The 461373-nt window shown below is 41.4% G+C and carries 352 protein-coding genes and 1 pseudogene (2 of these 353 only partly in view); 244 read left to right on the top strand and 109 right to left on the bottom strand.

Annotated features, from left to right (window positions below; all coding sequences use genetic code 11):
- From AB1Z56_RS14040 to AB1Z56_RS14020, 5 genes and pseudogenes are all read right to left on the bottom strand, one after another.
- A protein-coding gene (locus AB1Z56_RS14040) for a protein-tyrosine-phosphatase (protein ID WP_426789406.1) crosses the window boundary here: on the bottom strand, nt 1–587 show its 5' portion. Its footprint begins 28 nt before the window's first position; only the first 587 of its 615 coding nucleotides appear in the window; it begins with the start codon at nt 585–587; the stop codon falls past the left edge of the window.
- A gap of 11 nt (nt 588–598) precedes the next feature.
- Nucleotides 599–1062 (bottom strand): annotated as a pseudogene (locus tag AB1Z56_RS14035) (DUF6428 family protein).
- Nucleotides 1063–1136: 74 nt separating this feature from the next.
- Entirely contained in the window at nt 1137–1466 is a 330-nt protein-coding gene (locus tag AB1Z56_RS14030; protein ID WP_293897620.1) for an ArsR/SmtB family transcription factor, read from the bottom strand.
- A gap of 286 nt (nt 1467–1752) precedes the next feature.
- Nucleotides 1753–2823: a DKNYY domain-containing protein gene (locus AB1Z56_RS14025; RefSeq protein ID WP_426789405.1), complete on the bottom strand. Its 1071-nt coding sequence runs from the start codon at nt 2821–2823 to the stop codon at nt 1753–1755.
- A 35-nt stretch (nt 2824–2858) separates the two neighbouring features.
- Nucleotides 2859–3236 (bottom strand): nuclear transport factor 2 family protein, encoded by a 378-nt coding sequence (locus AB1Z56_RS14020; protein WP_309362656.1) that lies wholly within the window; start codon nt 3234–3236, stop codon nt 2859–2861.
- A gap of 864 nt (nt 3237–4100) precedes the next feature.
- On the opposite strand from AB1Z56_RS14020, the gene AB1Z56_RS14015 reads away from it, so the two are divergent.
- The 4 genes from AB1Z56_RS14015 (at nt 4101) to AB1Z56_RS14000 (ending at nt 7613) form a co-directional block, all read left to right on the top strand.
- On the top strand, nt 4101–4943 hold the full coding sequence (locus AB1Z56_RS14015; protein ID WP_309362657.1) for a helix-turn-helix transcriptional regulator: 843 nt from the start codon (nt 4101–4103) through the stop codon (nt 4941–4943).
- Nucleotides 4944–5342: 399 nt separating this feature from the next.
- Nucleotides 5343–5504, top strand: a complete 162-nt coding sequence (locus AB1Z56_RS14010; protein ID WP_309362658.1) for a hypothetical protein — start codon at nt 5343–5345, stop codon at nt 5502–5504.
- A 32-nt stretch (nt 5505–5536) separates the two neighbouring features.
- Complete coding sequence (locus AB1Z56_RS14005) at nt 5537–7201, top strand: hypothetical protein (RefSeq protein WP_309362659.1); 1665 nt, start codon at nt 5537–5539, stop codon at nt 7199–7201.
- Nucleotides 7202–7442: 241 nt separating this feature from the next.
- Nucleotides 7443–7613: a hypothetical protein gene (locus AB1Z56_RS14000; RefSeq protein ID WP_426789404.1), complete on the top strand. Its 171-nt coding sequence runs from the start codon at nt 7443–7445 to the stop codon at nt 7611–7613.
- Between the two features lie 59 nt (nt 7614–7672).
- Here the strand turns inward: AB1Z56_RS14000 and AB1Z56_RS13995 are convergent, their stop codons facing one another.
- From AB1Z56_RS13995 to AB1Z56_RS13985, 3 genes are read right to left on the bottom strand one after another with little or no spacing between them, the layout of a single operon-like run.
- Nucleotides 7673–8575, bottom strand: a complete 903-nt coding sequence (locus AB1Z56_RS13995; protein ID WP_309362661.1) for a 3-keto-disaccharide hydrolase — start codon at nt 8573–8575, stop codon at nt 7673–7675.
- A gap of 40 nt (nt 8576–8615) precedes the next feature.
- Nucleotides 8616–8981: a VOC family protein gene (locus AB1Z56_RS13990; protein WP_309362662.1), complete on the bottom strand. Its 366-nt coding sequence runs from the start codon at nt 8979–8981 to the stop codon at nt 8616–8618.
- A 5-nt stretch (nt 8982–8986) separates the two neighbouring features.
- On the bottom strand, nt 8987–9190 hold the full coding sequence (locus AB1Z56_RS13985) for a hypothetical protein (RefSeq protein WP_309362663.1): 204 nt from the start codon (nt 9188–9190) through the stop codon (nt 8987–8989).
- Nucleotides 9191–9384: 194 nt separating this feature from the next.
- Here AB1Z56_RS13985 and AB1Z56_RS13980 point away from each other — a divergent pair, with 194 nt between their 5' ends.
- The gene (locus AB1Z56_RS13980) at nt 9385–11403 is read left to right on the top strand and encodes a hypothetical protein (RefSeq protein WP_426789403.1); all 2019 of its coding nucleotides are present in this window, start codon (nt 9385–9387) and stop codon (nt 11401–11403) included.
- A 104-nt stretch (nt 11404–11507) separates the two neighbouring features.
- Here the strand turns inward: AB1Z56_RS13980 and AB1Z56_RS13975 are convergent, their stop codons facing one another.
- Both AB1Z56_RS13975 and AB1Z56_RS13970 read right to left on the bottom strand, forming a co-directional pair.
- Entirely contained in the window at nt 11508–11774 is a 267-nt protein-coding gene (locus AB1Z56_RS13975; RefSeq protein WP_313264085.1) for a hypothetical protein, read from the bottom strand.
- A gap of 64 nt (nt 11775–11838) precedes the next feature.
- Entirely contained in the window at nt 11839–12744 is a 906-nt protein-coding gene (locus tag AB1Z56_RS13970; RefSeq protein ID WP_426789402.1) for a diacylglycerol/lipid kinase family protein, read from the bottom strand.
- A gap of 52 nt (nt 12745–12796) precedes the next feature.
- On the opposite strand from AB1Z56_RS13970, the gene surE reads away from it, so the two are divergent.
- Both surE and AB1Z56_RS13960 read left to right on the top strand, forming a co-directional pair.
- Complete coding sequence (surE, locus tag AB1Z56_RS13965) at nt 12797–13531, top strand: 5'/3'-nucleotidase SurE (RefSeq protein WP_309362667.1); 735 nt, start codon at nt 12797–12799, stop codon at nt 13529–13531.
- 117 nt (nt 13532–13648) lie between these two features.
- Complete coding sequence (locus AB1Z56_RS13960) at nt 13649–14668, top strand: aldo/keto reductase (protein WP_426789401.1); 1020 nt, start codon at nt 13649–13651, stop codon at nt 14666–14668.
- A gap of 100 nt (nt 14669–14768) precedes the next feature.
- Here the strand turns inward: AB1Z56_RS13960 and AB1Z56_RS13955 are convergent, their stop codons facing one another.
- The 5 genes from AB1Z56_RS13955 to AB1Z56_RS13935 all read right to left on the bottom strand — a co-directional run bounded on the left by AB1Z56_RS13955 (nt 14769) and on the right by AB1Z56_RS13935 (nt 18645).
- On the bottom strand, nt 14769–15959 hold the full coding sequence (locus AB1Z56_RS13955) for a histidine kinase dimerization/phospho-acceptor domain-containing protein (RefSeq protein WP_426789400.1): 1191 nt from the start codon (nt 15957–15959) through the stop codon (nt 14769–14771).
- 40 nt (nt 15960–15999) lie between these two features.
- Nucleotides 16000–16179, bottom strand: a complete 180-nt coding sequence (locus AB1Z56_RS13950; RefSeq protein ID WP_309362670.1) for a lmo0937 family membrane protein — start codon at nt 16177–16179, stop codon at nt 16000–16002.
- A 173-nt stretch (nt 16180–16352) separates the two neighbouring features.
- On the bottom strand, nt 16353–16676 hold the full coding sequence (locus AB1Z56_RS13945) for a cupin domain-containing protein (RefSeq protein ID WP_309362671.1): 324 nt from the start codon (nt 16674–16676) through the stop codon (nt 16353–16355).
- A gap of 303 nt (nt 16677–16979) precedes the next feature.
- Nucleotides 16980–17615: a tetratricopeptide repeat protein gene (locus tag AB1Z56_RS13940; RefSeq protein WP_426789399.1), complete on the bottom strand. Its 636-nt coding sequence runs from the start codon at nt 17613–17615 to the stop codon at nt 16980–16982.
- 112 nt (nt 17616–17727) lie between these two features.
- The gene (locus tag AB1Z56_RS13935) at nt 17728–18645 is read right to left on the bottom strand and encodes a DMT family transporter (RefSeq protein WP_426789398.1); all 918 of its coding nucleotides are present in this window, start codon (nt 18643–18645) and stop codon (nt 17728–17730) included.
- Between the two features lie 100 nt (nt 18646–18745).
- Between AB1Z56_RS13935 and AB1Z56_RS13930 the strand changes: the two genes are divergently transcribed.
- The 16 genes from AB1Z56_RS13930 (at nt 18746) to AB1Z56_RS13855 (ending at nt 40192) form a co-directional block, all read left to right on the top strand.
- Nucleotides 18746–19222, top strand: a complete 477-nt coding sequence (locus AB1Z56_RS13930; protein WP_426789397.1) for an Lrp/AsnC family transcriptional regulator — start codon at nt 18746–18748, stop codon at nt 19220–19222.
- A 412-nt stretch (nt 19223–19634) separates the two neighbouring features.
- On the top strand, nt 19635–21383 hold the full coding sequence (locus AB1Z56_RS13925; RefSeq protein ID WP_426789396.1) for a TonB-dependent receptor: 1749 nt from the start codon (nt 19635–19637) through the stop codon (nt 21381–21383).
- Between the two features lie 24 nt (nt 21384–21407).
- Nucleotides 21408–21980, top strand: coding sequence for a hypothetical protein (locus tag AB1Z56_RS13920; protein WP_426789395.1), 573 nt, complete (start codon nt 21408–21410; stop codon nt 21978–21980).
- Between the two features lie 243 nt (nt 21981–22223).
- Nucleotides 22224–22679, top strand: coding sequence for a hypothetical protein (locus tag AB1Z56_RS13915; RefSeq protein ID WP_309362676.1), 456 nt, complete (start codon nt 22224–22226; stop codon nt 22677–22679).
- A 16-nt stretch (nt 22680–22695) separates the two neighbouring features.
- Nucleotides 22696–23208 carry a YegJ family protein gene (locus AB1Z56_RS13910; RefSeq protein ID WP_309362677.1) on the top strand — a complete coding sequence of 171 codons (513 nt, stop codon included), beginning with the start codon at nt 22696–22698 and terminating at the stop codon, nt 23206–23208.
- A 235-nt stretch (nt 23209–23443) separates the two neighbouring features.
- Nucleotides 23444–23800 (top strand): hypothetical protein, encoded by a 357-nt coding sequence (locus tag AB1Z56_RS13905; protein ID WP_426789394.1) that lies wholly within the window; start codon nt 23444–23446, stop codon nt 23798–23800.
- A gap of 119 nt (nt 23801–23919) precedes the next feature.
- Nucleotides 23920–24546 (top strand): hypothetical protein, encoded by a 627-nt coding sequence (locus AB1Z56_RS13900; RefSeq protein ID WP_426789393.1) that lies wholly within the window; start codon nt 23920–23922, stop codon nt 24544–24546.
- Between the two features lie 259 nt (nt 24547–24805).
- Nucleotides 24806–25396 carry a sigma-70 family RNA polymerase sigma factor gene (locus tag AB1Z56_RS13895; protein ID WP_309362680.1) on the top strand — a complete coding sequence of 197 codons (591 nt, stop codon included), beginning with the start codon at nt 24806–24808 and terminating at the stop codon, nt 25394–25396.
- 89 nt (nt 25397–25485) lie between these two features.
- Nucleotides 25486–26724, top strand: coding sequence for a FecR family protein (locus AB1Z56_RS13890; protein WP_426789392.1), 1239 nt, complete (start codon nt 25486–25488; stop codon nt 26722–26724).
- Between the two features lie 132 nt (nt 26725–26856).
- Nucleotides 26857–30369: a TonB-dependent receptor domain-containing protein gene (locus AB1Z56_RS13885; RefSeq protein WP_426789391.1), complete on the top strand. Its 3513-nt coding sequence runs from the start codon at nt 26857–26859 to the stop codon at nt 30367–30369.
- Nucleotides 30370–30371: 2 nt separating this feature from the next.
- Nucleotides 30372–32162, top strand: coding sequence for a hypothetical protein (locus tag AB1Z56_RS13880; RefSeq protein ID WP_426789390.1), 1791 nt, complete (start codon nt 30372–30374; stop codon nt 32160–32162).
- A gap of 8 nt (nt 32163–32170) precedes the next feature.
- Nucleotides 32171–33412, top strand: a complete 1242-nt coding sequence (locus AB1Z56_RS13875) for a hypothetical protein (protein ID WP_309362684.1) — start codon at nt 32171–32173, stop codon at nt 33410–33412.
- Between the two features lie 2 nt (nt 33413–33414).
- Nucleotides 33415–34557 carry a fasciclin domain-containing protein gene (locus AB1Z56_RS13870; RefSeq protein WP_426789389.1) on the top strand — a complete coding sequence of 381 codons (1143 nt, stop codon included), beginning with the start codon at nt 33415–33417 and terminating at the stop codon, nt 34555–34557.
- Between the two features lie 12 nt (nt 34558–34569).
- Complete coding sequence (locus tag AB1Z56_RS13865) at nt 34570–35850, top strand: fasciclin domain-containing protein (RefSeq protein WP_426789388.1); 1281 nt, start codon at nt 34570–34572, stop codon at nt 35848–35850.
- 41 nt (nt 35851–35891) lie between these two features.
- Nucleotides 35892–36869, top strand: a complete 978-nt coding sequence (locus AB1Z56_RS13860) for a fasciclin domain-containing protein (RefSeq protein WP_426789387.1) — start codon at nt 35892–35894, stop codon at nt 36867–36869.
- Nucleotides 36870–36916: 47 nt separating this feature from the next.
- Nucleotides 36917–40192 carry a TonB-dependent receptor gene (locus AB1Z56_RS13855; RefSeq protein WP_426789386.1) on the top strand — a complete coding sequence of 1092 codons (3276 nt, stop codon included), beginning with the start codon at nt 36917–36919 and terminating at the stop codon, nt 40190–40192.
- Between the two features lie 48 nt (nt 40193–40240).
- Here AB1Z56_RS13855 and AB1Z56_RS13850 read toward each other — a convergent pair whose 3' ends face one another.
- Together AB1Z56_RS13850 and AB1Z56_RS13845 are read right to left on the bottom strand one after the other, a co-directional pair.
- Nucleotides 40241–41272, bottom strand: coding sequence for a fatty acid desaturase (locus tag AB1Z56_RS13850; protein WP_313264049.1), 1032 nt, complete (start codon nt 41270–41272; stop codon nt 40241–40243).
- A gap of 166 nt (nt 41273–41438) precedes the next feature.
- Entirely contained in the window at nt 41439–43898 is a 2460-nt protein-coding gene (locus AB1Z56_RS13845; RefSeq protein ID WP_426789385.1) for an outer membrane beta-barrel protein, read from the bottom strand.
- Nucleotides 43899–44218: 320 nt separating this feature from the next.
- Here AB1Z56_RS13845 and AB1Z56_RS13840 point away from each other — a divergent pair, with 320 nt between their 5' ends.
- The 5 genes from AB1Z56_RS13840 to AB1Z56_RS13820 all read left to right on the top strand — a co-directional run bounded on the left by AB1Z56_RS13840 (nt 44219) and on the right by AB1Z56_RS13820 (nt 49336).
- The gene (locus AB1Z56_RS13840; RefSeq protein WP_426789384.1) at nt 44219–45700 is read left to right on the top strand and encodes a TlpA family protein disulfide reductase; all 1482 of its coding nucleotides are present in this window, start codon (nt 44219–44221) and stop codon (nt 45698–45700) included.
- 86 nt (nt 45701–45786) lie between these two features.
- Complete coding sequence (locus AB1Z56_RS13835) at nt 45787–46350, top strand: hypothetical protein (RefSeq protein WP_426789383.1); 564 nt, start codon at nt 45787–45789, stop codon at nt 46348–46350.
- A gap of 102 nt (nt 46351–46452) precedes the next feature.
- On the top strand, nt 46453–47007 hold the full coding sequence (locus tag AB1Z56_RS13830) for a hypothetical protein (RefSeq protein WP_309362693.1): 555 nt from the start codon (nt 46453–46455) through the stop codon (nt 47005–47007).
- Nucleotides 47008–47317: 310 nt separating this feature from the next.
- Nucleotides 47318–47557: a hypothetical protein gene (locus tag AB1Z56_RS13825; protein WP_313264043.1), complete on the top strand. Its 240-nt coding sequence runs from the start codon at nt 47318–47320 to the stop codon at nt 47555–47557.
- 255 nt (nt 47558–47812) lie between these two features.
- A complete protein-coding gene (locus AB1Z56_RS13820) occupies nt 47813–49336 on the top strand; it encodes a hypothetical protein (RefSeq protein WP_426789382.1) in 1524 nt (507 codons plus the stop codon).
- 15 nt (nt 49337–49351) lie between these two features.
- Here the strand turns inward: AB1Z56_RS13820 and AB1Z56_RS13815 are convergent, their stop codons facing one another.
- Nucleotides 49352–50248, bottom strand: coding sequence for a helix-turn-helix domain-containing protein (locus AB1Z56_RS13815; protein ID WP_426789381.1), 897 nt, complete (start codon nt 50246–50248; stop codon nt 49352–49354).
- A 349-nt stretch (nt 50249–50597) separates the two neighbouring features.
- Between AB1Z56_RS13815 and AB1Z56_RS13810 the strand changes: the two genes are divergently transcribed.
- Entirely contained in the window at nt 50598–51596 is a 999-nt protein-coding gene (locus AB1Z56_RS13810; protein WP_426789380.1) for a carboxymuconolactone decarboxylase family protein, read from the top strand.
- Nucleotides 51597–51669: 73 nt separating this feature from the next.
- Here AB1Z56_RS13810 and AB1Z56_RS13805 read toward each other — a convergent pair whose 3' ends face one another.
- From AB1Z56_RS13805 to murQ, 5 genes are all read right to left on the bottom strand, one after another.
- Nucleotides 51670–52344, bottom strand: coding sequence for a hypothetical protein (locus AB1Z56_RS13805; RefSeq protein ID WP_426789379.1), 675 nt, complete (start codon nt 52342–52344; stop codon nt 51670–51672).
- A gap of 145 nt (nt 52345–52489) precedes the next feature.
- Entirely contained in the window at nt 52490–55126 is a 2637-nt protein-coding gene (locus AB1Z56_RS13800) for an outer membrane beta-barrel protein (protein WP_426789378.1), read from the bottom strand.
- Nucleotides 55127–55136: 10 nt separating this feature from the next.
- Nucleotides 55137–56138 carry a FecR family protein gene (locus tag AB1Z56_RS13795; RefSeq protein ID WP_426789377.1) on the bottom strand — a complete coding sequence of 334 codons (1002 nt, stop codon included), beginning with the start codon at nt 56136–56138 and terminating at the stop codon, nt 55137–55139.
- 30 nt (nt 56139–56168) lie between these two features.
- Complete coding sequence (locus tag AB1Z56_RS13790; protein ID WP_426789376.1) at nt 56169–56792, bottom strand: RNA polymerase sigma-70 factor; 624 nt, start codon at nt 56790–56792, stop codon at nt 56169–56171.
- 3 nt (nt 56793–56795) lie between these two features.
- Entirely contained in the window at nt 56796–57602 is an 807-nt protein-coding gene (murQ, locus tag AB1Z56_RS13785) for an N-acetylmuramic acid 6-phosphate etherase (RefSeq protein ID WP_426789375.1), read from the bottom strand.
- Between the two features lie 398 nt (nt 57603–58000).
- On the opposite strand from murQ, the gene AB1Z56_RS13780 reads away from it, so the two are divergent.
- The gene (locus AB1Z56_RS13780; RefSeq protein ID WP_426789374.1) at nt 58001–59404 is read left to right on the top strand and encodes a family 43 glycosylhydrolase; all 1404 of its coding nucleotides are present in this window, start codon (nt 58001–58003) and stop codon (nt 59402–59404) included.
- A gap of 161 nt (nt 59405–59565) precedes the next feature.
- Here the strand turns inward: AB1Z56_RS13780 and AB1Z56_RS13775 are convergent, their stop codons facing one another.
- The 5 genes from AB1Z56_RS13775 to AB1Z56_RS13755 all read right to left on the bottom strand — a co-directional run bounded on the left by AB1Z56_RS13775 (nt 59566) and on the right by AB1Z56_RS13755 (nt 67514).
- Nucleotides 59566–60753 (bottom strand): thioredoxin-like domain-containing protein, encoded by a 1188-nt coding sequence (locus tag AB1Z56_RS13775; RefSeq protein WP_426789373.1) that lies wholly within the window; start codon nt 60751–60753, stop codon nt 59566–59568.
- Nucleotides 60754–60848: 95 nt separating this feature from the next.
- Entirely contained in the window at nt 60849–62267 is a 1419-nt protein-coding gene (locus tag AB1Z56_RS13770; protein WP_426792377.1) for a RagB/SusD family nutrient uptake outer membrane protein, read from the bottom strand.
- Between the two features lie 12 nt (nt 62268–62279).
- On the bottom strand, nt 62280–65756 hold the full coding sequence (locus tag AB1Z56_RS13765) for a SusC/RagA family TonB-linked outer membrane protein (protein ID WP_426792376.1): 3477 nt from the start codon (nt 65754–65756) through the stop codon (nt 62280–62282).
- A 16-nt stretch (nt 65757–65772) separates the two neighbouring features.
- Nucleotides 65773–66873, bottom strand: coding sequence for a FecR family protein (locus AB1Z56_RS13760; protein WP_309362703.1), 1101 nt, complete (start codon nt 66871–66873; stop codon nt 65773–65775).
- A 62-nt stretch (nt 66874–66935) separates the two neighbouring features.
- The gene (locus AB1Z56_RS13755; RefSeq protein WP_309362704.1) at nt 66936–67514 is read right to left on the bottom strand and encodes an RNA polymerase sigma factor; all 579 of its coding nucleotides are present in this window, start codon (nt 67512–67514) and stop codon (nt 66936–66938) included.
- A gap of 530 nt (nt 67515–68044) precedes the next feature.
- On the opposite strand from AB1Z56_RS13755, the gene AB1Z56_RS13750 reads away from it, so the two are divergent.
- The gene (locus tag AB1Z56_RS13750) at nt 68045–68287 is read left to right on the top strand and encodes a hypothetical protein (protein WP_426792375.1); all 243 of its coding nucleotides are present in this window, start codon (nt 68045–68047) and stop codon (nt 68285–68287) included.
- A 132-nt stretch (nt 68288–68419) separates the two neighbouring features.
- On the opposite strand, the gene AB1Z56_RS13745 is transcribed toward AB1Z56_RS13750, so the two are convergent.
- The gene (locus AB1Z56_RS13745) at nt 68420–70165 is read right to left on the bottom strand and encodes a hypothetical protein (protein ID WP_426792374.1); all 1746 of its coding nucleotides are present in this window, start codon (nt 70163–70165) and stop codon (nt 68420–68422) included.
- 15 nt (nt 70166–70180) lie between these two features.
- Complete coding sequence (locus AB1Z56_RS13740) at nt 70181–71872, bottom strand: IPT/TIG domain-containing protein (protein ID WP_309362707.1); 1692 nt, start codon at nt 71870–71872, stop codon at nt 70181–70183.
- Between the two features lie 288 nt (nt 71873–72160).
- Between AB1Z56_RS13740 and AB1Z56_RS13735 the strand changes: the two genes are divergently transcribed.
- The 21 genes from AB1Z56_RS13735 (at nt 72161) to AB1Z56_RS13635 (ending at nt 105727) form a co-directional block, all read left to right on the top strand.
- Nucleotides 72161–73642 carry a rhomboid family intramembrane serine protease gene (locus tag AB1Z56_RS13735; protein WP_426792373.1) on the top strand — a complete coding sequence of 494 codons (1482 nt, stop codon included), beginning with the start codon at nt 72161–72163 and terminating at the stop codon, nt 73640–73642.
- A gap of 143 nt (nt 73643–73785) precedes the next feature.
- Nucleotides 73786–74370, top strand: a complete 585-nt coding sequence (locus AB1Z56_RS13730; protein WP_313264026.1) for an RNA polymerase sigma factor — start codon at nt 73786–73788, stop codon at nt 74368–74370.
- Between the two features lie 54 nt (nt 74371–74424).
- The gene (locus AB1Z56_RS13725) at nt 74425–75633 is read left to right on the top strand and encodes a FecR family protein (RefSeq protein WP_426792372.1); all 1209 of its coding nucleotides are present in this window, start codon (nt 74425–74427) and stop codon (nt 75631–75633) included.
- Nucleotides 75634–75809: 176 nt separating this feature from the next.
- Nucleotides 75810–79349, top strand: a complete 3540-nt coding sequence (locus tag AB1Z56_RS13720) for a TonB-dependent receptor (protein ID WP_426792371.1) — start codon at nt 75810–75812, stop codon at nt 79347–79349.
- A gap of 34 nt (nt 79350–79383) precedes the next feature.
- On the top strand, nt 79384–81135 hold the full coding sequence (locus tag AB1Z56_RS13715; protein ID WP_426792370.1) for a RagB/SusD family nutrient uptake outer membrane protein: 1752 nt from the start codon (nt 79384–79386) through the stop codon (nt 81133–81135).
- Between the two features lie 12 nt (nt 81136–81147).
- Nucleotides 81148–82029: an endonuclease/exonuclease/phosphatase family protein gene (locus tag AB1Z56_RS13710; protein ID WP_426792369.1), complete on the top strand. Its 882-nt coding sequence runs from the start codon at nt 81148–81150 to the stop codon at nt 82027–82029.
- A gap of 151 nt (nt 82030–82180) precedes the next feature.
- Nucleotides 82181–83254 carry an SGNH/GDSL hydrolase family protein gene (locus tag AB1Z56_RS13705; protein WP_426792368.1) on the top strand — a complete coding sequence of 358 codons (1074 nt, stop codon included), beginning with the start codon at nt 82181–82183 and terminating at the stop codon, nt 83252–83254.
- Nucleotides 83255–83414: 160 nt separating this feature from the next.
- Nucleotides 83415–85088 (top strand): DUF6377 domain-containing protein, encoded by a 1674-nt coding sequence (locus tag AB1Z56_RS13700; protein WP_426792367.1) that lies wholly within the window; start codon nt 83415–83417, stop codon nt 85086–85088.
- A 212-nt stretch (nt 85089–85300) separates the two neighbouring features.
- Entirely contained in the window at nt 85301–88294 is a 2994-nt protein-coding gene (locus AB1Z56_RS13695) for a SusC/RagA family TonB-linked outer membrane protein (protein WP_426792366.1), read from the top strand.
- A 12-nt stretch (nt 88295–88306) separates the two neighbouring features.
- Nucleotides 88307–89800, top strand: a complete 1494-nt coding sequence (locus tag AB1Z56_RS13690) for a RagB/SusD family nutrient uptake outer membrane protein (RefSeq protein WP_309362711.1) — start codon at nt 88307–88309, stop codon at nt 89798–89800.
- A 38-nt stretch (nt 89801–89838) separates the two neighbouring features.
- Nucleotides 89839–91302 (top strand): SusF/SusE family outer membrane protein, encoded by a 1464-nt coding sequence (locus AB1Z56_RS13685; RefSeq protein WP_426792365.1) that lies wholly within the window; start codon nt 89839–89841, stop codon nt 91300–91302.
- A gap of 80 nt (nt 91303–91382) precedes the next feature.
- Entirely contained in the window at nt 91383–93134 is a 1752-nt protein-coding gene (locus AB1Z56_RS13680; protein WP_426792364.1) for a glycoside hydrolase family 66 protein, read from the top strand.
- Nucleotides 93135–93143: 9 nt separating this feature from the next.
- Nucleotides 93144–95648 carry a glycoside hydrolase family 31 protein gene (locus AB1Z56_RS13675; protein ID WP_426792363.1) on the top strand — a complete coding sequence of 835 codons (2505 nt, stop codon included), beginning with the start codon at nt 93144–93146 and terminating at the stop codon, nt 95646–95648.
- A gap of 12 nt (nt 95649–95660) precedes the next feature.
- Nucleotides 95661–97820, top strand: a complete 2160-nt coding sequence (locus tag AB1Z56_RS13670; protein WP_426792362.1) for a glycoside hydrolase family 97 protein — start codon at nt 95661–95663, stop codon at nt 97818–97820.
- Between the two features lie 401 nt (nt 97821–98221).
- The gene (locus AB1Z56_RS13665) at nt 98222–99832 is read left to right on the top strand and encodes a Na+/H+ antiporter (protein WP_426792361.1); all 1611 of its coding nucleotides are present in this window, start codon (nt 98222–98224) and stop codon (nt 99830–99832) included.
- Nucleotides 99833–99935: 103 nt separating this feature from the next.
- Nucleotides 99936–101111 (top strand): MFS transporter, encoded by a 1176-nt coding sequence (locus AB1Z56_RS13660; protein WP_309362717.1) that lies wholly within the window; start codon nt 99936–99938, stop codon nt 101109–101111.
- 13 nt (nt 101112–101124) lie between these two features.
- Nucleotides 101125–101799, top strand: coding sequence for a 3,4-dihydroxy-2-butanone-4-phosphate synthase (ribB, locus tag AB1Z56_RS13655; protein WP_309362718.1), 675 nt, complete (start codon nt 101125–101127; stop codon nt 101797–101799).
- A gap of 13 nt (nt 101800–101812) precedes the next feature.
- On the top strand, nt 101813–102604 hold the full coding sequence (locus AB1Z56_RS13650) for a siderophore-interacting protein (protein WP_426792360.1): 792 nt from the start codon (nt 101813–101815) through the stop codon (nt 102602–102604).
- Complete coding sequence (locus tag AB1Z56_RS13645; RefSeq protein ID WP_426792359.1) at nt 102601–103245, top strand: Crp/Fnr family transcriptional regulator; 645 nt, start codon at nt 102601–102603, stop codon at nt 103243–103245. The genes AB1Z56_RS13650 and AB1Z56_RS13645 overlap by 4 nt, the downstream gene beginning before the upstream one ends.
- A gap of 73 nt (nt 103246–103318) precedes the next feature.
- The gene (locus AB1Z56_RS13640) at nt 103319–104026 is read left to right on the top strand and encodes an FAD-binding oxidoreductase (protein ID WP_309362721.1); all 708 of its coding nucleotides are present in this window, start codon (nt 103319–103321) and stop codon (nt 104024–104026) included.
- 279 nt (nt 104027–104305) lie between these two features.
- On the top strand, nt 104306–105727 hold the full coding sequence (locus tag AB1Z56_RS13635) for a serine hydrolase domain-containing protein (protein ID WP_426792358.1): 1422 nt from the start codon (nt 104306–104308) through the stop codon (nt 105725–105727).
- Between the two features lie 57 nt (nt 105728–105784).
- On the opposite strand, the gene AB1Z56_RS13630 is transcribed toward AB1Z56_RS13635, so the two are convergent.
- The gene (locus tag AB1Z56_RS13630) at nt 105785–106246 is read right to left on the bottom strand and encodes a VOC family protein (protein ID WP_309362723.1); all 462 of its coding nucleotides are present in this window, start codon (nt 106244–106246) and stop codon (nt 105785–105787) included.
- 480 nt (nt 106247–106726) lie between these two features.
- Between AB1Z56_RS13630 and AB1Z56_RS13625 the strand changes: the two genes are divergently transcribed.
- The 10 genes from AB1Z56_RS13625 to AB1Z56_RS13580 all read left to right on the top strand — a co-directional run bounded on the left by AB1Z56_RS13625 (nt 106727) and on the right by AB1Z56_RS13580 (nt 117223).
- Entirely contained in the window at nt 106727–107179 is a 453-nt protein-coding gene (locus tag AB1Z56_RS13625; protein WP_426792357.1) for a carboxymuconolactone decarboxylase family protein, read from the top strand.
- Between the two features lie 129 nt (nt 107180–107308).
- Nucleotides 107309–108061 carry an SDR family oxidoreductase gene (locus AB1Z56_RS13620; protein ID WP_426792356.1) on the top strand — a complete coding sequence of 251 codons (753 nt, stop codon included), beginning with the start codon at nt 107309–107311 and terminating at the stop codon, nt 108059–108061.
- A 65-nt stretch (nt 108062–108126) separates the two neighbouring features.
- A complete protein-coding gene (locus tag AB1Z56_RS13615) occupies nt 108127–108798 on the top strand; it encodes a succinate dehydrogenase cytochrome b subunit (RefSeq protein ID WP_426792355.1) in 672 nt (223 codons plus the stop codon).
- Nucleotides 108799–108890: 92 nt separating this feature from the next.
- The gene (locus AB1Z56_RS13610; protein WP_426792354.1) at nt 108891–111524 is read left to right on the top strand and encodes a sigma-54-dependent Fis family transcriptional regulator; all 2634 of its coding nucleotides are present in this window, start codon (nt 108891–108893) and stop codon (nt 111522–111524) included.
- A gap of 30 nt (nt 111525–111554) precedes the next feature.
- On the top strand, nt 111555–112559 hold the full coding sequence (locus AB1Z56_RS13605) for a bestrophin family protein (RefSeq protein ID WP_426792353.1): 1005 nt from the start codon (nt 111555–111557) through the stop codon (nt 112557–112559).
- Between the two features lie 128 nt (nt 112560–112687).
- Nucleotides 112688–113254, top strand: coding sequence for a hypothetical protein (locus AB1Z56_RS13600; protein WP_426792352.1), 567 nt, complete (start codon nt 112688–112690; stop codon nt 113252–113254).
- A 311-nt stretch (nt 113255–113565) separates the two neighbouring features.
- Nucleotides 113566–114573 (top strand): hypothetical protein, encoded by a 1008-nt coding sequence (locus AB1Z56_RS13595; protein WP_426792351.1) that lies wholly within the window; start codon nt 113566–113568, stop codon nt 114571–114573.
- 256 nt (nt 114574–114829) lie between these two features.
- Nucleotides 114830–115840, top strand: a complete 1011-nt coding sequence (locus AB1Z56_RS13590) for a right-handed parallel beta-helix repeat-containing protein (protein ID WP_426792350.1) — start codon at nt 114830–114832, stop codon at nt 115838–115840.
- A gap of 300 nt (nt 115841–116140) precedes the next feature.
- A complete protein-coding gene (locus tag AB1Z56_RS13585) occupies nt 116141–116527 on the top strand; it encodes a hypothetical protein (RefSeq protein ID WP_426792349.1) in 387 nt (128 codons plus the stop codon).
- Nucleotides 116528–116701: 174 nt separating this feature from the next.
- Complete coding sequence (locus AB1Z56_RS13580; RefSeq protein ID WP_426792348.1) at nt 116702–117223, top strand: hypothetical protein; 522 nt, start codon at nt 116702–116704, stop codon at nt 117221–117223.
- Nucleotides 117224–117342: 119 nt separating this feature from the next.
- Here the strand turns inward: AB1Z56_RS13580 and AB1Z56_RS13575 are convergent, their stop codons facing one another.
- From AB1Z56_RS13575 to AB1Z56_RS13565, 3 genes are all read right to left on the bottom strand, one after another.
- On the bottom strand, nt 117343–117792 hold the full coding sequence (locus AB1Z56_RS13575) for a DUF1569 domain-containing protein (RefSeq protein WP_426792347.1): 450 nt from the start codon (nt 117790–117792) through the stop codon (nt 117343–117345).
- A gap of 187 nt (nt 117793–117979) precedes the next feature.
- Nucleotides 117980–118804, bottom strand: coding sequence for a KilA-N domain-containing protein (locus AB1Z56_RS13570; RefSeq protein WP_426792346.1), 825 nt, complete (start codon nt 118802–118804; stop codon nt 117980–117982).
- 380 nt (nt 118805–119184) lie between these two features.
- The gene (locus AB1Z56_RS13565) at nt 119185–119787 is read right to left on the bottom strand and encodes a hypothetical protein (RefSeq protein WP_426792345.1); all 603 of its coding nucleotides are present in this window, start codon (nt 119785–119787) and stop codon (nt 119185–119187) included.
- Nucleotides 119788–119875: 88 nt separating this feature from the next.
- On the opposite strand from AB1Z56_RS13565, the gene AB1Z56_RS13560 reads away from it, so the two are divergent.
- From AB1Z56_RS13560 to AB1Z56_RS13520, 9 genes are all read left to right on the top strand, one after another.
- Nucleotides 119876–120241, top strand: a complete 366-nt coding sequence (locus AB1Z56_RS13560; RefSeq protein ID WP_426792344.1) for a hypothetical protein — start codon at nt 119876–119878, stop codon at nt 120239–120241.
- A 70-nt stretch (nt 120242–120311) separates the two neighbouring features.
- Entirely contained in the window at nt 120312–120692 is a 381-nt protein-coding gene (locus AB1Z56_RS13555; protein WP_426792343.1) for a DUF7674 family protein, read from the top strand.
- A 47-nt stretch (nt 120693–120739) separates the two neighbouring features.
- Nucleotides 120740–121216 carry a DinB family protein gene (locus tag AB1Z56_RS13550; protein WP_426792342.1) on the top strand — a complete coding sequence of 159 codons (477 nt, stop codon included), beginning with the start codon at nt 120740–120742 and terminating at the stop codon, nt 121214–121216.
- A gap of 271 nt (nt 121217–121487) precedes the next feature.
- Nucleotides 121488–121889 (top strand): hypothetical protein, encoded by a 402-nt coding sequence (locus AB1Z56_RS13545; protein ID WP_426792341.1) that lies wholly within the window; start codon nt 121488–121490, stop codon nt 121887–121889.
- Between the two features lie 322 nt (nt 121890–122211).
- Nucleotides 122212–122772 carry an RNA polymerase sigma factor gene (locus tag AB1Z56_RS13540; protein ID WP_426792340.1) on the top strand — a complete coding sequence of 187 codons (561 nt, stop codon included), beginning with the start codon at nt 122212–122214 and terminating at the stop codon, nt 122770–122772.
- A 137-nt stretch (nt 122773–122909) separates the two neighbouring features.
- Nucleotides 122910–123872 carry a FecR domain-containing protein gene (locus AB1Z56_RS13535; protein ID WP_426792339.1) on the top strand — a complete coding sequence of 321 codons (963 nt, stop codon included), beginning with the start codon at nt 122910–122912 and terminating at the stop codon, nt 123870–123872.
- 107 nt (nt 123873–123979) lie between these two features.
- Nucleotides 123980–126640, top strand: coding sequence for a TonB-dependent receptor plug domain-containing protein (locus AB1Z56_RS13530; RefSeq protein WP_426792338.1), 2661 nt, complete (start codon nt 123980–123982; stop codon nt 126638–126640).
- Nucleotides 126641–126671: 31 nt separating this feature from the next.
- A complete protein-coding gene (locus AB1Z56_RS13525; RefSeq protein ID WP_309362745.1) occupies nt 126672–127919 on the top strand; it encodes a DUF4374 domain-containing protein in 1248 nt (415 codons plus the stop codon).
- Nucleotides 127920–127980: 61 nt separating this feature from the next.
- The gene (locus tag AB1Z56_RS13520; RefSeq protein WP_426792337.1) at nt 127981–129132 is read left to right on the top strand and encodes a PepSY-associated TM helix domain-containing protein; all 1152 of its coding nucleotides are present in this window, start codon (nt 127981–127983) and stop codon (nt 129130–129132) included.
- Nucleotides 129133–129262: 130 nt separating this feature from the next.
- Here the strand turns inward: AB1Z56_RS13520 and AB1Z56_RS13515 are convergent, their stop codons facing one another.
- The 3 genes from AB1Z56_RS13515 to AB1Z56_RS13505 all read right to left on the bottom strand — a co-directional run bounded on the left by AB1Z56_RS13515 (nt 129263) and on the right by AB1Z56_RS13505 (nt 134056).
- The gene (locus AB1Z56_RS13515; protein WP_309362747.1) at nt 129263–130312 is read right to left on the bottom strand and encodes a YncE family protein; all 1050 of its coding nucleotides are present in this window, start codon (nt 130310–130312) and stop codon (nt 129263–129265) included.
- A 79-nt stretch (nt 130313–130391) separates the two neighbouring features.
- Nucleotides 130392–131657: a hypothetical protein gene (locus AB1Z56_RS13510; protein WP_426792336.1), complete on the bottom strand. Its 1266-nt coding sequence runs from the start codon at nt 131655–131657 to the stop codon at nt 130392–130394.
- A gap of 5 nt (nt 131658–131662) precedes the next feature.
- Nucleotides 131663–134056: a TonB-dependent receptor gene (locus AB1Z56_RS13505; RefSeq protein ID WP_426792335.1), complete on the bottom strand. Its 2394-nt coding sequence runs from the start codon at nt 134054–134056 to the stop codon at nt 131663–131665.
- A gap of 154 nt (nt 134057–134210) precedes the next feature.
- Here AB1Z56_RS13505 and AB1Z56_RS13500 point away from each other — a divergent pair, with 154 nt between their 5' ends.
- The 6 genes from AB1Z56_RS13500 to AB1Z56_RS13475 all read left to right on the top strand — a co-directional run bounded on the left by AB1Z56_RS13500 (nt 134211) and on the right by AB1Z56_RS13475 (nt 140171).
- Nucleotides 134211–135362 carry an alpha/beta hydrolase gene (locus tag AB1Z56_RS13500; protein ID WP_426792334.1) on the top strand — a complete coding sequence of 384 codons (1152 nt, stop codon included), beginning with the start codon at nt 134211–134213 and terminating at the stop codon, nt 135360–135362.
- A gap of 28 nt (nt 135363–135390) precedes the next feature.
- Nucleotides 135391–136440, top strand: coding sequence for a YncE family protein (locus AB1Z56_RS13495; protein ID WP_426792333.1), 1050 nt, complete (start codon nt 135391–135393; stop codon nt 136438–136440).
- Nucleotides 136441–136534: 94 nt separating this feature from the next.
- The gene (locus AB1Z56_RS13490) at nt 136535–137515 is read left to right on the top strand and encodes an ABC transporter permease (protein ID WP_309362752.1); all 981 of its coding nucleotides are present in this window, start codon (nt 136535–136537) and stop codon (nt 137513–137515) included.
- Nucleotides 137512–138465: an iron chelate uptake ABC transporter family permease subunit gene (locus tag AB1Z56_RS13485; protein ID WP_309362753.1), complete on the top strand. Its 954-nt coding sequence runs from the start codon at nt 137512–137514 to the stop codon at nt 138463–138465. Before AB1Z56_RS13490 ends, AB1Z56_RS13485 begins: the two co-directional genes overlap by 4 nt.
- A complete protein-coding gene (locus AB1Z56_RS13480) occupies nt 138438–139220 on the top strand; it encodes an ABC transporter ATP-binding protein (protein ID WP_426792332.1) in 783 nt (260 codons plus the stop codon). Before AB1Z56_RS13485 ends, AB1Z56_RS13480 begins: the two co-directional genes overlap by 28 nt.
- A 6-nt stretch (nt 139221–139226) precedes the next feature.
- Nucleotides 139227–140171 (top strand): siderophore ABC transporter substrate-binding protein, encoded by a 945-nt coding sequence (locus AB1Z56_RS13475; protein WP_426792331.1) that lies wholly within the window; start codon nt 139227–139229, stop codon nt 140169–140171.
- Between the two features lie 83 nt (nt 140172–140254).
- Here the strand turns inward: AB1Z56_RS13475 and AB1Z56_RS13470 are convergent, their stop codons facing one another.
- Together AB1Z56_RS13470 and AB1Z56_RS13465 are read right to left on the bottom strand one after the other, a co-directional pair.
- Nucleotides 140255–142567 carry a TonB-dependent receptor domain-containing protein gene (locus tag AB1Z56_RS13470; RefSeq protein ID WP_426792330.1) on the bottom strand — a complete coding sequence of 771 codons (2313 nt, stop codon included), beginning with the start codon at nt 142565–142567 and terminating at the stop codon, nt 140255–140257.
- A gap of 57 nt (nt 142568–142624) precedes the next feature.
- Entirely contained in the window at nt 142625–143635 is a 1011-nt protein-coding gene (locus AB1Z56_RS13465) for a helix-turn-helix domain-containing protein (RefSeq protein WP_426792329.1), read from the bottom strand.
- A gap of 141 nt (nt 143636–143776) precedes the next feature.
- Between AB1Z56_RS13465 and AB1Z56_RS13460 the strand changes: the two genes are divergently transcribed.
- The 4 genes from AB1Z56_RS13460 (at nt 143777) to AB1Z56_RS13445 (ending at nt 148320) form a co-directional block, all read left to right on the top strand.
- Nucleotides 143777–146206, top strand: coding sequence for a TonB-dependent receptor (locus AB1Z56_RS13460; protein WP_426792328.1), 2430 nt, complete (start codon nt 143777–143779; stop codon nt 146204–146206).
- A gap of 53 nt (nt 146207–146259) precedes the next feature.
- Complete coding sequence (locus tag AB1Z56_RS13455) at nt 146260–147492, top strand: DUF4374 domain-containing protein (protein WP_309362759.1); 1233 nt, start codon at nt 146260–146262, stop codon at nt 147490–147492.
- A gap of 292 nt (nt 147493–147784) precedes the next feature.
- Nucleotides 147785–148141, top strand: a complete 357-nt coding sequence (locus tag AB1Z56_RS13450) for a DUF7674 family protein (protein WP_426792327.1) — start codon at nt 147785–147787, stop codon at nt 148139–148141.
- Nucleotides 148142–148161: 20 nt separating this feature from the next.
- Nucleotides 148162–148320, top strand: coding sequence for a hypothetical protein (locus tag AB1Z56_RS13445; RefSeq protein WP_426792326.1), 159 nt, complete (start codon nt 148162–148164; stop codon nt 148318–148320).
- Nucleotides 148321–148327: 7 nt separating this feature from the next.
- Here the strand turns inward: AB1Z56_RS13445 and AB1Z56_RS13440 are convergent, their stop codons facing one another.
- The 3 genes from AB1Z56_RS13440 to AB1Z56_RS13430 all read right to left on the bottom strand — a co-directional run bounded on the left by AB1Z56_RS13440 (nt 148328) and on the right by AB1Z56_RS13430 (nt 150905).
- Nucleotides 148328–148714, bottom strand: a complete 387-nt coding sequence (locus AB1Z56_RS13440) for a hypothetical protein (RefSeq protein WP_426792325.1) — start codon at nt 148712–148714, stop codon at nt 148328–148330.
- Nucleotides 148715–149140: 426 nt separating this feature from the next.
- Nucleotides 149141–150385 carry a hypothetical protein gene (locus tag AB1Z56_RS13435; RefSeq protein WP_426792324.1) on the bottom strand — a complete coding sequence of 415 codons (1245 nt, stop codon included), beginning with the start codon at nt 150383–150385 and terminating at the stop codon, nt 149141–149143.
- 43 nt (nt 150386–150428) lie between these two features.
- Nucleotides 150429–150905 carry a hypothetical protein gene (locus tag AB1Z56_RS13430; protein WP_426792323.1) on the bottom strand — a complete coding sequence of 159 codons (477 nt, stop codon included), beginning with the start codon at nt 150903–150905 and terminating at the stop codon, nt 150429–150431.
- A gap of 607 nt (nt 150906–151512) precedes the next feature.
- Here AB1Z56_RS13430 and AB1Z56_RS13425 point away from each other — a divergent pair.
- Genes AB1Z56_RS13425 through AB1Z56_RS13415 form a run of 3 tightly spaced genes read left to right on the top strand, consistent with a single transcriptional unit; the run spans nt 151513 to nt 157559 of the window.
- Entirely contained in the window at nt 151513–152994 is a 1482-nt protein-coding gene (locus tag AB1Z56_RS13425; RefSeq protein ID WP_426792322.1) for a thioredoxin domain-containing protein, read from the top strand.
- Nucleotides 152987–156208, top strand: coding sequence for a SusC/RagA family TonB-linked outer membrane protein (locus tag AB1Z56_RS13420; protein ID WP_426792321.1), 3222 nt, complete (start codon nt 152987–152989; stop codon nt 156206–156208). Before AB1Z56_RS13425 ends, AB1Z56_RS13420 begins: the two co-directional genes overlap by 8 nt.
- A gap of 16 nt (nt 156209–156224) precedes the next feature.
- Nucleotides 156225–157559 (top strand): RagB/SusD family nutrient uptake outer membrane protein, encoded by a 1335-nt coding sequence (locus tag AB1Z56_RS13415; protein WP_426792320.1) that lies wholly within the window; start codon nt 156225–156227, stop codon nt 157557–157559.
- A 60-nt stretch (nt 157560–157619) separates the two neighbouring features.
- Here the strand turns inward: AB1Z56_RS13415 and AB1Z56_RS13410 are convergent, their stop codons facing one another.
- The 4 genes from AB1Z56_RS13410 to AB1Z56_RS13395 form a co-directional block, all read right to left on the bottom strand.
- Complete coding sequence (locus AB1Z56_RS13410; protein ID WP_426792319.1) at nt 157620–157946, bottom strand: hypothetical protein; 327 nt, start codon at nt 157944–157946, stop codon at nt 157620–157622.
- A 167-nt stretch (nt 157947–158113) separates the two neighbouring features.
- Nucleotides 158114–158785 (bottom strand): DoxX family protein, encoded by a 672-nt coding sequence (locus AB1Z56_RS13405; RefSeq protein WP_426792318.1) that lies wholly within the window; start codon nt 158783–158785, stop codon nt 158114–158116.
- A 105-nt stretch (nt 158786–158890) separates the two neighbouring features.
- The gene (locus tag AB1Z56_RS13400) at nt 158891–159715 is read right to left on the bottom strand and encodes a hypothetical protein (RefSeq protein ID WP_426792317.1); all 825 of its coding nucleotides are present in this window, start codon (nt 159713–159715) and stop codon (nt 158891–158893) included.
- Between the two features lie 28 nt (nt 159716–159743).
- The gene (locus tag AB1Z56_RS13395; RefSeq protein ID WP_426792316.1) at nt 159744–160610 is read right to left on the bottom strand and encodes a hypothetical protein; all 867 of its coding nucleotides are present in this window, start codon (nt 160608–160610) and stop codon (nt 159744–159746) included.
- Between the two features lie 377 nt (nt 160611–160987).
- Here AB1Z56_RS13395 and AB1Z56_RS13390 point away from each other — a divergent pair, with 377 nt between their 5' ends.
- A complete protein-coding gene (locus AB1Z56_RS13390) occupies nt 160988–161191 on the top strand; it encodes a hypothetical protein (protein WP_309362772.1) in 204 nt (67 codons plus the stop codon).
- Nucleotides 161192–161263: 72 nt separating this feature from the next.
- Entirely contained in the window at nt 161264–162148 is an 885-nt protein-coding gene (locus AB1Z56_RS13385; protein ID WP_426792315.1) for a hypothetical protein, read from the top strand.
- A 58-nt stretch (nt 162149–162206) separates the two neighbouring features.
- Here AB1Z56_RS13385 and AB1Z56_RS13380 read toward each other — a convergent pair whose 3' ends face one another.
- A complete protein-coding gene (locus AB1Z56_RS13380; RefSeq protein ID WP_426792314.1) occupies nt 162207–162536 on the bottom strand; it encodes a hypothetical protein in 330 nt (109 codons plus the stop codon).
- Here AB1Z56_RS13380 and AB1Z56_RS13375 point away from each other — a divergent pair, their 5' ends adjacent.
- The 16 genes from AB1Z56_RS13375 (at nt 162537) to AB1Z56_RS13300 (ending at nt 179559) form a co-directional block, all read left to right on the top strand.
- Nucleotides 162537–163214, top strand: coding sequence for a hypothetical protein (locus tag AB1Z56_RS13375; RefSeq protein WP_426792313.1), 678 nt, complete (start codon nt 162537–162539; stop codon nt 163212–163214). It begins immediately after the preceding gene.
- Between the two features lie 2 nt (nt 163215–163216).
- Nucleotides 163217–163960: a LytR/AlgR family response regulator transcription factor gene (locus tag AB1Z56_RS13370; RefSeq protein WP_426792312.1), complete on the top strand. Its 744-nt coding sequence runs from the start codon at nt 163217–163219 to the stop codon at nt 163958–163960.
- Between the two features lie 67 nt (nt 163961–164027).
- Nucleotides 164028–164315: a helix-turn-helix domain-containing protein gene (locus AB1Z56_RS13365; RefSeq protein WP_426792311.1), complete on the top strand. Its 288-nt coding sequence runs from the start codon at nt 164028–164030 to the stop codon at nt 164313–164315.
- A 540-nt stretch (nt 164316–164855) separates the two neighbouring features.
- On the top strand, nt 164856–165497 hold the full coding sequence (locus AB1Z56_RS13360) for a DUF6266 family protein (protein ID WP_426792310.1): 642 nt from the start codon (nt 164856–164858) through the stop codon (nt 165495–165497).
- A gap of 88 nt (nt 165498–165585) precedes the next feature.
- Complete coding sequence (locus AB1Z56_RS13355) at nt 165586–165972, top strand: hypothetical protein (protein WP_426792309.1); 387 nt, start codon at nt 165586–165588, stop codon at nt 165970–165972.
- Nucleotides 165891–166505, top strand: a complete 615-nt coding sequence (locus AB1Z56_RS13350) for a CHAP domain-containing protein (RefSeq protein ID WP_426792308.1) — start codon at nt 165891–165893, stop codon at nt 166503–166505. Before AB1Z56_RS13355 ends, AB1Z56_RS13350 begins: the two co-directional genes overlap by 82 nt.
- A gap of 132 nt (nt 166506–166637) precedes the next feature.
- On the top strand, nt 166638–166970 hold the full coding sequence (locus AB1Z56_RS13345) for a hypothetical protein (RefSeq protein ID WP_426792307.1): 333 nt from the start codon (nt 166638–166640) through the stop codon (nt 166968–166970).
- Between the two features lie 134 nt (nt 166971–167104).
- Complete coding sequence (locus AB1Z56_RS13340) at nt 167105–168271, top strand: hypothetical protein (RefSeq protein ID WP_426792306.1); 1167 nt, start codon at nt 167105–167107, stop codon at nt 168269–168271.
- 70 nt (nt 168272–168341) lie between these two features.
- The gene (locus tag AB1Z56_RS13335; protein WP_426792305.1) at nt 168342–168866 is read left to right on the top strand and encodes an RNA polymerase sigma-70 factor; all 525 of its coding nucleotides are present in this window, start codon (nt 168342–168344) and stop codon (nt 168864–168866) included.
- A 66-nt stretch (nt 168867–168932) separates the two neighbouring features.
- Complete coding sequence (locus tag AB1Z56_RS13330) at nt 168933–169583, top strand: hypothetical protein (RefSeq protein ID WP_426792304.1); 651 nt, start codon at nt 168933–168935, stop codon at nt 169581–169583.
- Between the two features lie 100 nt (nt 169584–169683).
- Nucleotides 169684–172065: a TonB-dependent receptor domain-containing protein gene (locus AB1Z56_RS13325; protein ID WP_426792303.1), complete on the top strand. Its 2382-nt coding sequence runs from the start codon at nt 169684–169686 to the stop codon at nt 172063–172065.
- 16 nt (nt 172066–172081) lie between these two features.
- Complete coding sequence (locus AB1Z56_RS13320) at nt 172082–173269, top strand: hypothetical protein (RefSeq protein WP_426792302.1); 1188 nt, start codon at nt 172082–172084, stop codon at nt 173267–173269.
- Between the two features lie 19 nt (nt 173270–173288).
- Complete coding sequence (locus AB1Z56_RS13315) at nt 173289–174500, top strand: PepSY-associated TM helix domain-containing protein (protein ID WP_426792301.1); 1212 nt, start codon at nt 173289–173291, stop codon at nt 174498–174500.
- A 402-nt stretch (nt 174501–174902) separates the two neighbouring features.
- Entirely contained in the window at nt 174903–177314 is a 2412-nt protein-coding gene (locus AB1Z56_RS13310; RefSeq protein WP_426792300.1) for a TonB-dependent siderophore receptor, read from the top strand.
- Between the two features lie 466 nt (nt 177315–177780).
- The gene (locus AB1Z56_RS13305; protein ID WP_309362783.1) at nt 177781–177969 is read left to right on the top strand and encodes a hypothetical protein; all 189 of its coding nucleotides are present in this window, start codon (nt 177781–177783) and stop codon (nt 177967–177969) included.
- Nucleotides 177970–177987: 18 nt separating this feature from the next.
- A complete protein-coding gene (locus tag AB1Z56_RS13300) occupies nt 177988–179559 on the top strand; it encodes a fimbrillin family protein (protein ID WP_426792299.1) in 1572 nt (523 codons plus the stop codon).
- 118 nt (nt 179560–179677) lie between these two features.
- Here the strand turns inward: AB1Z56_RS13300 and AB1Z56_RS13295 are convergent, their stop codons facing one another.
- Entirely contained in the window at nt 179678–180133 is a 456-nt protein-coding gene (locus AB1Z56_RS13295; protein ID WP_426792298.1) for a PA2169 family four-helix-bundle protein, read from the bottom strand.
- Nucleotides 180134–180378: 245 nt separating this feature from the next.
- Here AB1Z56_RS13295 and AB1Z56_RS13290 point away from each other — a divergent pair, with 245 nt between their 5' ends.
- A complete protein-coding gene (locus tag AB1Z56_RS13290; protein WP_426792297.1) occupies nt 180379–181362 on the top strand; it encodes a YihY/virulence factor BrkB family protein in 984 nt (327 codons plus the stop codon).
- A gap of 98 nt (nt 181363–181460) precedes the next feature.
- Nucleotides 181461–181646, top strand: coding sequence for a CsbD family protein (locus AB1Z56_RS13285; RefSeq protein ID WP_046675215.1), 186 nt, complete (start codon nt 181461–181463; stop codon nt 181644–181646).
- A 51-nt stretch (nt 181647–181697) separates the two neighbouring features.
- On the opposite strand, the gene AB1Z56_RS13280 is transcribed toward AB1Z56_RS13285, so the two are convergent.
- From AB1Z56_RS13280 to AB1Z56_RS13250, 7 genes are all read right to left on the bottom strand, one after another.
- Nucleotides 181698–181961 (bottom strand): SemiSWEET transporter, encoded by a 264-nt coding sequence (locus AB1Z56_RS13280; protein ID WP_426792296.1) that lies wholly within the window; start codon nt 181959–181961, stop codon nt 181698–181700.
- A 44-nt stretch (nt 181962–182005) separates the two neighbouring features.
- Nucleotides 182006–184336, bottom strand: a complete 2331-nt coding sequence (locus AB1Z56_RS13275) for a BamA/TamA family outer membrane protein (RefSeq protein WP_426792295.1) — start codon at nt 184334–184336, stop codon at nt 182006–182008.
- Nucleotides 184302–189638, bottom strand: a complete 5337-nt coding sequence (locus tag AB1Z56_RS13270) for a translocation/assembly module TamB domain-containing protein (protein WP_426792294.1) — start codon at nt 189636–189638, stop codon at nt 184302–184304. Before AB1Z56_RS13270 ends, AB1Z56_RS13275 begins: the two co-directional genes overlap by 35 nt.
- Nucleotides 189639–189731: 93 nt before the next feature.
- Nucleotides 189732–189890, bottom strand: coding sequence for a hypothetical protein (locus AB1Z56_RS13265; RefSeq protein ID WP_309362790.1), 159 nt, complete (start codon nt 189888–189890; stop codon nt 189732–189734).
- A 280-nt stretch (nt 189891–190170) separates the two neighbouring features.
- Entirely contained in the window at nt 190171–190905 is a 735-nt protein-coding gene (locus tag AB1Z56_RS13260) for a PRC-barrel domain-containing protein (RefSeq protein WP_426792293.1), read from the bottom strand.
- Nucleotides 190906–190931: 26 nt separating this feature from the next.
- Nucleotides 190932–191570 (bottom strand): OmpA family protein, encoded by a 639-nt coding sequence (locus AB1Z56_RS13255; RefSeq protein ID WP_426792292.1) that lies wholly within the window; start codon nt 191568–191570, stop codon nt 190932–190934.
- Between the two features lie 491 nt (nt 191571–192061).
- Entirely contained in the window at nt 192062–193033 is a 972-nt protein-coding gene (locus tag AB1Z56_RS13250) for a helix-turn-helix domain-containing protein (protein WP_426792291.1), read from the bottom strand.
- Between the two features lie 189 nt (nt 193034–193222).
- Between AB1Z56_RS13250 and AB1Z56_RS13245 the strand changes: the two genes are divergently transcribed.
- From AB1Z56_RS13245 to AB1Z56_RS13235, 3 genes are all read left to right on the top strand, one after another.
- Nucleotides 193223–195637 carry a TonB-dependent receptor domain-containing protein gene (locus AB1Z56_RS13245; protein WP_426792290.1) on the top strand — a complete coding sequence of 805 codons (2415 nt, stop codon included), beginning with the start codon at nt 193223–193225 and terminating at the stop codon, nt 195635–195637.
- A gap of 24 nt (nt 195638–195661) precedes the next feature.
- Nucleotides 195662–196828 (top strand): PepSY-associated TM helix domain-containing protein, encoded by a 1167-nt coding sequence (locus tag AB1Z56_RS13240; RefSeq protein ID WP_309362795.1) that lies wholly within the window; start codon nt 195662–195664, stop codon nt 196826–196828.
- Nucleotides 196829–196924: 96 nt separating this feature from the next.
- A complete protein-coding gene (locus tag AB1Z56_RS13235; RefSeq protein ID WP_426792289.1) occupies nt 196925–197965 on the top strand; it encodes an alpha/beta hydrolase in 1041 nt (346 codons plus the stop codon).
- A 173-nt stretch (nt 197966–198138) separates the two neighbouring features.
- Here AB1Z56_RS13235 and AB1Z56_RS13230 read toward each other — a convergent pair whose 3' ends face one another.
- Nucleotides 198139–198762, bottom strand: coding sequence for a helix-turn-helix domain-containing protein (locus tag AB1Z56_RS13230; RefSeq protein WP_309362797.1), 624 nt, complete (start codon nt 198760–198762; stop codon nt 198139–198141).
- 331 nt (nt 198763–199093) lie between these two features.
- On the opposite strand from AB1Z56_RS13230, the gene AB1Z56_RS13225 reads away from it, so the two are divergent.
- Nucleotides 199094–199780: a hypothetical protein gene (locus AB1Z56_RS13225; RefSeq protein ID WP_426792288.1), complete on the top strand. Its 687-nt coding sequence runs from the start codon at nt 199094–199096 to the stop codon at nt 199778–199780.
- A gap of 26 nt (nt 199781–199806) precedes the next feature.
- Here the strand turns inward: AB1Z56_RS13225 and AB1Z56_RS13220 are convergent, their stop codons facing one another.
- From AB1Z56_RS13220 to AB1Z56_RS13210, 3 genes are all read right to left on the bottom strand, one after another.
- Complete coding sequence (locus AB1Z56_RS13220; RefSeq protein WP_309362799.1) at nt 199807–200178, bottom strand: helix-turn-helix domain-containing protein; 372 nt, start codon at nt 200176–200178, stop codon at nt 199807–199809.
- A 199-nt stretch (nt 200179–200377) separates the two neighbouring features.
- Nucleotides 200378–202147, bottom strand: coding sequence for a hypothetical protein (locus AB1Z56_RS13215; protein ID WP_426792287.1), 1770 nt, complete (start codon nt 202145–202147; stop codon nt 200378–200380).
- A 28-nt stretch (nt 202148–202175) separates the two neighbouring features.
- Nucleotides 202176–202370: a hypothetical protein gene (locus AB1Z56_RS13210; RefSeq protein ID WP_309362801.1), complete on the bottom strand. Its 195-nt coding sequence runs from the start codon at nt 202368–202370 to the stop codon at nt 202176–202178.
- A 1058-nt stretch (nt 202371–203428) separates the two neighbouring features.
- Here AB1Z56_RS13210 and AB1Z56_RS13205 point away from each other — a divergent pair.
- Both AB1Z56_RS13205 and AB1Z56_RS13200 read left to right on the top strand, forming a co-directional pair.
- On the top strand, nt 203429–203800 hold the full coding sequence (locus tag AB1Z56_RS13205) for a helix-turn-helix transcriptional regulator (RefSeq protein ID WP_309362802.1): 372 nt from the start codon (nt 203429–203431) through the stop codon (nt 203798–203800).
- 417 nt (nt 203801–204217) lie between these two features.
- Nucleotides 204218–205708: a transcriptional regulator gene (locus AB1Z56_RS13200; protein ID WP_426792286.1), complete on the top strand. Its 1491-nt coding sequence runs from the start codon at nt 204218–204220 to the stop codon at nt 205706–205708.
- Between the two features lie 53 nt (nt 205709–205761).
- On the opposite strand, the gene AB1Z56_RS13195 is transcribed toward AB1Z56_RS13200, so the two are convergent.
- Complete coding sequence (locus AB1Z56_RS13195; RefSeq protein WP_426792285.1) at nt 205762–206475, bottom strand: SDR family NAD(P)-dependent oxidoreductase; 714 nt, start codon at nt 206473–206475, stop codon at nt 205762–205764.
- A 201-nt stretch (nt 206476–206676) separates the two neighbouring features.
- Nucleotides 206677–207549, bottom strand: coding sequence for a helix-turn-helix domain-containing protein (locus AB1Z56_RS13190; RefSeq protein ID WP_426792284.1), 873 nt, complete (start codon nt 207547–207549; stop codon nt 206677–206679).
- 402 nt (nt 207550–207951) lie between these two features.
- Between AB1Z56_RS13190 and AB1Z56_RS13185 the strand changes: the two genes are divergently transcribed.
- From AB1Z56_RS13185 to AB1Z56_RS13145, 9 genes are all read left to right on the top strand, one after another.
- Nucleotides 207952–210387 (top strand): glycoside hydrolase family 95 protein, encoded by a 2436-nt coding sequence (locus AB1Z56_RS13185; protein WP_426792283.1) that lies wholly within the window; start codon nt 207952–207954, stop codon nt 210385–210387.
- 62 nt (nt 210388–210449) lie between these two features.
- Nucleotides 210450–214352 (top strand): hybrid sensor histidine kinase/response regulator transcription factor, encoded by a 3903-nt coding sequence (locus AB1Z56_RS13180; RefSeq protein WP_426792282.1) that lies wholly within the window; start codon nt 210450–210452, stop codon nt 214350–214352.
- Between the two features lie 148 nt (nt 214353–214500).
- The gene (locus AB1Z56_RS13175) at nt 214501–217077 is read left to right on the top strand and encodes a hypothetical protein (RefSeq protein ID WP_426792281.1); all 2577 of its coding nucleotides are present in this window, start codon (nt 214501–214503) and stop codon (nt 217075–217077) included.
- A gap of 197 nt (nt 217078–217274) precedes the next feature.
- Nucleotides 217275–220256, top strand: a complete 2982-nt coding sequence (locus tag AB1Z56_RS13170) for a SusC/RagA family TonB-linked outer membrane protein (protein ID WP_426792280.1) — start codon at nt 217275–217277, stop codon at nt 220254–220256.
- Nucleotides 220257–220288: 32 nt separating this feature from the next.
- Nucleotides 220289–221854 (top strand): RagB/SusD family nutrient uptake outer membrane protein, encoded by a 1566-nt coding sequence (locus AB1Z56_RS13165; protein WP_426792279.1) that lies wholly within the window; start codon nt 220289–220291, stop codon nt 221852–221854.
- Nucleotides 221855–221892: 38 nt separating this feature from the next.
- On the top strand, nt 221893–222945 hold the full coding sequence (locus AB1Z56_RS13160) for a DUF5111 domain-containing protein (RefSeq protein ID WP_426792278.1): 1053 nt from the start codon (nt 221893–221895) through the stop codon (nt 222943–222945).
- A gap of 36 nt (nt 222946–222981) precedes the next feature.
- Entirely contained in the window at nt 222982–224010 is a 1029-nt protein-coding gene (locus AB1Z56_RS13155) for a glycoside hydrolase family 53 protein (RefSeq protein ID WP_426792277.1), read from the top strand.
- 62 nt (nt 224011–224072) lie between these two features.
- Entirely contained in the window at nt 224073–225983 is a 1911-nt protein-coding gene (locus tag AB1Z56_RS13150; protein WP_426792276.1) for a glycoside hydrolase family 2 TIM barrel-domain containing protein, read from the top strand.
- Nucleotides 225869–226546: a DUF4982 domain-containing protein gene (locus AB1Z56_RS13145; protein ID WP_426792392.1), complete on the top strand. Its 678-nt coding sequence runs from the start codon at nt 225869–225871 to the stop codon at nt 226544–226546. The genes AB1Z56_RS13150 and AB1Z56_RS13145 overlap by 115 nt, the downstream gene beginning before the upstream one ends.
- A gap of 259 nt (nt 226547–226805) precedes the next feature.
- Here the strand turns inward: AB1Z56_RS13145 and AB1Z56_RS13140 are convergent, their stop codons facing one another.
- From AB1Z56_RS13140 to AB1Z56_RS13130, 3 genes are all read right to left on the bottom strand, one after another.
- Nucleotides 226806–227489, bottom strand: a complete 684-nt coding sequence (locus tag AB1Z56_RS13140) for a hypothetical protein (protein ID WP_309362822.1) — start codon at nt 227487–227489, stop codon at nt 226806–226808.
- A gap of 19 nt (nt 227490–227508) precedes the next feature.
- Nucleotides 227509–228318, bottom strand: coding sequence for a metallophosphoesterase family protein (locus tag AB1Z56_RS13135; RefSeq protein WP_309362824.1), 810 nt, complete (start codon nt 228316–228318; stop codon nt 227509–227511).
- 207 nt (nt 228319–228525) lie between these two features.
- Entirely contained in the window at nt 228526–229116 is a 591-nt protein-coding gene (locus tag AB1Z56_RS13130; protein WP_309362826.1) for an RNA polymerase sigma factor, read from the bottom strand.
- 274 nt (nt 229117–229390) lie between these two features.
- Between AB1Z56_RS13130 and AB1Z56_RS13125 the strand changes: the two genes are divergently transcribed.
- The 8 genes from AB1Z56_RS13125 (at nt 229391) to AB1Z56_RS13090 (ending at nt 243070) form a co-directional block, all read left to right on the top strand.
- Nucleotides 229391–230410 (top strand): FecR family protein, encoded by a 1020-nt coding sequence (locus AB1Z56_RS13125; protein ID WP_309362828.1) that lies wholly within the window; start codon nt 229391–229393, stop codon nt 230408–230410.
- Between the two features lie 47 nt (nt 230411–230457).
- Nucleotides 230458–234090, top strand: coding sequence for a SusC/RagA family TonB-linked outer membrane protein (locus AB1Z56_RS13120; protein WP_426792275.1), 3633 nt, complete (start codon nt 230458–230460; stop codon nt 234088–234090).
- An 11-nt stretch (nt 234091–234101) separates the two neighbouring features.
- Nucleotides 234102–235568: a RagB/SusD family nutrient uptake outer membrane protein gene (locus tag AB1Z56_RS13115; RefSeq protein ID WP_309362832.1), complete on the top strand. Its 1467-nt coding sequence runs from the start codon at nt 234102–234104 to the stop codon at nt 235566–235568.
- A gap of 20 nt (nt 235569–235588) precedes the next feature.
- Nucleotides 235589–237532, top strand: coding sequence for a peroxiredoxin family protein (locus tag AB1Z56_RS13110; protein ID WP_309362834.1), 1944 nt, complete (start codon nt 235589–235591; stop codon nt 237530–237532).
- Between the two features lie 54 nt (nt 237533–237586).
- Nucleotides 237587–238615: an alpha/beta hydrolase family protein gene (locus AB1Z56_RS13105; RefSeq protein ID WP_426792274.1), complete on the top strand. Its 1029-nt coding sequence runs from the start codon at nt 237587–237589 to the stop codon at nt 238613–238615.
- A gap of 2 nt (nt 238616–238617) precedes the next feature.
- Nucleotides 238618–239892: an aspartyl protease family protein gene (locus tag AB1Z56_RS13100; RefSeq protein WP_426792273.1), complete on the top strand. Its 1275-nt coding sequence runs from the start codon at nt 238618–238620 to the stop codon at nt 239890–239892.
- A 191-nt stretch (nt 239893–240083) separates the two neighbouring features.
- Nucleotides 240084–241418: a hypothetical protein gene (locus AB1Z56_RS13095; RefSeq protein WP_426792272.1), complete on the top strand. Its 1335-nt coding sequence runs from the start codon at nt 240084–240086 to the stop codon at nt 241416–241418.
- Nucleotides 241415–243070, top strand: coding sequence for an MBOAT family O-acyltransferase (locus AB1Z56_RS13090; protein WP_426792271.1), 1656 nt, complete (start codon nt 241415–241417; stop codon nt 243068–243070). Before AB1Z56_RS13095 ends, AB1Z56_RS13090 begins: the two co-directional genes overlap by 4 nt.
- 26 nt (nt 243071–243096) lie before the next feature.
- Here the strand turns inward: AB1Z56_RS13090 and AB1Z56_RS13085 are convergent, their stop codons facing one another.
- Together AB1Z56_RS13085 and AB1Z56_RS13080 are read right to left on the bottom strand one after the other, a co-directional pair.
- Entirely contained in the window at nt 243097–243441 is a 345-nt protein-coding gene (locus AB1Z56_RS13085) for a hypothetical protein (RefSeq protein ID WP_426792270.1), read from the bottom strand.
- Nucleotides 243442–243615: 174 nt separating this feature from the next.
- Complete coding sequence (locus AB1Z56_RS13080) at nt 243616–244083, bottom strand: PA2169 family four-helix-bundle protein (protein WP_313263853.1); 468 nt, start codon at nt 244081–244083, stop codon at nt 243616–243618.
- Between the two features lie 241 nt (nt 244084–244324).
- Here AB1Z56_RS13080 and AB1Z56_RS13075 point away from each other — a divergent pair, with 241 nt between their 5' ends.
- The 6 genes from AB1Z56_RS13075 (at nt 244325) to AB1Z56_RS13050 (ending at nt 250631) form a co-directional block, all read left to right on the top strand.
- Nucleotides 244325–244624, top strand: a complete 300-nt coding sequence (locus AB1Z56_RS13075) for an FAD/NAD(P)-binding protein (protein WP_426792269.1) — start codon at nt 244325–244327, stop codon at nt 244622–244624.
- On the top strand, nt 244584–244913 hold the full coding sequence (locus AB1Z56_RS13070; RefSeq protein WP_426792268.1) for a hypothetical protein: 330 nt from the start codon (nt 244584–244586) through the stop codon (nt 244911–244913). The genes AB1Z56_RS13075 and AB1Z56_RS13070 overlap by 41 nt, the downstream gene beginning before the upstream one ends.
- 136 nt (nt 244914–245049) lie before the next feature.
- Complete coding sequence (locus tag AB1Z56_RS13065; protein ID WP_426792267.1) at nt 245050–248655, top strand: response regulator; 3606 nt, start codon at nt 245050–245052, stop codon at nt 248653–248655.
- 37 nt (nt 248656–248692) lie between these two features.
- The gene (locus AB1Z56_RS13060; protein WP_426792266.1) at nt 248693–249067 is read left to right on the top strand and encodes a response regulator; all 375 of its coding nucleotides are present in this window, start codon (nt 248693–248695) and stop codon (nt 249065–249067) included.
- Nucleotides 249064–249891, top strand: a complete 828-nt coding sequence (locus AB1Z56_RS13055) for a CheR family methyltransferase (RefSeq protein ID WP_426792265.1) — start codon at nt 249064–249066, stop codon at nt 249889–249891. The genes AB1Z56_RS13060 and AB1Z56_RS13055 overlap by 4 nt, the downstream gene beginning before the upstream one ends.
- A gap of 83 nt (nt 249892–249974) precedes the next feature.
- Entirely contained in the window at nt 249975–250631 is a 657-nt protein-coding gene (locus tag AB1Z56_RS13050) for a response regulator transcription factor (protein WP_309362854.1), read from the top strand.
- Nucleotides 250632–250724: 93 nt separating this feature from the next.
- On the opposite strand, the gene AB1Z56_RS13045 is transcribed toward AB1Z56_RS13050, so the two are convergent.
- From AB1Z56_RS13045 to AB1Z56_RS13035, 3 genes are all read right to left on the bottom strand, one after another.
- Nucleotides 250725–252266 carry a hypothetical protein gene (locus tag AB1Z56_RS13045; protein WP_426792264.1) on the bottom strand — a complete coding sequence of 514 codons (1542 nt, stop codon included), beginning with the start codon at nt 252264–252266 and terminating at the stop codon, nt 250725–250727.
- 22 nt (nt 252267–252288) lie between these two features.
- On the bottom strand, nt 252289–255333 hold the full coding sequence (locus AB1Z56_RS13040; protein ID WP_309362858.1) for a SusC/RagA family TonB-linked outer membrane protein: 3045 nt from the start codon (nt 255331–255333) through the stop codon (nt 252289–252291).
- Between the two features lie 406 nt (nt 255334–255739).
- Nucleotides 255740–258469, bottom strand: coding sequence for a DUF5695 domain-containing protein (locus AB1Z56_RS13035; RefSeq protein WP_426792263.1), 2730 nt, complete (start codon nt 258467–258469; stop codon nt 255740–255742).
- 246 nt (nt 258470–258715) lie between these two features.
- Between AB1Z56_RS13035 and AB1Z56_RS13030 the strand changes: the two genes are divergently transcribed.
- Nucleotides 258716–262120: a family 43 glycosylhydrolase gene (locus AB1Z56_RS13030; RefSeq protein WP_426792262.1), complete on the top strand. Its 3405-nt coding sequence runs from the start codon at nt 258716–258718 to the stop codon at nt 262118–262120.
- A 94-nt stretch (nt 262121–262214) separates the two neighbouring features.
- Here AB1Z56_RS13030 and AB1Z56_RS13025 read toward each other — a convergent pair whose 3' ends face one another.
- Nucleotides 262215–262694: a hypothetical protein gene (locus AB1Z56_RS13025; RefSeq protein ID WP_309362864.1), complete on the bottom strand. Its 480-nt coding sequence runs from the start codon at nt 262692–262694 to the stop codon at nt 262215–262217.
- Between the two features lie 233 nt (nt 262695–262927).
- Here AB1Z56_RS13025 and AB1Z56_RS13020 point away from each other — a divergent pair, with 233 nt between their 5' ends.
- A complete protein-coding gene (locus AB1Z56_RS13020; RefSeq protein ID WP_309362866.1) occupies nt 262928–263851 on the top strand; it encodes a hypothetical protein in 924 nt (307 codons plus the stop codon).
- 27 nt (nt 263852–263878) lie between these two features.
- Here AB1Z56_RS13020 and AB1Z56_RS13015 read toward each other — a convergent pair whose 3' ends face one another.
- Nucleotides 263879–264853: a helix-turn-helix domain-containing protein gene (locus AB1Z56_RS13015; protein ID WP_426792261.1), complete on the bottom strand. Its 975-nt coding sequence runs from the start codon at nt 264851–264853 to the stop codon at nt 263879–263881.
- A 95-nt stretch (nt 264854–264948) separates the two neighbouring features.
- On the opposite strand from AB1Z56_RS13015, the gene AB1Z56_RS13010 reads away from it, so the two are divergent.
- Together AB1Z56_RS13010 and AB1Z56_RS13005 are read left to right on the top strand one after the other, a co-directional pair.
- Complete coding sequence (locus AB1Z56_RS13010) at nt 264949–265446, top strand: transposase (protein ID WP_426792260.1); 498 nt, start codon at nt 264949–264951, stop codon at nt 265444–265446.
- Nucleotides 265439–266638, top strand: a complete 1200-nt coding sequence (locus tag AB1Z56_RS13005; RefSeq protein ID WP_309362872.1) for an FAD-dependent oxidoreductase — start codon at nt 265439–265441, stop codon at nt 266636–266638. Before AB1Z56_RS13010 ends, AB1Z56_RS13005 begins: the two co-directional genes overlap by 8 nt.
- 1 nt (nt 266639) lies before the next feature.
- Here the strand turns inward: AB1Z56_RS13005 and AB1Z56_RS13000 are convergent, their stop codons facing one another.
- Nucleotides 266640–266855: a hypothetical protein gene (locus AB1Z56_RS13000; protein ID WP_426792259.1), complete on the bottom strand. Its 216-nt coding sequence runs from the start codon at nt 266853–266855 to the stop codon at nt 266640–266642.
- Nucleotides 266856–267175: 320 nt separating this feature from the next.
- Here AB1Z56_RS13000 and AB1Z56_RS12995 point away from each other — a divergent pair, with 320 nt between their 5' ends.
- A complete protein-coding gene (locus AB1Z56_RS12995; protein WP_426792258.1) occupies nt 267176–268810 on the top strand; it encodes an alpha-L-fucosidase in 1635 nt (544 codons plus the stop codon).
- Nucleotides 268811–268830: 20 nt separating this feature from the next.
- Here AB1Z56_RS12995 and AB1Z56_RS12990 read toward each other — a convergent pair whose 3' ends face one another.
- The gene (locus tag AB1Z56_RS12990; protein ID WP_426792257.1) at nt 268831–270366 is read right to left on the bottom strand and encodes a trypsin-like peptidase domain-containing protein; all 1536 of its coding nucleotides are present in this window, start codon (nt 270364–270366) and stop codon (nt 268831–268833) included.
- 440 nt (nt 270367–270806) lie between these two features.
- On the opposite strand from AB1Z56_RS12990, the gene AB1Z56_RS12985 reads away from it, so the two are divergent.
- From AB1Z56_RS12985 to AB1Z56_RS12955, 7 genes are all read left to right on the top strand, one after another.
- Nucleotides 270807–271394 (top strand): RNA polymerase sigma factor, encoded by a 588-nt coding sequence (locus tag AB1Z56_RS12985; protein WP_426792256.1) that lies wholly within the window; start codon nt 270807–270809, stop codon nt 271392–271394.
- 65 nt (nt 271395–271459) lie between these two features.
- Nucleotides 271460–272656: a FecR family protein gene (locus AB1Z56_RS12980; protein ID WP_426792255.1), complete on the top strand. Its 1197-nt coding sequence runs from the start codon at nt 271460–271462 to the stop codon at nt 272654–272656.
- Between the two features lie 91 nt (nt 272657–272747).
- On the top strand, nt 272748–276122 hold the full coding sequence (locus AB1Z56_RS12975; protein WP_426792254.1) for a SusC/RagA family TonB-linked outer membrane protein: 3375 nt from the start codon (nt 272748–272750) through the stop codon (nt 276120–276122).
- A gap of 74 nt (nt 276123–276196) precedes the next feature.
- On the top strand, nt 276197–277684 hold the full coding sequence (locus AB1Z56_RS12970) for a RagB/SusD family nutrient uptake outer membrane protein (RefSeq protein WP_309362886.1): 1488 nt from the start codon (nt 276197–276199) through the stop codon (nt 277682–277684).
- A 12-nt stretch (nt 277685–277696) separates the two neighbouring features.
- Complete coding sequence (locus AB1Z56_RS12965) at nt 277697–278509, top strand: DUF4843 domain-containing protein (protein WP_309362888.1); 813 nt, start codon at nt 277697–277699, stop codon at nt 278507–278509.
- 1 nt (nt 278510) lies between these two features.
- Nucleotides 278511–279932 carry a PKD-like family lipoprotein gene (locus AB1Z56_RS12960; protein WP_426792253.1) on the top strand — a complete coding sequence of 474 codons (1422 nt, stop codon included), beginning with the start codon at nt 278511–278513 and terminating at the stop codon, nt 279930–279932.
- A 32-nt stretch (nt 279933–279964) separates the two neighbouring features.
- Nucleotides 279965–281107, top strand: a complete 1143-nt coding sequence (locus AB1Z56_RS12955) for a redoxin domain-containing protein (protein ID WP_426792252.1) — start codon at nt 279965–279967, stop codon at nt 281105–281107.
- A gap of 127 nt (nt 281108–281234) precedes the next feature.
- Here AB1Z56_RS12955 and AB1Z56_RS12950 read toward each other — a convergent pair whose 3' ends face one another.
- A complete protein-coding gene (locus AB1Z56_RS12950; RefSeq protein ID WP_426792251.1) occupies nt 281235–282101 on the bottom strand; it encodes an AraC family transcriptional regulator in 867 nt (288 codons plus the stop codon).
- A gap of 490 nt (nt 282102–282591) precedes the next feature.
- Here AB1Z56_RS12950 and AB1Z56_RS12945 point away from each other — a divergent pair, with 490 nt between their 5' ends.
- The 5 genes from AB1Z56_RS12945 to AB1Z56_RS12925 all read left to right on the top strand — a co-directional run bounded on the left by AB1Z56_RS12945 (nt 282592) and on the right by AB1Z56_RS12925 (nt 293551).
- Complete coding sequence (locus AB1Z56_RS12945) at nt 282592–283608, top strand: zinc-binding alcohol dehydrogenase family protein (RefSeq protein WP_426792250.1); 1017 nt, start codon at nt 282592–282594, stop codon at nt 283606–283608.
- 1033 nt (nt 283609–284641) lie between these two features.
- On the top strand, nt 284642–287080 hold the full coding sequence (locus tag AB1Z56_RS12940) for a mechanosensitive ion channel family protein (RefSeq protein ID WP_426792249.1): 2439 nt from the start codon (nt 284642–284644) through the stop codon (nt 287078–287080).
- A gap of 17 nt (nt 287081–287097) precedes the next feature.
- A complete protein-coding gene (locus AB1Z56_RS12935; protein ID WP_426792248.1) occupies nt 287098–287922 on the top strand; it encodes a hypothetical protein in 825 nt (274 codons plus the stop codon).
- 292 nt (nt 287923–288214) lie between these two features.
- Nucleotides 288215–291448, top strand: coding sequence for a sugar-binding domain-containing protein (locus AB1Z56_RS12930; protein ID WP_426792247.1), 3234 nt, complete (start codon nt 288215–288217; stop codon nt 291446–291448).
- Between the two features lie 129 nt (nt 291449–291577).
- Entirely contained in the window at nt 291578–293551 is a 1974-nt protein-coding gene (locus AB1Z56_RS12925) for a beta-N-acetylhexosaminidase family protein (protein ID WP_426792246.1), read from the top strand.
- 450 nt (nt 293552–294001) lie between these two features.
- Here the strand turns inward: AB1Z56_RS12925 and AB1Z56_RS12920 are convergent, their stop codons facing one another.
- From AB1Z56_RS12920 to AB1Z56_RS12910, 3 genes are read right to left on the bottom strand one after another with little or no spacing between them, the layout of a single operon-like run.
- On the bottom strand, nt 294002–295051 hold the full coding sequence (locus tag AB1Z56_RS12920; protein ID WP_426792245.1) for a metallophosphoesterase family protein: 1050 nt from the start codon (nt 295049–295051) through the stop codon (nt 294002–294004).
- Nucleotides 295052–295067: 16 nt separating this feature from the next.
- Complete coding sequence (locus AB1Z56_RS12915; protein ID WP_426792244.1) at nt 295068–296336, bottom strand: MFS transporter; 1269 nt, start codon at nt 296334–296336, stop codon at nt 295068–295070.
- A complete protein-coding gene (locus AB1Z56_RS12910) occupies nt 296336–297430 on the bottom strand; it encodes a zinc-binding dehydrogenase (protein ID WP_426792243.1) in 1095 nt (364 codons plus the stop codon). The genes AB1Z56_RS12915 and AB1Z56_RS12910 overlap by 1 nt, the downstream gene beginning before the upstream one ends.
- Nucleotides 297431–297713: 283 nt before the next feature.
- Between AB1Z56_RS12910 and AB1Z56_RS12905 the strand changes: the two genes are divergently transcribed.
- The 5 genes from AB1Z56_RS12905 to AB1Z56_RS12885 all read left to right on the top strand — a co-directional run bounded on the left by AB1Z56_RS12905 (nt 297714) and on the right by AB1Z56_RS12885 (nt 307348).
- Nucleotides 297714–298259 carry an RNA polymerase sigma factor gene (locus tag AB1Z56_RS12905; protein WP_426792242.1) on the top strand — a complete coding sequence of 182 codons (546 nt, stop codon included), beginning with the start codon at nt 297714–297716 and terminating at the stop codon, nt 298257–298259.
- Nucleotides 298260–298309: 50 nt separating this feature from the next.
- Nucleotides 298310–299410 carry a FecR family protein gene (locus AB1Z56_RS12900; RefSeq protein ID WP_426792241.1) on the top strand — a complete coding sequence of 367 codons (1101 nt, stop codon included), beginning with the start codon at nt 298310–298312 and terminating at the stop codon, nt 299408–299410.
- A gap of 251 nt (nt 299411–299661) precedes the next feature.
- Nucleotides 299662–303024 (top strand): SusC/RagA family TonB-linked outer membrane protein, encoded by a 3363-nt coding sequence (locus AB1Z56_RS12895; protein WP_426792240.1) that lies wholly within the window; start codon nt 299662–299664, stop codon nt 303022–303024.
- Nucleotides 303025–303038: 14 nt separating this feature from the next.
- On the top strand, nt 303039–304853 hold the full coding sequence (locus AB1Z56_RS12890) for a RagB/SusD family nutrient uptake outer membrane protein (RefSeq protein WP_426792239.1): 1815 nt from the start codon (nt 303039–303041) through the stop codon (nt 304851–304853).
- Nucleotides 304854–304948: 95 nt separating this feature from the next.
- Nucleotides 304949–307348 carry a PQQ-binding-like beta-propeller repeat protein gene (locus tag AB1Z56_RS12885; protein WP_426792238.1) on the top strand — a complete coding sequence of 800 codons (2400 nt, stop codon included), beginning with the start codon at nt 304949–304951 and terminating at the stop codon, nt 307346–307348.
- Nucleotides 307349–307508: 160 nt separating this feature from the next.
- Here AB1Z56_RS12885 and AB1Z56_RS12880 read toward each other — a convergent pair whose 3' ends face one another.
- Nucleotides 307509–307856, bottom strand: coding sequence for a lipocalin-like domain-containing protein (locus AB1Z56_RS12880; protein ID WP_426792237.1), 348 nt, complete (start codon nt 307854–307856; stop codon nt 307509–307511).
- A 432-nt stretch (nt 307857–308288) separates the two neighbouring features.
- Here AB1Z56_RS12880 and AB1Z56_RS12875 point away from each other — a divergent pair, with 432 nt between their 5' ends.
- The 4 genes from AB1Z56_RS12875 to AB1Z56_RS12860 all read left to right on the top strand — a co-directional run bounded on the left by AB1Z56_RS12875 (nt 308289) and on the right by AB1Z56_RS12860 (nt 312934).
- On the top strand, nt 308289–309182 hold the full coding sequence (locus tag AB1Z56_RS12875) for a sensor histidine kinase (RefSeq protein ID WP_426792236.1): 894 nt from the start codon (nt 308289–308291) through the stop codon (nt 309180–309182).
- Nucleotides 309183–309425: 243 nt separating this feature from the next.
- Nucleotides 309426–310544, top strand: coding sequence for a PepSY-associated TM helix domain-containing protein (locus AB1Z56_RS12870; RefSeq protein ID WP_426792235.1), 1119 nt, complete (start codon nt 309426–309428; stop codon nt 310542–310544).
- Nucleotides 310545–310546: 2 nt separating this feature from the next.
- Nucleotides 310547–310711: a hypothetical protein gene (locus AB1Z56_RS12865; RefSeq protein WP_309362922.1), complete on the top strand. Its 165-nt coding sequence runs from the start codon at nt 310547–310549 to the stop codon at nt 310709–310711.
- A 21-nt stretch (nt 310712–310732) separates the two neighbouring features.
- A complete protein-coding gene (locus AB1Z56_RS12860) occupies nt 310733–312934 on the top strand; it encodes a TonB-dependent siderophore receptor (RefSeq protein ID WP_426792234.1) in 2202 nt (733 codons plus the stop codon).
- Between the two features lie 140 nt (nt 312935–313074).
- On the opposite strand, the gene AB1Z56_RS12855 is transcribed toward AB1Z56_RS12860, so the two are convergent.
- The 5 genes from AB1Z56_RS12855 to AB1Z56_RS12835 all read right to left on the bottom strand — a co-directional run bounded on the left by AB1Z56_RS12855 (nt 313075) and on the right by AB1Z56_RS12835 (nt 318321).
- Nucleotides 313075–313761 carry a class I SAM-dependent methyltransferase gene (locus AB1Z56_RS12855; RefSeq protein ID WP_426792233.1) on the bottom strand — a complete coding sequence of 229 codons (687 nt, stop codon included), beginning with the start codon at nt 313759–313761 and terminating at the stop codon, nt 313075–313077.
- Nucleotides 313762–313823: 62 nt separating this feature from the next.
- A complete protein-coding gene (locus AB1Z56_RS12850; protein ID WP_426792232.1) occupies nt 313824–314954 on the bottom strand; it encodes a PepSY-associated TM helix domain-containing protein in 1131 nt (376 codons plus the stop codon).
- On the bottom strand, nt 314954–317095 hold the full coding sequence (locus AB1Z56_RS12845) for a TonB-dependent siderophore receptor (RefSeq protein ID WP_426792231.1): 2142 nt from the start codon (nt 317093–317095) through the stop codon (nt 314954–314956). Before AB1Z56_RS12845 ends, AB1Z56_RS12850 begins: the two co-directional genes overlap by 1 nt.
- A 76-nt stretch (nt 317096–317171) precedes the next feature.
- Entirely contained in the window at nt 317172–317543 is a 372-nt protein-coding gene (locus AB1Z56_RS12840) for a hypothetical protein (RefSeq protein ID WP_309362927.1), read from the bottom strand.
- A gap of 73 nt (nt 317544–317616) precedes the next feature.
- Entirely contained in the window at nt 317617–318321 is a 705-nt protein-coding gene (locus AB1Z56_RS12835) for a hypothetical protein (protein ID WP_309362928.1), read from the bottom strand.
- Nucleotides 318322–318485: 164 nt separating this feature from the next.
- On the opposite strand from AB1Z56_RS12835, the gene AB1Z56_RS12830 reads away from it, so the two are divergent.
- The 5 genes from AB1Z56_RS12830 (at nt 318486) to AB1Z56_RS12810 (ending at nt 322347) form a co-directional block, all read left to right on the top strand.
- On the top strand, nt 318486–318863 hold the full coding sequence (locus AB1Z56_RS12830; RefSeq protein WP_309362930.1) for a hypothetical protein: 378 nt from the start codon (nt 318486–318488) through the stop codon (nt 318861–318863).
- Nucleotides 318864–318947: 84 nt separating this feature from the next.
- Nucleotides 318948–319799 (top strand): FixH family protein, encoded by an 852-nt coding sequence (locus AB1Z56_RS12825; protein ID WP_309362931.1) that lies wholly within the window; start codon nt 318948–318950, stop codon nt 319797–319799.
- Between the two features lie 42 nt (nt 319800–319841).
- The gene (locus AB1Z56_RS12820; RefSeq protein WP_309362932.1) at nt 319842–320333 is read left to right on the top strand and encodes a c-type cytochrome; all 492 of its coding nucleotides are present in this window, start codon (nt 319842–319844) and stop codon (nt 320331–320333) included.
- A 437-nt stretch (nt 320334–320770) separates the two neighbouring features.
- Nucleotides 320771–321637 carry a helix-turn-helix domain-containing protein gene (locus tag AB1Z56_RS12815; RefSeq protein WP_426792230.1) on the top strand — a complete coding sequence of 289 codons (867 nt, stop codon included), beginning with the start codon at nt 320771–320773 and terminating at the stop codon, nt 321635–321637.
- Between the two features lie 536 nt (nt 321638–322173).
- Nucleotides 322174–322347, top strand: a complete 174-nt coding sequence (locus tag AB1Z56_RS12810; protein ID WP_167512259.1) for a hypothetical protein — start codon at nt 322174–322176, stop codon at nt 322345–322347.
- Between the two features lie 33 nt (nt 322348–322380).
- Here AB1Z56_RS12810 and AB1Z56_RS12805 read toward each other — a convergent pair whose 3' ends face one another.
- Complete coding sequence (locus tag AB1Z56_RS12805; RefSeq protein ID WP_426792229.1) at nt 322381–323139, bottom strand: TIGR03915 family putative DNA repair protein; 759 nt, start codon at nt 323137–323139, stop codon at nt 322381–322383.
- Entirely contained in the window at nt 323139–324392 is a 1254-nt protein-coding gene (locus AB1Z56_RS12800) for a putative DNA modification/repair radical SAM protein (RefSeq protein WP_309362940.1), read from the bottom strand. Before AB1Z56_RS12800 ends, AB1Z56_RS12805 begins: the two co-directional genes overlap by 1 nt.
- 180 nt (nt 324393–324572) lie before the next feature.
- Between AB1Z56_RS12800 and AB1Z56_RS12795 the strand changes: the two genes are divergently transcribed.
- On the top strand, nt 324573–325079 hold the full coding sequence (locus tag AB1Z56_RS12795; protein ID WP_309362942.1) for a pyridoxamine 5'-phosphate oxidase family protein: 507 nt from the start codon (nt 324573–324575) through the stop codon (nt 325077–325079).
- A gap of 87 nt (nt 325080–325166) precedes the next feature.
- On the opposite strand, the gene AB1Z56_RS12790 is transcribed toward AB1Z56_RS12795, so the two are convergent.
- Nucleotides 325167–325319 (bottom strand): lmo0937 family membrane protein, encoded by a 153-nt coding sequence (locus AB1Z56_RS12790; protein ID WP_426792228.1) that lies wholly within the window; start codon nt 325317–325319, stop codon nt 325167–325169.
- 405 nt (nt 325320–325724) lie between these two features.
- Between AB1Z56_RS12790 and AB1Z56_RS12785 the strand changes: the two genes are divergently transcribed.
- From AB1Z56_RS12785 to AB1Z56_RS12740, 10 genes are all read left to right on the top strand, one after another.
- Nucleotides 325725–326174, top strand: a complete 450-nt coding sequence (locus AB1Z56_RS12785; RefSeq protein WP_426792227.1) for a protein-disulfide reductase DsbD N-terminal domain-containing protein — start codon at nt 325725–325727, stop codon at nt 326172–326174.
- Nucleotides 326175–326453: 279 nt separating this feature from the next.
- Nucleotides 326454–327071 carry a hypothetical protein gene (locus tag AB1Z56_RS12780; protein ID WP_309362946.1) on the top strand — a complete coding sequence of 206 codons (618 nt, stop codon included), beginning with the start codon at nt 326454–326456 and terminating at the stop codon, nt 327069–327071.
- A gap of 34 nt (nt 327072–327105) precedes the next feature.
- The gene (locus tag AB1Z56_RS12775; RefSeq protein WP_309362948.1) at nt 327106–327696 is read left to right on the top strand and encodes an outer membrane beta-barrel protein; all 591 of its coding nucleotides are present in this window, start codon (nt 327106–327108) and stop codon (nt 327694–327696) included.
- 388 nt (nt 327697–328084) lie between these two features.
- Nucleotides 328085–329296: a GTP-binding protein gene (locus tag AB1Z56_RS12770; protein WP_426792226.1), complete on the top strand. Its 1212-nt coding sequence runs from the start codon at nt 328085–328087 to the stop codon at nt 329294–329296.
- A gap of 306 nt (nt 329297–329602) precedes the next feature.
- Nucleotides 329603–332398, top strand: a complete 2796-nt coding sequence (gene ligD / locus AB1Z56_RS12765) for a DNA ligase D (RefSeq protein WP_426792225.1) — start codon at nt 329603–329605, stop codon at nt 332396–332398.
- A gap of 422 nt (nt 332399–332820) precedes the next feature.
- On the top strand, nt 332821–334575 hold the full coding sequence (locus tag AB1Z56_RS12760) for a family 43 glycosylhydrolase (RefSeq protein ID WP_426792224.1): 1755 nt from the start codon (nt 332821–332823) through the stop codon (nt 334573–334575).
- Nucleotides 334576–335134: 559 nt separating this feature from the next.
- Nucleotides 335135–338341, top strand: a complete 3207-nt coding sequence (locus AB1Z56_RS12755) for a SusC/RagA family TonB-linked outer membrane protein (RefSeq protein WP_426792223.1) — start codon at nt 335135–335137, stop codon at nt 338339–338341.
- A gap of 2 nt (nt 338342–338343) precedes the next feature.
- Nucleotides 338344–340272, top strand: a complete 1929-nt coding sequence (locus tag AB1Z56_RS12750; protein ID WP_309362958.1) for a RagB/SusD family nutrient uptake outer membrane protein — start codon at nt 338344–338346, stop codon at nt 340270–340272.
- Nucleotides 340273–340300: 28 nt separating this feature from the next.
- Nucleotides 340301–341497 (top strand): DUF5000 domain-containing lipoprotein, encoded by a 1197-nt coding sequence (locus AB1Z56_RS12745; protein ID WP_426792222.1) that lies wholly within the window; start codon nt 340301–340303, stop codon nt 341495–341497.
- A gap of 22 nt (nt 341498–341519) precedes the next feature.
- On the top strand, nt 341520–342752 hold the full coding sequence (locus AB1Z56_RS12740) for a DUF4998 domain-containing protein (RefSeq protein ID WP_309362962.1): 1233 nt from the start codon (nt 341520–341522) through the stop codon (nt 342750–342752).
- An 88-nt stretch (nt 342753–342840) separates the two neighbouring features.
- Here AB1Z56_RS12740 and AB1Z56_RS12735 read toward each other — a convergent pair whose 3' ends face one another.
- Nucleotides 342841–346878 carry a hybrid sensor histidine kinase/response regulator gene (locus AB1Z56_RS12735; RefSeq protein WP_426792221.1) on the bottom strand — a complete coding sequence of 1346 codons (4038 nt, stop codon included), beginning with the start codon at nt 346876–346878 and terminating at the stop codon, nt 342841–342843.
- Between the two features lie 314 nt (nt 346879–347192).
- Here AB1Z56_RS12735 and AB1Z56_RS12730 point away from each other — a divergent pair, with 314 nt between their 5' ends.
- Complete coding sequence (locus AB1Z56_RS12730; protein WP_426792220.1) at nt 347193–347468, top strand: hypothetical protein; 276 nt, start codon at nt 347193–347195, stop codon at nt 347466–347468.
- 71 nt (nt 347469–347539) lie between these two features.
- Here the strand turns inward: AB1Z56_RS12730 and AB1Z56_RS12725 are convergent, their stop codons facing one another.
- The gene (locus AB1Z56_RS12725; protein WP_426792219.1) at nt 347540–348517 is read right to left on the bottom strand and encodes a hypothetical protein; all 978 of its coding nucleotides are present in this window, start codon (nt 348515–348517) and stop codon (nt 347540–347542) included.
- A 235-nt stretch (nt 348518–348752) separates the two neighbouring features.
- On the opposite strand from AB1Z56_RS12725, the gene AB1Z56_RS12720 reads away from it, so the two are divergent.
- Both AB1Z56_RS12720 and AB1Z56_RS12715 read left to right on the top strand, forming a co-directional pair.
- Nucleotides 348753–349817 carry a sensor histidine kinase gene (locus AB1Z56_RS12720; RefSeq protein WP_426792218.1) on the top strand — a complete coding sequence of 355 codons (1065 nt, stop codon included), beginning with the start codon at nt 348753–348755 and terminating at the stop codon, nt 349815–349817.
- Complete coding sequence (locus AB1Z56_RS12715) at nt 349814–350527, top strand: LytR/AlgR family response regulator transcription factor (RefSeq protein ID WP_309362971.1); 714 nt, start codon at nt 349814–349816, stop codon at nt 350525–350527. Before AB1Z56_RS12720 ends, AB1Z56_RS12715 begins: the two co-directional genes overlap by 4 nt.
- 13 nt (nt 350528–350540) lie before the next feature.
- On the opposite strand, the gene AB1Z56_RS12710 is transcribed toward AB1Z56_RS12715, so the two are convergent.
- Nucleotides 350541–350798, bottom strand: a complete 258-nt coding sequence (locus tag AB1Z56_RS12710) for a hypothetical protein (protein ID WP_309362973.1) — start codon at nt 350796–350798, stop codon at nt 350541–350543.
- Between the two features lie 246 nt (nt 350799–351044).
- Between AB1Z56_RS12710 and AB1Z56_RS12705 the strand changes: the two genes are divergently transcribed.
- Nucleotides 351045–352076: a sulfite exporter TauE/SafE family protein gene (locus tag AB1Z56_RS12705; protein ID WP_426792217.1), complete on the top strand. Its 1032-nt coding sequence runs from the start codon at nt 351045–351047 to the stop codon at nt 352074–352076.
- 136 nt (nt 352077–352212) lie between these two features.
- Nucleotides 352213–354657, top strand: coding sequence for a PIG-L family deacetylase (locus tag AB1Z56_RS12700; RefSeq protein ID WP_426792216.1), 2445 nt, complete (start codon nt 352213–352215; stop codon nt 354655–354657).
- 170 nt (nt 354658–354827) lie between these two features.
- On the opposite strand, the gene AB1Z56_RS12695 is transcribed toward AB1Z56_RS12700, so the two are convergent.
- Nucleotides 354828–357119 (bottom strand): family 20 glycosylhydrolase, encoded by a 2292-nt coding sequence (locus AB1Z56_RS12695; RefSeq protein WP_426792215.1) that lies wholly within the window; start codon nt 357117–357119, stop codon nt 354828–354830.
- A 291-nt stretch (nt 357120–357410) separates the two neighbouring features.
- On the opposite strand from AB1Z56_RS12695, the gene AB1Z56_RS12690 reads away from it, so the two are divergent.
- The 15 genes from AB1Z56_RS12690 to AB1Z56_RS12620 all read left to right on the top strand — a co-directional run bounded on the left by AB1Z56_RS12690 (nt 357411) and on the right by AB1Z56_RS12620 (nt 383346).
- Nucleotides 357411–361487 carry a hybrid sensor histidine kinase/response regulator transcription factor gene (locus AB1Z56_RS12690; RefSeq protein ID WP_426792214.1) on the top strand — a complete coding sequence of 1359 codons (4077 nt, stop codon included), beginning with the start codon at nt 357411–357413 and terminating at the stop codon, nt 361485–361487.
- A gap of 362 nt (nt 361488–361849) precedes the next feature.
- A complete protein-coding gene (locus AB1Z56_RS12685) occupies nt 361850–364972 on the top strand; it encodes a SusC/RagA family TonB-linked outer membrane protein (RefSeq protein WP_426792213.1) in 3123 nt (1040 codons plus the stop codon).
- 58 nt (nt 364973–365030) lie between these two features.
- A complete protein-coding gene (locus AB1Z56_RS12680) occupies nt 365031–366821 on the top strand; it encodes a RagB/SusD family nutrient uptake outer membrane protein (protein WP_426792212.1) in 1791 nt (596 codons plus the stop codon).
- Nucleotides 366822–366833: 12 nt separating this feature from the next.
- Entirely contained in the window at nt 366834–367511 is a 678-nt protein-coding gene (locus AB1Z56_RS12675; RefSeq protein WP_426792211.1) for a DUF3823 domain-containing protein, read from the top strand.
- Nucleotides 367512–367619: 108 nt separating this feature from the next.
- Nucleotides 367620–369533: a family 43 glycosylhydrolase gene (locus AB1Z56_RS12670; protein ID WP_426792210.1), complete on the top strand. Its 1914-nt coding sequence runs from the start codon at nt 367620–367622 to the stop codon at nt 369531–369533.
- Between the two features lie 26 nt (nt 369534–369559).
- Nucleotides 369560–372058 carry a sugar-binding domain-containing protein gene (locus AB1Z56_RS12665; protein WP_426792209.1) on the top strand — a complete coding sequence of 833 codons (2499 nt, stop codon included), beginning with the start codon at nt 369560–369562 and terminating at the stop codon, nt 372056–372058.
- Between the two features lie 248 nt (nt 372059–372306).
- The gene (locus tag AB1Z56_RS12660; protein ID WP_426792208.1) at nt 372307–373098 is read left to right on the top strand and encodes an alpha/beta hydrolase; all 792 of its coding nucleotides are present in this window, start codon (nt 372307–372309) and stop codon (nt 373096–373098) included.
- Between the two features lie 127 nt (nt 373099–373225).
- Nucleotides 373226–375076 carry an FAD-dependent oxidoreductase gene (locus AB1Z56_RS12655; RefSeq protein WP_426792207.1) on the top strand — a complete coding sequence of 617 codons (1851 nt, stop codon included), beginning with the start codon at nt 373226–373228 and terminating at the stop codon, nt 375074–375076.
- A 24-nt stretch (nt 375077–375100) separates the two neighbouring features.
- Nucleotides 375101–376528 (top strand): DUF5009 domain-containing protein, encoded by a 1428-nt coding sequence (locus AB1Z56_RS12650; protein WP_426792206.1) that lies wholly within the window; start codon nt 375101–375103, stop codon nt 376526–376528.
- Nucleotide 376529: 1 nt separating this feature from the next.
- Complete coding sequence (locus tag AB1Z56_RS12645) at nt 376530–377846, top strand: MFS transporter (protein WP_426792205.1); 1317 nt, start codon at nt 376530–376532, stop codon at nt 377844–377846.
- A gap of 5 nt (nt 377847–377851) precedes the next feature.
- Nucleotides 377852–378541 carry a GDSL-type esterase/lipase family protein gene (locus AB1Z56_RS12640; protein ID WP_426792204.1) on the top strand — a complete coding sequence of 230 codons (690 nt, stop codon included), beginning with the start codon at nt 377852–377854 and terminating at the stop codon, nt 378539–378541.
- On the top strand, nt 378538–379257 hold the full coding sequence (locus AB1Z56_RS12635) for a GDSL-type esterase/lipase family protein (RefSeq protein WP_426792203.1): 720 nt from the start codon (nt 378538–378540) through the stop codon (nt 379255–379257). Before AB1Z56_RS12640 ends, AB1Z56_RS12635 begins: the two co-directional genes overlap by 4 nt.
- A complete protein-coding gene (locus AB1Z56_RS12630) occupies nt 379254–380192 on the top strand; it encodes a DUF4434 domain-containing protein (protein WP_426792202.1) in 939 nt (312 codons plus the stop codon). Before AB1Z56_RS12635 ends, AB1Z56_RS12630 begins: the two co-directional genes overlap by 4 nt.
- Nucleotides 380193–380327: 135 nt before the next feature.
- Nucleotides 380328–381494, top strand: a complete 1167-nt coding sequence (locus AB1Z56_RS12625; protein WP_426792201.1) for an AGE family epimerase/isomerase — start codon at nt 380328–380330, stop codon at nt 381492–381494.
- 10 nt (nt 381495–381504) lie between these two features.
- The gene (locus AB1Z56_RS12620) at nt 381505–383346 is read left to right on the top strand and encodes a carbon starvation CstA family protein (protein ID WP_426792200.1); all 1842 of its coding nucleotides are present in this window, start codon (nt 381505–381507) and stop codon (nt 383344–383346) included.
- A 37-nt stretch (nt 383347–383383) separates the two neighbouring features.
- Here AB1Z56_RS12620 and AB1Z56_RS12615 read toward each other — a convergent pair whose 3' ends face one another.
- Both AB1Z56_RS12615 and AB1Z56_RS12610 read right to left on the bottom strand, forming a co-directional pair.
- Nucleotides 383384–384613, bottom strand: coding sequence for an ROK family protein (locus tag AB1Z56_RS12615; protein ID WP_182331128.1), 1230 nt, complete (start codon nt 384611–384613; stop codon nt 383384–383386).
- Nucleotides 384614–384777: 164 nt separating this feature from the next.
- Nucleotides 384778–384900: a hypothetical protein gene (locus tag AB1Z56_RS12610; RefSeq protein WP_262896106.1), complete on the bottom strand. Its 123-nt coding sequence runs from the start codon at nt 384898–384900 to the stop codon at nt 384778–384780.
- 25 nt (nt 384901–384925) lie between these two features.
- Between AB1Z56_RS12610 and AB1Z56_RS12605 the strand changes: the two genes are divergently transcribed.
- The 7 genes from AB1Z56_RS12605 to AB1Z56_RS12575 all read left to right on the top strand — a co-directional run bounded on the left by AB1Z56_RS12605 (nt 384926) and on the right by AB1Z56_RS12575 (nt 394558).
- A complete protein-coding gene (locus AB1Z56_RS12605; RefSeq protein WP_426792199.1) occupies nt 384926–388135 on the top strand; it encodes a SusC/RagA family TonB-linked outer membrane protein in 3210 nt (1069 codons plus the stop codon).
- A gap of 23 nt (nt 388136–388158) precedes the next feature.
- Entirely contained in the window at nt 388159–389862 is a 1704-nt protein-coding gene (locus AB1Z56_RS12600; protein ID WP_426792198.1) for a RagB/SusD family nutrient uptake outer membrane protein, read from the top strand.
- A gap of 18 nt (nt 389863–389880) precedes the next feature.
- Nucleotides 389881–391548 carry a DUF5018 domain-containing protein gene (locus AB1Z56_RS12595; RefSeq protein ID WP_426792197.1) on the top strand — a complete coding sequence of 556 codons (1668 nt, stop codon included), beginning with the start codon at nt 389881–389883 and terminating at the stop codon, nt 391546–391548.
- 71 nt (nt 391549–391619) lie between these two features.
- Nucleotides 391620–392810 (top strand): copper amine oxidase, encoded by a 1191-nt coding sequence (locus tag AB1Z56_RS12590; protein ID WP_426792196.1) that lies wholly within the window; start codon nt 391620–391622, stop codon nt 392808–392810.
- Nucleotides 392811–392818: 8 nt separating this feature from the next.
- Nucleotides 392819–393685 carry a hypothetical protein gene (locus AB1Z56_RS12585; protein ID WP_309363014.1) on the top strand — a complete coding sequence of 289 codons (867 nt, stop codon included), beginning with the start codon at nt 392819–392821 and terminating at the stop codon, nt 393683–393685.
- 251 nt (nt 393686–393936) lie between these two features.
- Nucleotides 393937–394368, top strand: a complete 432-nt coding sequence (locus AB1Z56_RS12580; RefSeq protein WP_426792195.1) for a hypothetical protein — start codon at nt 393937–393939, stop codon at nt 394366–394368.
- Nucleotides 394358–394558: a helix-turn-helix transcriptional regulator gene (locus tag AB1Z56_RS12575; protein WP_046675319.1), complete on the top strand. Its 201-nt coding sequence runs from the start codon at nt 394358–394360 to the stop codon at nt 394556–394558. The genes AB1Z56_RS12580 and AB1Z56_RS12575 overlap by 11 nt, the downstream gene beginning before the upstream one ends.
- 144 nt (nt 394559–394702) lie before the next feature.
- Here the strand turns inward: AB1Z56_RS12575 and AB1Z56_RS12570 are convergent, their stop codons facing one another.
- From AB1Z56_RS12570 to AB1Z56_RS12555, 4 genes are all read right to left on the bottom strand, one after another.
- Nucleotides 394703–395401 carry a type 1 glutamine amidotransferase domain-containing protein gene (locus tag AB1Z56_RS12570; RefSeq protein ID WP_426792194.1) on the bottom strand — a complete coding sequence of 233 codons (699 nt, stop codon included), beginning with the start codon at nt 395399–395401 and terminating at the stop codon, nt 394703–394705.
- Between the two features lie 193 nt (nt 395402–395594).
- Nucleotides 395595–396077, bottom strand: coding sequence for a Crp/Fnr family transcriptional regulator (locus tag AB1Z56_RS12565; RefSeq protein WP_426792391.1), 483 nt, complete (start codon nt 396075–396077; stop codon nt 395595–395597).
- A gap of 737 nt (nt 396078–396814) precedes the next feature.
- Nucleotides 396815–397306, bottom strand: coding sequence for a cation transporting ATPase C-terminal domain-containing protein (locus AB1Z56_RS12560; RefSeq protein ID WP_426792193.1), 492 nt, complete (start codon nt 397304–397306; stop codon nt 396815–396817).
- Entirely contained in the window at nt 397303–399087 is a 1785-nt protein-coding gene (locus AB1Z56_RS12555; RefSeq protein WP_426792192.1) for a cation-translocating P-type ATPase, read from the bottom strand. Before AB1Z56_RS12555 ends, AB1Z56_RS12560 begins: the two co-directional genes overlap by 4 nt.
- A 223-nt stretch (nt 399088–399310) precedes the next feature.
- Between AB1Z56_RS12555 and AB1Z56_RS12550 the strand changes: the two genes are divergently transcribed.
- Entirely contained in the window at nt 399311–399583 is a 273-nt protein-coding gene (locus AB1Z56_RS12550) for a MutS-related protein (RefSeq protein WP_309363023.1), read from the top strand.
- 15 nt (nt 399584–399598) lie between these two features.
- Entirely contained in the window at nt 399599–399952 is a 354-nt protein-coding gene (locus AB1Z56_RS12545) for a hypothetical protein (protein ID WP_426792191.1), read from the top strand.
- A gap of 231 nt (nt 399953–400183) precedes the next feature.
- On the opposite strand, the gene AB1Z56_RS12540 is transcribed toward AB1Z56_RS12545, so the two are convergent.
- The gene (locus AB1Z56_RS12540) at nt 400184–401230 is read right to left on the bottom strand and encodes a hypothetical protein (RefSeq protein ID WP_426792190.1); all 1047 of its coding nucleotides are present in this window, start codon (nt 401228–401230) and stop codon (nt 400184–400186) included.
- Between the two features lie 565 nt (nt 401231–401795).
- On the opposite strand from AB1Z56_RS12540, the gene AB1Z56_RS12535 reads away from it, so the two are divergent.
- The 5 genes from AB1Z56_RS12535 (at nt 401796) to AB1Z56_RS12515 (ending at nt 405604) form a co-directional block, all read left to right on the top strand.
- Nucleotides 401796–402563 carry a pentapeptide repeat-containing protein gene (locus tag AB1Z56_RS12535; RefSeq protein WP_309363029.1) on the top strand — a complete coding sequence of 256 codons (768 nt, stop codon included), beginning with the start codon at nt 401796–401798 and terminating at the stop codon, nt 402561–402563.
- Between the two features lie 182 nt (nt 402564–402745).
- The gene (locus AB1Z56_RS12530) at nt 402746–403084 is read left to right on the top strand and encodes a PadR family transcriptional regulator (protein ID WP_309363031.1); all 339 of its coding nucleotides are present in this window, start codon (nt 402746–402748) and stop codon (nt 403082–403084) included.
- Nucleotides 403081–403755, top strand: a complete 675-nt coding sequence (locus AB1Z56_RS12525; protein WP_426792189.1) for a hypothetical protein — start codon at nt 403081–403083, stop codon at nt 403753–403755. The genes AB1Z56_RS12530 and AB1Z56_RS12525 overlap by 4 nt, the downstream gene beginning before the upstream one ends.
- Before the next feature lie 18 nt (nt 403756–403773).
- Entirely contained in the window at nt 403774–404769 is a 996-nt protein-coding gene (locus tag AB1Z56_RS12520) for a hypothetical protein (protein ID WP_309363035.1), read from the top strand.
- A 169-nt stretch (nt 404770–404938) separates the two neighbouring features.
- Nucleotides 404939–405604: a hypothetical protein gene (locus tag AB1Z56_RS12515; protein ID WP_426792188.1), complete on the top strand. Its 666-nt coding sequence runs from the start codon at nt 404939–404941 to the stop codon at nt 405602–405604.
- Nucleotides 405605–405684: 80 nt separating this feature from the next.
- Here the strand turns inward: AB1Z56_RS12515 and AB1Z56_RS12510 are convergent, their stop codons facing one another.
- Nucleotides 405685–406821 (bottom strand): alpha/beta hydrolase family protein, encoded by a 1137-nt coding sequence (locus AB1Z56_RS12510; RefSeq protein WP_426792187.1) that lies wholly within the window; start codon nt 406819–406821, stop codon nt 405685–405687.
- A gap of 253 nt (nt 406822–407074) precedes the next feature.
- On the opposite strand from AB1Z56_RS12510, the gene AB1Z56_RS12505 reads away from it, so the two are divergent.
- The 8 genes from AB1Z56_RS12505 (at nt 407075) to AB1Z56_RS12470 (ending at nt 419980) form a co-directional block, all read left to right on the top strand.
- Nucleotides 407075–408475 carry an inorganic phosphate transporter gene (locus AB1Z56_RS12505; protein ID WP_309363041.1) on the top strand — a complete coding sequence of 467 codons (1401 nt, stop codon included), beginning with the start codon at nt 407075–407077 and terminating at the stop codon, nt 408473–408475.
- Nucleotides 408476–408556: 81 nt separating this feature from the next.
- On the top strand, nt 408557–409390 hold the full coding sequence (locus AB1Z56_RS12500) for a universal stress protein (RefSeq protein ID WP_426792186.1): 834 nt from the start codon (nt 408557–408559) through the stop codon (nt 409388–409390).
- Nucleotides 409391–409637: 247 nt separating this feature from the next.
- Nucleotides 409638–410186, top strand: coding sequence for a sigma-70 family RNA polymerase sigma factor (locus tag AB1Z56_RS12495; protein WP_426792185.1), 549 nt, complete (start codon nt 409638–409640; stop codon nt 410184–410186).
- A gap of 60 nt (nt 410187–410246) precedes the next feature.
- The gene (locus AB1Z56_RS12490; RefSeq protein ID WP_426792184.1) at nt 410247–411302 is read left to right on the top strand and encodes a FecR family protein; all 1056 of its coding nucleotides are present in this window, start codon (nt 410247–410249) and stop codon (nt 411300–411302) included.
- A gap of 109 nt (nt 411303–411411) precedes the next feature.
- Nucleotides 411412–414747, top strand: a complete 3336-nt coding sequence (locus tag AB1Z56_RS12485) for a SusC/RagA family TonB-linked outer membrane protein (RefSeq protein WP_426792183.1) — start codon at nt 411412–411414, stop codon at nt 414745–414747.
- 17 nt (nt 414748–414764) lie between these two features.
- On the top strand, nt 414765–416393 hold the full coding sequence (locus AB1Z56_RS12480) for a RagB/SusD family nutrient uptake outer membrane protein (protein ID WP_426792182.1): 1629 nt from the start codon (nt 414765–414767) through the stop codon (nt 416391–416393).
- Between the two features lie 61 nt (nt 416394–416454).
- Nucleotides 416455–417978, top strand: coding sequence for a hypothetical protein (locus AB1Z56_RS12475; protein ID WP_426792181.1), 1524 nt, complete (start codon nt 416455–416457; stop codon nt 417976–417978).
- Between the two features lie 7 nt (nt 417979–417985).
- Nucleotides 417986–419980, top strand: coding sequence for a hypothetical protein (locus tag AB1Z56_RS12470; RefSeq protein WP_426792180.1), 1995 nt, complete (start codon nt 417986–417988; stop codon nt 419978–419980).
- Between the two features lie 42 nt (nt 419981–420022).
- On the opposite strand, the gene AB1Z56_RS12465 is transcribed toward AB1Z56_RS12470, so the two are convergent.
- Nucleotides 420023–420394, bottom strand: a complete 372-nt coding sequence (locus AB1Z56_RS12465) for a nuclear transport factor 2 family protein (RefSeq protein ID WP_426792179.1) — start codon at nt 420392–420394, stop codon at nt 420023–420025.
- Between the two features lie 263 nt (nt 420395–420657).
- Between AB1Z56_RS12465 and AB1Z56_RS12460 the strand changes: the two genes are divergently transcribed.
- Complete coding sequence (locus tag AB1Z56_RS12460) at nt 420658–422244, top strand: family 16 glycosylhydrolase (RefSeq protein ID WP_426792178.1); 1587 nt, start codon at nt 420658–420660, stop codon at nt 422242–422244.
- A gap of 59 nt (nt 422245–422303) precedes the next feature.
- Here AB1Z56_RS12460 and AB1Z56_RS12455 read toward each other — a convergent pair whose 3' ends face one another.
- Both AB1Z56_RS12455 and AB1Z56_RS12450 read right to left on the bottom strand, forming a co-directional pair.
- Entirely contained in the window at nt 422304–423188 is an 885-nt protein-coding gene (locus AB1Z56_RS12455) for a helix-turn-helix domain-containing protein (RefSeq protein WP_426792177.1), read from the bottom strand.
- 32 nt (nt 423189–423220) lie between these two features.
- Entirely contained in the window at nt 423221–424321 is a 1101-nt protein-coding gene (locus tag AB1Z56_RS12450) for a hypothetical protein (RefSeq protein WP_426792176.1), read from the bottom strand.
- A 300-nt stretch (nt 424322–424621) separates the two neighbouring features.
- On the opposite strand from AB1Z56_RS12450, the gene AB1Z56_RS12445 reads away from it, so the two are divergent.
- From AB1Z56_RS12445 to AB1Z56_RS12435, 3 genes are all read left to right on the top strand, one after another.
- Nucleotides 424622–425188 (top strand): Crp/Fnr family transcriptional regulator, encoded by a 567-nt coding sequence (locus AB1Z56_RS12445; RefSeq protein WP_309363064.1) that lies wholly within the window; start codon nt 424622–424624, stop codon nt 425186–425188.
- 51 nt (nt 425189–425239) lie between these two features.
- The gene (locus tag AB1Z56_RS12440; protein WP_426792175.1) at nt 425240–425689 is read left to right on the top strand and encodes a DoxX family protein; all 450 of its coding nucleotides are present in this window, start codon (nt 425240–425242) and stop codon (nt 425687–425689) included.
- Between the two features lie 99 nt (nt 425690–425788).
- Nucleotides 425789–426499: an HAD family hydrolase gene (locus AB1Z56_RS12435; protein ID WP_309363068.1), complete on the top strand. Its 711-nt coding sequence runs from the start codon at nt 425789–425791 to the stop codon at nt 426497–426499.
- A gap of 76 nt (nt 426500–426575) precedes the next feature.
- On the opposite strand, the gene AB1Z56_RS12430 is transcribed toward AB1Z56_RS12435, so the two are convergent.
- The 3 genes from AB1Z56_RS12430 to AB1Z56_RS12420 all read right to left on the bottom strand — a co-directional run bounded on the left by AB1Z56_RS12430 (nt 426576) and on the right by AB1Z56_RS12420 (nt 430981).
- A complete protein-coding gene (locus AB1Z56_RS12430; protein WP_426792174.1) occupies nt 426576–429107 on the bottom strand; it encodes a TonB-dependent receptor domain-containing protein in 2532 nt (843 codons plus the stop codon).
- 154 nt (nt 429108–429261) lie between these two features.
- Nucleotides 429262–429951 carry a LytR/AlgR family response regulator transcription factor gene (locus AB1Z56_RS12425; RefSeq protein ID WP_309363074.1) on the bottom strand — a complete coding sequence of 230 codons (690 nt, stop codon included), beginning with the start codon at nt 429949–429951 and terminating at the stop codon, nt 429262–429264.
- Nucleotides 429941–430981 (bottom strand): sensor histidine kinase, encoded by a 1041-nt coding sequence (locus tag AB1Z56_RS12420; RefSeq protein ID WP_426792173.1) that lies wholly within the window; start codon nt 430979–430981, stop codon nt 429941–429943. Before AB1Z56_RS12420 ends, AB1Z56_RS12425 begins: the two co-directional genes overlap by 11 nt.
- A 309-nt stretch (nt 430982–431290) precedes the next feature.
- On the opposite strand from AB1Z56_RS12420, the gene AB1Z56_RS12415 reads away from it, so the two are divergent.
- The 3 genes from AB1Z56_RS12415 to AB1Z56_RS12405 all read left to right on the top strand — a co-directional run bounded on the left by AB1Z56_RS12415 (nt 431291) and on the right by AB1Z56_RS12405 (nt 433828).
- Nucleotides 431291–432247 (top strand): aldo/keto reductase, encoded by a 957-nt coding sequence (locus tag AB1Z56_RS12415; protein ID WP_426792390.1) that lies wholly within the window; start codon nt 431291–431293, stop codon nt 432245–432247.
- Between the two features lie 19 nt (nt 432248–432266).
- A complete protein-coding gene (locus AB1Z56_RS12410; RefSeq protein WP_426792172.1) occupies nt 432267–432749 on the top strand; it encodes a YdeI/OmpD-associated family protein in 483 nt (160 codons plus the stop codon).
- Nucleotides 432750–432841: 92 nt separating this feature from the next.
- Nucleotides 432842–433828: a Gfo/Idh/MocA family protein gene (locus tag AB1Z56_RS12405; protein ID WP_426792171.1), complete on the top strand. Its 987-nt coding sequence runs from the start codon at nt 432842–432844 to the stop codon at nt 433826–433828.
- Between the two features lie 129 nt (nt 433829–433957).
- Here AB1Z56_RS12405 and AB1Z56_RS12400 read toward each other — a convergent pair whose 3' ends face one another.
- Together AB1Z56_RS12400 and AB1Z56_RS12395 are read right to left on the bottom strand one after the other, a co-directional pair.
- Nucleotides 433958–434935, bottom strand: a complete 978-nt coding sequence (locus AB1Z56_RS12400) for a cyclase family protein (RefSeq protein WP_426792170.1) — start codon at nt 434933–434935, stop codon at nt 433958–433960.
- A gap of 9 nt (nt 434936–434944) precedes the next feature.
- Nucleotides 434945–435928 (bottom strand): aldo/keto reductase, encoded by a 984-nt coding sequence (locus AB1Z56_RS12395; protein ID WP_426792169.1) that lies wholly within the window; start codon nt 435926–435928, stop codon nt 434945–434947.
- 330 nt (nt 435929–436258) lie between these two features.
- Between AB1Z56_RS12395 and AB1Z56_RS12390 the strand changes: the two genes are divergently transcribed.
- Nucleotides 436259–437941 (top strand): FAD-binding dehydrogenase, encoded by a 1683-nt coding sequence (locus tag AB1Z56_RS12390; protein WP_426792168.1) that lies wholly within the window; start codon nt 436259–436261, stop codon nt 437939–437941.
- 84 nt (nt 437942–438025) lie between these two features.
- Here AB1Z56_RS12390 and AB1Z56_RS12385 read toward each other — a convergent pair whose 3' ends face one another.
- A complete protein-coding gene (locus AB1Z56_RS12385) occupies nt 438026–438895 on the bottom strand; it encodes a DMT family transporter (RefSeq protein ID WP_426792167.1) in 870 nt (289 codons plus the stop codon).
- 349 nt (nt 438896–439244) lie between these two features.
- Here AB1Z56_RS12385 and AB1Z56_RS12380 point away from each other — a divergent pair, with 349 nt between their 5' ends.
- Both AB1Z56_RS12380 and AB1Z56_RS12375 read left to right on the top strand, forming a co-directional pair.
- Nucleotides 439245–440528, top strand: a complete 1284-nt coding sequence (locus AB1Z56_RS12380) for a Gfo/Idh/MocA family protein (protein WP_309363090.1) — start codon at nt 439245–439247, stop codon at nt 440526–440528.
- 10 nt (nt 440529–440538) lie between these two features.
- Nucleotides 440539–442305, top strand: coding sequence for an alpha-L-fucosidase (locus tag AB1Z56_RS12375; protein WP_426792166.1), 1767 nt, complete (start codon nt 440539–440541; stop codon nt 442303–442305).
- A gap of 127 nt (nt 442306–442432) precedes the next feature.
- Here AB1Z56_RS12375 and AB1Z56_RS12370 read toward each other — a convergent pair whose 3' ends face one another.
- A complete protein-coding gene (locus tag AB1Z56_RS12370; RefSeq protein WP_309363094.1) occupies nt 442433–443278 on the bottom strand; it encodes a cold-shock protein in 846 nt (281 codons plus the stop codon).
- 327 nt (nt 443279–443605) lie between these two features.
- On the opposite strand from AB1Z56_RS12370, the gene AB1Z56_RS12365 reads away from it, so the two are divergent.
- From AB1Z56_RS12365 to AB1Z56_RS12350, 4 genes are all read left to right on the top strand, one after another.
- On the top strand, nt 443606–444490 hold the full coding sequence (locus AB1Z56_RS12365) for an SPL family radical SAM protein (RefSeq protein ID WP_309363096.1): 885 nt from the start codon (nt 443606–443608) through the stop codon (nt 444488–444490).
- 450 nt (nt 444491–444940) lie between these two features.
- On the top strand, nt 444941–446182 hold the full coding sequence (locus AB1Z56_RS12360; RefSeq protein WP_309363098.1) for a quaternary amine ABC transporter ATP-binding protein: 1242 nt from the start codon (nt 444941–444943) through the stop codon (nt 446180–446182).
- A 2-nt stretch (nt 446183–446184) separates the two neighbouring features.
- Nucleotides 446185–447012 (top strand): ABC transporter permease, encoded by an 828-nt coding sequence (locus AB1Z56_RS12355; RefSeq protein ID WP_309363099.1) that lies wholly within the window; start codon nt 446185–446187, stop codon nt 447010–447012.
- 1 nt (nt 447013) lies between these two features.
- Nucleotides 447014–447856 carry a glycine betaine ABC transporter substrate-binding protein gene (locus tag AB1Z56_RS12350; protein ID WP_309363101.1) on the top strand — a complete coding sequence of 281 codons (843 nt, stop codon included), beginning with the start codon at nt 447014–447016 and terminating at the stop codon, nt 447854–447856.
- A 67-nt stretch (nt 447857–447923) separates the two neighbouring features.
- Here AB1Z56_RS12350 and AB1Z56_RS12345 read toward each other — a convergent pair whose 3' ends face one another.
- Nucleotides 447924–448217 carry a hypothetical protein gene (locus AB1Z56_RS12345; RefSeq protein ID WP_309363102.1) on the bottom strand — a complete coding sequence of 98 codons (294 nt, stop codon included), beginning with the start codon at nt 448215–448217 and terminating at the stop codon, nt 447924–447926.
- Between the two features lie 190 nt (nt 448218–448407).
- On the opposite strand from AB1Z56_RS12345, the gene AB1Z56_RS12340 reads away from it, so the two are divergent.
- From AB1Z56_RS12340 to AB1Z56_RS12280, 13 genes are all read left to right on the top strand, one after another.
- Nucleotides 448408–449394, top strand: coding sequence for a helix-turn-helix transcriptional regulator (locus AB1Z56_RS12340; RefSeq protein ID WP_309363103.1), 987 nt, complete (start codon nt 448408–448410; stop codon nt 449392–449394).
- 161 nt (nt 449395–449555) lie between these two features.
- Nucleotides 449556–450380, top strand: a complete 825-nt coding sequence (locus AB1Z56_RS12335) for a siderophore-interacting protein (RefSeq protein WP_426792165.1) — start codon at nt 449556–449558, stop codon at nt 450378–450380.
- Nucleotides 450381–450395: 15 nt separating this feature from the next.
- On the top strand, nt 450396–451757 hold the full coding sequence (locus tag AB1Z56_RS12330; protein ID WP_313267288.1) for an MATE family efflux transporter: 1362 nt from the start codon (nt 450396–450398) through the stop codon (nt 451755–451757).
- A 110-nt stretch (nt 451758–451867) separates the two neighbouring features.
- Nucleotides 451868–452632, top strand: coding sequence for a response regulator transcription factor (locus AB1Z56_RS12325; RefSeq protein ID WP_309363108.1), 765 nt, complete (start codon nt 451868–451870; stop codon nt 452630–452632).
- A gap of 10 nt (nt 452633–452642) precedes the next feature.
- Nucleotides 452643–454001 (top strand): HAMP domain-containing sensor histidine kinase, encoded by a 1359-nt coding sequence (locus AB1Z56_RS12320; RefSeq protein WP_426792164.1) that lies wholly within the window; start codon nt 452643–452645, stop codon nt 453999–454001.
- A gap of 124 nt (nt 454002–454125) precedes the next feature.
- Entirely contained in the window at nt 454126–454608 is a 483-nt protein-coding gene (locus AB1Z56_RS12315; protein ID WP_309363112.1) for a hypothetical protein, read from the top strand.
- A 68-nt stretch (nt 454609–454676) separates the two neighbouring features.
- Nucleotides 454677–455678 (top strand): ABC transporter transmembrane domain-containing protein, encoded by a 1002-nt coding sequence (locus AB1Z56_RS12310; RefSeq protein ID WP_426792163.1) that lies wholly within the window; start codon nt 454677–454679, stop codon nt 455676–455678.
- Nucleotides 455668–457029, top strand: a complete 1362-nt coding sequence (locus AB1Z56_RS12305; RefSeq protein ID WP_309363116.1) for an HlyD family secretion protein — start codon at nt 455668–455670, stop codon at nt 457027–457029. Before AB1Z56_RS12310 ends, AB1Z56_RS12305 begins: the two co-directional genes overlap by 11 nt.
- Before the next feature lie 7 nt (nt 457030–457036).
- Nucleotides 457037–458467 (top strand): TolC family protein, encoded by a 1431-nt coding sequence (locus AB1Z56_RS12300; RefSeq protein ID WP_426792162.1) that lies wholly within the window; start codon nt 457037–457039, stop codon nt 458465–458467.
- A 129-nt stretch (nt 458468–458596) separates the two neighbouring features.
- Complete coding sequence (locus tag AB1Z56_RS12295) at nt 458597–459115, top strand: hypothetical protein (RefSeq protein WP_426792161.1); 519 nt, start codon at nt 458597–458599, stop codon at nt 459113–459115.
- Nucleotides 459102–459602 carry a hypothetical protein gene (locus AB1Z56_RS12290; RefSeq protein ID WP_070567934.1) on the top strand — a complete coding sequence of 167 codons (501 nt, stop codon included), beginning with the start codon at nt 459102–459104 and terminating at the stop codon, nt 459600–459602. Before AB1Z56_RS12295 ends, AB1Z56_RS12290 begins: the two co-directional genes overlap by 14 nt.
- Nucleotides 459586–460335 carry a YoaK family protein gene (locus tag AB1Z56_RS12285; protein WP_426792160.1) on the top strand — a complete coding sequence of 250 codons (750 nt, stop codon included), beginning with the start codon at nt 459586–459588 and terminating at the stop codon, nt 460333–460335. The genes AB1Z56_RS12290 and AB1Z56_RS12285 overlap by 17 nt, the downstream gene beginning before the upstream one ends.
- Nucleotides 460336–460497: 162 nt before the next feature.
- Nucleotides 460498–461373, top strand: partial view of a glycoside hydrolase family 76 protein gene (locus AB1Z56_RS12280; RefSeq protein ID WP_426792159.1) — the 5' portion only. The gene runs 588 nt beyond the window's last position; the window shows 876 of its 1464 coding nt (coding positions 1–876); its start codon is at nt 460498–460500; its stop codon lies off the right edge, out of view.

Below are 461373 nucleotides of genomic sequence, written 5' to 3'. Positions count from 1 at the left end.
AGCATCTCTAGGGCAATCTCTTCACTGCGCTGCTTATATGTTTCATCTTGCCGTGCTGTACCATCTGATAACTTTGGGTCCTCGTAAGTGATTGGTATTCTGATTGCAGCACCGGACACGAACGGGCAGCCCTGAGCAGCATTGCTGCATGTCATTATTGCTGCGAAATTTGAAGCTGGATTAAAAGTTGAATCATAATGCTTTGAAAATCCTATGATAGGTGGTGAATTCTGATCATATTTGATTGCGTATATCGGATTTTGCGAATCAGCTATCTTAATAATAGAAAACCCTTGTGCCGTTAATGTCTCCACAACTTTTGGAAATAACGCTGTTTCTTCGGTTCCCCCCGAATAGCAGCAGACCTTTGGAACATCATAATATGCAGCGGCTACCTGTGCCCAAATTTGGGATAAATGACTCCGGCGCGAATTGTGTGTACATATAAAATTGAGTGCTATAGGGGTACTCCTTTCCACTTGTACTTGAATATAGTCTACAAGTGGTTTTAATACCTCGGCTCTGCTTTCGGAGATTTTAGCAGTTGATAAAATCTCCGAAATTGTATTTTCCAGTTTTGTGTACATAATCTGATAATTTAGCAGCATCCTGAATTCGGAGGCAACAAGAGGATTGGATTGTGCCTAATTTAATCGTTGGTTTCTCAGCGGGAATACCGCAAGCATCAGTAGCCAAACAAGCCGTTTTTTTATTCTTCAGTACAAAAGTTTTTCCGTTAAAATCGAGATCATATTTACCGATCGTTTCAGATTGATATTCAACTTCGATTTCCGAATCCGCTATTCCCAACTTACTCTCTGATAGCTTGATGATATTTAATAATTTTTGAGGTTTCAGCCTATGTTCGTAATCATCGGCATTCCAGAGTTGGAAATTCACTACTGTTTCTTTTCTGATTGTACCACCACAGTCGATAAAATTCTTGAATACCTGTCCAATTTCAGTTACATGAAAGTGTTCGGGAACGAAGGTTCCGTCTTCCAATTGAAATTCAACGTTTTCTAAGGATGTTAGAAGTTCTTTGATTGCTGATAATTTCATAAGATGTTTTTTTAGATTCTGTTTTTAATATTGTTATATCGCTATATTACGATTATATGATACAAAAAAATGTGCTAGCAACATTTTTTGACTTTCGTTTCTTGATTAAAAAACTTCTCCAGTTCAGTCTTTATACTATCCCATATCCTATCGTCGATACAATAGCAGACAGATTTTCCTTCGATAGTTCCCTGTATGATGCCGATATTTTTCAGTTCCTTCAAATGCTGGGAGATGGTTGCCTGAGCGAGGCCTAGCTCTTCAACCAGATCATTGCAAATACAGGCTTTTTGATTGATGATATACTGGAGAATCGCTACGCGGGCGGGGTGTCCCAAAACTTTAAACAAAATGGCAAGCCGATTTTGCTCTTCTGTAAATATTTCTGTTTTAGTAAGTCCCATGTTTATGATTTTAATATCGCAATATTACGATATATATTTTTTGTTTCAAAATTTAATATATAAAAAGCCAGCGCTCGCCTTTATTGTCTTCTTCCTCATCTGTATCAATTTTAGGGTTTAGACCTAGTTACCGCTGGAATGGTTAACTAATTAGATTCAAATTTGTCTTTTATCGGTTATTACAATATTGACAACATATAGTATTGCTGTGCAGCACTGCGCTAGTGTGTTGATAGCAAATTTGTGAGTAATGAGGCAACAGAAAAAGTATATTGCAAATGGAGGGTTATAGTTTATTTCCAGTGATCGCACTGAATTTGTTACCCAGTTTGTCTTTATAAAAATCACCTTCCTTCTTAAAGCTTTTTGCATCTACTCCCTCAAGCCGCTGTTTTTGATAAAACACATTTTTTATGTCTTTTCCAAAATCATGGCCTATAGTTATAAAAGTTTTTAGATCTGCACCTGGGATTATTTCCTGATTATAGTACACATGACTCCTGTCTTTTGAATAGGAGTTACTCCCATAGCTATCGTTTTTCTCATCTATCGGAAATAACGCAAAGGAGGGGGCGTCAACATGCTCATATTTGAATTTTTTCCCTCTGAATAATATGGTTTTATTGTCAACATTAATATGGTCCTGATCGAGTACACGAATTGTCTGGATGGTATTAAATGGCATCGTTACCACATCTGATCCCTGCTGAAATGGCGGGTAGTAAATTGTATTGTCAATTCTCATGTAATAATTGTTTATTGCTTCAACTTTTCCGAGGTTAGCAATAACTGCCTTAAAAGCACCGATATTTGGCGAAACATAGACCGAATCTTTATCCTTTAGAAAATAGTCATTGACGAACGAAAAGGTTTTACGGTCAGCCCTTATCATGTCATTACTGTAGAAGTAATGGTCTTTATCACGTGCCCAGTTTATATGATCCTTTACAAGTTCATATGTTTTTGGATCTGCTCCCTCAATAATCTGAAAACCTAGGGCCTGATCGATGTAATAGACGTGAAGACGATCTTTGGGGATCTGACTGTCGACATAGAAGGAATTCTTATCTACTAGTTTTTGAGTCATGCCACGAAAGTAAACAGCGTTTTTGTCCTTGGCTATATCTTCTGACAAAACTTCAAATGATCGTGCATCAGCCTGTATTTGCGAAATGCCCAAGCTAAACCAATTTCCATTCTGACAATAAGCGATCTGTCCTTTCGAATCGATAAAATAGGAGCCTGATTTTTGTTTATCAATCGGTTTGCCAATATTTCGGCAAGAGATACAGAAACAAAGTAGAACATAAACTAAAAAAAAAGTGTATTTTTTCATTTTTCTTGTAATCTCTGACATATTTTTTACTGCATTATCGTTACTTTTCCACCCACTTATTGAGGGAGTTGCATAAAACTTGCGCCAACGACTTTTAGTGTGTTTTCAATGCGTTTCCATACTCTAAAATACCTGAATTTCCCTTCCAGTGGCGTCCCCATTACCTTGCCTTTTGCCGTCATTGTAATCACTGAAATCGCGGTATCTCCAATTATTTTGATCTCGTCAATTTCTGTTGACGCATTTTCAATAATCATTGCTTTTGATCTGTGTGCATTCAGATCCATTTCTTTCGTTAGCATTTGACCATCCGGCGCTACAGCAACGAGATGGTCATACAGGAGGACGTCAAGAGCATCCACATTACTGGCTAGCTGAGCTAGGAAAAGCTGATTCTCTGCTTCTGTAATTTCATCTTTAGTAATTTTGTCCATATCCTGATCTGAGTATTAATGTTCTGTTTTTATGATTATTACTTTAAAAATAATAAATCATTATTGTTCAGTTGCTATTTTAAAAATTCTTTTTGGATATCTCTTAGTTATTCGAACGGCAGCTGTTTGATTATTCCCTGAAAAATTAGAATAATTTACCATCACTTTTCTTAGTTCCTATCTCTTTGATCTGAATCGCACTGTAGTCCAACTATTTTTAGCGTCTATACGCTGTTAATACTATATAAAGAACATAGCTAAAGTTTGAATAGCAGACGATGTACTAGAACTGCATGTACAGGTTCCAATAGAATGTTCTCTGGGGATATAAATTGTAGTTGTTCAGCTACAAAGGTGTAGCGTTATGGCACTATTTCTGTCTTCGAAATTTTAAAATAATACCGGAATTTTATTTAATGGATAACCGAAAATATTTTAATCAATGCTTTTCTAATGGGGAGGGGATAAGGGTGTAATTGAATGTTTTATATTTTGAGTTATGAATTTATTACATATTGTAGTCGATTTGTTGTCGTTTTGGTATGTTTTTGTGGTCAAATTGAAGCCTTTTAACCCTTGATTAAGTTTTGGATTTTTGGCTTATTTGTTAGAGAAAGATTTCAGCCATAAATCGACTGCCAATGAAAGGTGCCTGCCGAAAAATAATACTATATACATCTCCACTTGTCGTTGTACGTCATTTATCGGTCTTTTACATTGATCAGAAGCTTTTTATGCGAATCTAATTAGAAATCAAGAAACATTATAATGAAAGGTCTTAACATGGTAAAGGGTTTATTTTTTAATCAAAAAAATTCTAGAAATATTACAGGGTCAGAATACATTCCGGTATACGCCATAAAGATGAAAAAAAAACTCTTTTATTCGTTGGACAGAACATATTTAGGGAAAGGGTATGTTACCCCTTTATTGAGTGCGACCTATCAATGGAGAACTAAAGGCATCTTGGGGAACTCAACAGAAAATATTCAAGTAAGTCAAAATGGACAGGGAACTGAAATTGTTGAAGTATTAAACACCATTGAAAGGGATCTCAAACATCGGCAATATCACAGTATTTTTTGGGGAAGTATGAGTGTCATTCTGTTTCTTATGATTCTTACGCTGAGTTTCTTCTTCAGAATAAAATATAAAGCACAGGCAGATGAATGTCTAAAACTAAGGGAGCAGAATGAAGATTTAGAAAGTCGTCTAAATGGTGAACTCAACTATCAGAAGGATGACCAGATGAAACTGCTTTCTCAGATACAAATACTGCAATCTCAGAATGAACAGATGCAAAAAGCCGCTTTATTTGACGCATTACAGATTGAACGCAAAAATAAACTACTTGATCACCTGAAGATTGTACTTGTGGAAGCAGATGGGCATGAAAATGCCGGTCTATTTGAACGGATGATAAAAGATGAATTGCGATTTGATGAGGTGACCGGCCAACCGATCCGCGAATTTCAAACCATCAATCCGGATTTTTTCCTGAAACTAAGACTGCTGTCTGAAAATAAGATCACAGCCCTCGAATTAAAGCATTGTGCATATATGTATTTGCAACATAGTACATTGGATATTGCCACTGCATTTCATATTGAACCTAAAAGTGTACGTGTGACAAAATATCGAATAAAACAAAAATTGAAATTAGACAAAGAGATCGATCTCGAGGCTTATTTACAAAGTCTGGTTTAGGTTTAAGGGACGCTGATAGACTGCATTTTAAAAGTCACATTTTTATCTGATTTCTGCGGAAACAATAGCTTGTTTTGGTAAGTGAATTTGTTTAATCTTATTGTTTTATATTTTTCTTTTCAGATTTATCTATTTGTTTTTTAGTGTTTTAATTGTATTTGTGGCGGTAGTTGTGTTTGTGTGTGTCGTTTTTATTGGTTTTAATTAATTGATTACTAGTTTCTTATGTTTTGTGTAGTCAAATTGTAGTCGTTTTTATGGTCAAAATGTAATCGTTGTTTTTAAATAAATATCTTTTATGGTTCATAAGTTTGCGTAAATATTATTGATACTATCGTTTAGATCATATTTTGATTTATTTCAATTAAGTGTCGGTGTGATTAAACCAAATTTTAAAAAATGAAAAAAGAAAAGAAAACCTACGAAGCACCTGCTGTGCATGTGCAAACAATTGAACTGGAACAAGGGATTGCAGCCGGTTCGGGTGGTACTGGAACTCCAAATCCAGGTGTTGGCGATTGGGGAAATGGTTCTGGAGGCGAAGGTAACGGAGATTTGTAAACTAACATCTATTTATTTAAACTAACAATTTTATGAAAATATCACGTTTAAAGCGTTTAAGTTGGACTGTTACTTCTATTGCCCTGTTGTTGGGAAGTACAGTCACATTCTCTGGATGTTCTAAGGAGGATGGTCATGTTGATCAGACTGAAGAAGGAACAAAACTGGATGGGACAAAACTGGTACTCAAAGTATCAGGTATAGATGAGACCCAACAAATAGCCTCTGTCAAAGGCAAAGCCAGTACCAATTCGACCAATTTAAACAGTCCAAAATTGATGGAGTTTCCAGAATTTGATGCATTGATTGAAGTTGATAACAATGTTCCATTTAAGGCCGCCCAATTTACGGCTAAAGCTGGCACAATTTCAGCAACTGGAACACGTGCCGCTGCAATGGATAACGGTATTACTTATCGTTTATTCTTGTTTTCACAGGATGGTAGCCAATTGATATCTTCTACACAATTTACAGCAGGCAGCCAAGGAGCAATTGATGTGACGCAAGGCCAGACTTACAAGTGGGTTGCATTATCTTACAATAATGGCGAAGATATTCCTACGATTAATACAGGCAATACGTTGATAGCACTTCCAGCTGGAAAAGATGTGCTGTATGCTAGCGGTGAAGTTGCTGTCCCAACGGGTGGAGCCAATGTAAACGTACCGATCAACATTCTATTTAAGCATAAATTTGCACGCTTGGCAGTAGAACTCAATTCGATGGGAATGTTTGCTAACATGACGGGAGCCAAGGTAGAAATCGCAGGAATAAAAACCGCAACAATTGATGTCGGTAATGGCACGCTTTCTAACCTTGTTTCAGCAGATCAAGAAATTGCTTTTTCAAGTTTTACAGATATCGACCCTGCTTATCAGGATGCAAAAATTGCTTATGCATATACCGCAGATCCAGCAGCTGTATCTGGTGGAATAAAAGTAAATGTTTCAAATTTAGCATTGAAAATAGATGACAACTCAACACGTCAATTTTCGGCAGCCCCTGCAAACTTTACTTTCAATATTACACCAGTATTGGGAAATAGCCATCGTCTATTGGTCAATCTGTTAGAATCACCTCTGACTGTGGAAGGAGTCAAATGGGCACGGCAAAATATCTACTATCAAGCTGGGCATAATCCATATCGTTTTCACCATACCTATGCACATTCAAACGCTAGAAATACCTACTTTTCATTTAAAGGGCTGGTTCCTGATCGATTTGGAGTCAATAGCGATCCTTGTAATGAAGTTTACCCGAAAGGCGTATGGCGTCAGGCTAGTGAAAATGATTTTCGGAAGCTGACCGGATTTTTAGGAATCGGTGGTAAGAATCCTACCTATGGTACAAGTAATGGAAGAGGTTATTTTGAATACGATGCTAGTGGAACAGCTGCACCGTACCCAAATAACAAGCTTCACTTCAATTTCAATGGAGGCAGTACCTCCTTCGCTGTAGTGAACGGTCTTGTTCAGCTCAACCTGGGCAATTTCGGAACACGTGCTGAAATCTGGACAGGTTCTTCGGGAATTAAAATTGGTGGTCTGCTTGGCTTGGGAGCATGGTATTACCATGGTGAAAAAGGATTGTTTGGGAGTAATAGCGCCGATCTGACAGCAAATCTTCTCAATATATCTGTCATTGGTATTGATTTGATCGAGACACAGATGAAAAATGTCCGTTGTGTAAGAAATTAACATCGCGTTCTTATGATGATTAATTGGCTATTTAATTTGAATTTTGGACTTCTTTTAAATAGCGGTAAAAAGCGACCTGTTTTTACAGGTTGCTTTTTATGCACACAGCTACGTTAATTAAAAACTGGATTACCACAATTCTTTGCCCTTGAGATTGAGGAACATCTTGAAAGTTTCAACCTTGAACTTACTTAACGAAATTTGAAGTTTCTTAATTAACCAATGATAAAAAAACATTGTAATGAATGAAAATAATAAAACTAGATCCCGTTTTACTAAAGAAGTGAAAACTGATGTAGTCAATGCGATCGTTCATGGTGAGTTGTGGCTTGAAGAAGCCATGACAAAATATAATATACAGGATAGGAGAACAGTCATTACCTGGTTAAGAAAATACTTGCGTAACAAATAACCAATAGCTATAATGATAATAGCAAGCTGATACCCATGTAGGCGAAAGTAAAGTTCCGCTTATCTCTTTGGTTTAGGGAGCTCTTTAATCCATATATTCTTAAAGTCTACGGGCTGGCCTTCACTCTGCAACGCGATAAATCCACTGCTCAGTAATTTACCATCGATTTTAATTTGTGGATCATACCCATTCGCTGTGCCGCCCCCAATCTGAGGCTTCGAATATTCCAGTACTGTATCTCCATTAATGATATGTTTGATTAATGAATCGCCTAGTACGATCAGCTCTCCTTTAACCCATTGATCGCCATCATAGGTTTTCGAAGTAGAATTTAAACAATGGGAAGATGCTATTTTTCCTTGGTAAACTACATTGGTCCCAGGAGAACACATATTACCGGTAGGGCGTGGCTGACCATCGCTCAATCCACCTAAAAGCTGCATTTCGACAGAAATAGGCCAATCCTGCTCTTTTAGCATGGTCCTTGGATCTTGCGAATGAAACATAACGCCGCTATTACGGAGCGTATAAGAAGGTGCTCCTTTGTGGAGTTCACCGACAAATCGATATTCAAACTTTAAATGATAATAAGAGAAGGGTGTTTTATAATATAAATGACCAAATTGATCATTAAAATCATCATACTGATCATACCTGACTTTAATAATTCCATCTTCCACTCTAAACGTATTTCCATAGTTTACACCAAAGTCATGATGGTGAATTTTAACAAACCAGTCGTTGATATCCCTTCCGTCAAACAATGATTTCCAGCCGTTATTGTCTCCTTGACCTTTTATTCCCGCACATCCTGTAAAAATAAAACTAGTCGCTAAAATTGAATAGATGATTTTTCGCATTGAGTTGATACCCTGAAAGTTAATATTAAATGACTTTTCAACTTTAACGAGTACGTCGCCAATGTCCTCTGGATCTATATTTTGAAGTTCACAGTCTGTCATTACGTTTATGGAATTAATTAGTTATCTTCTTACTAAGATACTAAAAATGTTCATTCACTTTGGAATAATCCGTTATGCCAAGCTTATTTCCGAAAGGATCATTAAATTCAACCGCTAAACCCGTCATGATTTCAAATGGTTCGCTTAAAAATACGATACCCTTGTTCTTTAAATGTTCATATGCTGTCTTAATATCCGCGACCTTAAACCATATAGCTGGTTTCGCATGTTGTCCTGTACTAAGAATGATAGCCGGTTCATTGTCACCTATCTTGAATGCGGTCATTCCCTTATCCGAAAAGTCGAATTTGGTTTCGAGGCCAAGTTGGTTCCCGTAAAATTCTTTGGCCCTCTCTAGGTCTTCTGCAGGCAAAAAGAAATTGTCGTAATCTAATAGTAAGTTCATAGCTGTTAGGATTTAATTTGTGATAAGTCAATACCAAATGCTGTCAATTGGGATTCCCCAAGTTCAGTGATGTAGAGGTTTTTATCGCTGGGGTCTGCTTTCGCCAGCCAGCCTTTTTTTACCAAAGCCTCCAATAGGAGTTGGCCGAGTTTTCCGCCGATATGTTCGTAACATAATTTTGCAGGCTTCATTTTATCGTTATTTTTCATGTTCATCTTTTATGCTTAGCTTAATTTTTGATTTATAGCTTCTTAGCTGTAAAATTATAGAAATGAAAGTGAATGCCAAATGATCAAAATCATCCATTCTAAGGACTATTTGACGCAACCTGGCGAGTAGCTGTTTTAGATAAAAAAACAAAATCTATCAAAAAATGGTATCTAAAACAGAGGATTTATAATTTATGAAAAAAGAACAGGGTAAAGAGCCCAGGGTAAGAAGCTTGTTTGGACGGTTTAAAAGTCAATTAGCGGACCCTGACTATACAAGCGTTGATTTTTTAGTTTTATTAGTCGATGTCATCCGTCCAAAACGTATCAATTTACTTTATCAGGTCGATATTCAATTTTTACTGGACTATCTCCACGCCGCACCCGCGGACCTGGAAGACTTTCAGCTTTATCTCAAAAGAATCCTGGTTGGTAAAGATTTTGATCAGTTGATTTCTGATACCGGTATTATTAGTTATGCAGACTTTTTTTATGAGCTTAAAAAAAGAATCACCGAGCGGTACTTGCCTTTTCAGCCACCCAAGTCTACTTTGCAGTATCTGTTAAATCAGGTTTTTTACAAACCTAGTGATGCTGACTGGGTTGCTGCGGTCCCGCAGGATCAATTCGATGAACTGTTTCACATATGTAAATTTGAAACGATTTATGATGATGAAACTGGTTTTGGAATGATCGAAATATTGTATGGGTTGGAACTGTTGGTTCAACGCATTACAGGTCGTGCAATGGAAACAGATGTAAACAAGATGGTGCCCGAGTTTCAAAATTTTGATAGTCCATTTATTGCTATTATGCGAGAGTTTACCGAATTGAATGATCGTATTTTACAGTCGGATAATAAGTTTATTTCTTCGGATGACCTGTCTTATAAACAAATTTGGGTACTTCATAAACAATGCGAATCGTATATTGAAACGGCCTTTGACAATTCACATCGTTTTGGAATTTCCATAAAAGTCAATCAATCCCTTTTGCGCATGCGGCAGCAGCTCGAAAGGATCAGGGAAATCTTGCCCTTTTTAGTGATCGACGATCCAGATGAAAAGGAACAAAAGACGATCGCACTGGCAAAGACGCTTATTGGTTACAATTCAAGGAAAAGCAATATTCGCAAATTGGCAGGACAGAGTACACAGCTTTTGGCCTATGAGATTACACATCATACTGCACAGACTGGGGAGCATTATATTACCTCAAGCAGACAGGAGTATTGGAAAATGTTCCGTTCAGCCTGTGGCGGAGGTCTCATTGTAGGAGTAATGTGTATCATTAAATTATTGTTGGGTAAGATACATACCAGTGAATTTGGTCATGCATTTTTATATAGTCTGAATTATGCCATTGGCTTTACATTAATTTATCTATTTGGTGCAACTTTGGCAACCAAACAGCCTGCCATGACAGCATCTGCATTGGTCAACGCGATTGAGCAGGGGGCTTCAGAGCAGGGGAGTAATAAACATCGTTATTGGATATTTGCTGAATTGTTTGCACGGTTATTTCGTTCACAGTTCATTGCTTTTGTTGGTAACGTTGCGATGGCCTTTCCGATGAGCCTTTTTCTTGTTTGGGCTATTCAACAGTTGTTTCAGGTCAATATTGCGAGTGCCAAGTGGCTGCATTTGGTGAATGACCTCAATCCAATAAAGACACCTGTGGTCTTGCATGCTTCCATTGCCGGTGTTTTTTTATTTCTTTCCGGAATTATTGCTGGCAGTATTTCAAATCGGGACAAGCATAACTCCGTATATTATCGCATTCAGGAGCATCCCATGTTGAAAAAGATATTTGGACAGGCAAAAACAAACAAAATAGCTTCATTTTATGAAAAAAAATGGGCGGGTATTGTATCCAATGTGTGGTTTGGAATCTTTATGGGCACAACAGCTTCCATCGGACTTTTTTTAGGTTTAAATCTGGATATAAGGCATATTACCTTTGCAAGCGGAAATTTGGCATTGGGTCTGTTTGGACATGGGATGGAGCTGTCTACTGACATATGGGTATGGGGTATTTTAGGGATAGGAATTATAGGATTCTTTAATTTTATGGTCAGCTTCTCCTTATCCTTGATGTTAGCCTTTCGCTCGCGAAACCTATCGTCGAAAGAATTGATTAAAATGGGAAAGGCAGTTTGGATCTATTTCAAGATAAATCCAAAATTGTTTTTCTTCCCGCCTCGAAAAAATTAAGGGATTCAATGCCATGCCTAACTACTACTGCTCCTAGCTATCTCTGTTTGACGACTTGCAGGTGTGCGCCTGGAGTATCCGGATAGCAGATAATTTAATGGTCCCTAAACATTGATATCACCAGAAAGATTGGGTTTATCTTCATCGTCCTTTTCTTTCTGTTCGGTTTGCGCTTGCTCTCTGTTATGAGTTCGATCGTCTTTGATACCGGATAAATTAGTGTTTGGATCATCATCTTTTTTGGAAGTATCCTCTTGCTTAGCACCGGATAAGTCTGGACTCGGTTCTCGCGGATCCGGATTTGGGATAGCTGCCATGAGAAATATAAGTATGCCTAGATGCCTGTTATTTTTGTTTTTCGATCTATCCATTTGATTGATTTTTTATTAGAGAACATCTTTTGTGTGTGTATCGTTTAGAGAAATTAGATCTTATTTATTTTCCAGCGACAATTTCAACCAGGCTTTCAAGCATGGTAAGCTTAAGCTGTTGGCCGAGATAGCTCATGCGCTCATCATCAATATGTATTTCCTTGCCTTCCCATTCTATTGCTAATGCACTGGCTCGGATGGGACTTATTTTAAATTCTATATCCGTTCCATTCAATAGTCCATCGATATAGTCTATGAGTTCCTGGCGCTGATCGGCAGTCACGATGATGATATCAAATTGTCCATCTCCGGGATCAGCATTGGCAGCGAGCACTAGCCGCGGCCCCATGCTCGGGATATTCATGACCTCAACGAGAATGCATTCTTTTTCAAAACTGCCTCCAGCTACAGTAAGTTTTAGTTTCTTAGCTGGAAATGCTGCTGCCAATTTGCGGAGCTGCCTTAATGCAGTTTTGATTTCATCTTCCACGCTAAGGTGCTCCGTATTTTTTTTATCCATTTTCTTCATCAGCAATGGAAATACACCAAAACCGATTGATTCAATAAAATACAAGGGTTTCCTTTCTATTCCTGTAACCATTCCTACATCGAATTTTTTAAGTAGGCAATTTCTCCAAAGGCCAATTGCTTTTTCACAGTCTAGGGGAATACCGAGAGAAATAGCAATATTGTTTGCCGTGCCTTGGGGCAAAATGGCGATTGGCCTTTTAAATCTTAACTTTTTTTCCAATAAGGCCATCACAGTCATTCTTATGGTACCGTCACCACCTGCTAGGGCAATAATATCGGTCTGTGGATCGATCTTTTTGACTGCATCCTTTTTTGTTACTACCTTGCATTGGTGGCCGAGATCTTCAATCAATTGACATACTTCGTCCTTATCTCCATTAGTGTCATCCCCAGCGGCCGGGTTATGTACTAACCGTATGTTTTTGCCATGTTCTTTCATAACATCTGAACAAAGGATGCTCGAGATTGGTTTTCATAGAAAAGGTACAGTTATGAATATACTTATTACCAATGACGATGGCATCTATTCACCGGGGATTGCGGCACTAGCGAAGACAGCGAAAGAGTTTGGAACAGTTAAGATTGTTGCCCCCGATGTTGAGCAGTCGTCTATGGGGCATGCCATTACTCATTCCCGGCCCCTAAGCTACCGGCGTGCACCGATTACTTTTGATGATATTGAAGCTTTTAGGGTAAATGGCACACCCGCAGATTGTGTAGCCTTGGGCTTATATATGTTTCCAAATACGCAGGTTGTGCTTTCGGGTATTAACATGGGACCAAATTTGGGTAATTCCATGTGGCACTCTGGAACATTAGCTGCTGCAAAACAGGCGACATTGCTCGGCATTACGGGTATCGCATTGAGCACACCCGTCGGGAAGACGGAACCGGATTTTGAAGGGCTTTCTCGCTGGACAGGGGATGTGCTCAAGCTATTGTTGAACGATAAAGGTCCTGCCCTTTACAATGTGAATTTTCCGCCCAAACCTCGAGCTCTTTCATGGACAAGACAATCTGTACGTTTATATGACGGTAGTGTGGTGCCCGGAGAGGATCCCATGGGAAGAAAAAACTATTGGATTACCGTCGTGCCATTAGAACCTGCTGAAAAAGGCACAGACCGTTGGGCAGTAGAAAACGGGCTAGTGTCTATTACGCCTTTACGTTTGGATCTCACTGCGCATGATGAACTTGCTGCTAGACTTGCGAGCGAACATAAATAATGAAAATAGGAGCAGACAAAAAGAAAAGATTTTTTTATAGAGAGACAAGCACAGGTCAGCATTGCATGGATTGCTGCAATACCTGCTAACTAGTCGAAAACAATATAAAGACATAAAATGACAACAACTGAAAATTTAACACAAAAGAAACGATTTCGTCCAGCCGATAAAGCTGGGTTTGGTGGCGTGGCGTTAGGAAATGGGTTTCAGCACAACGCAGATCTTGAATGCTTACAGGCCGTTGAAGCGGCATGGAATGCAGGGATACGACTGTTTGATACTTCACCTTGGTATGGCTTGGGTATCAGTGAACGTAGAATGGGCTTATTTTTAAAAGATCAATCTAGAGATAGTTTTACGCTATCAACAAAAGTAGGACGATTAATGCTGCCCCATGAAGATTTTAAGATGGAACAATCTTTATGGAAAGGTAAGCTAAATTTCGCCTATAAGTATGATTATAGTGCAGCAGGGGTAAGACGAAGTATAGAAGAGAGCCTGCAGCGCTTGGGATTATCGTCCATTGATGTGGTGTATATTCACGATCTTTCACCCGACAATGGAGATATGAAAGATAGCTATGCATATTATTTTGAGCAAGCTGTAAATGGAGCGATGCCCGAATTGACCAGGATGAGGGAAGAAGGGATTATTAAGGGCTGGGGGCTAGGTGTCAATACCGTAGAGCCTATCTTACAGACATTGGAAGTTGCAGACCCGGATATTTTTCTCTCCGCCTGCCAGTATTCATTGATCAAACATGACGAGGATCTGAACCGAGTTTTTCCAAAAGTTGCTGAAAGAGGGATTTCTATCGTCGTTGGAGCGCCGTTATGTGCGGGTTTTTTATCGGGTAAAGACCGCTATCTTTATGACGGGACATTTCCGGCCGGTGTTAAAGAAAAGCTGAATGCTTTGCAGCGGGTAGCAAAAAATCACGCAGTGGAACTCCGTACAGCAGCTTTGCAGTTTGCTGCTACCCCCGACGAAGTGTCTGGTGTTATACCAGGAGCACATACCGCTGACCAGGCCGTACAAAATGCACATGCCTTCAATGCCAAGGTACCCTCCGACTTCTGGAAAGAGTTAAAGCACGAAAAACTTATTGAAGAACATGCACCAGTACCCAATAAATAACATCGTTGATAGTGGCTAGGGTGCGGTTAACGCACCCATTTTTGTTTAAAACAACATTTAAGCGAGAAATAATTCTATAAAAATGCTAATATGTGCCGTTTTATAGCAGGGGTGCGGTAGAATCTATAGGGATCATTAGATTAAATGTAATTTTATTGTCCTTCAAATTTACCGTTATTTTTCCTTTATGAATTTTTGCTATTTCGTTCGCAATAAATAATCCTAATCCAAGCCCATTGCTGTTGGCTCCTTTTATAAAGGGCTTAAATAGATCTGTAAGATCTGAAGATTGTGGATAGGAGACCTCATTCGTAATACTAAAAATGAAATTTTCTTTTCGAATAAATGCGTTGATTTCTATATTTTGATGTGGATTGCCGTGTTTTATTGCATTACCAATTAAATTGGCAAATGCTCGTCCCATTTTATGATGATCACAAGGTACATCAATGGGAAGATTAATGTTAGCGATTAATGTTCTATTATGCAGTAGTTCAAATTCTGACAGGATTTGTCTAATCAATGAATCCATGCGTTGGTTATCACGAACTCTTATAAATCCATCGTCAAGACGGATACTACTGAAATCTAATACATCATCTATTATTCCCTTCATTCGAAAAGATGCTTCCTCTATTTTCTTTAATAAGCTTTTTTGGTTTTCATCTTTTATATTTCCCTGAAGATATTGTGATATCACTTTTACGATGCTGACTGGATTGTTCAAGTCGTGAGCTAAGGATGATAAAACGAGTTCTCTATTTTTCGAATAATTAAGTTCTTGTTCTAATTTTCTTCTTGTATTTCTGTACTCAATGACTGTTTTAAAATCTATTGCAATTAAATCGCTACAAACTGGGAGCAGTATTTCCAGTTTACTTTGGTCAAAGTTCACTGGTTCCGCATTCATCAAACTCAGGTGTCCTATAATAGCATCTTTTTTATTGATTATCGGATAAGAAATATAACTTTTTAAACCGAATTTCTGAAGAATATCAGTCCATTGACTGACTGAACAAAGATCGCTATCGCCAATATAAATAGGCGAAAGGCCCTTCCGGATTGCCTGATATATTGTAACGTATGTTTCACTGTTTTTAGCGACTATCTTTTGATACTGATAATCATAAACGCACCAGTTTCCCCAGGTCTGCCCATCCTTCTTACGTATTAGGCCGTATCTCATTTTTGTGTGACCACACAAAGCTTCTAAAATTCTTTTACAGGAATTGAAGTCACTTTCCTTAATATGTCTGTCGTACTGTTGATTTGGCCGATGTGGAAATGTCATTTTTTAGCACTGTAAAATTTGTTTACGCATAATATTTGATTTACCGTTTAAATTGCTGCAGTCTGCTACTATACACTGTCTTTATTGCACGAAATATGAGAGCTATAGTTGCAAAAGCTAAAAGAATATGAATAAAATCTTCTGTAATGAACCCGCCCAAAAAAGTAACCGCCCAAATAATCACTATGCTAACAGCTACCGAATATAATAGATCTTCCATGTTAAATATTATTCTTTATTGAAGAACAATGTATAACCGGAATCGTTTAATAATTTTAGAACTTGGTAGGGGAAAACCCCGTCCCCCTTTATCGTGGATATAGATGTTCTCGCCCAAGATATTTAATTTAAGAAACCTATACTATCATAAATGACCTTGTCAGCTGCCTTGATCTATTTTAATTTCTTGTAGTCTTCTCGCACTGGACTAAATATATCAAACAGCTTACAGTCGGTAAGTGCTACTCCGCCGTGTTCCACATCTGATGGGATAACAGCTACCATACCTTTTAAATAAGTTTCAGTTTTACCATCTATAGTTAATTGAAATTCTCCCTCTTCGACCTGAGTGATCTGTTCATGTAAGTGCCGGTGCATGGGCAGCACAGCCCCTTTTTCTACTTCCCAATAGCCTAGTGTTGTATTCTCTGTGTGAATAAATCTAGCTTTGAAACCTTTGATAACTTCGATTGCTAATATTTCGGATACTTTAATCATAGAAAAGTCTAAAGTCAATTATGGATGAATATTTTTGTGTATAAGGCTAAATATAGAAAAAAATAGTTACGCTTTATAAAGCTACATATTAGCTGCCGAAAGGTATTATGAGGGAAGAGATGGCGGACGATCTATTCATGTAATTTGTATATTTTCCTTAATAGGTTTTTATTCGTATCGTTGATAATTTCTGGAAAGACTATATCGAATTCCCAATATCAGACGATAGAATATACACGTACACGAGTCTCAAAATTCAACGAAGGAGGTCCTAGTTGCTCGGGGAAAAATCAATTAATTTTATCAATAGGCTCCTTCAAGCTCTTTGTAATCTTTTTCTCTGCCCTGTTGACGATATAGATCCAAGAGTTTGTTGTAGGAGTTGATACCCCCTGATTGATGGTTATATACGGCCGATTTCCAGTATTTCTCGGCATTGTTCAGATCCCCAAGCTCATAATAAGCCTCACCCAATATGGCTTTTACATATACGTTATCCTTATTTTTTAATAAAACCTGAACTGCTTCATTGTACCGTTTCAATTTTACAAAAGCGCTTCCCAGTGCATAAATCTGCGTTGTATCGCCGGCGTCTACAATTGGTTTTAAATAGGTAATCACATCATGATAGGCTCCGTCTCTTAAGCTAAGGTTGGCAAGAGTTTCTGCAGCCTTTTTATCTCCTTTCTCCACCGCCATGATGTAATATTGTTTCGCTTTTTCGGGCTGGTGGATATTGCTATATAATAGAGCGAGTTTATTGATTGCTTCTATGCTGCCCTCTTTGATAGCGAGCTGATAGTAGCTGATCGCTTCCTCCGTTTTCCCATCCTTGTTGAGACGGTCCGCTTTGTCTTCGTTTGAGCGGTTACAAGAAGCAAATGTGATTATTGCAACAGAAATTAAACTCCATATACCTAAAAATGTGTGCTTATTCATAACTTTATATGATATGTTGAACAATTAAAAATAAGGATAATGTGTTGAATAGCTATAGGTTATTTTATATCTATGTACGCTGATCACATAATAAATTTGTAGGCTCGTGCTATCAAAAGCAAGCCCTATCCATCTCCACTTCGTCTTTCGAACGGCTAAGCAAGAATACAGTTGAAATAATACATAGACTCCCGATCCAATCAACCAGTGAAAATGGCGTTGCCAACCAGTAAACTGCCAGAATGGTGGCTGCTAGAGGTTCTGCTGAAGCTAATAGACTGGCTTTCTGACCGCCGATTATTCTGACCGCGTATAGATAAAACGTGAAAGCAATCAATGTCCCCAATACAATAATGGCTATTAGATTGATTAGGGTATAATTATCCCAACTTCCAGATATATCCCAGGGTGATCTGATAAAACAGAAAGCCAAGCCAGCACAGAACATTCCCCAGCCGATGATAATGGATGGTTCATATTTCGCCAGCAGGCGGCTGGGCTGAAGTGTATATATCGCTAAGGCAACAGCCGATGATAAACCCAGGAACAGGGCAAGGGGAGAGATTGCCAAAGTATTTATATTTCCATGGGTTACCAATAAGAGCGTTCCTGTTACCGCGAGTACAATGGCCAGTGTTTCTTTTCCTGTTGGTAATTTTCTTTTTTTGATGGCTAGATAGATCGCAATGATAATTGGTCCCGAATATTGCAATACCGTTGCCGTAGCTGCATTGGAATGTTTAATGGCCGCAAAATAGGTGTACTGCACCGCTAGCATTCCAATAATGCTAAAAACAAGAAGCTCGCCTGCATCTTTACCATTTTTCCAGATGCCAAAGATGGCTTTCTTTTGAATAAAAAAAGTAAAGGCAAGTACAAGCAGACCAGAGACCAGTAATCTGACGGTGATTAACCATTCGACAGAAATATCTTTCTGTTCAAATAGATATTGACCGCAGGTTCCAGATACCCCCCAAAAGATCGCAGCCAGGATTGCTAAAATTGTTCCTTTATATTTTGTTGTTCTCATTTCATACCTCCTACATCAGGCTATGCAAAGTTGCATCAAGTTTTCCGAGTATTTTCGTTAGATTTGGTCCATAAAATGCAATTTTTCCTCACTTTTAGATATGGATCAGTTTGATATTGCGATTCTGGATATCCTACAGATAGATAACCAGACGTCGCAGCGCACGATAGCGGACCGAATCGGTCTTTCCGCGGCTGCGGTGCAGCGCCGTATAAAGCGCATGCGCGAAAATGGCACAATAAGAAGAGAAGTGGCCATTTTGAATCCGAAGCACTTTGGTGATCCTATTACGATATTGGTGGAAGTAACCCTGGAAAATGAGAAGATAGAATTGATAGATCAGGCAAAAAAGAGCTTCGTTGAAAGTCCAGAAGTTCAGCAATGTTATTATGTAACTGGGGAGACTGATTTTTTTCTGGTCATTGTTGTACAGTCTATGTCCGAATATGAAAGGCTTACGCGGCGTTTATTTTTTGGAAACGAAAATATCAAGAGCTTTCGTAGCCTGATAGCGATGGGGATAGAGAAGCAGGGTTTTCAGCTTCCTCTTATGCCAAATAGAAAAAACAGACTATAAGTATATCGAAGGTTATCATGTGTATAAATGAATGGAGAGAAAAGGAATAGCTGAGTTGCAGAGCGGTGATTTCGTCGTTTCTAAATATATATGCTAAAATTGTTTTTATAGAATATAAAACCAAACAACAGTGAAGGTTTATATTAGTTCATATTGATAGACTCCAGTGTACAATGTTGCACATCTTCTTGAACTCTCACTTATGATAAATTTTTTAAGAGGCTCTATTTTTTGGAAACAACCCTAATTTTTTTCCAACTTTGCTATATTTGCCATAAATAATAATTAGTCTAAATAGTAATTGTGTTTCTGGTAGAATAGGCTTTTCTGATAGAAGGAGTTCAAACTATATAGATATCAATATGCTGGCTGGGCGAATGACTCTTTTGAAATTTTTAAATACCTGAAATAAGTGAAAACAACAACATCTTGGTTTATTACCAAAAAAACGATATTGGCGAGTAGTCTGTTCATTTTAAGTTTTTCCGTAGTTCCACAAGTAAGTTTTTCCAGAGAGAGCTGGATAGCCGTTAAAAAAAATGGTGATGATCAAGAATCGGGGACAATTAAGGGTAAGGTAAAAAACTCAGAAGGGAAAGGTTTGTCCAATGTGCATATCAATATCGACGGGATAAATAGCACCAAGACCGATAATAAAGGGAATTTTATTTTTTCAAAGATTCCAAAAGGAATTCACTCCATGACCGTAACGCATATTGGTTTTCAAGAAATCAAATCGCAGATCACATTGGAAGAGGAAATCTTGGAGCTTTCAGACTTTGTCATGGAGCAAACAAGTAATCATTTGAATGAAGTTGTCGTGACAGCGAGTCGATTGGCGGAAAGTATCGACGAGGTACCATCGTCAATTACCTATATCGGTGGTAAGACCCTAGAAGATCAGCGGCTGATAAATGATAATTTGCCCAATATACTGATGCAGAAGGTGCCAAGTATCTCTCCCAGTGAAGAAAGCCAGAACAATTTTATTGCTAAAATACGCGGGCGGAACTTTTTGGTTCTTATTGATGGTATCCCTCAGTCTACTCCCTTAAGAAACGGCGGAAGAGATATGAAGACGATTGACGCTAGCGCAATTGACCATATTGAAGTCATCAATGGCGCCTCAGCAATGTATGGAAATGGTGCTGCTGGTGGTATAATTAATTACATTACAAAGAAGCCAAAGACAGACAAGAGTTTTCATTCTTCGACCTCTTTAAATAATTCCCTAAGCTTGGTCAAACCAGGTGAAACATATGGGTATAATTTGGCACAGGTATTTTCTGGATCGAAAGATAAGTTTGATTATGTCGTTCAAGGAAAGATAGCACGAACGGGCGTGGTGCGGAGCTCCGATGGTACCATTGTAAGTCCATTTTATGGTTTAGGTGAGACAAAAAGTTATAATGCTTTAGCAAAGATTGGCTATCAGATCAATGATAATCATCGTGTCGAATTTATGGGTAACTATTATAGAAGTGTGCAGGATAGTAAGTACGTCGGCACTAAAGGTGAGTTTGGCGGTAAACCCGCTATAGGGATACCTTCAGATACAGTGATTAACGGCGGAACGCCCTATAATAAAGCTTTTCATGTCAAATATGACGGTAATTTTGGCCGAACCTCAGCAAATATGAGTCTGTATTATGAAGATATGAACACCGTATTTGAAACCTACAACCAAACGTATTCTGATCATAAGGGAGCTAGACTAAATTTTAGTACGCCTTTTGATTTATCCAATAACAATAAGGTAACGTTAATTTATGGGGTAGATCTTTTGAAAGATCACACCGTTCAAAAAACCTTGGACGATGGATTAGTGACACCAGATATGAATATGAAAAGTGCGGCCTTATACTTACAAAGTAAATTTAACCTCGCCGAATATTGGATAGTAAAAGGTGGTGTGAGGTATGAAAACTTGGATTTCAAAGTTGGAGATTTAACAAAAGCGGGGAAAGTCACTCCTGGAGACAATAGTAATTCAAATGCATTTGTATTTAATTTGGCCGGAAGATATAATAAATTAAAATACCTACAGCCTTTTGTTTCATTTTCACAAGGGTATTCTATTGGAGATGTGGGGCTTGTATTGCGTAATGGAGTGCCTTTAAGTCAAATTGATCCTAAGCCAGTAGTTGTCAATAATTTTTAGCTCGGACTAAATGGCGCTTTCACGATGTTGAGTTACCAATTGACGGGGTATTATAGCTCTTCTAAAAAAGGTAATTCCTTCGCCGAAACTTCAACACCGGGCAATTACGAACTGATCCAAGTACCTCAACGTATTTACGGTCTGGAATTGGTTGTAGATGTAAACCCTGTTGACTGGTTCAAGTTTGGGACGATACTCGGGTATATGGATGGTCGACAAGATCTGAAAAATGAAGGAGCATACAAAGATAAATTGGATAACTCTATTATTTCGCCTTTTAAAATCAATATTAATGCAGATTTTAAATTGACAGAGCGGTGGAATGTCTATCTCCAATATTTACATTTGGGTAAACGCGATGTTTTTCAACCTTCTGAATATAATTATGGCAAATATCCCATTTCTGGATATGGTCTGATGGATTTCCAGACACGTTATAAATTAAAGAATTTAGCTTTTATTTTTTCAGTTAATAATCTGTTGAACAATGATTATTTCCCGTTACACGCGGAGGTGAGGGGAGCGACTAATGAAGGCCGTTATTACGTCAAAGGAAGTGGAACAATCGCTAATTTAGGTATTCAATTGGATCTATAATACAAGCCTTTGATAAGATATAAAGATGCCCCTATAAGAAATCTTATAGGGGCATCTTTATATCTTATTTCCTGAAACTACTTTGGGATTTAGCCATCTTCTCGGCTGAAACTTCTTTCTTTGAATTTCATAAAAGAAGTAATATCTTAGAAAATATACTTTCGGGTTTTGTGAGCACAAGCCAGTTTCATCTATAATACGAGTTCTAGCAGGTGACTTTTGGTATAAACACAATTATAATCTATGCTGAAGAAAATTAGTAATTCGCTTAATTTTTTGTCGTCGATTGAAAAAGGAGCAATCCTTTTGAGCATAATACTGTTGATTATCTCCTTGAGCATGCCTGCATTCTTTGTAGATCGAGGCGGAACGCAACCTGAGGAGGTGGGTAGTTTGGTTATCTTTTTGATGGGATGGATGGGGCCTTTGGGCGGAGCGGTTATACCGTTCTTATTTTGGTGTGCGAATCCGATCTATTTGTTTTCCATTTGTCTTTTCTTAAATCGTAATCGAAAACAAGCTTTTTTTATAAGTCTCGTTTCCTGTATGATTGCTCTTCTATTCATGCAAATGGATAAAATTATGGTCAGCGAATCGGGATCCGAATCAACCATAACATCACTTGGCCCAGGTTATTATTTATGGCTAAGTAGTTTCCTTGTTTTAAGCATTGGAACTGGAATAAAATTGAAAAACTAACTAGAAATATTTAAAGATGAGGTCAAAGATTTTTAAACGTATTTTAATGGTTGCCATCAGCACTGCTGTATTGGCCGCATGCCAGTCTCCGTCCATAAAAGATAAAATTGAAAATGATGATATTGTTAGTTTCCGCTCTGATGACGAGGCTATGAATACAGCCATAGCCGAGGCGAAAAATTCACTCGATCAATTTGTACAGGCTTTAAAAAAACCAGAAGAAGGATATGAAAATTTTGCTCTAAAATTAGCCTATGCTACACCCGACAATAGCTTAGAGCACATTTGGATCGGCGATATTAACTATCTAAATGACCAATATACAGGTGTTGTCTTTAACGCCCCAGTCTCGACAAAAGAAGTCGCTCTTGGCGATACCGTAGTGATTGATAAGCAAAAAATATCAGATTGGATGTATTTAGATAAAGGAGTATTATGCGGAGGCTATACAATCCGTGCCATGCGTGATCAACTGTCTGGCTCAGAAAAGGAAGAATTTGATAAAACGATCGATTTTATTATTGAGTAATTCGCTGATGGCCGATTACGGTTTGATTGATAAGAAGGTGCTGGCCCATGGAATCGCCCATTTATGGTGGCAAAATGCAAAATCGGGTGTTTGGGAGGATTGGCTTAATGAGTCAATTAAAATATTTGAAAATGAAATATATTGATTGTAACCGGGAGGGCTTAATCGCGTAGATATTGGCTAATAATTTTATTAACTTTATCCTCGTAATTCAGCGTTGAAAAATATGGGCCCTTTGATCATTTTAATCTTTATTTTATTGTACCTCTTGGCAGTCTATAGCATTTTTTTGCGCAGGAAATTGATTCGAGTTGCTGTTGACGAATATATCGATTTTGATTTAGAGCAGGAGAAATTCGAACTGATATCTTATGAAGTGCTGCCATCATGGTCCCTAGGTAACTTCGCAAAACTACATCAATCTATTTTTGGATATACGTTCGCTATTACTATGCCTTGTTATCCTTTACGTGTCTATTTGAACCTCAGAGTAAAGAACAGATTTAATGAAATACGTATCATTACGGCAAAGGTATCCTATGGCCTTTTCGATGGTATAGATAATATCCAATATGAACCTACCTTAGCATAATACGTTCAGATTTCACAGGTTATTGATGCATTTATTTTGTATCTTGATACTGTGGGAATTATATTAGCTATATTTCATCCCGTTTTCTCTGGATGTTTTTGCATTGAAATAATAGTCTTATGAAAGAGATAAAAAAACATAAAAATACAGTACGTATTCTGACAATGGTGCTATTTTCGATGTTGTTTATGTTTTTTTATAGTTCTTGCACTTCCATATCCCCCAAATATTTAACGCAAATTGCTGATCGGGATAGTGTCTCTAGTGTCAGATTAAAGGAGTTGTATATCTTTGATAATTTTCCTCAGAAAATACCAGGCTGGAACGATGGCAACTGGGAGAAAAATATGGCATATAATAAATATTGTCTGTGGAATTATATAGAGCCAAATTATTATAAAATTGACAGTCTGCAATATCTTTACAAAATCTCCTTGCAGCTTACCAAAAGAAATAAAATCCACTTCAAACTCATTGATACCGTGGGAAATGTTGTGCGTGAAAAGACGAGGAAAGTTAAGCCTGAGCTAAAAAATTTTGTTTCCTTCCGAAATACAGACGTTGACATCTACGTTTTAGTCAATAGATTTTTAACCGAAACTGTTTGTTTTGCACTGGATAAAAATGGTGATCTGGTGGTTCCGAATGAATATACAGGCGGGGGCTTTCTTGTTCTTTTCCCATTCGCTGGGGCCCAAGAAAATGAAGTTTCTACGTATCGTTGTATGGATCATGGCTCCTATTGACATGGTATTGATAAAGCAAGACCAAGTCAAATTTAACAACTTCGCTTTTTCTCCAAGTTACGTTTTTGTAAGGGCGTATTTAACAGAAACATAATACTAACCACACACTTCCCACATATCTCTTTAAGAATTTAGTGCCAGAAGCATCATGTTCCGCAATTGGCTCAGCAATGCTTCCCTGCCCCATTGCAACCGAAAGGAATATTCTTTTGCTGGGCATAAAGCAAGAAATAGCTAGGATCGAAAATTTTGACCAGGGGTGAATTATACACATTTATCAGACCATGAATTATTGGAAAGCTGCTGTCGGCGTGACGACCTGAAAGCTTATAATGAGCTTGTGGCCCGTTATGCCCCCAAATTGTATGCGACATGTCAGGTATATTTGAATGATGCTTTTCTTGCTGAAGAAATTGCGCTGGATATCTTGTTCTGGATCTGGAAAAAACGCCAGGAGTTTAGTATACCCGATAGCCTAAGTAATTACCTCCATCGGGCAGCCCGTAATGCCATCATCAGCCAGTTACGCAAACAACGCCGCAATATTGTTGAAACTGTTTCAGATTATGCCGAAACTGATGCGGTGGAATACCGGATGGCCGACTATGCGGTAAGCTGTCAGGAGGAAGAAGAAGAGTATCAGCAGCTCCTGTCTGGACTCAGCGCCCGACGCAAAGAGGTTTTTGTGCTCAGTCGCGAGCAGGGGTTCAGCTACAAGGAAATCGCAGAGAAAACCAACCTATCTATCAATACCATCGAAAATTATATGGTCGCTGCATTGAAACATTTTCGTAAAGGCATCTTATCTCTTCTAGTTCTGTTTTTAAATCTGTTTTTTTATTTTTTTTAACTCAATATCAGTTAGTTGTGTGTTTTTTTTACTTTGTCCTAGGTGGTGCGTTTTCGTATTTGCGCCTTTATAAGTGAAGAAGCAAAAAAATGGACGAACAAATAATCACCAATGAACTGTTAAAGCGATACCTGCAAGGAAAATGCACAGTTGCCGAACAGCAGATTATCGCGGATTTTCTGGACGATCCGAACAATTTGATCCGCCTGCATCAGATCTTGGCCGAACAGACAAATAGTCTTTGGGATTCCTCAGCAGAGGATCTCGAGCTTGATCATGGACAAATTATTGATTGGCAGCGGCGCCTGTACGAAAGGATGGAAGAAGAGCAATTGATTCCATCCGATAAAACCATACCTAATTCACTTCGAAGGAGGATTTTTCCGATCCAACAACGCATACGATGGTATGCCGCAGCGATATTGTTATTTGTTGGACTGGGAGCATTGCTCTGGTTATGGATTCCGCAGGGAGCCGAACAGCCACAGCAACTTACTCATCAAAATAACCCAATCGCTCCAGGAAGCGAAAAGGCAATTTTGAAATTGTCAGATGGTTCGATGATCTCTCTTTCGGACGCCGACAACGGAAAGCTGGTGGATCAGGCCGGTGTCAACGTACAGAAAACAGCTGCTGGTGAAATTGTTTATACCGCAGCTGGAACAGCAACCGCTTCCAACGTATTTAACAGCATCAGCACACCTAATGGAGGGCAATATCGTGTAACCCTTCCCGATGGAAGCAAAGCCCGGCTCAATGCAGCTTCTTCATTGACCTATCCCATTGAATTTGACAAAAATGAACGCCGCGTAAAGATGACTGGAGAAGTGTACTTTGAAATTGCCAAAGTCAGCAACGAAAAAAAGGAACGTATTCCTTTTTTTGTGGAGACCGATAAACAGTTGATTCAGGTGTTGGGAACCACCTTCAACGTCAATGCCTATGCGAATGAACCCTATGACTGTACGACGCTCGTAGAAGGCAGTATACGCCTGGTCGCTGCAGGCAGTGGACAATCAGAATTGCTCCAACCTGGGCAACAGGCGTTGGTTGGAAAAAATATGCAGCTCTCAGCAGCGGATATGCAGCAAAACTTGGCTTGGGTAAACGGATATTTTATATTTCGTCGGGAGGAATTGGGGAGTATTCTGCGCAAGATCGCCCGATGGTATGATGTGACGGTCGAATGTCCACCGGAATTAAGCACAATGAAATTTACGGGAAAGGTATCTCGGAGCCAATCGATATCGGCAGTAGCGGACATGATCGCTTCCGTCAATAAAGTGCAGCTGGAGATCAAAGAAAGGAGGATTATCGTGAAGAAATAATTACCCCTTGCGAATGGCATTGGATAAAAAATAAGCGGCGATGCTACCAACATCACCGCCCAAAATAGCTAAAGTCATTAAAAAAGATCTGTCGTCAATTTTTAACATTTACTATAACTACAAGACAAAAGTATGAATTTTCATCAAGTCATGCGTGTTATGAAAATCACCATGGTATTATTAACCTGTGTATTAGCACATTTAAGTGCAGCTACATATGGTCAGCGCCTAACTATTAATAAGCAAAAGACCCTTTTGGCCGATCTGATGGAACAGATCAGCCAGCAGACAGGGTACGATTTTTTTTATGACGCGGAGATTTTTGATCATGCTCCGCGCATCACAATCAATGTGGTGAATGCACCCCTGGAACAGGTGCTGGAACGTTGTTTCGAAAAGCTCCCTTTTGCGTATACGGTCAAAAACAGGATTGTAACAATTCGGCGTATCGGACCGGAAGATCCGGTAGACGAGAAAAAAACAGTCCGTCTGTCCCAGACTGCAACGGTCCGTGGACGGGTACTGGACGGCAATACCGGACAGCCACTGGCAGGGATTTCTATTAGCGTAAAGAATACCAAAAATTCGACCTCAACAGATGGAAATGGAAATTTTTCCATCGCGATCTCCGGTCAAAATGCGGTACTTGCCTTTACTTCACTGGGGTATCAGCGTAAAGATTTGACTGTCAATGTACAGCAGTCTGATCTGACCGTGCGGTTACAGCCCCTAACTACGGCATTGGAGGAAGTTGAAGTCACGGTGCAGGCACGAAAGCGTGCAAATACGGAGGCTTCTGTCCTCGAAGAACGTCGTAAAGCCTCCATTGTGCAGGATGCAATTTCCGCCCAGCTGATTGAACGTACTGGAAGTATCACCACTACACAAGCCTTGCAACGTGTGACTGGGGTGACCATAACCGACGATAAGTATGTGGCGGTACGTGGGCTGGGCGACCGTTCGGTGATCGGGCAGTTGAATGGCGTGCGGCTGGCTTCATCGGATCCCGACCGCAGTGCGATTCCACTGGACCTGGTCCCAGCTTCATTATTGGATAATATTACAGTTTATAAGACCGTGACACCAGATAAACCTGCAGATGCGGCTTCGGGAATCGTCGAACTGAAAACTAAATCCGTCCCGGATAAGATGACCTTTGAAGTGATCGCGCAGACAGGATTCAATTCTAATATCGGAGTTGGCGGGAAGTACAATAGCTTCTGGAATAGCGATATGGGCGTATTGGGTACGGCCATCAATAAAAAAGATCTTTCCAAAGAATTCCTGAATCTATCCAAGCAATACCCAAATGGGCTGAGTTCGATTCAGCAGCTGATTGCTTCGAGCAACTATAGTCCCGAAGTGCGCCAGGAAGTCAATCGTATCAATGGCATTATGCAGGGATTTGATCCCATATTGACCTCGCAGACCAAAAGAGCACCACTCAATCAATTGTATTCCGCAACTTTTGGTAACAGTTACACCCTTTTCGATAAACATAAATTGGGCTTGATTCTCGGTGGAAACTATTATCGGCGCACAAGCAATATCTACGATGGAGACCTGACGCAATATAGTATCTATCAGGGTGTGGTCACAGGAAGCCCTTATATCTATAGCCAACGTAAGATCCCCAATTTTACCACCACAAATAATATTGTGATGGGCAAATATCAGACCTATAAGGAAAATACAGGGGTAGAAACGCTCAATTACGGCCTCTTGGGTGGTTTGACCTATCGTTTTAATCCCAGACATGAAGTGAGTTTTCAGTACCTGGGTAGCTGGGGCGGTGAGAATACGGCGACCAATCTGCGTGGTGGATATTACTATGCAGGGCTGCCCGGCGAAGTAAATAGTACCACCTACTCGCTAAAACAAACCTTCCGTACGCTACATACCTTTAATCTGCAAGGGGAACACAAATTTTTAAAAAGTGCGTATTCACCACGGTTGAGTTACAATATGGCATCTTCTAAATCCAACCAGAATGATCCCGATTACCGTTTTGTCAATATGGTGGACTACAAACCGCGCTATGGCGGCGCGATTGAAAGGCCAAGCATTGGCCATCTCCCGAATACCGGAAATCTAGACTATGTATATACCGAACGCTATTATGCATTAAGTTCAGGCTATGTCAACGGATTTGGTCCTTATGGCATTATTCAAGCCGACCCAAATGGACGGCGCTGGCGCAATCTGGACGAAACGAATTATAATTACAAAGCTGATTTGGCCATTCCATTTAAATTATTCGACCATAAACAGGAATTTAAAACAGGATTCAATTATCTAAATCGCGAACGGAAATTTGGTGAAAACGTACTGTTTTTACCTGGATCTAATTTTACAAGTTATGGCACTTATGGTCCCGGCAAATTCTCTTCGATTCCCTTGTATGATGTGGAAGGTAATCTGGACCGGCTGGTCAGCAATGAGGTGGTTGGCGTACGCGTGCCCACAGGTGGAGTAGGCGAAGGCGACTTTCCCGTGGGGGGCTTCTTGTACAACATCCAAAAATCACCAAACAATTACACCGGATTTTATGAAACCAATGCGTTCTATGGCATGCTGGACCTGAAGCTGACGGATAAACTTCGGATCGCCGGTGGTTTGCGCTTTGAAAATACCAATATCCAGTCCGCGGTGGATACGGCGAATGTATATTTGGATCCATCCCTAGCAGCTGCCAATGCAAACGGGACCGTAAACCTGAATCCCCAGAATCCCAACTCGGCCTATAAGCAGGGCTACAAACCGTATTATTCAGTCAATGCGACATATACCCTCAACGAGAATATGAACTTTAGGGTAGCCTTCAATACCACACTGGCGCGACCTGAATTACGGGAAATTACCAATGTTTACGAATTTGACGCTTTCCAGATGGGCTTGGTCGTTGGAAACAGAAACTTAAAAAACCAGTCGACCAAAAACCTGGATTTCCGCTGGGAGTGGTTCCCAAATAGCGCGGAGGTCATTGCCGTTTCAGCCTTCGGGAAAGAAATAAATAACCAGCTCGTGAAGGTATTCAGTCTGCAAACTCAAGGACTGGCGGCTACTTTTCCGGAATTTCCGATCATTCAATTTCAGAACGATCCCAACCGGGGCCGGGTTTATGGAATTGAACTGGAACTGGTGAAAAACTTAGGCTCATTCTGGGAACCTGCACAGGATTTCTTCTTGGGATCCAATCTACTGCTTGCGCAGAGCAATATTAAGAAAACACCGGAAAGGCTTGCTGCCAACTGGTCTATCGACCGGAATGCACCGACCAATAGCCCACTCTTTGAGCAAGCCCCTTACAGTATCAATGCCTGGCTGAATTTTAACAATAAAAAGTGGGGGACAGATATCACAGCGACTTACAATACCGTAGGCGAAAGACTGGTACAGATCAACCTTACCGGTGAACCGGACCTTTATACGCGACCATTTTCCATGTTGGACCTAGTATTCAGCCAAAAGCTGAATAAGAGGCTGCTATTTAAAGGTTATGCAAAGAATATCCTTAATCCGGCCATCAAAACGGTTTATGCTAATCCCAACACAGGTGGCAAATGGTATGGACGCGAATACCTTAACCGTAGTTACAAGCGCGGTACAGAAATTATGGTTGGTTTTACCTATAACATTTTATAAGTATGAAACAGCAAAAAAAAGGACAAAATGGGCAGCATCTGAACATGATGGGACGATTATCCCTACAACAGATTATATTGGTGCTGGTCAGTATTTTTTCTCTCTCCTGTAAACGGGAAAATTTAGATTATACCTTTGACTATAGACCTAACCCCGATGCTGAAAAAGCCTCGAATGCACGTTTGGTCAATTTATCTGAGAATGCGCAGCTGATCGCCAACGGCGACAGTCTGACGAATTTCTTTATACCTCCCAATCGCATAGGGTATATTCCCCCTGAAGAACTGACGCCACCGGGAACGCGCTATTTTCCGAAAGATGGACGCTTGGGACAGAGCTGGACGGTACCGCAAGATCTCTTTCAGACCGATGGCACGGTACGTTTTAGAACAACCTTTGTGCCGATACCAAATAAGACCATTGCTTCTCATGATGTCGAGTTTACAGTTCGCGATTCTTACAGCGCTCCGAAAGACTATTACCTGCTGATCAATCACGAAAGCAGGGTACAGCGTCCGGATAAGCTGGTGGAGGTTCCTCGTAGTGTGACGGCACCGGCACGTCCGGATCATTTTAAAATCCGGATTATTAATTTCGCCAAGAAGCTGATGCCAACAAGTTCCATGGAGGATATTACTGGTCCAATTACCTTGGCCTATGCAGATGGAACTCCGGTTAGCAAGGTCACGACCAAGATTGAAAGCGATGCTTGGTCGGATTATGTGGAACTGCCTTATGGTACCTATCAGTTTAAGCTGCTGACGGCTGATGGCCGGCAGATTCCAGCGGTGGGGCATACCTATTACAATAATATCGACCGTTTCAACTCAACCATGGAGATGGGCGGCGGCGCCATTCCCCGAATGTCCTCAGGTCAGACCTATGCTCCGGTTCAGACTTTCCAGCCCGGCGGTATCTATACCATCGTCGTGCACCCCAAAGAATTTACCTGGACCACGGGTACGGACGATATCCGCGAACTGCAAAATGGTTTTCAGATTATTGCGGATATCAGTGAACCCCTCAATCGGACCTATGCACAGCTACAACTGGCCAATACAATCGTTGGACAAAATGCATTACTGACTGCAAAAGGACAAAAAACTGCTGCAACGGCTTATGGTGCAGCATCGGATTATATCCGTATAGTTGCAGGTCAACAGCATATTGTGCTGGAAACAGGTTCAGGACAGGCTTTGGCCAGCCTCGATGCCGAACTGCAGGCCGGACAAAATTATACAGCCTGGCTCTATACGGATCAGGACAAAAAAGTCAAGGTTCTATTAGCAGCCAATAATTTGGCCGGAACGGGCTATACAGGGAAAGAAGGAGGGGGTAATAATGCGACAATAGACCGGTTCCGGTCCAACTATATGTTTAATTTCCGTTTCCTCAATTTCTGTGCAGCTTTGCCTTATGCCACGTTTACCAATGGCGAAGGGCGTCCTTTTGGTACAGGGGCAATGAATAGTGGTGTAAATATGGCTTCCGGAGTTTTAAATATCCTGCAACCTTATACATCGCTGCTCTATAGTGCCTCCAATGATGTCGGTGGTCCCTATCAGTTTATGGCTTACAGCTCGCTACCAACGCGTATTCCAGGCGATTGGCTGGAGCAGGTCAAACCATTGTCCAGTACGCAGCTTGTGGCAAATCCCACACTGTACACCGCTGTCGGGCGTAGAGTTCCGTTGCATGAACCGGGGGTATATTCTATAGCGGTGATAGGTGATCTGAAAAGCACCTCCGAAACCGACAAAGCGAAATTTATGGTAGTAAAACATACGAAATAACCATTTTTATGAAACACAAGATTTTAAATTGTCCCATTTTTGCAGTTATCGCGTTATCGTTTGTTTTTTGCGTAGCGAGCTGCACAAAAACCGAATATCGTACCGTCGAAGACCCTGCTTATATCCGGGTATTTAATAATTTGACCTATACGCTCACTTTAGATAATAAAGAAGAAGCGCAACCTTTTTTCTGCATGTTTATTGATCCGGAGTTTGATGCGTCAGGCAAACCCATTGGTGGAAAGGCAATAGGTGATTTTTTGGATAAACGGAATATTTATGCAGCACCCAATGCAGCACATGCGGGATTGAGTACTTCCAAATATAACCCCGAATACCCGGGCAAAGAACTGGTACCCACAGCACCTATATTGAATGGTTTTGATTTAACAAATTGGGCACAGGTGCCTGCAGGCAAACGTCGTTTCCTCTTTATGGCAAGGCCCATCAGTAACGTTCCATTTGCTCAATTGCCCGATGAGCAACAGCGCAAAGTATTTCTGGATACCATTATTGATCTCTCCTCGCGCGAAGTGTATACCCTACATATACTACAGAAGGATTTTAAGACAAAGGAAAACGGACTCTATGTCCGTCAGGAGACGTTCCATAAACAGGCTTTTTCGGATACCCTGACTTATGTTAATTTTTATAACCTGAGTGCCAAAGGTTTTCTACAGGCAGATCTTTCACAGAAATTGCCCGTACCGGGAACAACAAGGTCGTTGCGCTACGGTTTACTTGATACGATGAATATTTTTATCACGCATATTCAGCCAAGTGTGAATGCTGCCGGAGCTACTGTTCAGCAGCGTATTCCAAATTTCAGTTATCAATACGCGGGTCAGATGCAGCGTAACATTGATGCGCCGAAAGTTACGCCTTATTATGGTTTCCCGATCTTCTTGCAGGATAAAAACAAGATTTATTCGGATACCTGGCAATATATTCAGTTTTTTGCACCTGCTATTGATCCGCGTACCGCAGTATCCTATCTCGAACCACCATCGGTTCCGGGAGGGCTTACGGAGCCTGCTGTTAAAGATGGTACCTTTGGTTATATATTGATGGATCATACACAGTATGCACCCAGTTATTATCTAAATACTTTTTTCCCCGGTCTAACCGTCAATGTTCATTCAGGAACAGCTAATCCACGAACTTTTGGTGTAGTCAATAGTATTGAAGTTGTCAATGGCAATGCCTTTCTGACAACCGTACAACGGAAGTACCCGCAACCTATTTATTAATTATGAGACCAGATATTTTAGCTATAAATCAGCAAACAGCGAACAGACAAGCCAAAGACTCTGTGCGATCGGGCAGTATGAAAACGCTGATTTGGTTTGCTTTACTTTTAAACACACTCTTTTTCCATGCATGCAAGAATAAAGACCTTGATCTGTATGTTGAAAGTGACAAATACAGCAATGCATCGGATTTCATTGGCAACAATTATAACCTTAGCCTTTTTTACGCCGCATTGAAGCAGGCCGACTTATTGGATATGCTCAAGCAGGAGGGGCCTTATACGCTGTTCGCACCAACAAATAAAGCTTTCAATGATCTCGGCATTGTTCGTGCCAGCGACTTCGCCGGTATGAAGCAAGATAGCCTGCGGCAGCTATTACTTTATCATATGTTGCCGCGCAGGTTGTATACCAGTGATGTACCACCAAATACCATCGACAACAAATATGTTAATATGATGGAAAAAGAACTGTTTATCGGTTATAAAAACCAAAAAGCCTGTGCGGAATGTACGCTAATTTCGGACTTCTATGTTAATGGTTCAAAATCTGTCTTAGCGACGCAGAATATTGTATTGGCGAATGGTGTATTGCATGTCGTGGATAAAGTGCTGAAGTATAATCCAACCATACAAGATGTATTAAATTCCAAACCAGAGTATAGCTTATTTATTGCACTGCTCAAACGTATGGGAGACTGGAATCGTTTAGGCGAGCCCGCCAATACAACCGTTTTTGCGCCCAATAACGAAGCCTTTGAAAAGGCTGGAATAACAGCCAATGACATCGCTCAGTTAGATCCTGGAAAATATGGCAAACGATTGTCGCGTGTTTATCTGCTGTACAACCACTTCTTTCTTTCGGATATGGCAATCTATGGACAGTTACCGGGCTCAGGCTATTACGGAAGTCCGTATTATCGTGCGCGCATTGTTGGTGATGAATTATACTATTTTGGTATTTCCGCGAATACACCAATGGAGCCTTTTATTATCCATAGCCAAGCTCCTGAAGCCAATACGCCCCTCCGGATCAGCAACTTTCAGCCGGGTTATCAAACGGATTATAAAGCGGACAATGGTGTTGTACATGGAATAAATGGTTTGTTGGTACTGCCGGAAGAAGCACTGATAAAAGAAAACTAAGACAAGTCAACAATGAAAAGTAATTTAAACCAACATATAACAGGTATTGTATGTGGACTACTCCTCCTACTTTCTGCCTGTCAAAAAACAGAATTTATGCCGGATCCGGTGGGTGAAGAAATTCCCGCTCCCGATTATCCATCGCTCACAGCAGCTTTGCCCGCAGAGACAAGCCTGTTCAAGGCGATGTGGCAAAAGGCGGAGATGGATAAGGTATTGGCGACGGAGCAGGCGCAGGTCAAACTGACCTTTTTGGTTCCTGCCAATATTGCCATGGAAACTGCGGGATATACTGCCGCAAAAATACAGCAGCTAACAAAAGACTCCTTGCAGAACCTGTTGCGCTATCATGTACTCAATGGCGCTATCAGTTCCGGTCAGTTAGCCTTGATAGGGCGGGATTTGACATTTTTTACACTATTGAAGCACCCTAAATTTTTGGACGGTGAACCGCGGGATGGTTCATTGGTCCGGACGGTACCTTATTTTTATCGGCAACAGCTGAATGTGGAGCAGGGCAGCCTGATTATTGACGGAAAGAAATTAAAGATTGGGCAGGAACTTGCCGTTGCGCAGGGACATGTTTTTATTATCGAACAGGTACTTAAGGTACCTCAGCAACAGATGTACGATTTTCTGGTCAAGGATGGCCGTTTTTCCTTGTATTTAAAGGCCATGGAGCTTAGCAATATTGAATATACCAACGATTTTATGATGAATATGTATCCGGGTTTTGGTTTACCGGTTCGTTTTATGCTCGATTGGAACTATTATTTTGAAGGTACTTTTCACCACAGTACTGAACGGCCTCGGCATGTCATCCATTGCACGCTGTTTGCTCCAACGGATTTGGCTTTCAACCGGATGGGTATTTACACGGAGGCTGATCTGCGGGCCCTGAATGGAAGGATTGAAACCCCGTGGTATTATGAAACAAATCAATTAACTCCGGTGGATAGTTTGCTCAAGTACCAATACATCGGCAGCGCGCGAATGGAGACAGGTTATAATGAAGACTATACTATGTTCAATATAGACCTACAAATTGACCGTGTAATTGATAATTCGACTATTTTTTCGCAAATGTTGGACAACAACAAGCTGGCTCAATTTAAAAATATCCACCATCGTTTTTACCATACAGGTAGTGGCATACAGGTGGGGCATTTGAACAGCAAAGCACAACCTGTAGCCATTATTGAGGAAAATATCAACACCATTCAGGGGCCCATCCACGTTGTCGATCGGATAATCGTGCCAGATGATTTCAGTATGTGGCACAAGAAAAAGTAGTATACAAAGTGTAAACGATTAGACAAAAAGACATGAAATCAATGAACTATATATACGCCATCTTAGTGATGTTATCCTTGGTGAATTGTTCCAAGGATACAGGGAACCCTACGGAGGCTATCGAAAAAAATACCTTAAATGATGTGGTTCGGGACAATTTTGGATTGACTTATCTAGCTACTGCACTGTATAAAAGTGGGCTGAATAAAGTATTGATGCAAGCAGGTTCCTATACTTTGCTGGCTCCATCCGATGATGCTTACAAGGCCGCTGGTTATCAAAATCCGGCAGCGGTATATGCTGAGCCGGTGAGTAAACTCACTGAGCAGGGAAATTATCATATCCTGAAAGCGCCATTACTGTTTACCGGAAAGGCCTTAAAAATGAATCAGGAGGAGGAAACTTTATTGGGTACCAAAGTGTATTGGAGCCGCGTGAAGCGCGGACAAGACACATTGACGACGATCAATGGCGGGCGATTACTGCAGGCGGATACCAAAGCTGCTAATGGTGTGATGCAAGTACTGGACCGTTTATTGGTGGCCAATGTGCACAGCAACCTTAAGCAGGCGCTGGCAGCAAATGTTGATCTCAGCTTGTTTTATCAGGCTTTAAAGGCTGCGGGCTTACTGGAATCATTGGCGGGTACAGCAAATTATACGGTATTTGCACTCAATAATACAGCGATCAAACAAATGGGCTATCCTGATTTGGAAGCAATTGAAAAGGCCGATCCTGCTGCATTGAAAAAGCTCTTAAGCTATCATGTCGCCAAGGAACGCAAGTTTGCGCAAGATTACTTTCTGCTGACGCCGCAGGGAACAACGAGTTATACTGAAACGATGCTAAATGAAAAGACTTTGACCATTAATTTGCTTGGTCAATACAATGTACCCAATAGCTTTACGGGAATAACCGTAAAAGGCACTGGCAATTCCTGGGCACTAACTCCGGTACGTACCGATGTACTTGCTGGAAATGGAGTCATCCATGTCATGGGACAAGTGCTCCAACAATAAGGTGAAAGACTGTGTGTTATTCACTCAGATTTATAAAAAATGTTTACATGAGAACAATCAACAAGACAATATATCATTGGATCGGGATGTTTATTGCCCTATTCTTGCTCCAGCTCCAGCCAACAAGGATGCTGGCGCAGGAAACTTCCGGGACCCTCACGGGCCGGGTACTGGACGGGACAAAAGCACCGATAGCAGGCGCTTCTATCGAAGCGCTGCATACACCTTCGGGTACAAAATATACCCTTTCAGCAGATAAAGATGGCCGGTTTACGATCAATAATATGCGTATCGGCGGACCCTACCGTGTTAGTGCTACCGCTGTCGGGCTGCAACCCGATATCCGTGTGGATATTTTTATCCGGCTGGGGGGAGCACAGGAGCTCGAGTTCCTGTTGACCGAAGCCAACCAACGCATGGAGGAGGTGGTGGTCAGCGCCCGGGCAAGGGGGCAGCGAGCTGATACCTTCGGTGCCGGTAAAAATATTTCGGGTGAGCAGATTCGCAATATGCCGACCGTATCGCGTTCAATTACTGACGTTACACGTCTGACACCGCAGGGAAGCCGAGACAATAGCTTTGGTGGTACCAACTTCCGTTACAATAACGTCACTGTGGACGGCGCGATCAACAACGATGCCATCGGTTTTTCGCCATCTTTGGGTGGGCAGACCGGTACTTCGGGAATGGCGGGAAGTTCAACCCGCACCAATCCGATTTCGATCGATGCAATCCAAGATGTACAGGTGTATCTTGCTCCTTATGATGTCAAGATCGGTAACTTTACAGGTGGTTCAGTGAATGCAGTTACGCGTTCGGGGACGAACAAAATCGAGGGTTCGGTATATGGTTTCGGCCGCAATGCGGCACTGACGGGAAAAGACCGTGTAGGGACACTGGGCAAGATGAACAGTGACTTCTACGATTACCAGGCTGGTTTCCGGATCGGTTTCCCGATTATCAAAAATAAACTGTTCTTCTTCAGCAATGAAGAGATCGCGCGCCGGCAGGATCCGACACAGCTTATTGTTGGCACAACCGAAACAGCTCAGATATTGAGTGTGGCAGATGCCGAAAAAATAGCGAATACTGTCAAGGAGCGCTATGGCAATTTGTTTGATGCGGGCACAGCCGACAGCTATACCAACTGGAGCAAGTCTGTCAAGTTCTTCAACCGCGTCGATTGGAATATCAATGCCCGGCATCAGCTGGCAATCCGCAACAATACCATCCGTAGTTCGGCTACACACATGGACCGCGACCAGCAGGATTTTCGTTTTTCGAGCATGGCCTTCAAACAGACCAACAACCAGAGCAGTACGGTAGCCGAATTGAAGAGCCGTTTTTCAAATAGTCTTTCCGCCAATGCCGTGATCGGTTATACGGTTGTCAACGATAGACGTGATCCACTGTCAGACCCGACGCTGCCACAGGTACAGATCCAGGGACGTACACCGGGGACGACGGTGTACATCGGGACAGACCGTGAAGCAAGCATCTTTGATATGCAGCAACGCACCTGGGAGTTTACGGGCAACCTAACCTGGAATACAGGGCGCCATAAGCTGCTTTTCGGTACACACAATGAACTGTACAAAATCCGTTACGGTTTTGTGAACAGCTGGAACGGGCGTGTTGATTACAACAGCATCGAAGATTTTGTGCACAACAATCCATATCGGGTACGGGGAAGTTACAATTATAACAACAATACCCGCGACTATATCCTCGCAAATCCAGCGGCAGATTTTGGTGTCAATATGTATAGCTTGTATCTACAGGACGAAATCCGTATCCACGACCGATTACGCATTACACCCGGCCTACGGGCAGATTTAGCAAGTCTGCCGGATATGCCTCAACTGAGCGATAAAGTGAAAAATATCCTCTCAGATCCGAATTTCGGCACGACTTATCAATATACACCCCTTAGTCGTCTGCGCAATGATTTTATGAATAGGGTACAACTATCGCCACGAGTAGGCTTCCGCTGGGAAGTAACAGAAGACCGCAAACTGGTATTGCGCGGCGGGGCAGGGTTGTTTACGGGACGGATTCCGTTTGCCTGGCTGGCTTACGCTTATTACAATACCGGAAACAGTTATGGTGCATTTGACCAGCGGGCAGATCAGAAGCCTTTTGCACCGGGAAGTGATGCGATACGTCCGAGTGAAAATGGCTTGGCCGATTTTATTGCGCAGAACGGGGCAGTTGTCAACGATCCCAATAGCGGAAAAACACAAGTGGACCTCGTAGACAATGGTTTTACCCTGCCGCAGGTCTTTCGGGGAAGTTTGGGTATTGACTATGAGGCGGCTGGCGACTGGAAGTTTACACTAGAGGGGATCTATACCAAAAATATCAGCGATGTATTATTTCAGCAGCTCAATACATCTGACAACCCGCGCTGGTACGGTTATGACCGTGGGCACCAGCAACCGATATATAGTGGTACAGTGGATAGCCGTTTCTCGAATATTTACTTGCTGAGCAATACCAATCAGGGATATAAGTACAGCCTGACAGGAACGGTTGCCAAAAAATACAAGACCTTAAATGCGACGGCAAGCTACACCTACGGTATGTCAAAAGACTTGTCCAATGGGGTACGGAATTCGATGGAATCAAACTGGCAGCTCAATCAGTCCTTGATCCCGAATAACCCCAGTCTGGCCTTCAGTAATTTTGACATCCGGCATCGGATCGTCGCAAGTATCAGCTATGATAAACTGTGGCACCGTGCAGGACGGACCAATATTACCTTGTTCTTTTCAGCACAGTCAGGGTCGCCATTTACCTATGGTATCGTGAACAATAGCATTCAGGGATTACCACAGCAAGTATCGCTGGTCTATATACCGACAGCGTCGGAGGCAATCCGGTATTTTAAAGATATTGCCGGTGGACAGACAGCAGTGCAACAGGCTGCGGCTTTCAATACTTTCATTGATGCCAATGCCTATTTAAGTGGACGGCGCGGCGATTTTACCGAACGTAATAAAGCACGTACACCTTGGAATGTGCAGGCAGACCTGCGGCTGGCACACGAACTTGCCGTCAATAGGCAGGGGCATATCCTTACCCTGTCGGCTGATGTGATGAACCTGACGAACCTGCTGTACCGGAAATGGGGCGTACAGTATTTCTCGCCGAATACGTTCAACTCGACAAGTTCGGTCGGACTGACGCCAACGCTATTTCCACCACAGCAGAACGAAGGAAACTGGCCGGTCTTTGAGTTCCGCAACCCCGGCACGCCATACAGTATAGATTATTTTAATTCCCGAGCACAGGTACAGCTGGGCCTAAGGTATTCATTTTAGATAAAAAACAAAAGGTACATCCGTTTTCCAGGATGTACCTTTTGCTTTTTAAACCTTTGATTTTAGATAGGGGATATGGTATTGTTCGTCGAATCTTTTTTTGTCATCGCGATAACTGCTGACTGCACCCAGTTTATGCATCATTTTAATATAGCACCAAGCGAGATCAATTTGATAAGGTTTAAAACCACTTCGCGCACTTTTTGGATACAAATGATGATTGTTGTGCCATTCGCCCGCAACAATTCCAGGCCATAGTTGATTTATTGATTTGTCTTTTTCATTAAAGTCAACGCCTTCCCGCTGTTTGTCTTCTCCTTTCGCATGACCTTCATAGTTGAATGTCCTTACACCTACAGCCCAAAATCCAGCAGCACCAAAGAGTGTACAGGCTAGTGCATGGCCACCGATCAGATAAAAGATTGCATACCAGAAAGCCCAATTCAGTATCCAGGACCCTATTGCATGGCTAGGATTTACATAGGAGCCCCACTTTTGATATTGCAGATAACTATTGGCTGCTACACCTGTATGGCGCATAAGAAGTTTTACTCGGTTATAAGAATTTTCGGTAAGGTCCTTTGCAATAGGCTGGTGATTTACATCCGCTAGAAAACAGTATAAAAATCCGGCTTGTGCATTATAGGGGTCTCCTGGTTTATCAGATTTTGCATGATGGACATGATGTGAAATCACATATATTTCTTCAGGAATTACATTGATAGTCAGATTTTGTGTGAAAAAACGCCAGAATCCGTTCCGAAATTTGAAGGCTCCATGCGTGGCAAATCGATGATGCCATATCGTTCCATGGGTACCCATAACGATCATACTGTAAACAAAGGCTGCCAGTACTGTCCACCAGTTGAGATGGTATACTAAGAATAAGATAAAAAAAGGAATGAGGCACGCCACTTTTAGCCAGCTAAAAAATGGCAACCAGTTGCGTTTGTCTTTAAATATATTGAGACGTTTGAAGAATTCGTTAAGAATTTGTTTTTTACTAGGTTTTACGAGGTTTCCATCGTTGTCTTTCCATCCGTAGGTAGGAACTTGTAGAACATGATCTAAAAAGGGCATTGTGGTTGATCTAAATTATTATGTTCGCTAAGCTACCATATAATCAGGTTAAAAAGTGTTAACAGCAAAAATTTAACATATTCACAGATGATAACGGATCAGCTCATTGTTATTACTCACATTTTCAGAGTCGCTGCTGCCTACTAACGGAATCAATTTATCTTTTTTAATCTATTCTCGAATCCTTCTCCAGTTTTTTTGCCTGTTTGATCGAGAAGGTCTTTCCAAAATTATAACTTAAACTCACTTTTGCATATCTTGACCTTAATTTATTGATTGACTCAATTGCAATCACATTACCTAAGCTGGAAATAGGAGCTTTTTGTAAATTAAAAATATCTTCAATAGTCAAGGATATGTTCAGCTTGTCTTGGAGGACCTTTTGTTGTACCCCAGTCGTTACATACCCTGTAGCTCCATATTTCATCTGAAAACTATTTCTTTTCGAGGCATAGAAACCAAGTATTTGGATAGTAGTCTTTGGAAAGATATGGATGAAGGTATTGATTGATCCGTTGAAGTTTAGCATTCCGGGTAACAAAATATCTTCCGCATTGTTCGATTTGAATGTCGGACGTTGGAGCGATAGGTATGTGCTGATATTCACCTTGCTTCCAAATTTGTTTTGCGACATGAAGTAACCTCCAATCTGTTGCTGATTATAATCATTATAATAGTTAAACTCTGGACTTGCTGCCTCCTGATTATACCTGGATACATACGCAAACATTTTGTTTGAGGAGTTTCCATATAAAGAGAGTAAGATGGAGTGGTTGTCATTCAGTTTATGTGAATATTGGAGATCCAGTCTATTGGCAAAATAAGGCTTTAAATAAATGTTACCATTGGTAAAATAGATCGGATTATTTGTTACTACAAATGGATTGAGCATGTTGTAACCGGGCCGTTCAATTCTTCTATTCCCCGATAAAGAAATACTTTTTTTCTCGTCGAAATCATGTCGTATATAAAAATTGGGAAATAAATTAATATAATTATTTTTTATCTTTTCGCTCATCGAAATGGATCGCAGTGTATAGTCGAATGATTCAAGTCGCAAACCCACATCGAAAGAGATGCCTTTATATTTACCGCCCAAAGCAGCATAAGCGGCAAGTATATTCTCGTTGTATTGGACTTCATCTTCCTTACTTTCTTCTCCACTTACTATATTTTCATTTGTAGCTAAATTCTTAAAGAAGCTTTTGGTATTTGCTCTGTTATATTTTGCTCCAAATTTTAGATCAATGTCTTTTCCAATGCTGTTTTTATAATCAGCATTGAATGTCCAGATTTCATAGGGTCTGGTTGTGATAAAATTTCTGCTGTTGTTTTCTGAAGAATTTATTCCGATGCCGGAAAAATTATATGCCTTTCTCCAAAACGATGTATTATTCTCATTGGAGTATTTAGAATAATTCAGGCCAATCGAAAGCTTGTTTTTCTTTTCAAAATTTTTATCATAAATCAGATCGACGATATGGAAATTATTGTCTAAAAAAATTAAATCACGCTGTTCAATTCTTCTTTGAAATTCATCTTTCCGATTATAGATAGCAGCGTCCCTTTCATTTGGAAATTTGCCATAAAAATAAGCATACCAATAATTCAAAGAAAGTGTGCTCGTCGAATCAACATGATAAAGTGTATTGGTTTTGATTGAATGTGTCCGTTGGGACCTATGGCTAACCTGTTCTTGCTTATAGAGAAAACTTGAATCAGGCAAGTAATAGTTTTTTATGAGATCATTTCGTTTATGTTGGTTTTCACTGTAGGAGAAATTATAGCCCAATGAAATTTCGAACTTATTTTTTTTAAGATTAAGATTCAGTGATTCATCTGTTCCCCAAAGTGTAGAAACACTGGCGCTTGCAGAACCAAAGAATCCCAGGTTGGTATTTTTCTTAAGTCTGATATCTAAAATCCCTCCATCACCGGAGGAGTCGTAGGCTGTGCCTGGACTGGTAAGCACATTAATGGAGAGTACATCGTTGCTTGGCAGGGATTTTAGGTAGTTCAATAGATCCTGCCCCCCCATATTGACTTTGCGGCCGTTGATTAATACTGCGGCTCCCTTGCCAAGCAATTGTAATTTACCTTCCAGCTCGTTCACAGTAAGTCCGGGTACCTGCTTGAGTAGTTCTGCCATATTTGTGCTGTTTCCTATGACATTGTTGTCTGCGTTGAATTTATATCCGCCAGTAATAAGTTCTAGCGTTGGCCTTTTCGAAGAAACTGTCACCTCCTCAAGCTTATTGTCAATTTTAAGCAGTTTTATTGTGCCGATATCTATATTGCTCCCGTTCATGGTTTCAATTCTTTTGGTCTGCGGCTGAAATCCCATGTAGCTGATTTTAAGATAAAAGGGCGTACGGTTATACGCTAGCTGGTAGTCTCCGGTTTTGTTTGTCATCGTTGTTTTTAGTGGGGCGTTATCAGTTTGGTGTTCCCATAAATATATTGAGGCTAAATGAATAGGTTGATTGGTAATAGAATCGACTACTTTACCCGTAACAAGAAGAGTTGAATCGTTAGCATGAATGGTAATTGTATGATATGAACCATGAGATAGAGAGAAAAACAGCAGATAGGGGACAATCAGGAAAAGTTTTTTTAATACATTCATAAATTTAAATTTCTTACGCTAAAGCTTGATGATAATTGTTTTAGTTAGTAGCTATTGGTTAGTCGGTTTTAGCGAAAGAATGTTGCATATTATGTAATAAAAATTTGAAAAATATACCGTCGGAAAAATTGGAAGGGAAGCCTTAAGAAGAGGTGGCTCCATCCAGATGAACAGCCTGTCTATATTTACTACACAAAAGTGTATTTTTAAAAATATGCGTACAATCAGAGTGAATAAAACATTAGTTTAGAGTTAAATAAGAGATGCTTGTTTTTTCTCTGCTGTACATTTGTTAAAATTATAAACTATTCATAATTATTATGCTAAAAATAGGACTAGTCTTTATGGGAAGTCTGCTATCCCTTATATTCAACTGTTACGGGCAGAGCAATTATATGTCTAGCGGCTATATTTCACTTATCATAAAAGGAGCGTCACCGCATGATTTGAAAAACCTGGAAGTAGATGGCCCTTTTATGAGTGATCCTTTACAAGGAGACCGGCCGGTTACATTTAGAAGCGTCAATGATTCGACTCTTTTACTATCCGAATTTACATTTGGCCCTGCTTCGGTTTTTTTTAGGATAAATGGTCGCTACCTCTCGACTATTCTGCTTCCGAATGAAACTAATGTTATTAACCTTCATGTAACCGATTCCGCCAATTTTGATCTGGATTACCATGGTTCTTACAAGGAGATTTTTGACAATTCTGGTCTGCAGGAAAAGCTCATCATGAAAATGTTTTCCTACAAGCCGAGAGTAAAGAAAGAGAAAGCTAAATTTGCTTCTGAAAAGGAATTCACAGAAGTTAAAATGCTTCATTTGAATCAGATGAAAGATTCTTTGCTGAAAAATACTCCTTCTCAATTCCTACGAAATTATTATTCAAAACTGATAGAAACATTTCAGATTACACCACTCTTAAAAGACTATAGAACAAGTCTTTTGAACTACTATAAAATGCTAGGTATAGATGACAAAAAAGAAATCAACTTACCGGTTAGAACACGTTCATATTATGATAATCTCATTACATCTGGCTATTTAGACTCACTTAGTTTACTTCCGTCTGGCTATTTTGACCTTTTGCTTACTATTCAAAAGGATACGCTTTTGGAATTGCCTGATATTTTGAAGACTGGCCCTGCTGTTTTTACAAAAAGCCTCAAAAAGACGTTTAAATATTTGTCTCAGGACGATCATAATCTTTTTTATGATATGATGGCTGCCAGTGCATATATTAACGCCATAAATCAAGGACAGCAATTAAGCGATCAGAATCTGTACGATATCATTGCATACTTTAAAAATAAACAATTAAGCAGTTATATTTTGCATCGATCAGCTATCAGCCTGCTTAATCAGAAGAAGAAGAATGGAGAAGTGTTCTTTCTTCCATTCGAAAAAGAAAATGATGATGTTTTAAACAATATACTGGAGAAATATAAAGGAAAAGTTCTGTTGGTTGACTTTTGGGCAACCTGGTGCGGCCCCTGTCTTGCTGCTTCCCCAGCGATAGAAAAGGTTAAAAAACGATTTGAAAATAGGGATGATATTAAATTCATTTATCTAACAGACGAAACTTCAGACCGCAATAGATTTTATGAACTGACTGAAGTCCTCAAGGGTGAGCATTATTATCTTTATAAAAACCAATTTGAAGCAATTAAGAAGAAATACAACTTTGAAGCAATTCCTAGTTACGTCGTTTTCGATAAAAATGGAAATATGAGTCAAGCAAGTACCGCTCCGGATAATTTGGAAGAAGTTGCCAAAACCTGGATAGAGAGCGTGCTTTAATTTTACCAAAACTTGTGTTTTGCATCCGATTAGTCAGAAGCAAGAATTATAGGTTTCGCTGTCTTTGTAAGCAAATAAAATAGATTATGAAAAAGATTCTCTCTACTTTGATCATGGTAGTATCTATATCGGCTCTTTTTGAGGCTAGTGCTCAAACACGAAAAAACAATAATTATGACTTTTTTGATACTGTCGTAAATAGCCATAATCAGATTTTTCCGTATTCAGGTATTCCATCTGCTATAGAAATGATTTTAAAGTATTGTAAAGTAGTGAATTTTAACTTTTACGACCTGCAGAACGAATGGCAAAACAAAGCCGATGGTTCTTTTCGGGACTTTGATAATAGAAAAGTATTCGGAATTACTTTTTCTCAAAAATTTAAGCTGCCTCGGGATGAAAACTTTCCGTTAGACAGTCTCTTTCAAACAATAAAAAATGAATTGAAGTCTGGTAAAAAAGTAATTATTTCACTGCGGGTTGACACGGGTTGGTCTATTTTTGTTGTTTATAAGCAAACCCCGGATGGAGAGTTTGTCTCGTACAACAAATTTGGGAGCCACACAATAATACTTCGAAATACAAAAGAAATTATAAGAAAAACTAATGGTACTGAAATTATGACATACAATTTTCCTCCCTTATTGTAGCCGATATTGAATACAATATGCTTCTATACCAAGAATATGATCGTTTTAATTCAGTTTTGTTGGATTTGGAAAAATCAATACTATCTATAAATAATTTAAATTATGAAAAGAATTCTCTTTAGTTTAATTCTGTTAATAGCCACATCTCCTATTTTTCTTTTGAAAGCTCAAACAATAAAAGTCGATAGCTGTGATTTTTTTGATACTGTCGTAAATAACCATAATCAGATCTTTCAGATGTCGTGTATCCCCTCAGCTATTGAAATGATACTAAAGTATTATAATGTTGTTGATTTTGATTTTTACGATCTGCAGAATGAATGGAAAGACAAAGCCGATGGTTCTTTCCATAATTTTGACAAAAAAGAATTATATGGCATTACTTTTTTTCAAAAATTTGTTTTGCCCCGGGATGAAAACTTTCCGATTGACAGTCTCTTTCAAACCATAGAAAATGAATTGAAGTCTGATAAAAAAGTGATTATCTCACTTCCTGCTGACACGGGCTGGCATATGTTTATTATCTGCAAACAAACTCCAGATGGAGAATTTGTTTCATATAGCAAACTTGGAAGCCACACCTTAGTACTTCGAAATACAAAAGAAATTGTAAGAAAATCTAATGGTACAGAAATTATGACTTACAGCATTCCCTAATATATTTTTTTAGATTTCTCAAGTTGGCTAAACCATGTTTCAATATAACATATTGTTCATAAACTTCTTGAAAGTTTTCAAAAAAATCAAACTTCTGCTCTGATTCGGAGATTTTGTAAATTTAAAGTTGCGCATATTTATCGATCAGCATTTTAGAAGAATTAATAGCTGAAGTTGATCGATCGTCAACTAAAGAAATGAATAGTTTTGATTTATTAAGTAAATTAGTTCTATGAAATATAACTTGATAACCTTTTTATGTCTTTTGACTGTGATGCTTTCCGCTTGCTCTGGTACCCGCATTGCCACAATGAGAAAATCGAAGATGGAGCAGCTTGAGCTGGGCATGTCCAAAACCAAGGTCGTTAATATCCTTGGATCATCTTACTCAATTTCGCAAAAGGAAGTAAACGCTAATGACACCATTGAAGTTATATCCTACAGGAATGTACCCTTTGATGATGAATTCTATTTATTTAGGTTTAAGAATAGCAAATTAGAGAAGTGGCACCGCGAATTCCAGCCAATCTACAAAGCAGCGCAGCCGTAGGAGGCTATACCAACTTAGTATAACAGCACAATCTCTATTTAGTTATATTTCTACAGGATGACCTATATTCTTAAAGAATTGTCTGAGTATTTCATAGGTTGTCAAGTCTGCACAAACCTAAATCAAAACCTTGCAATTATGATCCATATTAAGCTAAATATGCCGGCTGGTTTTTTAATATTTATTCTGGTTCTTTCTAGCTGTACGACGGTTAATCGGCCAATATCGAACTTAAATAAATTTTCTCAAGGGGCTATGAATCAATTGACAAATGATTCCTTGGGGGTAAAGATCGCATTCTACGGGAACGCAAATTTTGGATCTAAGTATATAGATTTAAAAGATGTGAAGTCTGTCTTTAGAAAGAGGCAGGTAAAGTTCCCGTCAAAGAATATTATTTTTTGGGGAACCTATGAATCGAGTACAAACCCTATGTATGTGGTTGGCAGCTTGGAAGCTTTTTTAGATATTTCAAGGTTCACTTTAGATAGCTCAATGCACGGTTCTATTTATTATCGAAATATTCAGTTAAATAAAAATAACATCATAACTAGAATTGCGATCCCATATACAAAGGATTTATTTCTTTTGATTAACGAAATCTGGACGGAGACCGGTCATAGGAATGAAAATATCAAGGAGGCCTTAAATCATGTAAAAACCACTTACAGTTCTTTGACTTATGGCGCAAACTTTAGTAAAGAAGATCCCGACGAAGAAATCAATTATTTTGATATAGCTGAGTCTGCTTTTAAAGATAAAGGATATGCTAACTACTTATCTCCGAGAGATACGCTGCAAAAACTTTTGGTACAAAATAAAACCAGCCAATATGCCAGTGAACTGTTTAAATCCTACAGCTCGTTTCTCGGGGAAAGTGTCCAGTATGATAGCTTACCTGAACAAGAGCAATTTACAGGAAAAAAAACGGCGGTTTCGATAGATGATATTGCTGAAAAAATAAAACGACATCGAGTGGTAATGTTTAACGAGAATCATTTGCTTCCGCGATGTCGGCTGGTGGTCAATCTGCTATTGCCAAAGCTTTACAAAGAAGGCTTTAATGTACTTGCTTTAGAAGGCTTATCTGAAGATGAAGAGCGGATTAATAAATTTGGGTTTCCAAATATCGAAAGTGGATTTTATACCAGAGATCCCAATATGGCCAATCTCATTCGGACGGCCACCAAGTTAGGCTTAAAAGTGATCAGTTATGAGGATTTTGAAGATACAGAGGAAAGGGACCTTTCTCAAGCAAGAAATCTTATTAGAAAAACTGAAATCAACACAAAAAGTGATACTAAAGTTATTGTGTTAGCAGGTGGCGGACATATAGACGAAGGAGATATCGGCGCAAATAAAAGTATGGCCCATTATTTTAAGAAACTCAGTAAAATTGACCCTTATACTGTTAATCAGGTCAAATTTTCTTCTGCTCAGGAAACGAACGATTCTATATATATCATGGAGAACACCAGACTGTACGATAACGACCTATATCTGTCAAACTGTCTGAATAGCGATCAGATAGTAATTGGAGGAAATGAATTCAATCGTAAGTACAATATCGCAAAAACCAACTTGGCAAAAGGAACAGCCTACGCGATATATATCTATCATGATAAGGAATTTCAACTCGATAGTACGGCGATTCCGATCTATCTGTCACTCTCAAAAAAAGATACGATACAGCTAAACCTTTCAAAAGGGACGTATCGATACCTCGAAAGAGATCAGGATGGAGGCATAATTCACCAGGAAATTATTGAAATAGAGTGAAGAATAATGAACAGGCTAATTTAGATTCCTAAATTCAATTGGAGTGACACCAACCTTTTGTTTAAAAAGGCGGGTAAAATGTTGTTGATATTTAAAGCCAAGTTCTTCTGCAATTTGACTGATAGACTTATTGGGGACAAATATCTTCTCCTTTGCCTCTTCTATAAGTTTAGTTTGTATATAATCAAGGGCAGTTGTTCCGGTCTCTTTTTTAATAAGATCACCAAAATAATTCGGAGACAGATACAATTGTTCAGCACAATAACTGACTGTTGGCAAGCCAAGAGTCAGAGATTTCCCGGATCTGAAATAATCATGTAGAAGATTTTCAAAGCGTATCAGTATATCTGTATTTATATGTGTTCTGGTAATGAACTGCCTATCGTAAAAACGCAGACAGTAATTTAAAAAAAGTTCAATATTGGACACGATAAGAATTTTACTGTGCTTGTCTAAATTCAAATCGATCTCATTTTCAATCTTATCGAAACAATCACTGATGATGGAACGCTCTTTTTTTGACAGGTGGAGCGCTTCATTGACAGCATATGAGAAAAACGTATAGTCTTTGATATTTTTTCCTAATTGAGTGCCAGCAATCATGTCCGGATGGAAAACCAAAGCCCTTCCTGAAGGTTTGATAATCTGGCCGCTGCTATCAATACCATATACCTGGCCAGGAGCAATGAAAACTAGTGTGCCATCCTCATAATCATAGGGCTGGCAGCCATATCTCATATCCCCGCATTTTATATTTTTCAGGAAAATACAATACAGTCCCATATATCTGCGGAATTGAATGTAAGTGGGGATTTCGTCGAAATTGACAATACTTACCAAGGGGTGTTTTGTTTCAACCCCCATCTCGTTATTATACTGTTTTACGGTATCGATTTTTCGGATTTCTTCCATAACATTCTTTTTTCTTACAAATTTAGAAAACCTTTCTTTTAGCTGTATATCGCTGGATCCAAATCCGTAAAAGTGGTAAATACATCTGTATTCTGTATAAACAAATTGAACCCGTTAATCCCGAAATTTGCCTATACAAGTCCTGGTTAGACTATTCACACAACAAACTTTCAAGTGTGAAGCACTGGGATTAAATTACAGATAAGGAATGGAAATTTCTGATAATTGCAGCTTCATTGTTGTTAGCTGCGTTAGTTGATATATAAATTAAAAACTTGAGAAAATGAGCAGATTCAGCATGAAGCAATTGATTTTATTTTTTTTGTTCGCGATAAACATAAATAATACAATGAAAGCACAGGAAAGCAAAAAAGGAGGAGTCCTCAATGCTCATCAACAAACTTTAGCAGCCATCGCTGCCCTTACAGCCACTGGAGACCAAAAAGCACTAAGACCCGCATTAAGCAAAGGACTGGATGCCGGGCTCGCAATCAACGAAATAAAGGAAGCATTGGTACAGCTCTATGCGTACTGTGGCTTTCCACGTAGCCTTAATGCTATTGGAACATTCAAAAACGTTTTGGACGAAAGAGCGAGTAGAGGGATTAGGGATCGGGAAGGTAAATCCATTGTTGTAGATAACAAGGTTGCAGACAAATATGAACAAGGCCGAAAGGTTCTTGAAGAATTGACTAAGACCGTTCAGCAAAAGCCCAGTCCTGGCATAGGTGAGTTTGCTCCGCGCGCGGATTCATTTCTAAAGGAACATCTTTTTGCCGATGTTTTTGTTAGCGATGTTTTGAATTATCGTCAACGGGAATTTGTGACCATATCAGCACTAGCAGCAATGCCTGGTGTGGAACCGCAATTGAAAGCTCATATTTTAATGGGTAAAAATACAGGCATAACCGACGTCCAGCTAGCTGAACTTACAGATGTGATTGAGAAAGCTGCGGGAAGAACACAGGCGAATATGCTGAGAAAAGCAATCGACGAACCCGAATTACCGGTCATACAATCTGATATGATGGTACGGATTGCAGCGATAGAAATCGTACCTGAATATCTGGAACAATATAAAGCTATTCTTAAGGATCAGTCCTCTGTATCACTGAAGATAGAGCCTGGTGTAATTTCAATTTTTCCGATGTACCAGCAGGATAAACCGACGGTATTGAAGTTGGTAGAAATTTATGCCAATAAGGAAGCTTACGATTTGCATATCAAGTCTGTACATTTTCAGCAATATAAAACAACTACATTAAAAATGGTCAAGTCACTAGAACTGGTAGAAATGGGTGCGATAAGTCCTGAAGCTATGCCTTTAATATTTGAAAAATTAAAATAAAATACCGGTGAATCAGCGGAAAAAAATGATTTCTATATTTCTGTTGATGCGCTGGTGCTAAATACATTGCAGATCAGGGTACAACCTTCTTAACATCATCGTTGCCGTTGTATTTAAGCTTCTCTGAGCCACATATCCCACAAACCCTAACTGTATATCTAAATGGTGTTTTAAATTGAAATTTATTTTTCGTTATTGGATTATTTAGATTTCTACAGGTCTCACAATAGCATTTGGCATGTTCTTCGGAGCATATAGTTAAGTCTTCCATTTCGACGAAGATTTTCATTTTCTCCAAGATGAATTCTTTTGAATTTTCAAGCGTAAGGCCTGTATTATAAAGAGTTGAATTGCTGTACCTCAAATAGTCCAGATCCTCGTCAATTTCATAGAATGCTATGTACTTGTTATTATACGCGCTTGCAGATACAATTTTTAACATTTGGCTAAAAGCATAATCTATACTGACCTCTTTTCTGATTGCTTTTTTTGCGATTGTTAAGGCATAGTTTCTCATTAAATCTTCTTCACTTTTCTCTATATTTAACTTTAGATCGGCAATTGATTTCCAAAAATAGATTTCGCGTTCTTCTGTAGATGCATAATCCAAACCAGCTAATATGTACAGGTTGTCACTTTCATAGCCCAACTTTAAAACATTGACGGCCCAAGCAACAAGGAGTTTACTTTCAAAATATGTCAATGCTCTTTCTGCATAAATTTCAAGTGCGAGTTCTTCGAGTGTCATATACTATAATTTTTAATAACTAAACAAATATATTCCAGCGAAACGTAATGTATTTGCGCAGTAGATTTATCACGATGTTTATTTTGAGTTTCTACCCATGTACTTTGGTTGGAATATTTTGTTTATTAAACGCGCTTAGACTATTTTAGTTGACACGTTTTCGCTGTTCATCATTGGATTGGATGATTTTCTTATCTTCAAATTTCTTTCCATTTGTAATTGTGTAGGTAAAGGATAGTCCAAAAGTACGTGTGGGACGTTTTTGATAGAAATTGATGATAGTACCTTCGTAGCTTGAAAACTCTCGCTCCCTCGCTGTATTGAATAAATCATTGGCTTGTAGCGTTATTTTACCTTTCCCATTTAAAATCGCTCTAGAAAACATGACACTGCTATAGAATTGATCCGCATATTTCGTATTTCCAATGTAAGATGGAGTTCGATAACTCAGGTATAGATTGACATCAAATAGCTTGCTAACTTTCAGAGAGTTAAATAAGCTTCCTTCAAATACCTTTTGAGAAAGGTTTACATTGCCGTATTCAAATTCGGATTTGAAGAACGAAAGGTTGCTTTGAAGCTGCCAAAAATTGTTTATCGTAAATGGGAAAAATGCACCTAAGCCGTAGTCTACACCATTTTTGAAATTTATTGATTGATATTTGATCTGCCTGTTGTTGACTTGCGTGCTAAATAGCACTATTTTATCCTGTGTATTGGAATAGAATAGATCGACCGAGATACCTTTTTTTAGCGTAATTCCTGTTTCAATGCGATGGATGTATTCAGGCTGGAGATCTACATTTCCCTGGATTAGCACAAAGTCGTCGATCTGTAGCGTATAGGGATTTAAATCTTTAAAAGAAGGCCGTCGTACTCTTTTTCCGTAGTTAAGATGAATAGAGGTACCCTTCTTTCCTATGTTCTGCAAGAGAAAAATAGAGGGAAATAGATTGAGATAATTTTGTTTTACCTTCTCGGAGCTTGTTACCGATAGCCCATCGATAAAAGTTTGTTCTGCCCGTAATCCTGCTTTTATTGAGAAGTTGTTGATTTTTTTATCCAGGGTGAAATACCCCATAATAAGATCTTCGTTGTATATAAACTGATTGCTATACAATGAATCAAGCTGCCAGTTATCCGCAATAAAATTATTTCTTTCGACGGTGTTATTCCGTTTTGTCCGTACATATTTGAGGCCTGTTGCAAAACTAAAGTCCTTTTGATATTTTTTGTTGAGATCGGTCTGTATACTGTAGATATTTGTTGTACTGGGTGAAAGATTTTGATAGATGTAGGGGAGAGGGTTATCAGGCGAGGTCATACGATAGTTATTCGATTCCCCATTGTCGTTGTACAAATAATCGGCGATAACTTTAAAGGTAGACTCTAATGTATCTATTTTCAACGAATAATTGAAGGTAGAGTTGACCATTGTCGGTCTATTCTTCCAGACATTGTCCGTTGTTTTGTATAAAGTATCACCCTTCATCTGATGCGCATTATTGGTATGGAAGTCTTGGTCAGACCTGGAGTTTGTCCAGATGGTCTGCAATCCAATATTTTGGTTTTTGGCAATTTCGTAGTTGGCTGTTAGCCGGGCATTATAGCTATCGAGATTCTTAAAACGCTGCGTATTACTCAGGTATTTCGAATCGTCAGGGTACTGGATGTTATAATCTGTCTTATAGCGTTGGTTATCTTTGGTATAGCCGAGTGCTCCGGACAGGTAGAACCGTTTATTTTTGTAGTCAAATAAGGTACCGCCGTTAAAATAGGGATCTTTGACATTTTGTATATAGCGAGCCAGTAGGATGATCTTGGATCCATCGTTTGTTCCCTTTTTCATGACTATTTTTACGATTCCACCAAGGCCTTGCGCTTCATACTCAGCCCCTGGATTGGAGATAATTTCTATTCGCTTAATATTTTCGGAAGGAATTGAACGGAGGTATTCTGCCAATTGCTCAGTAGACATGCGTTGTATAATATCATCGATCATAACGATCACAGACTGGTTACCCCTGATCCTGATATTGCCGTTGTGGTCGACCCAAAGATTTGGTGATCGCTGTAAAAGGTCGAGTGTAGATAGTCCGTTTGCAAGTATCGTCCCCTCTACATTGACAATCATACGGTCTGCCTGCCTAACATAGGGAGATCGGTTTTCGGTCACTGTTACCGTCTCCAATACAGTATTGTCGGTATCCAGGGTCAGTTTTACTTTGCCCGTTCGGCCAAGGTCGTCAAACGATTTTTTGACTGATTTATAACCTAGAGAAGAAACCTCGAGCATCAGTTGCCTTTGGTCCGAGGGGAGGGCAATGTTAAAGCTTCCCAGCTCATTTGCAACTGTAACACCTATTATGGAATCACCTTTTAAAACACGGACGGTTGCATAAGGCAAAGGTCGATTTTTTATATCACTGACTTGTCCTTCGATTTTATTCGCTACTCGCAGCTGTTCTAATGTGCTAGAAGGCAGGTCAGATATCACTAGAATTTTTTTGTCGAGAAATTGATACCCAAGATGGTAATCCTTTAATTTTTTGTTTAATAGATCATCTAGAGTGATCTGCTTGGTGTCTACCGTCAGGATCATGTCATCCATAACAATCTCATCGCTGTAAAACACTGCATAACCACATTGGCTTTGAATCATATCAAAGATATTTTTTAATGGATACGTACCTGGTTCCAAGCGGATATGGCGTGCCTGTGCTAGACAAAACTGCAGCCCAAATACAGTGATTATTAATGATAAAATCGATCTTGTAAACATCTTCATTTTTTTAGCGTAAAAGGATCACGCTATCTCTTATCTCATATTCAAAAGGATAGCTAACATTTAATATGTGTAATAGTTCATTTATGTTAAGATCCTTACTTGCAATTGCACCACTGAATTTAGCATTCATCAATTTCTTGTTTTCAAAGATTACTTTCATGTGGTAGGTTTTACCAACTTTTTCCATCAGATCTTTTAGTGATTGATTTTTGAATATAATAGAATCCTGAGCCCATAGTCTGCTAGACTCCAATTCACGAAGGCTCAGTTTATTGATGGCCAGATTTGGAACTCCTCCCGGTGCTTTTTGCTTCCATATGGCCTTTTCTCCCGGCGTGATGGTAAAAATATGATCTGGCGAATCATTATGGAACAACTGAACCTTTCCATGGTATAATACCAGTTCTGATTCATCCTTGGACAAGTTTGGCTTTATGGTAAAACTCGTTCCCACTACATTTACTTTCCAATCTCCCACAGTGATATGCATAGGGTGCAGGGTATCCTTTGCTACATCAAAAAATGCCGCGCCATCTAGGAGGAGCTCTCTGTTATCCTTGCCATAATTACTATTGTAGCTTAATGTTGCATGTTTATCCAAGGTTACCTTTGTTCCATCTTTCAATACAAGAGAGATGATCTGCGTTCCGGATTCTTGGATTACAGGTCTGCCAAGATGGGTGGAATTGAAGTATTTGATGCCGAGCAGAACGAAAATTAGCAGAGCTGCAGCTATGCTCCCAAATAGAAAGACCATTTTACGGTAGTTTTTAGTTTTTGCCGTCGGGTCTTCCGCTGCATCTATTTTCTTCCATATGGAATCTAGTTTATCCTTATTAGTCGATTTGTTGCGTTTCGGTTTGTGGTAAAATCTTTCTAACAGGAGACTTATCTCTTTTTCTTGCTTATGCTCTACCAGATATAGATCGTAATCCAATTGTTCACTTGCGGTCAGCCCATCGGCTAACTTTTTTGCGAATAATCTTAAAAAATCGTCTTTGTCCATTGTGTTTATTTTTGAGAACTGTTTAACTGCCTACCAGAAAAGTGACAATAAAAAACGGTTGAAATTTGATTTGTTCATGATTGACTGCTCCTTCTTCCAGTAAACTTCGATATAGTTGGAGAGGTATTTGATGGCCCTGTAGAGTTGATTTTCTACTGTTCGAAGCGAAATATCCAATAGCTCCGCGACTTCTTTCTGTTTTAAGCCATCTTCTCGGATCAATGTAAAAATGACTTTTCGTTGCATAGGCAAGGAATTGACGGCTTCGGTCAATATGGCATGCAGTTCCTTGTCAATCAATACATGGAGAGGGTCGGGTGCCTGAGTGGCAGTACGTTCCTCCAGTTCATTATCAATGCTTTGACTGGCATAAACGTTCTTTCGGATTTCATTTAAACAGCCGTTTTTCAGGGACTTATAGAGGTATAGCTGTGGTTTTTGGATTTCTCGGATTATCGCTCTTTTTGTCCATATCTGTACAAAGAGATCCGACACGACCTCCTCCGCCGTATCGGTATCCGCAAGCATTTGCGTTGCAAAATTCAGGAATCTTGATGCGTAGCAGGAATAGAATTCATTAAAGGCTTGCTTATCGCCCTGATTGATCTTTTCAAACAGCGTGGACAAGTGTGAACTATGTGGCTGGCTATTCATGGGCTAATCTTTATAGTGCTCCAATACAGCACGTACGCTACCGTATTTCTGCAAATTGGTTAATGCTTGATATTCCGTACAGCCGAGTTCGTCCATGATAAAAAGTACGCCTCTTTTTATCAATTTATCGTTTGAGATCTTCATGTCTATCATTTTGTTGCCTTTGACCTTGCCCAACTGAATCATGGCCGATGTACTGATCATGTTGAGAATTAGTTTCTGTGCTGTCCCTGCTTTCATGCGAGTCGAACCTGTAATAAACTCGGGGCCAGTGACTGCTTCAATCGGAAAATCCACTGTCCGCGCGATTTCACTTCCCGCGTTGCAGACGATGCATCCTGTTGTGATACCCATGGATGCCATTGCCTGCAGTCCGGCCAATACATAAGGAGTCGACCCCGATGCCGAAATACCGATGACGAAATCTGTCTCTGAAACGTTTATTTTTTTGAGGCTTTCCCACGCGGCACTCTTATTATCTTCCGCATTTTCGACCGCATATTTTATAGCTGTGTCTCCACCGGCAATTAATCCAACAATGACGTCGCTGGAGACACCGAATGTTGGGGGGCATTCTGAGGCATCTAAAATACCTAGTCGGCCGCTCGTTCCAGCGCCAATATAAATCAACCGACCCTGGTTTTTAAGCTTTGTGACGATCTCATTTACAAGAATTTCAATCTGTGGAATCACTTTCTTTATGATCTGGGGCACTGTATTGTCCTCATCATTCATATAGTTTAACAGTTCAGCGGTATTTAACTCTTCCAGATTGTTGTATTTTGATTCACTTTCAGTCAACTTTATCATATTTCATGTTGTCATTTACCTTTAAGACACCCAAAATAAAAAAACTACTCACTCCCTTTTGATAATTCCAGTCAACTAGCCGCATTTGTTTATTTCTTGTATTCATTTTGATCACAGTGGACGGGTTACTGTGTTGTAATGTAGTTCATTTTTTAGTATTTTTTTTAGTAATCGAATGAGAACATCATTGTAAGACAGATTAGAACTGTCAAATCTCATGAAATATTAATTTTTCCAGGGAAGGGACAAAAATCAGAAGGCGGTGGATTGATGATAGCTCCGAAATGGCTGAGAGGTTCATAACGATTGATGCATTGAAGATGTAAATGAAATTGTGTTTTAGGCAGGATAGGACATGATAGTTTTTTTTGGGGATTTATAGATATTGTCTCGTAACGATGTTTGCAACAAAATCAATATTAAGTTGGTTTCTGCTGCTGGCACCTTTTTTTGTAGAAGGCCAAGTGCAGGGACATTACGATGCCATTTATTCAGGGGTGCCATGGATTGATGCGCAAGGAAAAACTGTGAGCGCACGTGGTGGTTGCATCATCAAAGAAAAGGATACTTATTTTCTATTTGGCGAATATAAAACGGACTCAGCCAATGTATTCAATGGCTTTTCCTGCTACTCCTCCAAAGATCTGTCGAATTGGCGATTTGAAAGTATGGCACTTCCGGTACAGCCCGCTGGGAAGCTAGGACCGAATCGAGTTGGCGAACGACCAAAGGTAATGCGGTCACCGACAACTGGAGAATACATTATGTATATGCATGTGGATTCGCTCAACTACAAAGATCAATTTGTTGGATATGCTACAGCAAGCAGAATTACAGGACCTTATCAGTTCCAAGGACCTTTGCTTTATAATGGACAGCCTATTCGAAAATGGGATATGGGGAGCTTTCAGGATGATGATGGACGAGGATATATTTTGATCCATGGAGGGGAAATTTACCTATTGGGCGCGGATTATAAACATGTCGAAAAGAAACTGAATGAGGCGATGGGGGCTGGTTTTGAATCACCGACTATGCTCAAAAAGAATGACCTATATTATTTTCTGGGATCTAATTTGACAAGTTGGGAACGTAATGACAATTATTATTATACTTCGCGGTCTTTGACTGGACCTTGGGAAAAACAGGGATTGTTCGCTCCAGAAGGTTCTTTGACCTGGAATTCACAATGTACCTTTGTCTTGCCAATTCAAGGTACAAAAACGACAACGTGGATGTATATGGGCGATCGTTGGTCTTTTCCTAAGCAAAAATCGGCAGGGACCTATGTATGGCAACCACTGTCTTTTGAAGGGAATAAGCTACGATTACCTATTTTCTATGACGCATGGCAGCTTAATTTGCAGACGGGAGAGTATCGCATGTCAACACCTGGAGAAGCATCCATCGACTTGACGACATCAAAACAGGTTACCCGTAAAGGTAATTGGAAGCAGGACAGTTTGCACACGATCAGCTCAAACCGGCGCGGTGATCAGTTGACCATGAGTTTTCATGGTCGGGCAGTAGCTTTATATGGACTTTCTAGACCGACGGGGGGCTATGCAAGAGTGACGATTGAAAATAAAAATGGCCAGCATATACTAACATCTATTGTGGATATGTATGCACTGGTACCTAATCTAGCAATTAAGTTTGCCAGTCCGCAATTGAAAGACGATACCTATACAATAACCATAACACTGATGGGTGAACGGGGGAATTGGTCGGATAAACGGAAAAATAATTACGGGAGCAGAGGGTTTGACGTTGTACTACAAAAGTTCTTGGTAACAAAATAATGTGTCATTAAACTAGTTATGTTAATGCTTTAGTAAAATAGGGAATTATTGAAGGCACTATATATCCAAACATTATATCCTGGTGGCAGAAAATATGGGCAAATCATGCGGGCCACAAACTCGCCCGCATGATAATTTAATAATTTTGAAGGGCGAATTAATTACCGCATTAATTCTTCCAACGCTTGGTCTAAACTGGCTCCGCGCATACCATGTTTTATAATTGTGCCATTTGAGTCGATAAGCAAAGCGTATGGAATGCCTTGGATATCGTAACTTTCGGCAATCTTACTGTTGAAACCTTCTCGGGCATTGTATTGGTGCCAAACCATATTTTCTTCGGTCATTGCTTTTTTCCAGTCCGTTTCTTTCTCATCCAGAGAGATACTTACGATGTCAAAACCTTTGTCTTTCCATGTTGCATAGGTATGTCGTAAATGTGGAATTTCACCTCTGCATGGACCACACCATGAAGCCCAAAATTCAAGTAGAATGTATTTCTTGTCTTTCGGAAATACAGAGGTTAACTGTACCTTGTTTCCTTCTTTATCTAAGATTGGGCCATCCAATATGTTGGATCCAATCGCAGTTGCTTTGGCTTTTGTGATTGCAGTCTGCAAATCAATAAATGTTTTTTTTCCATGCCAAGATGGTTCAAAGATCTGAAGGAGTTCATCCATTTGTATTTTGGAGAGACTTTCTTCCCCATAGCCCATCACCATATAGGAGGCTTCATCTAAAGCAACCCGGGCTGTTGGGTTATTTGTGATAAATGCCCATTTTTTTTCGAAAACCGTTTTCTTATACGGTGCCATTTTTTCAAGAATGGCAATTCCCCGATCTGTATTAAATTTTCCATCGATTGCCGGAAGGTGATACTCCTGCATATAGGCCTTGTCTAGTTTACTTAGCACCTGTTTTTGGTCAGTAATGCTTCGATTTAATTGATCCGCCAAGCTTTGCGCTTGAGAACCTTCAATGATAGGTTTTTGGTTTGGCAAATTCGGGTTATAATAATAGGAAGGAAGGCTATCGATATGGCCGGCCAGCTGAACATTTCCCTTATCTAAGTAGAAGTGGCTTGCTTTCCACAATTTTTTGTCGGAGTTTTCAGTAGGCGCAATAGTGATTCTTACCAATTCGGGATCATGTATGGCCCCTTTGATTTGAAAGCTATTATTTTTGATGACCGCACTGCCAATTTTCTTTTGTTCATTGTCGGCCCATAGACTAACAGTTTGCCCATTCGCTTTTTCTCCCCTAATTTTTCCAGCCAAAGAATATGTCTGTTGGGCGTAGGTGATCAGTACAAGTGCACTGCAGGAAAGAGTTAAAAATAGTTTTTTCATTAGATTATATCTTTTTTTGATTTTCTTTTGTTCTTATGTAATTAAATGTTGTATGTTCCCACTGATTTATTCAAGTCAGCAAAGAAACAGGGTTTTTAAAGTGGATTCTGTTGCAATTGATTATTCCCTGCCAATGCAGTTTGTGGAAGGGGCAATACTAATTGGGTGTCCGATTTGATCGTTGCTTTGATCGCATTTAAATCCATGTTTTTTTCGTGATAGTAGCGGACAAAATCAAACCAGTCTTCGCCATTTTCTGCAAATAATTCTAATACCTTGTGTCGAAAGATAGCGGTCAGGAGAGCGTTGTTACTGATCTTACTGACATAATCTGCAGGATATCCAACACGTGAGGCCATGGTTTGAAAACTTTGACGCGCAATATCATAGTGACCGTTTCGGACAGCAGCTTCGGCATGGATAAAATAGATTTCACCGAGACGTAGTATCATTTGCGTGTTGTGCTTTCCCGTTCCATTGGTCGAATAAGGATGTTTTCCATTGCCCTGAGCCCCTGCGAGTGTTGGATTGAACATCAAATAAAAACGTTGGTCATAACCTTCTCCGGTATTAAGATTTCCATCGTTATCACCAGCCACCAGTATATCTGCCATACGTTTGGTGTATTCACTATAAGTGGTACGGGCAATCAGATCGGATGCACTTTCCATAGCGCCTTCGGTATAGGTAGCGAAAAGTGCCTCAGGAGAATTATAACCATTGACGAAGATGCTTCTAAAAGACTCTTCCAGTCGGTAGCCATTGCCCTCAGCTAAATCAATAGCCTCCTTAGCAAGGCTTTCAGCTTCATTGTAGTTGCGCATATGTAAGAGAACTTTTGCTTTCAGGGCTTTGGCGGTGGCTTTTGTAACATAATAATGGAGCTCATTATTTTGCGGTGCATTGGCAATAGCTTCGTTCAGATCCGTCAGTATGAAATCGTAGCTTTCCTGTACGGTTGCACGTGCTGAAGTTTCCGTCCCTGTAAAAGGTGTATTTCTCAATACAATTCCATAAGGTGAAGACAGATCAAAAAAATAACCGAAATGACGGAGGAGCTGAAAATGGGCAAGTGCACGCTGAATCTTACATTCGGCGATGATTTCTCTGACACGTTGTTCGGGAGCACCTTTTGCATCCCCTCTTTGCATCAGCTGAATCAAATTGTTTGCTGTGTTAATTGTCAGGTAAGATCCCTGATAAATATTGACGAGAGCTATATTATTGGCCTGTACACTATTGGTTACAAACTCCTGGCCTCCGGTCAATCCACCACCTTTGCTTGCGGAGGTACCCGAAAGAATGGACATGTATAGGCGGAAAGAAGATACGTTAAACGCTCGCCAGCTTTTGTATACACCGCGCAAAACAGACTCTGCTGATTCCAGATTATAGACGACATTGTCTTCTTCCATTTTATAGTAAGGTTTGATATCGTCGATACCACCCACCATAGAGCAGGAATTCATTCCCAATGATCCTGCCAGTAACATTCCCAAATATTTTATTTTCATGTTGATTGTATGTTAAAATGCTGCTTTAATGCCCATAGAAAATGTTTTTGGCATCGGATAGGCATCATTACTGGATGTACTTGTGGTAATATATGTTCCGACAAATTCAGGATCTAACCCTGGCCATTTAGTCAGAGTCCATAGATTGGACGCCGAAGCAAACACCGATACCTGATTGACGCGCCATTTTTTCGTTAGTGTGGTTGGTAGGGTATAACTTAAGTTGATGTTTTTAAGACGCAGGAAAGATGTCTCGTATACCAGACGGTCAGAAGTTCTTGAGTTGGACGCCGGATCATAATAGGTTATTTTGGCGAAATGGGCGTCCGGGTTGGTCGCTGACCACATATCGCCGTAAATTTCCTGCTGTAGACTCTGACCTAACATTCCAAAGAGGCTAGTTTGAAAGTCTTCCATTATGGCTGATGCTCCTTGGGAATATTGAAAAACAAAAGAAAAATTGAAGTTTTTATAATGTAAACGATTATAAAAACCTCCGAAATATTTGGGTTGTGCAGTCGCGATGACTTCGCGGTCATCGGTAGTGACTACACCGTCGCCATTAAGGTCCTTATATTTATAATCGCCGGTACCTGTAGCCATATTTTGGTAATACCCTGTCGGTGAATTACTGTTCAGGACATCGATTTCCTCCTGCGAGTCGAAGATTTTTTCGACTAAATATCCCCTTCTAGTACCAGCAGGATAGCCCTCTATGTAGCTATCTAAGGAGTAAGCGTTAATATTTGCACCGTTTAAATGTTCGATTTTATTTCGGTTGCGCGCAATATTAAATGATAGATTCCAGGTGAAATCCTGCTTTTTGATAAGATCATAACCCAATTCGATTTCAAAGCCTTTATTGCTCATATCGATGATATTAGCTGAATAGGTGCTAGAACCGGCTTCCAATGCTATCGGTGCCGGTGCTAATGCACCAGTCGTGTAGCGGTCATATAGATCAAAACTACCTGTAAAGCGATTGTCAAAAAGCGCAAAATCCAATCCTGTATTGTATTCGCGTGTTTTTTCCCATTTGACATCACGGTTAGGCACATTCGGATCTAATACAATCGCCGGTTTGCCACCCCAAAGGTCATTGGAACCACGTACAAAAAATTGACGATATAAGAAGTTATTAATATTGGTCGAGCCGGTATTACCCCAGCTCAGGCGTAGTTTCAGGTCGTTGATCCAGTCTGCCGTTGCCATAAATTGTTCATTATTGATCCGCCAGCCAATGGATAAAGACGGAAAATATGCTCGTTTATTCCCAGGACCAAATTTAGAAGATTCGTCCGTACGGAAATTTGCTTCAGCCAGATAACGATCTTTGTATTTATAGCTTAATCTGCTGTAAATGGAATTTAACCCTTGATCGGCCCTGTAATATGTGAAAAATGTATTTCTGGCAGCCGATCCCGGATCTGTCAGAATTTCATTGTCCGGAAATTCTTCGTAGCTATTTGAATCGCCAGAATTCTTGGAGCGGTCAAATCCGATGCCAGCCATCGTATATAATTGATGACCATTCTTTTTCCAATTATAATCCGCCCTGAAATTTAGACTCGTATTACTGTTATTGGATGTATTTGTATTCAATGTCGCGTATAGGTTACTGCCAAAAGCCGTAAAGTCGTCCTGTGTGTAGGTCGGCGCAAAAATACTGGCGCCACCATTGTAAGAGGCAATACTGATGTCACCACGCAATTTAAAATTCCTGAGCACTTCATATTCGGCATAAGCTGCCCCCAAAAATTGGTGTATATTATTTAATCCGCGATTGCTGAGCTGAGCCAAAGGACTTGATAACAATACAGGGGCGCCATACATTAGCGAACCATCAATGCGGTTGAAGTTACCGTTCGCATCGTATGGCTCGACATCAGGTCTTACCAGCCAAGGTTTTGTATTACCTTCGGCGTACAACTGCTGCCCATATTTTAGTGTGCTGTAAGCATAAGATAATGAGGCTCCGGCAGTCAGACGCTCTGTAATGTTGCTATCGAACGATAGACGACCGCTGTAGCGTTTGAGGCCATTGTTGATATATAATCCTTCCTGATCGAATGTATTAAAGTTGAACGCCAGATTGCTGTTGTCTGATCCTCCATTTAAAGAGAGGTTAAATTGCGAAGTACGGGCATTTTTATTACGAATTACTTTTGTCCAGTCAGTATTGCCCGGTCCGAAGGCATCATTGTTTAATCCATCATAGCGATATTGTAATGGAGTGCCAAATCCGTCATCTGCTAAAGGGCTGACAAAAGCCATTTGTTCTATAGCCGGTATTTGATTGTAGTAGGCTTCATAGGGGTCAATTTTACCCTCATTGATGCCATTTATTGTATTTAGGATAATGGTGTTTTGCGCATCTTTAAATTGTTCGAAAGACAACGGCTTGTACATGCGCGTCGGGTTGTTGATAGAATGCGTGTAATCTGCGGAAATTGAAAATGGTCTATTTTTCTTTCCGCGATTGGTCTTGACAATGATTACGCCATTCGCCCCACGAGATCCGTAAATCGCAGTTGCAGCAGCATCTTTTAGGATGTCAATACTTTCGATTTCCGAAACTGGTATATTTGAAAGTGGGTTGATCGTTGGAAAATCAGAATATCCATCGATAAAAAAAGGCACTCCATCGATCACGTATAAAGGTTCATTGGTACTGCCCGACAAGGGCGAAGTAATGCCGCGGATATTGAGCTTGGCTGTTGAACCAGGTGCGCCAGAGTTTTGTGTCACCATGACACCTTTTGCGGCGCCCCCCAAAATAGACTCGAATGTTGCCGCATTATTACTAAAATCTGCTAATTTTTCCTGATTAATAGAAGAAACTGAACTCGTCAGATCCTTTTGTTGTTTGGCTCCATATCCGATAACAACAACCTGATCCAATCTGGCGTCAGCGATACGCATGGTCATATCCTGATTTAATTTTAAGGCATTTAAATGGATCATGGATGCGGTGGTCAGATAGCCGATATAGCTATAGGAAAGCTGATAGGTACCGTAAGGAATATCAGCAAAGGTATAATTTCCTTTTGGGTCAGAGACCGTGAGCAGATCAAGTCCTTTTCCGACTATTTTGATTGTTACTCCCGACATGGGAGCATTGTCTTCTATGCGTCTGATCGTTCCGGATACAGAGCCCAACTGCTGCATCTTGTTCTTGATGATAATGGTTTTATCTTCGATCTGGAAGGATAGGGGCTGTGCCTGGAAAATATCTGTCAGTACATCGCGGAGATTCTTATCTTTAACGGATAAGGTCACAGGAGATGTGTTTTTTAACATATCATCGGCGTACAAAAAGCGGAAGGAGATTTGATCCTCAAGCTTTTTGATCACCGTTTTTAGATTGCTTTCATGTGTCTTTAGGGTGATTTTCTGCGCATGGGCAGCGACAGAAAAGTCCGTAAAGAAAGCAGTAAGGAGTAACAATGTAAGATAAAATCTTACATGATTAAAATACTTAATGTTCATAAAATTTAGTGTTAAGTTAGTTCGCTTTTACATGGATTGTTTGGTTGTCAATCCTAAATTTGACTTTTCCAGTCATTTCAAGTAGATGTAGGGCCTGATCGATCGTTTGATATTTCGATATTCTTCCGGTAAAGCTTATTTTGGCAGTTTCTTTCGTTTCGAATCTAACATCGACATTGTACCATCTGGACAATTGTTGCATGATTTTGCCCAGCGGCTCACTATCGAATACAAAGATGTCTTCTTTCCATGAGGTGACGGATGTGGTTTTGGCCTTGGAGACGAGCATGTGTTGACCGTTATAGAGCGCTTGATCGCCGGGGAGAAGAATCACCTGTCCTGTAGGTGTCGAGATCCGGACTTTTCCTTCCAGAAGGGAAGTGGTTATATTTTTTTCATGACGATAGGCTTGTATGTTAAACTTAGTCCCCAGTACAGTGACCTCTTGCTCTTTGGATGATACGATAAAAGGCTTATATTTATTTTTGGTAATTTCAAAATATCCTTCGCCAACCATTTTTATCCTACGTTCACTTCCTGCAAATTGAGACGGAAATTCAAGTTCGGATTCAGAATTGACAACGACCAGCGAGCTATCAGCGAGCTTTATTTTAAATTGACTTCCCCGGGGGACAATCAATTTGTTTAATTCACCCGTGTTTTTAATATCGGATTGAACTTCATATGAAATCATTCCATTATCAAGTTTTTTTACGTTGATGCCGTTCGTATTTATTGTTTCTCCAATGTGTAGCGCACTCAGATTAATCGAATCTTTCGAACCCAAAAATAATGTCGCTCCATATCCCACGGTCTGAATTGTGGTTGGTGTATGGGAAATGTCTTTTTTATACTGTAGGATAATCATGTAAGAAGCAGTAGACAGAAGCAAGAGGCCGATTAACACCGCTGCATATTGATAAAAGCTCCTCTTTTTTAGAGGTTCAGTATTGAGTGAATGCCAGGTCTGAAGCTTGATTTCCTCGAATTCATTTACTTGGAGCGGATGTTTATACTCCAGTGAATTATACCAAGATTCGACAAGAATTATTTCATCTTGCGTGCATTTTTGATCCGTATATCGTTTTAAAAGGTCTGTAATTTCTTTTTCTGTCATTGCAGTCTAAATGGGCTTTTATAAACAGGACAAGGCTGATGACCGAAGGGAGTAGACGAAATTTAAAAAAAAGTAAAAAGTACGTAATTAATTTTTTTCTTAAGTATTTTGAGAGCATTGGCCACCTGCTTTTTGACCGTTAATTCGGATATGGACATCAGGTCGGCAATTTCCTTATGGGAGAGTTCCTGATGTCTGCTGAGCAAATAGATCTGTTTCATCTTTAGCGGAAGAGCATCTATTTCATTCTGAATGATTTTTTCAAGTTCGTTTTTATGAATTGTTCGGTCAGTTGTTGCTTCAAAATGAGCTTTAAAATAATGATAGAGCTCCTGACGTTCATTTTGTTTTTTAGTTTTTATATAATAGTTGATAATACTATTTCTAAGGGATACGAAAAGAAAATTGATGACTTTTCCTTCGATAATGATTTGCGTACGTTTATTCCATAGGTTCATAAAAAGATCCTGCGTGAGATCTTGCGCATCTTCTTTGGATGACAGTTTATGCAAAGCGTGCACAAATAGTACATAAAACAAACGATTATATAGTACTTTATACGCATGTGTGTCGTTAAACTTTATAAGCCCGAAGAGCTGCTCGTCACTACATTCATTATATTTTTCCAGTTCCAATTTCATAATATAATAAAACAAGGAATTTTGTCTTTAAACCATTCTATAGTTGAATTCAGGGTTTATGCAAAATGCTTTATCTCTCTTGATAAGTAAAGCTATTTATTCCAAAAATTTAATTACCAGGATTGCGGTAGATTTCAAAAGGACACTAATATATTGCTAAGGTATTGAAACTTATGTAATACATAAAATATTTTGCTATTGAATTTGCCTTTAACTTGTTTTTAGTGACAATAGTCTATAATAACATCTTCCAATGCCCTGATCCCCTCTTCCAAATCCTTTTCAGGAAGTGATTTGATTACTTAAGATATTAACATGAGTATGAGCTGTAATTAATGTCGGATTATATTTTCACTAATAGTACAGTTTATGATGCTACTCCTGCTTCACTAAAATTTTATACAGATAGTTTAGGAAATCTTCATAGTTTTGACAATCGAGTTTGTGATTGAAAATTTTAGTTCTGGGAACCAATTTAATACCTTTAGAGGGAAGAATTGTCAATCACGTATCTTCAATATTCAAGTAAGATGAAAGAAGTATTTGTAAAAAAATATTGGGATGAGGAAGATATATTGTTTTATCTACATTTTCAAAATGGAGAAGCCATAGCGCAGGTTGAAATTACGCCCGAAGGCAGGGCCTTTTTGTCCTTAGAAAATCCCGGAGAAAACACTTCCAATTTATACGACCAATCGTTGGATGAACTTGATTTGGAAGATAAAGACTTTATAACCAAGGAAGAATTTTATAGAATTTGGAATGAGCAATAAAGCAAAAGCTCTCTATCTATTGATAATGACGATATCGAGCATATTCCACTAGGCAATGATGTTTGGGCTTAAATTTTTTGCCCCGATCAGTCTATTCTTCACGATTATGATATTTTCTCAATTCTATAAAACTTACAAGAGCTCAAAATAAGAGTCTGATTGATAGATTTTGTTTGCAGCATCGGCTGATATTCTAAATTTTCCTTTACTGGACATCATTGGAGCGGTAAACATGATTTCATCAGCACTGACCGGTATGGGTACAATTTCATAATCACCGAAACGGATTTTTTGTGCATATTTTATGCTCTTACCTTTGACATGGATCAACGATCCCGGTAGGCCACTGGAGGGAGCAAAACTCTCCAGAGTGATTCCCATTGGATTGATTGCTAGTTTTTTGTCGCTGAAAGAATACACCCCCGCAGAATTCTGATAGCCTATACTGATCTTATTGGATCCAAAGTTCGACAGAAACCATGTAAAGTATGCTTCTCCATCCTTATCACATACAGCATCCCAATAGATATTATTGCTACCCTGTAGGCTGTATATATTCCCTTTTGAGAAATTTCCATAAAGCGTAATCCGATCTCCTTCATAGGCGTTAGTTTTATCACTTGACACCCAATCGAAGTTCTTGACCACAATCTTTTGGGGGAGACTGATGTCATAAAATCTGTCTTTGATCTGGAACGAATAGCTGCCTTCTTTTAAATCGCCGACTTCGAAAATAAGGGATTCATTTCCGGTTTGTCGAGGTTCCACTGGTAGGTTTCCAAAAGTATAATCAAAGTACATCCCCGATTGGAAATCCCAAAATTCAGGCCATTGGATTATACATTTCGCTCCGGGATGAACAAAAGATTGTTCAATACTAATCTTCGCTAAATCCGGAACATAAAATAAGATTTCCTCTTTAAAGATCACCGTTTCCACACCATTGGTATAGCCGAACTTGAAACGGTTGCCTTTTAGATTTTCTATTTGATTAAATTGTAGCTGACTTGTGAATGGAATCTGTAGATCACCCAATATAATTTTAAAATCACTGCTCGGATGACGGAAATCGGGGAGGTTGAGCCCCAAGATGTCCATTACTTCGATTGGTTTAAAATTTGTTTTAACCAGAGGAAGTAGCTGTCCCAGAATTTTTACCTGAGCAATATTGTAGTAAAAATCGCCATAAGGATACTCCCTGCGTTTAAATGAAAAGCTGATGTCCTGCCCATGATATAATCCGTTCGTTTTCGGTACCTGAAAACGGATAGACTTTTTATCTGGTGCTATGGTGTAGGGTATTTCTAGGCTCTGGCTAGCGTTTGATACCGCATCAGCGAAGTAAGAGAAGAATTTGTAATTTTGATCTATCAACTTAAAATCGCCTTGAACTACAATTTCTTCACCGGGTTTTGCTTTTATCATTTTGACAGGGTCGATCAAAAAGCCACCGATCTGAAAGGAGTTAAATTCACCCCTATAGTATCCTTTTTCAGTCCTTACATACAAGCTGTAGGTATATTTGAGATCTAGATCAAAGGGCTCATTTGGTTGATACGTATATTTGATCGTTGGACCTACTGTATTTTTACCCACTTCGATCTCCTGTTCTTTCCGTTCTATAGCGTATTGATCGATAGTTTTTATAATAAAGCCATAACTTATTATCTTTTGGTCCGCTATCGAATCTATTTGACCGAATAAGGTGACGCTTTTTTTGCTCAGTTCCTCCGTATGTCCTGTCCGGACAACTATTTTTTCTTCGGCAGAATACACATATTCTATCTCCTGAACTTTCTTGCACGCCACAGTGAGCAGTGTGAGACTGGACACCATGACAAAAAATAATATATTGAGCTGTTTTATATAGCGTAGCATATCACTGTTAAAATCTTAAATTAATTCAAAAGTTTCCTTACCTTTTACCCATTTATCGCCAAAAAGAAGATTGATTTCTATTTTTCCCTTGTAAGAAATATCTCGGGGGATGGTAAATTTGATTTCCTCTTCACCCGATTCACGCCATACTACTCTGCCTCCAAAATAGATCATACCATAATAAATCCCCTTTCCCACAATGGTGATCTGGTCTCCGGCTTTTCCTTTTTTCGGGTAGAAATCCGAAAAGACCGGAGCTAAAACCTCGAGGTTCAGCTTCGTTTTGTCCATATATTCTGTACCACCACTTCCATGATAGCCTACTGAAATTGGATAAATTCCGGCGGCAATCGGAGGTATAGCAATAGTCAGCTGGCCATTTTGTACCGAAACAGTGGACGCATCTTGATTCCCCAATCTAACCTGATAGGAGGCGTTTGCCTTGAAATTGCCATTGATCCTGAATAGGTTACCATAGTAGCCTTTATTTTGATCGATACCCGTTACTTGCAGTTTTTTGACCCTTAATTTTGCCTCGCTCGTAAATTTAAAAAACGGACTGCTTGCGGAAAGCGTATACTCACCTTCCGGTAGATCTCCAATAGTAAGTTTATGTATTCCGGTCCAATTCAAACTGACGTATGCACTTTTGTTGCCTACCTTATAAGTCGAGAGATCTTGTTGTCCGAATGCTGAGAAATCTACACCTGAGAAAGTTCCTGTACCGCCGGGGTGGAATTCAGTATCATTAAAATATAATGCATTGGGGAGAGGCTGTTTAATTTGGATTTTTTGCTTAAAAAAAACAGTATCTTTTCCATTAAAATATCCTATTGTATACTTGTCTGCCGGCTGTCCGTAGGTTAAATTTATCAAATTCATTTCGGATTCATAGGGGAAGGACCGGTCGCCGAAAAGAATATAGAAAGGTTCTTTCAGAGCCCCGCCCAATCCCGGACCTGTTAACATAATTTTATCGTTGTACATAAAATTGTAGTTGGTCGGTTCATTTAGTTTGCCTACGACCTTTACGGTTGCTAACAACGAGCTACTATATAGTCCAGTTGGATATGCTTTATTCTGGAGGATAAAACTCAGGCGGCTGCCATGCGTCAGATTAGCAGGTAACTGAAAGACCAGGGTTTTGAGGTCTTTGCCCAGTGTAAATGGAATTTCCTGTCTATTGTTATCGTCATTAATATTCAAAGTGTAATTATCCTTTACTTTTTCAAAATTTCCGGTGATGGTAATTTTATCATTGGCATAGGCAATAATATCATCTCTATATTCAATGTCAGGCCAATAAAATAGGAGACTTGTCGTTTCCCCTTTATAAATACCCTTATCCGTCTTGATATAATAGTAATATTTAACCGAGTTCGAATTCAGGATTTCTTTTGGAGTTTGGATGGTATGTGTAATCATTCCAGTTTTGGCCATTGATCCTAGGGAATAAACCAATTCTTTTATGCTTGTATCGTAATATTTTTGGCATTCAACAACAAATCCATGATCAATGATGCTTTCATCATTTAGATATAATATGCGACCGGAAAATGTGATTTTTGACTCATCTGCATTGCCATTAATCAATGTTTCAATACGAATGGGATTGGTGTCAGGGATTGTTTCAACAACTTTTTCGACTTTTTTACAGGAAACAAGAAAACACAATGATACAAGCCAAAGGATATATGATTCTTTCATAAAAGGGTTAACATGTCTACAAAGATACTTTATTGGATTATTATATCATAAATTATTAATACAGGAGCATACATAACAAATAAAGTCCCATACTGTGCGGAAGCATAACTATAGATGTAGCGGATATATGAAGTGAAAGTAACTGTTTTTTTTGCTAAGTTAGCTGCAGTGGAAACATATGCGTCGGGTTCTCGCTCAATTTAACCTTTATTTAATTTATCTAACGCTGTCGTTGATGTATTGTTTCTCTGTAACTGATTATAATACAATATGTAAAGAATAATAGATATGGCATTCGGATTTACACCTAAGCACGTTGAAGACTTTCCACTTAATGACTTGACACAACAGCAATTCCTTGTTCTTGCAAACGAATCAGCAAGAAAAGTAGGTTGGCAGATTAGTTACTTAAGTGACAACGGACTTATTGGATACACAGATAACGGCATGTTTTCTACAGATGCGGAAATCAAAATTAAAATAGAAGACGGGATTGCAACCATTCGGAGTGCGTCCATTGGGAGTGAGCTGATGGATTGGGGGCGGAATAAGAAAAACATTGCCAATTTTATTTCTACTTTCGAAGCATTAAAACCCACGTTAACAAAAGAAGAGCTCAATGTTAAATATCTAGCACTAAACGATCCGCTTGTCTCGCCGGAAGATGATTTATTAAAGTTACATCGGGGAACTACAAAAGAGGAAATTAGCGGTTTTTTCTCTATTTTCAAGCCAACTCAAGGATTTTTTGTTACGCCAATCCTTTTAGATATCAATGTTTTAATTTTCATTTTAATGGCAATGAGCGGTGTAAATATCCTGCAGCCAACGAGTGAAAGCCTATTAAATTGGGGGGCAAATTTTAAGCCTATGACATTAGATGGTGAATGGTGGCGGCTTATAGCAAACTGCTTTTTGCATATCGGGATTTTCCATCTTTTAATGAATATGTATGCTCTTCTTTATATCGGTGTATTATTGGAACCACATCTGGGGAGGACACGGTTTATTCTCGCTTATCTACTCACAGGAATTACCGCAAGTATAGCAAGTTTGTGGTGGAACGACCTCACTATTAGTGCTGGTGCTTCGGGTGCTATATTTGGAATGTACGGCGTTTTTCTTGCCATGCTAACAACTAATCTCATCGAGAAAACAGCACGAAAGGCGTTATTGATGAGTATTGTGATTTTCGTCGGTTATAATTTAGTCAATGGAGTCAAAGAGGGCATAGACAATGCCGCTCATATTGGGGGATTAATAGGTGGCCTTGTTATCGGTTATGCGTTCATTCCAAGCTTAAGAAAGCCTGAAGAAAAGAGATTGAAATTTGGAACAATTGGTTTGTTATCAATTGTGATTCTTGTTTTTTCTTTTGTTGTTTACAAAAAACTACCGAATGATATTGGAATATATGATTCGAAAATCAAAGACTTTGTTTCCATGGAAGAAATGGCATTGGACGTGTTTAATTTGCCATCGAATACACCTAACGATAAGATACTTTACGGCATTAAAGACAAAGGGATTCATTATTGGAACGAAAACATAAAGCTTCTTGAGAGTTTTAATGACTTGGAGTTACCTGTTGAAATCAGAACTAGAAACAAGCTTTTAAAAGAATATTGTGAATTGAGAATTAAGAGCTATGAATTACTTTACAAAACAATATCCGAGGATACAAATCAATACCAGTCACAACTGGAAAATTATAATAAGCTCATTGAAGCAAAAGTTAAAGAGCTTAGTGCTGTACAACAGGGCGAATAAATGCAATTCGTTTTGCGGATTTATGCCATCTACCGACTGAAATTTCGGATCCTCACATTTCATTTTGAAATAACCTTGCATTTATATAGATTTAATATGAGTTTTGTTGCTTAGACCAAGTGTAACCTAGGGAAAATATAACCATGGATTTAAATGCAGTTCCATTGAGTCTTGATGAGTTTAATCGCTTTAAATTGGGAGACGAAAAGGTTTTTAAAAAGATTTTTGATTTTTATAGGCCTTTGATGTATCACAAGGTACGTCGTGTATGTTCGTCCGACTTAGACGTGGAGGAGATTATGCAAGAGATTTTTGTACAACTTTTTCTAAAACGTAATTCAATCCCCTCTGCGGAAGCTATCTTTCCATTTTTATTTTTAGTAGCAAAACGAACGGCCATCACTTTGTTTCGAAAAGAGCTGTCTAGACAAAAATATCAAGTATCACAATTGGCAGAATGGGATGAATTGAGTGATGAATTAGAGCGGACGATCGCTCATAAAGATTTAGATAAAGTACTCAAGACGATTGTATCCTGCTTACCACCACAGCAAAAACTTGTTTTTTATAAGAGCAAAATAGAGGAAATGAGCTATGCAGAAATTTCCGAAGAAATTGGTATTTCCAAAAATACCGTCCGTAACCATCTTGTAGCAGCGTGCCAGTTTGTACGTTTGAAACTTGATAGCTTACTTTTAATCCTTTTTTTAATAAAAAATATCTTTTGACTAGTTCATTGATCCTAGTTGTACGAATAATATTATAGAGTACACTAGATAAGGATGTCCAAAGTAGAAGCATATAAAATTATTATCAGCCAATTTTTGGCAAAAACATTAGACGAGCGTGCAAAGCAAAATTTTGCGAATTATCTCAATGATCCAGATTTTTTAAAAGCGTGGCAACAGCTTATGGATGAAGGAGAGATAGAGCCGTCTCCAGACAATCAAGTTGCGCATGATAATCTTTTTAAGATAATCATTCAAGATAAGAGAATAAAAGATCAAGTTGTTTCTAGCCCAACAACAAAGAAATCATCAATTCACATTCTACAAAATGTCAGTATCGCAGCTATATTGTTGCTAGTAGGTATATCCGCCTCGATCTTCTTCTTTATGCAAGAAAATAGACCGGATGACCGGTCAATAACCAACAATCTACAGACGGTAGTTCCCGGATCCCAAAAAGCCGAGATAATTTTAGAAAGTGGCGAGCATATAGATCTCGAAAAATTGAAATTGGATACGATCATAGATAATGGTGCATTTGAAATTATCAAATCGGACAAAGGTATCATATCCTATCGCCTGAAAAACACAGAAACTGGCAATCAGAAGACAGCATACAATACAATCGTTACGCCACGAGGTGGAGAATATAAATTACTGTTGGCGGATGGTACAAAGATTTGGCTGAATGCGGCTACTACACTACGTTATCCAATTAGTTTTAATGGCGATGAAAGAAAAGTACAATTGCAGGGTGAAGCTTATTTTGAGGTTTCTAAACAGGTCTACCAAGGAAGACGAGTGCCCTTTATTGTTCATGCGGGAAATCAGAAATTGGAAGTTTTAGGTACAGCATTTAACCTTCAAAACTATGGCAAATCGATTGTGACAACTTTGGTGGAAGGCAGCGTGAAATTAAATGTTCAAGATAGCCCACAGGACAACCTATACTTAAGTCCTGCTGAGCAAGCCGTGTTTCAATTTACGAGCAAAAAGTTTCTAAAGACGACTGTAGACCCGCGCTATTTCATTGCCTGGAAAGAAGGAAAATTTGCTTTTTATAATACACCTATTGACGAAGTTATGGACATTATTTGTCGATGGTATGATGTGGAAGCCTACTTTGATTATCGTCCCGAAAATTTTGCTTTCTCGGGCACGGTGTCAAGATATGATAATATTGACAAACTACTCCGGACGATCGAACTAGTCGGAGATATTCATTTTGAATTAAAAGGGAGGAAAATTTATGTGAAAAGATAACCAATTAAGAAGAGTTCAGGAGCGTTACGACCGCCCCTGAATTTGTCTTCGAAAAGACCAGGCTGAAAAAGATTTAATAGACTTAAAACCATTACAACCGTATGCAAAAGTACAAAAAAAAACGGTATGGAGATCCTTTGCCTAAAAGTAGGATCTCCGCCAAAAAAGAATTTGCTATGAAAATGTCATTAGCGATTCCCTTGTTGCTGGCCTCTAACCTCCAGTTGAGTGCAATTACATTTGGGCAAGGAGTCAACTTCCAAAAGAAAAATGCTAAACTCGAAACCATATTAAAGGTTTTAGAAGAGCAGAGCGGTTACAATATTCTGTATAAAGCCACTCTGTTAAGCAATGCTAAACGTATCGATGTCGATTACAAAAATGTACCTTTCGAATACGCATTGAAGGATGTGCTCGCAAACTATCAGATTGTCTATAAGATCATGGACAACAATGTTGTATTAAGCAAACCAGCTTCTACAGCGACAGCAACCTCCTGGAATCGATATATTCCGAGTCTCAATAATACACTTGTGCTTCAACAGCGCCGTATAGGGGGAATGGTGGTAGATTCAAAGGGCAATCCAATTAGCAATGTTATTATAACGGAGAAAGGAACGGATAATAGAACAACTACCGACGACAATGGTAGATTTGAGATCCGCCTTAAAACAAATAATGATCAGCTTGTATGTTCAATGCTAGGCTATCAGTCCAAGGAGGTAAATGTAAGTGGACAAAATGAGATTCAAGTTAGCCTCGATATGGCTATTACTGCCATGGATGAGGTCGTTGTAGTCGGTTATGGTGAACAAAAAAAAGTTAACCTAACCGGGGCGGTTAGCCAAATATCGGGTAAGGAGTTTGAAGATCGTCCTGTCACACAGCTTACCCAAGCATTGCAGGGCAATATTCCTAATCTCAACATTGTCTTTGGATCAGGAAAACCCGGTACAAGTGGTTCGGTCAATGTGCGTGGAAATACGTCCATTAACGGCGGTGGTCCATTGATTCTGATTGATGGTATTCTAGGCACCTTAGATCGTATCAATCCCAATGATGTAGAGTCTGTAACGGTGCTCAAAGATGCTTCCGCAGCGGCTGTTTATGGAGCGCGTGGTGCCTTCGGTGTTGTTTTGGTCACAACAAAAAAGGGAGGTAAAAATGGAAAGACCTCCATTGAATATAATAATAATATTGGTTTCACTACCCATGCCACAAATACTGATTTTATAACCAGTGGTTATTGGAATGCGAAGATCAACGATGACGCCATGTACAATGCATTAGGGTATCGGACCACGCGTTATACCGACGAAGATTATGAAGAATTACTTGCACGTGTCAACGATAAGACTGAAAATCCGGATAGACCCTGGGTTGTGGTTAAGAAAGACGCAAGTGGCAATGACATATATCGTTACTATGCCAACTTCGATTGGTTTAATTATTTGTACAAAAAGACAAGACCAAAAAACGAACATAATCTTTCTTTTTCCGGATCTTCTGGCAATACACGGTATGCGATATCGGGTTCCAAAGCGAGTGAACAGGGGATATTCAATATTGATCCTGATAAATTTGGTCGTTACAATTTACGTGCAAATATCGCGTCAGATATCCGGAGCTGGCTGACCATCAGCAATAGTACCCATTTTTTTAAATCCAGCTATGATTGGGCCGGACTGGAAAATAATTTTAGCACAGTTGCCAACAATGTGAGCAATAGTCCGACCTACCATTATCATGCGATGTACGTGCCGCGAAATCCGGATGGCACACTTACGGGGTATTCCGGTATCAATAGCTATCCTATTGGGTACGGCCTCCACAATGCGCTCGAAAGTGGCACAATGCGTGGTTATACGCGAGGTACAGAATTTACCAATATGACAGAAGCGGTTTTGAAATTGGGAAAAGGTCTATCGCTAACTGGAAACTATTCTTATCGTGAATATCGTTCTGACTATTCCTACCGACAGACGAAACAGTATTATTCGAAATATCCGGGACAGCTCGAATTGTCTTCACTTGGAGCTTTGAATCAAGATAAACTTCGCGAAAATATGAGTAAATATGCTTGGCATTTTATCAATGTTTTTGCTACTTACCAAAAGGACTTTGGCGATCACCACCTTACTGTGATGGGCGGCTTTAATCAAGAAGATCGTTTTTATAAGCGTATTGGAGGAATTGGTCAGGATCTATTGTCTGAGAATTTAAATGATCTTGATTTGGTGATCGGGGAGAAGCAGTTTGAGGCAGGTGGCGATGAGTGGGCAGTACGTGGAGGGTTCTATCGTGCCAATTACGATTATAAAGGCAAATATTTGCTGGAGGTTAGTGGTCGATACGATGGTACCTCACGTTTTCCAAAGCATAGCCGTTTTGGATTCTTTCCATCCTTTTCTACGGGCTGGCGTATCAGCGAGGAGAAGTTCTTCGCTCCACTGAAAAATAAGATCAATAACCTGAAGATCAGGTATTCGTATGGATCTCTTGGTAATCAAGAGGTGGATACCTATGCTTATATTTCATCAATGAGTACAGGTCAAATCTCCTATCTAGTCAATGGTCAGAAGTTAAATGTTGCCAATAGCCCCGCTCCGGTGGCACCCACATTGACTTGGGAAAAAATTACCACCAGCAACATTGGCTTTGATTTTAGTTTACTTAATAATAAGCTCGATTTTCAATCTGATTTTTATGTCCGGCAGACCAAGGGTATGCTGAGTAAAGGCAAAACCCAGCCGGCGGTATTTGGTGCATCTGAACCAAAGGAGAATGCAGCTGACCTCAAGACCAAAGGCTTTGAACTCTCTCTTCTATGGAAGGACCATTTCGATGTAGGCGGAAAACCTTTTAATTATTCCGTAAGAGCAATGCTGTCTGATTATCAAGCTGAAATTACCAAGTTTGCCAACGATGCAGGGCTGTTGAGCAATTATTATACAGGACAAAAATTGGGCGAAATATGGGGGTATCATTATCAAGGATTTTTCAAGACAACCGAAGAAGCACAGGAGTATGCAAAACATGTCAATCAAGATCAGATCAATAGGCGTCGTGTGCAGGCTCCCACAGCAGACTTGCGTATGCTTCAGGCAGGAGATATCAAAATCTTGGATCTTAATGGTGATGGTATTATTGATGCTGGCGATAATACGCTATCCAATCCCGGCGATCGTACCGTTATCGGAAACGATCAACCTCGTTATTCCTATGGGTTAAACCTAGGAGCAAATTGGAATGGCATTGACCTTTCTGCCTTTTTTCAGGGGATAGGGAAGCAAAATTGGTATCCTAATCTTGAGGCACAAGCTTTTTGGTCCGTGTATGCCAGACCATACGATTCATTCATTCCGTCTAATTTTCAGGATAAGATATGGTCGCCAGAAAATCCAGATGCTTATTTTCCTTTTTTACGCGGCTACACAGCACAAAATTCAGAACTTTCTGTCGCCAATGATATGTATATGCAAGATATAGCCTACCTAAAGCTCCGTAATCTGACTGTGGGCTATACATTTCCTGTGACACTTACCCAAAAGGCAAAGATCAATAAACTTCGTTTATTCTTCAGTGGAGAAAACCTACATACCTGGACGAAGTTGAAGACCAATTATATTGATCCCGAACAAGTGATGAGCGATAATACCGGTAGGAGTTATCCTGTAGGTCGCGTTTATTCTTTTGGAGCTCAGCTATCGTTTTAATTTATACATGACGATTATTTAAATTGAAAACATCATGAAAAGAAACCTTAATATTTTTACACTGATTATTGGACTTGCAGTTAGTTCTTGCAATAACGATTATCTGGAGCGATATCCCATAGCCGAGCTGGCCCCTGAAAACTATTTTCGGACCGCGTCCGAGTTGCAGACCTTTACCAATGCCTTTTATGCAGATCTTCCTGACGCGCTCGCCATACATTACAATACACCGGGGCAGGGCGATGACGAAGCACGTAATACGCTAGCTTCTGAGTTTCAGGGAACGCGCACCACTCCAGCAAGTGGAGGAGGATGGACGTGGACATCCCTTCGCCGTATAAATTTCTATCTTGAAAATTCGTACAAATGTGCAGATGAAGCAGCACGCCTGCAGTATGATGGTATTGCTCGATTTTTTCGTGCATATTTCTATTATGACAAGATCGTGCGCTTTGGTGATGTACCATGGTATGATCAAGTAAATCAGCTGGATGATCCTGCGATGTTCAAACCTAGAGATTCACGTAAAGTTGTTTTCGCTAAAATACTTGAAGATTTGGATTTCGCTGTCGCCAATTGTAGTACAACCAAAAGTGCTCAATTGATCAGCAAATGGACCGCTTTGGCTTTTAAATCCCGTATGTGTTTATTCGAGGGGACATTTCGTAAATACCATGGTTTGGGTGATTGGGAAGAGATTCTTCAGCAAAGTGTGGCTGCCGCCGACGAATTGATGAAGTCCAATACCTACAGTATTTTTAAAAGCGACCCAAGTAAGGCCTATCAGGAACTGTTTATTGCCGAAGATGCCAATCCTGCGGAAATGATTTTGGCGCGGCAGTATAGCGCATCTGTTCCTTTTGTACATTCCGCGAATTTCTATATTTTGTCCGCTTCCTACGGCCGTCCAGGGATGGTTAAAGAACTTGTGAATAATTATTTGATGAAAGATGGAAGCCGATTTACCGACAAGCCTAACTTTGATAAACTATCGTTTTACGAAGAAACGCAGGACCGCGACCCGCGGCTATCGCAAACGATTCGCACACCGGGCTACAAACGTATCGGTGCTAATACGACATCAGTTCCTGATTTTGCTACATCAGTGACAGGTTATCAATATATTAAGTATATTCTTTCTCCGGCCTTTGATGCTGGGCAGAGCACCAATGATATGCCCATTATCCGTTATGCAGAAGTATTGCTTAACTATGCCGAAGCGAAGGCCGAGTTGGGTACGATCAATCAGAATGATATTGACAGGTCCATTAAGTTGCTTCGGGATCGCGTCAATATGCCTAATTTGGTGTTGGCTGATGCCAATTCCAAAGCTGATCCCTATCTGTTGGCTGCTTATCCCAATGTAAGCAAGAGTGGCCTAACAGGGGCAATCTTGGAAATCCGCCGAGAACGCCGTATCGAGCTTGTAAAAGAAGGACTACGCTACAATGACCTGTTACGCTGGAAAGAAGGAGCGAAAGTTGCCAAACCATTTTATGGTATGTATTTTCCTGGAGCAGGTGAATACGATTTGGATCAAGATGGAAAATTGGATCTTGTTATTTACGAGGGCGCTGCGCCGACCAAAAAAACTGGTGTTCAATATCAAAAACTAGGTGAACTTGTCTTGGAAAACGGAAAAAATGGTGGCCGTATTGTCAATTTGCCGGACATCCTTAAAAAATGGACAGAGGAAAAAGATTACTACTATCCAATCCCGACACAAGAACTACAGTTAAATCCTAAGCTCGAACAGAATAAAGGTTGGGACAAATCCGGTACTTAAAAGAAAAATAAAATGAAAAACTATAAAAATGCAATTGTTGTTGCTATCATTATGGCTGTGAGTGTGTGCGTAGCATATGCGCAGGAAACATTAAAGATTGTCTCGTATAATGTCCTTTATGGATTAAAGAAAGATTCGGTCAATATAGATCGGTTTGTAAACTTTGCACAGGACTGGAAGCCGGATGTGATTGCACTAGAAGAAATGAATGGATATACGCAAAAGACGCTGGAACAATTGGGACAGCGTATCGGTCACGACTATGTTCTGCAATCTAAGGAAGATGGATTTCCTGTGGCCATTACCTCCAAGTATCCTTTGGTCAATTTTAGGAAAGTCACTGAAAATATGTGGCATAGCTACATCTATGCAAAAATAAAAGGCATACATTTTTTTGTCATTCATTTTTCGCCATTTAGTTATCAGAAGCGTTTGAAGGAAGTGACCGATATTTTGGCACAAGTCAATGAAATTCCTGGTAACGAACCTGTACTGATTATGGGTGACTTTAATTCCCTGGATATCTCGGACAAGGATAAATATGGTAAGGAAGTCTTGGACGCCATGAAGCAAAATGAGCAAAAAAATGATCACATCCGTAATTTGCGAAATGGGGCGATCGATTATTCTGTACTGAGCAAATTGCATGACGCAGGATTTCAAGATACCTATCGATTGTTACATAAGGAGTTTGAAAGTTCTGTTCCGACCTTTAAAGATGGTAATGGGAATATTAAGCAAAATAATACCGGTCATCCCAAACGTATTGATTTTATTTGGGCTAATTCAGCAGCAGCAGCACGCATTACCAAAAGCGGCATTATCAAAAATGAATATACACATTATATTTCCGATCATTACCCAACATTTATAGAGTTCACGCTCAGTAAATAATAGAATCCGCCCTTATAAGGGCGGATTCTATTATCTTGTAATAGCAAAATGTTTATCGGAGTATTCTCCGCGTTGTTGAAGGAAGCCGTTTCAAGAGTAGAAACAATAATGACTAATCAACTATGATTCTTTTAAATTAATTTAAAGTGCAATGAAAAAAAAGATCGGTACGCTTTTCTTAATCATCCTTACTTATAGTTCATTTTCTAGTTATGCGCAGCAAGTTATTCCTGCATCTAAATTTGAGATTCAAAGCAGGCCTTTTGAAAATACCCCAAGATATCATCGGGTAGACACACTAAAGTATAAAGATCTTCCTGCTGCCGTAAAGAAATTGTATACACATGCTACAGGAATGTTTGTCACTTTTAAAAGTAATACTAGTAAACTATCCTTGAGATGGAAGACTGTCGATGCAGAATTGGGCAATAATTCGACCCCGATTATGTCACGGGGATTTGATGTATATGTGAGAGAACCCAATGGTTGGCGATTTGCCGGGGTGGGGCGTCCCGATCTCAAGAATGCAGAAAGTAAAGGTATAATGGTCGAAGATATGGCTAACACTGAGAAAGAATTTCTTCTTTATTTTCCTTTGTACAAAGAATTATTGGATTTTGACGTGATTATTGATGAGAAAGCTTCCTTTTTAGCCACTAGGCAATCTTTTAATAAAACAGTGGTGGTTTATGGGTCTAGTATTGTCCATGGCGCCTCAGCAAGCCGTCCAGGCTTAGCTTATCCGGCTCAATTAGGGCGTAAATTAAATGCTAACGTGATTAATATGGGAGTGAGCGGAAATGCCCGTATGGAGCCGGCTGTTGCCGATATGCTCAGTGATATCGGTACTGTTGATTTGTTCATTTTGGATTGTGTACCAAATAGCAGTCCCGAGGAGGTGAAGGAAAGAACCTTTAATTTCGTGGCACGGCTTCGTAAATCTCATCCGCAAGTCCCTATATTGTTAATAGAAAGTATTACACGGCAGATAAGCAATTATAATTTAAAGTGGAAAGCACGATTGACCGAACAGAATAGGAATTTTAGGTTACAATATGAAAAACTGCTGCAAGCCGGCTATAAAGACCTGTACTACTTGCCAACCGATCATTTAATAGGTGATGATTCGGAAGGAACCGTGGACGGTACTCATCCGACAGATGTCGGATTTGAAAGGATGCTAAAAATAATTGGCGCTAAAGTAGAGACAATTCTTTATGATTAGATAATGGGATGTTGATGTGTTAGAATTTGCTACATTCACCTATAAAGCATCTTTTCATAAATATATTCCCGCGAGAATGATTCAAGAAGAGTATTACTCGTTTTGTTTTAAGCCTAGAAAATGTTACTATTGTGTTTTGTCACTTTTGGTTTAAAGTATCATGTATAGACCTGTCGTATGTGTCCTATTGATTGTCATATCGGTTATCCTATGTAAAGCAGGAACCGGACAGGATACTTCATTGATACAACTGCTTCAGATGATCGACAAAAAGGAAGAGTTTATGGCTATCAAAGAAGCGAGAATAGACGATTTGGTACGACAGCTTCAGAAATCAACAAATAACGCTTCCGGACAATACGAATTAAACAAGCTCCTTTATCAAGAATATGCTTCATATAAACTAGATTCTGCGATTATATATGCCAGGGGAAATGTAAAGTTAGCACAAAAGAGCGGCGATTCCTTCCAAGTCAATGAGAGTAATCTGGACCTTGCTTCATTTTACTTCACAGCAGGTATGTATATTGATGCCTATAAGTTATTGGCCGCTGCAGAGAAGAACAAGCTTCCTAGAGAACTGTTGATCAAGTATTACGATGCGTGGAAAAGGCTCTATAAATTTTATTCATTTTCAAATACAGACGATCGGCAGTATGCCATTCGGAGTGACCGCTATCGCGATTCGCTCTTAAGTGAACTGGACACGACAAGTAGTCAATACCGTATAGTTTATGCCGAAAAGCTCCATGATGAAGGGAAATTTGAGGAAGCGAAAAAGAGTTTGATGTATATGCTTGATCTTTCCCGAAAAGAGGATCATGAACATGCCATCTTATGTTATGCCCTGGCTAATATCTATGAAAAGGAAGGAAATGCTGACCTTCAACGCAAATATTTGACGCTATCCGCAATTAGTGATATTAAAAATGCCATCAAGGAGAATGCCTCGATGCAGGCATTAGCGACCTTATTGTATAAGTCAAACCATATTGAAGAAGCCTATAGCTGTATCAAATCGTCAATGGAGGATGCTATATTTTGTAATGCCCGTTTCCGGACCTATGAAGCTTCGCAGATCTTTCCAATCATAAACTCAGCTTATCAAGAAAATGAATTACAACAAAAGGCAAAATTGACAATCTTTCTAGCGATTGTCAGTATCCTATCGCTGTGCCTCATTATAGCAGTTATTTTGATATACAGGCAGATGAAGCGGGTAAATCGCGTCCGTAGAGAGCTCTTCGAACTCAATCAAAAATTGCAGGTGCTCAATCAGCAATTGAATACAGCCAATGACGAACTTCATACCACCAATAGCGAAGTGCTGTCTATGAATAGCGAGTTGGCAGAAACCAATCACATCAAAGAAGCCTATATCGGTGAGTTCCTAAACTTATGTTCCTTATATATTGATAAGCTCGAAAAATATCAGATTTCGCTCAACAAGATGGTCATGGCCAAGAAGATCGAAGAGCTCAAGCAGATGCTTAAATCACGCGATATGATCGACCATGAAGTAAGAGAATTATACGCCACTTTTGATCATGTATTTTTGCACTTGTATCCGAACTTTGTGGAAGATTTCAATGCACTGTTAGTCCCTGATATGCAAGTCGTCTTGAAGCCAAATGAAGTACTGAGCCCTGAACTCCGTATTTTTGCATTGATACGTTTGGGTATTACAGACAGCGCAAAGATAGCCCGTTTCCTGCACTATTCAACCAATACCATTTATACCTACCGGACCAAATTCAGAAATAAAGCTGCCGTCCCGCGCGAAGATTTTGATGAATTGGTCACAAAAATAGGTCGAAAAGCCCTAAATTATTGACCTAATCTTCTATATATTTCTTTGTTTTATTTGATATAATATTCTGTTTTTTAGGTTTTTACGTTTTTGTTGTTTCTATATTCGGCGATACACCTCTTTTATCTGCTCCTTGATCCTCTTATTTTTGGATAAACCAATTAGGGGGCGATTTGACACTAGTTTCAAATCGAAATTAAATAACAATTATAAGTAATACGTAAAAATCAAATTTTATGAAAAACCAGGGGCGATTACGTTTTACGTATCCCATTCTCATGCTTTTAATGATTTTGATCTGTTTAAATTCATTTGCACAGCAAAGGGAGATTCAGGGTACTGTAAAAGACGAAAACAAGCTAGCTATTGAAGCTGTTTCTGTCAGCAACAAGGGGACAACCCAACAAGTACAGACAGATCGAAATGGCCATTTTAAAATGACCGTTGCACATGGTTCAGTTTTGAGCATCTCCTATATCGGCTACAAGACTCAGGAAGTAAAAGTCGACAATGCATCAATTTATGATATTATACTAGTCAAGGATAACACAGCACTTGACGAAGTGGTTGTTATCGGATATGGGACCGTTAAAAAGAAAGATCTGACGGGTTCTTTAGCCTCTGTGGGTGCCGAGGCAATGAAAGATAAGCCTGTGGCAAATGTTGGCGAGGCCCTTCAAGGACGTGCCTCTGGTGTACAGGTTATCAACTCAGGTGCGCCCGGAAGCAATGTATCCATACAGATCCGAGGTCTGGGGTCAATCAACAATAGTGCACCATTGTTAGTGATTGATGGCGTTCCAACAGATCTGTCTCTCAATGCGCTTAATCCAAATGATGTGGAGACAATCGATATCCTCAAGGATGCTTCTGCTACTGCCATTTATGGTTCCCGAGGAGCCAATGGTGTTGTATTGATTTCAACAAAAAAGGGTAATAAAAATAAAGGCAGTATTACGGCAAGTGCCAATTATGCGATTCAGCAGGCAACGAGTTTGCCCAAAATGCTGAATGCACAACAGTTTGCATCGCTGCACAATGAGATGATGGCCAACAACAATAACCGTCAACGACCCGATTTTGCCGATCCTACATTGCTTGGCCGAGGAACAGATTGGCTAGATGCACTCTTACAGACAGGTAAATTAGCTAATTATGCCCTTAGTTATGCTGGTGGTGGCGAAAAGAATACGTACTACGTCTCTGCTGGCATACTCAATCAGGATGGCATCGTGAAAAACACCGATTACAAACGGTATAATTTTCAGTTTAACAATGAAGCTAAACAGACAGCATGGCTCAAATTGGGCAATACGCTCACGCTAAGCCATGATGTAAAACACAATGGTTCCTATAGCGTATTGAATACGTTGGCCTCATTGCCCACACAACCAATTTTCAATGAAGACGGCACCTATTCAGGTCCTGGAAATGAAGCTATATTCTATGGCGACCTGCGCAATCCAATCGGTACTGCCATGCTTGAACAAAATACAACGAAAGGCTATAATCTTCTTGGAAATATCTATGCGGAAGCAAGTTTCTTGAATCATTTCACCTTCAAAACTTTGTTTGGCCTCGATTATAAGGCTTGGGACAATATGACCTTTTCGCCTAAATACAATTGGAAACCGATCCCCGTTCCTAACTCCTATCGGAGTGAAAGCTTCAACAAGAGCCTCACCTATTTGTGGGACAATACTCTTACTTATGCAAATACTTTCGACGGGGGACACGAAGTCAATGTGATGTTAGGATCTAGTGCGCAAAACAATGATTATAATTACATGAATGGAAGCATCAAGGAGTTTCTTTCCGACAATAATAACCAGTTAAACAATGGTTTGTTAGATCCAACCGTAGGTGGGAGCCGCAACGAATGGGCGCTATTGTCATTCTTCGGACGCGCCAATTATACGTTTAAAAATCGCTATCTCCTTACGGCCACCGTACGTCGTGATGGTACATCAAGAATTGCTACAGCCAACCGTTGGGGGACTTTTCCTTCTTTTTCTGCCGCCTGGCGTATCTCTGAAGAGTCTTTTTTTAACAAAAATGATTTTTGGAGTGATGTTAAACTCCGTATCGGTTATGGAGTTACCGGTAATCAGGCCGTGTTGGACAACTATGCTGCGTCCGCTCGCTTAAAAACTGGTCAATATGTTTTCAATGGTATTCCCGTTTCGACATTGTACCCACTCGTTATGCCTAACCCAGGCATACGCTGGGAAACGATCAAACAACAGAATGTTGGAATTGATGCAAGTTTTTTCAAAAACAGGATCCAGTTGACGATGGATGCTTACATCAAAAAAACCTCAGATATGCTTGTCAAGATGAGCGTGCCCATTACGACAGGATATTCAGACAGCTATACGCCAATGATTAATGCCGGAGAGGTAGAAAACAAGGGGTGGGAATTGAGTTTACGTAGCCAAAACCTAAAAGGAGAATTGGTGTGGAATACCGATTTCAATATCTCCTATAATAGAAATAAGGTTGTTAGACTTGATGGCGATGTACCTATTTACTACGGTTATCAGTCCCATACCATTGGACAGCCTGTTGGATCATTTTATGGCTATTTGACCAATGGTATTTTTCAGAACTGGGCTGAAGTGAATAGTTATGCTTATCAATACCAAGGGGCAGATCCAGCCAATAGTACGGCACCCGGCGATCTCAAATTTAGGGACATCAATAAAGATGGAGTCGTCAATGACTATGATCGTACCTATTTAGGTAATCCAACACCAAGTTGGAGTTTTGCCATGAATAATAAGTTGTCCTATAAAAATATAGATCTTGAAGTATTCTTTCAAGGGGTATCCGGAAACCAGATCTATAACGCCAATAGGGTTACCCTGGAGGGTATGTATACAATTCGAAATCAGACGACTAAGGTCCTTGATCGCTGGACTGCGGAGGGAACAAGTAACGAGGTGCCCAGAGCGATTTACAGCGACCCCAATAAAAATACACGTAATTCAGATCGTTTTATAGAGCAGGGAAAATACCTGCGTCTGAAAAATCTGACCGTAGGTTATACCTTGCCTGAGGCTGTAGCCAAACGTCTGCATGCAGGACGGTTGCGGTTTTATTTTTCAGGACAGAATTTGTTCACCTGGACCAAGTATTCTGGCTTCGATCCTGAAGTGATAGGAGGTGTTGATAATAGTAATTACCCGATCACAAAAAACTTTAGCTTGGGATTGGACCTTAGATTTTAACCAATTAGACTCATGATGATGAAAAAAATATTTTATATGGCTCTTGCGGCGATGCCCCTTTGGTTGGGCTCATGTTCAAAATTTTTGGATAAAGAACCTCTTGAGGATCCCAGTGCCGAATCCGTCAAGGATGCTTCCGCTGCCGTTGCAATGATCAATGCGGCATATCAGCCACTCCAACGACCCAAGTTATACAATATGCGGATATGGTCATTAGACATTATGGCCGGGAATAGTGCCGTGGGCGCAGGTGGTGGCGATGACGGAATAGAAACGATCCAACTGTCCAATTTTTCCACTGGCCCCGACAATTTCTCGGCGGTTGATCTTTGGCGAGGACCCAATCCAGGTATTTTATATTGTAATACCGTCTTGGAAAATGTCCCTTCGATGGATATAGATCTCCAATTGAAAAACAGATTGATCGGTGAAGCCAAATTCCTCCGTGCGAACTATTATTTTATTTTGGTTCAGCTGTTTGGCGATGTGCCACTTTCATTGGTACCTGCAAAACCTGGAGATGATCTTAAACCGGCTCGCGTGAGCAAAGAACGCATCTATAATGAAGTTATAGTACCAGACCTTAAGGAAGCCATTACACTGTTACCACGTCGTGAGGAATATGCCGATCAGGATAAGGGACGCGTCAGTAAAGGAGCTGCGGTAGGCCTTTTGGCAAAAGTTTACCTCACGCTAAAACAATATCAGTTGTGCATTGATCAATGTAATCAAGTCGAGTCGCTGGGGTATGTGCTTAATGCAGACTATAGTGATTGCTTTGGGGGTGAGCCTCGTCATAAAAATACAGCCGAATCGCTCTTTGAAGTACAATATTATGGACTTACCAAGGCCGGATTTTGGGACGATGAAAATCAGGCAAACTGGCTGAGTACCTATATGGGACCACGCAATTCCGGCTGGGTGGGCGGCGGCTACGGTTGGAATCAGCCAACCGCTGAGTTTGTCTCCCAATACGAAACTGGAGACTTGCGCAAAGATAAAACTGTTTTGTATGAAGGAGGACCACTTTTCGACGGTAAGGCCTACAAATCCAATATGTCGTCCACAGGATATAACGTGCGCAAATTTTTGGTTCCATTGTCCATTTCACCCGATTACAATACCAATGCAGCCAATATCGTTGTGTTACGTTATGCAGACGTGCTATTGATGAAGGCTGAGGCACTCAATGAACTCGGCAATACGGCTCAATCGGTGGATCCCCTGTATTTGGTGCGACAACGAGCAGGTTTGACCGACAAAAAGTCAATTACAGGACTTTCCCAAGCTGATATGCGTGAAAAAATCCGTCACGAAAGAAGAATAGAACTTGCTTTTGAAGGACAACGCTGGTTTGATATGATTCGCTGGGACAATGGACAGTATGCGCTTAACTTTCTGCACAGCATCGGCAAGCTCAATGCGACCGCAAAACATTTGTTGTTGCCCATTCCTCAAGTTGAGATTGACGCCAATCCAAATTTGAAGCAGAATCCCGGTTATTAAATCCATTTGGTAATTAACCAACTAACAAATTTAAAAAGATGAAAAGACTATATTATATTATCAATTTGATCTTGATTTCGTCCTTGTTCTGTCAGTCCTGTAAAGATGATTTTGGCAATGTCATCTATCCCGATGGTCCCTTAGAACTCAGTGTCTCAACATCAGATATTGTATTGAATGTTGCCGCCCCGGAGCAGGAAGCTGTCGTATTCGACTGGACTTCGGGTTCTAATTTTGGAACGAATGCAGCCATCAAGTATACCCTCGAAATCGGTGAAAAAGGTAAGGATTTTAAGCCTTCCATTAGCAGTACTTTTGAGAAAGGATTGCGGTCACAAAGATATGTTACCAAAGATTTTAATCAATTGTTAATTGAAAAGCTTGGCATCACAGCAGGAAGCGGAGCACAGCTGGAAGCTCGTGTCACGGCAGAGATCCAAGACGGACAAAGCGCAACACAGCTGTCTCAAGTCCTTAGTTTAAAAGTCAAAACCTATAAGCCGATCACCGAAACCCTCTATATGTTGGGTAGTGCTACTAGCAATGGCTGGGATGCACATAAAGCCAGCAAGATGAATCAGATACAGGGTACACCAGGAGCCTTTATATGGCAAGGCGTATTGAGCCCGGGCGAGTTTAAGTTTATCAGCACTTTGGGCAATTTTACACCTTCGTACAATAAAGGAACAAGCAATGAAAAGCTCTATTATCGTGAATCAGAGTCAGATCCATATGATGTTCCATTTACTGTTGCCAAATCTGGCTTATACCAAGTCAAAGTCAATCTGATCGATCTATCTATTGCCATTACTGAAATTGAAGGAGCTATGTATGATGCATTGTGGTTTGTGGGCGGCTTTACCGGTTGGTCCTTTCAGCCTATGGCGAAAGATCCGAATGACCCTTTTATTTTTACGTATCATGCCGTCTTAAATTCTAGTAATAACGCAGACGAGTTTAAGATTGCAACGAAGCCAGATTTTGATCCAAGTGTTGTCTTTTTGCGCCCAGAGACAGATCAACAGGGCGTTGGAACAGACCTACCTGTCGCAAAGTGGTCCGAAAGTGAAAATAAGAGTGATTATAAATGGCGGATCAATAAAGGAACCTATAAGATCAGGCTGGATCTACGGACCAATAAAATTACCATTGCTCCTTTTACACCATTTCCGGCTATTTATCTTGTGGGCGATGCGACGCCTAATGGTTGGGATATTGCTGCAGCAACCCCAATGGTCAAGGGTGATACACCCCATAGGTTTACCTGGTCTGGAACACTCAAAACTGGCGAATTAAAGTTCAGTTGCGATAAACAGTCTGATTGGAATGGCGCATGGTTTTTGGCCTCACAAAATGGCAAGACACCGTCAGGGCAGACCGAGCAGATGATCTTTAGCAAGTCTGGCTCTAATCCAGATAATAAGTGGAAAGTGACCACTGCGGGTACCTACAGTATCACACTGGATCAGCTACAGGAAACAGTCACAATTGTCAAACAATAAATCAATCTTAAGCTTTTTCCTCCATCAGCAAAATGGAGGAAAATAATAAGCTTCTGAGTGTATGATAAAATTATTTACAGATGAAACGAATATTTAGACTTTTTGCTGCCGGCGGAATGCTTCTAAGCGCGAGCTGCAACAACTATTACGATATTGACAAAGACCCGATCACCTATGGGCAGACCTATTTTAAACCTGTCATCAATACAGATAAGGCTGTTTATAAACCTGGGGAAAAGATCACATTTACAGCTGCTATCTCCGACAATAATTTGAGTGTCGCCTATACCTATCTGGGCGAATTGATCAAAGAGGAACCGCTTTCACAGTCGAGCTGGACCTGGACACCACCTACGACAAACTTTCGGGGCTACATGGTCTATCTTTTTAAAACTGATGATACAACTAAAAAGCCGCTCTACAGCATAGCTGTGGATGTATCTTCCGACTGGCGTAAGTTTCCACGGTATGGATTTGTATCCAATTACGATCGTCTTGATCAGCAGGCAATACAACGCAATGTCGAAACGCTCAACCGTTTCCATATCAATGGAATCCAGTTTTATGACTGGCAGATGGATCAACATAAACCTTTGGCCGGTTCAGTATCCAATCCGGCTGATTCCTGGCTGGATCTTATCGGTCGGACCAATTACAAATCTACCGTTGATGGCTATATTCAGGCTGCTCATGATAAAGGAATGAAAGCGATGTTCTACAACTTGTTGTACGGCGCTTTGTCCAATGCAGCAAGTGATGGGGTATCCGAACAATGGTACCTTTTTAAGGATAATCAACATCAAGAGAAAGATATGCATCCGTTGAATGCACCCTTTCGAAGCAATATCTATTTGGTTGATCCCGGCAATTCGGCCTGGCAAACCTATATTAACAAAAGACATCAAGATGTATTTGCGGTCTATAATTTTGACGGCTATCACATCGATCAGTTGGGAGACCGCGGAAAACTATATGACTATACTGGCAAAGAAGTAAAACTAGACCAGAGCTACGCCCCGTTCATCGCAGCGTCAAAGAAGGCTTTTCCGGGCAAATATCATGTGATGAATGCAGTTAATCAATACGGTCAGGAGTATGGGATAGCACCATCTGCTGTTGATTTTTTATATACCGAAGTTTGGGATCCCAACAAATCATACGATGAATTGGTGAAAATTATCCAAGATAATGACCGTTTTGGCAACTACAGTAAGAACACCGTACTAGCAGCTTATATGAACTATGCTAAGTCCAATCAGGCAGGCTTTGTCAATGAGCCAGGCGTGTTGCTGACCAATGCGGTCATCTTCGCCAATGGAGGGGCTCACCTTGAAATGGGAGAACATTATTTGACCAATGAATATTTTGCAAATAACAACCTGCAGCTTAAAGGAACAACAAAGGAAAAACTGATCCAATATTATGACTTTATGGTCGCCTACCAAAACGTATTGCGAGATGGAGGTACCGCCGCGGTCTTTAGTGTCACCGGAACAAACGCTTTGACTATCAGCAATGGTAAGGCAACCTCAGGTAGTATTACCAGCTATGGACGACATTTTGCTAACCGCGATGTGATCCATTTGATCAATTTTAAGGATGCCAATACAATGGAATGGCGCGATACTAACGGGACCCAACAGGAACCCTCCAACATCGATGGCCTACAGATCAACCTCGACGTAACACGTACTGTCAAGCGAGTATGGCTGGCGTCGCCCGATATGCAAGGGGGCGTTGCTATTCCGCTTACTAAAGCGCAGACAGGAAATAAATTGACCATCGATCTGCCGGGGCTCAAGTATTGGGACATGGTTGTGATCGAATATTAAAAACCTATTATGCATAAACTAAACTCTTTTTATTTGATGCTGTTTTGCCTTATCTCCATCGTTCATGGAGCAGCAGGACAGGTGATGAAAGCGGCACAATGCCAAGATTATCAGATCGAGGGGCGAAAGGTGATTTTCAATTGCAGCGATGGTGCTAAGTTGGAGCTTTATTTTTGTAGCAGTTCTGTTGTTCGGATCTGGTATGATGCCAGCGGCACACTGCAAAGGAAGAATCCTTCCTTTGCAGTAGTTCATGAACAGCTTGAAGACATTGGTGAAATCAAGGTGAATGACGAACCGGCAACCTTCGAAATCTTCACCGGAAAGCTGCGTGTCCGTCTCAACAAGAATCCCATGCAATTGCTGATTTACGATAAGTGGCAAAAGTTGGTTTTCGGTGATTATAAAAGTCTTGGACACAGCACGAGCGGCACCAAGACCGTGGCACACAAAGTGCTGCGTCCCGATGAACAATTCTTTGGCCTAGGCGAAAAGACTGGGCCGCTCAATCGAAGAGGCCGGTCTTACAAGATGTGGAATAGCGATAAACCCTGTTATAGCAGTCAGGAAGATCCATTGTATAAAAGTATCCCTTTTTTCATGAGCAGCTATCATTATGGTATTTTTTTAGACAATACCTATAAAACGGCTTTTGATTTTGGAACCACCAGTACAGAATCCTACTCCTTTGAAGCACCAGATGGTCCCTTTATCTACTATTTTATCTATGGCAAAGACTATAAGGAAATTCAGCAGCACTATATTGCATTGACCGGAAGACCGATCATGCCACCAAGGTGGGCATTTGGTTTTGCGCAGAGCCGCGGACTCTATACACAGGAAGATCAAGCTCTCGAGGTCGCCTCCGAGTTTCGAAAGCGCCAAATCCCTTGTGATATCATCTATCAGGATATTGGCTGGACACAGGAGCTGCAAGATTTTAACTGGCGTAAAGGAAATTATAAAGATCCCAAAGGAATGCTCAAAAAGCTAAATGAACAAGGCTTTAAGATGATTCTCTCACAAGATCCCGTGGTGTCGCAAGCAAATAAAAATCAGTGGCAGGAGGCCCATCAAAAAGGCTATTTTGTCAAGGACCGTCGTACGGGCACATCTTATGATATGCCTTGGCCATGGGGTGGTAATTGTGGTGTCGTTGATTTTACAAATCCATCCGTGGCCGACTGGTGGGGGCAGCTCCAGCAGAAGCCCCTCGCCGATGGTGTGAGTGGTTTTTGGACAGATATGGGGGAGCCCGCCTGGAGCAATGAAGAGGATGTTGATAGACTTCATATGCAACACCAGTTAGGCATGCATGCCGAGATCCACAATGTATACGGTCTTACCTGGGATAAGGTAGTGAAAGAACAGTTTGACAAGCGTAATCCCAACAAGCGGATCTTTCAGATGACACGCGCAGCTTATGCCGGACTTCAGCGCTATACCTTTGGTTGGTCGGGCGATAGTGGCAGTGGGACCGAAGTGACTGAAGGCTGGAGCCAATTGGCCAATCAGGTTGCGGTCGGATTATCGGCGGGGCTTGGCGGTATTCCGTTCTGGACGACAGATATTTCAGGTTACTGTGGAGACATTACAGATTACCCTGCTATGGCAGAGCTGTATACACGTTGGATGCAATTTGGTATTTTTAATCCATTGAGCCGCGCCCATCACGAGGGCAACAATGCGGTCGAACCCTGGTTATTTGGTGAGGTCGCTGAAAAAAATGCCAAGACAGCCATTGAACTCAAATATCAACTCTTTCCATATCTCTATTCCTATGCGTACAAAGCGCATCAGACAGGTCTACCTATATTAAGAGGCTTGTTTATGGAATTTCCACAAGACGACCAAGTTATCGGGATCAATGATCAGTTTATGTTTGGACAGGAAATCCTCGTGGCCCCTGTGCTGAAAAAAGGCGAACGGATCAAAAAACTCTATCTGCCCGATGGCGAATGGATTGATTTTAACGACAAAAAGACGGTATACCTGGGTGGGCAGCAGATTGCCTACCGAGCACCTCTAAATCGAATTCCAATGTTTGTCAAAAAAGGTGCTATCGTACCCATGATGCCGATCATGCAATATATCGGTCAGGATCCAATACATCCCCTTTATATCCATATCTTCCCCAATTATGAAGGAGAGTCCGCTATATTTGAACTTTATGAAGACGATGGTGAGACACAGGATTATCTCAAAGGTATTGGTTCTACGACACGCTTTACCTGCACAACCCTGGCAGAAGGAGATTTTGAAACAGCGATTCAGCCCCAGGATAAAGGCTACATACCTGCCAAAGGAAGACAGCTCTACTTAAGCTATCATATTGAAAGCAAGCCCAATGGCGTCACCATTGATGGTAAGACCATACCCTATGCTGTGGCGGACAATAATCAAACGTCAACGATAAAGAAAAATGAGCCCAGTTGGACATGGGATGCCCAACAGGGGAGCTGTATCGTTAAGTTGACGGATAATCGAAATGCGAAAAATATAAAAATCCACTAATTATCATAAAAAATGAAGAAAACGACGCTCTTGATGAGTTTATTTTTAATCACTTTGGGACTGCAAGCCCAAGAGCTGCTTTCGCCTTCGGGAAAATTGAAACTTCAGTTTTCACTGGATGCATCAGGTGCACCAACGTATACCTTGAGTTATAAAGGCAAAGCTGTAATCAAACCCAGTAAGTTAGGATTGGAATTGACCGGCAATACCAAGAAAGTTGAATTTTCAGGGGCAGGAGAAGGCAATGGAGAACCGTTATCCAGTTCACTGTATGACGAGTTTGAAGAGACGGCACAAGAAAGCAAACATGTTGATGAGCGCTGGAATCCTGTTTGGGGCGAAGAAAGTGAGATTCGAAACCATTACAACGAACTAACCATTAGCTTGCAACAGAAAACGTCCAAAAGAAAACTTGTGGTCCGTTTCAGATTATTTGACCAAGGTTTGGGATTTCGCTACGAATTTCCCGAACAAAAGGAGATGACTTATCTCGTTGTAAAAGAGGAAAAAACGCAATTTGCAATGAATGGCGATCATACAGCCTTTTGGATTCCAGGAGATTACGATACTCAGGAGTATGATTACACCAAGTCTCGTCTGTCTGAGATCAGAGGATTGATGGCCAAAGCGATTACGCCCAATGCCTCGCAGACCCCATTTTCGCCTACAGGTGTACAGACGGCTTTGATGATGAAAAGTGACGACGGGCTATATATCAATATCCACGAAGCGGCTTTAATTAATTATGCCTGTATGCATCTTAATCTGGATGACAAAAATTTTGTGTTTCAATCTTGGCTGACACCCGATGCCAATGGGACCAAAGGCAATTTGCAGACGCCTGCTCGGAGCCCCTGGCGCACAATTATGGTAAGTGATGATGCCAGAGATATTTTGGCTTCCCGGATGACGCTCAACCTCAATGAGCCCACTAAAATTAAAGATCCTTCGTGGATAAAGCCTACTAAATATGTAGGTGTATGGTGGGAGATGATTACCGGAAAGAGCGAGTGGTCCTATACCTATGACCTTCCTAGTGTACATCTAGGTGAAACGGACTATAGCAAAGTGAAGCCTCATGGCAAACATGGTGCTACGACGGCGAATGTAAAACGTTACATTGATTTCGCAGCACAACACGGGTTTGATGGCGTATTAGTTGAGGGCTGGAATATTGGCTGGGAAGATTGGTTTGGCAATGCCAAAGATCATGTGTTTGATTTTGTTACACCCTATCCCGATTTTGATCTGGCAGGCATCCGGGATTATGCCAAGCAAAAGGGCGTTAAGATGATTATGCATCACGAGACCTCGGGAGCAGTCCGCAATTATGAGCGTTATTTGGATAGCGCTTATAGATTTATGAAAGACAATGGTTATGAGGCTGTCAAAAGTGGCTATGTAGGCAATATTATTCCTCGAGGCGAATATCATTATAGTCAGTGGATCAATAACCATTATCAATATGCCTTGGAGAAAGCTGCTAAATATAAGATTATGGTTAATGCGCATGAAGCCGTACGTCCGACAGGTTTATCACGTACCTGGCCCAATCTGATCGGTAATGAGTCTGCACGTGGCACAGAGTATCAGGCATTCGGGGGTAACCATGCAAACCATGTTACCATTTTACCTTTTACGCGGCTTATCGGTGGACCGATGGACTATACACCGGGCATCTTTGAGATGGACATCCAAAAGATCAATCCTAAGAATACATCCCATGTCAATTCGACCTTAGCCAACCAGCTGGCCTTGTATGTGACCATGTACAGCCCATTGCAGATGGCAGCCGACCTCCCTGAGAATTATGAGCGTTTTAGGGATGCTTTTCAGTTTATCAAAGATGTTGCCGTCGATTGGGACAGTAGCCTATATCTCGAAGCAGAACCGGGAGAATACCTAACGATAGCCCGTAAATCAAAAGGTAAAAATGAATGGTTTGTCGGGAATGTCAGCGGGGAGAACGGACATGAATCGATAGTGGATTTTGGTTTTTTAGCCGCAGGCAAAAAATATGAAGCTACGATCTACGCCGATGCTCCAGATGCCCATTATAAAACCAATCCTCAGGCTTATGTGATTAAAAAGCTTAAAATAAATAATAAAAGTAAGTTAAAGCAGAAGTCTGCACCTGGTGGTGGCTTTGCCATTCGGATTGTGGAACTATAAAAGCAATGATATAAAAGCTGAAAAGTCTTAGGTGGCGACTTGTTTAGCTTTATATGTGAGGCCCTCAATCAGTATTGATTCGGGGCCTTTTTATTGCGTGTTTGTCACAAATTTGATCTAACAGGAAGCAACGGCCAATTCTATGCTGCTGAATTTGTTCTCTTTCAGTTTGAATGTCTTCAGAAGAGAATCTTCTTACTAAACTCTTCCTCATCACTATGCTTGATTACGTTTTTTAGACAGTCCAAAGCGTTAAGATTTAAGAACGAAGCTCGTTTTCTTTAACTTAGGCGGGAAGATAGCCATTGGATGGAATCTGTTTCTGATCATTTTCCGATTTTGATGTAGGTCATAGTTCTATATAATTCTAACTAATAATTTCGCAGACAATTTTTGAACATATGGAGGAGCTGCAAAGAATTATCTGGATATCAATTATACTTATTATTATCATTTCAGTAAAAGACAAGATAAAAATGGCGCTGCCAATTTTATTGGTGATTGCTGGTTTAGTTTTAAGTCTTACGCATTTATTGCCGTCAATGGATCTGAATCCTGAAATGATTTTTTACGTCGTATTGCCTCCGATATTATTTGATGCTGCGTGGAATACATCAATACCTGATTTTAAGAAAGAATTGCCGAGAATTTCCCTACTCGCTTTTGGCTTGGTGTTTCTGACAACAACTATTGTTGCAGTATTTGTGCATAGTTTGATCCCCAGTTTTGGTTGGGCACTTTCATTTGTTTTGGGAGCTGTTATTTCTCCTCCAGATGCTGTTGCTGCAACCAGTATTACAAAAAATATTCCTATACCAAAACGATTAACGACAATACTGGAAGGCGAAAGTCTGTTGAATGATGCTTCTGCATTGATCGCTTATAAATTTGCTGTAATAGCAGTTGTTAGTGGTGCTTTTTCTTTGTGGGAGGCGAGCTATCAGTTTATCTTAGTTAGCTTGGGAGGGATTGTGATGGGCATATTTATTGGCTTTCTTTTCTTAAAAGCTCATCGATTTATAAATGACAACAGCAACGTAGAAACTTTTGCTGTAGTATTGTTACCATTTGCGATATACAGCTTGGCAGAACATTTAGGATGTTCAGGAGTTTTGGCCGTTGTCGTTTTGGGAATGTATCTTTCGTGGAATTCATTTTCTGTTTTTACGGCAAATAGCCGTATTCAGATGGGACATTTTTGGGAGGTAATGATATTTATACTTAACGGTTTGGTATTTCTGCTTTTGGGAATGCAATTGCCTAAAATTATTTCCGACATTCCTTCACTGCAAATATTGACTTTGATTTTCTACGGTTTTTTAATCTTTTTGATTTTAGTACTGGTTCGCTTTGTTGTTTTATTTGCATTTCCTCTTTTTGATAAAAGAGACAGGAACTCAAAAGGAAATCACAGTCAGGCAAACAAAGAATATTTGATACTTTCCTGGTCAGGAATGCGCGGTGTTGTTTCTTTGGCGGCGGCGTTTGCATTGCCGGTCAACATTCATTCAGGGCAAACTATTGAACAAAGAAGTACGGTTTTATTCATTTCATTTATTGTGATTCTATTTACATTGATTATTCAGGGAATAACATTACCAAGATTAATAAAACTGATAAAACCGGAACCGAATGATTCTAATGATGAATATCGATTGAACAAATTACTGTTGGAGAAATCTATTTCGTATTTGCATCAGTTTTCTGCGAATGATCATATTTTTCAAGAAGCACGGGATGTAATAATCTCTAAACTTGGAAATGAGGAAATACAGCTTTTAAATAAAAAGGAAAATACTTCCGGAACTGACCGGCAATCCGAATGTAAAAAAGCATATTTTCAACTTGAATTAAGATTGGCAGCGTATCAAAGAGAAGAGCTTGAAAAGAATTACCAGCAAGGGGTTTTCCCGCTTGAGACCGTGCGAAGAAAAGAGTGGGAACTTGATTTTTGGATTACGACCATTCAGCATGAAATAGAACAAATAAATTACACGTCCCCTAATCCATAAAATGCAATTTCTTTAAATTATTTTCCTTTTTTGACTCAAGTCAATGTTTAGCCATTCCAGTTATTGCACTTTTGCCCTCGAATTATTTTAAAAACAAAATTTTATGAGTGTAACATTAGAAAAAGGGAAAACAATTAGTTTCTATCAGGCTATCACACCTATTATCATATCTGTATTTGGAGTGTACCTTACGATAGGGATTGCATTAGGGATACTGCCAAAGTTTGTACAGAATACTTTAGGTTATAATAATCTGATTGTCGGATTGGTAATTGGTCTTCAATTCTTGTCCACACTTATGACCCGGGCCTATTCAGGGAAAACAACCGATACCAAAGGTGCGAAGAAAAGCAAAATGTCAGGTGTTGTTTTGGCGGTTATTGCCGGAATAGCTTACGTTCTGGCAGTTTATTTTCAGTTCAACAGAGGCCTAGCACTGGCATTACTTCTTTTAGCGAGAATTATTCACGGAGTTGGTGAAAGTTTTTTGGTCACCGGCGCTTTAACCTGGGGTATCGGTTTGGTTGGACATTCCAATTCCGGAAAAGTAATGACTTGGAATGGTATTGCAATGTATGCGGGGATTGCAATCGGGGCACCGTTAAGTATTTGGTTAGGGAAATCTTTTGGGGATTTACCGGCATTTTTACTGATTATAGTACTACCATTTGTGAGCTGGCTGGCTACTGCAAAGCTCCCATCTATCCCTGTCGATAAAGGCCATACCAGAACACCTTTTTACAAAGTAATCGGAGCCATATCAGGTCAGGGATTAAGTCTTGCATTTTCTTCTTTGGCATTTGGGTGTATCGCTTCTTTTATCGCGTTGTTCTTTACTGAAAAAAACTGGGGAGATGCCTCACTTGCATTTATGGTTTTCGGAGCATGCTATGTATTGACACGGATATTTTTTGCTTCTTTTCCGGACCGATTCGGAGGATACAAAATTGCTTTAATATCGTTGATTATTGAAGTAGTCGGACAGGTATTCATCTGGACTTCGGTTTCCAAAACCGTTGCTATTATCGGATGTGGATTGACCGGTATTGGTTTTTCTTTGGTATTTCCCGCCTTGGGCGTATTAGCCATTAAAAAGGTGAAACCTCAAATGAGGGGAACTGCTCTTGGGGCTTATGTCGCATTCGTGGATCTGTCGTTGGGTATTGCCGGTCCGATGGCGGGTCTGATAGCAGGATGGTTCAATTATCAGACAGTATATTTATTCGGGGGCATAAGCTGTGTCTTGTCAATTATAATTTTAATGTTTAACAAAAAGTAAAAAGAATCTAACAATGAAGAACACCTTAGAATTATTCGGGGCTAACGCAAAAGAACGAGTTGAAAATGCAATAAAAGAGTTGCGTTTGGGCAAGGGTATGTTGTTAATCGATGATGAAGACCGGGAAAATGAAGGCGACCTTATTTTTTCTGCCGAAAAAATGGATGTACAGAATATGGTACAAATGATTCGTCATTGTAGCGGTGTCGTTTGTCTTTGCCTTACTCATGAAAAAGCAGATGAATTGGAATTGCCTTATATGGTGAATGATAATTCCAGTCCGTTTCATACGCCTTTTACGATTTCAATTGATGCTAAAAAAGGTTCAACAACCGGACTTTCTGCTTCCGACAGAATAGCCGCTATAAAGGCCGCTTGTGCTGACGATGCCCAGCCCGGTGATTTAGTGCGTCCCGGGCATATATTTCCGTTAAGAGCCAATGATAACGGTGTTTTGGGAAGAAACGGGCATACCGAAGGCAGTATTGACTTGATGAAACTGGCAGGACTAAAGCCAATGTCTGTTTTATGTGAATTAATGAATGATGATGGTACGATGTCACGCCTGCCAGAGATTATAGAATTTGCCGGTAAAAACGACTTGATGGTATTATCAATTGAAGATATTATTGAGTATAGAAAATACCATACAGAGGAAACTCTACTGCTAAATGAAATACTTTTATAAAAACAAATATGCTATGACAAATCAAACCAATACACGCAAAATACGCTCTATATTTACCGTCAAAAGAAAAGAATTCCTTACGCCACACTTTATCCGTGTGGTTTTTGGAATTTCAGATGAACAAATGCATTTATTGTCCAACGTGCAGGAAGGCTCTAATAATAAAATTTTTATACCAACGAAAGATGGCGATGTCGGCTATGTTACCGTATCTGGTTCAGAGGTAAAGGACGAATATGCTACTTTTACAAGAACTTATACCAACCGCAAAATTGACCTGCAAAATAAAGAGTTGACGATTGATTTTGTTTCCCACGGCGAAAATGGTCCGGCTTCTGCCTGGGCGATAAATGCAAAACCAGGCTATCCTTTAGGCATCGGGATGAAAGAAAGCAGTAGGGCATTAGTTCCTAAAGCAGATGCTTATTTTTTTGTGGGTGATGCCACGGCAGTGCCGGTCATTACCGCTATTTTGGAACAGTTGCCGGCTACCGTCTCAGCTAAGGTTATTGTGGAAGTGCCCAGCAAGGAGGATGAGCTACAAATATGTTCAGCTGCTCCTGTTGAAGTGGAATGGTTGCATAATACACAACCCGAAAAAGGAAGTCGTTTAGCAGAAAAGGCATTACTGCATCGTTTTTCTGATAATGAAAAAGGTACTTATATTTATGTGGCAGCGGAATATAAAACGGTAAAAGAACTGCGTGAATATTTCCGAAAGGAACTTGAATGGAATAAACATCTTATTTACACCTGCAGTTATTGGAAAGCCGGAGCTTCAGAAGATGAAATAACATCTGAATGATGATTTTTAAACCAAGTAATACCAAGTTTTATCATTTATTGGTAGATTTACCCGAGACTGATTTCAATGGAATGGAAGAACTTTTAATTTCTTATATCAAAAGCAAGATATCCGTAACCGATGAGGAATTGGCAACTATTCTTTCTTGTTTCAGACCGATGAAGGTAAAGAAGAATGAGTTGCTTCTTACGGACGGGCAATCCAGTCAAAGGACGTTTTTCGTGATTAAGGGCTGCGTGCGTATTTTCTTTATCAATGATGAAGGGCAGGATTCTACACGGTATTTTGCTTTTGAAAATCAGTTTGCCACGGCTTTGGTCAGTTTTATAACTTCGGAGCCTTCTGAGGAATTCATTCAGGCAGTAGAAGATTCAGAAGTGTATTATATCACGCACAAAAATTTTTACCATCTTTTGGAGATTGTCCCGCAATGGGAAAAGTTTTACCGCATTTATCTTGAAATTGCTTACGTTACCAATACCAAACGCCTGATGTCGTTTCTCATTCAGGATGCACTGGAAAAATACCGCCAGTTACTGGACGAAAACCCGATTATAGTACGTCGGCTGTCCAACAAAATGGTCGCCTCTTATCTCAATATATCGCAGGAAACACTCAGTCGTTTGAAATCTAAACTCTGATTTTTCTTTTTTGACTCAAGTCAATGTTTTAGGCTGAAAGTCTTACCAAATTTGCATCATTAATTTTCAGACAATGAGCAATCAGGGTACAACTTCAGAAATTTTTACAGGCATTATTCTTCAAAAAAATAAGATTGCCGAACATACTTTTCATGTCAAAATCCAAAGTGCAGAATTTTCCAAAATTAAATATGTTGCGGGTTTTACGGCGGATGTATTTCTTTCTGATCCTTACTACAATCCACAGAGTGAAGTCCGCAAATATTCTTTCTGGAATTATGAGCCGGTTTATAACATTGCTGATTTTGCCATTAATACATTCTCAAACGGCAAAGGTTCGGACTGGGTAAAAACAATACAAGAAGGTGATACAATATTTTTCAAAGAACCTTATGGCGATTTAGTTATAGATGAATCGGGAGAAAACTATTTTCTAATTGGTGACATTACGGCATTATCACATCTATATGAGATTAACCGGGCACTTGCGGTCAGTAAAGAGGTTTATAGCCTGATTTATACAGAAAACAAAGAAGATGTATTCCCGGATATTGACCATAGTTTTCCTTTAAAATGCTATACATTAAGTCCCATAGATTCCAAAAGTATTTTAGATCTTATCAATACTCATTTCCCGAAAAATTGCAAAAATACTGTCGCTTATGTATTGGGGGATTCGGAAACAGCCACGACTATATATAACTTTCTGAAGGATAATCCAGATTTTGATATACCGCATATTTATTTCAAAAGTTTTTGGGATAAAAAAACGGAAGCATAGTCTTCAACTTTAGATCGGATTGAAAATGAACATTATATAGCTATTCAAAAATCTTCGTTCTTTTGAGATGCTTGGCCTGTCGATACGAGCAAAATTAAATAGCTTAAACAGTTTGGAGATTTGACCTCCGTCTACAAAACAGTACATTTTAAAAGTGGAGAATTTGGGTGTAAATTGCTAATTTTAAATAGGAGGAAAAACACTGGATTTCTCCAGGTCCGAAACTCCACTTTTGACTGTCTAAACAACGGGGAGGAGGTCAACCCGAAATACATAAAAATGAAAATTAAACCAAATTATAGATTTTACAGTCTCCTTGTTTTATTGCTGTTCTCAGTACAGTATTTACCTGCCCAGACTACTCGTGCCGATTACAATTATTTTATGAAGGAGTTTAAAAGACTTTTTAATGAAAAAAAATCAGACGAGATTTACGTGCAATCGTCCGCCACTTATCAATCTAAAATTTCAAAAGAAAAGTTTTCGCTGGGAATGCGGAAGTTTGTCGCAAATGTGGGAATAATGCAACATTTTTCGTTTGTTGATTCGACTACCAACGGATATAATTATACCATTCAATTTGAAAACTCCGAACAATTATTTTCTGTTCTGCTTGATAACCAGAAACAGGTCCTAAGGATGAATTTTAAGGAACTACCATTTTTAATAGAAGATAAGAATTTCAAAGTGGGGAGCAATAATCCATTAAAAGACTCCATAGATTTGCTTGTGGAAAAATTCGTCAGACCCTATATTCAAAAGGGTGCTACCACAGGTATTATGTTAGCGGTAATTGATGGAAAGCGACAAAGAAGATATAGTTATGGGACTATAGCTAGGACAAGCAAGCAACTTCCAGACGCTTCCAAAAGTATTTTTGAGATTGGGTCAGTTACAAAAATTTTCACCTCACTTTTATTGGCAAAAGAAGTCGTTGATGGCAATATGCAATTAGAGGATCCGATCAGTAAATATCTACCCGATTCTATTCCTCTTTTAGCATGGCGTGGTCATCCGATTACCTTAGCGCAATTATCAAATCATACCGCTGGATTTCCTCGGCTCCCGGATAATATTTTTACGACTAATGCCGTTCTGGCAGATCCATATAGCCATTATAAGGTTGATTCACTCTTCCATTTTCTGAAAAAGTATAAAGTTTCTTCTCAGACCGGAATCAAGTTTTCTTATTCAAATTTAGGGGCGGGGGTATTAGGTGTAGCATTAGAACGCCATAATAACAAAAGTTTTGGACAATTGGTCATTGACAATATTTGTTTGCCCTTGGGAATGAAAAATACATCACTAGAAGATGCCGGGGTTGTACAAGGATACAATGAAAAAGGAAAGCCAACATCGTATTGGCACTTGGAATCTTTGGCAGGATCTGGTGCCATAAGATCTACATTGGACGATATGATTATTTTTATGAGGGCACAGCTAGGTTCAAAAAATAAACTGCAAAAAGCCATTCATTTGACTCATCAGATCACTTTAGCAAATGACGATCAAATTATGGCTTTGGGCTGGCGTGTTAAAAAAGCAGGAAGTAAGACGCTATTTCATCATTCTGGAGGTACAGGTGGATTTAGGTCTTTTGTTGCCTTTGATGATAAATCCAAAAAAGCAATTATTATTCTGTCCAATGCTGCCCTGGATGTTACTACTGTCGGATTTTCGATATTTGAAAATTGTTTATAGCGTAACTATGCCCAATATACACCAATGCTGGAATACCGACTTTGTCGTTACCTAATTTCAGAAATCAGCAATAATAATCTTTTTCATTCCCATCATTTTTTTGAAGGCGCCGGGTCTTTTGTTGAGTTCCTCCCAATTTTCAGGACAAACCTGCCAACTTAATCCGTATTTGTCTTTTAGCCATCCACAAACACTCTCCTGTCCTCCGTCCGATGTCAGTGTTTCCCAATAGTAGTCTATTTCAGTCTGGTCTTTGCAGGGGATCATCAACGAAATCGCCTCGTTAAATTTGAATATCGGTCCGGCATTGATCCCAATAAGGCGCATTCCCAAAATCTCAAATTCCACTGTAAGAACTTTTCCAGCGAAATCCTTCTGGAAATCAGCTAGTCCTTCGGCTTCTGAATTCGGGTAATAAGTAATATGGATTATTTTTCCATCTTTGAAAACCGATAGGTAATATTCTGCGGCTTCCTTCGCGTTGCTGTCAAACCAAAGGTTTGGAATAATTTTTTGCATAGCTTTATATTTTTTGGTTATTTTTTTCATTTTCAGTATAGTCTACAATTGATAATCCGCTATTCAATGCTATCTGGATTTTGTTCATTTGCAGTCTTACAAATCTAACAGATTTGTTCTTCGATCAACTTGGCATAGGATAAGAAATAAAACTGCATATGTAACGCATTGCATCTCTTTCGTGGTCTAATATGCTGTTGATGACAGAAAAGTATTCGATGAAACTTGCAGAAGACTGCCCCTTTCTTCAAAAATCCAAAAATGATCGGGGAATAGCTTAGACATTTATTTCTATTTCTTAAATCGACAATGCTGCATCACTAAATACAGTGATTATTAAGATGATATCACTTTATATGATGAATATTTAAACTCTTTTTAATTTATAATCACCTGATTTTTAGAGGTATGATTATTCTGGCCCTTCTGTTGATACTGTCCATACAAACAAGAACTATTCATTTAACAAAAAACAAAACAATGCAAAAAAGAATTAATATTAACTCAGCAGAACCGGAAGCTTTAAAAGCAATGATGGGACTTGAAACCTACCTTTCTAAAGTAGATATTTCTAAATCTTTAAAAGAACTTATTAAAATAAGGGCATCACAAATTAACGGCTGTGCTTACTGTATAGACATGCATACCAGGGATGCTTTAAAAAATGGCGAAACTGACCAGCGTATTTTTCTACTAAATGCTTGGCGTGAAGCTGGATCAATATTCTCCGATGAAGAAAGGGTTGTGTTGTCTATTGCGGAGGAAGTTACCCTAATTCATCAACAAGGCCTTACCGACAACACCTACAGCAATGCACTTAAGTATTTTACAGAGAACCAGATCGCGCAGATTGTTATAGCGGTAGTGACAATAAATGCTTGGAACAGAATTGCGCTTAGTAGTCATCTTCAAGTTGGCGGTGGTTTCGCTTAAAAAAAATTAAGGTTATAACCACTTTTTAACGATCCAATACTTAGTTAGCCGCTTATTAAAGGGTAACTTTTGGCTCACGTAAAAAAAGAAACATAATACAAATAATTGATAAATTTTAAATTTAAAAACATGAAGATTTTAGTCATTGGAGGCACAGGATTGATCGGAACAAAAACTGTCGCTAAGTTAAGGGCGTTGGGACATGAAGTTATTGCAGCATCACCTAACACCGGTATAAATACCATCACAGGTGAAGGTTTGGCAGAAGCTGTAAATGGAACGGAGGTTGTGATTGATCTGGCCAATTCACCGTCATTTGCTGATAAGGATGTAATGGAATTTTTTGAGACTTCCGGAAAAAATCTACTAGCGGCAGAAATTAATGCCGGAGTAAAGCATCATATTGCACTGTCTGTTGTCGGAACGAGCCGTCTCCAGGCAAGTGGCTATTTTAGAGCAAAGCAGGTACAAGAAGATCTTATTGTCAAATCAGGTATTCCATATACGATTATTCATTCTACGCAATTTTTAGAGTTTCTAGGCGGTATAGTTGCATCTGCACAGGACGGGGATGTTATCAATTTGTCTAACGCTAAAATACAACCAATTGCAGCTGAGGATGTTTCTTCGTTTGTCGCTGAGTTTGCACTTTGTCAACCGATCAATGGAATCGTGGAAATTGGCGGACCCGAGCAATTTGAGCTGGCAGACTTAGTGAGACAATATTTAGCCAAAATAGAAAACCCCAAAGAAGTTGTCGGTAGTAGCGAAGCCTTATATTTTGGTTCACCTTTGGAGGAATTTAGGTTAATACCTGCTGCGGATGCAAAATTGGGTAAACTCACCTTTAAAGAATGGTTTGGCCTAAGCGTTCAAAAATAAACAAGATCTGATCCAAGGGTATCGTTTGCCCTTGGATTTTGAATGATATTTTTAAATATTATACGATGAAGAGTTTCTATACAACTTTTACGAGCTCTTTGGGCCGAAAATTTACGATGGCATTGAGCGGATTGTTCCTCATCAGTTTTTTGCTGGTGCATATGTCGGTCAATGCCCTCATATTTTATAATGATGGCGGAGCAACGTTTACAATTGGAGCACATTTTATGGCTACAAATCCCGTGATCAGGACCTTGGAAATAGTTCTTATTGTTGGATTTGTCCTCCATATTGTGCAAGGGCTTCTTTTATGGAAAAAAAACAGGGATGCGCGTCCTATTAAATATATTTATCCATTGGCCACTCCTAAAATAAAATGGTATAGCAAGAGTATGACCTTGTTGGGAACTCTATTGCTGCTGTTTTTAGTCATACATACGTCCAACTTTTGGATACCAAATCGTATTCATCAGTTTCGTTATGACGAGGAACTGCCACTTTATGATCTGATGCTGGAGAAGTTTAGCAACCCACTGGAAGTGTTGGTTTATTTATTTGGTTGTGTCTCCCTGTTTTGGCATCTCTTGCATGGTTTTACTAGTGCTTTTACTTCCCTAGGTATATCGCATCGACGATATAATGGTTTTATAAAATGTATGGGCACCAGCTTTTCAGTTATTGTGCCGCTTGCATTATTTTTAATGCCGTTGTCCATTTATTTTAAGTGGATAAAATGATTAAACAGATTGCGTATATTCGAACTATAGCCAAAATATCAACGCATCAGCAAACATTGTAAGGGTACTGCTGTACTACAGTTCTGTATAAAATGAAAGCAAATAAAACAACCAGTCCTAAAAATGATGTATCTCAGGAGAGCATCGCATACTACCAAAAAGAGCGGGAGATCCTACTGGCATTAGGTAATGATCTAACTAAGGTTCGGGACAAAAACGATCTCATTAGGCTTTTTAAGGAAGGTATAAAAGGCCTATATTTTATTACCCATACTATTGTTACCACCATCGATTACAAAGATGATACCTACAGTCCCTTTCTTCTTGACAATGATGGTTCTCCGATTCGGGATCATCCACGTTATGAGGAAATGATAAAAGCTCGTTTTTCCCTTAATGAACCATTTATTCGGACTGTGTTGGATTCTGTCGAACCAGTTTCATTTGTGTTATCTGATATCATGGACGATCCGGGAAGCCCAAAATTTCTGCGCGTCAATTATGAAAGAGGTGTACGGGAAATTTTAATGGCCAAACTGATGCGAGAGGGACATGCTATTGGCTTCCTTCACATTTACACCGATAAAATAAATGGCTTCAGCCAGAATTTCAGAGATGTCATTGTTGGAATTATACCCCAGATATCGAGTGCAGTCTCCAATATTGTAAAAAACGAAGAGCTCCTTAAAAGGGAAAAAGAGAAGACTTTTCTGCTCGAATTCAGTAGCCGAATGGCTGCTGTTCGCACAAAGGAAGAATTAACAGACACCGTTCGGGACATATTGAAGCAACTTAGCCCGACGGGAAGCTTTGTCATTCGGCGAATCTGTGGCGATACGAAATCACTTACAGAGCCCTACATTTATGATTTTGGAACACATCCCGTACCGAAAGTCAAAGTGGATTGGTTCCAACAACTGCCGCTCAATGATGGATTACAGAATCGTATTTTAACAAGTACTATTCCATTGTTATTTGATGTCGACCGGGAGGTACAGCGTGGTATTTCCTCTGGTTATCTCCATTATTGGAAATCATTGGGAATAGTGACATTTACTGGGATACGGTTGCGGAATGGTGAAACCAATTTAGGCCTGTTGTTATTAGAGACCCCCGAAATCAATATACCTTTACTCCAAGGCATATGTGCGCAGATCTCCACAGCTATTTCCAATACGCTGGCTAACGAACAGCTAGTCAAAAAGCAGCAGGAGCAATCCTTTTTACTGGATTTCAGCAATGATATCACCCAACTGAGGACGAAGCAGGACCTTCAATGGGCTATCAGTCGGGTTTTGGACAAAATCCTGGCTACAAGATTGTCCATGATCCGTGTGATCGAAGCTGATGGTATTCACTTATCACCTTTTATGTATGATACCACATTGTTTGCCAGTGCAAAAACCGATTTTGATAAATTGGCAAGCAATCTTGTTACAATCAATGAACTATATACTGCGCAAGTACTGGCTAGCAAGGACGGGCTTGTGTTCAATGTTGAGGAGGAAATTAAAAAAGGAAACGATTATGCACGATTATGGAAGACCACAGGGTTAAGGAATATGTATGGCCTGCCTTTGCGAATCGGTGATAAAAATATTGGTACGATATGGTTGTTGGCTGATCAGCTCAATAAGATGCTTATTAAGGGGATTTGTTCACAGATATCAATTGCCATTGATAATATCCGTGCGAATGAACAACTATTGGCCTATAAAAAGAATTTGGAAATAGAGAATGATTACCTAAAGGAGCAGATCAAAACAATTTACAGTTTTTCTGAAATAATTGGCAGTGGAGAGGCCATGCAGCACGTATATCACCTGATGTCGCTCGTTTCAAGTACAAGTACTACCGTTTTGATTACAGGTGAAACGGGAACTGGAAAGGAATTGGTCGCCAGAGGTATACATACATCCTCGGATCGAAAAGATAAAGTCATGGTGAAAGTGAATTGCGCGGCTTTACCAGCCCATCTGATCGAAAGCGAATTATTTGGACACGAAAAGGGCGCATTTACAGGCGCTGTGGAGCGCCGTATCGGTAAATTTGAATTGGCACACCAAAGCACACTTTTTTTGGATGAGATTGGCGAACTTCCCTTGGAAGCGCAATCAAAATTGTTGCGGATTATTCAGGAACGCGAACTTGAAAGGATCGGTGGGCAACAGGCCATCAAAATTGATGTTCGACTTATTGCGGCTACCAATCGTAACTTGGAAGAAGAGGTAAAGGCAGGACGTTTTCGCGCTGACTTATATTTTCGGCTCAATGTATTCCCGATACATCTGCCCCCACTACGTGAACGTCTCGAAGATATCCCCCAGCTTACAGACTTTTTTATGCAAAAATACAGTCGCAATGCGGGGCGTAAAATAAAGAAAATAGGATCTAAAGTAATTCAGCAATTGCGTAGTTATAGCTGGCCCGGAAATGTACGCGAGCTCGAACATTTGATTGAAAGGACCATTCTTTTGACCACAACAGCGGAGATTGATTATGTTTACCTTCCTCAGGTGCATGCCGAATCCGGACAGGATGAGTTGCAGTATTTAAATTATTCACTTGATGAATTGGAACGCAATTATATTATCCAGGTTTTAAAGCGTTGTGCCGGTAAGATTTCGGGTCCGGGAAGCGCATCGGAAATTCTACAGATTCCAGGCAATACCCTACATTCAAAAATCAAAAAACTACATATTCGCAAGAGCGAATATTTTACCTGATTGATGCTCATTTTTAAAAGATATTGAACGATGTACATTGGAAAAACCTATAAAATAACCGAATTTCTTTTCTGGACGCGACGGAATTTGTTTCTGTTGCTCTTGATCAGTATTGTTCCCGTTTTATTATATGAATTATTGGCCCTTCACTGGCTAATAGTACCCTGGCCCATAGTTGCTTTTTTAGGAACAGCAACAGCATTTGTTGTCGGTTTTAAAAACCAGCAGACGTATAACAGGACCTGGGAGGCACGTGATATTTGGGCGCTAAAGATAGGCATGAGTAGGGCATGGGCAATGATGTGTCGCGATTTTATCAAAGACCACGATATGGCACATGAGATTGCATCTCGCCATTTGGCATGGCTCACTGTACTACGGTATGAATTACGTTCCAAGCGGGCTTGGGAAAATATTGATAAGTCTTATAATCGCGAATATGCTAGCTTCTACACTATTCCAGAGCGGGAAATAGCATTGTCAACAGTACTACAAAAATATATTAGTGATGATGAAGTTGAAAAAGTGATTTCCGCCAGTAATCCGCTGACACAACTGATGAGTTTGCAGAGCACCGCATTGGTAAGTTTGTCTGATACTGGTGAGCTTGACAATGCTCGTTTTTTCGAACTGCATAAATATTTGCGTGAATTTTCTACCCTACAAGCGAGAAGTGAAAAAATAAAAAATTTTCCCTATCCGAGGCAATATGCAACTGTCAATCGGATATTTGTCTGGCTTTTTTGTTTTTTGTTACCTTTTGCTATGTTAAAGGAGTTTAATTCATTCAATGAATTTGTAACTGGATTGATGAAGGGTCATATGGTGTGGCTTGTCATACCTTTCAGCATGATTATATCCTGGGTCTATACGTCATTAGACCAAGTAGGAGAGAGTACTGAAAATCCTTTTGAAGGCAGCCCGAATGACATCCCTATTTCTCGGATGTGTCAAGATATTGAAAATGAGTTAAGAGCTATGTGGGGAGATGCCAAACCTGTGCAGACCATTAATCCAAATAGTATTATTATGTGATTATCATTCCAGCTTCCTTCTTATCAGAGTAAACCTTTATTTTTGAGCATAACTTAGGGTTGTAGCATAACTTGACGCGCACTAGCTATGGATATGTTATGAGCTAAAATATCTATTGAAAATAATTTATGAAAGCAAGTCTGGTTATATTATTGTTGATGTTCTATTTTACAGGTGTTAATTGTCATCGAAGAACAGTCTCTTCTGAAATGGCTGAAAAAGAAGGTGTAGTCATATCGAAAGGTGAGAAGAAAGGACTAGACGACAATTATCCAGTAATAAATATTGCAAAAAAAATTGATATTAATCAGATCATTAAAATAGAGTTGTATCGGTTTAATTCTAAGAGGAGTTGTAACCAAAGTAAAGCTATTTCAATTATCTATAACAATAGAATAGCTCCTTGCTTTAATTATATTAGGACTATTAAGGATAAAGATAAATTTTTAAAGATTATTACAGATCATCATACGTATGGTGCTGAAGATGTTGCTTGTTTTGATACAGACTATTCTGTTCTACTTTACGGAAGTAAAGGCGATATCATGGGATATATTAATATCAGTATGAGCTGTAATAAATTGACTTCAAATCCAGAAATTAAAGAAAGAACATATTATTCGAGGGATGGACTTAGAAAAGTTGGATTTTCTAAAAGGGGGAAAATAAGTATTCAAAAAATTCTGGGTATTTAGTCGAGTACACGGGAAGAATTAATAATGATTTCGAAGATAAAACGTTGGAATTGTGAGAAGTTTCAAAAAATAATTATGAAGGGACCTGAATTTTTTAAGTTATTCTTTTCTTGTATCCTTTATAGTCTGCTTGTTTTATTGCTTGTTACCTTTATTGGAGGCATAGTTGCTATTATGCTAATTTGTTGATAGATCCTTTTGGCGCAAAGGGACTTCCTGCCAAGCTTGGAGTTCATGGTTTAAATGATGATGCCAAAATGATTTCTTTTCCATAGTACAATTTACTAAATTCATACATCACGTTTTTATTTATGATACTATTGACCCTTATGTTGTTTATTGGTTTTGTGGCTGTGGGAAAAGCTCAGGTACTACCATTCTATAACGTTACCCCCTTGCAGGACGATGATTATTTTACAAAAACCGTTTTTTCATTCAATCCTAATTTTATGAAAAGCAATAAAGTAAAGCGTATTGTGCTTCAGGGTGAAGAGAAGATTGGGATGAAATATATTTACGATTTTAACCCCGACGGTATGATCGTAAGTATGACGAGCATACGATATAATAACGAAAAACCTGATACCGCTTTTTATACCAGATACTCCTATAATTCAGATGGTCTCATCGATAAAAAAGCAAGGATAGATTATTCCAATGGCATCGTAAAAGTCAGCAGCTATCAATACAATAAGAATAACAAAGTTGATATCATCCGGACTTTTACATTGAACTCCCAGATGCCAAATAGACCACAAAACAATGATTGGCAGGGAGAGAAAGTTCGAGGAGTGGACAGAATGATTTTAAAGGGTGTTTTACCGGACGAAAGCCTTTGGAAGAAAATGACGGCAAATAATGATTTTTCCTCACTGCAATATCGCTACTATACTGAAAACGAATTCGAGGCAGAAGAACGTACCGAATATTTCAATTTTAGTAAGAATAGTGGTAATCTAGATACTTGTTATCAAAAAAAAACATATTACTATGTAAAAGGATATCCGGCAGTGTTGTTTTTACATACTGGCTGTGCTGTTGAGAAAACACCATCAGAATTGTACCAATTCAAGGATGGGCTTTTATTACAACTTACCGATGTACCTTCTTCCCTTGATCCCAAAACCGAAAAGTATGTCTATGACCAAAACCGAAACCTGAAACTGATGGAAGATATCTGGAATGGACAAAAAGTAAGCGAGCTGGAAATGCGTTACGATGAAAAAGGTTTTTTGATCTCCATACAGCGAAAGTCGGATGCTGCAAAAGCTCATTATTTTGAAGATCGTACTTTAAAGGTAACATATAGTTTTTACTAACTTAATTGCTTCTTTTCCATATTTGATTTTCATAGTAATTCGTTCATTTGTCAGGTGTTTTGGTCGTTCTAAATAGGCTATAATGTAGTAATTAAAGTCAGGCGCAATGGATGGTCGATTATTTATCTTGAACGAACTTGAACAAGATTGAATATGGTTAGCTTAAATCATTTTTACAACTTTAGGTTGCCACTGAAGAAATAATCAGCATGGTTTTTCCTGAGTGATGCTTTATTCAGAAATGTAAAAAAGCTTTATGAAAAAATTAATTGTAATGATCCTGTGCTTCTGTTTGATACGAAGCTTAACAGCTCAAATTATCTTTGTAGACCCTGTCCATGGTGACGACCTCAATTCAGGAACAAAAGACAGTCCACTAAAAAATCTTGAAACTGCTGTGGTGAAGGCCAATTCCTTAGCTGTCGACAGTTCAGCGACCATCAAATTGTTTCCCGGTCTTTACTTATTACACGGTAAGATCATACTGCAACGAAAAGAAGGAGGTTTGCTGATTGAAGCCCTTACTTTACCTGGTGAGAAGGATTGGGATCCTTATAAAATGCCGGTTATTAGTTCAATATCGGATAATAACTCAACGATACAGTTTCCCCATTCGACAGGGATTTTAGTCGCGATGGATGATGTGCAGATCAAGGGACTGAAATTTACGGGGAATGCGAATCCGGCTGTCCGTTATTATTATCCGATTTCAAAGAAGGATACCGTTCGTACAGGGCTAGAGATTAGTCAATGCTACTTTATTGGCGAAAGAAATGTCGCACCGATCCAAGGGGCTATTTGGGTACATGGGGCGGGAACCCATGTTGATCATTGTATCTTCTACGAATGTAAGAATGCGTTGCTATTGTTTGATCATATTAAAGATTTCGCTTTAACCAACTCTATTATTTATGGGGCTTATGAAGCCGCAGTCTGGTTTGGGCCTTTTGTTTCTGAATTTACCTTCAAAAATAATGTGATTTCCGGATGTAATTTCGTCTGGCTGCGAAAGGAATCTACCTACCCGAAATATGTGTTTCAAAACTCTTTGTTTGCGGGTAATAAGAATTTTATGGGCTATTATGCCAAGAATGGACTTCAAGTTGCGGACCGAAATGAACATGTGGAGAAAGGTATTGTACAATCAGCAGAAAAGGTAAATCTTAAAACGGTCGAACAGAATGGTCTCTTCGATGGTTATCTGCACCTGTTAGATAATACGATAGGGGCTGACCTTAAATCCGGAATTTATACGGAGAAAAATTGAGATAACGGCTATTATAGCACATTTAAGTGCTGTTGATTATGATTTAAAAATCGAATCCCAATAAGGATAGCATCCGTTCGTGATTATTCGTAAAATACTTCATCAATTTATATTGCTTAGTATGTTGATATACAATCAAACTAATTCCTGCAGCGAGAATAGCCTTATTTTAATTTGACTATAATTGATAATTTATTGAAATTAGATGAATAGTAATTTCTGTTTTTTTAATGGATCTCTATCTTATGGGAGATGGAACCTTGAGCGGAGACATCGTGAGGCAAATGAAAAAATAAAAATATGAGTTATTTTAAACAATTTTTTTGTGACATTCAGCCAGAGTTTTCTGTGATTATTGACGATGATGATAAGGTTTGTTATGGCTATTTGTACAGAGGAAAGAAGATTGTCGGTGATATATGGTTGTACAACAATGTGCAAACTCCTGAGGAACCAGAATGGCATACCAAGGAAAATTTGCCGTTTTTGAACCCTTTAGAGTTCGTTAGGGAAAATCTTGAACCTTTTCGAGAAGACACGAGAGTGGAAGTTAACTGGTGCGAGGATAACGGAATTGTAGCTTCTATTTATGTTGTAGGTCGGATAATAGCGAAACTTAGAGAAGGGGCTTGTCCAGGTTGGTCTAAAGTAGTAAGTAAAGAAGGTCCGCTAGCAAAGCTAATGTGAGGTTAGACTGTTGATTAGCGGATAAAACCCAGCATGGGGCTACTTATTTAGGTAAATCGCAAGATGGAACAGCGCACACATAGAGTAAAAATGGAATGTTTAGCACTCTTGATGTACAGACAGTTGGATAATTAAAAGATGAATATGGAAATAGGGTTCAAAACAAAAAACTAAATGAGAAAGTTGACTCTCGAAAGAGATGGTTGGATATTTTTAAAAGTATCCGCCACAATAGCTGCCTTTTATATTTTGATATCAATATTGATTCTTCCTGGTGGTAAATTTATTTACACTTATTATCCTCCTCAGACTCCTATCAAGGTTGCAAAAGATAATGGAAGCTTTATCAAAGAAATTTCTCCGTCAAGCATCAATATTATTGATACGATATCCTATGATACGTTAAAAAATGCTCTATCAATTTATCTATGTAAAGACTTATCATATAGGAGATATGGTTTTTTTCAGTTTATTAGAAGAACGGTTGAAAATCCAAATTTTGTTTGCTTAAACATCGTGAGATCAAATATAGATATCTTATTTGTACAATATGATAACTTATTGCCAATAATGGCTATTGGGGATAGTAATGCTGATTTTAAATTTTATAAAGTAGGGTCAGATGCGACCGTCAAGATTTTTGGTAGGAATAGGAAAGAAATAGTAAACATGAATTTTTCTAACCTCGGAAACTAAGAAACTAAATAAATTTTAAAGATAAATATGCAATTAGCTTTATTCCATTTTCAGATATCTGCCATAGAACGAACCCGTTATAACGCCTGACCCATGTAGCGTTTTCGTGGCTTTTTGGGTTACGCTCCAAACTGCTTTAAATGGTGGTTGCAATGTTTGTATATGAACTGACCTAATTGAGCTCTAGACATTCTACCAAAGAACCAATGTACAAATGGATCTTTTTCAAATGTTTCATATTTCTCGATTAATAATTTCCAATTTCGTTTCTCCATTTCTAAATCATGTATGTCTTCATTTACGATAAATACAGCGGATGTGGGTGCGTTTTTGCCAAAACTTGTTGTTTCATCTTTCAATATCCCCTTTATCGCATTTTGACCGACCATTCGCCCTAAAAATGAACGCTTCACCTTTATGGATCCTTGGTAATATTGTTCACATAATATACAATGCCTGACCATTTGCGTTACTGTCATTTTTCCCCAAAGAGCATCGCTGTCCTCGTGTAATAAATTAATTCGTTCGATGACTGCTTCTCTTACGTTTTTCTCAAATATTGATTTCATACTAAGGATATTTATCTATTCAATCTGGATGTTGATCATTTGCAGTCTTACAAATCTAACAGATTTGTTCTTCGATCGACTTTGCATAGGATAAGAAATAGAATTGCTTATCTAACGCATTGATGATAAGATTTGTTTAAAACTCATCATATTTCCAGTTAGAGGAATGGATAAATAAGAAACCTTTCTATTTCAATTTTTTAACAGCATTATTTTCTACGAGCGACTTCATTTGGGTTACCGCTACTTTGTTCAGTTGTATAAGTCTTTCATTTTGTGGTAGGCTTTGTTGGATCAGCAACGCATTTATACTTTCCATGTTGCTTAGCACGACCAACTGTTCTATAATTGCGTAGTCTCGAATATTGCCCTTTTTGTCAGGATGAGTATCTCTCCATTGTTTGGCTGTCATACCAAATAGTGCGACATTCAGTATATCGGCTTCGCTGGCATAAACGGAATTCGCTTGCTGCTTGGTAATTTCTGCTGGAACGAGGTTTTCCTTTATTGCATCAGTATGGATTTGGTAATTCACCTTGGCTAAAGTTCTATGTAAATCCCAATTTAATTTTAAACGATTGTTTTCATCGTCTTTTAAACGTTGAAACTCTTTTATTATATAAAGTTTAAACTCGATTGAAATCCAGGAAGCGAATTCTAGTGCTATATCCTTATGAGCAAAAGTCCCCCCGTATCTTCCAGCTTTAGAAACTATACCAACTGCGTTGGTATTTTCTATCCAGCGTTTGGGAGTCATCACAAAACTATTGAGACCAGCTTGTTTTCTAAACCCCTCGAATTCGAGGGGTTTAAAATTAGGGTTGTAAATACTTTCCCAAAAACCTAAGAGTTCAATAGTATTGCGATTTCTCATCCAATTTTGAATTATGCTATCTATATGTGCCGAATCTTTGTGCCTGGCAATATCGGTAAGTGATATAAAATCATTTTGATGTTCTTGATACAGGAGAATATCTACTCCTTGTACATTAATTTTTTTATTCTTATTCATGTTTATAGATTTGATAAGTTCTTTCCCATCAGCTTGAGAAAACTAGACGGAATAATTGGCTATTACAGTTTTTATTTTATAGGAGTAAATATACTAAAAAAAATAGTAATTTATGAGCCGGTGTATATAAAGATTTAGAATAAAAACTTTAAGAAAATCTTAAAATCTCTTACCTTTTGCCTGTTTATTACAAGATGTTTAATACAGGTGGGTTCTGTTGCTTATTTTCTTGGCAGGAAAGTATAGACAGAGCCAGTGTGGAAGCGAAAAGAATATTTTTCATAATTAAATATACATATTTAACTCTCATTTACCAGAAGGTCTTTATTGATTGGAAAATACTATTTTTATTTGTTCGGTATACGCACAGGATTGACTACCTAAGATATCCATGTATAGTCGCGTTTTATCACCTTCCACTTTCCATTAATTTTTTCCAGGATAAAATCATAACCCTGACCGCAAAGTGCTCCGCATACGTAGTCTAACGATACAAATGCTTTTTTGTGATCATGCGACATGATAGGCAAGTGAAATGTATATCTTGACAGAAATTGCTCCTTCGTTTCTGTTTTTTTATGGTATGCCACGTTATATTTCTTTTTGATTTGTAGTGGAATAAATACAGTATCCCTTCCTTTGACCTGATTGAGGTAGCCTGTAGAGTCCAGCTGGCTATGGCCTACTAAGCCCAGCAATTTTTGGATCCTCAGGCCGCCGGGCATAAAGTCTTTGTCGTAGGCATTATATAGCGAGTCCTTGATGAACCATTGGTGAATATAGGCCTTTGGTTTATTAGTTTTAGCCACTTCATTTGAAATGGAGTTATAGGCAATTACAGCATCCAAAATTTTAGCATAATCATCTGCAACAACTGTATAGTCAAATGCTTGTTTTTGGATTTTGTTTGGTACCTGTTTTTGATAATTGCTTTGACATGCTATGATGAAAAATAAAAATGGGATTAAAAAGCGTACTTTCATAAATCAATAAAATGGTTTAAAAGATGATGCCGAAATGATTTCTTTTCCATAGGACAATTTACTAAATTCATACATCACGTTTCTATTTATGATACAGTATTTAACCGACGATCAAATCAGAACAAGGCTTAGACTGGGAAAATCTGTAGAGCAGTGGCTGGATGATGTCCAGGAAGATGATTATACCATTCTTAAATGGTTAAGTATTGATAAGGAAAACGATGAAAGTTTCTCTGTAGCCTATTTTGAATGCTTTGATGAGGGGGATGAAGATTTCATGGATATCTATGCGTTTTCATTGATTGATCCTGATGAACCTTTTGGCGTAATTCATACTTTTCCTTCAATCGTTGATGCGTTAGAATTTGCCACATTCACCTATAAAGCATCTTCTAATAGATATATTTCCACGGGAATGATTCAGGAAGAATATAGGGATTATATTAAACGCTAATTTTATCATCGCATTCAAGATATATTGATTTAAGGAGGGAAGAAAGTAGGAAAGTTGTTCCAATATAATAATGATGAAAGACCAAGATTTATTTATTAAGGAATTGATTGATTTGTTCCCGAGTTTGAAGGAGGAGCTTTTAGATGAAGATTACAGGGCGTCTATTACCTTTCAAATGGGCAGTTTCAAGCGATTTATGCAGCAAGCGATAGCTAAAAATGACGGGGATATGTTTGATGCTATGGTAAATTTTTTAACGAAGAATTTGCCTTTAGTTGATAAGCGGGTTCAAAATGCCATTTATCTAAGTTTTTTGGGTAAATTGGATTTTTCTGAAAACCACGATTTAAGAAAACGTTTAGGGCAGCATTTAGGTAAGGCCTATACTGCTATAGATAATTACAATAATTCTCCAGCTAATGATGAGGTAAAGAATTTTTTGAATAAATAAGAAACATCGCGGCGCTGATTAAAAAATCAAATTTGCAAGATTCAATTATGATAAAAGACGCACTTTGGAGCCAGTTTGGCGCTAGTTTAGACATGCTTGAAAATGCGATCCATATGTGTCCCGATGAACATTGGGATACGGCATTAGATTTTTGGTATCTGTCTTTCCACTGTCTCTTTTGGACAGATTATTATTTATCTGTAGAACCCAATAAATTTGAGCCCCCAAAACCGTTTACATTTTCAGAATTTGATCCGACGGGCAAAAAACCGGACCGGACATATACCAGGTCAGAAATTCTTGCGTATTTGGAGTACTGCAGACAAAAAGCTAGAACGCATATAGAAGAACTCGCTCCTAGCAGAATGAATGCACGTTGGATCAACGAATCTAAAAACTTTTCTTTCCTTGAGATTCTATTGTATAATATGCGGCATATTCAGCATCATGTTGCACAATTGAATTTATACCTTAGACAGACTATTGATCGTGCTCCGAAATGGGTATCTCAGGTGAAAAAATAAACTAGTGCTAAGGCCGAGTCGAGAGGCTTTTTTTTAAACGCCTGTCTCTACAACAATGTCGCAGAAGACAAACCTACTATTCGTTATCACTAAAAAAAATGACCAATTGAAATTATAGACCTGCTTGTGATGATGGGATATGTAATGATTAGATCAAGTTATCTTGTAAAGTGTATTTACATGGACGGGATCAAGATTTTAAGTACTACTGTAGCAGATTATCAAATTCACTCGTATTGTTGATATATCAATAATAAATAACCAAGAAGTTATGAAAAGAAATCACAGTATCCTACTTCCAGCCATCATTATTGTCGTTCTTAGCTCTTGTAAAAAAGATGAAAAGATAGCCATTGATAACCTTATCGGTAAATGGACCGTGGCAAATGATGATCCTAAAATGGCCGTAGATGGTTCCGTTACATACAAATTCAACTCAGATATGACCTGTATTAAGAGTATCTATAATGTGCTTTCAAATCGAGATACTGCTATTTACAGAACCTATGTATTAAGTAATGATAAGACTTTGGTGACGCTCTACGATGAACGCAAGATATATACAGAACAGTATCTGATAAAAAAATTGAATACGAAGGAAATGAAATGGGAGAACGCTTCCCCAAATGACGGTAACGAGAATAAGAGGTTAGTTCGATCTAACGATCAATAGACTTCATTAGCTTTTCAGATTAATGCGGGGCAGGAATCAAGAAGATAATGGCAAATATGCGCATCGTAACTTCAGTCGAAATCATGACAATACGAACGGGGATGCAATTAAATAAAAGTAAATTATATCTTAAAGGCGGGTGGCTTTATAACGAAGAACTTGCCTTTAGTTGATAAACGGGTTCAAAATGCCATGTATTCCTGTCGATACCTTGCATTGTTGTCCATTTTGATCATCATAGTACTTGAACGATAAGTCCTATTTACAAGTAATTTATACATATTTTTTCAATTATTTGAATTCATTCTAAATAGCGCTATCTTTGAAAACTGAAAACAAAGAGAAGATGGCGAGCAAAACAAAGATATCAATTCTTACGCTGGATGAGTCCAGTTTTGAAGAACTGTATAAGGCATATGCTCCAAAAATGTATCGTATAGCTTACAGTCAGGTAAATGATCAAGATATAGCGGGAAATATTGTTCATAATGTATTTCTTTCTATTTGGGAACGACGTGATACATTGATTTTAGACAAACCCGAGCATTTTCTCACCCACGCAACCAAGCTTCAAGTTATTAAAACCTTTAGAGATTCCGCCAACCAAAAGCAACACCTCCAAAGTTCCTTATTGAGCTATAATGAGGCTGATTATAGTACACAACAGACGATATATTATAACGACCTCTCCGGTCAGATACAATCTCTCATCAGTAAACTGCCCCCCCAATGTCGTCGAGTTTATCTCATGCGTGATCAGCAAGGGCTGGATAACTCGCAAATCGCTTCTCAACTTGGGATATCTCTCAGTGCCGTTAAGCAACATATCGGTAATGCCCTTTCTTTCCTTCGTGCTAATTTGACTGATATCGATTCTGAATAATATTTTTTTACTGATAAACAGTGAGTTGTGTTTTTTTTTGAAAAAGCACCTGTACTTTTAGCTGAGTTAGGGAACTGTAATTATAAAGAGGTTTACTTAGACTGATTAAAGGAATAAAGGGCTCGTATGTATTCATAATGAAAATTACGGAAGAAGAAATAAAGAAGTACGCAAGCGGCCATTCCACGTTGGAGGAAAAGGAACGCATTGAGGCTTGGTTAAAACAAAATGACCCAATAGTAGAGCCTGCACCTGGTGAACAGGAACAACTGCAATCAGTTTGGAATAGGCTTTCAATGAGCATGGAACAGCCTGTACAACTTGTCGATACGCCGATAAAAAGAATTAACTATAAATTTTTGTCTTCTATTGCGGCGATTGCAGCAAGTGTGGTTATGATCTTTGGATTAGGCTGGTTCACTTACCAATACCTAGCGCCTGTTCCGGTCTCTAAAAATTTGGTGTTAAAAAAGGTACATACAGAGGCGGGACAACGTTTGACAGTAACACTATCTGACGGTTCTATTATTGTCCTGAACGGGAAGAGTGAACTTGAGTACCCCGAAAAATTTGATGGTCAGCAACGGTTGGTGAAATTACGTGGAGAGGGATTTTTTGATATCGCCCATGACGAGCGTAAACCATTCATTGTTAATACGGACTCTTCTTTCACCCAGGTACTTGGAACGCGATTTAATTTAAAGGCTTATGCCGATGACGAGCAAGTTGTGATGACCGTAGAAAGAGGGAAGGTGCGTTTTGGACGATACGATCAGAAAGATCAGGTCGTATTGACAAAAGGCATGCAGGGGATAATGGACATTCACAAAGCAGTACGAAGTAATCAGGCACTTCCAGCGGACGCTATGGACTGGACTGAAGATTCCTTTGTGATAAAGAATGAACCAATGTCTTACGTTGCTAAGCGTTTAGAAAGGCGCTATGCCGTTCAAGTCAATATTGAATCGCAATCGTTAAGTTCGCTGACTGTTACTGGAACATTCAAAAATACTAATCTTGAGGAGATTTTGAGTGGTTTGGCATTTAGTACCGGAATAAATTATACAATTAAAAATAAAACAATTACAATCAGTAAATAGATGAGGCAGTAAATGAAAATTTAAAAAAACCGGTATGCTGTCGACCAAAACTACATACCGGACTATGAAAAAATCCTAGCAGTATTTATCCATAATTTTTGCAAAATATGAAAATATTTTCGGCGCGGCAACCCTATGCTTTTTTGCTGCGCATAATTTCCTGTGCACTACTGTGTACCTTATGTTTTCCAACTTATACATCAGGCCAACAAAGCGCGCTCCTAGAAAAAAAAGTGACGATTGATTTTGAAGACGTAAAAATATCCCAGGCACTTCAGCAGATTGAGAAATACGTACAATGCACATTTGTATACAGTCCCCAGCTTTTGAATGCTGACCGTAGTATTTCAAGAAAGTATAGAAATGAGAAATTGGATCGGCTACTTACAGATTTGTTTTCGGGTAAGAAGCTTAAGTTAAAACAGGAAGGCAATAAGGTATTTATTGGTTTGGTAAGCGAAAAGAAACAACGGGTTTACGGGAAGATTATTTCAGCTGAAGGACCACTTGCAGGTGTATCCGTTTCGCTTGGAGCGATACAGACCACTACAGATCAACGTGGACAATATAGTCTCTTTGCTTCGGTCGAGCAGGAATATGTGCTCCGTATCAGTAGCATAGGATATAAAGCTATAAATCGCTCCCTCTTCTTGAAGGAATCATCTCCAATGCTTATTAACCTGGAATTGCAGCCCGATCAGCAACTATTGGCACAGGTCGATGTTGCCGCCAAAACCGCTAGTCAGGTTGTCAAAGAAACAGGTTTTAATGTCAATGCGATTGAAGTTAGTAAATTCAATAATACCACCCGTGATGTCAATCAGATACTTAATAGCACGACTGGGGTCCGAATTAGGGAGTATGGAGGGCTAGGGTCCGATTTTAATTTTTCACTGAATGGTCTCTCCGGTAAGGCAATACGTTTTTTTATCGATGGAATACCCATGGAAAACTTTGGTATCGGTATGAACTTTAATAATATTCCCGTTAATCTAGCTGATAGACTCGAAGTGTACAAAGGAGTAGTGCCTATTGAATTAGGTTCCGATGCGCTGGGTGGCGGTATCAATATGGTCACCAATAAGGGGGCAAAGAGTTATCTTGATGCAAGCTATAGTATTGGATCTTTCAATACACATCGACTTTCGCTGAATGCGCAATCTATCAATGACACAACTGGACTATTACTTAAGCTGACAGGATTTTATAATTATTCGGACAATGACTATTGGATGCATAGCAATCCAAGGTACGATGCTGCAATTTTAGTACCTGATGGTCCAGATCGTTTTGTAGAGAAGAGTGTTAAGCGTTTCCACGATCAGTATAAGTCGGCAATGATACAAGGAGAGGTTGGCTATGTGAATCGGAAATGGGCCGATGCATTTGTTCTGGGGATGTTGTACAATAACCATTATAAGGAATTTCAGACTGGTCAAAACCAAAATATCGTTTATGGGAAAGTCAATCGTCATGGTGACTATTTTATGCCGAGCCTACGGTATAAAAAAGATAATTTGATTTTAAATGGATTAAATGTTTCCGCTTTTGCAAGTTATGCAGTGGATAAATATACTGTCGTGGATACGTCTAGTACTACCTATTGGTGGGATGGTTCAGTGCGTAGCAGCCAGAATAACTACGGTGAATTTGGAGCCTCTATTAACAGATCCTATACAAATTATCAGAATTCATTTTTATTGACCCGCTTGAATCTGACCTATCGTTTAAATGACAATAACCAACTTGCATTCAATCAAAACTACAACGATGCTAGACAGAAATCGGATGAAGAACTGAGCGAAAAGGTATTTAGTCCTTCTGGCCAATCCAAATCAGTCTCGGGACTATCTTGGCAGAATAAAGCTTTCGGAAATGTGCTTCATACTACTGTTTTTGCAAAACTTTTTCATTTTAGAGTAGAATTGGGCGAGGTGACCGGGGGGAAAAATCCCAGGGAAGCACAGAAACGGGGCTATGATAATTTTGGGTATGGTTTGGCAAGTCGCTACCGTATTGATAAAAATACAGGATTAAAGCTTTCTTATGAGCATGCCTATCGTCTGCCTGAGCTCGTCGAAGTACTTGGGGACGGTGTAAATATTATTGCTAATCCAGATATTAAGCCTGAGAGTAGTCATAATTTAAACTTAAGCACAGATTATATTCACAAAGCGGGAGCGCATTTCTATAGTGTAGATATCGGTGGATTTTTTCGCAATGCTAAGGATTTCATCTATACCATACCAGCTGGTAACAATACCTCACAATTTCTAAATGAAGGTAAGGTGATTGTGTTTGGAGGCGAGGCGGAGTTACAATACAAATATGCACGGATTTTAGAATTTACATTAAACGCCAGTTATCAAAAATCCAAGCAGAATCAAAAGTATGTCTATGGGACGCAGACCCCTCGGGCCAATTATGGTAATATGATCCCCAATCAGCCCTGGCTGTATGGTAATCTTTATCTTTCTGTAGGCAAAAGTGATTGGTTAGGCAAAGGTACACGCTTACAGTTTGATTGGTCAAGCCAATATTACCATAGTTTCTATCTCACCTGGGAAGCTTGGGGCAGCACGCAATCTTTAAATATAATTCCAACACAACTGCTTCATCACGCTGGTATTACTTATTCTTTAAGAGATGGTCGTTACAATATTTCTGCCGAATGCAGAAATCTCGGGAATGAACTCGCTTATGATAATTTTCGGCTGCAAAAACCGGGGCGCTCTTTCAATCTCAAACTACGCTATTTTATCCAATAATATTCACATTTAACATAATTAATTATCACATATGAACATGACCAAATTTACTATACTGGCGCTAGCTGCGCTTTTTATAGGCACTTCAGTCCAATCTTGTAAAAAAAGCAATACAACTGACAATCCTGATCCTGAACCCGAAACCGAAAAGACATTTGCTGTAGGTGGGCTTGTGATGGATCCGGAAGGAACTTATCTTTTTCAAAATAGTACGCTTTCTACAGGCGAAATCACTTTTTTGGGAAAGGGAGCAAATGTAACTAGTCAGGAGCCGGGATTTCTGGCCTTTATGGCGAAAGATGGTTACTATTATTCCTATAAATCTGCCGAAAATACGTTGACAAAATACAAGTATACCAATCAAAAGTTGGAGACCGTGAAAGTAATTCCTTTTGTTTTGGCGGAAGGCTACCGCTATAATCATCAGTGGATTGACAACACGAACTTGTTGGTATATGGTTATCAGGGGGCTTATAAAATTCTTAATGTCGAAAGTATGACAGTGACCAAAGAAGGTAAGTTCGATCTTCCAACAAAAGCTGGGTTAACTGGTCCTATCGTTGGATTTGCTGAAGTTAAAGATGGCAAAATACATGTGGGGTACTGGTATGGTGACGAGAAATATCCGGTTGCTGTAAAACCTGGTAAAACCAATTATGCGACAGGCACAGCCTATTTCGCCGTATTTGACTACCCAGCGATGAATAATCCAGTATTTAGCGAAGATAATCGCTCGACGAGTCCTGGTAATGATCGAAATGGTGTATTGAAGACGTTCCGATACAATGATGATCTGTACATTCTTACTTCTCCCTTTGAAATGGTAGCACAAAACTGGGACAAGCCACACGGTATCTATCGCATCAAAAAGGGAACTTCAGTAGTCGATCCAACATACTTCTTCAATCTCTCTGAAAAATTAAATGGCGACCCGGTATTAGGGGGTGGTTATGCCGGAAATGGAAAACTCTTAATCCGTAGAATACGTATGGATAAAGCGCTGACATGGGGATCTTATGGATTTGGTAATGTACAGGAATTTCATGTACTGGATATGGCTTCAGGCACCTTGAGCAAATTGGATTTGCCTTTGGCAAAAAGCCAGCCTACTGCTCCGAATATTTTAGCAGATGAGGGGAAAGTTTATTTTCCAGTAAATACAAAGGATATTGACGGCAATTTTTATATCTATAGCTACGATAGCGCAACAGGAAAGCTGGAAAGAGGAATCAAAGTGAATGACGTGGATGGTGTAAATGGTCTTTTTAGAATTAAATAAATAAACTATGGTCGCTATACTATTCTGAACGAATCGTATAGCGGCTATTTTTATAAAACGTATGGCACAATCTAAAAAGTCACTATTCAGAAGAATCAGCAATTGGCTTCATCTCTGGCTGGGACTTATTTCGGGAATTGTCGTCTTTGTGGTTTGTTTTACTGCTGCAATATGGACTTTTAGGGATGAAATTGTATTTGTCTTTACGCCGGGACAAAAAGTTGAAAAGATGGACAAGGAATTTTTGCAGCCGTCTGAATTAAAAAGAGCTGTGGATAAAATCGCGAAAGAGATTTCTCCAAAAGGTCTGGGCAAACTCTATTCTCTGGATTACAGGGATAAGGATAAAAGTTGTTTACTGAGTTACGGCCCCGATACAGATGGCAATTACCATGACCTGTATCTTAACCCTTACCATGGAGAACTCCTATACCATCGGTTAAATGAGGATAAAATAACCAAATTTAATGATTTCCTTCGCGCCGGCCATCGGTTCTTTTGGCTACCTAGACCTTTTGGAAGCTATTTTGTAGGAACTAATTGTCTCCTATTCCTTATCACTTTGATTACTGGTTTTATTTGGTGGTATCCCTCTAAATGGACTAAATCGACGAAAGATAAAAGTTTTAAAATTAAATGGAACGCGAACTGGAAACGTGTTAATATCGATCTTCACAATGTATTGGGCTTCTATTCCATTATTATTACTATTATTCTAACCATAACTGGAGTTGTATTTACTTTTCGATGGTTTGACGATGGTTACCATTGGTTGATTACAGGGGGTAAGACCAGATTGCACCATCCTGAGAAAGGTATTTCTGACACCACATTGCTCAGTACATCCTTTCGTTATCCTGACGATGAAATTTGGCGAAGATTTATGCAACATCAAAATGTGCGAATTAATTACCCTAAAGAAGCGAAAGATGTATATACCGTTTATCTCAACCCAACGACAGGGCATAATGATCTGACAACCTGGTACGAGTTGGACCAAAACAATCTTGCAGTTGTAGGGGAATCTACATTTGCAAAAATGTCAATGGGCCAAAAAATTTATCGCGCAAATTTTGATATTCATGTCGGTACTATTGGTGGCATGCCAACGAAATTTTTGGCTTCTTTTGCATCTTTAGTGGGTGCTTCATTACCCATTACTGGATGTATTATTTGGTATAATCGTAAGTGGGGTAAAAAGCGAAAACGGTGACTTTGACGTATTGTTTATTGATTTTCGTTATTGTATTTTCATAGGTTCTTATGTATAGGTAGCGGCATGTATAATAGCATATGCTTTCGCAAAATTGTAATTTTTGCGAAAGCATAACTAGGCGTACAAATTAGATTTTTGTAATCTTTTGGACTGTATCACCATTCTCTAGACCCTCTTCGGCTTTACGCGAGCTTTTATTGGTCACATACACACTGCCATCTTTTTCATTCAGAACGATTGTATTTGGTAAACCTTTTGTAGCAACACGTTCGATCACTTTATAATCTTTCATATTGACAACAGCCACCTCTTTTTTGTTCCGATTGGCAACATATACGAGATCATTTTTGCTGTCATATACTAGACCGATAGGAGAGGCATCATAGCCTAGATAGACCTTATTGATGATATTGCCCGTTTTGCCATCCAATACCGTGATGTTATTGTCATTAGATTGGCTTACAAATAGGCGGTTGTTCGATTTGTCCACCGCGATATTCAAGGGGCAATAAGACCAGGTTTTCCATTTACCGACAAGTTTATGGTCTTTTGTGTCGTAAACAAGTATGTTTCCTTCCATTGTTTCGCTATCGCTGCTGTAAAGCCTACCACGTTGCTGATCTACATTTAGTCCCAAAAGAGAAGTACCTGGCGCCGTAATCGTTTTTTTATAGGTATTGGTACTCCCATCTACCACCCAGATTGATGGATCACCGTGGTCTGATACATAGACCATATTATTTTTCTCGTCTACGGCAATCTCTCGGATCTTAGACTTCTCTCGGCCACTTGGGATCAGGGTTTGTTTTTTTGTTTTCAGATCGATGGCACTGATACTTTGCTGCAGGCTATGTCCCACGTACAAAGTCTGTGTTGTATTGTTGATGGCTATTCCAAATGGCGTATTCTTACCAATGTTGATCGAATCGACAACAGCGAGGTCCTGACCGGACAATACATACACATACTGATCGCTTTCGGATTTAAATCCGCCTTTAGGACCAACGACATAAATTTTGTCATTGGTGGTATTGTAGGCCAATTGATATAGACTGGCATTGACTTTTTGATTAGATGCGATCTTATATGTAGGAGCAGGAGTTTCTTTCCTACCTTGCGCAAACACACTGCCCGCTGCGAGCAATGAAAACAATAATACGGATGATTTTAATCTCATATCGAATAAATTTAGTGGGAGTAGAAGTTTGTTACTCCCACAGGTGAATTAATATTGGGCTATAAAATATTGTATTGAACTATTTAATGGCAATTTTATGCAGACCTGAGACAGATCCGCCGGCGGTCACATTGAACAATGGGCTTGCCTGTGTTCCTTTCAGTTCATAATAACCGTTAATGTCTCCTTTTTTCGTTGTCGCGCGAAGCAGTATTTTACCATCGATTTCGATTGCACAAAAGGCCGCACCGGGATTAGTGACGGGTGGGATGCCGTTGATTTTCGTACGCTGGCGGGTAGCAATATCAATGTTGTAAAATTCCCAGACATCTTCAAAGTTGATATTGCCTGTAGGACCACCTGTCAGTGCGGTATTGGGAATAACAGTAATGATTTTACCATCTTTTGCAAAAACGGAGACAAATTTTCCACCAGGTGTTATATCGTCCATATTTAATGACCAGCTTTTGTCAATATCAGTTTCACCGGACTTGATACGGACAATCTTAGATTTTCCACCGGTAGCACTGCGACCTTGCGTTACGATGTACAGATCACCGTTGCTGTCAAAATCATACATTGTATTGTCGTTTATATAAGCGATTGATCCTGTATCTTCAATTTTGATCGTCTTTTCATACTTACTACTGGCAATATCAATTACTGCAATATAGACATCCGGGAAAAAGTCATCAAAAAAACCTTTTTGAGTACCGTCTGTCTTGGCGTAGGTGACGTTGGCATAGAGCTTACCTTGCTTAACAGCCAAGAATTTCTGCCCGATGGACCTGTATTTTATGGCCGATTCATTTTGACCTCTTTCGTTGATAATGGCACTCAGATCAATGTCTCCGGTCCGGCTCATTGTCCCGGGATTGAAAGTTTGTATTTTTAGTGGTGCAGCTGCATCCCAATAAAAGCCCTTATTTTCATCTAAGATTACAAAGTTTCCGGTACCATTGGTCGTATTGTCGCCAGCAATAAATTTGCCATTCGATATTTTACCTGATGCATCCACAGTCAGTTGTTGGATCCCATAGGCATTAGACTCAGTATTGAACATTTTTAACAGCCAATTACCGTATGGACGCCAGCCACCAAAGCCAAATCCCTGTAAGCTATTTGCTCCATTGTTGATGATATTGCCGCTCGGTAATGCATCAAATGCAGTTGCAAACCCGGGTTTGTTAAGCGTGTTTTCGCTCATACTTATCAATACATATTTCGTGGTCTCTGTTGATGGTGTAGGCTCAGGTACGACGCTGTCTTTATTGCTGCAGCTCGCGGTTATTATTCCGATTGCAGAAAATAATACTAGTTTTTTTACTTGTTTTAATGCATTCATGATACTTATGGTATTTGATAACTAAGTTTTAAATAAAAGCTTCTGCCGGCACGTTGGATCCGGTAGTAGTCATAAAGATTTTTATTCAGCACATTACGCACTTCGGCTCCAATCGTAAAGCCGCGGTAGGAAGGGTTGTAAGTAAACCCACCATTCAACAAATGTTGATTAGGTATGATCAAGTTGGAGTTTATGTTAGCATTACCTGATAGCCCCAAAAATCCGTTTGGTTCCCATGATTTAGGAATGGTTTCCAGGTAAAACTCCCGCATAAAATTGTAGTTGAAAAACAAGTCCAGTTTGTCTGAACCCCGGAACAAATTTTCATAGCTGCCCTGTAGACCAACATTAGCAAAAAAGTATGGCGTATTGCGTAAGCGCGAATCGTTCATCCATTGGTCTTTTTCGGATGTAATGCCATAAAGGCGCAGGTTGGTCCAGGTCGCGTTGGTATTAAATCGGTAGTTTTTCCAAAAGCGGTAATTTAAGTCGATGTCGAAACCATACCCCCTAACATTTTCCTGATTTTTGTATTGCGCATTTGGTGCATCTATGGTCACCAATAAGATCTGATTCTTGGTACGGCGATAAAAGACATTCGCTTCGATATCGAGTGAGGAAAATAGCGTTTGTTGGTACCCAAGATTAAAATTGAGACTTTGCTCAGGTTTCAATTCAAAGTTTGGAACAATGAAAATATTGTTGCCAAAAAGTTCTTCGCGCTCAGGAAGACGATAAGTATATTCGCCCCCTAATCGGAATAGTGATGTGGTGCTCAAACGATAACGTATGGCATCGGCTAGACTCCAGTAGTTTCCACTGACGGTCCGTTTGTCTTTTTCACCGACGTTAGCCGATAGCCAGGTATTTTGTATGCCCGATGCGTTATAGCTGTAATATTTGGCCATCAACTGGTTTTGGAGCTTTTCATCAAACCAGTAGTTATCAAGACTAAGTCCCAAAACTTGCTTTTTATAAGTTGATTTGAGCTGCAGCACATCGAGTCCTGTTTCTTCCAGTGTGGGGCCATAAGGATCTGCTCCGTGTCGGTTAACTTGCGTAAACACATAGTTCAAGCCTAATTGCGTCTGTGCATTGATCCGGTAGGAAAGGTTGCTGCGTGATACAACCTGATGTTCGTTGATATGCGATTGGGATGGTAGTCGAGTTTCACCGATAGTTGTTTTTGGTGTAAAATCTCCGTACCAGTCATAGCTACCACGTAGTGTATCGATGCGTTCGGTCTGTAGATTATTGTATGATACAAATTGATCAAAATGGAGTTTGTCATTCAGCAAGGCTTTCTTATAACGTAAACTCGGTGCCAAGGTATATTGCTTGGAACGGACTGCACCATACGCATCGGTCATCATGGCGGGATGCTGTTGCTCACGGGCGAGGTCAAAACCGATGAGGCTGATGCGTAACTCGTCTGCCCAGATTCGATTTTGTAACTGAGCGAATATTTCCCCATAAAGATGTTTGCTGCCGTTATGAAAGAAAGGTAAACGGACCAGCTCAGGATTCTTCGTCATTGGGTCAGGTACCTCTACTGTTGCCTTGTAATTGTTTTTGGCGTAATTATAATACATTTCGCCACCAAATAACCAACGATTATCTTTGCTCGCCGTGCTACTTTTCACACCAAGCCGATGACTATTGAACGAGCCTATTTCGTAATAGGCATTCGTCTGTGTTCCATTGGTTTTACGCGGGACGAGATTGATAGCTCCCCCAAGTGCGTCGGAGCCAAGATAAATTGGAAGTATACCTCTGTAAACTTCGATATGATCAATTGCTTCAAGGGGCATTGTTGCAATAGAATAGCCATCGCCAAGATAATCCAAAGGGATACCATCTTTAAAATATTTGATCGCTTTCCCCTGAAAGCCGTTTACCGAAACATCTGGATTACTGCCTGTGCCACCACTCTGCCGAATACGGATTCCTGGTGCCCGATTCATTAGCTCGGTTAAACTTGTAGCCTGCGTCGAAACGGCTCTTGCATCAATCAATGTGGTTTTAATGGGTTGTAAGCGTTGAAGCTGGTGTGCACGCCCTTCCACCTGCGCCTCATCAAGCGTAGTAGACGTTTGAATTAATAACACCTCAATGGTAATTTGCTGACCATTTTTTCTCTCCAATTGTTTCTCCTGAGTTACATAACCTAATGCTGAGACCTTTAATTGGTATTTTCCTGAAGGTGATTTGGCAAATGAAAAATAGCCTTGTTGATCACTCTGTGTTTCTAGCTCTCCAAGGCGTATTGTGGCTGAAACCACCGGCTGCTTGTTTGCATCATAGATGTGTCCGCTCACTGTACTATGCTCTTGAGCGAATAGAACTGTTGTGTGAAGTGCAAATATGGAAATGCCAGTAAGCAGTGTGGATCTTATCATGTTATTTTAAAAGAATTTCTCGGAATATTTTACATTAACCCTGAATGCAAATATATACTTATTTAGATTCATTAAAAATAATATTTGAATTTTATTTAGAATATGTCTAAATTGCGACAGCTTTTAGGAAGCCTAGTTAGTAAAAGGGAGGTTGATGATGCCGTCTGTAAAAGATGAAAAAAAATATGAAGTTACTGTTGAAGTGCATAACACAAATCCCGATCATATCGGTGCAGAATGCTATTTAACGGGCAATTTTAATGATTGGGCTATGCCGGGATACAAACTCGGAAATATCCCCAATGTTGGAGAGAATTTGCATGCAGTCATTGCTGATGTTGCTGCAGGCACGCTGGAGGTTAAACTAAATCGGGGCGACTGGAAGTCCTGCCTTGCTTATGGTGATGGTCGTATCGCTGAAGCAGTTTCTATCGAAGTGCCCGAAAAAAAGCACCTGCGTATCCGCGCTAATCACTGGCGTGACGAATTCCCTAAATCAACAGCAAGTCCACAGGTACACTTACTTGATCAAGCCTTCTACCTGCCAAATATTGCCGTCCATAGACGGCTCTGGATCTATATTCCAGAAGGTTATGAAAATACCGATAAGATGTATCCGGTCATCTATATGCATGATGGCCAGCAACTGTTTGACGAAGCATTTTCAATAGGTCGTGCAGGACCAGTAGAATGGAAAGTAGATGAAACGATCGATGCGGCGGAAGTGAAGGCGATCGTGGTGGGGATAGATCATGCGGATTCGTACAATGAGCGACTGGATGAATATTTGGTAAAACCTTTTGATACCGTGGAAGCTCCTCGGGGATTGTTATACCTTCGGGATATCATCGAAGTCATTAAACCATATATCGATCGGGAATATCGGACCTTGACAGCGGCAAAGTATACGGCTGTGGCAGGAAGTTCCGCTGGGGGACTTATTACGCTCTATGCCGGTCTTTGCTATCCTGAGATTTTTGGAACTGTAGCCGCTTTTTCTCCTTCCCTATGGATGGGAAACGATCTAATGGAACGCTACGAGGCCATGCCCACTGATATGAAAGCGCATGTGGCTCAACAGGCTTATTATTTCTATGCCGGCCGAAGGGAGATACGTCAAGATAAATATTTGGGAAAGGTAGACCTAGCTGCGGATATGGAGAAGTTTGTGGCGTTTTTCGCTAAACAAGGTACTGCATTGCTCAAAACTGATATAGATCCACACGGAAAACATGGAGCCCTCTATTGGCAACGTGCTTTTGTTCGGTTTTACGATTGGTGGACAAAGACATATATAGTTATTTAATATTTATTCATTTCTAATCTTTTGTTTTATGAACAAAAACAATAATAATCTTAGCTGTAAAATGTTGCGTAGTATGGCTTTACTTGGACTATTTGCTGCGCCTGTGGCTCAAGTTTTGGCACAACAGGTCGACAAATCTGCTCCAGCAGGAACGGGTATTTATGAGGCCGTGATCAGCAATAATGATGGTCATATCTATGTGACAGCTGCAGGATCTCGAAATACACCCGGGGGAGCAATCTACAAGTTAGACCCAACGAGTCTATCCGTCGTCGATAGCATTAGTTTAAAGGACAATCCGCCATTTGGTATTGCCATAAACAACAACACCCAGACAGTTTATACGACGAATACGCGTAGTAATTCGGTAAGCGCAGTAGACATCCGCTCCGGAAAGCTGTTGGCAACCATTACTCATGGCGGCGAAAAGTCTCATACGCGCGAAGTATTGGTTGATGAAAAAAATAACCTGATTTATGTTTCCGATGTGGGCGATCCGAGCAGTATCTGGGTCATCGACGGTAAAACGAATAAATACCTGCATACCTTAGAAAATATTGGAAAAACTGTTACTGGGATGGTACTCGCGCCCGGCAATAACAATGTGCTTTACGTAACAGTCATGAGTGACAATACCATTGCCAAGGTAAATACCAAAACACGCAAGGTGGAGAAAACGTTCCCATCTGGTGGTGAGGCACCCGTAAACATAGTGAGCGACGGAAAGTATCTGTTTGTAGCCAATCAAAAATCGGGAACAATAACTGTATTGGATGATAGCGGTAATTTGATACACAGCATCCCGACAGGAGCCGGAGCCATCGGTATTGCATACGATGCTGTAAAAAGTAGAATTTACTCAGCCAATCGCCAGACAGGTACTACGTCTATTATCGACGCAAATACTTTTAAGGTGATCGCTGATCTGCCGACGGGCTCCCACCCCAACAACGTAAAAGTTGATTCTAAAACGGGTATTGCCTATGTAGTCAATAAAGCAAAAGGCGGCCGCCCGGTTGAAGGCCAAGCTGTGGTCAAGGATATAAATGGTGATACGGTAACACGTATTGTGGATTAATAATAAGGTATTTCCCTTACAGTCTTTGGGATGATCTCTGATGAGAAAATCCCGAAGACTTTGTTATTAAATGGACTGCGCTGAACGAATAAAAATGAATAAAAATGTGAGAGGGGAGAGACCTCGCCGCGGAGTAATGACCCTTTCCGCGGTTGTTGTTGTGCTGATCCTGGCTTGGATCTCACTTTTTACTGGGGCTCGTCATATTAATTTTTTGACCCTATTGGATGACCGGGACGGCATGTTAGTCTTCTTGATTAGTCGGATTCCGCGTACTGCGGCGCTTATACTCGTGGGTATTGGCAGTAGCATAGCAGGCTTGATCATGCAACAGCTTTCTCAGAATCGTTTTGTGTCTCCAACGACCTCCGGAGCGCTCGATGCTGCCAAAATGGGGATTTTAATGGCTATGATCGGAATTCCAGATGCATCTCTACTTGTTCGCTTATTATCTTCATTAGGATTTACGTTTCTCTTTACATTGCTTTTTATTCTTTTTGTGAGTAAAATACAATTAAAAAGTAACGTCTTTATCCCTCTGGTGGGGATTATGTTCGGAAGTATCCTCAATGCACTATCGACATTTTTTGCATTTAAAAATAATATTGTACAGAATGTGCAGGAATGGTTATTGGGTGATTTTTCAGCCATATTGCAGGGGCAGTATGAAGCTATCTATTTTATCCTTCCTGCTGTTGCAATTGCTTATTTATACGCTGAAAAATTTACTTTGGCGGGAATGGGACGCAGTTTTGCCGTCAATCTGGGACTATCCTATACCAGTATTGTCAATATCGGACTGCTCACTGTTTCTATGGTAGTTAGTGTATCGGTCATTACCGTTGGCGTGATTCCCTTCGTAGGCCTTATCATTCCTAACTTAGTCCGCTTATTTTTGGGCGATAATATTCGTAAAACCTTGCCGATTATTGCCTTATCGGGAGCTATATTCCTATTGCTCTGCGATATTTTTGGACGACTTATCGTTTATCCCTACGAAATTCCAATTGGTGTTACTGTAGGTGCGATTGGAGGTCTGTTATTTTTGTTTTTTATTTTAAGAAAGCGTGGATGAAAAATCGGACTAAATTGATTGTTCTTACCTGCTTCTTGATCTGTGTCATACTACTATTTTTAGGGTACGACCTCAAAGGGAATCTGGAGTATATCTTAAGCCGACGTTTCATTCGCTTGGCGACTATGATCCTAGTAGGGACCAGCGTGGGCATTTCTGCGATTATATTTCAGACCATCACCGGCAACCGAATTCTGACACCTTCCATCATGGGCTATGAATCTATTTTTATTCTATTCCAGACCTTGATCGTATTTTTTATGGGGGACAGTGCGCTACAGACTATTTCACAAGAAAAGAATTTCTTTTTTGCCGTAGCACTCATGCTACTCTTTTCGCTGATTATGTATTTACTGGTGTTTCATAATCAACAGCGAAATATGTTTCATCTGTTGCTCATCGGTATGGTCATGGGAGCACTATTTCAGTCTTTGAGTCAGTTTATGCATATCCTGATCGATCCAAACGAGTTCTCGGTAATCCAAAATTTTATGTTTGTTTCTTTCTCAAAGATGAATACCAAGTTATTGGGGATTGCTAGTGTGACATTATTGATCGCTCTGATTTACCTATGGCGTTTAATGCCTTATCTGGATGTACTCAAATTAGGAAGGGATCAAGCTATAAATCTGGGTATACACTATAACCGTTTGATCAAACAGCTGCTGCTGCTTATATCTTTAATGGTATCGGTATCTACTGCATTGGTGGGGCCGATTACATTTCTGGGAATTTTGGTAAGCAATATTACTTATGAACTTTTGAAAACACATAGACATCGCGGAATGTTGATTTTCTGCGCCATGCTGTCCTGTGTTTTTCTCGTACTGGGGCAGTTCCTGATCGAGCATGTCCTCAATTTTTCAACCACCGTAAGTATTGTTATCAACTTTATAGGTGCTATATATTTTATGTTTTTACTATGGAAAGCGCGAAAAATAATCCATTGATTTTTGACGAAATCAAAAAGTTATATGGCAAGAGGACAGTATTGGACAGTGTATCGGGCTCCATCACTCCTAAGGCTATTACTTCTTTAATTGGCCCCAATGGTGCCGGAAAAAGTACCTTACTGGGTATTTTGAGTCGCCTCTTACAGCAAGACGGGGGGCGCGTCAGTTTTTATGATTGGGATATAAAAGATTATGGATCTAATGAACTCGCAAAGAAGTTATCCATCTTGCGACAGGCCAACAACCTTGATCTGAAGCTGACCATTCGCGATTTGGTGTCTTTTGGTCGTTTCCCGTATTGTAAAGGGAGGTTGAGTGAACTCGATTGGAAAAAGGTCGATGAAGCGATTGCTTTTTCAGATTTGCAGGATATTCAGGATCAGTTTGTAGATGAGTTAAGTGGAGGACAACGACAACGTGCGTTTATAGCCATGATCATTGCCCAAGATACCGACTATATCCTGTTAGATGAACCGCTCAATAATCTTGATATGAAACATTCCGTCCAAGTCATGAAAACTCTTCAACGGCTGGTAGAAGATTTAGGTAAAACTGTCGTACTGGTAATCCATGAGATCAATTTTGCAGCCCAATTTTCAGATTATATTATTGCATTAAAAGAGGGACGAATCTGCTATAATGACTGCACCGATACGGTCATTACATCACCTATACTAAAAGATATTTTTGGAATCGAATTCGATATTATCGAACGTCACAATAAAAAAATTTGTAACTATTTTAACCTATAACAGAATATGGTAAATCTATGTATCAAGAAGGTCGCAGCTTTCAGTCTAAGTATTATTTTATTTGCTTTTGTAGGCTGTAATTCCACGGGCAAGACCGGTGGATCAGCACAAGATTCGATGGAAATTGTTCACAAGCTTGGAACGACCAAAATCCCGAAGATGCCAGGGAAAATTGTGGTTCTGGATATCGGTGCGCTGGAGACGCTGCACGAACTAAAGGTGAAACCAGCTGGTATACCCAAAAAATTTATGCCCAATTATCTGGATGATCTCAAAAATGACGCGCAAGTGGCCGATGTTGGATCCGTAATTGAACCTGACTTTGAAGCGATCAGTCTATTAAATCCCGATCTGATTTTGATCTCCACACGGCAGGAGCGTTTTTATAAGGAATTAAGCGATATTGCTCCGACCATCTATATCGGTACAGATAATAAAGATTATCTAAATTCTTTTGAACACAATACGCTTCTGCTCGGAAGTATTACCGGAAAGGAAAATGAAGCGAAAGGAAAACTTGAACAAATACAGTCCCAAATTCAGAAAGCCCGAGATAAATACGCCAAAGATCAGCACAAAGCGTTATTTCTATTGTTTAACAATGGCCGTTTCAGTGCATTCGGAAAAGGATCCCGATTTGGATTTATCTATGATGTATTGCAGTTTAAACCAGTAATGGATCTTAAGGACGAATCGGTACATGGGCAGAAGCTCTCCAATGAACTTATCGCTCAGGCCAATCCAGATTATCTTTTTATTGTTGATAGAAATGCGGCAGTACTTGGTAAAGTTGCCAATAAAGCTGATGTTGAAAATCCATTGGTCAAACAAACAAAAGCATATCAAAACCAAGCGATCTACTATTTGGACCCAAATGTTTGGTTTATTTCCGGAGGAGGACTTACTTCAGTAAAGTTAATGACGGACGATATCTTGCGGATGGTCAAATAACACTTTTTAATTCCTGTCTGCATGAAAATGCTTGACGGACACAAGGAGAAGAAATTCCCGCTAAACTTTAGCGGGAATTTCTTTTAAAATTGATATTTCACTGATGCAGCAAAGTTTCGTGTCGGTAAAGGATTATCATTTATTCCCCATATTTTTTGGTTGCCAATGTTGTTTATCTTGAAAGCCAATCTTACTTTAGACTGCTCATAGAATAGTGTTCCGTCGGTTAGAAAATATGCATCTGTTTTTGGATCAAGCGTGTATTTATTGATTTCACCAACATAATTTGTTCCGCCGCCCAGACCAAAGTTTTGAAGAATACCAGTTGAAAATTTGTAGGTTACCCATAGGTTACCATAGTCTGCCGGCAGGTAGTTTCTGCTGGTAACAGCATTGCCGTTTTCATCTTTGTTGGTGAAGGTATTTTTATTGTAGCCATATCCAGCTGTAAGATGTAATCCGGCCAAAGGCGTTGCCTGTAGATCGATTTCATAACCTTTACTCTTCTGTTTCGAATCTTGGAAAGTATACCCTTGTTGATTTGTCCGAACAGCATTGTCGATGGCAATATCAAAGAAACTGAGCGTTGCACTCAATCTATTGTTAAACAAATCTGTTTTCAGCCCGAACTCCAATTGATTTCCGGAAGTAGGCTTTACGTTGAACAGTGTTGCGTCAGGCTGCCTGACAGGAGCATTGTTTTGAAAACCATTGGTGTAATTTCCGAATACACTAAACTGATCTTTGAGTAATTGATAGACAGCCCCAAACTTTGGCGATATGGCAGTCTGGTTGTATCCGCCGTCGAAATCACCACGCATTACGGCTGTTCCCTTATTGTTCAGCCGGTCTACCCGCAGCCCTAGTAGTACAGACAGTCTATCAGTCAAGTTGGTGACACTGGAGGCGTAGGCCGCATAGACCGAACTTTGTGTTGTCTGATAACCGTTTATCAATGTCTCACGTTTTGCTTTGATTTTTGCTAACGACATAGGGGAGTAAGCTTCAGTGATTGTAATAACATCTTTATATTCTTCTCCTAAATACCCTTTGTCTACAGATTTGTAGTGGTAGACATCGAGACCTACAACAAACTTGTTTTTCAGCCCCGCCAAGGTAAAATCACCATTAAAAAATTGTTGAAATTGGTAGACATTTTCATCAGTAGCCGAGCTACTTGCCGTTCGCTCCACTTGTGTTGGCGATAGAAAACGAGCTCTTGTATAGACGCCTTCATTGATGGTATTACTATTTAACGAAGCAATGGTCGTGGACTTCCAATTGTCCGAAATCTGATAATCGGCTTTGGCGAAGATATTTATCCCACCACCATCAAATATGGCATCGTTACTTCCAAGCGATTGGTTATGCTTGAGTGGTAGTTCTTTAATATTCTTCAACCCTAATGCACTGTAATCGATATAAGGAAGCATGCTCATTTTGGCATTTGTCAGTTCCGTATTAAGCGAAACATTCAGCTTTTCATTGATCTTAAACAGAAAAGATGGTGCCACAACATAGCGTTTGTTGAAACCCCAGTCCATAAAAGTATTTTCAGACTGATAGGCCGCATTTAAACGAAATAGTACAGATTTATCGCTTGTTAGTGGAGTGTTTACATCCGCAGCAAGACGATGGAGATTGTAGCTTCCAAGCGTGTAATCGATAGCTGTACGTACGGTTTCAAAAGGCTGTTTTGTAACAAGATTGATAAGCCCACCAAAAGAAGTTGTACTGTTGCCATATAGCGTACCCGCAGGTCCTTTTATAGCCTCTGAACGTTCAACAACGGCAGGATCAATACCCGACCAATTTGAGGATGCAACGCCGTTCCGCATACGTACACCAGTCCAAAACCCACGGAGTACAGTATAGGCAAATCCGTTATTGACGAATCCATAGGCAACACCGCCGCCAGCAATATTACGTAGCGATTGCTTATAATCTGTCGTAATCTGCTGTTCCATAATCTCCTTACCAACAATATTGTACACTTGAGGTGTCTCAATATCCTTTAATGGCATACGGGAAATATAATCCGATTCCTTTTTCGTCGCTTTGTAATTCCCATTGACGATAATCTCCTCTAATGCGCGACTATCCTCTAAAAGAATAAATTCAATTCTCGTATCGGTGTCCGAAAGTGCTATATTTTGCTCTTGATTTTTTAAGCCTACATAGGATGCAATTACTGTATAATTTCCGGGAGCAAGGTTGTTAAACCTAAATTGACCGGCCTGATCAGCGACGGTAGACTTTTTGTGGTTTTTTAATGTGATGGAAACTTGTGGTGCAGGTTTCCCGTCAGATGTACTGACTTGACCACGGATCGTCAGCTTTTGAGCTAATGAAATCTGTGATACGAATAAAAATGCTATAAAAGCAATTGTTTTCATGATGATTGTTGATTGAATTAATATGAATAGATATATTGGTTGATGCTTACCACGTGTTTAGTGTGGTAGAAGTCCCTGTTTTTGAAATTTACCTGGAGGTAAACCGAAATGTTTTTTGAATGCAGCGACAAAATTTGTGGTCTCTGTGATGTTTAAAAAAGTCGCAACTTCATTGATATTCATACCTTCCCGAAGAAGTAATATCTTTGCCAATTTCATGCGTTCAGCATGGATGTACTGGTGGATTGAAACACCATAGCATAGCTTAAAATGTTTTTTTAAGTAATACTCACTGATTCCAGCCTGATCTGCAAGTTCCCGAAGGGAGAAGAGTGTTGTAATATGTTTATCAATGTACAATTTAAGCTGATATATGCGATCACGTTCTTCACTAGGGATTGCTCTATATAGCGGGTGTGTACCATTTTGTAGTTCCAGATATTGTCGAAATTGCTCACTCAGAAGTTCAATTACCTTACTCTCCAGGTACATATGTCTCAGTTCGGGATAAGCTTCCATTTTAAGGATCTCGGTTAGTAAATGATGTATATGCAATGTAATAGGAGCTGACTGTTTAAAAAGAGTATTGGTCTGTCCGCCCATGATATGTTCTTTAAAATCAAAGAATGCATTATCGTTGGGTACATAACGCATAAATAAGTCTGTTGAAATAATGATCGATACAAGTTCCTGTGCCTCACCAGTTGGCCAAAAATTCTGATAAGGCAGTGTCGGAAAATGGAAGAGATTGTGATGTCCTGTATCGATCGTTATCAATGTACTGGAATCAGCTGCTTCATAGCTGGCACTGGTCGATAGGTAAAAGCACATTTCTATACAGGGTCTTGTTCCCACTATTTCAAATCGAATAGCCTTTTTTGCCGAAATAAGAATATGTGTGACAAGAATATCTGCTGTGGCAATCAGCCTATTTTGATCAATAACACCATCGAGCTCCTGGGATCTGCAAAAATCTTTTAACTGATTTCGCTCCGCATTCTTAGCATCTTCTAATGTACTTACAAAATTAATTCCCTTCGGAGACATGCTATTGATCGATACTTTCATGGTTAATATTGTTTTTTTTTTAATCAATTTTTTCGCACAATTCATCATGAGTTCCTATATCCTATTTAATAATTTTGTGCTCGTCAAATATATTTATAATTAATCTAAATAAGAATAATAATTTATACTTCCCACTATTCCATGGAAAAGACAATCCACAAAAACAGCATAGCATACCTAAGGCATATTCATTTTGCATTTTTTACAATAATTCTTCTTTGTACGTCAGTCCATACGCTCTTTGGGCAATCCTTTAGGGTAGGAGGTACAATAACGAATACAACTGGTGAGCGTATTCCCAATGCGTCTGTTTTTTTAGGACCAGGTAAACAATCTCAGCACGCAGACAATGAAGGGAAGTTTTACTTTTCGCATTTGAAATCGGGAAGTTATACGCTTAAAGTGACTGCTTTGGGCTATAAAACTTATCACGTCGCGTTTAAAATCGACGAGGGACAGGATCAAAATATCCATGTTCAGTTGGAAGCTGCAGATAATTCCTTGGATGAAGTCAATGTTTCTGGAAAGACAGAACTGCAGCAGGCTAAGGAGCAGGCTTATCAGGTTTCAGTAATCGATGCGAAGAAATTGCACAACACCACCCTGAATATAGCGACAGCTTTAAATAATGTGCCTGGTATTCGGGTTCGTGAAAGCGGAGGCCTTGGCTCCAACATGGAATTTATGTTAAATGGATTCAGTGGAAATCAGGTCAAGTTTTTTATTGACGGCATCCCGATGGAAAATATGGGAAATGCATTTCGAATCAATAATATACCGATCAATCTCGCCGAAAGGATTGAAGTCTATAAAGGGGTGGTACCTGTAGAATTAGGCTCAGATGCTTTGGGCGGAGCGATTAATATTGTGACAAACTCTGGAAAGACGAGTTATGTGGATGCATCCTATTCTTATGGTTCATTTAATACACACAAAACATCCGTCAATGCCGCAATAAATACAAAAAAAGGCTTTCAATTTTTAGTTAATGCCTTTCAGAATTATTCAAAAAACAATTATTGGGTGGAAACCGAAAGTACAATTGATGCCGGTGGGCAATTGGAAATGGTGCGCACCCGCCGTTTTCATGACCGTTATCGCAATGAGATGCTGACATTAGGGGCTGGTGTGCGCAATAAAAAGTGGGCAGATCAGTTTCTGATCGGGATTGACTTGGGAGAGTATGCCAAGGATCTTCAAAATGGAGCTACCATGGAAGACGTTTACGGTGAACGTGAATCCAAAGGTTTGACCATTTTACCTTCTATGAAGTATCTGAAACGCAATCTGGGCTTAAAAGGACTCGATCTAAATCTCAGCGGAAATTTTAATCTGGGGCATGATCAAACCATAGACACAGCGAGTAGAAGATACAATTGGTTGGGTCAGGTAATCAATCCTAAAACTAGTCAGGGTGAACGCGACCGCATGAACTCCCGCTACAGAAACAATGACGGGGTTTTTACCGCCAATCTGAGCTATCGCATCAACCCGAAGCACTCGTTGGTACTCAATAACAGCTACACGATTTTCAGACGTGTTAGCAAAAATCTTTTAAATGATGCCGATCCTTTTTTTGATAAGCGTCCGAGTTCGTTGCAAAAAAATGTTTTGGGCCTCTCTTACCGATTTGATTATTCCAAAAAGGGAAATGTATCGGCATTTGGCAAATTATATTCACAGCACAGTAAAGCCTTCGGTGTGGTCAATAATGTCGATAATCCTTCCCATCAGGATTATGGTTGGATGCAAAATAATTTTGCGACACAAGGTTATGGTTTTGCCACTACCTATTTTATCCAGCCCAAACTGCAGATTAGGGGATCTTATGAACGAGGTATACGTGTCCCAACGAGTAATGAGATTTTTGGTAATATGGACGCTTTGGATGGGAATATTAGTCTAAAACCAGAGAATAGTGATAATTTAAATCTCGGGTTGATCTACAGCCCGTCGTTTAATGATATTCATTTCTTGACGTTTGATGTGGCGGCTCTCTATCGGTATTCGAGAGATTTTATACGGTTGGAGATCAAACGTAATATGAATTCGAGACGAGCAAGAATGGTTAATCTACGTGATGTTAACAACAAAGGGGCGGAGGCTACAATACGCTATAGATATAAAAATACCTTCAATATAGGTGTAAATATAAGCTATCAAAACCTCATCAACCAAACCAAATATGAAGGCGGACAAGAAGATATGGTAAGTATCGTCTATAAAGATAGGCTACCTAATATGCCGTACTTTTTTGGAAATTTAGATGCTAGCTATACACTTAACAAACCTTTCGGTACAGATGGATCCCTCACCTTTGGATACCAATTGTATTATACGCACGAGTATTATGAAGGCTGGCCTAGTATCGGAACTGCAAGTACCAAAATGACTATTCCGACCCAATGGAATCACAACGCAAATATGATTTACAGCTTTAAAGGTGGGAAATATAACCTGACGTTGGAATGCATGAATCTGACTGATGAATTGCTGTATGATCACTTCAAATTGCAGAAACCAAGCCGTTCATTTAATGCAAAATTCAGGTATTTTCTATTTAAGATGTAAGTACGGTCAAAATTATAAAATGAAATATTAATGTTTAATCAAAATAGTGTTTTATGAGAATCAATAGATTATTAATTCAGTTAGCTACCTTTTCATTATTGGGCTTAGGAGCCTGTAGTAAGGACAATGTTAATGGCGGAGGAACTCCTCCAGATGATAGTAGCTCAAAAAAATATGTCATTGCGGGTATGTCCGCAACTGCGGAAGAATCCAAACAATATCTTTTCCTGGCTGACCGTCTCGATGAGGGAGAAATCACAGTAAAAGGAAATGGGTATGAGACAGCAGGCGGTACAATGTACGCATTGAACAATAAGGCCGTAACATTTAAATATAATCGGGGTGATCCTGGTAATGCCGAGGTCTTTCAGTTGGGTACTGACAATTTATTGAAAAAGACCGGTGCATTTAATATCAAATCAGTCAATGTCTTTTTACCTTTCAAAGCTCAGGATCACCTTATCGCCTACAATATCGGGCGTTCGCTGACCACACCAGGTACAGCGTATTGGGTAAATATTGCCGATAACCGTGTAGACAGGACCTTGGAAGTCGATCAAAAACTGATTTACGTAGACGGTAAGCATATCGAAAATTACTTTGGATGGCCCTATGCGATGTTTGAATTTGGTGATAAGATCTATGCACCTCTCTCTCCAGCATATGGCGGAACCGGTACTCAGGACAAAGCTGACTATAAGGACCATGCTTTCGTGGCAATTTTTGATAAGAACTTAAAATTTGAGAAAACAATCGAAGACAAACGCATGCCTTTTATTGGACAATATTATAATACCATTGGATTGGGACAGGTATCTACTGGCGATATTTATGCTTTTTCCAATGGTGATGTGGAGTCTAGTAATAACCACTCTGCATTTCTGAAAATTAAAAATGATGCTTTTGATAAGGATTATTATTGGGATGTTGAAGCGGTCGCGAACATGCGAATTCGTGCAGGTTTCTTTATTAAAGACAATAAGTTTGTGTTGGTTATGGTACCACGGGATACGAAACAGGCTGAAGCAAGCGGAGTAAAACTGGCCATTGCAGATGTTGTTAAAAAGGAATTCAAATGGATTTCGGGGGTAGACACTAAAATCACCGATCCAGGCTATGGATTCCCGCTCTTTACAACAGACGGTAAATCTTACTTGCCTATGCAGGAAGGACAGTCATCAATATCCTACTTATACGTGATCGATGCGGATAATTATACGGCTAAACGTGGACTTAAACTTACCGGTATTAAAGATATCACAGGTGTAGGTATGCTAAAAAAATAAGATTAATGTTGATTGATGAAGGAGCTCGGGTTAGTACTGAGCTCCTTTTGTTCAGATGAAATCAGAGGCGGGACAATTATGATCCATATCAAGCTATATTGGTATTCCAGCGGCTCTAATAGCTGTAAGTTTAAGTAAATCAAATTTGTGATTTCACTTTCTTTTGAAGTTCTCGAAACCTAAAATAGATACACTGATATTAAGATTGAAATAGTTATATTATAATACATGCCCAAACCGATGAAAGATTCAAAAGAGAATTATTGGACAATAGTACTGCCGGCGAGGACTGATGAAAGACCAAGATTTGTTTATTAAAGAGTTGATTCAATTGTTTCCGAGTTTGGAAGAGGAGCTTTTAGATGAAGATTACAGGGCGTCTATTACCTTTCAAATGGGCAGTTTCAAGCGATTTATGCAGGAAGCGATAGCTAAAAATGACGGGGATAAGTTTGATGCTATGGTAAATTTTATAACTAAGAATTTGCCTTTAGTTGATAAGCGGGTTCAAAATGCCATTTATCTAAGTTTTTTGGGTAAATTGGATTTTTCCGAAAACCCCCATTTAAAAAACCGGACCGGACATATACCAGGTCAGAAATTCTTGCGTATTTGGAGTACTGCAGACAAAAAGCTAGAACGCATATAGAAAAACTCACTCCTAGCAGAATGAATGCACGTTGGATCAACGAATCTAAAAACTTTTCTTGCCTTGAGATTCTATTGTATAATATGCGGCATATTCAGCATCACGTTGCGCAATTGAATTTATACCTTAGACAGACTATTGATCGTGCTCCGAAATGGGTATCTCAGGTAAAAGAATAAACCAGTGCTAAGGCCGGGGCTCAATCCATTGAGGTATACCGATAAACATATCATTGATGAATTTCTCTGTATACGATTGCATTCCAGTTTCCTCCTTATCAAAGTAGGCCTTTATTTTTGAGCATACTTTAGGGGTGTAGCATAACATGACACGGAGGCTTTCGATCCATTCGGCCCGTATCACAATGGTAATTAATTTTTTCGTATCTCTGGACAAGCCGATTACGGTAATATCTTGGCACATCCCAGCATACCAATCGATAATATACACTTTGGTACCCGGGCTAAACTGTTTCGTGCCATAGCGAGTTTGCAGTTTCCCTTGACCATAGCTAATTTCCTGTTTGATGTTAGCTACTAATGTCCATAATGGTATCAATTCTAAATGATCCATATCGATTCAATTCTATTTAATCAGATAAGACTGCCCTTTTCTTCAAAAATCTAAAAATGATCGGCGAACAGGCTTAGATATTTATGCTCTTGAATTTATCCAGGGGCTAAAAAATAATAAAGCGCCCCAATTAAATTAGGACGCTTGGCTAAATGCTATTTATTTAACCGGCTATACTAATATAGCTGTAATAGTTCATCATACCAAATCATTTTGGGCAGATCTTATTTGGAGTATTCACTTAGTTTTATGGTTTTCTTTATAAGGGTGACAACAGAGAAACCCGGACTTTTTGGTATCTCCTAAATACCGCTAACATACCTCTTCTTTTCCTCAGATAGCGGCTTCGCCCCACTTACTTTTGCTAGACTTAAGATATCTTTATATCCATATATTCCTTTAAATCTCTCTTACTTACTCCTAATTTTAATCAAAAGATAAAGATTCATCAAACCTCCCCACCAACTCCCTAAAATCAACAATAAACTTCGACTTATCAAACGACAGTTCTTTATGTTTCTTGGCTTTGAAAAGATGATTGTTACAAAAATAATCCCAGACTTTCGTTAGTTCTCCAACCTCCCGAAATTCAAGAAGAGACTCAAACCTTTCATTTTGGCAACCCAGATCGCCGATCAGGTTGTAAAAGTTTACAAAATCAGCGAGAGTGTCTACGGAAACTGAATCTACTTCGAAACCATCAATAATTTCCTTGGGAGAATAAGTAACCGATATGGTTGGAGGTAAGGCTTCCATGCCCGATAGCCATGCTTCTAAATTAACAGGTGCTTTAAAGATATCGTTATTACTCTTCAATAAAGTGAGCAACTCTTCTATGGAAGAGGATAGAAGAACATTACCGTCAATAGAAGTGAGCAGCTTATCGTTTTCATCAGTATCTTCATACCAGATGAAATACTTGCTGGAGGGAAAATCTAATGGCACATAGCTCGAAATCCAGATCTTATGGTCTTGACAATGTTCCAGAAACTTTTCGGTTTCGTTCAAAATCTTACTATATGTAATCCTCATATTGTCTACCCCTTCTTGCAATGCAAATTCTGGATCGACGCTTTTATTTGTCAATTTCGAGAGAGCAATTTGTAATTCCAAAGGGCTGAAAGCGTTTTTAAATCTCGATTTGAGAATAATATAGATATTGAGCGCAAATTTTGGCTTGTGAAAGTAATGGCGTGAGATTAATTTTTTCAAGATATCAAGCAGCTCTGGGTTGACTTTAGATCTTGATCCTTTAGTAACCTCTATTTTCCAACGATAGTTTCTGGTTGTGCCATCTTTATAAGTGACAGTAAATTTATAATAGTCTACTTCCGAATATTTGTCTGTTTCTCGTGTATGAGTGCCACGGATATCAATAGTTTCTTTTGGAGAAATATCGTTCGGTATAATTTTTCGGATACCGGTTGACGCAATTGCGGGTAAAATATCCAAGTATTCGGTCTTAATGTGTTCTTTGAAAAAAGGATTGAGAATTTCGGAGAAATACTTATTCACCTTTCCCATTAAAAACGAAACTTCTCGCTCAGATATCTTTTTCTTTTTGCAGATTTCATAAAAATTAACTAGAATTTCGAAATCAATTCTTGAGACTTTTTGCCTGCTAAGGTGTTCTGTAATTGATATAATTTGGTTATCTTCTTTCTCTTCCATTGGTGTGGCCAATTTACTCGACCCAAAAGTAAGAAAATTTTGATTAAGCTAAATATTTTCCATTGTTTAGCTTCAATATATTGTTGGAAACCAACTTTTCCAGAAGATCATTAATTACCTTTCGTTTTTCTGACATGTTTTCTGTCAAATATAGGTGTTCAAAAATGTCATTTAATGACTTTTCCTGTTTGAAATAGCCAATTTCTTTCATTCCCACAATTACTTCTTCCGCATTTAACGGATTATTCAAACTAAAAACCACTTTGTCAACCAATGTGCCATCGCTATAGGGAGAATTATCTGGAGGAAGGAGGTCATGTATTTCCCAGTCAAGAGCATTGGCGATTGACGGGAAGTCAATGTGTAAATAATGTCCTCTCCGGACGCTTTCAATATTCTGTACAAATTCCTCGCTTTTACCTATTATCCTTCCAAAAGCTTTAGCTGATATCCCTAAAATAAGCCTACGTTTTTTGCTATTGTTAATTACATATAATGCAAGGCGAGTGATTTTTTCCATATTGCTATTTACAGCAATTGTTATTCTTTTTGAATTTTAATTGGGTTTGTAAAATTTGTATTTTTGTTAGTAAATTTTTATATTTGTCTTATGGATTGCAGGTGTAACTACTTGTTATTCTATATTTAAATAGGCTTGTATGCTGAATCATGTCTTAGAAAACCTAGGAAATTTTCAATTGGCGCAGATTCAGGAGATCAAGGCCTTATCTCTATCTTTGTTTTCAGCAAAGGAGAGATGGGCTTCTCTTGTTTTCGTCAATAGGCTTCCTAGGGCCTTCTAAGGAGAATAAGAAGGTCCATCTCTTTTTTATAGATATCCTTCCTTTATATCAGATTCATAATTCAAGCTTTTTTATAAATTTAAAAAAGAGAGTTATGAACATCAATGAACACCAAGTTTTTTTAGGCATTCCCCCTTAGCTTATGTGTAGAAACAGATCTTTGTGATCATATCCGAAAACAGTGTCAGTGTATCCATATCAACTGCTGTGTTAACCAATTTTTAGACGACTATATCGGAAAAATTTTACGAGTTATTTAACTATCTAATCTTAGGCATTTGCTTAGGAAAGGGATAAATTATGACCATTTTTAGAACCTTAAAAATGAACAATTTTTATAAGGCTGGGAGAGAATTGACTATAGTGAAAGAGCATCCCAGCTCAAAACAAACTACATCAAAAAGCTTGATAACCTTATTTGATAAGGTAATCAATATTCCAGTTCTACAGATTGCACTACTTGTAATCTTGTTTGTATTAGTTTCTATGTTTAGTTTATTGGCTCAGACGCCTCGCAAGGATAGCGGGGCTGATGTGCTTCAAATGATTAAACCACTTAAAGTAGGGGATAGCATACCCCAATGGCTATGGAATCTGCCTGTGGAGGTAGTCAATCATGCTACTGGAAAGACCAAAATATCGCTTCAAGAATACAGAAACAAAAAACTGATCATTCTTGACTTTTGGGCAACATGGTGTGCGCCATGTATTGCCATGCTGGATAAAACCGAACCACTGCAAAAGGCAAATATGGAGAATATTCAGATTATTCCTATTACTTATGAGCCTTTGTCAAGGGTAAGCCAGTTTGTTGATAGACGTATCCAAAATAATAAGAGTAAAAGCAAACTATTTACAGGCTACAACGAAACAAAACTGCAAAAATCATTTCCCCATAAATTGTTACCGCATTATGTGTGGATCAGTACCTCAGGCATATTTCTGGGGGCTTCAAATGGTGATCAGCTTATTCAGACAAATATTGACAATGCGGTAAATGGCGTTGTCTCCTTTAACCAGAAAAAGGATTTCAGAATTCCTTACCACCATAAAAGAAGCATGCTGCAGGCAAACAATGGCTTAGAAGACAATGACCTGATAAGTTATAGCTTATTGGGGACATATAAAGCTGGGATGCCGGCAGGAAGAGAGGCTGGGCAGCTGGAGGATGGCAGAAGTAGGCTCACCTACATTAACGGTACGCTGTCTTCTCTGTTGGGGACGGCCTATTCACGCCCCGATCGCTACTTTGGCCGAAATAGGATCAAATTGATAACGACGGACACCTCACTTTACGCTATTCCAACAAATGAAGACACCTTAAAGCAGTGGCGCAAAGATCATCTTTTCTGTTATGAAACTGTAGGCAGAGGCTCTGTCAATGATCTACGAAAAATAATGCAGCAGGATCTAAAACGGCATTTTCCTTATTTGCGTATCGATACGCAATCCGTCGATCACCTGTGCTGGGTGATGAAAGGTAATTCTACCAACCCTAAGTTGCGCTCAAAAGGTGGCAAGCGTCAGAATATCGTGGATCGTGATGGATGCTCATTAAGAAATGCATCACTGTTCGACCTGTTTTTTACAATGAATTTCTACCTGCATCAAAACTCTAAGATCCCCTTTGAATATGAGATAGAAGGTGATGCGCCTGTAGATCTTGAGTTTTTTACGGATATGAGGGATATGGATGCGGTTAACAAAAAACTAAAGCCCTATGGGATAAGCTTTGTATTGGAACGACGCCCTGTGGAAATGGTTGTAGTGACTGACCAGAGAGAGAAAGGAGCAAATCATGAATAATGTCTGCAAAGTAATTTATCTTCTCCTGCTGAATGTGTATGCGATCTCTGGGGTATTCGCACAAGAGGGAAATCCGTTTAAGCTAATCGTCAGAGATAAGGAAAGTGGAAATCCTTTACAGGGTGCGACGGTAAGGTCGTCCTCAGGCTGGCAGGTAAGTTCTCACAGCAATGGTGAAGCAACTATAATATTGAGGCCGCAGGATAAGTTTATCAATGTGCGCTTATTGGGATACGAACCAGATACCATTTTATTGCCTGTCGAGAGGAATAATTATACGATCATGCTAGTATCCAAAGTAAATGCGATAGCGGAGGTACAGATCAATACGGGCTATCAGAAACTTTCAAAAGAAAGATTGACCGGAGCAGTTAGTAAGGTAGATGAAGGTATTTTGAAAACTATCGTTTCCACATCCATCATAGACCGCCTAGCCAATAACGTCCCTGGGCTGGTATTTAATAAAACAGGCGGTAACCCATCCAATCAAACGCAGATAAGTATCCGTGGGCAGAGTACTTTGTTTTCGCGACCTGATCCGTTGATCGTGCTGGATAATTTTCCTTATGATGGTGACCTGTCGAGCATCAATCCCGATGATATCGAATCCATCAGCATCTTGAAGGATGCTGGAGCTGCATCTGTCTGGGGTGCCCGCGCTGCAAATGGCGTGATTGTGCTTACCTCCAAAAAAGCTAGTACCTCGTCTGATCTGAAAATAGACTGGACAGCACAGGCAACAGTTGGTGACAGACCGAACCTAAAATATGAGCCACGCATTTCATCTGCTGATTACATTCAGATCGAACGGGAGCTCTTTGATAAGGGATTGTATAAAACGCAGGAGACGAGCGCCAATAAAACGGTATTGACGCCTGTGGTAGAATTACTGATTGCCAATAGGGATGGCTTGCTCGCTAAGGAAGATCTTGAGTCGCAGCTGCAAAGTCTTGGTCAGATTGATCTCGATAGCGAAATAAACAAATATTTTCAGCAGCAGTCGCTCAATCAACATTATGCGTTGAGTATACAGAAGGCAACCGCAGGGAGAAATTGGTTATTATCGATGGGAGTGGACAAGAATAGGAACAACTTGGTCAAAAATGGCTTTGAAAGATTAAATGGGCGCTTGTTTATGGAACAAAAATTTTGGAAAGACAGATTGACTTTTTCTGCCAATATCGCGCGGAATAATACAAATCTTTTTACGCCTAATCCTGGAACGCTCTATACGACAAATCTAAAGCAGTTATACCCCTATGCGAGTTTAAGAGATGCTCATGGCCAAAATGCTGTAGTAAACAAGGATTACAGAGCCACTTATTTAAATAAGGTCATGGGACAAAATATAGGTCTGTTGGATTGGTATTACCGACCACTGGATGAGATAGATCTTTGGGACAAAAAGCGTCAGGATAGGGAGTACCGGATAGACTTTAATCTTGGCGTTACGCTGATCGATGGCGTGGCACTCAATACTTCTTATCAGTACGTAGACAGAAACTTCGAAGACCGGGATAATCAAAGCGTGAAATCTTATGGCGTCAGAAACCTGATCAACCAGTTTACTACCGTATTGGATGACGGGAAAATCCTCCGAAATATTCCATTGGGTAATATATTGGATGTAGAGCGTCAGACCATGGCCACGCATCGCATTAGGATGCAGGCGACTATAGAAAAAACGATCGCAAAGGTGTTTAATATCCAATCAGTGGTCGGAGCCGAGGTGAACAGGACAGCCACGGCTGGCCTGCAAAATAGGTTCTATGGCTATAATGTAGATAGAGCAGGGATCAGCAGTGTAGACTATCTTACTCTTTTCCCAAGCTTTGTGAACCCCGCGGGTACCAATCAGATTCCATTCAAAGATGATGTGTCGAAGTTAACAGACCGCTTTGTTTCTTATTATCAAAATTCAAGCATATCCATGGCATCAAAATATGTGCTCACTACAAGCACCCGGTTTGATCAGAGTAATATTTTTGGAGTGCGTACCAATCAAAAGGGCGTGCCGCTATGGTCTGTCGGTCTGGCCTGGTCAATTAACAAAGAAAGCTTTTTCAAGCTTGACTTATTCTCACAACTGAAGCTTAGAACGACGTATGGACTCAGCGGTAATGTAAATAGGAACTTGAGTGCTTTCACAACAGCATCCTATATGGGCTTGGCAGCTTTTTCAAGATTGCCTTACGCCACGATCCAAAACCCGCCGAATGCTGAACTCCGATGGGAGAGGACGAAGGTGTTTAATGCGGGGGTAGATTTTGGTTTCCTCAATAACAGGATCAATGGTTCATTCGATTATTTTCAGAAACGGGGTGTTGACCTGATCGGAGATGCACCTTACCCCGCATCAAGCGGTGTAGCCAGATATCGCGGCAATGTAGCGGCATCAAAAGGTCATGGTTATGAACTCTTGCTTAATGGACTTATCGTGGATCAAGCTTTTCGATGGAACAGCACTTTGATGTTGAGCCAGGCTAAAGATATCGTCAGCGATTACATGGAATTGACCATATCTGGTTTGAATATGATCCAAGGTACCAGCATAAATCCCCGTATAGGAAAACCGCTGTATAGTATGTACAGTTTTGATACAGATGGGTTGGATCCGATGACAGGAGATCCTATCGGGATATTAAATGGCGAACAGAGTAAAGATTGGAATGCGGTCATATCGAAAACTAAAATTGAAGATCTGCTCTATTATGGATCGTCAAGGCCAACGACTAATGCTTCTTTCCGAAATACCTTTAACTGGCGGAATTGGAACCTGACGACCAACATCAGCTACCGGGGGAACTATTTCTATCGCTTAAACTCAATTCGGTACACCTATAATAATGTATTGGATAACGGTCTTGAATCCAGGCATGCTGATTATTTAAATCGTTGGATGAAACCAGGGGACGAACAGCATACCACTGTCCCAAGTGTCCCTGCTGCAGCAAACGCGAATCGCGATAACCTGTATCTCTATGGTGAATCTCTGATCCGGCGTGCAGATCATATCCGTTGGGAAGATTTGGCAATATCGTATCGTATGGCTGTCGCTAAGGATTGGTTAAAGTCAGTTGAATTCTCATTTTATGTCAATAATCTCGGGCTGATCTGGCGGAAGTCAAAGGAAAAGATTGATCCTGATTTTGCTGGTATTGGACAGCGCCCCTTGCCGCGGACATATTCTTTTGGCGTTCGGTTAGGTTTTTAAAATAGAAATATACACAATGAAAAAGATAACATTCTTAATGCTTTCCTTATTTATCTTTTGCGCTTGTTCGAAGGATTTTTTGGAAGAAAAGAGTAATCAAAAACTGCTGGTGCCTAATACGCTGGAAGATTTTCAGCTGCTCTTGGATAATAATGGGATCATGAATAGGACTCCAGGATTGGGACAGATCGCGAGTGATGATTTTTATATTACAGCAGCTGGTTTTACAGCCTTGGACGAATTGAATAAATTAGCCTGCACCTGGCAATTACATAACACCAATGCGCTGGTCAGTTCGGATTGGAAAACACCCTATGAGCAAATTTTTTACAGCAATATTGTTCTTGATGGTTTGACAACATTGGGGGATAACTCGGATACTGCATCAGAGATCAGAGGGCAGGCTTTGTTTTTTAGGGCATATGCGCTATTTGGCTTATTGCAGGAATTTGCACCGGTTTATACGGAGGGAAATAGGACTAAGGATGCGATCCCCGTACCGCTTAAAAGTGATATAAGCGCCAATAGGCCGATTTTTAAATTGGAGGAAGTGTATGGTCAAGTTATAACAGATCTGTTGGAGGCCGAATCAAAGCTGCCACGGATGCAGACGATTAAAACAAGACCTTCGGCCCTAGCAGCATTATCTTTGTTGGGACGAGTTTATTTAGTGATGGGAAACTATCGTGAGTCCGAAGTATATTTGGAAAAAGCAGTTAGGGAATATAGCAAACTGATTGACTATAATTCGCTTTCAGCTACTTCTAAAAGACCGTTTCCAACAGATTTTCCGTCGGGTACGGGCAATGAAGAATGGATTTTCTATAGCCCATTTATCAATTATTTATTTCTATCCTATAGTAATACTGAAATAAGGGTGAACAGTGAATTTGTTGATTTATATATTCCAAATGATTTACGTAAACTGCTATATTTTCAGGATAATGAAAATAATGGATATGGCTTTAAAGGGTCCTACAGTGGTTCTAAATTAACAACGATGTTTGCCGGACTATCTACGGATGAAAACTATTTGAATTATGCGGAGGTACTATTGCGAAATGGAAAAAGGGAAGAAGCGGTCGCTATTATGAACAGGCTTTTAAAAACGAGGTTTAAAACAGGTACCTACGTCGATATAAAAGTGGGTGATCCACCATTTACATTGGACTATATACTTTCGGAGCGACGCAAAAGTTTGATCGGTAAGGGATTGCGTTGGATGGATATGCGACGTCTGAATAACGATAATCAATATTTTATTAAGGCTAAGAAGGAGATAAATGGCGAAATCTATGAGTTGAAAATGAATGATGAGCGGCTGCAGTTTCAAGTTCCTTATAATGAGTAGAGCATACGATCTGGTATGGGTAATTAGAGAGGGGCTGTCCATTTGGACTGCCACTTTCCATTAATTTGATGAATGATCGACATACTGTCCCTCGCGAGTACCACCATCCGGATTTTGATTGGATGGTGATGGAGGTGTACTGAATTGACCCGAACAGATTTGTTCTTCTTGTTCGATACAATCCCATCCATCTTCCAGATCCCCTTCTTTTAAGGGATCCAAAGGTGTTGATTGATACACCCCACCAACCATGGGATAGTAGGGATCAGTTTGTTTTTCTGATTTGTCTATACCTGCCGATGTTAATGTTGACACGGTTAGACCTGCTGCAATGGCTACTCCTAGAATAGGCATTACATTTGTTTTGATAATTTTAATTAGGTTCATGACCATAATTTTTAAAATGTTGTTAATTGATTTGTACGCTAGCCTGCTTTTTGCTGATTTTTCTGTTCGTAGCTCTCAGCAGGGAAAGCAGGGTAATCCATATCTTTTGGCAGACGCGCCCTTCACTTCAATAGCCTTGCATCAGAGATCCGCTGTTGCTTTTGGTGCTATTCTTTTCTATGCGTATGGCTGCATTTCAGCTTATGCAGGGTTTCCCTTTTTTGATTTCTCACTATTGGGATCGACCGCGTGATTTTATAGCGATCTTTATTATTTCCGTTGTCAATATGAAGTTTAGATTTTGATATCCACCATTGAAGTAGAAAGGCCCAGCTGCTGATCAGTAAAAGGAAGACGTTGAATACAAAATGTTTTATCCAGCCGATCTGAATGATAAGACCGCAATTGCAAGGTAGCTTATCACTCCAAACATGTAATATCGCTAGCCCTACATATGCTGTAAAAGCGGTCATTAATAGTGCTGAAAATCCTAATCCAATAAGTCGGGTACGGCTGTAGCCGATCAATAATGCGGCAGTAAGTTCGCTGGCAGGAACAGCATATGCCAAGAACACGGCAAAAGGTCTAGGAAATGGTTGACGAAGCATCCCTTCCATATTTTGTTCAAATCCTACAATCTTGTTGTAGGCGACAAAGAGCCAGAGTCCCATCATCAGTGAGCCATAGAAAGTCACTGCGATTTCTTTCCAATGAACCAGACAAAAGCGACCAAGCGATCCGGGCAATCGGGACAATTGTCCAATTGCCTGTCTCGATGGCGAGGGGATCTTCTCAATTGGAAGATCTTGTTGGCTGATGGGGCTGTTTGTGCTTTTCATTTTGCTTACCAAATTTTATAAGGCTAAGTTACGGCAGCATAGCCCCCTGCCGTTAGGCCGGAGATGACTATGCGATAGGCCGTTTTTGCTATTCGCCCTACACTGTTACTCACAGTAATCTTCCAGCCGATAGGGGTAGCCTTTCGGAAATTCATCGTAGCTATGCAGGTAGCCCAATATAATGGGACAGATCTTGTACCGGTTGAACAGCTTGACCACAGCGGGCAGATCAAATGGATTGTCTACCTGCACGGTGTATGGGCTGATAATCTCAATAATCTGCAGTTCCAGCTCCGCCTGTTGCTTCTCTTTTTCGGCGGGGTCAAGGCTGCTGTAAAAGATTGTACTGTGTGCATCTTGCAGTTCGGCAATCTCCAGCAGCTCCACATCCCAATAATCCAGCTTAAAGCCATGGCTCCGCAGGATCGCAAAGAGGGCTTCCATGCAATGATGTAGCTCCATATCTTCCAGCAGCCGAAAGGGACAGGGGGGAAGCAGCCTATAGCTGTTGCGGTCCTTGCCCTTGTCGAGCTGCCGTCGCTTAGCCGCCACTTGAAAGACCGTCGCAATCATATCATCGGGGTTAATATAATACGATTCCAGATCGTCGGGCCGATAGATGACCGAAGCAAGGGTAATCTCAGACAGGATAATGGCCAGCAGGTAAAAAAGCTCCAGCTCGCTATGCTGTGCCGGAGGAAAGCTGCTGCTGAAATACTGATCAAAACTGATATAATCTTCTGGCTGAATGTTGTCCAGAAAGGCATCATAGAGTTCCTGGCGGTGAATGAGCAGCTCTTGGTGTGTAAGTCCGCTCTCCCAACCCTCGGGGGTGATGGTCTTCATCAGCCGCGGGATCATATCGTAGCAGTCTTGAAGGATATTGTACAGACAGGCGCGTTCGAGCTTTTTGTTGTTGTAAAATTTCATATACGTTGTTAATCTATTGTTTGAAGGTTTATTGGTGGGACTCTTGTTGGATGTATCTTTTATATTGGCCCGTGGTCATGCCGCTCATCCGGCGGATAAACCGGTTCATCTCGCTGATACCGCTAAATCCGGCCTGCTCGGCCGCTGCCGCTTGCTTTTCATTTTCGGCCAGCAAAAGACCGATATGCTGCAAGAGCAGCCTGTTACGGTCGTCGCGCATACTGATGCCATGGTAGACATGGTAGTTTCGGCTCAGCGAAGCATGGGCCGTTCGTAGCAATCTGGCAATTTCCATCAGCCGGGCTTTGGCGCCTTCGTGTACGATAAGCAGTTCGAGCAGCTGCCGTGCCTGCTCGGGCAGTGGAAGATTGGACGGCTGCTCCAGCAGTTTGAAACGGCTCAGGTTGATCAGAAATATAAGGTGCTTGAGCAGGATATGCTCATTGTCGAGGATGTGGGGATTAAGCCGGCTAAAGATAAGCCGGAGGTAATCAACCGTGCCACTGCCCACACGAAAACCGATGCTCTTGATCGGATAGGGGGAGCGCTCCTTTTTGGCCTGGATCAGGGGGATCAGGAATCTGAAATGCTGCAGGGCCGGGGGCCTGAACATACCGGCATCGACTACAAAGCCGACGAGGATATGATGTCCCACCGGCAGATGCAGGCTATACTGCCCCCGCGCCAGGTAAAAGTAGCTGCCATGGCCCGGCGGGATCTCGATTACAAAATCCTCGTCGGCCTGCTTGGCAAAGATGGTCTGCTGGCTGAACAGGGGGTAGATCAGGTGTAGGTCTTCCAGGATGATCTCGATCGGGATATCCAATGCTTCTCTGATCCAGTACTCGTAGTAGTAGAGGTAGGCAAAGCGCCCGTCAAAGGTCTGCTCGCTCACCTGGTTGTGGGGGGACTCCCAATGCTGTGGCTGGGCATGGCGTATAGGGAAAGTTATTGCTTGTCTGGGGCAAGAAACTAAACTATAATCGGGGCCTAGGCTGAAAGTATAGGGTTTTATCATCTTTTATTTATAAATAGTTAAGTTGATGATGTTAGGAAGATTAATTGTTGAATGCCAAATAAAATGCTAACTGACCTGTTTTTGGCGCTAGTTGACATCTTTTGGTCAAAACCGGTAATTCTTGTCATCTGGCTGGCAGGTAACAGCCCTGACTGTAAGCCAGATGACAGCGTCCCTGTTATGTGTAATTTTTTTAGAAATTATTTAACTGTTCAAACATATTTGTCATCGTTGGAACCAACGGGAGTATTCAAGTGCCCGAGTGCAGGAAGGTACAGCCTGCGCAAAGGCCGATTATTAATTTTAGACCTTATGAAATGAAAATCTTGAAAGAACAGATATTCAATGGAATGGACCAGGCACTGGAAGAGCAGGCCCTGCTCCAATGGGCCGAACTGCTGCCCTTTATCGCCAATGGAGACGATGATGCGGACAGTTGCCCCATCTTAGCTTTCTAATTTTTTGCAGCCAACCTTTTGGGCAGGGCAGGTCCGGACTGGGCCTTGCTCTCCCTTTTTTAAACGAAATAAATGATGAATACCGACAATATTAATTCCTGGCCCTTTGCGCTGTTCTCGGCGCATATACACCGTTACCTTCCGCTATTGCCCTGGCAGGAGCATCCGGCACTTTATCAACGCTGGAAAAGCCATCATGAGCCCAGGCCTGTTGAGTCGCTGCTGCAATGGGATATAGCTTCGCTTGAAAGTCTGCGCGCGGGCACACCCCGGATTCTGGTTCTGTTTCACCTGGGCATGCACGCCCAGATACCGCAGTTGCTGGCCGAGCAGGGCATTCAATTTGACCTTTTGCTCGACCGGAAGGTCTTTGTCCGATATCGGACGCTTTTAGCAGATCTACTGACTGCGAAGGCAGAGCAGGGAGACTGCTACCGTTTTTTGATGAGCGACGATCCGCAGGTGCTGCTCAAAGCCCGTTCGGCAATTCGGGCCGGCCGCCATCTGCTTGTATTTGCCGATGGTAATAGTGGTACCTCCGACCTGATCGATAGAAAAGCAAAAATCGACTTTCTGGCAGCTGATCTCTATGTGCGCAAGGGAATAGGCTTACTCAGTGCTCTGCTCCGGACACCTATTCTCCCGGTTTCGCATCAGATGGATGGCGATAAACTGCACTTGATCATCGCAGCAGCAATCGGGCAGCGGCCTGATGAACAGCGGGAGCATTATGTGCAGCGCAGCATGCAGCAGCTCTACGATTTTCTGGGCGCAGAAATCTGCGCGGAGCCCTGGCGTTGGGAATGTTGGGGCTATCTACATGCGCTCAACTGTTATAAAATAATGCCATCTGCGCGGGATGAAATGGACCAGGAGGGGGAGGAAAATATCCGGGTAGCACTGGGTGAGAAGTATGGTGTTTTTAACCGAAAATATTTTTGTTATTTACTTGAATAAATATTCTTAAATTGAATAAAATAACCAATAAACTATTTTTATGAGAAAGACACTGAACCTAAGCTGTTCGTATCTTTTTATTTTCGTTTTCATGCTCTTCATCATCTGGTCTGCCAACCAGCTGTGGAACAGTAGGGCTATTCCGCCGCTGCAGATCCTCACAGCAGCAGGACTGTATACCCTGTATAGCTATATGATCTTTCGGTTGATCCTGCTGTTCTGGAATGGAACGGGCCTGCAGAAGTTGCTGAGCGCTGGCTTGTATCTCTTGCTCACGCTGACGCTGTTCTTTTTTATGCGCAGCTTGATCTATGTGTTGCTTCCGCTTATCGGTATCCACTTTTCTCGGCGGACGCAGCCTGTGCAGCTGCCGCTGTTTCATTTCCATATGGCCGTCCGCTATCTGGTGGCCAACCTGCTGGCAGGTCTGTCTTTCTGGCGGTATCATGCTTTCCTGGCAAAGCAGCAGAATGATAAACTGAACCGTGATCTGGAGATCTTTCGGGCAAGGCTGTTGGATATGCAGTATACCTCACATTTTTTGCGGTCGGTCTTTGTGACCAGCTTTGGTAAGGTGATGATCGCTGGGGTACCGAAAAATCAGCGCATTAAAAGGGATGTCATGCAGTTTTTGGCGTACCTGATGCGCATTGAAGACATGGGGCAGGCGCAACCTTTTGATCTAGAACTGGATGAACTGCATTGTTTTATCCGCTTGCTGCGCTTTCACTATGGTGAAAATGCCGTTTGCTATCAGGAAAGGGTAGCGGAGCAGCATGATCGGGCTATTCCTGCAGGTGTTCTTTTCTTTCCGCTCGAAAACTGCCTCAAACATGGCAAGATAGATCTGGATAATCCGGTCGAGCTGCAGCTCATTGCCGACGGATCGGGCATCAAACTCTGCTGTAAAAACCGCTGGGCACCCAAACATAGCGGTATCAGTTCAGAAACAGGATTTACCCTGCTCGAAGCCAAGCTAAGGCAGGTCGATTATAAGTCTTCGGTAGAGAAGCTGCTGCAGGACGAAATTTTTACCGTATGGATTAAACTTGATTTCAATAAATAAACATGAACAAACTGAATTACCGATTATTGATCGTCGACGACGATCCCGATTCGCTGGAATATATCCTGCCTTCGCTGCGCGAGCTGCCCTTTATCCACGAAGAAATCAGCATCGTCAACAGTCCTGCGCAGGCAATTGCCCATGTGAAGGAGAATGAAGTGGATATCCTGATGCTGGATATGGACCTGGGACAGACTGATATGGATGGGACCAAATTGGCACGCCTGATTCCCAATCCGCCGGTCATGGTGGCCTGTTCGGCTTATCCCAGCTATGTCTTTGAAGCCAATGAGGTGGGTATAGCCGCTTATCTGAGCAAGACAACTAGTTTTAAGGTCCTCAAAACGGTCATGGAGGAAATGGTGGGAATGGCCGACCGAAAAGCCGAACTGCAGAGCCGGGATATACAGAGCCTCACGATGAAAAATCTGCAGAATGAAAAGGTCCTGATCGAAGTCGAACAGATCTATTATGCTTGCGTGGATGAGGGTAAGCTGCAGATTTTTCTGAAAGACGAAAACCATCGATTTAACGGAACGCTGCAGGAACTATCGTCAAAACTGTCTGCACTGAAATTTGCCAGGCCGCGCCGCAATACGCTGGTCAATCTGGCCATGGTCGATCTGGTGCGCTCCACGGAACTCTATCTGATAAAACCGCTAGATGGTAAGCCTATTAGTATTTCGCGTACCTATCGGGCCAATTTTAAGCATCGCGTTGATGCCTACCGGCAAAACAGCAAATAAACAACAATAAAACAGATAAAAGGGTATGGCTGCCCTCATTTCATGGTGTCGACCATAGAAATTTTATATGTCACAATTGGATGAAATCGTGCAATTGCTGCGGCAGATTAACGACAGACTGTCCTGCACCGCCCACCACCTGCTTGCTAAAACTGAGCACACAGCGGTATGGAATGTGGACGAACTGATGACCCGCATGGCTGTGGTATCACGGCTGGGGATCTCCGAGCGCACGTACAACCGCTGGGTAAAATCGGGTATTCTCAAACCCATTTGCCTCGGCAACAAACATTACTACCGCGAGCAGGACCTCTCAGATGCACTAAGGCGCAGCGTCAACAGAGGGATGATCTAAAGTTGTTTTAAAGGCTGATCTTTCACGAAAAAGGTTGGCCTCTTTTAGGATGAAAGATAACTGTCTATCGCCTTCCTGCTGACCAATTTGTATATAAAATCCGGATATTTTTTATGCTGTTTATCTGCTTATTCGCTGCCATTTGTTTGCCTATCCTTTGCTCTTTCTTCGGGGCCGCCTTGGGCTTTCATAACCCTTTGTTTGCTTGTTCTTCGGTATTCCGTTGCTGTTTCTCTGCTATTTTATTGCTGTTTGGTTGGTACTGGGACCACAGAAAAACATCGAATTAGCCTGCTACAAGCGGAATTGTTGTCTCTTAGAAGTCTCCTTGCTGACTTCCGTAAGTTTTCTAAGCCCAATTCACAGGCCTCGTTATTCCCTTAATGCATGCCGCCGAAACGGGCATTTTCGGACAAGTGACGTCAGATGGCGCCATTTGGCAGCCTTCGTCCCATTGCCGATTTAACTTAGTGCCATGATATCGATATAGGTGGCTGCCTGCAGCGCCACATCGTTTTAAACATTTTAAAAATTAATAACATGGCAAGATTTAATAAAGGTATACATGGTGCCTACACGGGTAAAGTGGGCAACATTGTGGGGTCATCATGGCGCGGAATTGACTATGTCCGCTCATTGCCCAAGAAAAGTTCAAAACCGGCTTCTGATAAGCAGGTAGCACAGCGCATAAAGTTTGGAATGACAACCAGCTTTCTCAAATCCATCAAAGATGTACTGATGCTGGGATATTCCGATAGCAAACAGCGCGGAAAGACAGGCTATAACGTCGCTTTTCAGCATTTTATCGATAAGGCGATTGTCGGTAACTACCCTAATTTTAGTATTGATTATGCTGCCGTAAAAATCGCCAGTGGCAGTTTGGCTATCTTAATGGGCCTAGAGACTGTGGAGTCGGCACCGAGCGTACTCACACTGGGCTGGGATCCGACGATTAATAAATTCAATGCTTTTTCAGACGATCAGGTACTCGCGATCCTGTATGAACCGGTGGATAATCTCTTTTATGCCTATGAAGGTGCAACCAGAAACGATAGTACCCTGGAAATTGCATTGCCGGCAAGTTATTCGGGCAAGACCGTGGTTGGCTGGGCATTTACAATACATCGGGATGGTGCCATTACATCGAGCAGTCAGTATCTGGGTGAATTTGTGCTGACCTAGTTCTGGTCAGATCATGGAAGGCTGCTCCAGCTGGAGTAGCTTCCATTGATCAGGAAACAGTTTTCTTTTAAAAATCGAAACATTCAATATGGAATTTATACACAAACAACTGGCCCAGGATATCGAGGATACCTATTGGCCTTTAACAGGGCGGCAGCTGCTTAGCATTATACTGGCCTGCCTGCTGATATTTTTTATTTCATCAGGCTTCTTGCTGCAGGCCGTCGATCCAACAGCGGGGGTATTGGACATCGGTGTGCTCTCGGTGCTGCTATTTGCCATCCTGGCTGGCCTGGCGGCTGTTTATTGCTGCTTTTGGCTTCAGGAAATGCTGTGGCAGCCTTTTAAGTTTTTCCGTCAGGAATTTAGTGCTCACTTTAATCAATTGACATCATGGCAACAATGCATAATCTATTTTTCGGTATTCTTTCTGTCGCTGTTCTCTTTCTTGGCCGTGCTGGCACTGTTGCTGTAAGGGAACAGAAGCTGTCAGGCAGCTGTGCCGAGCTCCGAAGCACCGATCCATTAGTCGAGCATGGGGATGCTGTAGCGGTGAATTGCTATATAGGATCGGACCTGCGTAAACGTATTATCGATAGTGCTTTACAGGAGATTGGCGTGCGGGAAGCCACAGGCAATAACGATGGTCTGCGCGTTGAAACCTATCTGCGTTACGTGGGCCTTGGAAAAGGATACGCCTGGTGTGCGGCTTTTGTATCCTGGTGTTATGGTCGTGCTGGACGCTCATTGCCGCGCAATGCCTGGAGCCCGGCACTTTTTCCAAAGGCCCGTCGGTATACGGCTGAACAGATCGCGCAGGGTAGCATCCGGCAGGCCGATCTGTTTGCGATCTACAGCAGCAGTCTGGGGCGCATAAACCATGTGGGGCTTGTGCGCCAACAAAAGGGCAACTGGATCGTGACCGTGGAAGGGAACAGTGCCGATAGGGTCTTGTCCAAACGGCGCCTTTTGGCTACGATTTATGCTTTTTCAAATTGGCTGGATTGATCGAAGGCTATGGTAAACCGTTTAACATGTTGCTTTTTCTCGGTCCTGGGCTTCTTTTTTTTTCACTCCTGCAAAATTTTTAAGCAGCAAGATCGCCAGGAACAGCAGTCGACCCTTAAAGATCTGCAGCGAATGGAGTATCTCCAGCAATGGTACAATGTACAAGACGATAGCCTATCGCGCTATTGGTACTTTTCATCGGAAGGCAGATTTCGATTTCACCCGGACAGCGGAATTATTGCTGAACGCGGTAAGCTTTTTATACAGGAATCAAAATTAAATAAAAGCTTTGGAAATGCTTTTTTCAGGGAGCTGAATGAGATTTCCTCGGAAAAAATACAAAAGTCAACATCGGATAATCGCCGTATCTTATTCAGCCCGGGCTCTTGGTTGATTGGGTTAATTGTACTGGTGCTTTTAGCGGGCTGGAAATTCAGAAAGTTTTTTAAAACCTTCCGACGGTAAAATGGATGAAAAAATGTTTGGTAGGATGATTGTGTTTCTAAAGGCTAGGTCAACGTAGACCTGGCCTTTTTTGCGGTAGCGATAACTGCTTTGGCTCCTGAAATCTTTGCCGATAATTTCATAGTTTTACAAGCATGGGGTTTTATCGCTATTGTGTATATTTTATTTTGTTGCTGCTAGCTTCATGTGCCGTGGATACCGAACAGGCAAATTTTGCTGTATTGGGATACAGTCCTTCTGAAAATACTTTTTTTAAGACCATAGATAGTTTGCAGCAGGGCGAGGTCGATCTGGCGGATGGTTCTCCGACCAGAGGTGAACTTTTCTTTGCGGAAAAGGAGGGTAACTATTATGGTATCAATGAAGATAATGGGCAGTTCTCTAAGTACAGGTATGAAAACAATCGCCTTAAATTCTATGGTAGCATACCCTTTACGGATTTTACGGGCTGGACGCCGGTGGCAAGCTGGTATAGCTGGGTATCCGATCACGAAATGCTGATCGGAAGCAGCCGGCGGGGGAAGCAGTTTATGTATGCGCTGGTTGATGTCAAAAGCATGCGCGTGCTGAAACATGGAAATCTCGATATCCCGTTGCCATCAAAGGGAATTAATTACGGCGGTATCATGGGGCGCCTGGTAGACAACAACCTATATCTTGCTTATATGCTCTATAAATATGAAGATAAAACCGCCGCAGCCGGCGACACGATATACCTCGCTAGCATAGATTATCCCTCCATGCGTACACGTAAAATTACGACAGATGTGAGATCTACTTTTCCGGGCGGGTATAATCTTTTTTGGCAGGTATCTGCTGTTTATGAAAACTACCTATACTTTATTGCCCAGCCGGGCGGAAGGCTGAGGTTTCACCCGACGGACAGACCTGCGGTGATGCGCATCAAAATCGGGTCGGATCTTATTGACCCTGATTATTTCTTTCCATTGCATAACGAGCGCGGGGATGAATTTTATGGGCTGTATGACATCGGTGGGGGGAAGGCTTTTACCAGAGCTGTTGACCTGAGCAAGGTAAAGGAATTTTCAGCTTATTTTGCCGCCAATACTGCCGATTATTACCTCCTGGACCTTAAAAATAGATTAAAACAAAAAATTGATTTCCCAACTGGAAAGCTTGATTTTTATCCTAATTTCTATCGGAATGGTGACCAGATTTTTGCCGCGATCAATGATTCTTCCGGCAATGCTTCTATTTATTCCTACGGATTAAAAACTGGACAGATCCAGAAAGGTCTACGTATTAAAGGCGATGTGATCATGCTCAATAAATTACCTTAGTTATTTGTATTTTGTCTAAATAAGATGTAGATTCGCCCGGTGGCTCTCTAAATTGGTCCACTCGACTTAAATGCAAGATACCGGATATAAGATAGATACAGCGGCTTTCGAAGCAATATATCGCAGGCATTGGAAGAAACTATTCAATATCTGTTACAATCGCTTAGCCGATGAGCATATCGCCGAAGAAATCGTTCAGGATATCTTTCAGTCTTTGTGGGAGCGCAGAAAGAATTTTGTGGTGGAGGGGCCCATTGAACACTATCTGGTACGTGCGGCCAAATTGGAAATTATGGATTTCTATCGCACGGGCACAAGACGCCAGCATATTCGCAATCATTTGTTTATAGGTTATTCTGAGCTGGACGAATCGACCGAACAGACCATCTACAGCCGCGATCTGCAAGAACATATCAGCCAGCTTGTGGACAGACTGCCCGAAGCCTGCCGTACAGTCTATCAATTCAGCCGACTGCATGGCCTGAACAATAAAGAAATTGCACAAAAGCTGTCTATTTCTATCAAAACGGTCGAATACCACCTCGGCCGTGCGCTGCAATTTTTACGAATAAACTTACAGCAGCATAAATCCTAAAAAAAATCTTAAACCCACTAGGGTAAACCGCTTTTTAAACGGATATATAGTAAAGAAGCTTTTAATATGGATAATTCCAATATTAACAAAGAAATGGTGCAACGCTATTATGCCGGAACTGCCACCTCGCAAGAATGTGAGCTGATCGAGCATTGGCTTGCAGAGGATGAGCCGGAGGATACTCTTTTGCCCGAAAAGCAGCTGCAGCATATCGAAGCGCGTATATGGCGGCGTATCAGTCCTAAATCTGCTGGTTCAGGAGTCCGGTTACGCTATGTTGCCTGGCTGGGCGCTGCGGCGAGCATCATATTCATATTGGGCTTATTGTATTGGGCAAGTGGTCTGGATGACCCCAAAATGTATCGGCTGGGTGGCAGTAGCCCAAGCTCATTGGATTTACATGGGCTCAACTTCCGCCTGCTCGGTAAGGGCGATGCCACATTGACGGCCGAAAATGGAAAAGAAGTCGCTGACCTCAATTTTTGCGGTGCCGTTGAAATTGTCAATAATAGTGACTCAGATATTGATTATATGCTGACTTCAACCTGTAAAAAATCAACCTACACGCGGAAAAATATTACGTTAAAAAAAGGAAAAACCTATATCGCTATGCACAACCACTATCACACGGATGAAGTTGTCATCCTCCGAAAAGAACATTTAATTGAATTTCCAGACATGGTACCAAACGAACTAAGGGCTGATTTAAGTATTTAAAAGGAAGAAGCCATGTGGCGCCAACCGCATGACTTCTCAATGCACTCTCTCCGCAGCAACGGAAGAATGCGCTACCTCTAAAACTGAAGATTTTAAAGTAATGCAAATTAACAAATTTTTGCGTACAAAATTGCTTTGTCTTTTTGTATGCATCCTACTGCCTTTCTTATTAAATGCGCAGTCAAAAAAAGCGGATAGTCTTGCCCGTATTGAGGGGAGAATTACCGCGCAGAATGGAAACCCGATCACCGATGTTTCGATCATCATAAGCAATCTAAATACAGGAACAACGAGCAGAAATGATGGCTACTTTGACCTGGAAAACATTAACCCCGGGCATTATCAGCTGATTTTTTCTGCCTTGGGTTATGAAAAACTCGAGCGCTCGGTAGACGTTCGTCGCAGCCAAAAACTTCGCCTGGACATTCAGCTAAAAAAATCTGACCGGAGACTGGGTACGGTCGAAGTCACGGGTAAGTCTGAAAACCAGCAGGTAAAAGAGCAGGCTTTCAGTGTAAATGCGATCGAGACAAAGCATTATGCAAATGCAAATGTAGATCTCAATCAGATCCTCAACAGAAGTACAGGAGTACGTGTCCGTGAATCGGGAGGACTTGGCTCTGATTTCAATTTCTCTGTCAATGGGCTGTCTGGAAAAGCCATCCGCTTTTTTATTGACGGTATCCCGATGGAAACAATGGGGACATCCATGAGCCTCAATAATATTCCGGTCAATCTTGCCCAACGAATAGAGGTTTATAAAGGTGTGGTGCCTGTGGACCTGGGATCAGATGCCTTAGGTGGGGCCGTCAATGTGATCACCGATCAGCGGATCCGCAATTATCTCGACCTCAGCTATAGTTATGGCTCATTCAATACGCATCGATCGGCCCTGAATTCACAGTGGGTGGACCCCAAATCTGGACTCACCGTCAAACTGAATGGGTTCCATAATTATTCGAAAAATAACTATACCATGAAAGATATTGAGGTCTGGAATGAGGAGAAGTATGCTTACGTTCCAATGGATGTCAAACGTTTTCACGATCGCTATCAATCGGGTATGGTTCAGATGGAGGCTGGTTTTACCGGTAAGAAATGGGCTGATGTCATTTTTCTGGGCGGTAGCTATTCGGCCAACAAACGGGATATCCAGACCGGGGCCTCCCAAGAGGCTGTGTTTGGAAATGCATTCTCACACGGGCATGCTTTAAATGGCACCTTCAGGTACCGCAAGGACAATCTGTTGCTGAAAGGTCTTGACTTTAGCACATTCGCATCCTACACCAACGATTCGTATGAGGTGGTGGATACGGTGTTGCGACGTTATGAATGGGATGGAAGCTATATTCCTTCGACCACGGCTGAAGTGAATACCCAGCGCTCACTCAATAATATTACACGGCCCGTCTTATTTAGCCGGGTCAATCTGGCTTACGCAATTGCCGACGACCATGCTCTGAATGTCAATTATACCCTAGACCGCACCGTCAATAAAATGTTTAATGCGTATGACCGGAGCGACACAACCCGTGATGTAATGACCAAGCAGATCTTGGGCCTTTCTTACCAGCAGTCATTTTTGAGCAAAAGGCTTTCAAATACATTCTTTACAAAATACTACCGCTCTAGTTTTTCCATCGAACAGGAAGTGGGCTATTATTCGGGAAGCGCCGAGGATGGTACGGGTTCAAATGGTAACTGGGGCTACGGTTTAGCTTCCCGCTTTATGCTTACACCGGAGCTGGGTATCAAAGCTTCTTACGAGAAGGCTTACCGGCTACAGAGTGCAGCAGAAATGCTCGGCGATGGAATGAATATCATCCCCAATTACAAGCTGAAACCTGAAAATAGCCATAACATTAACGCCGGGGCCTTTTTCTCCCATAATTTGGACGATAACCAGCATATTTTTGTGGAAGGTGGCTATTTCTTCCGTGATGTGCAGGATTTTATCTATCCTGTTGTTCTGCTCACCAATCAAAGCCAATACAAAAATGTTTCGGCCGTAAAAGTGAAAGGGCTGGAGGGCGAGTTCCGCTATTCGTATGGCGACCTGCTCGGAGCGACTGTCAATGCGAGTTATCAGCACGCTGTCAATAATACGTTTGAATTTGAGGGCAAAAAGGATATTTCTTATGGCAATAAAATCCCAAACCAGCCTTGGTTATATGGCAATGCTGAGATAAATATCGGGAAAAATAATCTACTCGGAAAGGATACGCGCCTGCAGTTCAATTGGTATACGCAATACGTGCACTGGTTTTACCGTACATGGGAAATAATCGGTGATCCGAATGGAAAGTTGAAAATTCCCACGCAATGGATCCATAACGCCATGCTGACCTATGCACTGAAAAATGGAAAATATAATATATCAGTAGAGTGCCGCAACCTCACCAATGAAACTGCATACGATAATTTCCGCTTGCAGAAACCGGGGCGGGCTTTCTTTACCAAATTTAGATACTATATCCATTAATCTTTTACTATCGATCATGATGTCAAAAAATATATTATCAGGAATCATGGGCCTTGTCTGCCTGACGGTGGCCGTCTTTTCCTGCTCAAAAGATAAGGCAAAATACTATGGCGATGCCGAACGGGGAAAATATGCGGTTTGGGCACGTATTGGCAATTATCCCAATTCGTCAACCTTTGTTGTGAATGTACAATCCCTGGATACGGGAACGCTCAATTATGTCCAGAGCGGTATTGAAGTAGATGAAAAGCTCAACTATGGTCTGGTAATCAAAGACGGCTATTATTATGAGACCCTCGGAAAAGGGCGCTTCGGAAAATATCAGATTAAAAATGACCGGCTACAGATTACGCAGGAAGTCCCTTTTACACATTTGGGAACGGAATATGCACACACCTGGATGAATGGCGATCTTGTGCTCATCGGCCCGAGCGGGGACAATAAAAGTGTACGTTATGCGGTTATGGACTCGGTGCGCTTAAAGATGCGCATGGGAGAAATTGCACTGCCTGCAATTCCACAGGGTTATGACAAATTTATCGTTGGATTTGCCCAGTTTCGTCCCAGTGACGGAAAGCTGTTTTTGGGTTTCAATTATGGATTAAGCAGCAACTACAAAGCCATAGACGGCAAAGTGAATATCGCGGTCATCGATCCCAATACTTTTAAAGTAGAGCAGATCATCACCGATAGCAGGACAAATCAATCTGGCTTTACCAGTTTGTTCCAGCCTTACTCCTTTATGGACAATAACCAGAATATCTATTTCGCTGCCGGTCAGCTGTATGGAGATACCGGTGATAATGTGATGCTTTTGCGTATTCAGAATGGTTCCACGGCGGTTGATCCGGGCTACCAGATATTTGATGACAATCCAGATCGTATTTCAGGTATCTGGAATCTGGACAATGGCAAGGCGATTGTCAGATATAACAACAGCAAGCTCTCGGGTAGCCATATTTTCTCTTTCGGCGTGCTTGACCTGGGCAATGGGCAGCTGCAAACCCTGGATATTCCGCCCTGCAGTTCGGGATCTATTCAAAGTGTCATTGTCGAGTCCGACAAAGCTTATATTCTGACCAATCACGAGGGGGATACGGATGGTTTTATCTATTCCTATTCCAAATCCTCGGGTGTCGTGGCCAAAGGAATGCGCGTCCCTCCGGGGTATACCTGGCTGCTGCGTATTGACAAATTGTATTAACCCGCTAGTCACGCTTATTATGATTAAAAAAATAGCAGCTTGGCTGCATCTTTGGCTAGGCTTAATGACAGGTATTGTCGTTTTTATCGTATCTGTCACGGGCTGTATTCATGTGTTTCATGAAGAATTTTTGGCTGTTTTTCCTGTCAAAGCAACGCAGCCTATTGTTGCCAATATTGCCTCAAAAGGGAGACCACTGTTGAAGCCATCTCAAATTGTCGCACTAGCGCAGCAGCAAATGATTAAGGATAATGCTGCACAGGAGCCTTTTATGATCCGTTATCTTCGCGATAAAGAATCCTTATTGCTGTTTGGCGATAATGGGGCGCACCGCACCTGGTTTTCCTTCGACCCTTATACAGGAGAGATCCTAGATCAGAAAATAGAACGTAACGGCGCTTTGTTTCGTGTGAAGGATGCAAAGATACAGGAACAAAACCTGCGGGGCTTTGAATTTTTTCCTTTTATCCTCGAGGGGCATGTTAATCTCTGGCTACCAACAGAAATTGGCAAGACTATCGTTTGTTATTCGACTTTGCTATTTATCGTTCTGTTGATCAGTGGGCTGATATTATGGTGGCCCAAGAACAAGGCCGCTGCCAAGCAGCGGTATTGGTTTCGCTGGAAAAAAGGGACCAAATGGCGCCGTAAAAACTATGATCTCCATAATATCAATGGATTTTATACTTTTTTGCTGCTTATCATCATTGCTTTTACCGGCCTTTGTATTGGTCTGACCTGGGTAAGTAAGGGCGTCCATTGGATGCTGGGTGGGGAAGAAGAACTTGTTTTCCATTCCAAAGTACCCGCACCGGGGACGGCGCAGGTTCCATTCGTTGCCTTAATGGATCGTGTATTTGAACAGGAAGAAGCATTATACCCTAAGGCGCATACTTATTCAATGTATTGGGCTTACCCAACACCCAAAGATCCGGTAGCAACGACCATGACTGTCGTATATGGAAAAGATGAATCTTATCGATCGCATTATGACCGTTATACACAGCGCAAGATCGGAATAGAGGAGGAGGAAGAGCATGAATCGCTGGCACATCAGCTGGAGCATCTTTATCTACCGATACACGAAGGTTCTATCGGCGGGCTGACGACCAAGATACTTGCATTTGTCGCTAGTTTGATCAGTGCATCTTTACCGATTACGGGCTTTTATATCTGGTATGGTCGAAAAAACAAAAAAACGAAAAAGAAAATAAGCGGAGCAATGGCATAAGCTTTTGTAGTAAACCTCCTGCCCTTGTCTCAGCGTATGCTATGGTCAAGGTGCTTTTCGCTAATATCGCATAATATATGGCCGGCCCGAAAGGACTGGCTTTTTTGTCTCTCGCTGATCAGAAGTGATTTAGCTGGATGAAATCTTGGCTGTAGCGTTACATGGAGCTACAAATAATTTATAGCTATAAGGTTAATTATTTTGTAATGCATTATTTTTTTGGCTTGAATTTTTAGAATTGAGTAGCGCGCGCTGGATTTACCGGTAGGTGCGTATTGCGCCGATCCCCAGATTATTTAACCCCGAGGTTAGCTTTGAATAATTAATTATTTATAATTAGTCTAATTAATTTCAAATAAACATGAAATAGTACTATATTCGGCTCCATAAATTTTTTATGGAATGAAATCTATACATATTGCTGTAGCGATGTTATCGCTTACCGGTGTCGCCAATGCACAGACAGCCAGTATCTTCGGAAAGATTACGACCCTAGATGGTAATCCGGCAGAATCGGTCAACCTGACCATTAAGGGAACGAATAGACGGACACAGACAGATAAAAATGGGCAGTACAAATTTGAACGCCTAAAACCGGGGAATTACCAGCTTATCACGAGCTTTACAGGTTTAAATTCAATCGAAAAAACAGTAACGGTAGAGGGCAATAAACCTACGGTTCTTGACTTTGTCCTCAATGAAAACTATGCCCAGTTACAGGAGGTACTCGTATCTGCGTTCAGATCCAACCGGACGGTAAGCTCTGTCGCTAAAATGCCGTTGAGCAATTTGGAGAATCCGCAGGTGTATACGACGGTCTCCCATGAAATAATGAAGCAGCAGGCCATTACCAATTTTGATGACGCTTTGCTGCGCAATGTGTCGGGTATAAGCCGCACCTGGGAATCGACAGGACGGGGCGGCGATGGCGGAGCTTATTTCTCCCTGCGTGGTTTTGAGGCGCAGAGCAACCTGGTCAATGGACTTCCGGGCCTGTCGAGCGGTATTTTGGATCCGGCCGGTGTAGAGGAAATACAGGTGCTTAAAGGACCCTCGGGGACACTTTTTGGCGCTAGCTTTTACGGTTATGGCGGCGTGATCAACACCATCACCAAAAAACCTTACTTTGATTTTGGCGGTGAAGTGGGCTACAGCTATGGTAGCAATGACCTGCACCGCGCAACGGTAGATCTCAATTCGCCTTTAAATAAAAGCAAAACGGTAGCGCTTCGGATCAATTCGGCCTTCCACCGCGAACATAGTTTTCAGGATGCGGGTTTCAAAAACTCCTTCTATTTTGCACCTTCACTAACTTATAAGGTCAATGACAGGCTGACGGTCAATCTGATGGCCGAGCTCCTCGATATGAAAAGGGCTGTAGCGCCGGTTTTCTTCCATTCGGACCGTGTCGCTCCTTTAACCTTTAAAAATATTGCCGAACTAAACCTCAACCCCAAGCTTTCCTTTACCAACAACGATTTATCCATCAAAAACCCCCGTTCCAATGTGCAGGGCGAGGTGCTTTATAAGATCAATGAACAGTGGAATTCGCAGACTGTGGTCTCCATGGGTAATGTCAAGTCGGATGGGATTTACAGCTATATCTGGGGAAATCAGCCTGGCGACAGTTATTTTGACCAGTATTTTCACAATGAAAATCAGAAGACCAGAACCTTCGATATACAGCAGAATTTTAACGGCGACTTTAAACTTGGAGGCTTGCGAAACAGGCTTCTGGTGGGAGTGGACTATTTTGCCCGCGATGTCAAGGATCATGGTTCGGGCTGGGGCCTGGGACGTCGGGTAAATCCGCAGGGACTGGTCAAAGGGCCGCTGGATGGCGACGGCAAAGAGCTGCCGGTCGTTCCACTGACCAGGCAGGCGATCGACCAGCTACTGGCAGGTACAGATGCGGGCGATCCCTCGCATATCAAAAACAGTTCATTCAGCGTGTACGCGTCAGATTTATTGGATCTGACCGACCGCCTTTCGCTGATGGCAAGCTTGCGGGCCGATTACTTTGATTCAAAAGGCGAGGTTTCCGATGCGGACGACAATTATAGCCAGTGGGCCCTTTCGCCCAAATTGGGCCTGGTCTATCAGGTGGTCAAAGACCGCGTTTCGCTCTTTGCGAACTATATGAATGCATTCTACAATGTTGCACCCAATATCGTCTACGATGCCAATAATGTCAAGACTGGCGTGCAATCCTTTAAACCGGAGCGGGCCAATCAATGGGAGCTGGGCACAAAGGCAAGCCTCATCAAAGATAGATTGTGGACAACGCTAGCCCTGTACGATATTCGGGTTGCCAATCGGGTGTACAGCACGCCAACGGGCTCAGTACAGGGCGGAAAGGTAGAGAGCAAGGGTGTTGATTTTGACATCGAAGCAATACCATACGCTGGTTTTTCGGTTAAAGCCGGATTCAGCTATAACCATATTGCCATCATCGCCGGCAACGGAAATGATTTCTACAACGAAAAGGGCCGTGCTCCGGGTGGCCAGGGACCAAGTACATTGGGTAACGTATGGGGATCTTACCAGATTCAGAACGGTAAGCTCAAAAATCTGGGCTTTGGCCTCGGTGGTAACTATGGCGGAAAGTACAAGGTCATCGACAATAGCGTGACGGGCGTGTTTGAGCTTCCAAGTTATGCGCTTCTGAATGGAGCGGTATACTACTCGTTCAACAAATTCCGTGTCAATTTCAACCTCAATAACATCAACAACAAACAATATTATATCGGTTACTGGTCTGTCAATCCACAGCAGCGCAGAAATTTCGTGGCGACGGTTTCCTACCGATTGTAATAGCCAATAATAATCGGAGTTCTTTACTGAACCTTCGGCATAGGTCTCTGAATCTAATTCAGGGACCTATTTATTTTTTGGCTAGCAGAATACCGTTTGGCTTATCCCTTGCTAACTGCTCCCGATCGACTTCTAGCCCCCCAGCTTTTCGCAAGCCGTCGCACGCTAGCCAAAGGAGCTTGTCCAGATGCGCTAAAAAAAACATTTTCATCTTTAGTTTGATGCTCTCGAGTAGCTAATGTGCTTATTTTGAGCTGTTTTGTAGTTGCTTCGCTACAGAAAAAATAAAGCTGCCCCCAATTCGATTTGCCCACTCCAAATAATAGCTACTTTAGGGTATCTACTGAATTGAAAAGAGTATCTGCCGTATTTAATTTCTTAATTATTAATGCTTTGTGTCCTTTTTTTTCGAATCATCTCACTAGTAATATTTCAAATTGCTTAGCACATTCAAAAAAAATAAAAAATGGAAATTAACAAAGAAAAATTGAGCGATGGCCAAGGCCGTGCGGACTATGTGGCACCTCGCCTCAGCGTCCGAAAAATTGAACTGGAAAATGGTATTGCTGCTGGCTCGGTCAACCCGGCAACCAAGCAGCAATGGGAAGAAACCGAGACGCAATCCCATACCGTAGACAACAACTCTTGGGACTAACATCTAAACCATCTAACTATGAAAAAGTATTCTATGAAAACCCTCCTGTGTTTTTCGGTTATCGGGTTCCTGTTGGTCAGTTCATGCCAGAAAGGCAAAGACGAAAATACGGCAGCAGACAAAGCATCTATTACCTTAAAAATGAATGGTATCGGCCCCGATGATGGCAGCAGTACGCTTGCCAAGGCCTCCACAGCAAAAACAGCTGCGACCAGCGCAGCGATACAAAGTTTTTCCGTCGCTTTTAACGAGGATTTCGTAGTACGGGCTACCCTGAGCGAAGTCAGCAATTCGTCTTCCACTGCATTGCGTGCTTCGGCAAAGGCTGCAACTGGTGTCGGTGCCATCACCGCTTTTAATGGCAACTATACCGTGCGTGTATATAAACAGGGGAGTACAACCCTGCTTACGACAGTAAATTGTACTGGCGGAGCAAGCAATAAGTTTGAACTGGATCCCGGTGCCTATAAGTTTATCGTGTCTTCCTATGGAAATCCGGGCGCCACCGGTGCCGACAAAGATCCTCTATGGCAGGAAATAGATCAAACAATTACCGCAGGGAGCAATGTGCTGGATATTGTGCTTAAGCACAAGCTTACGCAGGTAACTGTCCAGTTTGATGCCGGAAGCGGACGTACCATATCGGCTATTGGCGGTGGAACAATAGAACCGAATTTTGCGAATTACACATTCGATGAGGTCAGTGGTGTAGTTACTTTTGCCGGTGCTTCCAGTACTAAATCCTTAACTTTTCCAGTCCTTGCCACGGCACAGGTATGGACCAGCAATCCGGTTATGATCGCAGTTGGCAGTACAGCGGCCGGCAAGGTCAGGCTCGATCCTGTGACCATTAACGGCGTTGTGGGAAATGTGGAATTGACAGGCTTATCCTTAAAACAAGGAGTACAGTATACCCTCCAATTAAACTTAGGTCCTAAAAAGTTACCTACTTTCAATATTGGTAACGAAACCTGGTCTGGAGGTAACCTGGAGCGCAATCCATCGACCGGCGAATATAGTTTTGGAAGTGAAGTAAACAGTCCGGGCGATTACTGGTTTCCAGACCGTCTCTTGCCAAAACGCCTGGATGGCACAAATCAGAATGCCGATGGCACCAATGGCGGCAATGGTGATCCTTGTGCATTGGTTTTACCAGCCGGAACATGGCGGTTGCCGATGGAAGCAGAAGTACAGACGCTGATTGATCGCACAGATCCCAAACAGCAGGCTGGCAAGGGGCAGGATAATCCAAATCTGGTCGCAGTATGGAATCCGGCACGCTATGTTGATTACTACAATGGTACTTCGGCGACCACACGTGGTATGTTCTTTGGCGTAAAAACCGACGAACCGGTCAACTTCCCGGTATCTGAACGTGATAAATATCTGTTTTTTGCTTACCGTGGTTATTACCCGAATGATAATATCGGTAATGTGATCGGCAGTGAAGGGGCGTATCTGGTAACAGCAACGGCGGGCGGTTACAAAACGCTGCACATGACGGGAGCTGCAAAAGACATCGGTTATGGTATCGGATGGAGAGTAGCGAGCAGTACAGAAGCGGTACAGATCCGCTGCCTGAAAAAATAGCTTGATAAGCCTTATTTAAATAGTGTATCTTAATCGAAACGCATTCTCCCAAAAGGGGAATGCGTTTTATTTTGTCGATACGGAAATCACTATCGATAATTAACATAGCGCGCAGAATTTAGATGTCACGCAGAATTTTAATATTTTCATGGGCTTCGCGTTGCTGGCTGAGTTGAATCTGGATCAGATTTTTGACACCAATGGATAGCTTATTGCCCTCATCGAGTGCTCTATTGTACACCTCCCGAAAGGCAATCTCGCCCCGCTCACAGTTCTCCAGCAGATCTTGCATATTGCCGCCTGAAATTTTTGATTTGATCACCATCCACAGCCGGAAGAGCTCACCGCTTAATTTCGTCCGGTCGGAAGCATATTGACCAGCAAGCTCCACTTGGGGCCTGAGCTCTTCGATAAACTGTTCAGACTGCTCAATTAATTGCCTAAATACCGCTTCACGGGCACCTTCGCCCTGCTCGTTGGCCAGATCGATCGCCAGCATGTATCCCGCGATGCGGTCATTGTTGATTTTAATAAGGTCATTTAAAATATTGGGGTCGTTTTGAATACTTTTCATCTTGTTGTACGCTGTTTTATGGTGTTTTTTTATAGGAACAATGGAATTTAATCATTAGTTTGTCTTTATTTCTTTTATGATAATTGCTTGGGGCTTACTACTTGATTTTGAAGTGTCTGAGGTTGTTTTTTACGCTGTATACCTAGTTTTTTGCAAGCTGAATACCCGAATCGTAGCGTAAATTTTCTTAAAAAACAAACGTTCTGCTCTTTCCAAGAGTTTCTTTCTTAAAAACTGGAAAGATAATGGATGTAAAAAAGAAAAACTCAAGCAAGCTGCAGACTTATTGGACGATACTGAAAAATACAGTATCGGGATTTATGAATGAAGACTCCATGAAATACAGTGCCTCCTTATCTTACTATACTGTTTTTTCCATTGGGCCGATATTGGTGCTGATCATTTCGTTGGCCGGCATTTTCTACGGTGCTGAAGCCATTGAGGGAAAGGTTTTTGCCGAACTCAAAGGCCTTGTCGGAAGCAATGCTGCCAAGCAGATCGAAGAGGTTATTCAAAATCTCCAGCTGTCGGGCAAATCAAATATGGCGCTGGTGATCAGTATAGTGACCCTGATAATCGGTGCTACGACAGTATTTGGCGATATGCAGAATTCAATCAATAAGATCTGGCATGTGCGCCCCAAACCAAAAAAAGGCTGGCTCAAGATGATTCAGGACCGCCTGCTTTCCTCGTCGCTTGTCATTGGACTGGGATTTCTTTTGGTGGTGACCTTGATTATTAATGGTATAATTTTGGCCCTGACCGGGCAGCTTCAGCGTTATTTCCCTGATATCACCGTTGTACTCATGAACCTAATCAATTTTGTTATTTCATTTGTAGTCATTGTGATTCTCTTTAGCGTCATTTTTAAAACTTTGCCTGACGTTACTATTCAATGGAAGACTGTTCGCGCCGGAGCTTTATTTACAGCCATTCTTTTTGTGATTGGCCGCTACCTGATCGGGATATATCTAGAACGTTCGGCTACACAGGATACCTACGGTGCGGCAGGCTCATTTGTGCTTATTTTGCTCTGGGTGTATTACACTGCGGCAATACTTTATTTTGGAGCTATTTTCACGCGGGAGTATGCAACAGAAATGGCTATTCCGATCGAACCTTCTGAATTTGCGGTCCATGTAGAGACGCAGGAAATCGAACGCAATGTCGATGAAATCCCACCGGCGCCGCTCGATCCGGAGGAAACGACCATTGATACAACGGAGTAAAATAGGGGCGGATATCTTTTAACATTTGATAACATTTTTTTTTAAACGATTCCCGCCGCAGGCTGTTCTATTTATAAAAAAACGAAAGGAAAAATATTATGAGTGAATTAACATGGAAAGGTCGTTGGAACGAAATTAAAGGTAAGGTAAAACAGCAATATGCAGACCTTACAGATGATGATTTACTATATGCAGAGGGTAAAGAAGATGAGTTGGTAGGTAAACTTCAAAAGAAAACAGGAAAAACACAAGATGAGGTGAATAGCTGGTTGAACGGTTTGTAGAATAGTGTTTTCGTGTTAAAGGCGGATAGCAACATTGTTATCCGCCTTTTTTTATGTCTTTTTTCTATAAATCAGATAGCTGCCTAACAGACACAGGTTCACAAGAACAGCAAATGCGTTGGAATAGATAATCGGCGCCTCACTTTTCATTACCCCGTACCACACCCATAGGGAAAGCCCTATGATTAACGTTAGCAGCATAACAGGAGAAAGATCATCTACATTCTTTTCCTTTAACACTTTGATGAGCTGCGGCAGCATGGAAATAGATGTGAGGATACCCGCAACAATACCCAAAATGTTTTCATTGATCATAAGAACAGTCGGTTTTATGTGATCATTACGTTGACATGACAAGATTAAAATGGATAACCGATCGCGAGATTAAACATTAGATTGTCTTTTCGCCATCTTGAACTTCCAAAGTCAATATCCTTAAACACCCAGCGCTCGCCTTTTGGCAGATAGGGGATGCGAAATGGTATAGAAAAGTCTGTACGCAGAATCAGGAAGGTAAAATCAAATCGTAATCCCAGTCCCCCGCCCACGGCAAGTTCCTGAAGGAAATCTTTGCTGAATTTTCCACCCGGCTTGGTCGCATCGTCACGCTGCAGCCACACATTGCCTGCATCGATAAAGGCGGCCCAATGGACAGGACCTGCAATTTTTGCCCGATATTCTGTATTCAGCTCCAGTTTGATATCGCCAGTCTGATCGGCATAAAAAAGTCCATTGCCCAGCCTTTCCGGAGCTACGGTGCCTGGCCCGATCGCGCGTGCGCCAAAAGCACGGATGCTATTCGGTCCGCCTACATAATATTGCTTAAGATAGGGTAATGAACGCGAGTTGCCGTACGAGTAGCTCATGCCGATACTCACACGCGATGCGATCTGCGAGTTTTCGCTGAGCTTGAAGTAATGTCTGCCATCGACGCTTGCTTTGACATACTGTGAGAAGTAAGCATCAAAAAGTTTAAAAGTCTTCCCCTTGTTAAAATCTGCACCTTTGATAAGCCCCAGGATATTTCCCGACAGGTCCAGGTTTCCTTTAAAATAAAAGGTATTCCGCAGGTGCTTTTTCATGGTGTTCTGGAAGGTGAAGTTGTAATTCGGGCCGATCGTAAATTGGGGGTCGAGCACATGGCGCAGCGCCGGAATAGTATCCATCTGCTTTTTGTAGCTTTCTGAAATTCCTTTAGGCTGCACATAGGTGATTTCCATAAGTGCCAGATCATGCTGTTTCTCTTCGTTCTCCTGCCAGGTGTAGCCGTAGCTCAGTGCAATGGAATTGAGCGTATAAGCTTTGCGGCGGTTCAGAAACTCGTAACGTGCCTTGATATAGGTATTCGGAATATATTGACGGGAGGGATTGATGGTGCCAAACGGCGTCAGTATTCTCGGGAACGTCAAGGTTGCCTCGGTACCGTAGCGGAAATAACTAGAGTTCAGATCTGCATTGCCCCCTGTTTGTATTTCGTACCCGCCAAATACGTTGATATTGAGCTTTTCTGCGCCTTTAAAGGCATTCCGAAGGGTCCAGTTGACATTTACTTCGGTCCCATTGTAGACCGAAGCCATTTTTCCCAGCAGTTCTACACGGACGGATTTCTTCGGCAGGGGAGTGAGGTAATAGTATACATCCAGCGCATTGGGTACCTCTTTGCTGTCCACAAAGTTATTTTTGACAAATTTCCAGCTGTTGAGATTCACCAAGTGGCTGATGGTCCTGTTGTGGGCATCGCGGTTATATAGATCGCCCTCCTTGAAAAAGATATGATTGGCAATAACAGGTTTGCGGAAGGTATGATTGGGGTCAATAAAATAATAACTGCTGTCAAATAGTTCGGCATTCCGCGGTGACTGCTGGTAGCCAGCTCCGGTTTCGGTATAGTTTGGGAAAATATAGATCTTATTGATTTTGGACGCAATTCTTGCCTGTTCGGGCGTTTCCTTTTTTACGGTCACATAGAGGTTAACTTTATGATCCCCGATGGTGCTGTCGACCTGCACCAGAATATAGTCTGGGCTGAAATAATAATAGCCCTTATTTTTAAGGACGTTGTCGATGCGGTCGCGTTCATTGAGTACAACATCAAGACTGTAGTTTTTGCCTACCTGTAGCAGGCTACGGGAAGAAGTTGCGCGGATATCGCGCCCCAGCTGCGTGCTGCTGTCGACGTCAAAAGTGACGGATTTGATTCGGTAGATCAGATTGGGCTTGGCGGTATAGTCTACCGTAGCTTTTTTATTTTGGACGATTGTATCCGAAGTAACTTCCGCATTGAAAAAACCGATATTCTCAAGCCGGTTGCGCAGCAGATTCTCATTGTACTCCCGGTTTACATCGCTCAGCAAAACGGGTTCTTCACCTATCTTTTTGAGAAAACGCTTGATAAAATTGCTATTTGACGTATCGCCGGCCATGTTGTTAAAATAAAGCTTGTAGGGCATGCCCAGAACGCGTTTGTTGGGCTGTGGGCGAAGCGATTCGGCCAGATAGGTAGCCAGCTTTTCCTTGTCTTTCTTTGGAATAGTATCGGAAGCGATCTTAACGTTTCCCTTCACATAAAGGCTATCGCCTTCGGGCAGGTTTTTAGTCGACGAGCAGGAAGCAAGCAGAGCGCCTGCGACAAGCAGGCCAATCATCGATTTGAATTTAATTTGCATGGTAACTCCTTTCTTCGTCTTCATTTTTAATCGCTGTGGTTCTGATGGTATCTAAATTTGCTGGCGTACTATTTTTTCGGCCACTGTTTGCACTGCTGTCTACCTGCTGACGGCGCTGCTTTTCTTTTTGCTGATCTTCTATCTGTTTTCTATATTCCGGGCTATGGAGCATCAGGCTATCACGGATCACCGTACGGACACTGTCCCGGTAGGCCGAATCTTGTTCCATGCGGTCTACGTCAAAACGTTTCCTGAATTTCTTGCTGCCGGTATTGTAATATTCTTTGAGCTTTTTGGAACGCATAAAGATTTCCTTAAATCGGTTGTAATCCATTGTGATGATAAAACCGATTCCGGTTTCGACAAATTGCCCCTGCAATGTAACCTGATATTGGTTTTTGCGGTAGAAGCGTGCAAAGTACCGCCCGTCCTGCGAAAGCTGATAATCCAGCTGTATGTCGCCGGCGATATTATTGGCAGCCTCCCCCGGACGTGAATTTCCTTCTACTTCAAAGTTAGATCCAATATTGACTTTCAGGCGATCGTTGAGCAGCATTTTGGAGACGCCGATATTCAGGTCGGTACGTGTCTGGGCCGTTCCGGTGCTGTAATCATCTTCGGATGTCAGGTTGAAATCAAGCTCGACACCTGTAATTAAATCTGAGGCCAGCCTGTTCAGCTGCGAGCTTAAAAACGAACTGACGCTATTTCGCACAAGCGCTTCTGTACCGCCACCTCCGGAAAGGCTCTCAAATGGATTGGCCGACATAAAGCGTCCCAGTACAATCAGTGAAAAGACTTGCTTGTTGAGGTCGGAAGGATTATCCCGAAGCGTACTAAGCGCATTGTCAACCTTGCTGATGACGTCCTGCGAAACGATGGCATTGTTGGCATTAAGATCGATGTCAAAATTGAGCTGCGGCTGGAACAGTTTGTCCGAGATTTTTAGCAGCACATCGAAAGGAATCTTTTGTTTATATAAATTTGCATTCTGCGTGCCGAGCTGCGGCGCGACAAGTTCTAATGTGGGGGCTTTTAAAGTGTATGCCGCTGTAATATTGAGCTGTGCGTCCAATGGATCTCCATTCCAGGTGATCGTACTTCCTTTCTGAAAGGTAAAGTCTTTTTTCACAGGCCCAAAGCTGAAAGAATAGCTTCCCTGCTCCACGGTAAATGTTCCCGACATCGTTATTTTGCCACTGGCATCCATACCTGCATTCAGTTCAGCCTCGCCCTGAATGTTTAGGGCATCTTGCGAACCGGCGTCAAGGAGTATCTTAAACTTGGCATCCTTATCAGTCTGTAGGTTTAGATCGACGTCTATTCCTGTAAGTTTTGTGACGGTCATAGAATCTAATCTGGCAAGCGCATTTGCGGTAGCAGTATCCCGTTTATCCACAAATTCGACCACACCTTTCCGATCGGCCATGCCAGGATCGTTGTTGGGCATTACCATGGTAAAATCGGTGCTGTCAAGAACCTTAATGGTACCGTCCACAACCGGTTTGTCTAGATTTCCACCAATTTGCAGATCGGTGCCAAGAAACATTTTTCCATAAAAGAGATCGTTGTCTGCCTGTGTGGAATTCAGGACTTCAAAATTGTCCATGGCGATGCCGAGGTCAAATTCGAAATCGGTGTAGGTCTGTGTCTTGATAGAACCGCTGACCTGCGCAATATTGCCTTTACTGTCTTCGAGTTCAAATTTAGGGAACGATAGGCCGTTCTGGTCAAAACGGATCTGTTCATCTTTTGCTTTGAACAGGGCATTGAGCATGGCAACATTGAATTCGGCATCTCTAAAATGAAGATCACCCCTAATCTGCGGTTTCGAAGGGGAGCCTGCTATTTTTAGCTGCCCTTCGAGGTTGCCCTTGGAATCTTTGAGATTACCCATGCTGAAAGCCTGTACGGTTTTCATTGTCAGTGGCGCGATATCCAGTGTGAAGTCCATCGCTGCATCGCCTTGTGGCGGATTGATAAAATCGCCACTAAGAACGAGGTTATTGCCGTTTTCGGTAATGCTCACATGGGCGTTATAGGTGTTTTCACGTTCATTGTTGACCTTGATATTGACATTGCCCACGGTATCTTTTCCGAAGTAAAACTTATCCACGGTCAGGTCTGCCACAAACACTGGGCTACTTTCCAATCGAGAGAGTGTGGTCTGCCCGTTGATGCCGCCACCGATATCCAGACTGTCGCTCATGACCATCTTGCTTAGGGTCTCTATGCGGAAATTTTTAAAAGCGACATCAACCGGCGAATTAAGGATGCTGTCCTGCGAAGCAATGCGCAGCTCCTGGCCCTTGTTGCTCAGAACGAAATTATCGGCCAGTATGCCCGCGTTGCCAAATTTTAAGGTATTATTAGGTGCTACATCCCATTTATCGTAGTTGAGCATTAAGCCGTCCTGAAGCAAGCTAAATACAAATAGGCCATCTTTGGCCTGCATGTCGGCACCGAGGTGATATTGTTCTTTACCTTGTTTATCCTTGATCCATAACCCAAGATTAACGATGTTTTGTGCGATCTTTCCGCTAAGAATGGTGTTGGTGACTTCAATACTGCTGACTTTGACTTTATTGATCAAAGTCGAATAGTAGAGGGCACTATCCAGGCTGTTGATGTCCAAGGTAACATTATTGATTTCTGTACCGCCGTATACTACACGCGGTGCATCTAGTTTGGCCGAGAGATTTTTAGATTCACTGTCGAAGAGACCATCTAGGGTAATAGCTTTCATTTCTGTCAGCTCTGGGAGAAAATCCTGAATAAGCCTATTTCGGGTCAGTTGTGCCGAAAATTCGATGTGCTGCGGCGAATAGGGTGGAATATTGACGGGCTTTTCGGGTTTATAATATAGCTGTAGGAGATCCTGTACGGCACTTTGTAATTCTAAAATTTTGTACTTGCCGACTAGGTGGGCATTGAGAAAATCGGAACGTAGCTGCAGCTGATTAAGGCTGCTGTCAGCTTTTGCTAGGACGGATACCGTGTCCAGCGCATATCGATCGCTGTTGTATCGGATCAGCGAATTGGTTATATGCGCTTCACCGTTGAGGAAGTTTGGATCAGCAGTGCTGAAATTGCCACTGAGCTTGCCGTGGTAGCTGATGGCATCTTGTACCAAGTTTAACTTTTGGAGGTTGATGCTGTCGGCCATCAGTTCAAAGGCAATTTTGGGATAGGTTGCATCTAGCTGCGCAGTGGCATCCAATTTCAGCTTGATATTCGGGTCGGGACTGATGATGGATGCTTTAATGGCGCCCTTGTCTGCCGAAAGATCCATATCGATATCATGGTAGCGGTAACCCATGGCATCCATCCGGTTCACTTTGCCGTCAAAGTTGGCGATTAGTTTTTTAGGATCTGTACCGCTGCCTTTGATTTTGCCTTCAAAAGAAAGGATGCCCAGGGTACTGTCCATCTTCATAATTTGACCGATGTCGAGGTCACGGACACTGACCGCTGCATCGTAGCTGGTATCACGCTTGCTCATAGCAACCCGGCCATCTAATCTGACTGTACCTTTTTCGGTTACTAAAGCCAGCTTGGTTGTGAAGGCAGCCATTCCGCCTTTAAAAGTACCGCTCAGGCCGATTGTATTGGGTAATTCGATCCCGGCTGGCAGCATCGACTTGGAAACCAGTTTTTCGATATCCGAACGACCTGTGGTCAGCTTTTTCAGGTTGAGGTTTACCGACAGTTTATCCATATCAGGCAGTCCTTTAAGATCTAGACTGGCGATCAGCCGAGTATTGGAAAGGGTGCGGAAATCAATAGTAGGAATATGCAGGTCATCTACACGGCCGGCAATGCGGGTATCTATATAAAACTTCTTGTCAAGCAGGGGCTTCATCACCTCCATCGTGTCCAGAAAAGGGGCAAAAAAACGGATATCGTGCATATCGATATGGCTTTTTGTAAGATTGGCATTGACAGTGACGAGTTCGGGGTGTTTAGTGATGACGTCCAGGGAGGGATAGCTTATCTGAAAATAATCGCGGATCAGCGTGCGGGGAGTTTCCGCATATAGATTTTTAATCTCAGCACCTGTACCGGTATAGTTGAAATCGGCCTTCAGCTGTTTGATCGCAAAGCCCGAGTGATCAGCTGCGACGAGCTCTTTCAGTGATCCACTGATGGAATCGGCGCTATAATATAGATCTGCCAGTTGCGTTTTGAGTCCCGGCATGTGGATGTTAAAATAGTCAAACCCTTTGATGCGGGGCTGATTGTCGTCTTTGAAACGTATGCTGGTATTATTGATGTTGATGTTTTTTGCCGAAACGACCCAGTTCATCTTTGTGGCCGCACTGGTATCTGCTTTGGTGGCGTTAGTCTTTTCTTCCTTGTTTTTTGCGTCCTGGACTGTCGCCGCGTTGGCCGCAGCGTTTTGAATTTTTCCCAACAGGACATTATTGTCTGAGCCGTCTAGATCGAGCTTTTGGATGTCGACAACTTCTTTGTTTAGATCGATCTTATTGATGTCTGCATAGAGACTTTTTAGGATAAATTGGGATTTAAGTGAACTCGATTGGTCTTCATAGCGGACCAGCATATTGCGTAGGTCAACGATATGGATCCCAACATCGGGAAGCAGGGAAGTTGTCTGTGCAGTTTTGTCGGTAATGCCAAAATCTTCGACCGACGGGCCCGTACCATCGGCAGCTGGTTTCCATTGCTTTACAGTGGCATTTAGCCCATCAACGTTGATTTTCGGCAGATCAAAAGCCATATTTTTGGTCAGCTCAAATTTCTTGATGTTGGTATTCAGGCTGCCGAGGTATATATCTGCACTGGTACCGATGACCTCATCGGCGTATACGGCATGTATTTTCGAAAACTTGACCTTATCGAGGTTGAACAAAAGGGCAGAGGTGCTATCGGCGGCAGGCTCACTTTCTTTTTCAGAAGCAAAGGCTTTTACGATATAATCAAAGTTAAAGGCACTGTCGGGTAAGGTGCGGCGTATTTTAGCGGTAATGCCATCGGCTTCTAAACTTTGGATTTCCACTGTATTTTTTAATAATTTCAGCATATTGATATCGACAGCAATACGTTTTCCCGCCACCAGGGTATCCTTGCTTTGATCTTCGAGATAGATATCCTCTAGTACCAGTTTTTTGGGAAAATCAATATTGATGTAGCCGATTTTAACCGGGGTGCCGATCTTGCCTTCAACGTAATGGGTTACTTTTGCAGCGATATAATTCTGTATGGAGGGCATGCGGAGCAGAAAAACAATTAAAATAAAAAGCGCGATTATTCCGCCAATAATCCACAATATTGTTTTTAAAGCAATTCGGGCAAATCTATTCAATGTGTTGTTGATTTAAGTTTACAGATAGGACAACACAAAACTGCAAATGGTTTGGATATTGTGAATTGATATCTCCGCTGATGTATGTTTAGCTTACCATAACAACCAGGTAAGAATTGCTAGAAATCCACCACGGATGAGTAATTCTTGTGTGAGCTCCTCTCGGTCCAGTTTATACCAGCTATATTTTTGATAATACCTCCTGATGGTTTGCCTATTCTTTTCGTGGATGTTTTTATATGTTGTTTTCATAACCGATTTAGATTGATATACTAAAATTTATACTGACTTACTGTAGATCGTACAATTATGATGCAGTTTGCAGGTAAGCGGAGAAATTTACGTAGTAATGGTGCAGGAAAGGTTAAAAAATACAGGCGGGGTGGGTATTTTAACGATAATATTCAATGAATACGGTTGATAGAGGTCGATAGTTCAAAAAAAATCAGGCTTAGATAAATGGTTTTATCTAAGCCTGATGAACGTGAGTGCAGTATCGTTTATACTGAATATGGCGTATCGTTCACTACGCTTATAATTTATCGTTATTGTCCAGTGTACCTGGCTCATGCCCCGTGCTTTTGTCATATCGGGCAGCCACCCTGCGCGTACGCTGGGTCTGATCCGACGGGAGACTTTCTGTCTGTTGCCCTCGGCTGTAAAATTTATCTTCATTAAAGTGATAATGGCTGTAAAAATCAGCAGGGTCGTAGCTGTTGGAACTTACCACAAAACCGACGTCGCCGGTGCCTTCAAAGATATGACGGACGGACAGTTCGGTTTCCGGATCAACATGATCCTGTAGGTAAGCGGGTAACCGGATCAACTGGTCCTCAGCGACAGAGATCACCACGACTTCGCCATCATCTGCAGGATTGTACAGATAATCCGTAGCGGGTTCTTCCGTAGGGATTTCATCCGCGGTGAAGATAACGGTATGATCGATAGGATCGATAGGAGGTGTTACCGGGGCTTCATCATTGCTCGCCTGGATCTGTTTGCCATCATAGAGTGAAGCAAGACCGATCGGAGCCAATATTTTCTTATCTTCCTCGATCACAAATTCCGCGTCGTTGAGGTCAATGATCAGATAGCGGACTTGCTCGCTTTCGGGGTCAAAGAGTAGATCGTCAACCTTGCCGATCAGCTGGCCGGCTTCATTTTTCACTTTCCAGCCTCTGATATCAGGTTCGCCATCGACAATTTCGTAGTCGCTTCCACCGAGTTCAATCAAATGATCATATTTTTTTTCTTCTTCTAATGCCATGTTTTCAATGTTTTTGTTATCAATTCTTATTTGTTCCGAAAAACGACAATTTCTACGTTTCGGTTCTGATTTCTTCCGCTAGGGGTTTCGTTGGTGGCAACGGGTGCATTTTCACCGCGTGAATGTATGCTGATCTTCTCTGGCGCGATATGGCCATGATTCATAAGCCAGTCTTTCACGGCGGTAGCTCTCTCAATACCTAACGCTTTATTGTGCGATGCTGTTCCTGTTGAATCTGTATTACCAAATACACCAACATAGGCGCCGCTAAAATCTTTTTCCAGTGTCGTTGAGATCTGGCTGAGTTTAGCCTCTGAATTGTGCTGGATCGTGTTTTGATCTGTCGCAAACAAAATGTTTTCACCAAGGGAATAGATTGTATAGCCATCGCTCGACCTCACCCTGATATCTTTATCTGTAATATTTGGGTCGGTAGATTCAGCACTGTTAAAATCGACCGAATTCCAGTTGGGGACTGTCGTCGCCAGTGTATCGCCTTGAGCAGTGGCTGAGTTAACGCTTGTATCGGCGGGTGTTCCATTTAATCTAGCTTCACTGTTGGAGCGGTTGATAAAATAAAGGACCAATCCCAATGCAATAAGTGAAAGCAGGAGCCATAGCCACCAAGGTGCTCCGTTTTTAGGTTTTACTTCTAAATGTGCCATATATACTTTTTTCAGGAAGAACAACGCCAGAGTGGCTTCGTTTGAAAAATTTTTCTCCAGATTGGATCGCTTGACGCAGCTTGTTACTGGCCAGTGATTTAGCTTTGGGATGATTTTACCGGTTTTTAATTTGTCTTTTCTTGAATATGGTGATGCTCGGGAATTTGTTCACGAATAGATTTAAGTGGCAATTGGTTAGAGATATCTATAGCAGAAGTAAATATTGATTGTAATTAAATACTTTTTTATTTGGAATTGTTCTAAATAACTTCTAATTTTAGGTAATACTTAAAATTTGTTGTTTCGTAAAAATCAAGACTAGTCGTGAGACTAGTCTTTTTTTGATTCGTTTTTATTCATTAATTATCCATGGGCTTGCTATATCCGGTTTATTGAAACGTGTTTAATCGGATAGGGTTATATGAGTTTGTTACACACCTAATTAGCTAGAAAAAATTATATTTGTTTTCATAACTATTAAGCCTTTGAAATCAGAACAGTTTCATGTCCCGCGGTGTTTTTCCAAAATGCTTCTTAAAAGCATGGGTAAAATGGTGCGGATGCTCATAGCGGCAATAGCCTGCTATCTCCTTAATAGTATATTTGCCGCTCTGCAAGGCTTCTAAGGCCCATTCCATACGCCGCTGACAGATGAATTTTTTCACCGAGCTGTTGAAGTGCTGCTTAAAGATGCGGCTCAGCGTTGTCGGATTTGAATTAAACTGCTTGCAAAGCAGACCAATATCGATCGGTTCATGCAGATTTTTGAGAATCCACTGTTTGATGAGGGAGGCTTTTTCTGCTCCCTTAATTTCTGGTGGCTGGCTATGTTGACCCGAACTCATTTCGTAGTAGTGGAGCAATACTAGCAGAATAATTTCCCGCACCTTAACCCGGAAATAGGAGCGCGAAAGGCTGACGGGCATCGTGTTGCCGACGATTTCTTTGAGGCATTCCCGTACTTTAAACGGAATTGGCTGTGCCTCTTCAAATAGGGTAAAGCCCTTGGCCTGCGCAACTGCCCGCTCAAATCGCTCCCTGATTAAGGGGCAGACAAGCTCTAGTGTAGAAAGAAAATCCAGCGGTAGCATGAGGTCAATACAACGTCTGTCGATTGTATAATGAAGATCGCCCTGCACATAAGGCATGTAAAAAAGATTGAACTGCCCGGCCCTGATTTCAATCGGTAAATTGCTGTCCGACTCCTTTACTGGACGGTAAGAAGAATAACCCTCCAGTTCAAACTGAATCTTTAAGAGCCCATTTTTGTGCGTAGTAGGGTATACAAATGGCTTTTTTAAGTTCAGCTCCCGATATATCAGAATATAACCACGGTCCTTCCAGATCTGCTCCTTGATGTCTGCATAGCTAATGTTATCCATAATGATGCTCAGGTAATCTTCCTGGAGCATAATCAGCCGATGCGCAAAGGCCGATCCGAAACACAGATTCTCGTCTATCATGGTCAAAATTCGTTGGTGTAATACTCGTTTTCTCGTTGCTATTTCAACAAAAATACATATTATTTTTGCAAAGTTATTTAGACTGATTAAAAATAACGAAGTTTCTTGTTTCAAATTTAACAAGAGCAGAACGGAATGAAACGCGGTGTTTCAGCCTAATTCATCATTAATCTACAGACAATATATCTTATGAGAAACAATTACATCAATTTTCAATCGCTGGGAATGGTGATTTTATTTAGCTTTATTTTTCCATTTGTCGCGCTGGCACAGCAAATGGGGAAAATTAGTGGACAGGTCTTTACGACCGACCATAAACCCCTAGCTTATGCATCCATCGTATTGCGCGATACGCGTTTTGGCACCCGTGTGGATGAGCAGGGAAACTTTAAACTGGAGGCACCGGCAGGGCATTATACCCTGGTCATTACCTATGCGGGATATGCGGCCATCACTAAGCCGGTCCGTATCGAAACCGGATCCAGCCAATCCATTGATCCAATTATTATCGAATCAAAATATAACGAACTGCGGGAGGTCGTCGTGGAGGATATCCAGAAAAACAAGTTTGCCCGGAAAGAAACGGAAGACATCTCGCGTATGCCACTGGCCAATCTGCAGAATGCCCAAGTGTACTCGGTCATTCCAAAGGAGCTGATCCAGGAACTGGGCGCTACAGATTACAACACTGCTATGAGCCAGGTTGCTGGTGCGGTGGTGAGCAATGGGGTCAACGACAGTGGAAATCAGATTTTCATGCGTGGATTTAACGCTTATGTGACCATGCGGAACGGCTTGCCGAGCAATCCGCGTACAACATCCGAGATCTTTAATATTGAGCGTGTGGAGGTGATCAAAGGTCCTTCGGCTACTTTATTTGGATCGCAGGTGACTTCCTATGGCGGGGTGGTCAATAATGTGACCAAGAAACCTTTTGAATCTTTCCGCGGTGAGGTGGGCTATACGACTGGAAGTTGGGGAATGAACCGCATTACGGCCGATATCAACACACCGCTGAATAAAGACCGGACGGCTCTGGCGCGTTTCAACGTGATGGGAAGTACGCAGGATGGTTTTCAGGATGCCGGAAAACAGAAGGCCATGGGATTTGCAGGAAGCCTCCTGTTTAAACCCAACGAACGTACCACTGTCCGTTTTGATGCGGATATCTATGTGCCCGAAAAAACACTATTAGCCTATGTTAGGAATACCAATAAGCTGTCTTACGGGACCATGGACAAAGTTCCGCTTCCCTATGACCGCGCCATGCTAAGTGATGATATCACTACATCGCGGGCCAATATGAACGTGGGGACGGAACTGGAGTACCGCATTTCGGAAAACTGGGTGTCACGCACATCTTACCAGTTCAACCAGAGCGGGGACAAAGAGTCTATTTTCTTTGTGCCTACTTACCTCAATGATAACCAGATTCAGCGTCGTTATCGTATTTTTGATCGCTACAATTTGACTTATAACTCCTTACAGCAAAATTTTACAGGGGATTACTACTTGGGTAAAGTCAAAAATACGTTAGTTGCCGGACTGGATTACTCGTATTACAAGAGTACCGATCAGAGTATGTCGCCGGCATTTATTACCTATGATACCATCGGTATTAAAGATACGGCATGGAAGCCGATCTCGCGGGCAGATATCCAAAAATCCCGGGCGGCAAATAGCCCCGGAGACTCTTATAGCCGCTCCAGCTACAAAAACCTGAGTGCTTACCTGTCCAATGTGACCAACCTGTCGGATCGCCTGTTTGTGATGCTGAGTCTGCGGATCAATCATTATATCAATGGGGATTCTTACAGTTATACTCCTAATGCCAACCCGGCAAAAAGTACCGCGGTAACGACGGAAGGCTATAAGCAGACCAATGTATCTCCAAAAATTGGATTAGTCTACCAGCCGATCAAAGATCAGCTCTCGGTATTTGCAAACTACATGAACAGTTTTACCAACCTGGCCTCTTCGCGCGGTTATGCCAATGAAAATGAGACTGGCGAACCTGAAATGATGAACTGGAAACCAGAGCAGGCCAATCAATTTGAAGTAGGAGCCAAGGCCGAACTGTTTGGCGGTAAAGTCAATACCACCGTCAGCTATTACAACATTGCAGTATCTAACATCCTTTGGACGGTGGTTGATGGCATCAGTGTGCAGAACGGAAAATCGCGGAGCCGCGGCTTTGAATTTGATTTTATTGCCAATCCGCTGCGCGGCTGGAACGTGATTGTCGGCTACGGCTATAATGACAATAAATACATCAAAAATACAGCTTCCACACAAGGAAAACGGATGGTATGGACACCGAAAAATGTTGCCAACGTATGGACCTCCTACAAGTTTCTTGACGGGCGCATCAAAGGTTTTGGTATAGGGGCGGGATTAAATCACGTCGATAAAGTATACCTGGATCTGGATGAGGTATTTGCAACGCCAGCTTATACCGTCTTCGGGGCGACAGCATTTTATGATCAACCCAAATATAGAATTGGATTGAAACTCAACAACCTAGGCAATATCCATTATTGGGATTTCTATGGCAAGCCACAGAAGCCGACAGAAGTACTGGCGAGTTTATCCTTTAAATTCTAACCAATAGATCAAAAGAAAAGAGAGATGGCAACGTATACCCCCAAATTGAAACCCCGGCCTGCCGCAGTGGACCAGGTCCCCAAGCGCAAAGGAAAGACACTTTTTATGCGCTTTGTTTCGTGGATACATCTTTGGCCAAGCATAGTCTCCGGTCTGATACTGGTGTTTGTATGTCTTACAGGTGTAATCATTGTCTATGGTGACGAAATCATGGATCTCTGTGCGGGCGATGCGCGTTTTGTCAAGGAAGTCAAAGCGCAGAAGGTGACGAGTGAAGTGTTATTGGCATCCATCAAAAAAAGTAGCCCTGACCTGGCGATTTCGGAACTTGTGTTTTTCAAGGATCCCAAGCGGTCGGTGCGTGCAAGGGTATTTGATGGCAAGACCAAAAAATTGGCACATCTTTACATAGATCCCTATACGGCTGAGGTGCTCAAGGTAGATACGACCATCTATTTTTTCTATATCACGGCACACCTGCATTCCAGCTTGCTGGCGGGAAAGATCGGTGGATGGATAGTTGCCATTTCGACCGTAATCTTTTTGATCAGCTCCATCACTGGACTGTTACTCTGGTGGCCCAGTCGTTGGAATAAGACCACTCGGCAGGCAAGTTTTACGATCAAGTGGAAGGCTAGATTCAAACGACTCAATTACGATCTTCACAATGTATATGGATTTTATTCTCTGATCTTGTGTGTTGTATTAAGTGCGACGGGATTGATTATATTCTTTCATCCGCTGGGCGATCTGACGGTAAAACTTGCCGGTGGATCGACTGCCCATGTGGTCGAAAAGCTTCCTAAAGCTATCAAAGGAAAAACAGGACTGGATATGGTGCCTTTTGTCGACCAGCTTTTCGAAAAGGAATATGCGGCCAAGAAAAATATCGGTATCTGGATTTACAGACTTGAAAAATCGGGTGCTTATGTATTTTCTGGGGGAACCTCCGGTTTAAAGAGTACCGAAAATATGGATATCGCTGTATTTGATAAGTATAACGGCGCCCGTATCGCTGTAGCCCAGCCTGAGGAGATCCACGAGAAAGTGGAGAACTATGTGTGGCAGCTCCATATGGGACAATGGTGGGGACAATTTGGTAAATTATCTACCTTTGTGGCCGGTATAGTGGCCACATCGCTCCCAATTACCGGTTTTCTAATCTGGTGGGGGCGCAGAAAAAAGAAATAGAATTGCAGGTTATGCACAATGTTACGCATTGTGAGTAGCATTATTTGTCGGACGGAGTCGATCGTTATCGGCTCCGTTTTTTTAGTTATTGATGATATGATAATGAAAATTATACCCTACATGATGGCGCTGTTAGGCGTTTTACTGCTGAGCCCGGTAACAGGACAGGAAATTGCGATCGGCGTAAAAACGCCGCTGCAATCGGACATATTGAAAGAGGAACGTAACCTATTGATTTCGGTGCCGGAAGGTTATGAAGATGGTCAAAAGACAAGGTATCCCGTTATCTATATACTCGATGGCGAGACCAATTTCAACTATCTATCCTCCATGTACCATTACCTGAGCCGCGAACCTTTCGGCATTCTTCCACAGGCTATTCTGGTAGGGATTACAAACACCGACCGTACGCGTGATCTGACACCGACTGCGACTGCAAAGGAAAAGGCATTTTCCGGCAAACGGCAGGCCGGTTTTAAAGGGAGCGGCGGCAATGCGGCTTTCATGGATTTTATCAGTAAGGAGCTGTTCCCTTTTATAGAAAAGAATTACCGGTCCAATGGCTTTAAAGTATTGATAGGGCATTCATTTGGCGGACTAGCAGCCATCAATAACTTGCTTGAAGCACCACTGTTCAATGCCTATATCGCGAATGATCCGAGCCTCTGGTGGGACAGTGAACTGCTGATCAGGAAAAGTGAAAATACTCAGCAGGATTTTAAGGGGATACGGCTTTTTCTGGCGCAGGCCAACAATGCACGTGTGCGCAACGTCAAAGATGATGAACATGAAATAGCTATTGGCAAATTCAAGACTTTACTGGAACAGGGACGATTGGCCAATCTGCAATGGAAATATGCATTTTATGAGGAAGACGACCACGGCACGGTTCCGTTGCCGGGTAATAACGATGGGTTACGGTTTATATTCGCACCTTATCGCTGGAATGTGCGAAATGCCTTAAAAGATCCGGAAACGATCCGTCAGCATTTTGATCAGCTTTCGGCCGACATGGGGTATAAATTCCAACCGACGGAACTCTTTTTCAAAAAATTAATGGAGATTGCGGCCGAAAGAAGTACGCCACAGATACTGGAGCAGATCAAAGCTATAGAGCAGCATTATTATCCACAATAGTAAAGATATTCAAAATAAGAACGACAGCAGAAGGGCGCCTATTTAAGGTGCCCTTCTGTTATTCGGGACGTTTTAATCTAAAGAGAAAGCACGGTTCGTGGTTGGCCTAGCCTTTTTTTCCAATGTTGATTTTTATATGACCAAAAGAGTGTCTTGGCTGCACGTTGGGTCGATCAGGATAAAGTGTTCAACGCCGGAATATTTTTAGAATAGAGGTAGGGTCTGCGTGAATCTAAAGGATCACGTTTTTTTCGAGGCAAAACTTTTTTATCCAGTAGTCCGAGTCCCACATATTTTTTGAGTAGGACAGTTAGGCGCTCGGCCCTGATAGGTGTTTGATATTTCTTTTTAAAATCAGTTACCATTTGTTCGATCGTGCGGGTCGTCGAAAAGTAATCAGAATTGTAGATGATCTGCGCCAGAAACTCACGCTGTTCCTTGAGTTTGGTATTTATGTTGTTTTGTGGTGTCGTGTGCGCGAATTCGGCACCCTGCTGTCCGATTGCTGTACCAGGGACAGCCTGAAATGTGGTCAGCTGCTCAAGCAGGCGATCGTCAATAGACAATATTTTTTCAGGATTGAAGAAATCGGACAAATCAATTCCAAAAGATTTGCATAGCCTTGAAAAAGTATCAATGGTGAGCGAAATGGACTTTTTAAGGGCACTTCTCAATGTCGAATAGGATAATCCTGTAAATTTGGCTAAATCTTTTAAAGTTAATCCCGTTAAATCAAGAAGTTCTGTGACCCTGTTTGATACCAGTGTAGCCAGATCAAAGTCAGTTATTTTTCCCATTTAGTTCAATTTTAAGGTTTTACAAGATATCGTTGCTCGTCGAAATTGTAGCAGCTTGCTCCAATTATACTTTCAATTATTGTTGAATTAGATCCGATGATCTCGTTTGACAAAGATAATGGAGACGTAAAAAAAAGGTCAACACAGAGGTATCACATTGCTATCACACTTTTTGGTTAAGCCGTGGAACACGTTTCTAAAAGTTCGATAATGCATAAAAGTCCTCGAAATAAACTATTTTTAGTTCTGAATTTCAGTGACCCTATTTTTAATCGTATTGTTTTTTATGAAAGCGTTTGGACTTATTTTCTTAATTTTCTATTTACTGACCATGGAATCAAAGGCACAGCTTCCGACTTATCGCATGGTCGAATGGGCAACGGCCAATGATATGTCATCAAACAAGGAGGCTACATTCCTGAAATCGATCGAATTTAATAATGCACAGGTCTATAAATACCAGCAAACCTTTATTATCCTACCGCTGAACCCATTCAGTAAAGCAATCTTAACCAAAGACAGTGTATTAATGGAAAGCTGGATCCAGAAGGAAATCTTTCCCATAGATGGGACGCTGAACCGCTTCTATTTCAATAATAGGGAAAAAATGGATCATTTAAATACTTTTGTCCCTGCACTGAAAAAGGAACTCCTGCAAGCGGCAGGAATAGAATCGGCAACAGCTACTGCCGCGGAAATCGATCAGATTTATGCCTTTTTAGCCGACAAGAAGAATTTTGAAAAATATAAATTGAATTATATTGCGGTGATGGGCGATTACCTCAAATCCAAAGCAACACCCGATATAAAGTGGGGGCTGCTGAAAAGTAAACAATTGCTGAATCCGCTCGTACAGATGGCGCTGGTGAAAGAAGATGCGGGACTAGTCTATTATTTTGATCTGGAAGAAAAACTGAATGATTGGGAGCATGGAGACAGAAAAATCGTGGAATATTACTTTCACGATGATCATTGGCGCCGGTCCAATGAGATCGAAACTGCTGTGCCCATTGAATAGGGAGCTGAGATACAGCAGATCACGGTTTATAAATCTGCATGCTGTTTTTTTCGAAAACTGCCCGGAGTTTCCCCGGTACATTTTTTAAAGAACTTTGAAAAGTTCGAGGCATCGTAAGTCAATAGCAACGAAATTTTTGCGATAGAGAATGGGGAATTGATGAGGAGTTCTTTCGCCTTTGCGATAATTTTGAGGTTATAAAAATAACCAGGATGCTTTCCTTTTTCTTTCTGAACGGTATAACTGAGATGCTTAGGCGAAACGGCGATCTCTCGGGCGATCTTGTTGATTGCCATAAATTCCATGGCCTGTCCCTGGAACACATCATCAATATGCTTGTCCAAAAATAGCAAGTATTGCTTTGTGATTTGAGCACCTCTAGTTTCTGATTTCATCATCCTTATAGGTATAGTTAGCGATACGGTTCAATCCAGCTAGTGAAACTGCAGTGAGTTCGGTGAGTGAGAAAAAGCCCGGCGATGGATCATCCGTGCCGAGCTTTTAGAGCCATTGCTCCCAAAAGGAAGTTTATGGTAGATATATAATTCAAAAAATAGGATTACGGCTATTAATTACGTGCGTATGCTACCTGGACGACTATTTGTCCTGGATACAGCGTACGGGATAGCCCGCAGTTTTAAGATAATTCGATGTATCCCAGGATGCTGTAAAGCCACGGCCTTGTCTTGCGTTATTATTTCCGCCAACTTCTGTATTTAACCAGTAAATTGCAGAGCTCTGTCTGATTAACTGCGCTCCGTTGGATGGATTTCTATGGCCCGCTGCAGGAAAGCTTAATTTAATATCGCTGCTCTTTTTACTGGTCATAATATGTGCTGCTGTAAAGTCTGAAAGCCCAACGGTCGTATTGCCGTTAAAATTGGTCCAGTTTCCAATGGAAGTATGGCGTGTATTATTGCCCAGCAGTGTGTACTCCGCTGGACTAGGAACGCGATCTCCGGTGCCACATGGATCTGTCGCTGCTTTTAAAGGTGCTGTCGCTGTACCACTGTTCCAGGAGCCATCTGCCGCAGCTGTTGTATTCCAGCCTGTCATTGCCCCGTCACCGCTATATGCATTTGCGACAGGTGCTTGACGTCCCCATTGGTAATAGCTTCCGTAGAGCGCTTGGATAGATGGAACAACATCCGGATTGTTTAGTGCAGGATTCGTATTATTTACCCCTAGATTGAAGCGGTCCCAACGGTATCCGCCGATGACAGCATAGCGCGCGTCTGCAGCCGTTGCACTTTTGGTTACATTGGACGCATTGACATACCGATCGCTATTAAAACGAAGTTTTAACGTATAAGAATAGCCTGGTTTTAATCCCTGGCCACCGTCCGAGAAACTGAAATTGGCGTCACTTTGATTGATATCATGTCCAATTTTAATGCTACCAGCGTTAATGTTTAAGCTAAGTGAAAAGTTGGAAATGCCAAGCTGGTTAACCAGAACCGTTTTTGGCGTAACACCTACATTTTGCAGCGGCAGAAAATCAGATGCCTGGTTTAGGCCGCTTGCTACTTTACCCGTGCTCATATCGATCACTGGAGCAGCGATCATTCCATTGGAATAATCGATACTGCCGTTGACAGCGACCTCAGAGTTATAGCCACCCTTTTTGTAGTCAGCCTGACCGAAAGTACCTGTCGCATCACTATTGTCTACCTGGATCGTTACACGGGTAAACATATGCTGCAATGGTGTCGTTAAAGGCGTAGGCGTATTGTTACCGAGAATGGTCACATCCTTTTCAACGGCACACATATAATCCCCGCCATCATCATTATAATTAAATGATGGGCGAAGGCCTTGAGCGTCATTGGCGAGGTACATATTTGTTCCTGCATTGACCGGTTCGGGATCCTGAGTTGTGGAACCCACCGAATAGATAAAGAAATTATACTTGTGTCCGACAATCAATTTATCGCCGAAAAATACCTGATTAGCGTTAGAAGCATCACCAACGGCCTGGTCAACATAGGTTCCATCCGTTTCAAAAGCGACAATCCGATACCTTACAGCTCCACGCAAAGATAATAGCTTGGTTGCGGCTTTGTTGTTGGATGCTTTAAGGCCTGAACTTGCAGGAGTGGTTTCTGTAAGTTCTGCTGTAATGGTAAATGGGCCCGACTGCACTTCTTTGGTGAGGTTAAAGGGGTTCGCTACAGTATTGCCGCTTGTTGAAGCTTTGGTAACAGGTGTTTCGTTACTTACGAATTCACCTTCTGTTAAGGTTAGTTTTATCCCAGCTTTATTCAGATTGACTGTCTCTCCAGCTTTATCCTTACTGCAGGAAACAGCAAGGGCGAGCAGGATAATCGAGGCGAATTTTATCTTTGTGATCTGATACATTTTTTTCATAATTGTTGTTAAAAGTTTTTGATTGTTGTTAATTCCACCATTCACCGCCATTCGGATCCTTGGTTTCTGTTCCGCCGCTGTTCCAATCTGTTTCGGAAACGCCTGATCCGCCTCCTGGTTGGGCCGATCCAACTGATCCGGCAGCAATCCCTTCTTCCATTTCCACCTTCGACTGTTCAATCATGGGGCGTAGGTAGGTCTTTTTTTCAGTTCTTTTTTTCATGTTTGCAATATTATTTGGTTTATGATATTAACATTTACGAAGTTGTACATAGCGCGCAGTGAAGGATCTATGCATCTATATTTTGTAAATGGTTTTCGTTAGTTGAGATTTCAATGGCTTGTCGTAGTTTGTGATGAACTAAATATGTTGTTTATGTTAATTTCTCTTTAATTAAATAATTCCCAATGCAACTGTGATTTATATCGTAGATAGACGGGCGCGATCGACCCAGACACAGCTTGTTCTCTGCCACAAAGATAGTTTGGATTGAAAATATAATAAGAATATGATGCTATCACATTTTTATCACAAAAATATCACACGTGTTATTAATTGCTTGTTTTTTAGTGTTTTGTTGTTTGGTTTTGCTTTTTTAAGATGCAATCGGACATTGATTTTTCATTCATTGCGATTAGATTACTCGCTTCATAGGGACGGAATTTTTTTTGGATAATTTTTTTCTTTAATCTATATCCTGTTTTTTATCCGTTTTCATAGCTTCTATATTGCGGCTCGAGGTTTTGCGTCGGTGACCTGGATTGGTCAAAAGTCTTCTAAATAAGTAAGCAGTTAGCCTCGGATAAGTTCTTCAATGCTAAGAAAATCTTTCGTTCTTGATGCAAATGGCCTGGTGTTAACTCTTGGACTTAAATTTTGAATGTCTTTTTTAGTGTTGTTAAATATTTGTTTTATAGGTTTTTATAAAGTGTGATATTAATGTGAAAGGCTGTTTTTTTTGTTTCTCTCTTTTAATACAAATATTTGTCAAGCAGAATCGGGTAGGGTATCTAGGACGCTGATCTTCTGGATGTGGACATAGCAAAATAAGCTGTTAAATCTTGTAAATATTAATTTGAATTATCCCCGGATCAATTTGCGTGAAGATCCGTGATAATATATTTGGATTTACTCGGCAGGGTCACCGGGCCAGGCCGAGTTTAATTGCTTACATCAGCTTGTTCACGCTGAAAGTATAAAATAGCCATCAGCTTTTGAGAAGGGGGATTCGGCTCAAGACACGAAATATAGAATAGAATTTGCTGCAAAAAAATGTCAAAATGGAAGGGAATAACTTTAATAATTTAATTGCTTTAGCGAAGAACAATGATGCCGAATTTTTGGCTTTGTTTAATGAAATCTATCCCGAGTTTGTTGCTTCATTAAAGACAATAAACCCCAAAATCCGTAGCTCAGAACTGGAATTCTGTGCCCTGACCTTTCTGAATTTTTCAACCAAACATATTGCCCAATATACTTTTGTAACGGTCCGGGCAGTTCAGATACGCAAAAATAGACTGCGCAAAAAACTCAATATTGCTTCCGATATAGATTTTAATAATTGGATGCGCGATCAGATTCGGCCAAATCCATTCACCGAATTGGAACATAGTGCTATTGTGGCTACAAAAAAAATGGCATACTCTTTATAATTTTTTCGATTGACCGTGGATGAATGAAAACAAAAAGATATTTAGATAATGTGTGATATTTTTGTGATAGATAAATTTTCTTAGTTTCTTTTAAGGGTCAATATCTTTGTCTTTTATGAATAGATTGATGCAATACAACATGGTTATTTTGTTCTTGCTGCAGTAATTTGCCAGCATTGGCCTAGCTTGAATGTGAAAATACGGTTTTACATTTTAGATAGATGATCTTGTTATTTATGACATATTATTTTAATAACTATAATGGAGATCGTTGTCAATATAAGTGGATTGCAAAATTAAATTCGCATCGATTTAATGTTTTAAAATTATTAGATTTGCGCCGACCTTTTGCTTTAAGACGATAAGTTGCCTTAAATAAAGGGGATAAATACCTACTTGATACAATCTACCTATACAATGAAAAAGCTCCTTCTCCTTTCAATTTTAATATTATTTGCGTTTAAAGGAATTGCCGTTGATCACCAGAAGCACGAAGTTGATTCTCTGTTGAATAAAACAAGAGAATTATTTAACACCGGCCAATTGCTACCCTATATAGAGACAGCTATAAAAGCACTTAATCTGTCCAACGAAACAAACTATGATGAAGGTAAAGCGAAAGCCCATTCTTGGATAGCCGAAGGCCTTGTGACCGTGGGGCTTTTTAAAGAAGGACTGAAGCATCTTGAAAGTGTCGAAAAAACGGATTTTTATAGGAAAGGTATTCTTGCGCAGTCCGAAGTCCATCGGGTGCGCGGAAGGGCCTATGGGGAGCTTAGGCTGTATCAGCAGGCCATTCGGGAGTTTCGTCTGCAGCTGGGCCTGATCAAAAATCTCACGGGCGAAAAACAAAAAAAATCCTATCAATTTACCTACGAAAATCTAAGTATTGTTTTTGATGCGATCAGTCAACTAGATTCGGTGGAAAAGTATAATCAGCTTCTATTGAATAACCTGAAGGGTGAGGATGAAAAGAAGGAGGTTTTCCGCTATCTCGTGGTTTATGACAACCTGGGGAAGTTATATGTGAAGAAAAACGATTTTTTGAAGGCTCAACAATACCTCGACAAAGCCCTGGCACTTGTGGAAAAATATAAAATACCTGTTGTGCTAAATACCTATTCTTCCCTTGGTACCCTAGAAGAAAAGAAGGGAAATTTGAGACAAGCGGCAGATTTTTATGAAAGGAGTTTAGCAAATAAGCGGGCGATCGGCAGTAGAAATGGGATGAAGAATTCTTACCGAGAGCTAGCTGATTTTTATCGGAGAACCAAGGTAGACAAAGCGAAAGCTGATCAATATAACATGGCCTTTAGCCGACTTAATGACTCTCTCGAAAGTGAAAATAGGCAGGTTGTTGATCAGGTGCTCAGCCAGATCCTGAAATTGAAAGATGAGGAGTCGAATACCAAGGTCTCCAAGTCAGTGACGATTGCTATGGCAGCATTAGCGCTGTTGCTGGCTGCGATCGCTTTTTTTGTCTGGCGACACAAGCATAACCGCAAGATTTTGGATGAAAAAGAAGAAGCTCTGCAGGAAACGGAAACCATCAATAAGGAACTGACGGAGCAGATCGGCGAAAATAAATTCAATAATCTGATCGAGCTGGCTAAAAGCAATAACCCGGAATTCTTGATCTTGTTTACCGAACTATATCCCGAGTTTATCCAGGCATTGAAAACCCTCGATCCCAATCTTCGAAGTACCGAACTGGAATTTTGTGCCATGGCCTTTCTCAACTTCTCGACCAAAAACATTTCGGAATATACCTTTGTGACCATCAGGGCGGTGCAGGTCCGGAAAAATAGATTGCGCAAGAAGTTTGACATTCCTTCGGATGCGGATTTTAATAATTGGATGCGTGAGCTAGCTGGAACGCCAACGATGCCATTGCAATCCGAGGACTAAAAAAGGAAGCTTGTAAAGTGCCCCAGAAAGTTAGCTGCTTTCTGGGGCACTTTTTAGTCAAAAAACAGCGTGTTGATTGGGTTTTCCCGCACGAATGTCCTTGTGGTGGGATCTGGGTAGATCCGGTCTTCATCGTTTTCAATACCCTGGCAAATCGCCTGTGCAATGTCTTTGGGCTCGGCTTTGGGCGATGCGGTCTGTTCGGGTGTCATTGCCGTGTTGACATAGCCCATGTAGACGCCCATGACTTTGATTCCCTTTTCGGATAGTTCTTCACGGATGGTTTCTGTCAGAATATGTGTGGCCGTCTTCGAGGCACAATAGGTTCCCAGTCGTTTGACCACAGCAAGGCTTCCTATCGAAAGGATGTTGACAATGCCTCCCTGCTCCTGTTGAAGTAAATGGGGGAGAAAATGATTGATCATTTCAATGACACCAATGTAATTCACTTTCATTTCGAACAAGGCAGCCTGTCCTGCTTTTTCTTCCAGAAATGGTACTTTAAACTCAACTCCGGCATTGTTGATCAGTAGATCGGTGTCTGCACATTTTTGAGCGCAGGCCCGGATGCTGTCTGTATTGGTGATATCCAGTTCAAGGGGGACAATCTTATCGCCAAAGGTCTCAAACTTGCTTTTTAACGTAGCGAGATTGAGCCCTGTCGCATAAATTTTCTTGACGTTTTTGGTCATCAGCTTCGCGATAATTGCTGTTGCAATTCCACCATCGGCACCGGTTATCAGGATTGTTCTGTCGGTTAATATCATCGATTGTCTGGTCTAAAGTTAATATGTCTGCCTGTTTTGAATAGGTTTTACAGCTTCTCTACTTGTTTTGTCGTCATCACGGCCGTCCTTGTGTAAACAGCAGGTTCTATAAATATAGGAAATTATGTAAGTGAAGTGCTTAGCCGTGGTTTTTTATTTCTGACGTTTATCGGGAGTATAATTAGATAAGTCAGCTGCTTGTTAACCTTTATTCGTGAGTAGCTGACTTCTGTAGTCAGAAGGCGTAATCCCTTTAATCGCTTTAAAGAACTTGTTGAAGTTGGGCAAGGAGTTGAAACCACAGGCGTAAGCGATATGGGTAATGGGGTTTTCATCCCGGGCCAGAAGCCTGCAAGCTTCATTAATCCGTACTTCATTGACAAATTTCGAGAATGTTTTCCGTGTGCGTGCTTTGAAAAATCGACAAAAGGACGGTTTGGTTAAATTCGCCAGCTTAGCGGCCTCATCTAGGGAAATTTCATCGTTAAAATTTTCAAAAACATAATTGTATATACTAAAAATAATTTCTCCGTCCTTTAGGGGCAGTCCATCGATATATAGCTTATCGGAGAGTATCCTGTATTCTTCGGTATGAAGTAGGATAGCTAATGATTTAAAGAGATAGACCGTTTTTTGTATATCAGGTGCAGAGACCATTTTTCGCAGTATTTTTTTTAACTTATTTTTTGTCTCTCCATAAAATAACATGCCCTGTCTCGATTTTTCCAGGAAGTCATTGAGCTGAGATATTTCAAATAATAAGGGACAAAAAGACTGCAGTCCTTCCGGATCGAAAATCAGTGTTATCGAAGCGGCGCTGTGCCCTTCGGAGGCCACTGTATCCTCAGGGTGCCAAACGTGAGGCAGGCCAGGACCAATAAAAGTCAATTCATCACTTTCAAAGTCTTCCAGCTGATCACCTATGCAGCGTTGACCATTGCTCCTGATGATGTAGGTAAGTTGGCATTCACTGTGAAAATGATATTCGGAAAGAAAATTAGGACAATTTTCGTGTCGGATTTCAAAAATCCTGTTTCCTAAATTTGAAAGTGCTTTCGCATAAATTGGCCGCATAGATTCTTAAAATATTTGAATGAATCACCTAATAAGGTCGACTTACTATCCTAGATTTAAAATTGTAACTCAAAGGAAGCATTTTTAATAAAGAAAGTCATGTATTAAAAGCTTAAAATCATGTAAAATATTACTTTTTGATGCTGTTTCCTTAGCACTTGCTCCTGGAATAACCTGATCCAGATGAAGCCATATAAGGGCGAAAGTGTAAAGTCGGATGCTGAAAAAAGCCAAGCAATTTTGGTTAATAGGGCATCTAAAAAGAGCAATAAAGTGTAAGTGTTTGTAAATAGGTATCCTTATTTTTGGCTATATGGCGTGGATGGAGTGTTTTTCTATTGCGAACAGTTGGCATTGCATCCCTAAATCGAATCGTAAACCTCAATGAAATAGAACACAACAATGATAAACCTGAACCGAATATGTACGGGTATTGCACTATGTTTTCTGCTGTCGGTGGAAATTGCTGTTGCGCAGACCCAAGTCAATAAAAAAAACAAAATCTGGTTCGAACAGCCGGCAAATGCTCTGGCGGTAGACTCCAAAAATGGTTGGGAAAGTGATCCCGAATGGTTAAAAGCCTTGCCTATTGGCAATGGTAGCTTGGGGGCCATGGTCTTTGGGGATGTCAACCGGGAACGGATCCAGCTCAATGAAATGACGCTTTGGAGTGGCAGCTTTGATGAGGGCGACAATCCTGCCGCCTCGCAGTCCCTGTCAAAGATCCGTGAACTGCTCTTTCAGGGGAAATACAAGGAAGCGACCGAACTGACTAATAAAACCCAGATTACAAAGGGAAAAGGCTCAGGAAGTGGTAATGGGGCCAATGTGCCTTTTGGCTGCTTCCAGACCTTGGGTGACCTACGCCTGGACTTTGGCACAGATGCACCATACCAGGATTATCACCGCGAACTGGATCTGATAAACGGTATCGCTTCCAGTTCTTTTGTCCAAAACGGGGTCAGGTTTACCCGTGAGATCTTTGCCAGTCATCCCGATCAGGCAATCGTAATACGCCTGACCGCTGATAAAGCCGCCGCAATCAATGTGCTTTTCAATCTGGATCGGCCAGAAAGGTTTGAAACTGAAATAGCGGCATTGCATGGGTTGCGCATGTTTGGTGTGCTCAATAATGGTAGGGGCGGAAATGGTATGCGTTACGAGGCTCAGGTGACGCCCATCCTGGAAGGGGGACGCATCAGCAGCCAGACCAAAGACGGGGTGCAAATTAAAGGGGCCAACGCCGTAACGCTTATCGTAACAGCAAAGACAAACTATAAGCAGCATTATCCGGATTATACCAATACCAATTATCAAAAAGAGCATCTCGGCATTATTAAATCGGCTATGGCCAAATCGTATCCGACTTTAAGGGATCGTCATATCAAAGACTTTTCTTCGTTTATGGAACGCGTGACTTTTCAGTTGGGGAATGATAGCCCCAATCTTCCGACCAATGAGCTAATGGCCAATAATTTCCGTTCCGGAAATGAACAGGCCTTATATCCCCTGTATTTTCAGTATGGCCGATACCTTTTGCTTTCTTCTTCGAGAGCGGGTGGGCTGCCGGCAAACTTGCAGGGGATCTGGGCCAACAAGATACAGACCCCGTGGAATGGCGACTATCATACCGATATCAATGTACAGATGAACTACTGGCCTGCGGAAGTGGCCAATCTATCTGAATCGCATCGTCCGCTGATGGACCTGATTGCTTCACTTGTAGCACCGGGAAGCAAAACCGCCCAGATTCAATATGGTATGCACGGATGGGCGCTGCATCCGATTACGAACGTTTGGGGTTATACTTCTCCGGGAGAAAGTGCCAGCTGGGGGATGCACATCGGTGCGGGGGCCTGGATAGCCCAGCATATTTGGGAGCATTACGCTTTTACGCAGGATAAAGATTTTCTGCGCTGGGCTTACCCCATATTGAAAGGGTCTTCGACCTTTTACCTGGACTGGCTGGCGGCAGACCCCAAAACAGGTCTACTGGTTTCGGGGCCGTCACCTTCACCCGAGAATTCCTTTAAAGCACCTGACGGATCCACGGCGCAGATCAGCATGGGACCTTCACATGATCAAGAGGTTATTTATAATCTATTTGACCATACGCTTCACTCGGCAGCGATCTTGGGACTAAAAGAAGATGAGTTTTTAAATCGCTTGCAGGCATCGAAGGCTAAATTGTCCCGTCCGAAAATCGGCCGCGACGGTCGTCTGATGGAATGGGCCGAAGAGTTTGAAGAGGTAGAACCTGCTCACCGTCATCTGTCCCACCTGTTTGCCCTTTATCCGGGCAATGAGATCACCGTCAGCCGTACACCCGACCTGGCAAAAGCTGCACAGCTATCGCTGGAAAAACGGGGCGACGATGGGGTGGGCTGGACCTACGCTTGGAAGATCGCGCTTTGGGCGCGCTTGCATCAGGGCAATCGAGCTTTGAAACTCCTTAATAAACAATTGCGGCCTACAGTGGATATGGATACCAAATACGATGGTGGTGGGGGTACTTACTATAATCTGTTTGATGCATGCCCACCGTTTCAGATCGACGGCAACTTTGGGGTGATCGCGGGCATGGCCGAGATGCTGCTGCAGAGCCACGAAGATTTTATCGAACTGCTTCCGGCACTTCCCGACAGCTGGAAAGATGGTGAAATAAAGGGGCTGATGGCACGTGGAGCCATTGAAATTGATCTGAAATGGGCAGATGGAAAATTGCTGAGCGCAGGGGCAAAGGCCAAAAAACGCCAAAAATGCCAGATTAAATATGCTGGCAGGCTGCTTGATGTTGAACTGCCGGCTGGTAAAAGGGTGGAGCTCCAATTGCGATAATAGATTGCATAGGCTGTATTCCAACAGAATTAATTAAGTTTGTGGTATAGCGCTTATAACACATGCAATCTCTTTATTTCTATTGGTTACTTGTCTGTTCCTTGATCAGTACTGCTGTCGTCGGGCAATCGCTAGATTATCCTTCCTTTCGGAATATTTCTCTGGGAACAAATGCAAATACAGTCCATTCATTTGCGCAGGATAGCCTGGGGATGCTTTGGCTGGGAAGCAACAATGGACTATTTAATTACGATGGGTATGCGCTGCAGCCGCTTACGGGAACGAAATCTCCTTTTCAGACTTTTGTTTACTGCATTGCGCTGATTGATAGCAAACATTTCGCATTGGGGACAGGGCAGGGGGTATTGCTCTATAATTATCAATTCGACCGTTTTGAATCTTTTCCGGCAGGGGGTCCTTCAGATGTCAGGTCGCTGCTGCTCGTTGGCGACACCTTATGGATAGGGTCCATAGCTGGTTTGTACTGCTATAATACCAAAACGCGTGAACTCGTCGATTATGGTAAGCTCTTCCCCAAGAATATAGCAAAAACTGCTGTATACGCTCTTGATAAGGTTGGTGATAGAATTTTAATAGGTACGTACAATGGGCTTTTCGAGTTGAATCCAGCGAAAAAAGATATCGTATCCCTGACGCTTCCCGATTACAAACCTGGGAGCAACCAGTTTGTCAATTCTATATTTTCTATTCCGGCATCGGCAAGTACCTATGTCGGGACTGAGTATGGCCTTTATCTCTATAATACTAAAAAACGTACCCTCCTGAAGACTCCTGTGCTGCAAAATCATCCCATCAAAGCGATGGCTTCCAAGGATTCAAATACCTTGCTTGTAGGTACAGACGATGGCCTTTTTACTTATCAACCGGCTCAGCAGCTGGTCCAGCGAATCAAGCATGATTCCCGCAATAGAAATTCGCTGGCTAATAATATCGTATGGAGTATCTTTAAGGACCGGTCTGAAAATATCTGGCTGGGCACGGACCTTGGTTTTTCTTTATGGTCCAACCGTAAGGTGGAAAAAATACTGCCCATCTATCAATTGACAGCAAGCAGCGACGGTAATCGTTTTTATAAGATTGCTAAGGATCGCACTGGCTGGTATTGGCTAGGGGGCGACAACGGTTTGATTCGGGTACATGGACTGGACGATAAAAATACGGAAAGCAACTGGTATCGCATGGATGCCAAAACCTATCGTCTAGCACACAACCGTATCCGGGATATATTTCAAGATCATTCGGGATTGGTGTGGATAGCCTCCGACGGTGGTGTCAATGTGTTTGATACGCATACCAAACAATTTAAAAGCTTTACAATTGTCGATGCAAGTGGCAGACGAAATGCGAAATGGTCCTATGATATCTTACAGGATGGACAGGATAATCTCTGGGTCGCCTCTTATATGGGGGGAATATTTGTTGTCAGCAGAAATAGGCTGTTGGAAGCGGCCGGCCCGGTTATAGCAAACCGTAATTTCAGTAAAGCTGATGGCCTTTTGGAAGATTTTGCCAATCAGATTGTTGATAATGGAAGGGGGGAGATATTGGCGCTGTTCTATAATAAAGGGATCAGCAGCATTGAGGTGGCAACAGGGAAAATAACAGAACTTAAAGACAGCGCAGGGCATGCGCTGGATCAGGCAACCTTTATGCTGAAAGATAGGGAGCATACGATCTGGGTAGGGGAGCATGGCGAATTGCGGCGGATTGCAGCAGACGGAAAAAACACATTAGTTCGTTTTGATCCTGTCGGGAAGGGGGAAGTGACTGCCATGGCCGAGGTCAACGAAAATATTTGGGTGGCAACAAGTGCTGGGGTCTGGCAGATTAATAAGCAGAGTCTAAAAGCTGAATTATTAAGGTACGGACAGCGGATCTCCTCGATGTATTACGATGCTGAACGGGAGGAAGTGGTCTTGGGTGGAATCGATGAGGTGGTCTTATTGCCTGCGCAAAACGGACCAACGGATCTGGATAGGTCCAAAAAGATCGTGCTTACCGCTATGTATGTCAATAATGAACGATTTGGCAGTTATGGCTACGGTTTGCGTTATCGGAACGAGATAAGCTTGGCGCACGATCAGAATAACCTCCGACTCGAGTTTTCCGACCTGGATTATGGGAATCATTTGGGCTATCGTTTGGCCTATGCTTTTAAAGGTAAAAATGAAACCTGGATTCCAATGGAACGGGGTGATAACAAGGTGCTTCTATCCAACTTAAATTCGGGTAGCTACGAGCTTCAGCTGGCGAAAGTAGATATTGCTGGCCATGTTGTTTCGGAAATTTATACCTACGCTATTCAGATCCGTTATCCTTGGTATGCGACCTATTGGGCCAAAAGTCTCTATGTGCTCATTGCTGGTTTCCTGCTCTTCTGGATTGTCAATTTTTTCAGGGTACGCAGCACGTTAAAATGGGAAAGACGTGAACGGCGGAAGGTCCTGGAGCTCACCAAGATGAAAATGGACTTCTTGACCGCTGTATCGCACGAGCTCAAAACGCCGCTAAGTCTGATTTTGGCTCCCGTAAGCCAAATGATGCGACAGACAAAGAACAGTGATAAAAAGAAACAGTTGGATGGCGTACATCGAAATGCCTTAAAAATCAGCCAGCTTATTCAGGAATTGATGACTTTTGATCAGGTCGAACAGCAGCAGATGCCGCTGCAGGGATTGCTTACCTCTCAGATTGATCTGGTTGCTTATTGCAGACAGCTCATAGCTGACTGGCAGCAGGTGCCTGAGTATAGTACCATCCATTTTGACTTTGTCAGTACTATAGAAAGCTTTTTTATACAGACGGATGTAGCCAAGCTAGGATCGATTGTCAACAATTTGATTGTCAATGCCTGTAAGTATAATCGTCCTGAAGGTCGTGTTGACTTGCGACTGGAAGTAATTGGGGAGGCTATAAAGCTTGCCGTTCGGGATACTGGGATTGGTATCGCTCCCGAAGACCTGCCTTATGTATTCAGCAAATTCTACCGCTCTTCCCTGAAAGAAGTGAGTGCAGTACAGGGGACCGGTGTTGGCCTATACCTGGTCAAAAGTTATTGTGAGCAGTTGGGCTGGAGTGTTGATATCGCGAGCAACCCAAAGGGCACAAGCGTGACGCTCAGCTGGAGGCAGGACAATATAAACGATAAGGATCCTGCTGAAAGTACCCCGGCAGCAGGCAAAAGAAAATTGCTGATCATTGAAGATAATGCCGAACTTGCTGATTTTTTACAAAATGCCATGCAGGTACATTATGATTGCCGCATTGCTGGCGACGGCAGTGAAGGCTTACGTTTAATCGACGGGCATATCTTTATGCCGGATATTATCCTGACAGATGCCATGATGCCCACTATGGGGGGAATTGAAATGGTTAAAAGGCTGCGGCAAAATATCGTCACAGCAACGATACCGGTCATGCTGCTGACAGCACAGAACGATGAGCTCATCAGACGCGAGTGGGTTGCTGCCGGAATAGATGCTTACATGGCCAAACCTTTCGATCTGGACTTGCTGCAGATACAGCTATTGCAGCTCTTGGATAGGAAAGATAAGCTTGTCGTGCAGTTGCGTATCGATGAAATCAGTAAACCAGCCGAACCCGCTGCTGTACATTCGCCGGATGAAAAGTTCCTGGCAAACGTGACACAGCTGATTGAAGAAAATATGGACGATTCGGAATTCTCGGTACAGCGGCTCAGTGAGCTCACTGATGTTGCTGCGAGACAGCTCTATCGTAAAATTAAACAATTAACAGGATATACACCTGTGGAGTATATACGCAGCATTCGTATCAAGAAAGCCGCGCTCTTACTGCAGCAACAGAAGTTTACCGTTGCCGAAGTGATGTATATGGTCGGATTCTCCAATGCCTCTTATTTCTCTAAATGTTTTCAGTCGGAATTTGGGATGTCACCAAAAGTGTATATGGATTCTTTTGTTTAAGTGTTTGATTTTTAGTGGTGTTTGCTGTGCTGGAGAAATAGCGATGTCCAATTTGTGTTGTTCTTTGTCCGATATGTGGCCTTAAAAAATAATACCGTTTGATAGGTTTGTAAGAGTAATAACCAAAAATTATAAATCGATACAATCCATGCGTGTAATTATTTTATGCTGCTTTGCTCTTTTGGGCTACGCTAAGTCCTATGCACAATTTAAGGCCAGTAAAAATGTCCCCACAGTTTTTGTAGATCGTGAAGGTGTCATGCGCTGGTCTGACTCCAAAGCGGAGGCATCATTTTATGGCGTCAACTATACAGTTCCTTTTGCCCATGCCTTTCGGGCGCTACAGGCTAAGGGGATAGATCGTAAGCAGGCCATTGATCGCGACGTCTACCACTTTGCTCGTTTGGGATATAATGCTTATCGTATCCATATTTGGGATGTGGAGATCTCTGATAAAAATGGTAACCTGATCAGCAATGAACACCTGGATTTGTTGGACTATCTTTTCTTTAAACTCCAGGAGAGAGGCATCCGGATCCTGATTACCGGAATGACCAACTTTGGAAATGGCTATCCCGAAAGAAATATAAATACGGATGCATTTACTTACCACTACGATAAGTGTAAGGTTCATGCCAATCCACAAGCGATAGCTGCACAGGAAAAATACATCAGTCAATTGCTTAGCCATGTCAACCCGTATACTGGGCATACTTATCAGACGGACCCTTACATCATTGGATTTGAGATCAATAATGAGCCTTGTCATACCGGAGCCATTCAGACGACTTCGGATTATATTGCCCGGATGGTTAAGACCATGAAGAAAAATGGTAACAAAAAACCTATTTTCTACAATGTAAGCCATAATATGGATCATGTAAAGGCTTATTTTGATGCTGATATCCAGGGGACCACTTATCAATGGTACCCTGTGGGGCTGGTTGCGGGACGTGAACGTCAGGGAAACTTTCTGCCCTACATCGATCAATACGATATTCCTTTTTCAAACTTGAAGGGCTTTGCCAATAAAGCAAAGGCAGTCTATGAATATGATCCTGCGGATAATCTCTACAGCTACATGCATCCCGCCATGAGTCGCACATTCCGTTCGGCAGGATTTCAGTGGATTACTCAGTTTGCCTACGATCCAATGGATATGGCAGCTTACAATACCGAATATCAGACGCATTATCTCAATTTGGCCTATACGCCGGCAAAAGCGCTGAGTACCATGATCGCTGCAGAGGTGGCTTATGCCATACCGAGAAATAAAAAATTTGAGCGCTATCCACAGGATACCTTATTTGGCGATTTTAGGGTTAGTTATGAAGAGGATCTCTCCTTGATGAATGCACCAGATAAATATTTTTATACGAATAATACAGCAGTAAAACCTATAAAACCAGAAAAATTGCAGCATATCGCTGGTCATGGGTCATCGCCGGTGGTGGATTACCGGGGATCAGGTGCTTATTTTTTGGATCTTCTGGAAGATGGTCTATGGCGTCTGGAAGTGATGCCGGATGCAGAAAAAATCGCTGATCCTTTTGCTAAGCCATCCCTCAATCGTGAGGTGGTGCATATCCTGTACCGGTCGCAGACGATCGATGTTCGGATACCTGATCTAGGCGACATGTTCACTGTGCAGCAGCTTTCGCAACAAAATGGTGGCGGAGCGGGTATTTCGGTAGCCAAAACAAGTTTCAGTGTTGAACCAGGTGTGTATCTCCTCAAACGAAAGGATCTCCAGCTAAAAAATAACTGGACAGTTTCTTCATCCTGGAAAAATGGCTATTTGGGTGAATATTATGCGCCAAAAGCTCAACCACTGAAGCAAGCTTTATTGATACACCAGCAGCCCGAAGCGCTGGAAAAAGGTCGCGCTGCCAAACTGCAGTTCCGTTATATTTTTGAAAAACAACCCGATTCGATTATTTTACAAACGGATCAAGTGTCGTTTTGGAAAGATCATAATCCCTACATTAAGCTGATCCCCAAAGATAGCAGCACCTATGAAGCGGTGATTCCGGCAGCGCTGTTAGGCGGCAATGAGTTGAAATATACCGCGACAGTGTTTGTCGGTGGGAAGCAATTCACTTACCCTAACAACCAGGCCGGTGCCCCGCTTGACTGGGATTATCGGGTCAATAGTTATTGGACGGTCGGACTGTATGAGCAGCATGCTCCTGTTACTTTGTTCGAATCCTTATCTAAAGTAGCTTCTTTGGAAACTTTCGCAATTCCCGAAACCGCTTATATGACTGCAGAACGGCAGCAACAGGATTTAGGAAAACTCCCTTTTTGGACGTATACCTTTCATGCCAAGGATCCAGGCGTGAAGTATTTTTGGCTAAAGGATATCAGAACAGCGGTTCTTGAACGGCCTGCCGGGCTCAATGCCGCTAAAAAGCTTTGCATACTCTTAAAACATCAGGGGGAAAATCCGGTGCTGAAAGCTGGCTTTGTGACAAAAAAGGGGTATACCTACGTAAAAAAGATGCATGCTGAATCAGATGTCGAAACATTGGTCCGTATTGATTTAGCGGATCTGCAGCTTGTGCCGACAGCTTTGCTTCCTGCTCCTTACCCTGTTTTTCTTGAACGCTTTTTTAATCCGGTGGTTCCAATTCAATTTGACAAAAGGGATATCGAAAAGCTCATTATCTCGGGGGAAAATATGGATGGCGCAACTTTATCCATCGCAGCGATATGGCTAGAATAACTGTATAGTGCGCTTTTACGCAACTAATCATTCCGTTTAGAATGCCAATGTACTGTTCGGGGCGTCATTTTTCGGATCGTTGCGAAGGCTGAACGAATTGACAAGTGAGTTTTCGGGACTGATCAATAAGGTTGACAGGAGCGTAAAGAATAAAATAAAGGGAAAGAAAACAATTATAAACACATAAATCTAAAAAAATGAAGGGTTTTGCATTTAAAACAAGTTTATTGGGCTTGTCATTGCTATCCTGTCTTGGGGAAACGCAGCTATACGCAGCAACGAAAGGAGAGAGCAAGTGGATCAGGCCGATGCAACAACAGGATGTCCGTGGGGTCGTCCGCAATGAACAGGGGCAGGCGATGGCCGGTGTGACGGTGTTGGTGGCCGGAACAGCGGTGGGGACTTCCACCGCTAGCGATGGTTCGTACCGTATTTCATTGCCCAAAGGCAAATCCCAGCTCTCCTTCTCGATTGTTGGTTATAGCAGCCAAACCTTGACGGCACAGGGAACATCCTTGGATGTCAATATGGTGCCGGCGGGGAATGTATTGGAGGAGCTGGTGATCGTAGGATACGGAAGTACAACCAAAAAGGATCTCACGGGTGCCGTCAATACGGTGGGAAGTAAGGATTTTAATAGTGGACTGGTCGGGTCTCCTGAACAGCTGATCAATGGGAAAACGGCCGGCGTGCAGGTGATGTCTAACAGTGGTTCCCCTTCTTCCGGGAGTACTATACGTATTCGTGGGGGAGCCTCCTTAAGTGCCAGCAACGATCCACTGATTGTATTGGATGGGGTACCCTTGGAGACTGGCGGCATTAGCGGCAATAGCGGCAACTTTCTCAGTCTGATCAATCCCAATGATATTGAAAGCATGACGGTGCTCAAAGATGCATCGTCGACAGCCATATACGGATCGCGTGCATCCAATGGTGTATTGCTGATTACAACAAAGAAAGGGAAGGGGGATGATTTACGGTTATCCTTTTCATCCATTGTGTCTATGCAGCAGGCTATGGGCGTGGCTGATATGATGTCGCGCGATGAATTTGCGAATCTGATCAATAGCAAAGGAACTGCCGCGCAAAAAACACTGTTGGGAAATGCCTCAACAGACTGGTTGCATGAAGTTTTTCAGGATGCCATGGGGACGGATAACAACTTAAGTCTACAAGGAAAGATCGGTAAGAGCTTGCCTTTTCGTGCTTCCGTTGGCTACTATAATCAGCAGGGAACTTTGCGGACCGACAAAACGGAGCGCATGACGGGGGCATTGGTGCTAAATCCTACATTTTTTAATAAACATCTGACCGTGAACTTGAATGTTAAAGGTGCCCGCAACAACAACAGTTTTGCCAATACTGATGCGATATGGTCTGCTGTAGCTTTTAATCCGACGCAGCCAGTTTACTCTGGGGTAGATGCGTATGGGGGCTATTACGAGAGTCTGGACAATGCTGGTCTCCCGGCAACTGGCGCAAATCTCAACCCGCTAGGGCTGCTCCGTCAGGAAAAGCACCGTAGTACAGTCAATAGGGCTGTAGGTAACCTTGACCTTGATTATAAGTTCCATCTGCTGCCTGAATTAAAAGCGCACGTAACACTCGGTTATGACTATGCCAAAGGGAATGGATCTAATCTTATTCCGGCAAGTGCAGCCAATAATTTTACGATTGGAGGGGCTTTTGACCGTTATGAGCAGACGCTAAAAAATAAATTGTTTACAGGTTATCTAAATTATAACAAGTTCTTCTCAGAAATTAAAAGTACAATTGACGTGACTGCAGGGCACGATTATCAATATTGGAGTGCAGGACGCCCACCGATAGTGTATTATAATGAAGCTGGCGATGTACGTTCTACGGCGATTGCATCTGATGAACGCCATACGCTCATCTCTTGGTACGGCCGGATCAACTACAATTACGACAGCCGTTATTTATTGACAGCGACGGTCCGGAAAGATGGTACATCGCGATTCAGTCCCGAAAATCGCTGGGGAACGTTTCCTTCCGTCGCTCTGGCCTGGCGCCTTTCGCAGGAGTCTTTCATGAAAGGGATCGCTTTTCTGGATGATCTAAAGCTCCGCGCAAGTTACGGTATAACAGGGCAGCAGGAGGGCATAGGCAACTATGAATATTTGCCAGTCTACAATCTGGGAACAGCTTATGCGCAATACCGTTTTGGGGACCAGTATCATTTGGTGTACCGCCCATCGGTCTATAATCGGGATTTGCGCTGGGAAACAACCAAGGCATTTAATTACGGTTTGGACTTCGGACTGTGGAAAAATAGGGTATCAGGTGCAATTGAATATTACACAAGAAAAACACATGATCTATTGGCCAATGTCCCTGTGGCAGCAGGAACAAACTTTGACCAGAATGCAACCATTAACGTCGGAAATGTTGAAAGCAGTGGTTTCGAATTTCAATTGAATACTGTCCCTATCCAAAAAGATAACCTGCGTTGGGAAGTTAATATAAACGCCACCAATCAGCATACGAAAGTGACCAATATTGCATTGGTGCAGGATGCGAATGCTGTGGGAACTTATGTAGGACCGAATGTCAGTGGCCGCGGTATCCAGATCCTGACAACTGGCTATCAGCCTTACATGTTTTATGTATACAAACAGTTATACAACGAAGCTGGCAAACCCTTAGAAGGCGTATATGCGGATCTAAATGGTGATGGAGCAATCAATGAAAAAGACTTATACCGTTATCAGTCGCCGGCGGCCAAATGGCTGTTTGGATTCAATACACAGCTGACCTATAAAAAATGGACAGCGGCGACGACATTACGTGCAAATTTGGGGAATTATGTCTTCAATAATACAAAAATGAACCTCAGTGCTTGGGAGACAGTTCAATATGTGGACCCATCGATCAATAACTTACATCGGGATTACTTTAATACCGGATTTCAGACCAGACAGTATTACTCGGATTACTATGTCGAAAATGCTTCCTTCCTTCGAATGGAAAACCTGTCGCTGAACTATAATTTTGGTAAGGTAGGTAAGATCTCCAATTTACGCGTGGGTGCAGTCGTTCAGAATGTTTTTATTGTGAGCAAATATAGCGGTATGGACCCTGAAGTTCCGAGTGGATTCGACAGTTCGTTCTACCCACGATCAAGGACTTTCTCCTTGAGCCTCAACCTAGATTTTTAATGGTTACCTCAAAAAAGAAAACTTATATAGTGATGAAAAATATAAAAAGATATTGTTTTGGATTGTTGACTCTACTCGTGTTGCTGCAATCCTGTACCAAGGACTTAAACCAATATCCTACCGTGGAAACTACTTCGGAGTCGGTCTATACCTCGGTAGATGGTTACCGTTCGGTGCTTGCCAAACTGTATGCCTCATTTGCCGTTGCTGGCAATGGACGTGGTGATGCTGATCCGGATATGGCCGGCAGCACGGCTTCTTGGGGTTACCTCCGCGTGTACTTTAACCTGCAGGAAGTACCTACAGATGAAGTGATCTATACTTGGGCTGGAGGTGATAACATGACTGATATTCAGTATATGACTTGGGGAGCTTCCGATACATGGGTCAATGCAATGTATTACCGGATCTATTATACCGTAGCTATCTGTAACGAATTTCTGCGGAATACCACAGCAGAAAAGCTGGCGACCTTTAGCTCGGCCGAACAGGGGGAGATACTGGCATTTGCAGCCGAAGCGCGTTTTCTGCGAGCACTGGCTTATAGCCACGCCATGGACTTGTATGGAAATGTTCCTTTTGTAACGGAAAAGGATCCTGTAGCCGCGTTTTTTCCGCCACGGATGACGCGGAGTGATCTCTTTGCATTTATTGAAAAAGAACTGACGGAGGTCGCGTCGACCTTGCCTGATCCACGCCAAAATGAATATGGCCGGGTGAGCCGTGCGGCTGCTTGGTCGTTATTGGCCAAGAATTATCTGAACGCTCAGGTGTATACGGGTACAGCGCGTAATGCGGACTGTCTGAACTATGCTAAAAAAGTGATTGATGCTGGGTATTCCTTAAATACAAATTATAAGCAGGTATTTAATGCTGACAATGATAAACGGACCAATGAAATTATCTTTCCGATAGAAGCTGATGTAGCGCATACGACTACCTGGGGAGCGACAACTTATCTCGTCAACGGCCCTATTGTCGGGAGCATGAAATCGTCGGATTACGGCGTACTTTCTGGATGGAATAGCTTTCGTACACTTCGTGAATTTGTAGCCCTGTTTCAAGCAGAAGACAAAAGAGGTGATTTTTGGAAAAACGGACAGTCTTTAGATGTGGAAGATCCCTCTTCTTCAAGCCAGGGCTATGGGTTGGTTAAATTTACAAACTTGAAAGATGATGGCACCTATACAACAGACGAAGGTCTGGTAAGCACGGATTTTCCAATGATCCGCCTGGCCGATGTCTATCTGATGTATGCCGAGGCTATGCTGCGTGGTGGCGGTGGGAGTGTACAGGAAGCAATCACGTTGGTCAACAGTATCCGTCAGCGGGCCTACGGAAGTTCAGCAGGGGCTATCGACCAAGCACAGCTAACGCTCGATTTTATTCTTGCAGAACGCGGCCGCGAACTGTTTTGGGAGTGCACACGCCGTACAGACTTGATTCGATTTGGGAAATTTACCGGAAACGCTTACCTCTGGCAATGGAAGGGCGGTGAAATGAACGGCCGCGCTGTGGATGCTAAATTCAATTTGTATCCAATTCCAGCGACTGATATGAGCGCGAATCCGAATTTGATTCAAAACCCCGGTTACTAGTCTCGGATGATTTTATTAAATAAAGACAATGATTACATATGAAACAATTGACACTCTATATCTTGGTGCTGCTTTTAATTGCCTGTAAAAAGGAAGGTGGAGCACCGGCTGTCAGCGGGATAAAACCCGCTGTGCTGCACAGCAGTACAACGGAACTGGTCTTAAAATCTACAGAACGTAAAGCGGTGGCGCTGCAGCTTGTTTGGGATGAGGCGATTCTGGCAAGCGATGAGCCAATGGCACAGTCGGTCTTAAAAAATAAGATAGAAATAGCGGCAGACCCTTCTTTTTCTGTCATCGCCAAAAGTATTGAGCAGGTGGCAAGCTCGATCAGCTATACGCATGAACAACTGAATAGCCTCGTCACGGGGATGGGATTTGTTCCTGATGAAAAAAAGGTGTTTTATGTCCGAATTGCTTCGCGATTGGGAACCAATACAGACTGGCTCTACAGCAACGTGATTGCCCTGACTGTGACGGCTTACCAGCCTGTTGAGGATGCGGCCTATCTGTACCTTTCGAATAAAGAAATTACCCAATTCCCATGGAAACTGTGTTCGAGAAAAGAAGATGGTTTTTACGATGGTTTTGTACGCCTCGATCAGTGGTATAATTTCTATTTAACCAGTGAGGAGAGTACCAGTGCGTCGCTTATCTATGGTTCCTATCCCTTGGATGGCAGTCAATATATTCTGTATAGCGGTGCAGATCGCTGGAATTGCTGGACGAGTAAAGGGGGATATCTGTACCTGACAGCCGACGTTAATAAGTTGGCTTGGAAGGAGACTTCCGTGGAGTCGATGACGGTGACGGGCGATTTCAACGGCTGGAGTGCAACGGCAACACCAATGGTATATGACCAGACGGCAAAGGTTTGGAAAGCAACCATTACGACAGCGGCAGCCGAGCAATGGGGGATTAAAGTACTGATCAATGGCAGTTGGACTTGGTTTTTTGGAGCTGCGGAGGGTAGTGGAAACTGTAATTTATATACGGCAGATGGAAGTGGTTTTGCTTATGATAAGGTCGGTACGCATACATTGATCCTTGATCTAAGCGATCCAAAACAATTCAAATATCACGTGGAATAGGAAAGATAGGGACGATTCCTAAAATGAAATAATCGGATGAAAAAAATAAAAATAGGGAAAATATTAGGCTTGTTAAGCCTGTGTTTGATGCTGTCCAGCTGCAGCAATAAAGATAACCTTGAAGTAGCTACACCTACGCCGCATTTGGCAAAAGGTGCAGATGTGAGTTGGATTACCGAAATGGAAGCCTCCGGTGTGCAATTTTTTAATGCAGGGGGTAATGCGGTGGACGGACTGAAATTATTGCGTGGATTGGGGATGGATGCGGTACGTTTGCGTGTTTGGGTAGATCCCGAACGAGGATGGTGCAACAAGAATGACGTACTGGTCAAAGCACGTCGGGCGCATCACTTGGGTATGCGCATCATGGTAGATTTTCATTATAGTGATACTTGGGCCGATCCAGGGCAGCAGACAAAGCCTGCTGCTTGGAAAGGATTGGCATTTGATGGCTTAAAGAAGGCGGTAAGTGACCATACAACAGACGTCCTGCAATTGCTAAAAGATAACGGCATCTCACCGGAATGGGTACAGGTAGGCAATGAAACGGGCAACGGAATGCTTTGGGAAGATGGAAAAGCCTCGGTTAGCATGGCTAATTATGCAGCGTTGAATAATGCCGGCTATGATGCGGTGAAAGCGATTTTTCCGGCAGCAAAAGTGATTATACATCTCCACAATGGATTTGACAATAATTTGTTCCGCTGGATGTTTGATGGTCTGAAAAATAATGGCGGAAAATGGGATGTGATTGGCATGTCGCTTTATCCGACCCGAGAAAACTGGCAAGAACGGAATGCAGCATGTGTCAGCAACATCAAAGATATGATCGCCCGGTACAATTCAGAAGTCATGATCTGCGAAGTGGGGATGAGCTGGGATGAAGCGGATATTGCCGAAATATGGCTCAAGGATCTTTTTAGCTTAGTCAATGCCGTGCCTGATCAGAAGGTGCTGGGTATATTCTATTGGGAGCCTTTGGCTTATGGAGGCTGGAATGGTTATACCTTAGGAGCATTTGATAATAATGGACGCCCGACAAAAGTATTAAATGCTTTTAAATAAAGTATATATGTTGTTGCTGAATGAGGCTGAAATTGAACTGTAGACTATAAATACACGAATTGATGATGAGATTACTTGGTACGTTTTGCTTTCTGTTTTTTTTATTCCTATTTGTTCCGGTCAATTTAAATGGACAGTCCGGACGCCAATCCTTCCTGCTGGAGAAAAACTGGCGCTTTTTTCAGGGTGAAGTTCCACAGGGGGAATCGATGACATTGGACGATAAGACTTGGGAAAAGGTTAGTATACCGCACGATTGGGCTATTTTTGGACCTTTTGACCGAACTCATGATCTGCAGGATGTCGCCGTGACACAAAATGGAGAGAAAAAATCGACCGTAAAAACGGGCCGGACTGGTGGTTTGCCTTATGTAGGTGTGGGCTGGTATCGGACCAGCTTTGATGTGCCGCAATTCGAGTCCTCTAACAAACGCGTGGAACTCAAATTTGATGGCGCAATGAGCGAGGCTCGGGTCTATGTGAATGGAAAGGAAGCTTGCTTTTGGCCTTACGGCTATAATGCTTTTCATTGCGATGTGACTGAACTGCTGCATAGAGATGGTAGGAACAACAGGGTTGCTGTCCGCTTGGAAAATAAAGCGCAATCATCGCGTTGGTATCCTGGTGCAGGACTTTATCGGAATGTGCATGTCATTGTTACGGATAAGATCCATGTACCTGTGTGGGGGACCTATATCACGACGCCTTTTGTGTCGGATAGCATAGCTTCCATTAAGCTTGAAACCAGTTTGAAGAATGCTGACGGCAAGTTGGTACGTATGGTAACTGCGATTTTGGATGCAGCGGGGCATGTGGTAGCGCATAAAGAAAATCAGCAGAAAATAAACTATGGTAAGCCTTTCGTACAAAATTTTGAGGTGATAAAACCTGCCCTGTGGAGTCCGGAGACGCCGAATCTGTATAAAGCGTCTACGCAAGTATTTGTCGACGGCAAGCTGACGGACCGTTTTGAAACCCGTTTTGGCAATCGAGAGGTACGTATTATTGCTGATCGGGGATTTATGTTAAATGGAAAGATCCGAAAGTTTCAGGGCGTATGCAATCATCATGATCTGGGGCCATTGGGGGCGGCAATTAATGTCTCGGCCCTGCGCTATCAATTGCAGCTGCTCAAAGATATGGGCTGTGATGCAATTCGGACTGCCCACAATATGCCGGCTCCAGAATTGGTCGCCCTATGTGACGAATTGGGCTTGATGATGATGATTGAGCCTTTTGACGAATGGGATATTGCTAAATGTAAAAATGGATACCATCGGTTTTTCGCGGACTGGGCCGAACGCGATATGGTCAATATGATTCATCATTTTAGGAATAACCCTTCAGTGGTGATGTGGAGCATTGGAAATGAAGTGCCTACGCAATGTAGTGCCGAAGGATATAAAGTGGCTTCATTTTTACAGAATATCTGCCATCGGGAAGATCCTTCTAGGCCTGTGACCTGCGGCATGGACCAGGTAAGCTGTGTGCTAGAAAACGGTTTTGCGAGTTTATTGGATGTTCCTGGGCTCAATTATCGCACGCACCGTTATGAGGAGGCATATGCCAAATTGCCGCAAAATCTGGTTCTAGGTTCGGAAACAGCATCCACGGTGAGCTCCAGGGGTGTATATAAATTTCCCGTGGTAAAAAAAGGTGATATGCTGTATCCAGATCATCAGTCATCGTCTTATGATATGGAATATTGCTCTTGGTCCAACCTGCGGATGAGGATTTTGCATTGGCAGAAGACCATCATTGGACGATGGGACAATTTGTCTGGACTGGATTTGATTATCTTGGTGAACCCTCTCCATATGATACGGATGCCTGGCCCAACCATAGTTCCATGTTTGGTATTATTGATCTGGCAAGTATTCCCAAAGATCGTTATTACCTATACCGAAGTTTATGGAATAAAAATGAACATACGCTGCACATTCTCCCACATTGGACATGGCCGGACCGTGTAGGACAGCAGACACCTGTTTTCGTATATACGGACTATCCGAGTGCAGAACTTTTTATAAACGGCAAGAGTCAGGGGATACAACGTAAAACTAAGAATTCATTGCAGGAACGTTATCGCCTGATGTGGATGAATACGCTTTACGAACCCGGAGAGGTCAAAGTTGTCGCTTACGATGAATCTGGAAAGCCGGCGGCCGAAAAAATTGTCCGGACGGCAGGTAAACCTTTCCAGATTAAAATGGATGCAATGCATGATTCCATTGCTGCTGATGGACGCACATTGGCTTATATCCGTGTCAAAGCAGTTGATAAAGCGGGGAACCTCTGCCCGCATGCAGATGGATTGGTCCAATTTGAAGTAGGAGGAGCCGGTACATTCAGAGCCCTGGCCAACGGAGACCCGACCAATCTGGAAGCTTTTCAAAAGCCCCAGATGCATTTGTTCAATGGACAGCTTACCTTGATTGTGCAGTCAGATGAAAAATCGGGAAAGATTCGGATACGGGCAAAGAGCAAAGATTTAAAAGAGGACGTATTGACTATTCAGACGGTTTTGGCACCTTAAATGGCCGCCTTTCATTTGTCATTAATTGGATGACCATCTTTGCCTGTTAGGTATTTGTTGGGAGCAAACGCACTAAAAATACAGGTGTTTTCAGTGGTTATCGGGACGGACGGACCCGATCTTCGCCCGGCGAACAAATATTAAATTCTTAAAACGTTTTGGCGCTGTACTTGGTTCTGATAATACCTTAAGCAAGTTAGTGAGTTGATTGTATTTAGCAGAAAGGCTAGACCGTATTCGGTCTAGCCTTTTTTGTGTACTATTTTCGCCTAATCTGTAGTTTGATACCTAAAGCGAGTCCAATGTAATCATCAAATTTAAGATATTTGTTCTGCACGCCGCTAATTAGGTAAAGGTCGCTGGTATGGAGATCATAATAAAACTTTATTCCTTCAAAATAGGAACTGCTGGATTTAATTTTATAGCTGAAGTCCTGACCCGCAAAAATATTAATGCGCAGCCGGGTTGAAAACCGATAGTAACTATTTGGATATTTGTCAGGTTCCTTATACCAAAACTGTTTTCCCAATGTCGTATTGAGATAAGCGCCGGTACGAAGGGGATGATAGGTCAGCTGTTTATTGAGTCTAATCTCCCAAGGTGTATACGATTGACGTAGCGTTAAGGTAAGTTTAGGACGGTCGGTATCGTATTTCGGCACGTATCCAACCAAAAAGTCTGTCGACCACTGTTTGCTCCGGCCATAATCCCAGCCTGCTCCTGTGGATAGTAGTCCAATGGAGCCTGCATATTGAACCATATAACTTGATGGAACTAGGCTAAAAGCTGTTCGTTTTAGCTCTTTGGTTCTGATGCTTTCTGTGTTGATATTCTTCACTTTTAGCGTGTCTACTTTGATGCTGCCCGGAATTTCTTGCAGGGGATGTTGGAGTTGGGAAGCTTCAACCATATAGCTAGCTGAAAAAAACAGCGAAATAAGCATAAATGGTCGTGTTTTTGATTTAGTAGGAAACAAGTTCATGGGTATAGCGGTCCTTTGTGATTGTAAAAATTAGAAATTGACGTTTACCGATATTTGGAGTACCATAATAGATGATACCATCTTTAAATATATCTTCTTCTTGATAGATGTGATCATGGCCGTTGGTACAGTAAAGGAGCTTCGGGAATTGTTTTATACTATACTGGAAGACGGAGGCTACATTATTATTGAACTGATCAGAAGTAGGTCTGGCATGCATGACCACAACTGTTTGGTTAAAATGTGCAGTATCTTGCAGGCGCTCATGCGCTATAAATGAAAAGTCCGGAACGGGATTGGAGTAGTCAGATTCTAATGCATTGGTATTTAAACATAAAAATTTTGTTTTGCCCGCAATAAAACTATAATTGGGCGTACCAAATACTTGTTCAAAGATCTCTTCACCATTGGCGAGACAATCGTGATTTCCCAAAAGAGCAACATAAGGTTGTTTCAGTTTTTCTAGGATATCACGTTGCCATAAAAATTCTTTGGTAAGACCGAAATCGCTGATGTCGCCGCCGTGTATAATGAAATCGATATCATTTCTTTTGTTGACTATTTTTACAAAATCGTCAAGTTCGTCATGCCATCGTTGTGAATCACTGATGAACGCGTATCGAATTGTATCCCGATTAGCATAGTCATGTTCTATCTTAATCATATTATCTGCATTGATATGTTTTCTTCCATCGATTTTACCAGAATAAGGATGAACATCAAACATGTTGCAGCCATGGATTAGGAGCGAGAAGGTAGTTAGGGCGAGAAATTTATAAAGCTTCTTCATTTGAATTCTTTTATTGACTTTTTGAATCCAAAGGTAAGTTTTAACGATTTGATTTGTGATTTAACCTCTCGTTTTTAAAGTTTATTATTACTCAGAAATGATATTAAAGAGATTTAGAGGGCGATCGGGCTCCTTTTTATGACGATTTTATCGTTTAATAAATAGGGCTGGAAACAGAATTGGACAAATAACAATGGGGGCTATTTTTTATGAATATAAAAATTTGATCATGTAGAGCAGAACGAGCAGATGCTGTTTTGGCATTCCCATAATATCTTTTAGTGTAGAAATGGCACGGTTATTCAATTTGTACAAGCTTTTAATAGATATGTTGGTCAGTACACTGATTTCTTCATAGCTCAGTTCTTCGAAATAGCGGAGAAAGATAACTTCTTTCTGCTTACCGGTCAATTGTTCTAAAGCCTGTATGAGCCTGATGGCATTGCCGCGCTGTTCTTCAGCCGCTATGTAAGTAGATTCGACATCATAGGTGAGCTGAAAATCATCATTTTCACCAAAAGAGGATAACCTGCCATCCCGGAGCTGTGCATTTAGCAGACTATTTTTCAAGGCAACAAGCAGGTAGTGTTTGGGGTTTGAAATGGCTTTGAGCCTGTCGCGGTTTTCCCAAAATCTGATAAATATATCTTGTATGGAGTCTCTGACATAGTCTTCATCTTTTACGCGCCGCATGCCGTATTCATATAGACTGGGTAATAGCGCACGATAGATCTGTTCAAAAGCTTGTTGGTCGCCTTCGATAAATTTGTCCCAGTACAGATCTATGGTATTGTTCATCACAGAATTTACGCCATTAAAAGAAAAAGATTATTTGCTTATCCAAAAATAGTAAAGATTTAATAACATTAATCAAACCCGCATTTTAAAATATAATGTTAATCAGCGAAGGAAGCTTTTTGTGCTAAAAATAAAAAATCTGATCAATTATTTGCGTGCTAAATTATGAATTTGGCAAACATTTGAAACAGCTTTTATTTTTTTTAAAAAAAAATTGAATTGCGTGGGATAAAATTTAATCTCTGTTTGTCCTGTAATTAACAAAGGCATGATAATGGAGAAATATACAACTTATAGCACGCAGGATTTTTTGAACGATATGGATTTTGTCCGATTTGCCAAAAATCCGGATCAAGTGGGGGCTGGTCACTGGATCGTGTGGCGAGCTGCAAACCCAGTAAATGCAGCTGCCTATGACGAGGCCTTGGCTTATCTCCATGCGCTGTTTGGTATCTCGAGAATAAAGCCCGATCTCACATTCACGGACAACCTCTTCCGGGATATTAAAATAGGCATAAGCCACAACAGGAAGAAAAGAAAAAGTAACATGATCCGGATGTGGGCAGCTATTGCCGGAGCGGCTGCAATGGCAGTTTTTGTGACAGCAGCCTGGTATTATCAATCCATGATCGTAATACAGACGGGAAGCGGGATGCTGAAAACAGTGATGCTACCCGATAGCAGTACGGTGCAGCTGAATGCTAATTCTTCTGTGGCCTATCGCCGTGCCTGGAACTGGTTATCTAAAAGGGAAGTATATACTACTGGGGAGGCACTTTTAACTGTCAGGCACCTAAACAGAGATTCATCCGATATCCGACAAGGTGAAAGGTTTATAGCCTACACAGGTAACCTTGCAGTGGAGGTACTCGGAACCAAGTTTAATCTAAAAAATAGAGACAATAATGTTACGGTGTCGCTTTTGGAAGGCCGTATAGCACTGCGCCACCTCAAACATATGGGAGAAACAAAGACGCTAATGCCGGGTGATGTTGTGATAGATGGAGCTCAGGGTTTCCGCAGACTGAGTACCGATGAAAGGATCCTGAAACAGAAGGTGGCATGGACCGAAAAGGCCCTTGTTGGTGAAAATCTGTCGGTAGCTGATCTGATCAACGAATTTCGTTATGTCTATGGAAAAGAAATCGTCGTAAGCGACACTTCGCTTTTAAATCGGAAAATTGATGGCCGCATCTCATTAAATTCTCAGGAAAGCATTATTTATTCAATCGCCAATATTTTACAGGCTAATATCCGGATGGAAAAAGATACCATCTACCTAGACCCCAAATAAGAAAAACAGCAACAAACTAATACAATATACATCTAACCTAACGAAAAATGAAAATTACTGAAAACAGGTGGCAACCGATCAGGAGCTTGTTGATGGTTCCGGTTACTTCGCTGCTTTTTACTGTCGGCCAGCAGGCCTATGGGCAGCAAAAACAACCGCTTACGCAGGCAATCAAACAGATCGAACAACGCTTCAATGCCAATTTGAGTTATGAGCATAATCTGTTAAATGGAAAATTTGTAGATCCTGAATTGCTGAAAGGAAACCGCTTGGAAGAGGTGCTGAAAAAAGTGCTCTATCCTAATCAGCTGATATTTCTTTATGTGGATGAAAGATCCTATTCGATTGTACGCCGTCAGGAAACAAATAGCCAAAACCCACAGCGCTTTTCAGAGACGGCACAAAAGGGAAATGACGCAATCGAACGTATTTCGGGCATGGTGCGGTCGGGGAGCGGAAAGCCTATCCCGTTTGCAAGTATCTGGGTAAAAGATACACGCAAGGGGGGGAAAGTTGATGAGAATGGCCGCTTTATGCTATATGATTTAAAACCCTCGGATGAACTTGTATTTACAGCGGTAGGTTATAAAAGTACCACTATCGCTGCTGGAAACCGGGAGTCCATGACGGTGGTCATGGAGGCAGAGGAAAATATGCTTGAAGAGGTTGTTATCTCAACGGGATACCAGAAAATTTCAAAAGAAAGAGCTACAGGAGCGGCAACGGTCATTACATCAAAAGAATTGGAAAAAAGTGCGTCGCCCAATTTGATCAATCGAATGGAAGGACTAGCTCCCGGCCTACAGGTTTCCATTGGTTCAGGCGATCGCAGCTTTACCTACAACAACAATCAAATGGGGATTTATTCCAGTACGCGGACAATCGGTCAAAACGATTATAATCTTACTGTCCGTGGAGTCGGATCCATTGATTCGGATACTGAAAAATCGCCTTTAATTGTTATTGATGGCGCTATTTCGAATATTGACCTGGCCATGCTCAACCCCAATGATGTCGATAATATTACTATTTTGAAAGATGCCGCTGCTGCTTCAATCTATGGTGTTCGTGCGGCCAATGGTGTCATCGTAGTAACAACCAAAAAGGGCTCAAAGACCGGTGTCCCACGAATTAATTTTTCATTTAATACCGCGTTCTCCGGAAAGCCTGATCTAAACTACCTCCGTACAATGAATAGTGCGCAGATGATTGATTATCAAGAGGAACTCGTCGCTAAAAATATACTGAATTCAAATAATATCGCCTCCAATTTATATGCGTATGCTTCAAGTTACTATCCGGGTGATGTAGCTGCGGCTGCAATCCGTTTGAAGATGGGGCAAATAAGCCAGGCGGATTACGACGCGATTGTGAAACCTATGGCACAAATTGACAACAGAGCCCAGATTCAGCAATACTTGCTTCGACCGATGAACAATCAGCAGTATAACCTTTCCATCAGCAATGGTACTGAAAACAACAATTATTTTTATTCGGCTTCCTATGCCAATGAAAATCCATTTACGAAAGGTGAGAATGGAAAACGCTTTACATTTAACTTAAATAATAACTGGAAAATATTCAAAATTGCGACACTTTCAACAAGCGTCCGTGGAACATTTTTTAGAAATAGCAAGAATGGAATTGATCTTGCACAATTATATGATTCAAATAGTGCTACATTATTGCCTTATCAGCTGCTGGCCGATGAGCAAGGAAATGGCCTATATTATGATCGGGTAAACCCCGGATTCACCCAGACTTTAGGTCCTGTATATAAGGATTGGCGTTACAACTATCTGCAAGAAATGCAGCTTGCTGATAACCTGCAAAAAGATAATAATTATTCAGCTGTAATCAATTTGGAGGTACCGTTATACAAAGGATTAAAAGGATCGGTAAGCTATGCCAACGAACGTTCATTCGGTGAGAATAGAGTGTACAGTGATGAAAATTCGTACAAAAATCGATTGTTATTAAATCAATTTACACCTATAGGTGCGAGTGCCAATACGATCGGCATAAACAAAGGTGGAATTTATAATATTATCAACAGCAGCATCAATAATTATACCGTGCGTGGTCAGCTGAACTATGATGCAACTTTTGCTCAAAAACATGAGATTACAGCCATCGCCGGTTCAGAAATAAGACAGACTCAGTCGGGGCAAGGGGCCAAAACATTGTATGGCTACAACCCACAGACGGGTTTTAATACCGATGTGGCCTATACGCAAAATGGTTATAATACCATTATGGGGTATCTCGCGGGACTAAGTGGCGGGCCAACCCAGGCGGATAGAACAAGACGTTTCCTTTCTTATTTTTCGAATGCTGCCTATACTTTAAATGGTAAATATACGGTTTCGGGGAGTGTACGCTATGACGATTACAATAACTTTGGATTAGACCGCAGTTTCCGTGCGACACCTCTGTGGTCTTCGGGTTTGAAATGGAATATAGCCAAAGAAAGTTTTATGCAGCAGTTCAGCTGGTTAAACCAGCTTGGGCTGCGTGCTACTTACGGGGTGAATGGCAATATCACACAGGATGTCAGGCCATTTACCTACATTTCTTTTGATAATGCCTCATTTAATCCGACAGGCCAACCTTCGGCAAGTATAATCGCTATTGCGAATCCGCAGTTACGTTGGGAAAAAACCTATGTAACCAATTTAGGCCTTGACTTTGGCCTCTTGGACAATCGCCTTATCGGTACGCTGGATTACTACCGCAAGAATGGCAAAGATTTGCTATATAGCTTCCCAATTGCGGCTCCATATGTAGGTACGATTGGTTCTGGATCGCTAAAAAGAAATACGGCTTCCATGGCAGGAAGAGGTTTTGATCTGGGATTGACGGGCACGTTCATAAGAAATACAGACTGGAATCTGGATGCAACGCTGAATTTCTCTTATAATAACAATAAAATTACTGACAATAGGTTTGATCCAAAAGATATTTCGGCCTTTACGTATTCGTATAGTCCAATTGGCATTAGCTATCTGGAGGGGTATCCAAGTGACAAAATATTTGTTTTTCGTCATGCGGGCTTAGATGAAAAAGGTCTCACGCAGATTTATAACAAAAATAATGAGATTGTACCGGTGACCAAAACCTTAAATGGAGTAGAAGATCTGGAATATGCCGGACGCAGGACCGCCCCATATTTTGGCTCATTCCGGACTAACTTACGCTACAAACAATGGTCAGTTTATGCGCTCATATCTTATCAGTTTGGCAATGTTTTTATGAAACCTAGTATTGAATCCTACATGGCTCCAAGCCGTGGACTGACGATACCTAAATTTGATCTGAGTGCGGATATAGCGAATAGATGGCGACAGTCAGGTGACGAGGCGTTTACAAATGTCCCGGCATTAACAGCTGATATCTATAGCTCGTACAGTTTGCAAAGGTATCAGTATTCAGATATCAATGTATTGAAGGGAGACTATATTCGTCTTAGAGAAATCTCGCTGAGTTATGGATTGCCCAAAAGTATTCTAAATAGACTGAAAGTGGAAAGTGTGCAGCTGGCGGGGTCTGTACGCAATCTAGGACTGATCTGGACAGCAAACAAAGAAGGATATGATCCCGACTTTGCCAATTTGGTCGGAAACACGACAAATCTGCGTCCAGTACCTTCTTATAACTTTTCCATTAATGTAAGCTTTTAAAACTGATTGACATGAAAAATCTACTAATTGAAAAACATATATCTCAATCTGTTGTACAACGATTGGGATGCAACTTCTCTTCTACAGTTGTGCTGGCAATCTTGTCTCTGGTGGCCTTTTCGAGCTGTGAAAAGTATGTCGATATCAAGACACAGGGACAATTGACTCCGGGAACGATAGAGAACTATCGCTATCTGCTCAATAATACCAGTGCACTTGAGGCTGCACCGGCCATTTCGGATATAGCATCAGATGACCTGGAAATTGTTGATGGCACGGCACAACAGACTGGACTGGCCGCAAGTGATTATTATGGATATTATAACCGCGCTTATCAATGGTCAGATATTATCTATCCTATTGAAAACCTTTACCATAAAGATGATGCATGGAATGCTTTGTATAATACAATTGCTTATGCTAATACGATTATCAATGAGGTGCCTACTGTAACAGATGGAACTGATCAGGAAAAGGCAGAATTGATTGCTGAAGCAAAGGTTCATCGCGCCTCTGCTTATCTGATGTTGGTCAATACCTATGCGAAACCCTACCTGCAGGCAACAGCAAATACTGATCTTGGTGTACCGCTTGTGCTGGTTCCGACAACAGAGCAACCTCTAGTAAGAGTTCCTGTATTAAGGGTTTATGAAACGATCTTGAATGATATTCAAGAAGCAATTCCATTATTGCCAAATAGCCAGCAATACACCACCTTGCCCTCAAAAGCCGCGGCTTATGGCATGCTTGCGCGTACGTATTTCTATATGAACAAGTATAATGAAGCCGCTGCTGCTGCCGATCAGGCGTTGGCAATCAACAATAAGCTGATTGATCTGACTGCAATGGATCAGCTGACTGCATCCAATTATCCGAAAAGGGTATTCAATAATGAAATCCTGCTTTCTAAAGTTCCGGTTAACGGCATTTCTGCTTATACGCCGACGGCTTTCCGTCTGAGCAATGATCTGATCAAACTATTTGGCGAAAATGATCAACGTTACAATTTATTTACTGTAAGCGGTGATATTATTTCTACCTGGGAGGTTTATGAAGGACGTTATTACTACTTAGATTATGTGATGAATGAAGGTCGTAATGTAGGTCCTAGCGTTCCGGAAATGTTACTGATTAAAGCCGAAGCGGAAGCGCGCAGCAATAAGCCTGCAGCAGCGATGGCTCTGGTCAACCAGCTTCGGGCAAAAAGAGTGCTAGCAAAAGGAAATGTAGCGCTCACGGCTACTGATGCCAATGATGCATTGGTGAAAGTTGTGCAAGAACGCCGGCGTGAGTTTATGTTCCGCATGTTGAGGTGGTGGGATATGCGTCGCTTGAAAGATGATCCTTTATTTCAAACATCCTATACACGTACATTTGCTGGAAAGACGGTTACATTGACGCCCAATAGCAACCGCTATGTCTTTCCAATAGCTCAATATGAGATTAATCTGAGTCCGGAAATTGTTCAAAATCCATAAAAAATAAACAAACTATTTATATGAACACTAAAAAATCATTGGGAGCAATGTTGGGTACGGCTTTTTTGGGAGTTGCTACCTCTGTTCAGGCACAAACGCCTAATTTTAAAGTTATACCAGAGTTTCCAAAAGAGCGTGACACCATACAGTTCATCTATGATGCACGTAAGACAGCTTTGAAAGATGCGCAATCCATCAATGGTACACTTACCGGGTACCAGGATTTTCGGTGGGTACAGGATGTCTTGAAGTTCACAAAAACAGATTCTCTCTGGACAGCACGCTACATTGTGCCAGAGAAAATGTCTTTGGTCAATTTTGTCTTCCAGGCGGATACATTACAAGATCTAGGGGGAGACCAAACCTATTCGTATCTGATTTCAGGGAAGGAAGGTAAACAGGTTTCCGGTGGTATGATTGGCTGGGGTATGCTGCGCACACCCGAAATTGTGCCTGGAACCCCCTATGTAGTGGATAAATCAGCCTATAAGACTGATGAAATCTTGGTCATGTGGGCAAAATATGAGTTGCAGGGACATCCTGAAAACAGATTTAAGGTTCTTTATCCTGCTGCTAACGCGCTAAAACATATGAATACCGCCGAATCTCTGGCAAAGCTTCAAAATGAATTAAATGCTCTTCAAACCATTCCAAATTTAAAAGAGGAGGATATGATGGAAGTGTTTCGGGTCTATAAAGATGTGTTGAAAGACACTGCAAAAGCTGACGAACTGGAGCAAAAAATTCGTACACAGTACCCGCAGGGGCAATATGTAAAGGATCAGCAAAGACTGGCTGATTTTAACCTCATTCAGAAAGCAAAAACGGATGATGAACGATTGAAAGCTGCGACTGATTTTATCGATAAATATCCCTATAAAGAGTCTGAGGTTGCATTCAACGAGAAACATCGGATTAGTTATGTCACTACTTATTGGATTATTTCCGTGTATACCAGCATGAAAAAAGATTTGCCCAACTACACGAAATACATTTCGAAGATAGCGCCATATGAGGCACTTTCTAACGTCATATATCGTTCGTTGGATGTTCCCTATCTTTCACAAAAAAGCATGGGGCCTGCGGAAATACTGCCTTATGCACGCGTTGTGATGGATCGACTTAATTATTATAAAGATAATTTTCAGGGCGATAAATATGCAACCCTGTACTATTCCAATGCGCCTTTATTCGCGAAAATATTGGTCGATAATAAAATGTATGATGAAGCATTTGTATATGCATCAGCAGCTCAAAGTACAGAGCGTTACCAGCGTGCCGAACTAAATGATACCTATGTGCGTATTCTGGAAGGTCAGGGAAAAACCAAAGAGCTGCAGATGGCACTGGAGAAGAGTTATTCATTAAATCAGAGTTCAGCATATATGCTAGAACTGATGAAAACCTCATATGTAAAGCGGAACAAAGGAGAGAAAGGATACACCAATTATTTGGCAGGGTTGAAGGATGCCGACAACAGTGTGGCATTGAAAGATAAGGTTAGTAAGTTGTTGATTTCAAAAGATATTCCAGATTTTGAACTGCTCGATCAGTACGGTAAAAAAGTTAAATTATCGGATCAAAAAGGGAAAATTGTCGTACTTGACTTTTGGGCATCTTGGTGTGCACCATGCAAAGGGGCGTTCCCCGGTATGAAAATAGCGCAGGAAAATTTTGCAAAAGACCCCAATGTGGTTTTTTATTTTGTGAATACACAAGAGAAACAAGCCGATATGACGACTTATGTGACAAATTACATGAAAGAGAATAATTATCCATTTAAAGTTTTATTGGATAAAGGAAGTCTTGTTTCAAAAACTTTAAATGTAAGTGCAATTCCACATAAAATGATTGTAGGACCGAATGGGAAGTTGCGTTTTTCGGAGGTGGGTTATATGGGGAGTACCTCAGAACTTGCAGATGAAATCACGGAAATGGTAAACACATTAAAAGCGGGTAAATAAAAAATGATAAACACTGTCAAGTCAATGCTATTGGTAGCCCTTTCAATTTGTTTTATGGGGCATACTGGGGCACAGGAAATAAAAGAAAAAGAGGCCATCTTTAAATCAAGGGTAGATAGTATTATGATCGGTGCTACTATTTCTTCGCCTGTTAAAGCTGGAAAATATCCGGCTATTATAATTGCTTCGGGTACGGGACCGCAGGATAGGGATGGGACAATGGCCGGGACTAAGATGTTTGCGCGTATTGCCAATTATCTGACTCCAAAGGGGTATGTCGTGTTAAGAATGGATGATCGTGGTGTCGGTAAAACAACTGGTGAATACCGTTATGCGACGACAGCCGATTTTGCGCAGGATGTCTTGGGTGCTGTTGAATTTTTAAAGAAAGAGCCGAATGTGGATCTTCAGAAGATAGGTTTGTTAGGTCATAGTGAAGGCGGTGCAGTTATTTCGATCGCTGCTTCTCAAAGCACTGATGTAAAATTTTTGATCAGCTTGGCGGGCTTGGCTTCCAACGGTCTGGAATCTCTTTTTGTTCAAAATGAAAACTTGGTCCGCAGCTCGCCTTTACCGGAGGTTGACAGGAAAAGATCTAATGAGATCAATCGCCTGATGTTTGCAACAGCGTTCCAGTACGCCAAATCTGATAGCATGGAGAACAAGCTAAATGCGGTCTATAATTATTGGAAACAGAAAGATGATATCTATTTTAAGACCTTAGGAATTGAACATGATCATTTTCGCTTTCCAATCTGGTCTTATGTACAGCAGGCTATCGGGCCATGGTACCGATATTTTGTCACCTATGATCCACAGATCTTTTTAAGTAAAGTAGATATACCGATTTTGGCCATCAATGGAAGTAAAGATCTTTTTGTCGATCCTGTAAACTTAGCTTATTGGAAACAGTATAGCAGAGCCGGAAAGCAGGGGAAAGTAACAACGATCTTATTGCCTAATGTAAATCACTTGATGCAGGCATGTCAAACCTGCCTTCCAGCAGAATACGCTAAACTTGGTGAAATGCCTGATAGCACCCTGGAAGAAATTGTCAAATGGTTAACTGAAACTGTGAAATAAGGATGAAAAAGTCAGTTTATACACTGCTTGCGTTATCGGTTTTCGGTAATTACGCGTTCGCTCAGCAGAACGACAATATCAAATCTATCGACCGTATCATTGAGGCTATGAATATCAAAGATGCTCCGGCTGTACTTGCTATGATGGCTGATAGCGCAACGATTGGCAATTTGCCCCGGATGAATAATGCAGCTGCTGTTCCAGAAATATTGGCTAAATTTTCTTCGATCAAAACATTTCGAGTTGTCAATCAGGAGATGCTGGTCAATGGTGACGAACAGATTCAGCTTGAAGTAACTTATCAAGATGGCAAAGCTGGCAAACCGAGTTTCCTATTTAATCGAGCTGGCAAGATCGTGAATCTAGGAATCATTAAAGGGCGGATGAAAGGTAATCCGGAAAAAGCTTTGGCTGATGCCCTGGCAAATTCGAAGCGCCCGGAAACGTTGGTGATCCCTTTTAAGTTAGTAAATGGCTTGGTTTATATTGAATCTACACTTAATGGCGCAAAAGGCTATTTTCAGTTTGACAGTGGCGCTCCAGTCGTGATTTTACGCAATAAATTCGTGCCGGGAGAACAAATTCGGGCAGATGTTTCGGTGGATTTCGCCGGAATTGGCGGGCAAATGCGGGATGTCGTGTGGTCAACCGGTAACCAACTTCAAATGGGAGGTATCGTAATCCACGATCTGGAGGCTCCAGTTTCAGAAATGGATGATATGCAGCTGGAAGACGGCAGCCCTATTTTTGGTCTGCTTGGTATTGGTCTGCTAAAAGATTACCAGTTCACGTTGGATTATGGAAGGCAGGAGTTATTGCTTGAAAAGCTGGACCCTCAGGGTGAGCTGCTTGCAGAGGCAATAGACAAAGGTCCACTTTTGGCACAATATCCTCTACGTCTGAAACGCCATATTCCTATTGTGGATATAGCTGTTGGCAATAAAGTCTATCCGATGGGAATAGACTGCGGAGCAAATGCGAATGTACTGAAGAAGTCGCTGGAAACGGAACTGAAATCTTATATCGATTATGAGGAGGGTGAGGTAGATATCAAAGGGGTGAACGGTACCAGTCAAGGTAATCGCATCGCCTATGTGTTAGGTGGTAAAGTTGGGAAATTGGCTTTACAGGATATGTACACAGTCATCACCAGTCAGGCTATTGGCGGAGGAACGGGAAATGAAGCTTTACCCATTGATGGACTGCTAGGAACCCCTTTCTTGAATCAATATAAAATAACGTTGAACTTTAATAAGAACACCATTAGTTTTTACTAATTGACCACATTTTCAATACAATTTATTATTCAATTCTAATCCTTAAGGTGGTCGATTCTGTTCGGCCACCTTTATATTTTGACGTCATTGTTATACCTTATAAATTCTATTTTTAATGAACAATATCCTATCGCCGATCTATAATGGCGATTGTGTTTTTACCCCGACTTTAATAATATTCCTGTATCTCTATGTCTGCGAATAAAAAAGTATGTATGCTGGTGGTGATAACAGTCATATCCCATACAGTTCTTTCCTATTTTGCCTACTTTTTTCCTTTTGGTATGCCTGTTTTTGAAAAGATTAATCTGATCGCAGATGTTATACAGGTTGTCGCAAAAGAAAAAGACCTGTCTACCAGACTTCCAATGGGTAAACAGACCACTTTGAAAAATAATACCGTAAAGGGGGATTTCGAGAGCTATAAAAAAGGAGATCTGATCACAGACTTCAAGCTTCATGCTGGTCCATCCCTTTCAAATTTTATGGCCAAACTCCAGGCTCTTAAAAAGGGTAGCAAAAGAAAAGTAAGAATCGCCTATATTGGAGATAGTATGATCGAAGGTGATCAGATAAGCAGCACACTCCGTGATTCCCTTCAAGCTGTCTATGGTGGATCAGGTGTAGGTTATTTGGCTATTCATACGAAAGTCGGCAATTTTAGGCATTCTGCAGTAATCAAAGCTATGGGTTGGGAAGACACGAGCTTTAAATCGGCGGGCAGTAAAAACTTATATCTTTCGGGACACTACTTTGGTGGGAATGGGCAAGGAGTCTATTCGGATAAAACGCTGGGTGCTCCGACGCAGGAGATTGTCGAGAAAGCATTGCTTTATGCAGGAGGTTCGGGCGGCAGTATATTGGTCAATGGCCAATTAATAGCTTTGAAGGGTAGGGATCCCATCAATAGGCAGGTCTTAGCTAAAGATAGCTCCTCAGTTCTGAAACTCAGCAATAGCGCTAATGCACGGTTGTACGGTGTAAGTTTTGAAAGCGAATATGGTGTTATTGTTGATAATTTCTCATTTCGTGGTGTTTCGGGCAGTGAGTTTCGCAAGTTGGATCCTACATTTATGGAAGCCATACAAAAAGCGAATCATTACGATTTAATTATTCTTCATTATGGCGCGAATTTAATCTATAGACCCGGCGATAACAATTTTGAATTTTATGATCGTGCTATAAATCCTGTTTTAACACGTTTTAAAAACAGTTTCCCTGATTGTGACTTTCTGCTGATCAGTGCTGGAGATATGGCTTTCCGCTATAATGGACGTTATCGCACTGCACTGGGAATAAGTGAATTATTGGTCACGCAGGCTCTGCTAGCAAAACGCCATCAGTTTGCCTTCTATAATTTATTTCAGTCGATGGGTGGTGAAGGAACAATAATTCGCTGGGCCAATCATCAGCCTGCCCTGGCAATAAAGGATTATGTCCATCCGACAGAAGATGGCTCGCAGCTCATTGGCGCGAAGCTATTTAAAGCATTTCAAAATGATTATAAAAAATTATCTATCCAATGACAGGATCCGCCGCTATTCATTTTAACTGGGAAGCTTTTTGGGCGCAGTTTCTATATGACCGTGAAAGTCCATTACTTTTTAACAATGGATTTTTTGTTTATTTCTTTTTTCTATTCATAATTTTGTTTTATGTGCTGCGAAATCATCAGCGTGCAAGAACTTATGTCTTTTGTCTCTTTTCACTGTACTTTTTTTATAAGGCCAGCGGCGTATTTGTACTGCTCGTTTTGTTGTCGGCCATTATCGACTTTGTGCTGTCAAATCGAATTTATAACAGTAAAAATAAAGGTGGAAAAAAAATACTTCTATTATGCAGTATTGTTTTTAATTTGAGCCTGCTGATCTATTTTAAGTATACAAATTTTTTTGTTGAACTTTCTAACCTCGCCTTTCATACGCATCTTTCGATACTCAATGTTTTATTGCCGGTGGGGATTTCGTTCTATACCTTTGAAAATATAAGCTATAGCATTGATGTTTACAAAGGAGAATTCAAGCCAACAGATAAATTTAGCGAGTATTTGCTTTTTCTTTCTTTTTTTCCGAAGCTGGTTATGGGGCCTATAGTCCGTGCGAAAGATTTTGTCCCTCAAATCATTCAACCTTATCAGATCAGTGAGGGTGATCTGAAAAAGGGTTTTTATTTAATTTTTTCGGGGCTTTTTAAAAAGCTGATTATTTCTGATTACATCACGCTGAATCTGGTTAATTATATTTTCGACGATCCTAAATTACATACGGGGCTTGAAAATCTAATAGGCGTATATGGTTATGCTTTTGTTATTTACTGTGATTTTAGCGGTTATTCCGATGTTGCAATTGGAATAGCACTATGGCTGGGATTTCGAATTCCGCCAAATTTTTTGTCACCCTATCAAAGCAAAAATATCACTGAGTTTTGGCGGCGGTGGCATATCTCACTTTCCAGCTGGCTAAGAGATTATCTTTATATCCCACTTGGTGGTAATCGTAACTGGAGCTTGGCAACACTGATATCGTCCCTGTTATTTATTAGCGGAATTTTCGTGGCATCGACTCATCTATTTCATTTGTCGTATGCGCTTTCTGCTTGTATTGTGGGAAGCATTATTTTCATTCTGTTTTTACCTGCGTTACTAACACGGGAACAGCGCGGTTTGGCAGCAAGTGCCAACTTATTGACGACAATGTTGCTCGGCGGTTTTTGGCATGGGGCTAGCTGGAACTTTATTCTTTGGGGAAGCTTTCATGGTATTGGTTTGGCAATCCATAAAATTTGGCTTATTTTCCCAGGTAAAAGAAGGGGAGCCATGAACGACAATAAGGTGTTCAATGTACTGTCATTATTGCTTACTTTTCATTTTGTCTGTTTCACCTGGATTTTTTTCAAAGCGGTAGATGTACATACTGCTTTGGCCATGATCGAGCAGATCGTGTATAATTTTGATGCGAACTCCTTTTTTCCTTTTTATGAAAACTACCATACGGTAGTCTGGCTGATGTTCATCGCTTGCATATTGCATTTTATTCCGGATAATTATGCAGATAAAGTTATGAGTAGCATGGGTAAGGTTTCGCTGGTCTATTATCTGATTTTATTTTTTGTTTTTATCCTGATTTATAGCTTTTTTAAATCATCGGAACAAGTACTCCCCATTTATTTGCAGTTTTAGCAAATTAATGGGGAGCACTGAGGTAATCAGTTAACTTGCGTTACATCTTGTGCTGTAATATGTACGATGCTGGCATCATCTTTCCAAAAATTGCCTTTTGCACGGATCACATCACCGACAGCATAGCGTTTGAAAGTACCGCCCGATTTCTGTAAATTGACGATGCTGATCGTTACCACGGCATGCTGGCCTTTTTTGTCGGTAACAGTTGCCATATAACCATCTTTTCCATTTTCAATTGCTGTGATTGTTCCAGTAACTTCTTTTTCAGAAAGCTGCTGTTCGCTGGCTGTTTGTGGCTTTTGACTGCTGCAGGAGCTTGCGGCCGATAAAATAAAAATTGCTGTTATTCCTGTTAGAATCTTTTTCATCTTTTTCGTTTAAACTAGGGAATGATTTTATGTTCAAACGTGTAATTGTTTTCTTGCGCTACATAGTTTACGTTATTTGAGTGACACTGATCATTATCCTTTAAACAAAAAATACCGAAGGGATCTGAGCTTCGGTATTTTTTTTTGAAAAAGAAAAAATTACTACTTAAAATGTTAGATGGTTTTGCTGTCGCGCATCATTTTAATGATATTATGCGCTTCAAGCTGTTTGCTGAGCTGAGTGTTGATCAGACTATGAACGTTTTGCGAAAGTTCTTCCGATCCCTCAGCCAAGGCTGTCTGGTAGGTCGATTTGAAGGCATCTTCACCTTGTTCACAAGTTTCCAGCAGACTTCGTTCGTCGTCGCCGGTAATATTTACTTTGATACCCATCCAGACGCGGAAGAGCTTTCCGCTAAGCATGGTCCCATCCGTTGCCTCTTTGCCTTCAAGTTCCACATAGGGTGTCAATTCAGCGATAAATTCTTCCGACTGTCCGATGAACTTTTCGAATGTAGGGATAAGTTTATCTAAGCCATGGTTTGTTGCCAGATCAATTGCTTTTTTATAACCTTCGATGCGGTCATTGTTGATTTTGATAATGTCGTTGATGATTTCGGGGTTATTGATGTTGTTTTCCATAATGTTATTATTTGTTATCATTTTGTTTATTCGAAAGACAGCCTCTGGGGAACGATCGTTTGAAGAATCCGAGATTCAGGTATTTAATTCATCTTCCGTATTTATCCCATTTTTTATTGTGCAAGAATAAATGCCCGGGGGCGGACCCAGTGGCCTGTTTATGTACAAAAGACTGATTGAAAAGAATCTTTCGGCGCTCAAAATATCGATTTTCGAGTCGCGCAAGTAACTGGGCGCAGGTATGCCATACAGTTACGAGGGTGCGACAGCTGAACACCTGACCAATGTCTCGAATCATGAAATTCCGGCAATGGTCACCACGATCGAAGAATATGTCCAATCTCTTTCTGAGGCGACGCTCCGTACCTATGGTATCGATGTGGACGATTTTAATCGCTATAAGGTCGTTCCGAGATTGCTTTTTGGTCGTTACCTTTCGGAGCAGTTTATGTTGCTGAAGCGTGAGGCTGATGGGAAAGGAATTGAAACGCAGGTTTACCTTGGCAGTCAGGTCAGCGATATCATTGATATGGAACGGTAATATCAGTCCGGCTTACTTGCGCTTTCAGTCAGTAGAACATGCCAAGGAAGAATTACTGGCTGGCAACGAGCATATGTTTGTCGCGCCCGATGGTACTATCTTTCTGCAGGTACCGGGGGTGAAAATAGATGACAGCTTCCAGCTGGTGGATCAAAGGCGGCATTCCAGCCAGCGTCTTTTCATGATGGCTGTCCCTTATATAGGTGGCTACAACCCCGATTATTCGGGTCTCGACTTTTGTGCGGCGACCTCCGAAATCATTGCCGGTAGGATCGCATATGGGGGATAAATACGTAACTTTTTGTTAAAATACGGTAACATGGTTTGGGCAGGCTGTCACGAGATTTAATATAAGCTCCTATTATTATATTTGGCGGCCATCTAGACCATCAGTTGGCACTGTCTTAACACAATTGTTGAAAAGCATGCCTAAAACTATTTTAAGAAACCTGCAGATAGGTTTTGGAATTTCACTGTTGATCCTGTTAGCGAGTTCAACGGCTTCATATGTCAGTATCCGCAAACAGATCCACAATAGTACGATGGTCGATCACAGCCGGAGGGTCATGAGCCGTGTCAACAAAATTCTGCAGGATCTGCAGAATGCCGAGACAGGCCAGCGCGGCTTTCTGCTGACGGGTATGGACAAGTTTTTGGACCCTTATAAAACGGGTCTCCAATCGCTTCCTCAATCGCTGAGCCGCGCGCATGATTTAACTTCCGATAATCCGGAGCAGCAACAGGTAATCGATACCTTATCTACGCTTGTGCAATCCCGGTTAGATAGACTTGAAAATCTGGTCAATATCAAAAAACGAGGTGGCATGGTCACGGTTTCCCAACTCGAAGAGGGGAAGACTTACATGGATAGCTGCCGTGTATTGATCGGCCAGATTATCGATAAAGAAGAATTTTTGCTCAATAAGCGTTCGGATGAACTTGGACGTTCATCGGGTTATACCTCCATATTTGTTTTGTTGGCTGCGGTGGTTTCTCTGCTGATTACCGTCTTTTTTTACTTCCGCCTGCGGGCAGATTTCTTTAAACGGGAGCAGCTGCAACAGGATCTGAAACGTAAAGATGAAGAAATCCAGCGCCGGCTGAGCATTACCCAGCGTATTGCCCGCGAGATTGCCGCCGGCCACTACGATATGCAGATACAGGATGCCGAACAGGACGATCTAGGCAGTTTGACGGGATCGCTCAATGAAATGGCCAGGTCGCTGAAAACTTCTTTTGGTGAACTCAATAACAACAACTGGCATCAGGCTGGACTGACGCAACTCAGCAATCAGCTGATGGGTAATAAACTGCAGGAGGAGCTTACAGCGCTTACTTTAGCGCATCTTATCCCATACGGCAGTTGCGTCAATGGAGCAATCTATCTGATGGAGCAAGATCAGCTGGTCTTAAGGGGATCTTATGGACTCGAAGATCCCGACCATAAACGCTTTGCTCCAGGCGAGGGCATGGTTGGCCAGGTCTTTAAAGATGCCAAAGAGAAATTATTCGAAAACCTCGAAAATACCCGTTATGTCATCAGTTTTGCCGCCGGAAAGGTACAGGTGAACAACCTTTTTATCCTGCCTGTTTTTGATGGTAATCAATGTATCGGCGTGATGGAGCTGGGGTCATTACAGCCTTTTTCTTCCTTACAGCTTGCATTCTTCAGGGATGCTGTGCAGAAGGTAGGTACTACACTCGCTGCGGCACAAGCCAGGCTGGTGGTGCAGAATTTATTGGAGGAGACCCAGGCACAGACCGAAGAGCTGCAGGCGCAGCATACCGAGCTGGAATCGCTCAATTCGAGCCTCGAAATGCATACCCATAAACTGCAGGCTTCGGAAGAAGAACTCCGCGTGCAGCAGGAGGAATTGGTGCAGTCCAACCGTGAACTGGAGGAGCGGTCGAGATTGCTGGAAGACAAGAATATAGAGATCGCCGAACGCAACAAGGAAATTCAGAAGAAAGCGGCGGAACTTGCACAAAGTACACGCTATAAATCTGAATTTTTAGCCAATATGTCGCATGAACTGCGCACCCCGCTCAATTCAATTCTTTTGCTTTCTCGTTTGATGGCCGAAAATTCGGATGGCAACCTCAATGACGAGCAGATGGAATCGGCAGCCGTGATCCAGAGTTCGGGAAAAAGCCTGCTGACCTTGATTGACGAAATTCTGGACCTTTCCAAAATAGAATCCGGAAAAATGGATCTAGATGTACAGCCTGTATTTTTTGCCGATGTACTGAATGGCCTTTCGGCTATGTTTGGACCGATCGCCGCCGACAAGCAGCTCGGATTGGAAATGAGCACCGCGGTAGGATTACCGGCCCAGCTGGAAACGGACAAACAGCGCTTGGATCAGATTTTACGTAATTTACTCTCCAACGCCATTAAATTTACGGCTTCGGGCAAGGTAACCTTAGTTATTGATCGCGAACAATCATCCGGAAAGCGGATAGTATTTGAAGTGCGCGATACGGGTATCGGCATACCAAAAGACAAACAGCATCTCATATTTGAGGCTTTTCAGCAAGCCGATGGTTCTACTCGCCGCAAATTTGGCGGTACTGGGTTGGGCCTCTCCATCAGCAGGGAGCTTGCGCGTCTGCTCGGTGGCGAAATCTTGCTGGATAGCGAAGAAAATAAAGGTAGTGTATTTCGCCTGATTCTTCCCGAGCAGATTTCAGGTGACATGGTGGCCGCTTTTGGCGCGCAGCAGGCGCGGCCAGTTGCCACGGAGGAAAAGCCCGAACTGACAGAGCAATTGCCACCGCAGGAAGTGCAGCCTGTAGAAAAGTCACTGGAAATACCTATTCCAGCGGATATTCCGGATGATCGCGACAGCATCGTGGCTGGCGACCGTTTTATCCTGATCGTCGAAGATGATATTGAGTTCGCAAAGATTCTGCTCAAATATACGCGCCAACAAAACTACAAAGGGATCGTGGTGGTGCGCGGTGATATCGCGGCCGAGATGGTCGCACGTTATATGCCACTGGCGGTCTTGCTGGATATTCAGCTTCCGCTCAAAGATGGCTGGCAGGTCATGGCTGAGATCAAAGAAAATCCCAAAACAAGACATATACCGGTACACATCATGTCTTCTCTGCAGGTCAAAAGAGAAAGTCTGCTTCAGGGCGCCATAGACTTTATCAATAAACCGATGGCACTGGAACAGATGGGTGATATGTTTCGCAAAATAGAGGATGCCCTCACACGTCATCCCAAAAAAGTACTTATTGTTGAAGAAAATCCCAAACATGCGGCAGCCCTGTCGCTTTTCCTCGGAAGTTTTAACATTGCTTCGGAGATCAAAAGCAATGTGGAGGACAGCATTGCTGCCCTGAGCTCGGATACCGCCGACTGTGTGATCCTTGATATGGGTGTCCCAGACCGCGTGGGCTACGAGACACTGGAAGCTGTCAAACGTAACCAGGGACTCGAAAACTTGCCGATTATTGTATTTACCGGTAAGAACCTTTCGCAGGTGGAGGAAATGAAATTAAAACGTTATGCAGATTCCATCATTGTAAAAACAGCAAATTCCTATCAGCGCATTTTGGATGAAGTAGGATTATTTTTGCATCTCGTCGAAGAAAATAATGGTCCTGCTGCTAAAACCAGCGGTAGACTCGGCTTTTTGCAGGATGTCCTGCAGGGTAAAAAGGTACTTGTAGCGGATGATGATATCCGCAATATCTTCTCCCTCACCAAGGCACTCGAAAAGTATCAGATGACCGTCGTCCCGGCAACCGACGGAAAGGATGCACTCAAACAGCTGGAAGAAAATTCGGATGTATCGGTGATCCTGATGGATATGATGATGCCGGAGATGGATGGCTACGAAACGATTGCTTCGATTCGAAATAATCCGCGTTACGAGGATATGCCTATCATTGCTGTTACAGCCAAATCAATGATGGGAGACCGGGAGAAATGTATTGCTGCGGGCGCGTCTGATTATATATCCAAACCGGTAGATATCGATCAGCTCCTGTCCCTGCTGCGAGTGTGGATGTATGAATAACGGTAGACCTATAAATAAAAAGGCAATAGATAAAGAGATGGATAAGAATAAAACCGTATTGGTAATTGACGATGATCAGAACAATATATTTGCGTTGAAATTGGCCTTGAAATCACGAGGTTTTCAGGCAATGGGCTGTCTTTCTGCGGCTGAGGGGCTTGCCCAGCTGCGGGATCATGCGGGTATAGGCCTTGTCTTGATGGACATGATGATGCCCGAGATAGACGGCTATGAGGCTACGCAGTTGATCCGTAGATCATGGAATGCCAATGAATTGCCTATTATCGCGGTGACGGCACAGGCCATGACCGGCGATCGTGAAAAATGCCTCGCCGCGGGAGCTAATGGTTATATCTCCAAGCCGATCGATATTGAACTTTTGGTGCAGATGATAACGGAAATAGCCAGATGACAGCAGGCAAAAAAATTGTAAGCCAAGAGCAGGTGATGGTCCTGATGGAAGATGTGGAGCGTCTCTATGGTTACGATTTTACGCATTACACGAAAGCCTCCCTTTCGCGTCGGCTCAACCAACTTTGTCTGCTAGACAATTTTGCGAGTTTTGCCGAACTGCGCTACCGTATTGTCCATGATCCGGATTACCTGCAGCGGTTTGTTGAAAAGATGACGGTCAACGTGACTGAAATGTTTCGCGACCCCAGCTTTTTTGCGTATCTCCGCCATGAGATCCTTCCCAAATTGGGGACTTCACCCTTTATACGCATTTGGGTAGCTGGCTGTGCGACGGGAGAGGAGGCGTATTCTTTGGCCATCCTACTTCAGGAGGCCAAACTGCTGCACAAATCATTGATCTATGCCACCGATATTAATCCTACCGTGCTCGAACAGGCAAAGAGGGCTGTTATTCCCATGGCAAACCTTAAGTCCTATGTCGAGAATTATCAGCTTTCGGCCGGCAAGGCTGATTTTTCATCCTATTACACGGCAAATTACAATTGGGTGAAGCTCAATTCCAGTTTGCAGGAGCGCATTGTCTTTGCTTCGCATAATCTGGTGAGCGACGCTTCTTTCAATGCCTTTCAGCTCATTCTGTGCCGCAACGTGCTGATCTATTTTGACACATCGCTGCAGGCCAAGGTCCTGTCCTTGTTTGACGAAAGCCTCGAAACATTCGGCTATCTCGCGCTGGGTAGTCAGGAGACGCTGCGCTTCTCGGTGCTGGCTTCCAACTATAACCAGCTGGGCAAAGAGAAAATATGGCGGAAGATAAAATAGGATTTCTTGTATTTATACTTGAACTATTTTTTAAAAAATAACTTATTAAAAAAATAAAGTACCTTAGTAAGATTGGAGGAAAAATGACTAAAATTCTTTTAGTTGATGACCATCGGCTTGTGCGGAACGGGATACGCTTGATAATTGATTCCCACGACAAGCTTTCGGTGGCAGAGGAAGTTGACAGTGCAGAGGATGCATTGATCTATCTTGAACAGAATACATTGCCGGATCTGGTATTAACAGATCTGAATATGCAGGGCATGGATGGCATAAGTTTCATCCGGATGGCAAAAAAAATATACCCGGATCTCAAGTTTGCTGTACTCTCTATGATAGAAGAGCCTGCTGAGGTAGCCGAAGCTTTTCGCAGCGGCGCAGAGGGGTACTTGTCTAAAGGCGGGGATTATGATGAGATTGTCTTTGGATTATTGAGGTTGTCGCAGGGACATCGATATCTAATGACCAATTTCGGTCTGCGTTTTATGGAAAATTTTGATGTCGAGCGGAGTACGGCTGTGGATGTGGCTTCACGCCTGGCGCAGTATGAAATCTCGGAAAGAGAGTTTGCCGTGCTCGAACTTATTGCGCATGGGTTTACGGCTGTCGAAATTGCAGATAAGATCTTTTTGAGCAAACGGACTGTCGAAGGGCACCGTCAGAATCTCATGGACAAGACCAAAAGCAAAAATACAGCCGACCTGATCCGTTTTGCTTTTCAACAAAAGCTGCTGAGTTAAAAAAATGGCCTTTGTTTTTGCGCTGCTGGGTGCAGCGCAGAAAACAGAAGGCCTATATAATAGGGGGTTAGTTCGTGTGGTCGCTCCGCCTGCTTATTTCGAAGCTGATTTCCAGCCATTATCACGTGCTGTTCCCAGTTCGCCAAATTTGCCTTTTTCTCCGGCAGCATCTTTCCCGCCAAAGGTGTAAACAGGCTCACCAATTAGCTCCAGTTGGATCTGGGGAATGGGAAATTGCGTTGGTGTCCCGCCCTGTAACAGATCGTTTCTGCGCATAAATGTAAAGGGTACAAATGTTCCGCCAGCACCATCGATTTCTATTGCATATTCGTAGTGAATCGCATCACGCAACGCGTTTGCGCTGGCTGTTACATCGGGAAGGTTTCCTTTTTGTTTGCGTGATGCCTCCGTAGCATTTAGCTCTGCTGCTGATCCTTCATAATCTTTGAGCCAATACTTGGCTTCAGCCCGCAATAACCGTGTTTCTTCGGCCAGAAAGTAAGGATTGACAGCACCGGCGACATTGAGGGTAGACAATTTTGGGTACATCCATCTGGACCGCATGTAATTGCTGAATAACCCTCTTCCGCGCGCCTCAAGGAGAATACCAAAGTTACTTGTATAGGTGAAATATTGGTAGAAACGTTTATCGTCCGACTCAATCGGTGCCAAAATAATGCTGTTATCTGTAGGATAGGCACTCGGAGTTTTCTTTGTTTTGTCCGCGAGGTAGGCGATCTTGATATCGGCCGGAACATAGGATGCGGTCCCATAAGGCCTTTCGAGCACATCGACCAAAGCATTATAATAACCGCCAACAGTCGTCGTGATGGTAAAGTCTTTGGTAAATCCTTTGTCGGCATAGGCAAGAACTCTGTTCCAATGTGCGGCGCCTAAGGTTTCAGCTTCAGCTTTGTCGCGTGGTACCGAGGATAGGATGCGGGCCGATAGGGAATTGATCAGCAGGACTAAGTCAGCCTTGGAAATCGTTACTCCTTTCAGAAAATCAAAATTTAGGTTGGGTGTCTCGGCGATAAGCTGTAAAGTTTTATCCAGATGTTTGATGCCATTTTCTATCAGCTCCTTGTAGGAATTCGGAAACTCTTTGAGCTTTAAATTGATATCGTCGACAATCAGTCCGCGGTCAAATATGGCGCCCAGATAACCTTGGGAAACTCCTTTTGCATAGTAGGCCCCGATGAGGCAATCCCGGGTGCGGTCGGCACCTTTGTCGTCATAGATTGTCAGCTTTTGGTTTTCAATCAGATCGATTACTTTGGTGGCGTCCAGGTTGGATTGATAGAAATTGGAATATACCTCCCGTACAGCGGCATTTCCACGGTAAGCGGCGTTATTATTGAGGCGCAACCGCGGCTCGTTGGCAAAGTCCCACCAGGACTGGCTGCCGTTGGTATTGGTAGACTGATCGGCCCAGAGACTGAAATGTGAACCGCCGGCATTATTGGTCGTTGTATTAAAGGCCGTCTGAATACTGCTTGTTGTGAGTACATAGCCCAGGCTTTTTATCTTTTCTACGGCTTCAGCATTGGTGAGCGTTGAGGGGTCATCAAATCCGATCGATTCGCAGGAACCTAATGCTAAAATAGTGGCTATGCCCAAAAATATCTTTCTCATATATTTCATGTTGATGGTCAGGTTAAAAATTGAATGTTAGCTTTCCGGAAATGATCCGATAGGAAGGGTAATTGAACCCGTCTTGCCCGATGCCGTCTACATTGACACCCTTAAAGTTTGTCCAGATGAATAGGTTTCGTCCGATTAAGGATAGATTGGCATTTTTTAAGACCTTCGCTAGCCCAAGTTTTTCTGTTGGAAGCTTGTAGGACAAAGAAAGCTCCCGAAGGGCCAAATAGGTTGTTTTTTCGATCCAATAGTCGGTCACTTGCGAAGCATTGAATACTTGTGTGGTGAAATTGAGCGGCTTGCCGGCAGCGGCACTCCGGTCAGAAAACTGCGAACGGTAGACATAGGTCAGGTATTGGGCTGTTTCATTGAATTTTTGACCGCCCTGCTGCCAATCCAGCACACTATAAAGTGAAAACCGTCCATAGTTGAATGTATTTGCAAAACCGACAATGAAATCCGGATTGGCATCGCCGATGATCTTTGCATTGCCTGTGGCTGCATTGACATAAAATACGGGCGCTTCGGTTGCCGTTCCCAGGGCTGCCTTTTCGACCACAACGCCAAATTCATTGACCACATAATCGGCTATGCGCTTGGTACCGTCACCGGCATTGATGACGTAGCCATCGCTATTGGTTTGCAGTTGTGCGAGATCTGAATGGATGCTATACCCATAAATTGCAGTGGTACTCGCTCCAACAGCTTTTCGATAGCCATTGTAGGTGAATTCGGGAACATCGCCCAGGGAAGTAATGCGGCTGCGGACACGGCTGAAAGTAAGTCCCGACGACCAGCTGAACTTTTTCTTTTCCAGTACCTTGCCGTTCACTTCGAGTTCGAGCGAATTGGACTTCACAGCACCTAAATTGTCATAGATACTTGCCGAACCTGAAATAGGGGTAAAGGCAGGTACCGATATAAAGTCGTTGGTACTATTGGAGAAAGCATAGTTGAACTGTACGTTTAACCGCTTGAAGAGAATCGCATCAAAGCCAAGTTCTGTCTCGGCGGTCACCGCTCTTTTAAGGTCTGTATTGTCATTTTGGGTATAACTGACACCGCCAGTATTGGTGATGCTGACCCTGCTGTCTTTGGCGCCAAAAGGAGGAAGGCTCCCGGCTTTACCGTAGGCAGCGCGGAGCTTAAACTCCGTCAATGGGGCTAGATGGATATCCTGTGTGAGTCGGTATGCGGCGGATATCCGCGGAAAAAAGGCCGTACCTACGTCACGTCCGAATCTTGAACTTTGGTCCAAGCGGCCCAGTACATCCACAAATAGCTTATCAGCCCAGGCAAATTTGGCATTCAGAAAATAACCGTGATTGACCGTTTTTTCCCAGGACGACCCGATGACCCGCGTGCTGGGTTCGGTCACATCCAAGCTCTTGACAGGGGCAGTGAGATTACGTCCTGAAGCATTGAAACCTGTCTGGGACGAAAATTCATAGACATATTTCGCTGTCAGCCCCCAGTCCACAAGACCGCTGCGGCGGTTGTAGTTTAACTGAAACTGACCGTTTTTGCTGGTACTTTTTGTGGTCCGCAAGGCATAATTGCCATTGTTGAGCACGACGTCCGGAACGATGGTCTGATAACCTTTGGGGTAATATTCTTCGGTATTGTACTGTTTTGTCTGCAAAGAAATTGCTCCCTCGGCACTCAGGTGTTCTGTGATGGCATACCGGAGTTTTCCGCCGAGCAGGAGATTCTCGGTTTGGTAGGCGTATTCTTCATTGCTTAGCCGATAGAATGGATTGGTCCACTGCTGTCCCGAAAGATTGCTTCCTTTGGGCAGATAAACATATTTGCCGGACTCGTCTTTTTCACTCAGATCAATAAAGGGCTCGACGAGCAAGGTGGAATAAAGCAACCCATCTGAACGGCTAGATACAGCGCTCGAAGGTGTATTGAAGAAGCTATACTGTGTTGTCAGGTCTGCCGTGATCTTGGGCGAAACCCTGTAACCTAGATTGAAAAGGATGTTTTGTCTTTTGTCGGCATCAACGACCGGAGATACACCTCCCTTATGCTGATTCTGCGCAGATAAATAGATATTGTATTTTTCTCCGCTTGCGGCAGCAGCAATCGAATTGGTGAAATAACTGGTGCGACCCAATAGATTTTTTGTGTTGTCCACATAATCTTTATAGGGGTGCAGGTTGACCGAAAAACCATTTTCTTTGTAGTCGATCACCCGTGCACCATTAACCAGTAGGAAGGAGCCGTCGGGGTTGACCTTGAAATGATGCTGATCAGAAAGCGGTGGAAGTAATAAAAGACTGGAATAACCGAGTTCATTGTCGACATTGATATTCAGCTTTCCTTCTTTTTTACCGTTCTTGGTCAGTACCTGAATAACACCGCCCTCACCACGGGTTCCATATAATGCCGAAGCAGCTGCTCCCTTTACAACTTCGATGCTTTCAATGTCATTTGGATTGATGTCAGCGAGTTTGAGTGCTGTGACAAAACCGTCTACAACTATAAGAGGTTCTATTTCCCCAGTGACCGACTTTGATCCCCGGAGATAAACCGATGCTCCGGCGTTGCCGCCAGATTGGTCGATGCGAAGACCGGCGACTTTACCGCGTAGACTCGTGGAAGCATCGAGGGAAGGAACGGTGCCGATCAGCTCCTGGTCTACTTTGGTGAGTGCAAAGGATAGTTTTTTGCGGCTGGTACCTTGTGCGACTCCTGTTACCACGACTTCTTCAAGGTCTTTGTTTGCCGGGCTGAGCGCTATCAGGATGGGACTTTTGTCGATAACAAGCGACAGAGACTTGTAGTTGAGGTGGCTCAACTTAACCTTAAAAGGAAGTTTCTGTCCGGTCACAAACTGGAACCTGCCCTCGCGATCGGTCTTTACGCTGTGGGTAACAGCATCCAGCTGCACGGTGACATCTTCGATAGGCTGTTTTGTTGATGAGTCGATGATACGGCCCTCAAGTGTCGCGTTTACGATAGGTTTGGGTTTGTCCTGTGAATAGCTGGGCTGTACCCAAAAAAAGAACAATAGAAAATAGATAGAATACAGCGGTACCCCAATGTTTTTCATAAGATTTGGATTAATAGTTAAAAATTAAACAAGTGCCAACGCCAATTGATTACTTGTACTATATTTCTAGGGAATGTTTCAGCAGCAGAGCACTGCAGTTTTTGTTAGTAGCACATTCGCATGGATACGATGTGGGATTGTTGATTTTTCATAAAGGATCTTAAATGTTAAAAAAGTTTAGTTGATTGAATATGATAAGCAAATATAGGGAATAAAAAATAAAGTCTATAAAATTAGTAGATTATTTTTTAAATAAATAGGCTTTTACATTGCCAGCTAAACAAAATCGGGCTTCCAGCTAAATGGAAACCCGATTTTGGTACTGTCTTATGACTGCCTACATATAGTGTATATAGCTTTTTTATAGATAACCTGTGTTTAAGCAGGCTGCTTTCTGCATGCTGTTCTAGGGCAGCTTTTTCAGTTTTACTGTTTTCTTCGACAAGGGAATTTCATAGCGGTTCAGTTGATCCTTGCTGATTCCTTCCAGCTCATAATGGCTTTCGGGATTTACATTGAGCAAAATATGCGCGATATTCTGGGCTGGATTACTGTTGAAAACCAGTGTAACGCTGCGGTCTTTCTGATCGTAGTGCAGTTCGGCAATCTCACCTGCATCTGTCGTCAGCCAGAGATTTTCTTTAGCCAGGAATATACGGCCCTTGGAAGCTGTTGTCAGGGCAACTTTCACCTGTTGTTTCTCTGTTTTGAGGTTGCCACTAAAAGCGAGCCAGCCAAATTCAGGATGCTCAACAATATAGGTTCCCGAGTTGACAGCATAGCCATAAAATCCCGTTCCGTAGTCTCCGGATATTCCATCATTGGCCAGTGTGGAAGGGTAGGAGTGGAATGCTCCGGGGCCAAAACCATCTTGGGTGACATTGGCCAGTGCGCCCATCATGCCGGCATGACCGATACGGAGCAGGTAAAAATCATCGGGATGGTCGCGATAGGCCGTCAGGACGGGAATGGCATTGAGAGCCGAACCATAGTGATGCAGTTGGCGCTCGATGCGGGAAAGCTTACCGCCATATACAAAGTCCCAATATCGGCGTGCGCTGCCATTGTAACCCCAGTGCGGTACCGTAGGCATGTAGGCAATAATGGCATTGAGTGTCACCTGGGCTTTGTCGTCGAAACCAAAAAAGCGGGACCACAGGTATACTTCTTCCTGACCGGTGGAGTCCCAGGGCATTTCGCTTCCGAAAGGATAATTGAGGGTTTTCCAATGTTCTGCGCGCTTACGCATAGCCGCCTCCAGGTTATTGGCCATCAGGGTCAACCCCTCCCTGCGCAGGTCGTTGAGAACGATCAGGAATATACTGCCTTCCATCTGACCGAACTGGGCATAATAAGGCGCTTTTTCGACCATGGCCATGCTGGTCTGGTAAGCTCTTTCGAGGTAAGTTTGCCAGCTTTCTTCATTGACGAGATTCGTGTAATTGCGTGCAAGGCGATACATGACCCAATGTGCTGCCGCAACGTGTGGATAATTGTAAGACCGGCCAATATCATCGGCTTCTTTTTTCGGCCAAGCAGCCCAAGTCTTCCAGTTGATATCCGACCGGTAGGTGCCGGCGGGCATGGAATCAGGTTCATAATAAAAGAGGCTTTTGACAACGCCGTATTTCTTGTCACCTTCCCGATGCTGGATGCGGCCGTAGAGGGTTTCATTGACAAATCGCTTAAGCTTGGCTATCTCCTGCAGATCGGGCTGCAGCACTTGCTTCATCATGGCTGCCAGCCAGCTTGCTGCACCAGCTTCGTCACTTAAACCCGCAAACCAGGCGCTCTTATTTTGGGTGATGGGCTGCTGTTCTTCGTAGTCATACGATATAACAGATGGTGACCGGCCAAATAGATCTTTATCATTTTCATACCACTGCTTGGTGGTGAGGAAATGACCCAGGTCCTGTACGACTTCTTTTTCCGATTTGATCACTTTATAGTGAATCGTCTGCGTCATGCCATCTCGGTAGTTGATCGTCAGACGGGCACGTCCCCAGCGGTTGCCCTGTACCTGGTATTCGGTCCATTGATGTGGGGTATTCCCTTTTTTTGTTAGGGTCAGCGCACCTTCGGGATAGACGCTGACACTTTTGATAGCCTGATTGTGTTTGACAAAAAGCTTGGCGGGATTGTCCATAGGAAGGACATAACCCGGAGTGCCCACTGCCACAGGTCTGTTGTTTTTCAATAATTCCGACTCAATGTCACGGATGCTCGGCGCAAGGACAAATTTGAGTGCAAAGGTTTTGGATTCACGGGGTTTCAATACGGTCGAGGTCGGTGTATTCCACTGCTCTACACCCTTCCAGTCGGTATCGGCATGCGCCTTACTGTGGATCAGCCATTCGTGAAATCCCTCAAAGGTAATACTGCGGGGTGTCGGATCGCTGTTGAGCGGATTGTAGGCTTCAAAGCCCGCATTCTTGTAGGGTAATACCAGCAGACTCGGGCCACGGCCATGTAAACGGTTGACCTGTAAGTAGCCGGCATCCCGGCCGATATAGGGATCAAAAAAGACATTCTGGGCATGCGCCTGATCGAGGTTTTTCCAGTCCATGTTGTTGTTGAATGGAAGGGGAATACCCAGCGAACCAATTTCGATGGGATAATCGTTGGGGTTTGTCAGTTCAAAGCTCAGGATCAGATCACCCTGATCATCCTGCCAGCTGCGGACAACCTTTAATGGGATATTGCTAAGTGTAGGGCTGATATCGGCACTGGCTAGGCTATTTTTTGCAGGGCTGAGCGCTTTTACAGGCTTCCGGTCCGCAGCCGATGAATAAGCTGTCCATGTGGTATCGCCCTGTCGGCGCAAACTGATCGTGATATCGCCGATATGAAAAAACTGGTTACGGTCCCTTTTGTGCAGAAGTTCAACAGGTGTATAGTCAAAATCCTTTTCGCTACCGTTGGGACGAAAGGAGGAGAGGGTCTGCGATGCATTGAGGATCGCCACATGCAGATTTTTGAGGGTAAAGCTTTTGGCTCCCTCTTCTACGCCCAAGGTGGCTTGTTGCGCTTTGACAGCTTTCCATACGGGATGTTCATCCTGCTGGCTATATACGCGGCTTGGAAACTGGGTACATACGAGCGCAAATAGGATCCAATAGCTTTTTTTAAGATTCATTTTAGATATTTTATTACTCATGATAAGACAGCGAAGGTCATTGCTCTTACAAAGATGGACGATTACAGCTTGTATTTATGGGTAGATTTTAACCTTCAATAGCCCATTTTTAACCGATTTGACCTTAAAATTTGTCATGTTGTTCCTGATTTATAAATTTAATGTAAAATTGACATTTATCATAGGTTTTATTTATTATAAAATTGACTGAAGAAGCTGTCTTTTTCAACCGATAAACTTTGCGCTATGAGGAAGCATTATCTTTATTTTACAGTTTTGGCTATACTGCTCTTGTCCTCGGGGACGACTTTTGCGCAGTCTTTAACACCTTGGCAGCAGCCGAATGTGCTGAATCCATTGCTGCCGGGCTATTTCGCCGATCCGACCATTAAAAAAATTGGTGATACCTATTATATCTATGCCACAACCGATGGCAATGGCTGGGGGGCCGGACCATCGCAGGTATGGACCTCCAAGGATTTGAAGAATTGGACAATTCGGCCGATGAACTGGCCCAATACGCACTGGTATTGGGCACCTGATATGACGCAGGGATACGACGGGAGGTATTACCTGTATTATAGTCAGCCAGTGGAGATCTTTGGAGCAGTGTCGGATCATCCGACAGGTCCTTGGGAACCGTTGGCCCCGGATGGCAAATCGATCATTCCTAACTATAGGATTCCGGGGGTGATCACCCTCGATGGACAGACTTTCCGCGACGACGATGGCCGTATCTATATGTATTGGGGGACCTGGGGCATCTATCCCGATCACGGATGTGCTGTGGGGCTGCTGAACGAGGATATGAAAAGCTTTGAAAAGGTACAGTTGATCCCCAATACGGTAGCAAAGGAATTTTTTGAGGCTCCCTATATGTTTAAGCGCAAGGGCATTTATTATTTGATGTATTCCTCGGGACATTGCGAAGATGAGACTTACCGTGTGCAGTATGTTAAAAGTAAAACCGGTCCTATGGGCCCTTTTGAATATCCATCACAAAATCCGGTATTGGTCACTAACACGGATGGCAGTATTCATGGTCCGGGGCACCATAGTATACTCGAGCAGGATAATCGCTACTTTATCGTTTATCACAGACACAATAATCCGCATTCGGGTGGTGGTTTTCATCGTCAGGTTGCGCTAGATGAGCTTTTTTTTACAGCGGAGGGCGATATCGAAAAGGTAAAGCCGACGCATCAAGGTGTTGCGGACCTGCTTCCGTCGGCTGCGGGGCCAGAGGACCTTGCCTTCGGTAAAACGGTAAAAGCTTCCTCGTTCTACAACAACGATTTTAGACCTTCTTTCGCGGTCGATCATAATAATGGGACGCTCTGGCGGGCAAAAAATAATATGGGACCGGCCTGGATAACGATTGACTTGGGCAAGGCCGAGACAGTACAGACGATTTCTATTCAGTTTGAATATCCAACTTATGCCTATCAATATCGGCTAGAAACTTCCGTAGACGGCGACTCGTGGACGGTTTTCGCCGATAGGTCGGCCAATAACCGCTGGGCAAGCCCGATTGTGGAGCATAGTAAAACAAGGGCAAGATATGTTAGGCTTCAGGTGCTGAATGCGCAGTTGAATGGGCTGCCGCGCGGGCTGTGGAATATGCGGGTATATGCCCAGCGGCTTGCACAAGAAACGGTATGGTCCTTGCCGCAGCAGATGCCTGCCAGCGGCGTAAAACGACTAGATCTGCTGCATATTGATGCCATGGATTATCGCGAAGGAGAGCAGCTCTCTTATATTCAAAATAAGGGTTCTCTGCAGGGGGCATTCAGGACAGAACAAGCTCTGGCCATTAAAAACTATCAGGGGAAGAAGGCCTTTTTCTTTGATGGAACCACGGCATTGCGTTCGAACTTTGCTGTACCAAAATCCCTGGCTGGGAATAGTTCTTACAGTCTTGCGCTGTGGGTCAATAATCCAGCAATTGAAAGGCTTGAGCAGCTGATTGCTTGGTCGTCGGGGGCGCAGGAGCTCAGCAAAGCGATATTTGGTTACGGCAGCGACCCGAAGCAGGGGGCGGTCATCCACGGATCCTGGCCTGATATGGGCTATTCCTCGGTACCCAGTCCGAATACCTGGCATCATCTAGTGCTATCTTTTGATGGTTATGAGGAGTCTATTTATGTCGATGGAAAACTGGAGCGCAAGGAAAATAGGATGCTATTTGTCAATCCGGGGGAATCTTTTGTCCTTGGAGCTTCGGATATACTGGACCAGAATTTTTCGGGTTATGTTGCTAGTTTGCATTTCTATAATACAAGTCTAGATGAGGAATCTGTGGCCAAACTGGCAAATGAGGTTCCCAAACAGCACTTCTTTGCGCTGCAAACTGATGATTTAAATCTGGGAAAGGTCAATACGTTGAGAAACCAGGGGACAGCACTAGATACGCTGGTGACGGTGCAAGATGGGGAAGTTGTTGTTCAGGGAAATAGACTCGCACTACGCGGAAAGGCCTTTGCGGCGGGAGCTTTGACTACGCTATTGCAGCGAAAAGATTACGCGATGGATTTTGACTGGTATGATGGTGGGGCATGGCAGCATGGGGTTGTTGTTGTTGATGGCAGCAACAAAATCTTTTACCGGAATGGGAAGGTCGAAAAGCCAGCTTTGGCTAATAAGCTGCTGCAGGTAAAAGAGAACAAAATCGAACTGGCCCATCCTTTACATTTCTTTCGTGTATACCCCCATACGCTGAATGCAGGTGAGGTGAATACAAAATTTAGGCTATGGAAGGAGGGATTGGTTAGCGGTCTCGATCGTGTTGCACCGGTGGTGCTTTCTCCGCCGCGCTTTATCAATGCCGATCAGATTTTTGTGCAGGTCGAAAAACAGTGGGGACTATGGTATCTGTTCCGTTCCGAAAGCGGAAGCTCAGGCTGGAAGCAGGAGCCCTACTATCTTTTTGGGGCCTCCGAAATCGGCAAATCGATCGAAATTTTGGCAAAGGATGCCTTTGGTCATGTGAGCAGGGCTTTGGTAAAGTCTGTACCGGAGCAAAAACCGTCTCTGCTCCGGGCATCTAATCTGCCGAATGATAAGGCCGCGGATAAGAAAATTCCTTTTTGGGATGGCTATCAGGCCAATGTATGGGACGATAGTACACAGACAGCGATATCCTGGCAAATCGATAGTGGAAGAATCCAGTCCAAAGATACGAAATGGGGTGATGTAGCGTTCCCGGTACCATTCATTTATAAAGAACTTGAGGGGGATTTTACGCTGGAAGTCAAGGTCAGCGATGTGGTCGGACTGGAAAGTAAAACCCGTACATCCAATGAAGCAGGAATCATGATTCAGCGAGCAGACAGCACAAATGCTTACATCAACAATTGTATTTTGACCGGGTGGAACCTGGGAAATCTATCGCGGAGCATTGGACCACAGGTTTTTCAGGAAGGAAACACGGGGACGGGCCTAAATTTTTTGCCCTACCTCCAGATCCAAAAAGTGGGCGATTATTTCTTTTTGCGCTGCTCGGCCGATGGCATGAAGTGGAAGGATCTTCCCAATACGCCATTTCTACGAAAGGATCTGAACGGAATAAAGCTTCGGGTAGGACTCTATCAGCTTGCCGGCAATAACCAGTTGGGCTACGCTGTATTTGATACCCTCAGGATTTGGAAGTAAGCTGATTCTCCTGGTGTTTCAAGAGAATTTTTTAGGTTTCTACGGACGATCGTTAATCTGATTACCGCGGCGGCTAGCGATTACTATGGAAGGATCACTTGGGATCAACATTCCCCAGCGTCCGGATCAACGAATCAGCCTCAGCTTTTGTAGTGGGTCTGCTGGATGATGCCGTCTGCACTTTATAGCGGATATCCACAACTTTTGCCTGTACATCATAAATGGCCTCCACTTCCAGTACCTTGGTGTATAGCTTCTTTTCGGCGTCATATCCGAAAGCGAAAAGATCAAGTTCATTTTGTATGTTACAACCCTTGAAAGCTATATTTTTCCAGCGATGTCCTACATGGCCGCTTGGATTGTACCAGATGATGCAGGAATCGAGATTTCTTCGGCCCCAGCTGGCTGGAAGGATATATAAACCCAGTTTTTTGCGCTGTTCATTGTAATCGACGCCATATTTTTCTGTAATGCACCTTTTGCTAAAATAAGACTGGATGGAGGGGTATATAGGCAATAGGATCACAATAAAGGACAGGGCGATAAATAGGTTCCGAAAAGTGGTCTTCTTCATAAATATGCTATCTTGTTTGTTGCTAAGCTGGTTTATTCGCAATGGCAGCGCGTTGTCGGCAATTCATTATTGTCTTCTATTTAAATATATTAAAAAAATATCTTTTGAAAGCTCCTACGGAAGGATTTTCAAAAAAAATAAAGGTGGGTTTTCTTATACAAGTTAAAAGTATGGCTTATCAAAAACATTCTGATAAGCTTATTGTTTTAAAAAACAAGGCATAACCTTAGGCAATGAATAGACTTCTTGTAACGCTCAGATCATTTCTCTTTTTGTCCCTATTGCTGTTGACAGGTTGTTCCACGCTGATCAACAATGTTCAGGTGCATACCTTGACGACAAACTACTGTGCGCCCAATGTGGCCTATACCTCAATTCCGATACAGGAAATCACTGCTAAGGATAGTATCCGGATAAGGAATGTTTTTTCTTATCATGATTTTGTACTGATCAAATACCTCAATTTGACAGCACCACTTATCCAATATTTGGATAGTCCGGCTAATGCACCGCTAAAATTGGCTGCGAGACAACAGATGATCGAAAAGTATATGCTGTTTGAAACGGAATTGAATGCTATTGCAGCAGAGCTGGACTGCAATGGTGAACGTATCGATAAGCTAGCAGGTTATATGGACGAACTGAATGCGAAAACGCAGACCCGTTTGACGGTGGCTTCTATCCTTCTGGGGGCTGTGACAGCTGTGACAGCAACTACGGTCAAGAATGACGACCTCAATAATGGACTGAGCATCGCCGGAGGGGTAGGCACAGCGGTTTTGGGATTTATGACCCTCAACCCCAAAGGCAAAAAGGTCAAGATGCAGCTGCAGCGCAATATGCTTGAAAGTATCTGGTATCAGAATAATAAGGCCCTGATCTATCCGAACTCGGTCTGGGGGATTTTATCGGAGAAGAAATTTAGCAATTCTGAAAATCACTCGCTGATCGAAACAACGCGGCAACGCTGGCTCCGTTATGGGTTGGACGATCAGCAGGATAGTCCCCTTCAGCAGTTGTATTTTAGAGATGGTGGAACTTTTGCTGCTGGGGAACTACACGATCTGGCCAATATGCACAATGAATTGCAGGCGACTATTCGTGCTATTCAGCAGGATATGCGAAGTTTAATACAAGTGATGAATACCTTGGACTGATCGATAAGTTGTTTCTTTGGTGTACGCTCATGGTCTGACCTGATTGGGGCTGATGGCAAACTTTTTCTTAAACGCACTGCTAAAATGCTGCAGTGAACAGTAGCCCAGTTCAAAAGCGATTTCAGTGGCTTGTTTTTTACCCTCGAGCAGCTGGTTTTTTGCCAGCTCCAGACGCAGATCGGAAAGATAGGAAAATGCGGTTTGATGGAATACCTCTTTAAATCCCCGTTTGAGTTTGTATTCATTTATACCCACTATCTTTGCCAGCTCAATCAGCGAAGGTGGCGACTCCATATTTTTGACCAGGTAATCGCGGGCAAATATAATCCGTTCTTTATCTTCATCATATTTTAGATAGGCTGCTGCTGAAAATCGGCTGTTATGAAAAGATTCGGCCTGTAAGACCAGTAATTCAATCGTCTTTGACAGAAAAAACATCTTCTTGAGACCGGCCGAGTAATCGCAGTTCAAAATCGAACGGATACAGTTCAGCTGTGATAAATCGATGTTTAAATTGCTGTCTGAAAATGCGGTGGGACTACCTGATACGATCTTGTCCGCAAATCTTTGGAGGGATTCATTTCCATTTTTTGATATATCCAAAAAGGCATCCTTCTGAAATTGGATCATAAAGGATTTCATTTTTAGTTCATCAAACCTCATTTTACCCGAAGCCTGTGTACCGTAGAATAAATTGTGTTGATTTTTTTTCAGTTCAAAAGTCCCGTTCATCCCATCCTGTTGGATTGATGTGCTCCCTTGCAGGTTAAAATGCATGCTTACCAGTTCTGTATCGCCTGTCCAGTCAAGTTCAGCCGGCCTGTCGAGATCGGCTTCTGCATACAGGATTTTGATCCCGTCAAAAATCCATTGTTTTGATGAGAGCTCACCATCAGGCAGCTTGATTTTAAAGACCTCATCTTTAAAATCCCTGCCCCTAAAGCTGTCTTCATCAAAAGCCATTTTAAATGGCTTTCCTTCATTTTTGAATTCAAATCCCATGGTTCCCTAATTTACTAGTTTTACTCCTTTTTTTGCAAGTTGATGCGATGGAAGCGAGGTAGTTTTGTACTGAAAATTAACGATAATTACTCGATATGCAAAATACCCATACATTCTCCAAAGCTACCCAATGGCTGTTTTATTCCATCTGCGCATACTTTCTGATGAATGGTGCCCAGCTTTGGGAAACAGCACTCATGGTGCCTGCATGGACAGCAGCGCCACCTTCTTCCCTGATTGTCTTTCAGAAATCCTATGCTCTGGATTTTAAGGTTTTCTGGATTGTGATGCACAGCCTGCATGAAATTATCTTTATCGTCGCTTTATGTTATAATTGGAAAATAAAAAAGCGCCGAAATTTGATGGTGGCGGTATTTTTGGCCCATCTGGGCATTCGGATCTGGACTTTGATCTACTTTGCACCCACGCTGATGGAATTTCAGCGATTGCCTCACAATGATACTGTGGACCTTATCCTAAAAGAGAAAGCTGCGCAATGGCGCCATTTGAATGACTTGCGGGTGGCCCTATTTTTTGTGCTCAATTTTTTACTGATACCCGGATTAAAAATTAAAGAAAAAGACGATGAATAAGAAAGTGATTATTATCGGCGCTGGTGCTGCTGGGCCAATACTGGCATTGCAGCTCAGAAAAATAGGTGATGACGTTGAAATTTTCGAATCCCGAATGGACAGCAATAGGCAGGAGGGGGCCTTTTTGGGGCTTAGCCCGAATGGATTGAATGTGTTGAAGGAATTTGTGGATTTAAATGCGCTAAAAGAGGACTATACAAGCGCTTCAATGATTTTTTTCAATGCACGGGGAAAACAGATCGCCAAGCTTGATACCCAATATCAACTGCAAAAATATACGGTTGAAACCCTTCAATTAAGACGGGCAAACCTGAATAAGCATATTCGGGAAGCGGCGGCAGATGCGGGTATAAAGATAAGATATGGTAAAACGTTCGTCAGTTTTCAGGAAGCAGAAGATGGTGTTACCGCCTATTTTGCCGACGGAACTTCGGTTTCCGGAGACCTGATGATCGCCTGTGACGGTATGTTTTCGACCGTCAGAAATCGTTTATTTCCAGATTTATCTGTACTTCGATATAGCAAGCTGATCTCGACCGGTGGTTATGCTTGGCTGCCAGAGCTCGCTAAGCCGTCGGAATCCATACAGATGACCTTTGCTGAACGTGGTTTTTTTGCCTATTCGGTTTCCGATAAAGGTGAAGTATGGTGGTTCAATAATTATTTTAGAGCGCAGGAACCGAGCTCTACGGAAATTAGGAAAACGCTGAAAGGCGAAATTCAGCAGCAGCTGCTCGACATTCATAAAAATGACGATCCATTGTTTTCCAAAATTATAACCAACAGCCATGAGATCATAGCCTATCCGGTTTATGATTTGCCTAGGTTGCCTAAATGGTACAAGGGGCGGGTTTGTCTTATTGGCGATGCAGCGCATGGCATCTCGCCTCATATCGGGCAGGGAGCTGCACTTGCCCTGGAAGATACAGTAGTGCTCGCAGAGCTTTTGAAAAGGCATCGGGATTACCAAAAAGCTTTTGAACTTTTTCAGTCGCTACGTCAGCCCCGAGTCGAAAAAATCATAGCAAGTGCCCGAAAAGTGGGGGATACTAAAACAAAAACAAACCCAATAGCGGCCTGGTTTCGCGATCGCCTGCTTCCTTACTTTATCGACAAACAAATTCAACAGCTGGATTGGATCTATGGCTGGACTTTCCCCCCTACCAACACCACTGATTTACCCCAAAATTAAGTTAGACAGCAATCTCTTCTTCCCTTGGATGAACGGATTGTTGTCCTTTGATGTTTTTGATTCCCTTCTTACTTAACCATTCGATAAAATGATCGGGATCGTCTGGTGTAAAATGGATGACCTTACCCGTGTTGAGCAGTAAGGAAAATATACCGCAATTCGCAATGAATTTTATGATTTCATCAGAACGGTGTTTCAATAGCGGAAAATATTCCATTAAGTTTATCTTTTTTTTTTCTTTTAAAAATAGGTCGGAAAAATATCCGAAATATGCGTTAAATGGTTAATTCAATCGATTGCATAAACTGTTTCAAAGATGTGAAATATTGTTGATATTTCTCCAAAAGATTATAAATTATTATACCATGCTTCGGTAAAACACCAATATCGATATTGTGCAAGTATTCATCGATTATGTAGTTTCTTTGATGGTTCAATACTGGTACTTTTGTTAGGAAAGAAGATAACAAATTATAAACCGAATGACTTTGTCCCATACTTTTAGGCCGAAGCATTCTGACCGAAGATTATCGTATAATGGATAGAAGAACAGCAATTAAGTTTCTCGGTGCAACTATTCCGACCCTTTTCCTTGGTAAATTTGGAGCTGCCCACGCATATCTAGGGAAAGCTCCTTTTCATCCCGATTGGCGCTCACTTGAAAATTATCAGGTACCTGATTGGTTTCGCGATGCCAAATTTGGCATCTGGGCGCATTGGGGACCACAATGCGAGCCCGAACGGGGTGATTGGTACGCCCGTGGTATGTATCAGGAGGGATCGGACCAATATCAATATCATCTTGAAAAATACGGACATCCTTCTGTCTTCGGTTTTAAGGATGTGATCCATCGGTGGAAAGCCGAAAACTGGAATCCGGAGGAGCTGATGGAACTATATAAGAATGCCGGTGCACAGTATTTTATGGCACTGGCCAACCATCACGATAATCTAGACCTTTACCACAGCAGCCACCATAAATGGAATAGTGTAAATGTTGGCCCTAAGAAAGATATTGTAAAAGGCTGGGAACGTTCCGCAAGAAAAAGAGGTCTTAAGTTTGGCGTAAGTGTACACGCGGCACATGCTTGGACCTGGTATGAAACTGCACAGCGGAGTGATAAAGAAGGTAAGTTTGCCGGTATACCCTATGATGGGAAATTAACGAAAAAGGATGGCGCAGGACAATGGTGGGCAGCATACGATCCGCAGGAACTTTATGCACAGGATCATGCGCCTAGTTTGGATAGTAAGGATGATAACACCGTTCATCGGCAATGGCATTGGGATGTAAATTCGGGGGTAAGTGTACCAACAAAGGCGTATTGCGAAAATTTTAAGGCCCGGACCCTGGAATTGATCAACAATTACAAACCCGATATCGTTTATTTTGATGATACCGTCCTGCCGCTCTGGCCGATAAGCAATGTTGGGCTGGAGATAGCCGCTGATTTTTATAATAAAAGCATGCAGGCCAATAAAGGCAAGGTTGATGTGGTAATTAATGGTAAAATCCTCAATGAACAACAGCGTAAATGTCTGGTATGGGATATCGAACGGGGGCAGAGTAATGCCATCGAGCCGCAACCCTGGCAGACTTGTACCTGCATAGGATCCTGGCATTATGACCGGCGGATCTATGATAATGATCAATATAAATCTGCCAAGACCGTTATTCATATGCTGATAGACGTGGTCAGCAAAAATGGTAACCTATTGTTGAGTGTACCCCTGCGCGGTGATGGATCTATCGATGACAAAGCTAGAGCAGTGGTCGAGGGGATAGGGGGCTGGATGGCTGTACACCGGGAAGCTATTATAGGAACAAGACCATGGCGTATTTTTGGTGAGGGCCCTGCACAGGAGGAAGCGCCTTCGCTTAATGTTCAGGGGTTCAACGAGGGAAAGGGAAAGGCTTTTACCAGTGATGATGTTCGTTTTACGACAAAGGGAAATGTACTGTATGCCTTTATTATGGGAATACCTACTGAAAAGCCGATTAAAATCAAGTCATTGGGGCGTTCCGCACCCAATACCCGTGTGGTCAGCAGGGTACAGCTACTGGGCGTTAATGATCGGATATCCTTTCGGCAGCTCGACGATGCTCTTGAGGTTCAGGTACCCGACAGTTTCGTTCAAAATGATATCGCAACAGTACTAAAAATTACCTAATGATGTGATCTATTTACGTGCTACAGCAGCTGTTCGACATTGGATAAAAACTTTAATACAGCATCTCTAGGAATAGCTAGACAAGCAGTATGACTGAAACGTGCAATGTTGATGCCTATAAAATGGCCATTGCTATCGACTATCGGACTTCCACATTCATCGGCATGAATGCGTGAATCGTGAAGAAACACACTTGGAAAGTGGTCCCTACGAACTGATTTTCCTTTGGGAATGTTGTTTGCCGGATGTGGATTTTCCCTGGTTGGCCATTTGGAAAGGATGACCTTGGTATGAAAATCCGCTGCTCCCCGTCGGTATTGAACCTGTAGCGTATCGCCTGCAGAAAATTGTTGCATGGCCGCATTGATTTTGACGGCACTTGCTACATCATGACCATTTAATGCAATCATATGGTCGCCGACTTGGAGTCCGGCGTGGGCTGCTGCTCCCATGCTATCTACTTTTGTTAAGGTTGGAAGACCGTCTAGCTCCCGCATCTGTGCATCGAAAGTTCCTGGAACAGGTATACGTGGGAAGGTGCGGGACGACATGCCCAGGACACCGGTTTTGCGCTGATTGGAGGTAAGCAGTGACCATAAATTTAAACCCACCAGTGTATCCGGTATACCTTGCTGCGCAATTTCCGATATGGCGATCGACGGAAATTTATGATCACCCGTGAGTGCCACCAAGTCGCTTTTTTCGTCTCTAAGCAGGACTTTTAAGGCGTAGACCTTCTTGCCAATTTTAACAATTGGCGCTTTGCCAACTAAACTACTTTTGGATAAGATCACCTGCTTCTTGTTGCGCAATTGAAATACCGTTCCTAATATAGAAATACTGTCGTCTTTTAAAATACTGCTAATTCTTATGGACTGAAAGTTTGTCTTTGGATGTTTTGCCTGTTTTTTTAGCGCCAATTCCAATAGTTTCTGCTGCTCAGGATCGCTACCGATCGAATCGCTTAGACTGGGATAAGTGTCGATAGCGACTGGGTGGCTGAGCGACTGCCAATATTTACGGTAGCTATTTACAGGGACCTCAAAATTGATGCCCTCAGGACTATCGATACGGCTGTGAAGGCCAATGACCCGACCTAGGGCATCAAACAATGGGCCTCCGGAATCTCCCGGTTCCATGATGCTGCTGCTTTGAATAAAACCATAGTCGTCCATTTTTTTTAGAATACGCCCGGTACGCAAAAAGGGAATGTAGAAGGGGAGTGTTTCAGGATAAGATAGTCCAAAGCAGAACTGGTTTTCAGCGATAGATGATGACCAGCCCATTTCAGCAAAGGGCCAGGGGCCTTCACCCTGCATCTTCATCATAGCAATATCGGGCAAGTTGCTCTGTTGATCCACGACCAGTCTTCCGAGCGCCTTGGCGACTCCCTGCTTGCCATCGGGGAAAATTACGCGATAGAAATTGCCCGGCTTTGTGGAATGTGCCACTGTAAGGATAGCTCCATCCACAGATACAATAACACCACTGAAAGGGGCACTGTTTTGCTGGCCGCTGATACTGTCAATACCAAACATTTTTATCGATGCCGCCATTGCCCGGAAAAGGGTAGATTTCGGTATGTCGTGATCAGGCGACTTGCTTGTCTGCGCTAAGCAGTTAGCGGGATAGGTGGCTAGGCACAAAATCGCCCAAATAATGATGTAGTGGAAGACTGTTTGATCAGAATTTTTTTTTGAGCAAGGTGTCATATTGCGAACAGGTTGATTTATTGGGTTAGGTTGGCTTTAGAATGCCACGGCTCAAAGGTAGCAGATTTGTCAACAGAAAAACAAGAGCAACCGAGTAGATCTGAATATATTATTGACTTTGCTTTCTTTTTGATCCTGTTCGCCGAAAAATTTATGGCTTATATGGAGAAATTTTGAAAAATTAGTAGGAAGAATTTAGGGATAAGTCGTCGATAGGAAGTATCAATTCTTTTTAGTTATCTTTATCCACGAAAAGATTGACCTCTAGCTAAACGAATCTACAGATGAACTATACGAGCGAAAAAGAGCTGCTTGAAGATTTCCTAAAAGGGAAAGAGCAGGCTTGCGCGCATGTATACAACCGTTATTTCAATCGCATTTGTTTATACGCCTCAAGCTTTGTGGATGAAAGTAAAGAAGCAGAAGATATTGCCGAGGAGGGCTTTATTCGCTTGTGGCATGGCAAGCGGAGCTTTGACAGCTTGTCGCATCTGAAAGCGGCGCTTTATCAGGCAACGCGCCATGTAGGACTCAATCAGCAGACAGCCCGAATGCGTAGGCTGAATCGGGTCGATAGCTATGTTGCACAGCAGGAACAGGATCAAAAATCGCATTTACATGAAATTGTCTACGCCGAAGCAATGGCCGAACTCTACGAAGCCATTCAGAAGCTCCCGCCCAAAGCACGGGAAATCATACAGCTGAGCTACCTCGAAGGCAACAGCAATCAGGAGGTTGCTGATCTATTGCAGATCAGTATTCAAACCGTGAAAAATCAAAAATTACGTGCTCTGAGCCTTCTGCGCGAACATTTGAAACGAGATTCCTTCAATTATCTACTCTCATTGATTGTTCTTTTTGGAAAATTATAATTTTTTTTAACTGTCTTTAGTACTTTTTTAAATCGGTGTGGTATCTATAGATGAAATAGCTCAAAATGGATCCTAAAGAAGAAGAAAAACTTATCCGTATCAGTGCGCTGGTCCTCCAGGAATTGCAAGGAACGCTAACAGGCGAAGACCGTCTTTTTTTGGAAAACTGGTTGCAAGAATCAGCATCGAACAAAGAGATCTATCAACGTTGTCTGGATGGACAGCGGCAGCGTGAAGCGTATGCTAGTCTGCAGCATTTTGAAAAGCGACGTAATTTTGAGTCGCTAAAAAATAAAATTTCCTTTCAGCCAACAACGAGACGGCCTGCACTGCTGAAACGCCTATGGCCTTATGCTGCAGCAGCTAGCGTACTACTTGCCCTCAGTGTTGTCTGGTATTGGAATAGGGATAACAGCCGGTCGGCAGAAGTGCAGTTGGGAGTTGTAAATGATCGGCTTCCAGCTTCTAATCAGGCCATCATAACGCTCTCAGATGGCAGACGGTATGAGCTAAACAAGGGAGAAAAACAAGTGCATATCAATGGTAGCGGAATACGCTATGATGACGGCCATGAAGTTGCATCGATCGATGCCGCGGTGTCTGCCAAAATAGAAACGCCGCGTGGGGGTACTTACGAGGTCACCTTGCCCGACGGTACTATGGTCAAGCTAAATGCAGGAACGACACTATCTTATCCAACAGTATTTGCTAAAGATAAACGGGAAGTCAGCCTTCGGGGAGAGGCCTATTTTGAAGTTGCCAAACGAAAGGATCAGCCTTTTATCGTGCGGACCAAAAATCAGGAGGTACAGGTATTGGGGACGCATTTCAATATCAATGCTTATCCAGCAGCAGCGCAGACAAAAACAACATTGTTAGAGGGGAAAGTGCAGGTAAAAGAACTGATTAAAGGCCAAAAAATCACTTTGATGCCCGGCGATCAGTCTGTCAGCACCGGTGCGGAGCTGTCCAGACATCCGGTCAATGTGCAGCAGGAGATGGCTTGGGTATACGGCAAATTTAACTTTGATGGAAAGTCACTTCGACAAGTGATGGATGAACTGTCCCAATGGTATGCAGTTGATGTTGTCTATAAGGGCGATGTACCTGATGTCTCCTTTTTCGGAGGAACATTCAGAACGAGTAAATTATCTACCATCCTGAAAATATTAAAAGACCAGGATTTGTCGTATCAATTGACGGACGATGGAAAACTCATCATTGAAAAAAGTGATCCTAAAGGACAGAAAGGAGGGCAGTAAAAAACGTAAAATTATACATTACCATACAATATGAATTAACAAATTGGGCAGTGAATCCTGCAATCTAACCTAACTAAACTAACTAGAATTAATGAAATTAAGTTGTTTTTCACAAGCGACCAGACCCCTTTTATGGCTACTTTTTGCTGTCTTACTCCAGCTAGGCCATAAGGTAAACGCACAAACCGTCACCTATGCCGGACACAATGTTCCTTTAATGGATGTGCTCCAGGCTGTCAAGCTCCAGACAAATTACGAAGTCTTGGGAGCAAAAAAGATTTTGGAATCGGCCCGACCAATTTCAATCAAAGCGGACAAGATGCCTCTTAAATTATTTCTTGATAAAATTTTAAGTCCGCAGGAAATCGGCTACACAATTGAATCGAAGACAATTTTCCTGGAAAGGAAAGCCAGTCCGCGGAAAACCGAACCTAAAAACCGTTCCCCGTTGGATAAGCCATCTCAGCTGCAGGTCCGGGGACAAGTCGTCGGTAAAGACCGTAAGCCACTCTCGGGAGTGAATATTTCACAAATGGGCAATGCCATTGCGGTAGCGGATAAGGATGGACGATTTTCTTTCGCCGGTACTATGCAACCGCTTACATTAAGTATGGTTGGCTATAAAAACTTTACCCTCAACCTGGTAGAAAATAAAGAGGAGTACAACGTGCAGATGGAAGAGGAGGCAAATGCGTTGGAACAGGTCGTTGTGACGGGTTATCAGGTGTTAAAAAAAGATTCCTATACCGGAACTGCGATTACCAAAAGCGGGGATGAACTACGACAGGTAAATCCACAAAACGTCCTACAGGCCATGCAGGTATTTGATCCTTCTTTTAAAATTTTGCCCAACAATTTAGCTGGTTCTAACCCCAATGCACTTCCTAATATTAATGTGCGTGGTTCCTCAGCTTTACCCAGTGGAAGTACGGATGTACTGCGTCGTGATAATGTCACGACAACTATGAATTTACCAGCTTTTATCTTGGATGGTTTTGAAGTTAGCCTGGAAAAAGTAATGGATCTGGATATGACGCGCATTGAGAGTGTCACCACGTTGAAAGATGCGGCGGCGAGTGCTATTTACGGTTCACGTGCCGCTAACGGCGTAATGGTAATCGTTACCAAGGCTCCCAAAGAAGGTAAATTGCAGGTGACCTATACGCATGAAACTAATGTCAATATGCCAGATTTGTCAGGTTATAATTTATTAAATGCAACGGATAAGCTTGCTTATGAGAAGCTTGCAGGGCTCTATGATGGTCAGAAACAACGTCAATCGCAGGACATATTGGACGAATTATACTATCATAAGCTGGCAAATGTACTTGGGGGAATAGACACGTATTGGCTATCACAGCCCGTACGTACGGCAGTTGGGCAAAAACATGGCGTTTTCTTAGAAGGTGGGGCACAAACTTTTCGCTATGGTGTGGATATGCGTTACCAAACGCGACCGGGGGTGATGAAGGGTTCTGGCAGAAACCAGTATTCTGGCGGATTGAATTTTAGTTACAATCCAAAAAATAAAATTCGTTTTCAGAATGAGCTCTCCATTACGGTAGTCGATGGCAGGGAATCCCCCTATGGTAGTTTTGAGAATTTTGTTAAAATGAATCCTTACTATAGGCTGAAAGACGATCAGGGTAATATCACGCAATTGTCAGATCGTTGGGTCAGGGTAGATCCTTCCGGAAATAGAAATGAAGAGTATGTGCTCAATCCTGCGTATGATGCGACCTTAAGTAGCTTTAACAAATCGGGGTATACCGAATTATTAAATAACCTTTCAGCTGACGTTGATCTAGGCATGGGCTTGCGCCTTCGTGGATTACTTTCTTTACTGAAACGGATGAACACCGGTGACGATTTCCGCTCACCCTTGTCCAATGAGTTTTATTCCTACGAAACTTCAAGAGCAGATGAAAGAGGAAGTTATGGAAGTTATAGTAAAAATGAGTTGTATTGGGATGGAAATATACGCTTGAATTGGGATCGAAATATAGAAAAGCATTATTTCAATATGATTGCTGGTGCCAATATAAGAACGGAGAGTTATGACGAACGTTACTTCAAGGCGATTGGTTTTCCGAATGACCGCTTTACTGATATTGGTTTTGCGAAAGGTTATGAAGAGGGAAAAAGTCCGGAAACGAATGTGGGCGCATCGCGTCTATTCGGGTCTTTCTTAAGTGGTAATTATAGTTATGACAACCGTTATCTTATTGATGCGACCTTGCGCATCGACGGTTCATCAAAGTTTGGCGCAAATAAGCGGACCGCGCCTTTTTGGTCGACGGGAATCGGTTGGAATATGCATAATGAAAAATGGTTTACCACAAAGGCTATTAGTCAGTTGCGTCTTCGTGCAACTGTTGGCTTGACGGGCTCCGTTCAATTTGACCCTTATATGTCGCGCGTTACTTATTCTTATGATAAGAACAATTGGTATTCTTCGGGATTGGGAAGCACAGTGCGTAATTATGGTAACGAAGACCTTGCCTGGCAAAGGACGCAGTCGATTGATTTAGGTATAGATATCGGCTTTTGGAGCAATAAGTTGACGTTTTCACTGCGAAACTATAGTAAAATTACTAAAGATATTTTGGCGGATATTAATATCGCTCCTTCGACAGGATTTAGTTCCTATAAGGAAAATCTAGGCGATATGGAGAATAGGGGAATCGAATTGGGTGTCAATTGGCAGGCAATTAAGAGTGAAAAATGGACCTTGAGCTTGTTAGCTAATATTGTACAGAATCGCAATAAAATTGTGCGTATTTCTAATGCCTTGAAGAGTTACAACGAGCGCGCAGATGAGGAACAACAGAAAGATGAATACAAAGCTGTACCCTTATTGCGTTATGAGGAAGGACAGTCAATGGACGCCATTTACACCGTCCCATCTTTGGGGATAGATCCTGAAAGCGGGCGGGAGGTTTTTATGAAACGAGATGGTAGCCTAACATATACCTGGGATCCACGGGACATAGCGGTGGTCGGGGTAGCGACACCAAAAATGGAGGGATCTTTCGGTGGTACCCTACGTTATCAGCAGTGGATGTTAGTTGCCTATTTTCAAACGCGTATGGGAGGTAAAACCTATAACCAAACCCTCGTTGATCGTGTGGAGAACGCAGACCCACGTTACAATGTTGACGCTAGAGTGTTTGAGGAACGCTGGAAAAATCCGGGAGATCACACGTTTTTTAAAAGTATTGAGGATTTAGGACGAAGCGAGTTGTCTTCTCGTTTTGTGATGCCAGATAATCTATTAACACTGCAATCCCTTAATATTTCTTACGATGCCAATAAAGCTTTTGCCAATCGCTTAGCGCTGGCGAGTTTGCGTGTGGGGTTGATCGGCAACGATATTTTTCGCTGGTCTAACGTAAAGGAGGAAAGGGGCATTAATTACCCGTTTGCAAGATCAGTGACCTTGACTTTACAAGCGAGATTTAAATAAGGTTTGTTAAAATCAAGAATTTAGATTGATAGCGATCTAATTCGTGAAAATTATTTCATACAACCAACTAACATATGAAGAAGAAAAATATATTTATCGTTTTACTTTGCAGTATTTTCTTGTTTTCCTGCCAGAAATGGTTGGATATAAAGCCCCAGAGCGAGGTTGAAAAAGACCAGCTCTTTACTACGGAGGATGGTTTTAAGGAAGCATTATTGGGAATCTATACCCGTTGTGCTAACAGTGACCTCTATGGTAAAGAATTAACAATCGGTACACCTGAAGTACTGGTGCAGAATTATACAATTCCAAACAATGATCCTCTTAGTTATCAAAAGACCGCACGATTTTTATACGATGATGGTGACTTTAAAGATCGAAAGGATAATATATGGAAAGGTCTATACCATGGGATAGTGAATGCAAATCTCTTATTGGCAGAAATCGACGGGAGGAAAAATCTGTTTTCTGGAGACAATTATGCTTTGATTAAGGGAGAGGCGCTTGCTTTACGTGCTTTTCTGCATTTCGATGCCTTACGTTTGTTTGCTCCAGCTCCTATCGTGGACGCACAGGCAGATGCAATACCCTATGTAACTAAATATTCGAATAAAACGACGCCCTTGAGCAAAGTGTCAGCAGTATTGGATTCTGTTATTATAGATCTGACGATAGCGAAAGAGTTATTAAAGGTAGATCCAATTCGCTCTGCTTCATACGTGGTTGGATATCCGACAGTAAATGACACGCTGGCGAACTCAGAGTTGAGCAGCAGCAGTCTCTTTTTGCAAAATAGAAGACACCGATTGAATTATTATGCGGTATGTGGTACTCTAGCCCGAGTTTATCTCTATATGGGAGATAAATCGAAAGCTTTAGCAAATGCCCTGGAAGTGATTGCATCCAAAAAGTTTCCCTGGACGAATAATACTGATTTTCAATCTGTAAAGGAGGATAAGAAGGACCGTATTTTATACAAAGAACTTTTGTTTGGTTGGTATATTCCGGGAATGAATAGAGAATATAATCAAGATTGGTTTAGTACAGGTCGGATGAACCTGGATAAAGAAGAAGGACGGACAATTTATGACGTTGGTGGTAACGGAGGGGGCGATCTGCGTTACACACAATGGTTTGGTACAGTGAGTGTGGGCACCACTGCTGTGAGTTCATTGGTAAAATACAATAGAAATACATTCAGTGATGATTTTGAGGCCAATCTACATTACCTCATGGCGCCAGCGATACGATTAAGTGAACTCTATTATATTGCTGCGGAATGTAACTATGAAAACAATCCGACTTTAGCGGCAGAATATCTCAACCAAGTGCGTATACAGCGTGGCATAGGGGAACCTGCTGATGTGTCGACGGCAACAAAATTCCGTACGGAATTACTCAAGGAATACCGCAAAGAGATGTATGCAGAGGGACAACTTTTTTATGCATATAAGCGTTTAAACGCTCCTATTATTGGGGCAAAAGGCACTGTTATTCCAGCAAGCCAGAAAATCTTTGTCTGGCCATTGCCGAGTGATGAAATAATTTATGGACAACGCTAATATAGAAATAGGATGAAAAGAATTATTTATATACTGTTAGCATTTGTTTTTTTTCTGTTCTTTTCTTGTCAGAAAACAGAACTAAAGACTTACGAATCAGATGCTAATGTTTATTTTGATCTGACTCAGGATGCGCGAGATAGCATCGTATATACTTTTGCTTATGAAATGACCAGAGCATCTGATACGCTTTATATTCCGGTTCGGCTGATGGGGAATCGGATGGGAAATCAGCGTCATTTTCAGGCTTACGTAGAGAAAGATTCGTCCACTGCGCGTAGCAACGAGCATTATGACGCATTGTCAGCAGAATATCCCTTGGACGCCAACCAAGGAAGGGGCTATGTCCCCTTAATTATTCATAATACCAGGGATTTAGAAGAAAAATCAGTGTCGCTCATCTTAAAATTGAAAGCGAGCCCGGACTTTGGTGTTAATGATCCACGGTTAATTCGAACTTATGTGGTTCTTTCTGCACAATTGGAAAAACCAAATTGGTGGGATAGTTGGTCGCCATTGGGTGAGTACTCTCGGGTAAGGCATCAGCTATTTTTTATAGCGACAGAACAACGGCAGCTTTCCACCGATGGATTGGATGCTCCAAAGAACCTATATTTTGCCAACTTGTTGACCATTATGCTCAATGATCCTTTTAAATGGGTAGCGGATCATCCTGAAAAAGGCTATGTGTTGGAAAGTAAGGATAATGGTCAAAGCTATATTTTCTTTCATAAGGACAATCCCAATCGGCCAATTCTGTTGAAAAAAAATACTGGAGTAGGTAAATTTTTCTTTATTGATGAATCAGGGAAGGAGCTTAGATAATATGAAAAAATTGATAATAAGCATTGTCGTATTGACTTTGTTAGCTGCCTGTTATAAGGACAAAGGAAATTATGCTATCGATATGCCTGAGTCACCGGTGTTACAAAATTTGGATACACTCTACGAGGCAATGACTGGTGATAGTCTAATTGTACAGCCTAAAATTACAGGTATATCTGCCGAAAATTTGGAATGTGATTGGCGTATTGATGTGCCGGAGGCCCTTATACCAGAAGCCAACCATTATAAAGGGAATGCACTAAGGATAGTTTTTGGTTTAGAAGCAAAACGTTATACAGCTAGGCTTACCGTAACAAACAAAGCTAATGGGATGAAATATTTTTACCCTTTTAAAATCCAGGGGGTGACGGAGTTTTCTAGGGGTACTTTGGTCTTATCTCAGGATCAGGGTACTGGTAAACTCTCTTTTATTAAACCTGACAACAGTGTTCAGCCTAATATCTATGAAGTTATTAATGGGCAACCTCTACCGGTCGACCCTTTGCAGTTGCACTATGTAAGGAACCAATTTACGGGCAATACGCCGTTAGGGTATTGGATTATTTCGAAACAAGCCGGAGTTCGCTTGAATGTTAATACCCTAAAAAAGGAAAGTTTAAAGCCTGGGACTTTATTTGATAATTTCTTTTTAGCTCCTTCGACCATTAACGTCGGGAGTCTTCAGGCGCATCCACAAGGGGTTCTATTAGGTGTAATCAATGATAAATTCTATGGTGGAGCAACAACAACATGGGATCAGTCGGCAACCTATGGGATGTTTGGTACGTATGCAGATGGGGAGTATGACTTGGCGTCGAAATTTGTGCTTTCAACTGCCAATAATAATTATACGGTGATTGCTTTTGAAAAAAATAAGAAACAATTTGTCCGCATTAATCTCTATGGGTCACCAATGTATTTTGGAACGCAGTATAGTGCGATTAATTCAGATGTTTTTAATCCTACTAATGTAGGTATGGACTTGTTGCAGTTGGTGCAGATTAATAATACGGACACCTATGCTTACGTGAAAAATGCAACTGGTCAGATCTATGAGTTGATGTTTAATGTGAACTTTTCGGGGCCATTTAACTTCACTTCGGGCCATAAACGACTTTTTATACGGCCAGAATGGATCACTGCTGATACAAAAATGTTGGCCAGTCGTAGTGGTTATATTTACGTTGCAGTACAAAATCAAGTTTTCCGCTATAATCCCTTAAGTGAACAAGTGCAGCTATTAAAGACAGATATCAAGAGCGAGGTCACTATGCTTAAATTGGAGGATGATGAGAATACTCTTATTGTTGGATCAGTGGGAACACTCTATTATCTCGATATTCAAGTGGGTAAAAATGGCGAGCTTGTCAAAAAAATCGAGGGTATTCCGGGAAATCCTGTGGACATGACCTGGCGTAAGTAAAGAACAATAAAATAATATCTAATCATATAAACATGAAAAATTTAAAAATAGCGGCTTTGGCGCTGGCATTTTTACCCATGGTAGCATTTGCGCAGCAAGCAAATTTCCAGATCAATGGAAGTGCACCAAAAGCTTTCAATGGTAAAAAAGTGTACTTGGATTATACAAAAGATGGATTTCCGGCATCGGATTCGTCTGCTATTGTGAATGGCAAGTTTAGTTTTAAAGGAACGGTAGAGGAGCCTGCTTACTCAAGAATGGTTTTTGATCAGGAGGGTAAGGGGAAATTGATCGCACAGAATATCGGTGACCGTTTATACTTTTATCTGGGAAATGAGACTTACAATATGACCATCAAAGACTCACTGCGTACGGCTGCAATCAAGGGGTCACCTTTGCATAACGCGTATGTCGCTTATCTGAATGAAATCGGTGGCGGTTTTATGGATATTATTGATGCCGGAAATAAGGCTTTTGCCACTGTAGATAAAAATGCGCCTGATGCCAATGAACAGTATAAAGCTATCCACGAAAAGTTTGAGGCAAGGTTTGAAGCACGCCGGGTAAAGGAACTTGCATTTGCAGCAAAAAATCCGAATTCGATCTTTGCGGTGGATGCGCTTATAGATGCGGCCAATAAACGTAAGCTCAGTGAGATTGAACCTTTATTTTTGAAGCTATCGAAAGAAGTACGCCAAATGACGAATGCTCGGCAGCTGGAAGCACGCTTTTTGGCTGAGCGAAGTGTGAAAATTGGTAATAAAGCGCCTGATTTTTCCCAACCAGATACGAATGGGAAAATGATCAAGGTATCCGATTTTAAAGGACAGTATGTGCTGATCGATTTTTGGGCAAGCTGGTGTGGTCCCTGCCGTGCGGAAAACCCTAATTTATTAAAGGCGTACAACAAGTATAAAGGTAAGGGACTGGAAGTCCTTGCGGTATCCCTAGACGATACAAAAGGAAAAAATGCCTGGATAAAAGCGATTAAGGATGATGGTCTGCCTTGGATCCATGTGGCGGATCTAAAGGGTTGGAGCAATGAGGCTGCGGTATTATATGGCGTACGTGCTGTGCCACAGAATTATCTGGTGGATCCGAAAGGAAACATTGTCGCCATCAATATCAAAGGAGAACTGCTGCATCAGGAATTGGCCAAAATTTTTGGGAACTAAAGGTCAAATGTAAGCTCATTGACCCGAGATTGGAATGATGATGCCGTGTACGAAAGATACACATTGATGATCTTATCTAAACAACAGGGGCATATATTAAAGCTAGGGATTGAATCCCTAGCTTTTTTTATCTGGGAATTCTTCGTTTATAGGCCATGGGAGTTTCGCCTGTTATTTTTTTGAACAATCTATTAAAGTAGGATATGTTTTCGAAGCCCAATTTAAAGCTGAGCTGTTGAATATTGTCTTCATTGACGAGCATCATCAATTGTGCTTTTTCGATTTTCTTCTGATTGATATAAAGTACCGGCGTTGTATTCATCTGTTTTTTGAATAGCCGGATCAAGTGATCTTTGGAAATAAAGATCAAATTGGCAAGCTGTTCGATGGAAATCGGTTGATGCATATTTTCGTCTATGTACTCGAGCACACGCAGCAGACGTTTTTCGCCATGCGGTATTTTGTTGATTGCTTCCGTTAAAAAACGGCTCATCAGCAAATGGATAATAGCTTGATTCTCGGATGCTCTGGCAAAAGGAGAAGCCGTCTGCAGCGCCATGTTTTTCATCAATTCGGTGGAGTTATCGTAGCTTTTTGGGTCATAAATTGTCAGCTCACGCCCTGGATTTATGGTATAAAGATGTTGGATGAGTGTCTCTAATAATGGGTCAGATTTGATTTCCTTTGGAAAAGCATAGCGGTCAAAAATGCTCGATCTTAGCTCGGGGTTTTCATAGATATGAATATAATAGAGTGAAAATTTAGCAGAACAGGCATAGCTATGCTGGACATAAGCGGGGGTGAGGTAGAGGTGAGCGGGTCGCAGTTTAATGACTTCGCCCTGCAAAATAATAGATGCTTCTCCTTCACAGACATAATGTATTCGGGCAAATGGACTCTTGATATCTTTAAAATTCCAATCTGCCTGATGTTCCGCATAGCCAACATTCAATAGTGTAAAATCGAGTTTATTCTTTTCATTGTTTATCATCATGCGAAGAGGAGAATAGTACAATATAAGTTGTTTTCTTTTAAAAAAATAGTTTTTTAAGTGCTAATATCGATAATGTGTCATTTTGGCTCCATCTGGGGGCGTTATGATGTCATTGAACTCTTTTTGTGAAATAATTACCCATAACCGTGTTTTTTTAAGGATATGGAGGCGTTATGAATTGATCGATTAGCATTTAAAGTTATTTTGAAAATGCTTAGCTGCATATAAAACAATACCGCTGATCGCTTGGAATTTATACTTATGAAGGGGCTTTGGAAAAGGGGCTGCAAGAATTCTGTGAAGGATAGGTCGATATTGTATTATTTTTGATCGCTAATGTTGTTTCTTTCTCCGTCTTATCCAATTATTTTTGGCTAAGCGTTAAGATCAAAGATACGGAAATCGGAAGCCTCTTGATTTCTTATATTATCTTTGCTATCATTCTAGACGATAAGAGCAATAACTGTTTAAATCTTGGTACCCATTATAAATGAAAGCAATAAAAATTGTGAAAGAAGGAAACGTGGAAATTATGCGTATTCCGCAGCCAACTGTTAAAGATGGACATGCCCTTTTAAAGGTTGATTATGTGGGATTCTGCGGTTCGGATCTAAATACTTTTCGTGGGTTGAATCCCTTGGTCAAGTTGCCTGTGATACCTGGGCATGAAATCGGGGCTACGTTAGTGGAGTTGGGAAATAATGTCACTACTGATCTGAAGGTCGGTGCAAGAGTTACGGTAAATCCGTATTCCAATTGTGGCTTATGTACAGCTTGTAAAAATAACCGTCCCAATGCATGCCGTTATAACGAGACAATGGGGGTGCAGCGCGACGGCGCGATGGCCGAATATATCGTGGTACCTATAGAAAAGATTATCGAAGGCGGGCAGCTTTCATCCAAAGAATTGGCTTTAGTAGAACCGATGAGTGTAGGCTTTCATGCTGTTGATCGAGCTTCAGTAACGGACAGCGATATTGTTCTGGTATTTGGATGCGGTATGATCGGGGTGGGGGCAATCGTGCGGGCAGCTTTGCGGGGTGCTACAGTGATTGCGGTCGACGTCAGTGCTGAAAAGCTTGCTCTTGCAAAAAAGTTAGGTGCAAAGTTTACGATTAACAGTGCTGAAGAAGATTTGGAAGCGAAGCTGCATACATTCACCCAGTCTATGGGTGCAGATATAGTTATTGAAGCGGTTGGCCGGAAAGAAACGTACCTAGCTGCCATTGCCGCAGCTGCATATACGGGCAGAGTTGTGTACATCGGTTATGCAAAAGATGCGATTCCTTTTGATACACAATTTTTTGTAAAAAAGGAACTCGATATTAGGGGATCGCGCAATGCGACGCCAAAGGACTTTGCTGCGGTGATGAAGTACCTCAACCTGAGAACCTGTCCGATTGAGGAACTGATTACGGCGATCTATCCCGTGGAGAAGGCACAGTCGGCCCTCGAGTCGTGGTTAAAGGATCCGGGGCATGTCTTTAGGTTATTGATTGAGTTTTAAACACTGGCTGTAGTTGAGTAAGGTAGCTATTTAGCGGATATACTTCTTAGATGATCCAATATATTTTTTTGCCAACCATTTTCTGATGGGTTCGTCATAAAATTTAAGTGCCGCATAAGCAAGTACAACCATGCTGGCCAATAGCACTAATCCAACTGAAAGTCCTTGACTAAGAGGGATATTATTCGTTGTAACCCAAGCATAAAAGATACAGGCAAACGGAAAGTGCAAAATGTAAAGTGGATAGGATCATTAGATTGTCGACAATCTTAGCGATGAAAAGTCTTCCGAAAAAGCTTTGCCACGGTTTTAGTAAGTTTAGGGTTGTTGTTTTCCAAACGTAGAGAAAAAACAGAAATTATAATAGTGTATTTAATGTGAAAAATCAGATACCCCAGTTGTGCCGTTTAGCATTTTGGTTGTTTCATATTTTACTCGTCAATCAAACGAAGAAAGGGAAGGCGCAACTGAGTGATGAGTTTTAGATGCAGCAAATGGAGAACAGATGGTGACCAAATTCTCCATTTAGACAGAGCTTGTTCAGTGATTGTTCAGTGCTTGTTCAGTGATGAGTCAGTGATTAGTCAGTGTAGACTGAATAATTACTGACTTATCACTGTCTAAATATTGATTAAAAAATGTGATTAGGTATAAATTGGTACTAGGATTTTTCCTGATTAGCCAAGGCACTATGAATAATAGGGAATTCTTAAAAATCCTACAGAATTGAAAACAGTGATGGATCAATGGCTGTATGTACTTAAACATTTAAGTACCATGAATAAACTACCTGCATTTTTTGGATAAGAGAATATTTGGTCCTATGTCTGAAGTAGGAGAAATAGGTAAACTAACGGAGGAAGATAGGATGTCATACGAATCAAGTTTGCAACATAAGCGAGATGCTGAAAATATATACAATTTGGCCATTCGATCCGGTGAGATCAGCGTATGTTTTTTGAAGTAATATATGTACATTTAGTGTATTATCTGTAAAGATAGTACCTAAAAGGAAAAATAGACTTAAAAATCAATGAGCAGGAAAGTTTTAGCATGTTTCTTAATCATGCTGTTTTCAAAAGTGCTTTTGGGCAATTCCCAGGATTCGGTCCAGGTGGGGTTTGTGGCCAAGATGGAGCAATTTTTTAAGGAATCTGCTAAAAGAAGTATTCAGGATCTGGAGATGGATCGTGCTACCATCCGACAAAATCGTGTACTGGAGGACATTAAATTGCTGGCGAGTCAATCTCGCTCTTTTCTGCGAAAAGACTTCGATTCGATGCGTGTGGATCGCGGGCTGAAGGAGTTGACGGTCTTACATGATATGGCCAAAGATGGTGTTTTTGAAAATAAGGGATCCGCTCAGTCGTCGCGTAATCTTACCGTAACCTTTAATATCCTAAATGCACTTTCGATAGAGGTGAGGAGCCTAAAGCGCGAGATGGACCGCTATCAGGATAGGCTGACAAATTATCAGCTGCAGCTTGATTCGTTGAGCAATGATCCTGCACTTTTTGTTGTTTCGAAAGACTCCGCTAATGTAGCTCGCTATATGGGCCGGATTCGGGTGATTGCCATGGAGATCTCGCCTATCACCCTGAAACTTGCCGAGCGGATCAATGTTGTGCACGAATTAGAGAATAGAATTAATATTGAACTGGCACGGCTGGAATCGGATATGGAAGAAGTACAATACTACCAGAATCAGCTTTCAGACCGGACGATTGCGCGTAATTTTGTTAATATATGGGTACCCAGTAGATTTGAACGACCCTTGGATGAAATCTTATATTTCTCATTCGTAAAGGCCAAATTGCTTTATTTCTATTATTTAAGGGCGCATCTGGGGAAACTCTTTTTCTTCTTTTTGGCAAGTTTAGTCGTCGTGGTGTATGTCCATGTTCTGCGCCGGCAGATCAATGATAAAAATGTGGTTCAGGCAAGTCTGTTGTTGCATAGGCCGCTTTTGAGTGGATTGATAATTGGCTTGTGTGTGATGCAGTTTATATTTCCCGCAGCACCTTTTGTGTTTACAATTACCATATTGACTATTGCTTCGATCTTTTTGTCCCTTGTTTTTAGACCGGCAATTACAAAGTATTGGATGGCGGTCTGGCTAGCAATATTAACGCTGTTTATTCTCGCCGGATTGGATAACCTCGTCCTTCAGCCTTCGCGGATGGAACGCTGGCTAATTCTTTTCATAGCCGTTGCTGCCTGTCTGGTTGGCCTGCTTGCTCTTTTTAATAAGAAACGGCGCGATGAGATAAAAGAACGCTGGATACTTTTTCCGATCGCATTTATGGTACTATTGGAACTAGTATCTGTGGTATTGAACCTTTTTGGTCGCTTTAATCTCAGTAAGGTACTTTTGGTAGCGGGATTGACAAATGCCGTGGTTTTTATTTTGTTTTTGTGGGTGATCCGATTGGTCAATGAAGGATTACAATTGGCTTCTTCCGTTTATCAGAAGCAAGAAAGAAGGCTATTTTATATCAATTATAACCGGGTAGGCAAACGGGCCCCTGCGTTTTTTTATGCCGTATTGATCGTTGGCTGGTTTGTGCTTTTTGGTCGAAATTTCTATGAATTCAGATTTCTTGCAGACCCGTTGAAAGATTTTCTGGAAACCGAGCATCGCTTGGGCAACTATCAGTTCTCGGTCAATAATCTCGTGGTATTTTTATTGATCATGGTCTGTGCAACGGTACTTTCGAAGATCGTTTCCTATTTTGCTGCGGACTCCCAATGGGAGAAAAAAGAAGGGACAGCCCAAAATAGATTCCGATTGGGGAGCTGGATTTTGCTTGTTCGGATCACAATTATTGTCATCGGATTTTTTCTAGCCTTTTCGGCACTTGGAATTCCCGTCCAGCAGATCGGTATTATCGTTGGCGCACTGGGGGTGGGTATAGGTTTTGGCCTTCAGACTTTGGTCAACAACCTGGTGAGTGGTTTAATTATTGCATTTGAAAAACCTGTGAACGTAGATGATCTGATCGAGATCGGTGGTAAATCGGGTAAAGTAAAATCAATAGGATTTCGTAGCAGTGTCATTGCCACGGCCGAGGGAGCGGATCTGATTATGCCCAATGGCGATCTGCTCAATGCGCATGTGATGAACTGGAGCCAAGGTGGAGCGAAAAAACGTCTGAGTATACGTCTCGAGGTAAAATATGGTGTAGATCTGGAGCGGGTAACACAGCTGCTAAAAAAGATATTGGAGGAGGACGAACAGATTCTTTCTTCAATCGGGACATCAGTTCAGTTTGTACAGGTCACCTCGCAGGCAGTGGTTGTCGAACTCTACTTTTGGGTCAGGACCTCCAAGGATAGTGGAGTCGTTAAGAGTGGATTGCTGGCTCAGATTTATAGATGCTTCACCGATGAGGGTATCGTCTTAGCCTTACCGATTCAGGAGGTTATTTTCAATCAAAAGGATAGTGGTACAAAAGAAGAAACTGATCATTAATCGTCAAGAATAAAATTATGAGACCAATCAAATTATTTTTAATCCTGTTTATGTTCCTATGCATAGGTGCTAAACAAACAGCTGTTGCTCAGCAAAAAGAGGATGTGATCTACCTTGCGGACGGTAGCCAGAAGAAAGGAAAGATCGTATCGATAAGTGATGAGCTGATTAAGTTTTCCTATACGGGCGAGGCTGTGCTGTATGAATTGAAGAAAGACAAAATCAGCAAGATTGTCTTTGCCAATGGCCGGGAAGAAATATTCGGGCAAAATAGCAGCGCTGAAAAGTCTTCAAATAAGGCGGAGGAACGATCGGCGGGGAATTTATTGGCTGTAATTCCTTTTGAGATAGCCAGTAATGACCAGAGCATTATGACCGATGTAATGCGAAAGAAGATCCAAGAGGCCTGTGTCGAAGCCATGCAAGGGCAAAAACTGGCTGTTCAATTTCAGGATCCAAGGACTACAAATGCGCTTTTGAGCAAAAATGGGATCAATTTTTCAGAGATTGATAATCATACCCCTGATGAACTGGCTAAAATACTCCAGGTAGATTATGTCGTGATGGGTGTTTATGATATTGAAAATAAGGGAGCTTCAACCTATGGTTCTTCATCTTCGTCTTATGGCAACAAGCAAAACGGAGACAAGGAAAAAGGATCTTCGGTCACAACAAACAATTCGTACACAACGACCAACTATAATACAAAAGTTCATATGACGATTTACGATGGGACTGGTCGTCAGCTGTTTTCGGATAGTAAATCACCGCTGTTTGGAACCTTAGATTCTTATAAAGGGGCATTGAAAACCTTAGCCAAGAAAGTACCATTGACGAAATAGAAAAAGGGTATCATAGAGTAGCTGTCAGCATAAAAAAACGCTTGAATCGGGGAGATGCAAGCGTTTTTAACTAACCAATTATTAACCTAAATTATGAAATAGCTGTATTGCTATTTGTGTGCCAAAATCTGCAGTAAAGATCAATATTGCTGTAACGAATTTGTTAAGTGCATAAATGTTGCGGATTATTTAAATGGATAAAAGCATATTTTACATGTTTTCGCTATTTTTCTACATCTCCATTTATGGTAATATGAGTTCTTTTGTATAAGTTTTACAATTATACATCTTTATGAAGCGGTTTACTTTCTACCTTGCACTTTCTTTTTTTCTTATTTCAATTCATTCATTTGCCCAGAACAAACAAAGCCTGGATGGTATCTGGCGATTTTCACTTGATGATCAAAACAAAGGTATTAACGAACGTTGGTTTGACAGGGATCTTACCCAGTCAATATATTTACCAGGAACGACAGATGAAGCCAAATATGGTACAAAGACGGTAGGTTCTGATTTTGGTATTCTGACACGAGCATATAAATATTATGGTCCGGCATGGTATCAAAAGGACCTCATAGTGCCTCAAGGCTGGAAAGGAAAACAACTATTCCTAAACCTCGAACGTGTCATGTGGCAATCGATGTTGTTTGTGGATGGTAAGCATATTTCCACCTTGGATGCACTAAATGCACCTCATACCCATCTGATTGGAGTGCTGTCTCCGGGAAAGCATCGCTTGACAATCCGGATCAATAACGACATGATTTATAATATCGGAGACAAAGGCCATGTCTATTCCGAATATACACAAAGTATCTGGAATGGCGCTGTGGGGAAAATTGAACTTTTGGCCAAAGACCCGGTTCGGTTGTCAAATCCACAAATATTTACATCAATCTCCCCCAAAACTTTGCAGATCAAAGATACGCTGGTGAATGACGGTGCTCAGCACAAAAAAGTTATATTGGCAATTTCGCTTCGTGAGCGCAAAACCGGGATGGAGGTATTCTCTGCAAAGAGAAAGCTTATTTTAAAAGGAGCCAAACAGGCACTGGACCTAATCGAACAAGTGCCAGAGTCTGTCGCTCTATGGGATGACATCAATCCGAATTTATATACCCTGAGCTTGTCGGTCATCGGAGACAAAGATGTACAACTGGATCGTAAAGAAATGGAAGTCGGCTTTCGTGAAATCAGTACCGCTAGATCCAAAATTCTCGTCAATGGGAAACCTGTTTTCTTTCGGGGAAACCTGGACTGTGTGCATTTTCCGCTGACAGGTTATCCTGCCATGGATGTTGAGTCCTGGGAACGTATCTTTCGTATTTATAAGTCTTATGGACTGAACCATGTACGTTTTCATTCCTGGTGCCCGCCAGAAGCGGCCTTCACAGCTGCGGATCGAATTGGTCTATACCTTCATCCCGAGGTGATCTGGCTCGATTGGTGGATGGCTGTAGACAACCCCGGGCGTGAGGAAATGAACACCAAAGGAAGACCCCAAGGCCTGGGACATAATGTCTCTGCGGATATATTTGCACAGAAGGAAATTGCAACTATGTTGTCCACCTATGGAAACCATGCATCTTTTACGACGATGTCGATTGGTAACGAATTGGGTAATTCGGACTTTGATGTAATGGAATCCTGGCTTAAACCTTATAAGAAAAATGACTCCAGGCACCTTTATTCGGTGTCTTCAGCTAGGAAGATCACCGCATTGGATCAATTTATTGCGACGCACTATATGGATAAACTGGGGGGCACCCGAGGTTTGCGAGGCGCCACCACGGATTGGGATTTTGAGTCTGTATACAGTCAGTCCAGTATCCCCGTGATTGCACATGAAATCGGTCAATGGCCGGTGTATCCAAGGTGGGATGAAATCAAAAAATATACAGGTGTGCTGAAGGCTCGGAATCTGGAACAGTTCCGCGAACAGGCGAAAAAGAATAATCTCGAAGCACAAAATGAAGCTTTCGTTCAGGCTTCGGGTGCATTAAACCAATTGATGTACAAAAATGAGATTGAATCTTTTCTGCGTACGCCATCGGCTGCCGGAATACAGTTGTTGAGTATGCAGGATTATCAGGGGCAGGGTGAAGCACTTATCGGCTGGCTCGATGCTTTTTATGATAGTAAGGGAATAACGACCCCCGAGCAATTTAGAATGCATAACGACACGACGGTAACGCTTTTGCGCATACCTAAATTTGTCTGGAACTCCAATGAAGTCTTTAAGGCAAAAGTGCAGGTGGCGCATTACGGTAAAGCCGATATTCAGGATGGAGTCTATTGGAAAATATACGATGATGAGCAGCGGGTTATTTCTACAGGAAACATGGAGAGCAGCTTGTTTCAGTCAGGGACCTCCAAGATCATTGGGAATTTTGAGAGCGATTTCTCTCAGATTGAACGTGCCACCAAACTAACTGTGGAAGTAGGGCTGAAGAATAGGCCTATTAAGAACCGATGGGAGATATGGGTGTATCCGACGGCGCAAAACAAAAAAGCCTATAATATATACATGGCTGACCGATTTGACGCAAAGGTAGAAGCCATTTTACAATCAGGTGGAAATGTTTTATTGGATGCTTCCGATCTTGGTAACGTAAAAACAGCGGACAACATAGCTTTTTATCCGCTCTATTGGTCACTGACCTTCTTTCCCGGGCAGGGTATCAATACCATTGGCATGCTTGTCAGGGATAAACATCCTGCATTTGCCAATTTCCCGACCGACTCCTACAGCAGCTGGCAATGGCAATACATTTACAAAAATGCAAAAGGATTTTATATCAATGATTTCCCCGCTTCCTATCGACCTCTTGCACAGCCAATCGATGATTTTCATCGCAACAATAAGCTGGCTTCTATTTTTGAATTAAAAGTAGGTAAGGGAAAATTGTTGGTCACAGGATTCAATATCCGCGACGATAAAAATCTGGTCGCCAATCAACTTAGGGCAAGCCTTGAGCAATACATGATATCCGATGCTTTCAACCCGGATGTGGAGCGCGATATAGATTCTTTGCGTAAAATGTTTGCTTTTGTAGAACCGTTGAAAAGCGTAGCACCAAAGGCATTTAAGAATTCTTTATTGTATGCGGAGGCAGGAAAGAAATCACAGCGAATAAACGAAAATGTTGCATGGGCTACAGATCTGGATCTGAATGAAGCAAGTAAAGGTACAACATACAGTGTAAAAGCTGATGGCGTCTGGAAGGATGAAGTCTCCTCCGCTTGGCAAGGAAAACAGATGGAAATCAACCTGCGGGTTCCTCAAGGGATGATCGGCACTTTTTATGTCTTCTTCCATGACTGGAACGATTTGGGTAGAGCGGCCGATATCGAATTTGAAGGAAGGGAATATACACTTGGTCCTCACAATAAGGATGGAAAATGGGTTAAACTGCATGTGATGCGCGAAGACTCAAACGACGGTGTGCTGAAGTTAAAGGTCAGCGGGACGAAAGGGCCGAATATTATGATCGGCAAAATCGCTTTGACGGAGGAGGTCGATTGATAATCGTGGCATTGCTTGTTCAAAATAGTTTAAAAAATGGTCCAATAGTGTTAGCCTCTACGTTTTTTTCTATTGTATCATTGTTGCTAAGTAGGTTATGATAATTATAATTTTCATATTTTTAAGCCCATGATAAATAACTTTAAGATTCTACAAGTCTGTGTTTTTGCCATTTCACTTTTGAATATAGGCATAAGCCACGGACAGTCTGTTCAAGCACCTCCGGCGGATCATATTTCTGCATCAATTCCTTCCACAATGCCAGCGATTTTTCCTGCTCCGGTATCGATGGAAATTGGGAAAGGAAACTTTAAAATGGGGACATCTGTCACCCTGATTTATTCTGGTACTGTTGACCAAGGTACTAGGTCCTTGGTATCAAAAGTGTTGGCGGATGCAGGGGTCAAAAGTATAAAACAGGCTAAAAAGCTTCCGAAGGCAATCGATGGTAACTATATCCTGATCGGTACGCATGTAGCTCCTAACGTACTTGATGGTTTGAAGAAAATTACATCTACTTTGGATACAAATGCAAGCGGTTACACGCTCGCAAGTAAGTTAATCGATAAGGGATCAGTTGTCACCTTAACCGCTAAAGATGCTAATGGATTATACTATGCAGTACAGACCTTCCGTCAGCTGGCAAATCGGCCTATTTTTCCAGAAATTGTTGTCAATGATCATCCTGCCTTACCAATAAGGGGCACCATTGAAGGTTTCTATGGCAAACCGTGGTCGATGGAAGAGCGTGAACGGCACTTGAACTTTCTATCGACGATAAAAGCCAATACCTTTATTTACAGTCCAAAAGACGATCCTTATGCAAGGGATCGCTGGCGCGAGCCTTATCCCCAGGAAACATTGAAGTCGCTTGAGAAGCTAGCAGGTATTGCAGCTACAAATCATATCAACTTTGTGTATGCCATTTCACCGGGGCCAACGGTTTGTTTTGCAGATTCGAATGATCTCCGAACATTGTTAAGCAAGTTTGCTGCGCTGCGGGCAGTGGGTATCCATAGTTTTTATGTTGCGCTTGACGATATTGAATATACAAAGTGGAATTGTGAATTGGATTCACTTACATTTGGACCTTCCGGTGCGGAAGCAGCGGCAATGGCACAAGCACATCTGCTAAACGCGGTGCAAGCGAATATGAAAGCGGTTGATCCGACAGCATCGCCATTGATTATGGTGCCTACCGAATACTATGATGCCAAAGAAAGCCCTTATAAAGCGGCACTGCGCAAGCATCTTGATTCAACTATTGTTGTCCAGTGGACAGGAACCGATGTCGTGCCACCTGCGATTTCTATATCAGATGCCCGCGCGGCAACAAAAGCATTCGGCCGTAAGACATTTTTATGGGATAACTATCCCGTAAATGATTTTTATCAATCGAGAGGAAGATTACTTCTGGCTCCTTATACCCGCCGTGAAGCTGGTTTGTCGGGAGAGCTTTCGGGTATTGTATCTAATCCAATGAATCAGGAGATGGCGAGCCGGATTGCTGTGACAGGCTTGGTTGCTTTTGCGTGGAATGATAAGGGATATGATGCAGAACCGACTTGGAGGTTTGCCGCACGTGAACTTGCGGGATGGGACAAGCAAGCAACTGAAGCCTTGTTGACTTTCTTTGATACCCAGCGTCTTGCGCCTATATTTGGGTCGCACCCTTGGCAAGCGCAAGCGCCGAAATTGAAATCTATACTCGACAATGTGCAGGATGTGATCGCAAATGGTGATACAGAAAACCGTAAGCAGGTACTCGCTGAGCTTTCAAAAACAGCTGCAAGTTTTGTTGGTGCCCCCGCCGTGATCCGTAATGGGAAAGTTGATAAAGCATTTCTCGCTGAAGCAAAACCTTGGTTGGATGCCATGTATCTGTGGGGTAAAGCACTTGAATCAACAGTGGCTGGACTTCAAGCAGCAAACGAGGCAGACGTCAAAGCTGGCCAATATTTTGAGCAAGCGGCTAAGTTTTCCAAAGAGGCTGCGGCGATTCAATCCATACCAGGTGCCACCCGTTTTGATGGACCGGTCATGATTGCTGATGGTGTACTGGATCAGTTTATCAATAAGGCTCCGAAATTGATCGTATTTTAATGATTTAGAAGCGGCTTTTGCAAATGTAATTGCCGCTTTGTTTTTTTGTAAGATTGTACAGTTTTAAACCACCTCAAGGCGAGTAACTGTCTATGAACCTAGGCCAATTCGGAATTGATTTCATTGATGCTTAGTGATGAACACGCAGGATTTTCTCAGATCTACGAGCAATATTGGGAAAACCCTTCAAATGCAAGAGGGGAAAAGCTATGAATTGAAATTCTAAGTAAATCGGCGAATAAGTGAGCAAAGCGAGCTTATTGATACTGAATAAATAAATACATTGAGAAAAAAAGATTGTTCAGAGATATTGAACAACCTTTTTTGGTGTGCGTCCAGTTACCGATGTTTTCCGAAATTGGACACACAGTCGACAATGGAAAATGCTGGGTAGACATAATTTTATGCGTTATCTTCTTGATAACACTTTATGGACTGTTTTTTTTGTGGCTATTTTTTTGGTGAATATGTTAAATGTCTTGAATCAATTTTGGAAGAAATGGGATAAACATCCTTATAAACATCAATTCCGGTTTGGTTAAGGGGGACCCCGGCCATAACAGTTTCTGTCCCTCGAATTGTGATGTCTTTCTTGCCAATAGATACCAAAGCCCAAATAGGATCCTTGTAGACGAGTGTCCTCTTTAAAATGCCATGGTTTTTATAGAATGTTTCGTCAAAAGCTTTACTTTCAAAAGTTTCGCCTGCCCAATAGTAAGATGAACTATTGATCTGTACGTAGTGGATGCCATTTATTTCGTTGTGGTAATTGAGATGATGGTGACCGGTAAGCACGAGAATTACTTTGTTGAAGCCGGATTCTGTGTTGATCTGTTCAAGAAGATAGCGTACCTGCATACCGTTGTCTATACCGCTCATGGTATTTTCAAGTCCCTGATGGCAAAAAATAACAGTTCTCAATTTCGTCTGTTGAAGGTCCTGCTTTAGCCAATGAAGTTGCTCCTGTCCGATCGTGCGTGGGTAACCTTCAACTTTATTGTTGGGATCTTTTTCATTACCGTCCAGCACCACAAAATGGAGACCTTTGTCATCAAAAGAATAATAGGGTTTTTCGGCTCCCCAGAATGTCAAAGCTTGTTGTTTAGTAAACCCGCCATCGGTATCGTGGTTGCCCAGCACATAATGTTTTTTGCCCTTAAACTGCGCCCATATGGTCATCAGCTTCGTGTTGGCAGGTTTGGGCATACAAAAGTCCCCCAAAGAAATTATAAAGTCGGGCTGTTCTTTGTTTATTGCATCAATGAAGAGCTGGGCACGCCGGTCTCCATCATGCATAAGGTCATAATGTAGGTCGGCGATAATACCAAATGTTAGACTTTGCTGTTTCGTTCGGGACTGCTTCGGTGCAGCTGATAGAGCGTCTTCAGTAGCTTTTGGATTCAGGTTCGATATTGTTCTTGCATGGGTAAATGCAGCAGGAGCAAACAGGCTCGAGAGGCCCAGTGTGCCAATTTTTAAGAATTTTTTTCGGTTTATCATGGTTTTTTAAGGGTTATTATTGATGATGGTTTGGGGGGGGGACAAAACTAATGATTGTTGCACAAATGGCACATATTAGTGCAACGAAAAGAAATATATTCGCTGTATTGCCTGTGTAATCAATCAGTTTACCAAACAGAGGTTCACCGATAGCTGCAAATACATAAGCAAACATATTCATTACACCAATGCCTGTTCCGACGAGTTTGGTCCCTAGTAGATCTGGACTTAAAGTCCAGAAATTAGCTTGCGGCCCATATACGAAGAAGCCAGAAGTAAACATTAGCATGCCGATCAGAAGGTGATTGTGGATAGGTACCCAATAAATGAGCAGGGCAATAACGCAACTGATAGCCATACCGACGCCTATGGATTTGCTTCTGTTTTTGTTAAAAACGAGATCTGAGATGTATCCGAAAGAAAGAGCGCCTAGAGCCATCCCAATAGGAATAAGCAATGTCAGCCACATGTTGCCCGTAGACTCTTTGTAATTGTTTCCCAAGAAGTGGATCGGAACCCAAAAGATTAAGCCATAACGCGCCATACTTTGAAAACCAATCGCCAGAGAAGCGATCATAAAGTTGCGGTTCTGAAATACGTGCAGATAGGACTGTTTCCAGTCTCCTTGTTTTTCTGATGCTGCAACCTTTTCTTGTGCATCTTCCTGCTCCGCTATTCCTTCTTTTTTTTCAGCAGTATAGCCTTTTTTTTGGGGATCGCTGTATGCGACAAATAAAAAGACCAGTAATGCGCCCGCGAGAAATAAGATGGGGTAGCGAAATAGGGTGCGCCAGCTTTGTTCCTGTTGGACGAGTACCAAGGCCATCAGAAAGGTCAGAACGGAGGAGCTTCCGGCAGCCATGGTATAAAAGCCAAAAGCCTTGCCACGTTCGGAACTGCTCCACCAATTGGAAATAAGCTTACCGCCCGATCCCCAGGCCATGGACTGGAAATAACCATTTAATGTCCAGAGCACTAAAATGGCAGTATAGGAGTTGGCAAAGCTAATAGAGAGGTTGCAAAGAATGGACAGACCGCCACCGGTAATAATCATAATTTTGGGACTCCAGCGATCTGCGAGATTCCCGTTGATGAGCTGGCCTATGGCATAACCCATGAGCATAGCAAAGCTGATCCAGCCGACTTGCTGAAAACTAATGTTAAGTTCTTTGGCAATGCCTCTTGCTGCCCACCCAAAATTGTGTCTGCCTGTGTAAAAGAATAAGTAGCAAAACATTGTGACAAACAGCATTTTCCACTGATCTTTTCTAAACGTTCTTTCCATTATTGCTTTTCCGCTGAAGAGTGAACGAATATACCCGCCCGGATAGGTTTGTGCTGTAAAGCATAGCTTATTGCTTCATTGACTTGTTCCAATGGGAACTCACGTTCTATCAATGTCTCAAAGGGATACTTTTGCCAATTGTCGATAATAAAATCCACTGCAGTGGAAAAATCGCTATAGTTGTAGTTATGCAGCCCTTTAATGGTGAGCATTTTTCGTATAACCTTTTCAGCATCTATTCCAGTTGTCCGTTGTTTAAATACTGCGCCTACGAGTATAGCTTTACCATGAAGCCCCAAGGTATCAATGCCGAGTTCCATAGCTTCGGGCGAACCGCTCATATCGATAAATCTATCGATGGTGAGCGCTTGAAATACGGTGTTTGGATCCACTTCACTTAGGTTGATGGTATCCGTGGCTCCAAATTTTTTGGCTAATTCCAGACGAACAGGGTTGATGTCGGAGGCAATAATCCGGTTGGCTCCTCTTTCCTTACACATGGCAAGACTGACCAAGCCCAATAATCCCATACCTGCGATGTGAACATTTTTCCCACTAATGGTTTCTGCTAGGCGCAGCGCTCCTGCAGAAGTAGCTATAGCACAATTGATCGTGGCCGCTACTCCAAGGGAGAGATCTTTTGGAAGCATACGTATGCAGGTATTTGGCCGTAAGATAATATGAGTTGCCAATCCACCATGCAGATCGTCCTCTTCGGTAACCTGACGATGACCATATTTGTAGAGTTTATCATTTTTTTGAGGTATTTCGGGCTGATAATTGACGCTATTGGGATCGCTTGAGAAAATAGTCCAGGTGATTCGGTCGCCAATATGCAGCTGATTGCCCCGTGCGTCAAGTCCGCTATGACCTGAGGAGATTGCTTCGATGATTCCTACAATTTCATGACCTAAAATAGTAGGGCATGGTTCATTACGCAGGCCACTATAGGTATGGAGATCACTACCACACAGGGTAGTGTACTGTATGTTGACCAAAATTTCGCCATCGCGCAGGGATCGAATCGGTTTATTCATTTTAGTAAGCGCTGTATTGGCACAATCAAATACATAATATATTGCTAGGTTTTCCATTTTAAATAAAAATACATAAGTTTTGTAATACTAAACAAAGTTTATTTATATTGTATTTTTAAGTTGTTAAGTTTTTGTGAAGAATAGGTCAGTTATAGGGTATTAAGCTGGGGTTTTTCACTAGGTAATAATTTGGCTGATTGAGTTGGTATTTATTGATTTGATCGAAGATATTTTTTATTGACCTTGCACGATGTGCAATTTAATGTTATATTAACATCACAATTATACCTTTGTAAAGATCCTTTGGAAATCCGAATAGCGTAAATATAATCAATGAGTCATGAAAGAGCTGTCTGATAAAGATCTGTTTTATCTTGTGAAAGAAAGCAATACACAGGCATTTTCAGTATTGTTTGATCGCTATGCTCATACTTTACTCAGTTTTATTTTAAAACGTACCGGTTCTATTACAGATGCCGAAGATATCCTTCAGGATGTGTTTGCTTCTTTTTGGAATAGACGCGATAAAATTGAAGTTGTGGATTCGATCTATCCTTATCTCTTCAAAGCTGCCAAATATGAAGTAATTGACTGGATGACACGCGACCAAAAACGCATCACACATTTCGAACGCTTGATATTTCCCTTGGAAAATGAACCTGTTGGTGCAAGTAACAGTGATGAGAAATTGATGGTGAAAGAACTGACATTTTTGTTTGACAATGAAATAGCCAAAATGCCTACAACGATGCAGTCTGCCTTTAACCTCAGTCGTGTTGAAGGACTTAGCATCAAAGAAATTGCCTTTCGATTATCCATATCCGAGCAAACGGTAAAGAATAATATCTCCTTGGCTTTGAGTCGTTTGAAACTTAAAGCAAAATAAAAATCATTTTTTTCGGTACCTCTACAGGTTATCTAAGGTTATATTAATATATGACAGAAGATAATCAAAGGGAGCAGGCTCAAAAACTGCTAAAGAAATATCTCAAGGGTGAGTGCAATGCGGATGAAGAACGGCTTGTGACCGAATGGTTCTTTTCATTTGATAACGAACCGATACTGCCAATGGAAGAAAAAGAGGCTGTATTAGGACGTTCCAAAAATGCTTTGCTACACAAATTTGAAGGTGAAATAAATACGATAAAACCTGCTAGGAAGCTATGTACCTGGAAACGGATGGCTATTGCTGCGTCAATTCTCTTTGCATTAACAACAACCGTAATACTGCTGAAACAAAAACCGACAAGCACGCTGCCCCAGCTCGCAGCAATCACTGCGGATACCTCGGGCATGTTTAAAAATGATATTCTTCCGGGGGAGCGTTTTGCCAAGCTTTCCAATGAAACTGGAGCGACCCAGCTATTGAGAAAGGATAATAAGCTTGAAAACGGTACGCTGGCAGAATTTAAAGGAAATCTTACCTTGGAAGTACCTGCAGCGGGTACCTATAGTATTGTACTGAGTGACGGGACAACGGTCTGGTTAAACGCGGCTTCCAAATTGGAATACCCCGATCAATTTGCCGGCAATGAGCGCAAGGTAAAATTGGTTGGTGAAGCCTTTTTTCAGGTTGCTAAAGATGCCAGCAAACCGTTTCGGATTGAAGTCGAAAATTCTGTCATCGAAGTGCTCGGTACCAGTTTTAACGTAAATGCTTACCAGAAAGAAATCAATACGTCGTTGGTGGAAGGTAGAGTCAAAATTATGAGCCAAGGGCATGAAGCGTATCTTACTCCGGGCAATGAAGCGATCGTCAGCGCCGAGAAGATACGTGTACAACCTGCCGATCTCCAAAAGAATACTGCTTGGCAGCGTGGTGAATTTCTGCTGGATGGCAGTAGCTTTGAAGAGATTGTCAGCCAGATTTCCCGCTGGTATAATGTTGATTTTGTGAATGCAGAAGAGATTACGCCAAGCTATCGCTTCCGTGGAACACTTAGTCGGGAATCCAGGCTTTCAGAAGTGCTGAAAATTCTGTCCTACACGACAAATCGAAAGTTTGAGATCGACGGACGTCACATATCCATTCGTTAATACAATTAGTTTTTACAATTAAAATTTATAACATATGATATAACCAGACGAATTAACCAAAAGGTCCAATACAATAAGAAAGGGGATGTTGACGCATCCCCTGTTGTAAAGAGCCAAATTTATTGAAGTACGAATTCTATAGATTATTAAACCCTTAACAATTCAAAGTTATGAAATTTTTTTCTCCATTAATAGCATGGGGGGACCGGAGAAGTCATTCTTATACCCTAAGCATTAAAGTCATATTGACTATGAAGTTGATTTGTGTACTGCTGCTGGCATTTACGATTGGTGCTAGAGCATCAGGATATGCGCAAGAAGTAAATCTATCCTTGAAAAATGCTACAATTGAAGCTGTTCTGAAAGAGATCTCCACGCAGACCAGGCTGCGTCTTTTTTACGACGAACGACTGTTTGAAAATGCTTCGCGCGTGGATATTTCCGTTGCGGGATCTGATGTGAGGGCAGCCTTGGCAAAAACATTGCGCGGACGCAATCTGATTTTCGATATTATGGGTAGTACCATTGTCATCAAAGAAAAAAAACAAACGGATCGTGAGATTTCAGGTGTTGTGAGGGATGCTTCCGGACCAATGGCTGGCGTAAACGTTACTGTATTGGGGGTGCCGGGATTATCGGCACGGACCGATAAGGATGGCCGTTACAGCATACGGGTTCCGGAGAAGGCTATTCTTTTATTTCGCTTTATGGGCTTTAAAGATGCCGAAGTGAATGCCACCGATAAGAAGAACGTCGACGTACTGATGGAAACCGCCGAGTCACACCTCGACGAGGTTATTGTGGTCGGCTACGGTACGCAGAAAAAGATCAATCTTTCGGGAGCTGTGGATCAGATTGGTGAAAAGTTTCTGGAAAGTAGACCCATTACAAATGTGGGTACCGCTCTTCAGGGCGCCATGGCCAATCTTAACATTACACCGACATCGGGAAGAGCAAATAGTTCACCGGGCATTAATGTGCGTGGATATACATCGCTTTCGGGCGGCGGACCACTGATTGTGATTGATGGGGTTCCAGCGACGAACGATGAACTCAACCGCATGAACCCTATGGATATTGCTAGTGTAACGGTGCTGAAAGATGCTGCATCGGCAGCGATCTATGGTAGCCGCGCGGCTTTTGGGGTGGTATTGGTGACCACCAAATCGGGTACAACGAAAGATATTAAGGTGACGGCCAACTCGATTTTTGGAGCCAAGGCAATTACACGCACGGTGGAGATAGAAGATGATCCTTATCAGGTCATGAAGTACAGAAATATTATGTCTGCACCCTGGTACAATCTTTACGATGAGAAAATGCTCGAATATGGAAAACAGCTGAGCGAAAATCCATCGTTACCACGTGTGATTGTCGATCCGCAGAATCCAAATGCATATATCTATTTGGGTTCTACCGATTGGTTTAAGGAAGTTTATAAAGATATTCAGCCTTCATACACGAACAACATCAGTATCGCACAAAAGAATGAACGTTCTTCTTTTTACCTTTCCGGTGAATATTATAGACAAAATGGTATGTTGCGCATCAGTCCAGATACGTATGATCGCTATAATTTCAGGGCAAAAGGCGATTATAAAATTACGGATTGGTTTACCTTGTCCAACAATACTACTTTCACGAACGACAAATATGATCAGCCTTCGGCCATTGACCAGGGCTACCTATATTGGCATAATGTCAACCGCCAGCCTTCCTTAAATACCGTTTACAATCCGGATGGTACCTATACTGAAGCTGGTGTAAACATGATCGGCGCTGTTGCCGAAGGGGGGCGTAGTATAAGCCGTAATAATGATTTTCAGACTAGCTTTGGTGCTAAAATTGACTTCATTAAAAATGTGTGGACCTTAAATGGGGACGCAACCTTTAGACGGATTTCAGGAAAATCGCATTTCTTTCAATTACCGCTGACTTACAGTACGGGGCCTAATGTGATGAATAAGCAAAACTTTAACAGTTATGCCTCCAATGGAAGTTCCGAAACGCGTTATAATGTATACAATATTTACTCGCAATACCAACGCACACTCCAAGATCACTATTTTTCGGTGATGCTGGGTTTCAACCAGGAGGAACGGATCTATGAGTCATTTTCCGCATCCCGGGATCAGTTGATTTCCAATTCGCTGCCGACAATCGGACTTGCGACCGGTCAAACTCCTTCTGTTGGTGCTTCAGATTATGCTTGGTCAGTACGCGGGGCTTTTGCCAGATTGAACTATACCTACAAAGACAAGTATATCCTCGAGTCTAATTTACGCTACGATGGTTCTTCAAGGTTTCCTAAAAAAGATCGATTCGCATTTAATCCTTCGGTATCGGCGGCTTGGGTAGTTTCGCAGGAAAACTTCTTTCAGCCGATTAAGGAAACCGTATCCAATTTTAAACTAAGAGGATCATACGGCTCATTGGCAAACCAGGATCTCAGGGACAATTATTACCCTTATATTGCCAATATGTCCAAAGGTAGCGGTGCCATATTGGATGGTAAGATTGTACCAATTGTGGGCAGTCCGGGTTTAGTGTCGTCGACCCTAACTTGGGAAACTATTACGCAGTCCAATTTTGGGGTGGACATTGGCTTGTTTAAGAATCAGTTTTTTGGCTCGTTTGATATCTATCGTCGCGATACAAAAGATATGCTAACCGCTGGCCGTACCTTGCCGATTGTACTGGGAACTGGTGTGCCACTAGAAAATGCTGCCAACTTAAAAACGAATGGATGGGAGCTGACACTCGGCTATAATAAAGAATTTATGGTGGCGAGTAAGCTATTTTCATTCTCTGCAAGAGTCAATCTAGCGGATAGCAGAGCCTATATAACCAAATACAGCAATCCGAAAAATAACTTAAACGATTATTACGTCGGTCAGGAATTAGGTGAAATGTGGGGGCTGACTACATTGGGTTTCTTCCAGTCGCAAGAAGAGATCAAGGCACATGCTAATCAAAATGATGTCACTTCTTATCCTGGTACACGGGGATTGGAACCGGGTGATCTCAAGTTTGCAGATATCAACGGCGATGGCAAAATAAACCGCGGGGACTGGACCTTAGACAATCACGGCGATTATAAGATCATCGGTAATTCGAGACAGCGTTATAGCTACGGGATAGACTTAAATTCAAGTTGGAATGGAATTGACCTGCGTGTCTTCTTACAGGGGGTTGGAAAACGGAATTATTACCCTCCAGGTGGTGACCATTACTTCTGGGGAATCTATGCGCAGCCTTGGGCGAGTTTGACCAAGTTTAATCTGGACCATTGGACGCCTGAAAATCCAAACGCGTATTTACCAAGGCCAAAATCCTATGTAGCTGAGCAAAGTGGTATCGAACTTGCGGCAACACAAACCAAATATTTACAGAATGCAGGTTATCTGCGGGTTAAAAACGTGACCTTGGGTTATACACTCCCTAAGCTGATCACAGATAAATGGGGGATTGATCGGTTACGTCTATTTGTCAGTGGTGAAAACCTTTTTGAGTTTACGAAACTAATGGATTATCTCGACCCTGAAATTGTTGGCGACCGTACGGCATATCCTTTCCAAAGGACCTACTCGTTTGGCCTAAACTTTAATTTCTAAAATTGACTATTATTATGCAAAATATAAAAAGACAACTAATCAAGATTGGAGCGCTACTGGGGGCTTTGTTCCTCATCACGAGCTGTAACGATGATTTCATGGATAGGTATCCCACCACATCGGTTACACCGGAGGTTTTTTTTAGCAATGTAAACGACTTAAAAACATATTCGGATGGCTTTTATGGAAGTTTGAGTTCACCGATAGCGGATCTTGGAACAGATAACCTCGCACATCATAATTCAGGAAGTACGATTGATGAGATCATGCGTGGTGGGGTGACAGCTCAGAATGCTGCTGTATGGAGCTGGTCTGCCCTGCGAAATATTAATTTCTTCCTCGAAAACGCTGGTCGTGTGAAGGGTGCTAGTGCCATTGATGTGAATCATTATATTGGAATTGCAAGATTCTTCCGTGCACGGTTCTATATCGATAAGGTCAATCAGTATAGTGATGTGCCCTGGTATGGAAAGACCATGGGAACTTCGGATCTTGAATTATTAAACAAGAAGCAAGATAGCCGGGCTCTTGTGGTGGATTCCATTATGGCGGATCTTGAATTTGCTGCTGCCAATATCAAACCTGATGGTCACAAGTCGACAGTAACAAAGTGGGGAGCACTGGCGCAATTGGCGCAGTTCGCTTTACAGGAAGGAACTTTTCGTAAATATCACACCTATCTGAATCTGAGCGGATCGGCTAATACCTTTCTGCAGCGTGCAGTTTCCGCTGCTGAAGAAATAATGAAATCGGCTAAATTTTCGATCAGCAACGCTGGCGGTGTCAATCGTGCCTATCGGGATTTATTTATTAGCCTGAATCTGCAGGCAAATCCCGAAACCATCCTATTTATAGATTATGATAAGGATTTGGGAAGAAGACGTAATGCCCATACCGTATTGGATTACGAATGGGCGCTGAGTCAAACGCTCATGGAAAGTTATCTGATGAAAGATGGAAAGCGTTTTACGCAACAGGCCGATTATAAAACAAAGAATATTGATCAGGTTTTTGTGAACCGCGATCCACGTCTTGAACAGACTTTTATGAAACCTGGATTTCAGGCTGTCAATGCTTCAACGCCACAGCGTCTTAAACCTACTTTAGGGGGATACAATCAGATCAAGTTTTACCCTGAAATAGCGGATATGATTAGCTGGGAAGCTGCTTATACAGATGCCTTTGTATTTCGCTACGCTGAAATCTTATTAATTTTTGCCGAAGCTAAAGCGGAGCTGGGAATCCTCACGAGTCAGGCTGATCTTGACAAATCAATCAACCTCTTGCGGGCCCGTGTAGGTATGCCGGCAATGCAGCTTGGAGAAGCCAATGCCAATGTGGATCCGGTATTACAAGCGTACTACACAAATGTAAAAGGCGGCAATGTCGGACTTATCCTGGAAATCCGTAGAGAAAGACGTGTCGAATTGGCTTGTGAAGGCCAGCGCTACAGAGACGTCTTCCGTTGGGAAGTTGGCGAACGATTGGCTGATCAGCAACAAGGAATGTACGTAAAAGGATTGGGCGCAATGGACGTTACAGGTGATGGTAAAGTGGATATTGCCATACTCGAATCTGCAAAAGATACCGGTCCGATCAAAGATTTGACAGAAGAGGAAAAGAAAAATATTTCCCTCTATTATTTGAAGGATGCCAATGGCAATAATACGTCTATTTATCTTGAAAATGGAAATAGTGGACATATTATGTTTACGGTAGCAAGAGATAAGAAGAAGACCTTTGAAAAACCTAAATATTATTATTATCCAGTTGCCAATAGCCAAATGGTACTGGATGGTAGCAAATTGGTTCAGACGAACTTCTGGTAATTGAAATAATTATTTTTTACAAAGCATAAGGGTAAAGATAGGTTAATCCACTAGCGGAACGATTTTATCTTTGCCCTTTAATTTAGAATATTGACATGAGACAACTTCTACATAAACTTATTCTTCCGTTCTTATTATTGTTGTGCAGTAATGCCATGTTTGCCCAGTATAAGGGCCGTGTCTTCTTGGATGATAATAAGAACAAGAAGATGGATGGAAATGAAAAAGGAATGCAAGATGTTGTAGTATCCGATGGCTATGACGTCGTACCGACCGCTGCTGATGGAAGCTTCAACTTGAAAAAGAGTGGAAATGCAAGATTTCTTTTTGTGCGTATCCCTGCTGGTCATAAAGCGAGCGGTACTCATTACTTAAAGATTGACCCTAAATTAGAAAATTATGATTTTGGCTTAATCAAGGATGAAAAACAGTCTGGCGATAAGCTTCGGTTTATCCAGATTACGGATACAGAAACACCTCTATATGGAGAATGGATTGATAATATACGTAAGTTTTCACAGCAACAACATGCCGCATTGATTATGCACACGGGCGATATCTGCTACGAACCGGGCATGCAGTTTCATGCCCGTCAGATCAATACCGAACTCATGGGGCTTCCAACCTATTATACGGTAGGCAACCATGATCTTGTCAAAGGCGAATATGGGGAGAAGCTATTTGAAGATTTATTTGGCCCCGTTTACTATTCATTTGAGGCCGGACCGGCATATTTTGTGGTAACTCCTATGCCCAGCGGAGACTATGCTCCGAGTTATAATCAGGATCAGGTCATCGCCTGGCTCAAAAAAGACCTTGCTCTGAAAGCGAACGATAAACCACTTGTTTTTATCAATCATGATCTGATTGTTGGTAAAGATTTCGTGATGAAAGGTAAAACAGATTCTATTGATTTAAAACAGTATAATCTAAAAGCCTTTCTTTATGGACATTGGCACAATAACTATAGTTTTGGAAGTAGGAATGGCGTAGCAGTTATATCCACAAATGCACCTAATAAAGGCGGAATAGACAATTCTGTAGCGCAATTCATGGTCATTGATGTAGATAAGAACGGGGTTAGCAAAATAACACCGACTTACCCTTATCTGGCTGAACATATTTCGTTGATTTATCCGCAAAGCAAACAGATGCAGATTTCAAAGACACAAGAAATAGAAATTAGCGCCAGCGTATACCATACCGAAAAAAGTATTCTTTCGGTATATGCTAAACTGTTAAATCAAGAAGGGACTGTACTTAAAACAGCTAAGTTGAATCCGGCAAGCGACTGGAACTGGCGCGGAACTATTGCTGGGAGAAGTCGTCTGAATCAGAAACAAGAAGTCATGCTGGAGGTTAATTACGGCGACGGTACACAGGCATTGAAGAAATTTGCATGGAATAATGAACCTACCCCAGCAAATTTATTAAAGTTGATATGGTCAAAAAATATTGGCGCAAATGTATGGAAAAGTTCACCACTTGTACAGGGTCAACGGATTTATGTTGCCAGTATGGATGATGCCCTTGGCGGTAAAAGTAAAATTCAGGCGTTGACAAAGCAGTCGGGAGAAATCATCTGGACCTTCGGGACTCAAAACTCTGTTAAACAGAAATTAGCCTATTACAATGGCTTAATATTAGCGACTGATATGGGCGGAACAGTTTATGCGATTAATGAAAAGGATGGTAAATTGGTGTGGAAGAAGGATCTCAGGGGGGGACGTCTTCCGGGATATGTGAGTGCTGGTGTTGTTCAAGATGGTATTTATTATACAGGAGCCGGGAACTATCTATCGGCAATAAAAGCCGATGACGGTACCATGGTATGGCAAAATCGTGATTGGAATGGGGGTGAAGGGATGCCCGGGGAACTGCTTGTCATAAATGGATATTTAATTACAGGAGCAAATTGGAATAGCTTGTTCGTTCATGATTGCAAGACTGGAAAACTCCTGTGGAAGAAAAATGAAGATGGCTTGCGGTTTAGAACCGGAGGGGCCGGTGCTGATGCTACCTCTTTTTATGTAGCTGGGTTGAACAATCTTTTTCAACTGGATCAAAAAACAGGAACCGTAATTAATAAGACACAGAGCGAAGATGATTTTAAAGTGATGGCTTCGCCACTCTTAACGGAGAAATTGCTGATCATGCCGACAGCAACAAATGGAATAAAAGCCTTCGATCGTAACAGTTTAGCCGAAAAATGGAATTTTCAGACCGGAGAAGCCCTCATCTATACTTCTGCTTATTCGACTCCTGATCTTCATAAAAAAGTAGGTACTGTTGAGTCGAGTATTCGTTATGCGGCAGGAAAACTATTTTTTGGTGGATCGGATGGTTATTTGTATGTGTTGAATCTGGATGGGACATTGGTGCAAAAAATTAACTTGGGTACGCCGATTTTGGCAGAAGTCACTATTCAAGGAAATGAAATCTATGTCGCGGATTTTGGCGGTAATATTTATTGTTTTAGCATGTCTAAGATCTAAACAGATAAAGCTAAACGCGCCCATCTCCCTATCAACCGAAAAGGAGCAAAAAAGAAACCACATCAATAGTAGTTGATGTGGTTTCTCTCGTAGCTTAATAAAATGGAATTCAGTTTTGACCGATAGGTCTTAGCTCTTTTAAAAGGTGCGAGAAACTGAATTATTCCTCCACTTTTTCATATTCCAACGTACCGGTTTTATCACTGCTGATAACACGTTTCTTCTCATCAAAAGACTCTACCTTAAATTTGATGGAGATGATACTTATTTTAATCGTGAGTGTTTTATTATCATCGGACAGTTTCCACTTTCCGTTGCGGGAATCTCCGTTATGTATACCCTGAAATTTTCCCTCGGGCATAAAAACTTGATAGGTGTCTTTTGGAGTTGAAACGACACCGTTGTTCGTTTGCTTTATAAGTTTCCATTTTCCGATAAGTTCTTTGGCTGTTTGACTGTAACCTACAAAAGAACAGAGCACCAAGATAAGGGTTACTAATGTTTTCATGTTGTTTGATTTTAGGTATTTAGTATTTGACTTAAATGTAGCAAGTATTTTTAATAGTTCGATGGAGAAAATGTTTTTCAAGAGTATTTCGTCCATTAGCTACTTATAGACTATAAAGAATGGATTCAGTTCGTATAGGTGTACGTGATTTTAATGCATCAATAGGTAAAATAGTTAAAACTATTTTACGTCACTATTGTTCAATAATCCAAAGATATATAAGGTATACGTCTATTAGAGGATAGTTTTTTGTAAAGGCTGAGTCGGCATCGACTTAGCCTTTTTTGATGAATTAGCTTCCAGGGTGTCGAGCAGATTTCAACTTGGATGGAAATACCCGTGATTTTTTTTAAGGTAAATTTTTTAATTAGCAAGTGATTGATTAGTTTTGAAATTCCATTAGTCATTATTGTTAATTTATTACCTAAAATTGTGCAAAGCCAAACTATTATTACCTTACTTATTGTTGGAATAGTCATCAGTAAGACGCTTATCGGAGTACTGATCTACTTTTTAATCCGAAAAAACCGCCAGCTAAAAGTAGAGCAGCTCAAATTGACAACTGCCAACAGCATCCTCAGTGATCAGGCTATTCGTATTCATCATTATAATGAAGAATTAAAAATAGCCGAAAGTTTTAAGACTAAAGTCCTTTCTATCGCCTCGCATGATCTCCGGGCTCCGTTTGCTTCGGTTGAAATTTTATTGGCCATCGATGATATTTCTTTGGTCGATAAGGAAGAGCTTAAACTTATCTTTTTAAACTTAAAAGGACAGGTGGCCAGATCGCGAACAATGTTGGAGGAAGTCCTTTTGTGGACAGAATCACAGCTCCGGGATAAGCTTGAAAATACCGAGAACTGTAATATTTGTGATCAGATTAAAGCTGTATTGGGGATCTATTCGCTAGAAATTCAACGTTTCAATATACAGATCTTTAATTCGGTAAATCCAGATTTTTGGGTAGATACCCATAAAGGAATCTTTGCTTTTGTGCTTAGAAATGTGATCAGCAATGCCATTAAATATGGGCGAGTCGGTGGTACCATTGCGCTACAATTGATCGATGATCAACGCGATCGATGGGAACTCATCGTCGCCAATGAAGGGGAAGAACTTTCGTCAGAAGTCCTCCATAACCTAAATTTTGTCAATAGCTGGGATCGCAAGAAAGCTGAAAACAACCAAGGTGCAGGACTGGGAATTTCGCTCTGCAAAGATTTGATCAAGCGGATTGATGGAACTGTAAAGTTCGAGAATACGAATGGCAAGGGGGTATCTGTACGCATTTCGTTTCCGCGGAAAGTTTATCAGGCTGTCTCCTGATAGCAATTAATCTTTTATAAAAAGCCCGGTCATGTATCGGGCTTTTTTTTGGAATAAGAAAAACTCTTTTTGTCATTGCACAAATGTTGAGGTGCCCAATTAGATTGGGTAACTATCGCGGCTTTGTTACAATATAATCTGGCAATCGTGCTGTTTTCTGCTTTGAAATAAGTGGTTTGGTATAAATGTTTATTTTTATTATTTAGATTGATTAAAAATAATACATTTGCAAAAAAACTACCGATGAAACTGAAGGCTGCTAAACGTTGGTTCAACTGGCACAAATGGACAAGTCTAATTTGTACCATTTTTCTTCTCTATCTCTGCATCACGGGGCTACCGTTGATCTTTCATGAAGAGATCGAACATTTATTAGAGGGAAATAAAGAAGCTGTGACCACAGAACATAAATTGAGTCTGGATAAGCTGGCAGAAATTGCGGCATCCAGGTATCCTGGAGAACAGGTGCGGTATGCGTTCTGGGATGAAAATGAAAAGAATAAGGTGCTTTTTGATGTCGTGGACAAACCTGATGCGCCTTATGAAAAAAGTAAGTATCTGGTCCTCAATGAATATACAGGTGAGGTGCTTGGGGCTCCCAAGACCGATGGCCTGATGAATATTATCCTTAAACTGCATACCGATATGTTTTTGGGTATACCCGGCAAATTGTTCCTCGGTTTGATGGGGATATTATTTATGATTTCTATTGTCTCCGGGATTGTGCTTTATGGACCCATTATGAAAAAGTATGATTTTGGAATGGTACGGAAGAATCGATCCAAAAGACTGCAGTGGTTGGATACACACAATTTATTGGGTATCGCTTTAACAGCATGGATGGTGGTGGTTGGTTTTACAGGCATCATCAATACGCTCTCTGATGTGATCCTCGGTCTCTGGCAGCAGGGGCAGCTGGCCGAAATGACTGCACCTTATAAAAATCAAGAGCCGCTGAGGGGCAATTATAGTTCATTGGAGCAGGCAAAGTTAGCGGCTGAAAACAAAGTGAAAGACATGAAAGCTGCGGTCATAGCCTATCCAGGTACACCTTTTACCAGCAAGCATCATTATGCTGTATTTATGCGCGGCAACACGGAGCTGACATCGAAGTTGCTCAAGCCAGTTCTGATTGATGCGAAAACCGGATTAGTAACCGATAGCCGGGAAATGCCCTGGTATGTCAATACGCTTTTCCTTTCCGAACCGCTGCATTTTGGAAATTATGGCGGTCCGGTTCTTAAAATTGTTTGGGCTGTGTTTGATATTTTCACCATTCTCGTTCTGGTAACGGGACTCTACCTATGGATTGCCCGGCGACGTGCAGAAAAACAGCAGCTATTTATCGCAAAAGAATATTAACCATGAAAAATATCTTCCTAAAACTTTGGGGCATGCCTATGCTATTGGCGGCTTTATCACTATTTGGGCTAATTGCTGCATTATTGGGCGATGGTCTATGGGACTATTTGGGCTGGCTCGCGCTTTCTGTTCCGCTCTTTCTCGTGATTCGACACTATTACAAATAACTACAAATAAATTATCATAACATGAAGAAGTTGATCTTAAGTGCTTCTGTATTATCGAGTATCGCTGCCTATGGGCAACAAAAGGACACTGTCAAAATGAATAAAATGGATGAGGTTATCATTAATGCCTACATCAAAAAAGATAGTGAATACACCAATAAAATGCCACTTCGAGCGATTGAAAATCCGCAGGTCTACTCCTCGATAGACCGTGTCGCTTTAGAAAACCAAATGATTTTTACCGTCGATGAGGCCTATCGAAATGTGACTGGTTTGCAAAAAATGTGGAATGCAACAGGGCGAGCCGGTGATGGTGGAGCGTATGTCAACCTGCGCGGATTTATCTCAAATAATTCGCTGAGAAATGGTTTGGTAGCGCCAGTAAGTGGTACGGTAGACGCCGTGAATATCGAAAAAATAGAGGTGTTAAAAGGGCCGTCAGCTACCTTATACGGAAGTAATGTGACTTCTTATGGAGGTGTGATCAATCGTGTCACCAAGAAGCCTTATGATAGTCTAGCTGGAAATGTTTTGGTCTCGGCCGGAAGATATGATTATTATCGTGCACAAGCCGATCTCAATGCACCCTTGACAAAGGACAAAAGTCTTTTGTTTCGTGTTAACACGGCCTATACAACAGAAGGGAATTTTCAAAATTCCAAGGTGCACAATAAGTATTTTGCATTTACCCCCAGCCTAACGTGGAAGGTAAATGACAAAGTGGATGTCAACCTCGAATATGAGATGTTTGATAATAAGGCGCAGTCTGAGCAGAACTTCTTTTTTATCGGCCCTTTGTCGGCTTTTGGTTTTTCGGGAATGAAAGACTTGGAGAAAGCCGGCCTCGATTACAAAAAACCGTATGTGGGATCGGGCTTATATAATACCGGCCGTACGCGTAACTTGTTTGGGCAGGTCAATTATAAAATCAATGAACATATCCGGTCGTCAACTTCGATCAATAGTGCTTATAGCTATTCGAATGGTTTCAACCCATATTTTTACATCACGACAAAATCCTATGGTGCCGATCCCAATGACAAGGAAGTTGGTTTATACCGTGGTGACCAGTCTACTGCAGATAGCAAACAACGTTATCTACAGGTACAGCAAAACTTCAATTTTGACTTTCATATAGGTAGTATGCGTAACCGGACCGTGGTGGGCGGAGATTATTTGCGTACCCGCAATGATCAATTCTTTTATTTTGGGGTCATTGACTTTGTGCGGTTTACGGGCGATATGGACTATACAAATTTCAATGCCGACTATGTAACAAATTATTATAATTCAATCCGCAATACGCCGGCATGGGATAGCTCAATCTGGCCATTGAAAAATAAGTCAAATACCTACAGTGCGTATGTTTCCAATGTGATCACACCTGTGCAGGGCTTAAATTTGATGACAGCCATTCGCTATGAAAGTGTTAAATTCAATGGAGGCGTGAAAGGTTCCAATGAAACTCCGGCATATACACAGCGTGCATGGTCGCCCAAACTAGGTTTGGTTTATGAACTTGTGAAAGAAAAATTGTCGGTATTTGGGAACTATCAGAATAGCTTCACTAGTAATGGTTATTTTGTTTCAGACACGGCTTCCAACCTTTCTCTTTCTGATCCTGAAAAAGCCAATCAGTGGGAGGGTGGATTTAAAGCCGATCTGTGGCACGGAAAAGTCAATGCTACACTTAATTACTACAACATCAATGTCAAGAATACCTTACAGACAATTGGTTATACACCGCAGGGAAGAGCGATCGAACAGCAAATGGGAAAACGTAACAGCAAAGGTGTTGAACTGGAAGTAAATGCTTATTTGGTTAAAGGTTTTTCATTGATCGCAGGATTGAGCTATAATGACTCCAAATTTACAGAAACGACAGATGCCACTGTCTTGGGGAAAAGGCCGAATACGGCTTCTTCGCCATGGTTAGCAAATTTCAATGCGACCTATCAGTTTACGGAGGGTAACCTGAAAGGACTTGGTCTGGCTTTCGGAGGAAATTATGCCAGTGCCAACAAGATTATCAACACGACAAATGGAACCTTTGAATTGCCCAAATATGTAGTCCTCAATGCGAATGTATTCTATGATGCGAAGAAATTCAGAGTTGGGGTAAAAGCGGATAACCTGACCAACGAACATTATTGGATCGGTTATACCACAGCTAATGCACAGAAGCTGCTGAATGTAGCGGGAAGTTTTAGCTATAAGTTTTAATCCGCTGAACTTATAAAAGACTCCCATTTTTGTAGTACCCCCAAAAAGTTAGCTACTTTTTGGGGGTACTTTGTTTGTTCTCGCTATAGTATCTTATCCATATACGGCTTTGAATTGCCTTAATCGGATGAAGCTCCATTTTATTTTTTGACAGCTTCCAGCATAAAGAGACCTTCCGTTTCCAAAGGAAGTTTCAGAATACGATTTTGGGCATCCATATCGATTTCAATGGAACCAAATCCAACGGCTTCTAATAGTTCGACGTCTTTGGCCGGACGTTGATGTGCGCTGATCTCGAGAGCCGATTTGATGTCATTGATCTGATCGATAGCACCGGACGGACATTCATCATGTCTTTCGGTACTAAAAACTGTTTTTCCGAAATCGGCATCCAGATTGATCAGCCTTCCGCCGGGTTTGAGTACACGTTCCATCTCGCGGTAACATTTTTCAAGGTCAGGGATGGTCCATGTCATCAATCTGGTGAAGACCAAATCGAAGGTATTGGCCTCAAATTGCAGCACCTGTGCATCCATGACCTGATAAGCTACGTTGAGTTCCAGTTCTTGGCTGACGAGGTTGGCATAATCAATCATCTGGGGGGAGAGGTCAACGGCAGTAACCTCAAAGCCTGCCAGGGTCATAATGTTGGCAAAATATCCTGTCGCAGTACCGACCTCAAGGACTTTGTTGCCCGTAACCTGGCTACGGACAGACTTAAAGAAGTCAAGCCAGTGTTCGGTCTCTGGACGGGACCAAGCCTCATCCCGTTCCTTGCGCCAAGAAGCGCTCCGATCATTCCAGTAGGCTGTTATTCTGTTAATCATCGTAATAATTTTAAGAGGAACAAATTTATCTATTTTATCAGGAACAAATGATGGAATTTATGTCATATCTCCAAGCGCCCATTTTGCAGCTTTGTTTTTTGTCGCTTACTGCGCCTAGTCCAAAGGACAAAGCCAGTCAGTGCAAGAAGGGCGGGAGTCAATCCAATCAAAGCATAAAAAATTCGTAATGCATAACCGCCGAAGGCACCAATGTGGAGCTGGTAAACTGCCCAGGAAATCTTTTTAGATGAATCGGCTCTGTCGATGTCCAATATACTGAGGCATGCACCGGTCGAAGCGTCAAATGAAAAATGACTTGCTTTTCCGCCAAATAAAGGGAAATAGGTGCTCGAAAGCTGGCCACGTACCAAAATTGGGGAATCGTTGTTCTTTGGGATATTGATGGCAATAGGGTGAAAACCGGGCGACCTCGTTTTGCAATATTCCAATAATTTGTCCAAATCTGTTTTTGAAGCAAAAGACCCTTGCACATGCGGGGCGGCGGTCTCTGCGGAAAACAATTCCTGAAAAGCAGGGAGATTCATCCAAACTCCGGTAACCAGTAAAACTAAATTGAGCAAAGCAGACCACACACCGACTACGCGATGCCAGGATGAATACAGTCTGCGTCCATTCTTATGAAGCGGTACTTTAAATAGCAATACGCTGAGAAGATGTTTTCGATAAACGATTAGGCCAGAAAGAATAGTCAACAACAGCAGTATCCCCAGTGCTGCGACAAAGGCCTGGCCTAATCGCCCCAGTAAAAAGCTATAATGTAGCGCATATGTCCATCTGAAAAATGAGCTGCTGAGTGTTTCATAATTGCCTTCCCGGAGAATTGCTCCGGTGTGGGCGTCGACAAATGCAAAGCCTAGATGATTGTCTGCGGGATCATTGATCGTCCGATAGAGCATAAATTCGTACGGTTCATGGGAAGATAAGGGAAAATCATGGAGCACAATTTTTTCTAAATCGGGAAAGGCAGTAGCGATAATCCGATAGGCGCTATCGGCAGAAATCACAGGTCCATTGGAGGACCTGTGATAAATATCGGGATTTAGTGCGCGATCGAGATCATGGCGAAATAGCAGCACAGCACCTGTCAGGCCTAAGATCAGAAAGAATAACCCTGTGCTCAGTCCGAGGAATCCGTGTACGCGGAATGCCCATTTGGTGATTGTTTTCATCATTAGAAATTATAGGAAACATTCATGCGAAATTCGCGCGGGGCATAAGGGACATAGGCATAGAGGCCAGTAGGCCGTGTCCAAGCACTTCCATAATTGAACCGGTTGGTGATGTTATTGATAAGTCCGTTGATGGCGATCTTACCATTTGTCCAGCCGATACCAGCATCCAATCGAAAGATCGGTGCTAGAGAAGGGATGTCGTCTTGCGGGTAACGTCCAGCTCTACCCGCTTGATATTGATAGCCTGCAGATACACTCATTCCTGTTACTTTTTTGAATGGAAGCCGGTAATTCAGCCAGGTATTTTGTATATGTCGTACCCGGTAGGGGCTTGCTTTGCCAATCAGTGCTGGATTGGCATCGGCAGAAATATAGCTATCCGTATAGGCATAGTTGATCACTGTATTGAGGCCCGGAACAATTTCACCTTTGAGGTCGAATTCAATTCCTTTGGATGTCGTCTGGCCGATCTGTGACTGCAGGTTGGTCGCGGGATCGCTTACCAGAATATTGTCTCTCGTGATATGATAAAGCGATAAGGTACTGTTCCATTTGCCTTCCCACCAGTCCTTTTTTAGACCAAGCTCATAGTTTTTGCCGCGTAGTGGCGAGAATGTTTTGCCATCAGCGCTGAGACCGCTCTGGGGAGTAAACGTACGATCATAAAGGGCGTAAGCCGATGCACTTTCTGTCAGCGCATAATTTAAACCCACTCGGGGTGTAATCACCAGATCTGAGACTGTGGAGGGGATAGGGATATCGATAAGGCTTGTCGATCGCGTTAGCCGCGCCGCTAAGGTCACATGTAAGCGGTCCTGCAGGAATGCAAGTTCATCCTGGAGATAAAAGGCGACATATTTGATCTGCTGCTTGTTGGTCGCAATGCTGTCTAAAGAGCCTGTCTTTTTATTATCATAAAATGGTACTCCATATTGTGGGTTATTGACGTTTAAGGGATATAAGGTTGGGTTCGCATTTTTGTCGTTATAACCCGAATAACCTAGTAAAGATTTTCGGTTGCCATCGATACTTGCCAGGATATGATGCGCAAGGTTGCCCATATTTAATGTACCATTCAAATAGATCTGAACAGAAGTAACATCCGTTGTAAATCGTTCGTAGGTGACACGTCGTTTGATTTCATCGGGACGGTTTTTATCGTATGCAGATACAAAAAAATAATTGCCATCCATCTGGCTGTTGGCATAGGCCGTTTTCGCTGTGAGATTCCAATTTCGGCCGATTTTTTTTGTGTAGGTCAGAAAAGCTGTATGTTCTCGAGCCTTGACGGGGTCTTTTGTGGGATCGGCAATACTAAAATCCCGAGGAAGGGATGCAAATCCGTAGGGTGAAAATACCGTGAGCAGGTACTGTAGAAAAGACTGCTGCTGAAAGCTGTATTCTGCAGTCAAAGAAGATGTTGTGTCTATGCTGTAGGTCAGGCTCGGATTGACCACAACCTTGTCGTTAAATGCAAAACGCTGAAAAGAGCGGGATTTTTGTCCGACAGCATTGACTCTATATAGCCATTTTTTTTGTTGATCAAAATGGCCATCCAGATCTGCTCCAACGCGATAGAGGTCCCAGCTGCCTGTCTGAAAGAACACCTGATTGGAAGGTATACCCGTCGGTTTTTTGGTGACGAGGTTGAAGGATCCCGCTGGATCGCCAATAGCATTCATAAAACCCGAAGGCCCCTTGATAAATTCCAGCCGATCGATCATATTGGCATCTTCGGGCATGGGACCGTAATAGATCATGGAAAGATCTACCCCGTTTCGAAGCGTGTTGATACCTGCTCCGCGCATAAAAAGAAAAGGACCATAGAAGTCTGCTGTGTTGTTGCGCATTGCACCGCTCACATTCCTACTGATGCTTTCGTTGATATTGATGGCCTGCTGGTCGATGATGATACTATGGTCGATTTCCTGGATGTTCTGTGGTAGCCGTAGAAGCGGTACCTGCAGTTTTAGGGTATTGGAAGCAGCGTCTAATTTGTATTTTCTATAATATTTGGAAGTGACAAGCGCCTCTTCCAGGCGAATACTATCGCGAAGTGCGGAAGTTGTATCCCGTAAAGGATGTTGAGCATATACGATACTGCCTGATAACACAAGCAATACTGAAAATGAGTATTTCATGAAATGGTTTTACCTAATTATCAATTTGTCTAAAATTATTTATCAATGGATGGATCTTCCATTGAGCGAAGATTAATTAGGCAATAGGGGGACGTAGTAATCTATTTGGATTTCTACGGATGGATTTGGAAACACTTATAGGAATGGGAAGTACGGTAATTTCAATCGAAATAGGAGTGAATGAAAACAAAGCATTGGAGTCAACAATATCGTAAACCTCAGCTTTAAGCTTGACGCTTGGATTCTGCTTTTCCTTTTCCTGTGCCTTTCTGATCTTTTTCATTAATACGCAGTTACCATTACAATGCAATTGGGGTTTATCCCGATTTTCGCAGAGGTATTTGGCGATATAGTCTTTATTGGCATAAAAAGCTCCTATCACAATATAACCCCATCCAGCTTGGACGAGCAATGATACGGTCAGAAAATACAGGAGCATTTTTTTCATCGGGCCAAACTTAGATAAATAGTTTTTTATATGCAATTTAAATTTGGTCGTGCTCTTTTGTCGTCTGTATCTGCTAGCTGTTTTTTGACTGTTTTAGCTGATCAAATGTTCGGTTATATCGGTCATAAATGACTTTTTCAGATTCAAAATCTGGATTTGGCTTCCAATATTCTTCGACCCGAATTGTATTGTTTTTGATGATGGTATTTGAGCTTATCAACGTTCCTTTTCCGTGGACTTCGTTCATGTTAACGGAGTTTATGGGGACAAAGAATTTTTCTAGCATTTTGGGGATTTCGCGAAAACTGATGCAATCCTCGTCGATAATGACCGTTTTGCTTTTTGTGATCAAAGGCAAAAGTACTTTGGCTATCCAGCGGGGTTGTTTCGACTTGATTTGATCTGCGGGCTGTGTCAGATAGAAACTGAACTGTGCCTTATCGTCGCTGTGGTGGTTGCGGTAGACAACGGTTTCGATGGTATTCCAAGGAATAAACTGCGTTGTATTTAGCAGTGGGATTTGATGAGATAGACCTTTGTGATCGGCTGTTACACTTTCCTGTAGCGCTGTTTGTCGTTCGATCGTTTTCTCAGAAACTCGAAAACCAACTGTTAAACCGTATAGGATAATACCTGGAAAAAGGATAAAAAGTCCTGAAACGAAATAGGCCCCCACAACTTTGCTGCCATGAATAATCATAAATATGGTCAAACCTATTCCAATGCAAATAAATAGTCCAAGAAATAATTTAATAAATAAAAAAGGGTTAAATTTCATTTACTCAAAGCCAGTGGTTTCTAGCTAAATATACTAAAAGTTGTTGGTTTTTATGGAAGCGCTACTCACTTTGAAAAGAGAAGGGCGACACAGGCCTGCTACAGAAGGGGCTAAGGTCTTGGGGCAAATAGCAATAATTATTATATTTGTGGCACTGTCGATACATGAAAGCGAAACAATTGATATGGATACTATTGCCGTTGATGCTCTTGCAGAGCTTCTCGTCGGTGTGGCTATGGACTGTTTTTGAGCTAAATAGGGATTATATCGCTAAGAACGAGTGTATCAATCGATTCAACGAAAAGGCACTCTCCTGTCGAGGACAATGTGTGTTGATGAAGAAAATGCGTGAACATGAGGAGAAGGAACAGAAGAACCTCGAATCGCGTATAATCGATGTTGTGTTTATCAATAATCAGCAGAATTTTAACCTTGATATCGCTTTTTTTGAAGAAGCAGCTGTAGAAACCCTACTTCCGGAATATCAGGCAAATTATACCTATACACCAATCTTTTCTATTTTTCACCCACCCTTGGTTTAGATCATTTTGTTTTTTAGTACGTGCTATAGGCTTATTGTCTGATAGCCGGTACTGTCTATTTTCAAAAGTTTTAAATCAATTCATATGAATATCTATTCCCGTATAGGGACTATCGAGGGATTGTTATACTCTCTATTTGCCTTTTTAATTACTTTTTCAATTTCATCATGTACGTCGGATCTTGCAAAAAATAGCAGGGATGAAGCAAATCTTATTCCGCCAAAAGAGTCTGATTTGGTCCGCATAACGGATACGACCTGGCGTGACAACAGCTATACCGTATACGCAGATGCCAAACTCAACAATAAATATCACACTGTTTACCTCCATGTAAAAGATAAGTCCGGAAATCCAATCAATGACAAAACCTTAGATTTCTATCCCGAGATGAGTATGGGACGCATGAAGCATGGTGGGCCCTACGAACATCCTCTTGCACTCGGTAATGGATGGTATAGAAGCCCTATGGTTTTTATTATGGCGGATATCCCGCAAATGGGAATAGGCTGGCAACTGCATACCATACGTAGTCATGAGGGGAAAAAAGACACATTGGCCATTAAGATTCCAGTTACAGCGGCAGCAAGCATGCGCACCATGAGTTCAGGGACAAGAGACGATAGCCGTGTATTTATATCCTGTTTATTGCCCGACAACGTAAAACAAGGAAAGCATCAGATTCAATTTTTAATGAATAAAATGGATGGACATCATTTTCCGGTACTGGATAATTACGTCATTAAATTAAAAACCAATATGCTATCCATGGGCCATGGTTCTTCGGGTAATGTAGCGGCGGAGAGCATTGGGCGTGGTTATTATGAGGGTACCGTTAATTTTTCCATGGCTGGCTCCTGGGAAGTTCTTATCGAACTATGGAAAGATGGCAAAAAGGCAAATCAGGATGATATCAAATATCGGGTACAAGTCATTTAGATTAAGAGAAACTTATTTTACGAACATATTTAACAAATAGAAATGAAAAAGATAATCAATATAATCCTCGCCTGTTTCGGTTTTGTGGCTATACTGGCTTGTAGCGGAAATGAGGAAACGAAATCTAAACAAGAGAATAGTCTGCAGCAACCTGCGGCTGCAGAACCAGCAGCCATGCTGGATTATAAGACCGAAGGATCTAAAGGAGTGGGGAGCATTACTTCTTTTGAACACAAACCTTTTGATGCGGCCCTTGCAAATAAAGGGGTAGAATTATTTGTGTCAAAATGTGCCATGTGTCATAGTTTTGACCGGACTTTGGTGGGGCCGTCATTGGATGCTGTGGTCAAACGTCGTACCCCGGAGTGGATTATGAATATGATGCTGGATCCGGCAACCATGTTGGAGAAGGATGCCGATGCGAAAGCACTTAGTAAGGAGTATGGTTCGCCAATGATTAGTCTGGGCCTGAAGCAAGAAGAGGCACGTGCCATTCTAGAGTATCTGCGCGAACGTAATAGCACAGCTAAATAGGATAGGATAAATGAAATTGCACGGTTGTAGATGGTTGTTTTGTATGATAATGGCTTGGGCGATATGCTTGCAGGCAACCAATCTCTTGTGGGCATTTCTTGAGTTTGAATGCAATCGCGTCTATATAGAGTATAATCTCTGTGTCAATCGATTTGAACCAGCAGTGAGCTGTAAAGGCTTCTGTTACCTTAGGGAAAAAACGGTTGAACAAAAGGATGTGAACGATGTGCTTGCCAAAACGAAAGGCATGGAAACATTGGTTTTCGTGCAGTATATGAGGGAAATTTTGTTGTGTTTTCCGACATGTCCAGCCCTAAAGGTTGTCTATCCCACAGCTTTGGCCCCCGAGACCTGCGCGGGGATAGCGCATCAAATTTTTAGACCACCAATCTTTTGATTATTCCTCAAATATTTTTTTACAGAATAATCATAAAGAAATGGTCATACGAAAAAAGAAACTAGATTTTCTAAAATTAGAAGATATTGATTCCACTTCGCAGGGAATCGTTATTATGCCTATAACGGATTTTTTACGTGCTAAAGCTAATCAGAATACGCTGCATGTACGCGCGTTTTATAGCCTTTTGTTCGTCCAGAGTGGCGAATTGTCTATGGTGGTCGATCAAAATGTACATGTCGTAGGTGCTCATGACATGATCAGCATCAATGCTGATGCTGTGTGCAGCTTTGAGTCGCATGCTGACGTAGAAGGTTACGTTGTCTTATTTAAAGCATCTTTTTTTATGCAGCGGCATCCGACTGATGTGATGCGTTATTTTCATTTTTTAAAGAGTAGAAGTATGCACACTTTTGTTCTCTCAAAAGAAGAAAGGACGAGTTTTTTGCAGGTAGTAAGCCTCATGCTGACAGCATACAATTCCTTTAGCTTGAGTGCTGACTATGTATTGAAACGTTACTTAATTATGCTTTTCCAGATGCTGGGGCGGTATATCGTAGTAGAGGGAGTCGATGCACACATGGATGAAGGCGACGATAGGATCCGAAATTTCGAATCGCTAGTCGATAGTCATTATGCACAACAGCGTTACCCTTCATTTTATGCCGGGCAATTGAATATATCGATCAATTACCTCAATCGGATCTGTCGGGAAAAAAGAGCAGCAAGCTGTGGGACGATTATTCGTGGACGTATTTTAGTGGAGGCAGAGCGCTTGCTTTACCATACTTTTAAAACAGTAAAAGAAATTGCTTTTGAACTTGGGTTTGAAAATGCACCCTATTTCAGCACATTTTTTAAAGCAAATAAAGGAATGAGTCCTGAAGAGTACCGGAAGAATCTGTGAAATGCATCACATTAGAAGCCTTTTCCACCTACATGGAAAAGGCTACATTTTAATTGCGGAGTATTTCTGTGGCTTGCTTAGCGAAAGCTTTTTCAAGCACGGGATATTTCCTATTGCTGATGGTACCAATCTTACTTTTTCTTTTTCATTTTTTTATCGCCTTCGGCAGGCAGATCCAATATAGCCATCAATAACAAATAATAGCCTTTTTCCAATCCCATTTTTTGTGCTTTTTGGTTTATAGTTTCCATATCTATATTCGATTATTGTTTAAATATTATTTTATGATTTGTGTAAACTGAATCAAATGCTATACCCAAAAGCCTCTTTCGGACCCATAACCGTATTTTTAGAACGGAAATAACGTAGAGATTTCAGTTTGTGACAAAAAAATACGCGGTACTCAGGTATTTAATGCGGTGAAAGTATCGGATGGATTAGCGGTGAGATGTAAAAAGTACACAAACGTGCTTGCTCTAAAACATTTTTAACGCTGGTATTGTCATACTTCCGATTAATAATTAAAACAGGTATTTATGAAAAAGATAATTCCATTTGCACTCATGTCGAGTTTATTGGTGCTCGTGTCGAGCTGTGCGGCAATTGAAGGTATTTTTAAGGCCGGTGTCTGGTCGGGTATCCTATTGGTTGTAGTCGTGGTCGCTATCGTCATCTGGCTGGTGAGCAAATTGTTTGGTGGATCAAAATGATTATATGAACTGGGATTTTCAGCACCAGGGGATCTATATTTTTTCGGTCAGATATTTCCAGTAGCGTTTGGGAACATGTTTTAAATGAAGCTTTAAGTTCTTACGTGATTCAATATTGGTACTTTTAAAATAAGTCTTCCAAAGATGCTGATATTCCTTTTCTTGAGGATCGAGATCCACTTCTAGCTGATATGGATCTCGAATCTCGCTCTTATCGTTATTGGATACCTCCACGATGTTATGGCAATCGTAGTGGAAGCCATAGTTTCGCCGTATATCATAAATTAACCAATTCTGGTCAGCAAATCGGTTTTTAAAGAAGTCTACGACCAAGGGAACCACATTGAAATCAGGTTCAACGATAGCTGTGTAAAGGTGATCTTCAGATTTTACAAATCGGATAAATGCCTGCATACGGTGGCGTTCACGGCTAATCTTTTTGACTGTCTGATGCATACGTAGGATAGCTGGATGCCCATAATTATGTATATCCAACTTTCCTTTGCGGAAGAGTTCGGTGATCAGTCGAAATCCGTTGAGCCATTCAGATTGGTTGTCGGACAGAAAGTTGTGATAAAAGATCTTTGCTTCTTTCTTTCCCAATATTTTTTCCATTCCAGCAAGAATGCGATTAGTTTTTTTAGCATCCGTATTAATTTGGCGATTCTCCGAAAAAATATTAATTTCCATAGTTTGCATTGTAGCAGGAATAATATCAAATTCTTTTCGTTCAAAGGCTTCAAATATGCAGCAGAGGTACCCGGAATAACTTCCATCAAAAATATAATTCATTAGAATAAGGTCAATTGGCTATTGGAAGCTGCGATTTGCGCTTGAGGGTTGCGTTCAAGAATGGACTTTCTGATATTTTCGGGGTAGTGGAAGCCCGCGGTTATCAATGTATCCTGGCAGACTATAAAATATTTGGCGCGATTATAGGCAATTCCCATTTTTCGAAGCTGGTGCTCTTTTAGTTTTCCATATTTGCGCGCCTGTACAATTTTGTTGGCGGACTGTCTGCCAATTCCCGGAACTCGAATAATCCATTCGTAACTAGCAGTGTTGATGTCGATAGGAAAGAATTGAGGGTTGCGCAGCGCCCAAGCTAGCTTTGGGTCTATTTCCAGATCGAGCTGCTGATGTGTGCTATTGAGTATTTCATGGAGTGAAAAGCCATAAAACCTAAGTAACCAATCTGTCTGATAAAGTCTGTTTTCACGTACAAGAGGCGGTGATGTTCCAATCTGGGGGAGGTTGGAGTCGGTCGCGTTAATGGGTATATAGCCCGAATAATAAACCCGTTTGAGATTATAATCTTTATAGAATGCATTAGCAGTCTGCATAATCTGTAGGTCACTTTCTGGCGTAGCTCCAATAACCATTTGGGTACTTTGGCCCGCCGGTACAAATAAAGGCGTTTTCTTATTGATTTTTCGATCCTGTCGTAGGTTTAGAATCTCATTTTTAACAATAGCCAACGGCTCGCGAACGGATTGATGATCCTTTTCAGGAGCAACCAACTTGAGCCCTTCCTCCGTGGGAATTTCGAGATTCACACTCATTCGGTCAACATATAGCCCTGCTTCTTTTAATAACAATTCACTGGCGCCAGGAATGGCTTTCAGATGGATATAACCATTAAAACGTTCTTCAGTACGAAGTTTCTTAACGACTAACATTAAGCGTTCCATGGTGTAGTCTGCAGATTTGAAAATACCCGAACTTAAAAAAAGGCCTTCGATGTAATTACGGCGGTAAAAGTTCATGGTCAATTCGACAACTTCCTTGACCGAAAATGCAGCTCGTTGCACATCATTGCTACGCCGGCTAACACAAAAGGAACAATCGTAGATGCAATAATTGGTCATTAGGATTTTTAAGAGGGAGACACAGCGGCCATCTTCGGTGTAGGTATGACAAATACCACTAGCTGACGAATCGCCAATACCACCATTATTCTTTCGTTTACTTCCGCTCGAACTACAGCTTACGTCATATTTTGCGGCATCAGCCAGTATCTGCAATTTATCATCAAATCCAAACATGATTTATTCTTCAATATTTGGTTGTAAAAATACTAATATTATTAGTATTTTAGGTGTGTAAAATTACTTGATTTACTTTTTTGTAGCCGTATTTTTCCCATTGTTCACTGCAGATTACTTGAATTTATTAAAAAATAAACGATTTGTGATAGGATACTGTTCATTCATAAACTACATATTATGGCAGAGAATAATTTAAGTAATAAAGAAGCACTAGAAAAGCTAAAAGTAATTGTTGATCAAATTGATATAGGGACAATCTGTTCCTTTCCAGTAGATTCTGCTTATCCGCACGGCGTGCCGATGAGCAGACAGGAGGTGGATGAAGAGGGGAATATATGGTATATCTGTTCGGCTGAAAGTGAGACTTTTAAAAATATTTCACGGGATCCAAGAGTTTCTCTATTTTATGCTGATCCAAAACACTACACTTTTTTGAGTATTAATGGTATGGCGAACCTTTCGCGGGATCAGGAACGGATAGATCGCTATTGGAACAAAATGATGGAGGGATGGTTTGCAAAAGGTAAGGAGGATCCCAATATTAGGTTGCTACAGGTGACGCCTAAAGATGCTCATTATTGGGATTCAAACTCCAATATGATCGTTAATCTGTTTAAGATGCTAAAAGCTACTGTAACAGGTGAGACCGAAGACATAGGTAAAGAAGGAGATCTGAATATTTAGCGCGTAAGAAATGGCAGAAAACAAAAGCTCCTCTGTTTCGAAGCAGAGGAGCTTTTATATAGAACAAACTTTCGTTGCCATAAATTGTCACGCATTCCCCTTTATTAAACGTAAAAGAACTGCGATAATAGCAATTACCAAAAGAATATGAATTATCCCGCCGCTAACAAACCCTCCAAAAAAACTGATTGCCCATATTAGGACCAAAATAACAGCGATCGTATACAATAGATTTCCCATAACAATGAATATATATGTTTATTGAATAACAATATTCAGCAGGAGATGGTTTACTATTTTTCGTTTTTTTGATAATTACGCAACATTGATCTACCTGAAATAAGTTGATACCAGGTATTCGCTGATAATCTGATTGATCGTGTAGGCAAGCTCCTTTGTGTTAGTTTAGTAGCTTATATTTTTGAATATATTATTGGAATTGAAACAACAGATTGTCTTAAATTGAAAAAAAAATGGTTTTATAAGTATTTTTTAATAAAATTTATTGTTTTGTTGTTGTGGTATTGTGTTTTATTCTGTTTATAACGAATATTGTTGTAAGTATTTACACAGAATCTTTCATAGGGAAAATGCTATGTGAAGTATACTGCCAATGAAATAATAAACTGAAAAATTGATAGAAAGATGAAAAAGATTTTATTTTTAATGACTATGGTTATGTTCGCCATTACGGGGGTGTTTGCGCAGATTCATAAACCTGTTAAATGGACTGTAGCTAGCAAAAAACTGAATAACAAGGAAGCTATGGTCTATGTGAAGGCAACTATTCAAGATGGTTGGCACATTTACTCTCAAAATATAAAAGATGGTGGTCCAATTCCAACATCTTTCAATTTCGCTAAGGCTGCTGATTATGCTTTGGTAGGCAAGACAGCTGAACCAAAACCAAAGATCAAACACGAAGAAGTTTTCAAAATGGATGTAGGATATTTCACCAATGAAGTGATCTTTCAACAAAAGGTGTCGCTCACTAAAGGGACAGCAACAGTAAAAGGTTCAGTAATATGGCAAGCTTGTGACGCTTCACAATGTCTTCCTGAAGATGAATATGCTTTTGCTGTAACGATCAAATAGTTTAAGGAATAGCAATTAAGCATCTAAAGCGATTTGGCGCTGAGGATAATTGATAGAAAAAGGAAAAATTAAGGATAAAGGCTAGGTATGATTACCTAGCTTTTTTTTTCTGACAGTGTCTGATGTTATTGGCCAGAAAGAACCTTCAGTTCGCTTTCATTGTTTTCGGTGCCTGCGAAATCATGAAGGTTTTGTTTAAAGGGGCCATTTGGTATAAAAAATAGGCTCTTTTGTATAATTTGTTAAATCTATTTTTTGGGGAATTTTAGCTTTGTTTAAATGGATTACACAAACTTACTTCAGCAGGCAGATCATTTTTTAGTGCATAGTTATCGGGAGAACCACCATCCACAGCTTTGCTTTCATACCATGGATCGGGTTCGTGATATTGTAAATGCGGTAGCCACGTTGAGTGAAAAGTATAACTTGACAGACGAAGATAAATTTGTGATAAACTGCGCGGCTTATTTTCAGGATATCGGTTATTTGTATGACGGCGTAAAAGGAACGCGGTTGAGGAGTGTATCGGTAGCTCGTTGTTTTTTACAGGAACATTTGGTTGCGGACTCGGTAATAAAAAAAATTGAAATGTGTATTCTCGCAACAAGGCCATCGAAAAAGCCTGAAAATCTCCTGGAGGAAATAGTCGTGGATGCGGTCTCATTTCATTTGGGCAGTAAAAGCTTTGTTGACCTTAATCAAAGGATGTATCTGGAGGTAAATTATAGAAAAAATCAAGTGATCGATGAACGTATCTGGTGTACACTCACGCTAATCTTCCTGCGAAACCATACTTACTTTACAGAGGAAGCGCGTCTATTGAGGGAGAGTATAAAGCGGAAAAATATCACCTATTTCGTAAAAAGACAAATTATCGGAAAACAGTTGTTTGTCTGAACTAATGATGTTTTGTATTGTAAAAATGATAAAGATGGATCGATTAAAGCTAATGCACTGTGCAAAGTTAATTTGCTTTTTGATAATGGGATTGTTCGGTTTCAAGTCTGTATGTTATGCGCAAATGGGGGTTGGACTTCGGATTGGTGCTAATATTTCGCGTGCAAATGGTAATGCATTCGGTGGCAATAGAATGGGGTATCAATTAGGAGGAGATCTAATTTTTCCCCTCAATAGTAAGATGGATATCCAAGTTGAACCTACTTACAATTTGACCCGAATACGTGTCAACGACAATACAGCTTCTCTGTCCGGAGGCCTGTCCAAAGGCACCCGCTCGCTGAAATACCTCAACACGCCGGCATATCTTAAAATTAATTTTACGGGGAAATTTTCGGTCCTGGGTGGCCTAGACTTTAATCTGTTGCTGAACGACGATGCCTATAAACTCAATAATGGAACACCAGCGTTCAACAGTCGCACACGTATAGGCTACGCATTGGGAATAGACCTTGGGGCGTTGTATTTTAGATATCGTCAATTCAAAAAGAATAATAAAATTGTAGACAACTGGGATGCACATATTGACCAATATCAACTGGGATTTAAAGTGCGTTTGTTTTAAGTAAATAGTTTCACTGGTAGGTAACCTTTACAGACTTTCCTGTGCTGTAAGCTGAGCCGCTCTGATTTTGCTACATCAGGCGGCTTTTACTTTTTGTTGATTTACTAGTTGTTGTTTGTCAATAGGCCTTACCAGTGGCTGCGAGTAAAAAATGTTTGTTATCGATATGGAAAGAAAAAAGGTGGAGGTATCGGATAATTGATCGAACCAGACTGTAGCTATTGGAGTACTGATCATATCTTACGCCAGCAGATTACTGATCATGTAAATGAGACTTATTGAATAATAAGATCTTCAAGGGAGAAGTTGTTTGACTTATATTTATTAATAAAGCAACTATGTTGCATTTATGTCTTTTTGTTTTTACATTTGTTTAAACTAAATTACTATGAGCAGCATTTCCCCAAAATTTAAATTGCCTGTCACCGTTTTAAGTGGATTTTTAGGCGCAGGAAAAACAACACTTTTGAATCATATTCTGCACAATAAGGAGGGCAAGAAAGTTGCCGTTATTGTCAATGATATGAGTGAGGTCAACATCGATGTACAGACGGTTGAACGCGAAAATGTGCTTTCGCGAACAGAAGAAAAGTTAGTGGAAATGAGTAACGGATGTATTTGTTGTACACTAAGGGAGGATCTGATGGTCGAAGTGGAGCGGTTGGCAAAAGAAAATCGATTTGACTATCTACTCATAGAGAGTACTGGTATTTCAGAGCCTATTCCAGTCGCACAGACATTCAGTTATGTTGGTGCTGATCAGGTAATTGATTTGTCTAGGTTTAGTTATATCGATACTATGGTAACGGTTGTAGATTGTTTCAACTTTGCTAAAGATTTTGGAAGTGCCGATACCTTGTTGGATCGGAAACTAACGGATGATGACTATGACAATAGGACAATTGTTAATCTGTTGACCGATCAGATCGAATTTGCAAATGTTATTCTTCTGAACAAAGCTGATCTGGTGTCTGAGGAGACTCTGGGTACCTTGGAAGCGGCTATTGGGCGGCTCAATCCAGGAGCTAAACTTCTTCGTACACAGTTTGGGCGTGTTGATCCCAAAGAGATTATGGGTACCGGTTCGTTCGACTTTGACGAAGCTTCCTCTTCGGCAGGTTGGATCAAGGAGCTTGAAAACGAACATAAGCCCGAAACAGAAGAGTATGGGATTTCATCGTTTGTCTTTCGGTCCCAACGTCCATTCCATCCACAGCGATTGCATCAATATCTCAATGAGCGGTATCCGCACAATATCCTACGGGCTAAAGGTCTCCTTTGGTTGGCTTCGCGACCGAATCTTGCGATCAGTTTTAGTCAGGCAGGTGGAAGCGTAAGATTAGAAAGCGCAGGTTCCTGGTGGAGCAGCATGCCCGAAGAGCAGCGTTACGAATACCCCAGTTATGCTGAAATAAGAACTGAACTCCTTCAACGTTGGCATCCGGAGTGGGAAGATAGAAAGAATGAATTGGTATTTATAGGTCAGGATCTGGATAGAGAAAAATATACAGCAGAACTGGAAGAATGCCTTCTGACTGAAGAAGAGGCCGATGACTGGCGTTTTACCTGGTGGAAAGATGAATTTCCTGAAAATATTTAAAACTATTTGTGTTCCTGAATGGTCCAATCAATAGGTAATGTAGGTTAGATATTGTATTTTTTCAAAGGCTGGGAATTAATTTCCTGGCCTTTCTTGTTATTGGTCAGTATCGAGAAATCTAGACTCGTAACGTGTTTTCTCAATTTACTTTATTTCGTTTGGGAATTGGGAAAAGCATACCGTGCATTAACCTCTGAGTTCAGGGAGACTAAAGCACAGGGTTCTGTGCAAGTAGAAAAAAACAAAACCTTTTTTGCCTTATCGTTGTGTTAAGATAGAAAGATAGTTGCCATTAAAAATAGGCGTATGGGTTTGTCAAAATATCGCGAAAAACGTGCCGCTGAAAAAACACCAGAACCCTTTGGCGGAAGACCAAGCGGAAAGGACTTGAGGTTTGTCGTGCAGAAACACGACGCCTCTCACTTGCATTATGATTTTCGGCTTGAAATGGGAGGTGTACTTAAAAGTTGGGCGGTCCCCAAAGGACCTTCTATGGATCCTTCAGTCAAACGTCTGGCGATGATGGTTGAAGATCATCCTTACGATTACCGAAATTTTGAGGGTATCATTCCTAAAGGACAATATGGCGGCGGAACGGTGATTGTGTGGGATGAGGGTAGCTACGAGGCCCTGGCAATGGGAACCGATGATATTGAAAAGATGGATAGCAATCTCCGTCACCAGCTTTATAGTGGAAAGCTCAAATTCAGATTGCATGGACAGAAACTGAAAGGAGAGTTTGCACTGGTAAAAGCATATGGACGGGGAGAAAATGGCTGGCTATTGATGAAGCTGGAGGATCAATATGCTACCGACAAAGATGTTACTCAGAATGATAAATCTGTATTGTCAGGCAAAACGATTGTGCAAATGGAAAAATCTCCCGATAAAGTCTACGGACATCCAAGTCTCAAAGAGCATCGTATATCAAAAGATAAATGTAGGGAAAGCAATAAAATAAGCCCTGATCAGATGGATGTAGAGCCCAATATAAAAAAGGGTATTTCCGGCCAAAAGGAAAGCAATATTTTGACGCTGTTGAAAAAGTCGCCGAAACAAGCATTTTATACTAGGGTGCAGCCCATGCTTGCGACGCTGGTCGATAAGCCTTTTGATGACGAAAGTTGGGTATATGAGGTGAAATGGGACGGTTACCGTGCTATTACCTTTGTGAAAAATGGCCAAGTGGAACTAAAATCTAGAAACGATAAAAGCTTTAATGAAAAGTTTTATCCCATATACGACAGTCTGAAAGCTATAGGGCTCAACGCCGTGCTCGATGGAGAGGTCGTGGTACTGAAAAAAAATGGAACCTCCGATTTTGCTTCTCTACAAAACTGGCGTAGCGAAGCAGATGGCTATTTGGTCTATTATGTGTTTGATATCCTGTGGTATAATGGAAAAGATCTAAAAGAGCTATCGCTACTGGAACGAAAAGCAATTCTAAAGGAAATACTGCCACAAAACGAATCGATCTTATTGAGCGAGCATTTCGATACATCGGGAATTGAATTTTTGAAAGAAGCGAAGAAGCTCGGTTTGGAAGGCATTATAGCAAAACGAAAGGAAAGCACTTATCATCTAAAAGATCGTTCACGTGACTGGTTGAAAATCAAAGCCAATAGGCGTCAGGAGGTGGTTATTGGGGGTTTTACGAAAAATGATGATTCCAGTAGGCTATTTAGCAGCCTATTGGTAGGTCTATATGCCGGTAGAAAACTGATCTATACAGGTAAGGTCGGTACCGGATTCAATGTGAAATTACAACAGGAAATGATGAAGCAGTTCGAACCTCTGATCATAAAAAACAGTCCATTTGAGGGGCAACCCGATATAAACAAACCATCACGGTTTAGACCCAATCCACCTCATACTTCGGTCACCTGGCTTCGCCCTGAACTGGTTTGCGAGGTGAGCTTTACGGAGATGACAGCTGACGACGTCATGCGCCATCCCTCATTTGATGGTATGCGTGATGATAAAAATGCTAAAAAGGTGATTTTTGAAGAGGAGCATTCCGCTCAGGATATTGTTGACAATGTTGAAGATCAGGTGGGAAGATCGAAAAGGCCTGTTGCAGCCAATGAATCCGCCAAATCAAACAGTTGTGAAAATTTCTTGTCATTACATAAATCATCTAATGCGAAAACGTATAAAACAATGCTAAATCCCAAAGACAAAACCCAAGTTCGGAAAGTAAATGGACATGAGTTAAAGTTTACCAACCTCGATAAAATATTCTGGCCGGAGGAAAAAATTACCAAGCGCGATTTGATTAATTATTATGAACAGGCTGCTGCTTATATTTTACCATACCTTAAAGATCGGCCACAAAGCATGAATCGATACCCAAATGGTATCAAAGAGGAGGGGTTCTATTTTAAAGATGTCACCGATACAGCACCAGAATGGGCCGAAACCTATCTTTACCAAAGCGAGGCCGATAACCGTGATCGACATTATCTTGTAGGAAAAGACGAGGCCACTTTGCTGTATATGGTTAACCTGGGCTGTATCGAGATGAATCCGTGGAGTAGCACCGTTAAGAAACCCGATAACCCGACCTTTTGTATCATTGATCTAGATCCGGATAAAAACACATTTGATCAGGTGATCGAAACAGCTCAGCTTACCAAGCAACTGCTGGATGACATGGGAGTCCCTTCTTATTGTAAAACAAGTGGTTCTACGGGACTTCATATTTACATCCCATTGGGAAATAAATATAGTTACGATCAATCCAAGGAGTTTGCACGTATTATCGTTACCCTGATTCATGCCGAGCTACCCAACTATACAAGCCTGGAGCGAACTGTCCGTGACCGGAAAGGTAAAATGTATCTTGATTTTCTTCAGAATAGGCCACATGCAACGATTGCAGCGGCATATTCCGTGCGGCCCAAACCTGGTGCAACAGTGTCGATGCCATTGCATTGGGATGAAGTAAAAAAAGGTTTGAAAATCAGTGATTTCACACTGTTCAATGCGGTCGAAAGAATGCATGCTGTAGGCGATATCTTTAAACCCGTACTCGGTAGAGGAATCGATCTGAAAAAAATTATTGACAGGTTCTTAAAACATAATTCTAACTTGAATAAATAAAATTATTGTGAATGTAAAGCGCATATTTGGAAGCATACTGACTATACTAGGTATCGAGGGACTCATTTACACCGGAAATGGATTGATTAAACGATACGAAACCAATATGACGCTGATTGTTGTAGCTGTAATAGCATTATTGTTTTTTTTATCAGGCATAGGTCTTATAAAAAACACAAAAGATGAAGGGGAATTGGTGGGTTAGATGACTCGAAAAAAGCAGTGAAAAAAACAGGTCAAGAAGAGAAACATTTTATAAAAGAAGGAGGCGGTCTATTTAGTGGAAATGATTGTAAAGGTAATATGACGTAAATACGAAAATGTCCCCCTTTTTTTGGGAATACCACCTGCTATTTCAGTTAAATTGCGGTTAGTTTTGTATTGATAAACTAAAATTATATCGTAATCAAACTTTTTTAGTAATGAAAAAAATCTTTTTTGCCTGCCTTTCCCTTTTTACAAATTTTTATGATGGTAAGAGTCAAACCCAGATTCCTGCGGGATACGATCTGGTTTGGTCTGATGAATTTAATACAGAAGGGCCTGTAAATGCCAAAAACTGGAACTTTGAAGAAGGTTTTAAGCGTAATCAGGAAGCTCAGTGGTATCAAAAACAAAACGCATACTGTAAAAATGGGCTTCTTGTTATCGAAGCCAGGAAAGAAAATAAAGTTAATCCAGACTATAGACCCGATGTTGCTCATTGGCCGCATATAGAAAAAAAAATTAAGTACAGTTCTGGATCGCTTAATACGCTTGGGAAACATAGTTGGCAATTCGGGTTGTTTGAAATGCGGGCTCGAATACCTGTTGGGACTGGGCTTTGGCCGGCGTTTTGGACTTTGGGGATTGATAAAGAATGGCCCTCAAATGGTGAAATCGATATTATGGAGTATTATAAGGGTAATATACTGGCAAATATCGCTACAGGAACAGATCAGCGTTGGAAAGCGCACTGGTTTAGTCAGATTAAATCGGTTGCAGATTTAGGAGGGGCAGCATGGGCTAGGGAATTTCATACTTGGCGTATGTTGTGGAATGAGGATATGATTGAGCTCTATGTTGATGATTTTTTAATCAATAGTGTCTCTTTAGATCAATTGAACAATCGAGATGGATCAGGGTATAATCCTTTTAAGCAGCCTCATTATATTTTGCTCAATCTTGCGCTAGGGGGAATAAATGGTGGGGCAATAGATCCAAATTTGCTGCCAGCGAAATATGAAATCGATTATGTGCGTGTTTACCAAAAGAAATTAACGAATAAAAAAATATCGTTCCTTCCTGGACAGACTTGGAATGATCAGTCTGGACAAGTTATCAATGCGCACGGAGGTGGTATCCTCTACCAAAATGGAATTTACTATTGGTACGGAGAGAAACGTGGTGGGGAAGAGTCTCAAGGCATCAATGTATATTCTTCAAAAGATCTGTATCATTGGACCTATGAAAATTTAGCATTGTCCCCCTCTGACGGCGAAAAAAGTGATATTTCTTGGGGCTGTTTGATGGAACGTCCAAAAGTCATCTATAATGCCAAAACGAAAAAGTACGTTATGTGGTTTCATTTGGAACTCAAAGATAGGGGTTACGCAGCTGCTCGTGCTGCTGTAGCTATTAGTGATTCAGCTATAGGACCTTTTCGATTTTTACATAGCTTTAGACCCAATGGAAACATGTCCCGAGACATGGGACTTTTTGTGGACGACGACAACAAGGCTTACCAAATATATTCATCTGACGAGAATTATGCACTGCGTTTGGTGGAGTTAACTGACGATTATCTACATACTACGGTAAAAGATTCATTGCTTTTTCGAAATCATCGTGAGGCTCCAGCGATGTTCAAGCATGATAAATATTATTATCTTTTTACAAGTGGTTGTACAGGTTGGGCACCTAATCGGGCAGAATTATATCGCGCAAATACTCCCTTTGGACCTTGGCAATCGCTAGGTGACCCGATGGTTGGTCCTGACGCGACATTGACATTTGGCGGACAATCGACTTTTGTATTACCCGTTAAAGGAAAAAAGGATGCTTTTATTTTTATGGCAGACCGCTGGAACCCCAAAAATCTATTGGATAGCCGCTATATCTGGTTGCCCATTGAATTGCAGAATGGAACGGTAAAAGTTTCTTGGAAATCGGATTGGAACTTGACTATATTTCAGTAATGGATATATTGAGTCGATGAAAAGTAACATAAGGCGAAAAATAAACAACAAAGTCGTTCTCTAATAGAGATCGACTTTGTTGTTTATAACAAGATGCTAAATTGATTGTAAGCTTGTTGTTGAACAAAAAACTGTTAGAAATATCGAATATAGTTCATTTAAGGTTTTTTTGACGAATTCACCCCTCAAAAAAGATTGTTTTTACCCCCTCTGTTTTTTTCTTCTATAACTAATTTCATCCTGGTCATTGTGGTGTTTGCACGAAGCTTATGACATGCTTACTAACCTATTGCTTTAACCAATCGCAACCTCCCAAAGTGCCCACAGAGCTGGCTATCTGTAAGATGGACCTGCACAAATTTTGTCAAACCGATTATTAAACAACGTATTATGAAAAGGCTATTTTCTATTGAACCTACAACATGATTTCCAAAACACCGCGTTGAATTCGAGGAATTCTTACCCGTGGGACAGTTTATTTTATAAACCTAATTACCGAAATGAGAATTGAAAAATATGGACCTATGCTAAGAAAATTGCTAACCGATTATTGATTATTATGAATACAAAATTTAGATTACAAAAACACTTTAAAAAATGGATTTGGTTGCTCTTGCTGTTTTCGCTGACAGCGATGGCAAGTTTTGCACAAGAGAACCTAATAAAAATTCAGGGGATAGTTTCCGCCAAAGACGGACCTGTGGCGGGTGTAACGATATCCATAAAAAATGGTAAGGTCTTGGGTACTAGTGATGAAAAGGGGAAGTTCAAATTTGATGTGGCGGAAGTGACAACATTAGTTTTTAAGTATTTAGGATTTAAAGAAAAAGAGGTAATTCTCAAAGAATATCGTCCAGATGCAAAAGGGCATTATATCTTGGATGTGTTACTGGAAACAACCCAGGAAAGTGCTTTGGATGAAGTTGTCGTTGTGGGGTTTGGTACGCAGAAGAAAGCTTCTTTGGTAAGCTCCATAGCATCCATAAATCCCAAAGAACTGAAAGGGCCGACCTCTAATCTAACGACCATGTTAGCGGGACGGATTCCGGGAATGATTGCTTATCAACGTTCAGGAGAACCAGGAGCAGATAATGCTTCCTTCTTTGTGCGTGGATTGGGATCTTTTGGATCTGGAAAGACAGATCCTCTGATATTGATTGACGGTGTGGAGTCGACACAGACGGACCTAGCTCGTCTACAACCTGATGATATTGCTAGTTTTTCTGTGTTAAAAGATGCAACTGCCGCTGCTGTGTATGGAGCCCGGGGTGCCAATGGTGTTTTGTTAATTACGACCAAAGTTGGAACGTCGGGAAAAACACAGTTTATGGCGAGAGCGGAAGGTAAGATTTCGACAAACTCTAGGAATATCGAACTCACCGACAATATTACGTATATGAATTTGGCCAATGAAGCTGTACTGACCCGCGGACTTTCCAAGCCAACGCCGTATACACAATCCAAAATTGAAAATACAATTCGTCATACAAACCCTTACTTATATCCGGATAACGACTGGATCGATATGCTTATAAAAGATTACACGTTTAATCAGGGATTCAATTTGAGCGCAAGTGGCGGCGGTGAACGCGCTAGATTTTATGTATCAGGTACTTATAATGTCGATAATGGTGTCTTGAAAAAATTGGGTACCAATAATTTCAATAACAATATCAAGTTGATTAACTATTCACTGCGTTCAAATGTAGATTTACAGCTTACAAAGTCTACTCAGGCAAGTGTCAAGTTATATGGCCAATTTGATGATTATAATGGACCAATAGGCTCAGGTGCGGATCATTTCAGGGCCGCGTTATGGTCCAATCCCGTACAATTTCCCGCTGTATATCCCAAAGAATATATGCCTTATATTCAACATCCTCTTTTTGGTGGATCTGTGGTTATCGATGATACTGCACCACAGGGGGTATTGTTGACAAATCCGTATGCCAACTTGGTTCGTGGCTATCAACAATACAATCGATCGACATTAATGCCACAGGTAGAGATAAAACAAAATCTTGATTTCTTAACAAAGGGCTTGAATTTTAGAATGATGGGCTATGCTAAACGCTATTCATATGGGCAGACGGCGAGGTCTTATAATCCTTTTTATTATACTGGGCGTTTGGATCCTTCGGACAACTCTATCCTGTTGAGTGTGATCAATGACGGATCCACGGGGTCTGTTGGTACACCTGGTCAGGAGTTTCTAAGCTACGGAACCTCAGGATCGGATATCAATTCTACCTTGTATTTTGAAGCATCAACCAATTATGCGCGGACGTTTGGAAAACATGATATATCCGCAATGTTAATCACGCTATTTCAGGATTATAAAATATCTAGAGACAATATTACAACATTACAGTTGGGCTTGCCGAAACGTAATAATGGGATTTCCGGTCGTTTTACGTACGGTTATGATAACCGTTATTTAGCGGAGTTTAACTTTGGATATAATGGTTCAGAGCGTTTTCACGAATCAAACCGGTTTGGATTCTTTCCTTCCTTTGGTCTGGCCTATAGAGTTTCTAATGAACCATTTTTTAAATCGCTCTCTAGCGTTGTATCAGATTTTAAGCTACGGGCAACTTACGGAATTATCGGTAATGATGCTATTGGAAGTGATTCCGATCGTTTTTTCTACCTTTCCCAAGTTAATATCGGTGACACCAATTTCGGTTCTACCTTTGGAGAAGATTATGGTTATTACCGGCCAGGGGTCAGTGTGAGCAGATATGCGAACCACCAAATTTCTTGGGAGCAGTCACGTCAGATCAATCTGGGACTAGATCTCTCATTTTTGAATAATTCCATTGGTTTGATTGCGGACTTCTACAAGGACTATAAATCTCATATTTTGGAAAGCCGTTCCTACATCGGTTCTACAATTGGTCTACAAGCGACACCAATGGCAAATACGGGGAAAGCCGAAAAAAGAGGCTTTGATTTGGCACTGACCTATAATAAAAATATGTCTACAGGTTGGTCGTTTCAATATCGCGGAAATGTCACCTTTGCTCAATCCAAAATAACTAAACGTGACGAACTACTCTATCCGGATAATATGAACTATCGTTATCAAGTGGGACATTCAGTCGCGCAATCTTTTGGTTTGATTGCTGAACGTTTATTTATAGATGAATATGATGTGGCCAATGCTCCGGCTCAACAATTTGGGGATTACATGGCCGGGGATATTAAATACCGTGATATGAATGGTGATGAGCTGATTACCGATAATGATGCGGTTCCGATTGGATATCCTACATCACCAGAGCTAATTTATGGGTTTGGTGGAACAACTGGGTACAAAGGATTTGACTTTTCTTTCTTTTTCCAGGGTTCAGGAAAATCATCATTCTTCATTAATCCTGAGAACATAACGCCATTTGTGCGTAATGGAGGTGCACAAAATGGCTTATTAGCAGCAATTGCCAACGATTATTGGTCGGAAGAAAATAGAAATATTTACGCCTTTTTTCCTAGACTGAGCGATTATTTTGTGAATAATAACAATAGACAATCTACCTGGTGGATGCGAAACGGCGAGTTTCTTCGCCTTAAAAATATTGAGCTAGGATATAATCTTTCTCGTTCTCTCGCAGACCATTACAAATTAAAGTCCTTGCGTTTGTATTTCAATATGATGAATGTGTTTACGTTGAGCAATTTTAAAATGTGGGATGTTGAGATGGGCGGAAACGGTCTCGGATATCCTATCCAGCGTACTTATAACTTTGGTATCCAAGTTAATTTTTAGACATGAAAATAATCAAAAGATATATGGCTCTTGGAGCTATGGGGATGGCATTGACGGTATCGGCAATATCCTGTAAAAAATTTCTAGATATTGTTCCTGATAATGTTGCTACAATCGAATATGCTTTCCGCCTACGGGTTGAAGCTGAAAAGTACTTGTTTACTTTATATAATTATTTGCCAGGGGAGGGCTCCCTTTGGAATAACCCAGCTTTCTTGGGAGGAGACGAAATCTGGATTCCCTATCAAACAAGTATTTCACCACTTGCGTTTGAAATTGCCAGAGGAAATCAGCAGATTTCCAAACCTTTTGTCAACTACTGGTATGGGGATCAAGATGCAAATCGTGGCCTGTACCAAGGCATAAGACATTGCAACATCTTTATAGATAACATGTCCAACTCGGCTTTGGTCCCCGATATTACAGATACAGAACGCGCGCGCTGGATTGCTGAAGCCAAGTTCTTGAAGGCATATTTTCACTTTTATCTATTACGGATGTATGGACCGATTCCAATTATGGACGATGACATCGATGTTAGTGAATCCAAAGAGGTGATGGACGTACCACGTAACTCGGTAGATGAATGTGTTGAATATATCGTCGGATTGCTAGATCAGTCTGTTGTCAATTTGCCGCTACAAATTGTCGATAGGCAAAGAGAATTGGGGCGTATTACAGTTCCTATTGCCAAAGCGGTTAAAGCGCAGGTACTTTTGCTTGCTGCTAGTCCGTTATTTAATGGGAATTCAGATTTTTCTAGCCTGAAAAATAAGGATGGGAAAAACCTTTTTAATTCAACTGTTGATAACAAAAAATGGGAATTGGCTGCCGAAGCAGCATATGAAGCGATAGAGATCGCTGAAGCAAATATGCATGCACTTTTTAAGTTTAAGCAGGGGGGCAACCTGGCGATTTCCGATACGACATTATTGGAATTGCAATTGAGACAGGCGATATGTGAGAAATTTAATGAAGAGCATATTTGGGCGGATCCAAACAGTCGTTCATGGACAATTCAACAGAATGCCATGCCGCCCTTAAGTGCCGAGGAAAACCACAATTACAATCGAAAAATCCTATCACCACCATTAAAAATAGCAAAGATGTTCTATACGAAAAATGGGGTGCCAATAACGGAAGACAAGACCTTAAGTTTTACAGATGATACGGAATTGCGTACAGCTACAGCTAATGAACGTTTTTATATTGAGCCGGGATTTACGACGGCAAGGTTGCATTTTGATAGAGAACCCCGATTCTATTCATCCTTAGCTTTCGATGGTGCTCGATGGTTTAAATACGACACACCGGGCTATAGTGATGAAAATTCTAAAGTTGTCCGGAGTAAACGTCCTGATTATGCAGGCAGTACACACGCTTTCCATTTTAATGAGACGGGGTATTTTATCAAAAAACTGGTTGACTGGAATCAGGTGACCACAACGACGGGAGTGACTTATAAAGATTATCCCTGGCCTAAAATTAGGTTGGCAGATTTGTATTTGATGTATGCAGAAGCATTGAATGAAGCTTATGGACCAAGCAATGAGACCGCATTTCAATATATCGATAAAGTACGGGCTAGAGCAGGGCTAAAAGGAGTCAAAGAATCTTGGACAATCTACGCTAAAAACCCTGGAAAATTTACCACAAAGGACGGTTTTCGAGATATTATCCACAAGGAGAGGATGATAGAACTGGCTTTTGAAGGTCAACGGTTCTGGGACCTGCGACGTTGGAAAATGGCAGCGACAAGTCTGAACGAACCAATTACGGGGTGGAACATGCAAGGAGAAACTACAGCTGCCTATTATGTAATCCGTACGGTATATAACCAACGTTTTATCGCACCGAGGGATTATTTCTGGCCAATTAGTGAAAATACAGTCATCCAGAATTTGAATCTCGTTCAAAATTATGGCTGGTAATCTTTAACAATCATTAATAATTATGCAGATGAAAAAAATTATGGAAAAGGTTTGCGGCTTGTTGTTTTTGGCAACAGTTGCGATATCCTGCCGGGAAGAAAATATGCTGAAGCCGCTCGAGTCCAATACAACTCCACCTGGAAGTGTCAGCAATATAGTGGTTGAAAATAAGCATGGCGGTGCTATATTGACCTTTACGGTGCCCGCAGACGATGATTTGTCGTACATAAAGGCTGAATATATTTTACCTAATGGCAAATTACGTACTGTAAAAGCTTCTTATTATTCTAATCAGCTCATTGTAGATGGTTTTTCGCAACCCGGTGAATATACTGTGAAGCTTTATGCCGTGAACCGTTCAGAAGCTGTGTCCAAGCCGGTAGAAGTGCTTATTCATCCTGAGGAATCACCGATTTGGAATATCTATCGATCAATGAAAGTGAATGCATCTTTCGGTGGGATTCAGGTTACAGCTGAAAATGAAGACCGCGCCAGTATTGCCATTTTAATTATGCAAAAAAATGAATATGGCGAATGGGTTGCTGATCCAAATAGCATTTATACGGCAACGGATAAAATCAAGGCCTCTAAGCGCGGAATGGATACGACGGCAAGGGATTTTGCATTTGTTGTTCGCGACCGTTGGTTAAATTATACCGATACATTATTTAAAACAATAAGTCCATTATTTGAAACTAAAATCCCACAATCGGGTTATCGTGGGTTTCGGCTTCCTGGAGACGCACCGAATCATACCGCTACAGCACATTCGGGGATGTGGGATGGCAATATCCTCGATTGGCCGAAAATCTATATGACCCAAGCGGCTATTTCGGGGATACATAGTACAACCGTAGATTTAGGTATTAAAGCTAGATTAAGTCGTTTGGTTATTTGGGATTATCCCGAGTATTACAACGGCCGTACTTATTATTATAAGGGCAATCTGAAGGAATTTGAGATTTGGGGATCCGATAATCCACCTGAAGACGGATCGTGGAACAACTGGCATCTTTTGGGATCTTATATTGCGGTAAAACCCTCCGGTTTGCCATTTGGTCAACAATCAGATGAAGATTACCAGACAGCCAACAGTGGTCTTAGTTGGGAATTTGATATCAATGCGCCGAAGGTTCGCTATATCCGCATAAAAAGCAAGAAAAACTGGGATGGATCATCCTATATGGCAATTGCTGAGATTCAAGCATATGGTGATCCTCGATAGTAAATTTTAATGGAATTAAACAATGAAAAAGTGGACATATAGTTTTATTTATATCGCACTATGCTTAATTGTTGTCATCTCTGCCTGTCAGAAGATGGATGACTACAAAAAATATATTGCCGATAACCCAGTCATAACATATACTGGAAAAGTGGATTCAGTAAAAGTGTATCCAGGAGAAAATAGGGTCATGATTAAAGGACTTCTTGTATCCGATCCGAAGATTGTTGAGGTGCGTATCTATTGGAACAGTAGGCGCGATTCGCTAGTCGTACCAATCAAACGTACGTCGGGAGTTGATACGTTAAAGGCCTACATTAATAATTTGGCCGATGCAGTTTATAATTTTGAGATTATTACTTTCGATCAACAGCGGAACAAATCCGTACGGGTATATGCTATTGGTCGAGCTTATGGGAAAAATTATCAGCTTTCCCTGCTAAATAGACCTGCGTTGGAAGCTAATACTAGCAATAATGGTGTGACGACCATTTCATTTTCTAATCTGGATGCTAATAGTGGTGCTCAATCGACCGAGGTCAAATACACAACATCAAATGGAAGTGAAGCAAAATTGAGTCTTCCATTGACTCAGGCATCACTACAGTTGCCGAGTGATTATAAAATTGGCACAGCACTCTCTTATCGGACAAAATACCTCCCCGATACCCTGGCCATCGATACTTTTTACACCGAATATAACCATATAAATGTCAGACGATATGTAACGAATTTATATTTGGTCAATACAGCCTTCCCTTTTGCTACATCAGAATGTAGTGGTTCGAGGTGGTGTACACCAGGTGGTTGGATATTGAATGCTGCAGCGCGTAACTTTACATTGAATGGTGTAAGTTATGGTGGGGTAGATGCCAACCAAGGATATCGACTAAGTATGGAAGCGGGTTGGAGTACAACGCTACTTTCCATTACCAATGGTAAGATGTATCAGAGTCCAATTCTACCTCCCGGGGAATATGAATTGGAAGCGACGATCAGTTCAGTTGGAACCACAGGAAGTTTTTATCTGGCAGCAGCGTTGGGGAATTCATTACCTGATATTGGTAATTTGACAAGCGATGCAATCAGTTATATCTCCTTTACGGGTAAATCAGGAGTGTCATCTATTAAGTTTACTTTAGAAAAAGAACAACAGGTATCTCTAGGTTTTGTCTGTACACTTGTAGGAAGTGCAAGCAACGGACAATATTGGAAAGCAGAGGGTATAAAGCTTAAATATTTAGAGACAAATTAGGATATAGAGCCACAATCAATAGTGACTATAACGACAATCCCCCTTATTCTTATTTTAAGGGGGATTGTTATTTCAGTGTCTTTCAGTTTTAGTCTCTTTCGATCCTATAATCGTGCTGAAATGCCTTTCTATATTTCTTGATATAAGCGGAAGGGTTCAAGCCAAATAATTTATTGAATTGCTCGCGGAAATACTTGATGTCATCAAATCCAACTCGATGCACGACTTCATTTACTTTTAAATCGGATAAGATGAGTAGCTCAGCCGCTTTTTTTAGGCGTACTGAACGTATAAATCCGTTTAGGGATTTACCTGAAATCATTTTAATCCTTTTGTAAAGTGCCGAATGGCTCATGCCGATGTTGTCAGCTAAGTTTTTTACATTAAAATCTTCCAGTAAATGGGCTTCGATCTCTTGGATGCAGCGTTCAATCAATGTTTTATCTTGTGCCGAGATTTTAAGTTCATTGGATTGTAAGGTGATCGCCTGAAAGAAAAACTCTTGTAAGTTTTTTCGGTTACGAAGTAAGGTTTGGATCTTTACACGAAGAATGTCGGCATCAAAAGGTTTAAGTATATAATCGTCCGCTCCAGATTGGATACCGACCAACTGATTCACATCTGAGGTACTTGAGGTGAGTAGAATAAATGGGATATGGTTAAACTGTGAATCTGATTTTACAGTTTTACAGAGACTCAATCCATCCATCTCGTCCATAATTAAATCACTAATTATCAGATCAAGCTGTTTGTGTCGAATAATCTCAATAGCTTCAGTTCCATTTGAAGCTAAATGGATCAAGTATTCTTCCTTAAATAAATTGTACAGATAATTTCGTAGCTGAATATCGTCGTCTACGAAAAGTATACTCGCTTTTTGAGTCGTGATTGGTCTTAAAGAAATCGGGGGAGAGAGGATATGATCGACCGCTGTTGTGTGGAATAAATCTTGAAGTAGTTTCGGACCATCTTCATTCGAAAATAAGCTGTAGTCTTTTTCTTGCTCAACAGCAATAGGAAGTTTAATAGTGAATAGAGTCCCGTTTTTCGACGAACTTTTGTACGTTATTGTTCCGTGATGCATTTCCACAAAGTTTTTCACGAGAAACATGCCAATTCCGAATCCCGAACGTTGCTTCTGTCCAGCGGCGGAATTAGAGAAATACTTATCAAAGATCTGATCACCGATGTGAGATGAAATTCCTGATCCAGAATCTTGGACTTGAATAACAACATCTTGATTTTGCCGATGTAACCGCAATAGAATGGATCCATGATCGGGTGTAAATTTGAATGCATTAGAAATTAAATTGCATAAAATGATTTCAATTTTTTCCTTATCAGCGACCACATATATGAGCTCCTCTTCACTTTCTAATTTGTAATTGATCTGTTGAAGCTTAGCCTGTGCTGTAAAATAGAGATAGACCTCTTTGGTAAAAGATTGAAGATCAAAGTGTGTTTTTTGTATCTGTGTTGCGCCATCTTCTGTTTTTCGAAATATAAGTAGTTGATCAACAAGACTAAGTAAGCGCTTTGCATTTCTGTATACAGGTTTTAAGCTGTCATCGTGATGAGAGTAATTATGTTCATTAATTATCTTTTTTAAGGGGTTGATAATCAGTGTTAGTGGAGTGCGAAATTCATGGGATACATGGGTGAAAAATGTATATCTTTTTTCGTTGAGCTCACGTTCTTTTTGCGCGTTGAATCGGGTGTGCTGGATTTCTCGATCGAGTGTTGCCTTTTGAATATTGTAAAGGCGATAGCGATAAATTAAAGTGCCGAAAACCAATATATAGAGTAGATAAGCCCACCAGGTTCGGTACCATGGCGGTAAGACCTCTATTGCTAAGCGAATTTCCTTGGCGGACCAATTGCCTCCCGTATCGGTGGATTGGAGATGTAGAACATAGCTCCCTTCCCGCAGATTATTATAATTGATGGACTGTGAAGTTCCAGCATCATTCCAGTCTTTATCTAAACCGTCCATAAAATAACGATAACGGATTTTTTGTGGAGAGCTAAATTCCAATGCGGAATAATCCAAAGAGAAAGTCGATTTATGGTAAGGTAAAATAATTTTTTTTATCAAATTATCTTCTCCGATGATGACTTGATGAATGGTATCATTCAAAGGTTGATTATCTATTTTAATACTTGTTAATACTAGATTTGGAATATTGACATTTACTTTTATACTATCGGGCTGGAACAGATCGAAACCATTATTCCCCCCAAAAAGCAAACTATTATCCTTTGTCTTTAGTGCGGCTCCGTAGGAGAATTCATTGCTCTGTAAACCGTCGGAAGTTTCATACCGGGTAAATCTTTTTGTTTTCGGATTGAACTTAGATAGGCCATTGAAAGTACTTAACCAGAGATTTCCAGATTGATCCTCTAGGATATTGAGGACTGAATTGTTGTTGAGCCCATCGTCCGTAGAGTAACTGGCACTGATTTTCTCTGTTTTTTGGTCAAATTTCAATAAGCCGCGTCCTTCAGTCCCTATCCAAAAGGATCCCTTTCTATCTATGTATAAGGCACGTATAGGCTTGTCAATATTGTAACGCCGGACAGCTTTTGTTTTTTTGTTGATTTTAATGATTTCATGGTAGTTACCGGCCCAAAGCTGTCCTTTTTTATCATCCAATAAGCAATTAAGATCATTTAGCCATTCGTCAAAGACCTCAAAACGATCTTTATCAAAGTGATATTTGTATAGATGTCCGTTGGAAAAAGTTGCCGCCCAGATTTCTCCCTCCTCATCTTTGAGCAGTACTTGTACATTTTCATTCACGACACCCTGTTTTGTGATACATTGGTAATTCTTAAAGCCAGTTTTTTGATCGTATTGTACGATGCCACGCTCAGTCCCTAACCATAAATTACCTCGTGGATCTGTCACTATGCTATTGACGGTATTGTCAAGAAGTTGGCTACCATCCTTTTTGAAATGTTTGTAGGTGTTTTTAGTTCGGTCCCAGCAATAAAGGCCATTGCCCTCTGTACCGATCCAAATATACCCTTTGGATTCTCCGAATGATCGGACAAACTGCTTACTCAAATTTAAATGCGGCGTTAATTTTTTTCGCTGGGAATTGAAGTTATGATAATTGTCATCTATAATATTAATACCTCCGCGTGTCGTACCGATCCATTTTTTATTATGCGCATCGATAAACACGCTAAAAATGGAATTGCTGTTCAAAGGAAGCATCGATTTTTCCGATAAGAAGAATTGTTCTACCTTGTTTGTATTTATGTCCATAAGCGAGATACCATTATTTTGTGTCCCGATCCATAGTTTCTGATCATTCTCTATGGCTAACATGCTGACTTGAGAAGAGCTTAGTTCCTTTTCGAGATGGGACTTAATTGACCTGCTTTTGATGTCCCAGATGAATACGCCCGCTGAACTGCCAATAAAAAGCTCAGCTCTGTCGTTGCTGGTCATACTGGTAGCCTCACGAATTGAAGCATTGGCTAATTGCAAAGTCTTTTTTCTTCGGTCAAATCTATAGAGACCTTTTTCGTTGATAAAAACCCAGACCTGATCAGTACGGTCAATATGCAAGGCAGAAACATGGTAATATCCTGCTGGTGCAGTTTTCCCCTGCTCGGGACAGTATATGCGTATAGCCGTCGATTTTTGTCGTTCCTTGAAGAATAATCCCCAACCATTTGTTCCGATGTAAACATTGTTTTCCCGGTCTACCTCAATAGCTCTGGTGTCTGCATTTAGATGATATTGTTGTTGTGAGTTTTCACTGTCAATAAAATGTAAACGAGAAAAAGAATTGAAATTCCTGTTATAGATGCCAACTCCTTGGCCTGTTCCAACCCAAAGATTTTTGTCACGATCCTCGGCGATACAATATATATAATTATGTGGGATGCTTTTGTTATTTCTAAGTTGATTCCTATATACTTTCATTTCATGGCCGTCATAACGATTTAATCCATCGAAAGTTCCGAACCACATATAGCCTTGGCTATCTTGATAAATTGTTTTGACCGAACTATTTGAAAGCAGTTTATTGACCTCCGTTTGGAGCTGGGCTAGAACTTGGTGAAATAAGGATAGAATAAAAAATAAAATCGCTGTGACGGTTTTTTTTTGCATGTATTCACAAAATTTTTGATAGATGTTGACGGTTAAAAAATAGTTTCGGCTTGACTATATCAATTGGCTTTTACTTATTTTTTAAAGATATGGAATGTTTTCAAATAAATGTTAAATAAACATTTATTTGAAATTAAAGACAAGCTAATGTAGTACATGTTGTTATTTGAATTGGATCTATGGAAATAGTAGTATTAGAGTAATTTTCCTTTATTTGATCCGGACGACGAAAGCAACAAATTATTGACCTTTTTGGTACAGCATCAATTGGTCGACAAACCTTTTGATGACGAGAGTTGGGTATATGAAGTGAAATGGGACGGATACTGTGCTGTTGCCTTTGTGAAAAGCGGCTATGTGGAACTAAAAATCCCGAAACGATAGGAGCTTCAACGGAAAATTTTATCCCATATCCGCTGCCCGATTATACCAGCTTGGAGCGAACTGTGCGTGATCGGAAAGGCAAAATGTATATTGACTTTCTTCAGAATAGGCCACACGCGACTATCACAGCGGCATATTCAGTTCGCTCCAAGCCAGGTGGAACTGTGTCGATGCCGCTCCATTTTAAACCCGTACTCGGCAAATGAATCGATATGAAAAAAGTGATTGACAAGCTCTCAAAAAATACTTCTGATAACAATGAATAGGTATCAATAGTCTATCTTCTTTTCTTGGCAAAGGGGTTGAAAGAAAGTCCTGCATTCATGTAAAAAGAAGGACCAGGGCTCGCTTCCCAGACATAATCGCGCTGGGGTTTATTTTTTTCAAATATCCGGGCACGAGGAATTGTTTTTACACCTGACTTTAGGGTGGCAATAAAAGATCGGCCCAAATTATGCTCATAAGTCAGACCCGAATTGATTTCCATCTGGCTAAAGGTGTATACTTTGTCGGAGCCTTGGAAATCATGGAGGTAAAAGATTGTACTGTTTAGATCTGAACCTATAGAAACCCGACCATTCCTTAAGACCTCTTTCCGAAGATATGCTCCTTTTGGCAAGATCACATCAAGTATCAGGCCATTGGCATATTGTTGTTTGTAGGCGAAGGTCGGGAAAACAGGAATAATTGCGGCCGGATCTATAAAACCGATAAGACCAACAGCCATTTGAATCTCCCGTGTGGCTTTTAGCACCACCGTAGCAGATAGTATCCCATTGATACGTTCGATGGCTTTTTCACTTCCATTAGCGGCGACCGTTGCGGTATAAAATGCTATTTTACCCCATAGGCGTGAGTAACGGGTCAGGTTGAGCGATTCGTAGTGATAATGATATTGATGGGTGGAATGTGTTATGGACTGTGTTGTTGGGTCTAGACGATTGGAGTTGACAGAAGTGAGCTGATAACCGATATTGGTACCTAGGTTCCAGGTTCTGCTTTTTAAAAAGTTAATGTTAATGCTACCTCCGGCTTGGTACATGGATTCCACTTTTGTTTTGGGTAAATCCTGGCCTTGGTATTTTGATGAATAGCTGTATCCTGTATTGGACTCATAGGTCAAGTTGAGGACTCGTGTAATCGGAAATTTGTCGGTCACCACAGCCTTCACTTTTTGTTGTACGCTATCTTTAGTCTGTGCCATGGAAGTGGATAATCCGAGCAGCAGCATAAATATGAAAAGTATCTTTTGCATAAATGTATGATTAAAATCGCTGTAAGAATAAATGAAATTTATAGGCTGGAATCTTTTTTTAGACCAACAGGTCTGGTTATTATACAAAAGCCCCATTCATCGGGACAGTGAAAAGGAATACCCAACTTTTGCGCACTGCTTTTTGGTATAAAAAATTAAGCCCTTTGTATAAGAGATCGGATAGTTGCCAAGAAAACCCTTATTTTTGCTATTCAGGTTAAAATTATTCTAATGCATGCAAGACTTCAATAATAGCATTGTCTTAAGGTACTTTACAGAAAATAAATTCAGGCCATTGCGGCATGTGTTTTTTCTGATCGGTTTACTGTTACTCTTCGCAAATGCTAATTCGAGCTCTCATTTTCAAGGCAGTTATCGGTTTTATTTCTCCATTATCCTTTGGTTTGTATTCGTCTGTATGTTTTACGTCAACATGTATGTGCTCATACCAAAGTTTTTCTTTAAAGGGAAATATGAGCTATATATCCTGGCATTGATACTGCTCGTGACCGCCAGTCTACTTGTGGTGATGTACATTGCCAATTACATCTTCTATGCGATCCATATACCAGCGATCAAAAAGCCCGAGTCGGATTCTATGGGGCTGATTGCTGCTTTATTTATCTGTATTCCCATTATTTTGACGACCACGACATTTAAGCTTTTCAAACGCTGGCTGGAGGACAATAAGCGGATTTCTGAGCTGAAAAACCTGGCTCTGACGACAGAACTTATTTCCTTGAAGAATCAGATTCAGCCGCATTTTTTGTTCAACATGCTCAACAATGTGAAGGCTTTGATTCGAAAGGATCCTACTATGGCAACGGAAGTCATCATCAAGTTATCGGATTTCTTGCGGTATCAGCTATACGAAAATAACGATGACAAGACGCTGTTAAAGTCAGAGATCAACTTTATATCCAATTTTCTGAAATTGGAAGAAATACGTCGAGACAACTTGACCACACATATATCATGTGCGACGGAACTCGAGAAAAAGGGGGTGTTTTTACCGCCACATCTTTTTACGGCTTTTGTTGAAAACGCTATTAAACACAGTCTCAGCGCGGGAGATGGGCATACTTTCATCAGCATCCGTTTTTCGGAGCTGGATCAACAACTTTGTTTTGAATGTGAAAATTCGAAAGATGCCAACAGTCCATTTGCGCAAAGTAAATATAGCGGACTGGGATTGGCTAATGCCAAAAGACGGTTAGATCTCCTATACCGGAACGACTATGAATTGTCGGTGTCAACAACTGAGGCGCTCTATAAGGTTAAACTTACTATTCCATTATGAACTGCATTATTGTAGATGATGAACCCTTAGCAAGGGAAGAAATGAAAAATCTGATCGAAGAAATTTCATCTATTCAGATTGTCGGTACTTTTTCCAATGCCATATCGGCATTGGAATGTATCAAAACAAATTCGGTAGACCTGCTTTTTTTGGATATCGAGATGCCAACAGTCAACGGCCTTGATTTTGCACAGTCTCTTCCCGATGATAAATTGGTGATCTTAACCACTGCATATGCGCAGTATGCGTTGAAAAGTTATGAATTGGACGCCATAGATTATCTGTTGAAACCGATCAAGAAAGACCGTTTGGCCAAAGCAATTGATAAAGCAATAGCCTATAAAAAATTACTGGCCTTAAAAGAACATCAAAGTACCGTTGAAAAGGCCAGTGAGGATGCGCTTTTTATTAAATCAGATCGGAAATACTATAAAATTGCTTTTACAGATATTCGCTTTATAGAAGCACTTAAAGATTATGTGGTCATCTATACGCACAACAATAAATTGATTACGGCGATGAACTTAAAAACAATCCATCAGAAACTTCCAGCCGAGCTGTTTGCGCGTACCAGTAAATCTTATCTGATTAATTTGTCGTTTATTGATTCTTTTGATAACCATACGGTTTACATCGACAAATTTGAAATTCCGATCGGAGAAATCTATCGGGAATCTTTCTTCAAACAGTATACTGGAGGACTGCTGTAATCTATTGGTCGCATTAGGCGACCACAAACCGATCGAGGAAATCAACTTGGATACCATGACCATGTAGAAAATTTGTGAGGTAGTCGACGGAGCACTCTTCTGTTTCGACTCTGAAAATAGCATCCTCATCATCTAGATCGACTGTAGCATCTTGTATTTGTGGAAGATGGGTCTTGACCAATTGCATCAAAAAATTCTTCTTGTCCTTCGTCTTTACCGAACTTTTAAAAATCAACACTTGCCTAACTTTCATCACTACTAATTTATACATGTTCAAAATCATTTGATGTACCTGTTCATCGGAGACATCTTTACAAATCTAGGTTCTTGGTTACTCCACAAAATCTATATTATACGAAAGCATTTAATTTTTATACAAAACAAGGTCGGGCAGGTAGTATGTAAATGTCTTAGATCCGATAGAAAGGGAAGAGGGTTATCAATTCTAAATTTCTACAGAAAGGTATCGCATTTTTGTCAGAAGCTACAGTTAAGTAGCTTTTTTAAGTGTTAAAATATGATTACAAGTTTAGTTGTCCTGTTTTTAAGTACAATAGTAGCTTTTTGGATCAGCGCTATCTGTGGCGGAGGGGCAAGTCTTATCCTTATTCCCCTGTTGAATTTTATGTTGCCTTCATCGGTTATTCCGTTCTCGTTGACTATCGGTACATTTACGAGTTCAGTGTCAAGAATAGTCGTTTTTAAACGGAATATTAATTGGAAAATCTTTTTGTGGTTTGTTCCGTTTTCCATTCCGGCTGTACTGCTGGGAGGATATCTGATCAAATATATTGAACCTTCTTATTTGCAGTTGATTGTCGCTTTTTTCTTGATCGGAAACATTCCGCAATTATTTAAATCAAAAAAGACCGACTTACCAGTACAAAGTAAATATTCGAGATCTTTTTTGGCCATTATCGGTTTTCTTTCCGGCTTTGTTTCTGGAATTACGGGCGCAATTGGGCTCTTGTTCAATCGGTTTTATTTGCAGATGGGGTTATCCAAAGAGGAGATTATAGCCACCCGTGCTGCCAATGAAGTGTTTTTGCACCTTGTAAAGCTTATTATTTATATTGCCCTGGGTTTGTATTCTAAGGCAGCTTTGGGCCTGGGCCTCGCAATTGCTTTGGCAACAATAATCTCTTCGGTGACGGTTAAGTTTATATTACCGTATTTTAGTGATCAGCTCTTTAAAAAAATAGGTTATGGCGCTATGGTCGTTTCGGGAGTTGTGTTGTTGGCAAGCAGTTCGCGAAAGATCGTCGATCAGAATGGTTTACAGGTTGCTTTAGAACACTTGGAGAATAAAACGGAACTTGCCTTGAGCTGGAGAGAAACAAATTTTGTCTTGGAGTATAGCAAAACACATGGACTGGAATTTGAGCGATCAATCCATTGGACGGGGCTGCCGCTCCAGCTCCAGCAAAAGTATTTTGCCCTAAGCAAAAGCCATAGCAATATCTATATTGAAAAGGTTATGCGTTTTAGGAAAGGAGCGAGTTACGAGTTTTATTCTCATAAAGAAGGTCTATTAACACGCTTGGATTGATTGTAAGTCTTGTTTTTTTTGTTAATCTGTTTGTTTTTAGTGTTTTATGTCTATTATAATATATAATCTATATATTTACTAGATTATTAGAAATTATTACTATATTTGAGCCGTAGAAATATTTAGTAGGAAGGATATGGCATTGGAATTTTTAACACAGCAGGCGCAGGCACAGCATTTGGATCAGGCTTTTTCGTATAAAGAACAAGTAATGATGCGAGCGTTGTGTATGCTCAGAATATCTGATCGTGTTTTATATATCGGTGCCCATCCGGATGACGAAAATAATAAGTTGTTGACCTTTTTGGCGCAACATCAATTGGTCGATACGGCCTACCTTTCTCTGACACGCGGTGAAGGCGGACAGAATTTTATAGGTACAGAAAAGGGAGTAGATCTAGGGGTACTTCGGGTGCAGGAATCACTTTCCGCACGTAAAATAGAAGGAACAAGACAGTTTTTTACACGGGCTAAGGATTTTGGGTTTGCAAAAACAGTGGATGAAACGTTGGCACGATGGGATGAAAACGCTGTGCTCGCCGATATCGTATGGACCATCCGTTATTTTCGTCCCACGGCCATTGTAACGCGATTTTCACCAGATGTACCTGACTTACATGGACATCATCAAGCCTCAGCAATCTTAATAACAAAAGCTTTTGATCTGGCCGCTGATCCAACAGCTTACAGTGAACAGTTGACTGAACTGGCGCCTTGGCAGACTAGGCAATTACTTTGGAATGTATATCAGGATAGTGGTGTTAAAGATATCGGCGGAGAAGTGCTGCCTTTGCCTGACTATCTTTCTTTGGAAATCCCAGTGACGCATAGTTCTTTGGGTTTACATTATGGTGAAATTGCAGCAGAAAGCCGTAACAGGCATCGTTCTCAGGCCATGGGAAGTCTGGTACAGCATCATCCGAGTATCGAATATTTTGAATTGTTAAAAGGTGAATTGGTCGGTTCAGAGACTGCGAACACTATTTTTACGCAGTCTTCAGTGCAAGATTCTTATGCAATTGTATTCAATCGGTTGGTGGATGAGCTGATCGTGAAACGTGAGTCAAACAGGACAGAGCTCACATTGGAGCTTGCGGCGATTTTATTTTGGATGAAGATTGTTCCCGAAGATCATATTATTCATCAGAAGCGGGCCGAGGTGGAACGTCTTCTGCTGGATAGTGCGGGTGTCTCCTTGGAAGTACAGGCATCGGAGGAACTATGGGTGCCAGGAAAGGAAGTTAACGTGGTCCTGCATGTTCATATTCCAGTAGAGTCCAATCTGGAATTAACGGCAGTAAACGTTCCTTTTATTCAGGGAACAGGACAGATAGACTATCCATTGTCGGCATCGAAAGCGATTCATTTAAGTGGTCAGCTTCTTGATACAATTTCACCTTCTTTTCCAACTTGGTTGAGCTCAGACGGTGATGCTCACAATTATGCCCCTGTATCGCCTGCGGATGTTGTATTGACAAATTATGGAACTGAATTGGAAGTTGATCTAAAACTAGAATTTGCAGGCCTGTCGATCGCGGTTAAACGGCCTGTGTTGCATGCCGGTAATCCTGTTGTGGTGGCTCCTCCGGTAACAGCAACTTTTGATTCGGAAATAGTGGTGCTATCTGATGCAGCCAAACGTTCAATTTCGTTGGAGCTGCAATCGACAGTATCTGAATTGCTACCGATAAGCGTGAGGTTGATCCTTCCTGATGGGCTGAATGCATTTCCGAAGGAAATTAATCTCAACATCGCGGGTAATTCGACTGAAAGACTTTATTTTGAGCTGAGTTCATCTTCTCAACAAGAACAGATTCAAGAGATTGGATTTGAGATTGAGACGATTACCGGTGTATATGCTTTGACATCCAAAAGTATCGTTTATCCGCATGTTGATAAAATAACCTATTTTCCCAAAGGCCTATTACGGGTTTTAAACTTACCGGTGAATATTAAAGCACAGAAAGTTGCCTATATCTCGGGGATGAATGATGAACTCGCAGGGAGTTTGCGTCAGCTTGTTGGTCAGTTGGAGATTATTCCAATTGAGAAAATCGGGGAAGTAGATCTTGTCACTTTTGATGCAGTGGTTCTGGGTATACGCATATACAATACACATCCCTTAATAACGGGATTTCATCAGCTCTTTCATCAATATGTTGAGCAAGGCGGTGTATTGATTACGCAGTATAATACACCGTATGACCTGCATTTGAAGGAGGTTGGGCTTTACCCTTTGGCTGTTTCCCAAGAAAGAATGACCGATACCGAAAGCCACATTTCATTTTTGAATCGGGCCCATCGTATCCTGAATTATCCGAATGCTATCGGGCAGCATGATTTTCAAAATTGGGTGCAGGACCGGGCGCTTTTTATCCCTCAAAAATGGCCTGCTGATTTTGAACCGATCCTGCGCGGTCACAATGGAGAGAGTGGGGATGAGGATGGTTTGTTGCTGCTTCGCAAGCAAGGAAAGGGTTATTACATCTATAATAGTTTGTCCCTCTTTAGACAACTACCAGCAGGGGTAGCGGGTGCATATCGCCTTTTTGCGAATATGTTATCCCTGGCTTCGAACTAAACCGCTATTTTTTTCTGAACGCGTTTGATGTTATTGGTTAGAAAGAATCTTCTTTCGCTTTCATTGCTGTTGGTGTGTGCGAAGTCATGAAGGTTTTGTGGTGCAAAAAATATCCCCAGTGAGGGGTGACTTCACTGGGGATGGAATTATCGCTATCTGATAGAGATTTTTTAATCCTTTTTATGGAAAAAGGATTCTTTTGGAATTTCAATCACTTCTGAATCATTGACACTATATTGAAGTTTTAAGGTAAAACCTCCTCCTGCCTCAATAAAATCTACAGCAATTGGATGGTACCCCGGTTCCAAAGCGATTTGCCCGCTTTTCATAATTGGAGCATGCTGCCCGTCATTATTGACGACGAGCTGATCGTGTATCCGCAGGACACCGCCATCATCACATGTGAAGTAGAAATTATAGATTCCTTTTTCCTTGACATAGATATACCCTTTTATTTTTGCACCGAATGAAGGCATCTTGATGGTATCGCTTAAGGCGACATTGCTGATCACTTCCCGGCGAACTTGAGGCCCCGTAATGGCAGAAGTGTTAGCAAAAGTTCCGTTGAAAAGTGTTGCCGTAAGCCCTGGAGCTAGGCTATTATCATCGAGTTTTATGTTCTTTTTCCAGGTATCATTTTTAAAATCAACCTGATAAAGTTCGCTTTTTGCACCCGAAGAAGAAATGGTTGCAAAACGAATAGGGCCCTCCTTTTTAACGACAAGCGAACCGTTCAGTACTGGGCTTTGCTGTGTTGGTAGGCTGCCATCTGTGGTATAATGTATTTGATTTTGAGGAAGCTCATTCGCGACCTTTAGGGTCGATTGCCCGTCGACAATCACTTGTGTTTCAGCAAAACCTTTCAGGTCTGGCATGCGATACCGCAAACCCATTTTGTTCCAAAGTCCAAAGTGAGCAATTACACGATTTCTATAGCTATCATACAGTGATCTGTTGGTCCATACGCGTTCCGACAAAGCGCTTAGCCTTGGAAGAATCATAAACTCCAACCTAGCGGTGGACGGGATCATTTCTGTCCAGATATTCGCTTGAGCACCTTGGATCAGCGGTGCTTTTTGGCTGGATATATCCGAAGGGACCACGCTCATATTGTAAACAGCGTCTAGGCTGCTGCTATTCGGAAGGTAATCAAAATAAAGCGGATTTGTGGGCGTCATAATAACCCGGTGACCTCTGTCCACAGCTTCCATAGGGGCATTCTTTACCCAACCACGCCAGTACATGACCATCATGCTGGTATCGGAACTTCCGTCCAGTATTTCATCCCAGCCGATACTCTGTTTATTTTTTGAACGGATAAAATTGTTCACCCGTTTGACGAAATAACCTTGCAGATCATGTAAGTTAGGTATTTGCTTTTCTTTCATAAAAGCCTGCGCAGCTGCTGATTTTGACCAGGAGTCTTTTTCTACCTCGTCGGCACCAATGTGAATATAGTGTGATGGGAATAGCTCAATGATTTCGCTTAATACATTCTCAACAAAAGTATAACTGCTTTCTTTCCAGGGGCTGATCGGTACAGAAAATTGTTTTCCCCAGCCCGCGGACTGACTGTCCAATAGGAGTTCGGGATAGGCCTTTGTAGCCACCATCATATGCCCTGGCATATCTATTTCCGGAATGATTTCTATATGTCGGCTGCCCGCATAAGCTACAATGTCCCTGATATCCTGTTGTGTATAAAAACCGCCATATTCTTCCTTTCCGTTTGTTGTGCGGATAAGTTCCTTGGGCAGATTAAAGTCGGGATTTTCCTTGGCTTTCACAAAGCAGGCAGAATCCTGATTGTTATACGTCCGCCAAGCCCCTTGTTCGGTTAGTTTGGGGTATTTTTTGATTTCTATGCGCCAACCTTGATCGTCTGTCAGATGCAGGTGAAATTTGTTGAACTTGTAGGTTGCAAGTAGATCGATAAATTTATAAATATAATCTTTTGGAAAAAAATGACGGGCTACATCGAGTTCGACACCTCGCCATTGGAAAGCTGGCTTGTCTTTGACCGTTACATAGGGAAGAGCAAGCTTAGCTGTTGTTCCTGAGAGTAAATATAATTGCTGGATTGTCTGTAATCCATAAAATGCACCCTTTTCAGATGCGGCGATGATCTGAATACCTTTTTGATCTATTATCAATTCATACCCCTCATTTGAGAGCCCTTGATTTTTAATCAATTGCAATGTAGCGCTAGTTTTCTTTACGTTTTTTTTGTTCAGTTTCCCGAATAGGGAATGATCGATCCATCCCGATAATGATTTAGAAGATAGGGCTGGATCAATATAGTAACCCAATTCTTGACCCTTTAGCTGAAAAAGGCCTGGCTTAGCCTCCAATTGCTGCGGAAATGGAATGAGTTGAGGAAGTGCATTTTTTTGTTGCGCAAAATTTAGTGTCGGCAGGTACAGGGCACAGGATAGGAGTAAGGTTGAGAAGATTTTATTCATGAACGTGTTTTTGTGATTCACAAGTGTTATTAGATTTTGTTGCAATATACCAATATTTCAGGTATTGGCAGGTAATTTTAGTTGATCAATATTCCGTGAGATTATGCGCTATATTCCTCTTGGTATTATTATAAATGTTTGTTTGACATTTATATATTTATTCTTATCTTTAACTTGAAAATAACCTTTATTTGAATGGGCCTATGTTGTGTTTATATCCTGAATATTTTCATTGTATAGTTGTTGCGGTGCTCAACAATCTTGTAAAAAGGTGCAAATAGATTGGGGCGAATGATAGTCGGCAAAGGATCTCATCCAAGAGAACAGGTTGGTGTTGTTAACTTATTTGGTGGTGGTGGAGCTATGAAAAATTTTCTCATTATTATTGTTTTTCTTTGGCAGTTGGCCCATGTTTATGGACAGCCCAACAATGCCCATTTTTTTTCCCTTCAAGATGGCTTAAGCAATCAGCAGGTACTGGATATCGTACATGACGATGAAGGATTTATGTGGGTAGCCACAGAGCTAGGGTTGAACCGTTATGCGGGAAAGTCTTTTAAATCGTATTATGCCACCGATAAGCAGGACGGTCAATCAGTCAATAGCAATGAAATTAATACGTTACTGTATGCAGACAGGAAAGTGTATATCGGAACAAGGTCCAATGGGCTGAATGTGCTTGACCTAGGTACAAATAGATTCAGTTATTATACACATGACGCAGCTAATCAAAAATCCATAGCCACGAATGATATTACGGATATGATTGAAGGCAAGGATGGGAAATTGTGGTTAGCGACCTACCATCAAGGGGTGCAGCATTTTGATCCGGTAACGGGAGAATTTAGTCATTTCAATAAAAAGAATTTTCCGGGTCTTCCCGAAAATAGCATTTGGTCTCTGGCCGAAGATCAAAAAAGAATGCTTTACATCGGGCATGTTAACGAAGGTTTAACAATAATGGATCCCATTAGCCATTCTTTGAAACGACTAACTAATCACAATACCTCCGGACAATTACCGGATAATGAAATTAAAGTCTTGTTTTGTGATCAAGCCGGCAATATGTGGATAGGGACCCGAAAGGGGCTGGCTGTGTATCACCCAGCTTCCGGTAAACTACAGCAGGTTTCTTTGGCAGGATTGGCAAAAAATGGAAATGAACCTTTTGTGTATGCGATTAAGGAAATTGGTCATACATTGTGGATAGGGGCCGAATCGTCGCAACTCTTTTTATTGCAGCCGAGCTATGGTTATGATAAGCGTATTGAAGCCGTACAGCATGTAGAGCGTTTTGATCTGGGGAAAGGCAATAATACGATGGTCCAGCATATTACTCCCGATCGGTTTGGAAACGTTTGGCTAGCGTTATATGGTGGTGGCTTGGGAGTTGTGAGTCATATTTCCCGCTTCTTTAGTGTCTTTCCATCAGACAATATGCTGCCGGATCGACTGGCAACAGTGAGCAATGTATTGGTGGGTGAAAATCGGACAATACGTTTGGCGACTGAAGGCTCAGGTCTTGTCGAAATGAATGCAGAAGGGCGTTTATTGAGACAGATTACCAAAAATAATGGTGGGGCAGACGATTTCCTTCTAACAGCTTTTAAGGACCAGCATCAACATGTTTGGCTCGGATTACGTAAAGGTGGAATTGCCGTTCAATATGCTGGATCGTCCGTTTGGAAAACCATTGATTTAGGTGAGCCTGTGACAGAGGTACGGGCGATTTATGAGGACCATTTGGGACAGATCTGGTTTGCAGCGCATCAAGGGGTATTTATATATGATGAAGGAAAGGGTCGTGTCCAGAAGCTTTTGATCAACAAACCAATGCTTGGCGATTATGCGCCCCGAACGTTGATGGAAGATGGCAAACACAACATGTGGGTCGGAACTTATGGGCAAGGACTCTATGTTTACGATCCTCAGCATAAACTGCTTCGAAAAATGGACAAGGGTAATGGCTTGCAAAATAACACGATTAATCATTTGTTGCGGGATAGAAATGACAATATCTGGGTGGCTACAAATCAAGGACTGGCCGTACAGGAAGCGAGCAAGAAGATTGGTGATCTGTCTCTATTGATGCCTCCGGGAGGGAATGCATGGCTTTTTGTCAATGGACTCGCAGAAGATCTGACTGGAAATATTTGGTGTGCGACCAAATCGGGGATGTTACGCTATGTCCCGAAAGAAAGACGTTTTCTACAATATGACCAGTCTTTCGGCTTGCCTTTGGGCGGATTTATCAATGCAAGTGTAGGAAAAGACGGTGAAGGTCGACTGTATTTTGGGATGCAGGAAGGAATGTGTTATTTCAACCCAGCCACAATCCCGTCCAATTTACCAACCTCACCCCTAAGTATTAGCCGATTTATTGTTTTTCGATCTGGAGAGTCCGGTACACAGGTCGATAAATATCCCTCGCCGACAAAGGCAATTGAACTCAATTATGATGAGAATAGCTTTCGCATCGAACTTGCTGTCATGGACTTTGCTTTAGACGGCTTGGTCGAGTTTGGCTATAAATTGCAAGGGCTTAATAATGACTGGATTTTTCTGGGAAACGAGACCAACCTCGATTTTCGTAATATACCCTACGGTGAACATGAGCTGCTGATTCGCACCCGGATGAAAAATGGGCAATGGTCGCAGGACTACCAGCATCTATTGATCAAAATTGCGCCACCTTTTTATCTCAGTTTATCCGCCAAGATCGTGTATCTGCTCCTTGTGCTGCTAATTGGATATATTATCATTTCTTTCTATTTCAAAAAAATGAAAGCTGAATCCGAACTAAAACTGAAAGAGCGGCAACATGTGCAGGACGAACAGTTACATGCAGAGCGCATGAATTTCTATACGCATATAACACACGAGCTACGGACACCTTTGACGTTGATTCTAGGCCCCCTTGACGACCTGTCCCAAGAACAGCAGCTTACTGAAAAACATCGCGAACTGGTTCAGACGGTACAGAAAAGCGCTAATAGACTCTTCACATTGGTCAACCAGTTGTTGGAATTTAGGAAGGTAGAATCGCAGTTTAAACCCTTTGTACCCGAAGCTGGGTCTTTGGGAGAAATGCTCGTAGATCTTGCCCATAAATATAAGACATTGAATCACAAACCTGGTCTTCGGGTGTTGTCTGAACTCCCTGTGAAGGATTCACGTACGCTATTTGATGCCGAAATCGTACAATTGATCGTCGATAATTTATTGTCGAATGCTTATAAATATACCGAGTCAGGTTATATTAAACTAAGCTTGCATTACGAAGAATCGGATTTGGACCATTGGGCGGTGTTGTCCGTAGAAGATACTGGAGTGGGTATTGACAAAGAAGATATCGGTAGGATTTTTGAAAAATATTATCAGGTTGCGAACACAGGTACTCAGGGTACGGGTATTGGTCTGGCCTTGGTGAAAGAACTTGTGGCAATCCATCATGGAAAGATTGATGTGAATAGTACATTTGGCCTTGGTACCACCTTTACGGTAAAATTGAAAACCGATCGATTACCTGTTGAGAATGGCGAGCTGTCTATTTCTTCGCAACGTCCGCTAGTGCTATTGGTTGAGGATGATCTGGAACTTCGTGAATATCTGGGAAGTACCTTGCAAAGACAGTATGATGTGGTGCTCGCCGAAAATGGAACTGTAGGCTATCAAATGGCGATGGCTAGGGTTCCCGATTTGGTGATCAGTGATATTATGATGCCCGATATGGATGGTTTTCAGCTTGTACAGCAATTGAAACAGGAACGTAGTACAAGTCATATCCCACTGTTGCTATTGACAGCAAAAAACACCGATGTAGACCGACAACGAGGTTATGACCTGGGGATAGACTCCTACCTGATCAAGCCTGTTACAGCAGCTTTACTTTTCAAACGTATTGACAATCTATTGAGCCGACAGAAACAGATCAATGAACTGATTTTGGAAAGTTTAAATACAAAATCATCTTTTTCAACTGCCAATATAGAACTAGAACAAAAGCCTACGGAGGAAATCTGGCGTGAAAATGAATTTGTTAAGGATTTTATGCAGATTGTCGAACAGCATATGCAGGATGAGGTATTGGATGCTGCAGCCCTCGCTGATCGAATGAATATGAGTCAGTCTACCCTTTATCGGAAATTGAAAGGCATCACAGGAAAAAATATCAATCAGCTCGTACGTAAGATACGTATCCATAAGGCGGCAGATCTACTTCGGACCGGGAAGTATAACGTGACTGAAGTGTCATTTATGGTCGGAATCAATAGTGCGATTTATTTTCGGCAGTGCTTTAAAGAGGAGTTTGGCCAGCTACCTTCCGAATATCAACGATCCGACAATAAAGCCCGCGTAGTGTATTAAAACAATCCACATCAGATAAGTATGCCCCTACTATTTAAACATAGCTAGGGGCATAGTTTTTTCGCATAAAGCAACCTTCTAATATACTTCGATCAAAACAAGATCAGTTTGAAAAAAACATGAAATATGTCTTAAATATGTTTAAAAAGCCGTTTTTGACTAAAAAATATATGGTTTTTGACGGATTTGTATACGATGGAATGCTGCCAAATCGGCTAAGTTTGAGGTATTAATCCAATTATAAAATCTAGATAGGGGTGGCAACGATGCAAAAGAAATAACCAAAGTAAACCATAGTTTACCGTCATATTGTCCTGTCCGGCTAGATTGTATTATTTACTGTTTAATTCGTATTGAAATTTATGAAAAACTTAAAGATTGCTTCTTTTTACACCATGTTGAGCGTGATGCCAACATTGCTGTATGCGCAGGAGAAGGTTACGGGACAAGTTTTCAACAAAGCAAACGAACCTATCGTTGGCGCGAGTGTACTCATCCTGGAAGGGGGGAAGGGGACCTCAACAGACAAATCGGGGAAATTTGAGCTGAATGCTAACAAAGGAACGCTCGTCGTGTCATTTGTTGGGTATAAAACTCGTCGAGTTCCATTGGATGGAACAACAAATTTAAAAATCCAGCTCGAGGCAGATGAAAATGTATTGGAGGATGTCGTCGTTGTTGGTTATGGTAAACAGTCCAAACGTAATATTACAGGGGCGGTAAGCAATATTAAATCAGAGGATATTGTACGGTCATCATCGACAACGACTGCTGGGGCTTTGGCCGGAAAGGTGCAGGGGATTTCAGTGCGGGCCAAAGATGCGCGTCCTGGTCGTGGTGCATCGATCGAAATCCGGAATATGGGCTCGCCACTCTATGTGATTGATGGGGTTGCTTATGGAGGTCAGGAAGGGACTGATTGGGTCGGTACACAGAATGGTTCCGGAGCAGATATCTTCAATTCGCTGAATCTCGAAGATATTGAGAGCATTTCTATTTTGAAAGATGCTGCAGCAGCGGTATATGGATTCCGTGCTTCTAGAGGTGTTGTACTGATTACCACCAAAAAAGGAGCAAAGGGAGAAAGCGCAAAAATCAATATCAATGGCTACCAAGGCTGGCAAAATTTGACACGTTTTCCGACCATGGCAAACGCGAAACAATATACGCTTGGATTGGTTGAGGCTGCACAGAATGAAAACCGCGATCCGAAGACGGTTTATACACCCGAGGAGTTGGCTAAATGGCAGGCTGGAACAGAGCCCGGCTACCAAGGCTATGATTATTATGACATGGTGATCCGTAAGAATATTCCACAGCGATATATCAATGCCAATGTCACCGGTGGAAATGAAAAATCCAATTACTTCCTTTCATTGGGCCATCTCACTCAGGATGCAATGATTAAGGATTTCAATTATAAGCGAACCAATTTCCAGGCCAATATGGAAGCTGAGGTACTCAAAGGACTTACAGTTGGTACTCAGATTTCAGGAAGGCATGAGGGGACACAAGATGTTGGTTTACCAGGTGGAGATGGATACTTCTCCTCGATTTTGGCCATTATGAAAAACAAACCAACGGTAGGCCCCTATGCAAACGACAATCCAGCGTATATCAATTATACCAATGATTTTCCCTATAACCCGGCCCTTTTTAGCCGCGATATTGCCGGCTATAAAGACAATAAATACCTGGCGGGAAATGTGAATCTCTTTGCTGCCTATAAGACAAAATTTGGTTTGTCGGCAAAAGGAACCGTTTCTTACAATTATACCAACAATAAATTTGAAGGCTTCCAATATACCTATGATGTGTACCGTTACGAAAATGATACGTATAAGCGCAGAGGAGGAAGTGATGCTGGCTGGCGTTACGATACCACAAGGGAAATTGTTTCCCGATTTGCACAGTTCCAGATCGACTATAACAAACAGATCGGCGATCACACTTTTGCAGGAATGCTGGGCTATGAGCGTTCAGATTGGGACCGGACGTATAAGGCATTGGGCGCAAATCCTTCAAATAATTATATTCCGCTGTTAAGACTGTCGGAGCTCAATAGTTTGGCCGATGAATGGGCTTACGAGGCTCGAGCTGGATATATTGGCCGTATAAATTACAACTACAAGGGCAAGTATCTGCTGGAAGTTTTGGGCCGTTATGATGGGTCCTTTAAATATTATGAAGGTAAACGCTGGGGGTTATTCCCTGGAGCATCTGTAGGCTGGCGTATTTCAGATGAAGGCTTCTTCAAACCGTTGAAATCCGTAGTCAGTGACCTTAAAATCCGTGGTTCGATCGGGCAAACAGGACTTGAAGAGGGTGTAGGAATGCATGATTACCTTGCCGGATATAATTGGGCGGCTGGAAGTGCTGTCTTAGACGGAGCCTATGTGCCCGGGGTACAGCCTAGAGGTTTACCAGTTCGCAACCTTTCATGGGTTAAAAACACCAATTATAACATGGGTATCGATGCCACCTTATTGAATAATAAGCTGACATTGACGGCCGATATCTTCAAAATTATCCGTACTGGATATCCTGGCAAACGATACGATGTGCTACTACCGGCTGAAATCGGTTATGATCTTCCCTATGAAAACCTTGGCAAGAACGGTTATTATGGTGCGGAAGGTATCATTACCTATACCGATAAGGTCGGTGAGCTTAACTACGTTGTCAGTGGGAATATGACTTTTTCACGTTATCGTGATCTAGAAACCTATAAGCCTCGTTTTAGCAATTCGTGGAATGAATACCGTAACTCGATCGAAGACCGCTGGGGTGGCGTATGGTGGGGATATCAAGTAGTTGGACGATTTCAGTCGGAAGAAGAGATCCGCAACCATCCGATCAATAATGATGGTCAAAACAATAGGACGCAACTCCCTGGTGATTTGATATATAAAGATGTAAACGGCGATGGGGTTATCAATGATATGGACCAACGTCCAATTGGTTACCAAACGGGTTGGGCACCTATGATGAGCTTTGGTGGTCGGATAGGACTTGACTGGAAAGGCATCAACTTGAATATTGATCTGGCGGGTGGTGCAATACAGTCCTGGTTTCAGGATTATGAATTACGTAATGCCTTCCACGGTGGCGGCAATTCACCAGCCTACCTACTCGAAGACAGATGGCATCGCAAAGATCCGTATGATCCAAACAGCGAATGGATTCCGGGACGCTATCCAGCGATCCGGAACGGAAACTCAGGTCCCAATAGTCAAAATAGTGATTTTTGGTTGACCAATGTACGTTATTTGCGAGTCCGCAACCTGGAGGTTGGATACAATCTGCCAAAAGCATGGATTCAAAAGATAAAGGCCGAAAAAATACGGTTTTATATCAATGCTTCAAATTTGATATCGTTTGACAATGTCAAAGACTACCAAATTGATCCAGAGATCGAAGCGAGAGCGGCAGTAGTATATCCACAACAAAGGGTATTTATGGTTGGATTTAATATGACTTTTTAACATGAAACTACGATTTAAACTTACATATATAGGCATAGCTCTATTGACAATATTATCGATGAGCAGCTGTAATCACGACGACTGGTTTGATAGAGATTCAAAGACCTTAATCACCGATGCGCAGCTCTGGAACGATCCTAAACTACTGACTTCACTCGTTGCCAATTATTACGATAGAATGCCAACACTACATGGTGTTTTCAATACGGGAGGAATGACCGAGTTGGATGATGCGATGTGGTCGGGACATCGTGATCAAAATTGGCGTAATGATTACCAGTTTGGTGACGATTACGGCCGCTACTGGGATTACGGACTGATACGGGACTTAAACCTTTCCTTGGAAAATATCGATCAGTTCAGTACACAATTAAGTGATGAACAACGGAAGCAGTTTAAAGCTGAAATACGCTTCATTCGCGCCTTTGTTTATTTTGAGCTTGTTAAACGCATGGGTGGGGTTCCGATTGTCACTACACAGCTTATCTATGACTTTAGCGGCGACCCAACACCATTGCAGGTGGCACGTGCCAAGGAGTATGAAGTGTACGATTTTATTTACAAAGAACTGGAAGAGATTAAGGATGATCTTGACGCATATAAAGACAGTAGGACTAGAGCTAACAGGTATACCGTATTGGCGCTGGAGAGCCGCGCGATGCTTTATGCCGGATCTATTGCGAAATACAATAATCTGATGGCCTCTCCAATAACGACAGCCGGAGGAGAAGTGGGGATTCCGGCTAATATGGCGACGGGTTACTATACCAAGTCGCTGGCGGCTTCCAAAGAAATTATGAGCGGTCCGTTTGCACTATATAACGACAATGCGGACAAAGGAGCTAATTTTTACGATATGCTCAATAAAAAAACTGGTAAAGAGGTCATCTTTGCTAAGGATTTTGCAGTGAGCTTAAAAGTTCACCGTTTTGCCTATGACAATATCGTTAAAAGCCTTACTGAAGATAATGAATCATCATCGACAATTTCGCCTTCATTGAGCCTTGTTGAAAGTTTTGAATACTTAGATGGTAGCAAAGGTACGCTTCACGATAAAACTGCTGGGGGAAGTTATGTCGCCTATCAAAATATCAATGATATTTTTGCGAATAAAGATGCCCGTTTATATGGAACAGTGATTTACCCGGGGACCTCGTTCAAGGGTCGGGATGTCAGTATTCAAGCAGGAGTAGCTACTTGGGTAAATGGAGCCTATCAGTTTACCACCTCCCCTAAATTAGGAGAAAATTATGAAACGGGTGGGTTGTGGACGGGGTTTGATGGTCCGCTTTATGACGCACAGGACGTTAGTAATACTGGTTTCTATATTCGGAAATTTGTCAGTGATGCGCCGGCAGCAAGTACACGCGGTACATCCGCGGCTAACTGGTGGCCCTGGTTCCGTCTAGGCGAAATCTATCTTAACGCATCAGAAGCTGCATTTGAGCTGGGGCAAATAGGTGATGCGACAACTTATGTTAATAAACTACGGGAGCGTGCAGGCTTTGCAGCTAATAGCGTTAATACGCTAACAATGGATATCATCCGCAACGAGCGTCGTGTCGAACTTGCCTTCGAAGATCATCGTTACTATGATCTTAAAAGATGGCGTATCGCACATTTAGTGTGGGGCGGGTCGGAAAATGATCCTAATGCGGTGGTGTATGGATTGTATGCCTATCGTATAGTACGCCCAGGTCATGTGGATGATGGTAAGTATATCTATGAACGGGTAAGACCTGCCCGTTTTAGAAGAGCCCGCTTTTTCCGGATGGCCAATTATTATGCATCCATCAGTCAGGATGTCATCAATAAGAATCCTAAAATAGTTAGAAATCCATTCCATTAATCTACTTGTACCATGAAAATGAAATTTTTAAGCTTATTGGTAGCTTTTACAAGCCTACTCGTTGTAGGTTGCGAATATGATAATTTTGAAGCCCCAAAATCAACGCTTTCGGGACGCGTTGTTTATGAGGGGAAGGCGATTGGCGTTCGAAATAATGGACCTCAATTGGAATTATGGCAAGATGGATACCCACTCCGTTCCAAGATAAATGTCTACTTCGATCAGGATGGCACTTTTTCTGCAAGCTTATTTGATGGAACGTATAAATTGGTTCGAATGGGGGATTCTCCTTGGTTACAACAAGCAACAGATACAATCATCGTACAGGTGAAGGGTAACACAGCTGTCGATGTTCCTGTAACACCCTATTTCACGGTGACAAACGAATCATTTCAAAAAAATAATAATAATATTACGGCTAATTTTACGGTTAATAGAATTGTTGGTACAGCAAATTTGGGTGCCGTGTGCCTTTACTTGGGGAAATCCATATTGACAGATCAAGTGCGACAAGAATTACTGGTGGATGCTAACCTGGCCAATGTTACTTTTGGCCAACAAACGAGTATCGTGGGCGTGCTGCCAGACAAGTTAAAAAACCTTGATTATGTATATGCCAGAATCGGTGTAAAATCCACCCTATCTGGAGAATATTATTATACGGCAGTTCAAAAAATAGCTTTAAAATAGGTGCTTATGGCAAGTAAAATTGCCAGATTACGAAGCCACGGGATCATATTCCGTGGCTTTTAAAGATGCAAAAAATGGTCTAATGCTTATTTATTCTACTAAACCTTCATGAAAAAAAACAAAATTTCAATCTTAGTTACCTTATTTTTAATACATGCTGCATGCGGTGTTTTTGCTCAAACTTATCGCAGCGGACCTACGGACAAAGATTTTGCAGGTTATTTATTTGCCTATTTCAAAGGTAATGCTGTCGCCGATGAGGCGGTTTGTTTTGCGATCAGTACGGATGGCTATACCTACAGAGCCTTGAATGAAAACCAGCCTATCCTGGATTCGAAGATGATCAGTAAAACTGGCGGTGTCCGGGATCCACATATTCTCCGTGGCGAAGATGGAAAAACATTTTATATGGTGCTCACCGACATGACCTCCTCCAAAGGCTGGGATTCCAATCGGGGGTTGATCCTGCTAAAGTCCGAAGATCTTGTGCATTGGTCTCATCAGGCAATCGATATCCAGCAGCGCTTCAAAGGCCAGGAAACGTTGAAAAGAGTATGGGCACCACAGACTATATTTGACCCTTCGGTCGGTAAATACATGGTGTACTGGTCCATGCAGCACGGAAATGGTCCGGATATCATCTACTATGCTTATGCTAATAAGGAGTTTACAGATTTTGAAACCGAACCTAAAGTGCTGTTTCTCCCAAAAAATGGCAAATCCTGTATCGATGGCGATATTATTGCAAAGAATGGCTTGTTCTACCTTTTTTACAAAACTGAAGGACATGGAAATGGCATTAAGCTGGCGATAACGGATTCACTGACTTCGAGAAAATGGATTGAACAACCGGGTTATAAACAGCAGACCAATGATGCTGTGGAAGGATCCAGCGTTTTTAAACTCAATCAGTCGGATAAATATATCCTTATGTACGATGTCTATGGTAAAGGGAAGTACCAATTCTGCACCTCCGAAGACCTTGATCGCTTTCATGTAATAGACCATCAAATTGACATGGATTTCCATCCACGGCACGGAACCATTATTCCGATTTCAAGGCAAGAAATTTTGGACTTGACCTCCAAATGGGGGAAACCCAAAGATATGGAATTCGCATTCAGGAAGAATCCAGTATTGGATGGCTTTTATGCCGATCCGGATGTACTCTATTCCAATAAAACAAAAAAATACTATATCTATCCAACGAGTGATGGCTTTGACGGTTGGGGCGGCTATTATTTTAAAACTTTTTCTTCCACAGATTTAAGTCTTTGGAAAGATGAAGGGGTGATTTTGGACCTGAAAAAAGATGTTGCCTGGGGACCTCGAAATGCATGGGCGCCTACCATTACGGAAAAGAAAGTCAAGAATGATTATAAGTACTATTATTATTTTACAGCAGCGCAAAAGATCGGTGTTGCGGTGGCTGATTTACCTACCGGGCCTTTTAAGGACGCGGGAAAACCGCTGATCGATTTTAAGCCAGAGGGTGTCAATGGCGGGCAGGAGATTGATCCGGCGGTGTTTAACGATCCAAAATCGGGAAAAAGCTATCTGTATTGGGGAAATGGCTATCTGGCTGTTGCTGAACTCAACAAAGATATGGTTTCCATTAAAAAAAATACAGTCAAGGTACTCACTCCCGATAAGACATTCCGCGAAGGTGCCTATGTTGTCTATCGAAAAGGTCTTTATTATTTCTTTTGGTCAGAAGACGACACCCGAAGTGAAAATTATCGGGTACGTTATGGAACCGCGACTTCCCCAGATGGACCGATCACTGTTCCCGAAAATAATTTAGTCTTGCAAAAGGATCCTGCCAAAGGCATTTATGGTACAGGACATAATTCTATTTTGCAGATTCCAGGTAAAGATGAATGGTATATTGTATACCATCGTTTTAATTATCCCAAAGGTATCGATATGGGCGATGCCGCTGGGTTTAATCGGGAAGTGTGCATGGACCGGTTATTTTTTGATGATCAGGGCCATGTATTGCCTGTCGTTCCTACACTTTAATCACTAAACCTAATGCACATAGTACAATGAAAAAAATAATAAGAAATCTGGCCGTTTTAGCTGTGTCGAGCTATTTGGGTATTAATAGCCTATATGCACAGCCCGGATTTGGTGCCGCCGAACGTGTGAATTCGGATTGGCGTTTCCATTTGGGTGATATCGAGGGACAGGCAGGCGCTGAAAAAAATCGCAGAGGCTGGCAGCAGATCAGTTTGCCCCATGATTGGAGTGTAAAATATCCACTGAGCCCAACGCTGGCCAGCGCGACGGGCTATTTACCTGGTGGTATTGGCTGGTACCAAAAAAAGCTGGCTATACCTGCGGAAGATCGGGGTAAAAAGATATTTCTATATTTTGAGGGTGTTTACAACCGAAGCGAAGTTTTTATCAATGGTAAATCTGTTGGAAAGCGGCCCAATGGCTACATTTCCTTTTCGTACGATATCACACCATACATTGAGTTTGGAAAAGAAAATACCATCGCTGTTAAGGTCGACCACAGTAAAAGTGCCGATTCAAGATGGTATACAGGATCGGGCATTTATCGTGACGTTTGGCTTGTAAAGGCAAATGCGTTGCATATCGATCAATGGGGAATATATGCCTATCCCGAGCTAAAGCAAGGGAAAGGAATGTTAAATACCGAAGTGACCGTTGTCAATAGTACGTCCAACGGCAGTGCGGTTACCGTTGTGCAGGAGTTGATTGATGCCGCAGGGAAAGTTGTCGCTAATAAATCGGAGAAAGTGAAGGTTGATGCTGCCGCTAAAGCGACGATACAGCAGCAATTGACGGTTGCAAACCCTAAATTGTGGAGCTTGGATCAACCCAATCAATATACTTTGCGGACAAGCGTATTGCAAAATGGAAAGCAAATTGATCAGTTGGCAATCAAAACGGGCTTCCGAACTTTTACATTTGATCCAAACAAGGGCTTTGCTTTAAACGGCGAATGGATGAAAGTCAAAGGCGTGTGCCTACATCACGATGCCGGTGTGCTGGGTGCTGAAATGTATACTGAGGTATGGCGTCGGCGGCTGCAGACATTAAAATCTTTGGGTGTCAATGCCATTCGAACCAGCCATAATCCGCAAGCATCCTCGCTTTATACTTTATGTGACGAGTTGGGGCTGTTGGTTATGGATGAGGCATTTGATGAATGGGAATTTCCAAAACGGAAATGGCTGCAGGGCTGGAATGTCGGGACCCCCGGTTTTGAGGGATCGTATGACTTTTTTGAAAGCTGGGGCGAGCAGGATCTTGCAGATATGGTCAAACGGGATCGCAATCACCTCTCGATTTTCGCCTGGAGTATAGGTAACGAAGTGGATTATCCAAATGACCCTTACTCACATCCCGTCCTTAATGGCGAGAAGAAGGAGGGTGGTTTCACACAGGCCTCGTATGGTGGCTATAAAAAGGATGCACCAGATGCGATGCGATTGGGTGATATCGCCAAACGCTTGGCTGCGGTTGTAAAAAAATATGATAAAAGCAGAGCTGTTACAGCAGGGCTTGCTGGAGTAGCGATGTCGAATGAAACAGCCTATCCAGGAGCACTTGATATTGCAGGGTACAATTATACCGAAAGTCGTTATCAACAGGATCACCAGCGTTATCCAGCACGTGTAATTTTCGGAAGCGAGAATCGACACGATCTTCCGGCATGGCTTGCCGTACGCGACAACAACCATATATTTGGCCAATTTTTGTGGACAGGTATAGATTATCTTGGAGAATCCGGTCGTTGGCCGTCACGGGGATTTTATTCAGGACTGTTGGATTTCGCAGGGTTTATCAAGCCGCGAGGCTATTTTCGTCAATCGCTGTGGTTGGATAAGCCGATGGCCTACTTGGGTACCTATCCATTGCAGGGAGGAGCCGCAGCCACAGATGTCTGGTCAGCATTAGAATCTGAACAGGGGCAACGGAAAAATGAAGCGCCCTCCATGGATGCCTGGCCAATTTGGAACTATCAAGAGGACCAGCAGATCAGGGTGGTCTGTTATACCAATAGCCCTCAGGCTCGATTGGAGCTCAATGGTAAGGTTGTTGGCGAAGAGAAAAATTACGATGAGAAGACAGGTATCATCTTTTGGGATATTCCCTATGCAGCGGGTAAACTAGAGGTTGTTGGTCTGGACACGAATAAAAAAGAAGTAGTTCGGTACGCTATCGAATCCAGTGAACGTCCAGCGGCGATTCAGGCGACGGTAATAGGTGGTAAAGCAATTGAAGGCGGTGGCATTTTGCAGGTTGCCTTGCAAGTGGTGGATAGCAAGGGACTTCCTGTAGTCCTTTCGGAAGATGAAATCACCTGTGATATTGCTGGACATGCACGTTTACTCGGTATGGAAGCGGGGAACAATGCAGATATGGGCGACTATACCGATAATAAACAGCGCGTTTATCATGGAAAAATGATCGCGTATGTTCAGGCCTTGGGCAAATCGGGCGATACAATTAATATACGATTTACCTCGCCTTGGTTGACAACGGCAAACGTAACCTATAGCATAAAATAATCAACTCACTTGCCTTTATTGAACTTCTGAACTAAAAAAGCACCGGAAAATTCCGGTGCTTTTTTTATGCCAAAATCTTATAGGATGTTCATTCCACTATTGGAAAAATTACGGTTTTATATAGTTCTTTATAAAATAACGTAATCTAACCTTATTAAATAAAAAAAATTATTAAATACTTTTTTTATTATAAATTTTATTATTAATTTAGCTTCACTATAAATCTAAAGACTGACTCAATTATATCCATGCGTTTAATCATATGCCTTTTATGTGCCGTTGGCACAATGTTGGCCAAGGGACAAGAACTTTATACTTTACAGTCTGCTCATCTTTCTGGAGTAGATTCCGGCTACGTTTATATACCAAAGATGAAGCCGGACAACCGTGCCTTACCTGTTGTATATGTGCTGCATAGTCATGGGGCAAATTATAAAAGCCTTTCAAAATTTGTCGATTTTCAGGCATTGAGCGATCGATATGGCTTTGTGGTGGTATGCCCTGACGGTCTTCGAACGAGCTGGTTTTTAGATAGTCCACAAAAAGGCGGAGCACAATTTGGTCGGTTCTTGACAGGGGAATTAATGCCTTATATACAGGGTAAATACCATACGGATAGGGACAACTCATTTATTACGGGTGTGAGTATGGGGGGGCATGGTGCACTTTGGCTCTTTTTTAACTATCCGTCATTTTTTAAAAGTGCTGGTAGCAGTTCGGGAGTTGTCAATCTGAGACATTCGGCTTTCAAGAAGACAAGTCTAGCCCAACATTTAGGTCAGTACAGCGATCAAAATCCATTATTCGATCGTTTTAGTGTCATCCATAATGTCCATAAGATCGCTGGGAGTGAAAAGGCATTTATTTTTGATTGTGGTACTGAAGATTACCTTTATGGGGCTAATAAGTCCCTTCGGGATAGTTGTGATGTACTCAAGATCAAATCGACTTATATTGCGCAGCCCGGCGCTCATACCTCTGGCTACTGGGCCAAAACCATTCCGGTTCATTTTGCTTATTTTAATCGTCTGATCCATTAATCGATAACCTATATGTTTTATTCACCTTATACTGATCCTTTAGTCCGGCAACAAAATAGTGTATCTCTAGTTCTTACGCTGGTATTTGGCGCGTATTTTTTAAATTATTTACTGCAATTAACTTCATATGAATTGGTTTAAATCTTTTTTTTCTATTTTATTGATTTCTGTCACACTCTCCTCGCAGGGGCAGGCTGTTGCTTCATACGATGTCTTGATTGTGGGAGGGGGCGCTAGTGGTGTTTCTGCGGCTTTACAAGCTGCCCGTTTGGGAAGTAATGTCCTTGTGGTGGAAGAGACGAGCTGGTTGGGTGGTATGCTCACTGCTGCCGGGGTCTCCGCTATTGATGGTAATCACCGTATGCCTTCGGGAATATGGGGCGAATTTAGGGCAGAACTTTATGCCTATTATGGTGGTCCAAAAGCAGTGGAAACAGGTTGGGTAAGCAATACGCTATTTGAGCCTTCGGTCGGTAACCGCTTGCTAAAAAAGATGGTTGGAGCCGAAAAAAATATTGCCGTTTGGTATAAAAGTACCCTTTTAGACCTGAAAAAACAGGCTAAAGGCTGGACCGTTGCCATTGAACAGGAAGGAAAAAAGAAAACCGTAAACGCTTCTATTTTAGTCGATGCGACGGAATTGGGGGATCTCTTGCCGCGTGCGGGTGTTGCTTACAGCATCGGTATGGATAGCCGCTACGATACGAAAGAAGAATTTGCTCCCGAAAAGGCCAATTCAATAATTCAAGACCTTACTTATGTCGCTATACTGAAAGACTATGGTGCCGATCCAAAGAGATTGCTAAAGAAACCTCAAGGTTATGATCCTAAAGAGTTTGAACATGCCTGTGATGTTAAAGATCCTGCTTCACACAGCAATACACCTATCATCAATTGTGATCAAATGATTACCTATGGCAAATTGCCGAATGGAAAATACATGATAAACTGGCCTAAAGACGGAAATGATATCTACCTGAATATTATCGAAATGTCGCCAAAGGCGAGGACAGTGGAATTGCAAAAGGCGAAAGATCATACCTTACGTTTTGTGTATCATCTTCAAAATCAGCTTGGTTTTAAAAACTTGGGGCTTGCCGATGATGAATATGATACGGCCGATAAACTTCCCTTTATTGCTTATCATCGCGAGTCTAGACGTGCTAAAGGCTTGGTACAGCTTACGTTGCCTTATGTCCAGAGTCCTTATCAGCAGGAGCTGCCTTTGTACCGCACAGGTGGGATAGTAGGCGATTATACCATCGATCATCATCACCTGAAGAATCCCGATGCACCCAAAATCGATTTTGTTAAGATTCGGGTACCATCTTACAATGTACCCCTTGGAAGTTTGATTCCTGAGGAAATAGCGGATTTTATTGTTGCTGAAAAAAGCATCAGTGTGAGCAATATTGTGGCTGGGGCCACCCGCCTTCAGCCAGTTGTATTGGGTATTGGTCAAGCTGCTGGAGTGTTGGCAGCGCTGTCTGCAAAACAAGCTGTTACTCCCAAAGATCTTTCATTAAGGGAGGTACAGCAAGTACTTTTGGACAATCATGCCTATCTCATGCCCTTTATCGATGTTGATCCAAAAGATAGTCGGTTTCAGGCAATCCAACGTATTGGAGCGACCGGGATTCTTAAAGGAAAAGGTGTGCCGTACAAATGGGCCAATCAGACTTGGTTCTATCCCGAACACCGCATAAGCGAAGTAGACCTGATCGATGGTATGCGTAGTTATTATCCATCGGCCGATAAAGTCGCTGGCTCGGGTGCCGATGTCACAGCAGATTTTTTTGCCGCTCTATTGCTCCAGGTCGACCCCACTTTGAATAAAGATAAAATCAGGTCCGTCATTGCACCAAAAGAAAATCAAGTGTTAACAAGGGCTCAAGTGGCGGTTGTGTTGGATCTTATCCTAAAGCCGTTTGAACGGCCAGTGGATTTTACCGGCCAATTTATAGCAACAAAAAATTGATTTCCGAACGCATAGAAAAACGAGATGATACCAATTTTACCAAATTCTACAGCGACTCCACAGCAGCGCAACGATAGTTTGGATGTTCTGCGGGGAATTGCCATCCTTTTAATGGTGCTTTCATCGAGCATTTCATTTGGAAACCTTCCTGCTTGGATGTACCATGCACAGGTGCCTCCGCCCAAACATGTATTTGATCCCAGTATAGCAGGTATAACCTGGGTAGATCTGGTTTTTCCGATTTTCCTTTTTACGATGGGGGCGGCCATCCCATTGGCTATGCGGAAAAAAGTGGCTAACCTAAACGCTTTGCCTATCGTGGGTACAATTTTTAAGCGTTTTGTTGCCTTATTCTTTTTTGCCTTATTTTCTTTTTATATGCGCGCTTGGGTTATGAGTGGAGAGCCTGCTGCCTCGCAGTATCTCTTGTCAATCGTGGGGTTTGTCCTGCTCTTTGCGCTCTATGCCGATTTAAAGTCCTATTTGCCGATGCGGACCGCGAGACTTGTTCACGTAGTGGCCCTGTTGCTATCTGTAGGGATGCTATATCTGCTGTATGCACAAACGGATAGATTTACCCTACAGAAGACAGATATTATTATTCTGGTACTGGCCAATATGGCTTTGTTTGGAACGCTGTGGTGGTGGCTGACGGCGAAATCCATCTGGTTACGTATGGCGATTTTACCATTTATTATGGGCATTTTTTTGGGATCCAAAGAAGTCGGTAGTATCAACGAATTTATCTACAAACTCAGTCCTGCGACTTGGCTTTATCAATTTTATTACCTCAAATACCTCTTTATTATCCTTCCGGCTACAGTTGTCGGCGAGTGGATTATTGCTGATACGTCGTTGGCGGACAAACCCAGGATGCAGCGGTCTCAACTGGCGTTACAAGGCTTGCTCTGTGCCTTTCTAATTGGGCTGAATGTCTTCAATCTCTATATGCGGTATCTCAATATCAATATCGGACTTACCCTGATGTTGATCTTTTCACTATGCTTCTGTTCAGGTGTTTTTCGGAAGGGCGAAGTACTAACACTACCGGCAAAAATGGCTGTACTCGGAAGTTATTTGCTTTTTTTAGGACTGATCTTCGAAGCGTATGAGGGGGGAATAAAAAAGGATTATTCCACATACAGCTATTATTTTGTCTGTACGGGCTTAGCCTGTTATGCGCTAACAATGCTGTGTTGTATCGAGAAACTTGCTTTTGGAAAACCGCTGTTTCGAGGTATAGCACTGGTTGGTAAAAATTCGATGGTCGCCTATACCGCAGGAAATCTATTGTTGATCCCACTATTGGCGCTTACGGGACTACAGAGCGCTCTTGATCAGATGGGCGCACAGGGTGTTTTTGGGGGAGTGATGCGAGGTGTATTATTCACCGGAATCGTGGCGCTGTTGACGATCGTGAGCAGCCGGTTAAAACTTTATTGGAAGTCATAAAATGAATGAATTATTCGAACAAACGGTGGAGCTTCGCAAAGGGCGTAAGGCACTTCCGCCTATTTTCTGGATCTCCACAACATGGTTTGCCATGGGGCTACCTTTTGTTGCCCTTTCGGGTGCGAGCTCCATTATGTATAAAAATTTGGGGGTATCGGACGCACAGATTGCTTTTTGGACCTCATTGATTATGCTGCCTTGGACAATAAAACCCTTATGGGGGCCTTTTTTGGAGTTGTATAAGACCAAGAAATTTTTTGTCTATACCACGCAGATACTCACGGGGCTACTCTTTGGTCTGCTTGGTCTTACGCTGCAGTTGGATCATTTCTTTAGCTTCTCCATTGCTTTATTGACACTGATTGCATTCAGTGGTTCCACACATGATACCGCAGCCGACGGGGTATATTTGAATGAGCTGAATGCAAAACAACAGGCAAAATATGTCGGCTGGCAAGGCGCCTTCTATAATGTGGCCAAAGTGTTTTCTGGTGGCGTACTCGTTTATTTGGCGGGGCAATTGGAGCAGGAAATCGGCATTAAATCCGCGTGGATGGTGGTGATGTTTGCTTATGGATTTATTATGTTGGGGATTGGATTGTACAGTATACGTGCTTTACCTGCTCACGATGAAGCTCCCAAATCCACTTCTTTAAAGGAGGGAATGGATACGCTTAAAGACGTTATCATAACTTTTTTTCAGAAAAAGAATATTTGGTTTAGTTTGCTTTTTATTGTCTTTTATCGTTTTGCTGAAGGGCAGGCTATTAAGATCACCCCGTTATTTTTTAAAGCGCAACGTACCGAAGGTGGGCTTGGCCTGAGTACTTCGGAAATTGGATTGCTTTATGGTGTATTTGGTGCCATAGCCTTTGTGTTGGGGTCGATTGTCGCAGGGCACTTTGTATCCAAAAAAGGCTTAGACCGGAGGACACTTATGATCCTTTGTGCCTTCTTTAATATTCCATTTGTAGCTTATGCATTTCTCGCAATCACATTGCCGACAAACCTTTATCTCATAGCTGCTGCTGTCGCCATCGAGTACTTTGGATATGGTTTTGGCTTTATCGGAATTATTCTTTTTATCATGCAAAATATTGCCCCAGGTAAATATAAGATGGCACACTACGCTTTCGGAAGTGGACTTGTTAATCTGGGATTTATGATTCCTTCGATGATCAGCGGCTGGCTGAGTGATCATTTGGGCTATAAAGAATTTTTTATTTGGGTGTTGATTTCTACTATTCCGGCCTTTTTGGTTTCCTGGTGGGTGCCACTGCGAAAACCCGAAAAAGAGCATACCGACGAAAATAATTAATGCATATGAACATACTTTCTTATAGGAACTGGAAGGCCTTATTGTTGCCTTTTTTTTTACCGGCATTGACTTTAGCGCAATCAAAGGGTATTGATTCTACGTTTGATAATCAGCATTATCGCGCAAGGCTTGAGTTTTTTAAAGCGATGCCCAATCAGAAGGACGAAATCGTTTTCCTTGGCAATAGCATTACCGAAGGTGGAAAATGGCAAGAAATCCTCCAGCGGAAGCATGTGATCAATCGTGGGATTAGCGGTGATGTGACTTACGGTATTTTAGCACGACTAGACGAGATATTGGCTTCCAGACCACGAAAAATATTTCTGCTCTGTGGGGTGAACGACATGAAAAGAGGAATACCGCTTTCCATTATTTCAACGAATATAGAAAGGATAATAAAGCAGGTTAAAAAGCAGGCGCCAAATACAACGCTTTTTGTGCAGGGACTTCTACCTGTGAATGAATCTTTACTACCAAAAATCTATGAAGAGGTTCGGAATGACAAGATAGTGCTACTGAACAATGCTTTGAAAGAATTGTGTACGGAACATCAAGTTCGTTTTGTAGACTTACAGCCGATATTGGTGGACGGTAATGGGGAACTAAAAGCTGAGCTAACAATTGATGGCTTACATCTGAAGCAAGCCACTTATTTAATTTGGGCCAATTATTTGAAACAGCAAAAACTATTATGAGATCATTGGAATTTTTTAAGGCGTATCGTGTTTTCCAAGGTTGCTTCCTAATTGGAATATATCTATTGGTATTTTCCCAGCCCCTCTCCGCTCAGGAGACTAAAATAGATAGCAGTTACGCCAACTGGTATTATCAACAACGAATGGCCTATTTCGAACAAAGTCCAACAATTAAAGGAGCAATCGTTTTTTTGGGAAATAGTATTACTGAACGGGCAGAATGGCAGGAATTGCTTGCAGATTCAAGATATCCTGTACTGAACAGGGGGATAGGCGGAGATAATTCGTTTGGGATTCTTGCGCGTATAGATGAGGTATTGCGCGGACGTCCACGGGCAATTTTTCTGATGGATGGCATTAATGACCAATTCCGAAAGCTTCCGCAGGAAGTGTCGGTCAATAACTACAAGCGTATCATTAAACGAATAAAAAAGATCTCACCAAAGACCCTTATCTATCTTCAGAGTGCTTTACCGATCAATGAAGGACTAACAAAAGAGCCTTATACAAAAGGTAGAAATGTGTTGGTTCCGATCTTAAATGAGAAACTAAGACAGCTTGCAGCAGATGAAAATATCCCATTTGTCGACCTCTGCCCACTTTTTCAGGACAATGAGGGAAAACTTAGCGCAATTTACTCAGCTGATGGTGTCCATCTGATACCCAGTGCCTATATAAAATGGGTACAATTATTAAAAGAAAAGAAATATTTATGAGAATTACAGGGACATTTATTGACGAGATTTCCCACGATATTCCGCACCAGAATTGGGGTCCGGAAGAGTGGGATCGGGATTTTGCATATATGAAGGCAATTGGTATAGACACTGTTATTATGATTCGCAGTGGCTATCGTAAATTTATAACCTATCCATCGGCTTATCTGATGGACAAATATGGCTGTTTTAAACCATCGTTGGATCTTGTAGAGCTTTATCTGCAGCTTGCAGATAAGTATGAGATGAAATTCTATTTTGGACTTTATGACAGCGGTATTTATTGGGAGACAGGAGATCTGAGTCACGAAATCGATTCCAATCAATATGTAATTGAAGAGGTTTGGGCAAAATATGGGCATTATAAAAGCTTCGGTGGATGGTATATCAGTACGGAAATCAGCCGTAAAACGAAAGGGGCTGTTCATGCTTTTCGTACACTTGGGTTACAGTGCAAGGCAGTCAGTGGGGGCTTGCCGACATTTATATCGCCCTGGATTGATGGGAAAAAAGCTGTGCTTGCCGCTTCTCCCGAGCTTAGTAAAGCCGATGCAGTTTCGGTATTGGAACACGAACGGGAATGGGGCGAAATTTTTGAAGGTATACAAGGAGCTGTCGACGCAGTGGCCTTTCAGGATGGACACATTGATTACGATGAGCTTCCCGATTTCTTTGAGGTCAATAAGAAATTGGCTGATAAATATGGTATGGCCTGTTGGACGAATGCCGAATCTTTTGACCGGGATATGCCGATCAAATTCTTGCCGATCAAATTTGATAAACTAAAACTAAAACTTGAAGCTGCAGCAAAGGCTGGTTATGATAAAGCTATTACTTTCGAATTTTCTCACTTTATGAGTCCACAATCCGCTTATTTACAAGCAGGACACCTTTACAATCGGTACCGAGAATATGCACTGCACCATAATTGGTGATAGGGGTCGCGTGTTTACAACACGCAAAATGACGACAAAAGCAATCTCGAAGAAGTCAGAGAACAAGAAATAGCATTATTGATAAGAGTAGGCCAGCGATTTTAAATGGCCTTTAAAGAGCAAATTCATTTATATATGAATCATTATAGTACAATTTATAAAGACGAATTATTTAATCATATTCTTCCTTTCTGGACGGAGCATTCGCTCGATAGGGAGTATGGTGGCTATTTTACCTGTCTGGATAGAAGAGGTGGAGTTTTTGATACGGATAAGTTTATGTGGCTGCAGGGGCGGCAAGTTTGGCTCTTTTCGAGTATTTACAACAAAATTGAAACACGTTCATCCTGGTTGGATATTGCAGTTCATGGGGCCAGCTTTATGGAAAAACATGGACGTGACGAAGAGGGAAACTGGTATTTTTCACTTGATCGACAAGGAAAGGCACTTGTGCAGCCCTATAATATTTTTTCCGATTGTTTTGCTGCCATGGGATTTGGGGCCCTGTATACAGCAACTCAAGAGCAGCGTTACGCGGAAATTGCGCAAGATACCTTTCATAATATATTGAAACGTCGAACACATACCAAGGGGATATACGATAAGGCTGTTCCAGGGATACGTCCATCAAAGAATTTTGCTTTGCCTATGATCTTGAGCAATCTCTCCATCGAACTGGAGCATTTATTGGAACCTAACCTGGTGCAGGGATTGATCGAGGACATCGTGGTCGATGTAATGGATGTATTTTATAAAGAGGAGCAGGGGCTTGTCTTTGAAAATGTAAGTCCCAATGGTTCATTGCTGGATAGTTTTGAAGGAAGATTGCTCAATCCGGGACATGCAATAGAGGCCATGTGGTTTATGATGGATCTGGGGGAAAGATTGCAGCGACCAGCGTTGATTGAAAAAGCCATGCGTATTGGTCTTCGTATGTTGGAACATGGATGGGATGAGAAATATGGAGGTATATTCTACTTTATGGATGCGCAGGGTAAACCAACCCAACAGTTGGAATGGGACCAGAAGTTATGGTGGGTACACTGTGAAACACTGGTATGTATGGCGAAAGCTTGGGTACTGACGGGTAATGAAGAGGCTAAACGTTGGTTTGAACGGGTTCATGAATATACCTGGACGCATTTTAGGGACCCCGAACATGGCGAATGGTTTGGCTACCTCAATCGAAGAGGTGAGGTATTGCTCGATCTCAAAGGCGGAAAATGGAAGGGATGCTTTCATGTACCTCGTGCCTTATGGAAGGTCTATGAGGTGTTTGAAAAAGCAAAAATAATCGTGTAACTTAACTGGTATGGATGCTCTCAATGGAATAAATGCGTTGACCTTAGTTTTCGCAGCGATATTGATCTTTGCGATCGCGTATCGTTTTTATGGCTTGTTTCTAGCAAATAAGCTGCTCAGGTTGAATGGAAGTCGCCAGACACCGGCGGTGGAGTTTGCTGATGGACATGATTATGTGAAAACCGATAAAAAAGTGTTGTTTGGCCATCATTTCGCAGCTATAGCTGCTGCAGGACCATTAGTTGGTCCAGTTCTTGCAGCCCAGTTTGGTTATCTGCCGGGTGCACTGTGGATATTAATTGGTTGTGTATTAGGCGGCGGTGTGCACGATATGGTGGTACTTTTTGCCTCCGTTCGGCATAAAGGCGAAAGTTTGGCTACGATTGCATCCAAAGAGGTCAGCAAACCTATTGGAACTATTGCAGGTATTGCTGTTCTGTTTATTTTGATCCTAACCCTGGCAGGCTTGTCCCTAGCCTGTATAAGTGCCATGCACGAGGCTCCTTGGTCACTATTTACCATTGTGCTAACCATGCCAATTGCCATACTGATGGGGTTGATGATGCGTTATCGGGAAGGGTCGGTCACCTTGGCGAGTATAATTGGCGGTATCTTGCTTATTGCAGGTATTATAGCCGGTCATCACCTGATGCAGGTTCCAACTTTTCACGCACTTTTCAACTGGGATGTGAAAACGATCTCTATCGGTATTGCTGTATATGGTTTCTTCGCTTCAGTATTGCCCATTTGGCTATTATTGGTTCCGAGAGACTACCTTTCGACCTATCTCAAAATAGGTACAATTATTATGCTGACGGTAGGAATATTTTTTGTTGCACCAACAATTCAGATGCCTGCCTTAACCTCATTTATCCATGGTGGCGGACCTGTAATTTCAGGACCTGTTTTGCCCTTTATCTTTATTGTGATTGCCTGTGGAGCCATATCGGGATTTCACGCAATTATCGCAACCGGGACGACACCCAAAATGATCGGTAATGAACGCGAGATCTTGTTTGTGGGGTATGGCGCCATGCTTGTTGAAGGCTTTGTTGCCTTGATGGCATTAATTGCAGCTTGTACGTTGATGCCTGGTGATTATTTTGCAATCAATACGCCGGTAGCCGATTATGCACAGTTTCTAGCGCAGCACCCCCATCTTTCAGCTGTGGATTTACCGCATTTTATAGACAGAATAGGTGTAGATCTGCACGGTAGGACGGGCGGAGCAGTGTCGTTGGCTGTAGGGATGGCTCATATCTTCGATAAGGTTCCTTTTATGAATGATATAATGGCCTATTGGTATAATTTTGCTATCATGTTTGAAGCTGTTTTTATTCTTACGGCGATTGATGCAGGTACCAGGGTGGGACGTTTTTTTCTACAGGAAATGCTTGGAACTGTTTTTCCTAAATTTAGCGATAAAAACTGGAAACCAGGTGTATGGATTTGCAGCGCCCTGTTTACGTTTTCCTGGGGATATTTGGTTTATACCGGTAACGTAAGTAGCATTTGGCCATTATTTGGTATTAGCAATCAGCTCTTGGCAGCCTGTGGTCTGATTGTATGTACAACGATGCTCATCCGGATGAATAGGCGAAAATATGTCTTGTTTGCAGCCGTTCCCGGTGTCTTTATGGCCGTGATTACATTTTGGGCCGGCTATCTTCAGGTGGTACAAGGATATGTGCCTAAAGGACAGTACCTACTGGCGGGCTTGGCCGTAGCAGCGATGTCATTGATGGCGATTGTATTTATCGGAACGTTTAAGAAGTGGATATACCTTGCACAAAAGAAAGAGCAGGTGAAAGATCAATATGGAGAGGTTGTGAAGGAAATTGTGGAAAGATAAAGTAGCGTGGATTTCAGTGAAATCCACGCATTATGTCTTAATCGATAATAGAAAGCAGACGGTCCCGAATGAGAAGGCAGGCTCCAAAGGCCGCAAGTTTTTCTCCATTATTTGAATAAGCAAGTTTGGTGTCCTTGTTGACAATGGATAATGAAAACTTATTGACTGCATTTTTCAGCGGTAACATCAGGTATTCCTCACTCTTGGCTAGAATACCACCTACGATGATGATTTCTGGATTGAAAATATTGATCAATGTAGCAAGTCCACGACCTAATTTTTCCCCAAGTTCATTGATCAACTCAATAGCGAGATTGTCATCTTTTTTTGCAGCAGTGATAATATCGCTGAGCCGGATATCTTCCAGATCATTGAATTTTTTTGTTAGGATGCTCGTTGCGCCATTTTGCAGTGCTGCTATTACACGGTTTCTAAGTGCAAAACCAGATGCTTCCGTTTCGAGACAACCCTTTTTTCCACAGCGACAGATGATATCGTTGTCAAAAATGGGAATATGTCCAAATTCACCCGAGAAACCCGATTTCCCATAATAGATCTTTCCGTTGATTAAAATACCCAATCCGATACCGTTGTCTACATTGACAAAGAGTGCATCTTTCTCGTCCTTTAAAATTCCGCTGGAAAATTCGCCATAAGCAAGCGCCTTACTGTCGTTTTCAAGATAGGTGCGCAATTGCAGCTCCTGTTCGAAATATTTCGATAAAGGGTCTTCATAAAAATTAAAATAACTGTAGGAATAACCTGTGCGATAGTTGATACGGCCAGAAAGATTGATGCCTACACCCAATATTTTATCCTTTTGAATCTGATGTGTGGCAATAAACTGATTGATCTCCCGGCATATATTCTGGAGTGATTCCTGATTATTCTCCAAACGATGTGGAATTTCCTCCTGGCTGGCAATAATGTCTTTTTTCATATTCATGACCACGATACTGAGATGATCATGGCTCACTTGAACTCCGACGAAAAATGCTGCATTCGGAAGTAGACCGTAGGAATTCGGTTTTCTGCCAATTCCCGAAGTCGATTTTCCATTGTCCTGTACCAATGCGTCTTCGATGAGTTCATTGATGCATTCGTTAATCTTGGGAATGCTAATGTTGAATTCCTTGCTCAATTCTGGGATGGTCGAAGGACCTTTGGTCGCAAAAAAGGTTAAAATTTCCTTTTTAAGTAAAATGTTTTTATACGCTACACCGCTATAGCTCGCATCATGTAAGTCACTCAAAAATTTTATACCCATAACTTTGTTACGTTAACTTCTGGGTAAATATAATAAATATCTAATCATCGCAAATTAAGTTTATGTTTTTTCTTCTTTAGTCTGTTTGAATTAATAAAAAAAATTAGAAATAATTTGAATATTTAAAATTTTATTTCTTATTTAGTGTTGTATAAATAATATACCTAATAATTGTAAACCAAAATACGTTGCCTTGTCCGAGTCAGAACGTTGCGTGTTTTATCCAATGGAAAACGTCTGATCATGGTATAGGTAACCGAGTGACCATAAATACTATTTTTTAACATAACACTATTTTTTCATTCCTAAATTATGAAACCAACACATGTAAAACGCAGGTATCTTTTTAAGGCATTGGGATTACTTATTGTTTTTATGCAATCCGCAATAAGCTTTGCTCAATCCATTGTAAATGGTACCATACGAAATCGCGATGAACAGCCTATTGCTGGGGCGACGGTTAAAGTAGTGGGGACTTCTGTAACAACACGTACAGATCAAAAAGGGAGTTTTACCGTGCAGGTAGACCGCCTTCCGGCCGAACTTCAGGTTAGTTATATCGGCTATTTGTCGCAGTCGCGGAAGATCACAGTTGCCGGAACACAAAGTTTTGTTTTGCAGTCCGATGAACGTCAGATTGACGAGGTCGTTGTTGTGGCTTATGGTACGCAAAAGAAGAACAACGTCGTTGGATCTGTCGTACAGATCGGAGGTGATCAGCTCAAGAAAGCCCCGTCGATGAATTTGACCAATGCACTTGTAGGACGTGTTCCCGGATTGACAGCATTACAACAATCAGGGCGTCCGGGGGCAGATAATGCGACCTTGTATCTGCGCGGAGTTGGAACTTATGGTGGTAATCGAAGTCCTTTGGTGATTGTCGATGATATCGAAAGACCGCTTTCTACCTTGGCTTATCTGGACCCAAGTGAGATAGAAACGATTTCCTTTTTAAAGGATGCAGTCTCCACGGCCGCTTATGGTGTACAGGCCGCCAATGGTATTATATTGGTTAAAACAAAAAATGGACGAAAGGAACAGACCAAAGTAACCTATGACTTTGGATACAGCATTGGCCAAAATACCCGCTTTCCAAAATTCCTCAATGGACCGGATTATATGAACTGGTATAACAAAGGAACAGAACTGGACAATGATTTTCTCCGAAATACGAAGCAAACTGAAGCACCTTACATCTACACCCAGGAACTCATCGATGCTGTGGCAAATGGAACCAATACCAATCCGTTATTTGGGAATACAGACTGGATTGGCCTATTGGCAGATAATAATAGCTATTCGCAACATCATGCAGCGACAATTTCGGGTGGAGCGGGCAAAACGCAGTATTTTGCTTCGGTCAGCCATATGAACCAGGACGGGGTGATCGACAATACCAATTTTAAACGCTACAATATCCGTACAAACCTTAAAAGTGAGCTTAATGAATACCTGACGGTTGGTTTGAACATTGGTTTACGTAATCAAAATACCAATTTACCCGGTATTTCACCCGATAACTCGGCCTATATGAATCCATTTTACCAGGCTGTTCGGATGCTCCCGAATCTGCCTATGTATGCCCCAAATGGACTTCCGGTAGCTTATCAGGCAGGAGCAGGGTGGGTCAACCCAATTGCTTCCGTTGCAAATTCGGGATACCAGAAGCTCAAAAGCAATATCTTTCAGGGAACAGCAAACATCGATTTTAAAGTTCCGGGAGTAACAGGTTTGCTGGCAAAAGTTCAGGGCGCATACGACTATAATTCGGATGAATCCAAATCTTGGCTGACACCCTATCCGACGATGGGAAGACAGCGGGACCAAGTTGCAGGCGACTTTGTGGCGATGACCACTTTGCCCGGAATCACGAAGACATCTCTTCGTCAGAGTTTTGCTGCAAACTATCGCAGCACCTGGCAGGCCAGTTTAAATTATAACCGCACTTTTGGTGATCATAGCATCGGTGTGTTAGGTTTATATGAATATGCAAAAACTCATGGTAATCAATTTGGTGCCGGCGCAAGTAATTTTCCAATCAGTATTATTCAGGAAATAAACTATGGTTCGGCTTCCCAGGAAGACATTATCAAGTCTACAGGTTCCAGTGATGCAGAATCTGCACGTGCGGGATTTGTGACACGGCTGAATTATGCTTTCCGCGATCGTTATTTGGTGGAGTTGGTATCGCGTTGGGACGCCTCCGCTAACTTTGCCAAGGAAAACCGCTGGAAATCTTTTCCGGCCATTGGATTGGGCTGGGTTGTCTCAAATGAGTCCTTCTTTAAGGAAGCTGTCCCTTTTGCAGATTTCCTTAAAGTAAAAGGGTCGATTGGGCGTACAGGTAACGATCGTGCACAAGTGGGTAGTTTCCCTTACATTAATACCCTTTCGCAAAATACAACACCAGTCATTGTCATAGACGGCAAGCCGGTCAAAGCCTTATATACCAATGCACCTCAAAACCCACTATTGAAATGGGAAGAATCCACCACATCCAATGTTGGATTTGAATCACGGTTTTTAAATGGAAAATTTGGTTTTGATTTCGAATGGTTCTATCGTTATACTTCCGGTATTTTGGGACAGGTTGGAAACCTTTATCCAGCGTCGATGGGTGGTTATTTTCCGAGTTTGGCCAATATTGGCGAAGTTGATAATCGCGGTTTTGATGCTCAATTGCGTTATAACGATCGTTTTGGTGAATTTAAACTGGGCGTAACCGGCAATATCAACTGGGCGAAAAACAGGTATCTGAAACTGGATGAAGCGAACGGTATCCCTTCTTGGCAGAGTCTCATTGGCAAACCTATCGGAACAAAAATTGGATTTGTCAAAGAGGGGATGGTACAGACCTGGGAGGAAGCACGCAATACACCTTCACCAAGTTCGGGATTTATGGCTCCCGGTTTTTTCAAATTTAAAGATTTGAATGGCGACGGCCGGATTACCCGAACAGATGATATGACCTATATTGGACGCTCCAACGTACCTGAATTAACATTCGGTTTGAATTTCGATATGGCTTATAAAGGCTTCGACTTTTCAGCATTGTTGCAAGGTGCTGCACGTGTTGATGTTGCCCTAGCAGGAGCCTATGAAGGATCGTCAGGAACTTCAGGGGTAGAGGATAATACACCTTTTACGCGACCTTTTTATAACTATGGAAACTCCCCTTATTTCTTGGTTGAAAACTCATGGCGCGAAGACAATCCGAATGCCGAATTTCCACGTATGAGTGCCTATAAAGCAACAGGCATGTCGACGAACAATGCAAATGCCAATTCAGGATGGATCAGAAAAGGAGATTATCTGCGGCTTAAATCCGTGCAGTTGGGCTACACTTTCCCGAAAGGATTGCTGAATGCAGCGAAGATTGAACATGTACGCGTGTTTGCTTCGGGCTCAAACCTTTTCACATGGGATTACTTGAAATACCTCGATCCCGAAATGCCAAACGTCAATAATGGATTTTATCCGCAGCAACGGATTTTTGAATTTGGTTTAAGCGTTACTTTTTAATCTCCTAAAAATTACTATTACAGATGAAATCAACTCTATATACCAGCTGTCGGCAGCTTTCATTTTTAGGCCTGTTGTTTATGGCGCTGCAAGGTTGTTCTGTCGATCTAATTCCACAGGACCGGATCGCAGAAGAGAAAGTATGGGCTGACCCCAATTCGGCCGAACTATATGTGTCGGGTATCTATGCTGAATTTAAAAAATTCCAGTTTGGTCAATTTCCAAATTTAGGCTATGACAATGCAATGGATGCCTTAGCCGATGGAATGAAATTTACCTCAAATACCGCTGGGAATGGTACCGTCAATATTCTTGTATCTAACTCAAACCAGTTTTCTTCCGCAAGTGTAGGATTGAATTATTGGGCGAGTGGATATGAGCGTATCCGTCGTATCAATGAAATGATCAATGGAATTAATACCAAGTCCAGCCTTTCCGATGCTCAAAAACAGGTTTATGAGGCTGAGGGTAGGTTCGTGAGAGCATATGCCTATTTCTGGCTGGCAAAGATCCATGGAAGCGTGATTCTATTCAAGAGTATGGATCAGTATACTGAAAAAGATCATGAACGCTCGAGTGAGGAAGCCGTTTATGATTTTATCTTGGAGGATCTCCAATTTGCGGCAGATCATCTTCCGCTCAACAATCTTGCCGGCCGGGCTACCCAGGGCGCGGCCTATACCCTGATGGCGCGTGTAGGACTATATGCAGGCTCTATTGCTAAATATGATCTCAAGCAGTTCAATCAGGATCCTTTGACGGGCATTTCACAGGCGAGGAGCGCAGAGTATTTTAAAAAATCAGCCGATGCAGCGCAAAAAGTCATCGATATGGCTAATGGGGGACTCTATGCTTTGGACGATAATTTTGCAAGCATTTTTACTAATAAAAATACAAAGGAAGCAATCTTTCGGGTAGATTTTGCGGCACCTGATGTCACGCATCAATACGACCTGGGCTATGCTCCACCTCGGGATGCTCCGGGTAATACATTGGTTTATGGTGTGCCAACCGCAGAATTGGTCAATGAATTTGAAATGGCTGACGGATCTAAATTCTCCTGGCAGAATACCGCGCAGGCAGCGGCTCCCTATACAAATCGTGAGCCTCGTTTCTATGCGACGATCTTATACAATGGTGCAACCTGGAAAGGAAGAACACTGAATACGTCGACGACCGATGCGATAGAAGGATTTACAACATTTGGCGCGAGTGGCGACCCCAAACGTACCGTTACGGGATACTATGTACGCAAAATGCTTGATCCTACAAATACCACATTCGTTCAAAATAAGAGTACACAAAGCTGGATCGAAATGCGCTATGCCGAGGTCTTGTTGATTATGGCGGAAGCGAAAGCGCAATTGGGTGATTTTGTGACTGCAACCACCTACATCAATCAGCTTCGCCAGAAGCGTGGACTTAATGCCCTTAGCCTTGCCAACAATAATCAGGCAATGGCCGCAGTGGAGCACGAGCGCAAAGTTGAACTGGCTTTTGAGGGACATCGTTTCTGGGATTTGCGCCGTTGGCGGAAAGCTCACCTCCTGTTGGATAATGTGAAGTTTACAGGGCATAAGATCAGTCCGAACGCAACAGGATTAACGTATGAAGTTGTCTCAGCAGACGCAACCAACAGAAGTTTCAGTACAAAATTATATTATCTGCCCATACCTGAAAATGAAGTGCAGTTGAACGGCGCTTTGACTCAAATTAAAGGTTGGTAAAAATAGTAAAGACTAGCAATGGACAAAATAAAATTTTACAGTTTATGGGCCTGTGCGATCCTTTTGGGAGGATGTCAAAAACCTAATTATCTGGAGCGGAATGTGAAAAATCAATTGATGGATTTTTACGCTACGATTGATGGGAAAGGGCAAGATCGCCTCTTCTTGAGTACGATCAGCAATGATACGGTGTATTTGCACGTAGATTATTATTATCCGATCGATTCGGACAATGAAGTAGATCTTTCGCGATTGATGCTGCGTGCCTCCATTCCGGCTGATGCCCAGGTGACGCCGGGATTAAATGGATTTACAGACTTGACGGCACCCAAGAAAATTACTGTTACCGCGGGAAACGGTGACGCAAAGGATTATGTGGTCATTGCCGAGAAGAAAGGCAATACCGATATTTCGGGAATCAAAATTACATTTAAAGACAGCGAACAGAAAGTCAATGAAGTCGAGGGGATTTTAAATGGGAATACAGTCACGTTTTATGTCGTGCCGGGTATGGATCTATCGCAAGTCAATTTGAGTTATGTTATCAACAAACACTCTAGCGGTTCAATAGTAAGCGGCGGACAGGTGAATTTGGCAAACGGTGTGGAAGTGCCGCTGACAATTTCTGGAGCCGGAAATATCAAGCGGCAGCTCAAATTGGTTGTCAAAGAACCTGTCAAACTTGATAAAGGGGTGGGCATTAACCGGCGCTTGTTCCTGAAGAAAGCGGCAGACTTGGGTTTTACTGCAAATAGTGAAACGTCCTGTTTTGTGAGTGGCGATTACTTGGTGATTGTGAGCCGAACTTCTCCATCGGTATTTAAGGTATACAACCGTTTTACTGGAGCTTATTCCCATAATCTAACAAATCCTTTTCCAGCAGGCCGCTTGATCTTCCAGGGCGTGAGTGATGAGAAAGGTCGATTTATGCTAGGAACTTATACGCCGAATGGACAGAGCTTTGTGTTATACAAATACAATGATGTTTTTGATACCAGTCCTGTCAAGCTATTGGATCTACCTTATAGCAAACCTGCTGCGGTAGCTGCCGGCGATGGCAACATCGGTCGTAAACTTAACTGGGTAGGGGATATGGACGGAAACGGTCAGTTACTCGCTTCGGTTGCAACCAGTCGTTACCTCCTGCGTTGGACACTCGAAAATGGCCAGATAAAATCTACAGCTGCCGATGTCCTGGAATATAAAGATGGTGCGACCTCATTAGGCTTCCTACCGGAATATCTTCCTTTAGGGGTCGGCGCTAACACCGAACTGATCGCGAGCACTAACGCCGAACTTGCTTATGTTTCGGGAAGTACATGGGGACGGCTAGCAGCATTCCCGGCAATTACAGGTACTGCCATGAATGGTGGTATCGCCTTTCAGCGTTTTAACAATGCGGATATTTTGGCTCAGGTCAAATTGTTTGGAAGCAATGAGATTGGTCAGATGTATGTTTATGATATTAGTGATCGAGCCCGCATTGGTACCACACTAAGTTCACCGACCTATAACCAATTGCGTGTTTATGAGTCGGAGCTGTTTACCGGCGGTACCAATGGCAATGCAACCAGCGACATCTGTATGGGAACCTCAGAAAATGGACAAAGGCTTCAGGTGTATATGTTGACGACCTTTGGTTATCTCGTTGCGCAGGAGTTTACAATTTATGCCGATTCAAATTAAAATAATCGTTCCTTCACGCAGCTTGTGTTGCAGTGGAGGAACATTGTATTCATTCGTAAAAAAATAAAATTATGAACAAGCACATCAAAACAAGCTTATTGTTGATGTTAGGTTTAGTTTCGTGTAAAGTTGGATTTGCACAAAAAAGTGATTTAAGTAGCGTGTCCAAAAAGATTGTCAGCGCAAATAAAGGCGATATCGTTTTGTTGGAGGATTTTCTAAAAACGGACTTTCCCAAGTTGCCTTACACAAAGACCGTATTACCGGGGCCGCAGTATATCATATCTGATGATCCCGAGTATATCCGTGTTCCGGAAGCCATTGCACTACAGGAGACGGTTGATCCCGGAGCAGTTAGGTTGTATGTCTATAACGTCAATGGTGTCAAAGAACCTCAAAAAATGCCCCGTAAGATTTCGGCGGTCATAAAAAATCTGGGGCATGAAAATATGCATTTTCGCATGTTGAAGTATGCTTCACAAAAACCGAGTTCAAACTACTTTGAAATTGGAAAGAAGGGGCTTGAGGACTATTTTTTATCTGCTGTAAACAATCAGGTGAAATTACTTAAACCGGGGGAAGTGATGGCTATCGATGAAAAACTGGAAAAACAGCTGGTACAATACGATGAACTTGTCCATGGATTCTATGAATTTGTGGTGGACCAGCCGGCGCAGATCTCTGTCATACAATTTGCCCCAAATGAGTCTGGACCAAAAGTGTTTCCGCGGATAAAGACACTCATTCCACATAGTCACGCAAACGCTGGGCGTGGTATTTTTCCAATTTCCAATTATCAGATTAATCCGAAAGATACGCTTGACACCAAAAAAGGAGCAGTGCAGCTGATTGTTGCCGACGGGCAGGACGATCCATGGATCACGGGAACGATTGGTGCGAAAAAGGAATTTGCCAAGAATGCGGGAAACTACGGTGTGCTGTATAAAACAAAGATCAAATGGAAGAGTACAGACGGAAAAGGATTGGCTTTGGTCAGCTGGAACAGCCGATCTGGTGACAACCAATGGTGTGGTGGTATGGGGCTGACAATGGAACTTGTGGGGCAGGACGGTCAAAAGACGGTGATGCAATATCCCAAAAATGCGCTGATTACAAAAGGTTATCCAGAGGCAATTCTCATCGAAACTTATTGGCCCGACCCGAAGAAGGAAATACAGGAAATTGAATTCACTTATTCTCCTCCGGGAGCTTCCTGCCTACCGACACCATTAATTTTTGTACCCATTGATCCGAAGAAATAATGAAACATATGCTCTTACTTTTTTTACTAGGCTTGACCGCCTGTAGTGCAAAAAATGAATTTGTTAAACCAGAATTTCCGGTTGTAGGTGTTGATGGAAATGAGTATCTCAAAAATGAGGTGCGTCCGGCTTCTTCAAAAGCTTGTTTTCAAGGAGCCTACTATCGAAAAGTTGTTTCCAGTACGGATGTTTGGGTTGGAATCAAGGCCGAGGTTACCTTGCCAAAGATGGAATTTGATCCGGCGCGTTTGAATCCGAGCAAACCCAAACAATACCTGGATAATCCCTCTGTTTATATGGGCGGTAACATGGGGGGACAGGAAACGGATATTGGTCTTACTTGGGAAGTTATTAAAGATGAAAAAGGAAATGTGACCGAAGACAGGAGGGCTTTTCGACCGTTTTTAAGAAGGGCAGCACACAGCTCTGGTCAAGCAAGTCTTTACCAAAATGCACCAGCACAAGACGAATATTATTGGTATCCTGGCGAAAAGGTGCTGATGACATTGGAAATTGTTGGTCCAGGTATGTTAAAATTTGCTATACAGGGTAACGGCAAGAAATATGAAGCTACGTTTGAAAGTGCAGGATATACCCTGGGTGGATTGGGTGAGTTTAAGCGGGTGAATGCTATCGATCAGGTGGCCAATGAAGGCAAACCTGTACAGGCAACAAAGACGAAAGTATTGGAAGCGATTTGGTCCTACACCACTTTACTCCGCTATGATGCAAAGCAAGTGATCGAAGTGCCTATGCATGCGGGACGAATGACACAGATGGCCTGCCCAGCAGCTCAATATTTTAAAATCCAACAGGATGCAGCCAACCTCAAAAAAGGAGGGGAGAATGTACAGATAAATGGAGCTGGTTTTTAAATATTGCTCACAAAAAATATAAACGACCAAAGCCAGCTGCATGCAGCTGGCTTTTTTTTGAAAAGCCTAATTTTTTAAAAGGGACAGTTATCATTAGCGTTATCGTAAATTTAATGTAAAATAAATTTGTCTTTATGTAAAATATATTTGTCATAATGTATGATATTTTTTACATTTGAATGAACTGATAAACTTATTGTATTATGAAAAAAATCCCTTTATTGCCCCGTTATTTTCGCTGAATTGGCTTCTTGTTTGTTGTAATTAGTCTAGGACTGTACTTTTTGGATTCGTTTCGGGATCGATCTGATCCGGGTGGAATATTTATTAAAACCTTTGTTTTCATCAATGATACGCCACTGAGTCCAATCGGATTCTTTGAGATTATGGAGGTTGATGTTTTGTTGACCCTGATCATGTTGACAATGCTGCTCGGATTATCATGTTTTGCTTTTACACGACGTAAAGTGGAAGATGAAATGATCAATTCAATACGTTTGTATAGTTGGTCATGGGCAGTCATCGTCATGATTGTTTTGAGCACACTCGTTATGATCTTTGTATATGGAAAGACCTTCATGAGTTTTTCGTTTCTATTTGCACATTTATTATTGCTTGTTTATATTACGATTTTTAAGGTAAATATCTGGAAGATGAATAGGAGATCGGAACATGAAGAATAAGATAAGAATCCATCGATTAATAAAAAACTACTCGCAGGAACAGCTCGCAAATTTGGTGGGTGTAAGCAGGCAAACGATCAATGCACTGGAAGCCGAAAAATATATTCCTTCCACTGTACTTTCGTTAAAAATCTCCCATGTACTTGAGCGTAGTGTGGAAGAATTGTTTGAACTTGAAGACAAAGATTAAAGTCATTTTGCAAATGGTTCTTGTCATGAAGAAGTTGTAGGGATTTAGATTTCAATTGGAAGGGGATGCTGATGTTTTATCAAAAAATAAGTAAGGACTGTTTCGATGACAACAGTCCTTACTTATTTTTTGATTAGCTTATTGCTAGGAATTGCTCAATAGAGCAAACAAAGCTTTAGCAGTTTCTTCCGAAGACCCAGGGTTTTGCCCGGTAATGAGATGACCATCTTTGACTACATAACTATGCCAATCTTCCCCTTTGCTGTACTGACCACCCAATTTCACGAGTTCATCTTCCACTAAAAAGGGAACAACATCCGTTAGTTGAACCGCTTCTTCCTCGCTATTTGAAAATCCGGTAACTTTTTTGCCTTTGACCAGTGGCTGACCATTACTATCCTTGACATAGCGAAATACAGCTGGGGCATGGCATACGGCGGCGACAGGTTTGTTGTGGGCCCAAAATGATTCAATCAATGCAATGGATGTCTTATCGTTGGTTAAATCCCACAAAGGTCCATGGCCACCAGGATAGAAAACAGCATCATAATCTTGCTCATGGATCTGATCCAAAGGAATGCTATTTGCCAATTTTGTTTGAAGCTCCTTATCGGCATCAAAACGTTTAGTTGCTTCGGTTTGAAAATCCGGAAGTGCACTTTTAGGATCGATTGGCGGCTGCCCTCCTTTTGGAGATGCGATTGTCACATCGATTCCCGAATCTTGCAGAACGTAGTAAGGTGCAGCAAATTCCTCAATCCAAAAACCTGTTTTTTCTCCTGTATCTCCCAATTGGTCATGTGATGTCAATACAACCAATACTTTTAATTTGTCTTTTTTCATATCTTAATTTGTTTTTAGTGGTGATGAAGCTCGAAGATTTACATCAGGTCAATCTAAATCAATCAAATAGCAGCATCAATAAAAAAAATAACTGTTTAAAACGATAGTACAAAGTAGGGGATAAATTGCCAAAGCCCTATGTGATATACATCACAATTTGGAGAATGGTTTTGCTTTTGTGATCTGGATCACACTATTTGGCTTGGTATAGCCTGCTCAATGTTTCGCGAGAAACGCCCAGATACGCTGCAATCAAATGTTTGGGAACGAGATTATAGAGTTCAGGATATTGCTGCATGAGTTCTTCATAACGGCTTCGCGCATTATTGTTCAGCAGTGACATTATTCTTTTTTGCAGCCCAATGTATCCTTTATTGGAACGCCATCTAAAAAAGGTTTCAACTTCGTGAATTTCCTTACATACTTTTTCACGGTCCTCGTTCGATAAGCAAAGCGTGTCTGCATCGCTGACACAATCTAAATTGACCGTAGCTGGGCCTTGATTATGCAATGCATTATAATCGGAAGCCCACCAGGTTTTTGTGGCAAACTGTAAGATATGCATCTTTTGTTCATCATTGGTGAAATAGGTCTTTAGACAGCCATTTAGCACAAAATACTCTTGTTCCACAAGGTCTCCTTGACGGATAATCATTTGTTTCTTTTTAAAGGAGATCGGTTAAAAAAAAGAAAAGAAGTAGTCGAATTGTTCGTCGTTTAACTGGACGGTCTTGTCGATATGTTGTCTCAGAATTTCACGTTCGGTCATAGCTAATAGTTACTTGATAGATTTAAAATTAAACAAAATCTCACAATGATAGCGAAGGCCTGCATCAAGTTCCCCTCAGATTCAAAATTAAGAAGGGAATAACACTACTTTTACAGCCTATTAACAAGGGGTTAGTAGGGGATATACCCCTGCTAACCCCCTGTTATACCCCTGTTAACCCCCTGTAATCTCCCTGTAATATATTAAGATAATATCAATTAGATTTTAACTTGTGCCCAAACAAAAAGGGAACTTCCTAAAAAAGATGGAATTTCACAATCCTTACTCGTTCGGTCCTTTTTGAGATTGAGCCGAAGGGATCGCCAGGAATATTTTAGTCCTACTTTATGGGGGATATCAGGTATCTAATATCCCGACGCCAGCTTCTTGTAAAACCAACGCTTTGCAAAATCGGCTGTAAATACATAAACAGCAACAATCAACACCATATAAACATAGAATTGAAATGGCAACCTCACAAAACCAAATATATCACCCAATAGGCTGAAAGGCATAACCAAAACAAATGAAATCACGATCAAGTTAAATAGGAGCAGCGCTTTGCCGGGTTTACTTTTAAAGAATGGAAGTCGGGTCCGAACGACAAGGACAATAAGGGCAGCGGAGACAACAGATTCTAAAAATCAGCCAGTTTGAAATTGTTGTTCATTGGCTTTGAGGATTAAAAGAAGTACTGCAAATGTACAATAATCGAACACCGAACTCAGTAAACCAAAGATAAACATAAACTTTTTGATAAAACCAATATCAATGCGATGCGGTTTTTTAATGTACTCTTCATCGACATTGTCTGTTGCTATGGTCGTCTCAGGAACATCCGTAAGTAAGTTGGTTAATAAAATTTGTTTTGGTAAAAGCGGTAGAAAGGGAAGCAATAAGGATGCCCCGGCCATACTAAACATATTCCCAAAATTGGCACTCGTTGCCATGAAGATATATTTCATTGTATTCGCAAAGGTTCTACGTCCTTCTTTTATACCGTTGGCGAGTACATCAAGATCCTGATCCATTAATACAAGGTCGGCGGCTTCTTTTGCAACATCTACGGCGCTGTCTACAGATATTCCCACATCTGCAGCATGTAGTGCGGAGGCATCGTTAATTCCATCTCTCATAAAACCAACGACTTGTCCCGTTTTTTTAACGCTAGAATAATCTGTTCTTTTTGGCTAGGCTCCACCTCCGCAAAGATATCGGCCTGCAACACCTTTCTCACCAGTGCTTCGCTAGTGGTTCCCCGCAAGGAACTTCCGGTGACAACAACCGGGCCTTCAATCCCCACTTGTTTAGCAAGACTTTCGGCCACCAGCGCATTGTCGCCCGTAATTATTTTTAACTTGACTCCTAATGAATTTAAGTTATTTATTGCGGCGACTGCACTTTCTTTGGGTGGATCGAAGAAGGTGACAAAGCCAAGAAAAATCATATTGTTTTCCTCTTCTTTCGAAATGGAGTTTGTTGTGGTTGTTTTCCAGCAGATTCCTAATGTAAGGTACCCTTCTCTACTGTACTGTTCGTAGAGTTGTATTAAGGTCTGTTTGAGTTCGCTGGTTAGTGGTGCCATGCTATCGTTGCTCGTTTGTACTTGATTGCATATGGCGAGGATTTCCTGAAAGGCTCCTTTGGTGATCATCTTGAATCCTTGAAGTTCAACCAGAATACTCAGTCGTCTACGTATAAAATCATAGGGAATCTCGTCCAATATAGCTGGAAGTTGTTGCTCTTCGTTTTTTAGTCCGGCTATAATTGCAGCATCGATCGGGTTTTTGAAACCTGTTTGTAGTGCAGCATTAAAGAGGGCATAGTTGTTCACAAGTTCGTTTTCAGTGTTATTGATATCGAAAGCTTTATAAAGCTTCACTTTTCCCTGGGTAATTGTACCAGTTTTGTCTGAACATAAGATATTCATACTGCCGAAGTTTTCAATTGCGGAAAGGCGTTTAACAATGACTTTCTGCGCGGCCATTTTTTTTGCCCCTGAGGAAAGATTGACCGTAATAATAACAGGAAGCAATTGTGGTGTAAGTCCAACAGCAAGTGCTAAAGAGAATAGAAAGGAATCAAGAACTGGTTTATCGAGGAATACGTTCAGTGCAAATATGAAGAGGATCAGGATAGAGGTAATTTGCATGAGTAAAAAACCAAACTTTTTGATCCCTCTTTCAAATTCAGTTTCGGGGGCATTGTTTCGTAAGCGCGCGGATATTTTCCCAAATTCGGTATTCAGTGCTGTAGCGATGACGAGTGCTGTAGCTTTTCCACTAATGACACTCGAACCCATAAACAATGTGTTAGAACGTTTGGAAAGGGGCGTATTTGTTTCTAGTGTTCCTTTTTGTTTTTCGACAGGATAACTTTCTCCTGTAAAAGCAGCTTCATCAACAAACAATTCTTGGGAATTCAAGAGGATACAGTCGGCAGGAATAATATCACCGGCGGACAATACGACGACGTCCCCCGGAACGATTGATTCTGTACTTACTGCTATCTCATGGTCGTCGCGTATGACAGTCGCTGTAACTTGGACCATTTTTAATAATCTGGCAACAGCATTGGATGCTCCATATTCTTGCCAAAATCCCAAGCAGCTGCTAATGACTACAATTAAAAGGATGATGATTGCATCTGTGCGATCCTGAAGCAAAGAGGAAAGAATGGCTGCGGCGATTAAGATAAGTGTGATGGGATTTTTGAATTGATTAAAAAATAATAAATACGCGCTTGAACTATTTTTTCCTTTCAATCTATTGGGACCATATTTGGTGATTCTCAAATTGGCTTCGCTTTCGGATATACCGTTTTCCTGCGAATTGAGTTCTTGGAATAGCTCCTCGGCAGACTTGCTCCAGAAAGCTTCTAAATGGCTATTATGTGTACCTTGGTTCTTTTCTGTCATCGTGGCCTTGTTAATGATGTAAGAGTAAACAGGTTATTTAACCTGAATTTAGGGAATTATATTGAATTATCTTAACGGGTATTTCAGATGACAAAATCAATGTTTAACCGGTTTAGTGATTTAGAAAAAATGATTTTTTTTGATTTTATTTTGTTTATACAAAGTTATTTTCTATTTTAGTGTTGCCCATTCAAGGGCACTTTTCATAAAATAGGTTAATAATATGGCTAAAACACCCGGAGTACCCCATGCTTTCGGGTGTTTTTTTATTGTTTTTTACCTTCTCCAAAGCAATTTATGGTGTCTGACGGGAGCAAATATGACGGGCAAATCTACTTTGTTGAAGACGATTGGAAGCTGTGTTTATCTGGCTCATCTTGGTTCTCCTGTTCCTGCGGATGCTATGAAGACGGTACATTTTGACGGAATAATGGTGACGATAAATTTAGGTGATAATTTGAGCACAGGAGCGAGCCACCTTTTTAATGAGGTATGACGGGTTAAACATTTAGTGGAATTACTGGCATCCGGTAAACACATCTTTGTACTGATGGATGAGTTATTCAAGGGGACAAACCATAGTGATACCAGTGAAGCAACTTTGGAGTTGGTTAACGATTTGAAAGAGTGCAAGAATCGTGTATTTTTATTGTCATCACATATCCCAGAAATTTGTCTCCTACTCCAAAAGGGGCGCACTGCATTGAAGCATTTGGAAGCCCCGTTGGATGAGCACAAGGAGATTATCTTTACCTATCAACTTTTGGATGGTGTTGCTGAAGCAAAGTTACGCATGTGGTTATTGCGGAAAGAAGGTGTATTTGAGATGCTCTCGAAAAGAAAGTTGGAAGGGAGACAGAATTGATTTTCTTAGGAACCTATTTGGATTTTGCGCAGAGCACTTTTCGGAGAGACGAAAATATGAGTATACATCATATGCTGACAAGATTTTCCTTGATCAGCTTATGACGTATATCTGGAGGGAGCCTGTTTTTGATTGTAGGTCTATGTCCTAATTCTAACAGATATTTTTTCGTTAACTGGATCTTTTTATTATAAATGTAGTGAATTGGGGATATGTCGAATCATTTTGTGCTTACTTAACGTCTTTTTTCTCCGGCCATTTTACAAACACGCCCGTTTCGAGTGTCAGTTCACCAGTCGCAGGATTATAACTATCCTTGGATAGAATTGGGATTTCACCGGCTACTTTACTTTGCTCGGGGTTGTGTGTACGGTTGTGGTAAGTCGGTACTTTTTCAAGCTTGACCAATTTGCCATTGATGCGTAGATTTTTTTGAACAATGGTTATTTTAGGTAATTTGTCGTATCGGATGACATTCAGTCCCTCGAGATCCCTCGGCCTTTGGGAAAAATCGATGAAATATTTGTATTGCTCCAAGAACGATGTGATGTGCTCTTTCATCTGGATCTTTTTACCCGGGAAGGCCAAGGATCCTACATTGACCACTTTTTTTGTGCTTAAATCTTCGACATACATGGTGACCCAGGAATGTTCATAATCGCCCCAGCTGAAATAGGTTTCTTTAGGGTTAACAGCATCTGGAATAGTCTTACCCGCGATATAGCCTTCTTTTTTTAGTGTGATACGATAAGAACCTTTGCGCCAACCTACGGTATTGCGGACACTGATAAAGTCACCCTCTGCATCTGAACTGGCATAATATCCCGTAGTTTTTAAGGCTTTTTTTGTCCGTTCAAACCAACGCGAAAAGATGCCATTAAATTTGATATCCTCTTCTTTACCTGTCTTAACACTGATACCGCCACCGGCAGATTGGATACCACAATATAGAGGTATATTGTTTAGGTATATATTAAAAGGTGAAATGTAAAATGAATAGTGGTCGGGGATGTCATCTTGTACAATAACATCAATGGAAATAGAATGGAAATCATTGACGGCAGAGTCCAATATATAATAGGAATTGGTATAGTGTAAGGGGGGTAAGATGAGACTATCAGGAAAGACATATTCCGTAGCCATCTTCTTTTTGAGCTCTTCATCTATACTGCTGTTTTCATATTTTTTTTTGAGTTCCTCTTTGGTTTGGGAAAAGGCTGGGCTACTGAATAAGGTAAGCGGTACAAGCACCGCCAAAATATTTTTTATCAATTTCATAAACAGTTTTAATTGCGTCCACCAATATACTTTTTTTTCTTTTAGGAGTAAAGGGCTAATTAATCGGCCGATTAAAATAATACAATGGACGAATCGTAAATCATTTTTGGCGAATTGTAAACGGTGGCTTGAATCTCTGACCGAGCACTTTATATTTGGTTCCAAGAAATGTCGAAACATAGATCTTAATTCGCTAATTCATTGTGTGATAGGTTTATGTGCGGCATTTTAATTTTAATTGTCATAGTAGATAGTGCCTTATACTTAAGGTGAATGTTTTTCATAGGTAGTAAGCCGTAAAGGACTCCCCGTTCTTGCGGCTTTTTTTTGCCTATTGGTCCGTTTAAGAACGGATGGCTAGCGTATTTTTTATAGTTCGTTTGCAACAAGATGTTATATGTCTTGGTTGTTTCAGACGAGGATAAAAAAGATAAAAAAAGTCAAAATTTCTTTAGGACGTTTTTTCTTTCCTGTTGTCATCATTGTATAAATGGAAATTTAGGTCGTTAATTATCCATTTGCAATGCAACTACTATGAAATTTTAGCCTATTAATCATTTTTAGCATGGCACTGACTAATAAAATATTCCAGCAAAGTGAGATTGAAAGTTTTGAATTCAATCACAAAGTTTTAAAAAACTGTTCATTTATCGATTGTACGATAAAGGGCAAAAATTTCATGAACTCCATGTTTCGTGATTGCAAATTTATCCGCTGTACCTTTGTAGACTGTAATTTTCAGTCTGTTGTTTTTCAGGAATCTGGGGTTTGGATGGAAAGTACATTCGAAGCGAATGATTTTTCGAAAGCTATCATTGGAAATTTAAAAATTGAAAAATCGTCCTTCCTTTACAACACGTTTGACAAAACAACTTTCGACGGTACCAATTTGGTTCATGTGGTTTTTAAAGGAAAGATCAATTCTTCATGGTTTTATGGCATTCCTTTTACGGAAGATCTGTACTCCACTAATCTTTTCATTCTCAAAAAAGCAAAACCGTTAAAGACACCTTTAGTCAATTTTGGTCACGCCGAATTGAAGGACGTTATATTTTCTCGGGGGCTAGATCTCTCCAGTACAGTTTTTCCAAATCAAGAACACCTTAAAATCATCAATAATCCAAAACGTTTTTTTGATAGTTTCCTCAAAAGGTCAAAAGAAGTCTTTACGGATAGCGAGTCGCTGGTTTTCTGTCGCGAATTGGTAGATAATGTCTTGTACAAGCCAGAAAACAGGGGGATGCCAATCATATTGGTCGATTTAAATCAGTTTTATCCCTCATTAAATGAAAATAGAGATCGTGTAATTGTTGATCTCTTGAAGGCAGGATAATCATATAATTCTATATATAATTGTTAGTGCAAAGCCGTTTGGAGTTCCCAGCTCTAGCGGCTTTTTTGCTTTGGATAATACTACAGGAAATTAAAATTCAACGAGCTGTATGATAGTTTTTTTATTTTTTTTAGATATATAAGAAAATTAGGTATATTTAATTTATTATTTACTGTGAACGAATGAAAGATACGAAGTTATTAAAAGGCACTTTACACACAATTATTCTGAAACTTTTGTCGGAAACGAAAAGAATGTACGGCTATGAAATGACTCAACAGGTAAAACTTCTAACTGCAGGGGAGTTTATCCTGACAGAGGGAGCGCTCTATCCTGCATTACATAAGCTAGAAGCGGAGGGGCTCCTGGATACAGCAATAGAAGTTGTTGATGGAAGAGCAAGAAAGTATTACTCCTTAACAGAAAAAGGAAAAAAAGCTCAGGTAAGCAAAATGAAAGATGCGTTGACGTTTGTAGAGAAATTGCAGATCATCTTAAACACTAAGCCAATTATATCATGACTGAAAAGAAATTGACCAAAGCTGAATTAGGTATTCTGATGGATTTTATCCGTTCTAAAGGATATCGTTATATTGATGTTCAGCTTGAAATTCTAGATCACTTTGCCTGTAAGGTCGAAGCATTGATGTCTTCAGATACAGATCTTTGTTTCAATCGGGCTATTGATTTTGCTTATGCAAGTTTTGGAGCGGAAGGTTTTGCCAGTATTGCACATAGTTATGAATTGAGTCTGCAGGTTAAGCAAATCAATAAATTTCCTGCGGATTTTTTACAATTCGTCAAGCATTGGCATAGTGCAATTTATATTGTATACTTTACATTGTTCTATTATTTTGTGCCGCTCGACGCAGATGCGTTCTGGACGGGATTAAAATTGGGGATGATCGGTACATTGATTCTTTATATTCCCGTATACTTATTGCGGCATCGCCCCATGGGCAGCAAATACTGTGTTTATCGGAATTATCTTGGTTTAACGATTCCGGTTATGATTTTGATTATGGGGTTGGTTTCTTCGGAATGGATAGCCAATTATGTTCCCTTAGCATTGTATCGTGTTGTTATTCTTATTTTTATGTATGTTGGATTAGGAATTTTGTATATATTTGAGAAGAATCTAAAGGCCATTGTCCGACGGGTAGATGAGATTGAAGTGCTTCACCAAAGGTGACGATTAATTTTTTAAATTATGAAATATCTTTTCCTGTTGTTGCTAAGCGTTTGTTTTTTGTCCAGCTGCGACAAAGAAGATGCCGATTTTGACGCTACGGCGATCGAAGGTGGAGCAACGGCTAAAAGGTATCAGTTTGTAGGGCGTTCCGTTGGGTTTTCGGTTAGCCAGATCTACATGGATGGCACTGCAGAAAAGAACTTCTATCTAGGGGCAGTATGGGGATTAAAAGATACCACACCGGAACTGAAACTCACCTCCCTCCGTAACTACTATAAACCTTTCAAAATTGCAATTTCATCTACCCAGCCAACTTTATCCAGTATTCGTGTGATACCAAGCTTTGATGCTGTGCGTGCTTTTGCTAAGAAAAGTAAGGGTGAACCATCTGTTTTGGAGCAATCGTCCGTGGGGGCATTCTTCGATTATAGGGCGATACGTTACCATCTTAATAATAGCCCCGACGTTGATAGTGTACTAAAAATGGTTCGTCACCACGATTCCACCACGATAAAAAGAGCAAATAGCTTACTATTGCGTCGGGAACATATTACATTTAGTCTTCATGTAGACCTGGAAGATTTTGCGAAAGCTTTTAATAAAGATGAACTTGGGAAGTTAAAAAAAGCAGGATTTAATCCCTACTATGTTTCTTCTGTCAACTATGGCACCCACTCGATTATGATGGGGGAAAGCGATTTTCCCCGTGGTGATCTTAAAAGCGTCTTGGAAAAACTGCTGTATAATCAGCTCTTGACGAAGACGGACGAAAGAGTGTTGGATGGTTCCGATATGCTGGTCTATCTGCGCGGTGGACGTAAAACAAGTTTTATTAGACGTGCAACAGGTGTGGACGCCATTAAAAAACTTGTCGCTGATTATAAAAATGAACTTGAACTGCAACAGAATAGCTTTGATTACCCCATTAGCTATAGCCTAGGAGGCCTCAATTCCTATGGACATCTTAAATTCTGGTACTCTTATGATTTTCTCGTTCGTGAGGAAAAGGAGTGATTTTTATTTAAACATATAAATAATTAAAAGGATATTTTTTACATTTGGGCTATTGTCGCAAACGGCATTATAGCATTGTTTTTTGTCTATCTATTTTAAACAGGGCATAACCATTAGCCTTTTTGCTTCAATACCATTATTAGCTATAAACAATTATTAAAAAAGAACTATGGAAGAAACAATTAAAACATTGATTTACATTCACGCATTTTTTGGTGGGATAGGATTGATTACCGGCCTGATAAGTGTGGCTGTAAAAAAGGGGGGAGCAGGGCACAAGAAAATGGGGATTATATTTTCCTATGCGATGGTGACTAGTTCTTTAATTTCACTTATTATTGCGAGAATGCCGGGCCACGAAAACACATTTTTATTTTTGATCGGGATCTTTACGATTTATCTTATTCTAGCGGGTAATCGGGCTTTGACTTTGCGAAGCAAGATTAAACAACAAGCAGATTGGAAAGATAAACTGATTTCGGCCACGATGCTGCTTGTATCGGTCGGTATGTTAGGCCTTGGTTTAATTGGATTGGTACAACAGGTGGCAAATTCTGTTTTATATGTCTTTTTTGGTGGTTTTGGTGCCTTTATGAGTATTCGGGATTTTCAACTGTTTAAAAGTTTCAAAGAAAAGAAAAATGCCTGGCTGGTTAGTCACTTGGGCCGTATGGTAGGCGCATTGATTGCGTCGGTGACTGCATTTTTAGTTGCCGGGATTCAGCTTGGTTCAACGCTGGTTTGGATTATGCCAACTATCGTCGGCACGGTGTATATCATCTATTCCAATAGAGCATTGAACAAAAGTAAAGTGCTTCGTGCGGATTTGCGTTAAACTAGCGAATTAAACATTTGAATTGATTAAAGAAAGGCCTAAGTAAAAACTTAGGCCTTTTTTAACGCTTGATCATTACGCTAATGAGCCCTTGTCAAGAGGTTTTTATGACTTTTTTTACTCCTGTTTTTTATCCAATTTAATGCAATAGCACTCGGTTCGCTAGATGCCGAAAGGCTTGTATTGTGATCTAATAAGGGAAATAGGCAATACTCGAAAGGCTTTCCTTGCACTTTCAGTGCATTGAGATGTTCAATGGATAAACCTACAGGTATTTGGATATCTTTGGATCCAAAAAGCCAGAGTCCTGGAGTTGTTATTGTTTTAAGTGGTGTCATGGGATCGGTATTTGTAAATTGATAGCGATCCGGATCATTCGCCACATGTTGTCGGGCATCGGCTTCTGTATGTTTATCCCAAAAATCTTTTTTTCCATTTGTAAAGAACTGAAAGCGTAGTTGCTCACGGGCAGGGATAACTGCTCCACTGTACAAGACAAAAAAGTCGACCAAAGGATTTTGGTTAGTAGCTAAGGGAATGATCCATCCTGCTTGGCTGAATCCAAGTAGTCCCATTGGAATGTTCGTCTTCCCTAGTTGCTGATGGAATGCTTTTACCGCTGCTTGTGCATCTTTGGCCAACAGATTGAGGTTGGCGGAGTCGATATTATTTGTACCGACTTCAGGGCCAGCATAGGTTCCTTCGGACTTTCCAACTCCACGCTTGTCATATGTAAATACTGAAATACCGTTTTGGGCTAAATATGAGGCAAACTCCATCATCCTTTTCTCTTGTCCAGAACCATGGATGAGGACAATGGCCGCATGGGTGCGACGAGGCTGAAGCATGGTTCCGGCCAACTTAATACCCTCACTCTTAAATACGATATCTTTTGTGGACCAGTCTAAAGATTGGGCTTTTGCATGTTGCGCAAAGAGCACGCAATAAATGGCGAAGAGAAAAGGTAGCATACGAAGTTTAAGCCGCTGTAAGGGAGAAGAGTTCATCGATGAACGGTCTAATGGATAGGCTTTAGGCATAATTAATTCGGTGTTAAATTTATTTTTGTCTAAAGTAACGGGTTTCATTCTAAAAAGCTTGTGCTTTTCGGTGGGCTGTAGATTTGAATCGGTAAATTGTACTATTTTCGCTGTAAATGGCGGAACAAAATTCCCTTGAATCGTGTGCTTGGTATTTCGCGGATACCCTATGTTCATTCCTGAAGAAGGTTTACAAAAGGTCCTATACACCGGATTGTTGTTTTTTATGGGATGAACAGCATTCGTTAACAGTATTTTAAGTTTTTCTTTCTTGCTGTATAAGGTAATATTGCGTTCATCAAAAGTTAATATGTGAAAATTATTTTTGATCTGAATGAAGCGATTGTTCCTGCGGTAGCTTTCCTTAAGGATAACTCAGCAAGGACAACCATAAATCTTATGAAAGAATAATATGCAAATTTTCTGCAACATGATTCCTCTCTTAGGGGAAACCGACCTTAGTACTGGACTTCTTATTGTTTTTGCCCTTTGTTTATTTGCCGTTGTGGCCTTTGAATTTGTCAATGGCTTTCATGATACCGCGAATGCTGTTGCAACGGTAATTTATACCAAAGCACTTAAACCAATTGTAGCCATTCCTTGGTCTGGTTTTTGGAATTTTCTAGGTGTTTTTGCAGGTGGTATAGCCGTGGCTATGGGAATCCTTAAATTGGTACCACTGGATACCTTAATGGCACTCCCAGTTTCTGTAGGCGCTTGTTTGGTTCTTTCAGTACTATTAGCGGCTATTATTTGGAATTTGGGGACATGGTACTTCGGCATTCCTTGTTCGAGCTCACACACGCTGATAGGGGCTCTTATCGGGGCTGGTATTGGCTTCACCTGGTATTATGGGGGCAGCGGTGTCAATTGGCATAAGGCCGAAGAAATTGGCCTTTCTTTGATTCTGTCACCTTTGATTGGTTTTGGTCTAGCAGTGTTATTGATGCTCTTTTTGAAGCACGTCGTCCGTTATAAGGCACTTTTTCACATCCCACAAGGGGAAGATGACAGACCCCCATTTTTAGTACGGGGTATTCTTATACTGACCTGTACATTGGTCAGTTTTTTTCACGGAAGTAATGATGGACAAAAAGGAGTAGGGCTGTTTATGCTGATCTTAATTGCATTTCTGCCTGCCCGTTTTGCAATAAACCATTCCGTACCAGATGCGACTGTCATTAAAACGCTTGATCAAACCGAAATCGTGTTACAGACAATTGCTTCCAGTAATGTATCTCAGGGAACGATGTTTGCGCAAATCAATCAGGAGATTGAGCAAGTCAAACTACATTTGATGGATAAAAGTGTAACAGATAAAGCCGGGACGTTTAAATTCAGAAAAGAGGTTGAAGGTTTAGTCAAATCCATTGCTACATTGGAGAGTAATAAACAGATCAATATCAATGCTGAAAATAGATTGGAGCTCAATCGTAAATTGGGCGAATTGAAACATCTTACGGACTTCGCCCCAATCTGGGTGATCTTAACGATTTCGGTAGCACTAGGCTTGGGAACAATGATCGGTTGGAAACGTATTGTCGTAACGATTGGAGAAAAAATAGGAAATGAACATTTGAGTTATGCTCAGGGGGCCTCAAGCGAGATTGTCGCAGCTTCGACAATTGGTATCAGTACCGTATTGGGTTTGCCTGTTAGCACAACGCATGTGCTCTCAAGTGGTATTGCCGGTTCAATGGTCGCTTCCGGAGGAAAGAGCAATCTAAATAAAGGAACACTCAAAAGTATCGGTCTTGCATGGGTACTTACTTTACCTGTGTCGATTGGCCTTGCATTATTATTATTTGTATTCTTCCATCTTTTTATTTAGTTGATTGTTATCTGAATGTTTTTGTCATCCACTGACTTAGTACACATGGCTATTGACAGGTTAATATTAAAAACTTAAAAAATGAAACAAATTCTTGTTGCCTCCGATTTTTCAATCAATGCAAGTCATGCTTTGCGTTATGCCTTGTCTTTGGCTTCTCGTTTGAATATGGAAGTTGCTGTTGTACACGCCATACACCCGACAGAAGGAATCAATAACAGTACTTATAACGCGATCTTTATAGAAGATTATTACGCTAGAAAACGCGCTGCTTTGCAAGAATGGACCGATCAGGTGGTCCAGGAAAATAAATACAATGACCTCAAAGTGAGAACCATTGTTGAAGTAGGTTATCTGCGTAATGTAGTCACAAAGTATGTTGAATATACTGATGTTTCTTTTTTGGTGATGGGAATCACCGGAGCGACAGGCATTAAGGAAATTGTCGGTAGTAATGCAAGTATGGCTGTGACAAAATTGCGTATTCCAACCTTGATTGTACCTCCTGAAAGCAATTTATCAGCTATTCCAGTCATTACATTGGCGACGGATTATAAAACAACAAAGCTGTCCGTTCGGGATGTCAAAGCTTTAAATCGTATCTTGAAGCTTTCAGACCCAAAGAAGTTGGAAATCTTGCATATTTCGGAAAAAGAACTGGATGACAAGCTCGTTCGAAATGGCGAAAAAAAAATGCGCCAGTTACTTCCTAATGTTGAAATCAATTTTAATTATGTGGATGAGGATGATACACGCCCATCGCATGCGATCGTTGATTTTGTTGAAAACAACCAGACCGATATTCTATGTTTGGTCAAACGCAACCATAATATGATTTACCGTTTATTTGCAAGCAGCACAGTGAATGAAGTTTTGAACCGATCGGTTAAAGCGATTTTGGTTTTGCATGAATAAGCTGAGTGGAAACTTTTTTTACGCTATATATCAAGCCGTTTTGGATTTTCCGAGCGGCTTTTTTCTTGACTTGCCCCATGCTCCAGAACGCCTTTAAGCAGAAATTTTCGCCTGATCCATAGTTTGTGCACGATTGGTCAATGTAGTGTGGTTACTTGATGAGAAAGCCTTGGCATTGAGCTTTCGATTTTTTTTGGATTCTTGGATTGAATTTGTTTAACTTGTGCTGCGAATTGCAACGTAACCAATGTATTTGAAACCTTTATCTGCGGAAAATAAGAAGAATATTGCCATTAATCGGGATGAAAGCTCGTTTAAGGCTTATTTCGTGGCCAATTATGGGGTTTTGAAGAGCAATGCATTTTCTTTTATCAAGGATAAGCAATTGGCCGAAGATGTGGTTTCTGAAGTCCTTTGGAAAATTTGGTATTTGGGCCCCGATCTGATGAACATCGCAAATGTCGAGGCCTACTTGCTTCGGGCAATAAAAAACAAATGCCTCAATCTTCTGCGCATTCGTCAGGTCGTCCTCACTGATGGAGTGGAATATCAGGATATGTTGATCGATAAAAATACTCCCGAACAAATTTTAATATCTAGAGAAAGCATACAACGCATTCAACGGGCCGTCGAAGGGCTTCCACCCAAAACGAAAGAGGCTTTTAAACTGGTGAAAGAGGAACGGAAAACGTATTTGGAAACTGCGGAAATGATGGGAATATCCAAGAAAACGGTAGACAGACATATTCAAATTGCCTTGGAAAAGCTGTGGTCCTGTATTAAAGGAAAAAAATAATTTTTTTATTGGGGATTTTGGTTTCATTGGGTGTCTCTACTCCAAATAGACCGAATGCACATGTTTTCATCTGAGGAACAATACTTTTTATTTTTAGCGGCTAAGTTGCTAGCGGGAGAACTCACAGCGGAGGAGAGAATCGCGCTGGATGACTTGCTACGTGCCGATAAAAGTAAGAGGGAGTTATTGGCCTATTTAGAGCAGAAGCACGGGGAAGAGGAAGATCTAGAAGCCGAAGTAAGCTATGAAAAGTCAAGACCGATAGAACTTACCGCTGTCGAGGACGAGACCGTCCCTCCATTTATAGGTCGTTATAAGGTTAAGTTACTGTCCATTGCCGCTAGTCTATTTATCGTTTTTGGGGTATGGTCCTTTTGGTATATCAAAAATGATAAAAAGGTAGCTGGAGATGCGGAATGGCAGACCATTGTTACTGGAAAAGGAGAGCGTAAATCGATCAAATTGAGCGATGGCTCTGAAGTATGGCTGAATAATGAAAGTGTGCTGCGATTGAAGGCTGGATTTGGTAAGACTGACCGCGTGCTGGAATTGGTTGGTGAAGGTTATTTCGCTATTGCAAAGAACCCTAATTTACCCTTGAAAATCAAAACGGCCTATGCAGAGGTACAGGTCTTAGGTACAAAATTTAACCTTCGTGCGCTTCCAGATGAGAATACCACGACGACGTCCTTGATCGAAGGGAAAGTGCGGCTAAAGGTAATGGATAATAAACAGGAGAAGTTGTATGAACTTTTGCCAGGGAATAAGGTGTCGGTGATTAACCAGCCCGTATCAGCGAATGATCATCGGAGTAAGCATGTTGCGCTGCAACCGAAAGTGACCTTTGCAAAGCTTGATATCATTGATGCCGAAGTCACTGAAACACTTTGGATGAAAAATAGACTGGTGTTCAATGGAGAAGGTTTTGATATGGTTGCAAAGAAAATGGAGCGTTGGTTCGGTAAACCTATTGTTGTTGAAAATGAGCAGCTTGCGAAAGAACCCATCACCGGTATTTTTGACGAAACAACCTGTGAAGAAGTCTTGAATGTGATCAAGCGCACAGGTACTAAACTAAATTATTATACCCAAAATGATACGCTTTATGTAAAATAATATAAAAAAAGGGTATCCCTCATAGTGAGCAATACCCAATGTTTTAACCAATGGCATCGGACCCTAGGAAAGTAGGATGCCAATCGATTATTTCTTAAATACCAAAATTATGAAAAAAAAATCACATGTTCTTTATCATGTGCCTATCTCGTATTATCTAAAATGGTTGTTAATGGCCAAATTTTTAATCATTTTCTTATTTGCATGTGTTGCCACTGGATTTGCAAAAGAATCGAAAGCGCAAAAAACAGTTTCTTTACGTTTTGAAGAGATCCGACTCAAAAACCTATTGACTTCAATTGAAGAGCAGACCAAGATCAATTTTATCTACAACGATAATACGATCAATGCGATTAAGATTAAGCATGTTGACGTCCGCAATAAAAAATGGACTGATCTTTTGCTGCCAATTTTAGCCAAAGAATCTTTGGAAATGGATATGGTCAGCGAAAACCGTATTATTATACGCTCGACAGCAAAGGTTCAGGATAGAATCGCTTCTGGTACGATCAAAGATCAGCAAGGAAAGCTATTGGCAGGTGTATCTGTACGTATAAAGGGTACGGATAAGATGACGCAGTCGAATAGTGATGGTCAATTTTCGCTGGTCGTTGAAAACGAAAATAGCGTTTTGCAATTTTCTTATCTGGGATACCTTTCTCAAGAGATTGCCTATCAGCGACAGGCCATTAGCGTGGTTCTTCAGGAAGATCTTGCACAGCTGGAAGAGGTTGTGGTGATTGGGTACGGTACACAGAAAAAAGCAACATTAACAGGGTCGGTGAGTCAGGTTTCGGGAAGCGAGCTTCAACGGTCCCCTGCGCCAAATCTGTCCAATTCCCTGGCAGGAAGAATGCCTGGTGTAGTGGCAAATAATCGTTCGGGTGAACCTGGAAATGATCAATCGCAGATCTATATCCGTGGCAAGGGATCTCTGGGGAACAACAGCCCGTTGTATGTCATTGATGGAGTGGCCAATCGAGGTGGAATAGAACGGCTTAATCCAAGTGATATCGAGACAATTTCGGTTTTGAAAGATGCGTCGGCTGCCATTTATGGTGCCCAAGCTGCAAATGGTGTTATTTTGGTCACGACGAAACGCGGTAATGGTGATAAACCTACGATCACCTATGATGGTAGTTACGGTTTTTCCGAACATACAAGAACACCAAAACTGATGGATTCTTATCAATTTATGGTGTATGATGATGAAATCAATGCACATTTTGGGCGTGCTGAAAAGTATAAAGATATTAAAGGAAAATATCTGGATGGTACAATTGATCCTTTACTATATGCCAACACCGATTGGATGAAGTCCGTATTTAAATCTTCTCCACAAACGCAGCATTCCTTGTCACTTCGTGGTGGAGACGAAAAAGTGCGTTATTATGTTTCTGGAGGATACCTTTATCAAAAGCCGGGATTTAGAAATACAGATCTAAATTTTAGGACGGTTCAATTTCGTACCAATTTGGATGCTAAGGTAACCAAAGACCTTTCGGTATTAGTTGAGGTCGCCACTAGACAGGAAAATCGGAATAATTCAAACTACGATATGGGAACCTTCTTTTGGGAAGCTTTCCATGCCTATCCTTTTTTGCCTGACTATTATCCGAATGGATTACCTGGTCCGGGTCTTTCGTGGGGTAACAATTTAACGATTCTGGCTTCGGGCAAGACCGGCTATCAGCGTGTAAAGGATAATTTTGTCAATACAAAAGCAGGTTTTGATCTCAAAACACCTTGGTTATTAGATGGCTTAAGTTTTTCTGGTTATGCGGCATTCGATTCGCAATATAGACATGAAAAGAAGCTGAATGATATGTGGGATGCTTATCGTTATAATCCTGCAACAAAGAATTACGATAATATCCGTGAGACAACGGGCGATGCAAATATCAATCTTACTGAAAGAAACGATGATATACGTACCGAGACCTGGAATTTTAAAATCGGATACGATAAGAAATTCGGCTCACATAGTGTCAATGCTTTCATTGCTTATGAGCAGAGCAAGAACAGAGGTGATTGGTTTTCGGCGTATCGGAGAGATTTCTTAAGCGATGCCGTAGATTACCTATTTGCGGGAAGTGACAATCAAAAAAATAATGACGGAAAAGCAACGATTTCGGCAAGGCAGAATTATTTTGGTCGTGTAAGTTATGGTTTTAAGGATAAGTACCTGGCTGATATTACAGTGCGAAGAGATGGTTCACAAAACTTTATCAGCAATGCACGTTGGGGTTGGTTCCCAGGGGTATCGGCAGGCTGGCGTATTTCTCAGGAGAATTTTTTCAAGGAAAATGTGCCTTTTATCAATGAGTTGAAAATCAAGGCTTCCTGGGGCAAGCTAGGAAACGACCGGGTGGATCCTTTTCAATATATCAGTACCTATGTTCTTGGAGATGGAGCCATGTTTGGTCTTGACCCCAAAAGAACAAAGGGTTTTACTGTCGGGAGATTGGCTAACCCCAATATTACCTGGGAAAAAGTGGATACGAAAAACGTAGGCTTTGAGTCTGTTTTCTTCAAGAATACCTTGAGTTTTGATTTGCAGTATTTTTATTCGATGCGTACGGATATCCTAACACCCAAACAAGCTTCTGTACCGCGGTATACCGGATTGACGCTGCCTGATCAAAATATCGGTGAAATTTCAAACAGAGGTGTAGAAAGTAGCTTGCTTTACCGCAATAGAGTCAATGACTTTAGCTACTCAGTGGGTGGAAATTTCACCTTTGTACGTAATAAGATTCATTTTTTTGATGAGGCACAAAATACACCGGAGTGGCAGCGTCGGACAGACCATAGTATAGACTCCTGGTTAGTGTATAAGACAGATGGTATCTATCAAAATCAGGCAGAGATTGATGCCTCACCACATTTGCTGAATACGATGCCAGGGGATATCAAGTATATGGATGTTGATGGCGATGGAAAAATTACCAGCAATGACATGGTCCGTATCTATGAAAGTCCGATTCCTGAAATTACCTATGGTATCACCATGGGGGCCAAATGGAAAAACTTTGATTTGAATATCCTGTGGTCAGGACAGGGACGTGCAAAACAGATCATTAAACCAGGAAGTTACAACAGAGATGTAACTTATTTTGAGAACAGATGGATTTCTGAAACAGAGACACCCAATGCCCTGTATCCAAGAGCCTTCGACCGTGACGATACATTCAATAGCATGAATTCGACATTCTGGTTAAAGAATGCCTCTTTTTTAAGATTGAAAAATGTGGAGTTGGCCTATTCATTGTCGCCTAAAGTGCTGGAAAAAATCAAAATGAAAAACTTACGGGTATTCATTAGTGGATTTAATTTGTTTTCGATCGATCAGATCAAGATACAAGATCCTGAAGGAACAAATGCAGGTGGTATGTACTATCCACAACAACGGATTTATAGTGCAGGGGTGAATTTGAGTTTTTAAAGAAAATTTATTGACAGATGAATACAAAGATAAAATTATATATAACGATCTTTTTTGCAAGCTGTTTGACATCCTGTTCAAATTATTTGGATGTTAAACCGTTGGATTCCTTTACTGGAGATGCTATATTCTCGGATCTAAAATTGACCGAAACCTATGTAAATAAACGTTATACTGAAATATGGGATGGTTTTGGAAATCTTGGTTTAAGATATGTTTCGGACGAGGCCTATCACAATTTCAATTCCGGAAATCCTTATTTATACAACCGTGGCGAAGTGACTGCAGATCAGTTCGGAGACTATTCCACATGGAATGCTTATTATGAAGCGATTAAGAACTGCAATATTTTCTTTGATAATATTGATAAGTTGAAAGCCGACAAGGGGCAAGTTGATCGGTTGAATGGTGAGATGATCTTTCTTCGCGCGTTCTTTTATGCGGATCTTGTCTCGCGTTTTGGTGGTGTTCCATTGATCACAAAAACTTTCGATCTAAACAGCGATATGATGGTGCCACGTAATTCTTACGATGAATGTATAGACTTTATTGTGAAAGAATTGGATAAAGCGGCTGGGTTGCTTCCCCTTAGTTATGAAGGAAAGGATTTTGGTAGGGCAACGAAAGGTGCAGCATTGGCACTGAAGTCAAGGGTAACCTTGTATGCCGCAAGTCCATATTGGAATCCATCCAATGATAAGGCGAAATGGCAAAAAGCTGCTGACGCGGCAAAGGCTGTGCTGGACCTCAATCAATACCAGCTTGATGCAAATTACAAACAGCTTTTTACGAGCAACAAGAGTAAAGAGATCATCTTCATGAAGCAGTTCAACACTGAATTTGGACATTCTTTTGACTGGACCGATTCTCCGAATGGTTTTACAGGTTGGTCAAGAACCTGTGTGCTTCAGGACATGGTCGATGCCTATGAAATGGAAGATGGTTCTATGCCTTCTGCACAGGCCTATGCGGATGGTAAACCTTGGGAAAATCGTGAGCCTAGATTCTATGCTTCTATTGTTTGTGATGGTCAGCAGTTTAGGGGTAGAGAGATTGAGTTTTATGTATCCTCAACAGGAAACCGGGCGAATAGTGGTAAGGATAGCGAATTCGGTATCGATGATTGGAATGCTTCGAAGACTCATTATACGATTCGTAAGTTTATGGATGAAAGTTTGCGTAATCCATGGAATGATAAAAGTGCGCAACCGTGGATTTATATGCGTCTGGGCGAGATCTATCTAAATTATGCGGAAACTCAGTATCAATTGGGCAATGAAGAAGTGGCTCGCACGTACATCAATAAGATTAGAGAACGTGCACGTGGGGGGAAGGCAGGCGTACTTCCGGCAATTACGAGTACAGGTGCCGCGCTTTTGGGAAAAATACAGCAGGAACGACGCGTAGAACTAGCCTTTGAAGATCATCGTTTTTTTGATGTAAGACGTTGGAAGATCGCTGAACAGACTGAAAACAAACCGGCGCGAAAAATTACCATTGTGCGGGACGACCAGACGAAGAAGAAAAGTTATAAAATTGAGGTGCTCCAGGAACGGAAGTTCTTTCCTCAGCATTACCTACTTCCAATTCCACGCAGTGAGATTCAACGAAATGCATTGTTGAAACAGAATCCAAGTTACGACTAATCAACCAACCTCCAAGGGTCTGTCCAATGCAGATCCTTGGTTTATTAAATTGCCAATCCTTATGAAAACCTTTTTATTATTTGCGGTACAGACTGTGCTTTCTGTCAGTGTGTTTGCGCAGAAGCAAGATATTTCAATCGATACGGACCAAAAGGAACTCCAGGAAGTCTTCGACTGGGCTAAGCAAAAAGCGCGATCTTTTGTTGTTACGGGAACGCGAGGGCCAGTCAATGTTTACAAGAAAAATCAATCCGCAGACAGCGCTTTGTATCAACCAGCCTATTGGGCCGGATATCCTTTGCGAACTGCTTTCTATTCGCGTGATTTTTGTCATCAAGCGGTGGGAGCACATCTGTTGGGCTTGGAAGAAGAGAATTTTACGATGCTTCGTTCCTTCGCGGCAAGTGCCACAAAGGAACGAAAGTGGTTTCCTTTGTGGGCGATCAATTTTGATGGGAGCCCTTATACGTTGGACTACAGAAATGACGATGACTTTGTCCGTGAGATACCGGCAGTGTTTGAGTTGGTTGAAAAGAATGCGCAGCTCTATGACTGGACCAAAGATCAACGGTATCTTAATGATCCGGCTTTATTGTTATTCAACACAAAAGCGGTAAGTGATTTTGTAGCATTGCATGATGTTAAAACGCCAAATGGCGTGGCCGAAAGCGAAGGTTCGGGTAATATTTTCAAAGGCACGGCTACCTACAATGAACACCGTGACCAAACCTTAATTGAAGCCGGTGACGGTATTGGAAGTCAGTACCAAGCCTATTTGGCCTTCGCCAAACTCTCCGCATGGAGTGGCAACAAAAGCCAGGCTAGGAACTACACTAAAAAAGCCCAGACCTTGTGGAAATATTTCAACACCGTATGGGGCATAAAAGGCAACAAGGAACTGTATAACCGGGGCTACGATAAGAATAATCTCCCCGTGTCCGGGTGGGGGAAAGAAAATTCCTGGTTTCTACCCTTAAAAGAAATTACGGACCAGCGATCAAATAGGCATCTGAATTATTTGGATTATATCGATGCACAATTGGGGTCCAAAGAAGGGCTGCCCGAAAACATTGAAGCCATCACTTATGTTCCCGAATTGTTTTTCAAATATGGACAGAACGAGCGAGGTTGGAAATGGCTGAAATATATTATATCAAAAATTAATACGGTGCATGCCATGGCTACATTGACTGGTACCAATGGTGATTACCCCGAAGTTTCTTTTGTGCTGATAAGCAACGTTGTGCAGGATATGATGGGGATTAACCCTGGTGAAAAAGGTATTTCTTTAGAAACTTGCTCCCACCTTCCTCAGGAAATTGGTCGGGTCACAGTATCGAATGTAAAAATTGGTGGGGCAATGTATGCGGTAGCGCAACATGACCTATCAGCGACTACCCTGTCGTACAGTGGGGGAGAATCTATACAGTACTGGCAAGCTGGTTTTCCGGGAAGTCACCCTTATCTTTACTGTAATGGCATCAAGAAGAAAAGTCATATTGGTCAGAAAAATGGTTTTACTTACAGCTATATCGAGGTGAAAATTGACCGAGATAAGCAATATACGGTAGCTACGCAATTATAGATAAATCATGAAAATTAAATTATATTATTGGGGCATCGTTGCCATTGGCTTACTACTGTGGAGCAATTCGACGGTAGCCCAAAATTCAAAAAAATGGACTTTATTGAAGGGGAATAGGATTGAATGGAAGGTTAAGCCGGGGGAGAGTCACGAAGATCATATTGAAATGGCAGGTCTACAATCGGCTGCTGTCGTTTACTATGGTGTTCGCGACGGTCGTCTGTTATTGGACAAGAAGGTTGTATTTCCGATGTTACGAACAATTCCCAACAATACACATGCAAGTCTGACTGTACCCTTTCAGGATAATAAGTCTTTATTGATAAAAGTAGATGGCGTAGCGGTCGATGAGTATCCTCTACGATTTGTGCTTGATGGAAAATTAGCTGTTTATTCAACAACGAATTCACCACTGGAAATCCAGCGGACGTTATTTCCATCCGTCGATAAACCTGTTTTGATTGAACGCGTTAAGTTGGTGAATACAGGGAATAAGCCCCTGCGAATTGATCTGATGAACAAGTATTCGAAATTCCAGTCTGAGCCGACGAAAAGTGTATATGGGCCGTATGTTGTACAGGCCTTGTTACGTGATACCCTCGTGCCAAATCTCGAACCAAAGCAAAGTTACCTGTTTGATATTGTGTATGAGGGAAAGAAAATAGCAACGCCTGCTTATCAGTATTCTCCATCTTATGAATTGCAGAAAAGAGAGGATTTCGTGAAAAGTTTAGCCGACGATCTAATGCTGGAAACACCCAATGATACGATCAATACAGCATTTGCTTTTGCTAAGATTCGTGCAACTGAAAGTATTTATGATACGAAGGGCGGATTGATGCACGGTCCTGGAGGTTTAAGCTACTACGCCGCTATTTGGGCAAATGATCAGGCTGAATATGCCAATCCTTTCTTTCCTTTCTTGGGCAATCGTAACGGTAATGAAAGTGCCATAAACTCCTTTCGTCATTTTGCCCGTTTTATGAATTCGGATTATAAACCAATTCCGAGCTCAATAGTGGCAGAGGGCGATAGTTATTGGAATGGTGCTAAAGATAGAGGGGACATGGCTATGATTGCCTATGGAGCATCGCGGTATGCGTTGGCATTGGGAAAGAAAGATATTGCTGTCGAATTATGGCCATTGATCCACTGGTGTTTTGAGTATTTGGAGCGGCAGAAGACAAGTGAAGGAGTTTATCGATCGGATAGTGATGAACTGGAGGGGAGAGCACCGGCGGGTAAAATTAATCTGTCGACGAACAGTATTGCGTATGGTGCTTATCAGAGCGCGGCGGACCTTGCTGATGAATTGGGGAAGGCAGATCTTTCTCAACAATACAGAAGGCGGGCTGAAGAACTCCGTCATTCGATTGTGCGTTATTTTGGTGCTGATGTGCAAGGCTACTCCACCTACCGTTATTACGATGGTAATACCATCTTAAGGGCTTGGATATGTTTGCCTATGACCATGGGGATCACCGAGCGGAGTGCTGGAACAATTGAGGCCTTATTATCAAAATATCTCTGGACAAACAACGGTATCCTCACACAATCTGGAGATAAGGTATTTTGGGATCGGGCAACCTTATATGCCTTTAAGGGATTTTTTATGACGGGAGCAACCGAAAGGGCGCTGCCTTATTTTAAGTATTACTCTTCGATGCGTCTTTTGGGCGATCATGTACCCTATCCGGTTGAGGCTTGGCCTGAAGGTGGACAAAGGCATTTAAGTGCCGAAAGTGCCTTGTATTGCCGGGTCATAACAGAAGGATTATTTCATATTGTACCCACGGGTTTTCGAAAGTTCAGCATAAGTCCCAGTCTACCGAAGGAATGGAAATATATGCGGCTTAGACGTGTAAGAGCCTTTGATCGTGTATTTGATATTGAAATATCTCGGAAAGGTAAACAAGAGTTTCTTATCGTGAAACAGCAAGATGGTCCTGTAATCCAGAAACCAATTTTGAACCGGCAAGCAATCAGCATCACGTTAAATTAACCGAAAAATCTCCACAAGTCGTCGTCCTGTGGAGATTTTTCACTATAGTCCCTTATAGTGTGCTGAAACTTTGCATATTTTTCCATGTACATCTAATTCCATATATTCCGCGGAAAGCGAGTCGTTGACGCTTTTATAGAAAAGTACCATGGAGTTTACGCCCGTAAGTATGTGGTAAAGCTCAAAATGAAGTTCTGGATATTTTTCCAGTGCGCTTTTAAAATAAGCTTTTAATTCTTCTTTGTTTTTTATATTTCCCGCCGCATTCACACCCATTTTCTGAATAATGGGGGAGCGAAAGTCAATGTCTTCACTATAGTGTTGCATAATTGCATCTAGATCGTGTTGGTTCCAGGCATCAACCCAATGCTGTGCAAGATCTGCAGGCTGATTAAAATTATCTACTGTATCCATACTGTATTAAAAATTAGACGATGTATCTGACGGAATTGTCAAACCAAACCGCTTAAAGCAATATACATAATTTAACTGTTTTATCGGCCGGAAGGATGGATAAACCGTTATTGATCCGCGATTTGTTGGAATCGCTAAATTGAACAAACGGTTGCGTTTTGATCAGAGTTGTCAATGCTGATAATTCTCGTTATTATCGTAAGGTTATAGTCTGTTCGTACGTAGATCGGCTATAGCTTGTCCGTTTATAAAATAAGAAAATTGTGAAAAAATATCTATTTCTTGCAGGTATTCAAGTATTGTCAGTACTAGGGCTATCGGCTCAAATGACAAGATCAAATGCGCCATTACAGCTATTAGGTACCCGGAGTTGGATCCGTGTGGACATGAACGATAAGCAATCGAATATGTCCGGGGCAAAAGTCTTTTGGGCAAAAACGAATAAGAAACCACAGACCGCTAATGCGGTATTGGCTGATGGAACCAAACGTTATTATATTCAACAGGTAGATCCTGAAACGACCTATTATATCTGGGTAGAATCTGCCACAGGAAAATCCTTGGCAAAGGGAAAGGTGTATACGAGCAAGAGGTGGCAGCTGGATGATACTGAATTAGATGAAGAGCAAAAGAATCCAAGTTCAAGAGCGGTTCCGGTTGGTATGGAAGTCTATTGGCAGGATGAGTTTAACGATCAATTACTTAACCGGAATAAATGGACGACCAACTATTTCTCGTCCTTGAACTATCTAAATGCAAAATCCAAGGATGAAATGTTACATGATCGTTTGCCACAACCTGCGTATACGTTAAATGGATCAGCGATCAATCTGTATGTCAATGATACCATTCCCTCGCGGATCTTTACAGAAGGTGGCAACCAAAAGATTTCATCCATCCAAACTTACGATTGGAAGTCCAATGAAAATCTATTGGACAACAGCAAAGGGGGCTACTTTGAAGTGAAGGTAAGACGTAACCGCCAGGGTACTCCAAAAGGAACAAATACTGCTTTTTGGTTTGATTCACCGGGGCCAGATATTCGTTATTATCTTCAAGAAGGATCCGAAGTCGACGGAATTAAAGGCATTCGCCCCAAGGGACAGCTTTTTGAAATCGACGTTTTCGAGTACATTACTGCCCAGTTTGTGATTCATGGAAACGTTGACTCAAAAGGGGTATTTCAACGTAATCTTGCTACACATATTGCGGAAGGGTATGAACATGTAGGACAATGGGTAACACATGGGGTATTGTGGACACCTACAAGTATTAAGCATTATATCAATGGAGACCTCATCAAAGAATATACGAATAAAAATCAGATTTACTCACCCAACCACTTTTTGAACGTATTTCTTGGAGCCTATGGTTCTGAAGGCGGGGTCAATATGGAGGTCGATTATATTCGGGCGTACAACTGGCCTTTAAAAGATGGGAATGAATTGCCTAATCCAGATTTTGAGGGTAAGTCTGGCCTTGCACCTTGGGAAGGAGCAGCGGTCATCGAAGAAGGAGGCGGAGAAAAGGGCAGTAAAGCGGTCGTACTGGAACCGGGACAGAAAATAGAGCAATATGTTTATTTGAATCCTGAGCAAGACTTTAAGCTTGTCTATTGGAGCAAAGGTGACAAAGTCCAGGCAGAAGTGGATGATGTCGCTGTTGTAACTGGGAAATTGTCTAACTTAAAGACATTAATACCTGATCAAGCTAAAAAGGGCGGAAAACATGAAATAGATTTTCTTACCGGTAAGGAGATTAACCCGAATAAAAAAATTGTTCGGATAGGATTTACCAATATAGGGAAGGAAAAAGCCTTTTTGGATAATATCACGTTGAAGAAAAAATAGGCGCTAAGAAGATTTTCCTAGAATCGAGATGGCTCCACGTATAGCACGTAGGAGCCATTCTATGATTTTTTATGCGAAAAATGTTTCTGTTGATATGTTGATGGAGACATATTTGTTCGTTGTTTGAAGAAATGAGAGAAGGTAGAGAAATCCGTAAAACCTAATTCAATAATCGTAGATTTGATAGGGCTGTAGCTCGAACACAGCAGATGCTGAGCCTCCTTTAGTAGGCGATTGTGAACTAGTTCGAGCGGCTTAACTTGCATATATTGACGCGTTAGCTTGCAAAGATAATTTGAAGTGACATTTAAGGCAGATGCATAATAGCTAATGCTGTGTTCTTGTTTGTAACGTAGCTCAATCAATTCGAGAAAGCTATTCAGCATAGGTGGATACGCATATGGTGCTAAATTATCGATGTGTTTGGTTAAGGAGCGGTTGATCTCTATTAAGCTAGTTTGCAAACGTGATAAAATGATTGATAATAGTGGCTGACAACGATAGAGTTCTACACGGATCTTATCGAATTCATAGCGGAGCGTTTCAAATTCATATGGCTCGATCTGAAGTATCGGATAATCTTTAAGGAATTTTATGTTGATTGAAAGCGTATAACATAATTTTTCAAAATTTTGGCTGGGAATTCTAATATGATAAGCAGAGGTTTCTTTGAAAAAATAGAAAGAAGCTGACTGTCCGGGGAACATTAGATGAATTTGATAACCCATCGTATCATGTTCCTCCTGATCAATCTGACGGCTACCACCTTTCGAATGTATTAAGATAAGGGTCACCACCTCTTTGCTTTTGAGCATATGGCAGGTGTGTACCCTGATATTCCGCATTCGATATAAAAAACCGAGATGCTCTACCTCGTCGTCGCATGTTGTTATGTTTGCAGCATTCAATATAGTTATTTTGGTCTGCGGAGGTGTTAAGTGCATGATTTGTTTTATTTAGTTTTTACGATTCTTATTTAACGATTATAGGGATATTCCTGTACCCAATGGAACTTGCGCTGCATTAATTCAAAGGCTTGCACGTCTTGTTTAATAAGTTTAATTTGCGCTGTATGGTCATCAAAGGTTTTTGTCAGAAGAATATTTCCGTCAGGGTTGATCTGATAATCAAATTGATAATTGTTTAGGGTAATTTTCTTCCCAGCTGTATCAATAACAACGCTCTCCCTTTGTGGGTTATAGTCTGTGTTGCGTATGAATACCTTGTTGTTATTAATTTCGAAAACAATAAGTCGCCAATTTTCGGGGATTGATTTGCGTTGTGTTCCCGATTGTTCAATACGGTAGATTCCATATAGTGGTGACTTCGTTAGGTACTCAGCTATCATTTTTTTTGTACTTAATATGCCTATGCCCTGTTGCACCATAAAGAGCAGTAACACGGCCAATTTGGCGATAAACAAACTTTTTCTTTTCCAGCTTTTGTTGAATAGGGGTTGTTGGATAGGGAGTAACTGTACAGGTTTTCCTGAAATAAAAATTGCGAACAATGCTTTTAAGTAGGGAAGCAGTAGAAATATGGAAAGTAGCAGGAGTGCTGTGGAGACCATTTTAACAGGAACATCGTAAAAATAATTGACAGCCATAATATTGATACTGGTCGCAACCGTAATAAGTGCACCAGCAATCACCGTCTTTCTGAAAAGCAATAAGCCCGATAATATTTCTACTGAACCAATAAGTATATTGTAGCCTTGAGAATAACCGATATAGGTCCATGCGAGGCCCATAGGAGAATACTCGCCTAATGGCTGGAGAAGTTGTGTTAACCTCGGCGGCTGCATTTGCATATAGAAGACTTTGTACAGGCCATAGTTAATGAGCATAAAAGCAAGATAATAACGTATTGCTGTGGTTAACCAATAGAAAAGGATTATGTAGCTGGCTCTTCTTCGATCCAATATGGACCATAAAGCCGCCCCAACTAATGCCAGCAGGAATAGGATGAATAAGGATACCCAGGCGTAGGAGGTATCTCCACTTCCGTTGATAAAGATGCTGTGGTCGTAAGAATAACCTAATATATTTTCTGCAAACCAGGGAGTCAACCTTTGCATAAAATGGGTAAGAGGGGGGCTGATATATCCATATAACGGATAAGTACCGTTATTAAAAACAAGAATAAACGACAAAATGAAAATAAAGGAAAATCGAAAACCTAATTTTCTAAAAGCAGGCCACCGTTCTGGGCCGTTTTCGTTAAGAATATGCATGATTAAAGTTTATAGTATTTAAGTTAATATTTTTTGTTAAAATAGGTCGTATGTTTATTGAAATAAATAATCGATTAAATAGTAAATAATCATTACGATGTATTTGAACAGAAGTTTTTATCTTGCTCCTAAAAAATAAGAATCATGGACAAGATCAAACAATATTTTGAATCGCTCGTTGTCATGAATGATACGGACTGGGAAGTATTTTCCGCTAAGCTTGTTAAGATGGAGTTTCCAAAAAAATCACTGATTTTGGAAATTGGAAAAACGGAGCAGTACCTATCTTTTATCGAGAAAGGAATTGTACGTTTCAATATCCCAAAACTGGACTATGATTTTACTTTTGGATTTGCTTTCGAAAACTCTTTTGTAAGTGGGTACGATTCTTTTTTGACGCAGCAGCCCTCATCCTATCATCTCGAGGCAATAACAGATTGTATTTTATGGCGGATATCGTTTGAGGATCTCCATGCGGTATATCAAACAACAACGGTTGGGAATCTAATTGGTCGGAAAGCTGTTGAGGACATTTTTCTGAAAAAAATGAAACGAGAACTAACGCTACTTGAAGATTCGGCAAAAACCAGGTATATCAATTTGATGCAGGAGCAACCTGAACTGATTCGGAATATTCCCTTAAAATATCTGGCTTCTTATATCGGTATCAGACCGCAGTCGTTAAGTCGGATCCGGAAGGAAATTTATTAACAATTGTTCATTGATAAAAGAAGGAGAGGGACCTAATTTTGAAATAAAAACATGAAACCACTCTTTGTATTGATCGTCGTCTTTGTTATCTCTAATGTAAGTACGCTGTTGCTGAAGGGCACATTGGATTATTGTCTTTCCGGTAAAATAGCACTGGCCGTTATGCTACTGTTTACATCATTGGGGCATCTATTGTATACGAAGGGAATGACGCTGATGCTGCCGGAATTTATTCCATTTAAAAAGGATATGATCTATGCAACCGGATTGTTGGAAGCCTTTGCAGCTATTGGGCTATTTGTTCCACAGGTAAGCCGTATGACCGGGATACTTTTGTTCGTTTTTTTTCTGTTGATATTGCCTACAAATATCCGTGCAAGCTTAAAACATATAAATTATGAGACAGCTACGTTCGATGGACCAGGTCCAAGTTATCTATGGTTTCGTATTCCTTTTCAAATCTTGCTTATCGCTTGGACCTATTATTTTGTGATTCATTAAATCAGGTTTCTTAACCAAAAGATAGCATTAAATTAATATGGAGTTGTTTAGTTTTATTTAACAATTTTTTATTTTTGCTAAACTTTTAGGTTTAATAAAATGAAAGAAGCAATCAAGATGGTCGTATTTGACATGGCAGGTACGACAGTGAACGAAAATAATATTGTCTATAAGACACTTAGAAATGCGATAAATACGATAGGAAGTTATGAACTTACGTTAACGGAAGTATTGGCACATGGCGCAGGTAAGGAAAAGTTGCAAGCGATCAAAACAGTGCTTAAAAATAGCCTGAATCTTGTTGATGATGAATTGGCACAACGCATGTTTACTTTGTTTTTAGCGGAGCTGGAGCATGCTTATGAAGTGGAGGAAATTTATCCTAATGGAAATGCGGAGGAGCTTTTTGCTGCATTGAAAGACCGTGATATTTTACGTGTGTTGAATACGGGATATGACCGAAAAACTGCGGAGTCGCTTTTAGAAAAGCTTAACTGGAAAGTAGGGAAGGATGTAGATGCATTAATTACAGCATCTGATGTGCCTCGAAACAGACCCTATCCAGATATGATTGAACTAGCGATGCAAAAATTTGAAATTGCCGATCCGGCTGCTGTTGTAAAGATTGGAGACTCTATTATCGATATACAAGAGGGGCAGCAAGCAGGCTGTGGTTTGAGTATCGGTATCACAACCGGTGCACATAATGTGGCTCAGCTCACATCAGCAAATCCGGATTATGTGATCAACGATTTATTGGAGATAGTTCCGATTATTGAAAAATACACGATAACCAGCCAGGTGGGCTGATGTTATTTTCCATTCAACGAAAAGCGGGTGTTTCAAACAAGAAACACCCGCTTTTTGTTGATAAGACTCACAACTATTATTGCATTTGTATACCTTCCATTGAATTCTGATTTTTGTTTTTCTTAAACATATTCATATCCATTTTCCCAAAACGGTAGGAAAGATTCAATTTGATCAACTGTGGGTTAGAAAGTCGATAATAGGTTTGGGAGAATCCTTCACCCGATGAAACAATGGTATTGCCACGTGTTCTGAAGATATCGTTGATGGCCAATGTTGCTGAGGCAGCCTGATTTTTCAAGAAGCTTTTCTTGATGGCAAAATCGATACCATAGAATGGTTTGATATAGCCTTGTGAAGAGCTTTGCGCCTGGTTCATTGGTGGGCCGAATGTTTGACCCTGTGTAACTGGCATATTTGTTTTTCCCTGATATTCAAACGCTAGCTGTAAATTCCAGTTTTTCTGTAAGTTGAATGTATTGTTCAATTTTCCAAATACCGTCCACATACCTTCCGATGGTGTTTTCTCATCCACTTCAATTTTAGAATTGTAGAAGTTGAGGTCTGCTGTCAGATCCCACCATTTTTTGAGATTATTGGTATAAGTGAATTCGGCTCCATAATTTTTGCTGGAATTGGCATTGATATAGGTGTTGATGAAATCCATTTTGTTCGTCACCGGATTAAGTTCTTGTGTCAGGTAACGTGTAATTAGGTTATTTGTAGATTTATAGTATACCGTTGCCAAAAATGTACCTTTTCCATGTGTACGACTGTAGGAAAGTTCGCCCGAAGTGGTGAATTCAGGAACAAGATCAGGGTTACCGCGTGTAATATTCAAGCTATCCGTGTAATCAACAAATGGGATGAGCTGAAAGAAGTTCGGACGGTTGACACGACGGGTTACGCTCATCTGTATTTGGTCTTTTTCGGTCAGCTTTTTGCTTAAGAACAAAGAAGGAAATAAGCTAAGGGGATACTTATTGTGAAACTTTTCGTTTGTATTTAATAGTTCTCCGTCGTACGTGGAGCTTTCTGCGCGCAGCCCAACTTTATAGGATACCCAGTCTTTGAAATTCCCTCCAAGTGATGCATAGGCTGCATAGACGCTGTTTTTATTGTTATAGTTGGCTGAAGCTGCGGTGATATTTTCAAAATCCTCTTTGTCCACTGCTTTTAAGGAATTATTGTTGAGATTTTTGAGCTTATTGATCTGTGCACGAACACCGGTTTCGAGTTTCATGCCATTTTTGAATGGTTTGACATAATCTGCCTGCACAGTCATGAATTTATTATCACCGGAGCCGATGTTTTTTTGGATCTGAGTTCCGCTGATTTCGCTGCTTGCATTGAGGTAATTGGTGGTATATAGCCCATTGGATGTGTTGGTACCGCCAAAATAATTAAAATCGACAGATAATTCCTCACCTTCAGTCTTGAATTTTTGGACAAGACCGGCTTGCAATCCGCGTGGTTTAAAGCTCCTTTCAGATTCGGAAATCCGATCACTAAACGATTCGCTCCCTCCGGACTTGGTTAAGATCGACGAGTTCTCATTCGGCTTAAATTTACCTTGAACCAATACTCCGGCTACAGATAGCGTTGTTTTGGGACTTAAGTCGTAATCTACGCCGAGCCGGCCAAAGGTAATCATACCTTTTGTTTTACCTTCAATATCTTGATCTACTGTTGATTCTATGCCATTAATTGTACTGGTACGGTGGCTGTCGCCCTCGGTGTTGGTCCGCATGCGCATATTCATTCCCGTCAGTGAAATGTTGAATTTATTTTGACGCAGATTTAAACTACCCATAAAGTTGGTTCCGCCAAAGCGGTCCCCACCCAAGGTGACCATACCATTGTATCCAGCTTTCTTATTTTTTTTCAGGATAATGTTAAGGATACCGGCCATACTTCCCGAAGCGTCATATTTGGCAGATGGATTTGTGATGATCTCGATTTTATCAATGACATCAGCCGGAATTTGATCCGGTGTAAGAGTGGTCGGTTTTCCGTCGACAAAAATTGTTGGCGCTGCATTTCTCAGTTTTACGTTGCCGTCGATATCTACTTGAACAGAAGGCATATTTCGGAGTACATCGATTGCCGTACCACCGGCTGCAACGATATTTTTCTCAACGTTGAATACTTTTTTGTCGATGTCCATTTCCAGTAGTGCCTTACGGCCAGTCACGGTGACTTCTTCGAGCTTACGGTTGTCATTTTCCAGTTTAATTGCGCCGAGATCTTTGGTTGTTGTTTTGCTATCGCTATAGTCTACAGCTAGATCGATCGGTGCATAGCCTACAGAGCTAATTTTTAGCTTCCATTTTTCTTTTGGTGAAATGGCTGCAAAATTGAATTTTCCATTTTCTGAAGAGCTAGTACTTTTTACAAGAATTTCCCTTTCTTTACCTGTAGCTTGATCCTTGATAACCTTCAATAAATTCACGGAAGCTTGTGCGATAGGTTTCCCGTTGTTGTCCACAATTTGGCCAGAGAGCTGACCTTCGGACATGGCGAAAGCGGGACGACCGCCTGCGGGGGCTTGAGCGTGTACAGAAGCAACCGCAGTTGCCATTAGCGCTATTGCTATAAATTTTTTCATTTTTTCTTTGCTATTCTATCGGCTACGCGGATTAGGCTGTTCGATAGTACGCAAATTTGAAAAGGATTTTTTAGCTATGCAATCATCTGTAGACCGAAGCGAAGAATGTGTAGACGAACGGATAATTGTATCGATTCAATTTGCTGCGATGGCATTAGATAAACTGTTCAATATTTTTGATATATTTTTTACCTATAGGAAGTGCGGTTTCGGGTAAGGTAAGTTTGCTTTGTGCGACCTGCTCAATACGATTTTTATTGACAATAAAGGAATTGTGTATGCGTAGGAAGTCTACTGTAGGTAATATTTTTTCCATTCCCCTGAGGTTGCTACGCGTAAGGAGCGGTGATTCACGGTCTACCAGGTATATTTTTACATAGTCTTTCAAGCCTTCGATGTAACTGATTTCATGGAGAAAAATTTTCGTCTTTTTGTATTCTACATTAACGATAATATGGTCCTGTTCGTGTAGCTGTTTTGCCCGGAGTAGCATACCTTCTTCCACTTTTCGGACTGCGGCTGCAAGTCGTTCTTTTGAAATGGGTTTAAGCAGATAATCTATAGCATTTAGCTCGAAACCTTCAACAGCATATTGGTGATAGGCCGTGGTGAAGATAACTAAGGGGCGGGGAGCGAGTTCGCGAATAAACTGTGTGCCCAATTGATCGGGCATTTCAATATCCAGAAAAATCAGATCGATAGTGTGATCTTTTAAATATTCTTCAGCTTCGGCCGTCGCATTAAATTTACGGGCGACTTCGATTTGTTCAAAATTCAATAAGTCGTCTTCTAAAATGTTGAGCGCGAAGGGTTCATCATCTATTAGTATACATTTAATCTTCATCGGTCATCAATTTTAGGGTTACTTCGAAATCTCCAGCATCGGTTTTTCTGATCCTGAGGTCATGTCGATTTGGATATAATAATTGTAATCGTCTGCGTACATTGGTCAGTCCTATACCCTCGTTTGGACGCGGTTCTGTATGTTGTAAGATTTTATTGCGGGATATAAAGATAATGCCACCTTGAGTTTCCTGAAACTGAAACTGTATCTGTGGTGCAGTTTTGCTGTCCACACCGTACTTAAATGCATTTTCAACAAAATGGATGAAGAGTAATGGGGGGATCATTCTGTTTTTGAGCTTGTCTTCGATATCTAGTGATACATTTCCTTGAATAGGAAGGCGAAGGGTCTGTAAGGCGATAAAATTGCGCATATGGTCGATCTCTTTAAAAAGCTCGACTTTGGGACCGTCTACTTCGTAAAGTATATAGCGTAGCATTTCGGATAACTTAACAATAGTGTCTTCGGAATCTGGTGATTGTTTACGAATGAGCCAACGGATATTATTGAGTGTATTGAATAAGAAATGTGGGCTGATCTGAAGTTTTAACATCGTTAGTTCTGCCGTTGTTTTCTCAAGCGCAATCTGTTTGTTGAGCTCCTTTTGTCGGGCTTGCTCATCGTAGAGGAAGATCATCGAAGATGTGATCATACAGAGAGAATATATAATGCCTGGGCCGATGACCAAGCGTACGAAAAGAATATTTTCCTTGGTCAAATGAGCGAGCTCTCCATCTGGATTAAAATAGACTATACTGTAATTCAGTGCTACATAGGTGGCGAATCCAAGTGCCATTAATAGTACAAAGATCTTTCTACGACCAAAAAAATAGGTGGGCGCAACAACGTAGCAATGCAAGTAAAAATGAGTAGCTAGGAACACAATATTTACTAAATGCGATAATGCCGAATAGGGTTTGAAATCCGCGATTTTATCCGGCTGGTATAGATACGTAATAAAGGGTAAAAGCAGCAATATCGTCCAGATGACAATATGTAAATAGAACTTTCTGAAAAATCTGCCAATCATGTTATGTCTAATTAATCCCTTTACTTTTGGATAAGATCAAACTTAGATAAATTGCTTTTTATATGCAATATAAATACGTTGCTATGCAAAAACAATTATTCATCGAAGCCTGTTTTGCTAAGGTTATCATGACTTGTAGTCAATCGACAAGGTGTTAAAAACATGACCTGCTGTTAAATGATATGATGTTTAAAAGAGGTTTACGAAAGAAAATGAAAGCGGGAAATACGCTGGACTGTTGGAAATAGTTTTGTATTTTGCAGGTATAAACTTTATAACGTGACATTCAATCCAAACCGATATCAGAATATGCCCTACAGACGCTGTGGGAAGAGTGGTATTTTCTTGCCAGCCATATCATTGGGGCTTTGGCAAAATTTTGGTGAAACCGATATTCAAGCTGTATTCCGTAAAACCTTGCTGACCGCTTTTGATCGTGGGATCACCCATTTTGACCTTGCCAATAATTATGGTCCTCCCCCGGGAAGTGCAGAAGAGAACTTTGGGCAGATATTACGTGCCGATTTTGTGGGCTATCGTGATGAACTTTTAATTTCCACTAAAGCGGGGTATACCATGTGGCCGGGTCCGTATGGTGATTGGGGAAGTCGTAAATATTTGATGGCCAGTTTACATCAGAGCTTAAAACGGATGAAGCTCGATTATGTGGATATATTTTACCATCATCGACCGGATCCGAATACACCGTTGGAAGAGACGATGGCAGCATTGCGAGATATTGTTCTTCAAGGAAAGGCCTGCTATGTAGGTTTGTCCAATTATCCTCCTGATCTTGCTAAGACAGCTGCTGCGTTATTGCGTGCCATGGGGACACCATGCCTTATTCATCAGCCTAAGTATTCGATGCTGGTGCGGACACCTGAGGAGGGACTTTTGGACGTCCTGAAGGCAGAAGGAATCGGAGCGATCGCTTTCTCTCCTTTGGCTCAAGGATTGCTAACCAACAAATATTTAGGCGGAATTCCGGCAGATTCACGTGCTTCGAAAGAGCATTTTTTGAAAAGTGACACGATCACTGCTGAATTGATGGAGAAGATCGACCGGTTGAATAATCTTGCGATACATAGAGGTCAAACATTGGCTCAAATGGCAATTGCATGGTTATTGAAAGACGAGCGCGTGAGCTCCGTTTTGGTAGGAGCGAGAAATAGTGAACAACTGGTTGATTCACTCAAGGCCTTGGACAGGTTGGACTTCACGGCGGATGAATTGACGCTTATTGATTCTATTTTGAAGCATAATTAATCACCTAATTGATCGTTTAATGTTTGCCTTTGAAGCACAATTGGAAATTATCGGTATCAACCCTTTTGTTTTTGTTCCTGCGGATATTCTGGAAAACCTATTTAAGGATGCAGGAACGAACAAAGGATATATTCCTGTGAAAGGAAAAGTTAATGAGAAGGATTATATTCAGACGTTGCTGCGATTTAAGGGGGAGTGGAGGCTTTACATAAACACGGTTATATTGTCGAACTCGCCGAAACGTATCGGTGAGACTTTAGCGATAACAATCACTTTTGATCCGGAAGACCGGGCTATTTTGCCTCACCCAGAACTCGAAGCAGCATTTGCACTAAATAAGGATGCACTAGCGGTGTTTGATGGATTGTCTCCATCAAAGCAAAAGGAAATCATCCGCTATATTTCTTCCTTAAAAACTGCGGATAGTCGAAGAAAAAACATCGAAAGGGCAATCGGTTTTCTTTTGGGTAAAAACCGATTTTTGGGGCGTGAAAAGCCCTAAGAAATCAGACCGGTACTTCGATGTGTGTACTATAATTCTGGCCAGATATCGGGATTATTGATCAGAATTTTAGCAATAATTTAAATATACTTATGGATAATCCTAAAATTGTATGGGGTATCATCGGCTGTGGTGATGTCACAGAAAAAAAAAGCGGACCAGCGTTTAATCGCATAAATAATAGTCAGCTAATGGCTGTAATGCGAAGAGATGCGGCGAAAGCTGCTGATTATGCTAGTCGACATCAAGTACCCTTGTGGTATTCAGACGCTGACGATTTGCTCGATAATATCGATCTCAATGCGATTTATGTAGCAACGCCACCTTCCTCTCATCTCGCGTATGCACTATCTGCTCTGCGTAAAGGGAAATCTGTTTATGTTGAAAAGCCCGTTACGTTAAATGCGATAGAAGCAGAAACATTATTGCAGGAAATAAAAGAAAGAGACGGGAAGTTGGTAGTTGCACATTATAGGCGGCAATTGCCTTTGTTTCTGAAGGTTAAGGAGCTTGTTGGAAATGGTGAAATCGGTCAGCTAAGGACGGTGCAACTGCGTTTATGGCAAAGCAGAACCCCCGACCTAGTGACCAAAGGTGGTGGAGATTGGCGTACTGATCCTGCTGTTTCGGGAGGAGGTTATTTCTTTGATTTAGCCCCACATCAATTGGATTTGATGCTCTATTTTTTTGGGATGCCGGTTTCATACGATGGTTTTAGCTTGATTCAGGATAAAGAAAGTGCTGTAGCTGATCTGACCACAGGGACCATTTTGTTTGAAAATCAGCTTGTCTTCAATGGAAGTTGGTGTTTTAATGTTGCCAAAGAAAACCAAGTAGATATGGTTGAAATTGTAGGAAGCCTTGGGCATATTACTTTTTCTGTTTTTGGAAATTCAGTTGTTGTCAAAACAAGAGATGGCGAGCAGGAATTCAGATTTGATCATCCTGAAAATATTCAATTGCCGATGATTTCGCGTACGGTAGATTATTTCAGCGGCATCGGGCCAAATCCATCTCCGATTGAGGAAGCCTTGGTTCTGATGAAGATTATCGATAACTTTTCGACAATAAGGCAATAATATTTTACAGTTGCTAGCAAACTTTAGTTCTTTAGCAATGAAGTAGGTATAGATGAAGTGGGGATAAAGGAAAGCCTATTTGGACGGCGGGTCTGATTTGGCCTTTCAAATAGGCTTACTTAAAAGCAATTAGTAGATCGCCACTGGATTGACATTAACCTGTGTGGATCCTACATATAGTGGCTGTCCAAGAACGAATAGAAATTCCCAGACCTTTTCTTTGACCAAGGGGCGTGTATCGATTAATTCAAGATTGTATATGCCACGTTTTGCCAATAGAAACTGATTGATTGGAAATTCCTCGTTGGTATTTGGATTTGGATATACTTCGGATGCCCATGTGTCTCCACCAAAAGCAACTATACCTTGATCTGCCAGCCATTTTGCTGCATCCATACCGATACCGGGCTCAGTTTCCAGGAACTGTTGGTTGTTGTTACCGATCAATGCTAACCAGCCTGTGTTGAATAGGACAATGTCACCTTTTTTGATCGTGATCCCTTGTTTTTTTAATACCGATTGAATGTCTTTGACGGTAAATTCCGTACCACCGGGAACGATATTTTTTCCATAATAGGTTGTCATATCCAAGACAACAGCACGGGTTACCAATGGTGGAACTTTTTCTATTCCAAGTTTTTTAACGCCTTCTACTGTAACGAAATCCTGTGCTTTGTTGCCATTGTAGTAGATATTGTTGATTCCGATATGTCCAATACCGTTCAATTGAGTGCCGACACCTGTCCAGGCATTTACCAATTCGTCGTTGAAAGTGAATTTATTGGGACCAAGTGTTGTACCAGCCTGTTCTCCAGGTTGTATATTATACAAGTTAAAACTACGGTGGCGGAAAGCTGGGAGCTGTTTGTTTACAGGGACAGCAAGAGGAACAGTTTTTCCCTTTTTAACGAGCTTTATTGACTGTAGCACCAATTCTGGTAAAATTAAATTGGCAGCTCCGATCTCGTCGTTCTGACCATAAGTAGCATGATACCATGTACTATCTGTTGGGTCGACGAGCAGTGTTTTATTTTGCGCATTGCTTTGCAATGTTGTGAGTGACAGTACGCCCATAAGGAGTACTGTCAGCTGATTGAATTTTTTCATTGTTGAATGTTAGATTTTCGCTAATGCAAGATTGATAAATGATAGTTCTTCTGCAGTAAGCGTGATGTCGATGGCTTGCGCATTTGCAATGGCCTGCTCTGCATTTCGGGCACCTGCCAAAACCACAGTGATCGCAGGCTGTAGACTGGTCCAGCGTAATACCAATTGAGAAAGCGTGACACCTTTGTTCGTGGCAATTGGACTGATGGTATCCAAGAAGGTTTTTACCTTGGCCAGATCAAATTGTTGGAAATAACCATTGCGGTGGTCGTTTTCTTTTAATTTGCCTGTATTGAAATATTTACCGGTTAACAAACCGCGCTCCATAGGGCTATATACAATGATACCTAGATCATTTTGCTTTGCATAAGGAACAAGGTCCTGTTCGATACCACGGTTCAACATACTGTAACCAACTTGATTACTCGCAATATTGAGGTCCTTTCGAGCTTCTGAAACTTGATCGACACTATAATTGCTGACGCCGGCGGCACGGATCTTACCTTGTTGTAAAAGAAGGTCCAAGGCTTCCATCGTTTCCGAAATCGGGGTCGTGCTATCCGGCCAGTGAATCTGTAATAGATCGATATAGTCGGTGCGTAAGCGTTTTAGGCTATTCTCTACTTCATGAATTACACTGGTTTTTGACGCATATTTATAAACTGGAAGAGTTTTACCAGCTTCTTCTGCATCAAAGAAAAATTCACCTTTTCCTTGGTTACTACCGTCCCATACCAAACCAAATTTGGTCAATAGCTGTATTTTGGTCCGATCATAACCCTGAATTGCCGCACCGATCATTTCTTCACTTAAACCAAATCCATAAAAAGGGGCTGTATCTAATGTAGTGACACCATTGTCGATCGATGCTTTTACAGAATCAATAGAATCTTTCTTTTCATTTCCGCCCCACATGTTGCCGCCAATGGCGAAAGCTCCATAGGTAATTGCTGACAATTCTAAATCTGTTTTTCCTAATTTTCTGTATTCCATTTTTTTATTTTTTATGTTTTCTATTAAAATTATTTATTACGTTAATGCACCTTTTTTACCAAATAAATCTGTTCGAAATGGCGCTTATTATTATTTGAATGATTGATAGCACAAAGTTATAGTCCTGATTTTTATTATTAAAATAATTTAAATTGGGTTATTCTATTATTTTTATGATATATGATTAGGCGTTTTTTAAGGAAAGAACGACGGGATTCCCGTTAAGTTTTTCTTGTGCAATAATGCTCAAACTAGTAAATTTATATAAGGCAGTTGGTCTTGTGAGCAATCACATTTTTATTGGGATTACTGTTCAGTAAAAGAATAACAATGAAAACAGTCGAACAATTTAAACCTGATGTGATTATTATTGGATCCGGTTTAGCAGGTCTTACGACAGCAATGGAAGTCACCAATGCGGGTAAGAAAGTGCTTCTTGTGGATCAGGAAACGGAAGAAAATTTAGGGGGGCAGGCCTATTGGTCCTTCGGGGGACTTTTTCTAATCAATTCGCCGCAACAACGTCGCATGGGTATAAAGGATTCTTTTGAACTGGCATGGCAGGATTGGATGGGAACTGCCGGGTTTGACCGCGAAGAGGATTATTGGCCGCGACAATGGGCAGAAGCCTACCTGAAATTTGCAGCGGAAGAAAAGTCTGCCTACATCGCTAAGCTTGGTATTAAGCTGATGTTTATGGTCGGTTGGGCGGAGCGCGGTGATGGTTCGGCCTCGGGGCATGGTAATTCTGTTCCTAGGTTTCATGTCAGTTGGGGGACTGGAACTGGCGTTGTAAAACCTTTTGTGGATAAAGCTTATGCTGCACAGGAAAAAGGTCTTCTGCAGTTTCGCTTTCGACATCGTGTGACAAAATTGCTAACGCAAGATGGCGCGGTCATCGGAATTGCGGGCGATGTTTTGGAAGATGATAACAAAGCAAGAGGGGTTGCAACAAACAGAGATGTTCTTGCAGATTTTGCATATTATGCAGATCAGGTGGTCATTGCTTCGGGAGGGATCGGTGCAAATCATCAATTGGTACGCGAAAATTGGCCTGAACGATTGGGGAAAGCGCCAGCACAAATGATTTCAGGTGTTCCCGCCTATGTCGATGGAAAAATGATCGGAATTGCGGAAGAGGTCGGGGCTCATATGATAAACCGCGATCGCATGTGGCATTATACGGAAGGGATTGAAAATTGGAATCCAATATGGCCTAACCACGGCATCCGTATCTTGCCTGGGCCCTCTTCGCTGTGGTTTGATGCCCGCGGCAACAGACTTCCCGCTCCTTATTTGCCTGGATTTGATACTTTGGGTACACTCAAGCACCTGCAAGAGACAGGCTTTTCTTATTCCTGGTTTATCCTGACACAAAAGATTATCAAAAAGGAGTTTGCTCTTTCGGGTTCAGAACAGAATCCAGATATTACCAATAAGGATTATACGTTATTTTTGAAACGCATTTTCGGGAAAAATGCACCCGGACCTGTTGAGGCTTTTAAGGAAAAAGGACATGATTTTATTGTTTCGGACAATCTAAAGGATTTGGTAGTTCGTATGAATCGTCTGACAGGCGAGGATCTATTGGATTATGAGGCGATTAAATCGCAAATTGAAGCACGTGACCGGGAAGTAGATAATAAGTTTTCAAAGGATACGCAAGTCAATTACATTCGGAATACACGAAATTACCGTGGTGATAAATTAGGCCGAGTGGCAACCCTTCATAAAATTCTGGCTTCCGAAAATGGGCCACTCATTGCCGTACGCCTTCATGTGTTGACGCGTAAAACCTTAGGTGGTCTTAAAACAAATCTCCATTCGCAAGTGCTAACAAAGGATGAAGAGGTGATAAAGGGCTTGTATGCTGTGGGTGAGGTGGCTGGATTTGGTGGTGGTGGCATGCATGGTTATCGGGCACTGGAAGGCACATTTTTGGGCGGTTGTATTTTCTCAGGCATGAAAGCCGGACAACATATTGCGAGTCTGCCAAAGCCACCATCAGCCTAAGAAATGTTATGAAAGCCGATTCTTTTCTTAACGTTAAAATAGAGTTTCTATAGGCAATCAATGTGATGTTTGCCTATAGAATCATTAAGCTTTTCTTCTGATAGAGCGCAGCGTTTGGAGAAGAACAGAAACAAGTACAAAAGCGAGTCCAACATAGAAGGAAGCATTGACCTGTTTGCCTTCGTTGAAGAACAAAAAAGCAATGATAATCGAATAGATGGGCTCGAGATTGAAACTCAAATTGACCGTAAATGCAGATAGCTTTTTGAGTGATTCAGCAAAAAGAACATAAAGGCCAACTGTACAAAATAGAGCCAGCAAGATTAAATAGATTCCATCAGAAAAGCTTGGTATAAAACGTTCGGTGGGAAATAGATAATAGAAGATTGGTAAAGCTAGCCCCAATACCACTGTACCGCTAAGCATCTGATAATAATTGAGCAATTTACTGTCATAGTGTTTGACCAATCGTTCATTGTATATGGTATATAAGGCCGCGAAAATTGTTGAAATTACGCCTAAAATAATACCCACTTGATAGGAGCTGTCAAAATGAAAAATTAAACTGATACCGATCAAGGTCAGCATGCTTAACATCAGCTGGGCTGCGCTAAATCTTTTTTTATTGATGACAGGTTCTAGAACTGCTGTGAAGAAGCTGGTGAGGCAATAGCATACTACGCCAATGGAGATATTGGAAAACTTGATGCTACCATAGAAAAATATCCAATGGATGGTGATCAATAATCCACCTCTTGCAATTTTTAGTATGTCTTTCGTCGATTTTAATCGCTCAATCTTGAATAATTTGAGGACAACAAATAGTATGAGTGCTGAAAGTAATACCCGAAACCACACGAGCGGTATTTGATTGAGGGTAATGAGCTTGCCGAAAACTCCGGTGAAGCCTGCGAGCAGTACTGCGGTATGAAGTACTAAATATGATTTTTTCATAAGAAAAATGTCCTTCCCATAAAGGAAAATTTAAAAGCTAAATAAATAGTTAATTCTTATATCATCCGAATTTGCTCCTGATCGGATGCCATTATTCGTTTGACATTGCGCTATGTTATTTTGCTGGTGGAGAAAGACAAGTTCTTTGGCCCATGGTTTTATGCTAGTTTTTAACAAATATAGAAATTATCTACGGTATTCAAAGTCCTTTATTTCAGCCATTTTGTTTGGACTAATATTCTTCATCCTGAAGACTAAATGTTATATTAGTGATCTCACTAGGGTGATGCCCAAGATAATCGTCTTCCTAGTATTGAGTATGCAATATCAATATAAACCAAACTAAACAATGAAGAGAAAAGAATTTATCCTAAATACGAGTCTATTGGCAGCATCGGCACTTTTTGCACAGACGAAAGTATTCGGTTTTCAAGCTGATACGGTCCGTGTGGGGCTGATCGGTACCAACGGTATGGGTTGGTCCAATCTGAACGCTATCTTGAAAGTACCAGGTGTGCAGTGTACGGCATTATGTGATGTCGATGAAAATGTTTTGAAGAATCGCGCTGAGGAATTAAAGAAACGCAATATTAATGTAAAGACTTACATCGATTATAAAGATCTTCTGAAAGCAAATGACGTTGATGTTGTTATTGTCGCTACGCCTGATCATTGGCATTGTATGCAAATGGTTGATGCTGTTGCGGCGGGAAAAGATGTATATGTCGAAAAACCGATTGGCAACTCCATTCGGGAATGTGAAATTATGGTTGCAGCTGCTAAAAAACATAAACGTGTTGTACAGGTAGGGCAGTGGCAACGAAGCCAACAACATTTCAGAGATGCGATGGATTTTGTTCATAGTGGAAAATTAGGGAAGATACGTCTTGTTAAGGCTTGGGCTTATCAAGGTTGGATGAAGAGTATCCCGGTTCAGGCAGACGCTCCTGTTCCAGCTGGAGTACATTATGATAAATGGTTGGGGCCAGCCCCAAAACGTGCGTTTAATCCCAATCGTTTTCACTTCAATTTTAGATGGTATTGGGATTATGCGGGTGGTCTAATGACCGATTGGGGCGTTCATATGTTGGATTATGCGCTAATTGGAATGAAAGTGTCAGATCCTGTTTCGGTTATGGCTGCTGGGGGTAAATTTGCTTATCCTGACGATGCCGCTGAAACACCAGATAGCCTAACAACGGTATACGAGTTTGATGGATTTAATGTTCAATGGGAGCAGGCAACAGGTATAGATCTGGGTCCTTACCAGAAGACTCACGGAGTTGCATTCATCGGTAATAATGGTACCTTGGTTGTTAATCGTGAGGGCTGGGAAGTGATTCCCGAGAAAGGACGAATGGATGCTATCTCTTTTCAACGTTCACAAGACAATGGATTAGACAAGCATATGGTTAATTTTGTTGACGCTGTTAGAAAGAAATCGGTGGAAGGTCTACATGCGCCGATAGAAGCCGGGGCACATATTGCGATATTCTCACAGATGGGAAATATAGCTTATCGGACCAAGAAGAAATTGTTCTGGGATAAACAAAAGCGTAGTTTCAATGATAAAGATGCGGACAATTACTTAGCGAAAGTTTATCATAATGGCTATAATTTGCCTAAAGTGTAGGATGTTAAAAATGGGTATTAAAAAGATCTTGTTTTGTCTAGCACTGGCGGGGTTGGTTGTGAACCAGGCTTCAGCGCAACAGATGGAACAAATGTGGAATGGTGAAGGGGGGAGGAATCCGATCTCCAAAAATAGGGGTAAATTATTTCGTGACGGCAAATATGCGATGTTTATCCATTGGGGGATCTATTCGCAGCTGGCGAATACCTGGAAAGGGAAAACGTTTTATGGCATAGGGGAATGGCTCATGAACAAAAGCATGGCCAATATCCCTGCCGCTGATTACATGGCAGCGGCGGCGTCTTTTCATCCAGATCATTTTGACGCTAAAGCGATTGTACAGCTTGCAAAAGATGCTGGGATGCGCTATATCGCGATTACGAGCAAACATCACGATGGATTTTCGATGTTTCATTCTAAGGTGAATTCGTTTAATATTGTTGAGGCGACTGATTTTAAGCGTGATCCAATGATTGAGCTCGCGAAAGCATGTAAGGAAGGGGGGATCGGTTTTGGCTTTTATTATTCGCAAAATCAGGATTGGACTTATCCTGGTGGAAATGGAGGTCCCAAGGTGGATGCGCTTGGTCAGCCGAAAACATTTGACGATTATTTTTGGGAGAAATGCTATCCTGAAGTGAATCAGATTACGACTCAGTATGGGCCGATAGAATTGGTCTGGTTCGATACTCCGGGTGGAATGGATAAGAAATACGCACAGAAACTTGTCGAATTGGTTCATAAAAATCAACCTGGAGCATATGTGTCGGGGCGTGTTGGGCACGGGCTCGGTGATTATTCTACTTTGGGGGATATGGAAGTACCGCGGCAGAATGTTCCAGGTCTTTGGGAAGCAGTAGATGTAACCAACGACTCTTGGGGTTATGCTTGGTACGACAATAATTGGAAGAGTGCTCGTGAGATCTTGTCACGTACCTTGTCGACTATTGGTCGGGGTGGGACCTATATGTTAAATGTTGGGCCTAAACCAGATGGGACTATTCCAGAGCCCGCGAGTTTAGCTTTGCGCGGTGCTGGTGCCTGGATCCGAAAATATCCAAAGGCCGTTTATGGTGCGCAAGCTTCACCTTGGGGGCATGCCTTGCCCTGGGGGGATGCTACTGTACAGGGACGTAAAATTTCATTGTTGGTCTATCGCTGGCCAAACAATGGAAAATTGTTTGTTCCGGGCCTAACAAAAGGGATAAAGTCGATTAGCCTTTTAACTTCCAACGGCAAAAAGTCCTTGAATTACACGATCGATGGAAAATGGTTGAAAATCAATACCCCATCGGTTGCTCCGGATCCGCTGGTTTCTGTGATTGAGGTCGTTATGCAGGAAGCGCCCGTTATTGATAAGATGTTGGGCATTGATCCAGGTATGGAGACAATTCTTCCGGTAGACTTTGCCGAAGTTGAAGGATGCAATAAAACGGGGAAATCCTGGATGGAGAAATTCGGTGAATGGAAGCACGTTGTTCAAGTAGGGGAATGGACTGATCAAAGTAAACTAACGTATGCTATAGATATTGTTAAGCCAGGCTATTATCAAATTGATCTAAATTATACGGGGCAGGGGAGAGTAGTGTGGAAGATTGAAAATTCAGCTGGGGAGATTGTACAGAATCAGCAAGCGGCCGCTTCTGTGTATAATTGGTACCCTTGGGGATGGATGAAATTTAAGGCCCCAGGAAAGTATAAAGTTATGGTTTCATTTCTCGAAGGTGATGGTGAGAAGGTAAGTCTCAGTGCACTTCGATTTAAACCTGTAGAATAGACTGTAGCGGTCAATTCTACAGGTTTTTCAATAATCACCCTTCTATGCTTCTTGCCTTAATTGATGATTTCTTGGATGATATTTCCAAAAAAATAGACTGGGGTTTGGTGGCAGGCATTCGACTCAGCTATTCTTGCATAAGAGTCTGTATTTTTTCGATAGAATCTTCATTCTCCAAAAACTCAAGATATGGTAACAAAGGTTCAATATCCTTTTTGTCCATTGTTTCTATGTCTTCAAATAAAGCATTTACAAAATCACTACAAAAAGATTTGCCAAAGCTGTACGTGTTGATTCTATCAAGATCCGCACAATTGATTTCAGTTGCGTTCAGATTAAATACGACTTCAGGTATTTCGTAGTCGCCTTCGGCCGGATAACCGATATATCTGAACATTCTTTCTTTCCATACCCGAAATAAAATCTGATGGGAAACATGTTTTCCAAAGTATTCGTACACTTTGGAAAGTAAATCGGAAGCAACTTCTTTCTCGAAAACACCAGTGACACTTTTATCAATCAATTCGGCATAAGGAATAAAAACTGAGCTGTTGAAATGAGCGTCGAAATTAGCGGTAAGCATTGCCAATATATGTTCTTTGGGCTGGGTTCTTAGGAGTTGTCTTGCGGTCAATGAGGTTAAGTTGTGCTTTTGTTCTCTACCGTGACTGTCGGGGATGAGTACGGTATGTTCTTTGTCGAGGAGGGAGATGACGTATTTCCAGTCCTCGGGTCTTTTGAGAATCCTGCAGTTTTGGGCGAGGTAACCATTCCTTTTGGAATCAGGTTTTTTATCGCCGACAATCACTTCTCCAGGTTGAATAATATGTTCTGGAGGAACTTTAAACCTACGTATATGCACAAAGAGTTCTTCTCCGGAAGGTAACGCAAGAGTACCAAATCCTTTGTTATTGTCGAACCATTTGACAGCGCCGATAAACATGGCTTGAGTTGAGTTTTGTTTCAATGACATAAAGGTAATGAATAAATGCCTTTATTAAGTATTGAAAATGAAATATTTGTAATTATTTGCAAATCCAGGCGGGCTGCAGGTGATAAACCAGATTTTATTTTCAGATTGCTGTGCCTTGTTTTTTTCTTTTGGTAACACAAATTTCTAAAAACCAAGACCAAAGAAATAGCCCAATTGAGGTGATGTGTAGATGAAATGAGTTTTGATAAATCTATTAATATGAATAATTTCACAGAAATTTTCCGTCCGGTGTATTTTTCGGTCCGGATTTAATAACATGAAGTTCAGCTCCTTCACGATAGTGGAATTATAACGATAAAATAACGTATGCAAGTTGTAATTGCTAAGTCCATTCTTAATAAAACCAAACGGAGGGATCCTTGGTTTCTTGACGATTATACCATAAATCCTTATAGTGGCTGTTCTTTTAATTGCCTGTATTGCTATATTAGAGGTAGTCAATATGGGCTCAATATGGCTGAAAAGCTGAGCATCAAGAGTAATGCTGTTGACTTGTTGGAGCGAGCATTAGCGCTTCGTGCCCGTCGAAAGCAATATGGCATAATCGTATTATCTTCTGCTACAGATCCTTATTTGCAATTTGAAGAGAGGGAATTGCTGACTCGAAAATTGCTGGAAGTTATTCTTCATTATCGCTTTCCGGTACATATTATCACAAAATCGAATTTAGTCTGCAGGGATTTTGATTTGTTGAAGCAGATCAATGCAGAAGCTATACTTCCTCTTGATCTTCAAGATAAGTTGACACATGGCGCTTTTATTACGTTTTCATTTTCGACGATAGATGCTGCTATCGCTAAAATTTTCGAACCAGGGGCACCATCTCCAGAACTTCGTTTGGAAGCACTTGGAAAAGCGCGTTCTGAAGGTCTTTGCAGCGGAGTGAGTTTAATGCCGCTATTGCCGTTTATTTCTGACACTGGAGTTCATCTCGATCAGATGTTTGCCGCTTTTCAATCTATGAGTGCAAATTATATTTTCCCTGCTACCTTAGCTTTATATGGTTCAGGTCCCAGCGACAATCGGACTTTAGTCTTGCGGGCAGTTGAACAGCATTATCCTCAGTTATTAACAAAGTACCAAAGATTATTTGGCACCGATGGAAAACTACCCTTATATTATAGAAAGGCATTTGCGGAAAAGGCAAAGGCTCTGTGTCTGCAATATGGGCTGAAGGATCGGCTGTTTTAACAATGAGACCATAGGGGAACCTAATAAAATTGATAAACTTCTTTCAGTTTATAAGTTGTTGTTTTATAGGTTTATATGTTGTAAAAAAGTCGTTTAATTTATTTTTCGTACCTTTGTACTGTCAAAAGACAGAATGGCGTGAGTTTATTCCGCTATGGCCAGGGCGCTAAACGGCATGGTCTAGGTTGTTCGTAATACTTGTTGAAGTATATTTTTGGAGATGCTTTACTGCATTTCGTCTTTAAAAGATTAGTTTCTTTTTCATCATTGCTCTTATCGAACCGAGAGTAAAGTATGTTAGTTAATAAGTTGATTGAACTGAATAGTAGGATTTCGATCAAACGAACTCAACTGTAGGGATATTTTATTTCAATGAAAGCGACGTAGGTATTTAGCCTTAGTGGATCACTTGTGCCCGGATGGTTTACTTATGTTTAAAAAAATTAAAGAATGGATAAAACTAGAAAGATAAAAGTAAAAGTAGAGGACTTGGTGCTTGTTTTTGGGAAACAGAAGAAGCAAGCTCTGAAATTGCTGAACGAAGGTTTCTCCAAAAAGGAGATCTTAGCAAAGACGGATTGTACGATTGGGATCAACAAAGCTAATTTTGAAATTCTCGAAGGGGAATTTTTTGTTATCATGGGGCTCTCTGGCAGCGGCAAGTCTACCTTGCTTCGATGTCTCAATCGCTTAAATGAACCAACTTCGGGCAAAGTATTTATTAATGGCGAGGATATTACCGGAAAAAATAATAAGGATCTCCTTGAGGTTCGCCGAACAGAAATGAGCATGGTTTTTCAGAAGTTCGGTTTGTTGCCCCATCACACAGTGCTAAGCAATGCGGCTTTCGGTTTGGAACTCAGGGGGGAGGATAAGGAGAAACGCCAATCGAAAGCCCAAAAAGCACTTGATATAGTAGGATTGAATGGATTCGAGCAGCAGCTGCCCGCTCAGCTCTCTGGTGGTATGCAGCAACGTGTCGGTTTAGCCCGTGCGCTTGCAAATGACCCGGAGGTACTACTGATGGATGAAGCGTTTTCAGCATTGGATCCACTGATTAAAACTGAAATGCAAGATCAGCTGCTTGAACTTCAGGATAATCTGCAAAAAACAATTGTATTTATTACGCATGATTTAGATGAAGCAATCAAATTAGGCGATCGTATTGCCATTATGAAGGATGGCGTTATTGAGCAGATTGGTACAGCGGAAGATATCCTTACAAATCCGGCAAGCGAGTATGTTAAAGCCTTTGTGGAAAAGGTGGATCGTAAATCCATTATTTCAGCGGGATCGCTGATGTTTGAAAAACCCACTGTCGTACGTTTCAAAAAAGACGGTCCGGAGGGGGCTTTGCGGAAAATGAGAGCTACTGGAATCGAAATTCTGCCTGTAGTCGATGCACATGATACTTTTCTTGGATTTGTTCACATAAATGAAGTTATTCAGTCGGCCAAGCGCAAGGAACCTACAGTGGAATCCATTATACATACCAACGTTCCAACGGTGTCAAAGGAAGTGACCGTAGAAGAAATGCTGCCCTTGATATCAGAGGTTAGATCGCCCATTGCTGTTGTGAATGAACACAGTCGCTTATTGGGTATCGTTACACAAACCTCTTTGATTATCGAGGCGACAAAATATAATGAAGAAGAAATTATTGAATTAAAAGAGAAAGCAAATAATCAGTAGAAATGAATAAAGTAATTGATATAGGACAATATATAGCTGTAGCCGTCAATTGGCTGACAGATCATTTAGAACCGTTTTTTAATCTGATAAAAAACACGGGTAATGCCTCAATTCTAGGATTGGAATGGGTATTAACAACCATTCCATTTTTTATTCTGATCGCTTTATTCACGGCATTAGCCTGGTGGAAATCGGGTAAAGGGGTAGCATTGACAACAGTGTTAGGGTTAACATTGATTTATCTCATGGGATTTTGGGTCGCCACGATGGAAACCTTAGCATTGGTATTAGTCGCGACGGCGACAGCGCTGGTTATTTCAGTCCCTTTGGGCGTATGGGCTGCAAAAAATAAGTTAGCCGCAAAAATCATTCGTCCATTGCTTGATTTGATGCAGACGATGCCTGCCTTTGTCTACTTAATTCCAGCAGTGCTCTTTTTTAGCATCGGTAAGGTACCTGGGGCTTTTGCTACCATTATATTTGCGATGCCCCCAGCTGTCCGTTTGACAACTTTGGGAATTGATGCAGTGCCAAAGGATATTGTAGAGGCTGCACGTTCTTTTGGAGCGACCAATCGCCAGATCTTATTTAAAGTAGAGTTGCCTTTGGCTACGAAAACGATTCTTGCGGGTATTAACCAAACCATATTATTATCCTTATCGATGGTTGTGATTGCTGGGATGATTGCAGCTGGAGGATTAGGAGAAAAAGTATTGGAGGGTATCAATAATTTGGATATTGGGCTGGGATTTGAAAGCGGATTGTCTGTCGTCATCCTTGCCATTATTCTTGATCGAATTACTCAAGGTTTTGTGAAAAAGAACGCATAATATGAGAAAAATTAAATTCATAGGATTTTGTCTGATTGTACTGTTGATGGCGGCATGTACGACAGGTCGAAATAAAAAGATGATCCATATCGGTATGGTCGATGGTTGGGCCGAGGGAGTCGCAATGACAGAGGTCGCAAAAGTTATTATGGAAGAAAAGGGGTATCACGTCGTTATCCAACGCGCTACACCAGATATGATCTTAGCCTCGATGAATAATGGTGATACAGATCTATATATGGATGTCTGGCTACCTTTGACCCATGGAAGTAAAGTGGCTAAATTCCCCAATATTGAAGAGCTTGGAACGAGTTATAACCATGCGCGAAATGGACTTGTTGTACCGGATTACGTAACAATTGATAGCATTGAAGAATTGAAAACACATCGTAAAGAGTTCAACGGACAAATTATTGGCATTGAAAAAGGCGCAGGAATCACAAGGGCGGTAGATCAGGTTATTGTAGACTACGGATTGGATTACAAACATATAAATTCCTCTACTGTAGCTATGATCACAGAATTACAAAATGCAATCAAAGCGAGAAGGTGGATCGTTGTTGCCGGTTGGCAGCCCCATTGGATGTTTGCTAAAATGAAATTGAAGTTTCTGGAAGATCCTAAAAAGACGTTGGGCGATGCAGAGCAAATTAAAATTTTTACACGAAAGGCGTTTAAAATAGAACAGCCTGAGTTAGCAAAGTTTTTTTCTAAAATCTATTTTGATGAAACAACCATGGCAGATTTGTTGTCGGAGATGGAAGGCAGCAAAAATAAAGAAGCTGTTGCAAAAAAATGGGTTGAACAACATCGGGATCTTATCGAAGGATGGGTTCGGCAATAGCATTCCAACCAACTTCCCATGCCATTACCGCACTCAAAAGTAATGGCATGGGCTACTTTGTCGACATTTAGGACAATGTCCTTAAAAATTCACGTGCCAGCTGAATTTGCTGTTGCTGAAGTACAGATAGCGGTTTACCGGGAATAATTAGGGTGTCCAAGCCCTTTGGAAACTCCCAGGCAAAATCCAGAACTTTTGCCTTTTCTGCTGCTAGGATAATATCGTGTTTAGTCGCCCTCGGATTAGCAATTTTAATATTATTGTAGATACTCTCGTTCATAATAAGGCCGGAGTCCATGGCCTTCTCTGCAATTTTATCCATATCGTCTGAAGGTATATTTTGATTGCTATTTGTATACATGGTGAATTATTTTTTAAATAATTAAGAATGATTCTAAATAATTTTATACTTTAGCTAAAGGTAACGGCAATTCTACTGTTATAGGGTCTGGATAAAGGAGTAAAATGTCCGTCGAAAGGAGTTTTTCTTGAAAGAAACCTCCCAAGCAAAAAGACCGGTATTATTTGAAACTGATTACAGGAAGTTAATAATGGCACTTAAACTATATGAAATTGATTCCCCAAATTTACTGCTAGAGCGGAATTATCCAAATACTTGCTTTTCTCTTGATACGGGAATCTATGAATCCATAACGCATCTGGATGCTTCTTTTGGGAAAGGCTTTTATAAGGAAATTTTCTTTGATGGCATTCATATTGGTTATGGTCATGCTAATTTATTTAAGCGAATGCGTTTTCGTTTCGAAAGTGATTTTGAAACTGTCGAAATGCACTTTGCCCTGAAGGGCAGCAGTTACGCTAGTGGAGAAATGATGCCGTCCGGTGTAAGTTTTGATGCCCATCAACATAATATTATCTATGGAAATTCGATCTGTGGAAGAATGGAATGGGGAGATCAGGAATTTCAGCTGTGTGAAATAAATTTATCGCCTGAATTTTTTAAGAAGTTTTTACCTGAAGATTCAAAGTTCTTTGATGAGTTTAGGAATGCTATTGATCGAGGTAGATCGGGCTTGTTGATGAATCTAAATAGGCAGATTACCCATGAGATGTATGAAATTATCGATGGCATAACCCGCTGTGAACGAAAAGGTATTTTTAAGAAAATCTACTTGGAAGCAAAGATTATGGAGTTATTGCTTCTCCAGCTCGAACAGCTGCAGGTAGATGATCGAGCTGCTGTATCCTTAAAAAAGACAGACATCGATAAAATTTATGCTGTAAGGGAATTTTTATTGCAAAACATTGATGGGAATAGTACACTGATCAATCTAGCGCATGCTGTTGGTACCAATGAATTTACTTTAAAAAAGGGATTTAAAGAGCTCTTTGGAACAACTGTTTTCGGCTTTTGGCATGATGCAAAAATGGAGCACGCTAAAAAGTTGATCTTAGAAGCGGATCGGACGATCGGAGAGGTTTCCGACTTAGTCGGTTATAAAAATCAGCGTCATTTCTCAGATGCTTTTAAACGTAAATTTGGGATTCCTCCCAGTAAGCTGAAAAGAAACTTTTAGCATTCAGAAAAACCATTTTCACAATTTGCGGACTTTTTATTCCTTTCTACGGAACTTTTAATTGGATGTGGGCCCTAGTGGGCTAGGATCTAATAATTATCTTTGTTTAGAAAGATTCTTAATAATAGTCTTTCTGTCAAATATGCATTAAATTAAAAATCATGGGAAAAGATGAAATGAAAGTGATACAGGCCATTCTGACTGTTAGCAGGAAAGAATACGTGACACCACATTATATTCGGGTCTATTTGCAGGGCGATGCCGTGCAGCAAATTGCTGATACGACGGTTGGCGTAAATAATAAAATTTTAATTCCTCCAAATGGTGTAGATACGGTTTATTTTCCTGAATTCGATTACGAACGGGGACTGTGGAAGCCTATGGATGAAGCTATTCGGCCAACAATACGTACATATACACATCGTGGTATAAACCTTGATCGAAATGAGATATGGATTGATTTTGTTGCTCATGGTGACGAAGGTCCGGCCTCTGCCTGGGCAATAACTGCAAAGACTGGAGATACACTTGGCGTATTGATGAAACATGGGAAAACGGAATTATATGGAGTCGCAGCAAATTATCTTCTTGTAGGAGACGCTACGGCCATTCCGGTTTTAGGTGCTATTCTGGAAGATCTTCCAGCTTCGGCAAAGGGGATTTGTATGATCGAGGTGCATGGTAGCGAGGATATACAGCAATTGGATACCAAAGCAGACATCGATTTTATTTGGCTGCATAATGATATGCCGCAAAAAGGAAGTCTTTTGGCAGATTTAGTGAAGATAAGATCATTGCCTCAACAGGATAAATTTGCCTATGTGGCCGCTGAGTTTTCAACGGTGAAGGAAATTCGCAATTACTTACGTAAGGATCTTGGCTGGGAAAGGAAAGAACTCTATGCTTATTCCTATTGGAAAGCGGGGGTATCTGAGGATAAATCGGCCACTGATCGTCGCAGTGAAAGCGAAGAAATTCAGGCTTAATGTTTAGAATGTGTTATGGAAAAACAGACGCAACTGATTTTAAACGCGAAGCTGAGCAGGGTGATGTGGCAGATGTCGTGGCCTGCAGTGATCGCCATGCTCCTTTATGGTCTGAATAATTTCTTGGATGGTATTTTTGTAGGGCATTTAATCAATAATACAGCTTTGGCTGCAGTTGGTGTGACCTATCCTTTAGCACAGTTTGCCCAAGGATTCGGGACCTTGATAGGTACCGGTATGGGAGCGGCAATTAGTATTTGGATTGGTGGGAACCGGCAGGACAAATTGTTTAGATCGTTTGGGAGTATTAATTTTTTAACTATCCTTTTCTCCATAGCTATTACATTGCCTTGTTATGTATTTGCAGAAAAACTAGTCTACATGATGGGAGGGCGTGGTGATATACTATCGCTTGGGGTCGATTATTTCCGGGCGACCATATTGGGGAGTTTTTTCTGGATTTATGGTTTAGCACTCAACATGATCATTCGAGCTGAGGGACGCATGAAAACTGCGGCCTGGATGATTGCCGTTGGTTTACTCATTGATGTGCTGCTCAAACCGCTTTTTATACGCAGCTTCGGCTGGGGTGTTTCTGGTGCGGCCTGGGCGACGAATGTGTCGATGATTATTTATACGATTTTAGGTGTATGGTATTATGCTGGCGGTAAAGCTTCTTTCACAACCAAGTTTTGGTCATTATCCTGGGATTTACCCATTTTAAAGGAAGCGCTTTCTTTGGGTATGCCTGGTTTCGTTATGATGATCATGATTGTCATTCAAAATATTGTTGTTTTCAATGCATTGACCAGTTACGGCAATGAAATGGATATTACATTCTTTACCGCTGTCAATCGTTTTTATATTCTGTTGAACACGCCGCTTTGGGGCCTTATGCGTGCTTTACAGCCTGTTGCAGGCATGAATTATGGGGCGGGGCGTTTTGCAAGATGCATTGAATCATATCGTTTATTTGCTATTACAGGACTGCTAATTCTACTTCCTTTTTGGTTGCTGGTGATGGTTTACCCTGCAGGAGTAATGGCTGTTATGATACCACATACTTTATTTTCGTTGCAACAATTGTTGGATTTTAGAATTTATATGAGCGTGTTGCTCGTGCTCCCCTTTGTTTTTATGGCCATGGTTTGGTTTCCTTCCATTGACCATGCTAGACCAGCAACTTTTATTAGCCTATTGCGGCAGGTCGTATTCTATATTCCTATTTTGATTATTGTACCAAAATATTTTGGTATTCATAGCATTTATGTGGCGAGTGCAGTGATCGACTGGGTTATTTTTATACTGGTCATTTATGCGGTGTGGAACAGTTCCCGAAAACTTCAAATGTCGGCAGGTGTTTATAGCGGATCTTGACTTAAAGCCTGTTAATCTTAGGTTAATCAAAATTGTTAAAGGATTGGATCTTTTATTGATGCATTTCAGTAAAATGGAATTTGCGGCTCTTAGGTCAAATCGTTATTTTTATGGTTTGGATCGTAGCACCCGAAAGGGAGCTACACATCATAACAAATATGGAGGAGCAAAAAATTATTTTGGTAGAAGACGAGCAGGATGTTGCTGATTTGATCGTACAAGGCTTAGGCGAGGATGGCTATAGAGTCATTCATCTGGGGCGTTCGGAAGGTCTGGAACAGCTTTTGGCGAAGCAAGATGTCTCCCTTGTACTACTGGACATTCTTTTGCCGGGAACTAATGGACTAGATATTTGTAAGCAGATCAGGCAATGGGGCTATACAGATTTACCTGTTATGATGCTGACTGCACTTGGAACCCCGGAGAATGTGGTGCTCGGACTCGATAATGGTGCTGATGATTATCTTTCCAAACCCTTTAAGCTCATTGAATTGAAGGCTCGGATACGTTCATTGATCCGCAGACAACAGTCTATCGTACAGGCAACACAGCGTGACTTGCAACCATCGAAAGACACGTTTAGTTATGGTTTTCTGAGTATTGATGATTATAAAAAAATAGCCTATTGTGAAGGGCAGGAGCTCAATTTGACTAGTACAGAGTATCGTTTGCTTTTGTTGTTTATCCAAAGTCCCAAAAAAGTGTTTGAAAGAACTGAATTACTGGATAAGATCTGGGGGATAAATTTTGATATTGGATCAAATGTCGTTGATGTATATGTCAATTATTTGAGAAAGAAGATCGAAAAAGTGACCAGTAAAAAAGCGATTCATACGGTAATTGGTATGGGATACGTTTTAAAGATTGAAGACTGAATAGTTTAAAATGCATAATTATAACCGAAAGCTTATTTATCTCATCGCGATCCTTGTCGTATATGTGAGTTGTTTTGTAGGATTTATTTTTTATTCCATAACGAATTTTGCCTTTACAGATTTTTATAAACGTTTGGATCTGCGGCGAAATATTGCCGCTGAAAAATTCCTGAACAGTAAATCTGCTACCCAAACGGATCAGTGGAGCCTTGATTTTATTGAGAACCTCAATAATCAGCATGAGTTTTTGGTGGAGTTTGATAGCAAAGGTACTATTTTAAGAAGCCAGGGATTTCATCAAGAACTTTGGGATAAAATCAATAAAAAGGGAAGCTCAAATTTCAAGTCGGGTAATCAATTCTATTCAACTAAATATTTCTCCCAAAATGGCCGGCACTATATTGTTGGGGCCTCTGCTGAAAATTACTTTTATACACATCATTTGGCCTATCTTCGGAATCTGCTTATTATCAGTCTGATTTTGGGAATTCTCTTTATTTTCGTGGTTTCGGTTTTTATGAAACGTTCGTTCTTAAAGCCAATATTGACGATGATGAAGGAGGTGCAAGAGATTGGTTCGGAAAATCTCTATAAGCGATTGGATGAGGATAAATATAAAGGTGAGCTTCATGGTCTGGCGCTCACATTTAATCGGATGTTAACGCGCTTGGAAACCTCTTTCGAGACACAAAAGAACTTTATCAGCAATGCATCACATGAACTAAATACGCCATTGACATCCATCATAGGACAGGCGGATCTTGCTTTATCCAAAGAACGAACAACAGAGGAGTACCAACGAACATTATTTAAGATCATTGAATCGGCAGAACATTTGGAAAAAAAAACAAAAGCACTTTTACTGTTGGCGCGGACAGGTTTTGTAAATAATGCAACCGCATTTAGCCCCGTTCGTATTGATCAGATTGTGATGGATGCCGAGCTGACTGTTAAGGCCATCAATGACAAATTTAAGATTATTACAGATTTCAGTCTGTTACCAGATGATAGTATGCGACTCAAGGTGAATGGAAATGCAATTTTGTTACAGCTTGCCCTATCCAATATTATCAGCAATGCCTGTAAATATTCATCCGATAGAACCGCTTATATTGCTTTGGGTGCATTGGACAATAAAGTCTTTATTCTAATAAAAGACAAAGGTATCGGAATACCCTCTCGGGAATTGGATCATATTTATGATCCTTATTTTAGAGCCTCCAACACAAGTGGAATTGATGGCTATGGTATTGGTCTCCCGTTGGCCAGAAATATTATTAAACTCCATGGGGGGACATTAAAGGTCAATTCTGTTGTAGAAGAAGGTACAACCGTAGAAATTGAATTGCCCACTTATCTTCGATTTTAATGTAATTTTAATTTCAATGGTATTTCTAATCTCCTTTTAATACTGTTGCGAGCTTTCTAATGGAAAGCTAATTTTAGATTCATTCCGTTGCCATGTGTGCGTTTTAACTTTGCTAAAAAAAAGCATGGCTAAAACAACGCGTATATTAATACCTAGTGATTTTACAGTTGATTCACTCCATTTTGTGCGTCAAAGTATTGAAGAGTCAACGGCTGATTCTATTGATATCATCCTTGTGTATGGCAATAAAAGCAGCACTTCTGCGAGTGAATTACTCGGAATTGGGTTGGAAGATCAACTGGAAACACTTCAATCTGAATCTTTTTTAAAAGCATGTAGCGTAATCTATCAGCGCTATAAAAATCGTAGGCTCAGTATTTTTGCAGATATCTTGGGTACCGATAATAGTCATTATTTGCAGCATTATCTCAGAGGACAGTCTGTAAATGAGGTCATAATACCACGAGATTATACCTATAAAAAGAAAACACGCAATTTTTTTAATGTCGCTAATGCACTCCGTAAAGTTGAGCGCCAAACTCGTTCTACGGTCTCGTTTAAAGAGCAATCAAATATTGGAAACAGAGAAATCGGACTAATAGAATGATCACTCGGAGTTTTTACCATTGTTTTAGCTGAAATTCATCATTTCTAACTTATCTTCTATCTACTTTTATGGGGCATATACCAGGTGGACCATCGCCTTTACAACGGTTGGCAAACCTATTACATACTGAACGAAAAACAATCAATTATATATTTATTTATGCTATTGTCATCGGGATTTTTAGTTTGACTATTCCAATAGGGATAACAGCAATCTTTAATTTTTTAAGCAATGGAGCAATGTATAGCTCTACCTATATCTTAATTGCTTTTGTGTTATTTGGCGTGATTGTGGGTGGTGTATTATTGATCGGACAATTGACCTTAGTCGAATATTTGGAGCAGAAAATCTTTCTAAAATCGGCAATTGAATTTTCGTATCGCTTGCCAAGAATTAAACCTAAAGAGTTACTTGGAAAAAACCTTGTGGAGTTGGTCAACCGATTTTTTGATGTTATCATTATTCAAAAGGGAATTATCAAACTTTTGATCGATATCATCGCCGCGGTTGTGACAATTTTCTTTAGCGTGGTCTTATTATCATTTTATCATCCTGCATTTCTGGCCTTTGGCCTTATTGTCATTTTTTCGGTTATTACGATACTTGTTTTATACTATAAAAGAGGGTTGAAAACAAGTATTGAAGAGTCTGAATATAAATATGAGACGGTAGCCTATTTGGAATCTGTTGCCGGACAAATTGACCATTATCGTGCTGATGAGACGAAAATGAACGAAGTGACAAAAACAACAGATTATATTGTCAGTAAGTATTTAGGGGCGAGGAACGATCATTTTAAGGTTTTAAAGCGTTTCTTTATTGGTTCTGTCCTGCTTCGGACCTTGTTGTTTGGCGCGATGCTCTTGCTTGGATCCTATTTTGTTGTTGAGCGGCAAATGACTTTTGGTCAATTTGTGGCGGCTGAAGTTGTCATCGTTCAAATTGGTTATGCCATTGAAAAATTGATGACAAATTTGAATACTATTTTTGATATGCTTACTGGAGTTGTCAAATTGGCGGCTGTAACGGATCTTGCGTTGGAGGAGGACGCTGCGGTTTATGTTGATTAATAAGGATCGTTCGAATCAGAAAACGCTCTCTTGGAGAGATCTTTCCCATGATGCGGTTGATAAGTTATTGAAAGAGCGGGGATCCCTCGTCTTGGGGCGAATTCTCGTGTTTTCAGGGATTGTTTTTGTATTAGCACTTTTTCTCCCATGGAGGCAGACAATTCCTGGCGTAGGAACGGTTACGGCTTTACGTCCACAAGATAGACCGCAGACTATCCAAAATCAGATTGGTGGCCGCATCGAATATTGGGCAGTCACCGAAGGACAGGAAGTAAAGAAAGGTGATACGATTTTAGTGCTTTCGGAGACTTCTCAATCTTATTTTGATCCCATGTTACCATTGCGATTAGAAGAGCAATTGAATGCCAAACAAAGCGGAGAAGATGCTGCTAATCAAAAAATGAAAGCCACTGAAGCGCAGATTCAGGCTTTACGAAATGGTTTGGATTTTCAGCTTGCGTCAGCTAAAAATAAGGTGATCCAATCTCAAAATCTGGTAAAAATAGATAGTGCAGAATTGGTCGCTGTCATGAGCTTTTTTGAGACTAGTGAAAAGCGGCTCAAACGGTACGAAGAGGGCTATCGTGACGGCTTATTTTCGTTAACAGATATCGAAACAAGGCGCTTAAATCTGCAAAATGATCGAGCTAAAGTTGTAAGTGCAGATAACAAGTTGTCGAATTCAAGACAATCATTAACGAATGCCAGTATCGAATTAAACAACATCCGTGCAAAGTATAATGAATCATTGGCGAAGGCGCAGTCTGATTTAAGTTCGGCTTTTTCCTCCAAGGCCTCTGTACAAGGGGATATCGCCAAACTGAGAAATGAGATATCCAATATTGATGTCCGTCGGGGACTATATGTCGTGAGGGCTCCACAAGATGGTTTTATTGTAAAAACCTTTAAGGCAGGAATTGGTGAAAATATGAAGGAGGGTGAGTCCGTTGCAACATTACAGCCTAAAAAACCACTGCTTGCCGTAGAACTTTATGTAAACGCGATGGATGTCCCACTGATTGAGCCGGAAAGTGATGTAAGGCTACAATTTGATGGCTGGCCATCGATCCAATTTTCCGGATGGCCGTCTGTCGCGGTCGGTACCTTTGCCGGAAAAGTTTCAGTCATCGATAAAGTGAGTAGTACGAATGGACGATTTAGGATTTTGATACGCGCGACAGATCCAGTTCCTGAGGGTGACGAGCCCTGGCCGATCCAGCTAAACCAAGGCTCAGGTGCTTATGGAAGAATTATTTTAAATAAAGTCCCATTATGGTATGAGATATGGCGACAGTTAAATGGTTTTCCGCCGAGTTTGGAAAGGGAACCAAAAGAAAGGGAGAAAAAGTAATTGTTATATGAGCAAATTGAATTTCATTTTTATTGTGCTGTGGTTTTTTTTCTCTCCCCATCTTTCGGCTCAGGAAAAGGAGTATGGAGCAAGGAATACTTTTACCGTGGATGATATGGAAGAGCTTTTAATGGCCAATCATCCCATCGTTAAACAAGTGAATCTGCTGAGTGAAACTGCAAAAGCCCAAGTAACACAGGCGTTAGGGAAGTTTGATCCGACGCTAAATTCCAGTTTTAAAAATAAGCATTTTGGCAAGACGGATTATTACAATCAATGGAATAGTGAGTTGAAAATTCCACTTTGGTTAGCTGGCGCAGATCTGAAAATTGCTTATGATCGCAATGTAGGTGATTATACAAACCCGCAATCCCGAACAAATAATGCAGGGCTTTCCGCAATCGGTTTAAGTATTCCATTGGGGCAAGGTTTAATTGTCGATAGCAGAAGAAATACGTTGCAGCAGGCAAAGGCTATGATCAGCTACCTCGAAGGCGAAAAGATAAAACAAATAAATGCCATTTGGTTTCAGGCACTTTCAGATTATTGGAACTGGTATTTTGCTTACCAGCAATACCAACTTTTATTGGAGGGCGTTAAATTAGCGGATCAGCGGTTTAAAGCAATCAGTGAGCAGACTCTGCTGGGAGATAAACCTGTAATCGATTCCATCGAAGCTTCGGTCGTTGTAAAAGAACGACGGATAGAACTTTCAAAGTATGAAGTTGAACTTAAAAATGCGAAAATTGTATTGTCCAATCATTTGTGGAATGATCAACAATTTCCAGTAGAACTCCCCGATCATGCCATACCGCATAAGCTCGAAGGCCAAGTTATTTTGCCGGATAATCGTTTGATCGAGTCACTGCTGGATTCGGTAAAAATTGTTCATCCCGAAATGATCAAGTTGGCTAGTAAAAATCAGCAACTGCTATTTGAAGAACGTTATCGAAAAGAAATGCTTAAACCTAAATTGAATGTGTCGGGCACGCTCATTTCTAGCCGTCGCGGTTTTAATAATTTTGTACCACCACAGTATGATTTTAATTGGCAGAACTATAAGCTAGGTTTTGAATTTGCATTTCCACTTTTTATTCGCGCCGAACGTGGGAAGCTCAAAGAGGTCCGGATTAAGCACGATCAGCTACGATTTGAACAGGTTGCGACCGAGAGAAATATTTACAATGAAGTCGTTAAAAAGTATAATGATTTAAATGCTTACAGTAAACAGATTGAACTTCAATCGATCAATATAAGTAATCAGGAACTGCTTCTTAAGGGAGAATTAAATAAGTTTGAATTGGGTGAATCAACCTTGTTTGTTGTTAATAGTAGGGAAAACAAGCTGATCGAAATGCGGATCAAGCAAGAGAAGCTTGTTACGGACTATAGAAAGGCACTAGCGGAGTTATATTACAAAGCCGGAACTAAATTTTAATCCCATTTTAATCTGCATCTTTTTTTTAATCTCATTTTAATATCGGTCTTAAAATTCTAATAGAAAGTTAATTCCAGATTCATTCGGTTGCCATGATGACCTATTAATTTTGTATAAAAATAATTGGATATGGCAAAGGCAATGCGTGTATTGATTCCAAGTGATTTTACGATTGATTCGCTTTTTTTTGTGATTCATAGTATAGAGCAATCGACAGCCGAAGAACTTGAAATCATTCTTGTCTATGGTAATAAGAGCAGTACATCGATCAGCGAACTATTGGGAATCACATTGGATGACCAACTCAGTAATCTTCAATCGGAGGACTTTTTGAAGGCCTGCCAGATGATCTGTCATCGTTATGAAAATCGTAAGCTAAATATCTATACAGATATCATCGGTTCTGACAATCTCAATTATTTACAACATTATTTGCGCGGAGCTCGGATTGATGAAGTCAAAGTTCCCACAGATTATGAATTTGAAAAAAGAACACGGCATTTTTTCGACGTTGGACAGGCTTTGCTTCACTTGAGTAAAAGTAAGCAGAAGAATGTCTCGATCGTAGAAAGACCCGGGACAAACAAAACCGGAGGAAATGTTTTGGCGGATTTATTTTTTAACAAAAAATGGGATGTTAATTATTAAGAGAAAAATATTGGCACGGTTCAACTTTGTTTTGTTGTCCTTTTTGCTTTTGGGAGCGAGCTCCATGGTGATGTTTTATGAAAACCCTGAGCGGCTTTTAGAGGGAGAATGGGAAGAGCAAGGTTGGTACTTTGAGAAAGTGGAGAAATCTCCAACATTCAAAAAACAGGCAGTTATCCATGAGGGGATAAAAGATGCTGCCATTGCGCATCTTCCACCATTACAGGATGGATTGTGGCATTTTGAAAAAATGGGTGACAAAAATTTTATTGCCCATCATGAGGACAAACAATACAATTGGTTTTTGAAGGGACGAGGTCATATCCTTGAGCTTCGGAAAAATGATGAGCTTATAGAAAGCTTTGTCATACAAAAATTGAATAAAAACCAATTGATACTGCATCTTAACTTGGATATGCAGACGAAAGGAATCGCACGAATTGTGCTGAAAAAAGGAGGAAAGGAAAAATATGCTGAGAAAATATAGCAATCATAGAACGATTCAAGATAATATCAAATTAGGGGGAATAACTGCATTCTCTGCGGGAATGGTCAATGTCGCATCTGTCATTGTCTTTTTCTCGTTTACATCCAATGTAACAGGTTATTATGCTGTTTTTGCGCAAGAGATTGCGAAAGGAAATTGGTATCAAGGTGCAGTAGTGCTATTTTGGATTTTACTTTTTCTAGTGGGGAGTATGCTTTCGAATCTTATCATCATTCATGGTAAAGGACGTTTTAGCTCCTATCTGACACATTCCATTCCGTTGGCATTGGAAATACTGAGTATATTATTTGTGGGGATATATCTTGATGTATTTTATGAAGATTCTTTGAAAGAAACAGAGATTCTTGTCGGTGCATTGCTGTTTGCAATGGGATTACAAAATGGTTTAACAGCGAGCATATCGAATTCTGTTGTGAAAACGACGCACTTGACAGGGCTAACGACAGATTTAGCAATATTGATTTCGATGTTCACTAAGGAGTCGAACCGAAGCAATAAGGCATTGGTCGACAAATTCCATTTACTGCTTAGTATCGTGGGAGCCTATGTCATGGGAGGGCTTGTGAGCGGTATTTCATTCACCTATTTATCGAATAAGACATTTTACGTGGTTTGTTTTGTTCTTTTAATCATTGGTTTGTACGACCATTACAAATTGTATCTATTGAAAAAGCAATTTGTAAATCGTCATCGTCAGCCAATGGCAGCTTAGTTGACTGAACTAAGTCTCGGTTGACTGAGCTTGAGGACAATCCATATAATCGCATTTTTTGAAATGCGATTTTTTTTGTTCAAAAATGCTTATCTTCAACCTCAGTTATCGCGCTCTACCAAAGCGAATGAAAAACTAAGTAATCAATTTAAAAACCATATCATGTTCAAATCCTTTCGCTTTCGGCCCTTTTTGGCATTATCTCTCATTTCTCTGTCAGTATCACCCCTCTGTGTAGAACAGGCTTGTGCACAAGAATTGTACACCCAAAGATCAGTACATGATCAAAATAAAAGTCAGCAGAATCTTTTACGGGCAATCCAATTGATTGATCGATCAATGGACGTCTATTTTACCGGTGAAGATTTCAAAATGCATCGTTTTTATAACCCATTTACGAAGGTTCGATCCGAAGAAACAGCTAGTGTATGGATGTATTCTGCTTCCATAGAAGCTGTAAACGCTGTGTTGAGTGGCTTGAAAAAGCAACAAAAGGCAGGTAATAGCGAGCTTTACGGAAAGTATTACTCCCGCTATGTGGATTTATTGGCTAAGCTTCATGCAAATGCAGCTTATTATTTAGGGACATTTACGCTAACATCTTTTACACAACATAAAGAATGGACGGTGTATGCTGTCGATCGCGTCCGAGAAAAAGGAAAAGCAAATGTAACTGGAGTACTGAATGTCTATGATGATCAGATGTGGCTAGTACGGGAATTATTGGAAGCTTATCATTTGACTGGGCAAGAACGCTATTTGCAAGAAGCTGAGTACCTTACTGCTTATGTTCTTGATGGTTGGGATTGTACTTTGGATGAGAAAGGGAAAGAGCATGGAGGAATCCCATGGGGCCCAGGATATGTAACTAAGCATGCCTGTAGTAATGCACCGATTATTAGTCCGCTTGTTGCATTGTATGAAATCTATAAAAAGAGAGGAGATCAAATCCTCGCGCATTCCATTGATCCGAAAGATAAACTAACTCGTATTTCTAAAAAAGAGAGGAAGAGCGATTTTTATCTTCGTTATGCTAAA

The sequence above is a fragment of the Sphingobacterium sp. WOUb80 genome (assembly GCF_050058145.1).
Taxonomy (GTDB): Bacteria; Bacteroidota; Bacteroidia; order Sphingobacteriales; family Sphingobacteriaceae; genus Sphingobacterium.
This window is presented reverse-complemented; position numbering and strand designations above follow the sequence as displayed.

Coding starts and splice junctions, on each gene's coding strand:
- AB1Z56_RS14030 (WP_293897620.1), bottom strand. CDS start 1,466: ATGGGACTTACTAAAACAGAAATATTTACAGAAGAGCAAAATCGGCTT.
- AB1Z56_RS14025 (WP_426789405.1), bottom strand. CDS start 2,823: ATGTCAGAGATTACAAGAAAAATGAAAAAATACACTTTTTTTTTAGTT.
- AB1Z56_RS14020 (WP_309362656.1), bottom strand. CDS start 3,236: ATGGACAAAATTACTAAAGATGAAATTACAGAAGCAGAGAATCAGCTT.
- AB1Z56_RS14015 (WP_309362657.1), top strand. CDS start 4,101: ATGAAAAAAAAACTCTTTTATTCGTTGGACAGAACATATTTAGGGAAA.
- AB1Z56_RS14010 (WP_309362658.1), top strand. CDS start 5,343: ATGAAAAAAGAAAAGAAAACCTACGAAGCACCTGCTGTGCATGTGCAA.
- AB1Z56_RS14005 (WP_309362659.1), top strand. CDS start 5,537: ATGAAAATATCACGTTTAAAGCGTTTAAGTTGGACTGTTACTTCTATT.
- AB1Z56_RS14000 (WP_426789404.1), top strand. CDS start 7,443: ATGAATGAAAATAATAAAACTAGATCCCGTTTTACTAAAGAAGTGAAA.
- AB1Z56_RS13995 (WP_309362661.1), bottom strand. CDS start 8,575: ATGACAGACTGTGAACTTCAAAATATAGATCCAGAGGACATTGGCGAC.
- AB1Z56_RS13990 (WP_309362662.1), bottom strand. CDS start 8,981: ATGAACTTACTATTAGATTACGACAATTTCTTTTTGCCTGCAGAAGAC.
- AB1Z56_RS13985 (WP_309362663.1), bottom strand. CDS start 9,190: ATGAAAAATAACGATAAAATGAAGCCTGCAAAATTATGTTACGAACAT.
- AB1Z56_RS13980 (WP_426789403.1), top strand. CDS start 9,385: ATGAAAAAAGAACAGGGTAAAGAGCCCAGGGTAAGAAGCTTGTTTGGA.
- AB1Z56_RS13975 (WP_313264085.1), bottom strand. CDS start 11,774: ATGGATAGATCGAAAAACAAAAATAACAGGCATCTAGGCATACTTATA.
- AB1Z56_RS13970 (WP_426789402.1), bottom strand. CDS start 12,744: ATGAAAGAACATGGCAAAAACATACGGTTAGTACATAACCCGGCCGCT.
- surE (WP_309362667.1), top strand. CDS start 12,797: ATGAATATACTTATTACCAATGACGATGGCATCTATTCACCGGGGATT.
- AB1Z56_RS13960 (WP_426789401.1), top strand. CDS start 13,649: ATGACAACAACTGAAAATTTAACACAAAAGAAACGATTTCGTCCAGCC.
- AB1Z56_RS13955 (WP_426789400.1), bottom strand. CDS start 15,959: ATGACATTTCCACATCGGCCAAATCAACAGTACGACAGACATATTAAG.
- AB1Z56_RS13950 (WP_309362670.1), bottom strand. CDS start 16,179: ATGGAAGATCTATTATATTCGGTAGCTGTTAGCATAGTGATTATTTGG.
- AB1Z56_RS13945 (WP_309362671.1), bottom strand. CDS start 16,676: ATGATTAAAGTATCCGAAATATTAGCAATCGAAGTTATCAAAGGTTTC.
- AB1Z56_RS13940 (WP_426789399.1), bottom strand. CDS start 17,615: ATGAATAAGCACACATTTTTAGGTATATGGAGTTTAATTTCTGTTGCA.
- AB1Z56_RS13935 (WP_426789398.1), bottom strand. CDS start 18,645: ATGAGAACAACAAAATATAAAGGAACAATTTTAGCAATCCTGGCTGCG.
- AB1Z56_RS13930 (WP_426789397.1), top strand. CDS start 18,746: ATGGATCAGTTTGATATTGCGATTCTGGATATCCTACAGATAGATAAC.
- AB1Z56_RS13920 (WP_426789395.1), top strand. CDS start 21,408: ATGTTGAGTTACCAATTGACGGGGTATTATAGCTCTTCTAAAAAAGGT.
- AB1Z56_RS13915 (WP_309362676.1), top strand. CDS start 22,224: ATGCTGAAGAAAATTAGTAATTCGCTTAATTTTTTGTCGTCGATTGAA.
- AB1Z56_RS13910 (WP_309362677.1), top strand. CDS start 22,696: ATGAGGTCAAAGATTTTTAAACGTATTTTAATGGTTGCCATCAGCACT.
- AB1Z56_RS13900 (WP_426789393.1), top strand. CDS start 23,920: ATGAAAGAGATAAAAAAACATAAAAATACAGTACGTATTCTGACAATG.
- AB1Z56_RS13890 (WP_426789392.1), top strand. CDS start 25,486: ATGGACGAACAAATAATCACCAATGAACTGTTAAAGCGATACCTGCAA.
- AB1Z56_RS13885 (WP_426789391.1), top strand. CDS start 26,857: ATGAATTTTCATCAAGTCATGCGTGTTATGAAAATCACCATGGTATTA.
- AB1Z56_RS13880 (WP_426789390.1), top strand. CDS start 30,372: ATGAAACAGCAAAAAAAAGGACAAAATGGGCAGCATCTGAACATGATG.
- AB1Z56_RS13875 (WP_309362684.1), top strand. CDS start 32,171: ATGAAACACAAGATTTTAAATTGTCCCATTTTTGCAGTTATCGCGTTA.
- AB1Z56_RS13870 (WP_426789389.1), top strand. CDS start 33,415: ATGAGACCAGATATTTTAGCTATAAATCAGCAAACAGCGAACAGACAA.
- AB1Z56_RS13865 (WP_426789388.1), top strand. CDS start 34,570: ATGAAAAGTAATTTAAACCAACATATAACAGGTATTGTATGTGGACTA.
- AB1Z56_RS13860 (WP_426789387.1), top strand. CDS start 35,892: ATGAACTATATATACGCCATCTTAGTGATGTTATCCTTGGTGAATTGT.
- AB1Z56_RS13855 (WP_426789386.1), top strand. CDS start 36,917: ATGAGAACAATCAACAAGACAATATATCATTGGATCGGGATGTTTATT.
- AB1Z56_RS13850 (WP_313264049.1), bottom strand. CDS start 41,272: ATGCCCTTTTTAGATCATGTTCTACAAGTTCCTACCTACGGATGGAAA.
- AB1Z56_RS13845 (WP_426789385.1), bottom strand. CDS start 43,898: ATGAATGTATTAAAAAAACTTTTCCTGATTGTCCCCTATCTGCTGTTT.
- AB1Z56_RS13840 (WP_426789384.1), top strand. CDS start 44,219: ATGCTAAAAATAGGACTAGTCTTTATGGGAAGTCTGCTATCCCTTATA.
- AB1Z56_RS13835 (WP_426789383.1), top strand. CDS start 45,787: ATGAAAAAGATTCTCTCTACTTTGATCATGGTAGTATCTATATCGGCT.
- AB1Z56_RS13830 (WP_309362693.1), top strand. CDS start 46,453: ATGAAAAGAATTCTCTTTAGTTTAATTCTGTTAATAGCCACATCTCCT.
- AB1Z56_RS13825 (WP_313264043.1), top strand. CDS start 47,318: ATGAGAAAATCGAAGATGGAGCAGCTTGAGCTGGGCATGTCCAAAACC.
- AB1Z56_RS13820 (WP_426789382.1), top strand. CDS start 47,813: ATGAATCAATTGACAAATGATTCCTTGGGGGTAAAGATCGCATTCTAC.
- AB1Z56_RS13815 (WP_426789381.1), bottom strand. CDS start 50,248: ATGGAAGAAATCCGAAAAATCGATACCGTAAAACAGTATAATAACGAG.
- AB1Z56_RS13810 (WP_426789380.1), top strand. CDS start 50,598: ATGAAAGCACAGGAAAGCAAAAAAGGAGGAGTCCTCAATGCTCATCAA.
- AB1Z56_RS13805 (WP_426789379.1), bottom strand. CDS start 52,344: ATGACACTCGAAGAACTCGCACTTGAAATTTATGCAGAAAGAGCATTG.
- AB1Z56_RS13800 (WP_426789378.1), bottom strand. CDS start 55,126: ATGTTTACAAGATCGATTTTATCATTAATAATCACTGTATTTGGGCTG.
- AB1Z56_RS13795 (WP_426789377.1), bottom strand. CDS start 56,138: ATGGACAAAGACGATTTTTTAAGATTATTCGCAAAAAAGTTAGCCGAT.
- AB1Z56_RS13790 (WP_426789376.1), bottom strand. CDS start 56,792: ATGAATAGCCAGCCACATAGTTCACACTTGTCCACGCTGTTTGAAAAG.
- murQ (WP_426789375.1), bottom strand. CDS start 57,602: ATGATAAAGTTGACTGAAAGTGAATCAAAATACAACAATCTGGAAGAG.
- AB1Z56_RS13780 (WP_426789374.1), top strand. CDS start 58,001: ATGTTTGCAACAAAATCAATATTAAGTTGGTTTCTGCTGCTGGCACCT.
- AB1Z56_RS13775 (WP_426789373.1), bottom strand. CDS start 60,753: ATGAAAAAACTATTTTTAACTCTTTCCTGCAGTGCACTTGTACTGATC.
- AB1Z56_RS13770 (WP_426792377.1), bottom strand. CDS start 62,267: ATGAAAATAAAATATTTGGGAATGTTACTGGCAGGATCATTGGGAATG.
- AB1Z56_RS13765 (WP_426792376.1), bottom strand. CDS start 65,756: ATGAACATTAAGTATTTTAATCATGTAAGATTTTATCTTACATTGTTA.
- AB1Z56_RS13760 (WP_309362703.1), bottom strand. CDS start 66,873: ATGACAGAAAAAGAAATTACAGACCTTTTAAAACGATATACGGATCAA.
- AB1Z56_RS13755 (WP_309362704.1), bottom strand. CDS start 67,514: ATGAAATTGGAACTGGAAAAATATAATGAATGTAGTGACGAGCAGCTC.
- AB1Z56_RS13750 (WP_426792375.1), top strand. CDS start 68,045: ATGAAAGAAGTATTTGTAAAAAAATATTGGGATGAGGAAGATATATTG.
- AB1Z56_RS13745 (WP_426792374.1), bottom strand. CDS start 70,165: ATGCTACGCTATATAAAACAGCTCAATATATTATTTTTTGTCATGGTG.
- AB1Z56_RS13740 (WP_309362707.1), bottom strand. CDS start 71,872: ATGAAAGAATCATATATCCTTTGGCTTGTATCATTGTGTTTTCTTGTT.
- AB1Z56_RS13735 (WP_426792373.1), top strand. CDS start 72,161: ATGGCATTCGGATTTACACCTAAGCACGTTGAAGACTTTCCACTTAAT.
- AB1Z56_RS13730 (WP_313264026.1), top strand. CDS start 73,786: ATGGATTTAAATGCAGTTCCATTGAGTCTTGATGAGTTTAATCGCTTT.
- AB1Z56_RS13725 (WP_426792372.1), top strand. CDS start 74,425: ATGTCCAAAGTAGAAGCATATAAAATTATTATCAGCCAATTTTTGGCA.
- AB1Z56_RS13720 (WP_426792371.1), top strand. CDS start 75,810: ATGAAAATGTCATTAGCGATTCCCTTGTTGCTGGCCTCTAACCTCCAG.
- AB1Z56_RS13715 (WP_426792370.1), top strand. CDS start 79,384: ATGAAAAGAAACCTTAATATTTTTACACTGATTATTGGACTTGCAGTT.
- AB1Z56_RS13710 (WP_426792369.1), top strand. CDS start 81,148: ATGAAAAACTATAAAAATGCAATTGTTGTTGCTATCATTATGGCTGTG.
- AB1Z56_RS13705 (WP_426792368.1), top strand. CDS start 82,181: ATGAAAAAAAAGATCGGTACGCTTTTCTTAATCATCCTTACTTATAGT.
- AB1Z56_RS13700 (WP_426792367.1), top strand. CDS start 83,415: ATGTATAGACCTGTCGTATGTGTCCTATTGATTGTCATATCGGTTATC.
- AB1Z56_RS13695 (WP_426792366.1), top strand. CDS start 85,301: ATGAAAAACCAGGGGCGATTACGTTTTACGTATCCCATTCTCATGCTT.
- AB1Z56_RS13690 (WP_309362711.1), top strand. CDS start 88,307: ATGATGATGAAAAAAATATTTTATATGGCTCTTGCGGCGATGCCCCTT.
- AB1Z56_RS13685 (WP_426792365.1), top strand. CDS start 89,839: ATGAAAAGACTATATTATATTATCAATTTGATCTTGATTTCGTCCTTG.
- AB1Z56_RS13680 (WP_426792364.1), top strand. CDS start 91,383: ATGAAACGAATATTTAGACTTTTTGCTGCCGGCGGAATGCTTCTAAGC.
- AB1Z56_RS13675 (WP_426792363.1), top strand. CDS start 93,144: ATGCATAAACTAAACTCTTTTTATTTGATGCTGTTTTGCCTTATCTCC.
- AB1Z56_RS13670 (WP_426792362.1), top strand. CDS start 95,661: ATGAAGAAAACGACGCTCTTGATGAGTTTATTTTTAATCACTTTGGGA.
- AB1Z56_RS13665 (WP_426792361.1), top strand. CDS start 98,222: ATGGAGGAGCTGCAAAGAATTATCTGGATATCAATTATACTTATTATT.
- AB1Z56_RS13660 (WP_309362717.1), top strand. CDS start 99,936: ATGAGTGTAACATTAGAAAAAGGGAAAACAATTAGTTTCTATCAGGCT.
- ribB (WP_309362718.1), top strand. CDS start 101,125: ATGAAGAACACCTTAGAATTATTCGGGGCTAACGCAAAAGAACGAGTT.
- AB1Z56_RS13650 (WP_426792360.1), top strand. CDS start 101,813: ATGACAAATCAAACCAATACACGCAAAATACGCTCTATATTTACCGTC.
- AB1Z56_RS13645 (WP_426792359.1), top strand. CDS start 102,601: ATGATGATTTTTAAACCAAGTAATACCAAGTTTTATCATTTATTGGTA.
- AB1Z56_RS13640 (WP_309362721.1), top strand. CDS start 103,319: ATGAGCAATCAGGGTACAACTTCAGAAATTTTTACAGGCATTATTCTT.
- AB1Z56_RS13635 (WP_426792358.1), top strand. CDS start 104,306: ATGAAAATTAAACCAAATTATAGATTTTACAGTCTCCTTGTTTTATTG.
- AB1Z56_RS13630 (WP_309362723.1), bottom strand. CDS start 106,246: ATGCAAAAAATTATTCCAAACCTTTGGTTTGACAGCAACGCGAAGGAA.
- AB1Z56_RS13625 (WP_426792357.1), top strand. CDS start 106,727: ATGCAAAAAAGAATTAATATTAACTCAGCAGAACCGGAAGCTTTAAAA.
- AB1Z56_RS13620 (WP_426792356.1), top strand. CDS start 107,309: ATGAAGATTTTAGTCATTGGAGGCACAGGATTGATCGGAACAAAAACT.
- AB1Z56_RS13615 (WP_426792355.1), top strand. CDS start 108,127: ATGAAGAGTTTCTATACAACTTTTACGAGCTCTTTGGGCCGAAAATTT.
- AB1Z56_RS13610 (WP_426792354.1), top strand. CDS start 108,891: ATGAAAGCAAATAAAACAACCAGTCCTAAAAATGATGTATCTCAGGAG.
- AB1Z56_RS13605 (WP_426792353.1), top strand. CDS start 111,555: ATGTACATTGGAAAAACCTATAAAATAACCGAATTTCTTTTCTGGACG.
- AB1Z56_RS13600 (WP_426792352.1), top strand. CDS start 112,688: ATGAAAGCAAGTCTGGTTATATTATTGTTGATGTTCTATTTTACAGGT.
- AB1Z56_RS13595 (WP_426792351.1), top strand. CDS start 113,566: ATGATACTATTGACCCTTATGTTGTTTATTGGTTTTGTGGCTGTGGGA.
- AB1Z56_RS13590 (WP_426792350.1), top strand. CDS start 114,830: ATGAAAAAATTAATTGTAATGATCCTGTGCTTCTGTTTGATACGAAGC.
- AB1Z56_RS13585 (WP_426792349.1), top strand. CDS start 116,141: ATGAGTTATTTTAAACAATTTTTTTGTGACATTCAGCCAGAGTTTTCT.
- AB1Z56_RS13580 (WP_426792348.1), top strand. CDS start 116,702: ATGAGAAAGTTGACTCTCGAAAGAGATGGTTGGATATTTTTAAAAGTA.
- AB1Z56_RS13575 (WP_426792347.1), bottom strand. CDS start 117,792: ATGAAATCAATATTTGAGAAAAACGTAAGAGAAGCAGTCATCGAACGA.
- AB1Z56_RS13570 (WP_426792346.1), bottom strand. CDS start 118,804: ATGAATAAGAATAAAAAAATTAATGTACAAGGAGTAGATATTCTCCTG.
- AB1Z56_RS13565 (WP_426792345.1), bottom strand. CDS start 119,787: ATGAAAGTACGCTTTTTAATCCCATTTTTATTTTTCATCATAGCATGT.
- AB1Z56_RS13560 (WP_426792344.1), top strand. CDS start 119,876: ATGATACAGTATTTAACCGACGATCAAATCAGAACAAGGCTTAGACTG.
- AB1Z56_RS13555 (WP_426792343.1), top strand. CDS start 120,312: ATGATGAAAGACCAAGATTTATTTATTAAGGAATTGATTGATTTGTTC.
- AB1Z56_RS13550 (WP_426792342.1), top strand. CDS start 120,740: ATGATAAAAGACGCACTTTGGAGCCAGTTTGGCGCTAGTTTAGACATG.
- AB1Z56_RS13545 (WP_426792341.1), top strand. CDS start 121,488: ATGAAAAGAAATCACAGTATCCTACTTCCAGCCATCATTATTGTCGTT.
- AB1Z56_RS13535 (WP_426792339.1), top strand. CDS start 122,910: ATGAAAATTACGGAAGAAGAAATAAAGAAGTACGCAAGCGGCCATTCC.
- AB1Z56_RS13530 (WP_426792338.1), top strand. CDS start 123,980: ATGAAAATATTTTCGGCGCGGCAACCCTATGCTTTTTTGCTGCGCATA.
- AB1Z56_RS13525 (WP_309362745.1), top strand. CDS start 126,672: ATGAACATGACCAAATTTACTATACTGGCGCTAGCTGCGCTTTTTATA.
- AB1Z56_RS13520 (WP_426792337.1), top strand. CDS start 127,981: ATGGCACAATCTAAAAAGTCACTATTCAGAAGAATCAGCAATTGGCTT.
- AB1Z56_RS13515 (WP_309362747.1), bottom strand. CDS start 130,312: ATGAGATTAAAATCATCCGTATTATTGTTTTCATTGCTCGCAGCGGGC.
- AB1Z56_RS13510 (WP_426792336.1), bottom strand. CDS start 131,657: ATGAATGCATTAAAACAAGTAAAAAAACTAGTATTATTTTCTGCAATC.
- AB1Z56_RS13505 (WP_426792335.1), bottom strand. CDS start 134,056: ATGATAAGATCCACACTGCTTACTGGCATTTCCATATTTGCACTTCAC.
- AB1Z56_RS13500 (WP_426792334.1), top strand. CDS start 134,211: ATGATGCCGTCTGTAAAAGATGAAAAAAAATATGAAGTTACTGTTGAA.
- AB1Z56_RS13495 (WP_426792333.1), top strand. CDS start 135,391: ATGAACAAAAACAATAATAATCTTAGCTGTAAAATGTTGCGTAGTATG.
- AB1Z56_RS13490 (WP_309362752.1), top strand. CDS start 136,535: ATGAATAAAAATGTGAGAGGGGAGAGACCTCGCCGCGGAGTAATGACC.
- AB1Z56_RS13485 (WP_309362753.1), top strand. CDS start 137,512: ATGAAAAATCGGACTAAATTGATTGTTCTTACCTGCTTCTTGATCTGT.
- AB1Z56_RS13480 (WP_426792332.1), top strand. CDS start 138,438: ATGGAAAGCGCGAAAAATAATCCATTGATTTTTGACGAAATCAAAAAG.
- AB1Z56_RS13475 (WP_426792331.1), top strand. CDS start 139,227: ATGGTAAATCTATGTATCAAGAAGGTCGCAGCTTTCAGTCTAAGTATT.
- AB1Z56_RS13470 (WP_426792330.1), bottom strand. CDS start 142,567: ATGAAAACAATTGCTTTTATAGCATTTTTATTCGTATCACAGATTTCA.
- AB1Z56_RS13465 (WP_426792329.1), bottom strand. CDS start 143,635: ATGAAAGTATCGATCAATAGCATGTCTCCGAAGGGAATTAATTTTGTA.
- AB1Z56_RS13460 (WP_426792328.1), top strand. CDS start 143,777: ATGGAAAAGACAATCCACAAAAACAGCATAGCATACCTAAGGCATATT.
- AB1Z56_RS13455 (WP_309362759.1), top strand. CDS start 146,260: ATGAGAATCAATAGATTATTAATTCAGTTAGCTACCTTTTCATTATTG.
- AB1Z56_RS13450 (WP_426792327.1), top strand. CDS start 147,785: ATGAAAGACCAAGATTTGTTTATTAAAGAGTTGATTCAATTGTTTCCG.
- AB1Z56_RS13445 (WP_426792326.1), top strand. CDS start 148,162: ATGAATGCACGTTGGATCAACGAATCTAAAAACTTTTCTTGCCTTGAG.
- AB1Z56_RS13440 (WP_426792325.1), bottom strand. CDS start 148,714: ATGGATCATTTAGAATTGATACCATTATGGACATTAGTAGCTAACATC.
- AB1Z56_RS13435 (WP_426792324.1), bottom strand. CDS start 150,385: ATGGAAGAGAAAGAAGATAACCAAATTATATCAATTACAGAACACCTT.
- AB1Z56_RS13430 (WP_426792323.1), bottom strand. CDS start 150,905: ATGGAAAAAATCACTCGCCTTGCATTATATGTAATTAACAATAGCAAA.
- AB1Z56_RS13425 (WP_426792322.1), top strand. CDS start 151,513: ATGAACAATTTTTATAAGGCTGGGAGAGAATTGACTATAGTGAAAGAG.
- AB1Z56_RS13420 (WP_426792321.1), top strand. CDS start 152,987: ATGAATAATGTCTGCAAAGTAATTTATCTTCTCCTGCTGAATGTGTAT.
- AB1Z56_RS13415 (WP_426792320.1), top strand. CDS start 156,225: ATGAAAAAGATAACATTCTTAATGCTTTCCTTATTTATCTTTTGCGCT.
- AB1Z56_RS13410 (WP_426792319.1), bottom strand. CDS start 157,946: ATGAACCTAATTAAAATTATCAAAACAAATGTAATGCCTATTCTAGGA.
- AB1Z56_RS13405 (WP_426792318.1), bottom strand. CDS start 158,785: ATGAAAAGCACAAACAGCCCCATCAGCCAACAAGATCTTCCAATTGAG.
- AB1Z56_RS13400 (WP_426792317.1), bottom strand. CDS start 159,715: ATGAAATTTTACAACAACAAAAAGCTCGAACGCGCCTGTCTGTACAAT.
- AB1Z56_RS13385 (WP_426792315.1), top strand. CDS start 161,264: ATGATGAATACCGACAATATTAATTCCTGGCCCTTTGCGCTGTTCTCG.
- AB1Z56_RS13380 (WP_426792314.1), bottom strand. CDS start 162,536: ATGGAAATGAAACAGCGGCAGCTGCACAGGCTGCGTCCGCCGAGAAAA.
- AB1Z56_RS13375 (WP_426792313.1), top strand. CDS start 162,537: ATGGCCGTCCGCTATCTGGTGGCCAACCTGCTGGCAGGTCTGTCTTTC.
- AB1Z56_RS13370 (WP_426792312.1), top strand. CDS start 163,217: ATGAACAAACTGAATTACCGATTATTGATCGTCGACGACGATCCCGAT.
- AB1Z56_RS13365 (WP_426792311.1), top strand. CDS start 164,028: ATGTCACAATTGGATGAAATCGTGCAATTGCTGCGGCAGATTAACGAC.
- AB1Z56_RS13360 (WP_426792310.1), top strand. CDS start 164,856: ATGGCAAGATTTAATAAAGGTATACATGGTGCCTACACGGGTAAAGTG.
- AB1Z56_RS13355 (WP_426792309.1), top strand. CDS start 165,586: ATGGAATTTATACACAAACAACTGGCCCAGGATATCGAGGATACCTAT.
- AB1Z56_RS13350 (WP_426792308.1), top strand. CDS start 165,891: ATGGCAACAATGCATAATCTATTTTTCGGTATTCTTTCTGTCGCTGTT.
- AB1Z56_RS13345 (WP_426792307.1), top strand. CDS start 166,638: ATGGAGTATCTCCAGCAATGGTACAATGTACAAGACGATAGCCTATCG.
- AB1Z56_RS13340 (WP_426792306.1), top strand. CDS start 167,105: ATGGGGTTTTATCGCTATTGTGTATATTTTATTTTGTTGCTGCTAGCT.
- AB1Z56_RS13335 (WP_426792305.1), top strand. CDS start 168,342: ATGCAAGATACCGGATATAAGATAGATACAGCGGCTTTCGAAGCAATA.
- AB1Z56_RS13330 (WP_426792304.1), top strand. CDS start 168,933: ATGGATAATTCCAATATTAACAAAGAAATGGTGCAACGCTATTATGCC.
- AB1Z56_RS13325 (WP_426792303.1), top strand. CDS start 169,684: ATGCAAATTAACAAATTTTTGCGTACAAAATTGCTTTGTCTTTTTGTA.
- AB1Z56_RS13320 (WP_426792302.1), top strand. CDS start 172,082: ATGATGTCAAAAAATATATTATCAGGAATCATGGGCCTTGTCTGCCTG.
- AB1Z56_RS13315 (WP_426792301.1), top strand. CDS start 173,289: ATGATTAAAAAAATAGCAGCTTGGCTGCATCTTTGGCTAGGCTTAATG.
- AB1Z56_RS13310 (WP_426792300.1), top strand. CDS start 174,903: ATGAAATCTATACATATTGCTGTAGCGATGTTATCGCTTACCGGTGTC.
- AB1Z56_RS13305 (WP_309362783.1), top strand. CDS start 177,781: ATGGAAATTAACAAAGAAAAATTGAGCGATGGCCAAGGCCGTGCGGAC.
- AB1Z56_RS13300 (WP_426792299.1), top strand. CDS start 177,988: ATGAAAAAGTATTCTATGAAAACCCTCCTGTGTTTTTCGGTTATCGGG.
- AB1Z56_RS13295 (WP_426792298.1), bottom strand. CDS start 180,133: ATGAAAAGTATTCAAAACGACCCCAATATTTTAAATGACCTTATTAAA.
- AB1Z56_RS13290 (WP_426792297.1), top strand. CDS start 180,379: ATGGATGTAAAAAAGAAAAACTCAAGCAAGCTGCAGACTTATTGGACG.
- AB1Z56_RS13285 (WP_046675215.1), top strand. CDS start 181,461: ATGAGTGAATTAACATGGAAAGGTCGTTGGAACGAAATTAAAGGTAAG.
- AB1Z56_RS13280 (WP_426792296.1), bottom strand. CDS start 181,961: ATGATCAATGAAAACATTTTGGGTATTGTTGCGGGTATCCTCACATCT.
- AB1Z56_RS13275 (WP_426792295.1), bottom strand. CDS start 184,336: ATGAAGACGAAGAAAGGAGTTACCATGCAAATTAAATTCAAATCGATG.
- AB1Z56_RS13265 (WP_309362790.1), bottom strand. CDS start 189,890: ATGAAAACAACATATAAAAACATCCACGAAAAGAATAGGCAAACCATC.
- AB1Z56_RS13260 (WP_426792293.1), bottom strand. CDS start 190,905: ATGGCATTAGAAGAAGAAAAAAAATATGATCATTTGATTGAACTCGGT.
- AB1Z56_RS13255 (WP_426792292.1), bottom strand. CDS start 191,570: ATGGCACATTTAGAAGTAAAACCTAAAAACGGAGCACCTTGGTGGCTA.
- AB1Z56_RS13250 (WP_426792291.1), bottom strand. CDS start 193,033: ATGATAGACGAGAATCTGTGTTTCGGATCGGCCTTTGCGCATCGGCTG.
- AB1Z56_RS13245 (WP_426792290.1), top strand. CDS start 193,223: ATGAGAAACAATTACATCAATTTTCAATCGCTGGGAATGGTGATTTTA.
- AB1Z56_RS13240 (WP_309362795.1), top strand. CDS start 195,662: ATGGCAACGTATACCCCCAAATTGAAACCCCGGCCTGCCGCAGTGGAC.
- AB1Z56_RS13235 (WP_426792289.1), top strand. CDS start 196,925: ATGATAATGAAAATTATACCCTACATGATGGCGCTGTTAGGCGTTTTA.
- AB1Z56_RS13230 (WP_309362797.1), bottom strand. CDS start 198,762: ATGGGAAAAATAACTGACTTTGATCTGGCTACACTGGTATCAAACAGG.
- AB1Z56_RS13225 (WP_426792288.1), top strand. CDS start 199,094: ATGGAATCAAAGGCACAGCTTCCGACTTATCGCATGGTCGAATGGGCA.
- AB1Z56_RS13220 (WP_309362799.1), bottom strand. CDS start 200,178: ATGATGAAATCAGAAACTAGAGGTGCTCAAATCACAAAGCAATACTTG.
- AB1Z56_RS13215 (WP_426792287.1), bottom strand. CDS start 202,147: ATGAAAAAAATGTATCAGATCACAAAGATAAAATTCGCCTCGATTATC.
- AB1Z56_RS13210 (WP_309362801.1), bottom strand. CDS start 202,370: ATGAAAAAAAGAACTGAAAAAAAGACCTACCTACGCCCCATGATTGAA.
- AB1Z56_RS13205 (WP_309362802.1), top strand. CDS start 203,429: ATGGAAGGGAATAACTTTAATAATTTAATTGCTTTAGCGAAGAACAAT.
- AB1Z56_RS13200 (WP_426792286.1), top strand. CDS start 204,218: ATGAAAAAGCTCCTTCTCCTTTCAATTTTAATATTATTTGCGTTTAAA.
- AB1Z56_RS13195 (WP_426792285.1), bottom strand. CDS start 206,475: ATGATATTAACCGACAGAACAATCCTGATAACCGGTGCCGATGGTGGA.
- AB1Z56_RS13190 (WP_426792284.1), bottom strand. CDS start 207,549: ATGCGGCCAATTTATGCGAAAGCACTTTCAAATTTAGGAAACAGGATT.
- AB1Z56_RS13185 (WP_426792283.1), top strand. CDS start 207,952: ATGATAAACCTGAACCGAATATGTACGGGTATTGCACTATGTTTTCTG.
- AB1Z56_RS13180 (WP_426792282.1), top strand. CDS start 210,450: ATGCAATCTCTTTATTTCTATTGGTTACTTGTCTGTTCCTTGATCAGT.
- AB1Z56_RS13175 (WP_426792281.1), top strand. CDS start 214,501: ATGCGTGTAATTATTTTATGCTGCTTTGCTCTTTTGGGCTACGCTAAG.
- AB1Z56_RS13170 (WP_426792280.1), top strand. CDS start 217,275: ATGAAGGGTTTTGCATTTAAAACAAGTTTATTGGGCTTGTCATTGCTA.
- AB1Z56_RS13165 (WP_426792279.1), top strand. CDS start 220,289: ATGAAAAATATAAAAAGATATTGTTTTGGATTGTTGACTCTACTCGTG.
- AB1Z56_RS13160 (WP_426792278.1), top strand. CDS start 221,893: ATGAAACAATTGACACTCTATATCTTGGTGCTGCTTTTAATTGCCTGT.
- AB1Z56_RS13155 (WP_426792277.1), top strand. CDS start 222,982: ATGAAAAAAATAAAAATAGGGAAAATATTAGGCTTGTTAAGCCTGTGT.
- AB1Z56_RS13150 (WP_426792276.1), top strand. CDS start 224,073: ATGATGAGATTACTTGGTACGTTTTGCTTTCTGTTTTTTTTATTCCTA.
- AB1Z56_RS13140 (WP_309362822.1), bottom strand. CDS start 227,489: ATGCTTATTTCGCTGTTTTTTTCAGCTAGCTATATGGTTGAAGCTTCC.
- AB1Z56_RS13135 (WP_309362824.1), bottom strand. CDS start 228,318: ATGAAGAAGCTTTATAAATTTCTCGCCCTAACTACCTTCTCGCTCCTA.
- AB1Z56_RS13130 (WP_309362826.1), bottom strand. CDS start 229,116: ATGAACAATACCATAGATCTGTACTGGGACAAATTTATCGAAGGCGAC.
- AB1Z56_RS13125 (WP_309362828.1), top strand. CDS start 229,391: ATGGAGAAATATACAACTTATAGCACGCAGGATTTTTTGAACGATATG.
- AB1Z56_RS13120 (WP_426792275.1), top strand. CDS start 230,458: ATGAAAATTACTGAAAACAGGTGGCAACCGATCAGGAGCTTGTTGATG.
- AB1Z56_RS13115 (WP_309362832.1), top strand. CDS start 234,102: ATGAAAAATCTACTAATTGAAAAACATATATCTCAATCTGTTGTACAA.
- AB1Z56_RS13110 (WP_309362834.1), top strand. CDS start 235,589: ATGAACACTAAAAAATCATTGGGAGCAATGTTGGGTACGGCTTTTTTG.
- AB1Z56_RS13105 (WP_426792274.1), top strand. CDS start 237,587: ATGGGGCATACTGGGGCACAGGAAATAAAAGAAAAAGAGGCCATCTTT.
- AB1Z56_RS13100 (WP_426792273.1), top strand. CDS start 238,618: ATGAAAAAGTCAGTTTATACACTGCTTGCGTTATCGGTTTTCGGTAAT.
- AB1Z56_RS13095 (WP_426792272.1), top strand. CDS start 240,084: ATGTCTGCGAATAAAAAAGTATGTATGCTGGTGGTGATAACAGTCATA.
- AB1Z56_RS13090 (WP_426792271.1), top strand. CDS start 241,415: ATGACAGGATCCGCCGCTATTCATTTTAACTGGGAAGCTTTTTGGGCG.
- AB1Z56_RS13085 (WP_426792270.1), bottom strand. CDS start 243,441: ATGAAAAAGATTCTAACAGGAATAACAGCAATTTTTATTTTATCGGCC.
- AB1Z56_RS13080 (WP_313263853.1), bottom strand. CDS start 244,083: ATGGAAAACAACATCAATAACCCCGAAATCATCAACGACATTATCAAA.
- AB1Z56_RS13075 (WP_426792269.1), top strand. CDS start 244,325: ATGCCATACAGTTACGAGGGTGCGACAGCTGAACACCTGACCAATGTC.
- AB1Z56_RS13065 (WP_426792267.1), top strand. CDS start 245,050: ATGCCTAAAACTATTTTAAGAAACCTGCAGATAGGTTTTGGAATTTCA.
- AB1Z56_RS13060 (WP_426792266.1), top strand. CDS start 248,693: ATGGATAAGAATAAAACCGTATTGGTAATTGACGATGATCAGAACAAT.
- AB1Z56_RS13055 (WP_426792265.1), top strand. CDS start 249,064: ATGACAGCAGGCAAAAAAATTGTAAGCCAAGAGCAGGTGATGGTCCTG.
- AB1Z56_RS13050 (WP_309362854.1), top strand. CDS start 249,975: ATGACTAAAATTCTTTTAGTTGATGACCATCGGCTTGTGCGGAACGGG.
- AB1Z56_RS13045 (WP_426792264.1), bottom strand. CDS start 252,266: ATGAGAAAGATATTTTTGGGCATAGCCACTATTTTAGCATTAGGTTCC.
- AB1Z56_RS13040 (WP_309362858.1), bottom strand. CDS start 255,333: ATGAAAAACATTGGGGTACCGCTGTATTCTATCTATTTTCTATTGTTC.
- AB1Z56_RS13035 (WP_426792263.1), bottom strand. CDS start 258,469: ATGAATCTTAAAAAAAGCTATTGGATCCTATTTGCGCTCGTATGTACC.
- AB1Z56_RS13030 (WP_426792262.1), top strand. CDS start 258,716: ATGAGGAAGCATTATCTTTATTTTACAGTTTTGGCTATACTGCTCTTG.
- AB1Z56_RS13025 (WP_309362864.1), bottom strand. CDS start 262,694: ATGAAGAAGACCACTTTTCGGAACCTATTTATCGCCCTGTCCTTTATT.
- AB1Z56_RS13020 (WP_309362866.1), top strand. CDS start 262,928: ATGAATAGACTTCTTGTAACGCTCAGATCATTTCTCTTTTTGTCCCTA.
- AB1Z56_RS13015 (WP_426792261.1), bottom strand. CDS start 264,853: ATGGGATTTGAATTCAAAAATGAAGGAAAGCCATTTAAAATGGCTTTT.
- AB1Z56_RS13010 (WP_426792260.1), top strand. CDS start 264,949: ATGCAAAATACCCATACATTCTCCAAAGCTACCCAATGGCTGTTTTAT.
- AB1Z56_RS13005 (WP_309362872.1), top strand. CDS start 265,439: ATGAATAAGAAAGTGATTATTATCGGCGCTGGTGCTGCTGGGCCAATA.
- AB1Z56_RS13000 (WP_426792259.1), bottom strand. CDS start 266,855: ATGGAATATTTTCCGCTATTGAAACACCGTTCTGATGAAATCATAAAA.
- AB1Z56_RS12995 (WP_426792258.1), top strand. CDS start 267,176: ATGGATAGAAGAACAGCAATTAAGTTTCTCGGTGCAACTATTCCGACC.
- AB1Z56_RS12990 (WP_426792257.1), bottom strand. CDS start 270,366: ATGGCGGCATCGATAAAAATGTTTGGTATTGACAGTATCAGCGGCCAG.
- AB1Z56_RS12985 (WP_426792256.1), top strand. CDS start 270,807: ATGAACTATACGAGCGAAAAAGAGCTGCTTGAAGATTTCCTAAAAGGG.
- AB1Z56_RS12980 (WP_426792255.1), top strand. CDS start 271,460: ATGGATCCTAAAGAAGAAGAAAAACTTATCCGTATCAGTGCGCTGGTC.
- AB1Z56_RS12975 (WP_426792254.1), top strand. CDS start 272,748: ATGAAATTAAGTTGTTTTTCACAAGCGACCAGACCCCTTTTATGGCTA.
- AB1Z56_RS12970 (WP_309362886.1), top strand. CDS start 276,197: ATGAAGAAGAAAAATATATTTATCGTTTTACTTTGCAGTATTTTCTTG.
- AB1Z56_RS12965 (WP_309362888.1), top strand. CDS start 277,697: ATGAAAAGAATTATTTATATACTGTTAGCATTTGTTTTTTTTCTGTTC.
- AB1Z56_RS12960 (WP_426792253.1), top strand. CDS start 278,511: ATGAAAAAATTGATAATAAGCATTGTCGTATTGACTTTGTTAGCTGCC.
- AB1Z56_RS12955 (WP_426792252.1), top strand. CDS start 279,965: ATGAAAAATTTAAAAATAGCGGCTTTGGCGCTGGCATTTTTACCCATG.
- AB1Z56_RS12950 (WP_426792251.1), bottom strand. CDS start 282,101: ATGATGATAAACAATGAAAAGAATAAACTCGATTTTACACTATTGAAT.
- AB1Z56_RS12945 (WP_426792250.1), top strand. CDS start 282,592: ATGAAAGCAATAAAAATTGTGAAAGAAGGAAACGTGGAAATTATGCGT.
- AB1Z56_RS12940 (WP_426792249.1), top strand. CDS start 284,642: ATGAGCAGGAAAGTTTTAGCATGTTTCTTAATCATGCTGTTTTCAAAA.
- AB1Z56_RS12935 (WP_426792248.1), top strand. CDS start 287,098: ATGAGACCAATCAAATTATTTTTAATCCTGTTTATGTTCCTATGCATA.
- AB1Z56_RS12930 (WP_426792247.1), top strand. CDS start 288,215: ATGAAGCGGTTTACTTTCTACCTTGCACTTTCTTTTTTTCTTATTTCA.
- AB1Z56_RS12925 (WP_426792246.1), top strand. CDS start 291,578: ATGATAAATAACTTTAAGATTCTACAAGTCTGTGTTTTTGCCATTTCA.
- AB1Z56_RS12920 (WP_426792245.1), bottom strand. CDS start 295,051: ATGATAAACCGAAAAAAATTCTTAAAAATTGGCACACTGGGCCTCTCG.
- AB1Z56_RS12915 (WP_426792244.1), bottom strand. CDS start 296,336: ATGGAAAGAACGTTTAGAAAAGATCAGTGGAAAATGCTGTTTGTCACA.
- AB1Z56_RS12910 (WP_426792243.1), bottom strand. CDS start 297,430: ATGGAAAACCTAGCAATATATTATGTATTTGATTGTGCCAATACAGCG.
- AB1Z56_RS12905 (WP_426792242.1), top strand. CDS start 297,714: ATGAAAGAGCTGTCTGATAAAGATCTGTTTTATCTTGTGAAAGAAAGC.
- AB1Z56_RS12900 (WP_426792241.1), top strand. CDS start 298,310: ATGACAGAAGATAATCAAAGGGAGCAGGCTCAAAAACTGCTAAAGAAA.
- AB1Z56_RS12895 (WP_426792240.1), top strand. CDS start 299,662: ATGAAGTTGATTTGTGTACTGCTGCTGGCATTTACGATTGGTGCTAGA.
- AB1Z56_RS12890 (WP_426792239.1), top strand. CDS start 303,039: ATGCAAAATATAAAAAGACAACTAATCAAGATTGGAGCGCTACTGGGG.
- AB1Z56_RS12885 (WP_426792238.1), top strand. CDS start 304,949: ATGAGACAACTTCTACATAAACTTATTCTTCCGTTCTTATTATTGTTG.
- AB1Z56_RS12880 (WP_426792237.1), bottom strand. CDS start 307,856: ATGAAAACATTAGTAACCCTTATCTTGGTGCTCTGTTCTTTTGTAGGT.
- AB1Z56_RS12870 (WP_426792235.1), top strand. CDS start 309,426: ATGAAACTGAAGGCTGCTAAACGTTGGTTCAACTGGCACAAATGGACA.
- AB1Z56_RS12865 (WP_309362922.1), top strand. CDS start 310,547: ATGAAAAATATCTTCCTAAAACTTTGGGGCATGCCTATGCTATTGGCG.
- AB1Z56_RS12860 (WP_426792234.1), top strand. CDS start 310,733: ATGAAGAAGTTGATCTTAAGTGCTTCTGTATTATCGAGTATCGCTGCC.
- AB1Z56_RS12855 (WP_426792233.1), bottom strand. CDS start 313,761: ATGATTAACAGAATAACAGCCTACTGGAATGATCGGAGCGCTTCTTGG.
- AB1Z56_RS12850 (WP_426792232.1), bottom strand. CDS start 314,954: ATGATGAAAACAATCACCAAATGGGCATTCCGCGTACACGGATTCCTC.
- AB1Z56_RS12845 (WP_426792231.1), bottom strand. CDS start 317,095: ATGAAATACTCATTTTCAGTATTGCTTGTGTTATCAGGCAGTATCGTA.
- AB1Z56_RS12840 (WP_309362927.1), bottom strand. CDS start 317,543: ATGAAAAAAATGCTCCTGTATTTTCTGACCGTATCATTGCTCGTCCAA.
- AB1Z56_RS12835 (WP_309362928.1), bottom strand. CDS start 318,321: ATGAAATTTAACCCTTTTTTATTTATTAAATTATTTCTTGGACTATTT.
- AB1Z56_RS12830 (WP_309362930.1), top strand. CDS start 318,486: ATGAAAGCGAAACAATTGATATGGATACTATTGCCGTTGATGCTCTTG.
- AB1Z56_RS12825 (WP_309362931.1), top strand. CDS start 318,948: ATGAATATCTATTCCCGTATAGGGACTATCGAGGGATTGTTATACTCT.
- AB1Z56_RS12820 (WP_309362932.1), top strand. CDS start 319,842: ATGAAAAAGATAATCAATATAATCCTCGCCTGTTTCGGTTTTGTGGCT.
- AB1Z56_RS12815 (WP_426792230.1), top strand. CDS start 320,771: ATGGTCATACGAAAAAAGAAACTAGATTTTCTAAAATTAGAAGATATT.
- AB1Z56_RS12810 (WP_167512259.1), top strand. CDS start 322,174: ATGAAAAAGATAATTCCATTTGCACTCATGTCGAGTTTATTGGTGCTC.
- AB1Z56_RS12805 (WP_426792229.1), bottom strand. CDS start 323,139: ATGAATTATATTTTTGATGGAAGTTATTCCGGGTACCTCTGCTGCATA.
- AB1Z56_RS12800 (WP_309362940.1), bottom strand. CDS start 324,392: ATGTTTGGATTTGATGATAAATTGCAGATACTGGCTGATGCCGCAAAA.
- AB1Z56_RS12795 (WP_309362942.1), top strand. CDS start 324,573: ATGGCAGAGAATAATTTAAGTAATAAAGAAGCACTAGAAAAGCTAAAA.
- AB1Z56_RS12790 (WP_426792228.1), bottom strand. CDS start 325,319: ATGGGAAATCTATTGTATACGATCGCTGTTATTTTGGTCCTAATATGG.
- AB1Z56_RS12785 (WP_426792227.1), top strand. CDS start 325,725: ATGAAAAAGATTTTATTTTTAATGACTATGGTTATGTTCGCCATTACG.
- AB1Z56_RS12780 (WP_309362946.1), top strand. CDS start 326,454: ATGGATTACACAAACTTACTTCAGCAGGCAGATCATTTTTTAGTGCAT.
- AB1Z56_RS12775 (WP_309362948.1), top strand. CDS start 327,106: ATGGATCGATTAAAGCTAATGCACTGTGCAAAGTTAATTTGCTTTTTG.
- AB1Z56_RS12770 (WP_426792226.1), top strand. CDS start 328,085: ATGAGCAGCATTTCCCCAAAATTTAAATTGCCTGTCACCGTTTTAAGT.
- ligD (WP_426792225.1), top strand. CDS start 329,603: ATGGGTTTGTCAAAATATCGCGAAAAACGTGCCGCTGAAAAAACACCA.
- AB1Z56_RS12760 (WP_426792224.1), top strand. CDS start 332,821: ATGAAAAAAATCTTTTTTGCCTGCCTTTCCCTTTTTACAAATTTTTAT.
- AB1Z56_RS12755 (WP_426792223.1), top strand. CDS start 335,135: ATGAATACAAAATTTAGATTACAAAAACACTTTAAAAAATGGATTTGG.
- AB1Z56_RS12750 (WP_309362958.1), top strand. CDS start 338,344: ATGAAAATAATCAAAAGATATATGGCTCTTGGAGCTATGGGGATGGCA.
- AB1Z56_RS12745 (WP_426792222.1), top strand. CDS start 340,301: ATGAAAAAAATTATGGAAAAGGTTTGCGGCTTGTTGTTTTTGGCAACA.
- AB1Z56_RS12740 (WP_309362962.1), top strand. CDS start 341,520: ATGAAAAAGTGGACATATAGTTTTATTTATATCGCACTATGCTTAATT.
- AB1Z56_RS12735 (WP_426792221.1), bottom strand. CDS start 346,878: ATGCAAAAAAAAACCGTCACAGCGATTTTATTTTTTATTCTATCCTTA.
- AB1Z56_RS12730 (WP_426792220.1), top strand. CDS start 347,193: ATGGGACGGATACTGTGCTGTTGCCTTTGTGAAAAGCGGCTATGTGGA.
- AB1Z56_RS12725 (WP_426792219.1), bottom strand. CDS start 348,517: ATGCAAAAGATACTTTTCATATTTATGCTGCTGCTCGGATTATCCACT.
- AB1Z56_RS12720 (WP_426792218.1), top strand. CDS start 348,753: ATGCAAGACTTCAATAATAGCATTGTCTTAAGGTACTTTACAGAAAAT.
- AB1Z56_RS12715 (WP_309362971.1), top strand. CDS start 349,814: ATGAACTGCATTATTGTAGATGATGAACCCTTAGCAAGGGAAGAAATG.
- AB1Z56_RS12710 (WP_309362973.1), bottom strand. CDS start 350,798: ATGTATAAATTAGTAGTGATGAAAGTTAGGCAAGTGTTGATTTTTAAA.
- AB1Z56_RS12705 (WP_426792217.1), top strand. CDS start 351,045: ATGATTACAAGTTTAGTTGTCCTGTTTTTAAGTACAATAGTAGCTTTT.
- AB1Z56_RS12700 (WP_426792216.1), top strand. CDS start 352,213: ATGGCATTGGAATTTTTAACACAGCAGGCGCAGGCACAGCATTTGGAT.
- AB1Z56_RS12695 (WP_426792215.1), bottom strand. CDS start 357,119: ATGAATAAAATCTTCTCAACCTTACTCCTATCCTGTGCCCTGTACCTG.
- AB1Z56_RS12690 (WP_426792214.1), top strand. CDS start 357,411: ATGATAGTCGGCAAAGGATCTCATCCAAGAGAACAGGTTGGTGTTGTT.
- AB1Z56_RS12685 (WP_426792213.1), top strand. CDS start 361,850: ATGAAAAACTTAAAGATTGCTTCTTTTTACACCATGTTGAGCGTGATG.
- AB1Z56_RS12680 (WP_426792212.1), top strand. CDS start 365,031: ATGAGCAGCTGTAATCACGACGACTGGTTTGATAGAGATTCAAAGACC.
- AB1Z56_RS12675 (WP_426792211.1), top strand. CDS start 366,834: ATGAAAATGAAATTTTTAAGCTTATTGGTAGCTTTTACAAGCCTACTC.
- AB1Z56_RS12670 (WP_426792210.1), top strand. CDS start 367,620: ATGAAAAAAAACAAAATTTCAATCTTAGTTACCTTATTTTTAATACAT.
- AB1Z56_RS12665 (WP_426792209.1), top strand. CDS start 369,560: ATGAAAAAAATAATAAGAAATCTGGCCGTTTTAGCTGTGTCGAGCTAT.
- AB1Z56_RS12660 (WP_426792208.1), top strand. CDS start 372,307: ATGCGTTTAATCATATGCCTTTTATGTGCCGTTGGCACAATGTTGGCC.
- AB1Z56_RS12655 (WP_426792207.1), top strand. CDS start 373,226: ATGAATTGGTTTAAATCTTTTTTTTCTATTTTATTGATTTCTGTCACA.
- AB1Z56_RS12650 (WP_426792206.1), top strand. CDS start 375,101: ATGATACCAATTTTACCAAATTCTACAGCGACTCCACAGCAGCGCAAC.
- AB1Z56_RS12645 (WP_426792205.1), top strand. CDS start 376,530: ATGAATGAATTATTCGAACAAACGGTGGAGCTTCGCAAAGGGCGTAAG.
- AB1Z56_RS12640 (WP_426792204.1), top strand. CDS start 377,852: ATGAACATACTTTCTTATAGGAACTGGAAGGCCTTATTGTTGCCTTTT.
- AB1Z56_RS12635 (WP_426792203.1), top strand. CDS start 378,538: ATGAGATCATTGGAATTTTTTAAGGCGTATCGTGTTTTCCAAGGTTGC.
- AB1Z56_RS12630 (WP_426792202.1), top strand. CDS start 379,254: ATGAGAATTACAGGGACATTTATTGACGAGATTTCCCACGATATTCCG.
- AB1Z56_RS12625 (WP_426792201.1), top strand. CDS start 380,328: ATGAATCATTATAGTACAATTTATAAAGACGAATTATTTAATCATATT.
- AB1Z56_RS12620 (WP_426792200.1), top strand. CDS start 381,505: ATGGATGCTCTCAATGGAATAAATGCGTTGACCTTAGTTTTCGCAGCG.
- AB1Z56_RS12615 (WP_182331128.1), bottom strand. CDS start 384,613: ATGGGTATAAAATTTTTGAGTGACTTACATGATGCGAGCTATAGCGGT.
- AB1Z56_RS12610 (WP_262896106.1), bottom strand. CDS start 384,900: ATGTTAAAAAATAGTATTTATGGTCACTCGGTTACCTATACCATGATC.
- AB1Z56_RS12605 (WP_426792199.1), top strand. CDS start 384,926: ATGAAACCAACACATGTAAAACGCAGGTATCTTTTTAAGGCATTGGGA.
- AB1Z56_RS12600 (WP_426792198.1), top strand. CDS start 388,159: ATGAAATCAACTCTATATACCAGCTGTCGGCAGCTTTCATTTTTAGGC.
- AB1Z56_RS12595 (WP_426792197.1), top strand. CDS start 389,881: ATGGACAAAATAAAATTTTACAGTTTATGGGCCTGTGCGATCCTTTTG.
- AB1Z56_RS12590 (WP_426792196.1), top strand. CDS start 391,620: ATGAACAAGCACATCAAAACAAGCTTATTGTTGATGTTAGGTTTAGTT.
- AB1Z56_RS12585 (WP_309363014.1), top strand. CDS start 392,819: ATGCTCTTACTTTTTTTACTAGGCTTGACCGCCTGTAGTGCAAAAAAT.
- AB1Z56_RS12575 (WP_046675319.1), top strand. CDS start 394,358: ATGAAGAATAAGATAAGAATCCATCGATTAATAAAAAACTACTCGCAG.
- AB1Z56_RS12570 (WP_426792194.1), bottom strand. CDS start 395,401: ATGAAAAAAGACAAATTAAAAGTATTGGTTGTATTGACATCACATGAC.
- AB1Z56_RS12560 (WP_426792193.1), bottom strand. CDS start 397,306: ATGAGAGATGGAATTAACGATGCCTCCGCACTACATGCTGCAGATGTG.
- AB1Z56_RS12555 (WP_426792192.1), bottom strand. CDS start 399,087: ATGACAGAAAAGAACCAAGGTACACATAATAGCCATTTAGAAGCTTTC.
- AB1Z56_RS12550 (WP_309363023.1), top strand. CDS start 399,311: ATGGCTAAAACACCCGGAGTACCCCATGCTTTCGGGTGTTTTTTTATT.
- AB1Z56_RS12540 (WP_426792190.1), bottom strand. CDS start 401,230: ATGAAATTGATAAAAAATATTTTGGCGGTGCTTGTACCGCTTACCTTA.
- AB1Z56_RS12535 (WP_309363029.1), top strand. CDS start 401,796: ATGGCACTGACTAATAAAATATTCCAGCAAAGTGAGATTGAAAGTTTT.
- AB1Z56_RS12530 (WP_309363031.1), top strand. CDS start 402,746: ATGAAAGATACGAAGTTATTAAAAGGCACTTTACACACAATTATTCTG.
- AB1Z56_RS12525 (WP_426792189.1), top strand. CDS start 403,081: ATGACTGAAAAGAAATTGACCAAAGCTGAATTAGGTATTCTGATGGAT.
- AB1Z56_RS12520 (WP_309363035.1), top strand. CDS start 403,774: ATGAAATATCTTTTCCTGTTGTTGCTAAGCGTTTGTTTTTTGTCCAGC.
- AB1Z56_RS12515 (WP_426792188.1), top strand. CDS start 404,939: ATGGAAGAAACAATTAAAACATTGATTTACATTCACGCATTTTTTGGT.
- AB1Z56_RS12510 (WP_426792187.1), bottom strand. CDS start 406,821: ATGAACATAGGGTATCCGCGAAATACCAAGCACACGATTCAAGGGAAT.
- AB1Z56_RS12505 (WP_309363041.1), top strand. CDS start 407,075: ATGATTCCTCTCTTAGGGGAAACCGACCTTAGTACTGGACTTCTTATT.
- AB1Z56_RS12500 (WP_426792186.1), top strand. CDS start 408,557: ATGAAACAAATTCTTGTTGCCTCCGATTTTTCAATCAATGCAAGTCAT.
- AB1Z56_RS12495 (WP_426792185.1), top strand. CDS start 409,638: ATGTATTTGAAACCTTTATCTGCGGAAAATAAGAAGAATATTGCCATT.
- AB1Z56_RS12490 (WP_426792184.1), top strand. CDS start 410,247: ATGTTTTCATCTGAGGAACAATACTTTTTATTTTTAGCGGCTAAGTTG.
- AB1Z56_RS12485 (WP_426792183.1), top strand. CDS start 411,412: ATGAAAAAAAAATCACATGTTCTTTATCATGTGCCTATCTCGTATTAT.
- AB1Z56_RS12480 (WP_426792182.1), top strand. CDS start 414,765: ATGAATACAAAGATAAAATTATATATAACGATCTTTTTTGCAAGCTGT.
- AB1Z56_RS12475 (WP_426792181.1), top strand. CDS start 416,455: ATGAAAACCTTTTTATTATTTGCGGTACAGACTGTGCTTTCTGTCAGT.
- AB1Z56_RS12470 (WP_426792180.1), top strand. CDS start 417,986: ATGAAAATTAAATTATATTATTGGGGCATCGTTGCCATTGGCTTACTA.
- AB1Z56_RS12465 (WP_426792179.1), bottom strand. CDS start 420,394: ATGGATACAGTAGATAATTTTAATCAGCCTGCAGATCTTGCACAGCAT.
- AB1Z56_RS12455 (WP_426792177.1), bottom strand. CDS start 423,188: ATGCACTTAACACCTCCGCAGACCAAAATAACTATATTGAATGCTGCA.
- AB1Z56_RS12450 (WP_426792176.1), bottom strand. CDS start 424,321: ATGCAAAGGTTGACTCCCTGGTTTGCAGAAAATATATTAGGTTATTCT.
- AB1Z56_RS12445 (WP_309363064.1), top strand. CDS start 424,622: ATGGACAAGATCAAACAATATTTTGAATCGCTCGTTGTCATGAATGAT.
- AB1Z56_RS12440 (WP_426792175.1), top strand. CDS start 425,240: ATGAAACCACTCTTTGTATTGATCGTCGTCTTTGTTATCTCTAATGTA.
- AB1Z56_RS12435 (WP_309363068.1), top strand. CDS start 425,789: ATGAAAGAAGCAATCAAGATGGTCGTATTTGACATGGCAGGTACGACA.
- AB1Z56_RS12430 (WP_426792174.1), bottom strand. CDS start 429,107: ATGAAAAAATTTATAGCAATAGCGCTAATGGCAACTGCGGTTGCTTCT.
- AB1Z56_RS12425 (WP_309363074.1), bottom strand. CDS start 429,951: ATGAAGATTAAATGTATACTAATAGATGATGAACCCTTCGCGCTCAAC.
- AB1Z56_RS12420 (WP_426792173.1), bottom strand. CDS start 430,981: ATGATTGGCAGATTTTTCAGAAAGTTCTATTTACATATTGTCATCTGG.
- AB1Z56_RS12415 (WP_426792390.1), top strand. CDS start 431,291: ATGCCCTACAGACGCTGTGGGAAGAGTGGTATTTTCTTGCCAGCCATA.
- AB1Z56_RS12410 (WP_426792172.1), top strand. CDS start 432,267: ATGTTTGCCTTTGAAGCACAATTGGAAATTATCGGTATCAACCCTTTT.
- AB1Z56_RS12405 (WP_426792171.1), top strand. CDS start 432,842: ATGGATAATCCTAAAATTGTATGGGGTATCATCGGCTGTGGTGATGTC.
- AB1Z56_RS12400 (WP_426792170.1), bottom strand. CDS start 434,935: ATGAAAAAATTCAATCAGCTGACAGTACTCCTTATGGGCGTACTGTCA.
- AB1Z56_RS12395 (WP_426792169.1), bottom strand. CDS start 435,928: ATGGAATACAGAAAATTAGGAAAAACAGATTTAGAATTGTCAGCAATT.
- AB1Z56_RS12390 (WP_426792168.1), top strand. CDS start 436,259: ATGAAAACAGTCGAACAATTTAAACCTGATGTGATTATTATTGGATCC.
- AB1Z56_RS12385 (WP_426792167.1), bottom strand. CDS start 438,895: ATGAAAAAATCATATTTAGTACTTCATACCGCAGTACTGCTCGCAGGC.
- AB1Z56_RS12380 (WP_309363090.1), top strand. CDS start 439,245: ATGAAGAGAAAAGAATTTATCCTAAATACGAGTCTATTGGCAGCATCG.
- AB1Z56_RS12375 (WP_426792166.1), top strand. CDS start 440,539: ATGGGTATTAAAAAGATCTTGTTTTGTCTAGCACTGGCGGGGTTGGTT.
- AB1Z56_RS12370 (WP_309363094.1), bottom strand. CDS start 443,278: ATGTCATTGAAACAAAACTCAACTCAAGCCATGTTTATCGGCGCTGTC.
- AB1Z56_RS12365 (WP_309363096.1), top strand. CDS start 443,606: ATGCAAGTTGTAATTGCTAAGTCCATTCTTAATAAAACCAAACGGAGG.
- AB1Z56_RS12360 (WP_309363098.1), top strand. CDS start 444,941: ATGGATAAAACTAGAAAGATAAAAGTAAAAGTAGAGGACTTGGTGCTT.
- AB1Z56_RS12355 (WP_309363099.1), top strand. CDS start 446,185: ATGAATAAAGTAATTGATATAGGACAATATATAGCTGTAGCCGTCAAT.
- AB1Z56_RS12350 (WP_309363101.1), top strand. CDS start 447,014: ATGAGAAAAATTAAATTCATAGGATTTTGTCTGATTGTACTGTTGATG.
- AB1Z56_RS12345 (WP_309363102.1), bottom strand. CDS start 448,217: ATGTATACAAATAGCAATCAAAATATACCTTCAGACGATATGGATAAA.
- AB1Z56_RS12340 (WP_309363103.1), top strand. CDS start 448,408: ATGGCACTTAAACTATATGAAATTGATTCCCCAAATTTACTGCTAGAG.
- AB1Z56_RS12335 (WP_426792165.1), top strand. CDS start 449,556: ATGGGAAAAGATGAAATGAAAGTGATACAGGCCATTCTGACTGTTAGC.
- AB1Z56_RS12330 (WP_313267288.1), top strand. CDS start 450,396: ATGGAAAAACAGACGCAACTGATTTTAAACGCGAAGCTGAGCAGGGTG.
- AB1Z56_RS12325 (WP_309363108.1), top strand. CDS start 451,868: ATGGTTTGGATCGTAGCACCCGAAAGGGAGCTACACATCATAACAAAT.
- AB1Z56_RS12320 (WP_426792164.1), top strand. CDS start 452,643: ATGCATAATTATAACCGAAAGCTTATTTATCTCATCGCGATCCTTGTC.
- AB1Z56_RS12315 (WP_309363112.1), top strand. CDS start 454,126: ATGGCTAAAACAACGCGTATATTAATACCTAGTGATTTTACAGTTGAT.
- AB1Z56_RS12310 (WP_426792163.1), top strand. CDS start 454,677: ATGGGGCATATACCAGGTGGACCATCGCCTTTACAACGGTTGGCAAAC.
- AB1Z56_RS12305 (WP_309363116.1), top strand. CDS start 455,668: ATGTTGATTAATAAGGATCGTTCGAATCAGAAAACGCTCTCTTGGAGA.
- AB1Z56_RS12300 (WP_426792162.1), top strand. CDS start 457,037: ATGAGCAAATTGAATTTCATTTTTATTGTGCTGTGGTTTTTTTTCTCT.
- AB1Z56_RS12295 (WP_426792161.1), top strand. CDS start 458,597: ATGGCAAAGGCAATGCGTGTATTGATTCCAAGTGATTTTACGATTGAT.
- AB1Z56_RS12290 (WP_070567934.1), top strand. CDS start 459,102: ATGTTAATTATTAAGAGAAAAATATTGGCACGGTTCAACTTTGTTTTG.
- AB1Z56_RS12285 (WP_426792160.1), top strand. CDS start 459,586: ATGCTGAGAAAATATAGCAATCATAGAACGATTCAAGATAATATCAAA.